This is a genomic window from Streptococcus peroris ATCC 700780, from assembly GCF_000187585.1.
GTDB lineage: Bacteria > Bacillota > Bacilli > Lactobacillales > Streptococcaceae > Streptococcus > Streptococcus peroris.
This window is the reverse complement of the sequence record NZ_GL732463.1, coordinates 1,240,944-1,573,942: the sequence shown is the minus strand read 5'-3', so window position 1 is coordinate 1,573,942 and position 332,999 is coordinate 1,240,944. Positions and strand designations below refer to the sequence as shown.

The 332,999-nt window shown below is 39.4% G+C and carries 309 protein-coding genes, 4 tRNA genes, 5 pseudogenes and 1 riboswitch; of the genes and pseudogenes, 96 read left to right on the top strand and 222 right to left on the bottom strand.

All coding sequences use genetic code 11. From position 1 onward, the window contains the following. Window positions 1-6: 6 nt before the first annotated feature. From glmS to HMPREF9180_RS09585, 6 genes are all read right to left on the bottom strand, one after another. Complete coding sequence (glmS, locus tag HMPREF9180_RS09610) at window positions 7-1,815, bottom strand: glutamine--fructose-6-phosphate transaminase (isomerizing) (protein WP_006146351.1); 1,809 nt, start codon at window positions 1,813-1,815, stop codon at window positions 7-9. 225 nt (window positions 1,816-2,040) lie between these two features. Beyond that, window positions 2,041-2,334 (bottom strand): DUF5960 family protein, encoded by a 294-nt coding sequence (locus tag HMPREF9180_RS09605; protein ID WP_006146350.1) that lies wholly within the window; start codon window positions 2,332-2,334, stop codon window positions 2,041-2,043. Then, window positions 2,327-2,689 carry a hypothetical protein gene (locus HMPREF9180_RS09600; RefSeq protein WP_006146349.1) on the bottom strand — a complete coding sequence of 121 codons (363 nt, stop codon included), beginning with the start codon at window positions 2,687-2,689 and terminating at the stop codon, window positions 2,327-2,329. The genes HMPREF9180_RS09605 and HMPREF9180_RS09600 overlap by 8 nt, the downstream gene beginning before the upstream one ends. Further along, a complete protein-coding gene (locus tag HMPREF9180_RS09595) occupies window positions 2,686-4,101 on the bottom strand; it encodes a Y-family DNA polymerase (RefSeq protein ID WP_006146348.1) in 1,416 nt (471 codons plus the stop codon). Before HMPREF9180_RS09595 ends, HMPREF9180_RS09600 begins: the two co-directional genes overlap by 4 nt. 3 nt (window positions 4,102-4,104) lie before the next feature. Beyond that, the gene (locus HMPREF9180_RS09590) at window positions 4,105-4,791 is read right to left on the bottom strand and encodes an XRE family transcriptional regulator (RefSeq protein WP_006146347.1); all 687 of its coding nucleotides are present in this window, start codon (window positions 4,789-4,791) and stop codon (window positions 4,105-4,107) included. A gap of 399 nt (window positions 4,792-5,190) precedes the next feature. Further along, on the bottom strand, window positions 5,191-5,520 hold the full coding sequence (locus HMPREF9180_RS09585; RefSeq protein WP_006146346.1) for a winged helix-turn-helix transcriptional regulator: 330 nt from the start codon (window positions 5,518-5,520) through the stop codon (window positions 5,191-5,193). Window positions 5,521-5,622: 102 nt separating this feature from the next. Between HMPREF9180_RS09585 and HMPREF9180_RS09580 the strand changes: the two genes are divergently transcribed. Next, window positions 5,623-5,748, top strand: a complete 126-nt coding sequence (locus HMPREF9180_RS09580) for a hypothetical protein (protein ID WP_006146345.1) — start codon at window positions 5,623-5,625, stop codon at window positions 5,746-5,748. A gap of 40 nt (window positions 5,749-5,788) precedes the next feature. Then, entirely contained in the window at window positions 5,789-7,159 is a 1,371-nt protein-coding gene (locus HMPREF9180_RS09575; RefSeq protein WP_006146344.1) for an MFS transporter, read from the top strand. Window positions 7,160-7,284: 125 nt separating this feature from the next. On the opposite strand, the gene HMPREF9180_RS09570 is transcribed toward HMPREF9180_RS09575, so the two are convergent. From HMPREF9180_RS09570 to HMPREF9180_RS09560, 3 genes are all read right to left on the bottom strand, one after another. Continuing rightward, window positions 7,285-7,860, bottom strand: coding sequence for a DUF6287 domain-containing protein (locus HMPREF9180_RS09570; RefSeq protein WP_006146343.1), 576 nt, complete (start codon window positions 7,858-7,860; stop codon window positions 7,285-7,287). Window positions 7,861-8,206: 346 nt separating this feature from the next. Continuing rightward, window positions 8,207-8,755: a hypothetical protein gene (locus HMPREF9180_RS09565; RefSeq protein ID WP_006146342.1), complete on the bottom strand. Its 549-nt coding sequence runs from the start codon at window positions 8,753-8,755 to the stop codon at window positions 8,207-8,209. A gap of 34 nt (window positions 8,756-8,789) precedes the next feature. Further along, entirely contained in the window at window positions 8,790-9,185 is a 396-nt protein-coding gene (locus tag HMPREF9180_RS09560) for a hypothetical protein (RefSeq protein ID WP_006146341.1), read from the bottom strand. A gap of 327 nt (window positions 9,186-9,512) precedes the next feature. Between HMPREF9180_RS09560 and HMPREF9180_RS09555 the strand changes: the two genes are divergently transcribed. Together HMPREF9180_RS09555 and HMPREF9180_RS10355 are read left to right on the top strand one after the other, a co-directional pair. Then, complete coding sequence (locus tag HMPREF9180_RS09555; RefSeq protein ID WP_006146340.1) at window positions 9,513-10,418, top strand: helix-turn-helix domain-containing protein; 906 nt, start codon at window positions 9,513-9,515, stop codon at window positions 10,416-10,418. A gap of 254 nt (window positions 10,419-10,672) precedes the next feature. Further along, window positions 10,673-10,789 (top strand): annotated as a pseudogene (locus HMPREF9180_RS10355) (integrase); the annotation flags it as partial. A 176-nt stretch (window positions 10,790-10,965) separates the two neighbouring features. On the opposite strand, the gene HMPREF9180_RS09550 reads toward HMPREF9180_RS10355, so the two are convergent. Continuing rightward, a complete protein-coding gene (locus tag HMPREF9180_RS09550) occupies window positions 10,966-11,760 on the bottom strand; it encodes an FxLYD domain-containing protein (protein WP_006146339.1) in 795 nt (264 codons plus the stop codon). Window positions 11,761-12,061: 301 nt separating this feature from the next. Here HMPREF9180_RS09550 and HMPREF9180_RS10050 point away from each other — a divergent pair, with 301 nt between their 5' ends. Further along, the gene (locus HMPREF9180_RS10050) at window positions 12,062-13,345 is read left to right on the top strand and encodes a hypothetical protein (RefSeq protein WP_006146338.1); all 1,284 of its coding nucleotides are present in this window, start codon (window positions 12,062-12,064) and stop codon (window positions 13,343-13,345) included. Window positions 13,346-13,382: 37 nt separating this feature from the next. Continuing rightward, a complete protein-coding gene (locus HMPREF9180_RS10210) occupies window positions 13,383-13,559 on the top strand; it encodes a CsbD family protein (RefSeq protein ID WP_006146337.1) in 177 nt (58 codons plus the stop codon). Between the two features lie 66 nt (window positions 13,560-13,625). Here HMPREF9180_RS10210 and HMPREF9180_RS10035 read toward each other — a convergent pair. From HMPREF9180_RS10035 to pbp2b, 9 genes and pseudogenes are all read right to left on the bottom strand, one after another. Then, window positions 13,626-13,886 (bottom strand): annotated as a pseudogene (locus HMPREF9180_RS10035) (PH domain-containing protein). A 207-nt stretch (window positions 13,887-14,093) separates the two neighbouring features. Then, the gene (locus tag HMPREF9180_RS09540) at window positions 14,094-14,435 is read right to left on the bottom strand and encodes a hypothetical protein (RefSeq protein ID WP_006146336.1); all 342 of its coding nucleotides are present in this window, start codon (window positions 14,433-14,435) and stop codon (window positions 14,094-14,096) included. A 135-nt stretch (window positions 14,436-14,570) separates the two neighbouring features. After that, window positions 14,571-14,963 carry a 30S ribosomal protein S9 gene (gene rpsI, locus HMPREF9180_RS09535; RefSeq protein ID WP_002893764.1) on the bottom strand — a complete coding sequence of 131 codons (393 nt, stop codon included), beginning with the start codon at window positions 14,961-14,963 and terminating at the stop codon, window positions 14,571-14,573. A gap of 18 nt (window positions 14,964-14,981) precedes the next feature. Then, the gene (rplM, locus tag HMPREF9180_RS09530) at window positions 14,982-15,428 is read right to left on the bottom strand and encodes a 50S ribosomal protein L13 (RefSeq protein ID WP_006146335.1); all 447 of its coding nucleotides are present in this window, start codon (window positions 15,426-15,428) and stop codon (window positions 14,982-14,984) included. Window positions 15,429-15,587: 159 nt separating this feature from the next. Next, window positions 15,588-16,295, bottom strand: coding sequence for a YwaF family protein (locus HMPREF9180_RS09525; RefSeq protein WP_006146334.1), 708 nt, complete (start codon window positions 16,293-16,295; stop codon window positions 15,588-15,590). A 144-nt stretch (window positions 16,296-16,439) separates the two neighbouring features. Beyond that, entirely contained in the window at window positions 16,440-17,807 is a 1,368-nt protein-coding gene (locus HMPREF9180_RS09520) for a UDP-N-acetylmuramoyl-tripeptide--D-alanyl-D-alanine ligase (protein ID WP_006146333.1), read from the bottom strand. A gap of 51 nt (window positions 17,808-17,858) precedes the next feature. After that, the gene (locus tag HMPREF9180_RS09515; protein WP_006146332.1) at window positions 17,859-18,902 is read right to left on the bottom strand and encodes a D-alanine--D-alanine ligase; all 1,044 of its coding nucleotides are present in this window, start codon (window positions 18,900-18,902) and stop codon (window positions 17,859-17,861) included. Window positions 18,903-19,068: 166 nt separating this feature from the next. Beyond that, window positions 19,069-19,665 (bottom strand): recombination mediator RecR, encoded by a 597-nt coding sequence (gene recR, locus HMPREF9180_RS09510; RefSeq protein ID WP_000966739.1) that lies wholly within the window; start codon window positions 19,663-19,665, stop codon window positions 19,069-19,071. Window positions 19,666-19,675: 10 nt separating this feature from the next. Beyond that, window positions 19,676-21,718 carry a penicillin-binding protein PBP2B gene (gene pbp2b, locus HMPREF9180_RS09505; protein WP_025168788.1) on the bottom strand — a complete coding sequence of 681 codons (2,043 nt, stop codon included), beginning with the start codon at window positions 21,716-21,718 and terminating at the stop codon, window positions 19,676-19,678. Window positions 21,719-21,910: 192 nt separating this feature from the next. Between pbp2b and HMPREF9180_RS09500 the strand changes: the two genes are divergently transcribed. Next, entirely contained in the window at window positions 21,911-22,762 is an 852-nt protein-coding gene (locus HMPREF9180_RS09500) for a MurR/RpiR family transcriptional regulator (protein ID WP_025168787.1), read from the top strand. Window positions 22,763-22,777: 15 nt separating this feature from the next. Here HMPREF9180_RS09500 and HMPREF9180_RS09495 read toward each other — a convergent pair whose 3' ends face one another. The 23 genes from HMPREF9180_RS09495 to nrdR all read right to left on the bottom strand — a co-directional run bounded on the left by HMPREF9180_RS09495 (window position 22,778) and on the right by nrdR (window position 50,524). Then, window positions 22,778-23,662, bottom strand: a complete 885-nt coding sequence (locus tag HMPREF9180_RS09495) for an ROK family protein (protein WP_006146329.1) — start codon at window positions 23,660-23,662, stop codon at window positions 22,778-22,780. 15 nt (window positions 23,663-23,677) lie between these two features. After that, on the bottom strand, window positions 23,678-24,595 hold the full coding sequence (locus tag HMPREF9180_RS09490) for a dihydrodipicolinate synthase family protein (protein WP_006146328.1): 918 nt from the start codon (window positions 24,593-24,595) through the stop codon (window positions 23,678-23,680). A 165-nt stretch (window positions 24,596-24,760) separates the two neighbouring features. Continuing rightward, window positions 24,761-25,411, bottom strand: coding sequence for a DUF624 domain-containing protein (locus HMPREF9180_RS09485; RefSeq protein ID WP_025168786.1), 651 nt, complete (start codon window positions 25,409-25,411; stop codon window positions 24,761-24,763). A gap of 19 nt (window positions 25,412-25,430) precedes the next feature. After that, a complete protein-coding gene (locus HMPREF9180_RS09480; protein WP_006146326.1) occupies window positions 25,431-25,883 on the bottom strand; it encodes a NanQ anomerase/TabA/YiaL family protein in 453 nt (150 codons plus the stop codon). A gap of 329 nt (window positions 25,884-26,212) precedes the next feature. Beyond that, entirely contained in the window at window positions 26,213-27,052 is an 840-nt protein-coding gene (locus HMPREF9180_RS09475; protein WP_006146325.1) for a carbohydrate ABC transporter permease, read from the bottom strand. A 15-nt stretch (window positions 27,053-27,067) separates the two neighbouring features. Beyond that, window positions 27,068-27,934: a carbohydrate ABC transporter permease gene (locus HMPREF9180_RS09470; protein ID WP_040287846.1), complete on the bottom strand. Its 867-nt coding sequence runs from the start codon at window positions 27,932-27,934 to the stop codon at window positions 27,068-27,070. 235 nt (window positions 27,935-28,169) lie between these two features. Continuing rightward, window positions 28,170-29,486, bottom strand: a complete 1,317-nt coding sequence (locus HMPREF9180_RS09465) for an ABC transporter substrate-binding protein (RefSeq protein WP_006146323.1) — start codon at window positions 29,484-29,486, stop codon at window positions 28,170-28,172. 116 nt (window positions 29,487-29,602) lie between these two features. Continuing rightward, window positions 29,603-30,301, bottom strand: a complete 699-nt coding sequence (locus HMPREF9180_RS09460) for an N-acetylmannosamine-6-phosphate 2-epimerase (RefSeq protein WP_006146322.1) — start codon at window positions 30,299-30,301, stop codon at window positions 29,603-29,605. A 269-nt stretch (window positions 30,302-30,570) separates the two neighbouring features. Then, window positions 30,571-34,272 (bottom strand): SIALI-17 repeat-containing surface protein, encoded by a 3,702-nt coding sequence (locus HMPREF9180_RS09455; RefSeq protein ID WP_025168784.1) that lies wholly within the window; start codon window positions 34,270-34,272, stop codon window positions 30,571-30,573. Window positions 34,273-34,620: 348 nt separating this feature from the next. After that, entirely contained in the window at window positions 34,621-35,604 is a 984-nt protein-coding gene (locus HMPREF9180_RS09450; protein WP_025168783.1) for an acetylxylan esterase, read from the bottom strand. 319 nt (window positions 35,605-35,923) lie between these two features. Continuing rightward, complete coding sequence (recG, locus tag HMPREF9180_RS09445; RefSeq protein WP_006146319.1) at window positions 35,924-37,939, bottom strand: ATP-dependent DNA helicase RecG; 2,016 nt, start codon at window positions 37,937-37,939, stop codon at window positions 35,924-35,926. Between the two features lie 21 nt (window positions 37,940-37,960). Continuing rightward, the gene (alr, locus tag HMPREF9180_RS09440) at window positions 37,961-39,064 is read right to left on the bottom strand and encodes an alanine racemase (protein WP_006146318.1); all 1,104 of its coding nucleotides are present in this window, start codon (window positions 39,062-39,064) and stop codon (window positions 37,961-37,963) included. Continuing rightward, window positions 39,054-39,416, bottom strand: a complete 363-nt coding sequence (acpS, locus tag HMPREF9180_RS09435; protein WP_025168782.1) for a holo-ACP synthase — start codon at window positions 39,414-39,416, stop codon at window positions 39,054-39,056. Before acpS ends, alr begins: the two co-directional genes overlap by 11 nt. 45 nt (window positions 39,417-39,461) lie before the next feature. Further along, entirely contained in the window at window positions 39,462-40,493 is a 1,032-nt protein-coding gene (locus HMPREF9180_RS09430) for a 3-deoxy-7-phosphoheptulonate synthase (protein WP_006146316.1), read from the bottom strand. 1 nt (window position 40,494) lies between these two features. After that, window positions 40,495-41,526 (bottom strand): 3-deoxy-7-phosphoheptulonate synthase, encoded by a 1,032-nt coding sequence (locus HMPREF9180_RS09425; RefSeq protein ID WP_025168781.1) that lies wholly within the window; start codon window positions 41,524-41,526, stop codon window positions 40,495-40,497. A gap of 80 nt (window positions 41,527-41,606) precedes the next feature. Then, window positions 41,607-44,120 carry a preprotein translocase subunit SecA gene (gene secA, locus HMPREF9180_RS09420; protein ID WP_006146314.1) on the bottom strand — a complete coding sequence of 838 codons (2,514 nt, stop codon included), beginning with the start codon at window positions 44,118-44,120 and terminating at the stop codon, window positions 41,607-41,609. Between the two features lie 177 nt (window positions 44,121-44,297). Beyond that, the gene (locus HMPREF9180_RS09415) at window positions 44,298-44,891 is read right to left on the bottom strand and encodes a LemA family protein (protein ID WP_006146313.1); all 594 of its coding nucleotides are present in this window, start codon (window positions 44,889-44,891) and stop codon (window positions 44,298-44,300) included. A 39-nt stretch (window positions 44,892-44,930) separates the two neighbouring features. Further along, a complete protein-coding gene (locus HMPREF9180_RS09410) occupies window positions 44,931-45,755 on the bottom strand; it encodes a TPM domain-containing protein (protein WP_006146312.1) in 825 nt (274 codons plus the stop codon). Window positions 45,756-45,949: 194 nt separating this feature from the next. Then, a complete protein-coding gene (gene der, locus HMPREF9180_RS09405; RefSeq protein WP_006146311.1) occupies window positions 45,950-47,260 on the bottom strand; it encodes a ribosome biogenesis GTPase Der in 1,311 nt (436 codons plus the stop codon). Window positions 47,261-47,273: 13 nt separating this feature from the next. Then, window positions 47,274-47,987 (bottom strand): NADPH-dependent oxidoreductase, encoded by a 714-nt coding sequence (locus HMPREF9180_RS09400; RefSeq protein ID WP_006146310.1) that lies wholly within the window; start codon window positions 47,985-47,987, stop codon window positions 47,274-47,276. Beyond that, a complete protein-coding gene (dnaI, locus tag HMPREF9180_RS09395; protein ID WP_006146309.1) occupies window positions 47,984-48,880 on the bottom strand; it encodes a primosomal protein DnaI in 897 nt (298 codons plus the stop codon). Before dnaI ends, HMPREF9180_RS09400 begins: the two co-directional genes overlap by 4 nt. Next, on the bottom strand, window positions 48,881-50,050 hold the full coding sequence (locus tag HMPREF9180_RS09390) for a replication initiation and membrane attachment family protein (protein WP_006146308.1): 1,170 nt from the start codon (window positions 50,048-50,050) through the stop codon (window positions 48,881-48,883). Next, window positions 50,051-50,524 carry a transcriptional regulator NrdR gene (nrdR, locus tag HMPREF9180_RS09385; RefSeq protein WP_025168780.1) on the bottom strand — a complete coding sequence of 158 codons (474 nt, stop codon included), beginning with the start codon at window positions 50,522-50,524 and terminating at the stop codon, window positions 50,051-50,053. Between the two features lie 142 nt (window positions 50,525-50,666). Between nrdR and HMPREF9180_RS09380 the strand changes: the two genes are divergently transcribed. The 4 genes from HMPREF9180_RS09380 (at window position 50,667) to gggC (ending at window position 54,197) form a co-directional block, all read left to right on the top strand. Then, on the top strand, window positions 50,667-51,032 hold the full coding sequence (locus tag HMPREF9180_RS09380) for a GntR family transcriptional regulator (protein WP_006146306.1): 366 nt from the start codon (window positions 50,667-50,669) through the stop codon (window positions 51,030-51,032). Window positions 51,033-51,035: 3 nt separating this feature from the next. After that, a complete protein-coding gene (locus tag HMPREF9180_RS09375; RefSeq protein WP_006146305.1) occupies window positions 51,036-51,731 on the top strand; it encodes an ABC transporter ATP-binding protein in 696 nt (231 codons plus the stop codon). A gap of 15 nt (window positions 51,732-51,746) precedes the next feature. Continuing rightward, window positions 51,747-52,499, top strand: coding sequence for a hypothetical protein (locus HMPREF9180_RS09370; protein WP_006146304.1), 753 nt, complete (start codon window positions 51,747-51,749; stop codon window positions 52,497-52,499). Between the two features lie 126 nt (window positions 52,500-52,625). Further along, on the top strand, window positions 52,626-54,197 hold the full coding sequence (gene gggC, locus HMPREF9180_RS09365; protein ID WP_025168779.1) for a streptosactin export ABC transporter GggC: 1,572 nt from the start codon (window positions 52,626-52,628) through the stop codon (window positions 54,195-54,197). A 71-nt stretch (window positions 54,198-54,268) separates the two neighbouring features. Here the strand turns inward: gggC and HMPREF9180_RS09360 are convergent, their stop codons facing one another. Continuing rightward, on the bottom strand, window positions 54,269-54,964 hold the full coding sequence (locus tag HMPREF9180_RS09360) for an LrgB family protein (RefSeq protein ID WP_006146302.1): 696 nt from the start codon (window positions 54,962-54,964) through the stop codon (window positions 54,269-54,271). After that, complete coding sequence (locus HMPREF9180_RS09355) at window positions 54,961-55,335, bottom strand: CidA/LrgA family protein (RefSeq protein ID WP_025168778.1); 375 nt, start codon at window positions 55,333-55,335, stop codon at window positions 54,961-54,963. The genes HMPREF9180_RS09360 and HMPREF9180_RS09355 overlap by 4 nt, the downstream gene beginning before the upstream one ends. Before the next feature lie 181 nt (window positions 55,336-55,516). On the opposite strand from HMPREF9180_RS09355, the gene HMPREF9180_RS09350 reads away from it, so the two are divergent. From HMPREF9180_RS09350 to queF, 7 genes are all read left to right on the top strand, one after another. Further along, window positions 55,517-55,897: a MarR family winged helix-turn-helix transcriptional regulator gene (locus HMPREF9180_RS09350; protein ID WP_025168777.1), complete on the top strand. Its 381-nt coding sequence runs from the start codon at window positions 55,517-55,519 to the stop codon at window positions 55,895-55,897. 96 nt (window positions 55,898-55,993) lie between these two features. Continuing rightward, window positions 55,994-56,215 (top strand): DUF4649 family protein, encoded by a 222-nt coding sequence (locus HMPREF9180_RS09345; protein ID WP_006146299.1) that lies wholly within the window; start codon window positions 55,994-55,996, stop codon window positions 56,213-56,215. 14 nt (window positions 56,216-56,229) lie between these two features. Further along, window positions 56,230-56,544, top strand: a complete 315-nt coding sequence (trxA, locus tag HMPREF9180_RS09340; protein WP_001029581.1) for a thioredoxin — start codon at window positions 56,230-56,232, stop codon at window positions 56,542-56,544. Window positions 56,545-56,746: 202 nt separating this feature from the next. After that, window positions 56,747-57,400, top strand: coding sequence for a 7-cyano-7-deazaguanine synthase QueC (queC, locus tag HMPREF9180_RS09335; protein WP_006146298.1), 654 nt, complete (start codon window positions 56,747-56,749; stop codon window positions 57,398-57,400). Then, entirely contained in the window at window positions 57,400-57,843 is a 444-nt protein-coding gene (queD, locus tag HMPREF9180_RS09330; protein WP_006146297.1) for a 6-carboxytetrahydropterin synthase QueD, read from the top strand. The genes queC and queD overlap by 1 nt, the downstream gene beginning before the upstream one ends. Next, window positions 57,836-58,552 (top strand): 7-carboxy-7-deazaguanine synthase QueE, encoded by a 717-nt coding sequence (gene queE / locus HMPREF9180_RS09325; RefSeq protein ID WP_006146296.1) that lies wholly within the window; start codon window positions 57,836-57,838, stop codon window positions 58,550-58,552. The genes queD and queE overlap by 8 nt, the downstream gene beginning before the upstream one ends. 20 nt (window positions 58,553-58,572) lie before the next feature. Then, window positions 58,573-59,064, top strand: a complete 492-nt coding sequence (gene queF, locus HMPREF9180_RS09320) for a preQ(1) synthase (RefSeq protein WP_006146295.1) — start codon at window positions 58,573-58,575, stop codon at window positions 59,062-59,064. A 55-nt stretch (window positions 59,065-59,119) separates the two neighbouring features. On the opposite strand, the gene HMPREF9180_RS09315 is transcribed toward queF, so the two are convergent. From HMPREF9180_RS09315 to HMPREF9180_RS09275, 8 genes are all read right to left on the bottom strand, one after another. Continuing rightward, window positions 59,120-59,812 (bottom strand): MIP/aquaporin family protein, encoded by a 693-nt coding sequence (locus tag HMPREF9180_RS09315; RefSeq protein ID WP_006146294.1) that lies wholly within the window; start codon window positions 59,810-59,812, stop codon window positions 59,120-59,122. A 175-nt stretch (window positions 59,813-59,987) separates the two neighbouring features. Continuing rightward, window positions 59,988-60,539: a DUF1307 domain-containing protein gene (locus HMPREF9180_RS09310; RefSeq protein ID WP_006146293.1), complete on the bottom strand. Its 552-nt coding sequence runs from the start codon at window positions 60,537-60,539 to the stop codon at window positions 59,988-59,990. 477 nt (window positions 60,540-61,016) lie between these two features. After that, complete coding sequence (gene pepF, locus HMPREF9180_RS09300; protein WP_006146290.1) at window positions 61,017-62,813, bottom strand: oligoendopeptidase F; 1,797 nt, start codon at window positions 62,811-62,813, stop codon at window positions 61,017-61,019. Window positions 62,814-62,823: 10 nt separating this feature from the next. Then, entirely contained in the window at window positions 62,824-63,567 is a 744-nt protein-coding gene (locus HMPREF9180_RS09295) for a 16S rRNA (uracil(1498)-N(3))-methyltransferase (RefSeq protein WP_006146289.1), read from the bottom strand. A 1-nt stretch (window position 63,568) separates the two neighbouring features. Next, window positions 63,569-64,519, bottom strand: a complete 951-nt coding sequence (gene prmA, locus HMPREF9180_RS09290) for a 50S ribosomal protein L11 methyltransferase (RefSeq protein ID WP_025168775.1) — start codon at window positions 64,517-64,519, stop codon at window positions 63,569-63,571. 137 nt (window positions 64,520-64,656) lie between these two features. Then, the gene (locus HMPREF9180_RS09285; protein WP_006146287.1) at window positions 64,657-65,130 is read right to left on the bottom strand and encodes a GNAT family N-acetyltransferase; all 474 of its coding nucleotides are present in this window, start codon (window positions 65,128-65,130) and stop codon (window positions 64,657-64,659) included. Beyond that, complete coding sequence (locus HMPREF9180_RS09280) at window positions 65,127-65,567, bottom strand: NUDIX hydrolase (RefSeq protein ID WP_006146286.1); 441 nt, start codon at window positions 65,565-65,567, stop codon at window positions 65,127-65,129. The genes HMPREF9180_RS09285 and HMPREF9180_RS09280 overlap by 4 nt, the downstream gene beginning before the upstream one ends. 12 nt (window positions 65,568-65,579) lie before the next feature. After that, the gene (locus tag HMPREF9180_RS09275) at window positions 65,580-66,050 is read right to left on the bottom strand and encodes a DUF3013 family protein (protein ID WP_006146285.1); all 471 of its coding nucleotides are present in this window, start codon (window positions 66,048-66,050) and stop codon (window positions 65,580-65,582) included. 115 nt (window positions 66,051-66,165) lie between these two features. Between HMPREF9180_RS09275 and HMPREF9180_RS09270 the strand changes: the two genes are divergently transcribed. Together HMPREF9180_RS09270 and HMPREF9180_RS09265 are read left to right on the top strand one after the other, a co-directional pair. Beyond that, complete coding sequence (locus HMPREF9180_RS09270; protein WP_025168774.1) at window positions 66,166-67,437, top strand: replication-associated recombination protein A; 1,272 nt, start codon at window positions 66,166-66,168, stop codon at window positions 67,435-67,437. 262 nt (window positions 67,438-67,699) lie between these two features. Beyond that, window positions 67,700-67,772 (top strand) — tRNA-Lys (locus HMPREF9180_RS09265). Between the two features lie 283 nt (window positions 67,773-68,055). Here HMPREF9180_RS09265 and HMPREF9180_RS09260 read toward each other — a convergent pair. Further along, a complete protein-coding gene (locus HMPREF9180_RS09260; RefSeq protein WP_006146283.1) occupies window positions 68,056-68,682 on the bottom strand; it encodes a hypothetical protein in 627 nt (208 codons plus the stop codon). 133 nt (window positions 68,683-68,815) lie between these two features. Beyond that, window positions 68,816-69,520: a hypothetical protein gene (locus HMPREF9180_RS09255; protein WP_006146282.1), complete on the bottom strand. Its 705-nt coding sequence runs from the start codon at window positions 69,518-69,520 to the stop codon at window positions 68,816-68,818. A 222-nt stretch (window positions 69,521-69,742) separates the two neighbouring features. On the opposite strand from HMPREF9180_RS09255, the gene HMPREF9180_RS09250 reads away from it, so the two are divergent. Continuing rightward, window positions 69,743-70,276, top strand: coding sequence for a hypothetical protein (locus tag HMPREF9180_RS09250; RefSeq protein WP_025168773.1), 534 nt, complete (start codon window positions 69,743-69,745; stop codon window positions 70,274-70,276). Between the two features lie 37 nt (window positions 70,277-70,313). Here HMPREF9180_RS09250 and HMPREF9180_RS09245 read toward each other — a convergent pair whose 3' ends face one another. The 8 genes from HMPREF9180_RS09245 to HMPREF9180_RS09210 form a co-directional block, all read right to left on the bottom strand. Further along, the gene (locus HMPREF9180_RS09245; RefSeq protein WP_025168772.1) at window positions 70,314-70,802 is read right to left on the bottom strand and encodes a hypothetical protein; all 489 of its coding nucleotides are present in this window, start codon (window positions 70,800-70,802) and stop codon (window positions 70,314-70,316) included. A gap of 76 nt (window positions 70,803-70,878) precedes the next feature. After that, window positions 70,879-71,907, bottom strand: coding sequence for a tRNA preQ1(34) S-adenosylmethionine ribosyltransferase-isomerase QueA (gene queA, locus HMPREF9180_RS09240; RefSeq protein WP_006146279.1), 1,029 nt, complete (start codon window positions 71,905-71,907; stop codon window positions 70,879-70,881). A gap of 31 nt (window positions 71,908-71,938) precedes the next feature. Beyond that, the gene (locus HMPREF9180_RS09235; protein ID WP_006146278.1) at window positions 71,939-72,847 is read right to left on the bottom strand and encodes a LysR family transcriptional regulator; all 909 of its coding nucleotides are present in this window, start codon (window positions 72,845-72,847) and stop codon (window positions 71,939-71,941) included. Between the two features lie 140 nt (window positions 72,848-72,987). Next, entirely contained in the window at window positions 72,988-73,218 is a 231-nt protein-coding gene (locus HMPREF9180_RS09230) for a GlsB/YeaQ/YmgE family stress response membrane protein (RefSeq protein WP_006146277.1), read from the bottom strand. Between the two features lie 9 nt (window positions 73,219-73,227). Next, window positions 73,228-74,469, bottom strand: a complete 1,242-nt coding sequence (locus HMPREF9180_RS09225) for an aminopeptidase (RefSeq protein ID WP_006146276.1) — start codon at window positions 74,467-74,469, stop codon at window positions 73,228-73,230. 23 nt (window positions 74,470-74,492) lie between these two features. After that, window positions 74,493-74,645 carry a hypothetical protein gene (locus HMPREF9180_RS10350; RefSeq protein ID WP_006146275.1) on the bottom strand — a complete coding sequence of 51 codons (153 nt, stop codon included), beginning with the start codon at window positions 74,643-74,645 and terminating at the stop codon, window positions 74,493-74,495. A 20-nt stretch (window positions 74,646-74,665) separates the two neighbouring features. Then, window positions 74,666-74,944, bottom strand: a complete 279-nt coding sequence (locus tag HMPREF9180_RS09215; RefSeq protein ID WP_006146274.1) for a type II toxin-antitoxin system RelE/ParE family toxin — start codon at window positions 74,942-74,944, stop codon at window positions 74,666-74,668. Further along, window positions 74,937-75,200 carry a type II toxin-antitoxin system RelB/DinJ family antitoxin gene (locus tag HMPREF9180_RS09210; RefSeq protein ID WP_006146273.1) on the bottom strand — a complete coding sequence of 88 codons (264 nt, stop codon included), beginning with the start codon at window positions 75,198-75,200 and terminating at the stop codon, window positions 74,937-74,939. Before HMPREF9180_RS09210 ends, HMPREF9180_RS09215 begins: the two co-directional genes overlap by 8 nt. A gap of 191 nt (window positions 75,201-75,391) precedes the next feature. Here HMPREF9180_RS09210 and HMPREF9180_RS09205 point away from each other — a divergent pair, with 191 nt between their 5' ends. Beyond that, window positions 75,392-76,975, top strand: coding sequence for an ATP-binding cassette domain-containing protein (locus tag HMPREF9180_RS09205; RefSeq protein WP_006146272.1), 1,584 nt, complete (start codon window positions 75,392-75,394; stop codon window positions 76,973-76,975). 9 nt (window positions 76,976-76,984) lie between these two features. Here HMPREF9180_RS09205 and HMPREF9180_RS09200 read toward each other — a convergent pair whose 3' ends face one another. From HMPREF9180_RS09200 to HMPREF9180_RS09170, 7 genes are all read right to left on the bottom strand, one after another. Continuing rightward, complete coding sequence (locus HMPREF9180_RS09200) at window positions 76,985-77,848, bottom strand: helix-turn-helix domain-containing protein (protein WP_025168771.1); 864 nt, start codon at window positions 77,846-77,848, stop codon at window positions 76,985-76,987. Window positions 77,849-78,126: 278 nt separating this feature from the next. Beyond that, window positions 78,127-82,518, bottom strand: a complete 4,392-nt coding sequence (locus tag HMPREF9180_RS09195) for a PolC-type DNA polymerase III (RefSeq protein WP_006146270.1) — start codon at window positions 82,516-82,518, stop codon at window positions 78,127-78,129. A 114-nt stretch (window positions 82,519-82,632) separates the two neighbouring features. After that, window positions 82,633-84,714: an elongation factor G gene (gene fusA / locus HMPREF9180_RS09190; protein WP_025168770.1), complete on the bottom strand. Its 2,082-nt coding sequence runs from the start codon at window positions 84,712-84,714 to the stop codon at window positions 82,633-82,635. Window positions 84,715-85,135: 421 nt separating this feature from the next. Continuing rightward, on the bottom strand, window positions 85,136-85,606 hold the full coding sequence (rpsG, locus tag HMPREF9180_RS09185) for a 30S ribosomal protein S7 (protein ID WP_000087873.1): 471 nt from the start codon (window positions 85,604-85,606) through the stop codon (window positions 85,136-85,138). Window positions 85,607-85,625: 19 nt separating this feature from the next. Continuing rightward, entirely contained in the window at window positions 85,626-86,039 is a 414-nt protein-coding gene (gene rpsL / locus HMPREF9180_RS09180; RefSeq protein ID WP_006146267.1) for a 30S ribosomal protein S12, read from the bottom strand. 695 nt (window positions 86,040-86,734) lie between these two features. Further along, window positions 86,735-88,801: an Ig-like domain-containing protein gene (locus HMPREF9180_RS10390; RefSeq protein ID WP_006146265.1), complete on the bottom strand. Its 2,067-nt coding sequence runs from the start codon at window positions 88,799-88,801 to the stop codon at window positions 86,735-86,737. 20 nt (window positions 88,802-88,821) lie between these two features. Beyond that, window positions 88,822-89,250, bottom strand: a complete 429-nt coding sequence (locus HMPREF9180_RS09170) for a GtrA family protein (protein WP_025168769.1) — start codon at window positions 89,248-89,250, stop codon at window positions 88,822-88,824. Window positions 89,251-89,535: 285 nt separating this feature from the next. Between HMPREF9180_RS09170 and HMPREF9180_RS09165 the strand changes: the two genes are divergently transcribed. After that, window positions 89,536-89,976: a LytTR family DNA-binding domain-containing protein gene (locus HMPREF9180_RS09165; RefSeq protein WP_025168768.1), complete on the top strand. Its 441-nt coding sequence runs from the start codon at window positions 89,536-89,538 to the stop codon at window positions 89,974-89,976. Further along, window positions 89,973-90,431, top strand: coding sequence for a DUF3021 domain-containing protein (locus HMPREF9180_RS09160; RefSeq protein ID WP_006146262.1), 459 nt, complete (start codon window positions 89,973-89,975; stop codon window positions 90,429-90,431). The genes HMPREF9180_RS09165 and HMPREF9180_RS09160 overlap by 4 nt, the downstream gene beginning before the upstream one ends. Before the next feature lie 40 nt (window positions 90,432-90,471). Here the strand turns inward: HMPREF9180_RS09160 and mutS are convergent, their stop codons facing one another. Both mutS and argR read right to left on the bottom strand, forming a co-directional pair. Next, on the bottom strand, window positions 90,472-93,006 hold the full coding sequence (gene mutS, locus HMPREF9180_RS09155; RefSeq protein WP_006146261.1) for a DNA mismatch repair protein MutS: 2,535 nt from the start codon (window positions 93,004-93,006) through the stop codon (window positions 90,472-90,474). A 46-nt stretch (window positions 93,007-93,052) separates the two neighbouring features. Next, window positions 93,053-93,499, bottom strand: coding sequence for an arginine repressor (gene argR, locus HMPREF9180_RS09150; RefSeq protein ID WP_006146260.1), 447 nt, complete (start codon window positions 93,497-93,499; stop codon window positions 93,053-93,055). Between the two features lie 153 nt (window positions 93,500-93,652). Between argR and argS the strand changes: the two genes are divergently transcribed. Then, window positions 93,653-95,344 carry an arginine--tRNA ligase gene (argS, locus tag HMPREF9180_RS09145; protein WP_006146259.1) on the top strand — a complete coding sequence of 564 codons (1,692 nt, stop codon included), beginning with the start codon at window positions 93,653-93,655 and terminating at the stop codon, window positions 95,342-95,344. A gap of 595 nt (window positions 95,345-95,939) precedes the next feature. Continuing rightward, the gene (locus tag HMPREF9180_RS09140; RefSeq protein ID WP_006146258.1) at window positions 95,940-96,188 is read left to right on the top strand and encodes a hypothetical protein; all 249 of its coding nucleotides are present in this window, start codon (window positions 95,940-95,942) and stop codon (window positions 96,186-96,188) included. 33 nt (window positions 96,189-96,221) lie between these two features. On the opposite strand, the gene HMPREF9180_RS09135 is transcribed toward HMPREF9180_RS09140, so the two are convergent. From HMPREF9180_RS09135 to HMPREF9180_RS09115, 6 genes and pseudogenes are all read right to left on the bottom strand, one after another. Continuing rightward, window positions 96,222-96,467 (bottom strand): hypothetical protein, encoded by a 246-nt coding sequence (locus tag HMPREF9180_RS09135; RefSeq protein ID WP_006146256.1) that lies wholly within the window; start codon window positions 96,465-96,467, stop codon window positions 96,222-96,224. 33 nt (window positions 96,468-96,500) lie between these two features. After that, a complete protein-coding gene (gene nrdI / locus HMPREF9180_RS09130) occupies window positions 96,501-96,968 on the bottom strand; it encodes a class Ib ribonucleoside-diphosphate reductase assembly flavoprotein NrdI (RefSeq protein WP_025168766.1) in 468 nt (155 codons plus the stop codon). Between the two features lie 76 nt (window positions 96,969-97,044). Then, on the bottom strand, window positions 97,045-97,554 hold the full coding sequence (locus HMPREF9180_RS09125) for an ABC transporter permease (protein ID WP_006146253.1): 510 nt from the start codon (window positions 97,552-97,554) through the stop codon (window positions 97,045-97,047). A 174-nt stretch (window positions 97,555-97,728) separates the two neighbouring features. Continuing rightward, window positions 97,729-97,806: pseudogene (locus HMPREF9180_RS10520) on the bottom strand (Fic/DOC family protein); the annotation flags it as partial. After that, window positions 97,799-97,987, bottom strand: a complete 189-nt coding sequence (locus HMPREF9180_RS09120; protein WP_006146252.1) for a hypothetical protein — start codon at window positions 97,985-97,987, stop codon at window positions 97,799-97,801. The pseudogene HMPREF9180_RS10520 and the gene HMPREF9180_RS09120, both read right to left, overlap by 8 nt. Window positions 97,988-98,164: 177 nt before the next feature. Then, a complete protein-coding gene (locus HMPREF9180_RS09115; RefSeq protein WP_006146250.1) occupies window positions 98,165-99,319 on the bottom strand; it encodes an MFS transporter in 1,155 nt (384 codons plus the stop codon). A gap of 226 nt (window positions 99,320-99,545) precedes the next feature. On the opposite strand from HMPREF9180_RS09115, the gene HMPREF9180_RS09110 reads away from it, so the two are divergent. Continuing rightward, on the top strand, window positions 99,546-99,848 hold the full coding sequence (locus HMPREF9180_RS09110; RefSeq protein WP_006146248.1) for an ArsR/SmtB family transcription factor: 303 nt from the start codon (window positions 99,546-99,548) through the stop codon (window positions 99,846-99,848). A gap of 52 nt (window positions 99,849-99,900) precedes the next feature. Beyond that, window positions 99,901-100,032: a hypothetical protein gene (locus HMPREF9180_RS10500; protein WP_006146247.1), complete on the top strand. Its 132-nt coding sequence runs from the start codon at window positions 99,901-99,903 to the stop codon at window positions 100,030-100,032. A 563-nt stretch (window positions 100,033-100,595) separates the two neighbouring features. Here HMPREF9180_RS10500 and rpmG read toward each other — a convergent pair. The 4 genes from rpmG to HMPREF9180_RS09090 all read right to left on the bottom strand — a co-directional run bounded on the left by rpmG (window position 100,596) and on the right by HMPREF9180_RS09090 (window position 102,302). Then, a complete protein-coding gene (gene rpmG / locus HMPREF9180_RS09105; protein ID WP_001265622.1) occupies window positions 100,596-100,745 on the bottom strand; it encodes a 50S ribosomal protein L33 in 150 nt (49 codons plus the stop codon). 15 nt (window positions 100,746-100,760) lie between these two features. Next, window positions 100,761-100,943: a 50S ribosomal protein L32 gene (gene rpmF, locus HMPREF9180_RS09100; RefSeq protein ID WP_000290417.1), complete on the bottom strand. Its 183-nt coding sequence runs from the start codon at window positions 100,941-100,943 to the stop codon at window positions 100,761-100,763. Window positions 100,944-101,091: 148 nt separating this feature from the next. Further along, a complete protein-coding gene (locus HMPREF9180_RS09095; protein ID WP_000796543.1) occupies window positions 101,092-101,292 on the bottom strand; it encodes a type II toxin-antitoxin system antitoxin in 201 nt (66 codons plus the stop codon). A gap of 2 nt (window positions 101,293-101,294) precedes the next feature. Further along, the gene (locus HMPREF9180_RS09090) at window positions 101,295-102,302 is read right to left on the bottom strand and encodes an SPFH domain-containing protein (protein ID WP_006146246.1); all 1,008 of its coding nucleotides are present in this window, start codon (window positions 102,300-102,302) and stop codon (window positions 101,295-101,297) included. 182 nt (window positions 102,303-102,484) lie between these two features. Here HMPREF9180_RS09090 and ilvD point away from each other — a divergent pair, with 182 nt between their 5' ends. Continuing rightward, window positions 102,485-104,188, top strand: a complete 1,704-nt coding sequence (gene ilvD, locus HMPREF9180_RS09085; protein ID WP_006146245.1) for a dihydroxy-acid dehydratase — start codon at window positions 102,485-102,487, stop codon at window positions 104,186-104,188. 144 nt (window positions 104,189-104,332) lie between these two features. Here the strand turns inward: ilvD and HMPREF9180_RS09080 are convergent, their stop codons facing one another. The 6 genes from HMPREF9180_RS09080 to tgt form a co-directional block, all read right to left on the bottom strand. Beyond that, entirely contained in the window at window positions 104,333-106,930 is a 2,598-nt protein-coding gene (locus HMPREF9180_RS09080) for a YfhO family protein (protein ID WP_279624965.1), read from the bottom strand. Between the two features lie 30 nt (window positions 106,931-106,960). Continuing rightward, on the bottom strand, window positions 106,961-109,594 hold the full coding sequence (locus tag HMPREF9180_RS09075) for a YfhO family protein (protein WP_006146243.1): 2,634 nt from the start codon (window positions 109,592-109,594) through the stop codon (window positions 106,961-106,963). Then, entirely contained in the window at window positions 109,584-110,534 is a 951-nt protein-coding gene (gene pgfS, locus HMPREF9180_RS09070) for a glycosyltransferase PgfS (RefSeq protein WP_006146242.1), read from the bottom strand. Before pgfS ends, HMPREF9180_RS09075 begins: the two co-directional genes overlap by 11 nt. Window positions 110,535-110,679: 145 nt before the next feature. After that, window positions 110,680-111,021: a metal-sulfur cluster assembly factor gene (locus HMPREF9180_RS09065; protein ID WP_025168765.1), complete on the bottom strand. Its 342-nt coding sequence runs from the start codon at window positions 111,019-111,021 to the stop codon at window positions 110,680-110,682. 116 nt (window positions 111,022-111,137) lie between these two features. Next, the gene (locus HMPREF9180_RS09060) at window positions 111,138-112,955 is read right to left on the bottom strand and encodes an acyltransferase family protein (protein WP_006146240.1); all 1,818 of its coding nucleotides are present in this window, start codon (window positions 112,953-112,955) and stop codon (window positions 111,138-111,140) included. 133 nt (window positions 112,956-113,088) lie between these two features. Then, window positions 113,089-114,231, bottom strand: a complete 1,143-nt coding sequence (gene tgt / locus HMPREF9180_RS09055) for a tRNA guanosine(34) transglycosylase Tgt (RefSeq protein WP_004250663.1) — start codon at window positions 114,229-114,231, stop codon at window positions 113,089-113,091. A 116-nt stretch (window positions 114,232-114,347) separates the two neighbouring features. Between tgt and HMPREF9180_RS09050 the strand changes: the two genes are divergently transcribed. Further along, on the top strand, window positions 114,348-115,205 hold the full coding sequence (locus HMPREF9180_RS09050) for a DUF975 family protein (RefSeq protein WP_025168764.1): 858 nt from the start codon (window positions 114,348-114,350) through the stop codon (window positions 115,203-115,205). A 98-nt stretch (window positions 115,206-115,303) separates the two neighbouring features. On the opposite strand, the gene HMPREF9180_RS10340 is transcribed toward HMPREF9180_RS09050, so the two are convergent. The 6 genes from HMPREF9180_RS10340 to HMPREF9180_RS09025 all read right to left on the bottom strand — a co-directional run bounded on the left by HMPREF9180_RS10340 (window position 115,304) and on the right by HMPREF9180_RS09025 (window position 121,554). Next, the gene (locus tag HMPREF9180_RS10340) at window positions 115,304-115,450 is read right to left on the bottom strand and encodes a hypothetical protein (RefSeq protein ID WP_006146238.1); all 147 of its coding nucleotides are present in this window, start codon (window positions 115,448-115,450) and stop codon (window positions 115,304-115,306) included. 6 nt (window positions 115,451-115,456) lie between these two features. After that, window positions 115,457-116,581: a LysM peptidoglycan-binding domain-containing protein gene (locus HMPREF9180_RS09045; RefSeq protein ID WP_006146237.1), complete on the bottom strand. Its 1,125-nt coding sequence runs from the start codon at window positions 116,579-116,581 to the stop codon at window positions 115,457-115,459. 176 nt (window positions 116,582-116,757) lie between these two features. Next, a complete protein-coding gene (locus tag HMPREF9180_RS09040; RefSeq protein ID WP_006146236.1) occupies window positions 116,758-117,372 on the bottom strand; it encodes an HAD-IA family hydrolase in 615 nt (204 codons plus the stop codon). A gap of 4 nt (window positions 117,373-117,376) precedes the next feature. Further along, window positions 117,377-118,657, bottom strand: coding sequence for an MATE family efflux transporter (locus HMPREF9180_RS09035; protein WP_006146235.1), 1,281 nt, complete (start codon window positions 118,655-118,657; stop codon window positions 117,377-117,379). Window positions 118,658-118,717: 60 nt separating this feature from the next. Then, window positions 118,718-120,202, bottom strand: a complete 1,485-nt coding sequence (gene thrC, locus HMPREF9180_RS09030; RefSeq protein ID WP_006146234.1) for a threonine synthase — start codon at window positions 120,200-120,202, stop codon at window positions 118,718-118,720. A gap of 74 nt (window positions 120,203-120,276) precedes the next feature. After that, on the bottom strand, window positions 120,277-121,554 hold the full coding sequence (locus tag HMPREF9180_RS09025; protein ID WP_006146233.1) for a glutamate-cysteine ligase family protein: 1,278 nt from the start codon (window positions 121,552-121,554) through the stop codon (window positions 120,277-120,279). A gap of 320 nt (window positions 121,555-121,874) precedes the next feature. On the opposite strand from HMPREF9180_RS09025, the gene HMPREF9180_RS09020 reads away from it, so the two are divergent. Genes HMPREF9180_RS09020 through HMPREF9180_RS09010 form a run of 3 tightly spaced genes read left to right on the top strand, consistent with a single transcriptional unit; the run spans window position 121,875 to window position 124,650 of the window. After that, entirely contained in the window at window positions 121,875-122,864 is a 990-nt protein-coding gene (locus HMPREF9180_RS09020) for a PTS sugar transporter subunit IIB (protein ID WP_006146232.1), read from the top strand. Between the two features lie 47 nt (window positions 122,865-122,911). Continuing rightward, a complete protein-coding gene (locus HMPREF9180_RS09015; protein WP_006146231.1) occupies window positions 122,912-123,724 on the top strand; it encodes a PTS mannose/fructose/sorbose transporter subunit IIC in 813 nt (270 codons plus the stop codon). A gap of 14 nt (window positions 123,725-123,738) precedes the next feature. After that, complete coding sequence (locus HMPREF9180_RS09010; protein WP_006146230.1) at window positions 123,739-124,650, top strand: PTS system mannose/fructose/sorbose family transporter subunit IID; 912 nt, start codon at window positions 123,739-123,741, stop codon at window positions 124,648-124,650. Window positions 124,651-124,714: 64 nt separating this feature from the next. Here the strand turns inward: HMPREF9180_RS09010 and pepC are convergent, their stop codons facing one another. From pepC to leuS, 15 genes are all read right to left on the bottom strand, one after another. Further along, window positions 124,715-126,049: an aminopeptidase C gene (pepC, locus tag HMPREF9180_RS09005; protein ID WP_006146229.1), complete on the bottom strand. Its 1,335-nt coding sequence runs from the start codon at window positions 126,047-126,049 to the stop codon at window positions 124,715-124,717. Between the two features lie 120 nt (window positions 126,050-126,169). Further along, window positions 126,170-126,892 carry a pseudouridine synthase gene (locus tag HMPREF9180_RS09000; RefSeq protein WP_006146228.1) on the bottom strand — a complete coding sequence of 241 codons (723 nt, stop codon included), beginning with the start codon at window positions 126,890-126,892 and terminating at the stop codon, window positions 126,170-126,172. Between the two features lie 66 nt (window positions 126,893-126,958). Continuing rightward, window positions 126,959-127,159, bottom strand: a complete 201-nt coding sequence (locus HMPREF9180_RS08995) for a hypothetical protein (protein ID WP_025168762.1) — start codon at window positions 127,157-127,159, stop codon at window positions 126,959-126,961. Window positions 127,160-127,181: 22 nt separating this feature from the next. Next, a complete protein-coding gene (locus tag HMPREF9180_RS08990; protein WP_006146225.1) occupies window positions 127,182-127,649 on the bottom strand; it encodes a hypothetical protein in 468 nt (155 codons plus the stop codon). A gap of 17 nt (window positions 127,650-127,666) precedes the next feature. Continuing rightward, complete coding sequence (locus HMPREF9180_RS08985; protein ID WP_025168761.1) at window positions 127,667-128,305, bottom strand: endonuclease V; 639 nt, start codon at window positions 128,303-128,305, stop codon at window positions 127,667-127,669. Between the two features lie 11 nt (window positions 128,306-128,316). Further along, the gene (locus HMPREF9180_RS08980) at window positions 128,317-128,796 is read right to left on the bottom strand and encodes a toxin-antitoxin system YwqK family antitoxin (RefSeq protein ID WP_006146221.1); all 480 of its coding nucleotides are present in this window, start codon (window positions 128,794-128,796) and stop codon (window positions 128,317-128,319) included. An 895-nt stretch (window positions 128,797-129,691) separates the two neighbouring features. Beyond that, a complete protein-coding gene (locus HMPREF9180_RS08970; protein ID WP_006146217.1) occupies window positions 129,692-130,264 on the bottom strand; it encodes a nucleotidyltransferase family protein in 573 nt (190 codons plus the stop codon). Next, window positions 130,245-131,243, bottom strand: a complete 999-nt coding sequence (ruvB, locus tag HMPREF9180_RS08965; protein WP_006146216.1) for a Holliday junction branch migration DNA helicase RuvB — start codon at window positions 131,241-131,243, stop codon at window positions 130,245-130,247. The genes HMPREF9180_RS08970 and ruvB overlap by 20 nt, the downstream gene beginning before the upstream one ends. Window positions 131,244-131,531: 288 nt before the next feature. Next, the gene (locus HMPREF9180_RS08960) at window positions 131,532-131,948 is read right to left on the bottom strand and encodes a GNAT family N-acetyltransferase (protein ID WP_025168760.1); all 417 of its coding nucleotides are present in this window, start codon (window positions 131,946-131,948) and stop codon (window positions 131,532-131,534) included. Between the two features lie 11 nt (window positions 131,949-131,959). Continuing rightward, window positions 131,960-132,652 carry a GNAT family N-acetyltransferase gene (locus HMPREF9180_RS08955; protein ID WP_025168759.1) on the bottom strand — a complete coding sequence of 231 codons (693 nt, stop codon included), beginning with the start codon at window positions 132,650-132,652 and terminating at the stop codon, window positions 131,960-131,962. 86 nt (window positions 132,653-132,738) lie between these two features. Continuing rightward, on the bottom strand, window positions 132,739-133,167 hold the full coding sequence (locus HMPREF9180_RS08950) for a DUF3021 family protein (protein WP_025168758.1): 429 nt from the start codon (window positions 133,165-133,167) through the stop codon (window positions 132,739-132,741). 9 nt (window positions 133,168-133,176) lie between these two features. Further along, entirely contained in the window at window positions 133,177-133,632 is a 456-nt protein-coding gene (locus HMPREF9180_RS08945) for a LytTR family DNA-binding domain-containing protein (RefSeq protein WP_006146212.1), read from the bottom strand. A gap of 18 nt (window positions 133,633-133,650) precedes the next feature. Then, on the bottom strand, window positions 133,651-134,493 hold the full coding sequence (locus HMPREF9180_RS08940) for an ABC transporter permease (RefSeq protein WP_006146211.1): 843 nt from the start codon (window positions 134,491-134,493) through the stop codon (window positions 133,651-133,653). Then, window positions 134,493-135,359, bottom strand: coding sequence for an ABC transporter ATP-binding protein (locus HMPREF9180_RS08935; protein ID WP_006146210.1), 867 nt, complete (start codon window positions 135,357-135,359; stop codon window positions 134,493-134,495). Before HMPREF9180_RS08935 ends, HMPREF9180_RS08940 begins: the two co-directional genes overlap by 1 nt. A gap of 250 nt (window positions 135,360-135,609) precedes the next feature. Continuing rightward, window positions 135,610-138,111: a leucine--tRNA ligase gene (gene leuS, locus HMPREF9180_RS08930; protein WP_006146209.1), complete on the bottom strand. Its 2,502-nt coding sequence runs from the start codon at window positions 138,109-138,111 to the stop codon at window positions 135,610-135,612. A gap of 150 nt (window positions 138,112-138,261) precedes the next feature. Between leuS and HMPREF9180_RS08925 the strand changes: the two genes are divergently transcribed. From HMPREF9180_RS08925 to HMPREF9180_RS08860, 14 genes are all read left to right on the top strand, one after another. Further along, window positions 138,262-139,911 carry a sensor histidine kinase gene (locus HMPREF9180_RS08925; protein ID WP_006146208.1) on the top strand — a complete coding sequence of 550 codons (1,650 nt, stop codon included), beginning with the start codon at window positions 138,262-138,264 and terminating at the stop codon, window positions 139,909-139,911. Continuing rightward, complete coding sequence (locus HMPREF9180_RS08920) at window positions 139,904-140,674, top strand: response regulator transcription factor (RefSeq protein ID WP_006146207.1); 771 nt, start codon at window positions 139,904-139,906, stop codon at window positions 140,672-140,674. The genes HMPREF9180_RS08925 and HMPREF9180_RS08920 overlap by 8 nt, the downstream gene beginning before the upstream one ends. A gap of 300 nt (window positions 140,675-140,974) precedes the next feature. Next, on the top strand, window positions 140,975-142,015 hold the full coding sequence (locus tag HMPREF9180_RS08915) for an ABC transporter substrate-binding protein (RefSeq protein ID WP_006146206.1): 1,041 nt from the start codon (window positions 140,975-140,977) through the stop codon (window positions 142,013-142,015). 161 nt (window positions 142,016-142,176) lie between these two features. Continuing rightward, the gene (locus HMPREF9180_RS08910) at window positions 142,177-143,223 is read left to right on the top strand and encodes an ABC transporter substrate-binding protein (RefSeq protein ID WP_025168757.1); all 1,047 of its coding nucleotides are present in this window, start codon (window positions 142,177-142,179) and stop codon (window positions 143,221-143,223) included. Between the two features lie 12 nt (window positions 143,224-143,235). Then, window positions 143,236-144,327 (top strand): ABC transporter ATP-binding protein, encoded by a 1,092-nt coding sequence (locus tag HMPREF9180_RS08905; RefSeq protein WP_004250611.1) that lies wholly within the window; start codon window positions 143,236-143,238, stop codon window positions 144,325-144,327. Next, window positions 144,317-145,975, top strand: coding sequence for an ABC transporter permease (locus HMPREF9180_RS08900; RefSeq protein WP_006146204.1), 1,659 nt, complete (start codon window positions 144,317-144,319; stop codon window positions 145,973-145,975). Before HMPREF9180_RS08905 ends, HMPREF9180_RS08900 begins: the two co-directional genes overlap by 11 nt. Window positions 145,976-146,123: 148 nt before the next feature. Further along, window positions 146,124-147,140 (top strand): NAD(P)H-dependent glycerol-3-phosphate dehydrogenase, encoded by a 1,017-nt coding sequence (locus HMPREF9180_RS08895; protein WP_025168756.1) that lies wholly within the window; start codon window positions 146,124-146,126, stop codon window positions 147,138-147,140. A gap of 21 nt (window positions 147,141-147,161) precedes the next feature. Next, window positions 147,162-148,061, top strand: a complete 900-nt coding sequence (gene galU / locus HMPREF9180_RS08890) for a UTP--glucose-1-phosphate uridylyltransferase GalU (RefSeq protein WP_025168755.1) — start codon at window positions 147,162-147,164, stop codon at window positions 148,059-148,061. 124 nt (window positions 148,062-148,185) lie between these two features. Beyond that, window positions 148,186-150,678 carry a penicillin-binding protein PBP1B gene (gene pbp1b, locus HMPREF9180_RS08885; protein ID WP_006146201.1) on the top strand — a complete coding sequence of 831 codons (2,493 nt, stop codon included), beginning with the start codon at window positions 148,186-148,188 and terminating at the stop codon, window positions 150,676-150,678. A gap of 9 nt (window positions 150,679-150,687) precedes the next feature. Next, window positions 150,688-151,620, top strand: a complete 933-nt coding sequence (locus HMPREF9180_RS08880) for a DMT family transporter (RefSeq protein WP_006146200.1) — start codon at window positions 150,688-150,690, stop codon at window positions 151,618-151,620. Between the two features lie 63 nt (window positions 151,621-151,683). Next, the gene (gene dapD / locus HMPREF9180_RS08875; protein ID WP_006146199.1) at window positions 151,684-152,382 is read left to right on the top strand and encodes a 2,3,4,5-tetrahydropyridine-2,6-dicarboxylate N-acetyltransferase; all 699 of its coding nucleotides are present in this window, start codon (window positions 151,684-151,686) and stop codon (window positions 152,380-152,382) included. Between the two features lie 59 nt (window positions 152,383-152,441). Then, window positions 152,442-153,572: an N-acetyldiaminopimelate deacetylase gene (locus HMPREF9180_RS08870; RefSeq protein WP_006146198.1), complete on the top strand. Its 1,131-nt coding sequence runs from the start codon at window positions 152,442-152,444 to the stop codon at window positions 153,570-153,572. A 3-nt stretch (window positions 153,573-153,575) separates the two neighbouring features. Continuing rightward, complete coding sequence (locus tag HMPREF9180_RS08865) at window positions 153,576-154,115, top strand: 5-formyltetrahydrofolate cyclo-ligase (protein ID WP_006146197.1); 540 nt, start codon at window positions 153,576-153,578, stop codon at window positions 154,113-154,115. Next, window positions 154,099-154,773, top strand: a complete 675-nt coding sequence (locus HMPREF9180_RS08860) for a rhomboid family intramembrane serine protease (RefSeq protein WP_006146196.1) — start codon at window positions 154,099-154,101, stop codon at window positions 154,771-154,773. The genes HMPREF9180_RS08865 and HMPREF9180_RS08860 overlap by 17 nt, the downstream gene beginning before the upstream one ends. Window positions 154,774-154,919: 146 nt before the next feature. On the opposite strand, the gene HMPREF9180_RS08855 is transcribed toward HMPREF9180_RS08860, so the two are convergent. From HMPREF9180_RS08855 to HMPREF9180_RS08840, 4 genes are read right to left on the bottom strand one after another with little or no spacing between them, the layout of a single operon-like run. Next, window positions 154,920-156,773, bottom strand: coding sequence for a proline--tRNA ligase (locus HMPREF9180_RS08855; protein WP_006146195.1), 1,854 nt, complete (start codon window positions 156,771-156,773; stop codon window positions 154,920-154,922). Between the two features lie 16 nt (window positions 156,774-156,789). Next, window positions 156,790-158,046, bottom strand: a complete 1,257-nt coding sequence (rseP, locus tag HMPREF9180_RS08850) for an RIP metalloprotease RseP (RefSeq protein ID WP_006146194.1) — start codon at window positions 158,044-158,046, stop codon at window positions 156,790-156,792. Window positions 158,047-158,067: 21 nt separating this feature from the next. Continuing rightward, entirely contained in the window at window positions 158,068-158,871 is an 804-nt protein-coding gene (locus tag HMPREF9180_RS08845; protein ID WP_006146193.1) for a phosphatidate cytidylyltransferase, read from the bottom strand. A 7-nt stretch (window positions 158,872-158,878) separates the two neighbouring features. Continuing rightward, window positions 158,879-159,631, bottom strand: coding sequence for an isoprenyl transferase (locus HMPREF9180_RS08840; protein ID WP_006146192.1), 753 nt, complete (start codon window positions 159,629-159,631; stop codon window positions 158,879-158,881). Between the two features lie 212 nt (window positions 159,632-159,843). Here HMPREF9180_RS08840 and HMPREF9180_RS08835 point away from each other — a divergent pair, with 212 nt between their 5' ends. The 12 genes from HMPREF9180_RS08835 (at window position 159,844) to HMPREF9180_RS08785 (ending at window position 173,317) form a co-directional block, all read left to right on the top strand. After that, window positions 159,844-160,236, top strand: coding sequence for a helix-hairpin-helix domain-containing protein (locus tag HMPREF9180_RS08835; RefSeq protein WP_006146191.1), 393 nt, complete (start codon window positions 159,844-159,846; stop codon window positions 160,234-160,236). A gap of 285 nt (window positions 160,237-160,521) precedes the next feature. Then, on the top strand, window positions 160,522-161,100 hold the full coding sequence (locus HMPREF9180_RS08830) for a flavin reductase family protein (protein WP_006146190.1): 579 nt from the start codon (window positions 160,522-160,524) through the stop codon (window positions 161,098-161,100). Continuing rightward, the gene (locus HMPREF9180_RS08825; protein ID WP_006146189.1) at window positions 161,087-161,644 is read left to right on the top strand and encodes a GNAT family N-acetyltransferase; all 558 of its coding nucleotides are present in this window, start codon (window positions 161,087-161,089) and stop codon (window positions 161,642-161,644) included. The genes HMPREF9180_RS08830 and HMPREF9180_RS08825 overlap by 14 nt, the downstream gene beginning before the upstream one ends. A 19-nt stretch (window positions 161,645-161,663) precedes the next feature. Further along, window positions 161,664-163,646: an HsdM family class I SAM-dependent methyltransferase gene (locus tag HMPREF9180_RS08820; RefSeq protein WP_006146188.1), complete on the top strand. Its 1,983-nt coding sequence runs from the start codon at window positions 161,664-161,666 to the stop codon at window positions 163,644-163,646. Next, window positions 163,639-164,649, top strand: coding sequence for a virulence RhuM family protein (locus HMPREF9180_RS08815; protein ID WP_006146187.1), 1,011 nt, complete (start codon window positions 163,639-163,641; stop codon window positions 164,647-164,649). Before HMPREF9180_RS08820 ends, HMPREF9180_RS08815 begins: the two co-directional genes overlap by 8 nt. Next, on the top strand, window positions 164,642-165,724 hold the full coding sequence (locus HMPREF9180_RS08810) for a restriction endonuclease subunit S (RefSeq protein WP_006146186.1): 1,083 nt from the start codon (window positions 164,642-164,644) through the stop codon (window positions 165,722-165,724). The genes HMPREF9180_RS08815 and HMPREF9180_RS08810 overlap by 8 nt, the downstream gene beginning before the upstream one ends. After that, entirely contained in the window at window positions 165,708-166,244 is a 537-nt protein-coding gene (locus tag HMPREF9180_RS08805; RefSeq protein ID WP_006146185.1) for a restriction endonuclease subunit S, read from the top strand. The genes HMPREF9180_RS08810 and HMPREF9180_RS08805 overlap by 17 nt, the downstream gene beginning before the upstream one ends. Then, window positions 166,244-168,895: a valine--tRNA ligase gene (locus HMPREF9180_RS08800; protein WP_006146184.1), complete on the top strand. Its 2,652-nt coding sequence runs from the start codon at window positions 166,244-166,246 to the stop codon at window positions 168,893-168,895. Before HMPREF9180_RS08805 ends, HMPREF9180_RS08800 begins: the two co-directional genes overlap by 1 nt. Continuing rightward, entirely contained in the window at window positions 168,895-170,208 is a 1,314-nt protein-coding gene (locus tag HMPREF9180_RS08795; RefSeq protein ID WP_006146183.1) for a hypothetical protein, read from the top strand. Before HMPREF9180_RS08800 ends, HMPREF9180_RS08795 begins: the two co-directional genes overlap by 1 nt. A gap of 14 nt (window positions 170,209-170,222) precedes the next feature. After that, window positions 170,223-170,393, top strand: coding sequence for a hypothetical protein (locus HMPREF9180_RS10335; protein WP_006146182.1), 171 nt, complete (start codon window positions 170,223-170,225; stop codon window positions 170,391-170,393). A 61-nt stretch (window positions 170,394-170,454) separates the two neighbouring features. After that, window positions 170,455-171,675 carry a DNA cytosine methyltransferase gene (locus HMPREF9180_RS08790; protein ID WP_006146181.1) on the top strand — a complete coding sequence of 407 codons (1,221 nt, stop codon included), beginning with the start codon at window positions 170,455-170,457 and terminating at the stop codon, window positions 171,673-171,675. Window positions 171,676-171,745: 70 nt separating this feature from the next. Then, window positions 171,746-173,317, top strand: a complete 1,572-nt coding sequence (locus HMPREF9180_RS08785) for a hypothetical protein (RefSeq protein WP_006146180.1) — start codon at window positions 171,746-171,748, stop codon at window positions 173,315-173,317. Between the two features lie 62 nt (window positions 173,318-173,379). Here the strand turns inward: HMPREF9180_RS08785 and HMPREF9180_RS08780 are convergent, their stop codons facing one another. From HMPREF9180_RS08780 to HMPREF9180_RS08715, 15 genes are all read right to left on the bottom strand, one after another. After that, entirely contained in the window at window positions 173,380-173,979 is a 600-nt protein-coding gene (locus tag HMPREF9180_RS08780; protein ID WP_006146179.1) for a response regulator transcription factor, read from the bottom strand. After that, a complete protein-coding gene (locus tag HMPREF9180_RS08775) occupies window positions 173,980-175,077 on the bottom strand; it encodes a sensor histidine kinase (RefSeq protein ID WP_006146178.1) in 1,098 nt (365 codons plus the stop codon). Further along, window positions 175,077-175,814, bottom strand: a complete 738-nt coding sequence (locus HMPREF9180_RS08770) for an ABC transporter permease (protein ID WP_025168753.1) — start codon at window positions 175,812-175,814, stop codon at window positions 175,077-175,079. The genes HMPREF9180_RS08775 and HMPREF9180_RS08770 overlap by 1 nt, the downstream gene beginning before the upstream one ends. 1 nt (window position 175,815) lies before the next feature. Continuing rightward, a complete protein-coding gene (locus tag HMPREF9180_RS08765) occupies window positions 175,816-176,700 on the bottom strand; it encodes an ABC transporter ATP-binding protein (protein ID WP_006146176.1) in 885 nt (294 codons plus the stop codon). After that, complete coding sequence (locus HMPREF9180_RS08760; RefSeq protein ID WP_006146175.1) at window positions 176,687-176,881, bottom strand: hypothetical protein; 195 nt, start codon at window positions 176,879-176,881, stop codon at window positions 176,687-176,689. Before HMPREF9180_RS08760 ends, HMPREF9180_RS08765 begins: the two co-directional genes overlap by 14 nt. Beyond that, complete coding sequence (locus HMPREF9180_RS08755; protein ID WP_006146174.1) at window positions 176,878-177,069, bottom strand: hypothetical protein; 192 nt, start codon at window positions 177,067-177,069, stop codon at window positions 176,878-176,880. Before HMPREF9180_RS08755 ends, HMPREF9180_RS08760 begins: the two co-directional genes overlap by 4 nt. A 142-nt stretch (window positions 177,070-177,211) precedes the next feature. Further along, a complete protein-coding gene (locus HMPREF9180_RS08750) occupies window positions 177,212-178,879 on the bottom strand; it encodes a DAK2 domain-containing protein (protein WP_006146173.1) in 1,668 nt (555 codons plus the stop codon). A 2-nt stretch (window positions 178,880-178,881) separates the two neighbouring features. After that, on the bottom strand, window positions 178,882-179,247 hold the full coding sequence (locus HMPREF9180_RS0101830) for an Asp23/Gls24 family envelope stress response protein (protein WP_025168752.1): 366 nt from the start codon (window positions 179,245-179,247) through the stop codon (window positions 178,882-178,884). Between the two features lie 152 nt (window positions 179,248-179,399). Further along, window positions 179,400-179,588 (bottom strand): 50S ribosomal protein L28, encoded by a 189-nt coding sequence (gene rpmB, locus HMPREF9180_RS08745; protein WP_006146171.1) that lies wholly within the window; start codon window positions 179,586-179,588, stop codon window positions 179,400-179,402. Between the two features lie 104 nt (window positions 179,589-179,692). Further along, entirely contained in the window at window positions 179,693-180,367 is a 675-nt protein-coding gene (locus HMPREF9180_RS08740) for a LiaF transmembrane domain-containing protein (protein ID WP_006146170.1), read from the bottom strand. 4 nt (window positions 180,368-180,371) lie between these two features. Beyond that, window positions 180,372-180,818 carry a LytTR family DNA-binding domain-containing protein gene (locus tag HMPREF9180_RS08735; RefSeq protein WP_016466337.1) on the bottom strand — a complete coding sequence of 149 codons (447 nt, stop codon included), beginning with the start codon at window positions 180,816-180,818 and terminating at the stop codon, window positions 180,372-180,374. A gap of 118 nt (window positions 180,819-180,936) precedes the next feature. Beyond that, a complete protein-coding gene (locus HMPREF9180_RS08730) occupies window positions 180,937-181,440 on the bottom strand; it encodes a phosphatase PAP2 family protein (protein WP_006146168.1) in 504 nt (167 codons plus the stop codon). Window positions 181,441-181,541: 101 nt separating this feature from the next. Further along, window positions 181,542-183,302 (bottom strand): ABC transporter ATP-binding protein, encoded by a 1,761-nt coding sequence (locus HMPREF9180_RS08725; RefSeq protein ID WP_006146167.1) that lies wholly within the window; start codon window positions 183,300-183,302, stop codon window positions 181,542-181,544. Next, window positions 183,292-185,061, bottom strand: coding sequence for an ABC transporter ATP-binding protein (locus HMPREF9180_RS08720; RefSeq protein ID WP_006146166.1), 1,770 nt, complete (start codon window positions 185,059-185,061; stop codon window positions 183,292-183,294). Before HMPREF9180_RS08720 ends, HMPREF9180_RS08725 begins: the two co-directional genes overlap by 11 nt. Beyond that, window positions 185,045-185,506 carry a MarR family winged helix-turn-helix transcriptional regulator gene (locus HMPREF9180_RS08715; protein WP_006146165.1) on the bottom strand — a complete coding sequence of 154 codons (462 nt, stop codon included), beginning with the start codon at window positions 185,504-185,506 and terminating at the stop codon, window positions 185,045-185,047. Before HMPREF9180_RS08715 ends, HMPREF9180_RS08720 begins: the two co-directional genes overlap by 17 nt. A 207-nt stretch (window positions 185,507-185,713) precedes the next feature. Between HMPREF9180_RS08715 and HMPREF9180_RS08710 the strand changes: the two genes are divergently transcribed. After that, window positions 185,714-186,397, top strand: coding sequence for a hypothetical protein (locus tag HMPREF9180_RS08710; protein WP_006146164.1), 684 nt, complete (start codon window positions 185,714-185,716; stop codon window positions 186,395-186,397). Window positions 186,398-186,440: 43 nt separating this feature from the next. Here HMPREF9180_RS08710 and HMPREF9180_RS08705 read toward each other — a convergent pair whose 3' ends face one another. Both HMPREF9180_RS08705 and HMPREF9180_RS08700 read right to left on the bottom strand, forming a co-directional pair. Continuing rightward, window positions 186,441-187,157, bottom strand: coding sequence for a YebC/PmpR family DNA-binding transcriptional regulator (locus HMPREF9180_RS08705; protein ID WP_006146163.1), 717 nt, complete (start codon window positions 187,155-187,157; stop codon window positions 186,441-186,443). A 110-nt stretch (window positions 187,158-187,267) separates the two neighbouring features. Continuing rightward, entirely contained in the window at window positions 187,268-188,638 is a 1,371-nt protein-coding gene (locus HMPREF9180_RS08700; protein WP_006146162.1) for an MATE family efflux transporter, read from the bottom strand. A 117-nt stretch (window positions 188,639-188,755) separates the two neighbouring features. On the opposite strand from HMPREF9180_RS08700, the gene HMPREF9180_RS08695 reads away from it, so the two are divergent. Beyond that, window positions 188,756-189,310 carry a GNAT family N-acetyltransferase gene (locus tag HMPREF9180_RS08695; protein WP_006146161.1) on the top strand — a complete coding sequence of 185 codons (555 nt, stop codon included), beginning with the start codon at window positions 188,756-188,758 and terminating at the stop codon, window positions 189,308-189,310. A 46-nt stretch (window positions 189,311-189,356) separates the two neighbouring features. On the opposite strand, the gene recA is transcribed toward HMPREF9180_RS08695, so the two are convergent. The 6 genes from recA to HMPREF9180_RS08665 all read right to left on the bottom strand — a co-directional run bounded on the left by recA (window position 189,357) and on the right by HMPREF9180_RS08665 (window position 195,413). Further along, window positions 189,357-190,508, bottom strand: coding sequence for a recombinase RecA (recA, locus tag HMPREF9180_RS08690; RefSeq protein WP_006146160.1), 1,152 nt, complete (start codon window positions 190,506-190,508; stop codon window positions 189,357-189,359). 54 nt (window positions 190,509-190,562) lie between these two features. After that, on the bottom strand, window positions 190,563-191,819 hold the full coding sequence (locus HMPREF9180_RS08685) for a competence/damage-inducible protein A (protein WP_006146159.1): 1,257 nt from the start codon (window positions 191,817-191,819) through the stop codon (window positions 190,563-190,565). Window positions 191,820-191,895: 76 nt separating this feature from the next. Next, entirely contained in the window at window positions 191,896-192,933 is a 1,038-nt protein-coding gene (gene lytR, locus HMPREF9180_RS08680) for a glycopolymer--peptidoglycan transferase LytR (RefSeq protein ID WP_425274383.1), read from the bottom strand. A 15-nt stretch (window positions 192,934-192,948) separates the two neighbouring features. Next, the gene (locus HMPREF9180_RS08675; RefSeq protein WP_006146157.1) at window positions 192,949-193,470 is read right to left on the bottom strand and encodes a GNAT family N-acetyltransferase; all 522 of its coding nucleotides are present in this window, start codon (window positions 193,468-193,470) and stop codon (window positions 192,949-192,951) included. Next, window positions 193,460-193,903 (bottom strand): tRNA (adenosine(37)-N6)-threonylcarbamoyltransferase complex ATPase subunit type 1 TsaE, encoded by a 444-nt coding sequence (gene tsaE / locus HMPREF9180_RS08670; protein ID WP_006146156.1) that lies wholly within the window; start codon window positions 193,901-193,903, stop codon window positions 193,460-193,462. Before tsaE ends, HMPREF9180_RS08675 begins: the two co-directional genes overlap by 11 nt. 88 nt (window positions 193,904-193,991) lie before the next feature. Continuing rightward, complete coding sequence (locus tag HMPREF9180_RS08665) at window positions 193,992-195,413, bottom strand: NCS2 family permease (RefSeq protein ID WP_006146155.1); 1,422 nt, start codon at window positions 195,411-195,413, stop codon at window positions 193,992-193,994. Window positions 195,414-195,610: 197 nt separating this feature from the next. Here HMPREF9180_RS08665 and HMPREF9180_RS08660 point away from each other — a divergent pair, with 197 nt between their 5' ends. Next, window positions 195,611-196,423: a Cof-type HAD-IIB family hydrolase gene (locus tag HMPREF9180_RS08660; RefSeq protein ID WP_006146154.1), complete on the top strand. Its 813-nt coding sequence runs from the start codon at window positions 195,611-195,613 to the stop codon at window positions 196,421-196,423. Between the two features lie 137 nt (window positions 196,424-196,560). Here the strand turns inward: HMPREF9180_RS08660 and HMPREF9180_RS08655 are convergent, their stop codons facing one another. The 10 genes from HMPREF9180_RS08655 to uvrA form a co-directional block, all read right to left on the bottom strand. Then, window positions 196,561-196,986: an SP_0198 family lipoprotein gene (locus HMPREF9180_RS08655; protein WP_006146153.1), complete on the bottom strand. Its 426-nt coding sequence runs from the start codon at window positions 196,984-196,986 to the stop codon at window positions 196,561-196,563. Between the two features lie 84 nt (window positions 196,987-197,070). Continuing rightward, window positions 197,071-198,321, bottom strand: a complete 1,251-nt coding sequence (locus HMPREF9180_RS08650; RefSeq protein ID WP_006146152.1) for a bifunctional folylpolyglutamate synthase/dihydrofolate synthase — start codon at window positions 198,319-198,321, stop codon at window positions 197,071-197,073. A 358-nt stretch (window positions 198,322-198,679) separates the two neighbouring features. Next, window positions 198,680-198,985: a DUF1292 domain-containing protein gene (locus HMPREF9180_RS08645; RefSeq protein ID WP_006146150.1), complete on the bottom strand. Its 306-nt coding sequence runs from the start codon at window positions 198,983-198,985 to the stop codon at window positions 198,680-198,682. 15 nt (window positions 198,986-199,000) lie between these two features. After that, window positions 199,001-199,420 (bottom strand): Holliday junction resolvase RuvX, encoded by a 420-nt coding sequence (gene ruvX / locus HMPREF9180_RS08640; RefSeq protein WP_040287836.1) that lies wholly within the window; start codon window positions 199,418-199,420, stop codon window positions 199,001-199,003. Between the two features lie 3 nt (window positions 199,421-199,423). Beyond that, window positions 199,424-199,690: an IreB family regulatory phosphoprotein gene (locus tag HMPREF9180_RS08635; RefSeq protein ID WP_025168751.1), complete on the bottom strand. Its 267-nt coding sequence runs from the start codon at window positions 199,688-199,690 to the stop codon at window positions 199,424-199,426. 97 nt (window positions 199,691-199,787) lie between these two features. Continuing rightward, window positions 199,788-200,360 carry an SP0191 family lipoprotein gene (locus HMPREF9180_RS08630; RefSeq protein WP_006146147.1) on the bottom strand — a complete coding sequence of 191 codons (573 nt, stop codon included), beginning with the start codon at window positions 200,358-200,360 and terminating at the stop codon, window positions 199,788-199,790. A 61-nt stretch (window positions 200,361-200,421) separates the two neighbouring features. After that, entirely contained in the window at window positions 200,422-200,820 is a 399-nt protein-coding gene (spx, locus tag HMPREF9180_RS08625; RefSeq protein WP_000591164.1) for a transcriptional regulator Spx, read from the bottom strand. A 135-nt stretch (window positions 200,821-200,955) separates the two neighbouring features. Further along, a complete protein-coding gene (gene mgtA, locus HMPREF9180_RS08620) occupies window positions 200,956-203,616 on the bottom strand; it encodes a magnesium-translocating P-type ATPase (protein ID WP_006146146.1) in 2,661 nt (886 codons plus the stop codon). Between the two features lie 191 nt (window positions 203,617-203,807). Continuing rightward, a riboswitch (M-box (ykoK) riboswitch) is annotated at window positions 203,808-203,961 on the bottom strand. A gap of 54 nt (window positions 203,962-204,015) precedes the next feature. After that, on the bottom strand, window positions 204,016-205,077 hold the full coding sequence (locus tag HMPREF9180_RS08615) for a M24 family metallopeptidase (protein ID WP_006146145.1): 1,062 nt from the start codon (window positions 205,075-205,077) through the stop codon (window positions 204,016-204,018). Continuing rightward, window positions 205,070-207,901, bottom strand: coding sequence for an excinuclease ABC subunit UvrA (gene uvrA / locus HMPREF9180_RS08610; protein ID WP_006146144.1), 2,832 nt, complete (start codon window positions 207,899-207,901; stop codon window positions 205,070-205,072). Before uvrA ends, HMPREF9180_RS08615 begins: the two co-directional genes overlap by 8 nt. A 146-nt stretch (window positions 207,902-208,047) precedes the next feature. On the opposite strand from uvrA, the gene HMPREF9180_RS08605 reads away from it, so the two are divergent. From HMPREF9180_RS08605 to HMPREF9180_RS08590, 4 genes are all read left to right on the top strand, one after another. Beyond that, on the top strand, window positions 208,048-208,992 hold the full coding sequence (locus HMPREF9180_RS08605; RefSeq protein WP_006146143.1) for a magnesium transporter CorA family protein: 945 nt from the start codon (window positions 208,048-208,050) through the stop codon (window positions 208,990-208,992). A gap of 12 nt (window positions 208,993-209,004) precedes the next feature. Then, entirely contained in the window at window positions 209,005-209,679 is a 675-nt protein-coding gene (locus HMPREF9180_RS08600) for a DUF1129 domain-containing protein (protein ID WP_006146142.1), read from the top strand. 198 nt (window positions 209,680-209,877) lie between these two features. Continuing rightward, the gene (locus tag HMPREF9180_RS08595; protein ID WP_004250486.1) at window positions 209,878-210,141 is read left to right on the top strand and encodes a SemiSWEET family transporter; all 264 of its coding nucleotides are present in this window, start codon (window positions 209,878-209,880) and stop codon (window positions 210,139-210,141) included. 150 nt (window positions 210,142-210,291) lie between these two features. Continuing rightward, window positions 210,292-211,329 (top strand): S66 family peptidase, encoded by a 1,038-nt coding sequence (locus HMPREF9180_RS08590; protein WP_006146141.1) that lies wholly within the window; start codon window positions 210,292-210,294, stop codon window positions 211,327-211,329. 45 nt (window positions 211,330-211,374) lie between these two features. Here HMPREF9180_RS08590 and HMPREF9180_RS08585 read toward each other — a convergent pair whose 3' ends face one another. Genes HMPREF9180_RS08585 through mutL form a run of 3 tightly spaced genes read right to left on the bottom strand, consistent with a single transcriptional unit; the run spans window position 211,375 to window position 214,515 of the window. Next, window positions 211,375-211,947: a DNA-3-methyladenine glycosylase I gene (locus HMPREF9180_RS08585; RefSeq protein WP_006146140.1), complete on the bottom strand. Its 573-nt coding sequence runs from the start codon at window positions 211,945-211,947 to the stop codon at window positions 211,375-211,377. A gap of 9 nt (window positions 211,948-211,956) precedes the next feature. Beyond that, window positions 211,957-212,550, bottom strand: coding sequence for a Holliday junction branch migration protein RuvA (gene ruvA, locus HMPREF9180_RS08580; protein ID WP_006146139.1), 594 nt, complete (start codon window positions 212,548-212,550; stop codon window positions 211,957-211,959). A gap of 15 nt (window positions 212,551-212,565) precedes the next feature. Then, entirely contained in the window at window positions 212,566-214,515 is a 1,950-nt protein-coding gene (gene mutL / locus HMPREF9180_RS08575) for a DNA mismatch repair endonuclease MutL (RefSeq protein WP_006146138.1), read from the bottom strand. Window positions 214,516-214,698: 183 nt separating this feature from the next. Here mutL and tyrS point away from each other — a divergent pair, with 183 nt between their 5' ends. Continuing rightward, complete coding sequence (gene tyrS, locus HMPREF9180_RS08570) at window positions 214,699-215,955, top strand: tyrosine--tRNA ligase (protein ID WP_006146137.1); 1,257 nt, start codon at window positions 214,699-214,701, stop codon at window positions 215,953-215,955. Between the two features lie 53 nt (window positions 215,956-216,008). Then, a complete protein-coding gene (locus tag HMPREF9180_RS08565) occupies window positions 216,009-216,857 on the top strand; it encodes a putative RNA methyltransferase (protein ID WP_006146136.1) in 849 nt (282 codons plus the stop codon). A 109-nt stretch (window positions 216,858-216,966) separates the two neighbouring features. On the opposite strand, the gene HMPREF9180_RS10465 is transcribed toward HMPREF9180_RS08565, so the two are convergent. From HMPREF9180_RS10465 to malQ, 3 genes are all read right to left on the bottom strand, one after another. Continuing rightward, window positions 216,967-217,173, bottom strand: a complete 207-nt coding sequence (locus tag HMPREF9180_RS10465; RefSeq protein WP_000265676.1) for a hypothetical protein — start codon at window positions 217,171-217,173, stop codon at window positions 216,967-216,969. 273 nt (window positions 217,174-217,446) lie between these two features. Further along, on the bottom strand, window positions 217,447-219,705 hold the full coding sequence (glgP, locus tag HMPREF9180_RS08555) for a glycogen/starch/alpha-glucan family phosphorylase (RefSeq protein WP_006146135.1): 2,259 nt from the start codon (window positions 219,703-219,705) through the stop codon (window positions 217,447-217,449). A 23-nt stretch (window positions 219,706-219,728) separates the two neighbouring features. Further along, a complete protein-coding gene (malQ, locus tag HMPREF9180_RS08550) occupies window positions 219,729-221,246 on the bottom strand; it encodes a 4-alpha-glucanotransferase (RefSeq protein WP_006146134.1) in 1,518 nt (505 codons plus the stop codon). Between the two features lie 421 nt (window positions 221,247-221,667). Here malQ and HMPREF9180_RS08545 point away from each other — a divergent pair, with 421 nt between their 5' ends. The 5 genes from HMPREF9180_RS08545 (at window position 221,668) to HMPREF9180_RS08525 (ending at window position 227,188) form a co-directional block, all read left to right on the top strand. Beyond that, window positions 221,668-222,939, top strand: coding sequence for an extracellular solute-binding protein (locus HMPREF9180_RS08545; RefSeq protein ID WP_006146133.1), 1,272 nt, complete (start codon window positions 221,668-221,670; stop codon window positions 222,937-222,939). A gap of 110 nt (window positions 222,940-223,049) precedes the next feature. Next, entirely contained in the window at window positions 223,050-224,342 is a 1,293-nt protein-coding gene (locus tag HMPREF9180_RS08540) for a carbohydrate ABC transporter permease (RefSeq protein ID WP_000414976.1), read from the top strand. 1 nt (window position 224,343) lies between these two features. Then, entirely contained in the window at window positions 224,344-225,186 is an 843-nt protein-coding gene (locus HMPREF9180_RS08535; protein WP_006146131.1) for a sugar ABC transporter permease, read from the top strand. Window positions 225,187-225,391: 205 nt separating this feature from the next. Beyond that, on the top strand, window positions 225,392-226,192 hold the full coding sequence (locus HMPREF9180_RS08530) for a DUF1189 domain-containing protein (protein ID WP_006146130.1): 801 nt from the start codon (window positions 225,392-225,394) through the stop codon (window positions 226,190-226,192). A gap of 9 nt (window positions 226,193-226,201) precedes the next feature. Then, entirely contained in the window at window positions 226,202-227,188 is a 987-nt protein-coding gene (locus HMPREF9180_RS08525; protein ID WP_006146129.1) for a LacI family DNA-binding transcriptional regulator, read from the top strand. A 58-nt stretch (window positions 227,189-227,246) separates the two neighbouring features. Here HMPREF9180_RS08525 and HMPREF9180_RS08520 read toward each other — a convergent pair whose 3' ends face one another. From HMPREF9180_RS08520 to HMPREF9180_RS08455, 15 genes are all read right to left on the bottom strand, one after another. Next, window positions 227,247-228,188, bottom strand: a complete 942-nt coding sequence (locus HMPREF9180_RS08520) for a YitT family protein (RefSeq protein WP_006146128.1) — start codon at window positions 228,186-228,188, stop codon at window positions 227,247-227,249. After that, window positions 228,166-229,929, bottom strand: coding sequence for an aspartate--tRNA ligase (aspS, locus tag HMPREF9180_RS08515; protein ID WP_006146127.1), 1,764 nt, complete (start codon window positions 229,927-229,929; stop codon window positions 228,166-228,168). The genes HMPREF9180_RS08520 and aspS overlap by 23 nt, the downstream gene beginning before the upstream one ends. Window positions 229,930-230,068: 139 nt before the next feature. Beyond that, window positions 230,069-230,284: a hypothetical protein gene (locus HMPREF9180_RS08510; protein ID WP_006146126.1), complete on the bottom strand. Its 216-nt coding sequence runs from the start codon at window positions 230,282-230,284 to the stop codon at window positions 230,069-230,071. 18 nt (window positions 230,285-230,302) lie between these two features. Next, a complete protein-coding gene (locus HMPREF9180_RS08505) occupies window positions 230,303-230,944 on the bottom strand; it encodes a CPBP family intramembrane glutamic endopeptidase (protein ID WP_006146125.1) in 642 nt (213 codons plus the stop codon). Between the two features lie 9 nt (window positions 230,945-230,953). Continuing rightward, entirely contained in the window at window positions 230,954-231,655 is a 702-nt protein-coding gene (locus HMPREF9180_RS08500; RefSeq protein WP_006146124.1) for a DUF3169 family protein, read from the bottom strand. 14 nt (window positions 231,656-231,669) lie between these two features. Next, entirely contained in the window at window positions 231,670-232,020 is a 351-nt protein-coding gene (locus HMPREF9180_RS08495) for a PspC domain-containing protein (protein WP_006146123.1), read from the bottom strand. Then, entirely contained in the window at window positions 232,017-232,220 is a 204-nt protein-coding gene (locus HMPREF9180_RS08490) for a hypothetical protein (RefSeq protein WP_006146122.1), read from the bottom strand. The genes HMPREF9180_RS08495 and HMPREF9180_RS08490 overlap by 4 nt, the downstream gene beginning before the upstream one ends. Beyond that, window positions 232,220-232,423 (bottom strand): helix-turn-helix transcriptional regulator, encoded by a 204-nt coding sequence (locus HMPREF9180_RS0101825; protein WP_000916944.1) that lies wholly within the window; start codon window positions 232,421-232,423, stop codon window positions 232,220-232,222. The genes HMPREF9180_RS08490 and HMPREF9180_RS0101825 overlap by 1 nt, the downstream gene beginning before the upstream one ends. 177 nt (window positions 232,424-232,600) lie before the next feature. Beyond that, entirely contained in the window at window positions 232,601-235,540 is a 2,940-nt protein-coding gene (gene pgfM1, locus HMPREF9180_RS08485; protein WP_006146120.1) for a glycosyltransferase PgfM1, read from the bottom strand. A 171-nt stretch (window positions 235,541-235,711) separates the two neighbouring features. Next, on the bottom strand, window positions 235,712-237,601 hold the full coding sequence (locus HMPREF9180_RS08480) for an Ig-like domain-containing protein (protein ID WP_006146119.1): 1,890 nt from the start codon (window positions 237,599-237,601) through the stop codon (window positions 235,712-235,714). Between the two features lie 200 nt (window positions 237,602-237,801). Further along, the gene (locus tag HMPREF9180_RS08475; protein ID WP_006146118.1) at window positions 237,802-239,490 is read right to left on the bottom strand and encodes an Ig-like domain-containing protein; all 1,689 of its coding nucleotides are present in this window, start codon (window positions 239,488-239,490) and stop codon (window positions 237,802-237,804) included. Between the two features lie 136 nt (window positions 239,491-239,626). Continuing rightward, on the bottom strand, window positions 239,627-245,227 hold the full coding sequence (locus HMPREF9180_RS08470; protein WP_006146117.1) for a G5 domain-containing protein: 5,601 nt from the start codon (window positions 245,225-245,227) through the stop codon (window positions 239,627-239,629). 266 nt (window positions 245,228-245,493) lie between these two features. Further along, entirely contained in the window at window positions 245,494-246,774 is a 1,281-nt protein-coding gene (gene hisS, locus HMPREF9180_RS08465; RefSeq protein ID WP_006146116.1) for a histidine--tRNA ligase, read from the bottom strand. A 78-nt stretch (window positions 246,775-246,852) separates the two neighbouring features. Then, window positions 246,853-248,100, bottom strand: coding sequence for an MFS transporter (locus HMPREF9180_RS08460; protein WP_006146115.1), 1,248 nt, complete (start codon window positions 248,098-248,100; stop codon window positions 246,853-246,855). 192 nt (window positions 248,101-248,292) lie between these two features. After that, window positions 248,293-249,135 carry an Rgg/GadR/MutR family transcriptional regulator gene (locus HMPREF9180_RS08455; protein ID WP_006146114.1) on the bottom strand — a complete coding sequence of 281 codons (843 nt, stop codon included), beginning with the start codon at window positions 249,133-249,135 and terminating at the stop codon, window positions 248,293-248,295. Between the two features lie 131 nt (window positions 249,136-249,266). Between HMPREF9180_RS08455 and HMPREF9180_RS08450 the strand changes: the two genes are divergently transcribed. Next, window positions 249,267-249,836 carry an MptD family putative ECF transporter S component gene (locus tag HMPREF9180_RS08450; protein ID WP_006146113.1) on the top strand — a complete coding sequence of 190 codons (570 nt, stop codon included), beginning with the start codon at window positions 249,267-249,269 and terminating at the stop codon, window positions 249,834-249,836. A 173-nt stretch (window positions 249,837-250,009) separates the two neighbouring features. Here the strand turns inward: HMPREF9180_RS08450 and dltD are convergent, their stop codons facing one another. The 13 genes from dltD to tsaB form a co-directional block, all read right to left on the bottom strand. Beyond that, entirely contained in the window at window positions 250,010-251,182 is a 1,173-nt protein-coding gene (dltD, locus tag HMPREF9180_RS08445; protein ID WP_006146112.1) for a D-alanyl-lipoteichoic acid biosynthesis protein DltD, read from the bottom strand. A 37-nt stretch (window positions 251,183-251,219) separates the two neighbouring features. Beyond that, window positions 251,220-252,374, bottom strand: coding sequence for a D-alanyl-lipoteichoic acid biosynthesis protein DltB (gene dltB / locus HMPREF9180_RS08440; RefSeq protein WP_006146111.1), 1,155 nt, complete (start codon window positions 252,372-252,374; stop codon window positions 251,220-251,222). A 161-nt stretch (window positions 252,375-252,535) separates the two neighbouring features. Further along, window positions 252,536-253,228 carry a methionine ABC transporter permease gene (locus HMPREF9180_RS08435; RefSeq protein ID WP_006146110.1) on the bottom strand — a complete coding sequence of 231 codons (693 nt, stop codon included), beginning with the start codon at window positions 253,226-253,228 and terminating at the stop codon, window positions 252,536-252,538. Window position 253,229: 1 nt separating this feature from the next. After that, window positions 253,230-254,291 (bottom strand): methionine ABC transporter ATP-binding protein, encoded by a 1,062-nt coding sequence (locus tag HMPREF9180_RS08430; RefSeq protein ID WP_006146109.1) that lies wholly within the window; start codon window positions 254,289-254,291, stop codon window positions 253,230-253,232. Continuing rightward, window positions 254,284-255,657 carry a M20 family metallopeptidase gene (locus tag HMPREF9180_RS08425; protein ID WP_006146108.1) on the bottom strand — a complete coding sequence of 458 codons (1,374 nt, stop codon included), beginning with the start codon at window positions 255,655-255,657 and terminating at the stop codon, window positions 254,284-254,286. The genes HMPREF9180_RS08430 and HMPREF9180_RS08425 overlap by 8 nt, the downstream gene beginning before the upstream one ends. 121 nt (window positions 255,658-255,778) lie before the next feature. Then, complete coding sequence (locus HMPREF9180_RS08420; protein ID WP_006146107.1) at window positions 255,779-256,633, bottom strand: MetQ/NlpA family ABC transporter substrate-binding protein; 855 nt, start codon at window positions 256,631-256,633, stop codon at window positions 255,779-255,781. A 152-nt stretch (window positions 256,634-256,785) separates the two neighbouring features. After that, window positions 256,786-257,628: an amino acid ABC transporter substrate-binding protein gene (locus HMPREF9180_RS08415; protein ID WP_006146106.1), complete on the bottom strand. Its 843-nt coding sequence runs from the start codon at window positions 257,626-257,628 to the stop codon at window positions 256,786-256,788. Window positions 257,629-257,730: 102 nt separating this feature from the next. Beyond that, window positions 257,731-258,054, bottom strand: coding sequence for an AzlD domain-containing protein (locus tag HMPREF9180_RS08410; protein ID WP_006146105.1), 324 nt, complete (start codon window positions 258,052-258,054; stop codon window positions 257,731-257,733). Beyond that, entirely contained in the window at window positions 258,044-258,739 is a 696-nt protein-coding gene (locus HMPREF9180_RS08405) for an AzlC family ABC transporter permease (RefSeq protein WP_006146104.1), read from the bottom strand. Before HMPREF9180_RS08405 ends, HMPREF9180_RS08410 begins: the two co-directional genes overlap by 11 nt. Before the next feature lie 139 nt (window positions 258,740-258,878). Then, window positions 258,879-259,487, bottom strand: a complete 609-nt coding sequence (locus HMPREF9180_RS08400) for a hypothetical protein (protein WP_006146103.1) — start codon at window positions 259,485-259,487, stop codon at window positions 258,879-258,881. Window positions 259,488-259,553: 66 nt separating this feature from the next. Continuing rightward, window positions 259,554-260,564 (bottom strand): tRNA (adenosine(37)-N6)-threonylcarbamoyltransferase complex transferase subunit TsaD, encoded by a 1,011-nt coding sequence (tsaD, locus tag HMPREF9180_RS08395; RefSeq protein ID WP_006146102.1) that lies wholly within the window; start codon window positions 260,562-260,564, stop codon window positions 259,554-259,556. Next, the gene (rimI, locus tag HMPREF9180_RS08390; protein ID WP_006146101.1) at window positions 260,554-260,991 is read right to left on the bottom strand and encodes a ribosomal protein S18-alanine N-acetyltransferase; all 438 of its coding nucleotides are present in this window, start codon (window positions 260,989-260,991) and stop codon (window positions 260,554-260,556) included. The genes tsaD and rimI overlap by 11 nt, the downstream gene beginning before the upstream one ends. Beyond that, on the bottom strand, window positions 260,988-261,671 hold the full coding sequence (gene tsaB / locus HMPREF9180_RS08385) for a tRNA (adenosine(37)-N6)-threonylcarbamoyltransferase complex dimerization subunit type 1 TsaB (RefSeq protein ID WP_006146100.1): 684 nt from the start codon (window positions 261,669-261,671) through the stop codon (window positions 260,988-260,990). The genes rimI and tsaB overlap by 4 nt, the downstream gene beginning before the upstream one ends. 322 nt (window positions 261,672-261,993) lie before the next feature. Between tsaB and HMPREF9180_RS08380 the strand changes: the two genes are divergently transcribed. Further along, window positions 261,994-262,227, top strand: coding sequence for a DNA-dependent RNA polymerase subunit epsilon (locus HMPREF9180_RS08380; protein WP_006146099.1), 234 nt, complete (start codon window positions 261,994-261,996; stop codon window positions 262,225-262,227). A 1-nt stretch (window position 262,228) separates the two neighbouring features. Then, entirely contained in the window at window positions 262,229-263,911 is a 1,683-nt protein-coding gene (gene rnjA, locus HMPREF9180_RS08375; protein ID WP_006146098.1) for a ribonuclease J1, read from the top strand. Window positions 263,912-263,943: 32 nt separating this feature from the next. On the opposite strand, the gene HMPREF9180_RS08370 is transcribed toward rnjA, so the two are convergent. From HMPREF9180_RS08370 to HMPREF9180_RS08340, 7 genes are all read right to left on the bottom strand, one after another. Further along, window positions 263,944-264,981 (bottom strand): aldose epimerase family protein, encoded by a 1,038-nt coding sequence (locus HMPREF9180_RS08370; protein WP_006146097.1) that lies wholly within the window; start codon window positions 264,979-264,981, stop codon window positions 263,944-263,946. A gap of 9 nt (window positions 264,982-264,990) precedes the next feature. Next, complete coding sequence (locus HMPREF9180_RS08365; RefSeq protein ID WP_025168749.1) at window positions 264,991-266,157, bottom strand: SIS domain-containing protein; 1,167 nt, start codon at window positions 266,155-266,157, stop codon at window positions 264,991-264,993. Between the two features lie 139 nt (window positions 266,158-266,296). Continuing rightward, a complete protein-coding gene (locus tag HMPREF9180_RS08360; RefSeq protein WP_006146095.1) occupies window positions 266,297-266,701 on the bottom strand; it encodes a PTS sugar transporter subunit IIA in 405 nt (134 codons plus the stop codon). A gap of 5 nt (window positions 266,702-266,706) precedes the next feature. Beyond that, window positions 266,707-267,531 (bottom strand): PTS system mannose/fructose/sorbose family transporter subunit IID, encoded by an 825-nt coding sequence (locus HMPREF9180_RS08355; protein ID WP_006146094.1) that lies wholly within the window; start codon window positions 267,529-267,531, stop codon window positions 266,707-266,709. Then, on the bottom strand, window positions 267,518-268,423 hold the full coding sequence (locus HMPREF9180_RS08350) for a PTS mannose/fructose/sorbose/N-acetylgalactosamine transporter subunit IIC (protein ID WP_006146093.1): 906 nt from the start codon (window positions 268,421-268,423) through the stop codon (window positions 267,518-267,520). Before HMPREF9180_RS08350 ends, HMPREF9180_RS08355 begins: the two co-directional genes overlap by 14 nt. Window positions 268,424-268,448: 25 nt before the next feature. Beyond that, window positions 268,449-268,925: a PTS sugar transporter subunit IIB gene (locus HMPREF9180_RS08345; protein ID WP_006146092.1), complete on the bottom strand. Its 477-nt coding sequence runs from the start codon at window positions 268,923-268,925 to the stop codon at window positions 268,449-268,451. Continuing rightward, window positions 268,922-270,709: a glycoside hydrolase family 35 protein gene (locus HMPREF9180_RS08340; protein WP_006146091.1), complete on the bottom strand. Its 1,788-nt coding sequence runs from the start codon at window positions 270,707-270,709 to the stop codon at window positions 268,922-268,924. Before HMPREF9180_RS08340 ends, HMPREF9180_RS08345 begins: the two co-directional genes overlap by 4 nt. Before the next feature lie 318 nt (window positions 270,710-271,027). Between HMPREF9180_RS08340 and HMPREF9180_RS08335 the strand changes: the two genes are divergently transcribed. Continuing rightward, window positions 271,028-271,744, top strand: a complete 717-nt coding sequence (locus tag HMPREF9180_RS08335; protein WP_006146090.1) for a GntR family transcriptional regulator — start codon at window positions 271,028-271,030, stop codon at window positions 271,742-271,744. A 107-nt stretch (window positions 271,745-271,851) separates the two neighbouring features. On the opposite strand, the gene purB is transcribed toward HMPREF9180_RS08335, so the two are convergent. The 26 genes from purB to yfmF all read right to left on the bottom strand — a co-directional run bounded on the left by purB (window position 271,852) and on the right by yfmF (window position 303,558). Next, window positions 271,852-273,150: an adenylosuccinate lyase gene (purB, locus tag HMPREF9180_RS08330; RefSeq protein WP_025168747.1), complete on the bottom strand. Its 1,299-nt coding sequence runs from the start codon at window positions 273,148-273,150 to the stop codon at window positions 271,852-271,854. Window positions 273,151-273,278: 128 nt separating this feature from the next. Continuing rightward, on the bottom strand, window positions 273,279-274,556 hold the full coding sequence (locus HMPREF9180_RS08325) for a PD-(D/E)XK nuclease family protein (RefSeq protein ID WP_006146088.1): 1,278 nt from the start codon (window positions 274,554-274,556) through the stop codon (window positions 273,279-273,281). A gap of 12 nt (window positions 274,557-274,568) precedes the next feature. Next, window positions 274,569-275,642, bottom strand: a complete 1,074-nt coding sequence (purK, locus tag HMPREF9180_RS08320; RefSeq protein WP_006146087.1) for a 5-(carboxyamino)imidazole ribonucleotide synthase — start codon at window positions 275,640-275,642, stop codon at window positions 274,569-274,571. After that, window positions 275,629-276,120, bottom strand: coding sequence for a 5-(carboxyamino)imidazole ribonucleotide mutase (gene purE / locus HMPREF9180_RS08315; RefSeq protein ID WP_006146086.1), 492 nt, complete (start codon window positions 276,118-276,120; stop codon window positions 275,629-275,631). The genes purK and purE overlap by 14 nt, the downstream gene beginning before the upstream one ends. Window positions 276,121-276,300: 180 nt before the next feature. Further along, the gene (gene purD, locus HMPREF9180_RS08310) at window positions 276,301-277,566 is read right to left on the bottom strand and encodes a phosphoribosylamine--glycine ligase (protein ID WP_006146084.1); all 1,266 of its coding nucleotides are present in this window, start codon (window positions 277,564-277,566) and stop codon (window positions 276,301-276,303) included. Between the two features lie 121 nt (window positions 277,567-277,687). Further along, window positions 277,688-279,235 (bottom strand): bifunctional phosphoribosylaminoimidazolecarboxamide formyltransferase/IMP cyclohydrolase, encoded by a 1,548-nt coding sequence (purH, locus tag HMPREF9180_RS08305; RefSeq protein WP_006146083.1) that lies wholly within the window; start codon window positions 279,233-279,235, stop codon window positions 277,688-277,690. Between the two features lie 75 nt (window positions 279,236-279,310). After that, window positions 279,311-279,865 (bottom strand): phosphoribosylglycinamide formyltransferase, encoded by a 555-nt coding sequence (gene purN, locus HMPREF9180_RS08300; protein WP_006146082.1) that lies wholly within the window; start codon window positions 279,863-279,865, stop codon window positions 279,311-279,313. Further along, a complete protein-coding gene (gene purM / locus HMPREF9180_RS08295; protein WP_006146081.1) occupies window positions 279,865-280,887 on the bottom strand; it encodes a phosphoribosylformylglycinamidine cyclo-ligase in 1,023 nt (340 codons plus the stop codon). The genes purN and purM overlap by 1 nt, the downstream gene beginning before the upstream one ends. Before the next feature lie 215 nt (window positions 280,888-281,102). Beyond that, entirely contained in the window at window positions 281,103-282,545 is a 1,443-nt protein-coding gene (gene purF / locus HMPREF9180_RS08290; protein ID WP_006146080.1) for an amidophosphoribosyltransferase, read from the bottom strand. Between the two features lie 306 nt (window positions 282,546-282,851). After that, window positions 282,852-286,577, bottom strand: coding sequence for a phosphoribosylformylglycinamidine synthase (locus HMPREF9180_RS08285; RefSeq protein ID WP_006146079.1), 3,726 nt, complete (start codon window positions 286,575-286,577; stop codon window positions 282,852-282,854). Between the two features lie 55 nt (window positions 286,578-286,632). Continuing rightward, on the bottom strand, window positions 286,633-287,340 hold the full coding sequence (gene purC / locus HMPREF9180_RS08280) for a phosphoribosylaminoimidazolesuccinocarboxamide synthase (protein ID WP_025168746.1): 708 nt from the start codon (window positions 287,338-287,340) through the stop codon (window positions 286,633-286,635). 164 nt (window positions 287,341-287,504) lie between these two features. Continuing rightward, window positions 287,505-288,398 carry an HlyD family efflux transporter periplasmic adaptor subunit gene (locus HMPREF9180_RS08275; RefSeq protein ID WP_006146077.1) on the bottom strand — a complete coding sequence of 298 codons (894 nt, stop codon included), beginning with the start codon at window positions 288,396-288,398 and terminating at the stop codon, window positions 287,505-287,507. 12 nt (window positions 288,399-288,410) lie between these two features. After that, entirely contained in the window at window positions 288,411-290,564 is a 2,154-nt protein-coding gene (gene comA / locus HMPREF9180_RS08270; protein WP_006146076.1) for a peptide cleavage/export ABC transporter ComA, read from the bottom strand. A 357-nt stretch (window positions 290,565-290,921) separates the two neighbouring features. Next, entirely contained in the window at window positions 290,922-291,962 is a 1,041-nt protein-coding gene (gene tsf / locus HMPREF9180_RS08265; RefSeq protein ID WP_006146075.1) for a translation elongation factor Ts, read from the bottom strand. 78 nt (window positions 291,963-292,040) lie between these two features. Beyond that, complete coding sequence (rpsB, locus tag HMPREF9180_RS08260) at window positions 292,041-292,820, bottom strand: 30S ribosomal protein S2 (protein ID WP_025168745.1); 780 nt, start codon at window positions 292,818-292,820, stop codon at window positions 292,041-292,043. A gap of 276 nt (window positions 292,821-293,096) precedes the next feature. Next, window positions 293,097-294,308, bottom strand: coding sequence for an aminoacyltransferase (locus tag HMPREF9180_RS08255; protein ID WP_025168744.1), 1,212 nt, complete (start codon window positions 294,306-294,308; stop codon window positions 293,097-293,099). A 206-nt stretch (window positions 294,309-294,514) separates the two neighbouring features. Then, window positions 294,515-295,726 (bottom strand): peptidoglycan hydrolase PcsB, encoded by a 1,212-nt coding sequence (gene pcsB, locus HMPREF9180_RS08250; protein WP_006146072.1) that lies wholly within the window; start codon window positions 295,724-295,726, stop codon window positions 294,515-294,517. Between the two features lie 93 nt (window positions 295,727-295,819). After that, on the bottom strand, window positions 295,820-296,314 hold the full coding sequence (gene mreD, locus HMPREF9180_RS08245) for a rod shape-determining protein MreD (RefSeq protein ID WP_006146071.1): 495 nt from the start codon (window positions 296,312-296,314) through the stop codon (window positions 295,820-295,822). After that, complete coding sequence (gene mreC, locus HMPREF9180_RS08240) at window positions 296,311-297,132, bottom strand: rod shape-determining protein MreC (RefSeq protein ID WP_006146070.1); 822 nt, start codon at window positions 297,130-297,132, stop codon at window positions 296,311-296,313. The genes mreD and mreC overlap by 4 nt, the downstream gene beginning before the upstream one ends. 31 nt (window positions 297,133-297,163) lie before the next feature. Then, window positions 297,164-297,958, bottom strand: coding sequence for an energy-coupling factor transporter transmembrane component T family protein (locus HMPREF9180_RS08235; RefSeq protein WP_006146069.1), 795 nt, complete (start codon window positions 297,956-297,958; stop codon window positions 297,164-297,166). Beyond that, the gene (locus tag HMPREF9180_RS08230) at window positions 297,951-298,790 is read right to left on the bottom strand and encodes an energy-coupling factor transporter ATPase (protein ID WP_006146068.1); all 840 of its coding nucleotides are present in this window, start codon (window positions 298,788-298,790) and stop codon (window positions 297,951-297,953) included. Before HMPREF9180_RS08230 ends, HMPREF9180_RS08235 begins: the two co-directional genes overlap by 8 nt. Next, window positions 298,775-299,602: an energy-coupling factor ABC transporter ATP-binding protein gene (locus HMPREF9180_RS08225; protein WP_006146067.1), complete on the bottom strand. Its 828-nt coding sequence runs from the start codon at window positions 299,600-299,602 to the stop codon at window positions 298,775-298,777. Before HMPREF9180_RS08225 ends, HMPREF9180_RS08230 begins: the two co-directional genes overlap by 16 nt. A gap of 2 nt (window positions 299,603-299,604) precedes the next feature. Beyond that, on the bottom strand, window positions 299,605-300,144 hold the full coding sequence (gene pgsA, locus HMPREF9180_RS08220; RefSeq protein WP_006146066.1) for a CDP-diacylglycerol--glycerol-3-phosphate 3-phosphatidyltransferase: 540 nt from the start codon (window positions 300,142-300,144) through the stop codon (window positions 299,605-299,607). A gap of 11 nt (window positions 300,145-300,155) precedes the next feature. Next, window positions 300,156-300,983, bottom strand: coding sequence for a cytoskeleton protein RodZ (gene rodZ / locus HMPREF9180_RS08215; protein WP_025168743.1), 828 nt, complete (start codon window positions 300,981-300,983; stop codon window positions 300,156-300,158). A 47-nt stretch (window positions 300,984-301,030) separates the two neighbouring features. Then, window positions 301,031-302,311, bottom strand: coding sequence for an EF-P 5-aminopentanol modification-associated protein YfmH (yfmH, locus tag HMPREF9180_RS08210; RefSeq protein WP_006146064.1), 1,281 nt, complete (start codon window positions 302,309-302,311; stop codon window positions 301,031-301,033). Beyond that, window positions 302,308-303,558 carry an EF-P 5-aminopentanol modification-associated protein YfmF gene (gene yfmF / locus HMPREF9180_RS08205; RefSeq protein ID WP_006146063.1) on the bottom strand — a complete coding sequence of 417 codons (1,251 nt, stop codon included), beginning with the start codon at window positions 303,556-303,558 and terminating at the stop codon, window positions 302,308-302,310. The genes yfmH and yfmF overlap by 4 nt, the downstream gene beginning before the upstream one ends. A gap of 159 nt (window positions 303,559-303,717) precedes the next feature. Here yfmF and yaaA point away from each other — a divergent pair, with 159 nt between their 5' ends. Next, window positions 303,718-304,086 (top strand): S4 domain-containing protein YaaA, encoded by a 369-nt coding sequence (gene yaaA / locus HMPREF9180_RS08200; protein WP_006146062.1) that lies wholly within the window; start codon window positions 303,718-303,720, stop codon window positions 304,084-304,086. A gap of 2 nt (window positions 304,087-304,088) precedes the next feature. Further along, on the top strand, window positions 304,089-305,180 hold the full coding sequence (gene recF, locus HMPREF9180_RS08195; protein WP_006146061.1) for a DNA replication/repair protein RecF: 1,092 nt from the start codon (window positions 304,089-304,091) through the stop codon (window positions 305,178-305,180). Window positions 305,181-305,234: 54 nt separating this feature from the next. Here the strand turns inward: recF and guaB are convergent, their stop codons facing one another. Both guaB and trpS read right to left on the bottom strand, forming a co-directional pair. Next, window positions 305,235-306,713, bottom strand: coding sequence for an IMP dehydrogenase (gene guaB, locus HMPREF9180_RS08190; RefSeq protein ID WP_006146060.1), 1,479 nt, complete (start codon window positions 306,711-306,713; stop codon window positions 305,235-305,237). Window positions 306,714-306,873: 160 nt separating this feature from the next. Beyond that, on the bottom strand, window positions 306,874-307,899 hold the full coding sequence (gene trpS, locus HMPREF9180_RS08185) for a tryptophan--tRNA ligase (protein WP_006146059.1): 1,026 nt from the start codon (window positions 307,897-307,899) through the stop codon (window positions 306,874-306,876). 206 nt (window positions 307,900-308,105) lie between these two features. Here trpS and HMPREF9180_RS08180 point away from each other — a divergent pair, with 206 nt between their 5' ends. After that, window positions 308,106-309,728, top strand: a complete 1,623-nt coding sequence (locus HMPREF9180_RS08180) for an ATP-binding cassette domain-containing protein (RefSeq protein WP_006146057.1) — start codon at window positions 308,106-308,108, stop codon at window positions 309,726-309,728. Window positions 309,729-309,866: 138 nt separating this feature from the next. On the opposite strand, the gene HMPREF9180_RS08175 is transcribed toward HMPREF9180_RS08180, so the two are convergent. Next, window positions 309,867-312,521 carry a YhgE/Pip domain-containing protein gene (locus HMPREF9180_RS08175; RefSeq protein ID WP_025168742.1) on the bottom strand — a complete coding sequence of 885 codons (2,655 nt, stop codon included), beginning with the start codon at window positions 312,519-312,521 and terminating at the stop codon, window positions 309,867-309,869. A 128-nt stretch (window positions 312,522-312,649) separates the two neighbouring features. Here HMPREF9180_RS08175 and HMPREF9180_RS08170 point away from each other — a divergent pair, with 128 nt between their 5' ends. After that, on the top strand, window positions 312,650-313,186 hold the full coding sequence (locus HMPREF9180_RS08170) for a TetR/AcrR family transcriptional regulator (protein WP_006146055.1): 537 nt from the start codon (window positions 312,650-312,652) through the stop codon (window positions 313,184-313,186). A gap of 45 nt (window positions 313,187-313,231) precedes the next feature. Here HMPREF9180_RS08170 and HMPREF9180_RS08165 read toward each other — a convergent pair. The 7 genes and pseudogenes from HMPREF9180_RS08165 to rlmH all read right to left on the bottom strand — a co-directional run bounded on the left by HMPREF9180_RS08165 (window position 313,232) and on the right by rlmH (window position 316,410). Continuing rightward, window positions 313,232-313,305, bottom strand: a tRNA-Asn gene (locus HMPREF9180_RS08165). 5 nt (window positions 313,306-313,310) lie between these two features. Continuing rightward, window positions 313,311-313,382 (bottom strand) — tRNA-Glu (locus HMPREF9180_RS08160). Between the two features lie 51 nt (window positions 313,383-313,433). Beyond that, entirely contained in the window at window positions 313,434-314,186 is a 753-nt protein-coding gene (gene comE, locus HMPREF9180_RS08155; protein WP_006146054.1) for a competence system response regulator transcription factor ComE, read from the bottom strand. Further along, window positions 314,183-315,502: pseudogene (comD, locus tag HMPREF9180_RS10030) on the bottom strand (competence system sensor histidine kinase ComD). Before comD ends, comE begins: the two are co-directional and overlap by 4 nt. 21 nt (window positions 315,503-315,523) lie before the next feature. Continuing rightward, entirely contained in the window at window positions 315,524-315,649 is a 126-nt protein-coding gene (gene comC / locus HMPREF9180_RS08145; RefSeq protein ID WP_006146051.1) for a competence-stimulating peptide ComC, read from the bottom strand. Window positions 315,650-315,815: 166 nt separating this feature from the next. Continuing rightward, window positions 315,816-315,889: transfer RNA gene (locus HMPREF9180_RS08140), tRNA-Arg, on the bottom strand. Window positions 315,890-315,930: 41 nt separating this feature from the next. Continuing rightward, window positions 315,931-316,410: a 23S rRNA (pseudouridine(1915)-N(3))-methyltransferase RlmH gene (gene rlmH / locus HMPREF9180_RS08135; RefSeq protein WP_006146050.1), complete on the bottom strand. Its 480-nt coding sequence runs from the start codon at window positions 316,408-316,410 to the stop codon at window positions 315,931-315,933. A gap of 184 nt (window positions 316,411-316,594) precedes the next feature. Between rlmH and htrA the strand changes: the two genes are divergently transcribed. The 15 genes and pseudogenes from htrA (at window position 316,595) to ftsH (ending at window position 332,934) form a co-directional block, all read left to right on the top strand. Further along, window positions 316,595-317,779, top strand: coding sequence for a serine protease HtrA (gene htrA / locus HMPREF9180_RS08130; protein ID WP_025168741.1), 1,185 nt, complete (start codon window positions 316,595-316,597; stop codon window positions 317,777-317,779). A gap of 56 nt (window positions 317,780-317,835) precedes the next feature. Continuing rightward, window positions 317,836-318,594: pseudogene (locus tag HMPREF9180_RS10025) on the top strand (ParB/RepB/Spo0J family partition protein). A gap of 210 nt (window positions 318,595-318,804) precedes the next feature. Continuing rightward, complete coding sequence (gene dnaA / locus HMPREF9180_RS08120) at window positions 318,805-320,163, top strand: chromosomal replication initiator protein DnaA (RefSeq protein ID WP_006146047.1); 1,359 nt, start codon at window positions 318,805-318,807, stop codon at window positions 320,161-320,163. Window positions 320,164-320,321: 158 nt separating this feature from the next. Further along, window positions 320,322-321,458 carry a DNA polymerase III subunit beta gene (gene dnaN / locus HMPREF9180_RS08115; RefSeq protein ID WP_006146046.1) on the top strand — a complete coding sequence of 379 codons (1,137 nt, stop codon included), beginning with the start codon at window positions 320,322-320,324 and terminating at the stop codon, window positions 321,456-321,458. Between the two features lie 66 nt (window positions 321,459-321,524). After that, entirely contained in the window at window positions 321,525-321,719 is a 195-nt protein-coding gene (locus HMPREF9180_RS08110; RefSeq protein ID WP_004250933.1) for a DUF951 domain-containing protein, read from the top strand. 84 nt (window positions 321,720-321,803) lie between these two features. After that, complete coding sequence (gene ychF, locus HMPREF9180_RS08105; RefSeq protein ID WP_006146045.1) at window positions 321,804-322,919, top strand: redox-regulated ATPase YchF; 1,116 nt, start codon at window positions 321,804-321,806, stop codon at window positions 322,917-322,919. 72 nt (window positions 322,920-322,991) lie between these two features. Next, the gene (gene pth / locus HMPREF9180_RS08100) at window positions 322,992-323,561 is read left to right on the top strand and encodes an aminoacyl-tRNA hydrolase (RefSeq protein WP_006146044.1); all 570 of its coding nucleotides are present in this window, start codon (window positions 322,992-322,994) and stop codon (window positions 323,559-323,561) included. Continuing rightward, window positions 323,554-327,057 (top strand): transcription-repair coupling factor, encoded by a 3,504-nt coding sequence (gene mfd / locus HMPREF9180_RS08095; RefSeq protein WP_006146043.1) that lies wholly within the window; start codon window positions 323,554-323,556, stop codon window positions 327,055-327,057. Before pth ends, mfd begins: the two co-directional genes overlap by 8 nt. Before the next feature lie 63 nt (window positions 327,058-327,120). After that, the gene (locus HMPREF9180_RS08090; RefSeq protein ID WP_006146042.1) at window positions 327,121-327,387 is read left to right on the top strand and encodes an RNA-binding S4 domain-containing protein; all 267 of its coding nucleotides are present in this window, start codon (window positions 327,121-327,123) and stop codon (window positions 327,385-327,387) included. Further along, a complete protein-coding gene (locus tag HMPREF9180_RS08085; RefSeq protein ID WP_006146041.1) occupies window positions 327,380-327,748 on the top strand; it encodes a septum formation initiator family protein in 369 nt (122 codons plus the stop codon). Before HMPREF9180_RS08090 ends, HMPREF9180_RS08085 begins: the two co-directional genes overlap by 8 nt. A 6-nt stretch (window positions 327,749-327,754) precedes the next feature. Continuing rightward, complete coding sequence (locus HMPREF9180_RS10495; RefSeq protein WP_006146040.1) at window positions 327,755-327,877, top strand: SP_0009 family protein; 123 nt, start codon at window positions 327,755-327,757, stop codon at window positions 327,875-327,877. Next, complete coding sequence (locus HMPREF9180_RS08080; protein ID WP_006146039.1) at window positions 327,870-329,138, top strand: serine hydrolase; 1,269 nt, start codon at window positions 327,870-327,872, stop codon at window positions 329,136-329,138. Before HMPREF9180_RS10495 ends, HMPREF9180_RS08080 begins: the two co-directional genes overlap by 8 nt. Further along, window positions 329,135-330,412, top strand: a complete 1,278-nt coding sequence (gene tilS / locus HMPREF9180_RS08075) for a tRNA lysidine(34) synthetase TilS (protein WP_006146038.1) — start codon at window positions 329,135-329,137, stop codon at window positions 330,410-330,412. The genes HMPREF9180_RS08080 and tilS overlap by 4 nt, the downstream gene beginning before the upstream one ends. Window positions 330,413-330,416: 4 nt before the next feature. Further along, entirely contained in the window at window positions 330,417-330,959 is a 543-nt protein-coding gene (gene hpt / locus HMPREF9180_RS08070) for a hypoxanthine phosphoribosyltransferase (protein WP_006146037.1), read from the top strand. Between the two features lie 16 nt (window positions 330,960-330,975). After that, on the top strand, window positions 330,976-332,934 hold the full coding sequence (ftsH, locus tag HMPREF9180_RS08065) for an ATP-dependent zinc metalloprotease FtsH (protein WP_006146036.1): 1,959 nt from the start codon (window positions 330,976-330,978) through the stop codon (window positions 332,932-332,934). Window positions 332,935-332,999 lie beyond the last annotated feature (65 nt).

Here is a 332,999-nt window from a genome sequence, read left to right as displayed (position 1 = left end):
TTTTTATTATTCTACCGTCACTGATTTAGCAAGGTTACGTGGTTTGTCCACATCAAGTCCACGGTGGAGGGTTGCAAAGTAAGCAACCAATTGTGTTGGCACGACCATCGAGATTGGTGAGAGGTAAGGGTGTACAGTTGTAAGGACGATGTCGTCTGTATCTTTTGCGACACTTTCCTCTGCGATGGTGAGGACCTTGGCACCACGAGCTGCCACTTCTTGGATATTTCCGCGAGTATGGTTGGCAAGAACTGGGTCAGACAAGAGAGCCAAGACAGGTGTTCCTTCTTCAATCAAGGCAATAGTTCCGTGTTTGAGTTCTCCAGCCGCAAATCCTTCACATTGGATATATGAGATTTCTTTGAGCTTAAGACTGGCTTCCATGGCTACATAGTAATCTTGACCACGTCCGATGTAAAAGGCGTTACGTGTTGTTTCCAGCAATTCTTTAACCTTGGCATCAATCGTTTCTTTCTCAGAAAGAGTTGATTCGATAGACTGAGCCACGATAGACAACTCGTGAACCAGGTCAAAGGCTTTGGCTTTTTCGTTACCATTTGCTTCGCCGACTGCTTTTGCAAGGAAGGCAAGGGCTGTGATTTGCGCCGTATAAGCCTTGGTTGATGCTACAGCAATTTCAGGACCTGCGTGAAGAAGCATGGTATGATCAGCTTCACGTGAAAGAGTTGATCCTGGCACGTTTGTCACTGTTAAACTTGGAATTCCCATTTCATTGGCCTTGACCAAAACTTGGCGGCTATCAGCTGTTTCACCAGATTGGCTGATAAAGATGAAAAGTGGTTTCTTGCTGAGAAGTGGCATACCATATCCCCACTCAGATGAAATACCAAGTTCAACTGGTGTATCTGTCAATTCTTCCAACATCTTCTTAGAAGCAAATCCTGCATGGTAAGAAGTTCCAGCAGCAAGAATGTAGATACGATCTGCATCTTGAACAGCCTTGATGATAGCTGGATCTACCACAACTTGACCTGCTTCATCTGTGTAAGCTTGAATCAACTTACGCATCACCGTTGGTTGCTCATCGATTTCCTTGAGCATGTAGTAAGGATATGTTCCCTTACCGATATCTGACAAGTCAAGTTCAGCAGTGTAGCTGGTACGCTCACGACTGTTGCCATCATAGTCCTGAACTTCGACACTATCAGCCTTGACGATTACCAACTCTTGGTCGTGGATTTCCATGTATTGGTTAGTTTCACGAATCATAGCCATGGCATCTGAGCAGACCATGTTGTAACCATCCCCAAGACCAACCAAAAGTGGTGATTTGTTCTTAGCTACATAGATGACATCTGGATTTTCAGAGTCAATCAAGGCAAAGGCATAAGAACCGCGAATGATGTGAAGAGCTTTTTTGAAGGCTTCAAGTACTGACAAGCCATCTTCTTCCGCAAATTTTCCAATCAAATGAACGGCAATTTCTGTATCTGTTTGCCCCTTGAAATGGTGACCTGCAAGGTACTCTTCCTTGATTTCAAGATAGTTTTCAATCACCCCGTTGTGTACCAAGACAAAACGTCCTGTCTCAGAACGGTGTGGGTGAGCATTGTCTTCCGTTGGTTTTCCGTGAGTCGCCCAGCGAGTGTGACCAATCCCTGCTGTTCCTTCAACGCCACTAGCCTTTGCAGAAAGCTCTGCAATACGACCAACAGCCTTCACTAGATGGCTCTCAGCACCACCTAAGACAAAAATTCCCGCTGAATCATAACCACGGTATTCGAGTTTTTCAAGTCCTTGAATCAAAATATCAGTTGCATTTGTGTTTCCAACAACACCAACAATTCCACACATAGTATATACGACACAGACAAGCTGTGCTTTCTCCTTAAAATTGGTATAGTCTAATTCTCGCTTTGCGGAATCAGCAAAAACAGTATATACTTGTTTCTTTCACTTGTCAAGGATAAAAATTGGTATAGTTCAATCACTTTTCAGATATAAAGAAAAACCATTCAAGAAATAGCTCTTGAATGGGTGGATACAACCTTATTATTGTAATATCTACGGTCAGAATCTTTACTGATGATTTCGCCCAAGTCCAAGATAGACATAAGTTCGAGTTCGTGGACAATCCTTTCCCATCTTCACCCTAAAATAAAACCGATGCTCTCTGCCGTCCTTGGCATTTTCCTTGTTCAAGACAAAGTAATCTTTTTGGTTCATAGCCATGGTTCGTAGAATGTCGTCAATCAGAAAAGTCAGGGGCACATTCATGGCAGAGTATTTTTGGAAATCTTCTTCAAAGCGGATGTAATCATCTGAAAAATAATCCATCTGCAATTTATTTTCATATAGCTCTTTTCTAGTCATACACTTCCTCCTGACATAGTTGGATTTCTAGGATGTCATCGATCCTTAACAACCTATAGCCCTCATCAATTTTAACAGAGATTTCTTCGGTAGATAGTTCTCTTACTTCACCGATTATCCTGCTCTTATGATTATTCTCCTTGACCACAAAAGAGCCTTTTAGTCGTCCGACATAGAGCTGGGAAAGCAGTAATAACTTCTCGACCGGATTCAAATCTGTTGATAAATCGACACGATTTTTTTCTGCACTGAGCGAGCTCGTATGTTCTGATAAAAAGAAGCCCATCCACTTCTGCATCCCTGGATCCTGGTAGTCCCTTGCGGATTGGAAGGGCAAATAAGAACGATCAATCATTTCAATCCATCTAATCCTCCAGCAGAGTGCCCTCCGATCAGCTTGCTTCTAGCAATACTTCTCGATGCATCCTCTAAAGCAGTCGCCTTCAAGAGAGAAGTAAAGCCGAATTGTTCTCGAATGGAATCAATGGCAGTCTGGAGCCTTTCTTCTTTTTCTACTTTATCAACATCATCAAAAAGGGAAATCAACGCAAAGGATTCGTCCACAAATCCTGAATAACTAACGGCAACACTTCTGACGGCTCCAGAAGTATATTTGCTATGGAATAATTTCAGTACATAACTAACCAACAGACTGGTATTATTGGTCGGCTCAACTTTCATCTGGGTATGGATGGAGCGTTTTTGTTCCTGCTTTGAAAATCCAAGATGGATAGACACCACTGTCGTCTTCTTCCTGGCCCGTCGAAGCCTGATAGCCACCTGCTCAGCCATCTCTCGAAGAATAATTTCGATATCTCGCTTCTTAACGTAGTCTCTCGGTAAAATTTGCGAATTGCCCAAGCCGTGAGATTTTGGCTTATAAGGCTTGTGAACATTACTCTCGTCAATTCCATTGGCATGAAACCATAATCGAAGGCCAGCTTGGCCAAGTTCCTTCTTCAGGTCATCAGGATTGCTATTGGCTAATTCCTTAATCGAATAGATTCCCAAACTATTCAAGCGCTTCTCCATCCGATGCCCAATCCCCCAAAAGTCGGTCATCTTTGAAATGGACCAGACCTTATTTTCCACATCCTGGTAAGACCAATTGGCTCGCATGGTTGGTGTTCGCTTAGCTTCATTATCCAAGGCCAACTTAGCAAGCAGAGGATTGGCATTAGACATGCCGACCGTCGAGTAAATCCCTGTCTGTCGCCAGATATCTCTCTGGATACGAGCCGAAAGCATATCTAGCTTATCTGTACGAGAAATCTGCTGGTCCGGGACAAAATAATTAAGCGAACTGGTTAAGTCAATAAAGCCTTCATCAATTGAATAAGGATAAATATCATCTGGACTGCCATAGTTTTGAAAGATGCGCTGAATTTCCATATTGACTGCGATATACTTATCCATCCGAGGAGGGACAATGACGGTCACCCGAGCCCAATCTTCGATAAATTTCACATAGTCCGGGTCTGTCCGTAAGCCTTGTTTTTTGGCATTATAGTAGGAAAATTTGCGTGTCTTGATATCAAAGGGCAGGTCATAGGCACGACCGACATTTGCTTTCCCAAAAACCTTTTTAAACATCGGTGAGGAGGCAAGAATAAGCCCAACAGAATTATCCGCTCGACTCATGACACAAAGGGAGGTTTTGAGGGGATGGAGTCCTCTTTCTACACACTCAACACTGGCATAAAAGGACTTCATATCGACAAAGGCAATATCACTTTTGGGCTCTCTGGAATAATCAAAGTAGCCCATAGACTATCCCTCCATGGGTACAAAATTGCCCACGATAATACCCACAATCCGCGGATCTTCTTCGTAAGAAATGTGAATATCTTTATATTTAGGATTGATGGAGACCAAACGCAAGCCATCCTCTTCTCGATAGACCCGTTTGATATAGGTCTGGTTGTTACAAACCACTGCATAGACAGCGCCATCATAATCAAATCCGGTCTCCCGAATCAGAGCCACGGAACCATTTTGATATTTTGGTTCCATGGAATCTCCAGAGACCCATGAAGCAAAATCATGAGCCAGTTCTTCATTAAAGTAAACCGTATCGAAGTTTCGATCATCATAAACCGAAGCCCCAATCCCCGCTGACATGCGTTCATAGACATGATACTCGAAAAGTTTTTCTGGCATAGTCGTCACCTTCTTGGCTTGTTCTTCTTGAGCCAAATTTCGAGCATAGACTACCACCTTTTCTTTCCCTTGGTTAGAAAGACTGTTATAAAGACAGACGATTTCGATTTGGGTAAAATAGCCTTTTGGTACTTTTAAGATTTTCTCTAGCTGTTTAACTTTTTCTTCGGAAGGCTCCTTGACTCCACGTTCCCAAGCTGAATAAGCCTGAAAACTAATCCCAAGCTGATCTGCAATCTCTTTCTGCGTTAGCTTTAACTCTTTTCTCCGAGCCTTAAGCTTTTCTGGTTGGTACATGACTTACCTCCTAGCGTGATATTTTCATTGAAGGTTGACTATATTTTTAAAATTCAACCATTTTGGTTTAGTTTTATTATATAAAAAAAGTAGACGAATGTCTAGTAGGAATGTTGAGGTATAACGAATATAATTATCTAGTAATACAAAAAAGAACGCCCCAAAAAGTTAGATTTTTTCTGTCTAACTTTTGGGGGGGCAGTTCAATCTAGATGATTTTTTATTTTTCCTATTTTTACCTATGGTTTTATCCACTACAAAAAATTATAGAGCCCACAAACTCTAGTCACACATTTGAACTAGTGTTTTACTTTGCCTTGATTAACAAGGCTACCAAATCTTTCAGAATTACATTTTCTATTTATAGAAAATATTAATCATAAATTATGTTAATTCAATTTAATCACCATATGTTTGCTCCCATTTTTTCATTTCTTCAACGATACTTCTTAGAGCAATACCTTTTTTTGTCATTTTATATTCAATCTGTGGAGGCGATGTCGGTAAAACTTTTCTTGATAAAATACCTTCTTTCTCGAAATCATGTAACCGTTGAGCTAATATTCTCGGATTAATACCTTCTACACTACGCAAAAGACTACCATAATGTAAATTACCATCAATAATTTCAGATAAAATCTCAAGAGTAAATTTACCTTTTAGTAAATTCAAGACCCTTCTTGCTGGACAATTTGTTTTTTTCAAAGGTTGCATCTTGCAAGTCTCCATTCGTTTCCTCCTTTTTTGATAGTTACTATACTTTTTTTCCCTTCTTGTTTTAGAAATAATTACATGATAAGCTAATTATATCACTTGAAAGTGGAAATTACTATGAATATTATAACTAAGTTTGACCGTATCAAAGATATTCTCGGTTGCGCTGGTGGAAGATACTTTGGCACTGGATATACTCAAGTAAAATATTTTCAGAAAGTTAAATATATTGCTTTTGATTGATAAATAAAAATTGGTTTGATGAAACAACGGAGGAAGCTTGATGAAAAAAACAAATACAAAAGCGCCAGCTTATCTACTTTTTATTCTTTCGCTAGGATACATTATGGCGGTCCTAGATACAACCGGAGTGGTTCTTGCTGTTCCTCATATTGAAACAGCTATGAGCGTCTCATTAGAGCAATCCATTTGGATTATTAACGCCTATACACTAGCTTTAGGTTCTTTGCTCTTACTTTCAGGAAATCTAACAACAAAATATGGTGCTAAACGAATTTTATTAATTGGAATGACAATTTTTACACTTGCCTCGTTAGGATGCTCTTTTTCACCAAATATTGAAACATTAATTATACTTAGATTCATTCAAGGTTTCGGTGCTTCTTTGTTTATGCCAAGTTCATTAGCACTTTTATTCATTTCATATCCCGATTCTACTAAAAGAGCACGTATGTTAGGAATTTGGACAGCAATTATTTCTGTTGCAACCGGTACTGGTTCTTTTATTGGTGGACTAATTATTAACTACTTCGGATGGAGGGGTATTTTCTTGGTCAATATTCCATTTGGAATTTTGACAGTAATTTCAATATTACTTCTCGTGAAAAATAATATTGCCAATCTAAAGACCAGGATTGACATCTTTAGTAATATATTTCTGGTTACAACTATCGGAAGTCTAGTTATTTACCTTGTTGAAGGGAATCAATATGGTTATAGTAACTCAAATCTTTTATTGTTTCTTCTCCTATTTATATTATTTGCTATTGGTTTAGTAGTCCACGATAAAAAAAGTAAAGCACCTATTGTTCCCCACCAACTATTAAAAAATGCTAAGTTTATTGTCTCTAATCTATTAGGTTTTGTAGTTAACATTTCACTATATGGCATTGTTTTGGTGCTAGGACTCTATTTTCAAACTTATTTAAACCTTTCCTCAATGGTTTCTGGACTCCTCATTCTACCAGGAATGATTGTCTTAATTATTGGTAATTTATTTTACGCACGTGCTGTAAAACGATTTTCCGTGGGAAGCCTCGCTACTGTCTCAATTATTTTTGCCATTGTAGGAGCAGCAGGAATTTTTGGAATTGGAGTTCTTTTTCATGAAATTCAACTATACATCCTAATTCCTTTATTTTCTTTAATGAGTCTAGGTATCGGAGTGTTAACTCCAGCAACTACAACCATTCTTATGGAAGCTGCTGGTCAAGAATTATCTGGAATTGCTGGTGCAACTCTAAACGCTAACAAACAGATTGGTGGACTTTTTGGTACAACAATTATGGGGATTGTAACTACTAATTTGTCCCATGATTGGAATATAGTCATCGTTGTCGCATTTTTGGTTAACGTGATAATGTATATTGCTACTTGGTTAATTGCCAGCTGTTACCTTTATGGAAAAGAATAAAAAGTAGATGAATGTCTAGTGGGAAAATCTAATTTTAAAACCACACCTGCTTCATCTCCATCAAATGATCATGACTTACAAATAAAGAAGAAAACCATCTCAAATTTAATGAGATGGTTAATCATTTAGTCTACTTTATAAAAAACTTGTTCTGAGTTAGTTGGAACAGATTGACCAGCAATAAGCCTATTTTTACTTGAATCAGAATCAACCCATTTCATAGTAGTTCCCGCAGGATAAACACTCATACCAAATCCTGTATTACCACTTCTAACACTAAAGTTAATACTTCCATCGTTACCTAGACTCACTTTGTCAATATTTCCACTGTTCACTAGCCCATTCTTATCGAATGTGAATTCTTGACCAAGTCCATTTCTCCAAGTTCCAACTAGACTAGAGAAATCTCCACTTTGAATGGCTTGCGCATCTATTTCCTGTGATTTAGGCTGTGCTTGTTCTTCTTGTGTTGAAGGTTTTTCCTCTGTAGTAGTAACACTAGCCTGAGAAGTTGTTAAACTAGTGGTTGTCGTTGTACTAGTCGTTGTCGTACTAGTAGTAGAAGCCTGTTCTGTTGTAGTATTTACTGCTTTTGCATCATGCTTCTTATGATTAAAGAAGAAGAGAGAACCTATCAGTACTATAGCAATGAAGCAACTTAACAGAATCAAAATCCAATTGATACCTTTTCCTATTTTCATTTATAACTCCTTTATATTATTCTTATTTAATTATATCATACTAAACTCATACTAGGAAGAAATTGTATAAGACAATGACTACTGATGTGAAAAGTGGTGTGAATTTTGCTAAAAACCATCCAAAAAACACCCCATGGCGTGAACCATGAAGTGTTTCGAAACGTTGATAGTATCGTATTGATTAACGTTTTGAGGCAATTGACTTATTAGTTTTCAATCACAAAAGACACCTCATAAACACTAAATAGTTAAAACGAATAATAATTTGTCAGAATGTTGATCTTCATTTAGTAGTTTCTATGTATATTTAATTATTCCTTTAGAAATATTTGTAAATATTTTATTACTACACTTCAGAATCTGATTTATGGTTATTAATTTCTTTTTTTACTTCTGCGACTGCTGTCTTAGCTACATTTGTAGCTACATTAGCTGTTGCTTTCCCAACAGCTACTCCTTTTTCAGCTACTTTCAATAAGTCTTTTTTTCTTATATTTAAACCACCCTCTTTGAAAAGTATAATACTTACAAAAATATTTGCCACAGCACAAAAATAATATATGGCTCCTCCATAGCCTAGCCCTCCGGACCTTCCTAATAGTTCACCAGTAATTGACACATGTACAGCAATAGCATAGATATTTAACAATATGATAATTACAAATCTGATTTTACTAAAGATTAATGATTTAATATTAACTAATGATAATATTAGAGTGATCGAAAACGCTCCATACCATGCAATAAACAAAGGCATTACAGATGGTGCTCGTAAATAGCTAACTACTTCCCTACTAATCGGAGCAAGTGAAATAGTTCCATTAGTAACAACCGGTAGTAAAAAAGTAACAAGCCCTAAAATTGTTGTACCAATTAAAATATTTTTATATTTCATAATAATTCCTTCTTCTTATTAATTTTTAAGTCTTCTATTTTTTAATTAATATCAATTCATCATCACTGCTACCATCAGATAGTCTTAAAATATTCCCTTCCTTCTTAAAAGTCATATCTGTGGTTAACTCGCTTTTGACGTCTTTTACTGTGAAAGTTTTTGTAGTTGAATTAATCTTTTCAATTTTTCCCTCATGTTTCTCATCACCCTTTTTCATTATCAAATCTCCTTTGTTACCATGTATTGACATTACAATAGTAAATCCACCTTTTTCACCAGAATAACTTCCATCAAGTTCGCTCTTGTTTAAAAAGTTACCAGAAACCATCGCGAAAATTATTACTATCCCTACTACAATTATCTGATTTAGTCTTGATAAGCATTTAAACCAATTAACAATCTTCATAAAAATTTCTTTTATCTCGTTCATTTTATCCTCTTTTCAATTTCATATTTTTCGTTAAACACTATCTAAAAACTCTATCTAAAGCATTTATAACTCAATCCTTCCTTTTCGCTCTTTTTAGATTAATAGTATAAAAGGTAGTCTATCAATCTTCTAATAAATAGTATCAAAAATATATATTAAAATTTATCTATTATATTCTATAGTTTCATTTTTATAAAAGAAGCCCCTAAATAGAGGCTTTTTTCTACAATTTGAACCTATAGTTTTATTTTCACTAACTTTTAACAAGAATTTAAAGTATAATATTAATTATTAATTTACTAAAAAGCTAGGAGATTAATTTTCTTTATGATTAATATTCATCCATTTGGACAAACATTTAAGCAATTAAGAGAACTACGTGGATTGAGTTTAAAAGAAACTGCCTCTGGTGTTGTTTCTCCTCAATTTCTTGCACGTTTTGAACGTGGAGAAAAAGGTATATCTCTCGAAAACTTTAGTCGTCTATTAATTGTTCTTGGATTAGAATGGAACGATTTTGCAACCATATATGCTAACAACGGAGGGGATTGTTTAGAATTCCCTGCAATTGAGCTCGCAAAACACATTAAAAATGAGGAAGATATTATTAAGTATCTTCCTGAATACGAAAAACTATTTGACAACTACTTAACCGATAATAAGTTACAAGCAGATATACTTTTAAAAACTATAAAACTAAATTATTATCCAACAAAAGACAAATCTGATGAAACTGTTGCTAAAATTCAAAATATCATTAATCATTTAATGTCTTCAGAAACTTTTAACAGTGCGGAACTAGAAATTTACTATCGAATAGTTAATCATTGTCCTATGGAATTAGTTAATCATATGGCAAAACAATTGCTATTTATGTATAAGCAGAGTGCTAACACTGATACTTACATTCGCATATTAAATGGATTAACCTTTACTGCAAAACATTTTTCAGAACAAGGTTATTATAATAAAGCTGACGAAATAATCAATAAAGTCAAAGAATTACAGACATTTGAACGTGGATATCTATCTACACCTCTTATGTTTTTAGAAGTTGAACATGTCTATAACCAATTCCGTTGGAACAAACCTGAAGCTATTCATCTAGCTAGAAATTTATTAAATTATTTGGAAAGCGCTAAATTCATTGATAACAATTATTATTCTAACTTTATTAAAGCATTTACTTACCATTGTCATAAACTAAATAAAACTGGTACTGAACTTTTTTAGAACCGTGATTCTCGACAATCTTTCTTTCAAAAGTCCCGGATTGGACCATCACTTATTTCATCTAATTTTAATCACTTTCATAACAATAAGGTTAACTTTCATAAAAAACAAACAAAAATCGAACCAAAGGATCAAAAGTTTTCCTTATATAGAATAACTTGTTTTATTTATTAGAAAAGAGAGCTAACTGCTCTCTTTATTTTTATCTATATTTTCGTTTACCCACTATAGCAAGTAATCCAATAATCGCTCTAACAATTATTGAAGCTATTTCTGAAACACTCACTCACAGTGATACGATTACAACTAAGACTTATGTCAACACTTCAAATGTAATTCCAATGGCTGTTGGAGAAATTGCCTTTCGTTAAAAAATAATGGTGTGAATTTTGCTAAAAATCATCAAAAAAACACCCCATGGTCTGAACCATGAAGTGTTTTGAAACGTTGATAGTATCGTATTGATTAACGTTTTGAGAATTGTGATGCTTTACGAACTTTCTTAAGATCTATTGGGGAGTATTTCTTTTTTTATAAAACAAGAAGGCTACTTATACCTAAAACTGTTTTCACCCAAAATAACCTTAAAATATTTGAATTTCGTATCTGAATCTGGAACCGAGAATTCGAAGCTTTGTTTAGTTCCATTTTCCCATCCATATCTTGTGTTAAACCGAAAACCAGAATAAATTTTATCATTTTCATCATAAAAATTAATATTTATATCTATGTAACTGATGTAATGACCTGTAGTATTTTCAAAATTCCCCACGTAGCGTTTCTCTTTTTCTGATCCATCTTCAACCTCTTCAACAACAAAGTTTTTTGCATCAAACGTATCTACTAAAATTCCGTAAACTCTATTAAATTCTTTCACAGCTCTACCAGATCTCAATATACTATCTAGAGTGTTTTTATCTTGAACAGGGATTTCACTTATTGAATTAATATCTAAAAGCAATTCGTATCGTTTATCATCGAGTTTATTCGACTCTTCTACAAAAAGACTATCCACAAATTTATGTTTGATTGTAGTTTCTTTTAAATCCTTAAGGACTTCAATATAGCTATCAGCTAAATTCTTTAACTTAGGATCTTTAAACTTTCGATTTTTATATTTCTTAACTTCAATTAATTCATAATTTACATAGGCTCTATAGTCTTTAATTGATTTTTCTACATTACGCTTTCGTGCAACAACTTCCCAACGTTTATCTAACCCTTTTGCTAACGAAGTTAGAAATTCATTATCATAGGTATTATTGTTGCTTTTACTTGCATTAAATATAAGCAAAAGCATTAGTAGAAGTATTGAAACTACACCTATTAGTTTTTTTCCCACAATCAATCTCTCATTTCTCTCTTTTTTTCTATTATAACACTCCTTTGATTACTGTCAAACTAATAGATGCTTTTGAAAAGTATTGTAAATATAGGCCCTTTTCTATATCAAATGAATTTCATATATTTGAGAAACTCAACAATTATATACGCCTGCATCTTATGTTATTCGTTCTTCTCCTGTTGAATAATGGTGAAGTTACGGAGTAAGGTTGACATTTTTGTGAAAGCCCTTGCAAAACTAAAGTGTTGGACGTATAATATATGTATAACACCACAATCTGTTTCAAGGAGGTCCAACAATGATTAGACAAACTAAAAAACTATTTCTTTGTCTGCTCTCTCTTGTCGTAGTTTTCGTAATTGCCGGATGCGGACAGAACCAAGCTTCAGACAAAAATGCCAATAATGCACAACAAGAACTCAATACTATCACTGGCGAATGGCAATTAACCGATATTCGCAATACCGTGCAAAAGTCGTTTCTCACGATCAATATGCTTCCCTCAACATTCGGGACATTACTCAATCAGTTTGACACACTTGATTTCCGCTTAAAGATAGAAGATGGGAAAGCAGATGCATCGTATCAGTTCGATTTGAATAAATACGCAGAAACTCGTATGAAAATAGACCCTGGTACTCATCCTGACGAAAAAGAATTTAAAAAGTCCCTCTTCAAGGTAATTGGATCGATTTCAAACAAATATAAAGCTTCAACAGTTTCCTTGGATGAATCAACAGGAATCTTCTCCTACGACACGAAAGGAACTGTCGATGAATCGAATAAGACTGTCACGTTTAGCGAAGGGCTGGTTTTAATTTCAACTTTTCCATTCTCAAATTCATTAGCAGAAACATCTTATACCTACTCACTCAAGAACGGACTACTCGTCTTAAGTGTAGATATCAAAGAAAAGGAGGACGTACCCGTTCACTTCGAGCTTCGTTTTAACCGCGTTGGCGCCACAAAGGAAAAGAAAGAACCTGTTTCGCTTGAAGGAAAATGGGAAGCTCTTAACTTCAGAGACACCGCTGAACGCGCTGCTGGGTATACGGATTACCTAGAAAGAAACAATAAACCAACACGTCTCTACTATGTCAAAGGCGCTGAAAATATCGTACCAACCTTAGACATTAAAGGAAATGGTGCTACGTACGAATACACTGTAGATTACAAAGTATTTATCGATCCTTATTTACAAAACTTCTTTAAAGATAATAAACCAGATGATGCGCTGAAAAAAACATACTACAGCTTCAACCTTCATACGTATCAAACGAAATTTGGTAAGTTGAAACATCATCAATTCGACTTTGATATGAACCAATTCATTGTTAAGAGCGTATTAAAGGATATTAAGATTGACGCGACGAACCAAACTATCACATTCCCGGAAACACCAAATATTCTTGGACTTCTCTTGTATGGTGGAGAAAATATTGAAGAGTCCGCAACTTATCAGTACTCAATTGACGGAGATATCTTGACATTGACATTGGAGAAGGTTCCCGCAGAAAAAGACATCAATGCCGATCATTATCCTATTCGCTATGAAATGAAATTTAAAAAAATAAAAGAATAAGCTGAAAAGAAGTTTATTTGATAAATTGCAAGAATAAGTGCGACAAGCATCAGATGCTGCAAAAGAATTATTCGGGAAAGTTACTGGCGATCAAGGCACTGAAACAGAAGGTACTGTAGAAAAAGATTTAGCAAAAGCTAAAGAAGTGTTCGAAAACGTTAAAGAAGGCGTTAAAGGCGCAGTTGAAGGAATTAAAAATACTTTCAACAAATAAGAGCCACTACAACTGTAGCGACTCTTATTTTCTTTATAAAACATATTCTGCTAGTTAACGTTCGAACTAGCGAATATCAATGCCACGTTTCAGTTCAATCTTAATATGACCTGAACGTGTCCATAATTCCACTTCTGCCGTGTAATCAAGGATGCCAGCATTTTCTGTAGACCACATATTCACAGCGCTATACGGCAAGGAATACATCTCGACTTTCGTTCATGTGAGCCCTTGAACGTCTTTGACAATCAAGCGTTTATTGGTGAATACCGCTACGTCTCGTACCGTTTTGAAGGCGCGGTCTGCTACCTCTCCTGTCACAAGAATTTCTTCTTAAATAACATGCGACACTCGTCCCCTGCTTCCTCGAGACAGTTATCAAGCTCCTCACAATATTCCACAAACATCTGGTAGAGCTGTTCCTGAGAGAGTCCTCGTCTGCGAACGACTGACTTGAAATCTGAGAATTCCTAGCGTGTAATATTGATAGAAAACGAAAATCCCTATTGATTCTGTCTATAAACTATTCTTTCTTCACGCTTGTTCTCTATTACTGTTCTCTTTTGCCCATTCTGGGTTACTATAATAGCGCACAAATAATTTAGAATCGCCACCAGCTTCATCAATTTTATCTTTAATTTTAACTTCTGGATGAGTGACTTCTCCTGTTTTTGTAAAATATTCTCCGATTTTACCCGCGCGATTTTGTAGTCCCCACGCCACATCGTTGCCTTGAATGAAAGCTAAGAAACCATGAGAATTCACGAAGTTAAAGAATTCTGCAACAGTGAGGCTCTCTGGCACCTCGAATGTCATCTCATGGTAGTATACATCATCTCCAGCACAAACTGAATCGCGATCGACACTAATTTTCATCTGCCCACTTCCTCTAACGAAATTATTTATAATTCATTATACCATATTCGCACTCAATTCGAGTATATTCTATAAAACAAAAAGCACTCTGCAAATACAGAGTGCTGAGATCTTGTAAGTAATTCCAATAACGTATTAACGTTTACTAAATTGTGAAGCTTTACGAGCTTTCTTAAGACCTGGTTTCTTACGCTCAACTTTACGTGAGTCACGTGTAAGAAGTCCTGCGCGTTTCAATGAATCGCGGAAGTCTGGGTCTACTTGAAGAAGGGCACGAGCGATACCGTGACGGATAGCTCCTGCTTGACCAGCGTAACCACCACCTACAACGTTAACGAAAACGTCGTATGAACCTGCAGTTGAAGTAACTGCGAATGGTTGGTTGATGACAAGACGAAGGTCAGCGTGTGGGATGTACTCTTCAACATCTTTTTTGTTAACAGTGATTTTACCAGTTCCTGGAACAAGGCGAACGCGTGCAACAGCGTTTTTACGACGTCCAGTACCTGCATATTGTGCTTGTGACATACTTTATTGTTCCTTTCCTTAGATAAGTCCTGAAATATCAAGAACTTCTGGTTGTTGTGCAGCGTGAGTGTGTTCAGCTCCAACGAATACTTTCAATTTCATACCTTGAGCGCGGCCAAGAGTATTGTGTGGAAGCATACCTTTAACTGACCTCTCGATCAAACGTACTGCATTTTTAGAACGAAGTTCACCAGCAGAGATTGATTTCAATCCACCTGGGTGGTTTGAGTGAGTGTAGTAGATCTTATCAGATGCTTTTTTACCAGTCAATTTAACTTTTTCAGCATTAATAACGATTACGAAGTCACCTGTATCAGTGTGTGGTGTGAATGTTGGTTTGTTTTTTCCGCGAAGTACGCTAGCAACAACTGCTGAAAGGCGTCCAAGAGGTACATCAGTTGCGTCAACAAGGTACCATTTGCGTTCTACTTGGCCTGGTTTAGCCATGAATGTAGTTTTGTTCATGATTTCTCCTATATGAATGTCGTTTTTGTTTACAGGGCGGATGTTCCGGTCCGCAGGGTATTTGAAAGGTTCCGGGGCCTTACAAATGGGGTAAACAATACCGCCTACTATTGTATCAAAATTCTCAGATAAAAGTCAAGCGGTTGGGAAAATATTTTTTTATTTCTGCCAGATTCCTAGTCTTCTTTCACCCTTCACCTCAAGCATTGTCTGAAAAGCTTTAGAGACTAAGTAAATAGCACATGCCAAGAATAGCGTAACGACTAAATAATTGGTCAAACGGCCGTGGTCTCCAACCAATGGTGGTTTTGTCAAAAATCCATAATCTCCACCCGTCATTAGATTAACCACAAATATCACAGCATCAAGGGAAGATGTGATGATTAGGATTCGTTTGAAATTCAATAAACTGGAATCGTAGTCCTTCAAGAGATAAATCAAGGAATTTCCAAAGAGGGCTAAGTGTCCGAAAATAAAGGACAGGATAGCGATATGGGGGAAGGGGTAGGGATCTGGCACTGGATAAACAAAGGCTGCCAATGTTCCAAAGGTTCCCAATACAGCAAAATACTGCTTGACTCTAGAGACACCCGGGGTCAAAAGCACTACAAACATTGCTAAACGGCAATGATAAAAGGGTAGACTTTCTGTTAATGGCATCTGATTAACCAAATACCAACCGTAGAGAAGGATTAACTGTGTCGCCTGTAAAATCTGGAAAAATCGTTGACAGACTTTTTTCTCACCATAACGGTAGGCAAGAAATACAGTCAATGCTAATAAGGTAAATAGACTTCCATACCAAAGAAGGTCAAATTGGGGTGGCTCCGTCGGCTGCGTGCTAAATAAAGCATCCCAAAAATTCATGTAACTTTCCTCATTTTCATATAAGCCAATCTCTTACTGATTTTTATAGAACCTAGCTTACATTTATTTCTTATAATTTTGTGTAAAAGAAGCTATCCTTCAAGAAAAATCGACTCTTGAAGCATTTTTTCTTATTGAAGACTTTTAGTCTTCTTGCAAACTTTCTACTAGCTTGGCTAGATTCATAGAGTTAGATCCTTTGAGTAAAATCTGGTCATGTGCACCAAGACTTTCCTTGACCTGCTTGGTCATTGCTTCAAACTGATCCTCATCAGCAGTTTTCTTGAAGTAGTAAACATGACCGATTGGGAACATTTGACTAGCTAACTGAGCCAATTCAGCAATGTCTTCACCATAGAAAATGACGGTGTCGAGTACATCTGGTGAAAGGCTTAAAATCATCTGATTATGAAGTTGAACAGACTGGTCTCCCAACTCCTTCATATCAGCCAGAACTGCGAGTTTCTTCCCACCTTCATTGGCCGGAATGGCAGAGAAAGTTTCTAAAATCAGCTTCATAGCAGTTGGATTGGCATTGTAGACATCTGATAAGATATCTGCTCCATTAGTAGCTTTTTTCCACTCCGTACGATTGCGGGTCAATTCTAGATTTTGGAAGGCTTGATGGATTTGCTCCTCAGGCACTCCTTCTTGAAGAGCAACATAAGAAGCAATCATGGCATTGGTCGCATTGTACTTACCGGTTACTGGCAAATCAAGAGCCTGCTCCAAGAAATTGGTCTTGAAGGTCAAACTATCTTTGCGCTCAACCAAGTCTGTAACTTCTAACTCTGCTCCTTGTCCAAAGCGCACAACTTGTTGCTTAGTTGGAAGATACGAATCAACAATGGAATCGCTAGGTGCCAGGAGTAAACCACCCTCAGGCATGCCATCGACAATTTGTAATTTTCCTTTGGCAATTTCAGAACGGTCCTTAAAGAAAGCCAGATGAGCTTCCCCAATCAAGGTCACGATAGCTGTTTTTGGATGAGCTAATTCAGACAAGAGATGAATATCTCCAAGATGATCCTGTCCCATTTCCAAAACTAGCTTTTCGGTATCATCTGGCATATGAAGAACGGTGTAAGGGAGCCCAATTTCATTATTGTAGTTCCCTTGCGTTTTGTATGTTTTGTAGTTTGTAGAAAGCAAATGGGCCAACATATCCTTAGTAGTGGTCTTTCCATTTGAACCTGTGACTGCAAAGACATCGACACCTGTTTTTTGGAGATAATAAGCTGCAAGAGCTTGAAAGGCTGTCAAGACATCATCTACTAAAATGTAAGGATGACTTGCCACTTCCTTCTCTGATAAGGTTAAAGCTGCGCCATTTTCAAAAGCTGTCTCGATAAAGTCGTGACCATCACGCGCCCCTTTTAGCGGAACGAATAGGTCTCCTTCTGCGATTAAACGACTGTCAAATTCCGCCTTGTTTAGGGAATCATCTAAAAAGACCGTCACATCATTTTTAGCACCAACTACACGTGCTACTTCATGAATGGTAAGTTTCATGTTTACTCCTTTAAAAAGGGGCAAGAAGTCTTCCCCGCCCTTAACCTGTCTTTACAATAAATGTGCTTCATGCTTAGCAAAACTTTCCTTAGCAAGTTCTACCAAGCGTTCGATCAATTCCGGATAAGGAATCCCCATATTATCCCAAAGCAGTGGATACATAGACCATTGGGTAAATCCTGGCATGGTGTTAAGCTCGTTTAGGAAGACTTCTCCCTTGTCTGTGTAGAAAAAGTCGCATCGAGATAGGCCTAAGCCACCGATAGCACGGAAGGCAGTTTCAGCATTTTTTCTCATCGTAGCTATCACATCATCACTCAATTTTGCAGGGATATCCATGGTGATTTTATTATCAATATACTTGGCTTCGTAGTCATAAAAGGCTACGTCTTTGACAACTTCCCCAGGTAGGCTACTCTTGACATCGTAGTTTCCTAATAGACCAACCTCGATTTCACGCGCATTGACTCCTTGCTCTACCAAGACACGGCTATCATACTTAAAGGCAAGATCCAAGGCTTGACGAAGCTCTGCTTGGTTTTCGGATTTAGAAATACCAACACTAGAACCCATATTAGATGGTTTGGTAAAGACTGGATAGTTTAATTTTTCTTCAACTTCTGCAATCTTAGAAACCAAGTCATCCCCTTCAACAATAGCTACGTAAGGAACTTGGGCAATACCAGCAGATTCCAAGACACGCTTAGTTGTGATTTTATCCATGGCAAGGCTTGAAGACAAGATGTTACAGCCAACATAAGGCATTTTCAAGACTTCCAAGAAACCTTGAACAGAACCATCTTCTCCCATAGGGCCATGAAGAACTGGAAAAACAACTGCTCCTTCTTCGTAGATAGCACTTGGAGCAATCTTTTGATCCCAGTCAATCGTTTCATTGGTCATGAGACGTTCGTCTTGGCTAGGAGTCTGGTCAAATTCTTGAGTCTTGATAAAATCACCAGACTGACTAATAAAGAAAGTCTTGACTGTGAAATGGTCATAATTGACCGCACGCATGACACTCTCAGCTGACAGCACAGACACTTTACGTTCTGCACTGCGTCCACCGTACAATAGAATAATGGTTTGTTTCATAATTCCTGTCCTATTTTCTAATAGACTATTCGTTCTTTAGTATATCACATTTGTCTCTTTTTTTAAACTTGAATAGCAAAAAACAAGAAAAGAGGCTGGGTTAAAATGAAGTCCAGTCTCTTTTTATTATCTGTTAGTTCATTTCATCTATCCTTAACCATACAGACTAGAGTTCGGTACGGTTTTCAATAGCTCTTAGCAAGGTAACCTCATCTGCATACTCGATATCTGCTCCCACAGCGAGGCCTCGTGCCAGGCGCGTAACCTTGATCCCAGCTGGCTTGAGTAAGCGGGAAAGATACATGGAAGTCGCTTCCCCATCTGCTGTGGCATTGGTGGCTACGATTACCTCTGAAACTTCACTATCCATAAGACGGGTCATGAGGCTCTTGAGATTGATATCATCTGGACTAATGCCATTCATGGGAGAAATGAGACCATGCAGGACATGGTAAAGTCCGTGGTATTCCTGAATATTTTCCATGGCAGCGACATCGCGGCTATCCTCCAGGACCAGAATCGTAGACTGATCACGGCTAGGATCGGTACAGATAGAGCACGGGTCTTCATCTGTTAATCGTCCACAAATAGAGCAATAGGTCAATTCTCGCTTGGCTGCAAGAAGATTTTTTGCAAATTCATTGACGTCGTCATCCGGCATTCCAATAGTATAAAAGGCCAGTCGAGTTGCTGTCTTAATCCCAATACCAGGAAGTTTGGAATAACTGTCAATCAACTTAGCAATAGGTGTTGGATAAAGCATGGCTTCCTTTCTAATTCATTGGATGGTGTTGGTTATATAAATTGATAATGTCGCGAGCAATTGCTGGCCCAACATTTTTGGTTAAATTGGTATTATGAGGAAAGACTACTGCAACTGCAATTTGAGGATTTTCTGTTGGAGCATAGGCCACGGCATTGGTATTATTAGCTTCTTGACCACCAGCTACATAGCTTTCACCTGTACCGGTCTTACCACTGATAGAAACAGTGGCGCCATCTGAAAACGCCCGTCCTGTCGTAAGGGGACTAGTTCCATGCGATACTTGGTAAAATCCTTGGTGCAAGATTGCCATATCTGATTCAGAAATATTGACCTTGTTCATCTCTGTCGGTTGCAGTTGCTGAATCAAGTCACCCAGTCCTCCCTTATCATTATTACCATAAATGCCTTCAACAATACGAGGAGCCACACGAACACCATCATTTGCAATAGTTGCTACATACTGAGCCAACTGCATGGGCGTATAGTTATCAAACTGCCCAAAGGCATTGGTGATGTAATTAGCAAAGCTATACTCTTTGGGAACAAATCCAGTAGATTCATCTGGTAGGTCAATTCCGGTCGCAGCCCCCAAGCCATATTCGCCAAAGGTCGCACGGAGTTTTCCCATGGCAGATTCAAGATTGTTGGTTCCTACTGTCATATTCGGCTGATAAGTTTGCCCCATGATGCCAAGAGCGGTTTGAACCATGTAAGCATTGGATGAATACTCCAAGGCTTCCACAGCTGTAATAGGAAAAGATCCATATGCCAATTTATACCAAGAATAAATTGGAGCTGAACCTTGGAAAACAATAGGCTGATCTGTTAAGGTTTGGTTTCCTGATAAAACACCATTTTCCCAACCTGAGCTGATGGTCGCAGCCTTGACAACCGAACCTGGGACAAAGACATTGGTTACCGTTCCCAAGGAATCAGGAGTCAACTCTCCCGTTTTCAGGTCATGTTTGAGTCCTGACATAGACAAAACAGCACCTGTTTTGGGGTTAAGGGCGACTGCATACACACCCTCAGAATACTTGGCTCCACCATTTCCTAGCTCGGAATTGAAATAACTTTTCAGCAAAGCATCCACGCTATCTTGGAAGGCCAAATCAATGGTCAGCTTGATATTGTTTCCTTTACTACCTTCCTCAATTGTATCCACACTTTCCATGTTGCCATATTTGTCCAGATGGATTTCTTTTACCGAGCGTTTTCCTTGTAAGGTCTCTTCATATTGCTTTTCCAAATAGGAGGTTCCAACACGGTCATTTAGAGAATAGCCCTTTTTAAGATAGGCTTCTGCTTCTTCCGCTGGGAGACCGGCTTTTTCACTGGATACACTCCCTACTATAGAAGAAAGGGAAGTTTCCAAAATCTTTCGATCCCAAGAAGTAGAAATACTAATGCCAGGCATCTCCTTTGAAATAGAGGCAATAACAGCCACCTGAGAATCATTTAGAGGATCTGTCGCAATGGTTCCTGTCGCAAAGTTTCCAACAGCATTTAACTGACTAAAAAGATAGATTTCTTTCTTTTCATCCTCTGTATAGTTTAGTTGACTTGTTGGGACACTATCGACCGCATTGTTATAAAGTTCAGATTCTGAAAATTTATTACCGTCTGAATCATACCGTTTATCTTTTGGAAGAGCCTCGACTGTTTTCTTATAAACTTCAGCATCTGCTAGGTAGTAATCCGCCATTTGTCTGTCTGTCACCTCGGGAGAAGTGACTGTGACATAGTTCAACAATTTAGTAGAAATGTCCTTTAAATCAGCGGCAGTCATCTTGTTACTGCGTGTGAAAGAAACGACTTGCTTAACAGTATTTTGGACTAAAGGTTTTCCTGCTGCATCATAAATTTCTCCACGAGCAGAACCCATGGTCACTCGAGTTTGACTAGCAGAGGCTAGTTTATTTTCGTAGAAATCCTTATGAAGAACTTGCATATAGAGCAAGCGGCCAATAATTGCTAAAAAGAGCAAAATGACGATTGCGAATAATAAATTAAGCCGTATCGGTATCGAATGGCTATTGAATTTTCTCATACACATCAATCTCGTTTCTAATCAAAATCTTACTTTTCATTGTACCATAATTTAGGGAGAAAATTATGGAAAAAGAAAAGACTTTTCCTTTTTGGCACAAAATTTAGTTTCTATGATATAATAGGAGTAAGCGCTATTTTATTTGTCAGTTTTACAAAGGAAATTCTGGCAAATGGCTATAAAAGGAGTCCCATGAATAAGCAAGATATCTCTACGATTATCGACCTTCACTTTGAAGAAATGACCGATTTAGAGCAAGAAATTGCCCGCTATTTTCTGCAGGCAGATACCATAAATGATGATTTATCTTCTCAACAAGTTACTCAAAAACTTCATATTTCTCAGGCGGCGCTCACTCGTTTTGCCAAGAAATGTGGTTTTAAAGGTTACCGAGAGTTCATTTTTAAATACCAACAACAAAAAGACACTCTTACCACTCCTCAACAGGATATGAATCCTTTGACCCAAAGAGTTCTCAGAAGTTATGCAAACCTTCGAGAGATTTCTCAAGAATTGATTGATGAGGAACAATTGGAACGCATAGCTCAGATGATTGACCAATCCGAACGTGTGTATTTTTTTGGAACTGGAAGCTCTGGTTTGGTTGCACGAGAGATGAAGTTACGCTTCATGAGATTAGGCGTAGTCTGTGAAGCTTTAACAGATCCAGACGGTTTTGCCTGGACAACTAGCATCATTGACGAAAAATGTTTAGTCTTTGGGTTTTCCCTCTCAGGTACAACACCATCTATCATTGATAGCCTATTAGATGCTCAGGATATGGGGGCTAAGACAGTTCTCTTTACAAGTTCTCCCAATAAAGATACCCAAGAATTTACAGAGACAGTATTAGTAGCGATGCAAAAACAAGCCTCTTATATCCAACGAATCTCTGCTCAACTACCGATGCTCATTTTAGTGGATTTGCTCTATGCTTATTTCCTAGAAATCGATCGCGAAAGCAAGGAAAAAATCTTTAACAGCTATTGGGAAAATAAAAAATTAAATGGTTATCGTAGAAATCGTAGAAATGGAAAATCCTAAATTGGCAAAGCCAATTTAGGATTGTTTTGTTTTAAAGTGATAATAAGCACCCAGCATACCAGCAGTATTCTGATGATGGGCAAACTCAAGTCGAGTTTTTTCCGCTAAACTTGGAACAAGTGCATCTTTCAAAGCCTTACGAATCTTAGGTTTCAAAATAGCTTCCTGTCCCATAATACCACCACCTAGGATGACAACTTCTGGATTGGCAACATAACAAATATTAGCGAGACCTTTCCCAAGGTAATCAACCATGCGGTCAATTCCCTCCATGCAAAGTTTATTGCCTTCAGTAGCTTCTTTGAAAATTCTGCGACCGTTCCACTGATCAACTTCATCACCGTGTGCTTCAGCAACATACTTGACAAGTGCTGTTGTAGACGCCAAATCTTGGAAAGCGCCATCTTGCATATGCATATAACCAACTTCACAGGCAGAATTGCTAAATCCATGGAAAACTTGGTTGTCAACGATTAAGCAACCACCAATACCTGTCCCAATCGTCAAGCAAAGGGTGATACTTGCTCCCTTCCCTGATCCAGATACTGCTTCTGCAAGTCCTGCGCAGTTAACATCATTTTCAATCTCACAAGGAATGTCAAAGGCACGTTCAATTTCTTTTTTAAATTGAGTTCCTGCATAGTTTGGTATTTGTGGGCCTGCATAGAAAATCTCACCCTTATCAGGATCAACCATTCCCGCTGAGGAAATAGCCACACCTGACACAGGTCCTTTTTCTAGGTAGCTAGCTACAATATCTTTTGTTTTCTGTAAGATATGTGGACCGCCCTTATGAGCCTCAGTCGCTACCTCGTGAGACTCTACAAGTTGTCCATCTTGGTCAATCAAACCATATTTGATATTAGTTCCGCCAATATCAATTGCAACGTAATTAGTCATAAAGCCTCCTGTTGATTAGAGGAAACGCTCCTTAGTTTCACGAATCAATGCCGCAGCTGCTTCAACAACTGGACGATCTTCTTCGGTCACTGGTGTAAGCGGAGAACGAACTGATCCGATATTAAGTCCTTCATTGATTTTCAAGACTTCTTTGATAACACCGTACATGTTTCCATGTGCCGCGGTCAATTTACCAATGATAGCGTTGATTGCGTATTGCAATTCACGCGCTGTTTCTAGGTCTTTGTCTGCAATCAATTGGTTGAGTTTCAAGAAGAGTTCTGGCATAGCACCATAAGTACCACCGATACCAGCTTTTGCACCCATGAGACGTCCGCCTAGGAATTGTTCGTCTGGACCGTTAAAGACGATATGATCATCACCACCAAGACTAACAAAAGTTTGGATATCTTGAACTGGCATTGAAGAATTTTTAACACCGATAACACGTGGGTTCTTCAACATTTCTGTGTAAAGACTTGGAGTCAAAGCAACACCTGCCAATTGAGGAATGTTATAGATAACGTAGTCTGTGTTTGGTGCTGCTGCACTGATATCGTTCCAGTATTTGGCTACTGAGTACTCAGGCAAACGGAAGTAAATTGGTGGAATTGTTGCAATAGCATCAACTCCCAAGCTTTCTGCATGACGAGCAAGTTCAATACTGTCTTTAGTATTGTTGCAAGCCACGTGAGCAATGATGGTCAATTTACCTTTAGCAACGGCCATGACTTCTTCCAAGATCAATTTGCGGTCTGCTACACTTTGGTAGATACATTCACCTGAAGAACCATTTACGTAAAGTCCTTGAACCCCTTTATCAACAAAGTATTGCACCAAGGCACGAATACGTTCTGGGCTTACTTCACCTTCATCATCATAACATGCGTAGAAGGCGGGAATGACACCTTCATATTTTTTTAAATCTGACATAGATTTCTCCTAAGTTATCTTTATTTCTGCACTGGGCAGATGATTTTTTACTATTATTAGTATACACCTTGTAAAAAGCGCTTTCAATACATCCGAGTCACTTAGATTTTAATTTCTATTCCTCTCGAGTAGTTTTTCTTGTTTGAAAGTAGTTTCATATCATTTTCAATCTGCTTGATACTTAGCAAACAATTTTTCCATTAATCCAGCTTGGAAAAAGGCAAGTAGACCAAAACCAAAGAGTAGAAATGCTGACCCACCAAGTACGAGCGTAAAGCCTGATAGATAGAGGAGCATAATGATTAATAAAATAATCGCAAGCATCAAGAAGAACCACACGAAATTAAAGCTGACCAAGAGCAAGCCCTTTTGGAGCACTTCTTTCCAAGTTAAGTCGTAGCGTGCCGCAATTGGATAACTAGCCAACATAACTAGAGTTAAAAATATCAGAATTCCTAAGCAAATAGCTTTAATAAGCTGGAAGCCTAGGCCCGTTTGTCCCCAAAATAGAGACAGGTCAACGACACTAATCAGAAAGATTCCTAGTTCTAATAAACCTAGCTGAAGACCCAATTTCAAATTTTGCTTAAAGGCTCTCATATAAGTTTTAAAAACCGGAACACGACGACTGCTCTTAACTTCGAAGATTGTCTGATAGAGACTGATTTTAGCTACTCCAATCGTCACAATAGGCAAACAAGACACCACAAAAAGTAGATTAGCAGTCACAATATCTAGGACTTTCTCACTAAAACGCATGAGAAAATTATCTGTATCGAATGCCGCTTTTATCAATCTAGATCCTTTATGTGCCATTGTTTGTTCTCCTATCTGACTAATCAATTAAAATTTTAAATAAATATTTGCGAACTTTTTCTTCCATGCCCGCATAACCGTTAGGTTGATGTGGTTCACCTGGGAAAAAGACTGCAAAATTGTGATATCCCAACAAGAGTGGGTATTGTTCATGGCAATGAACAAAGCCGATATCACTGGCTTCATCAAAGGCTACAGCCTCGTCTTTTACACGAGAACCGTAACTAGAATATTCATGTCCCTCAACCAACAAATGCAAATCTGCATAGTTTTTATGATGCTCAAAGCGATCATTTTCTTCTTGGTTGAGAACATTTTCTTGCACAACTAGAAAGACCTTATCCCCATCAATTTCGTATTTACCCAATTCAAAGGTATCTTTACGATGCTCATAGAGATAATCAATGGCCTTGTCTAGATTGGGATGAATGCCTTTGTAAAAAGCAATGTTTTTTAAATCATCAAAAATCATAGTCATTTCCTTCGCTTCTGATGCTTATTTTCAATTCGATTTAACTTTTGACAATTTCCCTTAAATAGTGCAGATTGAACAACTTTCTTCAAAAATTCCGTCCAAGATTAGTTCAACATATTTATCTTGGATACCCCTATACCGGGAAATAACTATTCTAAATAGTATCTAAAAAGTCAAAAATTAAGTTTATAAGTGTCTAACAAAACTTCACAGAGTAAGAAATACTCTCCATTTTGCAGACACTTATAATCCTATATTCTTAGTCTATCAAATATATTTCTGTATACTGATAAACAGATTGTACGAGATTCAATTTTCGCAGAGTATTATCCTTTAACAGCTCCCATAGTAATACCTTGAGTGAAGGATTTTTGGAAGACAAGGAAGACTGTTACGATTGGCACAGCTGCAAGAGCAGCCCCCGCCATAATCAAACCGTAGTTAGTTGCCATCTCGGCCTGCATAGTTGCAACCCCGAGTGAGATAGTCAAGTTGTTACGAGATGTCAACATTACCAATTGCATGAAGTAGTCATTCCATGTATTGATGAAGGTAAAGATTGCAAGTGCTGCAAATCCTGGCTTCACGATTGGGAAGGCTACGCTCCAGAAGGTACGAATCTCACCACATCCATCGATTTTAGCAGATTCAAGCAATTCTGTAGGAATGTTTTCACTGAACTGTTTCATAAGGAAGACCCCAAATGGCCATCCAATCAAAGGCAAGATAACTGCCCAAAGAGTATCATGGATTCCCATGAAGTTAACAATACGTACCAATGGCACAAGGACAACTTGTTTTGGAAGTGCCATGGCTGCGATAAAGATTGCAAAAAGAATACGTTGTCCATAGAAACGTTTTTTAGCCAATACATAACCTGCAAGTGAAGAGGTTATACAAACTAAAAACATAGTTACTAAAGAGATGAAGACTGAATTCCACATCCATTGCAAGGCTGGGTTTTGTACCATCAACTGTTGGAAGTTCTCCATAGTTGGCATTTTAGGGAACCACTGTGGAGGAATAACAATCGTATCAGGTTGTGATTTGAAAGCCCCTGTCACGATCCAGTAGAATGGAAAGATAAACAGTACGGTCAACAAGAGTAAGAGTATTGTAGAAATAACAGTGAAAGCTGTTAAAGGTTTCTTTTGTGTAGATTGCATAGCTGTCTCCTTTCTTTAGTATTCTACGTCGTTTCCAAGGATCTTGAATTGAGCAAAGCTGACAAGGGCAATCATGACTGCCAAGAAGACACCGATTGTATTGGCATAACCGTACTCAGTCAATTGGAAGGCCTTTTCGTAAAGATAGTACATTAGTGTACTTGTTGAGTAGTTTGGACCACCAGATGTCAACAATTGAATCAAGGCGAAACATTGGAATGAGTTGATGGTTGTGATGATTGCGATATAAAGAGTTGTTGGAAGAAGGCTTGGCCATTTAATCTTCCAGAATACTTGGAATTCAGTTGCTCCGTCAACACGGGCTGCTTCCACTAGTGAGTTATCAATATTACCCATTGCAGCGATGTAAAGAATGATTGGTTGACCAACTGATGTTGTCAAAAGGATAATCATAATCGCCATCAAAGCCCAGTTTTTATCTCCCAACCAAGAAATGTTTTGGCTGATGATATGGCTTGACTTAAGCACGAAGTTCAAAATACCTGATAGTGGATCGTAAATCCATTTCCAAACTACTGTTACGGCAACACTACCTGTTACTACAGGAAGGAAGAAGACAAAACGGTAGAAAGATCTAGCAATAGCATTTTGTTGATATGTTTGTGATGCTACAAAGAGTGAGAAGAGTACTACGACTGGTACAGACCCGATAACAAGGATTACCGTATTGATTAAAGATTTTGTAAAGACAGGATCTTTAAACATACGAACATAGTTGTCCAAGCCCACAAACTCAAAGGTAGTCATCGAATAGTTAAAGAAACTTGTGATGAAACCCATAATCATTGGAGCTAAAACGAAGACGGTAAAAAAGATTAATACTGGTGCTAGGAATGCGTAAGAAATAATTGTTTCCCTCATACGAATTTTATTGACTTTCACAGTTGGCACCTCACTTTCAAATAGTTTTTGTTTTTTGACTGTCATCTGACATTAATCTAAAATCAGAATGAAATTCTTTTAAAGATTAGCCAATGTAAGAACTTCATTTTAATTTTGACCTGTCAGTTCCTTACATTTTAAAATTAAAGCCCCCCTTTTCTTACACAGATGTGCACAGGGAAAAGGGGGGATTTCAGTTTTAATTTAGGGCTTATTATTTAGCTGCTTTTTTAATAGTTTCGTTAGCTTTTTCTGTGAATGTTTTCAAAGCTGCAGCAGGTTGTTCGTCACCATTAGACACTGATTGCAACATTGGGAACCAAAGTGTTCTCATTTCAGCAAATCCATCGATTGTGTTGTAGTATGGTGAGTAGTATTGAGTCCAGCTACCAATTGTTTCCATACGTTTGTCATCATATAGTTTACCAAATGAAGTACGAACTGGGAATGCTCCTGTACGAACTACGTCTTTAGGACCCCATTCTTTGTCATCTGCAATGAATTGGATGAATTTCTTAGCTGCTGCGACTTTCTTTTCGTCTTTATTGTTAAATACTGCAAATCCGTTTACAAGATATTCAAGAGCTGGTTTACCAGAATCAGATGGGAATGGTACTTCAACAACTTCAACTTTACTTGCTTCCAAGAGCTTAGCTTGGATACCGTTTTGAGCTGGTGCCCAAAGGATTGTGTAAGAAGTTTGACCATTTGCAAAGTTTTGGATGTCTGCCCCACCGTCAAATTGTGAACCATTGTTCAACAAACCGTCTTTAATCCAGCTTGATGCTTTTTCAAGACCTTTAACGAATTTAGGATCGTCAGTTGTATATTTATTTACTTCTTTATTAGTTACAGATCCGCCATAAAGGTTAGCGACGAAGGCACGTGTTCCTTGGTCTCCCCCTTGACCTGAACTGAACAATGAACCTGGTGTATAGCCTTTATCTTTAAGAGCTTTCAAAACTTTTTCAAAGTCATCTGTTGTCCAACCTTCTTTAACAAGGTTTGCGACACCAGCTTCTTCCAACATTTTCTTGTTCATAGCCATGTAGAATGGTGCTGAACTGATTGGATACATGTAAGCTTTGTCGCCGGCTTTACTTGCTTGGATGATATTTTCATTATTAACATCTTTTACAAAGTCAGCTGTAAAGAGGTCGTTCAAGTCAGCTAATTTACCATTTTTACCGTATTGAATGATACGTCCTGGTGCGTCAAAGAGTACATCTGGAGCTGTTCCTGCTTCGATTGCTGTTGTGATTTTTTCAGGACCAGATTTGAAGTCGATTGTTTCTAGTTTAACCTTGATATCTGGATTTGCTTTTTCAAAAGCTGCGATGATAGATTTTTCGTAGGTTCCTACACCATCGCCAGTTTTTTCTTGTGTAAATACTGGGAATGCCCACCAAGTAATTTCAGTTTTTCCTGAATCACTTGCAGCGTCTTTTTTAGCGTCTGACTTGCCACAAGCAGCAAGAGATAGAACTGCAGCACCCGCAAGTACTGTACAAGCTAGTTTTTTAAATTTCATTAGTATTCTCCTAAATGATGATAAGCGTATCCGAAGTGGATAATGAGTATTGGCGACTTTGTATACGTTTACATTTTGTTTTGTTAATGAACCACTCTCCTCGTGTTTTAATTGTCTTATTTGAGACCCGCAACAAATCGTTCCGTAATCTCTTTTGGTCTAGTAATAGCTCCACCAACTACGATGCCTCGCACCCCGTAACCTAGGATTTGCTTAGCCTGTTCTGGCGTGTGAATTTTCCCTTCAGCGATGACGTCTACTCCTGCATCGCAAAGTTTCTTAATCAATTCAAAGTCTGGGCCATCCACTTTCGGGCTGTATGATGTGTAGCCCGATAAGGTTGTTCCAACAAAGTCAATTCCTGCTTCTACTGCTGCTAGACCTTCTTCAAAGGTACTTGTGTCAGCCATCAAGAGTTGATTTGGATATTTTTCTTTGATTTGGCGGATAAATTCTTGAATAGTCAAACCATCATAGCGTTCTCTCTTGGTACAATCAAGAGCAATAACCTCAATGTCCAGAGCTGCTAATTCATCGACCTCTTTCATGGTAGCAGTGATGAATGGCTCTTGTGGTGGATAATCACGTTTGATAATTCCAATAATCGGAAGTTTTGTGACCTCTTGAATTTCCTTAATATCTCGAACACTATTTGCTCGGATACCCACTGCTCCACCTTGCTCAGCTGCTTTTGCTAGCAAGGGCATAACACCCCCCGCTTCTGTATACAGCGGTTCGTGAGGAAGGGCCTGACAAGAAACGATGATCCCATCTTTAATCTGCTCAATCAAAGCTTCTTTAGTAATTTGTGGCATCTACTTTCCTCCTTTTCTTTTTTCTTACGGGTTTATTATATATCTTTTTTAAAGCGCTTTCAATACCTTGTGTTATAATAGATTGAAGTTTCAAAACAATTTTATGAAACAGATTCTTCTGAAAGTAGTTTCAGAGATTGCTTGTTTCCTGAATCATCTTCGATTCCTATTATCATTACTTTATTGGCTTTCTAGAAAGAAAAGAGTCTGTGACAAACAATCGTCACAGACTCTTTCATTCTAAGCCTATTATTCTTTCTTAAATGGCTTTAATCTTCTCTCTTCTTGGCCATTCCAAATAATCCTAAAAGTGTACCAACTATTCCCAGAGATACTAAAGAGGTTGAAACTTCACTTCTTGTTTCAGGAAGGGTTAGTTGTTGGGCTGCAGGAGCTTGGTAAGTCTTATCTTGCTGTACTACTAGAATTTCCACTGGACGTTTCTCGCTCTTATATTCTAACGATTCGTTTTTAGTGGCTTTTATTGTACTTACTCCACTCACGAACTCTGGAACCTCATTCTTGAGAGACGCTACTGAATTAACGCTTCCTACAAATTCTGGAAGTTCATGAACTAACGCTTGTACCGCATTGACACCTCCAACGAATTCTGGAAGTTCATGAACTAACGCTTGTACCGCATTGACACCTCCTACGAATTCTGGAAGTTCATGAACTAGCGCTTGTACTGCATTCACGCCACCTGCGAATTCTGGAAGTTCATGAACTAGCGCTTGTACCGCATTCACGCCACCTTCGAATTCTGGGAGTTCATTAACTAGTGCTTGTACCGCATTCACGCCACCTGCGAATTCTGGAACTTCCACCGTCGGTGCTGCTTCTTCGCCTACTGTACCGACAGGCTCAGTATATTCTGAAATCTCCGTTACAGGAGCTGCTTCATCATTTACGCCACCTGTGAATTCTGGAAGTTCTACTGTTGGCACTGGTTCTTCGCCTACTGTACCAATAGGTTCAGTATATTCTGGAATCTCCGTTACAGGAGCTGCTTCATCATTTACGCCACCTGTGAATTCTGGAAGTTCTACCGTCGGTGCTGCTTCTTCGCCTACTGTACCAATAGGTTCAGTATATTCTGGAATTTCCGTTACAGCTGCTTCTTTATCATTAATTCCACCAGGAATTCCTGCACCTTCAAGACTTACTGGTAAATTGTGGATACTTTCAATTGCTCCACTCACTAATTCAGTAACTTCTTGACCAATATCTTCTTTGTTAATAGCGAATAGCAATGTTTTTGAATCGGACTGAGTTAAGAAGTTTGCTAAGTTTCCATTCGCCAACTTAAGAACAGGGGCTTGGTTGACTAAAACTTCAGAATCAAATTCTAGTGCAATAATATTATTTCCCATATCTACTGCACTTTTCACTTTTGCTTTAGTTGGGGTAACCATATCTTTACTTAAGAAATTCCAGTTAAATTTCTTATATGACAAGGTGTAATCATTTTGATTTCCATCGGCATGTTCATAAAGTAAACCAAACTCCCCATTTCCAAGATCTTGCAATGAGTTATAGGCAAATTTCCCGCTTTGAATTGGTTGGTGTTTGAGCCAAGTTAGTTCCCCATTAGCTTCCACACGTGCCAAGTGTACCAAGCCATTGTAACGTCCTGGTCCACCTGCATTACTGAGAACGATATATTCCTTGCCATCTTGTACCGTATGAATAGCAGACATTTGAACGTAGACATCTTTGACTGCAGCATAGCGTTTCACTTCTTTTTCCCAAGTTGCTCCACCATCTTTACTTGTTGCAACTTGTAAATCACCTGTCAAACCACGCATGAATAATTTGAGATCTCCATTATTCAACTGAACAACAGTTGACTCTGTATTTTGAGCTCCTGAATTATTCATAGTCGAAGAGTGAATCACTTGGTTTCCAACTGGACGATTATCATTGACCGCTTCACCTGCTTGCCAAGTTTGACCATGGTCATCTGAATAAAGGACGCGTGAAGACTGAGAACCACTTAAGTATGATACGTTATTGGTTGTGTATGCTGGAATAACAAGACGACCTTTATGTGGTCCTGTATGCAAAGCGATACCTGTACCAGGACCTGTTCCTAAGAAATGCATCCAATCCTTACGAATACCATAGGTAATATCTCTTGGGGCAGACCAAGTTTTACCATCATCATCACTATAAGACATCCATAGATAGTTGGTGTTTGAAACTCTAAAGACATTCTTATCACTGTATTCAAAGTAGACATTACCGATTAGTTCTTCACCCTTGTAAAGATCCCCTTTATCACTATAAGCTGGTTTTTTAGGATCAACTACAACACGGTACTCTGTCTTTCTATTTTCGGGGTCAAAAACTTCGCCATTTTCACGAATTGTATATCGTCCTGCATCCCCTTGTTTATACAAGACTTGATATACCTTGTCTCCAATTTGCTCGTAAGCTTGCGGAGCACTTCCAGGTAAAGAGAATACTGCCTTTCCTTCAAGGAACATATCATAAATTGAGAAAATTCTCTTTGTTACTGGATCTTGTACTAAAGCCATGTCGATATTGACAGGTGATGGCCAATCTGCATGTTTAGCGTGTTCATTATCACGAGGATTAGAAATGATAATTCTATCTCCCCATGTTTTGCCGTTATCATTACTGCGACGAACGACCATGCCAATATCTCCCCAGTCGGAGTGATGCAATCGTCTCTCATCCGCTCCAGCGATTAAAGTTCCTTTATCCGTCTTTAAAAGAGCTGGGATACGATAATTAGCAATACCGTCTTTATTAGGCTTACGGTCCACACCACCTTCAAATACATCTACTTTACTAGTTACTTCTGCTCCTTCAGGCAGTTTCTTCTCTAAGTCTGCTCTTTCAAAAAGTTGACTACGTTTTTGTACTTCTTCCGGAGAAAGCGTACGATCATAAATCGTCAAATTACGAACCTTGAGATTTGAACCCCAAAAATTTTTACCTGCCCGTTTTGTTGTTCCAATCTGCATATTGTTAACATCTGGCATATCTTGGATAAAGCGACCAGATTTCGGACTCGTACGAGATAAAACTCCATTTACATAGAGACGGACTTTCCCATTAGCCTGAGCTGCATTGGGTCTTTCAACTGTGAAGGTTACAGAATTCCATTGGCCTGGTTTAATTTTTAAAGGAGCATCTGTATATTTGTCATAGAATTGTGCACCTTTGGCATCACGACCTTCAATGAGGGCTGTATTATCAAGAACAGCCATGGTGAAATACTCATTTTCTTTGGTATCGCTGGATACTGAGAAGAGGTTGTAAAAACGTGGTGCAGATTCATCTGGTTTGAATTCCACGTGAATAGTGGCATTCTGGAGCTTTTTCACTTTATCCAGTTCATCGTTCAAATCTACCCGTTGACCATTTGATGAATTGGTTTCTACATCTTCCTTTTCAACAACCGTATTGACATTTTCTAGTTCTCTTGCGTAAAAATCACGTGGGACACTTTCAGTTTCTTCGGTGCTAGTGCTTCCTGTTGCAGGTGTTTCTGTAGGTGCTGCTGTTGCCGTAGGCGCTGCTGTTGCTGTAGGTGCTGCTGTTGCCGTAGGTGCTGCTGTTGCCGTAGGTGCTGCTGTTGCCGTAGTCGTTTCTGTTACTGTAGGTGTTGTCGTAGGTGTTTCAGTTACTGTTGGTTTTTCAGAGCCTGGGTTTGCTTGCAACTCTTCACGGTTGACTTCAGTCCCCTTATCTGTAGCTGTAGCTAACTTATTTGCAAGTTCCTTATCTAGATTAGCCACGTTTCCTGTTTCTGCTTCTTTAGGTAATTTTGGTGAAACTGGATCCTTTTGCTCTGTCGTAATACTACTTGTTGTAGTTGATTCTTGAGCCAAAACTGGTGAAAAGCCAAACACAAGTGTCCCAATCACAACTGAAGCTGTACCAACTGTAAATTTACGAATACCGTAACGTTGTTTCCGATTTAAATAATGTTGTTTCATTATAAATCCTTTCATTTCAATAAATAAAGCGCTTTCTTTTTTGCGTAAAATTTTTAGCCCCTAGGGCTTAAAACATGCAAAGAAACTGTCTTATTGAATGGAGTCTCCATTCTTTTTCATCTGAATTCTGTTGCTCTGATTTATTTTCTCTTTAAAGTAAGCAACCACTTTACTCCTTTCACTTTGATGTTACAATTATTATATAACAAATATCCCAAGTTATAGCCACACATATCCATAATAGAATTTACTTTCAAAGATATTTCTATCCTTCAAACAATCTGAAACTACTTTCTGAACTAAGCTACAAAAAGAGCCCTGTTTTGACAGGACTCTTCTTATAAATTTTTACTGGCTAACATAGGTAAAGGGAATCTCACTGCCACATAGCCAGTTATAGACCTGGTCATTAACATGGACATTCATGGCCTCATGGGCGTATTCTGGCATGAGACGATAGCTCTTTTCACAAGTCAAACGATTGTAAATAGCAAACTGGGTGATTGGATAGCAGACATCATCATCGAGTCCCGTAATCATTCTCACCTCTCCCTTGATGCGATGGGCAAGATTTTTCACATCGATATAAGAAAGTGTCTCCATAATCTGATCTTCTGTCTCATGGAAAGGATCATGGAACTTAAAGTAACGAAATAGTTCATCATAGGCTTCGCTAGTATTGCCGATCTCTAGTACGCGTCTAAAATCTGACAAGAATGGATAGATAGCAACTGTCCGCTTGATACGCGGGTTGAGACCCGCAACTACTAAAGCCAGCGCTCCGCCTTGTGAAGCGCCATAACTAGCCAGCTGCTCTTCATCTACTTGAGGCAGACTAGCGACAATTTCAACTAATTGATAAATATCAAGATAAACATCCTTATAGAAGAGTTGTTCTTTCCCTTCAACAGCACCGCGAATGATATGGCCTTTTACTGTATTTCCTAGTGGAGACCGCAAACCATCTTGTGAGTAACCAGACTGACCTCTGACATCCATCGATACGACACCATAACCAGCGACGGTAAAGGCCAGCATATCTGTCCAATCCCAGCAACGTCCCATATAGCCATGGAAGTGGAAAATGACCGGTACTTTCTGTTCTGATTTTGGTAAAATCACACGCGCATAAACGAGGCCATCACGCGTACCTTTAAAAGTAAGCTCATAGCATTTCACATTAGGAATATGAAAATCACGTTCCTCTAGTTGGTAGTCTGGCAAGACCGAAACCTTGTCAATCTCACCATCCCAAAAAGCATCAAAATCTTGAGGAATTTCATCCCTTCCTCTATATGTTTTCATTTCTTCGATTAATGCTGGATTTCTCATAAAACCCTCCTTTAATTTTGTAACCGTTACCATAACTGTAGCATATCTAGGAAAGCAATGCAAGAAAGAAAAAGAAATTGAAAGTGGATTTAAGGTCTACCCCTAGCAAGAATCCCTTTGAAAGTAGTTTTAAAAAAATAAAAAAAGAGCGATTTCGCTCTTTTTCTTAATATTTAGGAGAAGGTTGAGTTTCCTTTTGAAATGTTTTCTGATAGTTTACTTTGATGGTCATTGACATAAGAGAGTCCTCGTTTCTTTTTGATGACTCTAGTATAGATACTCACCCTAAAAGCAAACTTAACAATATCTTAGAAAAAGCTTAATCCAGATATTCTTTCTTCTCTAGATGTAAGGCAATCATGTGCCACTCTGGGTCCTCTCTCCAATTTGGGAGAGAACTGATATAGCTTGCTACCTTTCTAGCTTCCTCAAGGATTGGGAAGTCTTCGATGATATCAGCTACATGAAACTCTGGTAGACCCGACTGTTTGGTCCCAAAGATTTCTCCAGAGCCTCGCATTTTCAAATCTTCCTCCGCAAGGACAAAACCGTTGGTCGTTTCTGTCATGATACGCATGCGGTCTTTCCCAGAATCAGTTTTTGGATTGGCCACTAGAACTGCGTAGGACTGCTTATCCCCACGACCGACACGACCTCTAAGTTGATGAAGTTGACTAAGTCCAAAGCGATCAGCATCCATGATAATCATGACTGTTGCATTTGGAACATTGACCCCGACCTCGATAACCGTTGTAGAAACCAAGATATCTGTCTTTCTCTCTTTGAATTCCTGCATAATCTGGTCTTTCTCATCACTCTTCATCTTTCCGTGTAAGAGGGCAACTTTTGCTTTCCCTGCAAAATGAGCCGTCAACTCTTCTGACAGTGCAATAGCATTTTTCAAATCCAAGGCTTCAGATTCTTCAATCAAAGGAGAGATTACATAGGCTTGGGAACCTTTTTGAATCTCACCCTCCAACCAAGTCAAGACCTGAGGCAACTGTTCATGCTTGACCCAACGCGTTACGATTGGTTTTCGTCCAGTAGGCATCTGGTCAATAACAGAAACATCCATATCTCCAAAGGCTGTGATAGCTAAGGTTCGGGGTATCGGTGTCGCCGTCATCATGAGGACATCTGGATTTTCACCTTTTTCCCGTAAAATACGCCTTTGTCCTACCCCAAATCGGTGTTGCTCGTCGATGATAATCAAACCGAGTTTAGCATAGTCCACCCCATCCTGTATGAGGGCATGGGTACCGATGATTACATCAACATCACCCTTGGCAATAGTTTCCAAAACCGTACGTTTTTCAGCAGCTTTTAGCGAACCTGTTAGGAGAGCTAATTTCAAATCAGGAAAAAGACTCTCTAGACTTTCAAAATGTTGCTCAGCTAGGATCTCTGTTGGAACCATGAGGGCAGCCTGATACCCTGCCGTTACGGCTGCGTACATCGCTAGACCTGCAACCACTGTCTTCCCACTACCGACATCCCCTTGTAAGAGCCGATTCATGTGATGGTCTGACTTCATATCTGTCAGGATTTCATGCAGGCTATTTTCTTGGGCTTGGGTCAAATCAAAAGGTAACTTTTCTTTTACTGCCGTTAATTTTTCTTGCGACCAATTCAAGACCAGACCACTTCCTTGAACCTTGTTTTCAGACTTGAGGGTCTGTAATTGCATTTGAAAATAGAAGAGTTCCTCAAACTTGATTCGGCGAAGAGCCTGTTTGTATTCTGCCAAATCCTTGGGGAAATGCATGGCACGCACAGCCTGACTACGGGGCATAAGTTTGTATTTGTCTAGCAAGGACTGAGGGAGATTTTCCTCTATCAAGAGATCCAGTCCCTGATCAAAAGCAGTTTTAATAACCTTAACAAGTCCTGTTTGACTAACTCCTTGCGCCAGACGATAGACCGGTTGAAGATCGTCCTCGACTTGGGCTAAAACCTTCATTCCTGTGAGACTAGCCTTAGCACGATCCCACTTGCCAAAGACGGCTAGAGTGGCACCCAGTTCAATCTTGTCAGCTAGGTAGGGTTGGTTAAAGAAGTTCACCGCAAACACAACTTCTCCCTGTTTGAGACTAAAACGTAGGCGATTGCGCTTAAAACCATAATATTGAACACTGGCTGGTGTCACTACCTGACCAGATAAAACAGCCTTTTCACCGTCTTCTAGCTCTAGCACCTGCTTGGTCTTAAAATCTTCATAACGGAAAGGGAAGTAGAGCAAGAGATCCTGCAGATTTTCAATCCCTAACTTGGCATATTTCTCTGCTGACTTCGGTCCTACACCTGGCAAGACATGAAGGGGTTGATGTAGATTCATGCTACTCTCCTTTCCTTATTTTTAATGGTATTCTCTAGGAATCCGATCACTAAGGAGGCAAACCACTTCATAATTGATCGTTCCTCGGTAAACTGCTACATCTGTTGCAGTAATTTCTTGATCACCATTTGAACCAATCAAGGTTACCTTGGTTCCTATAGGATAAACTTTCGGCAAGCGAATGGTAATCTGATCCATGGAAACTCGACCGACAATCGGACAAGCTTGTCCATCTACTAAGACTGAGAAATTCTGCATATCTCGTGTCCAACCATCAGCATAGCCGATTGGCACTGTCGCAATGACCTGCTCGGAATCAGCCTGATAGGTTGCCCCATAACCCATACAAGCACCAGTAGGAACTTTCTTAACATGGACAAGAGCAGACTCCAAGGACAAGGCTGGTTTCAATTCATAGGGCAAAGTGAGAACTTGTCCACTTGGATTGAGACCATACATGGCATCTCCCATCCGAACAGCGTTGAAAATCGTATCGGTATGCCATAAAGTCGTTGCAGAGTTACTAGCATGGACAAGATCTGGTCGGTCTTTTAATTCTGAAAGAATTTCTTTAAAACGGTTTAATTGCTTGTAAAAATAGATATCAGATTCTTCATCTGCTGTTGCAAAATGGGTAAAAATCCCCTCAACAGAAGCACCATGCTCTTTCAGTAAAGCTTGGGCTTGCTCAGCATCGCGACTTTCTCTAAAGCCAATTCTCCCCATTCCTGAATCAATCTTCAAATGGACATTCAAACCTGAAAGATCAGGCTCTTCAGCCAACAATTGCTGAATCCATTCAAGCCCCGCAACTGCTAGGGTGATGTTATATTTTTTTGCCAAATCAATAGACGCAACTTCTGTCACTCCTAAAATCAGAATTCTCTGATCAATACCCGCCTGACGTAGTTCTAGCGCTTCATCGATATTGGAAACGCAAAAGCCATCTACATCATTCTGAATTGCTGTCGCAACTGCCACGGCTCCGTGTCCGTATGCATTAGCCTTCACAACCGCCCATTTAAGAGTTCCTTGTGGGATATGCGCTCCCATTTGTTGAATATTGTAGCGAATAGCACCTAAGTCAATGAAGGCTTTGGTTGGTCTATGTGGACTAGTTTTCATGATTTTCCTCCAAAATAACACTCGCTGTCACAAACTGATCTGTATGGCTGATAGACAGCCAAACTTTTCCTGAAAACGGAGATTTGCTGAAGTAGGGAGCTCCTCTCTCATTGTTCAAAACTTCCAAATCCTGAAATCCGAGCTTCCCAATTCCCGTCCCCATAGCCTTTGAAAAAGCTTCTTTAGCTGACCAACGACCAGCCAAATACTCTATCTGTCTACGACCTTTGAGACTGGCAAAACGCTCCATTTCCTTGTCTGTCAAGACACGCTGTGCAAAGCCTTCTCTTTTTTCAACTGCATTTTGTATAGAAGCTAATGCTTCAATATCAATTCCGTGTCCAACTATCATTTTTATCAAAAGGAGTTGAGATACCCCCAACTCCATCCTTTTCACTTATTTTGTTAAGGTAGAATAGATTTCTTCTACTAAAGCTACTGTATTTTCCCATCCTAGACATGGGTCTGTAATGGAACAACCAAAGAGTTCTGGTTGATTTTGGCGACCATCTGCCAAGTAGGATTCAATCATGAAGCCTCGAACTGTTTTCTTGATCTTTTCATTCCAATCACGGTTTAGAAGTGTTTGGCGAACAATTCGAATTTGCTCCATATATTGCTTTCCTGAATTATCATGATTGGTATCAATCATGATAAAAGGATTTTCAAGGCCCATAGACTCGTAACGGCTAATGGCATCCAAGATAGTTTCATAGTAGAAGTTAGGTTCATTCTTCCCATATTCATTCATTGCTCCACGCAAGATAACGTGAGCCAAGGGATTTCCTGAAGTTTCAACTTCTTGCCCATGAAAGAGAAAGGTTTGTTTGTTTTGTGCAGCATAGATAGCATTAAACATAACAGACAGATTTCCAGATGTTGGGTTCTTCATCCCCACTGGTGCATCAATTCCTGAAGCTACAAAACGGTGTTCTTGATCTTCTACTGAACGTGCACCCACCGCATGATAGCTCACCAAATCATCAACTAAGACTAAATTGGAGGGATAAAGCATTTCATCCGCTGTGGTCAATCCTGTTTTTGTAATCACTCGATAATGAAGCTGACGAACAGCCTGCAATCCATTGATCAAACTTGGAGCTTTTGAAGTATCTGGCTGATGAACCAAACCCTTGTAGCCATCTCCATTGGTGCGTGGCTTTGCTGTATACACACGCATGACCATGAAAATCTTATCCGCAACTTTTTTCTGCAAGTCTGCTAAACGACGTGCATACTCAAGCACTGCTTCCTCATTATCAGACGAACAAGGACCAATGACCAACAAGATGCGGTCATCCTTTCCTGAAAGGATATCTGCTAGTTCCTGATCACGACTTTCCTTATGTTGCAGGGCCGCTGCAGATAGTTGTGTTTCTGCCTTAATCGCTTCAATATCGATTTCTTGACCTTTCTCGATAAATGCCATACTATTCTCCTAGTCTTTGGTAGATTTCGCGAACAAGAGCTTCTGTATGTTCCCAACCTAAGCACGGATCGGTGATAGATTTTCCAAAGACCTCTGGCTCATTTTGACGACCGTCTTCTAGATAAGACTCAATCATGAAACCACGAACATATTTTTTAATCTTCTCATTCCAGTCACGGTTAATCAAAGTTTGGCGAACGATACGAATTTGTTCCATGTACTGTTTCCCTGAGTTATCGTGGTTGGTATCAATGATGATAAAAGGATTTTCAAGGCCCATCTTTTCATATTGGGCAATGGTATCCATCAAATTATCGTAGTAATAGTTAGGAATGTTTTTCCCGTATTCATTGAGGGCACCACGAAGAATGGCATGGGAAAGAGGATTTCCAGTCGTTTCGACTTCTTTTCCCAAGAAAAGGAAACTTTGCTTGTTTTGAGCAGCATAAATACCATTGAACATCACATTAAGATTTCCTGATGTTGGATTTTTAAATCCTGTTGGGAAATCTGCTCCACTCGCTACAAAACGGTGTTGTTGATCTTCAACTGAACGAGCTCCAACTGCCATATAAGAAATCAAATCATCTACCAAAGGAAGATTCTCTGGGTACAACATTTCATCTGCTGTTGTCATTCCTGTTTCAGAAATGACGCGATAATGCAAATGACGAACTGCCTTGATACCATTGATAAGACTAGGTGCTTCTTTGGCATTTGGTTGGTGAATCAAACCCTTATAACCATCACCATTTGTACGAGGCTTGGCTGTATAAACACGCATCACTATAAAGACGCGGTCTTTGACTTCTTCTTGCAGTTTAGCTAAACGCTTAGCATACTCTAGAACTGCCTCTTCATTATCAGATGAACAAGGACCAATTACCAACAAAATACGTTGATCTTCCCCACGAATAATCGCTTCAAGTTCTTGATCACGTTGTAGCTTGTTGGTAAGGGCCTGTCCTTCTAATTTAGACAAACTACGAACTTCATCAATATTAATTTTAGGGCTTTTTGCTGTAAATACCATCATTCAACTCCTTGTAAAGGCAAACGGACGCCAAGCGAAAATTCACTTTTCACTAGGCATCCGCCTGAAAATTATCATTCTTAACGTTGTTTACCGTGACAATTTTTAAATTTCTTACCAGAACCACATGGGCACAAGTCATTGCGTTTCACTTGACTTAGGTCCAAATCGGCTGGAAGATTTTTTTGTTGCGAAGCAATATTTCTAGTTGCTGTCGTACTGATATGGTGTTCCGTTTGTGGACGCTCTTGTTCATGGATTTGTGCTTTCATCATCAAGCGAGTCACATCGAATTCAATGGAACCAATCATATCATTAAACATACGGAAACCTTCTGATTGATACTCAACAACTGGGTTGTTTTGAGCATAACCACGAAGCCCAACCGCATTACGCAACTGATCAAGGGCATCAATATGGTCTGTCCACTTATTATCTACAACACGTAGAATCAAGACTTTTTGGAATTCTTTTACGGATTCTTCATCACGTAGTTTAGCAACTTGGCTATCGTAGACTTTCAATGCACGTTGGTACAGTTCATCTTTAATAGCTTGGTCTGACAAGCCTTCTAAGTCTGAAAGTGAAATTGAATCTTCTGGAAGCAAGTTGTACTTCGCAAAGTTCAAGATTGCTTCGAGTTTTTCATCCTGTTTAGAACGAACATGTCCATCCACAATTCGACCAATAGTACGACGAATCATCGCATGAATTTCTGGTGCCAAGTCACGATCTGCAGTGATAACATCATAACGTTGTGCGTAAATAATCTCACGTTGTTCACGCATGACATCGTCATATTGAAGGACTTGTTTACGAGTATCGTAGTTGTTTCCTTCAACACGTTTTTGAGCTGCTTCAACTTGGCGTGTCAACATACGAGATTCAATCGCTTCATCAGACATATTCAGACGTTCAAAGACACCCTTCAAGCGTTCTGAACCGAAACGTTTCATCAATTCATCTTCGAGTGACAAGTAGAATTGTGATTCTCCTGGGTCACCTTGACGACCTGAACGTCCACGAAGCTGGTTGTCAATACGACGACTCTCATGACGTTCTGTACCGATGACACAAAGTCCACCCAATTCACGAACACCTTCACCCAGCTTAATATCGGTACCACGACCGGCCATATTGGTTGCGATAGTAATCGCACCACGTTGACCCGCATTCATGATGATTTGCGCTTCTCTATAGTGGTTTTTGGCATTCAATACTTCATGTGGCACACCTGCCTCAACCAATTTCTTAGAAAGTAGAGCACTGGTTTCAACGGCAACAGTACCTACCAAGACTGGTTGACCTTTTTGGTAACGTGCTTTAACATCTTCAACGACAGCCTTGAATTTTGCATCGAGACTAGCATAGAGAAGGTCTGAGTGGTCGATACGTTTGATTGGACGGTTAGTAGGAATTGGAATAACACGGATGTTGTAGATTTCGCGGAATTCTTCTTCTTCTGTTTTACCAGTACCCGTCATACCTGCCAATTTTTTATACATACGGAAGAGGTTTTGGTAGGTAATAGAAGCTGAGGTTTTGGTTTCGTCTTGGATTGGCACACCTTCTTTAGCTTCAATTGCTTGGTGCAAACCATCAGAATAACGGCGACCTTCCATAGTACGACCTGTAAATTGGTCAACAATCAAGATTTCCTGTTCTTCGCTAACCACATAGTCGATATCAAGAATCATGATGTAGTTGGCACGAAGAGCGTTGTCGATATAGTGAGTAAGAGCCACGTTGTCGATATCGTAAAGGTTCTCTAACTTGAAGTATTCCTCAGCCTTATCAATACCTGAATCAGATAAACCAATTGTCTTAGACTGAATATCGATGATGTAGTCATCCTTATCTAAGGACTTCACAAAGTTATCCGCCATATTATAGAGTTGGCTCGTTTCAACTGCATTAGCTCCTGAAACGATCAATGGTGTACGGGCTTCATCAATCAGGATAGAGTCGACCTCATCGACCAAAGCATAATTGAGCGGGCGTTGAACCATGTTCTCCGCACGAACAACCATGTTATCACGCAGATAGTCAAAACCAATTTCTGAGTTAGTTGAGTACGTAATATCACACTCATAAGCTTCTTTTTTCTCCATCGGAGATTTGGCAGCTAAGTTGATCCCAACTGATAAGCCAAGCCATGAGTACAATTCTCCCATCTCAGTCGCGTCACGTTCTGTAAGGTATTCGTTGACAGTAACTACGTGGACACCCTTACCTGAAAGAGCATTTAGATAAACCGGCATCGTTGCTGTCAAGGTTTTTCCTTCACCCGTACGCATCTCTGGAACGTCACCGTGGTGGAGAACAATCCCACCCATAACCTGAACCTTGTATGGGAAGAGGCCTAGGACACGCTTAGCACCTTCACGAACAACAGCGAATGCCTCGTATAGCAAAGAGTCAAGAGATTCTCCATTTTGATAACGTTGTTTGAACTCCTCGGTCTTTGCTTGCAATTGTTCATCTGACAAGGCAGCCATTTCATCTTCGTATTTGAGGACTTTATCAGCCATCTTTTCTAAGCGACGAAGTTCCCCTTTATCATTTTCGATAATTGTTTTTAGTAAATTTGCCATTTTTTTCCTTACTTTAAATCCTGGTTTTTAGAATGTTCTTTTTATTGTAGCATATTTGCCAAGTTTTTTCAAGAAAGAATCCGTGTTTATACAAGCTAAAAGAGGCTCATTAAAAGCCTCTTTTTTATCACTAATCAAACTATTTTGGTTATCGATTTTCTTTTAGAAATGTCGAGCCTATTCTTTTGTTGTAGAATGACTAAAGTCTACCTTTGGAGCTATCTTGGCTTCTTCGCTTTCTTTGAAGGTTTCTGCCTCTTTAAAGTTCATCATATTGGCAAAGAGAACAGTTGGGAAGCTTCTTAGTTTTTGATTGTATGCAGTAGCCACTTTGTTATAATCTTTTCGAGCTACAAAAATACGATTTTCGCTTCCAGCTAACTCCGTCATGAGTTGTTCCACATTTTGATTGCTCTTAAGCTCAGGATAGTTCTCCGTCAACACAAGCAGGCGTGAAATAGCTGAACTCAACTCTCCTTGGGCCTCTTGATTTTCCTTTGAGGTCACTGAGCCATTTCCAATTTTTGCTCGCGCCGCTGCAATCTGGGTAAAGACTTCTGTCTCATGGTTCATCTGCCCTTTTACAGACTCTACCAGATTTCCAATCAAGTCTGAACGGCGTTGAAGGGCTGTCGCCACATCTGCTTGTGCTTGTTCAACCTTGGTTTGCTCTGATACAAGACCGTTATAAGTACCTACTACAGAGCAACCACCTAATAAAATAATAGCCAGTAAAATGCTTAATACATAAATAATTCCTTTATTTTTCATTTCTTAAACCTACTTATTTCTTTAAATTTCATACGAACATTACCAATCATCAGATGAACCACCACCATCAAAGCCACCGCCGTCCCAGTCACTAGAAGAATCTGAGCCTGAATCGGACCAAGACGAATCTGAATCGGATGAGTCACTGAACCACCAGCCACCCCCAGATGAGCCTCCACCTCTAATAATGGCAATTATAACTCCAATGAAATAGATCACCACCGCGAAGCTAAAGAAATCTTTTATGGGATCTTTTTTCTGATGGCGATTCGATGAGCTACTTCTATCTCGATTAGTATATATACCATTGATGTTTTCAGAATAACGTTTGATTTTAGAGGATTCATCAGACGGAAGAGTTCCAGTTCCTTTATAAAACTGGTTATCCAATCCTTTGGTAATCGCTAAAATTCCTTTACTATAATCCCCATTTTTAAAATCCGTACGACTAGCTGCCAATAACTGCTTGGTTTGATAGTCTGTTATCCTAACAGCTGTATTGTTACTGGTTTCAATCCGTGATTTGCGATCTTGAACGGCTACTACAATGAGGCTCCCAAAATTATCTCCTGAATAGCCTATCTTCCAAGCTCTGGCTGTTTCATTAGCCACTGTTTCGATGCTTTCACCTTCCAAACTGTCTACGATATAGACACCTATTTGAAGCTTTTCTGCTTTTTTACTATTGGCTTCATTCAAATCACGAATTTGAGTAATGGTTTCCTCTGTCAAATAATGATTTGGATCATAGATACCATAGTCTGGTTTTTCAGGTGCTGTGAATGCTGATAGGAAGAAAAATGCCATCAGCAGGCCAAGTAGATGCACCCAGAAACGATTCTTTAACAATCTATCTTTTTTCATCATAACCTCCTTGTACAAGGAAAATTGTTTAGAGCATTATAGCATTTTGAATTTTACAAAGAAAGTACATTTTCATTACAAAATTATGACAAGAGTTCAGAAAACCATGTTCATTTGATGACAATGTTAGCTCTATTCTCTTAATGCTATTTACAAAAAAGAAGGCTTGATATCCTTCTTATTCGTTTATCATTCTATTTTCGCTTTCTTGCAATGAGATGGATTGGGGTCCCTTCAAAGACAAAGGCCTTGCGGATTTGATTTTCCAAGAAACGCAAGTAAGAGAAGTGCATCAGTTCTTCTTCGTTGACAAAGATGACAAAGGTTGGTGGTTTGGTTGCCACTTGAGTCGCATAGAAAATCTTGAGGCGTTTCCCTTTGTCTGTCGGCGTAGGGTTGATAGCAATAGCATCCATAATCACGTCATTCAAGACAGCTGATGGAATACGGGTATTTTGACTCTCGCTGATTTGCTTAATCATCTCAGGCAACTTGTGAAGACGCTGCTTGGTCAAAGCTGATACAAAGATAATCGGTGCGTAAGGCAGATACTGAAACTGCTCACGGATGTCGTCTTCCCAGTTTTTCATAGTGTGGTTATCTTTCTCAAGAGTATCCCACTTGTTAACTACGATGATCATTCCTTTACCGGCTTCGTGAGCAAATCCGGCGATACGTTTGTCATACTCACGAATCCCTTCTTCGGCATTGAGGACCATCAAGACTACATCTGAACGGTCAATAGCACGCATGGCACGCATAACAGAGTATTTCTCAGTATTTTCATAGACTTTACCAGATTTACGCATACCAGCAGTATCAATCATAGTAAATTCTTGGCCGTCAGCATCTGTAAAATGCGTATCAATGGCATCACGAGTTGTACCAGCTACAGGACTGGCAATGACGCGGTCTTCTCCCAAAATGGCATTGATCAAGCTCGATTTTCCGACATTTGGGCGACCAATCAAACTAAATTTAATGACATCTGGATTTTCTTCTTCGAATTCCTGTGGGAGATTCTCGACGATGGCGTCTAACACATCACCTGTACCAATCCCGTGCACAGATGAAATTGGCAGGGGTTCACCCAAACCTAGTGCATAAAAATCATAAATTTCATTACGCATCTCTGGGTTGTCCACTTTGTTGACCGCAAGGATGACAGGTTTATGAGTTTTATAGAGTTTACGAGCCACGTATTCGTCTGCATCCGTGATTCCTTCTTTCCCAGAAACCACAAAGACAATAACATCAGCTTCTTCCATGGCAATCTCTGCCTGGTGCTTGATTTGTTCCATAAACGGAGCATCAACATCATCAATCCCTCCAGTATCAATCATACTGAAAGAACGGTTGAGCCATTCACCAGTAGCATAGATACGGTCTCGTGTTACTCCTTCGACATCTTCTACGATTGAGATGCGTTCCCCTGCAATACGGTTAAACAGGGTTGATTTCCCAACATTGGGACGTCCTACGATGGCAACAGTTGGTAAGGCCATGTTTTCTCACTTTCTACAATAAGTTCTTTTGTTCAAGATTTTCTCTAGTTGAGCTTGGTTCAGGCTGACCGAATTGCTCTGCAAGACGTTGACTCCAAGTCGTAGTCGCACGCGCTCCTGCGTATTCAGTCTGCACACGGTCATAGGCTTCAATAGCCTCAGTTGTTTGTTCTTGGTATTCTTCCTCAAACACAACATTTTCGAGTGGTAATCTTGGTTTGACATCATGTTGTTGGTTTGGAACACCGAGCGCAATCCCAAAAACTGGATAGGTGTAGTCAGGAAGCTTGAACAATTCTGCTAATTCAACAGATTTGTAACGCACCAAACCGATAATCACTCCACCATAGCCAAGGCTTTCTGCCGCAAGCAAGGTGTTTTGCCCAGCTAATGCTGCGTCCACAGAGGTGATAAGAAGTCCTTCCACTCCTTGAGGTTGGAAAGTATCCGTATGGAGACGAGCTCCTTTTTCTGCACGGTTTAAATCACCTACAAAGAGGAGAAAGGCAGCAGACTGACGAATCGCTTCCTGAGGAACTAGCTCATAAAGAGCATCTTTCTTTTCTTGACTTCTGACTACAATCACAGAATAGGATTGGAAATTTTTCCAAGAAGAAGCCATTTGTCCTGCAGACAAAATGGTATTTAAATCTTCTTGAGGAATCGCTTCTTCATTAAATCTGCGAACCGAGGTATGAGATTTCATTAATTGAATCGTTTCACTCATCGGCGATTTTCTCCTTCTAGTCGTGTCTCTTCTGCTAAATAGCGGATACGCTCCATCACACGTCTAGCTTCCCAGGTTTCATCGTTTCCGTTCCTACCTTTAGCAAAATGTTTTTCCAAATCTTCAAAATTGAAATTTGAGGTAAAGAAGGTCGGCAAATCTTCCTGCATACGATACTGGAGAATGACTTGCAAGACTTCATCACGCACCCAAGGTGTTGATTGTTCCGCGCCAATATCATCAAAAATCAAGACTTCAGCTTGCTTGATTTCATCGACTACATTCTTGACATTCCCATCACCGATAGCATTTTTGACATCAATGACAAAACTCGGATAATGAAGAAGAGTAGATGAAACGCCACGTTTTTCTGACAAATCATGGGCTAGGGCAGCTACCATAAAACTCTTCCCAACACCAAAGTCTCCATAGAGATAAAGACCTTTACGGACTTCTGGATATTGCTCAACAAAGGTAAAGAGCTTTTCAAAAACTGGCAAACGCCCTTCATCATCTAAGTCAACTTGGGCCAAACTAGCTTTTTTAAGACTAGCTGGAAGATTAATCAGTCTGAGGCGATTCTTGATAGCCGCTTCTTTCTCAGCTGCAATCAGTTCCGGAGTTTCCTCATAAGCTACATCTGCGTAACCATGATTCATAACTAGAATTGGCTTGTATCCACGGGCAACATAGTCGGTATCTCCGCGAAAGAACTTATCGCGCTCAGTGATGTACTGGTTAAACTTAGAGATACTACGATTCAATTCCTCTTGACTGAGAGATTCCTTCTGGATAAAGGCCGCAACATCCGGATCTTTTACAATCTGTTGGACCAAGTCCTGGTATTGAAAACGACTGGGATGACTTTTAAGCACATCTCCTACACTTTCCATCTAGTCTCCTCCTTTTCCTAAGCGGGCTAACATTTCTTTTTTCTTACGTTCTAATTCCAAGCGAGTTTCTTCGCTGGTTTCATTTTTATACTCTGGATTACTCCATTTTGGGACATTGCTTTTCTCTTTGGTTGTCTTTGCCGTTTTTTGTTCTTGTCCTTTTTGATTCTTCTCTCTGATACGGAGCACAGCTTCTTCAGCAGATCTAATCTTGTTATAAGAGTAATCATTGGCCACTTTCATGGCATATTTTTCATTGAGATTGGCCGAGTCAACCTTGTTAAAGGTCAAGAGTATAACGACATTGATAACTTCATCAAGCAAGCCTAGGTCTGCCATCTGTTTTAACAAATCGCGTTCAGCTTGGATGATGCCAGCCTTTCGTGTCTGTTTGATTTCTGCTAAAAATTGCAGGGCAGTTTTACGTTTAGCTTCTCTGATAACTGTCTCTTCTTGGGAATTAAAATCTGATGAAATAGACTTTTGTACTAATTTTTCACGCATGCGCTTGACAGAAATGACTTGTGAAACTGCTGTCGCTTTGGCTAGTTGATAGGTCTCAAACCAGGTCCATTTTTTCTCGTCAGCAATTTTAAAAAGTTCTAAAACATCTGACTGCTCATCTTGGAAACGTAGGCCATCTCTTGCCATAAGCTGACGAAAATGTTCTAAATCAAAATCATTTTTAAAATTAGCTTTTACTGGTGTTTCATCATGACTAGCCAAGTCTTCAATTTCTGGAAAGGCTTGACTTAGAGGAACAGTTAAAGCTTCTCCATCTGCTTTCACCCCGCACAAATCAGATACTGCTGAATCACCAATTTTTTTCTCCAATAAGGTACGATAAACCGTATGACGCAAGAAGTCAGATTGAGAAAGCGTTGGTTGAATGGCAAGTTCATAGACGTCACCCTTTTGATAGAGGGTAATCAAATTGAAAGCCGATAAGATTTTAAAAGCTTTTAAGAGTCTGTCCATCCCAAAATTGAGATGATTGAGAATAGCAGCAAAAAGGTGCTCCTTTTGTCCATTATCCCAAAAGGCTAAGGTATAAAGGTAAAGGTTTAGCGCATCCTGACCGATAATCGGGAGGTAGCACTGCACCAGAGTTATGGGATCTTGCGACACCCGATTATTCTTTAGAAAAGAAAAACGATCATTAGGCTTCATTTATTTTTCCTTTTTCTTCTTTGAAGATTGCGTAATTTGTTTGAGAAGATTTTCGAGTTCACTCACGTCTTTAAAGCTACGATAGACACTAGCAAAACGAACGTAGGTGATTTCATCTAGTTCTGCCAATTCTTCCATAACGAGAGAACCGATATCCTCACTTTGAATTTCATTATCATTACGACTGAGGAGTTTTTGTTCGATACGACTAACGACCATACCAATCTCATCACTGGATACCGGACGTTTTTGGGCCGAACGAATAATCCCATTAAAGATTTTATCTCTTGAAAACTGCTCCCGTGTGCCATCTTTCTTAACGACAACCAAGGTTCTTTCTTCTACACGTTCATAGGTCGTAAAACGATGTTGGCATTCTTCGCACTCACGTCTTCTTCTAATCGTATTTCCTTCTTCGGCTTGACGGCTATCAATTACACTAGATTTTGTAGCTCCACATTTTGGACAACGCATGCCTTCCCCTCCTTGTCGTTTTCTTTCCATTATACCATTTTTTGAGCAATTCCCAAAATAATTCTCCTTTTGGCTTGACAAGTTTTTTGTTTAGTTGTATTATTTAAGTGACACAAAAAGAAATTGTTGAAAGGAGACCGTGATGTCCTGGACATTTGATAACAACAAACCCCTTTATATGCAGATTATGGAAAAAATTAAATTACAAATTGTTTCACATAAACTCGAGCCTAATCAACAACTGCCAACTGTCAGAGAACTGGCTAGCGAGGCTGGCGTCAATCCAAACACTATTCAACGTGCCCTTTCAAATCTGGAAAGAGAAGGCTTCGTCTACACCAAGCGGACCGCAGGACGTTTTGTCACAGAAGATTTGGACTTAATCCGCCAATCCCGTAAACAACTATCCGTAGAACAACTGCAACAGTTTGTCACAGTCATGGTAGAATTTGGCTATGAAAAAGAAGAACTACCTATTGTTTTGAGAGATTATATTGAAGGAGTTTAAACTATGACCTTGTTAACGTTTGAAAATGTTTCAAAATTCTATGGAGCAAGCCCTGCTCTTCAAAATGTTTCCCTTGAAATCCCAGCTGGAAAGATCGTTGGTCTCCTCGGACCAAACGGTTCCGGAAAAACAACCCTGATTAAACTCATCAACGGTCTTCTTCAACCAGAACAAGGTCATATTCTCATCGACGATATGACTCCGAGTCCAGCCACAAAAGCCATTGTTTCTTACCTTCCAGATACAACTTATCTCAATGAACAAATGAAGGTCAAGGAAGCCCTAACCTATTTCAAGACCTTTTATAAAGATTTCAATCTAGAACGTGCCCTCCACCTTCTTCGTGATCTCGGTATTGATGAAAATAGCCGCTTTAAAAAGCTTTCCAAAGGGACTAAGGAAAAGGTGCAACTCATCCTTGTCATGAGTCGAGAAGCACGACTATATATACTTGATGAGCCTATCGGTGGAGTAGACCCTGCTGCTCGTGACTATATCTTGAATACCATTATTAACAACTACTCTCAGACTTCAACTGTCATTATTTCAACGCACTTGATTTCTGATATTGAACCCATCTTGGATGAAATTATCTTCCTCAAAGATGGAAAAGTCGTTCGTCAAGGAAATGTAGATGATATCCGTTCTGAGACAGGAGAGTCCATCGACCAACTCTTCCGACATGAGTTTAAAGCTTAAGCAAAGGAGATTATTATGTTTTGGAATTTAGTTCGTTATGAATTTAAAAATGTCAATAAATGGTACCTTTCTCTCTACGGCGTTATCCTTGGAATTTCCGTTTTAATTGGTTACCAGTCTGGAGCTCTAGCCCAGTTAAAAAATGTCGATGACACCTTAATCTTTTTCTTTTTATCGCTTGTATTTGGTGGTTTGATGATCACGCTCTTTATCTCTACTCTCATTCTCATCATTCGGAGATTCAAGGGAAGTGTTTATGAGCGTCAAGGGTATCTGACACTGACACTTCCAGTATCTGAACACCATATTATTCTATCCAAACTCTTTGGTGCCTTTGTCTGGACCTTGCTTAGTTACATTGTTTTTGTAGCAAGCATCTCTATTATCATTTTCCTATCTCCTCTAGAAAAAGATTACATCTACATCTATCGTTTCTTCAGCATTCATTTATTTGAAGACTGGATTTACATCCCCTACCTTGTGTTCAATTCTGTCTTTGGTATCCTCTTGATTTATCTATCCATTTCCATTGGGCAACTCTTTAACGAATATCGTACAGCCCTTGCAGTTCTTGCTTACATTGTCATCAACATCATTTTAAGCTTTTTTGGAATTTTCTTCCGAATTGATAGTTTATTTGATTTGAATTTATATGGCAACAACTTTAATTGGTTTTTATACCTTCAAACAGTCAAAAACTTGATTTTATCTATCATTGCCTATGTTGGCACCTACTACATCTTGAAAAACAAGGTCAACCTTCAATAACCATAAAAAGTCTAGCAAACACTGTTTTGCTAGACTTTTCTTAATTTTTTTCATGTGAATTCTTTTACAAAAAAGAGTATAATAACTTTAATTGATTACTCTGATGAAAAGGGAGGGTTCATATCCATGCTAAGAAAATTTGTCACCAAAAAACACCTCACCCTGTATTTATTGTCAATTGTCATCACTTGGCTGGAAGCTATTATCACTCCCGCCTTAGTTCAGAATATCGTCGCTAGTTTTACCAATCAAGAGCTCAATCTCCTCTGGAAAGTACTTATCTTAGGGATTCTAGGAAACCTCATCCTTTTACTCGGCCTAGCTGGGAAACGATATTACTATGCACGAGTCATTACAGATTTCAAATTCGGAATGAAAAGTGCTATCTTTCATCGCTTTTTACATAGCTACCATATCTCTGAACAAGATATTTTATCTGATTTGGAAAATGATGTAAAGCAATTAGAAAACAACTACATCGAACCAACGGTTATCATCATTTCATCTATTGGTTTCACTTCAGTATCAATCATCTATGCCTTATGGACCAACTTCTATCTGGGATTGATCTTTATCCTCTTTTATTCCTTTCCTGTTCTCTGTAGCTCCATTGGTTCCAAACGATTAGATGCCCTGTCTGAAAATCGTTCTAAATCCAACCAGACTTATCTAGCTAGTTTAACCAACTTTATCGCAGGAAATCAACAAATCCGTCATTATCATGGACAGACTTTCTTTTTTAATCGCTATCAAGAGAAACTTAAATCCAGTCTAACTACAGAGATTGCCTATGAAAAGCAACGGACACTCAATAGTCTTGTGACTAACAGCATCGATGCCTTTTGCTCTGTCGCTCCAATTGTGATTGGTGGTTTCATGACCTACTATGGTCATCTCAGTGCTGCGAGCTTTGTAGCTATCTATCTCGTTTCCCACAACATAGGGTATCAGTTTCAAGAGCTAGCTTACTTCACCAACACCCGCAAATCTACCAACTACCTTCGCGAAAAATACCAGAAACTGTTAAATGAAAAGGACCCTAGCCTTCCACATCCAATCACAGATATTTACCCAATCCAATTACAAGAAATTAGTCTAGAAGCTGATGGACAAGCAATCCTAGCTCCGCTTTCACTGCATATCAAGCAAGGAGAAAAAATTGCTATCATTGGTGAAAGTGGTTCTGGAAAGACCAGCCTACTCAATCTTATCCATGGAGACCAGCAACCTACGCACGGGCACATCTCCTTTGCAGATCAAAGTCTTTCTCGAGAAGAAATTACTAGTGTTAGCTCCTACATCCTCCAGTCTAGTCATTATTTCAACAGCCTCTCTCTTGAAGAAAATATCACTCTCGGTGCTGTCAAAAATGTCTCTAAACTTGAATCCATTCTCAAACAGACTGGCTTAGATAGCTTAAAGCATAGAAATCTGAACGAAGATAGCTTATCTGGTGGTGAAAAACAACGGCTTGAAATTGCGCGTGCACTCTACCACAACAGCCGGTTGATCCTAGCAGACGAAGCCAAGGCTAATCTGGATTCAGAAAACAGTCAAAAAATCAGTGACCTCCTCTTTTCTCTACCTCAAACGGTTATCGAGGTTATTCACCATTATAACGATGAGGATTTAAAGCGCTATGATCAGGTCATCCATCTCTACAAAGCCGATAAAATCCCTAAACAATCCAAAAACTAAAATTGCCATTAACGACTGCATCAACTGTCTCATAAAAAATAAAAAAAGGCCGGAACATTGTTCCAGCTTTTTTAACTTAATATCAAACTTGCCACAATTGGACTAATAAAAACATACAGGATTCCTGTCACGCCAATGGCTAAACCTCCCATAGCTCCTGCAACAGCCCCATAGCGAAATGCTGTCCCTGTTCCAACTGCATGACCTGTTCCTCCCAGAGCAAGACCAGCAGCTACCGGATCATTAATTTTCAACCATTTCAAGAGTGTTGGCCCAATAACGCTAGTCAAAATACCAGTCGCTACCACGACTACCAAAGTAATTGTTGCTATCCCTTGTAACTTATCCGTAATTCCAACCGCCATGGCTGTGGTTACGGACTTTGGAAAAAGCGAAATCGCCAAGAAGAAATCCATACCGAAAAATTTGGCAACTAAAGCTGTAAAAACGGTATTTACAACAACCGCTAGGAAACTACTGAGTAGAATACTTCTAACATGGTGTTTCATGAGGTGAAAACTCTTATATAGTGGAATTCCTAAAGCTACTGTTGAGGGAACAATCAAGTTATTGAGATAGACCCCACCTTGATAATAGGCAACATAAGAAATACCAGTTAGTTTTAGAAAAACAATGATAAACAAAGTTGCTAGCAGCAAGGGAGTTGTCAGAGGATGAGGGTACCGTCTAAAGATAATCATGCCTCCAAGATAAGCCAAAATGGACAAGGCTATCCCAAAAAGTGGATTGGATACAAATTCGCTCATTTGGCACCTCTTTCTTCGTAATCTCCTTCGTAACGCTTTTTAATAAACTGAACTACAAGCGCAATCAAGATAATATTGATAACTGCCGCAAAAAAGACAATCAAGACAATGGGCAATAAATAAGGAGCAATCACATCAAATTTTTCCATAATCCCAACTGCAGGAGGCAGAAAGAGAATCGTCATATTAGCTAAGAGAAAATTCCCAACCATGTTGACATGTCGTACTCGCAACCACTTGAACTGCAAAGCTAGAAATAAAATAATCAATCCAATAATACTACCAGGAATTGGCAAGTGCAACAAAGTCGAAATCCCCTCTCCTATCAGAGAAATCACAAACAGAATCATTAACTGAACATATAACTTCATCGTATACTCCAAAAATAGACTTTCTGCATACCAGTTTACTCTTTTTTCAGAAAATTTCAAGGAAATACACAAGAAACACACTTCTTGCTATCGAATAAAAAAAGTTGTATACTGATTGCGTGCGCAAGCATCTTAGATGCGCGAATCTATTTACAACTATTATAGAGGAAAGGAGATTGATATGACTTACTTAGAAAAATGGTTCGACCTTCACCGCCGACAAGTAGAGTTAGAAGCTCTTTTAGAACAAACTATCGCTGAGAAAAGTGAACAAGGTCTAACACTCAAAGAATTCTACCTCTTGCACTTTTTAAATCAGGCCCAAGAAAAATCTTTAAGACAGATTGACCTGCCGGATAAACTCCATCTAAGCCCAAGTGCAGTATCGCGGATGGTGGCACGACTAGAAGCCAAAAACTGCGCTTTACTTAGCCGAAAATGCTGTGAGCATGACAAGCGAGCTAGTTTTATTTGCCTCACTAGTGAGGGTCAGACGACTCTTGCCTATCTACAAAAGGCTGTCGAAGAAAGCCTCGCAACAAAAGCAAGTTGGCTTTCCTAAAATTTTTTCAAAAAAGCTTGCGTGCGCAATCAATTTTCTTGACATTCCTTTTTCCAAGGAGTAAAATGAAGACATGATTTAGCAAAGGAGAATCCTATGATTGAAATCACTTATCTGGATGCCAGCAAGCAAGAGAAAACCATGACCTTCGAGTCATACGAAGAATTTGAACGTTCTCAACATGCCTGCCTGATTGGTGTCGCAGACTACTACCCTGTCCAAAAAGTAACCTACAAGGGACATGATTTGGACTACCATGGGACTTATGGAGATGTTTTCTTCTATCTCATGAAACAAGATTTAAGCCAATATAATTAAAAAGGAGAAATACTATGGCAAAAGCAATTACAGATGCAACATTTGAACAAGAAACTAAAGACGGATTGGTCTTGGTAGACTTCTGGGCTACTTGGTGTGGTCCATGTCGTATGCAAGGTCCAATCTTGGACAAATTGTCTGAAGAACTTTCAGAAGATGTCTTGAAGATTGTTAAAATGGACGTTGACGAAAATCCGAATACAGCTCGTGCATTTGGTATCATGTCTATCCCTACTCTTCTCTTCAAGAAAGATGGACAAGTTGTTAAACAAGTGGCTGGTGTTCACACAGCAGAACAAATCAAAGCTATCGTTGCTGAATTGAGCTAATCAAAGGAGAGACCAAATGCATTCATTTGGTCTCTTTTTTCTTGCCCTTTGCCATTTTTCAAATAATATGCTAGACTGTAACTAGAATATTACGATGTTTGGGACATGCCATCGCTAAAAAAAACCTCTACTTGGTATTTTTTAGCTCCCTCTAGGGAGCTTTTTGCGTGCTCTGAACATTTCCCATTTTGGAAGGAGTACTATGAAACGTCAATCAGCCTTGGTCGTATTTAGTGGCGGCCAAGATTCAACAACCTGCCTTTTCTGGGCCAAGCAACACTATGAAAGGGTCGAAGCCGTTACCTTTGCCTACGGTCAACGCCACCATTTAGAAATTCAAGTGGCCAAAGAAATCGCTGAGGAACAAGGAATTCATCATCATATCCTAGATATGTCTCTGCTAGGACAAATTACTGAAAATGCCTTGACTTCAGATTTAGAAATTGAGCAAAAAGAAGGAGAGGTTCCTAATACCTTCGTTGACGGTCGCAATCATCTCTTTCTGTCCTTTGCGGCAGTCCTTGCCAAGCAGCGTGGAATTACGGATATCGTGACAGGAGTGTGCGAAACAGACTTCTCAGGTTATCCTGACTGTCGGGATGTCTTTGTCAAATCACTCAATGTCACGCTCAACCTTGCTATGGATTACGACTTTGTGATCCAAACGCCTCTCATGTGGTTGGATAAGGCAGAAACATGGGCCTTGGCTGATCAACTCGGTGCATTTGATTACGTTCGAGAAAAAACCTTGACTTGCTATAACGGTATCAGAGGAGCTGGTTGTGGAGATTGTCCTGCCTGCCATCTACGTCAACATGGTTTAGAGGTTTATCTCTCGCAGAAAGGAGAGGCCTGATGTTTTTTGTCCCTAAAGAAATCAAACACGAAACTGGAGAATCGCTGGTCTATAATCCATACAGAACCATGGTTTCCAAAGAATTTACATTTGACGCTGCCCACCACCTCTTTCACTACGAGGGAAAATGTAAGTCTCTTCATGGTCATACCTATCATTTACAAATCGCTGTTAGCGGCTTTTTAGATGACCGTGGCATGACTTATGACTTCGGCGATATCAAACAAATCTATAAAAATCACTTAGAACCACATCTAGATCATCGTTATCTCAATGAAACCCTGCCTTACATGAATACGACAGCAGAAAATATGGTTTACTGGATTTTTAACACTATTCAGCAAGAATTACCTGATCAAAGGGGCTTGCGTTTGGAATATGTTCGCTTATACGAAACACCTTCTTCCTTTGCTGAATTTAGACGGGAGTGGTTACATGACTAAAGAGCGTGTCCTTAAACTTCCTGTTTTAGAAATCTTTGGTCCCACCTTTCAAGGTGAGGGACGAGCTATCGGTCAAAAAACCATGTTTGTTCGTACCGCTGGGTGCGACTATCATTGCGACTGGTGTGACTCTGCCTTTACTTGGGATGGTTCTGAAAAACCAACCCGCATGACCGCTGACGAAGTCATCGCTGCTTTAGATAAACTAGGAACATATGACTATGTCACCCTCTCTGGCGGAAATCCTGCTCTATTGGCAGCCAACATGGCTGAATTAGTCACAAAACTCAAAGAACGTGGCGTTACTCTTGCTGTTGAAACCCAGGGTTCACGTTGGCAAACTTGGTTGAAAGATATCGATCAAGTCACACTAAGTCCCAAACCACCTTCTTCCAAGATGGAGGTCAATTTTGAGACTTTAGACTTTATCGTCTCTCATCTAGACCCTGACAAGGTAACTTTCAAAATTCCCGTTTTTAATGAAGAAGACTTAGAGTTTGCAAAGGATATCCAAAAACGTTATAAGCCAGATGTTCTCTATCTATCAGCTGGAAATCCTGAGCCAAAGGCAACGGGAAACATTGTCCAAGATCAGTTAGATCGTTTAAAAGAACTCTGGGAACGCATTGCAGCTGACGATAGTTGGGGCAATGTTCGTGTCCTCCCACAACTCCATACCCTCCTCTACGACAATCAACGAGGCGTTTAAACAACTAGAAAGAAGATAGTATGTCACAACAAGAAGAAATGAAAAACCTGACCTTATTAGGAAACAAAGAAACCAACTACCATTTTGATTACCAGCCAGAGGTTCTAGAATCATTCGCGAACCGCCATGTCGATAATGATTACTTTATCAAATTTAACTGTCCTGAGTTTACCTCTCTTTGCCCTATTACAGCTCAACCAGACTTTGCAACCATCTATATCTCCTACATTCCAGATAAACTCTGTGTCGAGTCAAAATCCCTCAAGCTTTATCTATTTAGCTATCGCAATCACGGTGATTTCCACGAAAATTGCATCAATACGATTGGGAAAGACTTAGTCAAATTACTCGATCCCCGCTATTTAGAGGTTTGGGGCAAATTTACTCCACGTGGTGGAATTTCAATTGACCCCTACTACAACTACGGAAAAGCTGGCACCAAGTATGAAGGACTAGCCGAGCAAAGACTCTTCCAACACGACTTGTATCCAGAAAAGATTGATAATCGCTAAAAATATAGAAAAAGCCTTGCTCCTCAAAAAGAGGAACAAGGCTTTTTTATGATGATTATAAAGAAGCTAGAGTTTCATCTTTTTCTTCGGTTCCAAGAAGATTCTTAGCAACAAGAGCTGCAAGAACTCCACCAACGATTGGTGCAAGGATGAAAATCCAAACTTGTTGAAGAGCAGCGCCACCTACAAATACAGCAGGAGCTAAGCTACGAGCTGGGTTTACTGAAAGTCCAGTGATGTTCAACCCAACAAGGATCAAGGCTGTCAATGACAAACCAATCACCAAACCAGCGATAGATGGATTCCCCTTAGTTTCAGAAGTTACTGTCATGATGACCAAAACAAACAAGAAAGTAGCGATTGTTTCAAATAAGAAACCACCAAAAACAGTTACACCGTTTGCCAAGGCATTTTCACCTAGACTAGCAGTTGACATACCTGAGTTTGCCAAGAGGAAGAATACCGCACCAGAGGCAAGGAATGCTCCAACAACTTGTGCTAGGAGATAGTTTACAAGGTCTGATGATGACAAGCGTTTGTTTACAAACATAGCGATAGAAACAGCAGGATTCAAGTGAGCTCCAGAAATCGTTCCGATTGAATAAGCTGCTACTACGATAGCCAAACCAAAAGCAAGAGCGATTCCAAGGTGGCCGACACCTTCAACACCATGTCCAAAAACAACGGATCCTGTTCCGATAAACACTAGCATAAATGTACCGATTAATTCAGCAACAAATTTTTTCATGATAAGTCTCCTTTTATTTAAACTATGTTATAGTCTATCAAAAGAAGGAAAAGGTTTCAAGAAAAGTGCTTGGAAAATTGCAGTTCTTTGCACTTTTAGATACCCGAGGCTAGTCAGGACAAACAGCACCAAGGACGGTCAAGGAGCGTCGTTGGTGCTGTTTATTTGGTTGAGTTTATTCTGTATATTCAACATAACCTTTTTCTTGTAATTTAGCTGCAGCTTCACTAATTTTCACTGGTTTTGGTTTGGTCGCAGGAAATTGATTTGGATCGCGTCGATGTAACTCTTTCCAGTCAATAGTTTGGTAATTATATATTACGGTTTGAATGTATTCTCCATCTTTCTTCTTAACGGTAGACTTTATTCCAGTTACATCCTTATAAAGCTCTTGACTTTTGTTCAGAAGTTGAACAACCTCTTCTTCAGATTTGCCTAATCCTTTAGGGTTATAAAAATAAATACCCATCTGTTTATAGACGATGTCATCCTTGAAGTAGTAGATAAGAAATGTTGATCCACCTTTATCTATACGCTTGAATCTTTGTACACCGTCTTTTGGCAGATCTTCTGTTGTATTTTGTTTATTGGACGTTGGAGCAGTCGTAGTTGCTTCAGCTGCTTGTGTAGTCTCTGTTGCACTACTAGCTGAGTTGTTTTGTCCGCAAGCTGCAAGGGCGAAAACCGTTGATAGTAATACGAGTGATGTTTTTAAAGTTTTATTCATAGTGATTTGCTCCTCCCTCGATCACTCTTATTTTACTGTCGAACACAACCATTGTCAAGCAATTTTGGAACAACGTCACTATATTTTAAGATTGACGGATTACCATCTGGATATGTTTCAGGAGATCGCTTATGTAATTCTTTCCAAATTTCTTCCCGACTATAGCTTGGTTGGTCTTCCATCACTTTTCTTTGTAACTCTTGATACATCTCTAGCACCTCTGCTTTTCTAGTCACTGATCAAAAAGCCATTCATAGATAACTTTTTATTTCTTAAACATCAAATTTTTAATGAAAGAGAATATGGTACAAAATGAAGTAAAGCACAAGCAATACCAGTTCTACTTTCAGTTCAGTTTTGCAATCACGGCCTTCAACGGCTTTTTTGAAAATAGCTACAAATAATCCAAATATAATAACTGTCAACCATCCAAATATCATCAGCATAGGAATCACCTATCTTTCTATTGCCAACATCTTACTCTCCCAACTCTGAACTGTAGGCGATAATCTGATCAACCGTGTCAGACAAGAATTGGATGGTATCACGAAGTGGTTTATCTGTTGAAATATCTGCTCCGATAATCATGGCAGACTCAAGCGGTGTCTTGCTGCCACCTGACTTGAGGAAATCGAGCCAGTCTTGAGCTCCAGTCTCAGAGTTTTTCAGATGGAGGTACCCAGCAGTCGAGATGACTAATCCAGCTGAGTAAGTGTAGCTATATAAGCCCATATAGTAGTGAGCTTGGCGCATCCAAGTCAGAGCTGCATCGTCATCAATGTCAATAGCATCCCCCCAGAAGTCAGTCAAGACTTCCTTCATAATGCTGTTGAGCTTACTTGCTCCAAAGGTTTCACCCTCTTCAATCAATGTATAGACCTTACGTTGGAAGGCTGCCTCCAAGAGGTGGGTGATAAAGTTATGGAAGTAGGTGTCTGTCAAACGATGAGCAAGGGCAAAGCGTTTTTGACGTGGGTCATCAGATTGCTGTTCCAAGTAGTCGCTTAAAAGCAATTCATTGAAGGTTGATGGCGCTTCGACATAATAGGTCGACATATGGGTGTTAAAGTAGCTTTGATGATTATCCGAAAAGATAAATTGACCAGAATGTCCGATTTCATGAATCAAGGTATATACATCGCTCAGACGACCCGTCCAACTCATGAGGACATAAGGATGCACACGATAGGGATCTGCTGCATAGCCACCAGAATCCTTGCCGCTATTGGCAGCAAAGTCTACCCAGCGCTCTTCTTGGTAACGGGCAATTTCTTGACTGTATTCTAAACCGAGTGGTGCGACTGACTTCATGACCAAATCATAGGCATCGTCAATGGTCACTTCGGGATTGAGAGCACTATCCAAGTCTAATTTCCAGTCAGCAAAGGTCATCTTTTCAAGACCATTTACCTTGGCAACATGCTTGAGATATCGCTGAGCGACTGGCGCAAAGTCCTTCATGATGAGGTCAATCTGACGATCAAACATGGCACGATCCACTTCTTGCTCAGCCAAAAGATAGTCAAAGACTGAGTCATATCCCTTCATATCTGCCAACAATTTCTCAGACTTGACCTGAGAAAGATAGGCTGCTGCAGCCGTATTTTGGTGCTTGCGTAGTCCTTCTGAGAAGGAACGGAAGGATTTCTCACGGACTTCAGCATCCTCGTGGTTTTGATAGAAGTTTTCATAGGTCACAAAACTGTTTTTGTAGGTTTTTCCATGGGCTTCAAAGTCAGCCATTTCAAAATCCCCAGCTCGCATTTTAGTATAGATATCCTGTGGACTATAGAAAACTTCACCCAGATTGGTCAAGGCCTTTTCCACATCCGCCCCAAGATAGTGGGCTTTTTTGATCTTAGCTTGACGAATGGCTGCCGTCAAATGTGGTAAGTCACCCAAACGGTCCAATACTTCTTCATCTGCTTCTACCAAGGCGTCATCAAAGAAGGTTAAGGCTACGCTTGCATCTGTTTCAAAGTCCATCCCAGCTTGGGCGATATTGGCAAACTCCTCGTTGCTGTAGTCTGTCGTCTGAGGCATAAAGGCATAATTTCCGATATGGCTCATCTGGATGTAGATTTGTTCCAATTCCGCAAAGGCCTTCTCGAAATCCTCAAAAGTGTGCAGATTATCCTTGTAATCTCGGCTAAATTGATTGATGTCTTCGCGAGTCTTTTCAATTGCACGTAAGAAGTCCTCACGATCTTGGTATAGGGCTGTCAAATCCCAAAGTTCCTTTTCGGGAAATTCTGAACGGTGTTTTTGTTCCATTTTCTTCTTCCTATTTCTCTAATTCTAATAAAACACTAAGGGCTGATAAGGCGTAAAGTGGTGCTGTTTCTGCTCGTAAAATCCGAGGTCCAAGTCCCGCCAAGACAGCTCCTTTAGCTTCAAAAGACTCTATTTCTACAGGCGATAGACCACCTTCTGGCCCGAAGATAAAGAGCAATTTAGCTCCCTTTTCTAGTCCAGCAACTGCTTGTATAAGTGCTGCTGATTCACCTTCTTTTGCCGACTCTTCATAGGCCACCACAATGCGGTCAAACTGATCCAGTTGGGCTAAAAAGTCTGCTTTTTTCTCAAAAAGAGTTACTTCTGGGACAAGATTCCGCTTGCTTTGCTCTGCTGCTCCAAGGGCAATTTTTTCTAGTTTCTCGACTTTTTTCCCTAGTTTTTTACCGTCCCATTTAGCAACTGACCAATCGGCAGGGAAGGCCCAAATCTGGCTAGCGCCAAGTTCCGTCACCTTTTGAGTGATGAACTCCAGTTTATCTCCCTTGGGAAAGCCTGATGCGATTGTCACTTGGACTGGTAGTTCTACATTGTCAGCTAATTCTTCAACCAACTCCAACTGACGGGTTTCTACATTGACCACGCGCGCCAAGCGCTTAATGCCGTCATCAAAGACTAAAGTCACCTTATCATCCTCTTTCAAGCGCATAACCTGAAACATATGCTTGCTGGTTTCCTTGTCCTCGATGGTGACAGGGGAGATAGCACAGCCTTTTACAAAATACTGCTGCATGCTAACCTCCAATCACACCAGAGATGTCCTTGGTCTTCTTGAAGACACAGGCATTCCATTCTCCTTGGATCATGTGGGTTTCAAGGAAAAATCCAGCTGCTTCTGCTGATTCACGGACCATGTTCCACTTGTCCTTGATAATGCCACTCATAATCAGATACCCTTCATCTTTGACTAAACGATAAGCATCATCAGTCAGATGAATCAGGATATCCGCCAAGATATTGGCCACGATGACATCTGCCTCAATCTCCACACCCTTAAGCAAGTCTCCTGGGGCTACATGGATGTTTTCCATACCAGGATTGAGCTCAATATTTTCCTGAGCGACACGAACCGCCACATCATCCAAGTCATAGGCGAAGATTTCCTTAGCACCTAGAAGAGAGCTAGCAATGGAAAGAACCCCTGAACCAGTCCCTACATCTAGGACTGTTTCACCACCACGAAGAACCTGCTCCAAGGCATAAAGGCTCATCTTGGTCGTCGGGTGTGTTCCAGTCCCAAAGGCCATACCAGGATCTAACTTGATAATCTTTTCTCCCGCCGTCGCTTCATAGTCTGTCCATGACGGCACGATGGTCAGGTCATGGGTAATGCGAGCTGGTTCATAGTATTTCTTCCAGTTGTCCGCCCAGTCTTCCTCAGCCAAGGCAGTCGTGCCCATCTTGACCTCTCCTAGATCCATAAAGTCTGTCAATTCTGCTAAACGAGCCTGTAAGTCCGCTTCAACCGTTGCCACATCAACCGTTTCAGGATAGTAGGCTGTGATCACGATTTCTTCTTGTTGCTCCACCTCAGGGAAAATTTCACCGAAGCGGTCCACATTTCCTACATAGTCCATGCTGTCTTCGATTGCAACACCCTGGGCACCTAACTCGATCAAGAGATTGGAAACCAACTCCTCTCCCTCACGCTTGACTGTAACTTTTAACTCTTGCCATGTTTCCATCATTAAGATACCAAGCCCGTAAAACACAAAGCCAAAATAGGAAACTCTCTGAAGACACTTGTGTCTAAGAGAAGTTTATCTTTTTGGCACAGTGTTTAGGGCAGGTTCAGTTTAGAAATTTAACTGAACCGTCCTTTCTATTTCTCTATCAATTTTTTCATGTAGACCATATCCATGCCTTCTTTTTCAGGTTCGATATGAGTTTGACGATAGCTGTTTTTCTCGTAAAAAGCAACCATGCCTGCATCCTGTAACACCGTACACAAATCCCATTGTGTGATGGTTGGAAATTCTTTTTCCAGCAACCTCAGTCCCTCAGAACCATACCCTTTTCCTTGATACTTGGGCAAAATCGCTGCCGTTCCCAACCAAGCTTTCGTTAACTCGGCATTGGTCTGAACTCGTAAAAATCCGATGTTTTCTTCATCTTCTTTTACAAAGTAGTAATAGCTATTGGGACGCTCGACTAGTTTCCACTTAATGCGTTCACGGTCCTCCAGATAAGGATCGTATTCATCTTGGTATTTGTCATAAACTGCTTTAAAACAAGCTCTTTGAATTTCAATAACGGTTTCTAAATCCTCTGCTCCTGCTTGTTCAAGTCTTATCATAAACTTTCCTCCAAATAATCCCTCAATCTCCTCTGCAACTGAGGTACTGCCTGTTTAGAATTGAGAAATTCCTCAATAGGCATCAGTTGGTATCCCTGCCCCTCGTCTCCAAAGGTGATATTATCAAACTGCTCTTGTCTTAGCTGACCAACCATAAAGACCGATTGCTTGCCTTCAAAGATTACGCTAGGATAAATCTTGCTCCAAAGCAGGCAATCTTCATTTAAATGAATTCCCAGTTCTTCATAAACTTCACGCGCTGCGCACTCGAAAGGACTTTCGTTTCCTTCACGACCACCACCTGGCAACTCCCACATGTTGGGACAAGGGATATCGTCCTTGTCATCACGTAAGATAGTCAAGACCTTATCCCCACAAATCAAGGCAATCTTGCAACCTTGGAAATCAAACTTTTTATCAATACAATCTAAATTCATGATTATTCCCTCTTAATACCTTGGATAAGGGTAAAATTCTCCTTCTTCCAAACCGACTTTCCCTTCTTCAAAGACTTCTTGGTTCCATTCCATGACAAATTCTTCTGCTTCTGGGTCTTCCAAAAAGTCCATGAGGGCGTCTAGTCCAACCTCTGCAGTATCTTTAAGAAATAGCGCAAAATAAGCTAAAAATTCACGAGAAAAACCTTTCTTAGGCAGGTAAGGGATAATCGTCAAATAGTCTTCTGCATTAACTGTTGACTTGGCAGGATTGTAAAAAAGCACAGCTTCTTCAAAAAGGATATCATCTGACGAAACCTCTCCGTCTTCATCTAACATCTCCACCCCTGCAGCATTTTGTGCCTCTAACAGAAAACTCACTTCAACCGCATGATTGCGCTTGTCCCAGCTAATCTCATAATCAAAAGGAAAGTTCTTGTCCAACTCTTCCTGTAAAACATCTAAAAATCCATATGTTGCCATTTTGTCCTCTTTCTATACGACTCTTCAATCGCCCCGAATACTCGGAAATATGCTAAAATAGATACTACAATCTTACCATATTCGTATCAGAAAATCCATGTTAGAAAGGACTGCTATGCCAGACAATCTCGCGCTTCGTATGCGCCCCAAAACCATCGACCAGGTCATCGGTCAGGAGCATCTAGTTGGACCTGGCAAGATTATCCGCCGTATGGTGGAAGCCAATCGCCTATCCTCTATGATACTCTACGGACCTCCAGGCATCGGAAAAACCAGTATCGCTTCAGCCATCGCTGGAACGACTAAGTATGCTTTTCGGACCTTCAATGCGACAGTTGATAGTAAAAAACGTCTACAAGAAATTGCTGAGGAAGCTAAATTCTCAGGTGGCCTTGTACTGCTACTAGACGAGATTCATCGTCTTGATAAGACTAAACAAGACTTCCTCTTGCCTCTCTTGGAAAGTGGACTGGTTATCATGATCGGGGCGACAACTGAAAATCCTTTCTTTTCTGTCACGCCAGCTATTCGTAGCCGTGTTCAGATTTTTGAACTGGAACCTCTATCTAATCAAGACGTCAAAGAGGCCATTCAAATAGCCCTGACTGACCCTGAACGAGGTTTTGACTTCCCAGTAGAACTAGATGAGGATGCCCTTGATTTCATCGCAACCTCTACTAATGGTGACCTGCGTTCTGCCTTCAATTCGCTTGATTTGGCCGTTCTTTCTACTCCAGCAAAGGATAACGGTGTTCGCCACATCACGCTCGACATCATGGAAAATAGTCTTCAGAGAAGCTACATCACTATGGACAAAGATGGAGACGGACACTATGATGTTCTATCTGCCCTGCAAAAGTCCATCCGTGGCTCGGATGTGGATGCTAGTCTCCACTATGCTGCTCGCTTGATAGAAGCTGGTGATCTTCCTAGCCTAGCACGGCGTTTGACTGTGATTGCCTATGAGGATATTGGTTTGGCCAATCCTGAAGCTCAGATTCATACCGTAACTGCTTTGGATGCTGCACAAAGAATCGGCTTCCCCGAAGCTCGCATCCTCATTGCCAATGTTATCATTGATCTGGCACTTTCGCCCAAGTCTAACTCAGCCTACTTGGCTATAGATAAGGCCTTGTCTGACCTTAAAGCATCGGGGCATCTGCCGATTCCACGTCACTTGCGAGATGGTCATTACAGTGGAAGCAAGGAACTAGGGAATGCCCAAGACTATCTCTATCCTCATAACTATCCAGGTCACTGGATCAAGCAAGAATACCTACCAGAAAAAATCCGTGACCATCATTATTTCAAACCCGAAGATACTGGGAAATACGAAAAAGCCTTAGCTCAGCGAAAGGAAATCATTGACCATTTGCGAGAAGAATGAAATCCTTTCCAAAAATTTGCAATTCACTCTTGATTTTTTTTGAAAAAGTGGTATCATATAATCATAGAAACGCTGTGGTGTACGAACTCACACATAAGTGTTGACCGACTATTTTTGTATTATTAGGGAAACAAAAGTCTTCTAACAGCATGTAGGCCGTCTCACACGGAAACAGCTTCAGTTAGAGCGAGTTGCCCACCTGCTTAATTGCGCGGGTTCAATACAAACCGTGAAGTTTCGGCACCAATACAGCTTTTTATTTGCCTCCTTAGCTCAGTTGGTAGAGCAGTAGACTCTTAATCTATGGGTCACAGGTTCGAGCCCTGTAGGGGGCATCTAAATCAACAGGAAAAAGCCTTGATAACCAAGGCTTTTTTGCTTGTCTATAACTGATTTGCCCCATCATTTGCCCCACATTTTTAATGAATACAAATAAGCGCGCTTTATGACAAAGCTCGCTTTTTCTGTTATAAAAGAAATAACTTATTTTCTAGTTTTTAGATAAATCCTCTCTCCAAATATCCTTGACGGTCACATCTCCCCAATTCTTCTGGCAAATTACGGTCTCTCAAGTTTACCGATCCCCCACTCGTGCTTCAAAGTGGGCTGGTTTATCGTCTACATTGGTGATTGCGAATCTCCACGTTTTCTGAAAGCACCGTAAATTCTCCACCCTAAAAGAAAGAGAATGACAGCTAACGAACGGAACACTATTTGCTGGAACAAATGCTCTAGAACAGTTTGTTTCATTTGTTCTACAACTGCATATAATCGCTTTTTAGCTTCCTCCGAACGTTGTTCCCAAACGTTCACTGAAGAACCTGTGCTACTTTCAATCACAGCTTGATTTTCACCTGCTAATTTCAAATATCTCCCAGCATGATACAACCGCTTTTCCCCATTTAACCAACTAATTTCAACACGCTTGTCTCCTTGTAATCTATTATTGTAACTGATGGATACCGCTTGATTCTCAGAAGAAATCTTACTTTCAATTTGATTATAGTCATCCACCACATAGATAAGACCGATGTTCTTTCCATTTTCTTTTGAGGGCACTAGATGAATATGCTTATCAAGAGCATGCCAATCCTGATCATTTTTATCTTGAATCCATTGAACCATACTACTATTCACATCCATCTTAGAAAATGAAATATATTGGTAGATTGGCTTCAAAATGAACAAGAAAAGATAAACAAGAAAAACGAGTGAACAAAAGATAAATTTGTGTTTATTTTTCATTTACTTCTCCTAATTTGAGCGTCCGTCACAATACATTTAGCCCTCATTATAACGCAAACTAAATAAGGGATTAGATAAAAAAATTGTTCTCAAAGTCTTCTAGCTATTAGGAACAAGCTTCAAAATGAGAATCCTACTCTTCATATTCTGGGTGTTTGCGTACATAGCGAGCCGCATAAACCGCATCTACCATGACAGCTGGCAGGGTCAAAGTAAATAAAATTCCCAATAAAACACCAAAAGCAATCTGAATATAACCTGTTAGGAGGGCGGGAATGATTGTTGCCCCAGCAAAAGCTATTGCAAAATTATTCCACCATATTTTCTTTCTACTTCCCCCTTTTACTTGATTAAAGGCCCAGACTTTCCCCTGATTCTTTGGGAGATAGTACCAAGCATAGAGGCCACAAGCAAAGATAAAAAGAAGTAATATAAAGATAACATAAAATGGAGTGAGAGGGGATTGATATATCTCCTTAGCTCCTATAGGACTGCCGTCTGAAATAACCATTAATAAACCAATAAAATCTAAACCTATCACTAAGCTTAACACTGTGAGGGCTATTAAATGATATATTAAAGCCTTCCACGTGTTTACCAAATAGGGAATAAAAGAAATGATAATACCAAATATATTCACAACACCGCAAAGCAAAGAAAGCCCTTTAAAGATACCTAGATTATCTTCATAACTTCCAACCAAATACATAAAACCGCTCAATGCCAAACCAATCCATGGATATAACTTAATATAACCTAAACTAACGCCATGTGTGATCAAAGGGCCGTGGTAGCGTTCTTCGATCACTGCTTTCTTTTTCTTTGAAGATTTTGACATCAATATACCTTCTTATCTGTTCTGAATAACATTTTAATACTAGTATACCATAAACCAACTTACTAGGTCATAGAATAGCTAATAGCTACATCCTGCTAAAAGGTTGACAGAACTTCGCTCTATAGGATATGATGGGAATACCTAGAAATTTAACTCTGCATGATCTTTACTCCTTCAACTGGAAAAGCGTTGGTGAGTTCAATTCTATATTTGGAGGTCCCTATGAAAATCTATTATTCAAAACTTATCGGTGGTGGCTATCTACTCTTTGCATCGGGTGTATTTTTTCAATTTTTCTTTTTTCTCGCGCATGGATTGATCGACTTTTCTCAACTGAGTCTTCTCACAGTGGTTCCAACCATTCTCTTTTTCGCTGCTATCTATTCAACGATTGCAGGTATCAAAAGACTGACTAGTCGCAGAGTCTCCTTTGAATTCACCTTTGCAGGTATTTCTGTCTATCCTGGACTCTTCTCCTCAAAAGAAATCTTCATTCCAAAAGAAGAATTACTGCGAGCATCTTATGTTGAAGTGGATGTTAGCGACCCTGATCATGTCAACAGCAAGGTTTGCTATTTAGATTTTGACCTCAGAGAGGTCACCCAGCTAGAAGATATTTCTAAGTCAAACATCATCATCAATACAAGCACCTTGAAACTACGTTTCTTCGTTAGCCTCTGTCGATTTAGAGAGGAAGAAAAAGCAGAATTAGCGAGCTATCTCAAAGAAAACTACGGCATTGATTTCTTATATTAGCAAGTAAAAAAGCCCTAATGTAGGGCTTTTTGTGTTGTTAGCGATTCACCACTTGCGTATAAAAGCTGGCTGGCTTGTCGTCTACATTTGTTACGGTGATGGTGTAGGGCTTGCTTTTGGTTGCATCAAAAACTTTTTTACCTAGATAGCTGTCCACTATCCCATCTTCTACCAATTGAATATCCTGTTGATTGTTGGAAAGCTCAGTACCATCATTACCAGAATTGCCTAACTGGATGATTTTATTTTCTTTTACTTCAAAATACAGGCCACTGAATTGTTCAGACCAAACATCTCTTCCAGATAATTTGATTTTTTGATCATCCTTCTTTTCTAAAATCAATTCTGAACTATACTCTAGTTGGTCTGTCTTAGGACGGACACGGATTGTTACACTTTGCCCAGGTTGCAGAGTGTGATTGTAGGCATTTTTGACTGAAAAATATAAAAGAGCAACACCTACGAGGACTGCCGTAAGTAATAGATTACAACCAAGCCTCCAATTTGCTTGTTTTTTTGAAGACATCTTCTCCTCCTTCATTGACAAGATGGATGCCAATTCAGTAGTAACTATCTTTCTCCTCTACTTACCTTTCTCATCCTTAATAGATAAACATGGCATCGCCAAAGCTAAAGAAACGATATCTTTCCTCAATCGCGTGTTGGTAGGCTTCGAGAACCAATTCACGGCCCGCAAAGGCTGAAACTAGCATCACCAAGGTAGACTTGGGCAAATGGAAGTTGGTAGAAAAAGCATCTACCACTTTCCAGTCATAACCCGGCTTGATAAAGATATTGGTCCAGCCAGAGTCGGCCTGGATTTGCCCATCAAACTTGCTTCCGATGGTTTCTAGCGTACGGATAGAGGTTGTTCCAACGGCAATCACACGGCCACCATTTTCTTTGATCTGACGCAAGGTCGCTGCAGCTTCCTCAGACAATTGATAAAACTCTGAGTGCATCTCATGCTCATCCAAATTATCTACTGTAACAGGTCTAAAGGTCCCAAGTCCAACGTGCAAGGTCAGGTAGACTAGGTGAACGCCTTTTTGCTGGATTTCTTCTAGTAATTCCTTGGTAAAATGCAAACCAGCTGTTGGGGCAGCAGCTGACCCACTCTCCTTGGCATAGACGGTTTGATAACGCTCTTGATCATCCAACTTTTCGTGGATATAAGGAGGCAAAGGCATTTCTCCAAGGCTTTCAAGCACTTCTAGGAAAATTCCTTCATACTCAAAGCGGACAATACGACCGCCATGAGTTAATTCCTCAGTCACGACTGCGCTAAGTCGACCATCCCCAAAGATAACACGGGCGCCGACCTTAAGACGTTTGGCAGGTTTTGCTAACACTTCCCACTCATCACCAACAGTATTTTTCAAAAGCAAGAGTTCAACGTGGCCTCCTGTTTCTTCCTTTTCTCCATGGAGACGAGCAGGTAGGACACGGGTATCATTCATAACAAGGGCATCGCCAGGTTCTAGCATCTCAATGATTGAGTGAAAATGGCGATCTTGAAATTCCCCTGTTTTACGGTTAACAATCAAAAGTCTGGATGCATCCCGCTGTTCCAACGGTGTCTGAGCAATCAGTTCCTCAGGTAAATCAAAATCAAAATCATTGGTATTCATTATAATTTTTCAGTCCATTTCTCTATTATTCTTAGCTATCAAAGCGGATTTCTTCCAGTAGATAGTCAATAAAGCGTTCCCCCATCTTAGATAGGCTCGTCTTTTCATGCTGGATATAAACCAGCTCAATGGAATCATCAATATCAAGTGGAATGGAAACGATGTTGTCCCCATTGAGGTTGCTATTCAGAATCCCTGTCGCGATAGTATAACCGTCCAAACCAATCAAGAGGTTAAACAAGGTCGCACGGTCACTAACAACGATGGATTTCTTGTGGTGTTCCTGAGACAAAATCTCTTCTGAGAAATAGAAGGAATTATGGGTACCTTGGTCATAGCTCAAATATGGGAAGTCTTCTAAGTCTGCCAACTGTACCTTGTCTTTTTTAGCAAGGGGATTGGTCTTACTTACAAATATATGGGGTTGTGCTGTAAAGAGATGGTGGGCAACTAGATGGTTGTCATCCAACATCTTAGAGAGGACATCTCGGTTATAGCTATTTAAAAAGAGGACTCCTACTTCACTTCGGAAGTTCTTGACGTCATCGATGATTTCCCAAGTTCTGGTTTCACGCAAAAAAAGCTCATACTTTTCCATATCGCTTTTCTTAAGCAAGGAAACAAAAGCATTAACCACAAAAGCATAGTGCTGCGAAGACACACTAAAAAGCTCGCGATGAGCGATGGGGTTCTTATAGCGTTCTTCTAAAAGTTGAGTTTGCTCGACAACCTGACGGGCATAGGATAAAAACTCCATCCCATCACGTGTGAGGGTAATTCCCTTGGGATTGCGGATAAAAATCTCAATCCCCATCTCATTTTCTAGGTCACGAACGGCATTTGATAGACTCGGTTGTGTAATGAAAAGTTGCTTGGCAGCCTCATTCATCGAACCTGTCTCTACGATTTTGATAATATAGTGTAATTGTTGAATTCTCATGCTTTTATTGTACCATACTTGACGCAATATAAAAAGAACCAGTAACTGTATGCCCTATTATGCTCTGTGAATATTAAAAGAGGTCGGAACAGTTCCAACCTCTTTTATCTTCATTGTTAACTAAGCTTTCAAATCGAAACTTAGCTTCCTCTTTCCCAGAAGATGGCTAACAAAATCATGGCACCAAGAACTGATGGGATAATGGCTGTACCGTTTAGGCTTGGCCCCCAAGCACCAAAGATTAATTGTCCTATAAAGGCTCCAATCCAACCGAGAAACATTTTCCCAAAGCATCCCATACGTTCTCCACGATTGGTAATAGCTCCAGCTAGTAGTCCGATTAAAAGGCCGACAAACATACTTCCAAGCATAGTTTCTCCTTAATTTGCCCAATCTCCATTGCGGAAGAGTGGTACGCGTGTTCCATCCTCACGGATACCGTCGATATCCATTTGGTTAGAACCAATCATAAAGTCAACGTGCACATCTGAACGGTTGAGCCCTGCAGTCGCAAGCTCTTCTTCACTCATCTCTGCTCCACCTACAACGCTAGTTGCATAGGCTGCACCGATAGCCAAGTGGTTCGAAGCATTTTCATCGAAAAGAGTGTTAAAGAAAGTAATACCTGACTGAGAAATTGGACTTGGATCTGGTACCAAGGCACATTCACCCAAGGCACGCGCACCAGCATTTTTAGAAACTAGATCTTTCATGACCTGATCACCTTTTTTAGCAGTGATATCAACGATTTGACCATCCTTGAAGGTTACCTTAATGCCTTCGATGATATTTCCATTGTAGCTAAGCGGTTTTGTAGACGTTACATAACCATCTGCGCGACGGAAGTCAGGAGCTGTAAAGACCTCTTCTGTTGGCATATTTGGCAAGAATCCTTCGCCTTGAGCATTGATAGCTCCGGCAGATTCCCACACGTGGTTCTTAGGCAAGCCAAGTGTCAAGTCTGTTCCAGGAGCTGTGTAGTGAAGAGCTGAGAATTGCTCTTTATTGAGCATTTGAGCCTTGCTCTTCAAGATAGCTGCATGTTCTTCCCAAGCTTTAACGGGATCTTCTTCGTAGACACGACAGGTCTTAAAGATTTGGTCCCAAAGGAGGTCCACTGCCTCTTCATCACTTGCTGCATTTGGAAATACCTTCTTAGCCCACTCGAGTCCAGCTGCGGCTGCTACAGTCCAGCTAACTTTGTTGGATTGAGTTGCAATACGCATTGGCTTCATCGCAATTCCCATCGCTTTAGCAGAAGCTGAGAGTTTTTCAGCGTCCACTCCGTTCAAGGCACCTGGATCAGACGAACGGACCCCAAGGCGACTTGCTTTATGCTCCAAGAGGTAGTTCATTTCAGCAATCTTATAGTCTGGTACATTGTCCAAACGCTCCATTGGCGCATGGAGAAATTTCTCACGGTTGACGAGATCATCTGTCCATTGGACAATAACTTCATGTGCACCAAGGGCATAAGCTTCTTTGACGATTAAATGAGCCAACTCGCGTTGTTCCACATCGATAGAGAGAGCTAAAGTGTGACCAGGTTGCACATTGATTCCATTTGCAACCAATAATTTGGCATATTTTTCTAGATTTTCTTTAAAATTTGGTAAAACCATCCATCTTTCCCTTTTCTATTAGTTTATTTTTCATTCAAAGCAGCAAACAAGCCTGCTAAAGCAATAGCGCCAGACAAGAGTGCTGTCGATAAAATGATTGTTTCATCTGCAAGCTCTAGCTGATAGTCAAATACCTTTTCAGCCGGCTTATCTTCTGCAAAAATTCTGAGTTTCATCTTGAACTCCTTAAAATATATTAAAATAAATCACTATGACTTCCTGTCCTCAGCAAGTTTAAAATTACTTCCGACTTGTCTACTTTATAGACCAAAAGCCAATCTGGTTGGATATGACACTCACGAACCCCTTGAAAATGTTTGGACGTCGTCAATTGATGGTCGCGATATCTAGCAGGAAGTTCTTTTTCTTGAACTAGAAAATTCAATACTTCTTCTAATAATTCTGCCTTCAACCCACGCTTCATAGCCAACTTAAAATCTTTTTTAAACTGTTTATGGTAACGAATCTTAAGCACGCAAGTCCTCCATCAAGTCTGAGACAGATTCAAAAGACTGACTCATATTACGATTTTGGTCTACATCCGTTAATACTTGGAGCAATTTCTGATTCTCATCAAGCCTAACATCAAAAGGCAAACCTTGATATTGAATAGCCTGACGAAGGAAAATGTTGATAGCTGTCGTCATATCCATTCCTAAATGATTAAAAACCTGTTGGGCCTGCTCCTTAACCTCACTATCCAGACGGATGCTCATACTCGTCTTTGGCATATTCTCACCTTCTTTCTATTTATTATTTTAACAAAAAAGACGGCTAATGTAAACTCATTGGATATACAATGGATAGCTATAAGCCAAAATATAGTAAAGAAATAAAATTAATGTCCCAAATATGGGAGATCTCAGCCTGAGTTTTAGTTTTAGAATATAATGTTGCTATCATAGATTAAGAGGTGAAAAATATGAACCAGATTACGAAACAATATAAATTACTATATTTCTTGCTTATTTTATTAAGTCTGACAAGTGCTCTTTTAATGACATTCTTCTCTCTCCAATTAGGAAGAATACTTGATAGTATATCTAATTCAAATAGTGGATTACTCTTTCATATCACTATTTGTGTAGGTTCTATTTTACTGTGGTTCTTGATTTCTTCTTCCTATTCCTATCTTAAAAACCAATATGTAAAAAAAGTTATTTTAGATCTAAAAAGGCGTCTCTTATTACATTATTTATCGCGTGAATTTAACCAAATTGACAACCGTAACCATTCAGATTTCTTAAATAATATCACCAAAAACAGTGACCTTGTTCAAGAAAATTTATTAATCCCTAGAATCTCTCTAATCGCAAATTTAGGGAGCCTTATCATGAGTGTGGTTGCTATTATTTATATAGAATGGCGATTAGCATTAGTCTTTCTTTTATTGTCGAGTATAACGGTTTTTCTATCACAAATTCCTGGAAAGTTGATGACTAAAGCAACTAATAATTATTCTCTACAAAATAATCACTATTTATCAAAAATGACAAACTTTATTGATGGTTTTGAACAAATTAAGTTATTAAATATTCAAAGCTGGATCCAAGAGAAAATTCAGGGAATCAGTTTAGAATTTGAAGAGTCCAGAAAAACATATCAATTCTTAAAAGACTTAGCTTCAACTACTGGAATTTTACTAAGTTTTTGCTCTCAACTATCCTGTATGGTCGCTGGTATCTTTTTTGTAAGAAATAACTTACTGACTATTGGATTACTAGTAGCAAGTATTCAATTATTAAACGGTGTTTTTGCTCCATTACAATCTATTCTTTACAATAAAAATTTAATCAGCAGTAGCAAGTCCATTATTGATAATATCCAAGAAAATCTATATGAGACAAATCATGAAATTTTCCATAAAACAAGTACAATTGATTGTGATAACGTTTCGACCATTTCTATTAGCCAATTACATTATGAAATTGAAAATAAAATATTATTTGATCATTTTTCCTATGAATTTAAAAAAGGCAAGCGCTATGCAATTATCGGTGCTTCAGGAGCTGGGAAAACAACTTTAGTAAAATTAATACTAAATTATTATTCCAAAAATCTTTATGATGGGGAAATACAAATCAACGGAAAACAGAATATTGATATTCCCTCAGAGGAGTTATATAAAGATATTGCATTTGTACAAAAAAATGATTTTCTGATTGAAGGCAATATCCTAGAGAATATCAAACTGTCCAGAAACCTTTATTTAACTGAAAAATTAAGAAAAGCCTTAGGATTTAACGAATACTTCCTTAATAAGAGTCTATCTCAATCAGGCAAAAGCATTTCAGAAGGAGAAAAGCAACGAATTGATTTAGCTAGATTTTTAGTCAAACCATATTCTGTATATATCTTTGACGAACCTACAAGCAACCTTGATCCAATAAAAGCCAAAGCAATGATGGACTACATTCTATCCATTAAAGATGCAATTGTTATTGTCATTACTCATGATCAAAATCCAAAAATATTGGAAGAGTTTGATCACGTTATTACCTTATAGATAAATGACCTAGTCTACTAAATGAATGATGTGTTTCTCAAAGTATTCTTTGTAATTTTTGTAGATTGTTTTATTGAAGAGTTCGAAAATTTTTAAAGCTTCTTCGATTTTTAAAAGTGATTTTTGATTATGATAGAATTTCAGTTCCAAATATCCATCTAAATACAGCAAAATAGTTTGTTCAAAAAAATCTGTGGAATCCGCTAATATATTCTTCGTAGCCTGTTTTAAAAATAAAGATTCCTCATATAAGTCGTTCTCAATCATTATAATCAAAGAATTGAGAAGTAGTTGAATGAGAGATTGTCTATTTCTAGGTATAGAACTATACAACTTCCCTTTTTTGAGCGCTTCTTTGGCATATCTAAATAATAAATCTGGAGATAGAACACGACAGCAATTTCCAAGGATGAGCGTTTCGTAATAACCCCAGTTTTCAACAGAAAATAAATAATTTGTAAGATAAGAGGCGTCTTGATGACTCAATTGATGATTCTTATCCATTCCCGAAACAATACTTTCAATGAAAACAGCATTTAATTTATGGTAATGAGAATTTGTCCCATGAAAAAGTTCTATTTCTTTCTCTACCATATCTAGTAATGCTTGAGCATCTTCATTATATGCAGCCTGTTTAACAGAAGCTATTAAGGTATTAAAACCCGAAGGTTGATAATGATTACTGATAAGCAGAAATTCTTCTAGTGTTACTCCTATTCTTTCAAGAAGATACAATAACTTAAAGACAGAAATCTCTGTTTCTCCTAATTCAAATCTAGATATTTGAGATTTTGAAATTTCAGCACCTGCTAATGAAGAAATAGAAATCCCCTTTTCTTCTCTTATTTTCCTATAAGTTTCACCTAAAATCATACTTATCTCCATTCCATATCGAAAAGTTATTAAGGTATAGCAAACACTACTTCCGTTAAGCTTACTCTTGTTTGAGAGTATCATTATTAGTAATTTATAGCAATTATTTTTGATAATTTCAATATATAACTTCTAAAGTTTTAGTCTTTGGATAAAAACTTATTTATATTCTATCATATCTAAAAACCAGTAGAAATGAAAATCATCTTTACTGGTTTTACTGTTAAGTCTTAATTAGATGAAACTTAGTCGGCTTATTTGAACAAGTTGACTTGAAATTAAAACAAATCATCAAATAGACTGAGCTGGTTATCCTCTGGCATATTACCGAGAATGCCCATTTCATCCATCTTTTCAACCAAGGTCGAGGAAAGTCCTCCACGCTTGCGCAACTCAGTTTTAGAGAGGAATTCTCCCTCTTGACGCGCACGCACCAATTGTTTTGCAACGTTCTCTCCTAGTCCATCCATAGCGACAAACGGTGGGATGAGGGTATCTCCATCAATGATAAATTCGGTCGCCTGACTACGATAAAGATCAAGTTTGCCAAACTTGAAGCCACGTTCCCACATCTCATTGACGATCTCAAGTGTTGTGTAAAGATCAATTTCTACATTGGAAGCTTCATTGTTCTTCCGCTTTTCAGCGATTTCTTGCATTCTGCGCTTAATCGCATCCAAGCCTGCACCCATAGTCTTGATATCAAAGGCCTTAGCACGGATGGAGAAGTAAGCACAGTAGTAATAAATCGGATGGTGAACCTTGAAGTAGGCTACGCGAAGGGCCATCATAACGTAGGCTGCCGCATGGGCTTTAGGGAACATGTACTTGATTTTCCCACAAGACTCGATATACCACTCAGGCACATTATTGGCCTTCATGGCTTCGATATAACCATTGCGCTCTTCTTCAGAGATTTTGAGCCACATTCCCTTACGTACACGCTCCATGATGGTAAAGGCCATCTTAGGTTCTAGACCCGCATGCATGAGGTAAACCATGATGTCATCACGACATCCGATAACGGTTGATAGGTCGGCAATTCCTTGTTTAATCAAATCTTGAGCATTTCCCAACCATACGTCAGTACCATGAGATAGACCTGAAAGTTGAAGCAACTCTGCAAAGGTCGTTGGATGGGTTTCATCGACCATCCCACGTACGAAATTGGTTCCAAACTCTGGAATTCCAAGCATACCCGTAGAAGTACCAATCTGCTCAGGAGTTACTCCTAGAACATCTGTTCCCGAGAAGAGGGCCATGACACCAGGATCATCCATAGGAATTTCATTGGGATCAATCCCAGACAAGTCCTGGAGCTTCCGAATCATAGTCGGATCATCATGCCCCAGTACATCGAGTTTGAGGACGTTCTCATCGATATCGTGGAAGTTAAAGTGAGTCGTCTGCCATTCAGCAGTCACATCATCGGCAGGATACTGTACTGGAGTAAAGTCATAGACATCCATATAGTTAGGGATAACTACAATTCCCCCTGGGTGCTGACCGGTCGTCCGCTTGACACCCGCAGCTCCCTGAGCTAGACGCTCAACTTCTGCCTCGCGATAAAATTTACCATAGTCTCGCTCATATCCTTTAACAAATCCATAAGCCGTCTTATCAGCTACTGTACCGACGGTTCCTGCACGAAAGGCATATTCTTCGCCAAATATATCGCGCACATCCAAGTGGGCACTTGGCTGGTCCTCTCCTGAGAAGTTCAAGTCAATATCGGGAACCTTATCTCCATCAAAACCAAGGAAGGTTTCGAAAGGAATATCCTGTCCATTCTTACTGAGCTTGTGACCACAGTTTGGACAGTCTTTATTGGGCATATCAAATCCGGAACCATAGGAACCATCTGTGATAAATTCGCTGTACTGGCACTGACTACAAACATAGTGAGGCGAGAGAGGATTGACCTCTGTAATCCCAATCATGGTCGCAACGAAACTAGATCCAACAGATCCTCGAGAACCAACTAAGTAACCCCGTTCATTAGAACGGTGCACTAGCATTTGCGACGCTAGATAAATCACAGCAAATCCATTCCCCAAGATAGAAGTCAATTCTTTTTCAATCCGTAAATCAACGATATCTGGAAGCGGATTGCCATAGATTTCAAAGGCTTTTTTATAGGTCAACTCAGCAACTGTTTCCTCAGCCTTATCGATAAATGGAGTATAAAGGTCTCCTTTAACCACTTCGATAGGCTCAAAGATTTCTGCCATAGCGTTAGTATTGTCGATGACCAATTTTCGAGCCAGATCTTCACCCAAAAAGGCAAATTCATCGAGCATTTCATTGGTTGTTCTAAAATGAGCCTTTGGTAGCGGAGCTGGTTGAGCGTGTTCTCCATGCCCAATCGTCCGGTTAATCACAGCACCCTGCCCCAGACTTCGGACGATAATCTCGCGATAAATCTCATCTTCTGGTTCGAGATAGTGGACATTTCCTGTAGCCAAAACGGGCTTGCCAAGGCGGTCTCCAACCTCAATCAAATTCTTGATAATAGTTTCTAACTCTGCTAAATCCTTGACTTGTTCCTTGGCAATTAAAGGCGCATAGATTGCAGGAGGCATCACCTCAATAAAGTCATAATACTTAGCTACTTCAACAGCGGCATCAACCCCTTGAGACAATATAGTATCAAAGACTTCACCTTCTGCGCAAGCAGTTCCTAAAATCAGCCCTTCACGATGGGCATCTAGGACCGTCCGAGGAATACGGGGAACCCCTTCAAAATACTGGGTATTTGAAAGAGAAACCAGTTTGAAGATATTTTTTAGGCCAATTTGATTTTTTACATAGATGGTAGCATGTTTGACACGAGCTTTTTTATAAGAATCCGGGCTAATCAGATCAATATTTAATCGAGCCAGATTCGTTACACCATGCTTTTCAGCAACTTCCTTGATAAAGATAAAGAGCAGACGTCCCGTAGCTTCCGCATCGTAGTTGGCCATGTGGTGATGGTCCAAAGCCACACCAAAACGCTTAGTCAAAGGCCCCAAACCATGACGTTTATACTCCGGATAGAGGTTTCTTGCAAATTCAAGCGTATCAATCACAGGCTGAGTGATTTTTGGCAAGCCATGACGTTCATAGTTTGCATTCATAAAACCAACGTCAAAGGTTGCATTGTGTGCAACTAGAACTGTATCTTGGCAAAATTCTTGGAATTCTTGGAGGACCTGTTTCAATGGTTTCGCATTTTTTACATGGTCATCTGTAATCCCAGTTAGTTCTGTCGTGAAAGCAGACAAAGGATGGCCTGGATTGATAAATTCATCAAATTCAGCTATGATATTTCCCTTATACATCTTAGAAGCTGCAACCTGAATCAAGTCATTATAGATTGCTGAAAGTCCTGTCGTTTCCACGTCAAAGACCACGTAAGTTGCTTCAGAAAGATCCATCTCCACTTCGTTATAGACGATAGGGACACGGTCTTCTACGATATTGGCTTCCATCCCATAGATCAACTGGATACCAGCCTTTTTAGCTGCCTTATAGCCATGAGGGAAGGACTGAACATTCCCGTGGTCCGTGATTGCTACCGCCTTATGTCCCCATTTTGCAGCTTTCGCCACGAGTTCTTCGACTTCAGGGAGAGCATCCATGGTGGACATATTGGTATGAGCGTGAAATTCGACCCGTCGTTCTCCCTCTGGCATCAAATCCTTACGTTCGTAATGAACAACTTCCTGCCCATCTTGGACATTCATCGTTAAATCATGCGTATAGTTGTTCACTTCAACATTTCCACGAACACGAAGCCAAGAATTTTTCTTGATTATATCAAATTTCTGGGCTTCTTCTTCATTTTTAAGCCATTTTTGCATCGAAAAACTAGAAGTATAGTCCGTCATCTTGAAGTTAATCAAGACACGACCCGTTCTGGTCACCTTCTGTTCGACATCAAAAACTACTCCTTCAAATACCAGACGATTCTCCTCTGTGTCAACCTCAATCATAGGAGTCACTTCAGCCTTGTCTAATTTTGGTCTCGCAGCAGCCTTCTTGGCTTGAAAATCAAAAACAGGCTTGTCCTCTACAGGAGGGGGAGCCATTTGTTCCAACTGCTCCATGGCACGAAGAGCTTCCTCGTTAGCGGCTTGCACAATCTTTTGATTTTCAGTCTGAAAATTCTCTTGCTCTTCCTGACTCAGATTTTCATTTTTCTCAAGCACACATTTAAAAAACGGGAAACCAAACTTTTCTAACTGCTTGGAAAGGTTGGGCAAATGATTTTTTCGAAAATGATCAGTATCTGCTGCATCCGTTCCTACGATGACTAGTTGCTTATTCTCGTTTCTGACTTCAAAATCTTGGTAAATTGCCCGAAAACTTTGGCTAGAGCATGGACCTTCCGCAAAAGCTTCTTTATAGTAAGCTTGCAAAAGCTCTTTTGAAAACTCCTGATGGCGAGTTTTTATTTCAAAAATTGCCTGATTCCCTGTTTTCGAAAACTCTTCATTCAATCCCTTCTTGAGCTCTAAAAAGATTTCAAAAGGCAAGATATTCTCAAAAACAAAATGAAACTCCCAAACCCTACTCTGTTTATGAACAATAACTTGTTCAATCTCAGCCTGAGAGAATGCTGGATTTTTTCTCATTTCAGCGGGAATTCCCAACTGATTCAATAAAATTTCAAAAGTATTTGACATCCATTTTCCTCACATTATACTGATTCTATTTTACCATATTTAAAGGGATTTTAGCCAATTCTACTGAACAGAAAAAGAAGCCACAAAGTGGCTTCTCTTTAGAGGAAGAATGAATTATTCTTCACCTTTGTTTTTCTTAATAATTTCTTCTTGTACTGACTTAGGTACATCTTCGTAGTGGTCAAATACCATCATGAATGTACCACGTCCTTGTGACGCAGAACGAAGAACTGTTGCGTAACCGAACATTTCAGCAAGTGGAACGTAAGCACGAACGATTTGGCTGTTACCATGTGCTTCCATACCATCTACACGTCCACGACGAGCAGTTACGTGACCCATAACATCACCAAGGTTTTCTTCTGGAACAGTGATGGTTACAAGCATCATTGGTTCAAGGATAGCTGGTTGTGCAGTCTTCGCAGCTTCTTTAAGTGCAAGAGATGCAGCGATCTTGAAGGCAGTTTCAGATGAGTCGACATCGTGGTATGAACCATCGTAAAGCTTAGCTTTAACGTCAACGATTGGATAACCTGCAAGAACACCGTTAGCCATTGCTTCTACAAGACCTTTTTCAACCGCTGGGATAAATTCACGAGGAACCACACCACCGACGATTGCGTTTTCGAATTCGAATCCTTTACCTTCTTCGTTTGGAGTAAATTCAATCCAAACATCACCAAATTGACCTTTACCACCAGATTGGCGTTTGAAGAATCCACGTGCTTGAGTTGCAGCACGGAATGTTTCACGGTAAGATACTTGAGGAGCACCTACGTTTGCTTCCACTTTGAACTCACGACGCATACGGTCAACAAGGACGTCAAGGTGAAGCTCACCCATACCAGAGATAACAGTTTCACCAGTTTCAACGTTTGTTTCAACACGGAATGTTGGATCTTCTTCAGCCAATTTTTGAAGGGCGATACCCATCTTGTCTTGGTCAGCTTTAGATTTTGGTTCAACCATCAATTGGATAACTGGTTCTGGAACGTTGATTGATTCAAGGATGATTTTCGCTTTTTCATCAGTCAATGAGTCACCAGTTGTTGTATCTTTCAAACCAACAGCTGCAGCGATATCACCAGCGTAAACTGTTTCGATTTCTTTACGAGTGTTGGCGTGCATTTGAAGGATACGTCCGATACGTTCACGTTTACCTTTAGAAGTGTTCAATACGTATGAACCTGATTGAAGAACACCTGAGTAAACACGGAAGAATGTCAAACGACCTACGAATGGGTCAGTCATGATCTTAAAGGCAAGCGCTGCAAATGGCTCGTCATCAGATGCTGGACGATCTTCCTCTTCTTCTGTATCAGGGTTGATACCTTTAATCGCAGGGATGTCAAGTGGGCTTGGAAGGTAGTCAAGGACTGCATCCAACATCAATTGAACCCCTTTGTTCTTGAAGGCAGATCCACACAATACTGGGAAGAATTCAACGTTGATTGTCGCTTTACGGATACCAGCTTTCAATTCTTCATTAGTGATTTCTTCACCTTCAAGGTATTTCATCATCAAATCTTCATCAGTTTCAGCTACTGCTTCAACCAATTTTTCACGGTATTCTTGAGCTTGGTCAAGGTATTCAGCTGGAATATCTTCTTCAAGAATATCTGTACCAAGGTCGTTGGTATAGATTTCAGCTTTCATCTTGATCAAGTCAATGATTCCACGGAAGTCATCTTCAGCACCGATTGGCAATTGAATTGGGTGAGCGTTTGCTTGAAGACGGTCATGAAGTGTGCTTACTGAGTAAAGGAAGTCAGCACCGATTTTATCCATCTTGTTGGCAAATACGATACGTGGAACTCCGTATTCAGTTGCTTGACGCCAAACTGTTTCTGTTTGAGGTTCTACACCTGATTGAGAGTCAAGAACGGTAACAGCACCGTCCAATACACGAAGAGAACGTTGTACTTCGATAGTGAAGTCCACGTGTCCTGGTGTGTCGATGATATTTACACGAGTGTCTTTCCATTGAGCTGTTGTTGCAGCAGATGTGATCGTGATACCACGTTCTTGTTCTTGCTCCATCCAGTCCATTTGTGACGCACCTTCGTGAGTTTCACCGATTTTGTGAATCTTACCAGTGTAGTAAAGGATACGCTCAGTTGTAGTTGTTTTACCAGCATCGACGTGAGCCATGATACCGATATTACGAGTTTTTTCAAGTGAAAATTCGCGTGCCATGAGGTTTGTTTCTCCTATATTTTTTATTTCTATTCTATTATAACACGATTTCAATAAAAACGGATAGGCAGGACCCACCCGTTCTCAGTGTTTATCTTGTTTTTGTTGGTTTTAACTTGTAGATGAGTTGAATTGAACTCGGGCTAAAAGCTCAAGTTAACTGATTTGAACCCGAGCTAAAGTTAATTAGCCAATTTGAGCCGGAACGGGATGCTGTGTGAAAAAGATAAACTTCCTTGTATTCGTCGAATACTGCGTCAGTTTCCTATTTTCACTTTGCATCCTTACCGTTCCTAGCATCATGATTAGTTGAGCTCAAGCTAAAAGTCTGGAGAAAAAGATGAATCTCATTGGTTGCAATCGCAACCTGCTTCGATTCCCTATTTTCTCTTGGACTTTCTTAACGCTTTCGCATCCTATCTTACCAACGGAAGTGTGCGAAGGCACGGTTAGCTTCAGCCATACGGTGAGTGTCTTCACGTTTCTTAACTGCTGCACCAGTGTTGTTAGCAGCATCCAAGATTTCTTTTGCAAGACGGTCTTGCATTGTGTGTTCACCACGAAGGCGAGCGATTGTTACCAACCAACGAAGTCCAAGAGTTGTACGACGTTCTGGACGAACTTCAACTGGGACTTGGTAGTTAGAACCACCGACACGGCGTGCACGTACTTCAAGTACAGGCATGATGTTTTCCATAGCTGTTTCGAATACTTCAAGTGCGTCGTTTCCAGTAGCTTCTTTGATTTGTTCAAAGGCACCGTAGACGATTGAAGCAGCTGTACCACGTTTACCATCAAGCATAACGCGGTTGATAAGACGAGTAACTAATTGTGAATTGTAAAGCGGATCTGGCAATACATCGCGTTTAGGCGCACGGTTTTTACGACTCATTTCTCTTTATCCCCTTTCCTTATGCTTTTGGTTTTTTAGTACCGTATTTAGAACGGCCTTGTTTACGATCGTTTACACCTGCAGTATCAAGTGCTCCACGGACGATATGGTAACGTACCCCTGGAAGGTCTTTTACACGTCCACCACGAAGAAGAACCACGCTGTGTTCTTGCAAGTTGTGTCCGATACCTGGGATATAAGCAGTCACTTCGATAAGGTTGCTCAAACGTACACGAGCGAATTTACGAAGGGCTGAGTTAGGTTTCTTAGGTGTCATTGTTCCAACACGAGTTGCAACACCACGTTTTTGTGGTGAAGAAACGTTTGTTTGAACTTTTTTATGACTGTTGTAACCAACGTTCAAAGCTGGTGATTTAGATTTTTCTACTTTTGATTTACGCGATTTGCGAACCAATTGGTTAATTGTAGGCATCTACATTCTCCTGTGTTTTTTTATTTTTGGTGATGATACACTTGGTGACAGCTATCATCTGCGTGTACTTTTGCAACATTTGTCAGCACGTCCCTGTACACTCTTGAGAGACCAAAAGTAAAAAGTACCGTCTAGTATTGTACCACGTTTTTCCTATCTTTGTCAATACATTTCTTCTTATTTTTCTACTTCCGTTACTTTAATAATCTCTCATATTCAACTCCTCATTATTGACTCCAGTATTGTATGGACTAATTTGGTAATTTAGTCTTCTACATGCTCTACAACATCCGATCTTGTCCACAAAGTTTTGACAAAAAGATATCACTATACAAAAACATATAAACTTTAGTTTGTACTAGATGTCTACTCATATTTTTCATGCTACTATTTCTTAATTAAATTCTATCAAGTAAGACATTCTACTTCGATAAGTCGACGACCGTTTAAAAAATTACCCTTTTTATCCATTCCTGCTTATATCTCAAAATCTTGTCTGTTTTATGTACTCATTTTCATTATGAAAAGTAGCAAGTGGAACATACGATCAATTTACATTTGAAATAGTCACAGAATATATGGGAATCTTCATCTTTCTAACTAGCACAATATCATAGCAACCAATACAAAAAAATGAGGGACGAAATTCGTTCCCTCATTAATGTCATTTCATTACTAATAATCAGTTACAACTCTTATTTATCAGTAAATTTGCGTTTGATGATAATTGCGCCTGACAAGATTACTACACCTGCAAATACAAGTGCTGCTCCAGTAGCTTCACCTGTAAACGGAAGACCTGGTTCGTCTTCAGTTGTAGATGTTGAACCAGGATTTTCTGGTTCACCAGGTGTTGTAGTTGTGGTTGCTTTTGGAGTTACATTTGTTGACTCTGTTGTTGTAGTTGTTGTCGTAGTTGTTGTTGGAGCTGCAGTTGTTGAGCCTGTTGTTGACTCTGTTGTTGTAGTCGCTGCAGTTGTTGAAGCTGTCGTTGACTCTGTTGTTGTAGTTGCTGCAGTTGTTGAGCCTGTTGTTGACTCTGTTGTTGACTCTGTTGTTGTAGTTGCTGCAGTTGTTGAGCCTGTCGTTGACTCTGTTGTTGTAGTTGCTGCAGTTGTTGAGCCTGTTGTTGACTCTGTTGTTGTAGTCGCTGCAGTTGTTGAAGCCGTTGTTGACTCTGTTGTTGTAGTTGCTGCAGTTGTTGAGCCTGTTGTTGTAGTTGCTGCAGTTGTTGAGCCTGTCGTTGACTCTGTTGTTGTAGTCGCTGCAGTTGTTGAAGCCGTTGTTGACTCTGTTGTTGTAGTTGCTGCAGTTGTTGAAGCCGTTGTTGACTCTGTTGTTGTAGTTGCTGCAGTTGTTGAGGCTGTCGTTGTACTTGTTGTAGTTGGAGCTGCAGTCGTTGTTGTAGTTGTTGTCGTAGTTGTTGTTGGTTTATTTGAAGTGTTTACAACTTTGATAACATTAGAACCATTGATTGGTTCAACTTTTGAAGTATAACCATCAGGTGTATTCGTTTCTACTACAGAATAAACGATTGGTTGTCCATCTTTAATACCTGGCAATTTAGAAAACTCAGCTGACCAACCTGAAGCCTTGGTTAATGTCTTAGTCATACCTTCCAATTTTTGACCATTGGCCATCAATTGAACAGTGATGTCTTTACGATCTGCTTCGCTATCGCCAACCCATTCTTTTTCAACAGTTACGGTTTTATCCCCTGTTACCCAGAACTTCAATTCTGTATTGTTCCAGAATGCTGGATCTGTTTGTGGTGTTGTAATTTCATCAGCTTTCAAAGTAGCGTTGTTATCAACACGGATAGTTGTTTTTGGAATCAATGTTTGGTATTCAACGATAATTTCATCGCTATTTGCTGTTTTGAATACATCACTAACATCAGATAAGTTTACAGTGAATCCATTGCCATCTGCATCGAATTTCACATGTTTCCAGAAATCCCAACCTGAAGCAACTACTTGTCCACCTTTTCTAAGTGTGAATGATGGTTTCAAGTAAGTTCCTACAAAGAATTCATTTGCCGCATGGTTAGCAGCTGGAGCAAAAGTGATTTTAGAGTAATCTACAGCTGGAGCTTGAATTTTGTCTGATACAACTGGATTAGTGAGGGCTTGTTTTTTACCATCTCCGTTGATACGGATGAACCATTTTGTAAGATAGTAGTCACTTCCGACTTTCATCCATGCATAGTTTTCAGATGCGTCTAATTTGAATTCCTTAGCTACATAGTCACCAGTAAGGTTATATTTATTTAAAACAGATTCAAATACACCAGGTCCATCAGGACGAGTAATGATGACTGATTCAGAACCTACTTTTGAAGTAGCTGTTTTGTTACCAGGATTTCCTGGTGTGCTATCCCACACTGCACGGAATTGGAATCCACCCTTAACGTTTTCGTTCATTGACTCGATTGCTTTTTTGAATGTAAAAGTAATCTTTTTGTTGGTCATCGTAATCGTAGCTACTTCAGCACCATTGGCTTGTAGTGATTGCGTTGCGAGTTCAGTGATATTGACACCTTCAGGAGCGTCAATGGTGAAAGTATCCCCATCTTTAACAGATTTACCTGTCAAGTCCCAATCAAAAGAAAATGTAACTTTTTGACCAGATGTATCTGCTTTGAGGTTTGTAATGGTTGGTGTAACAGTTGCTGCTGACACTGGGTTAATAATGGATAAACCGAGGACAGCTACTCCAACCATCGCTAGTAGTACAACTAGCTTTTTGTAGAAAGATTTCATTTTTCCCCTAGTCCTTTCTTTCATAAAATCTTTTTATCCGTTTTAAACGCCCAAAACCGTTGCCCTATATAATTTAAAAATACATACAGTCCCATTCCGATGAAAAGCGCAATATTCCCTTGCCATTTTTCTCCCGCTCCTTGGAAAATAAACATGGCAATAGGCTTTGCAACTCCGTAAGCTATCAAATAACATGCGGTTAAGTTGATAGTGAAACGAACAACGGACTTTCTACTAGTTTCTTTTACAGCAAATGTATATTTTTTGTTTAGGAAATAGCTAAGAATTCCTCCACAAATATAGTTCATTGCTGAAGAAAACCAATAGTCTAACTGTAGTATATTAAAACAGAAAAACATAATGGCCGTTCCAAACACGGTATTAATAATACCAACGACAATAAATTTTAAGAAAGTTTTATCGAACAGTTTTGCAAACAAATTTTTCAATCCAGCCCCCAAAAATTTACTATCACTTCATTATACAACATTTTTAAAAAAGTGCAACATATCTTAGTACTTTTTAGCTCTTTTTTACTAGATTTATTACTACATGATGTATCACTTAAAGATATAGATGGAAACTTACATTTTTATGAGTGTTCTACCCTAACTCCAACCACATAGACCCTCTTTTCTACCATATAGTCAAATCACCTTGTAATTGTTAAAAAAATGGTGTTTAATAGATTTGTAAGTAAGAGATCTCTATTACAACTCTATAAAGGAGAAATTATGAAAGTCAAACTCGACATTGATCAGCAATACACCGAAGAGCAAATCATCATAGAGGCACCGACCTTGTCCCCTAGAGTTCAAAAGGTTCAGGACTTTGTACAAAATCTTGAACAAAAAGAAACTCTTAAAGGAAAATTCCAAGACCAGGTCTACTTGATTCAGATTAGCAAGATTCAGCGTGTATACATTGAAAATCGTAAGGTTCTGGCCGAAACGGATAGCCAAACCTATACACTTGACATTCGTCTCTACCAAGCAAGTGAAATTCTACCTGCTTCCTTTATCCAAATTTCCCAATCTGAAATTGTCAATATTGATGCGATCAGTCATCTAAAACTAACCTCTAACGGCTTGATTGAAATCTATCTTAAAAATGACAGTTTCACCTACTCATCTCGCCGTTACCTCAAAGCTATTAAGGAGAAATTAGAACTATGAAAAAACAAGTATTTCACGATGCCACAACTGGTATCCTCATCGGCCTCATCCTATCTATTATCTTTTCGTTTATCCACTCACCAAGTAACTACGCACCTCTCAGCCCCAACTCTTTAATTGGACAATTCATGACCCAACATCAGGTGCATGGATCACTCGTCTTACTTTACTGTCTGCTTATCTGGGCAGCGATTGGTATCCTCTTTAGTTTCGGCGGTCGTCTCTTCGCCCAAGACTGGAGTCTCCTTAGAGCTACAGTCACTCATTTTTTCCTTATGTTGCTAGGCTTTGTCCCTCTAGCAATCCTAGCAGGCTGGTTCCCTCTTCACTGGACTTTCATCCTTCAGCTCATCCCAGAATTTGCCATCGTCTACCTCATCATCTGGGTTGTTCTCTATAAAAGAGAATCAAAGAAGGTTGCCCACATCAACCAATTATTGGCTCAGAAAAAATAAGACCTAAAAACCCACTCACAAAACGGAGTGGGTTTTTGACTTATAATTTTTGTTTCAGCTCTAACAAGAGATTCATGGCTTGCATAGGTGTCATATTGTACACATCTACTTCAGCCAATTCTGCTAGGATAGGATTTTCTTCCTTTTCATCAAAGAGAGACATTTGCTCATTGACAACATTCCTTTGATTGATAGAAATTGGATTTTCCTGACCTTGGCTCTCTAGTTGAGTTAGAATCGCATCCGCTCTTTTTAGCAAGTCTGCTGGCAATCCTGCAATCTTAGCAACGTGAATACCGTACGATTTGTCTGCTGGACCTGGTTCAATCTTGTGAAGGAAGGTAACCTGTCCATTTTGCTCAAGCGTAGCCACGTGAACATTTACTAGATGTTCAAGACTAGCCTCAAGACTTGTCAATTCATGGTAGTGAGTCGCAAAGAGCGTCTTAGCTCCAATATGCTCATGAATGTACTCGATGATAGACTGGGCTAAAGCCATCCCATCATAAGTTGCTGTCCCCCGACCAAGTTCATCAAAGAGAATGAGAGAATTCTTGGTCGCATGAGAAATGGCATTATTAGCTTCCATCATCTCTACCATAAAGGTAGACTGGCCTGAAACCAAGTCATCTGCTGCACCGATACGGGTAAAAATTGCATCAAAGATTGGCAAGTAAGCACTTTCTGCCGGAACATAGGAACCCATTTGTGCCATGACTGCTGTTATCGCCAACTGGCGCATATAGGTTGACTTCCCGCTCATATTAGGCCCTGTGATCAGCTGGATACTGGTTTCTTCATCCATTTGGATACTATTAGGGATATAGGTTTGAGCTCCCATGACCTTTTCGACGACAGCATGACGACCTTTTTGAATATCAATTTTAGAGTCTTGACCAAACTCTGGGCGAATCAAATGCTGATTTTCAGCTACAACTGCTAGTCCTTGCAAGACATCAACTGTCGCAATGCCTTGTGCTAAAGGTTGCAGGCGTTGGATATACTTGCCAACCTCCTCACGGATACGCATAAAGATTTCGTACTCTAGGTTTGCTGATTTCTCACGCGCCTCTAACATTTCTCCCTCTATGTGCGCCAACTCTTCTGTTCCAAAACGCTCAGAGTTTTTCAGCGTAGCCTTACGGAAAAAGTGGGCTGGAACATTACCTAGCTGCGAATTGGTCACATGGAAATAGTAGCCATCTTTCTTATTGTAATCAATCTTGAGAGTATGGATGCCAGAGTTTTCTCTTTCCTTTGCCTCAATCTCAGCAATCCAGCCTGTCCCTTCTCTGAGAACACGACGGTATTTATCCAAGGTCTCATCAAAACCAGTTCGAATAATTCCTCCCTCTGTAATCACATGAGGAGCCTCAGGGGCAATAGCAGCACTTATCAGGCTTTCCAACTCAGGAATAGCATCCAGTTGTTCAATCAGATAAGCGAGGGCTGGTTGCTCTATTCCCTCCAAGATTGCGCGAATTCGTGGAACACTTCCTAAGGTAGTCGCTAATTGCAAGAGGTCTTTGGGATTGCTTTTCCCAAAAGAAACACGACTGGCTAGACGCTCAATATCGTATACTCCCTTAAGACTTTCCGTTAGATCGCTTCGCTCAAAGAAATAGTCCAGAAAGACTTGCACAACTTCCTGACGTTCTAAGATACGGTCCTTATCAATCAAGGGGCGTTGAATCCAAGAACGCAAGAGTCTCATACCCATAGCAGTCTTAGTTTCGTCTAGCAACCAGAAAAGACTGCCTTGTTTCTTGCCGGAGCGAGCATTTTCAACCAAATCCAAACTGGTCTTGGTTGCATAATCCATCTGCAAGAAATCTTTGATTTCATAACGGATAACAGGTTTTAAGTGATTCAACTCTCTCATCTGCGTCCGATGAACATACTGGAGAAGTTTACCACTGGCAGCTTTTTCAATGGGCGCTAATCCTGAATCTAACAGATGCACATCTTCACCTATCTCTTGTTCATAGGAAAGCACTAGATTCATTTGACGGCTGAGAATCTGTTCCTCTGCTTCGGATAAGTCGTAGCCAACCACTACTTCTCTAGCCTTGAGATTGCGGATTTCACCACAGACTAGAGAAAAATCTGATATCCCCGTTACATAAAAATCTCCTGTAACCAGATCCATGTAGGCTAAACCATATTGGGAACCATCACAATCAATGGCTACCAAAAAGTTGTTTTGACTATCTGGCTTGCTGCTATCAACAACTGTCCCTGGTGTAATAACCTGGACAACCTCACGTTTGACAACACCAACAGCCTGTTTAGGGTCTTCCATCTGTTCAGCGATGGCAACCTTGTAACCACGTTCCACTAAAGCATCGATATACTGTTGGGCAGAGTGGTAGGGAACTCCAGCCATGGGAATAGGATTTTCGGCATTTTTATTGCGACTGGTCAGTGAGATTTCTAGTATCTGTGCAGCATTGACTGCATCTTCATAAAATAACTCATAAAAATCACCCATACGAAAGAGCAAAAAAGCATCTGGATATTGTTTTTTGATATCCACATACTGTTGCATACCCGGTGATAATTTCTCAGTAGTCATTTACCTTCTCCTTGTAAAAACAGTCCTGAGAGAAACTCTCAAGACTTTATCTATCTTCCATTAGCTCTAGTAAGCGTTCTTCCATCACTTTAGCAGCATGTTGATCTTTACAGATAAGCAACAAGGTATTAGCCCCTGCAACTGTTCCTAAGATCCATTCATCTTTATTTGAATCTACTACATTAGCTAAAACAGACGCCTCTCCAAGTTTCGTATGGAGCACCAAGGTGAATTCAGCCCTCGCAACGCCCTCTAAGTGACGTGAAAGGAATTCGACCAAATCAATCTTTTCTGTCTCATTTGCTAGCACATAATAGACTACATCATTTTTCTTAACTTTCGTTAAACCAATTTCTCGTAAATCACGGGATAAAGTTGTTTGCGTCACGAAGATACCACAAGCTTCCAATCGATCCTGGATATCCTTTTGAGTGCCTAATTTTTCTTCTGTAATCATTCGCTTAATGAGTTGATGACGTTCTCTTTTTCTCATAAGATCCTCTCAAGTGCATATTTATAACATTTTACATTTTTTTAGTAAGAATATTATATCAAAAAAACTGGATATTTCAAAAAAAATCTCTTCTTTCAAAAAAAATGTAGTAAATTGTGTTAAAATAGTAGAAAAGCCCTAAAGGAGCCCTAAATGAATACAAAAGAATTGATTGCTAGCGAGTTGTCTAGCGTCATTGATAGCCTGGACCAAGAGGCTATTTTAAATTTACTAGAAACACCTAAAAACTCAGATATGGGAGATATCGCCTTCCCTGCCTTCTCATTGGCAAAGGTGGAACGTAAAGCTCCTCAAATGATTGCTGCAGATATTGCAGAAAAAATTAATGGTCAAGCCTTTGAAAAGGTTGTAGCAACAGGTCCTTACGTAAACTTCTTCCTTGATAAGGCTGCCATTTCTGGTCAAGTTCTACAAAACGTTATCACTGAAAAAGAGCACTACGCTGACCAAAAGATTGGCAATCAAGAAAATGTTGTCATTGACATGTCTAGCCCTAATATCGCTAAACCATTTTCAATCGGTCACCTTCGTTCAACAGTTATCGGGGACAGCTTGTCACATATCTTCCAAAAAATTGGCTATCAAACTGTCAAGGTTAATCACTTGGGAGACTGGGGCAAACAGTTTGGGATGTTGATTGTTGCCTACAAGAAATGGGGTAATGAAGAAGCTGTCAAAGCTCATCCAATCGATGAACTCCTCAAGCTCTACGTCCGCATTAATGCTGAAGCTGAGAATGATCCAAGCTTGGATGAAGAAGCACGCGAATGGTTCCGCAAACTTGAAAACGGCGATGAGGAAGCTCTTGCTCTTTGGCAATGGTTCCGTGATGAAAGCTTGGTAGAATTTAACCGCCTCTACAATGAGTTACAAGTTGAATTCGATAGCTACAATGGAGAAGCTTTCTACAACGACAAAATGGATGCAGTTGTAGAGATTCTTGAAAATAAAGGACTTTTGGTTGAGTCAGAAGGGGCCCAAGTTGTGAATCTTGAAAAATATGGAATCGAACATCCAGCTCTTATCAAGAAATCTGACGGCGCGACTCTCTACATCACACGTGACTTGGCTGCAGCCCTCTATCGTAAAAACGAATACCAATTTGCCAAATCAATCTATGTCGTTGGTCAAGAACAATCTGCTCACTTCAAACAACTGAAAGCCGTCTTGCAAGAGATGGGCTACGATTGGAACCAAGACATTGTCCACGTTCCGTTTGGTTTAGTAACAAGGGACGGAAAGAAACTCTCCACTCGTAAAGGAAATGTCATCTTACTAGAGCCAACTGTTGCAGAGGCAATCAGTCGTGCCAAAGCGCAGATCGAAGCTAAAAATCCTGAACTTGAAAACAAAGACCAAGTCGCTCATGCTGTTGGGGTTGGAGCTATTAAATTTTATGACCTTAAAACTGACCGTACAAATGGATATGACTTCGACCTTGAAGCTATGGTATCCTTTGAAGGGGAGACCGGCCCTTATGTTCAATACGCCTACGCTCGTATCCAATCCATCTTGCGTAAAGCTGATTTCAAACCTGAAGCAGGTGCCAACTATAGCTTGAACGACGATGAAAGTTGGGAGATCATCAAGTTAATCCAAGACTTCCCACGTATTATTAAACGTGCAGCTGATAATTACGAGCCTTCAATCATCGCTAAATTTGCGATTAGCTTGGCTCAAGCCTTTAACAAATACTACGCCCACACTCGTATCTTGGATAAAAGCCCAGAACGTGACAGCCGCCTAGCTCTCAGCTATGCAACAGCAGTCGTCCTCAAAGAAGCCCTTCGTCTGCTGGGTGTAGAAGCGCCTGAGAAGATGTGATTCAGTACTAACAATTGGAACTAAAGTGCCTAATTGTTAGACGCTAGCCGCTTTTATGCGGACTAGCTAACTGCTTCACTAGTCATGCCCCCTAAATATAATCGATTTAGGGGCCACGACATCGTAAATAAGTCGACTTGCCTAAACGACTTACTAATGCATCCAAATAAATAATATCGATTTGTTTGGATGCATGTCGTGATCTATTAAATTAATTTATTACTAAGCAATCTAAGTAACTAACGCCAAATCCTATTCGGACTTTGGCTAGGCGCTTCACTAGTTTTAGGACATAAATATGATTGATTTATGTCCTAAAACGTCGTAATCTTAAAGTTATTGGAACTAAAGTTCCTAATCTCTTGACGGCAATCGCTATCGGGCGACTTGCCTAAACGCTTCACTAGTCTTTCGATAGAAATATTATCGATTTCCACCGAAAGACGTCGTGATCTTTTAAGTTACTTGATTGCAAAGCAGTCTAAATAACTAAGACCACATCCTATACAGTCTGCTTTATAATACCATCACTCGAAAAGTGAAAACTTCGCTTTTATCTTACCACTTACTTCTTTATCACTTAGGGAGAATTTTTATGAGCCAGTATGCTTATATTCTAGTTGTTATCAGTCTTCTTTTTCTCTTTCTTGTCAATAAATACGAAAAAGAGAAACTTCAAAGACTGCTTCAGGACCAACTATTGAAAGATCAAGATTTTCGTGCAACTATCAAAGAAAAAATCCAAACGATAGAAAATATCAATGATGTCATTGATTACGTGAATAAAGGCTACCGTTTAGGGATTCCCATTTCAAAAGAAATCGTTGACGAAATTCGCAACTAACAAAAAGACTCGAGATGCATTTCTCGAGTCTTTTTATTTATTTCTGACAGCTAAGATTTCTACCAGGATAACAATCCCTAAGGATACCATGGTTCCAAATGGTGCTGCATTTTCATCAAAAATTTTCTCAGAGAACAGTAGCAGAGCAATCGCTAATAGTAGCAAAGCACTGCATAGCATAATATCCTTGAAGCTTGGTTTGCGTTTTATATACTTTAAAAATGATTTCTGTAGTTTACTCATTTCGATTGTCCCCTTTGAAGTAAATCCTTTATCCATAGAATAAAACTCTTCCTCAGAAAATCTAGCCTCTTATAAATCTTCTAATTCATACAAGTCTGCAATAATCCCAGCAACCTTCTTGATATCTCCCAGCATTCCGCGCATTTCAAAGTCAGCTAGAACAGGGAAGCCAAAACGTTGGCTGTATTGTTTAGCAGTGAGGCAGTATTGATTGTTGAAGTTTCGGTTCCCAGATCCGACAACACCTAGACATTTACTAGCATTGTCACCATAGGCAATAAAGTCACCCACTGGAGTCGTTAAAATTTCCACATCTCCATTGTCAACACCATTACCACCCTCTAGATAAGTTGGCAAGAAAACCACATAGGGGTTCGTCATCTCAAAGAAATCTTCCCCTTCCTTGACCAAATCCTTTATATGAATCTTTTCTACTTCTATGTTCTTATATTGCTCCAAAAGATAGGTTTTAAGACGAGTCACGAAACTTTCAGTATTGCCACTCAAACTGATATAAACTAAAGATACTTTTTTCATATTGATATTCTCTTTTTCCACTAAAAATAACTACCAAGATTGTATCTTGATAGTTATCCTTTGTCAACCATTAGAGTTATTCTTCGCTCGCTTCCGCTAATTCTTTTTGCTGGCGCCACATATTATAAAAGACAAGAGCTAAGAAAACAATATTAATGATAATGAAGACGATGATAACTCCATTGGCACCGATTCCTGCTCCCATACGAATGGTTGGATCTGTAAAAAGAGCGAGCCCCTGCTGTACTCCAAGGAAGTTATAAATAGTTCCAATAATAGCTAGGAAAATATAACCAATATAAATATAGTTTGCTAGTTGAATATTATCACGTACGAGGTAGACTAAAGCTGCAGTCACTAAAACCGCTGATAAAACAATCAAAATAACATTAAAGAGAGAATGGTTATGCTCTGCTATTTTAATGGTGTAAGCAACCATCTGCTTATTATATTCTGCCGATACTCCTTTAATAGTTGGTAAATGATCTATTTTTGGTATTGGAACTAAAACTCCCAATAAGGAATATGCAGAACATAGGGCTGATAAGATTAACAATACCCACAAATAAATTGGTTTCTTTTTCATCCTCACAGCCTCCTAATCATTTATTCTTATCATTATAACATATTTTATATAGAAAATCAAGTTTATAGAATAATAAATAAAGATTGAACTGAAATGTATTGAAATTGAAAAAAACGCTTAAAATCAGCGTTTTTCTTATGTATTGATTCGTCTTGAATGCTTACTTCACTTCTGTAAGACTGTAGAATTTGGATAGGTATATTGGTGATTGGGGTCAATGTACTCATAGCCTTCGTATTGATTTTTAACCAATATTCAATTCCTTTCGTCTGTTGATAACATAAGTTTTTAAATCAATCACATCTTGAACAGTAGGTTCATAATTTTCAATCATTGATGACCCAATAGCATACCAGACAATATCAAAATCTGAAAAGTTATCAAAGGGAATTCCTAAAATTGTTAATTCTTCTTTATTCACATCAAGAGTCATGGCACACCTCCTTATATAGAGTTATCCTTATTATACCATAAAATCGGTATTTTCACCTAAAGGATAGAGACTGTTATTAAAGCCAGAAAACTAGTTTTGTTCGCTTTTTATATTTGAGGTCAGACTTTTGTTCCAACCTCTTTATTTTATATTGTTTTTAGAATTAAAATATTGAGCTTAAGATTTATCTTTCTTAAACGCCCCTGCTTGTGCATACAATAACCATGATAAGGCAATCATAATAGCTGCGAAAACAGAAATTCCTGAGAATCCTGTAAATTTCACAAAGAGAACTCCTCCCACTATACCTGCAATTGTTTCACCTAAATACATTACTGCATTTGATAATGAAGAAATCGTACTTCGTGCATTTTCAACAGTACCTTGCAAAGTCGCCATAAACAAAGGAAAAATAAATCCATTATTTATATAGATAATTATTAATAAAATTTCGGCTACCCAAAAATTATTAGCAAAAGGTAGAATAAGGTAGAGGATAATTAATGTAAGCAATTCAGTTTTAAAAGTTCTTTGTAAACCAAATTTTTTAACCAATTGACTTCCAAATAAAGAACCCAATAAGTTACCTGCACCAATAGCTATAATTGCAGTACTAATGTTAGTTAAACTCATATTAAAGTCATTGGTAAACCATGTAGATATGAAGGTAATGGCTGTAAAAGAACCTGTTTGAAAAACAAAATAAGCAATTAGATAACTAACTGATTTTTTATTAGTTAGGATATTTTTATAAGCCTCTGTAAAAGAAATTCTATTTGCTTTTCCAATTTCAAGTTTTGGTAGAAAAATATGGATTAAAATGAGAAGTATTAAGGAAGCAAACGCAATCGTATAAAAGGGAGTTTGCCAAGAAAAGTTTGCCAGATAGCCACCAATAGGTACCCCAGCCATTTGAGAAACGGATAAACCAGCGGTCGCATATCCCATAACCTGCACAATATACTTTTTATCAACAACAATAGGAATTGAAGCCCAAACTTGTGGAGTTACAAATGAAGCACTGATACCTGCAAATAAGCGAAAAAGGAGCATTAAAGGAAAACTTGTTGCAAAACCACATAGAAAAGTTGAAATGGTAAAAGCAATCAGCCCATAAGTCATTACTTTTTTTCTATCACGACCATCTGAAATTGGGCCTGAGATAAGGGCAAATACGGCATAACCTATTGCATATGCGCTGACCATCCAACCAGAAACTGAAGAATTTATATTATATAGGTTTGCTAAAGTTGGAAGCAGTGGAGAAATTAAAAATGTATCAGTTCCTATAATGAACATTGTTAAGAAGAACAAAAGAGAGTATTTTTTCATTGTATATTAACATCACTTTCTAAGAATATTTTTGTTATAAGTTATAAATAGATACTTTACGTAATAATTGCTATCCAGTTCTGTTTCATAAAACACCTCCTTTTTAAATTTAATAGTTAAACAATTATTGAACTATTTAACTTTATATTATCACTATAATGCAGAAAAGTCAACGACGGCCGTACAAAAAATTGACAAGTGTTTATTTCAATAGTAAAATTACTTTATGACTATGAAACAATATAACCTTAGCGAAGATGATTTAAGAGTTAAAATTTTTAAAGCATTAGCAGATAATGTTCGTCTAAAAATTATTAGATTACTGTACAGAGCGAATACTGAACTAAGTTGTGGAGAAATTGGCGATTTGCTCATTATTAGTAAATCAGCTGCTTCGTATCATTTTAAAACTTTGCGAGAAGCTGGTCTTACTACAACAAGAAAAGTAGGTCAGAATAAATTTGTAAAGTTAAATCATGAGACATTTGATACTTTCTTACCTGGCTTTCTTAATTCTTTAGACAAATAATCAAATGCATTTCAACTAGACCAGTAGTTTTCTTGTGTTAACGGGGAGGTATATGAAAAGATATTTAAAAAATGTAGTTTGTGATGTTTTATTTAGAAATACTGGTTCAACAACTACTTTATTAGAGGCATTGACTAATGACCATGTTGATGTAGAAATAGTTAAGGAAGAAATCTCTTTCTAGTAATGTTTCGCAACTCTACTATAACGGATTTATTCCTTTTTGTGTTTACACAACTTATTGTACACTACCCTAAAATTTGGTTTGATATTAGAAATAAAACAAATTTATAGATTATAGAGGTGTCAAATTATTTTGTATGTATTACACATGAAAAATTGTTCTATTAATCTTCATATTCATTCTTACACAGTTTAATTATATTTAACTACTAAAGATTTAATTTCCTAATTATGAGATTTTTGTTGCACTATATTTTACAATTTATCAAATGAAAAAGCAGTCCAAGTCTTCTGAAATCTGATCTAAAGCTATTTATAAATTACTTGAAATCAAACCGTGTCAAACCAGGTCTTACGATTTGTAAGTAAAAGAACAAATAAAAAAGAGGAGCTTCACAATAAAGCTCCTCTTCTTTTACATATCCGAATCATTATTCTTATTTCAAAAAAGGTAGTGAAAAAGGTAGTGATTCGGTTGATTTATATTGCAATGTAGTGAAATTTAGAATTTCAGGAATCGCTTAAAATCAAGGGTTTTCACATCTATTGACGTGTAGTGAATCCCTATTTCACCTCTGTAAACACAACGTGTTTGCGAAGTTTTGGTGAGTATTTCTTCAATTGAAGACGGTCTGGAGTGTTACGTTTGTTTTTAGAAGTAAGGTACAAGCGTTCACCAGATTCTTTGTGTTCAAGTGTAATATTTACGCGCATGGTATCTCCCTTCTATTATTCAGCTGATGCAGCTTTAGCGATCTTACGTCCTTTGTAGTATCCTTTAAGGGATACGCGGTGAGAACGTGAGTAATCTCCAGTAGTTTCGTCAAAGTTTACAGATGGAGCTGTTACTTTGTAGTGTGTACGACGTTTGTTTTTCTTCGCTTTTGAAGTGCGACGTGCAGGTACTGCCATTTTGATTTCTCCTTTTAAGATATAAATTCAGTTAGGTTTGATTTTCATCAACTGTAACAGTATAACAAAACTTTTTTGTAAAGTAAAGTTACTTGACAAAAAAAGATTAAAAAATTTTCCTATCCAATCTTCAGGATAGGAAAATTGATTAAATATCAATCTCAAATGGTTCATCAATGGTTTCAGAGACATATTTTCCGTCTTTTTTCCGTTGCTTGACACATTCGGTGAGAAGATATTCGATTTGCCCGTTGACTGATCGGAAGTCATCCTCTGCCCATGATGCGAGTGCAGCATATAACTTATTCGAGAGTCGAAGGGGAATCTGCTTTTTTTTAGCTTCTGCCATTTCTAATAAAGGCTTCCTGTGTTGACAATTGGTTGTGCATCATGATTGCCACAGAGAACGACTAGGAGATTTGAAACCATGGCAGCTTTTCGTTCTTCATCTAGCTCGACCAATCCACCTTCATTGAGACGTTCCAGTGCCATTTCAACCATTCCTACAGCGCCATCGACAATCATCTTACGTGCATCGATAATAGCTGATGCTTGTTGACGTTGAAGCATGACGGCAGCAATTTCTGGTGCATAAGCTAAGTAAGTAATACGTGCTTCAAGAATTTCCAAGCCAGCATCCTCAACACGACTCTGAATTTCTTCACGAATACGTTTAGCTACAATCTCACTAGAACCACGGAGGCTTCCTTCATCGGCTTGCCCATCACCTGTAGTGTCCACATTCGGAGACACATCGTAAGGATAGATGCGGACAATATTACGGAGGGCGCTATCACATTGCAATGAAAGGTATTCTTTGTAGTTATCCACATTGAAGACTGCTTTGGCTGTATCGACAACTCTCCACGTTACCGCGATTCCGATTTCAACAGGATTTCCCAGACAATCGTTAATCTTTTGACGAGAATTACTCAAGGTCATAACTTTGAGAGAAATGTTCTTCTTGCCAATTTCAATGCTTACATCATTGCCATTTGATGATTTCATCCCTGAAAAAGGAGATTTTGTACTAACATCACCACTTTGGCCAAGTCGAGTGTGGTTCGCAGGATTGATCGCTATACTGAAGGGATTGACAAAGTAAAAACCAGGTTCTTTAATGGTACCCGTATAGTTACCAAAGAGGGTCAAAACCAGAGCTTCCTGAGGTTTGACAACTTTTAAACCAACATGAGCAAGAACTGCAATTAAGCTTAATAAAAGTCCGAGAATAATTCCAAAAATGTTTTCTGAACTAGCGCCAATGATAAATATAAGGAAACCAAGTACGAGTGCCAACTCAATGAGTATCAATGCGAATACACCATTTGGTTTTGTATTAATTAGTTTTTCAGTCATCAGAATGACCTCCTGTTTTTTGATATCTAAATGATATCACTTTAATTTTAAATGTCAACAAAAATATGCAATTTTTTTAAAAAGATTTCAATGATTCGAATTGTCTGAAAATTCAAGAATTTTCTTCTGTTCATTGCTTTTAAATTGTGCTATAATAGTAAAAACTGAAATGGGAGGGTAAAATGACAGAATTAGATAAACGTCACCGCAGCAGTATCTATGACAGTATGGTCAAATCACCAAACCGTGCTATGATGCGCGCAACTGGGATGACAGATAAAGATTTTGAAACACCAATCGTGGGAGTCATTTCGACTTGGGCAGAAAATACACCTTGTAATATTCACTTGCATGATTTTGGGAAATTAGCTAAAAAAGGAGTTAAAGCAGCTGGAGCTTGGCCTGTCCAGTTTGGAACGATTACCGTTTCAGACGGGATTGCTATGGGTACTCCTGGTATGCGCTTCTCTCTAACATCTCGTGATATCATAGCAGACTCGATCGAAGCTGCTATGGGGGGGCACAACGTAGATGCCTTTGTAGCTATCGGTGGATGTGATAAAAATATGCCTGGCTCTTTGATTGCCATCGCCAATATGGACATCCCTGCTATCTTTGCCTACGGTGGAACTATCGCCCCTGGAAATCTTAATGGTAAAGATATTGACTTGGTTTCTGTATTTGAAGGAATCGGAAAATGGAACCACGGTGATATGACAGCCGAAGAGGTTAAACAACTCGAATGTAATGCCTGCCCTGGCCCTGGTGGATGTGGTGGTATGTATACTGCCAATACTATGGCTACTGCTATTGAAGTTCTAGGTATGAGCTTACCTGGGTCCTCTTCTCACCCGGCCGAATCTGCTGAGAAGAAAGCAGATATCGAAGAAGCTGGTCGTGCGGTTGTCAAAATGCTCGAACTTGGGCTCAAACCATCAGATATCTTGACTCGCGAAGCCTTTGAAGATGCCATTACAGTTACAATGGCTCTGGGTGGTTCTACAAATGCTACCCTTCACTTGCTAGCCATTGCACATGCTGCAAACGTTGACTTGTCACTTGAAGATTTCAATACGATTCAAGAACGTGTGCCTCACTTGGCCGACTTGAAACCATCTGGTCAGTATGTCTTCCAAGACCTCTACGAAGTTGGTGGTGTGCCTGCGGTCATGAGGTACTTGCTCGCAAACGGATTCCTTCATGGAGACCGTATCACATGTACTGGTAAGACTGTGGCTGAAAACTTAGCTGACTTTGCAGACCTGACACCAGGACAAAAAGTCATCATGCCACTTGAAAATCCTAAACGTGCTGACGGTCCATTGATTATCCTTCACGGTAACCTTGCTCCTGACGGTGCCGTTGCCAAGGTATCAGGTGTTAAGGTTCGTCGCCACGTTGGTCCAGCCAAGGTCTTTGACTCTGAAGAAGCTGCTATTCAGGCAGTCTTATCCGATGAAATCGTTGATGGCGATGTTGTCGTTGTTCGTTTCGTTGGACCTAAGGGTGGTCCTGGTATGCCTGAAATGCTATCACTTTCATCAATGATCGTTGGTAAAGGTCAAGGAGACAAGGTTGCCCTCTTGACAGATGGACGTTTCTCTGGTGGTACTTATGGTTTGGTTGTCGGACATATCGCTCCTGAAGCTCAGGATGGTGGACCAATCGCCTACCTCCGTACAGGTGATATCGTTACCGTTGACCAAGATACTAAAGAAATTTCAATGGCCGTATCCGAAGAAGAACTTGAAAAACGCAAGGCAGAAACAACCTTACCACCACTCTATAGCCGTGGTGTTCTTGGTAAGTATGCCCATATCGTATCTTCTGCATCACGTGGTGCCGTTACAGACTTCTGGAATATGGAACAATCGGGAAAGAAATAGTCTTAGGATTTATTCTTTATTTGCATCAGGTAAATTGGAAACAAGATATCTTCCCTCATGTTAGCTAACAAACTAGTTGACAATACACAAAAAGGATGAAGTTCCTATGAGCTTCATCCTTTTTAATGTAATCATCAATATACTTTATGAAACAAAATAATTACTGAATTTCTTATTTCTCCATATAAAGGTCAGTAAGAAAAGAGACGAAATCGAGATAAACATTCCCAGATGCAATCCTGGCGGAGTATAACTCCACACAATCTCGTGTTCCCCTTCTGTCAGTGATACGCCCATAAAGAAGTCGAGTGCCTTTTTCGCTTCTTGCTTCTTGCCATCCACCGTTACGCTCCAACCCGAATGGTATGGAATCGTAAAGGTTGCAAAGGACTGTTCTCTATTCGTAACAGTGACATGTGTCTTCACCATCGCATTGGAATACTCATCAACCGTAATATCATTAGCTTTTTTATACTGCGTCAATGCATTTGCAAGAGTCGTGATATCAATCGAATAGAACTTGAAGTCACGAAGATCCCACTCTTTGACTTTTGCATTTTCGATTGCAAAATTAATCGTTTGGTCTAAGTTTCCATTTCCAATTATCCATAGTTGGTTTTCATGGAATCGGTTTTCGTATGGGTAACTAATCCCATTTAGCATCACTTGGGATTTAATCACAGAACCTGCTTGGCGTTCTGGAATTTGAACAAAATACAATTTGTTTGGTTGTGGATTGAACTTCCATTCAATCTTAGCCGGTTCATTTTCATTGGTCAGCGTGTATTTATCCTGCCCCTTCGTTAAATTCGTCGTCACAGGTTCTCCCACCCCTGCTTCAGTCAGCGCATTTGCTCCAGAAAGTCCAATCACTTGCAATAGCTGGTTCACATTTGCGGCAGGTTGATTTTTTTCAAAAGAGATAGTTGTCGCTGTATTCTCATTGGTTAAATAACCAAGAGAAAACGCATATGGATTGTGATAAATTGTAAAATTCTTTAGCGTTCCTTCTTTGGCATACATGCCACGTACATCCGCAAAGACACGCTTTTCGTCACCATCCATCATAAAGTGTGATACACCGAAAAACGAATCCAAAATCACGTTGCGGTCGCTATAGTTCGCCACTGATTGAGAGGTTGGAAGTCCTAGATGACTCATCTCTTCAATCAGAGAATATTCTAGACTCGATGTAAAGTGCGAAGCGCCATTATATCCAAATGCAATCGGGAAGTTCGCGTGCGACAACCCTTTATGCATTTCCATTCGTGTAAATGTCTTCGAATTGCTATATCCTTCTTGGGCAAAAGTTTTCGCAAACTCCATTTGTTCCGTTAATCCAGAATTACCGATGAAAAAAGGAACTCGTCTAAATCCAACCAAGGCACTAATCATCAACTCGGCTATCACCATCCCCGTTGCTAATTGTAATCTACGAATTCTCTTCACTCTTCTGAAGAAGAATGCTATTAAGATGATTGTCCAAATAACAAAAGCGAGTATTTTCTGTGAGGTCTCTACAAATTGCAGATTTCTTAGAGTCGATAACACTAGAATAGAACCAAAGCCAAAGATGGACACTAGAAACTCATTCAAGCGGAACTCATCTTTCCACTGCATGAGACTTTCTGAAGCTAACACCAGCATAAAACTATTGGCTACCCATGAATTTCTGAAATAGAAGCCGACAGGACGTTGCCCCATATGCCAAATTTGATCAAACCCTTGAATCGAAAATGAGAGCAGCAAGACAAGCAACACGATGGTCGCTGCTAATTTCTTACGAAGTGTAATCTCCCTTTTAGCAAAGAATGTACAGCATCCAAAGAGTCCTAAACCACCGATAAAGAGTTGCGGTAACGCCTTAGAATCGCCCCACTCTTTTTCACCAAAGGATCCCAAGATAAATTTCTGAGGCATGGCCACTAAATCATTCACTGGATTCCACGACCAAGCAAAGGTACTCCCTGCACTTGCTTTGCTCTCTAACAAAGCGCTAAAAACAGGTAATAGCCAAAACGCTGCAAGACCTACGCCTATGAGCGCAAACAATGCGACTTTCCCTAATTTTAGCATTGTCTCTTTCAAAGAAATATTCTTCGAAAAGAGCACATAAAATGTATAGAGTGCCACAAAAAGACACATCATATACCCTGTATAAAAATCCGTGATCAAACTGATGGCAAGGAACAATGGTAATTTCACCGACCGTTTCCCACTCGCTATTTCTTCAATTCCCAAAAGAATAAACGGAATATACACTAGATTATCTAAGAAATTTGGATTGAACTGTTGCGATACAACAAACCCACTAAGCGCGTAGGATGAAGCTAATCCTAACGATAACCAGTAGTGTTTTGAAACCCCTTGGAATTTCTTCTCAAGGAAATATCCAAAGACGACTCCCATAACCCCCGCGCGTAGAAGCGGAATCACATAGCTGAGGACTTGAAAACTTGAAATTGGAAAAATCACGTATAAAAATGTGAATGGGCTTAAACTATTAAATCCCCAAACACTTGGCATGGCTCCTCCAAGCGACTTCTCAAAGGACCAAAATAGACCGCTAAAATCTCCACTCCAAAACAGTTTATGCAATCCGATATAAAGCGGAAAATATTGAGAAAGGAAGTCTCCGCTATGAATCGAATTTTGCGAAAAAGGGGTCAGTCCTATAAATAGGAAGACCCCCAACATCACCACGAATGGAATGCAGAATAGCGAACTATATTTTAATTTCATTTTTGAAATTATCATTATAGTCTACTCCTATTAAATTCTTTTTTTATAAATAGCAAATCCATAAATTAGAATTGATACTATAGAAATCATCATTCCAGATGTGAAGCCCTCTGGTAAATAACTCATTTCAATTGTATGTTGACCTGGAGTTATTTTAAAAGCCATCAAGCTATCCCAAACTTTTCGAGTTTTTACCACTTGACCATCCACCTTAACAGTCCAGCCTTTTTCATACGGAATACTTGTCATCATCCAGGTACTATCATCCGTTATATTAACAGTTCCTTGAATATGGCTCTCATCCCAATGCGTTAATTGGATTCCTTGTTTTGCGCGTTCGTTAATAATACGATTTGCTAATCCACTATTAGAACGAACGAGTCTTAGGCCTGATAAGTCGTATTCATCGTCTGATGAAATGGAAATTGTTAGGTCAACAGGTTTCCCAGCTGAGTTATGAGCTAGTTGAACTAATTGAGTTTGTTGGAATTTATCTTGGAACTCATAATTATTACCATTCAACAATACGCGTACGTTATTTTTATCTGTGTGAGATAATTGAGGTGGCAAGGATACCCAGTAATCCTCTGATGATTGAGGTACTAGGTGAAATGTGATTGTCCCTGGTTTAGAGTTATCAAGCCTCTTATAAAGCTCTGGTCTGTCAGATTTAGGAGTAACAAGATTATCTGTTTTTAGCTCGTTAGCCGCTAATGCTGTTAGGTATAGTTCCTCTGTATTCCCCATTGCTCCAACAATCTTATTGTGATTTTGTATAGGTTGACTATTTTCTAACTTTACACCTAGGGTTGCCTCATTAACTCCATAAGCAATTGGTAAAATAGCTCCACTTTCGTAGGTTAGCGTTCTTGTTGCTTCGTAAACAGGATCTTTTGAGGTAATATCCTTACGTGTAACCATATTACCAAATACATACATCTTTGAGGTATCCGGATACTCATTGGTATACACTGGTTTTGGGGCAACTAAGTATTTGACTGAGAATAACGCATCTTGGAACGGTGTCCCTTGATAATACGTCGTTGCATTAATCCCATTATTACCTAAACGATCAAATAAATCACGTGTACTATTCTCCAAATTGGAACTAAAGATAGATAATCCAGGATAATCCACCATAAATGGGTCATTCTTACTTAAGTTGAATGTCTTATTAATTCTGTAAAAATCACTATGGTTCGGTCTAATTGGATCAATGGCTTCCTTTAATTGTCTAACAGCATCGTGATACTTATAGGCATCTGTATACCCGACTCGTGATTGAACAAGTGCTGCATTAGCTGTTAACTCAACAACAGTCAAAGCTGCCAGGATTAACCAAGTATATTTCACTTTCACTTTCGGGTAGAACAATGTTGCAAGTAAAGCCGCAAAAATCAAAATTGTAGCAAGACGTTGCCAGATTGTCAAGAAAGAATGCTGTTGAAATTGGACAATGGAAAATATAGCTGCTCCACAGATAAGCAAGTAGATAGCTTCTCTTTTAGTGAATTTGTCTACCTCTCGTAAACTTAAGTAGGCCAAATAGACTAGGAAGAAAGCAATAATCCATGAAAAACGATAAAAAAATCCTGCGGGGTTTTGTCCCATATGCCATAACTTGCTTGTAAATTCATGGGAACATGAAATGAGAAAAACAACAAGGACAAAGCTAGCTGCTATTTTCCCCCATTTTGAAATCTTACTAGAAACAAAATAGTAGAGTGTTCCAAGCAATCCAAAACTTGCTACATATATATTTGGTAAGTTAGGTCCTGCTGGCCAAGAAGTATTATCAAAAGCTCCTAAGAAAAGTTTAGACAAGATTTCAAACGGATTAATCTGTAACTTCCAATCAAATGTAAGTGAATTCTGTAAACCACCTTTTGTTGAGACCAAACTAATTAAGATTGGAAGCAATACTCCTGATACAATTCCAACTGCTAATATAGAGGAAGCAGCCAATTTCAACAATCTTGTTAGAATAACCTTCTTGTTTCGTAAGTTCTCTGATCGAATAATATAAAACAGAGCATAAATGACCACAAAAATGCAGGTCATATAACCCATATAGAATTGGACAAAAAGCGACAAGGCAAGCATGCCAATATAGCCTTTTGGAGATTTGTTATCTAATACTTGCTCAACTCCTATTAAAACTAATGGAAGCATAACCATTCCATCATAGAAAATTGGGTTCATTTGATAACTAACATTAAAGCCATTAAGTGCATATATGGTGGCCACAATTGGGACCAAATAAGCTTTACTCTTTAATCCGTCATAACGCTTAATAAGGAAATGCGCCATGGTTAACCCCATAGCTCCATAACGTAGGACAATAACGATAGGAACCACCCATTGGAAGTTTTCCTCGGGAAATAGAAGAAATAAGAAGTTAAACGGGCTCAACAAGTTGAAGCCCCAAATCCCCAACATTCCACCACCAATGGATTTAGAGAAAGAATAGAAGAAACTACTCCAGTCTCCATTTAAGAATAAATGCTTGAAATAAGCATAAAGTCCAATATACTGTGCATTAAAGTCAACTGCCATTAGTGACTTTGTGCCGAAGGGAAAGAAGCCATCAATAGCCCAAGCCACAATCATTATGACTATAGGCGCAATAAAACTTGCCAGATAGACTTTTTTCTTAAGCGTCATGTTGCTCTCCTTTTACCGTCATATTTGTTTCATCTACCAAATAATGCGGACGTTTCTTCACTTCGTAGTAAATCTTACCAATATATTCTCCAAGCACACCGATTGAAATGAGTTGAATTCCCCCAAAAAGCACAACAGAAAAAATCGTTGTAAAGTAACCGCTAACCAGTGATTCTGGAGCTACGAAATATTGAATAAAGGTCCAAAAAATGTAAGCTAATGATATCAGCAAGCAGAACAATCCAAAGTCTATACACATACGAAGAGGTTTATCATTAAATGATAAAATCCCTTGAATTGCATAGTTCAATGAGAATTTTAGTGAGTATTTTGTTTCTCCAACTGTACGCACTTGGTTCTCATATTCGATTACTTTTTCTTTAAAACCAATCCAAGCAAAAATTCCCTTAGAAAATCGATTGTATTCTTGCAATGACAAAATAGCGCGAACGGCTTTTCGACTGAATAGACGGAATTCAGATACGCCATCCATCAATTCAATATCCATCATCTTATTAGCAAGTTTATAAAAATGTTTAGCTAAAAAAGTACGATGAGGTTTTTCACCAGTACGAGTACGACGAGCACTTACGACATCATAGCCTTGTTCATATGCTTCAATCATTTGTGGAAGAAGTGCAGGTGGATGTTGTAGGTCCCCATCCATTAAGATTACTGCTTCCCCTGTTGCATATTCAAGACCCGCAATAGTTCCAGCTTCTTTCCCAAAGTTTCTGCTGAAACTAATATATTTAACGCGTGAATCCCCATCTGCGATTGTAAGCATCTTCTCAAAAGTGCGGTCCTTACTACCGTCATTAATGAAAATAATTTCAAATTCTGCTTTAGTGATTTTGTTTATTTCTTCTGCTAACGCATCATACATTTTTTGAATCATATTTTCTTCGTTATAAAACGGAATGACTACTGATAATTTCATCTCTATCCTTCCCTATTCTTTTTATTATGTTCACATCTATTATCATAACATTTTTTTATTTATTTGTATTCTAAATAAATAAAAAAAATGAATAATCCAAAGCTTTTTCAAACCTTGCCCATCATTCATACTTTTTTATCTTTTTTTATCGTGGAGGCAGTCCTAGTGCTATCCGTCCATAACGACTAATACGTGTTATCTTCCAGGCAGGAGACCAGGTAACCTCAACCTTGACATCCTTAATTCCGTCGATTTGTTTTAAACCTGCCACAATCTCAATAGGCAAACTTTCTGCACAGCTACAAGCGGTATCGGTGAAGGTCATGACAATTGTACAAAGTCCAGCCTCATCTATATGAATCTCATAAATCAATCCAAGATTATAGACATCTAGTTCTACATCTGTATCATAAACTTTTTCGAGTTTCTCAATGATTTGGTCTTCCAATGCTAAAGCACGGTCATTAATCTTGATGTCTTCCCTCACTGCATTCCCTCCAATTTTCGACTGCACTTATTTTCTCATAATTCTGACAATTTGGCAAGCTTTTCCTAACTATGCTTAAAGAAAAAAGTAGAGATGTAATCTCTACTTTTCATGAATTATTTTGACTTAACAGGCTTATCTGTGAGAGATTTAATAGCAGTATCAATGGTTTCTGCGTAAAGTTTAGCTCCTTCATCCTGCTTGGCCGTATCACTACCGAAGTGAACCTGATCTGTTCCTTTCCAAATTTCTGGATGATCCTTGGACACTTGGTTCCAATCTGCAAGTGCAATATAAGGGTATTTTTGTGCTAATTCACGCGCATAGGTCGCATACTGTTCTACATAAGCTTGAGTCTCCTGGTTTTTGTCTCCTTCGTACGGAGTTACTAGGACAAGCTGATGACCCTTAGGTAGATTTGTTATCAATAAATCAAGATCGGCCTTAGAATTTTCAGGATTATTAACACCTGTTGCAATAACTACAATCTTAGGCAAGGCCTTATTCTGACTGTAATTTAGCATCAATGCATTTGCTTGTTTGGTATTTCGACTGACTTGACCATCAATCTGCGCACTTGGCAAAAGTTCTTTCAGTGCAGCTGAAGCACGCAAAGTCACAGAGTCTCCGATAATAGATACACCATCAGCAATATTATAGCGACTGGCTTCTGCTTGATCCGCCATGGTTTTCGTTCGAGTGATATTCGTTTGAGCTTGATGGAGGCCATTTACCGTCAAATCCGTTTCAAAGGCACCTACTTGCGGAGCTATCAGAATCACAACCAAGGTAATCAAACTAAGAACTCCAACACTACCAGCAAAGATTGGTTTGATGTGCGGAATTTCTTCTGCCATTCGCAAGAGTTTGCTGGACTTCCCTGCAATCAAAGGTTCGAACACATAGAAAGAAAGGGTAGCAAAGAGATACGAGAAGATGGTCGTTAAAATTACTGCCGGTATATTCCCCATCAATTGAGAGAAAATAATGTAAAACGGCCAGTGGAAAAGATAGACGGCATAGCTGGTATCCGCTAAAAAGCTAATCACCTTTGGTTCTTCGATTGTCGGAGTTTTTTCATGCAAAAGGCGTGCTGCAACAATCATCAGAAGCGCAGCCAAGCTTGCCAACAAGAAGCCAAGTAAATAGGCAAAGAGATAAGTGAATTTCACAAAGAAAGTCAACAAGAGCAAGACTCCTAGACCAGCCCCGAAGACTAGCAAGGTTTGCCTCAAATCCAAGCGTCTATTCAAGCGTTTAAGAAGAGGCGTTACATGGCGAACACCTACTAGGGTCGCAAGCACACTTCCTAAGAAGAAGGGATAAACATGAGTCAAAGTTGAGAAGTAGAGTGTTGAGTAGGAACTAACAATAAAGCTACCAATAAACATAGAAAGGAAGCTAATCATAAAGGTTGCTGAGGAAAGTAGGAAAATCATCCCTCGTAGTTGTCCACTTGTTTTTGCTCGTTTGGACAAGAACCAGACTGCTAAGCCCCACAAGATATAGTAATGAACTTCAACAGCTAAGCTCCAGTTGTGAACAAAGAGGTGAGGGATAAACTGAGACTCATAACTACCTCCTGTCAACATTTCATAGAAGTTAGTCATAAATCCAAGAACGCCGGCAATCTGACCACCGATTCCTGCCACATAATCCTGACGAACCAAGAATGTGAAGGGCATAACGATGAGGACCATCAAAACAACCGGCGGAAAAATCCGATAGAAGCGTCGTCTAAAAAATCCTAGGATATCAATTTTACCTTTTTGTCCAAATTCTTCCAATAAGAGAGATGTAATTAGAAAACCTGAAAATGTGAAGAAGACGTCAACCCCAAAGAAACCTCCTGGGAAAACCGTCTGAAAGAAATGGTACAAGAGTACCAAAAGCAAACCTGTAATCCTAATCAAGGAAAACCATTTAATACGCATACGAGTTTATTCTCCATTCATTAGATGGGCAAAAAACCATCTAATTTTCAATCCATAGTACCTTTATTTTATCAAAAAAAACAGAAAAATCCTAAGATAAAACTTAGGATTTTTAGCTGATATCAAGCAAAAATTAGAAATTACGCCCAGACTTGTTATAGCCATATTTTTCAACAAAATGCTCACGGAATTCCAAGAGATTGTCATCCATAATCGCCTGACGAACCTGCTTCATGAGATTGAGCAAGAAGTAGAGATTATGGTAACTTGTCAAGCGGATACCAAAGGTTTCATCAGCCTTGAGCAAGTGACGAAGATAGGCACGGGTGTAGTTCTTACAAGTGTAGCAATCACACTCAGGATCAAGTGGTGTAAAATCCTCCGCAAACTGAGCATTCTTGACAACCAAGCGTCCTTGACTGGTCATACAAGTCCCGTTACGAGCGATACGAGTCGGCAAGACACAGTCAAACATATCTACCCCACGAATCACCCCATCAATCAAGCTATCTGGCGCTCCCACTCCCATCAAGTAGCGAGGTTTATTCTCAGGAAGGAGCTGAGTGGTGAAATCCAAAACAGCGTTCATCTCCTCATGAGTTTCTCCAACTGCTAAGCCCCCGATAGAGTATCCTGGGAAGTCCATACTTACAAGATCATGAGCTGATTGACGGCGAAGGTCTTCAAATCCTGCCCCTTGTACAATCCCAAATAAACCTTGGTCATGTGGACGACGGTGAGCTTTCAAGCCACGTTCAGCCCAACGGCTGGTACGTTCGATTGATTTTTTCACATAATCATAAGGTTGATAAAACTGCGGACACTCATCGAAAGACATCATGATATCTGAGCCTAGATTGTTTTGGATAGAGATGGCTTTTTCTGGCGAAAGAAACATCTTAGAACCGTTGAGGTGGTTCTTGAAGGTTACCCCTTCTTCGGTGATATTACGACTATCTGCTAGAGAGTAAACTTGGAAGCCACCGCTATCTGTCAAGATTGGTTGGTCCCAGTTCATAAACTTATGAAGCCCTCCAGCGCGGGCAATGAGTTCATCACCTGGACGAAGCCACAAGTGATAGGTGTTGGATAGGATAATTCCTGAACCCATCTCTTTTAATTCTTCTGGTGATTGTGTTTTGACCGTTGCTTGAGTTCCTACTGGCATAAACATAGGAGTTGGAAAGGTTCCGTGTGGCGTTATAATCTCACCCAGACGAGCTCCTGTGTGTTTTTCTTTTTTAATCAAGCGGTATTTGATTGGCGAATCTGACATTTTTTACCTCCGAAGCTGGGAAAGACAGTCCCAGTTCTTACTTTGTGCCCAAGGGCATACTGTATGATTCTATCAAAAAAAACAGGAACTGTCACGAACTATGGTATAATGAAAGAATGAAGTACCCAAAAATTAATTTAAAAGAAGTTCGCCAGCAAGCTAGACAATTTCAAGCTGAACACCCACGTCTGTTGCTTGTCTTTTTATTGCCAAGTATTCTCTTGATTCTATCGAGCTTTATCAGACCTTTATCCCTACTTGATGAGGGAATTCTTGATCAGTCCTTCTTGAGTTTTCTAGGAACTACGATTCAGTCCGCTCTTTTTCCGATTGCAGTTGGATTTACAAACTCCATTATTCTAGCCGGCGCTCTCTATACTACGATTAATCTTTTTAGAATTTCCGAGATGGATCTTTCCTTTAAAGATAGCCTGTCCTTACTTGATAATCGCTTCTTTACCCAGACTTTTCTGACTCTCTTGCTTAAGCGTTTCTATCTCTTTTTATGGAGCATTCCTAATCTTTTTGGGGTTTACTTGCTCTTTTATAGCAGTGCAATGGCTCGTAAATTTGTGGAACTTCATCCCGAATTTCCATCTGTCGACGTGACAAATCCGGATATCGAACACTTCCTGCTCACTTTTGCACTCTACTTTTTTGGGAGTGTCCTTGTAATGATTTTGGGAACCATTATTTATCTGCCACAATATTATGCCTATTCCCAAGTTGAACTGCTCCTATGTGACACCCTTGCAATCGGAATTGCTAAACCGAGCCGCGTGCTGCATACCAGCCGCTTTCTCATGAAAGGCTATAAGTTCCAACGCTTTGTCCTTGATTTACAACTGCTTCCTTGGTATATCCTTATCTGGATTAGCTTTGGAATTGCAAGTATCTCTATCTTCCCTTATATCTATAGTAGTCAAATCTTCTTCTATCAAAGACTACTCGAAATCAAACGCCGAAAAGTTTAAGATCAGTTATTAAAAACCAGCACCTTCATAGAAAGTGCTGGTTGTTTTTATTTTAATAAAGATAAACTATTTCTGTTAGGCAGGTTCACATCATTAGCCTACCAAATTAGCTCGAGTAGATTTTTTTCTTTATTGACAACAGTTTCGATATCATACCCTGCAAAGATTTCCACTTTATCTTCATAATCCGAGCGTTCGATACACAAAAAAGAAGTTGGGAACTGAACCAGTTTCCAACTTCTCATGAATTTTTAGTTCATTGATACGTGAACGTGGTCATAGTGGTTTTCTGTGACGCTACCACGATCTGGCATCGGATTCCATGTGTAGGCTGGTCCGTATTTGCTATCAAATGGTGCGTAGAAACGTTGTTTCCAGATGATATAGCTGATACCACGGCTAGCCATGTTTTGGATAGCATAATCCGCAATTTGATCACCGAGAGCTGAACTTACTGGAACCATAAAGTCAATGGCAAGACCTTTTCCGTGGTCTCCACTATCTCCAGGACGGTATCCACTAAATGATGTGATACCAAACAAGTTAGCTACTTCTTCTTTAAAGGCGGCTGTTTGTGGTTGGAGACCTGCATTTTCTGATTTTGAAGCTGCAATACTTGCATAATCAGGTGCTGCTGGTGCTGTATAAGTTGTCGATGCACCTTGGCTTGGTTCAGCTTGATAAGTTGCTGGAGCTGATTGGGGCTCTGGTGCAACTTCTGCAACAGGCGCTTCTGTTGCATTTACCTCTGCTACTGTCGTAGTTGTTTCTTCCGCTACAGGTGCTTCTGTTACTGGTGCAGTAGTTTCTGTTACAGCTTCAGTTGTCGCCTCTGCTACTGGTGCTACAGCTGGTGTTGCAACCTCAGTAGTTGCTTCTACTGCTGGTTCCCCTGTAGATACTGTAGTTTCTGCTACGACTTCCTCGGCAACTTGTGAATCTGTTGTTTCAACTGGTTGTGATAAATCTTCAACTTGTACAGTTTGGTCATTAATAATGACTTGGTTGTTTGTCAAATCTGCTGTTGCAGTTGCTACGTCAGAACCTACTTCTTGAGGTGTATAAACCTCAACCTCTGTTACTTCTTCATTTTCGTTAACAGTTGTAGTCAGTACAGTTTCTGGGAAAATCAAGTCAATATTCGTAATCTTGTTCAAGTTAGCAAGGACATTTACGTCTACTCCCAAAGCCTCTGCAATCGTACTTAAAGTATCTCCATACTTGATGGTATAACTTGTTTTATTTTCACTTTTAGAAATATCATTTTGAATTTGTTCAACGGAACGTGGAGACCACGCTACTTCTTTTGCTTGAGTTGCCAAGGTAGGGGCAAGCGATAGCGCTACTGTTGATGCTAAAATAATTCTTTTCTTCATACTATTCAAACTCCTTTTCAAATGTAGTACCTGTCTATCATAACATAAAGAAAAAGAAAAAAAGCCCTTTGTGGGCTATTTAATAAAACTGTCTAATCTCTGTAATAAACCATATGAATTGAAATAGTTTGTATGAATTTTGTCACAAATCTGACATATTCCCTTTCATGAAACTTTCAAAAAACTAGAGAGGAAATATCCTCTAACTGAGAGATTTGACGATTGCAAACAGCTGAACTTTCAAGGAAATTGATACTCTGAATGCCACTATTCTGAGCAAATTCGATATCCAAAGTTCTATCTCCTATATAATAGGTCTCTTCAGGATCTAAATCATACTTCTCTAGTAAATAAACGGCAGCCTCTGGGTCTGGTTTTCTTGCAAAACCACTTTGATTGGTCAAAATTTCTGTAAAATACTGGAGCAAGTCCAAATCACCCAAAATTGCGAAAGCATTCTCCCCCTTATGCGTGTATACAAACTGCTGAATGCCTGCCTTATGCGCCCAAGCTAAGATTTCACGCGCACCGGGCATCAAAACAACCTGGGCATTCTTCTCTGCCAAACTTTGTGCCCGAGCTTGATTCAGTTCAGTCAAATCTAGATTTTTCTCCTCTGCCACTTCTTGCAGTAAGTCTTGAACTGAATACTTTAAAATATAAGAACGAACTTTCTCCTTATCATAGGGAATTTTAAACTGAGAAAACGTCTCTTCGAGACCAGCTAAAATAGCCTCATAAGAATCCAATAATGTCCCGTCCAAATCCCAAATAAATGCTCTTTTTTTCATTTTTTTATCCTTTCAATGTCATATAAGATTTGTAACGATAGCGTAGGAACATCCAACGAAAACCATTATCCAAAAGCGTCCCTGCCCAGATCCCAGGCAAACCCCAACCAAGAACAATTCCCATCAAGTAACCAGTTCCTATCCGAATACACCACATCCCGATACTTGTCGCATAAAAAGGGAGTCGAGCATTTCCCAAACCCTGCCAGACAGCTGTATAAATGACTGTTCCCGTCGTCATGGGAGTTCCTAGTAGTGAGAACAGCGTCACTAAAACACTGGCTTTGATAGCCACAGGATCGCTGGTGTAGAGGTAGCTTAGTGGTGTCCCAAGAGCATAGATCGTAAGCGTTAAGGGCAACATGAGAAAGAGGGATAGCCAAAAAGTTTGCTTACTGAGCTTGTCTACCTTTGCCCAATCATCCTCCCCAACAGCTCGAGCCACTTGCATAACTGTTGCCGTAGCGACACCAAAGGCAGGCATATAGTTAAACTGCGTCAAGACTTCACCGATAGCATTTCCAGCGACGGCCTCTGTTCCAAAGGAAACAACTAAGGCTATAATGACCACATCTCCGGCTCGCATCATAAGACGCTCTCCCGCTGCTGGCAAAGCCAGGGTTAGCAAGTCTTTGTCCAGTCCAAACCTTGGTCTTGTAAATGGAAGTTTTAATTGTGACCATAAAATCACAACCCCGACCAAACGAGATAGGATGGTTCCCCAAGCTACTCCAGCTATCCCCATATCAAGGATAAAAATGGCAACACTTGAAAAAAGAATATTTAAGGCATTGGATAAGAGGCTCACATAGAGAGGGAGGCGAGGATTATGAGTGGCGCGAATCAAGGCACCCAGACTAGTCATCAACCCCAGTAGAAGGATGGTACCGCCAACTAAAGCAAGGTATAGTCCACCACTCTCAGCTACAGCTTCTTCTGTGCCTAAAAGGCCAATCATCTCTTGGCCCGCAATGATGGACAAGGCTCCTAAAACTAAACTTAGCAGCAGAGTAATCTTGAGCGCTTCTGTCACATGGTAGGCTAGTTTAGACTGATCTTTCTGTCCCAAACTTTTTGAAATGACGCTTGAAATAGCAGCTCCCAAAGCAATAAAAATAGCTTGATAAATGGTGATAATATTACCCGCTACAGACACACCCGAAATAGCTATCAATCCCAAGTGAGCGACCAAGTAACTGTCCACCATCCCCATGAGCATCTGCAAGAAATTTTCACCCATGGCTGGCAGGGCTATGTTGAGAATATCTTTATTTTTCTTAAACAATCCTTCCTCCTGATGAAAAGAAACTCAGTTAGTTTCCCAACCGAGTTTACTTCCTCTGCTTTAAAGTCCTAGATAAGCCTCCACCGCTGCTTGCATGTCAGCAGCTGGCACTGTTGTCTTGTGACGAACAGGAGCTGTCTCAAGCCCGTCAATTGCTGGTGGCACTGCCACTCCTGAAATGTCATGTAATTGAGCCAAGGCTTCAAAATCGCTCAAACCTGATTGCCCAGTTACAGCTTCTACTGCAACCACTGGGAATTTATATGGACTAGCTGTTGAAGCAATCACGGTCTTAGTCACATCACCTGTCGCCGCTTGGTATTTTTTATAAACAGCTGAAGCAACCGCTGTATGAGGATCCTCAATATAAGCATCTGCCTCATAAACACGCTTGATTTCTGCTGCTGTTTCTGCTTCAGTCGCATACTCAGCTGCAAAAAGGTCCAAAATCTCTGTATCAAAGTCTGTCAACTCATACTGACCTTGAGTGTTCAAAGCATTCATAAGTTCAGCTGTCTTAACCGCATCATTTCCCAAAAGGTGGAAAATCAAGCGCTCCAAGTTTGAAGAGACCAAGATATCCATAGATGGGCTAGTGGTTACTTTAAACTCACGCTTCTTGTCATAGACACGGGTTTTAAAGAAATCTGTCAAGACATTGTTGTCATTTGAAGCACAGATCAACTTGCCGACTGGTAGGCCGATTTGCTTAGCGTAAAAGGCAGCCAAGATATTTCCGAAGTTTCCTGTTGGTACGGTGAAGTTAACCTTGTCACCAGCCACAATCTCGCCAGTTTTAACAAGCTGAGCGTAGGCATAAACATAATAGACAATCTGTGGGACCAAACGACCAATATTCATAGAGTTAGCTGATGAGAACTGGAGCTTGTTGGCTGCCAATTTCTCACGAAGAGCCACATCGTTGAACATATGCTTCACGTTGGTTTGGGCATCATCAAAGTTTCCATCGATGGCGATGACATGAGTATTATCACCAGTCTGAGTGGTCATTTGCAATTCTTGCACCTTGCTGACACCATCTTTTGGATAAAATACAATAATTTCAGTTCCTGGTACATCTGCAAAACCTGCCATAGCAGCTTTCCCAGTATCTCCAGATGTCGCTGTCAAGATGACAATTTTGTTTTTCAAGCCGTGTTTCTTAGCTGCCGTTGTCATAAAGTATGGCAAGATGGACAAGGCCATATCTTTAAAGGCAATGGTTGAACCGTGGAAAAGTTCCAAGTTGTATTGGCCATCGAGTTTGACAAGAGGGGCAATTGCTGGTGTATCAAACTTGCTGTCATAGGCGTTAGTGATACAGTAGTCCAACTCTTCTGCTGTAAAGTCATCCAAGAAAGCTGACAAGACAAGTTTAGCTACCTCTTGGTAAGAAGCGTCTTTTAATCTGTCAAAATCCAAGTCTACCTTTGGATAACTCACTGGAGTAAACAAACCTCCATCTGTTGCCAAACCTTGCAAAATTGCTTGACTGGCTGTTACGGTATTTTTCGCATCACGCGTCGATTGATAAACTAATGTCATAAATCTCTATCCTTTATCTATAGTCTCATCCATTATAACATGATTTTTCAGAAAATTCTCCCTTTATAAGAAAATTATAGAGTCAATTCTTCTTTTAAAGACTTTAAATAAGTCATTTCTCTCTGACCTCTCATCTCAAGCCCTTGCTCTGCTATAGCCAGCAAGTCTTTGGAGAACTGGACAACACCAGCTTTTTCCTCATCTGTGAGTTGTTTCTTAGAAAACTGGCGTCTCAAAGACTTGTAGTCACAGCCAAAGTTCTCAAAGAAAGGAGCTGTCTCTAGATAAGCTTCAAGCTTGTCTAGATTTACCAACAAACCTAGATGAAAGGCTGCCGAAGCAAAAGTGCGGTCTAGGGGTTGCGTACAAACACTACGGAATTCAATCGTCCCTCGAGTTGTTAAGTCTTGATATTGGTAACTACGGTGCGTCTGGAAATCCTTCTCTTGAGGAACCAGAAGAGTTTCTTTTCCATTTAGAGTATAGGCAGGAATTTTATCAGTAGCTAGGTAATCTCTAGCCCGAATTGGAGAAAAATAGTAGGTTTCCCCATCTCGTTCTGCTGTAAAAATCGCAGAGCGGTCTAGATAATCAAAGAAATCATCCTCATCTTTGAAGAGTTTTGCATTGACACCGACATTCTCTGGATAAATTCCATGCATGGATTCTTCCCAAAAGATATCTCGTGAAATCCGAGTATCCCAGTCTGCTCCCGAAAACTCAGAATTGGCAAATAAGTAAGCTTTGGCTGCTTCTACCTGAGTGAAAGCATTAATGACACGTAGGTAGTCAGCAGTCGATACATCCAACTGAACTTGACTCCCACAGATAAAAGCACCATATTCAGGAAATGCATGTAAAGATCCTATCCTTACCTGACTACTCATATTCAGATAAGCCATCAGCATCTGGTAGCGTGGGTAAGCTACAGGTCGATTGTCATTAATATCCCAATGTGGATGAATCCCCAAACCCTGGATAGTATGGTTCTTTTCTCCTAGTTTTTTCTGAATCACCTTCATATAGGCATCAAAACGTTCTTCAACATCCTGAATTCTTCCTGCTTTTCCAAAGGCAAACTCAAGAGTTGTATAAGAAACCTCAAACAAAATCCGATCTTGACTCTTCGGTTCTACAAGCTGAATCGGATTGCCATCCTGATCCTCTTTTTCAACTTCTAGACTAAGAGCATCCACTAAAAATCGCATCAAGTCCTTACTGACTTCAATATCTATAGATTCCCCTTTCGTATGTACGATAGGGAACTCCAACTCAATGCCAATATAGAGCTCCGGATTTTCTTTGATATTTTTCAAATAGCGGTTTTTTAATAACTGAATAGAAGGGGACATACATACCTCTCACTCTAAATTCTCTTCCTAAAACATCGATTGCTCTCTATATTATACCAAAAACTCTATGAGAACTAGACCTAAAAATGACTTTCTAAAAATGTTGATAGATTTGGTTTTTATACTAAATTTTGCACACGTACTTATAAAGAGATATTAAAAATGTTGATATATCATTATCTTTAACAATCGATTTCTCTCTTATATTTTTAGGATTTATCATAAGTAGTTGATTTTTTATTGAAAACGGTTTATACTTAAAGAGTCTTAAAGTTTTCTTAAACTACAAGTCAAACATTTTATAAGGAGGAAAGACAATAATGAGTATCGGAATCATTATTGCGAGCCATGGCGAATTTGCTGCGGGGATTCATCAGTCAGGATCTATGATCTTTGGTGAACAAGAAAAGGTTCAAGTTGTAACCTTTATGCCAAATGAAGGTCCAGATGATCTATACGCTAAGTTTAACAATGCTGTGGCGGCATTTGACGCAGAAGATGAGGTTCTAGTCTTGGCGGACCTTTGGAGTGGATCTCCATTTAACCAAGCTAGTCGCGTAATGGGAGAAAATCCTGAACGTAAATTTGCCATCATCACAGGACTTAACTTGCCGATGTTAATCCAAACCTATACAGAACGTCTCATGGACGCTAATGCTGGTGTGGATAAAGTCGCTGCGAATATCATTAAAGAAGCCAAAGATGGCATCAAAGCTCTTCCAGAAGAGTTAAACCCAGTTGAGGAAGTTGCAGGTGCTGCAGCTGCTCCAGTTGCCCAAGCTGCTATTCCAGAAGGAACTGTTATCGGAGACGGTAAATTGAAAATCAACCTTGCTCGTCTTGACACACGTCTTCTTCACGGACAAGTCGCAACTGCTTGGACTCCAGACTCAAAAGCGGACCGTATCATCGTTGCTTCAGACAATGTTGCAAACGACGACCTTCGTAAAGAATTGATCAAACAAGCAGCTCCTAACGGAGTAAAGGCCAACGTTGTTCCAATCAAAAAATTGATTGAGGTTGCAAAAGATCCTCGTTTTGGAAACACTCACGCCCTTATCTTGTTTGAAACACCTCAAGATGCTCTTCGTGCTATCGAAGGCGGTGTGCCAATCAAGACTCTGAACGTTGGTTCAATGGCTCACTCAACTGGTAAAACAATGATCAACAACGTATTGTCAATGGACAAGGACGACGTTGCTACATTTGAAAAAATGCGTGACCTCGGTGTTGAATTTGACGTACGTAAAGTACCAAATGACACGAAAAAAGATTTGTTTGACTTGATTGAAAAAGCAAACGTTCAATAATCTAACTCAACATCTATAAATTCATTAAATAGAAAAGGAATAAAACCATGTCAGATATTTCATTCATTTCTGCTATCTTGGTTGTAGTTGTTGCCTTCCTTGCAGGTCTTGAAGGTATCCTCGACCAATTCCAATTCCATCAACCAATCGTCGCATGTACCCTCATCGGTCTTGCAACCGGTAACCTCGAAGCAGGAGTTATGCTTGGTGGATCACTTCAAATGATTGCCCTTGGTTGGGCTAACATCGGAGCTGCCGTAGCACCTGACGCTGCTCTTGCCTCTGTTGCCGCTGCAATCATCATGATTAAAGGTGGTAACTTTACTACTGAAGGTATCGCAGTCGCAACTGCAACTGCAATCCCTCTTGCCGTAGCTGGACTTTTCTTGACTATGATTGTTCGTACAATCTCAGTTGGTTTGGTTCACACTGCTGACGCTGCTGCTAAAGAAGGAAACATTGCAGCTGTTGAACGTGCTCACTACTTTGCCCTTGTTCTTCAAGGTCTTCGTATCGCGATTCCTGCAGCCTTCCTTATTGCTATCCCAGCTTCTGCTGTTCAAGATGCTCTTAAATTGATGCCAGACTGGTTGAACGGTGGTATGGCTGTCGGTGGTGCCATGGTCGTTGCCGTTGGTTACGCTTTGGTTATCAACATGATGGCTACTCGTGAAGTATGGCCATTCTTCGCTATCGGTTTTGCTCTTGCAGCGATTTCTCAATTGACTTTGATTGCCCTTGGTGTCATCGGTGTTGCCCTTGCCTTCATCTACCTCAACCTTTCTAAACAAGGTGGAAACGGTGGCGGAGGAGCTGCAACTTCTAACGATCCAATCGGTGATATCCTAGAAGACTACTAGAAAGGGGAACAATCATGGCTGAAAAAATTCAATTATCAAAATCAGATCGCCAAAAAGTTTGGTGGCGTTCACAATTCCTTCAAGGTTCTTGGAACTACGAACGTATGCAAAACTTAGGTTGGGCTTACTCTTTGATCCCAGCTATCAAGAAACTTTACACTAAAAAAGAAGACCAAGCTGCTGCTCTTGAGCGTCACCTTGAGTTCTTCAACACTCACCCATATGTAGCTGCTCCAATCATGGGGGTTACTCTTGCACTTGAAGAAGAACGTGCAAACGGTACTGAAATCGATGACGCTGCCATCCAAGGTGTTAAAATCGGTATGATGGGACCTCTTGCTGGTATTGGTGATCCAGTCTTCTGGTTTACAGTACGTCCTATCCTTGGTGCCCTTGGTGCATCACTTGCAGCAACTGGTAATATCGTTGGACCACTTCTCTTCTTCTTTGGTTGGAATGCCATTCGTATGTCTTTCCTATGGTACACACAAGAGTTTGGTTACAAGGCTGGATCTGAAATCACTAAAGACATGTCTGGTGGTATCTTGAAAGACATCACTAAAGGTGCTTCTATCCTTGGTATGTTCATCCTTGCTGTCCTTGTACAACGTTGGGTTTCTATCAACTTCACTGTCAATCTTCCAGGTAAACAATTGGCAGAAGGTGCTTACATCAACTTCCCAGAAGGCCCTGTTACAGGTGGAGAATTGAAGGGAATTCTTGGTCAAGCACTTAGTGGCTTGAGCTTAGATAGCGTTCAACCTCAAACACTTCAAGGACAATTGAATTCCTTGATTCCGGGATTGATGGGACTTCTCCTTACTTTCCTTTGCATGTGGTTGCTTAAGAAAAAAGTATCTCCAATCTCAATCATCCTTGCCCTCTTTGTAGTTGGTATCGCAGCTCGTTTCTTCGGTATCATGTAATCTCGGCGAGAATTTACAAACAAAAAAAGAATCAGGTTTATCACCTGATTCTTTTTTATTTCTATTATTCTGCTAAAGCTCCCATTGGATCCCAAGGTGCTAATACAGTTGGTTCTGCTTCATAGGCAGCTTGTTCTTCTGCTGTCAGCAATTCTTTGCGGACAACGATTTGGTAAGTGTATTCGTCCATCCAAGCATCTGAAGCAACAAAGTAACCATCTGTACCTACTTTGTCTCCCCATGAGTTTTCAACTTTCCACTTAGTGGATTTACCATTTTCATCTAAGTCGACACCAGTCAAGACCATAGCATGGGTCATCAAGCTTTCGCTGTAGTCCAAACGGCCTGCCTTGTCTTGAGTCAAATGAATATCCATGCTTGATGCAAAGTCATAAACATCTGTTGCAAGGATACCAGCCTTACGGTTGCTGAGTTGGCCGACATCTGAACCAAACCAAACAGTTTCACCTGTTTGCATTTGTGCGATGGCCAATTCTTTCAAGCGTTCCATTGGTACGTTGATATAGCGTACAGCACGACTACCAACCACATTTCCTAGCATCTCAACTGTGTAAGATTTACCATAAGGTTTATCAGCAGTTGGAGCGTTGATAACAGAAACGTAGTCCCCAATTGGTAGATCAACATACTTCTTGAAGAATTCTTGTGGAGTAATGCCTTTTTCGCTTTGGTAGTTGTTATCCTTATCGCGATAAGCAAAATCAAACTTACGTGGTGGAAGTCCTAGTGACATTGCAAGGAAGTTAAAGATTTCTTGCAAGAGTTCTTCTTTCTTAGCTTGTACTGTTGCTTGGTCTGCACCAGAAGCAAGTAAGTCACGCAAGATTTGTGCATCTTGACGAAGCAATTTGTTAAGAATTGCATTGAGCTCACGACTACTGCTTGATGAGATAGATTCAGGATACACTGATTTAGGTACGACACCATATTTTTCAAACAGAGCCACTACCATATCCCATTGTCCACCATCTTGTTGAGGTGTTTGGAGAAGGAAGCTAACCTTACGACTAGTCAAATCTTGATCTGCAGTTGCAATGACTTGTTCTAAGAACCAGTTTGATTTTTCATACTTGTCCCAGAAAAAAGTATAGGCTTGAGATAACTCAAAATTTTCCAATTTATATTGAGAGATGAGTTTGTGGCGGAAAGTGTTGAGAGCCGCAAACATCCAGCAACGACCAGAAGCTTTCTGGTTGGTTACTTTGTCCTTAGTCAAATCAAGTGAGAAAACAGGAGTGTTATCCACATGGCTTTGACGACGTTCAAGTGCTGCAAAAAGACCGTTATGGCTAGCAGCATTTTCAACAGCTTGATACTTCACATTTGCTTCGTAATCAGCAAATAATTTATCCGTAAATGAATTTTGAATTGCGTTCATAATTCCCTCCTTATATTCTATAGTCTATTATAACTCTTTTCACAAAGGAAGCAACCAAAAACTGAAAAAGGCAAGGATATTTTCCTCGCATTTTCCTAATATTTCATGGTGCTGCTATCACTAGCCGACACTCTCAAGCAAGCCTTCTAGTTCTTCCTTGCTTAAACGACGCCATTCTCCACGTTTCAATTCCTCATCCAAGGTCAAAGTTCCCATGGTCACACGCTGCAAGTCCACCACTTCCTTGCCACAGTAGGCCACCATCCGTTTGACCTGGTGGAATTTCCCTTCTGCAATGGTCACGCGGACTAGACTTTTATTTTCTTCCGTATCAATCGACACAAGCTCCAGCTTGGCAGGCTGACAAGTAAAGTCCTTGAGTGGGATACCTTTGGCAAATGTCTCAATGTCTTCATCCGTCATGATACCCTTGACTTGAGCCATATAGGTCTTATCCACATGACGTTTTGGTGAAAGAAGAGCATGAGCCAGTTTGCCATCATTGGTCAAGAGCAAGAGTCCATGCGTATCGATATCCAAACGCCCTACTGGGAAAACTTCCTTAGCACATGCATAGTCATCCATTAAATCCAAAACAGTCTTGTGTTTAGGATTTTCAGTCGCTGAGATAACCCCCTGGGGCTTGTTCATCATGTAGTAGACAAACTCTTCGTACTCTAATTTTTTACCGTCAAAACAAATCTCGTCTGTCTCTTCATCAATTTGTAGCTTGGCAGACTTTTCTTTCTTGCCATTGACCGTCACGCGCCCAGCCTTGAGAAAGTTTTTAACCTCAGTCCGACTCCCAACAGCACAGGCAACTAAAAATTTATCTAATCTCATAGGGCTATTATATCATAAAAAGAGAGCGGTTTTCGCTCTCTTTTTCTTGTATTTGCTTTCCCAGATTTATTTTTTAATCATACTTTCTATTCCTTTGAAAAGAATTTCTGATATAGCTTCTGGATAGCCTTCATAGCCATTCTGTTCTGTTAGGGCATCAATGATATTTCTAATTTGACCATCCAAGATAATGGTTACTGCAGGAACGAGTTCATCTGAACCCTCTTTTTTAAACATTTCTTGCATAATTGATACTTTGTTACTCATATTTACTCCAATCTTAAAAAAATTAATTTTCACCGTATACATCGGTGCCACAAGCTAACCAGAATTTTTCTTCTTCTGGAATCTTATCCCAAAATGATTTATATTGACCTTTCCATGGTTCTGAAACATATTCTTCAAATGATACGTATTCTGCGTACTGCGAGTACAGTTCCATCTCATCCATATCGATAAACAGGGAAGGTTTAAAATCGTAAACTGCGTTTAATCTATCTTCCTGATACGATTTAGCAAATGCTTCTCCTAGCTCATTTCGATCACATTTATATACTTCCATATCTTCTAAGAAATATGGCAATGTATCATGAGTCAGTTTCGAAGAACGTTTTCGCTCATCATACAGAGTATCAAGCGAATAATGTGCTACCTCATAATCAATATACCAGAATTCTAAATCCGAAACATACCAAGTATATTTATTTTCATGTTTAAAAAGAACAACAATATTTTCACCGTACTTAGGATCTGTCATAATTTTTCCAATCTTTTTTATATTTTTCTCTTATTTCTCTCCCGATGTGTCATGATATCAGCGAATCGTGTTGTGATTGGCAAACGGCTATCTTTTGTAACAAATTCTAAAACAAATTCCCGAGTCGTTTCCAGATTAATCCAATTCCCACAAGAAATATAGATTGGTTTGACATCTTGATGAGTCCGTAAAACTTGCCCATAAATTTTACCGTCTTTTACAATATTTGTATAAGCTCCCTCACGATTTTCAGGGACAGTATATTGCGCCCCATCAATATGGTAATAGTTTTTAGCGACGCCAATCGTTGGCTTATTCAAGTAAAAAGAAGCGTGTGTCGCTATCCCCATATTGCGCGGATGCAAATATCCATTTCCATCAAACATATACAAATCTGGTTTACTAATTAAAAGCTTTACTGCTTCTAAAATCAAAGGCAACTCTCGAAAAGCTAAATAACTAGGAAGATAAGGAACATGGATTTCGTCAGAGTAACTCACTTCCTCCAACACTTCCATAGTTCTACGGTCGATGACAACGATACATGCAACACCGTATTCCTTATCTCCTTCTTTCCAATAAGCAAGGTCCACTCCTGCCACATATTGGATATCAGAAGGTATGAAACGATTCGTCAAATCAATCTGAGATCTCAAGCGATTTTGTTCTACTTCAAATTTATGTCTAAAGTCGATAAATCAACACCCCACTTTTTTGCTATCTTGAAATCATCTTCGGTAGGCTCTGTTTTTTCTTCAATAACTTTACCAGTCTCATCATATTTCTTATAGAGAATTTCTCCTCCTGCAATACAATAAGAAACCGACTTAATATCACCATTTTCAAAATATTCTTTTTGAATTCCTTCGGCTGAACCTCTGTCTTGATTATTAATTCTTTTAATTTTCCCATTAGAATAAAAGTAGACAGCTAGACCATGCCTATACCCATTATCTATATATCCATAAAACTCTAATTGACCATCTGAATATAAATCATAGGCTAAACCAGTATAAGGAACCTCTTCTCCTAATTCATTTTCACAGACAATTTGTTCATAGAATTCTCCGCCCCAGTCTAGTTCATCTTCAAAACAAACACCATCACGAAGAACTTCTTCTTTTGTTAAAATTTTATCTTCTGTCATTTTCCAACCTTAAAGTTCATTTTGTTGCGTTCCTTCCACAACCAATCATATGGAATATTTTCACTAGTTTAGTTTTTTAATAACTTTATTCCGTCTATGTACATTATTGACCACACAGATGTAGAGAATGAACAAGAGAACAGAATAAATCAGCAATCCTAAAAGCTTTGCATAGATCAGGTAAACTATCAAGGAGCCTATCAAACTGACACTACTAATAATATTAAATACGAAAGCAAGAGTTCCATTTTTCTTAGCTATTTCTAAGAACTCTAAGTACTCAATATCTGTAAACAATGCAGGATATAAATCCAAGTCTTTGTTAGAGTAGTCCACTACAAATTTCCCTATGAGCAAGGAAAGGCAGGTACATAGAATGACGCTAGAATATTTGATAGTAGGAATACTAAAAATGATTAATTCATTTAGCCATCTAATAATGGGGAGAGAGAGTAATGTGAGTCCAAGAGTGTAGTAGTGTTGATTCTTAGAGGATCTTCCTAGAATTGAAAAGTAAAGTTTCTTTTCTTTTAAGTCATAATAGACTATTTTGTTTTGATACAATCCTAGATTAACTAGTTTCCTATTGTTTTTCATTCTTTTAGTCATTGTTCAACATCTCTTTCTCAAACCAATGGACTTCCATTTACTCTATTCTCAGAAAATCTCTAGCCTTACTTCTTATACTAGAGAAATCTTTGACCTTTGTCAACATTTCTCTGGTGTTTGCTTTTGATTAGCAACCATTCTCACATCGAGTTCGCAACAAAAAAAGCCGCCTGATTGGGCGACTTAATTTTTTTATAGGGAGATTATTATGAAAAAGTTTTAGGAGTATAAGTTAAGTTCTTCTTAACTTATGAGATAAGTATACAGCTCCTATCTTAAAGTTTCCTTAAGTATTTTTAACTGTGAGATTTTTCCATTTTTCTCGCCAGTTTTTCTTAGATAAACGCTGTTGATAAAGCTTCATTCGGTCTTGATTTTCTAAAAAATGGGGAGTTGGAGAAACCTGAAAGTTCAAAATATCCTCTAAACCATAAGGAGCAAAGAGCTCTAAAGTTGCGTCAGCTTGCAAGCGAAGCCCTACTGCCGTACAACGTTCAGGATACTTACTCATAGCGTCACAGGAATTTCTATACGGAGGTGTATGGGGACTGTGTTGGTGCATATAGACTTGATTTTTCAGCTCCCACTGATACTGAGGGAAGTCCTTTTTTAACTGTCTCTCTATGGCTAACGTTTCTTCATAACTGACATCTGGGTCAAAGAAAATTACATCCACATCCGTATCACGGTCAAAGGCTGGCTTATCTGACATGAGATTCCAGATAAAATTTCGGATCGAACCTGCTGCCAACCAGGAGTCTTTCAACTCCAAGTCACGGATGATGGTCAGAATAGCCATCATATCAGGATTTTCTTTGAAAGAGTCTAAGATTTCAGACTTATTTTTCAATGTATTCATACCCCAAATGTTCATAAGCCTTAGCTGTCGCGACCCGTCCTGAACGAGTTCGCATGATAAAGCCTTTCTGGATCAGGTAAGGTTCGTACATATCTTCAACCGTCTCACGCTCTTCAGCGATATTAACCGAAAGGGTACCTAGACCGACAGGACCTCCACCGTACATCTCAATCATGGTGCGAAGAATTTTCTGGTCCACATAGTCCAAACCTTCATGGTCTACATCCAGCATGGTCAAAGCCTTATCCGTAATCACATCATCAATCAAGCCATCGCCCATAATCTGTGCAAAGTCGCGCACGCGCTTGAGGAGACGATTGGCGATACGAGGAGTCCCACGACTACGTAAAGCCAACTCCGAAGCAGCTTCATGGGTAATTTCCATCTCAAAGATATCTGCCGTCCGCTCGACAATCTCTGTCAAGTCATCATGGGTATAGTATTCCATATGACCAGTAATCCCAAAACGGGCACGAAGAGGATTTGAAAGCATCCCTGCTCGTGTTGTCGCACCAATCAAGGTAAAAGGTGGCAAGTCTAGATGGACACTACGGCTAGCTTCCCCTGCACCAATCATGATGTCGATGTAGAAATCTTCCATAGCACTGTAAAGTACCTCTTCTACTGACATGGGCAAGCGATGAATCTCGTCGATAAAGAGCACATCTCCTGGCTCCAAGTCATTCAAAATCGCTACCAGATCACCAGCTTTTTCGATAACAGGGCCAGACGTTTGCTTGAGATTGACTCCCAGTTCATTGGCAATAACAAAAGCCATGGTTGTTTTCCCAAGACCTGGAGGGCCAAACAAAAGAACATGGTCCAGCGCCTCATCACGCATTTTTGCTGCCTCGATAAAGATTTGAAGCTGATCCTTGACCTTGTCCTGTCCGATATATTCACGTAAATATTGGGGACGGAGGGTACGTTCTACCAACTCCTCATCACCCATGATGTCATTATCTAAAATTCTACTCATGTTCCTATTATAGCAAAAATCCAGCCTACAAACAAAAAAGCCACCGAATTTGGTGGCTTCTTTAGGGAGATTATTATGAAAAAGAAAAGTTTAGGATTTTTATTAAATAAAGGTTGCTCAATGAAAATCGAAATCAGACTAGGCAGAGCGACGCAAGCATAACTAAAGTTAGGTAAGTCGACTCTAACGAAGGTTGGTGAGATTTTCAAAGAGTATTAGGAGGTCTTTATTTAATGATTACATGATACAGAAGAATACTTAAAGTTAACTTAAGATAAAAGAATTTTTTTATTTTTTTCGATCCACCCAAATCATCCCTGTACAATCATAAGTAGATAAGGTTTCAAATCCCAGAGAACGGTAAAAACCCAAGGTTTTTTCTGTCTGATCAGTCGCTAATTGGACTTGGTAGGCATCTTTGAAATCCCCTAAAGCCTTTTTCATCAAGGCGCTACCAATCCCTTGGCGCTGATAGCTAGGCAAAACAATCAAATCCTGGACAAAAACCGATGAAAAGCCATCTCCAATCAAGCGAACGACACCAACGATTTCCTCACCATCACGGGCAAGATAAGTCGCTAGCGAATGAGACAAGGATTGCTCCAGCATCTGTGGCTGATTGGTATAGTTTGTCCAACCAACTGCCTGATAGAGATGTAAAACGTCATCAATTGAAACAGATGTTTCTTTTGTAATATTAATCATAGCAAACCTTTCTAACATTCTCTAAGAGATTTCAATTGATGGCCTTCTTCATCAAAATTCTCAGATTTTAACCACGCTTCAAAACGTGCTTTGACCTTTGGCCAGTCCTTATCGATCATAGACATCCAATCCGTATCTCTAGTGCGACCTTTATAGATGACAGCTTGACGGAAGGTTCCCTCGTAGATAAAGCCCAAACGCTCTGCTGCTTTTCTAGATGGAAGATTGAGAGCATCGCACTTCCACTCATAACGGCGATAGTTAAGCTCTTCAAAGACATAACGAGCTAGCAAATAGTGGGCTTCTGTCCCCATCCTGGTCTGTTTGAGAGCCGGAGAAAAGGTCACTGCTCCAACTTCAATGACGCGATTGGCTGGGTCAATACGCATGAGAGAAAAAGTCCCCAGTGCTTTACCAGTCGCTTTATCGATAATCGCGTAGTAAAAGCGATCCTTTCGCTCAATCATCTGCTTTAAAGCTACCATTAACTCTTCTAAATTAGCCACAGGTGGTTGAAAAAGGTAGGTCCACATCTCACGAGGACTATCTGGGCCATAGACAGCTAATAAATCCTCTGTATGCTTTTCCACCGATAGAGCTTCTATAATCGTATATTGCCCTTCTATCCGTACAAGTGAAGGCAAAACTCCAGGTGTATCATCTACAGGTTCCCCAACCATCTGACCGTATTCATTTACTGGCATAGCTTTCTCCTTACTGTTTTCATTTCTGGAGTTACTATACCACAATTTAGTGAAAATTAAAACCAAGAATCAATCTACTGGAATGCTTAAAATTCTAAACTTGCAACATGCTTTCGTTTATCTTTTAAAGCTTGGTTAATCTTCTGGGTTTGCTTGTGGGTTTGCCAAATCTGATAGAGCCAGATAAGGCCATAAATCAACAAGAAGATAAGCCAATGGACAGGGCTGAGCAAAGCGACTCCCCAGCCAAAAAATAGGCAGGTCAAAACTAAAATGACAGCTGTCACTAGTATATGCAAGACCACGCGTAAGCTATAAGCTAGAAATTCTAGTTCCTCAATCATGACTGACAAAATCCCCATGGTACCACTCATCAAAAAAATGGCTAAAATATTCCTAACATTAAAGGCTGGATAGATAATGCTAGGGAAAATATGAGCTAGCAAAACCAACCCCAAGTAAAAGAAGGAGCCTGTCCGCATACCTGTTACAAAATAAGCTATCAAGCGTTTCATCATTTTCTCCTATAAACCTAAATAATCCATTAAGGACTTGACATATTTCCGACTCACACTAGATTTTATGCCCCGTGTCAACTTAGCCATCATATTTCCTGAAAAACTATCCGATAAGGATTCTAAATGGTCAATATTGATAACGGCGTGACGGGATATCTGCAGGAAATTCCGGCGATTAACCCGATTTTGAAAGTTTATCAAGGTTTCCTTAGTCATATAAAGCCCATCAACGGTATAAATGGTTAATACATTTTTATCAATATCCGCCATGATAATCTCTTCAATCTTCACCATAACCAATTGGTCATCTGTTCGGATGGGAATCACTACCTGATTGACAGTTGAAAATTGTTCTAAATAATCCATCACTTCTCGAGCTTGGTCAGTTAACTGAGCTGCCTGAATGAGAATGTGAGGATCTTTTTCTGAAAATTCTGGGGTTATCTCAAAATGAATCTTCATCTTTACTCCCGTACATCTTTATTTTCTCTTGCTAGACACTTTAACCAATAAAAGCCAAAGAAGGATAGCTACAAGACTGATACTTACCACTATAAGATATGTTTTCTCCTTTGTCAACAGCTCCTGCCATTTTAACTCGATCCCCATTTTTTCTTGAAATTCTGTTAATAAATCGCTATTCCCGATAAAGGTATCTGCTAGTTGTTCTTTCATAAGGACTTGTCGATAGAGAGAGGCAATATAGGTTGCAGGTGTACACTTCATAAGAAGTTGGGCAAAGTTAGGCAACACTCCTAGAGGGACATAAGTCCCCACTAGAAATCCAGAAGCTGTTCCCACTATAGTGGCTAGCTTTCCAAGACTATCCACAGATTGAAAACGGTGTATCAAAATAGCATTGACCAAGCTAGAAAGCACACTACTGAGCAACATGATCAAAGCCACTTCTGCTAGATGACTCAAAACTGGGCTCTCCTGAAAATACAGGCTCATCACCACAAACATAAACAACTGCATCACAAAAGAAATGACAATACTGCTGATTAGATAGGAGGCCTGTAAGCCCCAGCTACCTAAATCTGTCAAGAATAAATCTTGATCCACTTGATGTTCACGATCCTGCACCATTTGTGTAAGAGCCGTAAAACTAGTTGTAATCCCAGTCACAGCCAAGGTTCCACCCATCAGCCAATTATTTAAAAGGCTCGTTTTATCAGGGAGTTGGGACCAAGCATCCGTCAAGTTCTTCTGCAGAAAAATGATATAAAGGAGGAAGGAAATCAATGCCCCCAATAATGAGAAAAACACTCCTGAACGATTACGAAAATATAAGGTAAAATTCCGTTTCAATAAAGCTAACATTAGCGAACCTCTCTTCCTGTTAGAGCGATAAAGGCATCATCCATAGTACCTGGACGAAACTCAAAAGAATCAATTTCCTCTCGAACTTGTGCCAAATATTCAATGGCTTCCTGTGATGTCCTTGGATAAAAAAGATATTCCAACTCATTTTCTGCTTCTACTGTCATTTCAGTCTGTAGCCATTTTTCTAAGTCCTTCATTACTTTAAAACGAATTTTTAGGATATTAGATGCGTACTGACTCTTGATAGCTGTCGCAGAACCTTTCGCAATTACTTTTCCATGATCAACGATATAGATCTGATCCGCTTCATCAGCTTCATCCAGATAATGCGTCGTTAAAACAATGGTCATCCCTTCATCCTTTTGTAGTCGATACAGGAGATCCCAGATAGATTTGCGAGTCTGAATATCGAGTCCCGTTGTTGGCTCATCCAAGAAAAGGATATCTGGTTGTGAAAGAAGAGCACGCGCGATATCAACCCGACGCTTTTGCCCACCTGACAAAGTTCCATAGAGTTGTTTCTGGAAAGCAGTCAAACCCAGTTGATGAATCAAATCCTCTACACGATTTGCTTCAACCCCCTTATACTGTTGAGCACGAATCGTGAGATTTTCCCTAACTGTCAACATCTCGTCCAGTACACTAGCTTGAAAAACAACTCCGATTTTCGTATTTGGTGCATATAGCACCTGACCTTGTGTTGCTTCTTTCAAACCGATTAACATGGAAATAGTTGTTGATTTTCCTGCACCGTTGGGACCTAAAATAGCATTGAAACTTCCTTTTTCAAACTGTAACTGAATATCGTCAACAGCCGTGTGATTACCGTATCGTTTTGTTAAATGATTAGCTTGTAAAATCATATTTCTCCCTCCTTCTAACACATTTAGTCTAACAAAAAAGCCGTCGGAAAAACGGCTTTCGAAGACAAGTGGTTAAAATGCCAGGTTAAGTGGTGCGATAGTGGGAATAGAATTATATTTTTTGATTAAAAATCCTCCAGATTCTACTCTGAAGGACTTTTAAATTTATTTCGTTACGATATTTACAAGCTTAGTTGGCTTCAATAGTCCAGTGGACTATTGAAGGTGGCAGATAGAGCTAATAAACTCGTTATTTAACGACAATATTAACGAGTTTATTAGGTACCGCAATTACTTTCACGATTTCTTTACCGTCAATCTCTGCTTTGACTTTTTCGTCAGCGAGAGCAATTTCTTGCAATTCTTCGCGTGAAAGGTCTTTAGCTACCATGAGTTTAGCACGAACTTTACCTTTGATTTGGACGACGATTTCGATTTCGTCTTCAATCAATTTGCTTTCGTCCCATGTTGGCCAAGCTACGTAAGAGATGGACTCACCCGTTGCTGCGACTGTTTGCCAGAGTTCTTCTGCCAAGTGAGGGGCAAATGGGGCAATCAATTGGACGAAGCCTTTGGCATAGTCCACATAGAGTTTATCTTCCTTGTTAGCCGCGTTGATAAAGACCATGAGTTGGGCAATAGCTGTATTGAACTTCATGGACTCGATTTGCTCTGTGACAGCTTTTACGGTTTCATTATAAACCTTGTCTAGAGCGCCATTGTTTTCCGCAACGATTTCCTTACTTGTGATCAAACGGTAAACACGGTCGAGGAACTTACGACTTCCTTCCAGACCTTCTTCTGACCAAGCGATCGAAGCATCAAGTGGTCCCATGAACATTTCATAGACACGAAGGGTATCGGCACCGTATTGTTCCACCACATCGTCTGGGTTCACCACGTTCTTGAGGGATTTAGACATCTTGGCTGGTGCTTGCTCCAATTCTTCCCCTGTTTCCATGTGGAAGAAGGAACCGTCACGTTTTTCAACCTTATCAGTCGCCACAAGGGCACCACGGTGGTCACGGTAGCTTGTTCCCAAAATCATGCCTTGGTTAAAGAGTTTTTGGAACGGCTCTTTAGTCGGAACAACACCGAGATCATAGAGGAACTTGTGCCAGAAACGAGCGTAAAGCAAGTGAAGTACAGCATGTTCTGCACCACCCACGTAAATATCGACTGGCAACCATTGTTTGAGGAGGTCCTCATCAGCCAATTTTTCTGTGTTGTGTGGGTCAATGTAGCGAAGGTAATACCAACTAGAACCAGCCCATTGTGGCATGGTATTGGTTTCACGACGACCTTTGACACCATCTTCACGAGTCACTTCCAGCCAGTCTGTCAAGTTAGCTAGCGGGCTTTCACCAGTACCTGAAGGGCGGATGTCCTTGGTGACTGGCAAGACAAGTGGGAGTTCACTTTCTGGAACGGCTGTTGAAGTTCCGTCTTCCCAATGAATGATTGGGATTGGTTCCCCCCAGTAACGTTGACGGCTAAAGAGCCAGTCACGGAGACGGTAGGTAACCTTTTCTTGACCACAGCCTTTTTCTTCCAACCAAGCCACAATTTTAGCAATCGCGTCTTCTTTGTTGAGACCATCCAAGAAGTCAGAATTGACGTGAAGGCCATCTTCTGTGTAGGCAGCTTCTGCTACGTTGCCACCTTCGAGCACTTCTACAATTGGAAGATCAAACTGTTTAGCAAATTCCCAGTCACGTTGATCGTGGGCAGGAACGGCCATAACAGCACCAGTACCGTAGCTAGCAAGAACGTAGTCGGCAATCCAGATTGGAATTTCTTTCCCATTGACAGGATTGACGGCATAAGCACCCGTCCAAACCCCTGTTTTTTCCTTGGCAAGGTCTGTACGAGCCAAGTCTGATTTAAGGCTGGCTTGGTGTTTGTAGTCCGCTACAGCCTTAGCTTGTTCAGGTGTTGTGATGGCATCTACTAGTTCATGCTCAGGAGCCAAGACGGTGAAAGTCGCACCAAAAAGAGTATCAGGACGTGTTGTAAAGACGGTGAATTCCTTATCAGTCCCTTTCACTTTGAAGGTGACATTAGCACCAGTTGATTTTCCAATCCAGTTGCGTTGCATGTCCTTGATAGACTCTGGCCAGTCCAACTCATCCAAGTCAGTCAGCAAGCGTTCCGCATAGGCAGTAATTTTAAGCATCCATTGGCGCATTGGTTTGCGGACAACTGGATAGCCACCACGCTCAGAGGTTCCATCTGAAAGAACTTCTTCGTTGGCAATAGCTGTTCCCAATTCTTCCACCCAGTTTACTGGCACTTCAGCTTCATAAGCCAAACCTTTTTCGTAAAGCTTAGTGAAGATCCATTGCGTCCACTTGTAGTAGTTCGGATCTGTCGTATTGACTTCACGGTCCCAGTCGTATGAGAATCCGAGTGCATTGATTTGTCGTTTGAAGTTAGCAATGTTTTCCGCTGTGAATTCCGCTGGGTCATTACCAGTATCCATAGCATATTGCTCCGCAGGCAAACCAAAGGCATCCCAGCCCATTGGGTGAAGGACATTGTAGCCTTGGGCGCGTTTGAAACGGCTAAGGATATCTGTCGCTGTATAACCTTCTGGGTGTCCTACGTGAAGACCCGCTCCAGATGGGTAAGGGAACATGTCAAGCGCATAAAACTTAGGTTTTGAAGCATCTGTTCCTGTCTTAAAAGTGTGATTGTCAGCCCAGTATTTTTGCCACTTGGGCTCGATTTCTTTATGATTGTAAAAACTCATGCTGTCTCTCCAATTTTCGTGATACTCCTATTATACCATTTTTAGAGGGAATTAGCCTCTTTATTCTTAACTCTTTTCTTTTTTGACCTTGCCTTCCATTTTTAATACTGCTATACTTACTTTAACAAACTCTTCCCAAAGAGGTGAATTATGCCCCATTCTTTCAAACATTCTCTCCAAAAAGAGATTCTTCACCGTAGTTCTTTAGCTGCCCTAGCGACTTCTCTCTTACTCCTTATCCTTCTATTTGGTTTTTCCTATTTCCTTCAAAAGCAGCAACTAGCTAAGGATACTCAACAAATTACTCAACATGTTCAAGACATGAAACAAGCAAATTATGAATTATTGGAAACCATGAATAAAAAAATGGTTCCAGAATTTATAGAAGGTAAACACACTGATAGAGAATTATTTAGTCTATTTTATGAAACAAAAGCTCAACTAAAACTCAGTTCTGATTTTGTCATTCTCGATGAGACTGGCGAACTTTTATTTAGCACCAATCGCAATCATAAAGAAACTCTTTTAGCTCCCTATTATTTAAAATTATTAATTCAAAACACTACCCAAGGATCCATTTCAGAGAAAGTTGCTCTATCGATGGACAAGCAACATTATGCTGTCTTTATTATGCCTATAATTCAAAATCAACGAGCAATAGCATATAGTATTTCCTTTGTGAATGAGAATGAATTTGTGTCTAGTATCCCCTTGATTAATTCAAAATATATTATTACAGATACTTTCGGTAATATATACTCTAGTAATACCAATCAATTCACACAATCTGCTCTGGAAAAATTTAATGAAAAATCACTTCGTTCAAAAACACATTGGTTCGTTGAAAATCCCCTTTTGATTGAAAAACGTAAAGTTGACTCTGTTTTTTCAATTTACACTTTTCAATCATTCTTTCCTATTCCTAGCTTACTTAGCCTTGCTTCCATACTAACACTTTGTATCTTTCTATTATATTTTTGGCAGGCTAGGAGAATCGCCCATAAAATCGCAACCCATAATGCTGGTCCTATTGAAAGTTTAGTCTTTCAATTACATGAAATTCCTAAGAAAAAAGAAAAGAAACTTACTCTCCATACTGAGGATGAATTTGAACTGATAGCTGAGAACATCAACGATATGCTACAGGAGTTGGACGAGCTTCATCAAAAGATGTTAACTATCGAGAAGGAAAAATGGGTTTTTGAAAGAAAGATGCTAGAAGCTCAGTTCAATCCTCACTTCCTATACAATACCTTGGAAACCATTAAAATCACGAGTATGATTGATGCGAGTATTACCCAAGAACTGATTCAAAATCTCACGCGCATTTTGCGATACAGTGTGACTGAATTAGAGAAAGAAACGACTCTTGGACAAGACTTAGAGATTATTGAAGCTTACCTAAAGATTCATCAAATTCGTTTTGAACAATTTTCTTATCAAATTAACTGTTCTCAAAGTCTATATTCCCAAACCGTTCCGAAACTTTTCCTATTACCGCTTGTAGAAAATGCTCTAAAATATGGAAGACAGTATCGTATTGACCTTGCTATCTCTATCCAAATCACTCAATATCAGGAAGCACTGACCTTTATCGTTAAGGATAATGCTGGCGGTCTAACCAAACAAGAACGCCTCCATATTTTAGAATCTCTAAACAGTCCACATACACAGCACGGTATTGTCAATAGTTACAAACGATTGAATAACTTTTTTGAAAATGTCGAATTGGATTTAGGGGTGAACCCGCAAGGTGAAACTTGGGTAAAATTTGTCACGAAAGGAAGAACACATGTTTAAGCTAATCATTGTCGAAGACGAGCACCTAATCCGAAAATGGCTTGAGATTGCTGTAGACTACTCTACTCTAGGTATTCAAGTCGTAGGAACCGCTAGTCATGGGCAAGAAGGAATGGAACTGATTCAAAAACTAAAACCACATATTGTGCTGACAGACATCACCATGCCAATCATGGATGCTTTCATGATGTTTGAAGCTACAAAGTCTCTCTCTTATGAAAAAGTAATCCTATCTGGTTATGACGATTTTCAAAATGCCAAAAAAGCTATGCAATTTGGAGCAGTAGACTTCTTATCCAAACCAATTGATACCAAGGAGTTGACAGAATGTCTTCAAAAAATTGTTTTGCGATTACGAGTTAGCACTCGTCAAGAAACTCCTTTTTTAGAAGAATATCAAACTTTACTCACCTCTATCCAACAAATTGATACACAAAACCAAATCATTCAGCAAATTCTTGAATTTGTGCACCAACACTACTGCATGCACTTTACCATTTCTACCATTGCAGAGAATCTAGGATATAGTGAAAGTTATCTATATAAGGTTATCAAAGAAGACTTCCCAATGACGCTAAATGAATATATCTTACGCTACCGCCTCAAGCAAGCTATAGATAAAATGGCTGAGTCCCCTAATTCTCCCTTAAGCGATATCTCTGAACAAGTTGGATTTTCAGACTATAAATATTTTGCCAAAGTTTTTAAAAAATATCTCCATATTTCTCCAAAAGAATTAAAACTCATGGATAAAAACCATTGATGTAAAAGGATTGCTCAAATCAGGCAATCTTTTTATTTTGTACTTATACTAGAACAAACTAGGAAACTCGCTACAAGCTGCTCAAATCATAGCTTTGAGATCACAGATAAAATGACGTGCTTTGAAGAGGATTACCATCGAAATCCCAGTTACAGTTTCCCCATCCTTGCGCGAGATACCCATTTCCTATTCCCCGTTTTAGATTTCTTTAAGGTTTTTATTATATCCTGTAGAACTCTGCAAATTATAAACATTAAGCAAGTCGTAGAGTAAAAACGTTCGTAAAAAAAGGAAATACTTATGAAAAAAATACTATTCTTTCTCTCTTGTGGATGGATATTTCTTACTTTATCAGGATGTTCTTCAACAACAGAAGCGGAAACTAGCGCTGAAAAAGATTCAGATAACACTTTGGTTGTCTACTCGCCTAACCCTGAAGACCTTATCGAAGAAATAATCCCAGCCTTCGAAGAAAAATATGGTATTAAGGTTGACTTAGTACAAGCCAGCACTGGTGAATTGTTTAAAAAAGCTGAGTCAGAAAAAGAAGCTCCTGTAGCGGATGTCATTTTCGGAGGCTCCTACGCCCTCTTCTCTTCTAACGAAAATCTTTTTGAACCTTATATTTCTCAAGAGAACGACCAGATAATCCCTGAATATCAAAATGAAACTGGATTCTACACTCCTTATACACTTGATGTCAGTGTCATCATTGCCAATTCATCTCTTACAAAAGGTATTAAAATTGAAGGCTACAATGATCTACTCAATCCTAAATTAAAAGGAAAAATCGCTACTGCTGATCCAAGTAATGCTTCTAGCGCCTTTGCACAACTAACAAACATGCTTGTAGACCAAGGTGGATACGAAAATGAACAAGCTTGGACCTATGTGAAAAATCTATTTACCCTAGTAGATGGAAAAATTGCATCTAGCTCTTCGAATGTTTACAAAGCTGTCGCCGATGGAGAAATGGCTGTAGGACTCACCTATGAAGATCCTGCCTTAAAACTCTTAAATGATGGGGCTGATGTAAAAGTCATTTATCCAAAAGAAGGAACCGTCTTTTTACCTGGTAACGCGGCTATCGTCAAAAACGCCAAACATATGGAAAACGCTAAGAAATTTATCGATTTCCTCCTTTCTCAAGAAATCCAAGATAAGCTAGGAACTGAAACAACCATCAGACCCATTCGTAAAAATGCTAAAACCAATAAAAATATGAAGGCTATGACAGAAATCAATATTGCCACTGAAGATTCCGATTATGTCATCAAAAACAAATCCGCTATTCTTAAAAAGTACAATGACATTTTTACAGATATCCAATCTAAAAAATAAAATTTGACTTACCAGTGATTAACTGTCAAACCCTGCTATAAAATCAAAAAGATTACTTCCGTTTTTGTAGAGAATTTTACCCTATTAGGATAGAATTCTGAGTTTTAAAAACGCTTACATTTTTTTACAATAGAATTATCAAAACTATGGAGGTATCCATCATGAAAAAGAAATGGATGTATTATGCTGCTTGTGGACTCGCACTTTTGGGACTTACTGCTTGTTCTTCTGACAACGCTTCAGGAGAAAATGCAAGTGACAACGGGGGAAGTGATTCATTAGTAATCTATTCACCAAACTCAGAGGGCTTGATTGGAGCAACTATTCCTGCCTTTGAAGAAAAATATGGCATTAAAGTTGAACTCATTCAAGCAGGAACTGGTGAACTCTTTAAAAAATTGGAATCTGAAAAAGAAGCACCTGTTGCAGATGTCATCTTTGGTGGTTCTTATACTCAATATGCTACTCATGGGGAGCTTTTTGAAAACTACGTTTCTCCTGAAAATGAAAATGTCATCAAAGAATATCAAAATACAACGGGTTACTCAACTCCTTATACATTGGATGGTAGTGTATTGATTGTAAATCCTGACTTAACTAAGGGTATGAATATCGAAGGATATAGCGATCTTATCAAACCAGAGATCAAAGGAAAAATTGCAACAGCTGACCCTGCTAACTCTTCTAGTGCCTTTGCTCAACTAACAAACATGCTACAAGCTGAGGGTGGCTATACAGATGAAAAGGCTTGGACTTATGTCAAAGATCTCTTTACCTTAATTGATGGTAAAATTGGTTCAAGTTCATCTGGTGTTTATAAGGCTGTAGCAGATGGAGAAATGGCTGTCGGTCTTTCATATGAAGATCCTGCAGTTAAACTTCTTAACGATGGTGCTAACGTCAAAGTTGTTTATCCAAAAGAAGGAACTGTTTTCTTACCAGCAAGTGCTGCTATTATTAAGAACGCAAAAAATAAAGAAAACGCTAAGAAATTTATCGATTTCATCATTTCTCAAGACGTACAAGATACTCTAGGTACTACAACTACTAACCGCCCTGTTCGTAAAAATGCTAAAACTAGCGAAAATATGAAACCAATCGAACAAATTAAAACACTAACTGAAGACTATGACTATGTCATCAAAAACAAATCAGACATTGTTAAGAAATACAACGAAATCTTTACAGATATCCAATCTAAACAATAATAGGGGTTGACCATGAGCGAGATTAAAATTATTAATGCTAAGAAAATTTACAATGATGTACCCGTTATCGAAAATTTAAATGTTACAATTCCTAAGGGGAGCCTTTTCACTCTCCTTGGGCCTTCAGGATGCGGGAAAACAACTTTGCTTCGTATGATTGCTGGATTCAACAGTATCGAAGGAGGAGAATTTTACTTCGATGATACCAAAATTAATAACATGGAACCTAGCAAACGAAATATTGGGATGGTTTTCCAAAACTATGCGATCTTCCCACATTTGACAGTGCGTGATAACGTAGCATTCGGACTCAAGCAAAAGAAAGTTCCGAAAGAGGAACTCATCAAACAAACAAATAAATACCTTGAGTTGATGCAGATTGCCCAGTACGCTGATCGTAAACCAGATAAACTTAGTGGTGGTCAGCAACAACGTGTTGCTCTAGCACGTGCCTTAGCTGTTAATCCAAGCGTTCTCCTCATGGATGAGCCCCTCAGTAACCTAGATGCCAAACTTCGTCTAGATATGCGTCAAGCCATTCGCGAAATCCAACACGAAGTTGGCATTACAACTGTCTATGTAACTCACGACCAAGAAGAAGCTATGGCCATTTCTGACCAAATCGCGGTTATGAAAGATGGTGTTATTCAACAAATTGGTCGTCCAAAAGAGCTATACCACAAGCCCGAGAACGAATTTGTCGCAACCTTTATCGGTAGAACAAACATAATCCCTGCTCGTTTAGAAAAGCAAGCTGATGGAGCTTACATCGTATTCGAAGACGGCTACTCTCTTCGTATGCCAGATCTTGACCAAGTTGAAGAACAAAATATTCGTGTCAGCATTCGTCCTGAAGAATTTATCCGTGATGAAAATGGCACAATCGATGGAACAATTACCGACAGCGTTTACCTTGGCTTGAATACTGAATACTTCATTGAAACAGGATTTGCTCCAAAACTTCAAGTGAGTGAAGAATCTACATTCGAAGAAGATTTAGAAAAAGGAAATCATGTTCGTTTACGTATCAATACTCAGAAACTCAATGTCTTCTCTGAAGATGGTTCTCGGAATCTCATAAAAGGAGTCAGCCATGGAGCGTAAAAAACTTAATATCTGGACTGCATCTTCCTTCTTCATTTTTCTTACATACTTAGTTTTCTTAGTCTACCCAATCGTGACTGTATTAAAACAAGCGTTGATACATGAAGGTAGTTTCTCTTTAGAAAATTTTGTAACATTCTTTAGTAAATCTTACTATTCTGAGACACTCATTAATAGTTTTAAGGTTTCTGTAACTGCCACAATCACTTCTGTCGTTGTTGGTACCTTGCTAGCTTATCTTTTTTCAATGTATGACTTCAAGGGAAAGAAATTTTTACAAATTTTGATTATCATCGCATCCATGTCAGCTCCCTTTGTAGGTGCCTATTCTTGGATTCTACTTCTTGGTAGAAACGGAGTTATCACAAAATTTCTAACCAACACACTACATTTGCCAGGCTTTGATATCTACGGCTTTAAAGGTATTGTACTTGTCTTTACACTCCAACTTTTCCCTCTCGTCTTCCTTTATGTAGCTGGAACTATGAAGAGTATTGACAATTCCCTCTTGGAAGCTGCGGAAAGCATGGGATCTTTTGGCTTTAAACGTATTGTAAAAGTCATTTTACCTCTTTTGGTCCCAACTTTATTAGCAGCAGCCCTACTGGTATTTATGAGAGCTTTCTCTGACTTTGGTACTCCAATGTTGATTGGAGAGGGATACCGTACCTTCCCAGTATTGATATATACTCAGTTTATTAGTGAAGTTGGAGGCAACTCAGCATTCGCATCTGCCTTAGCAATTATGGCTATTACAATCGCCCTTGCCATCTTCCTCATTCAAAAGTACATTTCAAATCGTTATAGCTTCAGTATGAACTCGCTTCATCCAATTGAACCTAAGAAAACGACAAAAGGAAAGATGGCTGCTATTTATGTGACTGTTTATGGCATTATCTTATTCTCTGTATTACCTCAAGTTTACTTGATTTATACATCATTCCTTAAGACATCAGGTATGGTATTTGTCAAAGGATACTCGTTAAACAGCTATAAGACCGCCTTTAGCCGCATGGGCTCTGCTATTTTCAATACCATTCGTATACCTCTATTTGCCTTGATTCTCGTTGTTGTCTTTGCGACCTTCATCTCATACCTTGCAGTTCGCAAGCGCAATCTATTTACGAATCTAATCGATAGTCTTAGTATGGTACCTTATATCGTGCCAGGAACCGTTCTTGGTATTGCCTTTATCTCTTCATTCAATACAGGTATCTTTGGAAGTGGCTTCCTTATGATTACAGGAACAGCCTTCATCTTGATTATGTCCTTATCTGTAAGGAGACTCCCTTATACCATTCGTTCTTCAGTAGCTAGCTTGCAACAGATTTCTCCAAGCATTGAAGAAGCTGCAGAAAGTTTAGGAAGTAGTCGTCTCAATACCTTTACTAAAATCACAACTCCAATGATGCTTTCAGGTATCATCTCAGGTGCAATCCTATCATGGGTAACAATGATCTCAGAACTGTCTACTTCGATTCTCTTATACAATGTTAAGACTAGAACAATGACCGTAGCTATCTACACTGAAGTACTTCGTGGAAATTATGGCGTGGCAGCTGCCTTGTCTACTATCCTCACTGTTTTGACAGTTACTTCACTGCTACTATTTATGAAAATTTCTAAAAACAATAGCATTACACTCTAGTTTTTCTCCTAAAAACAGCCAAGTTATTTATTGGCTGTTTTTTATTTTATAGTCTCTTACTAAGTTGATTCTTAATAAATAATATTAATGCACGTTAGTGCTTTTTATGGTAGAATATAGGAAAGTGCTTTCTCAGAAGGAGGAAAATATGGACAAACAAACCATCGCTGTTTTAGGGCCTGGTTCTTGGGGTACGGCACTGTCACAAGTTCTTAATGACAATGGACACCAAGTGCGTATCTGGGGAAATATTCCTGACCAAATTGATGAAATTAATACACAACATACTAACAAACGCTATTTTAAAGATACTGTATTAGACGAAAAGATTGTTGCCTACCATGATTTAGCAGAAGTCTTGAAGGGTGTTGATGCTGTCTTGTTTGTTGTGCCAACCAAGGTGACCAGATTGGTAGCTCAACAAGTGGCTGCTGTTTTGGATCATAAAGTGGTGATCATGCATGCTTCAAAAGGACTCGAACCAAATAGTCATAAACGTCTTTCAACTATTCTAGAAGAAGAAATCCCTGAAGCATTGCGTAGTGATATTGTGGTTGTCTCTGGTCCTAGCCATGCGGAAGAAACGATTGTACGCGACATTACCTTGATTACGGCCGCATCCAAAGATTTACAAGTCGCTCAGTATGTTCAGACACTCTTTAGTAACCACTACTTCCGTCTTTATACCAATACAGATGTGATTGGAGTGGAAACAGCTGGTGCTCTTAAAAATATCATCGCAGTAGGTGCAGGGGCCCTTCATGGACTTGGCTTTGGAGATAATGCAAAGGCAGCGATTATCACGCGAGGTCTTGCAGAAATCACTCGTCTGGGAGTTAAACTTGGAGCAAATCCATTAACTTACAGTGGTCTTTCTGGAGTTGGAGATTTAATCGTTACCGGAACTTCTGTCCACTCACGTAACTGGCGAGCTGGAGATGCTCTTGGTCGTGGCGAAGCCTTGGCAGATATAGAAGCAAATATGGGCATGGTCATCGAAGGAATTTCAACAACCAAAGCTGCTTACGAATTGGCACAAGAGCTTGACGTTTACATGCCAATCACCTCAGCCATTTACCAAGTTATTTATAAAAATGTTAATATTAAAGATGCCATTTCTGAACTCATGAACAATGAGTTCAAATCAGAAAACGAGTGGTCTTAATCACCGTTAGAAAGGATGCTCATGAAGCAAAAAGTAAGAAAAGCTGTTATCCCTGCTGCGGGACTTGGAACTCGTTTCCTACCAGCAACCAAAGCCTTGGCAAAAGAAATGTTGCCAATCGTGGATAAACCAACAATCCAGTTCATTGTTGAAGAAGCTCTTAAATCTGGGATTGAGGATATTCTTGTGGTAACAGGGAAGTCAAAACGCTCTATCGAAGACCACTTTGACTCAAACTTTGAACTAGAATACAACCTCAAAGAAAAAGGAAAAACAGATCTTTTGAAACTAGTTGATGAAACGACTGGTATGCGCCTTCACTTCATCCGTCAAACACACCCACGTGGACTCGGAGATGCAGTTTTACAAGCCAAAGCTTTCGTTGGGAACGAACCGTTTGTAGTGATGCTTGGAGATGATCTCATGGATATCACGGATGATAATGCCGTTCCACTGACCAAGCAACTCATGAATGATTATGAGGAAACTCATGCTTCTACTATCGCAGTGATGCCTGTCCCACATGATGAAGTTTCTGCCTATGGTGTCATCGCTCCTCAAGGCGAAGGGAAAGATGGTCTTTACAGCGTTGAAACCTTCGTTGAGAAGCCTGCACCTGAAGATGCACCTAGTGATTTAGCTATCATCGGTCGTTACCTTCTCACACCTGAGATTTTCGGTATCCTTGAAAATCAAAAACCAGGTGCCGGAAACGAGATTCAATTGACTGATGCTATTGACACTCTAAACAAGACACAACGTGTATTTGCTCGCGAGTTTAAAGGCTCACGTTATGATGTTGGAGATAAGTTTGGATTTATGAAAACTTCCATCGAATACGCCCTCAAACATCCTCAAGTCAAGGATCACTTGAAAGACTACTTGATTGATCTTGGAAAAGAGCTTTCAGAAGAAAAATAATCAATGAAACCAGGTTCAAAGTGTACCTGGTTTTTTTGTTGCTTAAGCGCCTCCAATCCTAGTTTCATACTAATCTCTTGCAATAGATTCTTTTATGGTATAATAAGAAGAAGTGAGGAAAGAAATGAAGAATAAATTGTTAGAATTTAAAGAAAAAGGACTGGCTTTCCTTCAGTCTCTAAAAGCAAAACTAAAAAACATAGATTTAGGCAAAATTGGTCGTAAAACTTCTAAGAATAAAAAACAAGCTAATACCAATTTCTGGACAATCTTTGCCAATATCTTACTGGGTATCAAGGCAACCTTTAATACCCTATTTATCATCGCCTTCATTGGAGGACTGTTAGGGGCTGGGATTGTGTTCGGTTATGCAGTTTCTCTATTTGACAAAGTAAGCGTCCCTCAAACAGAAGATTTGCTCAAACAAGTAAACGATATTTCATCCATTTCTGAGATTCGTTATGCTGACGGATCGATGATTGGGGCTGTCGAAAGTGATCTTCTTCGAACATCTATTGCATCAGATGCTATTTCAGAAAATCTCAAGCAAGCTATCGTTGCAACTGAGGATGAACACTTTGCAGATCACAATGGTGTAGTCCCTAAAGCAGTCATTCGTGCCAGTCTAGGAAATTTTATCGGGCTTGGTTCTTCGAGTGGTGGATCTACTCTGACACAACAGCTCATCAAACAACAAGTAGTTGGTGACGCTCCTACACTTGCTCGTAAGGCTAGTGAAATTGTGGATGCCTTGGCTTTAGAGAGAGCAATGAGCAAGGACGAAATCTTGGCAACCTATCTCAATGTCGCTCCTTTTGGTCGTAACAATAAAGGTCAAAATATCGCCGGAGCTCAACAAGCAGCCAAGGGTATTTTCGGTGTTGATGCCAGTCAACTAACGATTCCGCAAGCAGCCTTTATAGCGGGCTTACCTCAAAGCCCTATCTCCTACTCACCTTATGAATCCACAGGTGAGCTAAAGAGTGAAGAGGACTTAGAACTTGGAATCAAGCGTTCCAAAGATGTTCTTTACAATATGTATAGAACAGGAGTTCTCAGTCAGGAAGACTATGAAACCTATAAAGCGTATGACATTAAAAAAGACTTCTTACCAGCAGAAAGTGTAAATGTAGCCACTAAAGGTTATCTCTACTTTACTGCACTTGATGAAGCGACTGACCTCATGTATGACTACTTGGTCAAAAAAGATAACGTTTCTGCCCAAGAACTCAAGAACGAATCCATTCAGAAATCTTATCGTGAATTAGCTGAAAAAGAAATTCAAAATGGCGGTTATCGTATTACAACTACGATTGATAAAGCCATTCATACGGCCATGCAAAACGCTGCGACAAACTATGGTTACCTTCTAAATGATAGTACTGGTCAACCTGAAGTTGGGAATGTTTTGATGGATAATAAAACAGGAGCCATCTTAGGATTTGTTGGTGGTCGCGATTACCAAAGCAACCAAAACAACCACGCCTTTGATACTAAACGTTCTCCTGCTTCTACTACAAAGCCCATCCTAGTCTATGGTATCGCTATTGACCAAGGCTTGATGGGAAGCGCAAGCATCTTATCAAACTATCCAACCAAATATTCCAACGGAAATCCTATCATGCATGTTAATAGCCCTGGAACAGCCATGATGCCACTTAAGGAAGCACTAAGTTATTCTTGGAATATTCCAGCCTATTGGACCTATCGTATGCTCCGTGAAAAAGGAGTTGATGTTCGCTCCTATATGGAAAAAATGGGGTATTACATTCCAGAATATGGCATCGAAAGTCTTCCCATGGGGGGAGGAATTGAAGTCACTGTAGCTCAGCATACTAACGGATATCAGACCTTAGCTAATAATGGTGTCTACCATAAAAAATACATGATTTCGAAAATCGAAAAAACCAATGGTGAGGTTATCTATGAGCACAAAGATGAACCTGTACAAGTATACTCTAAAGCCACTGCAACTATTATGCAGAGCCTACTGAGAGATGTTATTTCATCTCGATTAACTACAAGCTTCCAAAATGACCTTGCTTCCATCAATCCTAGACTAGCAAGTGCCGACTGGATCGGGAAAACTGGTACAACAAACGAAGAAGCCGATATGTGGCTCATGGTCTCAACTCCACGATTAACCCTTGGGGGTTGGGTTGGGCATGATGACAACAGCCCATTAGCCCAAGGTGCATACTACCGTAATGCTAAATATATGGCTCACCTTGTAAACGCCATTCAACAAGCTTCTCCTTCCGCTTGGGGCTCTGAGCGCTTCAATCTTGACTCAAGTGTCACTTCATCTCAAGTCCTCAAATCAACTGGTGAAAAACCTGGTAAGGTCACCATCAACGGTAAAGAGGTTGAAGTAACTGGAGAAACTGTAACGAGCTACTGGGCTAATAAAGCTGGTGCTCCAACAACTACCTACAAATTTGCTATTGGTGGTAGCGACTCTGATTACCAAAATGCTTGGAGTAGTATTTTGGGAAGCCTACCAAAATCATCAAATTCTAATAACAATAATTCAAACAATAGTAGTAATAATAGTAGTAGTAACAATAGCAACAGAAATAATAGTAACAACTCATCTTCAAATAGGCAACGACGTTAATCTTTCTATATGAATCAGTATCAAAAGAATATTTTTAAGGGAACCATATACTCCCTCCTATCCGGATTAATATGGGGTATTTGCGGTATTTTAGGAGAATTCTTCTTTACGCATTATCCAGTTTCCTCTGGTTGGATTACTTCCATGCGACTAAGTCTTGCAGGTGGTTTTGTACTCATCCTGTCTGGCTTTAAGCTCCGCTCCCAGTTATTCGACCTTTGGAGAAACTGGAAAAACTATCTGCCTTTTTTGGCTTATGCCATTTTAGGAATCTTCTCCGTTCAGTATTTCTTTTATCTTTGTGTAGAATACTCTAATGCGACAACCGCAACTATCCTCCAATTTATCAGTCCTATCTTCATTCTCATTTACAACCGTATTATCTACAAGAAAAAAGCTTCTAAAAAAGCAATCTTCTACGTTTTAACTGCGATGCTTGGGGTCTTTTTGATGGCTACCAAAGGCGATTTTTCTAAACTATCTATTACCCCTCTCGCTTTAGTAACGGGGCTCCTCAGCGCCCTTGGAGTTATGTTTAATGTCATCTTGCCCCAACCATTTGCTCAAAAATACGGTTTTGTACCAACTGTTGGCTGGGGTATGATGTTGGCTGGACTCTTTAGTAATATTCTCTACCCTGTTTATAGAATCAGCTTTCAGCTAGATTGGGCAAGCATCTTGATTTGTTTAATCATTGCATTTTTAGGAACAGCCTTTGCCTTCTTCCTATCCATGAAAGCCGTCTCACTCGTTTCCCCATTAGTAGTGTCAGTCGTCAGTGCTAGCGAACCTTTATCCTCTGCTATTCTCAGCGTTCTATTTCTAGGTTTAGTCCTGGATGGGTATCTGCTGCTAGCGATGATCTTGATTATTATCCCAATGATTTTCTTATCTATTGAAGAATCAAAAAACAAAATGAAAGAATCTTCTTTTAACACTTAAGGCTTCAAATTTGAAGCCTTTTTTGGTAGAATAGTAAGCATTACAAAGAGTGAGGAGATACCTATGACTGCAACAAAAATGAATGCACAAGAAATTATCCAATTTATCGCAAACGCTGAGAAAAAGACCAGCGTTAAAGTGACTTTTGAGGGAGAACTTGCCGGAGCCGTCCCTGCTTCTGTTATCAAGCTTGGAAATGTTCTCTTTGGAGACTGGAAAGATATTGCTCCCCTTCTTGAGGGACTAACAGAAAACAAGGACTACGTTGTTGAGCAAGACGCTCGCAACTCAGCAGTCCCTCTCCTTGATAAACGTGACATCAATGCTCGTATCGAACCAGGTGCCATCATCCGTGACCAGGTTGAGATTGGTGACAACGCTGTGATTATGATGGGAGCTGTTATCAATATTGGTGCAGAAATTGGTGCTGGCACTATGATTGATATGGGAGCTATTCTCGGTGGTCGCGCAATTGTTGGTAAAAATAGTCACGTGGGTGCAGGGGCTGTTCTTGCAGGAGTGATTGAACCAGCTAGTGCAGATCCTGTTCGTGTCGGTGACAATGTACTGATTGGTGCTAATGCTGTTGTTATCGAAGGAGTTCAAATCGGTAGTGGTTCTGTTGTCGCAGCAGGTGCTATCGTCACTCAAGACGTTCCAGAAAATGTTGTCGTTGCTGGTGTTCCAGCCCGCGTTATCAAACAAATTGATGCTCAAACGCAACAAAAGACAGCCCTAGAGGACGCCCTTCGTACCTTGTAACCATAAAAAGAGGCGGAAATATCCTAGCCTCTTTCTTCTATGTAGGAGGATATACATATATGTTAGATTTGATTCAAACTAGACGAGATTTACACCAGATTCCTGAGATTGGTTTAGAAGAGTTCGAAACGCAGGCTTATCTGCTCGATGTCATCAAAAAATTGATTGCTAGTAAGGACTTCGTAGAACTTCGGACTTGGCGAACAGGTATTTTGGTTTATCTACACGGAAGTCAACCAACTAAAACGATTGGCTGGCGTACAGACATTGATGGACTACCTGTCAATGAACAAACAGGATTGCCTTTTGCTTCCAAACACCAAGGTCGAATGCACGCTTGTGGGCATGATTTCCATATGACTATTGCTCTAGGAAGCCTAGAACGTGCTCTCGAAAAACAGCCAAAAAATAACCTCCTCTTTCTCTTTCAACCAGCCGAAGAAAATGAAGCTGGTGGAATGCTGATGTACAAGGCCCAGGCATTTGGCGACTGGCTACCAGACCAATTTTATGGTTTGCATGTGCGACCAGATTTAAAAGTCGGGCAAATTGCAACTAACACTCATACATTATTTGCAGGAACCTGTGAAATCAAGATTAACTTTAAGGGTAAGGGAGGGCATGCTGCCTTTCCACATGAAGCGAAGGATGCTGTGGTTGCTGCTAGTTATTTTATTACCCAAGTTCAATCAGTTGTTAGCCGAAGTGTCAATCCAATCGAGGGTGCCGTTGTAACCTTTGGTGTCTTGCAAGCTGGAACAACCAATAATGTAATTGCAGAAACCGCCTTTTTACACGGGACTATCCGCTCCCTAACTCAGGAGATGAGCCTATTAGTACAAAAAAGAGTTACAACCATTGCTGAAGCTGTCGCTGCTGCTTTTGATATGGATGTAGAGATTGAACTCAAGCAAGGAGGCTACCTCCCAGTAGAAAATAATCCTAAACTAGCTCGGGAATTAATGGACTTTTTCCAAGAAAAAGAAGGGGTTGAGTTGATTGATATCGAGCCTGCCATGACAGGTGAAGACTTCGGTTACTTACTTTCAAAGGTGGATGGCGTCATGTTCTGGCTTGGAATTGATAGTCCTTATGCCCTACACCACCCTCAGATGAGTCCTAAAGAAGAGGCACTCGCAATTGGTGTTGAAGCTGTATCAAGCTTTTTAGCAAAGAAAGCTGCGGAGTAAACTATGAAAAAAAGCTTACGCAAGCAGGTCTTACAAGAACTCAAGTCTCTATCTAAGGAAGAAAAGCAGAGAATGAACGATTGGCTCACAGAGCAGTTCTTTCAACATCCTTTTTATAAGGAAGCAAAAACCATTGCTACTTACCTGTCTTTTCCTCATGAATTTCAGACAGCTGAACTCATCAAACAAGCTCAAAAAGATGGGAAAGAAATCGTCATTCCAAAAACTTATCCCAAAGGGCAAATGGATTTTGTTGTTTATGAACCAGAGAAACTCGAAAGAAATTCTTTTGGACTTCTTGAACCGCAGGGGGAAGCTATTGTCTTTGAGCCCTCTCAGATTGACTTGATCCATGTTCCCGGTTTAGCTTTCAATCCTTCTGGTTATCGGGTTGGCTATGGTGGTGGCTACTACGACCGCTACTTGGAGCATTTTACTGGTCACACCATCAGCACACTTTATCTATGCCAAATCCAAGATTTTCAACCTGAGCACTACGATATTCCCGTTGAGGAGGTACTCATCTATGAAAGAGATTTTTGATCGCCGTTATCCCGTCACGAGCTTCTTTCTTTTTGTGACAAGCCTGGTTTTTATACTCATGTTTCTAACCAGTGGTTTCAACTACACAAGTGCAGCTACCTTATATCAATTTGGAGCCGTTTATCCACCTGCTATTAAGGCCATGCCTGAACAAATCTGGCGCTTATTTTCAGCAACCTTTGTCCACATCGGCTTAGAGCACTTTTTTATCAATATGCTGTCCCTTTACTTTCTAGGACGTCAGATGGAACAAATCTTTGGCTCCAAGCAGTTTTTCTTTATCTATCTTCTATCAGGTATGATGGGAAATCTCTTTGTCCTAGTTTTTAGTCCTAATGCCATTACTGCAGGTGCTTCAACTGCGCTCTACGGAATGTTCGCATCCATTGTCATTCTTCGTTATGCTACACGCAATCCCTATCTTCAACAGCTTGGCCAATCTTATCTCTCTCTTTTAATCATCAACCTAGTAGGTAGTATTTTAATACCTGGCATCAGTCTTGCTGGACATGTCGGGGGAGCTGTCGGGGGAGCATTACTGGCTATTGTCTTCCCAGTTCAAGGAGAACGAAAGATTTACAGCCCAGTTCAACGCGGTTTAGCAACCCTAGGTTTTATCGCTTTATCAGTCTTGCTACTCTACATTGGGTTATTTTAAAATCTGCATAAAAGCCATTGACCTGTCTCTCCTAGGGACTATCAATGGTTTTTATGTTCGGTAATTTCAGTTTCTTATTAACTTAGTTGATACAAAAAAACAAGGCAAAAACGAATTTGTCTTGTTTTTTCTTCTGATTACAAATTTTATTTATTGGCTAGGATTTCAAGGGTTTCAAGCAAGTTATCAGCGTGAACTTCAATCGTATCTCCTGTCGCCTTTATTTTGACTTCTACAATGCCTTCAGCTGCTTTCTTCCCAACAGTGATACGGATTGGCAAGCCAATTAAATCGCTATCGCTGAATTTAACACCGACACGTTCGTTACGGTCATCTGTCAAGACTTCGTAGCCTTTATTAACCAAGGCTTCTTCGATATGATTTGTCAATGCAAGACTTGCTTCATCCTTGACATTAACTGGAATCAAGTGCACATCGAATGGTGCCAATTCTTTAGGGAAATTGATTCCCCAAGCGTAACGGTATTCACCTTTAGGGGTTTTGTTCACAAAGAGACGAGCGTGTTGTTCCATGACTGCTGAAAGGAGACGACTAACACCGATACCGTAGCAGCCCATGATGATTGGCACAGCACGACCATTTTCATCCAAGACATCTGTACCCATGCTTGCTGAGTAACGAGTACCCAGTTTAAAGATGTGGCCAATCTCGATACCACGCGCAAAGTTGAGAACACCTTGTCCATCTGGAGAAATTTCGCCCTCACGAACTTCACGGATATCGACATATTCTGCAGTAAAGTCACGACCTGGGTTGACACCAGTCAAGTGGTAGCCATCTTCATTGGCACCAACGACAGCATTGCGGCTATCTTGTACCTTGCGATCTGCGATAATTTTGACATTTTCAGGTAGACCAACTGGTCCAAGAGATCCAAAGTCTGCTCCCAACAATTCTTTCACTTCTGCCTCAGTTGCAGGTTCCAAGAAATCTGCTCCAAGGTAATTTTTCAACTTGACTTCATTGAGTTGGTCATTGCCGACAAGTAGGGCCACAACTGGTTCCTCATCTGCGATATAAACCAAGGTTTTAATTGTTTGGTCTTCAGAGATGTTCAAGAAGGCAGCGACTTCATCAATCGATTTGACACCTGGTGTTTCCACGCGAGTCACTTGATCTTCAGTCACAACACGGTTGCTTGGTTTGTACTCGTTCGTTGCCATTTCCAAGTTAGCTGCATAGCTGGATTCACTTGAGTAGGCAATGGTATCTTCCCCAGAAACCATCCATTTGAGCAATTCTGCCTTGATTTCTTCTTGCACTTCAGAAGGAATCTCGTCAAATGATGCAACAGACTTGTCCAAGACAACCCAACGGTCAAGGTCACTACGGGCAGGTGTGATAGCCATAAATTCTTGGCTATCCTCACCACCCATAGCTCCACCATCACCGATGATGGCTTTGAAGTCCAAGCCACTACGAGTAAAGATTCGTTCATATGCTGCCTTGTATTCATCATAAGTCACATCCAAGCTGTCGTAGTTAGCGTGGAAGCTATAACCGTCTTTCATGATGAATTCACGCGTACGAAGAAGTCCATTACGTGGACGTTTTTCATCACGGTATTTAGGCTGGATTTGATACAAGTTCAATGGTAATTGCTTGTAAGACTTAACAGAATCACGGACAATCGCCGTAAAAGTTTCTTCGTGAGTTGGTCCCAAGATAAAGTCGGATGACTCACGATTTTTCAATTTATAAAGATCTTCACCATAAGTTTCGTAACGACCAGATTCACGCCAAAGGTCTGCACTGAGAAGGGCTGGCACCAACATCTCAACTGCACCAATCTTGTCAAACTCCTGACGCATAATCTTTTTAGCTTTTTCGATAACACGGTTAGCAAGTGGCAAGTAAGAATAAACACCTGCTGATACTTGACGAACATAACCCGCACGCAACATAAGGGCGTGACTGATAACTTGAGCATCGCTTGGCATTTCGCGAAGCGTTGGGATTAGCATTTTACTTTGTTTCATATTTTTCCTCTAATTCTTAAAAGAAGGTCCGCATGATGTCGTTCCAGGTAACAGCGAGCATCAAGACAACCATAATGGCAACTCCAACCAGAGTGACATAGGTTTCAATTTCTTGTTTCAATGGTTTGCGGCGGATAGCTTCGATGATGTTGAGCACGATTTTTCCACCGTCTAGTGCCGGAATCGGAATTAAGTTGAAAATTCCTATATTAATAGAAATCATGGCTAAAAAGTACAAGACATTTTCAAGTCCATTCTTAGCAGCATCACTACTAGCTTTAAAGATAGCAACTGGCCCACCCAATTTATTCAAATCTGGATGGAAAATCAAGCTTTTCAAAGCACTCAAGATACGTAAAGCTGAATCCGCTGCAGTCGTAAAGCCACCAACAAACATAGACCAAATATCTGTTTTGAGTCCTGGCTGCACACCGAGTAAGTAGCGCCCCTGATTTTCAACAGGTGTCACACTGACTTGCTTTTCAGTTCCATTTTCAGAGACTGTCACATCCAAAACTGGTGCTGTTTTCTCCTTGGTCTCTGCTTCCACTGCCTCAATCAAATCTTGCCAGTTACTAATTTCGTGTGAACCGACTTTGGTGATTTTTGCCGTATTGTCAACACCGGCCTTAGCAATCGCGCTATCAGGGATAATACTAAAGTTATTGCTTTGTGTATCTCGGACACCACCTTGCATAAAAATCAAAATCCAGAAGACGATAACTCCTAGGATAAAGTTATTCATTGGTCCTGCAAAATTGGTCATCAGTTTGCCCCAGACCGTCGCATTTTGATATTGAACGTCTAGCGGAGCAATACGAACCTCCGTCCCATCCGCTTCTACAATCGTTGCATCATGATCTACGGAAAAAGTTTTTTCCTCTTCCAAGACCAGACCTGTGATAAAGAGTTTATCCTCGAAATCATACTGGGTTACCTGCATAGGAAGGGCCGTCTGGTCGACTTTCTTGCCAGACAGATTGATACACTTCACCTTGCCATCATCGGCCAAAGTCAAACTAACAGGAGTTCCTGTCTTAATCTCTGTAGTATCCTCGCTCCAACCCGCCATGCGGACATAACCACCCAATGGCAGAAGACGAATCGTGTAGGCGGTCCCATCTTTTCCGATATGGGCAAAGATTTTTGGACCCATTCCAATGGCAAATTCACGAACTAGAATTCCAGACTTCTTAGCAAAGTAAAAATGTCCGAACTCGTGAACCACCACGATAATTCCAAAAACAAGGATAAAAGTTAGTAATCCTATCATTTAATATCTATTCACCTTTCTTTAAAATAAGCCAAAGAGGTGCATAATTGGGAAAACTGCTAGCATAGAGTCAAATCGATCCAAGACACCACCATGACCTGGGATAAAGATTCCTGAATCCTTAACCCCAAAATGGCGTTTCATGGCACTCTCAATCAAATCACCCAATTGACCTGCAATACTAAAGAAAATAGCAAAGAGCATCATTTTGTAAATGCCATAAGGAAGAGCTACTGTTCTATCCACTAACATAAAGATAAGTGTGACAAGCATGGCAGCTACAATTCCTCCAAAAGCTCCTTCAATTGATTTATTAGGAGAAACTCTTGGTGCCAATCTTCTCTTTCCAAAATTCATTCCTACTAGGTAGGCACCACTATCTGTTGCCCACACAATAAAGAGAGCCAAGAGCGCTTTATCCATTCCTGCTATTCGAGCATCAAGTAAAGCATTAAAGCCAAAACCAACATAGAAACTCATGGCAATTGGATAAGCAGCATCCTCAATCGTGTAGTCTTTACTGAAGACAGTCGCTCCTAGCATGATAAATATCACGACACTGTATGCGACAACATTCCCATCTACGGGTAAAAAGGTCAGATAGTTTTCCAAGGGAATGGTTAATACGAAAGTTGCTAGCAGGGTCAACAATCCCTCAGGGGTCATGATATTTAACCCTTTCATCTGAAGCAACTCACGAACTCCAAGCATGGCTAGGATCCCCATCACTATCTGAAGCCAAAGCCCTCCAACCATCAAGAGTGGAATAAAGATAGCTAGGGCTAGAGCGGCAAATACTGTCCTTTTTATTAAGTCCTTTTTCATAATTTTCCTAAACTCCTCCAAATCGACGGTTACGACGATTGAACTCTGCAATAGCCTCCTTCAAAGCTTGCTCGTCGAAATCCGGCCACAAGACATCCGTGAAATAAAGTTCACTGTAGGCTGCCTGCCATGGTAAAAAATTGCTCAAGCGAAGCTCACCACTAGTTCGAATAATCAAATCTGGGTCACGAAACTCTCTAGGTAAATGGCCTGTAAAGAGATAGTCTCCGATCAGTTCTTCATCAATGTCTGCTGAACTTATCTTGCCGTCCGAAACTTCCTCCGCAATCAACTTAAGAGCTTGCGTAATCTCAGCTCGTCCACCATAATTGAGGGCAAAGTTAAGAATCAAACCTGTGTTCAACTTGGTCAACTCTTCTGCCTTTTTCAGAGCATTAAAAGTCTGTTTAGGCAAGCGGTCAGTTTCCCCAATCATTTGAATCTTCATGTTCTTTTGGTGCAACTCAGGAACGTACTTATCATAAAACTCAACCGGTAAATTCATGATAAACTTAACTTCTTGATCCGGACGAGTCCAGTTTTCAGTTGAAAAGGCATAAACAGTCATGACCTTGACTCCCATGTCACTAGCTGCAATGGCTACCTTTCTCAAAGCATCCATTCCAGCTTTATGACCAAAAACTCGTGGTTGCATCCGTTTTTTAGCCCAACGCCCATTCCCATCCATGATAACTCCAATATGAGCTGGTACTACCGCTGGTGTCTCTATAACTTTATCTTTTTTTAAAAATCCAAACATGATTGTATTCCTATTCAAAAATCTATCGTTTCATTATACCATATTTTTCGCTTTTCTTCTATCATCTTTTCTTATTCTAGGACGGTTTTTCTATAGGGATTCTGTGTTTTCAAACTAACAAGTCTTGCATTTCTCAAAGAAAGTTGATACAATAAAATGTAAAGATTTATCCTTGATCAGTTACAGGGGTTTTTTATTGAAAGGATTTTATCATGGTAAAAAAACTACAACGTAAAAAACAATTACGAAATAGTCTTCGTCGTTCAGGTGCATTTTCAAACGCTGTAAACAAGGTTGTCGAAGAAACAAAAAAAGTTGTGAAACATGCTGAAAAAGCAGCAAACAACGCAGGTAAAGTTGTCTCTAAACAAGTTGAAAAAACTGTAGAAGCAACTAAAGAACAAGCGCAAAAAGTGGCAGATTCAGCAGAAGACTTTGCAGCTAAACTAGGTCTCCCACTTGACCGTGTCAAGACTTTCTACGAAGAAGGAATCAAATCTACTGCTGATTTCAAAAACTGGACTGAAAAAGAACTTCTTTCACTTAAAGGTATCGGACCAGCTACTATCAAGAAATTAAAAGAAAACGGCATCAAGTTCAAGTAACCTTTATTGCCTCTTGTAATTTCCACAAAAACTTTTTAAAGTATGCCCATTAGAGGTGTTTTGAATCCCACATTTTACAGAAAGTGGCGGTGCTGAGAAGTCCATAAATGTGTCAAAACTGGTTGCTAATGGATGAAAAATTGAAATAAAAATGTCTTTTTGTTTTAAAGACGAGAGATGCGGGCATCTGCCCGAAATTGGGTGGTACCGCGGATAAACACATTCGTCCCTGTCAGATTGATGACAGGGGCGATTTTTTTGCAACTCTAGGCAAAGGAGGTTGTCATGAAACAATCTTTTAAAACAAGTAAGCTCTACTTTGGTTTTCCTATCTTTATCTTGGGGTATCAGGACCAGAACTTTGGACACAATATAACGACCTGCAGCTCCTCATATAGTCTAGGAGATTGGTTAGTCATTGGGGTTGGTGCTGAGGAAAATGCGGCTGACCAGATTAAGCATTATCGACAGTTTACTGTGAACATTCCTGATGAAAACTTCATGCTGGAGATGGAGCAGGCTGGTTTTATCAGCCATCGGGAAAAGTTAAAACACCTAGGGCTTGACTACGAAATTTCTGTACGGACTCAGGCCCCGATTTTAGAGGCATGTCCAGTCGTATTGGACTGTCAGGTAGATCGGATTATCGAGGAAGATGGCATCTGCCATATCTTTGCCAAGATTCTCGAGCGACTGGCTGATCCTGAGCTCTTGGACGATAAAGAGCATTTTAAAAATGACCGCTTTGCGCCGACTTACTTTATGGGGGACGGCCACCAGCGCGTTTATCGTTATCTGGACGACCGAGTCGATCCCATGGGAAGTTTTATTAAGAAAGCGAGAAAAAAAGATGACAAGAACTGAATTACCTGAACGAATAGAGACTGAGCGACTTGTCTTGCGAGTCCGTACAGTGGCGGATGCCGAGGATACCCATGCCTATGCTAGTCTCCCAGAAGTTTCTTACCCAGCGGGCTTTCCGCCCGTTAAGACCTTGGAAGATGAGATTTACTATCTGGAGCACATTCTTCCTGAGCGCAATCAAAAGGACAAGCTCCCAGCTGGTTACGGCATTGTGGTCAAAGGGACGGATAAGATCATCGGCTCTGTTGATTTCAACCATCGTCACGAAGACGATGTATTGGAAATTGGCTATACCTTGCACCCAGACTATTGGGGACGAGGCTATGTGCCCGAAGCAGCGCGTGCTTTGATTGATTTAGCTTTTAAAGAACTGGAGCTTCATAAGATTGAACTAACTTGTTTTGGCTACAATACCCAAAGTCAACGAGTTGCAGAGAAGCTTGGATTTACCCTTGAAGCTCGCATAAGGGATCGCAAAGATGCCCAAGGAAACCGCTGTGATGATTTGATATATGGCTTGCTGAAGAGTGAGTGGGAAATTTAGTAATGAAAAGAGATGAATAATGGCAAAAAAAGAAGTAAATACTGATTTATGGGTTCATGAACTCTTGAAAGAAGCCGGAATCCGTGAAAATTTTGATGCGCAGGGAAGTAATGTTAGAGAGATTAATGACGCTCTAAAAACTGCCTCGAAAAAAGGGACTGGAAATTCAGGCTTCCCAGAATACGTTGGAATTGTTAAAGACTTCTTAATCATTATTGAAGATAAACCTGGATTATCAAAACATATCAATTATACAGATGATGATTTAATTGCTGATGATACTAAATCAAACACAGACTACGCAGTAAACGGAGCGGTCTTTTATGCTAAGCATTTAGCAGATAAGGTTAGTTACAAAAAAATCATTGCTGTTGGAATTAGCGGTAATGAAAAAAAACACCGCATTACTCCTGTTTTTGTAAATGAACGTGGTGAATATTTTGAACTTGCGGATATCGAGACCCTGATTTCCTTTTCAATAGATAATATTGATGAGTATTACGTAAAAGAGATTCTTCAAGAAGAAACCAATTTTGAAAAAGAAACTGCTGAGATTTTAAAAGATGCAGCGACTTTACATAATGATTTGAGAAATTACGGAAATATTGAGGAAAAAAACAAACCTCTGATTGTTTCAGGAATTCTGTTAGCATTGAGAGAAACTGAGCATGGAAACTTCTCTCTGGAAAGTTTAACTGGAGATACTGTAAAAACAGACGGCTCAAAGATATATGCTGCCATTAAAGCTAATCTTCAGCGTGCTAATGTATCTCCCGAAGTTAAAAAAGATAAATTACTTAGTCAGTTTGCCATCATCAAAGACGATGTGAAAATTAATGAAAAAAATGCTAATCTAGGTAAAACGCCTATCAAACATTTCACAGAATTTCTTTATAAAAGTATCTATCAAAGTTTAAGATATAATAGTTCTGCCGAAGATTATCTTGGCCGTTTTTACGGAGAATTCATGTCTTATTCTGGAGGAGACGGCCAGAACCTAGGTATTGTTTTAACACCAAAACATATTACAGAACTATTTTGTGATTTAGTCGATTTAAAGCCGACGGATAAGGTTTTTGATCCGACTTGCGGTACAGCAGGATTCCTAATCGCCGCTATGCATGATATGTTAACAAAAGCAGAAAATGATTCTCAACGTGACCAAATTCGGAAACATCAGCTCTTCGGGATTGAAGAACAATCTTATATGTTTACAATTGCTACGACAAATATGATATTACGCGGTGATGGGAAAAGTAACCTTGAAAACCAAGACTTTCTACGCCAAAATCCTAGCAAACTTCAGTTAAAACAATGCAACGTTGGTATGATGAATCCGCCGTATTCAATGGGTTCGACAGCCAATACCGAACTATATGAAATCAACTTTACAGAGCACCTGTTAAATTCTTTAGTCGAAGGTGCTAAGGCAGTTGTCATTGTTCCTCAGTCCACTTTTACAGGAAAGACCAAGTTTGAAAAAGAAGCTAAACAAAATATTTTAAAACATCATACTTTAGAAGGTGTTATCACACTTAATAAGAATACCTTTTATGGCGTAGGAACAAATCCTTGTATTGCAGTATTTACAGCTGGTATACCACATCGTCTAGAAAAAGAATGCAAATTTATCAACTTTGAAAATGATGGTTTTGAAGTTTCTAAACATATTGGCCTGGTTGAAACAGCCACAGCTAAAGATAAAAAGCAACACTTGCTTGATGTTTGGTTTGATCGCACGGAAGCAGAAACTAAGTTCTGTGTTCAAACAACGATTGAGGCAGATGACGAATGGCTTCACTCTTTCTATTACTTTAATGATGAAATTCCTTCTGAGGAAGATTTTCAAAAGACCATTGCAGATTACCTCACTTTTGAAGTCAATATGATTACTCATGGCCGAGGTTATCTTTTTGGAATAGAAGAAAAAGAGAATTATCAAGAAAATACCGATATTGAGGAACTTCCGATGGTAGCGGAAAAAGGTGACAAGTATGAATGAAATTTCTAATTTTGTCCTTTATACGACACCTAATGGTGATGTTAATTTAGATATTCTATTACAAGATGAAAATCTTTGGTTGACACAAAAAGGGATTTCTGACTTGTTCGGAGTTTCTAAATCAACGGTTAGTCACCATTTATCAAATATTTATAGTGATGGCGAGTTAGATAAGCTGGCAACTGTTCGAAAATTTCAAACAGTTCAAAAAGAGGGTAGTAGAGTGGTTCAGCGCGAATTAGAGTATTACAATCTTGATGCCATTATATCCGTTGGTTATCGCGTAAATTCAACTAAGGCGACACAATTTCGAATTTGGGCAACGAATACCTTAAAAGAATTTATTATTAAGGGGTTCGTACTTGATGATGAGCGACTTAAACAAGGGCAAACGGTCTTTGGTCAAGATTACTTCCGTGAACTCTTAGAGCGAATCCGTTCCATCCGTGCCAGTGAACGCCGTATTTATCAGCAAATAACCGATATTTTTGCGGAATGCGCTATTGACTACGATAGAAATTCTGAAATCACTAAGAATTTCTATGCTATGGTGCAGAACAAGTTTCATTTTGCTATTACAGGTAATACCGCTGCTGAGATAATTTATCATAAGGCAGATGCTGATAAGAATCAAATGGGGCTAACGACCTGGAAGAATGCACCAGATGGAAGAGTACTGAAGTCGGATGTGACAGTTGCTAAGAATTATTTGCAAGAAACCGAAATCCGTCAACTAGAGCGTACCGTAACCTCTTACTTCGACTATATTGAAGGTTTGGTTGAGCGACGCAATACCTTTACCATGCAATCTTTGGCGGAAAGCATTGACCGCTTCCTTTCTTTTAATGAATATGAAATTCTAGAAGGAAAAGGATCCATTTCTAAAAAAGAGGCAGATGAGAAAGCCAGTCAAGAATATGAGAAATTCAACCGCACCCAGAAAATCGTATCGGATTTTGACAAGCAAATCAAAAAACTAATGGCAGGTAACAAAGATGAGTAAGTTAAAATTGACGGATGTTGAGTGGGGAGAGTTTAAAGTAAAAGATATTTTTGAAGTAACTAATTCAAAACCTTACCATAAAAATAATATTAAAATCACTAAAAAGGGTATACCATATATTACAAGAACATCTTTTAACAATGGCTTAGAGGAAATAGTTGAAAATATAAATGTTCATAAAAATCCTAAAAATACTATAAGCCTCGGAGCTGAAAATGCAGATTTCTTTTACCAGTCAGTGGAGTATATTACTGGAAATAAAATGTATATTATCCAAAATGATAATATTTCCAAAAACGTAGGGATATTTTTGGTTCAATCTTTTAGAAATAGTATAAAAGACTGTGGTTTTGGATATGGAAAAGGTCTGACAGGAACTAGATTCAAAGAAAGAATCGTAATTTTGCCGATGGATTCCCAAGGTCAGCCCAACTGGCAGTTCATGGAAGACTACATCAAGCAAGAACAGAAACAACAAGCTCAGAAAATCATTGATTATTATGAGCGTAAATTGGTTGAACTAGCTGGAGATGTGGTAGGACTAGACAAAGTAGAATGGAAAACATTTAAGCTAGGAGACATTTTTGATTTAGTTACAAAAAGCAGTAAAGGACTTAATCATTTAGAAAAAAATACATCTGATGGGATTAGCTACGTTGGAGCAACTAATCGCAATAATGGTGTTTTGGATTTTGTGAAGCGAAAAGAAAATCTTATATATTCTGGGAATGCTATTGCTTTCATTCGTAACGGCGAAGGTTCAATGGGGTATAGTGTCTATAAAAAAGAAGACTTTATTGCATCACAAGATATAACAGTGGGATATAATCAGTATCTGAATGAATATAATGCTAAGTTTATAACTACAATAGCTGATCAAGTTAGAGGGAAATATAATTTTGGATATAAACGAAACCAAGAAAGATTGAAGCGAGAAACTCTAGTACTTCCTTCCGATGAAGAGGGAAACCCTGATTTCCAATATATGTCTGACTTTGTGAAAAAATTAGAACTTGATAAAGCCCAAGAAGTGCTCGAATATATATATATATATCAGAATGATGAACATTCTTGAAGAAAAAGTTTGTGAAATTTCTTGGAAAGATTTCTGGATTGAGGATGTTTGTGAGATTAAATCCGGTGTCCGTTTGACAAAAGCCAATCAAGAAATTGGATTGAGACCATTTGTAGGTGCTAGCGATAGCGAAAATGGGGTTACATCCTTTGTATCTAATAAAAATAAAAGTCTTAATGCAAATGTGCTCGGTGTAAATTACAATGGTAGCGTCGTTGAAAATTTCTATCATCCCTACGAAGCCATTTTTTCTGATGATGTCAAACGATTGAAATGGAAAGATGAAATATACGGAAATAAATATACCTATCTTTTCTTGAAACAAATGATTCTGTCGCAAAAAATCAAGTATGCCTATGGTTATAAATTCAATGGCGAACGCATGAAACGTCAAAAGATTATGTTACCAGTTACTAAAACTGGATTGCCAGATTATGACTATATGACTTCTTATATGCAAAAACAAGAGTTAGAACAAATTTTTAAGATATTGAACTACTTAAACAAGGAGAAAAAATAATGTCTAAAGAACTTTCACCAAAATACAATCCAGCCGAGGTTGAGGCTGGTCGTTACCAAAAATGGCTTGACGAAGATGTTTTCAAGCCTTCAGGCGATCAAAAGGCGAAGCCTTATTCTATCGTCATTCCACCACCAAACGTAACTGGGAAACTTCACCTGGGTCACGCTTGGGATACGACTTTGCAAGATATCATCATTCGTCAAAAACGCATGCAAGGTTTCGATACGCTTTGGCTTCCAGGGATGGACCATGCTGGGATTGCTACTCAAGCCAAGGTTGAAGCTCGTTTGGCCGAAAGTGGTATTTCGCGTTATGACCTCGGTCGTGAAAAATTCCTTGAGAAAGTCTGGGAATGGAAAGATGAGTATGCGTCTACCATCAAGCAACAATGGGGCAAGATGGGAATTTCAGTGGATTACTCTCGTGAACGTTTCACTCTTGACGAAGGCTTGTCAAAAGCGGTTCGTAAGGTCTTTGTAGATTTGTATAAAAAAGGCTGGATTTACCGTGGTGAATTTATCATCAACTGGGATCCAAAAGCCCGTACAGCCCTTTCTGATATCGAGGTTATTCACAAGGATGTAGAAGGTGCCTTCTACCACATGAACTACATGTTGGAAGACGGTTCACGTGCCCTTGAGGTGGCGACTACTCGTCCTGAAACGATGTTTGGGGATACTGCTGTAGCGGTTAACCCAAATGACGAACGTTATAAAGATTTGATTGGTAAAAATGTTATCTTACCAATCTTGAACAAGCCAATCCCAATCGTTGGCGATGAACACGCAGACCCTGAATTTGGTACTGGTGTGGTTAAAATCACGCCTGCCCATGACCCTAATGACTTCTTGGTTGGTCAACGCCATAATCTTCCACAAGTCAACGTCATGAATGATGATGGTACCATGAATGAATTGGCTGGCGAATTCAAGGGTATGGACCGCTTTGAAGCACGTAAAGCTGTTGTCAAGAAATTGGAAGAAATCGGTGCCCTTGTTGAAATCGAAAAGATGACTCACTCAGTTGGTCACTCAGAGCGTACAGGTGTCCCCGTTGAACCACGTTTGTCTACACAATGGTTCGTTAAGATGGACCAATTGGCCAAAAATGCCATTGCTAACCAAGATACAGAAGACAAGGTAGAATTCTACCCCCCTCGTTTCAACGATACCTTCCTCCAATGGATGGAAAATGTCCACGACTGGGTGATCTCTCGTCAGCTCTGGTGGGGTCACCAAATCCCTGCTTGGTACAATGCTGAAGGTGAAATGTACGTCGGAGAAGAAGCTCCAGAAGGTGACGGATGGACTCAGGATGAAGATGTCTTGGATACTTGGTTCAGCTCTGCCCTTTGGCCATTCTCAACCATGGGCTGGCCTGATGTGGACTCAGAAGACTTCAAACGCTACTTCCCAACTTCAACCCTTGTAACAGGTTACGACATTATCTTCTTCTGGGTATCTCGCATGATCTTCCAATCCTTGGAATTCACTGGCCGTCAGCCATTCCAAAACGTCCTTATCCACGGTCTTATTCGTGACGAGCAAGGACGCAAGATGTCGAAATCTCTCGGTAACGGGATTGACCCGATGGATGTTATCGAGAAATATGGTGCTGATGCTCTTCGTTGGTTCCTTTCAAACGGTTCTGCACCAGGACAAGACGTGCGCTTCTCTTACGAGAAAATGGATGCTTCATGGAACTTCATTAACAAAATCTGGAACATCTCTCGCTACATCCTCATGAACAATGAAGGTTTGACTCTTGAGCAAGCAACAGCTAATGTCGAAAAAGTGATTAAGAAGGAAGCTGGCAATGTCACAGACCGCTGGATTCTCCACAACCTCAATGAAACCATCGGCAAAGTCACTGAAAACTTTGACAAGTTTGAGTTTGGTGTAGCTGGACACATCCTCTACAACTTCATCTGGGACGAATTTGCGGACTGGTACGTTGAGTTAACCAAGGAAGTCCTTTACAGCGATAACGAAGAAGAGAAAGTTATCACACGTTCTGTTCTCCTTTACACTTTGGACAAGATCCTTCGTCTCCTCCACCCAATCATGCCATTCGTGACAGAGGAAATCTTTGGACAAATCTCAGAAGGCTCTATCGTAACAGCAGCATACCCAACTGTTAATCCAGCCTTTGAAGACCTTGCGGCTCACACAGGTGTCGAAAGCCTCAAAGACTTGATTCGTGCCGTTCGTAATGCGCGTGCGGAAGTAAACGTAGCTCCAAGCAAGCCTATCACCATTCTTGTTAAGACTAGCGATAGCAACTTGGAAGCCTTCTTTAATAGCAATGTCAACTACATCAAACGCTTCACAAATCCAGAACACTTGGAAATCGCATCAAACATTCCTGCACCTGAACTCGCAATGTCAAGCGTCATCACAGGAGCAGAAATCTACTTGCCACTGGCAGACCTCCTCAATGTCGAAGAAGAATTAGCTCGTCTCGACAAAGAACTCGCTAAATGGCAAAAAGAACTGGATATGGTTGGTAAGAAACTCTCTAACGAACGCTTCGTAGCCAATGCCAAACCAGAAGTCGTCCAAAAAGAACGCGACAAACAAGCCGACTACCAAGCTAAGTACGACGCGACCGTCGCACGGATTGATGAGATGAAGAAGTTGGTGAAATAGTGGCTGAAGATTACGGAAAATATAAATCGTGGTTTAATCAACCATTGAATATATTAGAGTCAAAAGACTCAAACGATGATTATTTGAATAATAATTTCAAAATGATTGATTATTATCAGGAAATATATCATGATGGGATTGTAATAGATGAACTGATTAATAAATTAAAACAAGGTCAATTTGATAGTTTAAGTATTATTGATTTAAATAGATTTAGAATATTCCTAGATGCAGTATTGTTAACTTTCAATAATGAGAAGGTTTATAATGTTTATTTGAAAGACAAATTTGCCTTTCAACCATTTTTTGACAGATTGAATGATTCAACACTCTTCATACGAGAACGTCAATTTTTAGAAAATTATAAGAAGTATTTGAATAATCTTTTCAAAATACGCATTGATAAATTTAATTCATTTTTTTACTCACTAGATGGGGAAGACAGGCGAGTTTGGGATCAATTCAAGATAGTAAGAAATGCTTTCTCACATATGCAATATGGCTTTTATGCAAGTGACTCTACGGGGTTTCTAAGTAATTTTTCGATTTATAATCACGATAATGGACAAACTAAAGAAATTGGATTTGTTTTTGAACCAATTTTGCATCTTTTTATTCAGCAATTTTTTTCAAATTATAGTTTCTCAGGAGTTCCATACAAACATACTTGGTTTGAATTAAATCAAGAGAATGGGCTGATTAATTTTAATCAGGTAACTCTTTCAGATAAAGTTAATACTAAATTTTCAGGGTTTCAAAAAGATCATTTCATGAATCAATTTACTAGTATTATACAATCTGGAGATAAGACAACTATAGATAATTTTTTGAATAACAATTCTTTTAATCGTAAAATAATTTCTATTTCGCATGACGAGATTGAGCAAAAATGTTTGTTTTACTTGCAAGAAAAAAATCATAAACTTAATGATCCGATTCATTTTTTCGAGTCAATAAAGTTTTTATTTGACTTTGAAACGGAGTTTTCTAATTTTTTAGTTCATCTAATTCAATTAAACGATAGACTAATAGACTATTTAAGGGATAGAAAGTTAGGTATTAATAGAATCAATGAAATTTTTAAAAGTATTGACGAATTAACTGAGGATGAAAATAAGTTCTTGTGTTTTAGGTATTCTTTCGATTTATTAAGAATGTTTAATATCTCGTCTCGATTAGAGGATGATGATTTACCTAAAATTCAGATACCTGAAATCAGTATAAAAGGAATATACATACAAAATCCTTTGGCTTTATATGATTACTATAAAAAAATAAGATTCGTCTTCAATTACACTCACACTATGACTTGAGATCCAATTATATTATGGAAAGAATAAGAAATGCAATGATGCATGGCAATTATTGGATAGGATTAAAAGAATCAAAATTGTTTTATTTTTTTGAGGATAAATTTAATAAAAGAAATGAGATAATTGAAGTTTCACAAAATGTGCTAGAAAGTTTTGTTAAGCAAAAAATATTTCAAGATAGATGATACTTTTTATATATTACATTAGTAGGTGATGATAAAATTATTTTAGAAAGCAGGTTACTACATGACAAATTCTGTAAGTTCGAACCGACCTGAGAAGTACAACATTGCAGCTTTCTTCTCAGGTGTTGGGGGAATTGAGTTGGGATTTGAACAGACCAACGAGTTCAGAGTGGTGTATGCCAATGAATTTGATAAGTATGCGCGTCAGACTTATCAGTTAAACCATCCAGATACTTATTTGGATGGTCGTGATATTCACGATGTTCAGCCAGAGGATATTCCAGCCGAGCGCGTGGATGTGATTATGGGAGGTTTCCCTTGCCAAGCCTTTAGTATTGCGGGCTATCGCAAGGGTTTTGATGATGATCGTGGCGACCTTTTCTTCGAATTGCTTCGCATGATTGAAGGACGTAAACCTCGTGCTATCTTCATCGAAAACGTCAAAAACATGGTCGGTCATGACCACGGAAATACCTTCAAGGTTATTCGTGAAGCCTTGACCGAGAACAACTACTTTATTAAGTGGAAGGTTCTCAACGGAAAAGACTATGGAAATATCCCACAAAACCGTGAGCGGATTTACATTGTTGGTTTTGATACCAAGGAAGCTTATGACTTATTTGAATTCCCAGAGGAAATCAAGCTGACGACTTCTCTTCAAGATGTGATTAACTTTGGTGATCAGCTAGATGAGGTCTACTACTACCGTGAAGGCAAGCAGAATTTCTACGACCAGTTAAAATTTGAAGTCACCAGCCAAGACACAGTTTACCAGTGGCGCCGTCAGTACGTCCGAGAAAATAAAAATGGAGTTGTCCCTACACTAACAGCCAATATGGGAACTGGTGGACATAATGTTCCATTGATTTTGACGGACAGTGGCGAGATTCGTAAACTGACTCCCAAAGAAACCTTTAACGTTCAAGGCTATCCTAAATCCTTTAAAATCCCAGAAGAGGTTTCTAATGGTCAGCTATACAAACAGGCTGGAAACAGTGTAGTTGTGCCCGTGATTAAACGCATCGCAGAAAATGTTGCCAAGGCCTTAAACGAAAGTCAAGGGAAATCTCAACTTAATCGTTCAGGGAAATTCGCCATTATCTACACTAAGATGAACGGTCAATTTGAAGGGCAATCCTATGTCAAGGATTTTGTGGATAGCTATGAGCAAGCTCTTGAAAAAATCAAGGCTTATGATGATGGTTTAACCCTTCTGTCAGATGAAGAGTATTTGAGACTTGTAAAAAAACAAGGCAAACTCGAATTTTACAGTATTAATTAACGAATATATAAGAGGATTAGTGAAAAACTAATCTTCTTTTGATATACTGAAAATAGAAAAGAGGGCGCTTATGTGGGAACATCTAAAGTCTGAACAAAAGGACAAATACAAAACCTTAATTACCAACTTCGCTAGCTTGAGCCAAGCTTTCTCTCAAAAGGCAGAATCCGAAGACGAGGAACAAACAGAACATTCTGTCGCTCCTATCGTCAACTCCAAATTCCAGGAGACTGTTTTCCAGAAGGCTTTTAATGCCGTTGGGGAAGATATCGCCAATACTTCCTATGATGCTTCCGTCGTTGTAGATGAAAATCATAAATACCTAGTGGGTATCAAGTCTTTTGGAATTAATTCGGGAGATCAAAAAATCGCTCAGTTTAAAAAAGATTCTCAATCTTGGACGGACTTATTGGGTGATATAAAATTCCATGCTGATATTTCAGTAGATAAAGAAGCTGCAGACAAGGAAAACTATCAACGCTATGAAGAGTTGGCACGAAAGATTGCGACCTTGAGAAACCAGAGAATCGAATCTTCTAAGGCGCAAATCAAGGGATTCAACTCTGACTCAGTCAATGTTGAAGCTGTTTACCACGTCTTGATGCCTACATCAAAAGGAGAAAATCCAAGGATTTTTGTCGGTGAAACATCTTATTTACCAGTTGATATTGATAATCTGGTCATTGAAGGATCAACTACCAAAAATAATCCAACCAATTTCCGTTTTACAGATGGGCAACACCACTACAAGTACACGGCAGCTGACAGCCAGCTCCACATGACTTTTAACAATAAAGACATTGTTGTAGACACTTGGGACGTCCATTATATCGAAGATCCTTTTTCTCTCTTTGAAAATCTTCATTTACTAATAGCTGAAAAGGAACAATCCGACATCCTAGAAACAGTATCTTGGGTGATTACAGACAAACATGGAAATGTGGAAGAAAACTCTGGTTTCAATGCCTTTAATGGTGGTTCAAAACTAGCTAAAAAATATCGTCTGCCACGGATTCTAAAGATTCAGGAAAAATTCAAAGATAGTCTGGCTCCAGAAGAACTAGCTTTTGTGACTTTCTCCCTAGAAGAAATTCTCTTGAAAAAGTGGACTAGCACGGAAAAAAATAATATGAAGGCTATTCGTGAGGACTTGATTAACTTTGTCCACGAGACTGGCAATGAAAAGCTCTTTAAAGAAATCGAACAACTCGTCTATCGTCCAGTTAGTGAGGTTTACATTCCTCTGCCTGACTCCAAGAACTTCCATGACGAAAGACCGGATTTCTTCGGACCAGGATTTGGGACCTTTGAACCTGGTACTAAAAAACTAGCTCTATCCAAAGAGGAAAGAACCTTTAAACTAAGATTTTTACCTTCTGGTGATGTCATCAATGCCTATATCAACCAAGAAGCTGGTAAGGCGATTCAGTCAACTGATAAGCAAGAAATCCTTGGAAATTGGATCTTGCGTGGTGTTTTCCAGTTGAAGGAACGAGAAATCTTGACAGGCCAACGGCTCAATGAGCTGGAAATCAACGGCATTCGATTGACCAAGTTTAAAAACGGGGAAATCGGCATCGAATTCATCTGGATTGACACCGAAAATCCACCAAGCGATGCTATCGGCTGGGTAGCAAAATAGCTATAAATAGTGCAAAAAATCTCTTAGATTCATTTCTAAGAGATTTTTTCTTGATTCTCCCCTCACAACCAGCCTTCTTCTTCGGCAGTTTTGGCTGCTTCGGTTCGGTTGCTGGCGCCTAGTTTGGAGAGGATATTGGTCATGTAATTACGAACGGTGCCGTTTGAGAGGTAGAGCTGGTCCGCAATTTCTTGATTAGATAGGCCCTGGGCTACTCCATGTAAAACGGCAACTTCCTGCTCGGTCAAGGGATTGGGATGGGTCATCATGACTTCCATCAGCTCTGGAGAATATTCCTTGCGTCCCTCTAACACCGTATGCAGGGTTTGCATGAGTTCGGCGATGCTCCGCTCCTTCAAGACATAGGCGTCGACTCCTGCTTTGACAGCTCGTTCAAAATAGCCTGGGCGTTTAAAGGTCGTAACGATAACCACCTTGGTTTTAGGCACTTCTTGTTTGATCCACTCGAGTGCTTCTAGTCCTGTCTTGACTGGCATTTCGACGTCAAGGATGGCAATATCTACTGCTTCTTTCCCCAAAACCTCGATAGCCTCGGCTCCATTTTTTGCCTGTAAGACAGTCTCCACATCTGGTTGAAAACTCAAGAGCTGGCACATGGCGTCTCTTAGCATACTTTGATCTTCTGCAACTAATACTTTCATCTACTTTCTCTCCTTATAAGGCAGATGCACGCGCACCTCTGTTGGATTTTTCAAACTGACTAGCTCTACTTGACCTGAGAAGGCTACTGCACGGTCACGGACTGTATGGAGTTCATTTCCTTTTACAGTTGCAAAACCTTTCCCGTCATCTCTAACTGTCAATAGCAATTCCTGGTCTGTGCGTTCCAGTTTTAGATAGGCTTTTTTAGCGCTGGCATGCTTGATGATATTGGTTGCCAGTTCTAACAAAATCATAGCAGCCGTCGACTCCACATCCTGGGTCAGGCTAGCCTTGTCCAATTGATTGTCAACCTCAACCTCAATTCCAGCAATCTCCAGCATCTTTTTGACAGTTTCAAGCTCTGAAGCTAGGGTCCGTGATTTCAGATTTTCCACAATGGTTCGCACTTCATTCATGGAATCTTTGCTGATCTGGTGGATTTCTTTTAATTCCTTCTCCACCTGTGGATAGGCCTGCATCTGAAATAACTGCAAGGCTAAATCTGTCTTGACACTCAGCATAGCAAAGGTATGCCCCAGGCTATCATGCAAATCCTGACCGATACGACTGCGTTCATTTTCAGCAAGCAATAGATTTATCTGGGCATTTTGCTTGGCCTGTGCTTTTTTCAAATCCTCGACAATGCGAATCCGAACCAATCCAAATGTCATAAGATCGACAAAAGTAAGAATTCCAAGCAGATAAACTAGAAACTCAACTTCAACTTCCTGAAAAATCAAAAGTTGCCCTACAACAAGGAATTGAGCAAGGAGAAAAGTCCGGACATGTAAAGAATTAAAACTACGTACGCCAAAATGATAAATTAAGAGATTAGCAAGGAAAAAGAAGAACCAGATATAATTTACACCAACAAAGGCGGTATACCCAGCTACATAGGCTAGCATGATAATCCAACAGAGCCAGGATAAGCGCTGGCTCTTGGTGGTTAAAACGCCTAAGTAAGCCACTACAAATAGAATATCAATCAATAAATGCCAGCTAGGAATTTCCCCAGTCATTACAGGAACGATGGGAAAAACCATAAAAATCAAACTGGCCCAAAACATATAGTGTATGCTTTTCAGTCTTTCAAGCATTAAGCATTCTCCTTATGACCTTGAAGGTAAATGGTCAAACCAAATAAAACTGCTGAAAAAACAAGTAGATAAACTGTGGCTGATAAATTGATGCCACCCTCGTTTAAGAAGGTTTTGAGCAACTCCATCAACTGATAAGTTGGCAGGCACTTACCGATTGCTTGCATCCAGTCTGGAAATAAAGAGATGGGCATCCAGAGTCCGCCTAAAACAGCCAATCCTAGATAGAGGAGATTGCCCACGACAGACATCAGCTGACTAGACGGTAAGAGTGTCAGGATCAAGCCAAGCGCTACAAAGGCTATACTTCCCGCAATCAGCAAGAGCGCAGCCCCAATCCAGCTTCCTAAAGGCATATCCACACCTCTGACCAAGTGCCCAACTGAGAAAACAACCAGGATTGAAACCAAATAATCAACTATCATACTTGTTATCTTTGATAGATAATATTCTACCATATTTACTGGAGTATGGCGTAATGTTTTCTGCCAGTTGTTTATTTTATCGGTATGTAAAACAACTGGGAATGAAAAGATAGCTGTCGACATCATGGAAAAGGCCGTCATGGAGATAAGGTAGTCGCGCATAAAATTAGCCGGCCCACCTGGTGTATCCTGGTACATGCCTGAAAAGAATAAATAGAAGGCCGTCGGCATCCCTACGGATAATAGATAATAGACTAGTTGTCGTTTGGTCAATAGAAATTCAATCTTGTTTAGTGCGATCCATCGTTTCATCTTAGTCATCTCCCTTTTGTGTTTCTTCAAAGATTGTATCTAGCAAGCTACGGTTATTGACTTCAATTTCTTGTATCCTACAGCCTGCCTGGACTAACAGTTCCCAGAAAGCATCCGCTTCACGTGTGACTACTTGCAGGGCATCTTGTTTTTGTGACCAGTTTTCAACCAAGTTAGACTGTTCGACGACTTCCTTGTAAGCTAGAGGTAGGATAAAGTGCTTTTCAATCTCTTCACTGCGCATAGCTAGTGGTGTCGTATCACGAATCAATTCTCCCTTATTTAAGACCAAAATCCGGTCCGCTGTATGCTCTACCTCCTCGATATAATGAGACGAATAGAGAATGGTGACTCCCTGCGCTTTTAAGTCTTGGACAATTTCCCAAAAACGTTGACGAGTTGAAGTATCCATGGCCGCAGTTGGCTCATCTAAAAAGACAAGCTTTGGTCGGCCAATCAAGGTCAAGACAAATGAAAAGAGACGCTTTTGCCCACCTGACAATTTTTCTGCCAATTGTTCTTTTTGTTGCTTGTCAAACTGTAATAGTTGATCGATTTCCTGATTGTTCAAGGGATTTGGATAAATACTTTGAAAGAAAGCAATCAACTCTTTGACCTTTAATTTCTGAACGATGACATTTTCTTGAGGGAGGTAGCCTCTAATATAGTCTAACTGAGAACTCGTCACTGGCAAGCCTTGGATGGATACTTGACCGCTGGTGACTAGCTTATCTCCAAGCAAACAGTCCAAAAGAGTTGTCTTTCCGGCACCATTGGGCCCAATCAAGGCGACGCATTCGCCTTCCGCTACCTCAAAGGAAATATCCTTCAAAATAGCCTTGCCCTTGATGTTTTTATTGAGGCTTTCTACCTTAATCATGTTCATGATATTCTCCTTTCAGCCACTCCTTTCCCATCGGAAAGGCGATAAAAATCATAAATCCTAATCCCCAGGCACCACGGATAAATTGGTGAAGGAAGGCTTGATCAAACCAACCTGTAAACATTTCTACCAACCATACCACTAGTGATAGTCCAATAAAAAGATAGAGAATCGCTTTTTTCATTTTTCAAACTCCTTTTTCACATCTGAGACTAACTTCAAACCTTCTCGGATCAACCAAGACATGATTCCAAAACCTGCAAATAGCTCCCAAGGAAAATGATAGAAGCCTTCATCCAATCCTGAAAACATGAGATAAGTCATGACTCCTGCTGCTACTAAACTCATTGCGACAATTACTTTATGTTTCATTTTTTTCTTCCTCCATTTGATACATCTAGTATAATTCTTTGAAGGTAGAATCACTAGAAGCTTCTGTCATGAGGAAATATGACAAATGTCACAAAAAAAGAAAGTTGATTTCTCAACTTTCTTTTTTTCTATTATTTAATCTTTATTCCACACTGAAAAGGTATGGGTAAACCGGTTGTTGTCCTTGGTGAATTTCTACTTCAACATCTTCGAATTCTTCTGCGATTTCTTGAGCAATTTCATTTGCTAATTCTTCGCTTCCGTCTTCTCCGACATAGAAGGTTACGATTTCACTGTCTTCGTCCAACATGTGCTTCAAGGTTTCAGTCAAGGTTTGGTGCATATCAGGGTTTGATACGAGGATCTTACCATCCACCATACCAAGATTGTCATTTTCATGGATTTCCAAGCCATCGATCGTTGTATCACGAACAGCTGTTGTGACGCTACCGCTAACAACATCACCGAGAACTGAGGTCATACGTTCTTGGTTTTCTTCGATGGATTTGCTTGGGTCAAAGGCAAGAAGACTTGTCAATCCTTGAGGAATTGTACGAGCTTCTACTACAACAGCTGGTTGTTCCAACACTTCAGCTGCAGATTGGGCTGCCATAAAGATATTCTTGTTGTTTGGCAAGAAGATGATGTTACGGGCATTAACTTTCTCAACAGCCTTGACAAAGTCTTCTGTCGAAGGATTCATGGTTTGTCCACCCTCGATGACATAATCCACACCTTGCGCACGGAAAATATCTGCCAATCCCTGACCAGCTACAACAGCGATAAGGGCATATTCTTTTTCTTCAACAGTCTTACTTGCTTGAGCTGCTTCTTTTTCCACTTGCGCATCATGTTGATTGCGCATATTGTCCACTTTCACTTTAATCAAGCTACCATATTTGAGACCTTCTTGCATAACAAGACCTGGATCTTCTGTATGGACATGGACCTTGACGATTTCATCATCATTGACAACGAGAAGAGAATCTCCAAGTTGATTTAGATAGTTACGGAACTCATCATAATCAAAGTCTTTCGCATAAGTTGGGCCTTGTTTAAGGGCTACCATGATTTCTGTACAGTATCCGTAAGTGATGTCTTCAGTCGCTACATGACCAGCGACAGACTTATGGTGTTCTGCATTGATCATTTCACTCATGTTTGCTGGAGTTGCGACAAAGTCTTCAGAAGCGCTGTATTCACCAGTTAAAGCTGAAAGGAAACCTTCATAGATGAAGACCAAACCTTGACCACCTGAGTCCACAACTCCAACTTCCTTCAAAACTGGAAGCATTTCTGGAGTTTTAGCAAGGGCTGCTTTTGCTCCTTCCAAGGCTGCACGCATCACTTCAACTGCGTCATCTGTCTGTTCTGCTTTTTTCTTAGCACCGATGGCAGCTCCACGTGATACTGTCAAGATAGTTCCTTCAACGGGTTTCATAACAGCTTTGTAGGCTACTTCTACACCAGATTGGAAGGCAAGGGCCAAATCTTGACCAGTTAATTCATCTTTTTCCTTGATAGCTTGTGAGAATCCACGGAAAAGTTGAGAAGTGATAACTCCTGAGTTTCCACGCGCACCCATCAATAGACCTTTAGCCAAGATACTTGCTGCTTCGCCAACGGTTGAAGCTGGTTTGTCAGCTACTTCTTTGGCACCATTTTCGATGGTCATTCCCATGTTTGTCCCTGTATCTCCGTCTGGAACTGGGAAAACGTTTAAGGAATTGACATATTCGGCTTGCTTATTCAAACGAGTTGAAGCAGCCTGTACCATTTCTTGAAATAAGCTTGTAGTAATATTTGACACGATTATTCTCCTACAACTTTGATATTTTGAATATAAACATTCACTGTTTGAGCTGTAATTCCTAGTTGGTTTTCCAAGCTAAAACGTACGCGTTCTTGAATGTTTTTTGAAACTTCACTGATTTTTGTTCCGTAACTTAATACAGTATAAACATCAACTGCAATGCTTCCATCTTCGGCTGCTTTTACGACAACACCTTTTGAATAATTTTCTTTCCCAAGTAGGGCTTGGAAATTATCTTTGAGGGCGTTTTTACTAGCCATACCGACTACACCAAAAATCTCAGTTGCTGCACCGCCTACAACGGTTGCAATCACGTCATCTGTCAGTTCGATTTGACCATCTTTTGTATTAATTTTTACAGTCATTTTCTTTACCTCAACTAGTTGATACTTTATTTTATCATATTTCAAGCCAAGTGTAAAAGCAGAATGCTGTATCAGCGGATATTTACTTGATTTTTCAAATGATTTCAGCTTTCGAGCAAAAGAAAAAGACCTCAAAGGTCTTTGTTTCTTTATTAAACGCGTTCTACTTTTCCTGATTTCAAAGCACGAGCTGAAGCCCAAACTTTTTTAGGTTTACCATCGATAAGTACAGTAACTTTTTGAAGGTTTGGTTTTACGGCACGTTTAGTTTTGTTCATCGCGTGTGAACGGTTGTTTCCTGATACAGTCTTACGACCTGTAAAGTAACATACTTTAGCCATTATGTTTTCCTCCTATTAGATCTAATATAGCGGATGTGCTAGCACCACATACCGTACTATGTTACCACACTTTCGTATTTTTGGCAAGGGGATTGGAAGATTTTTTAATGAACATAAACAACTTCTAATTTTCCAAAAACTACGTCTCCACGGATAATCAAGGTTTTGCTGGTTGGGGCTGTCGCTACTTCTACCTGCGGACTGCTAAATACTGATTCTACCCGAAGGTCCACTTTCCAATGCTCAGGGATATAAATGGTTGCACTTCCAAAAACTACGTCCACGCTTAATATTGCTACATCACCTAGAATATTTGCATTATCATAATAAATCTTAGCATCTCCAAAAACAGCTTCCGCTTGGTCTTCTACCAAGTCTTGGTCTTGATTATAAAAGGTCCCACTTCCAAAAATGATTTCCTTATCAGTAGGAACTTTTTTCTCTCTATTGTTCCAAAATTTCTTTCCACTCCAAGTTTTATTTGAGTGAGTCAACATACTTACTCCGAGAACGATTAGAACTCCCGCCCAGAACAGCGATTGATTGGGAATCGGTAAAATATCATAAAAATGATTGGCAATCAAGAGGGCCACTAAGGCTGTAAAAGAGGCTGAAGTGAAGTGGCGACGTAACAAAGCTTCAACTGATTGATAGGCAAAAAATGCAATACCTACCAAGGGCCAAATGTGCCCTCCCAAAGCAGGAATCCCAAAATTCCCCTGTAATAATACTAAAGCTGCCAATACTAGCAATACAATACCAAATGCTTTTTTTTTCATCTTCTTACCTCATGTTTCTTAGATTTTCTTTTAGGAGGGATTGGTAGTGCCTTGACACATGAACCTCCTTGTGGGTCTGATAAAAGGAAATAGTTCCTGTCCCTGAGAAGGACTTGTCCACCGAGTAGACCTGCCGAAGATTGGCAATGGTCGACTTAGATACTCGACTGAAATAGCGAGGCAGGATGGACTCTAACTCATAAAGCTTAAGTCTTACCTCATAGGCTTCTTTCTGGGTATGAGCGTAAATCTTGCTACCTTCTGTCTCAAAAAAGAGAATTTCTGACAAGTCTAAGTAGTACTCCCCCGTCCCCTTATAGAAAATTAACCTAGGAGCCTTGGTTTCTTGCAAGAGTCGTTGCAAATCAGCTATTTCATCTGTCAGGGCTGCAGCCTTGATGACAATCTCTGTCTCAGTTAGTTCACTATCAATCTCGATTCGTAACTTCATCCTATCTCCTTTCTGCATCTACTATACCAAAGCCTAGAAAACTTTACAAGAGCAAAAAAGCAAGTGGTTACTTTTAGCCCGTAAGTGGTTACGAGGCCAAGCCCACTTGCTTTGCTTTTTACAACATAAAGAAGAGAATTCCCCAGATAAGCCCACAAGCATAGCCAACCAGAACATCCTTGGGATAATGAACACCTCCTAAGACTCGCACAAGACCGAGAAGGGCTGATGTAATCAGTAAAACCAAGCCCACAGGTAGATTTGCATGCAGGCAAGCCATGGAAATGATGGCGGCTGAAAAGACATGTCGACTAGGCATTGAATTACCCGAACTATCCTTGTCGAGTAAAGGGATAATCTCCCAAGCCTCGTAAGGACGTGGTTGATTGATCCACTTACGAACGAGCGTCAATAGGACAAAGCCAACAGCTGGCACCATGATATAGGTAGAAAATTCTTTCCCTAAGCCTTTACTTATAAAGTTTGTTCCCAACAAGGTCACGTAGGCTACTGGCATCAGAACTGTCATCATGCGATTAAAAACTCGCATCAGTTGCAATCCTTGTGGATGTCGAAGAAGACTTGCTTTTCTTTTATCGTACCATTCTTGATAGTGTTTCATATTTTTCTCGTTATTCCTATTCTTTTCACAAGAAGCTTGCTAGCTTCTCCTACTCTAGTATAGTGTAGAAAAAGAAGGCCGTCAAGCCTTCTTTTGGATTACTATTCTTCTCCTTGGTCTTCTGTAAATTGACTATTGTAGAGGTCTGCATAGAAACCACCCTGAACCATCAGCTCTTCATGATTGCCTTGCTCGATGATATTTCCATCTTTCATGACTAGAATCAAATCAGCATTACGGATGGTTGACAAGCGATGGGCAATGACAAATGATGTGCGTCCTTCCATCAAATGGTCCATGGCTTTTTGAATCAATTCCTCTGTACGTGTGTCAACTGAGGATGTTGCTTCGTCCAGAATCAAGAGTGGAGCATCCTTGAGCAGGGCACGAGCAATGGTCAAGAGTTGCTTTTGACCAACTGACAAGGTCACCGTATCATCCAAGACTGTATCGTATCCATCAGGCAAGGTTGTGATAAAGTGATGAATCCCTACTGCTTTTGCTGCTTCTATCACGCGTTCGTCACTGATACCAGTTTGATTATAAATCAGATTGTCTCGAATGCTTCCTTCAAAGAGCCAGGTATCCTGCAAGACCATTGAAAAGGCATCGTGTACTTCTGAGCGCTTCATAGCCTTGGTATCCACACCATCAATGCGAATACTTCCCTTATCAATCTCATAGAATTTCATCAAGAGGTTAACAATGGTGGTCTTCCCAGCTCCGGTTGGTCCGACAATGGCGATCTTTTGACCTGCATGAGCTGTCGCAGAAAAGTCATGAATGATCGTTCGCTCCGGTGTGTAGCCAAATGAAACTCTGTCAAAGACCACTTCACCCTTCATGCCAGTCAATTGTCTTTCCTTATGAGATTCGTCTTCCATTTCAGCTTCGCCTAGAAATTCAAAAACACGAGTCATAGCTGCACTAGCCTGTTGCAAGTTCGTAATCCCTTGGGCAATTTGTGATAAGGGTTGTGAAAAGGTACGAACATAAACCATGAAGGCTACGATAATCCCGATAGTGATATGGCCTTCAAGAGCCAATGCAGCACCGACGATAATGACTAGAACATAACTAAAGTTCCCGACAAAGAACATAGCGGGCATCATAATCCCAGAGATAAATTGAGATTTCCAGATGCTATCATGTAGATTCTGATTCAGTCCTGCAAATCTTTCCTTGGTCATATCCACAGCGTTATAGCTGGTTACTACGTTGTGCCCAGAGTACATTTCTTCCACATAGCCATTTACAGCTGCGAGGTTGTTTTGTTGGGCTTTAAAGTAGCCCTGCGACTTGGCCATAATGACTGAAACAGCTGCAAAACCAACAAAAGTTGAAACTACCGTTACCAGTGCCAAAATCCAGTTCATGCCAAACATGGTAATTAAAACAGCAATTAGCAAGAAGCTAGCTGAGATAACTGTCCCTAGACTTTGATTGAGAGATTGAGCTGCCGTATCAACATCATTGGTTACTCGAGAGAGTGTATCCCCTTGAGAATGACGGTCAAAATAAGCAAGAGGAAGACGATTAATCTTTTCAGCGATAGCTGTCCGTAGACGTTTTGAGAAATGTTGGATACTAGTTGAAAAGATATAGGCTTGCGTATAGTTCAGGATAATCCCAATCACATAGAGGATAACCAAAAAGCTAGCAATACTTGAGACAGCCTCTAGGTCAATCTCTGCCATTAAGCCATCTGAGATTATGTTGGTGATTTCTTTGATCTTAGTTGGTCCATAAACCGTAATAATACTTGAACATATAGCCGCCACAACTGCGATTAGTAGGGGAAGTTGGAGACCTGCTAGAAAAGGTCTACACTGTTTCCATAAGGACATTTTCTTATTTTCCATGTTCCAATTCCTCCTTCGATAGTTGTGAATAGGCAATTTCTTGGTAAACTTCATTGCTTGCAAGAAGTTCCTTGTGGGTGCCTTGTCCCACGACTTTACCCTGATCCAAGACTAAGATCAGGTCTGCATCCATAATGGTTGAAATGCGTTGAGCAACGATTAACTTGGTCATGGATTGTGTTTTTTCAGCTAATACTTGACGCAAGATACGATCGGTCTTATAGTCCAAGGCTGAGAATGAATCATCAAAAATGAGAATCTCTGGTTTACGAGCCAAGGCGCGTGCAATGGCCAAACGTTGTCTTTGACCTCCTGAAAAGTTGGTCCCGCCTTGAGCTACTTCTGAAGCTATACCCGCTTCCTTATCTTCTATAAAGTTTTTAGATTGAGCCAATTCCAGAGCTTGCCACATGGCCGTCTCACTTAGTGGCGTTTCTTGACTCTTACCAAAGTCGAGATTGCCCTTAACATCTCCAGAAAAGAGCACAGCTTTTTGAGGGATATAGCCAACTTTATTCCGCAAATCTTCTAAGTCATAATTCTGTACATTGACGCCGTCTACTAGGATTTCTCCATCTGATACATCATAAAAACGAGGCAAGAGGTTCACAAGCGTCGATTTACCAGAACCAGTTGATCCGATAAAGGCAATGGTTTGCCCTGCTTCTGCCTTGAAGCTGACATGTTCCACAACTGCTTCTGAGTTTTTAGAGTAGCGGAAGGTTACGTCGCGGTATTCCACTTGACCTTGAATAGAAGAATCTGCCGTCTGTGGGTGATCAGGATTTTCAATAGAGGAATGAAGGCCCAAGACTTGATTGATACGACCTGCAGAAACCAAGGTACGAGGCAAGACGATAAAGAGAGCACCCATGAGTAAGAAGCCCATTACCACTTGCATAGCATAGGACATGAAGACCACCATATCGCTAAAGAGGGGTAGACGCTCTGTCAAGCTAGCGTCGTTGATAAGATAAGCACCAATCCAGTATATGGCAAGGACCAAGCCGCTAGAAATCGCCATCATAATAGGGTTCATAATGGCCATTAAGCGACTGACAAAGAGATTGAGTCGTGTGACTTCATCATTGGCTTCTTCGAATTTCTTATCTTGATATTCCTCAGCATTGTAAGCACGAACAACCCGAATCCCTGTCAAGCTTTCACGAGTAATACTGTTCAGTTTATCTGTCAATTTTTGAATGACAGATTGTTTAGGAAAGGCCAAAGTCATCAAGACAGTTGTCATCAGAACATTGACAATGACTGCCACCACTACTGCCCAAATCCAGTATTCAGACTTGCCAAGGATTTTACCAATGGCCCAAATAGCCATGATAGGACCACGAGTGACTACCTGAAGTCCCATGGTAAAGAGCATCTGAATCTGAGTGATATCGTTGGTCGTCCGAGTCAATAGACTGGGGATTGAGAAACGTTTAATTTCTGTCTGTGAGTAATCCAAAACACGATTAAAAATATCGCTTCGTAGATGAGCCGTATAGGATGCTGCAACTCGAGCGGCAAAATATCCAACTATTACAGATGATAGGAAGGCTAAGAATGACAAACCCATCATCTTAGTTGCTGGCGACCAAAGGTCTCCCAACTCCGTACCTGGCGTTCCGAGTAATTCTGTTATTTTTGAAACGTAAGTCGGTACTTCTAACTCTAGATAGACCGAGCAACAGGTAAAGAGAACAGTCAAGAGAACCATTCCCCACTCTTTTCCTGTGATACGTTTAGCGAGTTTCTTCATTCTTACCTCCTATTTTTTCTACATTTGCTTGTAGTCGGCCCATGACTTCTTCAAAAACAGCTAGTTTTTCCTCAGAAATTCCATCAAGTAGACTACGGTCGATTCGATCAAAGAAAGACTTGATTTGCTTCATCTGAGAGCGTGATTTGTCCGTCAATCGAACGTACTTAGCTCTCTTGTCACTTGGACTCGCCTCCAACTCTACCAAACCATTTTGCACCATACGCTTGACCAAATTACTAGCAACTGACTTAGTGACATTGAGTTCTTGTTCAATATCTTTGATAAGTGTTAATTCCTGATTATGCTCACGACGATCTAAAAATCGTAGAACTTGTCCTTGTGGTCCGCCCATAAATTCAATACCACAACGCTTGGCTTCCTGTTGCACCATCAGGTGAACCTGATGACCAAAACGTTTAAAAACTAACATCGGCTTATCCATGATTGCTCCTTTTTACACATAAATAGTTCTCTAGAGAACCAATAAGTTTTCATGAGAACTATTTTATCATTTTCAGAAAAGATGTCAAGAAAAAAGTTCCTATGAGAACTATTTTACTTAAAATTGACATTAGCTCTTATTTTATCTATAATAAACAATATCTCACACGAAAGAATCCTAACCTGATTAGAAACGAGAAACTCACAAATGAAACATAAAGAAGAAAAAATCTTAGGAATCATCGCCATCATCTTGGGAACGCTCGCGCTTCTTGGTTCCTGGCTTCCAATCATTAGCGTACTAGCCTTTTTCTTTGCCATAGTTGCCATAGGTACCGGCGTGTTTGGTATTGGCCTCAATCTCAACAATCGAAAAACATTAGCTATTATCGGAACTAGCCTAGGTATTCTATCTATTTTTATTGTTTTAACAACGCAAGTACTCCCTTCTGGTATTTTTACCGATCTAGCTAGAAATTTTCGTCATCCATATAAGAATCTGACCTCTTTAACTGAAGATGAAGAATTTGGAAACTTACCAGATTATAGATCAAATGAGGATAATGATGAAGAGGATACGAAAGATAGCGATGCCTTCACTTGGACACGAGAGCAATTCGATGCTTTGATCGAAGGTGACACCTCGAATCGAGGAAAAGGCGGCTCCAACTACAAAGATATCATCAGCAAGCATGGACTGCCAGATTCTGAAATCGAGTCAACCTCAGGCGACTATGAGATTAAAAAAATCTCCTATGTCTCACTCGGTTCTAATACTAAGACAGTGGTACTGACTTTCGTAAAACAGGAAAATGGTCAGTTTCTTCTCATCCGTAAATTTGCCCTAGGATTAGACAGAACAGAGCAAACTGATGATGGAGTAAGAGTCTAAGATAACTAAAAAGCGAACAGACTTAATGCTGCTCGCTTTTTTATTAGAATCCATCTACGTTTGTGTAGATTTTTTGTACGTCTTCGTCGTCTTCAAGAACGCTGTATAGTTTTTCAAATGTTTCCAAATCTTCACCTGACAACTCAACTTCTGATTGAGGAATCATTTCCAATTCAGTTACTTGGAATTCTTCAATACCAGATTCACGCAAAGCAACGATAGCCTTGTGTAGGTCAGTTGGAGCTGTGTATACAGTGATTGTTCCTTCTTCTGCTTCTACATCGTCTACATCAACATCTGCTTCAAGCAAAAGCTCAAAGATAGCATCAGCATCATCACCAGCAAAGACGATAACACCTTTGTTGTCAAAGAGGTAAGATACAGAACCTGAAGCTCCCATGTTTCCACCGTTTTTACCAAAAGCAGCACGGACATTGGCAGCTGTACGGTTAACGTTTGAAGTCAAGGTATCAACAATCAACATAGAACCATTTGGTCCGAACCCTTCGTAACGTCCTTCTGTAAAGGTTTCGTCTGTGTTTCCTTTTGCTTTATCGATAGCCTTATCAATCACGTGTTTTGGCACTTGCGCTTGTTTAGCACGATCGATAACGAATTTCAAAGCAGTGTTTAATTCTGGATCTGGTTCACCTTTTTTAGCTGCTACATAGATTTCTACACCAAATTTTGCATATACTTTAGAGTTAGCTCCATCTTTAGCCGTTTTCTTGGCTACGATATTGGCCCATTTACGTCCCATTAGGAATCTCCTTTTTCACATTTTAATCTTTCTTATTATAACACAAGTCTGGTCAATTTTCACTAGAGGATGTGGATTTTCTTTATCAAAGAAAAGAGAATGACTGACATTTACTGGAGGGCTTGTTTGGCTAAGAGTCTCTTGCCTTCTTTCATCAATGGATGACGGGCAAATGACACGTACAATTGCAGAGTCATGGCCACCCAAATTAGAGGTTCACACAAGATAACACCTAGATAAGCTGACCAAGGAATAACGAATAACACAAAAGCAATCTTTCCGAATAGTTCAATGAAACTAGACACAAGTGGAAGAGCTTTTTGGCCAAGACCTTGTAGACAATTTCGATAAATTAAGAGCAAACTAAGAATTGGATAAAAAGCTGAACTAATCCGAAGATATAAGCTACCGTTCTCGATGAGATAAGCATCATTGGAACTAGCAATCAAAGAAACCAAGCTAGGACTTATGAAGAATAGCAAGACACATACAAATATGCCCCATGCAATCCCTAGCCAACTTCCAATACGAATTCCTTGAACAATCCGATCCAGACGTTTAGCACCGTAATTTTGTGAAACAAAAGTTGTCATTGAAGCGGAGATCGAGGTCATCGGAAGTAGGGCAAAGGCCATAATCCGTCGTGCAGCAGTTTGAGCACTGATAATGACTGCACCGAGTGTATTGATAGATGATTGAAGGATTACACTACCAATCGAAACAATAGAACCCATCAATCCCATGGCTAGACCTTGTTCTAGCAAATCTTTGTATAATGCTTTATCCCACTTGAAATGTTGCTTATTTGGAAGCAGTTCAGGAACTTTCTTTTTGATATAATACAAGCATAAGAGAGCCGATAAACCTTGTGAGATAATCGTGGCAAGACCTGCAGACTGAACTCCCATGTGTAATTGGGTAATAAAATATAAATCTAGCACTACATTGATCAGAGCTGAAAAGATTAAAAAGCCAAGCGCAGCTAGGCTATCACCAATAGAGCGAAGCAAGCCTGCAAAAAGATTGTAGGCAAAGCTCACTCCTACACAACTCACAATCATCGATATATACTGATAGGATTGAGGCAAAATCTCTATAGGAGTCTCCAAATATTGGAGAAGGGGGTACAGACCTATAAAGCCTAGAATCATGACCAAAGCACTAAAAATAGCCCCTAAAATCCAAGTAGCAGCAACGGCTTCTTTAATTCTTACAAAATTTCGAGCGCCATAGTAACGGGCAATCACAATTCCCATACCATTTCCAACGCCTAAAGTAAAGCCGATAATTAAATCAAAAATAGCCGTTGTCGCTCCAACAGCTGCTAAAGAATCTGGTCCCAAAAAATGCCCAACAATGACAATATCCGCCGTATTGTATAACTGTTGAAAAATATTAGAAAGTAGAATTGGTAAAGCAAAACTTAAGAGTGACGGCAAAATAGGACCATGAATGAGGTCCACTGTTCGTTTTGTATTCATACAGCTATTATATCAGCTTTCTAGTATAGGAACAAGGGAGGATTTGTGCTGGTCTATAAGAAAGCGTTTGCTTAGCCGCTGACAATCTGATATAATCAAGAAAAAAGGAGGCAATTTATGAGCTTGACAAGCCAGTTAATTACTGATGTATTCCCAGACCTTGAAAAAGTTGAACACTTAAACAAGGAAGCCTTCCCTGAAGAAGAGCGAGTCTCTTTGGAAGAGTTTTTAAGTTACCAGGATAGAGATGACGCCAACTTTTTCGCCTTTTATAATGAAGAAGAATTTGTTGGTTTTGCCTTTGCCATTTCCAATCAAAAAGCTTTTTACATCAGCTTTTTTGCCATTATGACTCACCTACGCAGTCATGGATATGGGAGAGAAATCATTGAAAAACTGACGGACTTCTATCAACGAACCATGATCCTTGAGGTGGAGCGATTGGACGAAGACTGCGATAACCTCGAACAGCGGAAGGCTCGCATGGATTTCTATCGACAAAATGGTTTTAAATCCGCAAATGCCTTCTTAGAGTATGACGGACTGAGTTTTGAAATTCTTTACCGTGGGGATCACTTTGATGAGGAAGCCTACCGAGACATTTTTCAAAAATTACAAGATGAGAATTATTTTGATTTCCACATTAAATACCGTCGTTTCAGTGATCACTAGTTGTCATGAAACAAAAAAGTAGCAGAAAAACTGCTACTTTTTCTTTTTATTCTTCAATTTCGATTTCAAGAGCATCGCCCAAATCAAGAGTCACTTCTTGATTAGAATCTGTATCAACCGATACTGAACTTTCTTTAGAGCCTTCTTCCTCTTCAATCAAACCATATTGAACACGAACTTGGTGGTCAATTTCATCAAAGGCTTCTGGATGATCTGCCAAGTATTTCTTGGCGTTCTCAGAACCTTGTCCGATTTTTTCACCCTTGTATGAGTACCAAGCGCCTGCCTTTTGGATGATATCCAAATCACTAGCAATCTTCAAGAGTTCACCAGTTCTAGAAATGCCTTCTCCGTACATGATTTCAACAAGAGCTTCTTTGAACGGTGGAGCAACCTTGTTTTTCACAACTTTAATCTTAGTTTCTTTACCGACGTTAGTGTCTTTTTGGTCACCAGTTCCCTTGATTTGTGTACTTCCACGCACATCCAAACGGACTGAAGCATAGAATTTAAGGGCGCGTCCACCAGGAGTTGTTTCTGGATTTCCAAACATAACCCCTACTTTTTCACGCAACTGGTTGATGAAGATGGCAATTGTCTTTGTCTTGTTGATAGAAGCTCCGAGTTTACGCATAGCCTGGCTCATCATACGAGCTTGAAGACCAACGTGGCTATCTCCGATATCTCCATCGATTTCCGCACGAGGAACAAGAGCTGCAACTGAGTCAATAACGACAAGATCAACTGCACCTGAGTCAATCAATTTTCCTGCAATTTCAAGACCTTGTTCACCTGAGTCTGGTTGTGACAAGAGCAATTCGTCAATGTTCACCCCAAGAGCTGCTGCATAGGCAGGATCAAGAGCGTGTTCCGCATCGATAAAGGCAGCAATTCCGCCTTCTTTTTGTGCTTGAGCTACAGCGTGAAGGGCTACTGTTGTCTTACCTGATGATTCCGGACCGTAGATCTCAATGATACGTCCCTTTGGATAACCACCTGCACCAAGGGCAATATCAAGCGCTAAAGATCCTGAGCTCATTACTTGCACTTTTTGCTCTGCGCGTTCACCCAAACGCATGATTGACCCCTTACCAAAGTCTTTTTCAATCAATTTAAGAGCATCATTCAAAGCTTTTTCACGATCAGCTCCAAATTTTTTCCCAATTTCATCTAATTTTTTTGTTGGTTTTTTCGCCATTTTGTTCTCCTATATTTTAATGATTCTAAGAATCTTCTTCTATTATATCAAAAGTCAGTCACTTAATAAAGCTTTGCGAACTAAGTTAAAAGCATGCATAACCGCAATTTTACGAACATCTGCTCGACTTCTTCCAGCTATATTGACTTGAACAACTTCTGTGCCGGATGCTTGAGACAAACCGATAAAAACCGTGCCTGCTGGATGGCCTTCTAGACTATCCGGACCTGCTACTCCTGTCAAACTAATTCCAAAGTCTGACTGGGTTTTCAGTCGCGCCTGATTTGCCATATTTTCCGCTGTAAAGGCTGAAACAACTCCATGTTCTTCCAACTCTTCTCGTGGAATATCTAATATCTTAGCTTTTTCTTCCAGACTATAAGTGACAAAACCACCTTTAAAGATAGCTGACACTCCCGAAAATTCTGCCAAAGTTGCTTGAAAAAGCCCGGCTGTCAAACTTTCTGCAGCTGTTATGGTTTTATGCTGCTTTTTCAACTCCTCAACAACTACACTGGCTAGACTTGTTTTCTCACCATAACCATAGCAAATATCCTTTAAATCAACCCCTTCAAAAGTCTGACGGTCAAGTATTTCTTTTTCCAGATTATCCAAGGCATTTCTGGCCTCGCTCTCACTGCGAGCTTTTGTAGACAAGCGAAGAGTCACCTCTCCCGTTTTTGCATAAGGGGCCAAGGTTGGATCTGTCTGTTCTTCAATTAAATCTGACAAAATGGTCACCAGCTGGCTCTCACCAATGCCAAAGAAACGCAGTACGCGTGAGTACAACTTAGCTCCTGTTGTCAATCTTGGCAACAATTCATTTAAAACCATGGGTTTTAGTTCACTTGGCGGACCTGGTAGGACAACATAAGTCACGCCATCTACCTCAATCATACCGCCAACTGCTAGCCCGGTTTCATTGGGTAGCGGGGTTGACCCCTGAACAATCTGAGCTTGACGTTCATTATTTGGAGTTCGAGCATAGTCTGGTCGATGAGCAAAGAAATCATCTAATTTGGCCTGCGCTTGAGCATCAAAAGTCAAATCACGCCCTAGAAATTTTGCCAAGGTTTGTTTGGTCAGATCATCCTCTGTTGGCCCCAATCCTCCCGTGAGGATAACTAGATTACTGCGGTTCTGAGCAATCTCCAACAGGGATAAAAGCCGAGCTTCATTATCTCCTACAGCTGTCTGGAAGTAGACATCTACTCCGATTTCAGCCAATTTTTCAGATAAAAACTGAGCATTGGTATTGACGATTTGACCTGTTAAAATTTCTGTCCCAACAGCTATTATTTCCGCTTTCATTTTTTCCTCCTACCTATCTATTCGGATTTCTTTGAAAAAATCGCAGGAAAATTCCTACGATTTGTGTATTCATTTTTTATGGCTCTAGTGGCACTTCTTGTTCCTGATCTTGAATGTAATCAGTGGTTTGTTGTATATTTCCATTAATATTTTCATATAGAACTGCATTTGTCTCTAATTTAGTTACCTCTGGTTGCCCCAGAGAACGACGTAAAATATTTTGCATTTCTAATATATGAGCAGTAGTTACAATTTGGTAAGACCCACCTTGAAGCATTGCATCCTCACCACGCAATTGCTGAGACTCAATATTCTTAAAGGAGTCTTGGTAACCCATCAACTGGGGAATCGTTGAGGTAGTAATCTCAATATTTGTCTGCATATTATCACTAAGAGCTTTCAAAATTTCTTGGTAATGACTGACACTATTCACACTAAGAATCTTCTCAACAATATTTTGAATGACCTCACGCTGACGCTTCTGGCGACCATAGTCTCCTTCTGGATCTTGATAGCGCATGCGTGAATAAACAAGAGCCTCTTCACCATTTAATTTTTGCTCACCAACGCCGATAGAAATCGTATTAAAAGGCTCCTGATCTTGAATAGAAATTGGGAATCCTAGAGTATTGTTTACAGTGATACCTCCCACAGCATCTACCATTTCTTGAAGTCCATGCATATTAACCATCACATAGCGGTCAATATGGATATTCATCATTTTTTGTATGGTTGATATGGCAAGCTCAGCTCCACCAGTAGCATAGGCAGCGTTTAGTTTAGCCTCCATGACACTACCATCAGGCTGTTGGATTTTTGTCAGAATATCACGTTCCAAACTCATCATAACAACTTTCTTGGTTTTAGGGTTGACTGTCACCAAAATCATAGAGTCACTGTTACCTACCCACTTGTCTGTACGCTCAACGTTCCCTGTGTCCACACCCATCAATAGGATTGTCAAAGGTTCAGTTGCCTCGATAACCTTCGTTTCTTCCCCGATTTTTTTATAGGTTTTGGCTAAAGTCTGTGTACTTTGTTGATAGATAGTGAAGGCATACGCTCCAACACCAATCACTGTTACAAGAACAAAGCCTAAAAACATTCCGATTATTTTTTTACCATACCTTTATTCGTCTATCAGTCGACCCATTAGGTAAACGTCAAGAAACTCTCCTCCCTCTATACAAGCACCACGCTCCTGTAATCCTTCTACAATAAAGCCCATCTTTTTATATAGATGAACAGCCGCAAGATTGCGTTTTTGAACTGTCAATTGTAACCGTCGAATACTAGCATTCGTTTTAGCCCATTCAATAGCTTCTTCCATCAAAATACTTCCAAGACCATTCCCCCAGTATGCTTTTTTAATGCCCAAGAAGACATCACCAATATGTCGAACTCTCGGACGTTGATCCGCTGTAATATTGATGACACCTGCCAATTCATCATTTAAAAAAGCTAGTAAAGTAATTTGATTATCCGACTGAGACTGTTTGTCGATAAAATGCTGCATTTCGGATTGAGTCATTTCAATTCCATTTTCATCTAAACTCGTAAAGTTAGATTCCTGACCAATCTGATCTAAAAGTGCAATAAGAGCTGAAGCATCTTGGACTTCTGCTTCACGGATTAAAAGATCACACTCCATCCATCAACCTCTGCAATAGTTCTGTTGCTCGTTGACCGTGGGCATGAAAGACAACTTCACGTCCCTCACCATCTTTAAGGATTTCTAATTCGAGATAGTCTGATGGAAGAGCATCAGCTAATAGATGCCCCCATTCAATCACTGTCACACCTGAACCAAAAAGAAATTCATCCAAATCGATAGAATCTGCGTCCCCTTCGATACGATAAACATCTAAGTGATATAAAGGTAGACGTCCTTCATATTCCCGAACAATGGTATAGGTAGGACTCTTAATCATTTGATGAATACCTAATCCTTTTGCCAAACCTTTTGTTAGAGTGGTTTTCCCAGCACCTAATTCACCAGTCAAAATCAATACATCATTTTTCTCTAGCAAAGAACCTAACTCTTGCCCAAGAGTAATGAGTTCATCTTCATTTTTTGTGTGCATGTTTTTATTATACCAAAAAGTTTTCTTTTGCGATATTTCTACTAATAAAAAAGGAGGAGAACTCTCCTCCTTTTTTTAGGTTTTATCATTATTTAAGAGCCATACTGATGTAGTTCAAGATGAACAAAGCATCCAAAATCCAAATCATGACATGTACATCTTTGATTTGACCTTTAACAATCTTCGTCAAAGTATAAGTCAAGAAACCAACGGCAATCCCTTGTGTAATTGAGTAACTGAATCCCATAAAGATAGACGTGAAGAAGGCTGGAACAGCTTCTGACATATCATCCCAAGGGATATTTTTCAAGTTAGAAAGCATCATAATTCCGACAATAATCAAAATTGGGGCAGTCGCAGCCGTTGGAACAATCGCTAAAAGTGGACTAAAGAAGCTAGATAAAGCAAAACAGATAGCAACAACTAGTGCTGTCAAACCAGTACGTCCACCAGCACCGATACCCGCTGCAGATTCAACATAGGTCGTAACGTTTGAAGTACCTGCAATGGCACCTACTGAAGTTGCAACCAAGTCAGAATAAAGAGCTTTATCTAATTTAACAGACTGATGATTTTCACCATTTGTTGCAACGATACCAACTTTTTCACCGGTACCGATAAGAGTACCAATAGTATCAAAAATATCTGTCAATGAGAAGGCTAGAATGGCCATCAAAGTTTCTGGTAAACGAGAAGTATTTGAAATCAGAGATCCTAATCCTTCTGAACCAAGAGCGGCACCAAATAAGGTTCCTAAATCATTTACTGCTGATGAAAGGTTATTGCTAGCGAAATCAATACTTGACACATTAACAAGACCAACCGCAATCGCAAGAACTGTCGTTGTTAAAATAGAAAGGATGATACCACCTTTGATACCTTTAACAACAAAGAAGATTGTGATGGCAAGACCTGCAAGAGCAACCAATACTGCTGAAGTATTGAAATCTACCAAACCTGGAACGGCCGCTGAATTTGCAGTAAGAGCTGCTTGAGCCTTATCTGCTCCTTCACCCGCAACCGTATAAGTACCTGGATCGATTGAAAATTTCAAAAGACCAGCATTCTTAATACCAACATAAGCAAGGAAAACACCGATACCTGCTGAAATTGCTGAACGAAGTGTTGTAGGAATGGATTCAATGATCATTTTACGAACTTTAGTCAGAGTAATCATCAGTGAAATAACTCCACAAATGAAGACCATTCCAAGAGCTTCTTTCCAAGTATAGCCCATACCAAATACGACTGTAAAGGTGAAGAAGGCATTTAATCCCATACCTGGTGCTTGTGCATATGGCAAGTTAGCGTAGAAAGCCATCATCAAAGTTCCCACTACAGAACCGATGATTGTTGCTAAGAACACACCTTGAACAGGCATGCCTGTTTGTGAAAGTATTTGAGGGTTTACAAAGAGAATATAACTCATTGCAAAGAAAGTAGTTAAACCAGCAAGAACCTCTGTACGGACATCTGTCCCATGTTCTTTTAGTTTAAAGAGTTTGTCCATTTTTAATCTCCTTTGTCATTTTACGAACAATATGAATATTATATCATCAATCATTCATCTTTTCAAGATTTTTGTACTGGATTATAAAAATCTTATGAGATATTATTCCTCTTCTTTTTAACTTATTGTCTGCTTTTCTCTCTTCTTTTTGATATAATAGAGAGCACCTTATCTGAAACTAGATTCGGGAGGATTTTATGACTAAAAAAATGATTGCCGTTGATTTAGACGGAACCCTACTCAACTCTGAAAGCAAACTTTCTGACTTTACTATTGAAACAATAAAAAAAATCTCTAAAAAAGGCCACCAAGTCGTTATTACAACTGGTCGACCTTACCGTATGGCCAAAGATTTTTATGACCAACTTGAGCTTGAAACACCTATGATTAACTTCAACGGTTCGCTCACTCACCTACCTGGTAGGGCTTGGAAACATGAAAAATGCCTTACTGTAGACAAAGAATACCTCTTGGATATCGTGAAACGAAAAGAGGAGATTGAGGCCGACTTTATCGCAGGTGAATACCGTAAAAAGTTTTACATTACAGCCCCGGACAAAGAAATTGCCGATCCTAAATTGTTTGGTATTGAAAATTTTCGCCCAGAAAATCAATTCAAGTCTGATTTAGTGACCAAGGGACCTAACTGTATTTTATTGAAAACTAGGGCCGACGATAAATATGCACTTGCAGAAGAGATGAACAGCTTCTACAAGCACCAACTTAATATTAACACTTGGGGTGGGCCTTTAAACATCCTTGAATGTACTCCTAAAGGAGTCCACAAAGCCTTTGCCCTTGAATATCTTCTCAATGTCATGAATAAAGACAAACAGGATTTGATTGCTTTTGGTGACGAACATAATGACCAAGAAATGCTTTCTTTTGCAGGCAAAGGTTATGCCATGAAAAATGCTAATCCTGCTCTATTGCCTTTCGCAGACGAGCAATTACCATTAACCAATGAAGAAGATGGCGTCGCTCAGTTTTTACAAGAGAGATTCCTCTAAAACCATGACTTATAATTCATCAGTTCCATACTTTTAGCGAAAATGAGCCCTTTAAGTATGGAACTTTTTTCATATAAAAATTTATTAAAAAAAGGATTTGTACTGATTTTATCCAGATTCAAATCCTTACAAAATATCTATTTTTTTAAAATGATACGGCCCAGAACTTCACGGTTCATGTCACCGATGATAATTTGATTTTCCTCAGCTACATAAATCTTGACATCGTCTCCGATGATGACTTTCTGACTTTCTGGTTCAAAGGTTACCTTCTTAACTTCCTGCACTCCATTTGCTTCCACTTCTGTCCATGTTCCGGTATTACCAGTAACAACGAGAGTAATGCTATCTCCCTCATCCTGCCCCTTATAGGTACCATCCATATTGACAGTTGTAGCATTCGTAGCGCTAGATGTTGTTGCTTCAGATATCTGATTTGTTATCACTTCTGAACTAGTGCTTGTTTGAGATGCCGAAGTTCTTTGTTCTTTGGTTGAGCAAGCAACTAAAAGACTAAGACTTGCCAAAACGGCAAGAGAAAGTGTGAATTTTTTTAAGGTCATAATATCTCCTTTCTTTTAGCAGGTAAATGCAGAAAAAACTATTGAAATATTTCACCTCAACTATATCAAATAAAAGAAAGCAGGTCAATCAATAGACTCATATCCCATAAGGTGTGCACGAACCTCTGATATAAAATAGAGAGAACCCGTCACAAACAGTAAATCTTGCTCCTCTGCAAAATGTTCAAATTTATCTATGAAATCTCGATAAGAAGCAATACTTGTATATCCTCCCAAATCTTGTTCTTCTAAAGAACCTTGGTAATCAAAGCTTGTCACAAAAAGAGGGAGATCTGGTAGGTGCTCTGTCAAATAACCAAGCATGCCATTGTAATCTTTACGTTTCAAAGCCCCAAAAAGAATCTGAGGGCGATAGCCTTCTTGTATTTTTTCTTGAATAAATTCAACCAGCCTTTCTAGAGCAGGAAGATTGTGAGCGCCATCCAGGTACACATGACTGGTTACTGGTTCTAGACGACCTGCCCAGTGAGTATGCTCTAACGCATGCCGTACAGCTGTTTCCTGAACCAGTTCCCCTCTTTTCACCATAAATAGCAAAAATACCTGTAAAGCTAGAGCTGCATTTTCCTCTTGATAAGCTCCTTCTAAGCTTAGCGAAAGGTCTCTCCACTCTGCCAACTCACTAGAAAAATGTCCTTTCTTAAAAGAAAAATCCTGCCCTGCTTGGTAGAGGTCTACTGATAAATTTTTGGCTGTTTTTTGACAAACCAGCTGTGCTTCAGGAGCCAATTTAGCAATCACGGCTTTCTTCCCAGATTTAAAAATACCCGACTTTTGCTCCGCAATCTCCTCTAAGCTATTTCCTAAAGTCTCCTGGTGATCTAAGCCGACTGATGTTATGACTGCAATCTCACCTGTTACTACATTAGTCGTATCCAGCAGGCCACCAATTCCTACCTCAAGTAAGACCAAATCGACTTCCTGCTCTTTAAAATAAAGCAAGGCAATTAAGGTTAATAACTCAAAAAAAGATAATTGATCATGTGTTTCTAACAAACGTTTTTCCATTTTTTTGATTTCATTTGCTAGACGAATAAAATCAGCATCTGAAATAGGATTTCCGTTAATACAGATTCGATCGTGGATACTAACAATATGGGGCGAAGTAAAAGTTCCAACCCTCTTCCCATGGGCTGCAAATAGCTCTCTCATAAAGGCAATGGTTGATCCCTTACCATTTGTACCCGTCACATGGATAATCGGATAGGTTTGCTCAGGATTTTCCAATAGGTCCACTGCTTTCTGCATTCTACCTAGACCTGATCTAAAATTTAAACCGATTCGACTATGAAGCCATTCTTCAACTTCAAACATATGTATCTCCTTAATAAAAAAGCGAAGATTCTCTTCGCTTTTTGCTTCATTAGCTAGTAACTAGCTAATATTTTATTCTAGTACGTACTAAAAACGTCCACCGGACTTACTGACGGTTTTTATTTTCTAGCGCAGGGCTAAAAACGTCCCCGAACCTTCCAACTCTTTCTAGTTCTAGGAGTTGGGGTAAAAACGTTCCTCGAACCTTCCAACTCTCTCCAGTTTCTGGGAGTTGGGCTGATACAGTCTCCCAGACTACCTGCGTTTCCAATTTCTAGCACAGGGCTAAAAACATCCTCGAACCTTCCAACTCTCTCCAGTTTCTGGGAGTTGGGCTGATACAGTCTCCCAGACTGTATCACTCCTCCATAAAGCTGTTGAAGACTTCTTCAATCATGTCCCATTCTTCTTCAGCATCTTCAGGGATTGGTTGCAATTCACCTTCTGTTCCATCTTCATTTTCAGTGAATGAATAGGCTTGGATTTCAACTTCGCCATTTTCATCTTCTTCTGCGTTAACTGGTACAAGAAGAACATAGTTTTTACCAAATTCTTCCTTCCCATCAATAGTCAAAAGGATTTCAAATAAGGTTTCGTTTCCTTGCTCATCTACAAGTGTAATAAGTTCACGTTCTTCGTGGTCGTGGTTATGATCGTGTGACATAGCCTCTCCTTTGTATTAAAATTTTCTATCTAAATAATTTTGCAAAATCAATTGAGCCGCTAACTTATCAATGACTTTCTTACGTTTATTGCGACTAACATCTGCTTGCTCAATCAACATGCGCTCTGCAGCAACTGTAGTCAGACGTTCATCTTGATACTCTACTGGCAATCCAAAGAGTTCTTCTAGCTTAGCTCCATATGCTTGGCTAGCTTCCACCCGTGGTCCACTAGTATTGTTCATATTCTTTGGCAATCCAACTACAAAATGCTCTACTTTATAGGACTCAACCAATTCTTTTAGACGATCAAAGCCAAACTGACCTTGGTCTTCATTGATTTGGATGATTTCGAGCCCTTGTGCTGTAAACCCTAGCGGATCGCTAATCGCTACACCGACTGTTTTGGAACCAACGTCCAACCCCATAATTCTCATAGATTATAGATCGACTCCTTGCCCCTTAAGGTAGTAACGAACCAACTCTTCGACAATCTCATCACGTTCGTATTTACGGATTTGATTTCTTGCATTATTGTAACGAGGAACATAGGCTGGGTCTCCACTGAGAACATAACCCACGATCTGATTAATAGGATTATAGCCCTTTTCGTTCAATGAAGCATAGACATCTGTCAATGTTTCGCTAATCTCTTTTTTATTGGAATCGTCCAATCTAAAACGTACGGTTTCTTCAGTAAATCCCATTCTAACACCCTCTTTCTTTAGAATAGTACTATTATAGCACATTCATAGCCTTTCTACAAATGGCACATTCTGAATTTGCTAATTTTATGCGACTTTTTTACTGAACAGTTGCCCCATTTGCAACTCGACTTGCAATATACTCTTCTGGTTCGTTTTTTAGTAGATTTTCCAAACCAACATTTTTTAAATATTCGTTTTCTCTTGCTTTTTTAAGATCCAATGTTTGGAAATCATAGCTAGTCTTGGTTTCCATTTCTTTCTCATTCAGAAGAGTCGTTTCAATAGTAAAGCCAGCAATTTTTCGAGCCGATTGAAGAGATTCGTCCTTGGATTCCTCTTCTTTTAAGGCGCTCCTTGCTTCCTCGAGTCCACGTTCTGCAATAAAGTTCTTGAGGTCTTCTGAAACTTGTCGCTTTTGCTGGATTGTTAAAGTCAAGAATTGTTTACCCTTATAGGTAATGGTCTGAGTTTGTTGAATCCCATTTTCATCAATAGGTAGAACAAGTGTCTTGGTTACAACTGTATTGTTATTGGCATTTTCTAGAACTGGTAAATTTGACTGGAAGGTCTCAGTTGTTGTATTTGTAGATGACTCTGCAGACTCTTTTTTCTGTCCACAACCAGCTAGTAAAAATAGAAGCCCAACTATCCCGATAATTATCTTCTTCATGTTCGTTTTTCCTTATTTACCTATCAAATAAGGCCAGGAGTCACTCCCGGCCTTTATGTTTTTATAGCGCTGCACGTAAACGTGCTTCTGCATTTTCTACATTGCGGACAGAACGTGGCAAGAAAGCACGAATGTCATCTTCCTTGTAGCCGACTTGCAAACGTTTCTCATCAACAAGAATCGGACTCTTTAGAATACGTGGTGTCTCCATGATTAAGTTAAGCACTTCATTGACACTCAAATCTTCGATATCAACTCCAAGAGCTTTAGCGTAACGATTTTTTGATGATACAATGCTCGCGATTCCATTGTCTGTTTTTGTTAGAATATCTAATAATTCTTCTCTAGAAATTCCCTCTTTACCGAGGTTTTGTTCTTTATAACTTAACTGGTGGGCATTGAGCCAGGTTTTCGCTTTTTTACAGCTAGTACAACTTGAGACTGTATAAATTTTAATCATGTACCTACCCCTTTCGCTACATGTTTCTATCAGTTTATTCTATTATACCATAAAAAGCATCCAACTTGCGACCTATTTTTAAAAAAATTTAACTTTTTTACCTGTTCTTCTCCCTTTTTATTGACAAAATACGAACTATAACCACTCTTTGTACTTCCTAATGTAAAATTTCTTAATAACTGTGACACTAAACATATACAAGAAAATAATACAGATTAAGAACAAGAAATAAGGAAGTCCTAAAGGTGCTAGACGAAGGATATTTACTAGTGGTCCATAAGGTAGGCTGGTTACAAAAATGGCTGCAAGCAAAGTTGTCAAAATCACAAGCCAAGCTGGTCTACTTTGTACAAAAGGAACTTTGGCTGTACGAAGCATATGGATAACCATAGTTTGAGACCACATAGATTCGATAAACCATCCTGTTTGGAAAAAGATAATGAACTGAAGGGCTGATTCAGAACCGTGAACATAATAATGACCTGTCACCAAAGGAACAATGATAAAGTAGAGGAAGATATAGGTCAAAATATCAAAGATAGATGAGATCGGACCCATCCAAACCATAAATCTGGTAATGGATTTTGCTTCCCATGTATGGGGTTGTTTTAGGAAATCTTGATCCACATTATCAAACGGCAAGGCCACACAGGACAAATCATAGACAAGATTTAAGACAATAAGATGAACAGGGGACATTGGTAGGAATGGCAAGAAGATACTCGCAACTAGAAGCGAGAAGATATTCCCAAAGTTTGAACTAACTGTCATCTTAATATACTTGGTCATGTTGGCGTATACTTTACGTCCTTCTACCAAACCTTTTTCAAGGACCATGAGATCCTTATCCAACAAGATAACATCCGCTGTTTCCTTGGCAATATCGACTGCAGTATCAACAGAAATTCCCACATCTGCCACTTTCATGGAAGGTGCATCGTTAATACCATCTCCCATATAACCAACAATATGCCCATTTCTTTTTAACTGTAGAATGATGCGAGCTTTTTGGTCAGGAGACAATTTAGCAAATACTGTCACACTTTCAACCACTTCTGCCAATTCTTGTTCTGACATTCGATCGATATCTGCTCCCAAAAGGATATGTTCAACATCTAACCCAACTTTTTCACAGATGGCTTGTGTTACTTTTTCATTATCCCCCGTTAAAATTTTGGTCTTAACGCCATGTTCAAGTAAAGCCTTGATTGCAGGCGCTGCTGAAGGTTTTGGTGGATCCAAAAAGGCAAGATAACCGGTTAAAATCATATCACTTTCATCAGTCACGGTATAAGCATAACCTTCACGTAGATGAGACTTGTAGCCAACGCCTAAAACACGCAAACCTTGACGATTTAATTGGCTAACCTCTGTTAATACTTCTTGGCGAATTTCTTCAGTTAAAGGGATAGTTTCCCCATGGTATTCTACATGTGTCGAAATATTCAACATTTCTTCCAAAGCACCTTTAGTAACCATACTAACGGTGCCTTCATCATCTTTTACAATGACGCTCATCCGTCTACGTTCAAAGTCAAAGGGAAGCTCATCAATTTTTTGGAACGTTTGGTCTAGATTTTGTAGAAGTCTGTGTTCCTTCGCTTCTTTTTCTGTTCGTTTGATAATAGCTCGGTCCATTAGATTCTTTAAACCTGTTTGGAAATAAGAATTTAGATAAGCTCTACGTAAGACAGTTAGGTCCAAATCTCCATGGATATCCAAAGGGTACTCCAACACAATCTCGTCCTGAGTTAATGTCCCTGTTTTATCTGTACATAGAATATCGATGGCACCTAAGTCCTGAATAGCATTGAGTTTTTTAATCACGACCTTTTCTTTGGCCATGATGATAGAACCCTTTGCCAAACTAGCTGTAATGATCATCGGTAACATTTCAGGTGTAAGACCCACACCAACACTAAGGGCAAAGACCCCTGCTTCCAGCCAGTCACCATCTGTCAAACCATTGGCAAAGAATACAATAGGAACCATGACCAACATCAATCGAATGAGCAACCATGAAACGGAGTTCATTTCGCGTTCAAAGGAAGTGGGTTCATCATAAGTCGTAAGGGTTTGCTCAATAGCTCCCATCATGGTGTCATCACCAACTGCTAGAATCATAGCTGTAGCACTTCCTGAGATAACGTTTGTCCCCATGAATGCTAAAGATTCTGCTTCTAAAAGGCTATCTACATTCTGACTAGTAGCTTTATTTAAAGCTAGTTTTTCAACTGCATCACTTTCTCCAGTCAAGCCTGACTGTTGAACGAAAAAATCGCGTGATTCAAATAAGACGACATCTGCAGGAATCATATCTCCCGCACTCAATTTCACGAGATCTCCCACAACCAGTTCATCGATTGGCAACTCTTGTTCAAGGCCATCGCGAATAACAGTTGCGGTGTTGACAATCATTTTTGAAAGGTTGGTTGTTGCCTTATCACTTCGCAACTCTTGGACAAAACGGATGCCTCCTGAAATTAAAATTAAGACAACGATAATGATAGAGGTCGTTGGATCCTCTTGACCAGGTTTGGCAAGCCAGACGTTTGTAACGAGAGAGATGAAGGCAATCACAAGCAAAATAATTGTGAAAGGATTGATGATAGATTCGTAAATCTTTTTAAAGATTGAATCTTCTTGCCCCTTGGTGATGGTATTTTCACCGTAAAGATCACGATTTTCTTCAACTTGCTCTTGGCCTAATCCATCTAGACTTGTATGATAATAAGCGAGACTATCTTCTAATGGTGTTTGAATAGCTACTGCTAATCTTTCTTTTGTAGTTTTCATTGGTTTCTCCTATCTGTATGAATGGTGATTTCATACACAGAGATCAATCACTTTAATATGAGCAAAACGACACAAATCAGCGATTGGCTGTGTATGTGCGGTTCTGGATGATCGTCAATTTGCATCGTTTATCTCCTTTCTTGGTTCTAAAACAGCAGAAAATCCTGCCATAAAATGGCAGGACTAAAACTTATCATCTGTTTTCGTTCAAGCTTTAACTCCTTAGGGCAATGTAATGAGCTTAGTCTTGACCTTCGCGACCAGGACTGTTGACCAACGAGTAGTGTCTCCACTGCTTTGCGGTAGTCATCCGTATCCCTATGGTAGCCTCACCTACCGTTTTCGCCTATCAGTATAAACCTTTAAACAGTAAAAGTCAACGATTTATCTCATTTTTTCTTAGATAACAATCAATTCTTTTGGAGCAAGGGTTAATAGCTCGCAACCTGTATCTGTAATGAGGATATCATCTTCGATACGAACTCCATATTTTCCTTCAATATAGATACCTGGTTCATCTGTCAAGGCCATACCCGTTTTGATGACTTCTTTCGAAGTTTGGCTAAAGTAAGGTTCTTCATGGATATCAAGACCGATACCATGGCCAATACCATGTGTAAAGTATTCTCCATAACCTGCGTCAGTGATAATATCACGAGGAATCTTGTCAAAGTCACGGAAGCCAAGGCCCGCTTTTGCTTGGTCAATTAAGGCCTGGTTAGCCTTCAAAACTGTATTGTAAATTTCTGCTTGTTCATCACTGACATGCCCTAGGTAGATGGTACGTGTCATATCACTTACATAGTGATCATAAAGGCAGCCAAAGTCCATGGTAATAGCTTCGCCTAGTTCAACCGGCTTGTGCATAGGATGAGCATGGGGTTTAGAAGAATTGATACCACTTGCTAGGATGGTATCAAAAGACAAACCAGCAGCTCCTAATTCACGCATACGGAAGTCCAGGAAGTTGGCAATTTCAATTTCTGTCTTCCCTGGCTTGATAAATTCAAGCGCATCGTGGAAAGCTTGATCTGAGATGGAACAAGCCTTGCGAATAGTCGCAATTTCTGTCTCGTCCTTAATTATACGAAGGGCTTCAACAAACTGAGTCTGTGGAACTAGTTCTAAACCTTCAAAGGCGGTTTGCATGCGATGATAATAAGAAACTGAAATCTCATCTTCAAATCCGATACGAGAAAGGCCCATATCTTTTGCAATCTTTGCGATAGTAGCTAACTCATCACGCTCTGCAAAAATCTCAAAACCAGTAACTTCTTGCTTGGCAGCGATAATATAGCGAGCATCTGTCACTAAGACCTGACGGTCACGGCTGATGAAGACCGTTCCATTTGAACCCCAAAATCCTGTCAAATAGTAGACATTTTTAAGGTTATTGATAATGATACCATCTAGTTCTTTTTCTTGCATTTTATCTAAAAATGCTTGCACACGTTTATTCATGATGTAACTTTCCTTTCAAATACTGTCCTGTATAGCTAGCTTCATTGGCAGCCACTTCCTCTGGTGTTCCTGTTGCGATAATAGTACCACCGCCAACACCACCTTCTGGTCCTAGGTCGATAATATGGTCTGCTGTTTTGATAACATCCAGATTGTGCTCAATGACGAGAACTGTATTGCCATCATCGACAAAGCGAGACAAAACGGTGAGTAGTCGAGCGATGTCCTCAGTATGCAACCCAGTAGTTGGCTCATCGAGAATATAGAAAGACTTACCTGTCGAGCGTTTGTGGAGTTCACTAGCCAACTTCATACGCTGGGCCTCCCCTCCAGAAAGGGTGGTAGCTGGTTGTCCCAAAGTCACATAACCTAGACCAACATCTTTGATAGTCTGAAGTTTGCGCTGAATTTTCGGAATATGTTTGAAAAATTCTACTGCATCGTTGACAGTCATATCCAAAACTTGCGAGATATTCTTTTCCTTGTAGTGAACTTCTAGCGTTTCACTGTTGTAGCGAGTCCCATGACAGACTTCGCAGGCTACGTAAACATCAGGCAAGAAGTGCATCTCAATCTTGATAATCCCATCACCCGAGCAGGCTTCACAGCGGCCACCCTTGACATTGAAACTGAAACGACCCTTCTTGTAGCCACGAATCTTGGCTTCATTTGTCTGAGCGAATAGGTCTCGAATGTCATCAAAGACACCTGTATAGGTCGCAGGATTAGACCTCGGTGTCCGTCCAATTGGACTCTGGTCAATGTCTATCAGACGGTCGATATGCTCAATTCCTGTAATATTCTTAAACTTACCTGGTTTGTCTGAATTGCGATTGAGTTTTTGAGCAATAGCTTTTTTTAAGATACTGTTAATGAGGGTAGACTTCCCTGAACCAGATACCCCTGTCACTGCAATAAATTTTCCGAGTGGGAAGCGAGCGGTGATGTTTTGCAAGTTGTTCTCACGCGCACCTGTCACCTCAATAAAGCGTCCATTCCCAACGCGACGTTCTGACGGTACAGGAATCGCGCGTTTTCCTGATAGATACTGTCCTGTAATGGATTTGCTGTTACGAGCTACCTGCTTAGGCGTTCCTGCAGCAACAATTTCTCCACCAAAGACACCTGCACCAGGGCCAACGTCAATCAGATAATCGGCTTCTCGCATGGTGTCCTCATCGTGTTCTACCACGATGAGAGTATTTCCTAAATCCCGCATCTTTTTCAGACTGGCAATCAAACGGTCATTGTCCCTCTGGTGAAGACCGATGGACGGCTCGTCTAAGATATAGAGGACTCCTGAGAGATTGGAACCAATCTGGGTTGCCAAGCGAATACGTTGGCTCTCCCCACCTGATAATGTTCCTGCTGAACGAGAAAGCGTCAGATAGTTAAGCCCCACATTATTGAGGAAGGTCAAGCGGTCCTTGATTTCCTTCAGGATTGGGCGAGCGATGATAGCTTCATTTTCAGACAGGCTTAGTTGATCAATGACCTCCAGATGGTCTGCGATGGAGAGGTCTGAAATTTCTCCGATATGGGGTCCTTTTTCTCCCCCTACTCGAACAGATAAGGCCTGGTCATTGAGACGATAACCGTGGCAGGTACCACAAGTTAGCTCATTCATATAGAGACGCATCTGAGTACGGGTGTAATCACTGTTAGTCTCGTGATAGCGACGCTTGATGTTATTGACAACCCCTTCAAAAGGAATGTCGATATCGCGCACACCGCCAAACTCATTTTCATAGTGGAAATGGAATTCTTTCCCATCAGACCCGTAGAGAATCAAGTTCTTATCTGATTCTGATAAATTCTCAAAAGGCGTATCCATATCCACTCCAAAGGCTGTCATGGCTTGTTCTAGCATATTTGGATAATAGTTCGAAGAGATAGGGTTCCAAGGTACTAGGGCTCCCTCACGAAGAGTCTTGCTAGCATCTGGTATCACTAAATCAATATCCACCTCTAGCTTGATACCCAAACCATCACACTCACTACATGACCCAAAAGGAGCATTGAAAGAGAAAAGACGAGGTTCTAGTTCTGGAACCGTAAAGCCACATACTGGACAAGCATAGTGTTCTGAGAAGAGCAACTCAGAGTCGTTCATAGTATCGATAATGACATATCCTTCAGCGATACGAAGGGCTGCCTCAATCGAGTCAAAAAGACGACTACGAATCCCATCCTTTATGATGATACGGTCCACCACCACATCGATGTTGTGTTGCTTATTCTTTTCAAGTTCAGGAACTTCGGTCACATCGTAAACAACTCCATCGACACGGACACGGACGTAACCATCTTTTTGAATCTTTTCAATCAGCGTCTTATGCTGCCCTTTTTTCTTACGAATAACAGGAGCCAAAATCTGCAGACGCTGGCGCTCTGGCAATTCCAAGACCTTGTCGACAATCTGCTCTACAGACGAAGCTTTGATAGCCCCATGTCCGTTGATACAGTAGGGTGTTCCTACACGTGCATAGAGGAGACGTAGGTAGTCGTTGATTTCCGTCGTTGTTCCAACTGTCGAACGAGGATTTTTACTAGTCGTTTTCTGGTCAATGGAAATAGCAGGACTAAGACCATCGATAGAATCCACATCTGGCTTTTCCATATTGCCCAAAAATTGTCGCGCATAGGCAGATAGACTCTCTACATAACGACGTTGCCCTTCAGCATAGAGGGTATCAAAGGCTAAACTAGACTTTCCAGATCCAGATAGTCCCGTCACCACAACTAGCTTGTCTCGTGGTATTTCCACGTCAATATTTTTTAAATTATGGGCGCGAGCCCCATGGATGACAATCTTATCTTGCATGTTACTTCTTTCTAGTCCGTTATTGCTTTCTATTATACCAGATATAGCAAAAAATGTCGGATTCTATTACCAAAAAAAGCGTTTTTGTAGTATAATAGTACGGTGCTAAAAATTCGCTAAAATACAAAAACGGAAGGGGAGGAGATATGAAACAAGTCTTTCTTTCAACAACAACTGAATTCAAAGAGATTGACACACTTGAATCGGGAACTTGGATCAATCTCGTCAACCCTACTCAAAGCGAATCAATGGAAATCGCCTCGGCCTTTGATATTGATATCACTGACCTTCGTGCACCACTAGATGCGGAAGAAATGTCACGTATTACTATCGAAGACGAATACACCTTGATTATCGTGGACGTCCCAATCACAGAGGAAAGAAATAACCAAACCTACTATGTGACTATTCCCTTGGGAATCATTATCACAGAAGAGGCTATCATCACGACTTGCTTGGAGCCTCTCCCACTTCTAGATGTCTTCATCAATCGGAGACTTCGAAATTTCTATACCTTTATGCGTTCGCGCTTTATCTTTCAAATCCTCTACCGCAATGCAGAGATTTACTTGACTGCCCTTCGTTCAATCGAACGTAAGAGTGAGCAGATTGAGAGTCAACTTCACAAATCTACTCGAAATGAAGAATTGATTGAACTCATGGAGTTGGAAAAGACCATCGTCTACTTCAAAGCCTCTCTTAAGACAAACGAGCGCGTGATTAAAAAGTTGACCAGCGCAACTAGCAACATCAAGAAATACCTTGAAGACGAAGACTTACTAGAAGATACCTTGATTGAAACGCAACAGGCCATCGAGATGGCGGATATCTATGGAAACGTCCTTCACTCTATGACGGAGACCTTTGCCTCTATCATTTCAAACAACCAGAACAATATCATGAAAACCTTGGCACTTGTGACTATCGTTATGTCCATCCCAACCATGATTTTCTCAGCCTACGGAATGAACTTTAAGGATAATGAAATTCCTTTAAACGGAGAACCGCATGCTTTCTGGCTCATCGTATTTATCGCCTTTGCTATGAGTGTTTCTCTCACTCTTTACCTCATCCATAAAAAATGGTTCTAAACAGGAGTTATTATGTCACAGATTGATTTAAAAGAATTAACCAAGAAAAACCAAGAATTTATCCATATTGCAACCCAGCAGTTTCTTAAAGATGGAAAAACCGACGCTGAAATCAAGGCTATCCTTGAAGAAGTCATTCCTCACATCCTTGAAGAACAACCAAAAGGTGTGACTGCTCGCTCTATTTACGGAGCACCAACTCACTGGGCTCACAGCTTTAGCGAAAAAGAGCAATACGAAAAAGAACATCCAAAAGAAAATGACGATCCAAAATTGATGATGTTGGATTCAGCCCTTTTCATTACAGGACTATTTGCAGTAGTTAGCGCCTTGATGAGCTTCTTCTCAAACCAACCTGTGGCCTACGGATTGGTAACACTTATCAGTGTAGGGGCCTTTGGTGGAGTTGCCTTCTATCTTCTCTACCACTTCATTTACCGCTACTACGGACCAGATACTGACCGTAGCCAACGCCCACCATTCTGGAAATCACTTTTGGTTATGTTAGCAACCATGTTTGCCTGGGTCTTCATCCTCTTCTTGAGTAATTTCCTTCCACAAGCCATCAACATCAGCTTACCACCTCTTGTTTTGTTGGTCATTGGAGGAGCTCTCCTTGCCCTACGTTTCTACCTCAAAAAACGTTTCAACATCAAGAGCGCAAGTGCAGGACCTGCTAGATATTAAGATAAACAATAAAAGTAGTGTGTTTTGTAGACAGACTACTTTTTTTGTAGTTCCAAATCATTTTTCGATTCTCAAAAGAAGTAAACACATTTTCTAATAACATTCTAATATAAAGTCTTCCCTTGGAATCCCGAGGTTTTATCCTTGAATCCAAGTTGTTTTTCTGTTATACTAATAAAGTAATAAGGAGAAATATATATGACTAAACAGAGAATTAATCAAATTGTCGGTTCAATTGGTGCCTTTATCGGGATTATTGTATTTATAGCCTACATCCCCCAAATTTTTGCCAATTTACAAGGAAATAAAGCTCAACCATTTCAACCTTTATCAGCAGCAGTCTCTTGCTTAATCTGGGTCATTTATGGATGGACAAAAGAGCCTAAGAAAGACTGGATTCTAATCATTCCAAACTCAGCCGGGGTTATCCTTGGCGGACTGACTTTCCTTACTGCTCTATAAGAATACAACTACTATAAAAAGCACCCATATCGAGTGGTTGCTTTTTTACTATTTTCTCGATCTAAAAGTCTTCTTCTGACTCTAATTCTTGTTGTTTCCCCTCATTTTTTGTGATAAAATAGGCTCAATCTATTTCCAGGAGGATAAGATATGACTTCTACTATTGGTATTATAAGTTTATCTAGTGGGACTATGGGTGAAGACTTTGTCAAGCACGAAGTGGACTTGGGTATTCAACGTCTCAAGGACCTCGGACTCAATCCTATCTTTCTACCTCATTCGCTAAAAGGCTTAGATTTTATCAAAGAACATCCTGAAGCTCGTGCAGAGGATTTGATTCAGGCCTTTTCTGATGATAGCATCGACATGATCCTATGCGCCATTGGTGGAAACGATACCTATCGCTTGCTACCTTATCTTTTTGAAAATGACCAACTACAAAAGGTTATCAAACCAAAGATTTTTCTCGGTTTCTCGGATACGACCATGAACCATCTCATGTTGCATAAACTAGGAATCAAGACTTTTTATGGGCAATCCTTTTTAGCAGACATTTGTGAATTAGACAAAGAAATGTTGCCGTATAGCCTCCACTACTTCAAAGAATTGATAGAGACTGGTAGAATTTCAGAAATCCGCCCTAGTAACGTTTGGTATGAGGAACGGACTAATTTTAGTCCCGAAGCCTTGGGAACACCTCGTGTCAGCCATGCAAATACAGGTTTTGACTTGTTACAAGGCAATGCTCAGTTTGAGGGAGAAATCCTCGGTGGTTGTCTTGAGTCTCTCTATGATATTTTTGACAACTCTCTACACGCAGATAGCACAGACCTCTGCCAAAAATACAAACTTTTCCCTGACTTATCCGACTGGGAAGGAAAGATTCTATTGCTAGAAACAAGTCAAGAAAAGCCTGAACCTGATGATTTCAAAAAAATGTTGCAGGCTTTAAAAGAAACTGGGATATTTGAAGTCATCAGTGGACTCTTGGTCGGAAAACCTATGGATGAAACCTTCTATGACGACTATAAGGAGGCTTTAATAGACACCATTGGTAGCAATATCCCGATTGTCTATAATCTGAATGTCGGACACGCAACTCCAAGAACAATTGTCCCCTTCGGAGTTCACGCCCATGTAGATGCAAAGAAGCAAGTCATTCGCTTTGACTATAACAAAGAAAGCTGAGATGAATTTCTCAGCTTTTTCTGTATTCTCCGATGTTCTAGACACCTATAGGCACTCATTTCTACTTTTCCATTCACAATCATTCTCATGATCATTGACCAGGCCTGCTGCTTGTAAAAATGACAAGATGGCGACTGGGCCTGTGAATTTGAAGCCTCGTTTTTTGAGATCTTTGGATAATTTCTCAGATAGAGCTGTTTTGGCAGGCGCCTGGCTGTAGTCAGGCACATCATTGACGATGGTTTTCCCACCGACAAAAGACCAAAGATAGGCATCAAAAGAACCATAGTCTGCCTGCACTTGTAGAAAGGTCTGAGCATTGGTACGCGTCGCAAATATCTTGGCTCGATTTCGGATGATGGCTGCATTATCCATTAAAGACTCCAATTCAGAGTCAGCCATCTCTGCAACACGATGAACTTGGTAACCATGAAAAGCTTCCCGAAAGGCTTGTCGTTTATTGAGCACCGTTTCCCAAGATAGTCCAGCCTGATAGGTTTCCATACAAAGCAACTCAAAAAGCGCTTGATCATCGTGGAGGGGCCGTCCCCACTCCTCATCATGGTAGGCCACATAGAGAGGGTTGTTCATTTTAACCCAGCCACAGCGTTTTGGCATAGACTTCTCCTATTTCACCAACATCTTAAGGGCAGATTTGATATAGTTCTCAGCTGTATCCGTCGTCCCTTCAAAGAATTTCTTAATTTTCTTGAGCTCTGTTGCCTTATAGCCTAAGGCTAACATGGCTTCCATGGCTTCTTCCAATTCTTGGTTGTCGCTGCTAGATGGAGCTGCAGTTTTAGCAGGGAGATCGTCTCCTGCCACAACAACTTTCCCTTCTAAGTCCAAGACCATCTGTTGGGCTGTTTTCTTACCGATTTTAGGGAACTTGGTCAAGTAGGTGATGTTCTTAGTCTCAATAGCTTGAACGAGGCCTGCATTGTCATCAGCTGCGATGATGGCAAGAGCGGAAACAGGACCAATGCCTGATACAGAAATCAAACTGAGAAAGAGCCTTTTCTCGTCTTCTGAACGAAAACCGTAAAGTAGATGAACATCTTCGCGAACGACTTGATGCACATAGATTTGTGCTTCTTGGTTGACTTGCCCTGAGTAGGCATAAGGGTTAGCTACATGCAGGATGTAGCCGATACCGTTAGCTTCTAGGACGATGTATTTAGCAGTAATTTTGGTAATGATACCCTTTAGATATTCGTACATAATTTTCCTTTAAATTTAGTATTTTCCTAGTTCTCGTAGACTCGTGTGATTTTCCTGAATGCGACGGAACATCTTTTCCATGTCCGACTTGGTAAAGTGAACCAAAACAGGACGTCCGTGTGGACAGTTATAGGGGTTGTCACATTGAGAGAGCTGATAGAGGAGTTGTCTAGCCGAGTGGTCATCGATGCGATGATTGGCCTTGATAGACCGCTTGCAGGACATCATAATGGCCAACTCTGCCCGGTATTTCTTGATTGAAACTTCCTTGGTCAAGAGGAGCATGTCGCACATCTCATAGATTCCAGACTCGATTTCCTCCTCTGCCATCCAAATGGGATGTTCGCGCAAGATAAATTGATTCTCCCCGTACTCTGCTAGAAAGACGCCTACTTCCTCTAAAAGAGACATTCTTTCTTTGAGACGAAGGGCATCATCCGCAGGAAATTCAAAGATATAGGGCACTAGGAGTTGCTGCTGGCTCTGGTCAACATTGCCAATGCTCTCACGGTACTCCTCATACTTAACCCGTTCCTGAGCCGCGTGCTGATCTATGATGTAGAGCCCATCTCGACCTTGTGCAAAGAGATAGGTTCCATGCATCTGACCGAAAAATTCCAACTCTGGAAAGCTTGAAGATTCTTCCCGCTCCAACTTGTCATAAGCCTTATCCAAACTAGCTAGATCTAACTCTGGATGGTCCAGTTGGTCATAGCTAGCAGGCTTTCTCTCTGCAAAATGCAGTTTAGCTGGCTTGGTCATCTGGTCCAAGGCTTCCTTAGCAAACAGATTCAAATCCTGTTTCTCTTCAGTCAGGTTCACCTGATGGTCTGCCACCTCAGCTTGTGTCGGTCTAGTCGGTTCATTTTTTTCATAATAGAATGTATTTTCTCTCAGTGGCAAAGTCGTTTGCTCCACCTTTTCACGATTGCGAACCGTAGATTTGGCCAGATTTTCCAAGGCATCTGGAATCAAGGTCTGTTCCTTGAGACTCTTTGCAATAGCTTCTGAAACCAGTGCCATCAGTTCTCTTTCCTTGGAAATTCGCACCTCTTGCTTGGTCGGGTGCACATTGACATCTGCTAGATAAGGATCAATATGGATGTGAATAACAGCCAGCGGAAAACGCCCCACCATGAGCTTGCTACCGTAACCATCTAAAATAGCACGATTGAGCAGGAAGTTTTTGATATAACGGCCATTGATAAAAAGGCTGATATAGTTACGATTAGCCCGTGTCAATTCCGGCAATGAGACAAAGCCTGAAATTTCAAAATCTAGGTCAGCATTCTCAATCTCAACCATCTTTTTGGCACTGGCTAAACCATAAATCCCAGCAATGGCTTGACGCAGTTGACCCGTACCAGCTGTTCGTGTCATTTCCTTGCCATCACAAATCAGGCTAAAAGAAATCTCCGGATGGGCTAGCCCCAGACGATTGACAATGTCAATGATATGAGACAACTCTGCCTGCTGGCTCTTCATATACTTGAGACGAGCCGGTGTATTGAAAAAGAGATCTTCCACACAAACCTTAGTCCCCACAGGACTGGTCGCTGGAATGATTTCCTCAACTTGACCCCCACGAGCCACTAGCTTGGTCCCGTGACTGGCACCGTCCACCGCTGTCAACAAAGTCAAAACACTGACAGAAGCAATAGAAGGCAGAGCTTCACCACGAAAACCAAGGGTCCGAATCCGAAAAAGATCCGCTTGATTCTTAATCTTACTGGTCGCATGACGGCGGAGGGCCAACTCTACTTCGTCGTGGGCAATCCCGTGACCATTATCTGTGATTTGGATCTTCTTAAGCCCAGCTTCTTCAATCTCTACGATAATCTGGTTAGAGCCAGCATCAATGGCGTTTTCAACTAGTTCCTTGACTACACTAGCAGGGCGTTCGATTACTTCTCCTGCCGCGATTTGATTGGCCAAGACTTCTGGCAATTCAATAATATGAGACATCTTTCAGCCCCTTTCTTAACGATTTTTATCTATTTCTCTGAAAATAAGCTAGTGCTATTATACCATATTTCGCTCGTTTCCAAAAAAGTCCGAGTAGCAACTTTCTTCCCGATTTTACTAGGTTATTTGCCAAGTTTGTGGTAAAATAGGTAGAAATAATATTTTAAAAAGGAGAAAAGACATATGCACATTTTTGATGAGCTAAAAGAGCGTGGTTTGATTTTTCAAACGACTGATGAAGAAGCTTTGCGTAAATCCCTAGAAGAAGGTCAAGTTTCTTATTATACTGGCTACGATCCAACTGCTGACAGCCTTCACCTAGGTCACCTTGTCGCAATCTTGACAAGTCGTCGCTTGCAGTTAGCAGGTCACAAACCATATGCGCTCGTTGGCGGTGCTACAGGTCTCATCGGAGATCCGTCCTTCAAAGATGCTGAGCGTAGTCTCCAAACAAAAGACACAGTAGATGGCTGGGTCAAGTCTATCCAAGGACAACTTTCTCGCTTTCTTGACTTTGAAAATGGGGAAAATAAAGCTGTCATGGTCAACAACTACGACTGGTTTGGCAGCATCAGCTTCATTGACTTCCTCCGTGATATCGGAAAATACTTCACTGTCAACTACATGATGAGCAAGGAGTCTGTGAAGAAACGGATTGAAACAGGGATTTCTTACACTGAGTTTGCCTACCAAATCATGCAAGGGTATGACTTCTTTGTCCTCAACCAAGAACACAATGTAACCCTTCAAATCGGTGGTTCTGACCAATGGGGAAATATGACTGCTGGTACAGAATTGCTTCGTCGTAAGGCTGACAAGACTGGTCACGTCATCACTGTCCCACTCATCACAGACGCAACCGGTAAGAAATTTGGTAAATCAGAAGGGAATGCTGTTTGGCTCAACCCTGAAAAGACTTCTCCATACGAAATGTACCAATTCTGGATGAACGTCATGGATGCTGACGCTGTTCGCTTCTTGAAGATTTTTACTTTCTTGTCATTAGACGAGATTGAAGACATCCGTAAACAATTCGAAGCAGCACCACACGAACGCTTGGCTCAAAAAGTCTTGGCTCGTGAAGTCGTGACACTTGTTCACGGTGAAGAAGCCTACAAAGAAGCCCTTAACATCACTGAACAACTCTTTGCAGGGAATATCAAAAACCTTTCTGTCAAAGAACTCAAACAAGGACTTCGTGGTGTGCCAAACTACCAAGTACAAGCAGACGAAAACCACAACATCGTTGAACTCCTTGTATCTTCTGGTGTGGTTAACTCAAAACGTCAAGCCCGTGAAGATATTCAAAATGGAGCTATCTATATCAACGGCGACCGCATCCAAGACCTTGACTATATCTTGAGTGACGCAGACAAGTTAGAGAATGAACTGACTGTAATCCGCCGCGGTAAGAAAAAATACTTCGTTCTAACATACTAAAAAACAGACTGGATGCATTTGCCATCCAGTTCTTTTTTTGCTAGACTAAAACTATGAATACAAACCTCAAACCAAAACTCCAGCGCTTTGCATCTGCTAGTGCCTTTGTCTGCCCTATCTGCCAAGAAAACCTGACCTTGGTCGAGAGCAGTCTCAAGTGTAGCAATCGCCATTCTTTTGATCTGGCAAAATTCGGCTATGTCAATCTAGCGCCTCAAATCAAGCAATCCACCAACTACGATAAAGAAAACTTTCAAAACCGTCAACAAATCCTAGAAGCCGGCTTTTATCAAGCTATCTTAGAGGCTGTATCTGACTTGCTAGCCAGTTCAGAAACTAGCACCACAGTCTTAGATATCGGTTGTGGCGAAGGATTCTATTCTCGCAAACTCCAAGAAAGTCATCCTGACAAAACCTTCTATGCCTTTGATATCTCCAAAGATTCCGTCCAAATCGCTGCCAAGAGTGAACCAAACTGGGTAGTCAACTGGTTTGTCGGTGACTTGGCTCGTCTTCCTATAAAAAATGCTAGCATGGATATCCTGCTTGATATCTTTTCCCCTGCCAACTACGGAGAATTTCGCCGCGTTTTATCTAGAGATGGCATCTTAATCAAGGTCATCCCTACTGAAAACCACCTCAAGGAAATCCGTCAGATGGTAGAGAACCAGCTGACAAAGAAAGACTATTCCAACCAAGATATCAGGGAACATTTCCAGGAACACTTTAGCATCCAATCTAGTCAGATCGCTTCCTTGACCAAACCTATTACAACCGAGCAACGTCAAGCTTTACTTAGCATGACGCCCCTGCTCTTCCACGTCGACCAAAGCAAGATTGACTGGAGTCAACTGACAGAGATTACTATCGAAGCAGAGATACTTGTTGGGAAAGCACTGTAAACAAATTTTTGAGATAAAACAAATCCCGCACCTCTTCTCGAGATGCGGGTTTAAATCGCGATTTTTCAACTATCTATCCCAAAAGTTTAAACCTTTTTAACCTCTCCGTTTATTTTCGATTCGAAATAAAAAACTTATCAATAAATAGCAAGTGAAATAAGGCAAGTGTAATTCCCGATAAGCACCCATGATAAGAGATTTCTTGATGGGTAAGGGGGTAAAGATTACTATTACCCGCCAAGAGGCATGTTAAAATAACAAATAGAATCCAAAATAAATCAGTCCATTTATATTTTGAAAAATATTTTTTCCACATAAGAACACCCTCTTTCTTTACTACAATACTATTATAATACTATTTGTAAACGAATACAAGAAATTTGAGGTAACAACTAAGAAAAATCTGAGGCTTCAAGGTGGTAAATCCTGCATTGTTAAATGTCCTCTAAGCCTGTTGTTAAGGCTAGAAATTATTGACAAGTCATTTTTTCTTTTGAGACCAGTCAACCTCAAATCCACAACACTTAAAAAAAGCGAATTTCAATTGAAACTCGCTTTTTTACAAAATGTATTAGTATAATTTTATAGCTTAGTTCAAGTGCCAGATATCTTCGTTGTACTGAGCGATTGTACGGTCAGATGAGAAGAATCCTGCTTTAGCAATGTTGACAATCACTTTATCCAACCATGCATCACGGTTTTCGTAATCAGCAAGCATTTGCTCTTTCACTTTGATGTAGTCTTCCAAGTCAAGAAGAGTCATGAACCAGTCTTTGTTAATCAATTCATTGTAAAGACGTTCCAAGCGTTCTTTCTTACCAACTGCGAGAACAGCGTCGCTCACGATAAAGTCAACCAATGGTTTGATCGCTTTACGAGCGTAGAATTCGCTTGATTTGTAAGCTGATTTTGCGTAAAGGTCGATAACAGTTTCTGAATCTTCACCAAAGATGTAGATGTTTTCGTCTCCAACCAACTCAGCGATTTCCACGTTAGCCCCGTCCATAGTACCAAGAGTCAAAGCTCCGTTCAACATGAATTTCATGTTACCAGTACCTGAAGCTTCTTTAGAAGCAAGTGAGATTTGTTCTGAGATGTCACATGCTGGAATCAAGAAGCTTGCTGCAGTAACGTTGTAGTTTTCAACCATTACGACTTGCAAGTGTGGAGCTACTGCTGGGTCGTTAGCAATCACTTCTGACAAGCAAAGGATCAAGTGGATGATGTCTTGAGCGATTGTGTAGGCAGGAGCTGCTTTACCACCAAAGAATACTGTGATTGGACGAGCAGGGATATTACCAGCCTTGATGTCCAAGTATTTGTGAATCACATACAAAGCGTTCATTTGTTGACGTTTGTACTCGTGAAGACGTTTGATTTGGATATCAAAGATTGAGTTAGTATTGATTTCCACACCTTGGTGTTCTTTCAAGTGACGAGCCAATTTACGTTTGTTGTGAGCTTTGATGCTTTCCAATTTTTCTTTGACAGCAGCCTTGTCTTCGTATGAAAGAAGGTCTTCCAATTTAGAAGCTTCATGGTGCCATTCGCGTCCAAGAATCTCATCCAAGTAGTGAGACAAGCTTGGGTTAGCATGCATGAGCCAACGACGGAAAGTAATACCGTTTGTTTTGTTGTTGAATTTTTCTGGGTAAAGATCGTAGAATGCTTTCAACTCAGAGTTCTTCAAGATTTCAGTGTGAAGAGCGGCAACCCCGTTTACGCTGTATCCATAGTGGATATCCATGTGGGCCATGTGTACACGATCGTTTTCATCAATGATTTGAACAGCTGGATCTTTGTATTCAGCACGAACACGACGGTCCAATTCTTTGATGATTGGTACCAAGTGAGGAACCACTTCTTCCAAGAATTCAAGAGGCCATTTTTCAAGGGCTTCAGCAAGGATTGTGTGGTTTGTGTAAGCAGTCATGCTACGAACGATAGAAATTGCTTCATCAAGTTCGATACCACGTTCAGTCAAAAGACGGATCAACTCAGGAATCACCATTGATGGGTGAGTATCGTTGATTTGTACAACTGCGTAGTCAGCAAGGTCATGCAAGTTGCTTCCTTTTTCGATTGCTTCATCGATGATCAATTGCGCACCGTTTGAAACCATGAAGTATTGTTGGAAGATACGGAGCAATTCACCTTGTTTGTCGCTATCGTCTGGGTAAAGGAAAAGAGTCAAGTTGCGAGCGATGTCTGTCTTGTCAAAGTTGATACCATCTTTGATGATTGAAGAATCAACTGAATCCAAGTCAAACAAACGCAAACGGTTTTTAGTAGCTGTTTTGTATCCAGGTACATCGATATCGTAAAGAGTAGATGTCAATGTAAAGTGTGCAAATGGTACTTGGTAGCTACGGCTTGAACGAACCAACCAGTTTTGGTCAGTCAACCAAGCGTTAGGAATAGTTTCTTGTTGGTTGTTTTTAAGAACTTGTTGGAAAAGACCGAAGTGGTAGTTCAAACCAACACCGTCACCATTCAAACCAAGTGTAGCGATTGAGTCGATAAAGCAGGCTGCCAAACGTCCCAAACCACCATTACCAAGTGATGGTTCCAATTCTACTTCTTCGACTTCGATCAACTCTTTACCTGCATCAGCAAGTTCTTTCTTAACTTCGTCATAAAGACCAAGGTTAATCAAGTTGTTTGACAAGAGTTTACCAATCAAGAACTCAGCTGAGATGTAGTAAACTTTTTTCTTACCAGTGTTAACTGGTTTTTGGCTGCTAGCAAGTTTGCTGTAGTTAAGAAGAGCAAGGTAAAGCTCTTCGTTGCTACATTCTGCGATAGATTTATTGTAACGATTTTGTACAAATTCTTTTAATGGTAACATTTTTTGTGTCTCCTGATAATGTCTTATTTCTTTAATTCTACCAAATTTTCATTGATTCGGCGATAAATTGTAGTCAAGTCAAGCAAAGTTTCTTCAACAGCAGGAGTCAATTGATCCTCTGTCATACGCCATGACCAGTTTCCACCAAGAGTAGATGGGAAGTTCATACGAGCTGAACCATCCAACTCTAGCAAATCTTGCATAGTAGCGATAGTCATAAAGCTTACTGATGAGAAGGCTGTACGAAGCATAGCATGTACTACTGTTTCATATTCCTTGCGATTTGTATAACGTGCCATGTACTCACGAGTTGGATCGTCGATTTCATTACGATACCAACCAAGAACAGTGTTGTTATCGTGTGTTCCTGTGTACATAACTGAGTTGGCTGGTGCCAAGTGTGGGCTGTCGATACTTTCGTGCTCTGGGTTGAAGGCAAATTGAAGGACTTTCATTCCTGGGAAGCCAGTGCGTTCACGTAGTTCAATAACTTCGTCAGTCATGAATCCAAGGTCCTCTGCGATGATGTTCAAGTCACCAAGTTCCTCTTTAACCGCTGCAAAGAGTTTGTAGTCAGGACCTTTCACCCATTTACCAGGTGCTGCTGTTTCAGAACCAGCAGGAATTTCCCAGTAAGACTCAAATCCACGGAAGTGGTCGATACGAACGATATCGTAGATTTTGAAGCTTTCACGCAAGCGTTCAATCCACCATTTGTAGCCATCTTTGTCCATAGCTTCCCAGTCATAGATTGGGTTACCCCAGAGCTGACCAGTAGCAGAGAATTCATCTGGTGGGCAACCTGCGATGCAAGTTGCTTTCCCATTTTCATCTGTTTTAAAGAGGTGTGGATTTGCCCACATGTCGCTTGAATCTTCCGCTACATAGATTGGCATATCACCGACAATCTCGATGTGACTTTCGTTAGCGTATGCTTTCAATTTCAACCATTGTTGGAAGAAAAGGTATTGGGTTACGCGGTGGTAAACAAGCTTGTCAGCTAATTTCTCACGGTAGCTTTCAAGAGTTGAAGCTTTACGAGCACGAGCATCTGCATCTGGCCATTCTGTCCAAGCAAGATTATCAAAATGCTCCTTGATAGCCATGTACTCTGCAAATAGTTCAAGCCATGATTGATTTTCTTGAGCAAATTTTTCGAAATCTTTGACATCTCCGACTTCAAGGAAACGTTTGACGGCTTTCTCTAGAAGAGGACGACGTGCATAGTAGATTTTGGCATAGTCGACTTCCTCTGGATTGCTACCAAAGTCAACACCTTCAAGATCAGTCGCTTCCAACAAGCCTTGCTCTACCAAAATATCAAGATCGATAAAATGAGTGTTTCCAGCAAAGGCTGAGAATGATTGGTAAGGAGAGTCTCCGTAGCTAGTTGTCCCTAAAGGAAGAATTTGCCAGTAACGCTGTTTGGTACGAACCAAGAAGTCAACGAAATCATAGGCGCTTTGACCAAATGATCCGATTCCGTATGCTCCTGGAAGTGATGAGATGTGCATCAACACACCGCTTTGACGTTTTTTCATATTAGCACCTCAAGTGTTTATATTTTTAATTACTTCATTGTTTTATTGCGCAAACGTTTGCGCTATCTAAAGTATAACCCATTTCCAAAAGAAATGCAAGCGTTTTTAAAAAACTTTTTTGATTTATTTGTAGAATCACAAATAAAATTTACTATATTCACTTCTCTTACTTTCATACACTTTTTTAAAGAAGCACGCAAGCGTTTCCACTTACTTATCTTCCAAACAATTTCTTCTTAATTATTTACCTTTTATACCTATAATTATTGATAGTTTTCTGTTTTTTCTGATATTCAGCATTTTAAAATTTTTTCAAAAAATGCTTGCAACCGTTTTCTGTTTGTGCTATACTAGGGTCATAAGGGAAAACGTTTGCGTTCCCTAGACTATAAAATTTGTTATTCTTTAGGAGGAATACACTATGTCAACTAAATTCATGAAGAGCGCAGCTGTACTTGGTACTGCTACTCTTGCTAGCTTGCTTTTGGTAGCTTGCGGAAGCAAAACTGCTGATAAAGCAGCTGATTCTGGTTCATCTGAAGGTAAAGAACTTACTTTATACGTTGAAGACCAATATAAAGCATTTGCTGAATCAGCTGCACAAGCTTACGAAAAAGAAGCTGGAGTAAAAGTTACTATCAAAACAGGAGACCAAATGGGTGGTCTCGATAACCTTTCTCTAGATAACCAATCTGGTAAAGCTGCTGACGTTATGATGGCACCATACGACCGAGTAGGTAGCCTTGGTAAAGACGGACAACTTTCAGAAGTGAAATTGAGCGACGGTGCTAAAACAGATGATAAAACTAAATCTCTTGTAACAGCTGCTGACGGTAAAGTTTACGGTGCTCCTGCTGTTATCGAATCACTTGTTTTGTACTATAATAAAGACTTGATTAAAGAAGCTCCAAAAACTTTTGCTGAATTAGAAGAACTTGCTAAAGATAGCAAATATGCCTTCGCTGGTGAAGATGGTAAAACAACTGCCTTCCTTGCTGACTGGACAAACTTCTACTATGCATACGGACTTCTTGCTGGTAACGGCGGTTACGTATTCGGCCAAAACGGTAAAGATTCTAAAGATATCGGACTTGCAAACGAAGGAGCTATCACTGCTATCAACTACGCTAAAACTTGGTACGAAAAATGGCCTAAAGGTATGCAAGATACAGAAGGAGCTCCAAACCTAATCCAAACTCAATTCCAAGAAGGTAAAACAGCTGCTATCATTGATGGTCCTTGGAAAGCTCAGGCCTTCAAAGATGCTAAAGTAAACTACAGTGTTGCGACTATCCCAACTCTTCCAAACGGTAAAAACTATGAAACATTCGGTGGTGGTAAAGCTTGGATCATCCCATCAAGTACTAAGAACCTTGAAGCTGCTCAAAAATTTGTAGACTTCCTTGTTTCAACTGAAGAACAAAAAGCCTTCTACGATAAAACTAACGAAATCCCAGCTAACACTGAGGCTCGTTCATATGCTGAAGGTAAAAACGATGAGTTGACAACAGCTGTTATCAAACAGTTCCAAAATGCTCAACCAATGCCAAACATCCCTCAAATGTCAGCTGTTTGGGACCCAGCTAAAACAATGCTATTTGAAGCTGTAAGTGGTAAGAAAGATGCTAAGACAGCTGCAAACGATGCTGTAACATTGATCAAAGAAACAATCAAACAAAAATTTGGTGAATAAAAAATTTGTTCAAGGGGGGTGGAATTCAAATCCCCCTTTGAATTTATCAACAGAAAACATATATAGTTTAGGTTTTAATTAGAAACCAGTATCCTATGAAAGGAGTTATTATGGAAAAGCAACAACCTAGTAAAGCAGCACTGCTGTCTCTCATTCCTGGGTTAGGACAGATTTACAACAAACAAAAGGCAAAAGGTTTTATCTTCCTTGGTGTAACCATCGTATTTGTCCTTTATTTCCTAGCACTTGCAGCCCCTGAATTGAGCAACCTCATTACTCTTGGTGACAAGCCAGGTCGTGATAATTCCCTCTTCATGCTGATTCGTGGTGCCTTCCATTTAATCTTTGTAGTCGTTTATGTACTCTTTTATTTCTCAAATATTAAAGATGCACATACTATCGCAAAACGTATTAACAATGGAATTCCAGTACCACTTACGCTAAAAGATATGATCAAAGGAATCTATGAAAATGGCTTCCCTTATCTCTTGATTATTCCGTCTTATATTGCCATGACCTTTGCAATCATCTTCCCCGTTGTCGTAACCTTGATGATTGCCTTCACAAACTATGACTTCCAACACTTGCCACCAAACAAATTATTAGACTGGGTTGGTTTGACCAACTTTACAAACATTTGGAGCTTGAGCACCTTCCGTTCTGCCTTTGGTTCTGTTCTTTCTTGGACTATCATTTGGGCTTTATCTGCCTCAACTTTACAGATCGTGATTGGTATCTTCACAGCTATCATTGCTAACCAACCATTTATCAAGGGTAAACGTATCTTTGGTGTTATTTTCCTTCTTCCTTGGGCTGTCCCAGCCTTCATCACTATCTTGACATTCTCAAACATGTTTAACGATAGTGTTGGAGCAATCAATACCCAAGTTATCCCTCTCTTTGCTAAGGTTCTTCCTTTCCTTGATGGGGCGCTTATTCCTTGGAAAACAGACCCAACTTGGACTAAGGTTGCCTTGATTATGATGCAAGGCTGGCTTGGATTCCCATATATCTACGTTTTGACTTTGGGTATCTTGCAATCTATTCCTAACGACCTTTACGAAGCAGCTTATATTGACGGTGCCAATGCTTGGCAAAAATTCCGCAACATCACTTTCCCAATGATCTTGGCTGTTGCAGCACCTACTTTGATTAGCCAATACACCTTCAACTTTAACAACTTCTCTATCATGTACCTCTTCAATGGTGGAGGACCTGGTACTGTCGGAGGGGGAGCTGGTTCAACTGATATCTTGATCTCATGGATCTACCGCTTGACAACAGGTACATCTCCTCAATACTCTATGGCGGCAGCTGTTACCTTGATTATTTCTATCATTGTCATCTCAATCTCTATGATCGCATTCAAGAAACTACACGCATTTGATATGGAGGACGTCTAAGATGAATAACTCAATTAAACTCAAACGTAGACTGACTCAAACCCTTACTTACCTTTACTTGATTGGCCTTTCAATCGTGATTATCTATCCACTGTTGATTACTATCATGTCAGCCTTCAAGGCAGGTAACGTGGCAGCCTTTAAACTAGACAGCAACATCGATTTTAATTTTGATAACTTTAAAGGACTCTTCACTGAAACCTTATACGGTACTTGGTACCTCAATACTTTGATTATCGCCTTGATTACCATGGTTGTGCAAACAAGTATTATCGTACTTGCTGGTTATGCTTATAGCCGTTACAACTTCTTGGCTCGTAAACAAAGTTTGGTCTTCTTCTTGATTATCCAAATGGTGCCAACAATGGCCGCTTTGACTGCCTTCTTCGTTATGGCACTTATGTTGAACGCCCTTAACCACAGCTGGTTCCTCATCTTCCTCTACGTTGGTGGAGGTATCCCAATGAATGCTTGGCTCATGAAAGGCTACTTCGATACAGTGCCAATGTCTCTAGACGAATCTGCAAAACTAGACGGTGCAGGACACTTCCGCCGCTTCTGGCAAATTGTTCTTCCACTGGTTCGCCCAATGGTTGCTGTACAAGCACTCTGGGCCTTCATGGGACCTTTCGGAGACTATATCCTCTCTAGTTTCTTGCTTCGTGAGAAAGAATACTTTACAGTTGCCGTTGGTCTCCAGACCTTCGTTAGCAATGTGAAGAACATGAAGATCGCCTACTTCTCAGCAGGTGCTATCCTCATCGCTCTTCCAATCTGTACACTTTTCTTCTTCTTGCAAAAGAACTTCGTTTCAGGACTTACAAGCGGTGGCGACAAGGGGTAATATACCCCCGCCACCCTTTTTCATTTTTGAACTTGTACATCGATTGTCTGGTGAGAAACAAGAGCTTGCTGAGATTACCTTGTTAGTTAGTGGACGAATCATAACAACCATTCACCTTTACCAAGGATTCTACTATCCCCGCTTGAAATAAAAAACATTTCTCTATATAATACTCGTATAGAAAAATGCCTATAGAAAGAGATTTATGTTACCATATCCATTTTCTTATTTTAATAGTATTTGGGGATTTCGTAAGCCCCTCTCTCAACGTTTTGGTCTAAACTGGTTTCAACTGATTTTTACCAGTATTTTCTTGATTAGCTTATCCATGGTGCCTATTGCTATCCAGAACAGTTCTCAGGAAACCTATCCTTTAGAGACGTTCATCGATGATGTCTATGCTCCATTGACGGACGAAGTCGTTCAGGATCTAGCTAAGAATGCTCAGATTGTAGATGGTAAACTAAGCTATACGGGTTCAACTCCTCATCAAGCTACTGTTCAAATTGGAGATGCTTCTAGTTCAAGTTTCCCTGAGGAATTACTTCTTCATTTTGAACCTGAGCAACTCGTCATCAGCAAGCAAGGAAAAGAACTAACCAGCATTCGCTATCATGCGATCACGACTGAAAGTTTCCAAAACAAGGAAAGCTTAACGCAAGCCATTTCTAAAGACTGGTACCAACAGAATCGTGTCTATATTAGCCTCTTTCTTGTGCTAGGTTCTAGTTTCCTCTTCGGACTTAATTTTTTCATTGTCGCTCTAGGTTCTAGCCTCTTGCTCTACTTTACGAAAAAATCACGTCTCTTTTCATTTAAAACCTACAAAGAGTGCTATCATTTCATTTTGAACTGTTTAGGATTACCAACTTTACTTGCCATGATTCTCGGTCTCTTGGGCCAAAATATGGCGACTTTGATTACTGTTCAAAATATTTTATTTGTTCTATATCTGGTCACCATCTTTTACAAAACGCATTTTCGTGATCCAGACTACCATAAGTAGGAGATTATTATGCCTGTTACGATTAAAGACGTGGCCAAGGCTGCAGGAGTTTCACCCTCAACCGTAACCCGTGTTATTCAAAACAAATCAACCATTAGCGATGAAACTAAAAAACGAGTTCGCAAGGCAATGAAAGAACTCAATTATCATCCAAACCTCAATGCCCGAAGCCTGGTTAGTAGTTATACGCAGGTCATTGGTTTGGTTCTTCCAGACGACTCTGACGTTTTCTATCAAAACCCTTTCTTTCCTTCTGTCCTTAGAGGAATTGCACAAGTTGCTTCAGAAAACCACTATGCCATCCAGATTGCAACCGGAAAAGACGAAAAAGAGCGTTTAAACGCCATTTCACAAATGGTCTACGGAAAGCGTGTGGATGGACTTATCTTCTTGTATGCCCAAGAGAATGATCCCTTGGTGCAATTAGTTGCCGAAGAACAATTCCCTTTCCTCATCCTTGGAAAATCACTTTCCCCTTTTATTCCGCTTGTTGATAACGATAACATCCAAGCCGGTTTTGATGCAACCGAATACTTCATTAAGAAGGGATGCAGCCGAATTGCCTTTATCGGTGGTACAAAGAAACTTTATGTTACCCAGGACCGTTTGACTGGATACGAACAAGCCCTTCAAGAACACAAACTATCTCTTGATAGTCATCGTACTTTTTTTGCGGATGAATTTCTTGAAGAAAAGGGATATAAATTTAGCAAACAACTTTTTGAATACGATCCAAAAACCGATGCTGTTATCACAACAGATAGCCTCTTAGCAGAAGGGGTATGCAACTACCTCAATGAACACCATCTCGATGTTCCTGTTCTCAGCTTTGACTCGGTCAATCCAAGATTAAACTTAGCAGCCTATGTCAATATTAATAGTCTTGCTCTTGGTCGAACTTCATTGGAAACCATTCTTCAAATCATCAATGATGTTAAAGAAAATCGTCAAATCTGTTATCGTCAAGTGATTGCACATGAAATCATTGAAAAATAAGAAAAACCAACTCTAAAGTTAGAGTTGGTTTTTTGTGTAGTCTTTTTTGTTTGACTGATTAGTTTTCAACCTCGACAAATCGTCCTAAAATATGAACATTTTCAGACACAGAAACAAAGGCTGTCGGATCAACTTGCTTCATGATGTGTTTAAAATCATTGAACTCTGCACGAGTGATAACCGTAATTAATACTGCCTTACGCTCATGGTTATAAGTTCCTTCAGCATCATGGATCATCGTTGCCCCACGGTGCAATTTGTTATGGATTTTCTCAATCACTGCATCTGGATTGCTAGTAACGATCATGGCCTGCATACGCTTTTGTTTGGTGAAAACTGCATCCGTTACACGACTTGAAACAAAGATAGTAATCATAGAATAGAGAGCATATTTCCAACCAAAGGTCAAGCCTGCAATCAGCATAATGGTCCCATTCACTAAGAAGGAGATACTTCCGACATTACGGCCTGTCTTCTTACGAATGGTAAGGCTGACAATATCTGTTCCTCCACTGGAGATATTATGGCGTAACGCAAAGCCGATTCCCAGCCCCATAACAACACCCCCAAAGAGGGCATTGATGATTGGGTCCTCTGTTAAGACCACCACAGGTACAAACTGGATAAAGAGCGAGCTCATAGATACCGTGATGAAGGTAAAAACCGTAAACTTATGCCCAATTTGGTACCAGGCCAGAATCATGAGCGGAATATTGATGGCGTAAAATGCTACTGAAATCGGGAAATAAAAGCCAAACCAGTGATTACTAAGTGCAGAAATGATTTGGGCCAAACCTGTTGCTCCACTCGAATAAACGTGTCCAGGTTGAAAGAAGAAATTGACGGCTACTGCTGATAGAAAACCATATACCAGAGAAGCTGAAATCTTTTCATCGTATTTTTCTCGGGAAATACTTTGTAAAACACGCAAAATCTTCACCCGATAGGCAAAGCGGCGCAGATAATGGCTAAACTTTTTAGTTAGTTTCATTTGTTTCATCTTGTTCTACTTGTAGATTAAGTTCTTCTAGTTGTTTAAGAGATACTGTTGATGGGGCTTGCGTCATTGGATCGATTGCTTTATTATTTTTAGGGAAGGCAATCACTTCACGAATATTATCTTCACCTGCTAATAACATGACAAAGCGGTCAAGCCCAATAGCCAAACCTCCATGTGGTGGGAAACCATAGTCCATAGCTTCCAAAAGGAAACCAAACTGAGCATTTGCTTCCTCTGCTGAGAAGCCAAGAGCCTTAAACATCCGTTCTTGGAGCTCTTTTTGGTTGATACGAAGGCTACCACCACCAAGTTCATAACCGTTCAAGACGATATCATAGGCAACAGCACGAACCTTAGCCAAATCTCCTTCAAGTTCATGAGCTGTCTCTGCCTGTGGCAATGTAAATGGATGGTGGGCACTCATGTAACGACCTTCTTCCTCAGACCATTCAAACATTGGCCAATCAACAACCCAAAGGAAGTTGAATTTGTCATTATCAATCAAGCCTAGTTCTTTAGCAATACGTCCACGAAGGGCGCCAAGTATAGCATTGGCTACGTCAAGCGTGTCAGCAACAAAGAGTACCAAGTCCTTATCTTCAAGGCCAAGCGCAGCTGTCAAATCTTCCTGAATACCAGTCAAGAACTTAGCAACTGGACCATTTAATTCGCCGTCAGCAACCTTAATCCAAGCAAGGCCTTTAGCGCCGTATTGTTTGGCTACTTCTGTCATCTTGTCGATGTCTTTACGTGAGTAGTTGTCTGCTGCACCTTTGACTACGATTGCTTTTACCGCAGGGGCTTCTGAGAAGACTTTGAAATCTACACCCTTGACAACTTCTGTCAAGTCCTGAAGCAACATGTCAAAGCGAGTGTCAGGTTTGTCAGAGCCATAAAGCGCCATGGCATCATCATACTTCATACGAGGAAATGGCAGTGTTACTTCGATGCCTTTTGTTTCCTTCATTACGCGCGCTATCAAGCCTTCTGTGATGTCTTGAATTTCTTGCTCAGTCAGGAATGAAGTTTCCAAGTCAACCTGGGTAAATTCAGGTTGACGGTCTCCACGCAAGTCTTCGTCACGGAAGCATTTGACAATTTGGTAATAACGGTCAAAACCAGCATTCATCAACAATTGTTTCGTTAACTGTGGGCTTTGAGGAAGAGCGTAGAAATGCCCTTTATTGACACGAGATGGTACCAAATAGTCACGCGCCCCTTCTGGTGTTGACTTTGAAAGGAATGGCGTTTCTACATCGATAAATTCCAACTCATCCAAGTAGTTACGGATTGAATGGGTTACCTTGGCACGAAGTTTGAGGTTTTTTAGCATTTCTGGACGACGAAGGTCTAGATAACGGTAACGTAGACGCGTATCGTCGTTTGCTTCGATACCATCCTTGATTTCAAATGGAGTTGTTTTGGCAGTGTTAAGCACTGTAAGAGCTGTTACATTGAGCTCAACTGCTCCAGTAGCCAACTTGTCATTGGCTTGCTCACGTGCAGCCACTTGACCAGTCACCTCGATGACATATTCACTACGAAGGCTTTCAGCTGTTGCCATCACCTCTGCTGAAACTTTTTCAGGATTGATAACCAATTGCATGATTCCTTCACGGTCACGAAGATCGATAAAAATCAAACCACCAAGGTCACGACGACGAGCAACCCAACCTTTCAATGTGATTTCTTGTCCGATGTGTTCAGCACGAACACGACCTGCGTACATACTACGTTTCATTTCTTTCTCTCTCCTTTTATTCTGTTACTATTTTACCATAAAAGCGCAGTCTCTTCATGAAAATGGTCAGAAAAGTTGAGAAGAATCCTCTTGTAAATGAAAAAATCCAGCAAAGTCATTCGCTGGATTTAGTATTTCTTTATTTTTTACGTTTTTCAGCAATCTCTGCTGCCTTTTTAGGGAGAACAATCTCCGTTGCATAAGCTGTCGCAAATCGCAAAATTCCTGCGATAGGTGCAAAGATAACTGCTAGATAGTTATAAAAGAAATCTCCCTTAAACCCATAGGCAAGTGCCCCAATGACAAAGAAGAGAACGACTGCCTGAATCACTGCTAATAATATCACTCGTTTCATGACTTCCTCCTGAGTCTATTATAGCATGACTATCATTAAAAATCCGATTAAATTATTCAAGGCATGAAGAGACATACTATAAGCCAAACCACCCTTACTGATATAAGCCAAGCCCAAGCTAAAACCAAGTGAAGCATAAACCAGGAATTGTTGTGGAGTGCCAGGGAAATGAACAAGTGCAAAAATGATGCTTGTTACTAGTAGAAAGAGGGCTGTCTGCTTAACATTATCTTGTTTTGGGAAGAGGAAGCAAGCCAGCATTCCTCGAAAAATCAGCTCTTCTGTCAGGGGAGCAAAGACAACAATTAAAAAGAAAGAGAAAATTGGTTGTTCTAAAGCTAATTCAGTTATAATCTGTTGATTGGCAGATGGTTCTTCTGGTAAAAAGAATTGAGCAACAATGACTAGAAACCATACCAAGGCAGGTAACCAGATGTATCGATTAAATCCAGTTGTTCCAATCGTTACAGGTGACATTTTATACCACTTATATACGAAGAAACAGTATACGCCTGCTAATAGAATATAAAGTGGAAGAATACCATAAATAGGTACTCCTGCGCCGAGACCAAGCAGAGCTACACCCTGAATAAAACTATAGACCATAAGAAATGATAAGAAAGCAAGGACAAACCAGCCAATATTTTGAAGTGTTTTCATAATATTCTCCTATTTGAAATAACGTTTTGTTTTGCGCAATTGTGCAACATTGATATACAAATGGATGACAACTGCTACAAGCAGAGCAACCAACTGTACTTGACCTAATACTAAAGATAGAACTACTAGGACAACATAGATACCAGGAATGAGGATCTGATTGACCTTGAACAAGATCAAGTAAGCTTCTTCCATTTCAGCCTGTTTTTCTCCCTCATCATAAGTATCGAGGTATTCCAAAACTTCCTTAGGCGTCGCCGTAACAGAAAGTTTGTAGTTACGAATCTTGCTGGTGATTTTTAGACAGTAAGCACCCGCCCAGACACCTAAAACTATCAAAAGTAAGGATGCTGCTGATGGGCCTAAACCTCCTAAATCTATCAGTAGGCAGGATAGCATACTAATTTGGCAAACATTCCAAGCTACTGTAGCATAATCTAAGAAGCGATACGTAGCAAGGTAGTCTTGCTCATTTCCTTCATCCTCTTCTTCTCTTTGATAGCTCTGATATGCCTGATGACTTTTTCTAGTGAAATAAAATGTCAGAATCACCGTAAGCATCCCTAGACCAAGAAAAATTGAGTACGAGGTAATGATTACTTGCTCTTGACTGATCCCTAAAGGATTAAGACCAAGGAAACCAGCAAATATTCCTAATAAAACACTTGCAAGAAAAATCTTCAGTGCAAAAATGATTTGTTTCTTTTCCATCTTTAAACCTCTTTCTAAAACAAGCCAGACAACCACTGACCAAAAGCTTTTCCTGATTCGAAGATAGCGGTCAAGCCTTCTGTTCCAAGTGACACCAAAATCAAACAAACAGCAAGTAAGAGAATAGCTTGGTTTCTAGCTTTTTTTGCTCCATCCCCCAAGGGTTCATTACCAATCCAACCTGCTAGATAGGCATAGAGAGTTACTGTTATAATCCCAATCTCCGTAGAAGAGAGAAACAAGAAGACTGTCACCAAACGAACGATATTGGCTTGGATGTTAAAATAATTTCCTAAACCTGCACACACACCTGCAAGTTCTTTGTGCTCAGTATCTACTTGAAAACCTGCTAAAAACTCTTTCATAGCTTTTCTCCTTTTACGATCTCTTTAAACTTTATCTTTTTCTCTACCCATCTAAAGACTAATAATAGAACTATATTAATCCAGAAGAGGTACTTACTTTCCACAATTGTAAACCAACCAAATAGACTTCCAATCATAACAAAGGTATTTGCAATAAACACAAGAATACTAAGATAATAAATCACTTTATACTTGTTCATCACTCATCCTCCTCTAAGCGAAAGACCGACTCGACTGGCTCATGGAATATCTGAGCAATCTTCAGGGCAATGACAATGGATGGCGTGTACTCATCCCGTTCTAGCAAACTGATGGTTTGCCTGGACACGCCAGCTAGTTTGGCCAGTTCTGTTTGATTCAGGCCATCGCGAGCCCGAAGCTCTTTTAGACGATTTTTTAGCATGTCTTTTTTCTCCTTTGTTCTTATCTTGATTTCATTGTAACATATCTTTTTATTTTTGACAAGTATATTTGTCAAAAAGTTTAAGATTTTTGTCATTTTGCAAAAGAAAAAGGTCAGGAATGGTATCCTGACCAAGATTAATACTTAGCTTGAAGAAAATCGCCGTCCCTCAGTTTCTTAATCTTGAGAGATGAGCTTAGCCTTCTTTTTATAATATCTTCTATCGATGCATAAGATTGTGATACTTATCAAGGAGAGTATTCCCCCCATAAAAATACCTTTTTGCGAGAAGACGAACTCGACTCTATGCTGTCCAGAAGTAATTGGAAAGGACAAGAGACTATTCCACGTTTTTGAAGTTGGAACATCCTTGCCATCCACTTTTACTTTCCAACCTGCACTATATGGAATCGAAGTCATCATAAATTGGCTATCATCTGTGATATCAACAGAACCTATAATATGAGTATTTGAGAACTTCTCAACCCGTAAACCTTGAGCTTTTCTCTTTTCTAATACCTTTTGAATTTGATCTACATCTGCACGATAAAGCCCTGCATATGAAAGGTCTACCTTATCTGTCTTAAGGCGGAACTCTAAGACAGTCTCTTTCCCTGCTGCATTATCAGCAATCTGCCAAAGTTGACGCTGTGTGTTTCTCTTAGAATGAGTGAACCATTTACCGTTTAACAATACTGAATATTCTTTTTCCGAATTAAGAGAAGCTGGTACAAAAAAGTAATAAGTCAAATCCGTTTGAGGAGTGATGTGGTAACGAACGATTGCTTCTTTACTGGAATCCTTACGTTTGTAAATTGCTGTACCCTTTTCTTTATTCACGTCTTCTTCTACTAGATTTTCAGTTTCAACCGCACTGAAGGCTAGAGGCTTAAAATACTCAACAGAATTCTCCTGATTTTTTTGAATTCCCTCCATAGAGTTGAGAATGTTGTTTTGGTTTTTCACAGCATTATTTAAGTCAAACTGGATACCTTTAACCAATTCATTTGTGCCAAAGGCCAGTGGGAAAGAATTTGGATTTTCGTATACAATATAGCGTTCATCCTCATATACTTTATCAGTAAAATAACGGTGCATATCAAAACGGCTTGCAAAGCGATAAAAGTACATTCTTTCAGGATGATTTTCCTTCTCCTGTTGATCAATATCCTTAATATCCATGTAATAACGAATGCCATACAAGGCATCAGTCAGTGGAGTCCCATTTTCATATTCTGTTGCCGCATTACTCCCTTGATCTCCCAAATAGGCAAATAAATCCATAGTAGATTTCTCCAAACTTGAGCTAAAAGTACTCAATCCTGGATACCCAACAAGTGATGGAGTTGTCCGCGAATAGGCAAATGTACTAGCAATACGATAAAAAGGTTGATCTGCATGTTCTTGAACACTATCTGTCACGCGTTTAACGGAAACCGTCGCATCTACAAACTTATCTACTTCTGCATAGCTAAAAGTCACTTGTGATAGATAGGCATTGTAGCCCAATTCAAATATTGTCAACATGGACAACAAGTAGACTGTTATGCGGTTCATCCTAGGACGCAATAAGACAAGAATGGCTAAATAAATAACTGCCGTTAAAATAGCTTGAGAAAAAAGATAACCTGTTCGCAACAATACAGTCAATACTGAAAGAACTAAAGTTGAGACTAGCAAAATCATTTTCTTTTCTCTATTTGTTTTGAAAGAGCGATTCCAGTATAGATAAAAAACCGCAATTATGCCAGCAACTAGAAGCACTATCAATAGAACAAAATGATTTGCGATAAACTGAGTCAAGATTTTCGGTTGAGTTTTAGGTAGATAGGTAAAGTCTTTTGTATAGAGATAAATTGCTGATAAGGCTAATACTGTAGCTGCCAGTAATTTCCCCCGACGAGAAACTTCAATTTTCTCCTTCAAGACTTGATAAGCTAGAATGAGCATAAAGAAAGAGAAAAGCCATGAAAATCGGAAAAAGAACCCAGCAGGATTTTGGCCCATATGCCAAATTTTGTTAACAAATTCATTCTCAAAAGAAGCGAAAAAGATGAGAGTGATTACCCCAGCAGCCATTCTTCTTTCTTTGAGAATTTTTTTTGATGTCAGAAATAAGATAAAGCCAATAAATCCGAGAGCCCCGATATAAATGTTTGGTAAGTTTGGCCCAGACGACCAACCTGATATCGTATCATAACCTCCAATCGTTAATTTGGATAAAATATCCAAGGGATTAATCTGGAGAGCCATGGAGAAGGTCATGGCTCCTCCAACTTGTCCCTTGCTTACAAGCAGGTTGAAAAATATGGGGACAAGCAAAACAGAAACAGTGGCTGCTCCTAAAACAGAATATAAGAAGACATCCCATAAAGGTTGCATGTAATGTTTTAGTTTTACTTTCCAAGTCCCTTCAATTGCAAGACGTGGGGAAATATAGTAACAGGCATATAAAACCACAAAAATCGAGATCATATAACCCATGTAAAATTGGAGTAACACTGTCAAACCTAAAACAAAGGCATAGGGATAGCCCGCTTTCCCATCCAACAATTGCTCCAAGTATACGATAACGATAGGAAGCATGAACATGGCATCATAAAAGATGACATTCATTTGGTAAGATACCAACATGCCCGAGAGAGCGTAAGCTGTCGAAAACAAGGGAACTAACCAGTATTTCGACACTGCACCTTTATAACGCTTAATCAATAGGTGAGCAAAAGAGAAACCAATCACGCCATATCTAAACCAAATCGTTAGAAAAACTGCTAACCCAAAGTGTTTGATTGGGAGAAGTATATAAATAATATTGAAGGGACTCATCAGATAATATCCCAATAACCCAATCATATCACCACCGATTGATTTGGTAAAAGAGTAGGTAAGACTACTTAAATCTCCCGAAAGTACCGCATTCTTAAGCAAACCAAAAAAGCTAATATACTGTTGACCAAAATCAACTGCCATCAGACTTTTATTTCCAAAGGGATAACTACCCATGAAAAACCAGACAACTAGCATGATAGCCATTGGTAGCAAGGCACTATACATATAAAGAATACTCTTAAGATGATTTCTCTTTATATTCTGCCAATGTATTAACCAATTTCTCATGATTGATTTCTCCTATGTGTTTTAGTCAATTTTCTATTTCTCTCCTGATTTCAACTTACTTCCCTATATTCAAAAATAATCATTATAGACTACATCTAAATACTTCGTCATTTTTATATTTCAAAAAGGGGAGAGCAAGGCTCTCTCCTTTCTAAAAGATCTTATCTAATATTATTTAGAAATTTTACGTTTGACTACAATAGTACCAGCCAAGATAACCAAACCTGCAAATACTAGCGCTACTCCAGTAGCTTCACCAGTGAATGGAAGACCTGGTTTGTCTTCTGTTGTGGTGGTGGATTCTTCTGGTGTTTCTGTAGTACTTGTAGTGGTTGAACCTGGACCTTCAGTTGTGGTCGTTGTTGTGGTGGTTGTAGTTGGGGCTTCTGTTGTCGTTGTAGTCGTTGTCGGAGCCTCTGTTGTCGTTGTAGTCGTTGTTGGAGCCTCAGTTACTGTGGTTGTTGGAGCTTCCGTTGTTGTTGTAGTTGTCGTTGGAGCTTCCGTTGTTGTTGTAGTTGTCGTTGGAGCTTCCGTTGTTGTTGTAGTTGTCGTTGGAGCTTCCGTCGTTGTGGTCGTTGTTGTCGGAGCTTCCGTTGTTGTTGTAGTTGTCGTTGGAGCCTCAGTTGTCGTTGTTGTAGTGGTCGTTGGAGCTTCCGTTGTTGTTGTGGTTGTCGTTGGAGCTTCCGTCGTTGTTGTTGTGGTTGTCGGAGCTTCTGTCGTTGTAGTTGTTGTTGTGGTTGTCGTTGTGGTGGTTGTGGTTGTCGTCGTTGGTTGTTCTTTTGGATTGACGATTGTTTTTGTAGCCGAGTGATCAGTTCCGCTAAAATCTTCAGCATTTACCTCAGTATCTGCTACAGTAATCGTATAACCTGCTGGTGCTTGTAACTCAGTTAAGATATATTTATCTTTTAACAAGGCATTCACAGTAATATCACCATTAGCATCCGTTACATATTCACCAATCACTTGATTATTGGCTTGACGAACCACCTTGAATTTTGCTCCAGCAAGAGGTTGATTTTCATCATTCACTTTATGGATATGAAGCGTAAATACATAACCTACTCCTGAGCCACCAGCAATTTGAATGGCTGCTGCGTTAACAGCTTGTTTAATAACAACACCTTTACCTTTTAGTGTCGCCTCATTCTTTAAAACTTCTCCATCGGCAGGTGTATATTTTAAGCGAACGTCATATAAAATTTGGTATTGATCTGCTTCAGTAACATCTCCAAGGTTAACAGTGAAAGACTGACCGTCATCACTAACCGTTACCGTATGTTGATCTGTCACATCTACTGTATCATTTAATTGCCATGAACCGTCAGTATCAGAGAAGGTTCCCTTATATACGCGAATAGTACCTTTTACGTATTCTGCATTCGTAAATTGTAAATGATCTTCTACCGTAACTTCTTTAATATTTTGTTTGTTTTGATTGACAGAAATTGCATATTTAATTAATGTTGGGTCTTTCTGAACATCACTTATTTTAACGAACAATTTAGGTTCTGAATTTCCAATCCCTTTAAATGTCACTTTCCCTACAACAGTTGTTTTGTTGTTAACCGTTACTTGAACCGGAACTTCTCCAGCTTCTGGATGTTTTTTATAATCTACTTGAGCGTAGAAGTAAAAAGAACCATTTGTGTCAGAATGATTTTCAACATAATCAGTATATGTTAATGAAATCTTTTTATTATCCTTATCAACTGTTGCATGTGCAATAATTTGATTAGTTTGAGTGTCACGAATCTCAAAACTTTGTGAAGAAATGATTAGAGGGTCGGAAATAGAAATATCTGTCGTATCTCCTGCCTTTACATTTTTCCCAGCTAAATCATAGTTTGCATTAATTCTAAAATTCTGCCATTTTCCAACGCCGTCTTCAATATTACCTCCGTTCTCACTGGTAACATTAATATTATTAATGGTATCAACGAATTTACCACTAACTGTGACCGATGGTGTTTCTGCAGCAGTTCTAGTTAAGCTTAGTGCGAGAATCGTGGTCAACACGAAAAGCATGATTGAAAAAATGCCTAATTTTTTCTTTTTCATCTTTCTACCCCTTTTTAACCTTTTTCTATTTAACCTTATTATATCACTAATTTTTTAAAATAGTATAGCAATAATATAAGAATTATCAAATATTTTTAATTTTGACAGTATTAAACTGCTGGCTGTGTTTGGAGCTTACCGATTGTTTAAAATAATAAAAAGAGAGGGGAATCCCTCTCTTTAAGTATCATCTCTATCGATTATTTATTAGAAACTTTGCGTTTGATTACAATAGTACCTGACAAGATAACCACACCTGCAAATACTAAGGCTGCTCCAGTAGCTTCACCAGTGAATGGAAGACCTGGTTTGTCTTCTGTAGTTGTTGAAGTTGTACTTGTTGTACCTGGCGCTACAGTCGTTGTAGTTGAAGCCTTAGTTACTGTTGTAGTTGGAGTCTCAGTTACTGTTGTTGTTGGAGCCTCAGTTACTGTTGTAGTTGGAGCTTCTGTTACTGTTGTAGTTGGAGCTTCAGTTACTGTGGTTGTTGGAGCCTCAGTTACTGTTGTAGTTGGAGCCTCAGTTACTGTTGTAGTTGGAGCTTCTGTTACTGTTGTAGTTGGAGCTTCTGTTACTGTTGTAGTTGGAGCCTCAGTTACTGTTGTAGTTGGAGCTTCTGTTACTGTTGTAGTTGGAGCTTCTGTTACTGTTGTAGTTGGAGCTTCTGTTACTGTTGTAGTTGGAGCTTCTGTTACTGTTGTAGTTGGAGCTTCTGTTACTGTTGTAGTTGGAGCTTCTGTTACTGTTGTAGTTGGAGCCTCAGTTGTGGTTGTAGTTGTCGTTGGAGCTACCGTTGTCGTTGTTGTTGTGGTTGGGGCTGCCGTTGTCGTTGTTGTAGTGGTGGTTGTTGTGGTTGTTGTAGTCGTCGTTGTAGTTGTAGATGTTTTATCACCTTCACCTGAACCTGAACCAGTTTCTAAACGAGTCAGCTTAGTAATTGAACGTTCCTCAGGGAAATTAGTGGCTTTCCACTTCAAGGTGTTGGCTACTTTAGTCTTTGCTGGAAGGTCAGTTGTCAGTTCAGTTGTGTACTCAATCCACATTGGCCACTTGTAGTTGTCACCAAAGTTGAATGTGAATCCTGTGATTTGACCTGCCGCATTTCTTGCAAACACTGCTTTCTTAGTGAAGTTGTCAGTTGGAGTCAACTTGAACAATTCATTTTCATTTTGGATTTTGTTTGGTTGAGTTGCATAACGAACCGCACGCAATGAACCTTCTACAAGAACTTGACCGTGATCGCTGAAGTCATCTGTGATAACTAAACCGTTCAACTGATCTTGAACAGCGTTCAAAAGAATACGCCACTTGATACGTTTAGGGTTTTCTTTGTCTTGGTAACCATATTTATACTCATAGTCGCCTGGAGTACCTACGTATTGCTCATAGGTTACATGGTAAGTTTCTTCACCAAACTTAAATGTGTACTTACCAGATTCTTTCAAATTTGTTGCGTTCGGACGAACTGAGTATTTCAAAGACATGACTTTGTTTTGGGGATTTTTAGAAAAGTAGTCAGTGAAAGTAATTTTAACTTTTCCTGTAGCTGGATCAGTTACAGCATTTCCAACCACTTGACCACTACTGTGAAGGATTGGAAATTCAAGTTTAGTAACTAATTCCAATTCTTTTGGAAGATCCAAAGTCAGTGTATCCCCAGCATTGATGTTTTGTGAGTCTGGGAAAGTCAGTGAATTTGTTGCTTCTAAGACACGACCCGTCGTGATCTTAGTATCTGCAGTTAATGGTTTACCATCAACCTTGACTTCTGTTTTCAAAGTATAGTTGGTAACATCAGTAGCAAATACTGTCGTAAGCGTTGCCAATGAAAGAACCAAAATACTTACAAACGCTAAAATACGCGTTACGCTAAGCTGTGATTTCTTCATCACATAATCTCCTTTTTTAAAATTAATCAGACGTATCATATCATTTTTTTTAGCCATTGACAAGCCTTTTGTACATTTTCTTGCATTTTTCTTAAAATATTTCGTTATTTTTCTATTTTTTCGATAAAAACCGGCTTCAATAGTCATCTTTTTTATCTATAAGGCCTACAAATGTTAAGAACAAGATCAAGCTTCCAAGCAGACTTACCCACCAAGGTGACTGTTCTCCCGTTTCTGGCAACATCTTATCTTGATTTCCTTGAATAGCAGTTTTCTGAGGCTTTTGTGTTGTAACCACTAACGGATTTTCTTCTAGCTGCTTAGGTGATGGAATCATTGGGGTCGTCTTGTCCGCTTGTGTTGATGGTCTTTGTTCTGATTTTCTAACCGGCACTTGGCCCGTAGGGATTTGAAGCTGGGGTTTTTGAACGAGTGTTCCAATTTCTACAATCTCAGTTTGGGGTTTCTCAAGCACTTCTGAGCGAATCAACTCTTTCTTGATGACAACGCCGTCCTCTAGAGTCAGGCGATAGACATCTTGACGTTTGCCTGGCTTCCCTTTTTGGAGTAGCCTTGTAGTTCCTTTAGCTAATGATGCATTTTCAACTGTTTGTTTCTCAAAGTCTACCTCTTCTACTTGGAAGATTTCTTCTGTTGTGATAGTTGGAATTCGTTTTGTTCCTACTAATATAATGGTTGGGACTGCCTCTCTGACAACTTTACTTTCAACTAGTTTTGATGAACGTTCTTCGTCATTGAAGAATTCCTTCTCGATTGTCTTATGGATTAGACCATCTTGGCCTTCTTGGACAAGCTTCGTTTCACCTTTTGGCAAAGTACCATCGTTACGATACTCAATCGGACTTGTGATTCGCTCCTCTTGAATCTCAAAGACTGTATGCTCAATACCAGATCCCTCAACAACTACCTTATCGACAGGTTGCGTTGTGTTCACAGTTCTGAGATGTTCACGCTTGGTTTCCTTACCATTGACGTAAGTTATTTGATAGTAGTCTGTTTGAGTTCCTTCTTTCCCCTCTACTTCAACAAGACTGTATCCAACTGGCTTGGTCTTGTCCTTACGAATAATAACATTGTATGGAATTGGACTTGTTGTGTTGATTTCCTTAGTTTCAGTGACTTGCGTACCGATATGGATAATCTCGTCTTGGACTTGTTGAACTTCCTTACTGCTGATCAAGTCTGTCTTCGTCAAGACTCCGTCTGTGTAGGTCAGTTGGTAAACTTTTTCTACGATCCCATTTTGGCCTACTTGCACTACCTTGGTCTCTCCTTTTGGTAGGTCAGGATCTTCGATCTTTTGGGTCTTATAGGCAATATTCTCAATTTGAGTATGTTGCTCTACCTTGATCGTTGGCACGTGTTTTGTACCGACTAAGATAATCGTTGGGGTAGCTTCTGTGACAAGCTTACTTTCTACCAATCTTGTAGACCGTAATTCATCATTGAAGTATCGTTTTTCGATTGTCTTACGAAGGAGACCTTCTTCACCAACTTGGATAATCCGCGTTTCGCCTTCTGGAAGAGTGTCATCATTGCGATGTTCGGTTATGCTGGCGATCTTATCTTCTTGAATCTCTAAGAGAGTTCTTTCTACGCCAGTTCCTTCAACAATCACCTTGTCAATAGCTTCTCTTACGACTGTTGTCTTGAGATGTTCACGTTTTGTCTCGGTACCATTGATGTAGGTTACTTGATAAAGATCTGACTTTTCTCCATCTTGACCTTCTACTTCAGTCACTCGATAACCGATTGGCTTTGTGGTGTCTTTACGAACCTTAACGGTAAATGGAATTGGACTTGTTTCGCTAGCTTCTCTAATCTCTTTGACACGAGTTCCGACTTGGATAATCTCATCCACTGGCTCTGTTGTCATGTTAGACTCTACAAACGTACGAGATGTTTCTTCTCCATTTACTTTCGTTACAGAATAGCGATTTGTTCTCTGCCCCTTCTTGCCAGGCTGAATAATCTTAGTTGTTCCTGCAGGAAGTTGGTCTGTAAATTTCTCAACAGTGTTGTAGTCAATTACTTCTGTTTCTTCTACAAGTTCCGTTGTCTCAACAATAGGTGTTGAATTACCGACACGGACGACACGATTGACAGCATCTGTAACCTTGTGTTCCGAAACGATAGTACGACCGATTTCTTTACCATTTCGATAGCTTACCAAGAAGGTACGGATCATTTGACCTGGAGTTCCTTCTTCATCGACAACACTTTCTCCTGCTGGAAGTGTATTGTCTGAGACATAAATCGTCTTGAATGGAACGTCAACCTGTTCATCCAATGTACGTTCTGTCATCTTAGAAGTACCGATTACTGTGATTTCGTCAACAGCTTTTGGATTCTCAACTTTTGAGATTTCCTTACGAGAAACTTCGACATCGTCCTCATAGGTCACTTCATAAGTTGTTGTGATGGTACCAGGAGATCCGACTTGAGTAATCTTGCTGTAGCCTTCTGGTTGGGTCTCATCCTTTTCGATAACTTTGTTGAAGTCTTTTTCTTCAACAACAACTACGGATCTGATCGATACAACCACACCTAGGCCTTTAACAATGATCTTGTTCTTCTTCTCTTTGAGGGTGTTTTCATTGACCAAGGTACGATCAACGAGTTTGTCATTGAGGTAGGTAAGTTTATATTGACTTTCAATGCGACCTTTTTCACCTTCTTGACGGACCTCTTCGTAGCCTTTTGGTTTCGTGTAGTCGTATTCGATGACAGTTTCAAAGTCAACATCCTTAACCTCAGTAGTGTATTCAACTTTTTCTACTGCACTACCAACTGTGATAATGCGTTTGACTGGTTGGTCAATCACCGTTTCAGACGTCAAAGTCTTACCGGCTTCCTTACCATTCAGTTTTCTGATTTGATAAGTCTTTTCAACAGAACCATTCTTACCAGCTTGATTTTCAAATTGATAAGTCTTTGGTTTTGTTGGGTCCCTTCTGATCTCTGTTTCGTATGCAACAGTTTCTTTCTCAGTAACAGTTTCAAAGGTTTCTGTAGCTGTACCAATCAAGACGATTTCTCTCGTAGGCTCTTGAATTACTTCCTCAGATTCAATCTGACGACCTACAATTGTATCACCAACTTTGGTAATCTTGTAAACATTAACTTTCTTACCAGGTACACCTTTTTGTACAGTTTCTTTGAATCCGATAGGAAGTTCATCTGTCTCACGAATTTCGATGATATACTCTGTCGTTGTTGTTGTACGAAGTGTTTCAACCGTTTTATCACCAACGATATCTACTGGAGCTAACGGCTTACCATCCAGAGTGTTACGTCCAAGGAAGACACTATTACTCTTGGCATTTAAGTTCACCCAATCACCATTGTATAGTCTAAAGAAACCGTTCTTGTTTGGTGTGTCGGCGATGAATTTATTGTCTGTAGCTGTTACTTTAACAGTGTCGTTTAGACGGTTAATCCCAAAGAAGGCTTGCATCAAATCTTTGATAACTGCTCCGTCTGTTTTTCGAGTGACATCGTAACGTTGCCATGGTTCATTGTCTTTATATTTAAAAGTATTACTATTGACACCTATAGATTCTGCATTTGTACTTTCAATCGCAACCGCGTTTTTCCATCTAGACTTGATTTTCGATACGGTCAACTCATTGTTATCAATGTTTATACTTCCTCTGGTCTTTGTAAATGGTACTTTTGTAACCTTGTTTACACGTTTTCCAGTAGCAGGGTCAAGGACACTCGCTATATAGGTTGTATCATCGTTGATGTAAATCGGTAACTGTTTGATATCATCTACTTCAACCTGATTTCTTGCAATAGTAATGTCACCTGATCCTCCACCTTCAACACCTCTAGATGCTTGAGCAGTATTGTTGTTGACAGAGATGATATAGTCTGTTGAATCACCAGTGATGCTATTTCCTTCGATGTTTAGACTGTAATTATTTGAAGCCTCATTATTTCTAAAGAGAATACCAAAAGTCCCCGGTTGTCCATTTTCAAATGGTTTTGTTAAACCGTCAATCGTATTATTTGATATTTCATAACGACCTTTTTCAAGGGGTTTTGTCCATTTATGGTTTTTCTCATTTGTCAGGATAGAGATGGCTGTGTAACCACGGTAACGAGCTGGATCATCATCGTCGTTTTCCAACTTAGAGTTTGGATCTTGTGTTACCTTGTTGTTACGAATAATGACATCTGTCATCGGATTGGCACGGTTATAAACCTCAATACCATTCAAACGGTCCCCGAGTGAAACGTTATTTTCGATGAGAATCTTATTCCCGTCGTGAATATCCAAGCCTTTACGGTAGTTGTAGTTTGTATAGTTTCCAGTATAGGTAATGCCATCGTTATAAGACCCTGCCATTGAGGCAGCACCATATCCAGTACCACCGTCCAACACATGACCGTTGTATGACAAGATGTTATTTTCTACAAGAAAATTACGTTGGTAACCGAACATAACACCAGCAACACGGTTGTTATGAAGGAAAGAGTTGGTTACCTTGTTACCGTCCATGATAGGAACATCTGGATCTCCGATAGACTTGACTTCATTTGAAACCTTCTCAGAGATACTGCTGTAACGGATTGGTCTACCGCTAGCATCATACTCTTGAGCTGTCGCCTTACTTGAACCAAAGAAGACACCGGCTCTGTTGAATTTCATAGCACGAACGTCATTGATCGTAACATGTGAAGAATCATTTACGTAGATCCCGTTTGAACGACCAAAATAAGACTTGCCTTTGCGGTAAAATTCATTGTCTTTTGTGTAGTCTGATGAATCATAGGCGTGCTCGACAGTCAAACGTCCAACAGTAAAGTTGTTCTTATTTTGAATGAGAATCGCTGATTCATAACGATTATCCGTCAGATTTGTTTCCGGATCATGTTCACCATCTTGTTTTTTATCAAACAAGATTTTTGTATTGTTACGGCTTGGACCGCTACCAATCAAACCTTTTACATTACTATAGTTCTCATCGATCACCAAGGTTTTCTTCAAGAGGACATTCCCTGAAACCATTACGGCAGCTCCACCCTCAACCTCATTGGCTGCTTTCAGAGCTTTTTGAAGAGCATCACTTGCTTCAACCTTACCAGTTGTATCTAGTCCGAAGTCCGTAGCTTTTACATACTTGCCGTAGGTTGCATCTTCATAGACTTTTATATTGCTAGCTACAGCTCTTCTACGACGAGCTCTAGGAGCTGCTGATTCATCTTTAGGAGTCGTTACCCCCTCTTGAGGTGTCTCTGACAACTTTTTCAGCTCTTCTTCAGGTGTTGTCTCAGCCGCTGGTTGTTCTACCTTAGGCTGTTCAGTTGTTGGTTGTTCAGTTGTTGGTTGCTCAGTTGTTGGTTGCTCTTGGACAGGTTGTTCCGCTTTTGGTTGTTCTGCTACTGATTTTTCTTCAGCAACTTCCTTCTCAGCAGGAGACTTGTCTGCTTCCTTTTCTGCCACTTCCGTTGTAGAGGTAGAATCTGCTGGTGTTAAAGATGCTGACTTCCCCTCATCAGCAACCGGCCCCTTCTTATCATTAGCAGTGGCTTCACTCTTTTGATTTGTGATCTTATTTAATGAAGTTGCTTTTTCATCCTGATTTTGAACAACTGTGTTATTTGAGAAATCAGTTGTATCAGCTTTAACATGCACTTGACCTAATTGGAAAGTGGTTAAAATCCCAATTGTCAACAGTGAATATTTTGTTGATTTCCTAATATTCATTCCCTCCAAACTCTCCTTTAAATTATCATATCATCTACAATTATAAAAATGCATAAATATTCTTGCTTTGCTATTTTAGGGCGCAAAATATTTATTTTATACTATACAATAATACAGGGACAGAGGCTTAAAGTCAATAAATTTTAACCAAAATTTTTATTTCTCTAACTAATTCTTTTCTGACAAAGTATTTTTCTATACTTCTCGTCTTTTTGATGCTTTCATTCAAAAAGGCCAGGAATGATTCCCTGGCCTAAATTCTATAATCAAAATCCTAATTTTTCAAAGACTTCTGAGAAATCTTGGATAATTGCTTCGAGTGACACTTGAACTTCTTCTCGAGTTTGATTGTTCTTGACTGTCACTTGTCCACTCTCAACTTCACTTTCTCCGAGGGTGATGAGAGTCTTAGCCGCAAAGACGTCAGCTGACTTGAACTGGGCTTTGAGTTTGCGGTTGAGGTAATCACGTTCTGCTTTGAAGCCTTGTTGGCGAAGAGCTTGCACCAACTCTAAAGCCTTGATATTTGCTCCTTCACCAAGGACAGCAATGTAAACGTCGAGGGCGTTTTCGATAGGTAGTACCACGCCTTGCTTTTCAAGGACCAAAAGGAGACGTTCCACACCAAGTCCAAAACCAAAGCCAGCAGTCTCAGGACCACCAAAGTAGGCAACCAAGCCATCGTAACGACCTCCTGCACAGACTGTCAATTCATTGCCTTCGATTTCTGTGATAAACTCAAAAATCGTATGGTTGTAGTAGTCCAGTCCACGTACCATGTTGCTATCGATGATGTAGTCTACTCCGAGATTTTCCAGCATCTGACGAACAGCATCAAAGTGAGCTTGGCTTTCTTCATCGAGGTAATCCAAGATAGATGGTGCATTCTCCACTGCTGCCTTGTCTTCTTTTTCCTTAGAGTCCAAGACACGAAGAGGGTTTTCCTCCAAACGACGTTGGCTATCCTTAGACAAGGTCTCCTTGAGCGGTGTCAAATAGTCAATCAAGGCCTGACGGTAGGCAGCACGGCTCTCAGGATTTCCAAGAGTGTTGAGATGTAGTTTGACGCCTTGAATACCGATTGCTTTCAAGAAGTGGGCTGCCATAGCGATGGTTTCTACATCGGTAGCTGGATTGCTAGAGCCAAAGCACTCCACACCAATCTGGTGGAATTGGCGTAAACGGCCTGCTTGTGGGCGCTCATAGCGGAACATTGGGCCCATGTAGTAGAACTTACTTGGTTTTTGAACTTCTGGTGCAAAGAGTTTATTTTCCACATAAGAACGAACGACTGGAGCAGTTCCTTCTGGACGAAGGGTAATATGGCGGTCACCCTTGTCATAGAAATCATACATTTCCTTGGTTACGATATCGGTTGTGTCTCCAACCGAACGACTGATGACCTCGTAATGTTCGAAAATAGGGGTGCGCACTTCTGCATAGTTGTAGCGTTTGAAAATTTCACGCGCAAATCCTTCAACGTACTGCCATTTGGCAGACTCAGCAGGTAAAATATCCTGCGTTCCTTTTGGTTTTTGTAATTTCATAGAGAATCCTCTTTATAACTTAATAGTCCTATTTTACCATAAATGAAGGGATTGGGACAGTGTGAAGAAAACATGGATTTAAAGATTATTTTTGAGATTGAGACTTGTCAGAAGAATAGCTAACAAAGAAAGACCTACAAAAAGTATCCAAGTCAACTGCATATTCCATACTGCCACCAGTGAAAAACAGGCCGTCCCCACTGGTATGGATAGAGTAAACAACAAACCTAAAAAATTACTAGTACGAGAGAGAACCTCTGGAGCAAGGTTTTTCATGAGCAGAGCACTAATTTTTGGAGAAATTTTCCCAGAAACATACATGGTAAAAAAGACGAAAAGCATACCGAGCAAAACTTGGTTTAACAAATTAGATAGACCAACTAGACTGGCTCCTAATGTAACCCACATCATCAATCTAGGCAGAGATTGCTTCCCAAAATAATCATTGCCAGTAAGGCTACTGATGATAACTGCTAATAAGGTAATCAATTGTAAGATAAACAAGGCATCCTTGTAGGAAAAATCCAGTAAGGAATGATTTAAAAGGAAGATGTTATAGATACCACCTAAGGCACCACCCAAAGCATTGATAAGCAAGATAGCAAAGAGCATAAAACCAAAGTTTTTCTGTCCACTGTTAAGAAAAACGAGACGTAGGTTTCGGTAAATCGTTAAAAACTGATCTTTGATCGAAAGCTTCTCATTTTTCAGTGATTTACTATCCGCAAGTGGAGTTGATAAGCTTAATTCATCCCTTCCTAAAAAGAGAATGAGAGCTGACACTAGGAAAAATATAGCATTGATTCCAGCTACGAGCGAAAAATTCTGTGTTGACACCCCTAATAGCCAAACTCCAAAAGCTTGGCCGCCAATCGCAGAGATGTAGGTAATAAACTGCGAAAAGGAATAGGCCTCCATCAGATCTGGCTCTGCTACTTTTTCTTTAACGAGAGGCATTCGCAAGCCACCAGCAAAATCACTGGCTACATCACTAATGACATTGATGAGGCAAAGGGTCGAAAAGGCAAAGAAACTAGCTTGCCGAACAACTAGGGCTGCTAGAAAAAATAAAATCGCCTGAAATAAACCGACATAGGTCATCCATTTGACCTTGTCCCTCGTGTAATCAGCCCGAATTCCCACAAAAACTGTAAAAAGAGTTGGAAGCATCATCACAACATTCGCTACGGCAACCGCAGACGAGGCCTGTGGTAAGGTCGAAGCGTAGACCACAAACACTAAATTAAAAATGGAAGCTCCAAAAGCATTGAAAAATCGTGATAAAGTCAAGATTCGATAAGCTTGATTTCTTAGTAATAATTTCATATAGATTTCTCTCCCACATACTACCTTTATGGTAGCTCTAGTATAGCATCAAGAATCCCTCGTGAATACTTTTTTGAATATATGCAACAAACTAAATTGATAACGAAAACGCTAGAATTTTCTACTACTAATAAGTATCTTCACAGTCCTATCGTTTCAATTTAATTTATCTAGTTGCAGATATTCAACATTCTATGAGTTTCTATAATAATCTGCAGATTTGCTACAACCGATCATCTCAAAGATACGGACAGCGTCCTCCATTTTTCTCTGCCCTTCTTCTGCTCTTCCTTGCTTACTATCAAGCAAACCTTCTGCCCATAGGTAGACTATTCGAAAATAGGTTTCATTTTCTTCAAAGAAGTTCTTTTCAATTTGTTTTTTGAAATAAAGGGCATTGGTAAAATCATCAACTTCAATACAGGCCATAAAAGCGTTGAGGAGAAAGGTGTGCATCATATTTCGATTTTTCCCAACTCCTTGCAAGAAATCTGACTTCCGCAACATTTCTCGAGTATACTTTGTGAAAAGCTGGACCGATAAAAGAGGAGAACAGGAAGAAAAGAACAACAGTTCATAGTGTCCCCAAATTTCGACAGAAAATAGATAATCATGTAGGACTCTTTCTTCATCAGAGGTCAACGTAACTGTCTCATCAATGGTTTTCATATAGGATTTTATTAAAATCGCATTGAGAATGTGTTGCTGTCTATCCTTTGAAAAAGGAAGTTGTTGATATTCTCTCTGGTAGAGAGTGCGCAAGGATGTCAAATCTTGAGGGTCGATAGCCTCAAAGATTCTGTTTCTAAATTCAGAATAGGCATCCTGATGAAAACCTCTCGCCAAAAATAAGAGTTCTTCTACGTTAGCATGGATATTCTCTAAAGCAACAAACAACTTTTGAGCAGATATTTCACTTTTACCATTTTCAAAACGTGATAATAAGGATGCTGAAAAATCATCCCCCGTTGCTTTTCTCAAGGAGATTTTTCTAGATTCCCGTAGCTCTTTAAAAACTTTTCCTAAATTCTTCATCCTCTCACCACTCGTCTTTTATTTTTTCCTATTTTACCACATTTCCTAATAAATACTAGTTCCAAACCAGCATTTACAATCTCCCACAAGCATGATAAAATGAAAACCATCAGATATACAAAGGAGAACTTATGAAAAAGAATATCTTGACAACCCTTGTAGCCTCTCTTGTCTACTTTATCTGTATCGGAGTGGGGGTTCTACTAGGAAATCTTGTCGACCACACTGGAAATATGTTTTACGCACCAGCCTTTGCAGCCCTAGTAGGTGGTAGCGTCTATATGATCCTTTTAGCAAAGGTTCCTCGTTTTGGAGCGGTTACTACGATTGGACTTGTTATCTCTCTCTTTTTCCTCGGGAGCAAGCATGGTGCTGGAGCCTTTCTGCCAGGAATCATCTGTGGACTTGTGGCAGATGGCATCGCAAACTTAGGACATTACAAGGATAGGGTCAAGAATCTACTTTCCTTCCTAGTTTTTGCCTTTGGCACTACTGGTCCCATCCTACTTATGTGGTTGGCTCCTCAAGCCTATATGGCTACTCTAGTAGCTCGCGGAAAATCTCAGGACTATATCAACCGCATCATGGTTGCACCTAACCCTAGCACCATCCTTCTCTTTGTAACAAGTGTCCTCATCGGTGCTCTACTTGGTGCCCTTATTGGACAAGCGCTGAGTAAGAAATTGGAACATAGACAGTAACACAAAAGCCCCTTGTCTCAGATAAATATCAGAGACGGGGCTTTTAATGAAATATTTAAAATTCACTATAAATAAACTCTTGAATATTTGAAAAATCTGTGATAAGAGAATAAATCACGATGCTTAAAATGGCTGTGTAGAAAAACAAGGTCCACAATAGTAAACGTTGTGTGTCAGTTAGTCTCGTTTGCAAATTTGTAAAGTTCTTTTTCAACTTCCATCCATCCTTTCACCCCAACGTGCATCACGTCAAATAAAAAGTAATCTTCATACTCTTTATTTCCATAGTTTAACACCGTAGCACCGTGGTTTTTGGCAATATTTTCTATTTTTTTGTAAGTTTCTTCACGCATTTCTCGTGAAACACCTGTGTAATCATTCCATTTACCATTTACAGGAAAGATAATGACTTCAACTTCAATTCCCAATTCCTTAGCAACTGTCAAGAAGAGTTCCATATCTGAATACTCTGGTGACTCTATGTAGCTCAAGTCTTTGTTAGAATCTTTCAGCGAAGCATAGCGGTCTCTCAAGTAGGTATTGTAGTAGTTATTATCCACAGCATAATCATTGTTATCTGTTTTCTTTTTAACTTCTTCTACAAACTTCTTCGTCATCTCCTCCCAATCATAATCCGGCGTTTTATCTCCTAGTGCAGGATAGTCTGATTTGGCATGATTTTCATAGAATTTTCGTTTAAGCTTAAAGGAATAAACGGCATTGTCAAGCTCCAACAGTTTTTTATCAATGATTGTTCCTTTTCCTTCTATGAAATAGCTTTTATACTTTTTATAGATATCATTTTGTTGTTTGTTTCCTTTGGTAATCTCAATAATGCGATTAATCAGTTTTTCTTTGGTTTCCTTACTGATTTTCTCGTTATCTAGCATATGAAAAATATGTTCCTGAGAGGCCTTGTTTAAGAAGGCGTCTTGATGAGTCCCATCCTTTTCGAACCATTGAACAGACTCTACGATAGCTACTTTTCGCTTACTCATAGCCCCCTCAATCGAGCTCAAGGTTGTAGCTTGAATGATATTTTGAGAGTAACTGGTTCCTATCTGCATAATGTTAAAATCATTGTAGTTAAAAATTTTATTGGGATGGTAATCTTCATTTATCGTCGCAACTAACTCTGAGGAACCCATTAGAACTAGTGTATTGGGAGTGATATTATTTATTAGAATATCTCTACTTTTATACTTTTCATAAGAAGTGCTGTAGCGAATACTATTGTCCTTGACTTTATAATAGTCGTCAATCTTCTTGACATATGTCACATTCAAAAGGGCAAGCGTCGCAATTACGAGCACAAGCGATAGTAAAAATGCTTTTAACTTAATCATCCTGTTTTGTCCAATCTCCTTGTTTAAGCAGATCTCTTTATCTACTTAAAATTGCTATAATTATCTTATAAGGTTCACCTGAAAATATGAAGAAACCAATCATAACCAAATTTATGGTCACAAACCAACTCATTAATTTGTACCAAGTTTTATTTTTATATTTCTTATAAAAAGTGCTTTTCTTTTGATAAATTTCAAATCCAGACATCAGAATCCCATGGTAAAAACCGTAAGCGATATAGCTAACACTAACACCATGCCAGAATCCCATAACCAACATATTGACCATATAGGCATAGGCTGCATTGTGCAATCTATTCTTAAACCATTTTTTTCTGATAACCTGCATCAAAACTCTTGAAAACACAAAATCTCTCAACCAGGTTGACAAGGTGATGTGCCATCTAGTCCAGAAATCCTTGATATCAATACTCAAGAAAGGTTTATTGAAATTCATCGGTGTCTGAATACCCAAAATATTACTGCTCCCAACAGCCATTAAACTGTAACCCGCAAAGTCAAAGAACAGATAAAGGGTATACAGGTACATATATTTAATTGAATAAATGACTGTGCCAGTATTGCTTAGAGCAAATAGTATCTGGTAAACATAAGTTGATAAAACCACCTTGTAGAGAAGGCCTAAAACAATACGATAAATACCACTTCCTGCTAGCTCTAGGTAATCTTTTCTAGGCATGACTTCGTTGATCTCTTTTAGAAATCTTCTGCTACGATCGATTGGGCCCGAGCTAACTGTAGGGAAGAAGAGTAAAAACTGCAGATAATCTTTTACACTGATTTTTTCTTTGATTAAACCATCCAATATTTCTAGCATGATCTGAATGGTCTTAAATGACATGTAGGAAATCCCAATAAAAGCCAACAAATGTAGCTGTGTTATAGCAAAGACTTTATTGACCACTAAAGGTAAAATGGATAACATAACTAGAGGTTTCAACCGTTTTGAATCCATTCTTTGTGCCATGAAAACTAGGATATATTGGTAGATGATGAAAGCCAGTAGATAAACCACCATGGATTTGCTTTTACCATAGATGACTCCTGCGAACAAAATAGACAGGGTTAAAATATAATAATCCTTACGCTTGCCAAAAAAGTTTAAGATAAAACCAAGCAGTAAGACCACAGATAATAGAAGGAAAAACTCATTCCCCTCAAAATAATTCATACTGGCTGAACTCCTTTGTCATTTCATAATTCTCTCAAGATAGCTTACTATTTCAGGCGTATAGAGATATTCTATTTCATTATATCATATTCCTGAATTTTAAGTTTATTATAGATAAAAACCAAGGAGAATTTATAAAAAAAGAGCCATGTCGCTCTTTTTTATTTATGACTTAATTTTTTTGTCAAGAAGTCTCCTAAGAACTGGATGGTGAAGATAATCAAGATAATCACAAGTGTGGCAAGGACTGTCACATCATGATTGAAACGGTTAAATCCATAAGCAATCGCTACGTTACCGATACCACCGGCTCCGACCGCACCGGCCATTGCTGTTTCACCAACAAGTGAAATCAAGGTCACAGTTGTCACACGGATCAAGTCTGGAAGTCCTTCTGATAGGTAAACACCTACGATATCCCAGAAAGTAGCTCCGCTGGCTTGAGCTGCCTCGATGACACCTCCATCAAGCTCTGATAAAACCACTTGCACCTGACGGGCAAAGAAGGCAAAGACTGCAAAAGATAGGGGTACGATAGCTGCATTTGGACCGATACTTGTCCCTACGATTAGATGAGAGAAAGGTGACAATACCGCTAAGAGAATGATAAAGGGCACTGCACGAAAGATTGAGGTAATCTTATCCAAAACCCAAAAGACTAATTTATCTTCTAAGACGCCACCCGGTCCAGTTAAGACGAGGAAAAGTCCTGCAACTAGTCCTAGGAATCCTCCAATGATAAAGGAAAGAACTGTCATATAAAGCGTTAAGTAAATAGCTGTCCCCCAGCCCGCTTGGCCTAACCAGCCCATCTTGTAGACGTTTGGTAAGTACGTTTGAATCAACTCTGCCATCTTACTGTCCTCCCTTCAATACTTTCAACTGTACCCCAGCCTGTCTAATTGCTTCTTGTGCTGCTCCCAGAGAGGCTTTCTCGCCTGATAAAACAACAACTAACTCACCCACAGGAGTTTCATCCAAAATTTCAATGTTCCCATAGAGAATATTGGCTGTTACTTGATAGTCCTTGTACAATTCATTCAAAAGTGGCTCATCTGTAGAGGCCCCTGCATACTTGAGTTGTACCAAAATGCTGTTTTCAGATAAGTGTTCTACAATTTCTTGCTTCTCAATTTTAACCAAAGCTTCATCGATACCTGTCGCTGTTGAGATAAAGTCCTGAGTTAATGGTTGCTTAGGATCTGAGAAGATTTCAAGAACGCTACCTTCTTCAATCAAGCGGCCATCCTGCATGACTGCTACACGATTAGCAATATCTTTGACAATCTGCATCTCATGCGTAATCAAGACAATGGTCAAGCCTAGTTTACGGTTCAATTCTTGCAAGAGTGACAAGATTTGTTTCGTCGTCTTAGGGTCAAGAGCTGAAGTCGACTCATCTGAAATCAAAATTTTTGGATCATTTGCCAAGGCACGCGCAATGGCTACACGCTGTTTTTGTCCACCAGAAAGTTGTGAAGGATAGTTTTCAGCACGGTCAGCCAATCCGACCAAGTCTAATAACTCAGCTACTTTAGCCTTCTTATCTTTCTCACTAAGTCCAGAGTGTTTAAGGGCAAAGGCTACATTTTCCTCGGCCGTTTTTTGACTCATAAGGTTAAAGTGTTGGAAAATCATCCCAATATCTTGACGCTTACGACGTAATTGCCCGGCAGTTAAGGTTTCTTTACCATCGAAAATCACATCATCATCAATGGTAATTCTACCTGCAGATGGTTTTTGTAAAAGATTAATAACACGCACCAGGGTTGATTTCCCTGCTCCAGAATATCCTACGATTCCGTAGATGTCCCCTTCTTTGATATGAATGGTCACATCCTTGACCGCTGTGATGGTCTTTTTCTTTTGGTGAAAGATTACATCAATCTGATCTAACTTGATAATATCTCTACTCATAGCTTCTAATCAGCTCCTCTACTAATTCAATATGGGTATAATAATCGGCGATTCGCACATTTTCATCTCCACCATGGTCTCGGCTATTGGCATTTCCTAGACCGAAGGCAACCATAGGCACTTCCAAGGCATCAAATACCGTATGCATTGGTCCTGTACCAGCTGTAGTTGGCAAAACTGACACGCCTTGCGGATAGAATTTCTTAGCCAGTTCAATGACGTTGAGAATAGATGGTGCACTCATGTCGCTCCGATAACTGATTTCACCCAAGGTATAATTTAATTCTACCTTATCAAAACCATTTTTGTCTAGTTGTTTCTGAATCTTTTCCAAAACATCGCGTGGATCTAAGCCAGGAACCAAACGAACTTCTAGCTTAGCGCTAGCTTCTGCCGGTAAAATCGTTTTAACCCCTTGACCTTGATAACCTGACTGGATACCCTCGATATTGAGGGCTGGTTCAAAGAAGAAACGTTTTAGAAAGGCTGTACGTTCCTCTTGTAAAAGTGGCAATTCCAAGCCATAAATCTGGCTGATTTCCTCTGGGTTGCGTTGAGCGTAGGTCTCAACCAAGGCCAGCTCGCGTTCATTAGGTTCCTGTACATCATCGTACAGACCTTCGACTAAAATACGTCCATCTTCAGCTCGCAAACTAGTCAAAGCTCGAATGAGATACCATGCGGCCGACTCCACAACACCACCATAACTAGAATGAATGTCCACATCCGCACTCTTAATCTTGGCATCAAAGGTTACAATTCCTTTGTTCCCGCCAGAAATTTCTAGTTGTTCCAAAGCATTTTTGGTTCCTTGCTCCCAAACCAATAAATCTGCGCCGCGGAGCTTATCCGCATGTTTTTCCAAATACTTATCCAAATCTGTCGAAGCAGACTCCTCTGCCCCTTCCATAATAAAGCTGATATTGACAGGCAGGTCATCGTGATGCTGCATATATTTTCTAAGGGCACTCAAGCGAGCAGTAATATGTCCCTTGTCATCATCAACCCCGCGTCCATACATGATGCCATCACGCACAGAAAGCGTAAATGGATCCTCTGTCCAGACTTGGTCGCCGTCCGCAGGTACTGTGTCATAGTGGTTGTAGAAAATGATAGTCTTGGCATCTGGTCGTGAACTTTTGAAATGTGCCATGACAAAGGGTGCTGTATAGCTCTCGTCAATCTCGACTTCCGCCCCTACACGTTTAAAAATTTCGCCTAGATAACGAGCCACCTCTTTCAGGCCGACTTGTTGGGCAAAGACTGATTTTTTAGAAATCAAGGTACGCAAAACTTCAAAGTAATGTTGCGCTACATGATCTTTTTCAAACTTTTCAATTTGTTCTTCTTGACTAGGGAAAATCATTTTCTCTCTACCTTTCTACTAGGACTTGTACCTTTAGAATCAATACAAGTGGAGTTCATTTGCTTTAGGCTCTATACAAAAGCAAGAGGTGGAAAATATCTCTCCCACCTCCCTGTGTTTATTACCAAACTGGTTGATCCAAGCCGTCTGAAGTTTCTTCGATGACTTTTTTCACTTCGTCAGTATGGTAAGCTGCGATAATTTTCTTGATGGCATCAGCTTTAGGTGATGATTCCCAATCTTTTTTCGCAACGATAATGTTGTACCATTGTTTTGAGTTTTCGTCAGCTTGCTCTTTAAAGAGTGCTTTCTTGTAGTCCAATTTTGCTTCTGTAACAAAAGTGTTGTTAACAACAGCGGCATCAACTGATGTCAAGGCACGAGCTGTTTGGCTAGCATCCAATTCAGTGATTTTCAAGTTCTTAGGATTTTCTTTGACATTTGCGACAGTAGCAAGTTCAGTACCTGAAACATCCAATTTAATCAAACCAGCTGATTGAAGAAGGTAAAGGGCACGACTTTCGTTAGTTGCATCGTTTGGAATAGCGATTTCACCGTTATTTGGGATTTCTTCCACTTTAGTGTACTTGTTTTCTTCTCCGTTTTTACCTGAGTAAAGGCGGATTGGTGAGATATAAGTATCTGCAATCGCTACAAGATCTTTACCGTTTTCTTTGTTCCAGTTGTTCAAGAAGTTATAGTGTTGGAAAGCGTTCAAGTCTACTTCACCATCAGCAGTTGCCTTGTTTGGTTGTGAGTAGTCTGTAAACTCAGTAAATTCCAATTTGATTCCGTCTTTTTTAACCAATTCTTGGACTTTGTCCCAACGTGCTTCTTCAGAACCACTACGGTTTACTGTTGCGATTTTGACAGTTGTTGCATTGTCTGCTTTCTTGTCTGAATTCCCGCAAGCTGCAAGAGTCAAGCCTGCGACTGTAGCGATAGCTGCTACGCCTAACCATTTTTTAATTTTCATGATTTGTTCTCCTTAAAAATAATATGGTGATAGTATCTCACACTTTATTTGATTTCGCAAATTGTTATTAAATAAGCAGACCTATAGTTTGAAACTATATGCCTAAAAACTGTAAAATCATCCACCTACCAGAGAATGGATGACTTACAAGCTTATTTAATATCAGCTTCTGCTGGTAGGTAAGAACCACCAAAGAACTGTTGAGATAATTTTTCAAGTGTGCCGTCTTTGTAGAGTTCTTGGATGCGTTTGTCTACAAATGATTTCAACTCATCTTGACCTTTGGCAAGAAGTGGGTAAACGTAAGGCTGTTGGTCACTTGGAAGATCGATGACTTTCAAGTTATCCAAGCCTTGATTTTTGATAACTGTCTCTACACCGATCTTGTCAAAAATCTTGTAGTCAAATTGGCCGTCACTCAAGCGAGACATGATTTGTTGGAAATCAGCCTTGGTGTAGTTCAGAACCGTTGGCTTGTCTGCGTGTTGTTTGTTATAGTCTTCTAACTGTTTAGCTGATGTTGTTCCTTGTACGACTTCAGTAGATTTTCCACCGATATCATCAAGTGACTTAATGCTGTTGTCATCTTTTTTAACTACGAGAACGTTTGGGTTTTTAGCGGTTGGTGCTGCATAAAGATATTTTTCTGCGCGTTCTTTGGTATAGCTGATGTTATTCACTGCCATTTGGTAACGATCCGCGTCAAGACCCGCAAAGACACCTGACCATTCTGTTTTTTCAAACTTGACATCATATTTGTCAGAATCTTTAAAGATAGCACGAACAACTTCGATTTCGTAACCAGTCAACTCACCGTTTTCTTCATAGTTAAATGGTTTTGGTGATGCGTTGGTTGCTACGATAATTTCTTTTTTACCTGATGATGCTTCTCCAGATGCTGCATCTTTCTTCTCACCACCTGAACAAGCTGCTAACACACCTGCGGCAACAAGCCCTAGGGCAGCAAGTGATGAATACTTAACGATTTTTTTCATGATATTTCCTCCAAAATAAAATACAGTCTTATCTTAACAGAAAAAATGTGATTGCGCCATTATATGATTTCTATATTTGTGATAGGTTTTCTTTATGGCTGATTAAAAGACCAAGCGTAGGACTGCTATCAAGACCACTCCAAAGAGAACCGTCCCCACCAGATTGCGGTAGCGAAAGGCTACAAAGGCTGTCGGAAAGACTGCTAGAAAGTCTAACCACTTTATCTGTGGGAAACTTCCAACTTTTCCTGTCACTACACTTGAAAGAATCAAGGCGAAGATAATAGAGACAGGTAAAAATTTCAAAAAACGCTCTACGATTGCTGGCAATCCTTTGTACTTAGCAAGGATGAAAGGAATCATTCTTGGAATCCAGGTCACCAAGCCAGAGAAGATAATTGCCATTAAAATATACTTACTGACCATCCAAAATCACCCCCATAGTACAACCTAGCAAGGTCGCAAACAGAACAGCTAGTGACTGAGACTCCACTGTCAACAGTATAAAGAAGGAAAGGGCAATAATTCCTAAAATGATGAAGAGGTTGCGCAAGGGAATCCGTTTTTGCATAATTTGAAACTGGGAAGTAAAAATCCCGATAAACATGCCCACTAGGGCAAAATCTAGACCAATAACTTCCGGATTTGGCAGAAGTCCACCTAAAGTGGTCCCCACAACAGTTCCGACAAACCAAGCTAGATAGCTGTTAAGGTTGTTCCCGTGCATCCACATAGGATTGACCTTGTCCGTATGAACCAACTCGCCCATCAAGACCCCGTATGTCTCATCCGTCAAGAGGCTAGACATTCCGATATTATGCCAGAGACTAGTATGACGAAAATAGGTCGATGCGTGTAAACTCAGCAAGAAGAGACGCAGATTAATCAAAAAGACCGTCATAGCGATAGCTGCCACAGGTGCTTGAACTGCTATCAAGGCTATCATGGCAAACTGGGCACTCCCAGAATAGACAAAGAGGCTCATCAAGCCAATCTCTACAGGGGTTACATAAGGGGAACCGATAATGCCACAAGCAAGGCCGATACTGACATAGCCTAAAGCCGTTGGCACCGCAGCCTGTACACCTTTCCAAAATCCTTTTTCTTTCATAAACCTCCTTACTAGTGTTTCAGTAATCGACTGCTGATTTACAGTCACAACGAGGACTATTATAACACATTCAAAGAGGAGAAATAAGTTTAGAATTTGAAACTAGTAGCAAGTTTCAGTCCCCGAACAATATGCTTCATTATGAATACATGAGGAATTGATCAATTCGAATTCTATACTTATCGGCTTCGTTTTTTTCAGTATATTCATTTTCTATCGGGTAGACATCAATCCAGAGTTCTCTCCTTTCTCCTCTCAATTTGACTTTATAGCGATAGCCGTTATCGTATAGCCCTACTGTCTCGGTAGTTACAGACTGGAAAATAGGAAGAGCTTCAATTTCTTTTTTTATAGTCTGGGATAAATTGTGGAGCGCGATTTGTTGCTCCATTTTTGATGCTACAGGAATTTGAATTGTCGCTTCTTCCAAGAGATGTGATTTTGAAAATGTGAAATCCGCTTGACCTGTATAACCATTTAATGCAATATTTTCGTAATGATAGAAAAGGCGTCCCGTTTTATAGAAATATGGGTCTTTTGCATGCCATGTATCGTGATAACCCATTGCAGTTTCTTCCTCCACTTTATCAGCTTCTTCAAATACTTCCTCAAAAGATTTTGTGGACATATTGAAAAAAAGTGAATCAAACAGGACCAGTTGAGTCTTTTTAAAATTCTGGCAAGCTATCAGAGACAGCAACAATACCCCTAAGGAAAGTACAATTCTAATTGTTTTTTTAAATCTCATATTTCTACTATACTAAAAAACTCGCGCATTTGTCCAAGATAAAAGAGTTAACGCTGAGCTAACTCTTCATTCCATGATATCAAAAGCCAGGCTGGGTTTGGCATTTAGCTCCAAGCCTGCAAAGTTTTCTTTGTTCCACTCGCTGACGCTAGCATAGGCAATCATTCCGGCATTGTCTCCGCAAAGACGTAGAGGTGGAATAATGACCTTGACATCAGTGATTTCAGCTGCTAAGCGTTCTCTGAGACCTTTATTGGCAGCCACACCACCAGCCACAACTAAGGTTTTAACAGGATATTTTTCTAAGGCCTTCTTGGTTTTTGCCATGAGAATATCCATGACAGCTGCTTGGAAGGAAGCACACAAATCCTCTGTAGACAAGCTTTCTCCCTTTTGCTCGGCATTGTGGTGCAAATTGATAAAGGCAGACTTCAAACCTGAGAATGAAAACTCCAGATTGTCTTCCTTAATCATGGCACGCGGGAAATCATACACATCCTGTCCTTTATGCGCTAACTCATCAATCTCACGACCTGCTGGATAGGTCAAGCCCATGACACGACCGACCTTATCATAGGCCTCACCAACTGCATCATCACGGGTTTCACCAACAATCTTATAATCACCAGCCTCAGACACATAGACCAACTCTGTGTGTCCACCACTGACTAATAGAGCTAGCAAAGGAAACTCCAAGGGTTCCACACTTTGAGCCGCCATGAGGTGACCAGCCATGTGATTCACAGGAATCAGCGGAAGTCCATGAGCCCAAGCAAAGGCCTTAGTAGCTGACAAGCCAACTAGCAAGGCTCCGACCAAGCCTGGTCCGTAGGTAACCGCCACAGCTGTCACATCGTTTTCAGTAATTCCTGCTTCTGCTAACGCCTCCTCGATACAGGCTGTAATGACCTCGACGTGGTGACGACTGGCTACTTCTGGAACTACGCCCCCAAAACGTTTGTGACTCTCAATTTGACTCGCAATGACATTGGACAAGAGCTCATCGTCGTTTTTCAAAACGGCAACACTAGTCTCATCACAGGATGTCTCAAATGCTAAAATATATCTATCCTTCATCTATTTCTCTCTTCATGATAATGGCGTCCTCAACTGGACTATGGTAATAGGACTTTCTCTCAGCGATGACTGCCATTTTTTCTTTCTTGTAAAATGCTTGCGCTCGGTGGTTGGACTTTCTGACTTCGAGGAAAACTTCCTTGTCTGTCGGCAATGTCGCAAACAAGGCTGATGCTACCCCCTGACCTTGATAGGCTTTTTTGACAGCAATTTGTAGGACTTCTGCTTCAAAAAGATTCTCCTGAATTGCTAGAAAACCTATCACTTCTTCCCCATCATAAGCTAGAACATACCAGGTCTGGTCTTGAGACAGGTCTGCTTGGATTTGTTCCAGAGTCCAAGGGCTGACTGGGTAAACAGCTGCCATAACCGCATAGATGGCTTGAGCCAAGTTAGGCTGTTTTTGAATTCGTTTAATTTCTATCATAGGCGCTTAATGTAAGACTCGCCAGACTCAGTATGGCTCTTGAGCCAATTTTCCTCAGCTTCGACACGCTTGAGGTAATTCGGTACAAAATCGTGCAAAGAGTCTGCTTCCTTGTCCCAAGCCCAGAGGGCTAGATTGGCTGCATTTGGCAAAGTTTCTTGGTAGTTAGCCTGTGGTAATTGCTCTTGAATCTGCTCGACAAAGGCACCCACTTCACCAACAAAGGTTACCTGCTCGGCATCCTTGATTTGCTCTAGGACCTCCTCAAAAGACAAGTGAGCCTCGGGAAATACAGGCTGGGCATTTTCATAAAATCCTGCATAAACATTGTTGCGACGCGCATCCATCAGAGGAACCACCAAACCTTGGTGCTGGCTTGGTACCAGAGCTAAAAGGCTAGACATCCCCACTAACTCAATGTTTAGGGTATGAGCCAAGGTCTTGGCAGTTGCTACTGCGATTCGCAAGCCAGTATAACTACCAGGCCCTTCAGCCACCACGATTCGATCCAAATCCTTAGGTGTCCAATCCAAACTTGCCATTAAGAAATCAATAGCAGGCATGAGGGTAATACTGTGATTTTTCTTGATATTAATCGTGGTCTCAGCAAGAAGCTGCTTGTCCTCTAAAATAGCTAGAGAAAGAGCCTTGCTGGACGTATCAAAAGCTAATACTTTCATAACACATTCCTATCTTTTTGTCTGTTTACTATTATACTACAAAAGACTTCGCATGGGAATTTTCTTTGTGTCAAAGAAAGAATAGGCCTTCCGCAAGGCCCTATTCACAAGCCATACTCATTCTGATTCACTCTATTTTTCAAGTCTTTTCACAAGTTTCACTTTCCCATTTCCCTCTTTTACTAATTCACCTTTTTATGTTATAATTGAAGTAATTGTAACGAATCAAGGTCAATCTAGACACAAAAAATCAGATGGAAGCAATCAGCCGCCTAACGGATAATGTTGAATAAAAAATGACCTGAAAACAGAAAGGAAACACATGATTTACAAAGTTTTTTATCAAGAAACAAAAGACCGTAGCCCACGACGTGAAACTACACGCTCACTTTACCTGGACATTGATGCAAGCTCTGAACTTGAGGGACGTATCATTGCTCGTCAACTCGTCGAAGAAAATCGCCCAGAATATAATATCGAATACATCGAACTTTTAACTGACAAATTGTTAGACTATGAAAAAGAAACGGGTGTATTTGAAGTTACGGAGTTCTAATATGACTTATACTCTTAAACCAGAAGAAGTCGGCGTTTTTGCCATCGGTGGTCTAGGAGAAATCGGGAAAAACACATACGGAATTGAATACCAAGATGAGATTATCATTGTCGATGCAGGGATTAAATTCCCAGAAGATGACCTACTTGGTATCGACTATGTAATTCCCGACTATTCTTATATTGTGGACAATATCGACCGTGTTAAGGCTGTCTTGATTACACACGGGCACGAAGATCATATCGGAGGAATTCCTTTCCTTCTCAAGCAAGCAAATGTCCCTATTTATGCAGGACCACTTGCTCTTGCTCTCATTCGTGGAAAACTCGAAGAACACGGACTTTTACGCAACGCTAAACTTTACGAAATCAATCATAATACCGAGTTGACCTTTAAACATCTCAAGGCAACTTTCTTTAAAACAACTCACTCGATTCCAGAGCCTTTGGGGATCGTCATCCATACGCCTCAAGGGAAAATCGTCTGTACAGGTGACTTCAAGTTCGACTTTACTCCCGTTGGAGATCCTGCGGACTTGCACCGTATGGCAGCCCTAGGAGAAGACGGAGTTCTTTGCTTACTCTCAGACTCAACAAATGCTGAAGTTCCAACCTTTACCAACTCTGAAAAAGTCGTTGGTCAGTCGATTATGAAGATTATCCAAGGCATCGAAGGACGCATTATCTTTGCATCTTTTGCCTCAAATATCTTCCGTCTTCAACAGGCGACAGAAGCCGCTGTTAAGACTGGACGCAAGATTGCTGTCTTTGGTCGTTCTATGGAAAAAGCTATCGTCAACGGAATTGAGCTTGGCTACATAAAGGCACCTAAAGGAACCTTTATCGAACCAAATGAAATTAAAGACTATCCTGCAGGCGAAATCCTTATCCTTTGTACGGGTAGTCAAGGTGAGCCTATGGCAGCTCTCTCTCGTATTGCTAATGGAACCCACCGTCAGGTGCAACTCCAACCAGGAGATACGGTCATCTTCTCTTCTAGCCCAATCCCTGGAAATACTACGAGTGTTAACAAACTGATCAATACTATTACTGAGGCTGGTGTGGAAGTCATCCACGGTAAAGTCAACAATATTCACACGTCTGGGCACGGTGGTCAGCAAGAACAAAAACTCATGCTTCGCCTGATCAAACCTAAGTATTTCATGCCTGTTCACGGTGAATATCGTATGCAAAAAGTTCATGCTGGACTGGCTGTCGATACAGGTGTAGAGAAGGACAATATCTTTATCATGAGTAACGGGGATGTCCTTGCTCTTACAGCCAACTCTGCTCGTATCGCAGGTCATTTCAATGCTCAAGACATTTATGTCGATGGTAATCGTATTGGTGAAATTGGTGCCGCTGTCCTTAAAGACAGACGAGACTTGTCAGAAGATGGTGTTGTTGTCGCAGTTGCAACTGTTGACTTCAAATCTCAAATGATTATTTCTGGACCAGACATTTTGAGTCGTGGTTTCGTCTATATGCGTGAATCAGGAGATCTGATTCGTCAAAGCCAACGCATTCTTTTCAACGCTATTCGTATCGCTTTGAAAAACAAGGATGCTACTGTGCAATCCATTAACGGTGCTATTGTCAATGCCATTCGCCCCTTCTTGTATGAGAATACGGAACGTGAGCCTATCATCATACCAATGGTACTCACACCCGATGAAGAAGAATAACAAAAAGTTGGAGTCGTTAGACTCCAACTTTTTTATTTTACAACAACCTCATAGCGTGTTTTACTTGTAAAAGTTTGCCCTGCTTTGAGAATCACTTGATCTTTGAAATCGCTGTGGATAGCGTCTGGCAAGGCTTGTGCTTCAAGAGCAACTCCATTGTGCTGTAGCATTGGTTGACCAGCGATGATGACACTCTCATCCACAAAGTTTGCGGTATAAACGACCAGACAAGGAGCTTGCGTTTTGAGGAGTAAAAGGCGACCAGATTCTGGGTCATAAAGAGAACCCGCACGATCAAACCCTCGTGAAAGAGCAAACGGATGATCTAGTCCTGATACAAGTTGAATTTGCTCATCTTCGTCTGCAAAAATATCCTTCAACAAAGCTCCATTAGAAATCTGTTGAATGACATGACGACTCGCATCTGGAATTTTCTCAGGAACTCCATCGGCTGCGATTGGATAAATGCCTTCTGTATTTAATTGAAAGACATGATGATCAACTGTCTTTGTGAAATCCCCAGAGAGATTGAAATAGCTGTGGTTGGTTGGATTGACCAAGGTATCTTGATCCGTTGTTACCTTGTAGTGAATCTCATAGGCACCACTTTCTTCCAATTGATAGCTAATCCAAATCTTCAGATTGCCAGGAAAACCGCCTGTCCCATCTGCTCGTTCTGTATAAAGGGTCAAGCCATGGTCGCTCACTTCGACCAACTCAAACAGGCTAGAATCCCAGCCGGTCGAACCACTGTGGTTGCAGTTGCTTTCATTATTAACTTCTAAGTTATAGATTTGTCCGTTTAAGTCAAAGCTAGCTTCAGCAATGCGGCCTGCCACAGGACCAACACTTGCACCGTGTTTAGGAGTATTTCCTACATAACTGGCAAATTCATCAAAACCTAGAATAACATTAGCGAAATGTCCCTTCTTATCAGGAGTGACATAACGTAAAATAGTGGCACCGTAATTCATAACTTCTAGTTGATAACCAGCATCTGTTTCAAAGTGATAAGCTATCACATCCTGACCCTTAACATGCCCAAATATCCGCTCTGTGTAGGTCTTCATCTTATCTCCTTATTTTTTAAATTCGTGAATAATGACGCCTTGTACCACTCGGTTAACAGTTCCTGTAGGAGAAGGTGTGTCTGGTTTATTTTTCACCTTAAGTGAAGTCAAAAGTGCAAAAAGCTGACCGTAAACAATATATGGGAAAACGCGGTAAATGTCCGTCAAGACACCACCACAGCCAAGCACGACTTCCTTGACATTTTCTAGATCAAAGGCTTGATCACTCAAGAGAACAACGCGACGAGCAATTTTATCTCCTGCAACTTCACGCACAAGGTCAAGATCATATTGGCGCGTGTAATCTCTAGTTGATCCAAATATCAAAACAATTGTCTGATCATTGATCAAAGATTTTGGACCATGACGGAAACCAACTGGACTTTCATACATAGTTGCGACTTGTCCCGCTGTCAATTCCAAAATTTTAAGTTGAGCTTCATGTGAAAGGCCAAAGAAAGGACCCGCGCCAAGATAGATGACACGATTAAAGTCTAAATCTACCAATTCTTTCACATCGGCTACATTGTCAAGTACTTTACGAGCCAAACGAACCAAGACTTCAAAACGTTCTGCTTTGATAGCAAATTCTGTTGGGTCAAAGACCAAGAGAGCTGTCAACATCATGGAAGTAAAACTAGAAGTCATGGCAAAGCCTGCGTCGTTAGAAGGCGCCGGTTGCAAAAGCAAGAGGTTGCGGTCATCACCATGTGCTTGGAGGGCTAGTTTCCCTTCAGCCGCACATGTGATGGTCACCTGATAAAGATCATCAACCAAAGATTTAGCTAAATCAACAGTTGCCACACTTTCAGGTGAATTCCCACTACGAGCAAAAGAAACTAAAACCGTCGCCACATCTTTTTTCAGATAAATCTGTGGATTAGCCACAATGTCAGTTGTCGCAATCGCATTAAAGTTCCATTTACGTTCATCATAGACTTCCTTAAAGTAAGGCACCAAGGTGTCTCCCACATAGGCTGATGTCCCAGCACCCGTCAAGATAACTTTGATATAGTCATGCTTTTCTGCAATTCCTTGCAAGAAGGCTGCGATTTCTTCACGCTTTTCTGTATAAGTTTGGAAAGCATCTTCCCACACATCTGGTTGTTGATAAATTTCACGTGTCGTGATTTCAGCACCCAGCTTAAGCAAATCTTCCTTTGTATAATTTAGCATAAGGTTCCTATCTTTCATTCTATTATTATTATTTAAAATATGGGAATAGGAGTATTTCCCATTCCCATCTCTATTTTACCAAATTTGTTTCAGCATTTTGTTTGGTGACAATGGCTTAGCGATTTCACGCTGTCACATCTTATTCATCTTCATCGTCATCAAAGCTCGCTAATAGGTCATTGACTTTCACGATGCTTTCTGCAGCACGACTCTGATAATGAGCCTCTGCACCTGTTAGATTAGCATTGATAAATTCAATCACCATTGGTAGATTCATACCTGCGTACAACTCGATATCTCTGCCTTCCATGATGAGTCGACTCACAACGTTACAAGGCGTGCCTCCTAGGAGATCTGCAAACACAACGAAATCAGATAACTTTTCTATAGTCGCTTCAAACTTGGAAGCAAAATCTTCTGGCCCATCTTCTGGAAGCAGAGCGACTGTATAGATATTGTCTTGTGGGCCCATAATCATTTCTGTACTACCTTTAAGTTCCTCACAAAAATGACCATGACTCACTAATACTAATGATTTAACCATAAAACTTATTTAGGTCCCATTCCAAGTGCGAAATGACCAAAGGCAGATAAAGCCAAAGCAAGCACGATGATGATACCGATAGCTTTTGTAGAGTTCATGCCTTTCTTACCAAGCAACCAGAAGATAAAGGCAGTGAAGATTGCTGGAAGCAAGCGTGGGAAGATTGAGTTCAAGATATCTTGGAAGTCAATCATCTTTTCACCGATTGGCATTTTATAAGAAATATCGAAGTTAATCATTGTTGCTACAAGAGCACCCATCATGAAGACACCAAGTACAGATGCAGCTTCAATCAAAGCTGTCAAAGTGCTTTGCATGTTGTTAATAAGGTTAACCCCTTCTTTGTAGGCAAATTCCAACTGTTTCCAACGGAAAATGTCATAAGCGACTGCAACTGCAATCCAAAGGAAGATACCCCAAGGTTGACCAGCAATAGCCATGGTTGCAGCGATAGAACCCATGATAGCAGGAACCAATGAACCAAAGATTGTATCTCCAAGAGGAGCGAATGGTCCCATCAAACCTGTCTTGATACCGTTAACCGCGTCTTTTGAACCAACGCCATCTTTTTCTTCCATGGCAAGGTCAAAACCAGCGATGATTGTGTGGAAGAATGGTGAAGTGTTGAAGAATTGAGTATGAACTTTCATCATTTCTTTCAACTCAGGAGTTCCATCTCCATACATTTTACGCAATTGAGGCAAGATCATGTAGAGATAACCTGATGCTTGCATCCGTTCATAGTTCCATCCTAATTGGAAAGTGAATAAGCTACGTTTGTTAATTTGATTAAAATCTTCTTTTGTTAATTTGTAATTAGAATTCGTCATCTTCAATTTCCCCACTTTCTGATGGTGTAGAAGGTGCTGCTACAGCTACTTTCTGGCTATTTTTGAAATGAAGAACTGCAAGGAAGATACCAATGATAGAAATACCAATCATAGACAATCCTTTGAAGTTATTTACAAAGCCAAGTTTTTCAGCGACATCAGCAGGAAGAGTACCTACGATACCTGCAACTGCTCCACCAATACCTGTTACATATGAGTAAAGAACAGTCAACATAGCTGTCAAACCAAATCCCAAAGCAAGGTAGTGAAGGTTCCGTCTAACTGGAAGATAACGAAGCAAGATTGCAAATCCAAGACCTGGAAGCATACGACCTGCAAGTGTCAAACCATCTGCCACCCATTGGTATTGTTTCACTAAATCTACAACTGATTGTACAAATTCGCCACCAAAAGCAAGGGCGAAGAAGACTGGAAGGGCACGAGAGAGAGCCCATGGAATAGCACCAAGAAGATAGTTGCGTTCGATTCCTTTGTAGTCAAAGCGTTCGATTGCAGCATCCACACGGTGAGCGAAGAATGTTGTGGTCATACGACCCAATACATCAAAGTAAGTTAAAAGTGCAGCTACCGGTACAGCAATCGTAGTAATCGCAAGCGCTGTATCAATTCCTTGAGAAACAGAGAAGGCTGTTGCAAGGACGGCACCAGAAGTTGCGTCGATACGAGAAGCACCACCGAAGGTACCAACCCCAAGAACGAACAATTGCAAGCTACCACCGATAAACAAACCAGTTGCCAAATCTCCCATGACCAAACCAGTGATAAAACCAGCAAATACAGGAGAACCTGCAGATGAAACGATTGTCAACTCATCACAGATTTGATAAGCTGAGTACAAAGTGAGAAGTAAAATTTGCCACCATTGTATCATAACAATGACCTCCTAAAAATTTTTCCTATTTTAATAAGCTCAAAAAGTCTGAAACTGGATCATTGGGAACCATTTGAGCGGTTAATTTAACACCTTTTTCTGCAAGTTTGTGGAAATCTTCCACATCCTTGTCTACTACGTTGATTGAACGTGTAATCGAACGTGTTTCAGGTGTCTGAGACATATTTCCAACATTGAGTGTTTCAATTGGAACACCTGCTTCAACCAAACCAAGGAAGCGGTCTGGCTTACGAGCTACGATAAATAGACGTTGACTATCGTATTTCCCAGCAAGAATATTTGCTGCTGCTTTTTCGATTGGCAGAATACTCAATTTCACACCTGGTGGTGTTGCAAGTTTTAAGCCACTTTTTTCAACATCATTATTGACAACGTCATTATCTACAACCATAATCCGTGAAACATTTAGTTTAGCAGTCCAAAGATTGGCTACTTGTCCGTGGATCAAACGTCCATCAATACGGCATCCTACGATTGTCATAAGTTTTCCCCCTTTATGTCTTTTTGTGTAGGTTTATCAGTTAAATGTATGTGTTCTTTATAATTTCCTTCTGTTTCAAATACGATAATGCGATTCGCACCTGTATGAAGATAGCTATGAGGAATATAAAGTGATAAGATTGGTCCGACATTCCAGAAACGTCCCAGTGGATGGTCGTTAACGAAGGCCACGCCTTTCCCAAACTCAGTTAGATCCAAGTAGGTATCCTTCGGCCCTTTTATGTCAAAGTCATAGGCATAAAAGGCAGGTTGTCCTTCTGTCCACCCCTTTGAAAAATCAATCTTCTCAGGATGATCGAGTGGAAGTGGATATTGTTTCCAATCAGTCAAGAAATGTAAGTCTTTGCAGACACCTGTACGTATTCCCTTTCGCTGTGTGTCTGCTAGGAATTTATGCCCATAATTGACTCGCCCCATATTTTCAATCAGGACATCAATATTAGAGAGCGCTTTCTTTTTTCCTTGACAAAAGATATCTTCACCGATTTCTGTCTGATACTGAGTAGCAATCCACTTACCATCTACAAAGAGCTGAGCTCTATCACGACCGTCAATGATTCGAATCCGTTCTTCTTCTGCATCCCAACTAGCTTTTGTACGATAGAGTAGGTAGCCATAACTTTGGCCTAACTCTTCCATTTTCTTAGGATAGAGACTTTCTATTGGACTCGATAGACTATCTAAGGTTGCAAATAAGGAAACTTTTTCAGCCAGAGGTATCGCTTCTACTTTGGTACTTTCCTTGTAGAGTGGTTCTAGCTGTGGATACTCAGGATAGTATGTCGCTAGCATCTCTTTTACTGCCAAGTATTTGGCTGTTGGATTTCCCGCTTCATCCAGTAGAGCATCATAATCATAAGATGTGACCTGTGGTAAATCCAGAGTACCTCTAGCGGAGCAACCGTTCATAAAGCCAAAGTTTGTGCCACCGTGGAACATGTAAAGGTTAATAGAGCCTAGTTCCAAAACCTCGTGAACGGCATCTGCGAGTTCTTTGGGATCACGTTTGATAATCGGTTCTTTCCAACGGTTAAACCAGCCGTCCCAAAACTCCATACACATGAGCGGCCATTTCTTGCCGTGCTCATCTAAGAACTCTTGCATCTGTGAGAAATTATAAGCAGCTTTGGAGCCAAAATTCCCAGTCACAAAGAGATCATCCTCAATCAAGGTTCCAGCTTTGAGAGTAGCTCGCCATGGACCATCTGATGTAAAGAGCGGACAAGTAGCACCACGCTCTTCCATCAAACGACGAATCGCTCTCAGATAAGCCTTATCTTCGCCATAGGATCCATACTCATTTTCGACTTGCACCATGAGAATGTTTCCACCGTTTTCCAATAATCTCGGAACTAAACGTGGAAACAACTGATCATAGTAGCGGCCAACCATTTCAATAAAAGCTGGGTCAGACGATCGAATTCTCATATTCTTGGTCAAAAGCCATGCAGGTAAACCACCGAATTCCCACTCTGCACAGATAAATGGAGAAGGACGTACAATAGCATATAAGCCCAGATCTTGTGCAATTTGTAGAAATCTCTCTAAATCAAGATTACCTTCAAAGTTAAATTTTCCTTCAGTAGGTTCATGCATGTTCCAAGCAACATAAGTCTCAACTGTGTTAAAACCTAAAGCCTTGAGATTATACAATGAATGATGCCAATCTTCCTCAGGAATTCTAAAATAGTGAATGGCACCAGACAAAATCTTGAATGGTTTTCCATCCAGATAGAATTCATCTTTAATTTCAAACCTAGCCATTCTTCCTCCCTTAAAAACGAAAGAGTTTGCGCTTTCATGTATTGTTATATCAACTATAAACTAATATTGACTTAATGTCAATACTTTTTGAATTTTTCTTTTAAATTTTTCTATTTTTTCTGAATATTTTCTTAAAATTGTCTCAAAATCTATAAAAATCGCATTTTAAATACCTGGAAAATATAAAATAAAACATAAATTGTTTGCACATACTCTAATTTCTTATATCCAATATTATAATTTTTTATCGCTTTTCTACTCTTTTTTTCGATTTTATGTTAGAATCATAAGTGGAGAAGGAAAAAATGAGGTGAAAATATGGCAATTCCAAAATATCAATACATTAAAGATGAATTAAAAAATAAGATTATTTCTGGCCAATTTGCTAGCGGAGACAAGTTCTACACTGAAGCAGAATTAATTTCCATGTATGATGTTAGTTCCATCACAGTGGTTCGTGCTCTTAATGACCTTGCTAAAGATGGTTACATTGTTCGCCAACAAGGTAAAGGAACTTTCGTAGCACGTGCCCGTAAGCATAAACTCGTTGAATTTTCCGATGTAGAAATCTTCGAAACTAAAGATGATAAGGTAACCGTTCTTTCCATCGAACGTGGGAACGATTTTAAATATCTAGAAAAGCTTGGTCTACGCAACGATCAATTCTATTACAAGATTGAACGTGTTCGCGAAACCAATGGTGTCACTTATATTTATCACAGTTCGTATATCCCTGAGCAATATATCAATGCCAACTATCCAAATCCTGAATACTATAGCTCTATCTATAATCGTTTCAAATTGGATTACCACATTCACATGAATGACGAGCATTTTGAAGAAATTAATGAAATTGTATTCCCAACTCCAGAACATGCCGCTTCTGTCCTAGGAATCGACACTCAATTCCCAACTGTACTACAAACTAAGACAACGAAACTTGAAGCAACTGGCCAAGTTTTGGAATACATCGAAACTTACAAACGTTCTGATTTCTACAAAATCAAATTCATTTCTTGTGATCGTGATCACTAATAAACAAAAATCTGAGGCAATGTTGCCCCAGATTTTTTAATTTTATTGAGATCGTCAATATAGAAAATAGTAAAAAAGCGAGACTTCCATCTCGCTTTTTTACTGTTTTAATCGCCAAGTCCAATTCGTTCGAAGATTTCATCCACCCGTTTGGTGTAGTAAGTTGGGTTGAAGATTTCGTCGATTTCTTCTTGAGTGAGACGTGAAGTTACTTCTGGGTCTGCTTCCAAAAGTGGTTTGAAGTCTACTTGGTTATCCCATGATTGGGCAGTCTTCGGTTGAACAAGGTCGTAAGCTTGCTCACGCGTCATGCCTTTTTCAATCAAAGTCAACATGGCACGTTGACTGAATATCAAACCAAATGTAGAGTTCATGTTGCGTTTCATGTTTTCTGGGAAGACTGTCAAGTTCTTAACTATGTTTCCAAAACGGTTAAGCATGTAGTCAATCAAGATGGTTGTATCTGGTGTGATGATACGCTCAGCTGATGAGTGAGAGATATCACGTTCATGCCAGAGTGACACATTTTCATAAGCTGTCACCATGTGACCACGGATGACACGCGCCAAACCTGTCATGTTTTCAGAACCAATAGGATTGCGCTTGTGAGGCATTGCTGAAGACCCTTTTTGCCCCTTAGCAAAGAACTCTTCCACTTCACGTTGTTCTGATTTTTGAAGACCACGGATTTCCGTTGCCATACGCTCGATAGAAGTTGCGATGCTAGCAAGAACTGCAAAGTACTCAGCGTGAAGGTCACGAGGAAGCACCTGTGTAGAGATTTCTTGGGCACGGATACCGAGTTTATCGCAGACGTATTTTTCAACAAATGGTGGGATGTTGGCAAAGTTACCAACCGCACCAGAAATCTTACCAGCTTCCACACCAGCAGCCGCATGCTCGAAACGCTCGATGTTGCGCTTCATTTCGCTGTACCAAGTGGCCAATTTAAGACCAAAAGTTGTAGGCTCAGCGTGCACACCGTGGGTACGACCCATCATAATCGTAAACTTGTGTTCTTTGGCCTTATCTGCCACGATTTTAGTAAAGTTTGCAAGGTCCTTGCGGATGATGTCATTGGCTTGCTTGTAGAGGTAACCATAGGCCGTATCGACCACGTCAGTAGATGTCAAACCATAGTGAACCCACTTACGCTCTTCGCCAAGAGTCTCAGAAACCGCACGTGTGAAGGCCACCACATCGTGACGAGTTTGCTGCTCAATTTCCAAGATACGGTCGATATCAAAGTCCGCTTTTTCGCGAATCAAAGCCACATCTTCCTTGGGGATTTCTCCCAACTCAGCCCATGCTTCGTCAGCTAAGATTTCCACCTCAAGCCAAGCACGGTATTTATTTTCTTCACTCCAAATGTTCGCCATTTCAGGGCGGCTATATCTATCAATCATGTTTATTTTTCCTTTCTTTTGATGTTTCACATCAGTTAGCAACCAGCAACCGTTTTATTCAAATGCGTTGACAACGAGTTGTGTCATAGATTTCTCCTAAAATTATATATGTATTAGATTACTCCGCTTTAATTGTTAACACGGGTCATATATTTATTTAATACGGTATTAATTTGAACTACTAAATTCTGAAAGTTATCATCACATAATAAACTAGACGCATCTTTGGAAGAAAGTTTAAGCTCTTTTTTTATGCTAGACCATTTGCCCGTATTTCGGTTGAATATACAAAATACTGCAGGAAAAACTCCATTACTATCACCAGCTATATAAATTTGAGTTGCGCTATCCAAATCTTTTTCTGAGATAAATGTTAAATTCTGTTCTTTTTTCGATTTTTTTACAAAGCCCCTCAATGACAAGTCATCTACAATAATCTTCTGATAATCCGTCATTAGCCCAGAACATCCAGAATAATATTCAAAAAGTTTATTTACTAATCCCTTTACTTCCTCCGATGATTTATTATGATTTTGTGTGTAAATATTATCTTGTAAAACTTCTACCGTCTTAGTAATCTTTTTTTCATCTAAATTCGACTCTAAAATAGCTTGCTTATATTTATATTCTAATTCTAGGTCAGATCGTAGCTCATCAAGATTATAGCTTAAAATTTGTTGTCTATTTTCACGAGCAAGCAATCGTAACACATCTTGATTTCTTGTAAACGAAACATTCGTAACCGTTCGTAATAAGTCAGCTCTGAAATCTTTTACAAGCTTTATAAAATCTAAATCATGATTATTAGCAATCATAACATCAAGAATATGGGATATTATTTTATAATCAATTGAAATCCAATCTTGGTTCTCTATACTTGGCTCGTCACCGTTAGGAGTTAAGAAGAATTTATATTGTTTCCCAGAAAGTTCATCTAAAACTTTTGAGTACTGAGTCAACTGAGACTCCTCAGAACTACCACTATTATGTTCTGAAGAATATTGTTTCACTTCAATAGCAATTTGAATTTGCTTATCTTTGTTATAGTAATAAACATCAATATTTTCATGTTCTGTTTGACACACTATATTATCTGCACTATCATCAGAGAAAAATGAAAGGATTTCCTTGTTAGATATGTCTATATCTTCTACCGATTTTAATAATTCTCTAATAAATAAGTGACCTAAGTTATGGTTCTCATCAGGGTCTAACAACCATCTAATAAATCTCGAATATCGAATTTCATGAGCGCTCCGCATGTTTCTATCTTTTGTATTTCCATACTCAATAATTTCCCAGAAATTGGGAACTGATTCAATCACTAGTTTATCAACATATTTTTTTAAATTAGGATTCTCTACACGAATTGATTCAATCAAATCCACATAATCTTTAATATTCATTATATTCCCTTATCAAAATTCCTCAACCTTATCCGGATCATCACTAAACAAAGTCACATGCCCCATTTTGCGGTTGTGCTTTGCTTCTAGTTTACCATATAAGTGGAGGTGAGCGCTTGGATTTTCTGTCACAAATTTTTCAGCAGCGTTGACGTGTTGGCCGAGAACATTGAGCATGACAGCAGGTGCATGGAGGTGGATTGCTGGAAGTGGTGCTCCGAGAACGCCCAAGATATGCGTGTCAAACTGTGAAAAGTCACAGGCTTCAATTGAGTAGTGTCCTGAATTGTGTGGGCGTGGAGCAATTTCATTGACAATGATGTCATCAGCGGTCGCAAACATTTCCACACAGAGGGTACCAGATAGGTTAAGTTGCTCAGCAATCTTCACAGCCATAGCTTTAGCTTTCTCAGCTAAACTTTCCGAAATGCGAGCAGGCACAATGGTTTTTGAGAGGATGTTGTTGCGGTGGATATTTTCCTGAACGGGGAAGACTGTCACGTCCTTGCCGTTACCAGACACGATGACGGAAATCTCTAGGTCAAAGTTGACAAATTCTTCCAAGACACAGTCTGCTGAGTCGGCTAACGCATAGGCTTCTTCCAAGTCTGCTTCTGAACGAATAACCTTTTGACCGTGGCCATCGTAACCGCCTGTCGCAGTCTTGAGGACATAGTTTTTCGACAGATCGATATCTGCCAAGTCTTGACTAGAAGTTACAACCTTGTAAGGGGCAACAGTCACTTTAGCCTTATTTGAGAGAAAGTCCTTCTCAAATATCCGGTTTTGGGAGATGCGGAGTAGGTCTGTTCCTTGTGGAAGCTGTCCTTCTTTGATAACAGCGTCAAGGCCGTCAGCATCGACATTCTCAAATTCATAGGTCAGAACATCACAGCGGTCTGCCAACTGACGAAGAGCATCCACATCGTCGTAAGGGGCTGCGATAATTTCCGCCACGCGAGAGGCCGGGCAATCCGCTGCTGGATCTAGAGCGATAACCTTGTGCCCCATGTAAATAGCAGAAATGGCCATCATCTGCCCCAGTTGGCCACCACCGATAATTCCGATTGTTTTAGATGAGCTCATTTGTAGACTCCTCTGCGATTTTTCCTTGTTCTTCTGCGAAATCCGCCAAAGCTGTCGCGATAGCCTGATCCTCTACTGACAGAAGACGGAGGGCAAAGAGAGCAGCGTTTGTCGCACCTGCTTCACCGATAGCCATAGTTGCAACTGGTACTCCGCCTGGCATCTGTACGATCGAGTAGAGCGAGTCCACGCCACTAAGAGCACGTGATTTGACTGGTACACCAATGACAGGAAGGGTTGTTTTGGCAGCGACCATACCTGGCAAGTGAGCAGCGCCACCCGCACCTGCGATAATGACCTTGATGCCACGGCTACGTGCTTCTTCGGCATGTTTGAACATGAGGTCCGGTGTACGGTGTGCGGAAACAACTTTCTTTTCGTAAGCGACGCCGAAGTTGTCTAGGACCTCAGCGGCTTTTTGCATGGTTGCCCAGTCGGATTTTGAGCCCATGATGATGGAAATAATTGGTTTAGTCATAATTTTTCCTTTTCTTTTTTGATAATGGTCTTAGGTGGTGGGGACGGAAGCAAACCTTTGGTTTCATTCCTAAACTTTGAGCCTAAAGTCTCAAAGTTTCCCTCGACCAGAACATTCACTGTTCTGGTCTTCTCACCACAACGACCATTATCTTCGTTTAGCTCGCTTTCGCTCGCTCTGTTAATCTTTTATCGCCTTGCTACCGATATCCGTACGATAGAAAAGGCCTTCTGTGTTTTGTTTGTTGAGTTCGTTGTAGATGATGTTTTGACCGTCTTTGACGGTGTCTGCTGTTGTGACCAGCATGTAGACACGTCCGCCGTTTGAAAGGAGGTCTTGACCATTTTCAGCGAATTTAGCACCTGCATAATAAGTGATGATGTCACCCTCTGTCTTGGCTGGAAGCTTGACACCCTTCTCATAAGCGAGTGGGTAACCGTTTGAGGCTACAACCACACCAAGTGTCACACCCTTATCGGTCCAAGTGATGGCTGGCTCTTTACCATCTAAAATGTCAGTGATGTTTTGTGCAAAGTCAGATGTCAAACGAGGCAAGATAATTTGCGTCTCAGGATCGCCAAAGCGAGAGTTGAACTCGATGACTTTAGGGCCGTCAGCTGTCAAGATAAGACCAGCATAAAGGACACCAGTGTAGGGACGACCTTCTTTGATCATGCCTTCAAGAACTGGCTTGACAATGGTGTCAACCGCTGTGTCAACCACGCTCTGTGGCAAGTGAGGAACTGGCGCATAAGCCCCCATCCCACCAGTATTCGGACCCTTATCACCATCATAGGCACGTTTGTGGTCCTGAGCCGTTGGCATGATGTAGAACTTGTCCCCATTGACAAAGGCAAAGAGAGAAAACTCTTCCCCATCAAGGAATTCCTCTATGACCACACGCGCACCTGAGTCACCGAATTTATTGTCCAAAAGCATTTCGTGAGCAGCTTCGACGGCTTGCTCAACTGTCTCCGCAACGACGACACCTTTTCCAAGAGCCAAGCCGTCTGCCTTGACGACGATTGGAGCGCCTTTTTCCTCGATGTAGGCCTTGGCTTCCTCGAAATCTGAAAATGTGCCATAGGCTGCTGTCGGAACGTCGTATTTGACCATGATTTCCTTAGCAAAATCCTTAGACCACTCCAGCTCAGCCGCAGCCTTGGTCGGACCAAAGGCTTTGAGTCCTGCCACATTGAAATCATCCACGATACCAGCCGCAAGGGCATCATCTGGACCGATAAAGGTCCAAGCAATATCGTTGACTTTTACGAAGTCAATTAGCTTAGAATGTTCGGAAATAGAGATATTTACCAAATCAAGTCCATCTAATCGCATCCCGTCATTCCCAGGCGCCACGAAAACTTGCTCAACGTCCTTAGACTCCATCAACTTTTTGGCAATCGCATGTTCACGACCACCTGAGCCAACAACTAACAGTTTCATCTCTCAACCTCTTATGCGAATTATTTATTAATATTATACCACAAACGTTCGTTTTAATCTTGTTTCGCTTGGTTTTTTAAACAAAAAAAGGAAAGAAACTGCTTTCTTCCCTTTCGTTTTCTTAATGTCTAAAATGTCTCACACCTGTGAAGACCATAGTTAAACCATGTTTATCGGCCGCTTCGATGGATTCTTGGTCACGAACGGATCCACCCGGTTGGATGATCGCTTTAATACCTGCTTTAGCGATTTCTTCTACGTTATCTGCAAATGGGAAGAAGGCATCTGAAGCAAGAACAGCGCCGTCAAGGCGGTCTTTAGCTTGGTCAATAGCAATACGGACGGAAGCCACACGGTTGGTTTGACCAGGACCAACACCAAGTGTCATGTGGTCGTTAGTCACAATGATACCGTTTGATTTGACATACTTGATAGCCTTCCAAGCAAATTCAAGAGCTGTTGCTTCTGTCTCAGTTGGTTGGCGTTTGGTTACCACTTGCCAGTCAGCTGGACTTTCTTTCACCACGTCTTGGTTTTGAACGAGGAGACCTCCAACAACACCGGTGTATTCTGCTTCTGCTTCACTAGCATCTTGAGCATCAAATGGCAATTCAAGGATACGCAAGTTTTTCTTCTTAGTTGTCAAGATTTCAAGCGCTTCGTCCGTATAGCTTGGTGCAATGATGATTTCAAGGAAAACACCGTGCATTTTCGTAGCTGTCGCAGCATCCACCTCACGGTTGAGAACGACAATCCCACCAAAGATAGACACTGGATCAGACTCATAAGCGTAGTCCCAAGCTGTTTCGATATCGTCAGCCTGACCGATTCCACATGGGTTCATGTGTTTGAGAGCTACAACAGTTGGACGTTCTTTGAAATCACGGATGATACGGATCGCTGCGTCAGCATCACGGATATTGTTGAAGGACAATTCTTTACCATTCAGCTGTTTAGCGGATGCAATGGAGTATTCCGTTGGAAGAGCTTTTTGGTAGAAGTCTGCGTCTTGTTGAGGGTTTTCGCCGTAACGCATGGGTTGCTTGAGGTCATAAGTCAAAGTGAGTTTTTCAGGTTTTTCTTCACCCACTTGAGCAGTGAAATATGCCGCAATCAAAGCATCATACGCCGCTGTGTGACGGAATACTTTCGCTGCTAACCGTTGACGAGTTTCGTAAGTGGTTTTGCCGTTTGTTGCCAATTCGTCAAGCACAACAGCATAGTCAGCAGGATCTACTACAACTGTTACGCTAGCGTGGTTTTTGGCTGCTGAACGAAGCATAGATGGACCACCGATATCGATGTTTTCAACCGCGTCAGCGTAAGTCACGTCTGGTTTAAGGATGGTTTCCTTGAATGGGTAAAGATTGACCACAACAAGGTCAATCAATTCGATATTATTGTCCTTGGCCGCTTGAAGGTGGCTATCGAGGTCACGACGAGCGAGGAGACCACCGTGGATATTTGGGTGGAGAGTCTTCACACGACCGTCCATCATTTCTGGGAACCCAGTCACATCATCAATTGCAATGGTATCAACACCAGCATTGTCAAGGGCAACTTTGGTCCCACCTGTTGAGATGATGTCCCAACCAAATTTTTTGAGTTCTTGGGCAAATTCGACAATGCCCGCTTTGTCTGAGACACTGATTAGTGCGCGTTTAGTCATTTTCTTTCTTTTCCTTTTTTAAAAAAGTTCTTTCTCTGCTACAGTCAAAAATTATCTTTCAGCTCTTGTGCTTCCTTATTTTCGTGCAACGCCCAAACTCTCCAACACTTCTGGATAGAGCTTGTACTCTGTTTCATGGATGCGGGTTTCGAACGTGTCAAGGGTATCCCCTTCAAGACGTGGCACACGGACTTGTTTGATAACCTTTCCGGTATCAACTCCAGAATCCACCCAGTGAATGGTCACACCGCTCTCAGCAACACCTGCATTCCAAGCATCCTCAATACCATGGGCACCTGGAAATTCTGGAAGATAAGCCGGATGAATGTTGATAATACGGCCTTCGTAAGCTGCTAGCAAGGTTGGACCGACGATTTTCATATAACCGGCCAAACAAACCAAATCAATCTGGTTTTCATCCAAGAGTTTGACGATAGCCTCTTCATAAGCCTCTTTATTGTCAAATTCCTTGAGTTCAAAGGCATGGCTCGCCACACTAAGATTTTTGGCACGTTCTAAGACATAGGCATCACGGTGATCTGAAAAGACAAATTCTACTGGAAATTGTTCTGCAATCACCTGGAAGTTTGAGCCGTTGCCAGAGGCAAATACAGCAATCGTTTTAGCCATTATTTAATCACCACACTTGAACCATCTTTCTTCACAATTCGACCGATTTCATAAACCGGTTCGTCAAGAAGTTCTTTGACACGTTCCACATTTTCTGGTTTCACCGCAAGCATGAGACCAATACCCATGTTGAAGATTTCAAACATTTCTTCGTGTTTGATTTGGCCATATTTTTCAAGGGCTTTGAAAATTGGAAGAACAGGCACTTTGCTTTCGTCAATTTCAGCAGCCAAGTCATCCGCGAACATACGTGGTACATTTTCGATGAAACCACCACCTGTGATGTGGGCAATTCCATTCACCAATTCTTCTTTGATGAGTGGTAAAGCCGCTTTGACGTAGATACGAGTTGGTTCAAGAAGAACGTCTTTGAGTTTCTTGCCTTCAAGTTCTGGGAGAACTTCTTCACCTGTGTAATCAGCAAAGACACGACGAACAAGTGAGTAACCATTTGAGTGGATACCGCTTGAAGCAAGCCCCAAAATCACATCGCCTGCTGCTACTTTTGAACCGTCGATGATTTGAGATTTTTCTGCAACACCAACAGCAAATCCAGCCAAGTCATAGTCGTCTTCACCATACATACCAGGCATTTCAGCCGTTTCACCACCGATAAGGGCTGCACCAGCTTGCACACATCCTTCAGCCACACCAGCAACGACCTGTTCTAGTTTAGCTGGTTCATTTTTACCAGTTGCGATATAGTCAAGGAAGTAAAGGGGCTCCGCACCTGCAGCGATAATATCGTTAACACACATAGCCACACAGTCTTGACCAATTGTATCGTGCTTATCGTACTTAATAGCCAGCATGAGTTTAGTACCGACACCGTCCGTCCCTGAGATCAAAACAGGCTCTTTGACACCCGTTTTTGAAAGGTCAAACATACCACCGAAGCCACCTAGAGCTCCCATAACACCCGCACGCTCTGTACGTGCTACGTGTTTTTTGATCCGTTCAACAACTTCATAACCCGCTTCAACGTCCACACCCGATTGAGCGTATGCATTCTTATTTGTCATTTTTTAATCCTTTTCTTTTTTGAGAAAGACTGCGACGTATTTTTAGGTAAACAATTATTTTATCTAAAAATACTAGTCAGGTCTCTAGCTTTGGTCCCATAGGAGAAAGCGTCTACTGACAAATGCTTTAGCTTTTAGTCAGTAGTGAGACGTGGAGCATAAGCATTTTTATTCGTCATTTGTTTATTCCTTTTCCGTTCCTTCAATGGGAAATTTTATTTGTAAAAACTTGTTTTCTCTTCCAAACTTCTACGGTATTCTTCTTCATAGTCATAGAGAGGAGTTGGATATTTCCCATCAAAGTACGCGACACAAAGACCACCATTTGGCGCATCTGTTTCAATCCCAATAGAATTAATCAAGCCCTCGATAGAGAGATAGGTTAAGCTATCTGCCCCAATGATTTGGCAAGTTTCCTCAACCGTATGATTAGCCGCAATCAGCTCCTGACGCGTCTGAATATCAATCCCGTAAAAACAAGGATAAGCTAACGCTGGGCTTCCAATAGCAACGTGAACTTCCGTTGCCCCTGCTTCTTTCAACAATTGAACAATTCTCCGAGATGTTGTTCCTCGCACAATCGAGTCATCAATCATGACAACGCGTTTGCCTTTCACGACTCCAGAAACAGCAGAGAGTTTCATCCGAACCCCTTGCTCGCGCAACTCTTGAGTTGGCTGGATAAAGGTCCGTTGAGTGTATTGGTTTTTAATCAAGCCCATTTCATTTGGCAGGCCAGATTCTTCCGCAAAGCCCATAGCTGCGCTGAGTGAGGAATTTGGTACCCCAACTACGATATCCGCCTCATGCTTGAATTCACGCGCCAATTGAGCCCCCATTCTCTTACGAGCTGTATGGACATTGACCCCGTGGATGTTTGAGTCAGGACGGGCAAAGTAGATATACTCCATGGAACAGATAGCCAACTGAGTATCGTTTGTGTAGCTATCATACTGGATACCACTATCATCAATAATGACAATCTCGCCTGGTTTCACATCACGTACCCACTCTGCACCAATCACTTCAAAAGCACAGGTTTCAGAAGAAACAACAACAGCTCCATTAGCCATTTTCCCAATAGAAAGAGGGCGGAAGCCGTTTGGGTCAAGGGCTGCAATCAACTTATCTTCAAACATCAAAAGATAAGCGAAACCACCTTTAACCAGACTGAGTGCTTCCTTAATTTTACCCATCAAGTTTGGATTGTGGCTACGGCGAATGAGGTGAGCTAAGATTTCTGAGTCAGAAGTTGAGCTGAAAATTGCTCCTCTTTGTTCCAATTCTTGCTTGAGCGATTCGGCATTGGTCAGATTTCCATTATGTGCTAGCCCAAACTGCATATCGTGAAAGCGGAAAAGGAAAGGTTGGATATTGTCTACAGAAGCTTCTCCCGCCGTCGCATAACGCACGTGCCCGATAGCACCTGTTCCTGTCAATTTATCCAAATTAGCAGGATTTTTAAAGACTTCTGATAAGAGACCCATATCTCGATAGCGTTTCAAATTCCCGTTGTCGTTGGAGAGGATTCCTGCCCCTTCCTGACCACGGTGCTGTAGACTATGAAGCCCAAAATAGGTTAATTTAGCGGCATCTGGATGACCCCAGATTCCAAAAACTCCACATTCTTCATTAAGAGATTTTACTTCGTATGTCATTTTATATACCTAATTTTCATTTGTGTATCATTCCTTAAGTAGTAGGGACGCTCTCAACTTTCTTTGATGATTTTCTAATTTTTTCATAGTCGTCATAAATGCCGACGAAAAAACAGAAAGTCTATCAGGAAATTTTCGAGCTAGTATTTGAGCCAAAGTCTCAAATACTCCCTTAACGATACTAGAGCGGAATGATACGGCAGAAGCTCGTTTCACTCGCAACAATAAATCATTTACAATTGTCGTAAGTTAGATCTACTTGATTTTACATTTACTGATGGTTATCTATTAGAAAATCTGCAAAGCCTATTTTCCAGTAAAGTATTTAACCGCTGATGCAAAGAGATATTGGTCTTTATTTCCTGGAATATTTTGGAAAAGACCGTCTTCGAAACGTTCTGAGTGTCCCATCTTACCAATAATTTGACCGTTCTTACTTGTGATACCTTCAATCGCATTAACAGAACCATTTGGATTGTACTTAGAGTCCATGCTTGGTTTGCCTTCGAAGTCAACATATTGGGTAAAGATTTGACCATTGTCACGAAGTTCTGCAAATTCCTCAGCTGTCACGACAAACTTACCTTCACCGTGTGATACTGGGATGGCATGGATGTCACCAACTTCCACGCCTGTAAGCCATGGTGAGTTGGTGTTGGCAATCCGTGTTTCTACCATCTTGGCCACGTGTTGGTTGGCATCATTGTAGAAGAGAGTTGGACTCGTACTGCTTGCATCTTCAAAGTTACCGTATGGAAGAAGACCTGATTTAACAAGAGCTTGGAATCCATTACAGATACCGATGATCAAACCACCACCTTCGATGAAGTGATCAATGGCTGCACGCACTTTTTCGTTAAGCAAGATGTTAACGATAAATTTAGCTGATCCATCTGGTTCATCCGCTGCTGAGAATCCACCGGCAAAGAAGATAATGTTAGCTTTTCCGATATTGTCAACCATGGTGTCAACAGACTTGACAATCGCTTCTTCATTCAGTGTGACAAATGGTACTAAGTTGACTTTCGCACCTTCTTTTTCAAAGGCCTTAGCTGAATCGTATTCAGAGTTAGTACCTGGGAACACTGGGATGTAAACCACTGGTGTCTCAACTGTTTCTTTAGCTTTGATGACAGCATCTGATGCCACAGCAGGAACTTCTTCCAACTCAATTGCTTGTGCAAATTCCGTTGGGTAAACTTCTTCCAATTTACCTTGGAAGGCACTGTCAAGTTTGTGTCCATCAAGCCTTACATCGTTGACAGTAAGTGTAAAGTCAGCTGCTGTTTGTCCAATCTTGGCAACACCTGAAATCTCTTCCGGAGATGTGAAGATGAATCCACCTAATTGAGCTGTCAAAGCAGTCTCAATATTTTCAAGGCTTACAGTGGCACCGATATGGTTCCCAAACGTTGCAAGTGCAAGAGCTTCAAGGATACCACCATATTTGACCGCTGATGCTGCTGTGACTTTGTGGTCTGCCTGGATGGCTTCAAACTGAGCAAAGTTAGACTTGATAAGATCAAAGTCAATTTCCTGTGTCAAAGCTTGACCTGGGATGTAATAGATATTTTCACCAACAGCTTTAAATTCCGGAGAAAGGACCTTACGGCTATCTGCTGTTGTCACACCAAAGGCAACCAAGGTTGGTGGTACTGTCAATTCTTCAAAAGTACCAGACATAGAGTCTTTACCACCGATAGACGGCAAACCAAGTTGAATCTGAGCTTCGATTGATCCAAGAAGAGCTGATACTGGTTGGCCAAAACGCTCTGCTTGTTTATCCATACGCTCGAAGTATTCTTGATAAGAGAAACGAGCCTTAGACCAGTTTGCACCAGCAGCAACCAAACGAGCAGTTGCTTCGATAACCGCATAAGCAGCACCATGATATGGAGACCATTCTGCTACATAAGGGTTGAATCCTTGCGCCATGACAGAGGCAGTTGTTGTCACGCCATGTTGAACTGGCAATTTCTGTACAGAAGCTTCAGTTGGTGTGATTTGGTAGCGACCACCAAGTGGATGATTGACTGTTGAACGACCAACTGAACTATCAAAGATGGTTTGCAAACCTTTTTGACTGGCATGGTTAAGGTCAGCCAAGACTGCAAGAGTATCTGCTTCAAGTGTTTCAGCAGATGTTTGACGTTCTTCTGGAAGCTTGACATCCTTGTCAACCACCTTAGCATCTACGACCACACGTACACCGTTTGTATCAAGGAAACGACGTTCCAAATCAACGATTGTTTCACCATTCCAGTGCATGACAAGGTTTGGTTTTTCAGTTACTGTTGCAACGACAACTGCATCAATATTTTCTTTGTTACATGCTGCAATGAAGGCATCTACGTCTTCTGGACGAACCACTACAGCCATACGCTCTTGAGATTCAGAGATGGCAATTTCTGTACCGTTCAAGCCTTGATATTTCAATGGCACTTTGTCTAGATCAATTTCAAGACCATCTGCCAATTCACCGATAGCCACACAGACACCACCAGCACCAAAGTCATTTGATTTCTTGATCAGACGTGTCACTTCCCCATTACGGAAAAGACGTTGAATTTTACGTTCTTCGATGGCATTCCCTTTTTGAACCTCAGCACCAGCTGTTTCAACAGATTCAACCGTTTGAACTTTAGAAGAACCTGTCGCACCACCGACACCATCACGTCCAGTCTTCCCACCGAGCAAGATAATCACATCACCTGCTTCAGGTTTTTCACGGACAACATTTTCCTTAGGAGCCGCACCGACAACAGCACCTAGTTCCATACGCTTAGCAACGAAACCTGGGTGGAAGTATTCACGAACATAAGTTGTTGCAAGACCAATTTGGTTCCCATATGAAGAATAACCGTGAGCCGCTGTTTTAGAAATGACTTGTTGCGGCAATTTACCAGCGCGAGTCGCTGAAATTGGAGCTGTAATATCACCAGCACCTGAGATACGCATCGCTTGGTAAACGTAGGAACGTCCTGACAATGGGTCACGAATGGCACCACCGATACAAGTAGCCGCTCCACCAAATGGTTCGATTTCCGTTGGGTGGTTGTGAGTTTCGTTCTTGAACATGAGAAGCCATGGTTCTTTGACACCATTGACATCCACTTCAATTTCAACAGAGCAGGCATTGATTTCATCAGACACTTCCATGTCATCCAAACGACCATTGGCACGCTCATAACGACCAAAAATAGTCGCCATATCCATCAAGGTTTGAGGTTTTTCTGTACGTCCCAACTCATTACGCATGGCGATATACTTGTCATAAGTCGCTTGCAATTGTTTTTGGAATTTAGAAGCTGAGAAGTCGATGTTTTTCAACTCTGTCTCAAAAGTTGTGTGACGGCAGTGGTCGGACCAATAAGTATCCAAAACCTTTAACTCAGTCTCAGTTGGCACACGTCCAATAGACTTAAAGTAATCTTGAATGAAGAGAAGGTCATCCACTTCCATGGCCAATCCTTGCTCTGCCTTATACTTAGCAAAATCTTCAGCCACATAAGTTTCAAAGAAATCCAAGTTTGGAATAGTCTTGTCGGACTCAGAGAAATCCTGTTTCGCAATACCAACAGTGATATCTTTGAAACGAGAATCCACTGGGTTCAAGAGGTAGTTTTTGACAGCTTCCAATTCATTAGTAGCAATATCCTTGTTAACCAAGTAAAGTTGCGCGGTATTAACCGTCACATCATTTGAACTACCAAGCAACAGCAAAGCTTCTTGTGAAGAGGCCGCACGTTGGTCAAATTGACCAGGTAAGCTTTCGATAGCAAAGAAAGCAACCTTCTCAAGATCAGCCTTAACCGCAGCTTCATCTAAAACAGTATCGGTCACTTGTTCAGAGAAGATATGTTTTTCTGCACGCCCAAACAAGTCCTCTGCCAAATTAAAGACATCGTATACCTGAACAATACGAAGATCCTTCAAGGTTTTCAACTGAAGATTATGCTGTAATTCTTTTACTAAAGAGTCCGATTTCACACGAAAATCAGCTTTTTTCTCAACGAAAATACGTTTATCCATTTTATTTCCTTTATTTATTTCTACTAAAAACTGTATTGGAGAGGAATTCAAAAAATTACTTCAAGCCTTGCAATTTTTCCAATACAACTTCATAAACATCTGTCAGACTGCCCAAATCTCTACGGAAAACATCCTTGTCCATGTGGTGTCCTTCCGCATCCCAAAGGCGACAGTTATCTGGTGAAAACTCATCTGCCAAGATGATCTTGCCATCCTTATCAAAACCAAATTCCAATTTGAAGTCAATCAAACGAAGGCCGATTTGGGCAAACCAATCCTTCAACAACTCATTGATACGGCGTGTTTCTGCCTTGATATAAGCAATTTGTTCATCATTGGCAACACCCAAGAATTTCACGTGTTCGTCGTTGATAAACGGATCATCCAGCTCATCGTTTTTATAGTAAAATTCAACGATTGGAGTTTCCAATTCCAACCCTTCTTCAACGCCAAAACGCTTTGAAAATGAACCTGCAGTCACGTTTCGAAGAACAACTTCCAAAGGAATAATTTTAACCTTCTTATTCAATTGTTCGGTATCAGAAATACGTTCGATAAAGTGTGTTGCCACACCGGCAGCGTTCAATTTTTCAAAAATAAGAGACGAAATCTGATTATTCAGCACGCCTTTCCCCTTAATAGTCTCCTTACGAGCACCATTAAGCATGGTTGCTTGATCCTTATAGACCGATTTAATCACATTTTCGTCTTCTGTAGTATAGATATCTTTAGCTTTTCCCGTATAAATTAATTTGTCTGACATTTTATTGTTCGCCTTTCGTATTACTTGAGCACATTTTACCACAAAAGTCATAGAAATTCAAGAATTTTACGAATAAAATAGAATGCGCCGTACCATTGGTAAATAAAAACTGCAATCCATTTTGGAATACAGTTTTTAAAAATTATTTAATAAGAGAACGAACATTAGTCTCTATTCAAAAATTCATCTAGATAATAGCGAAAATAACTCTTTTTACCTATCATTATTCGTAGACGCCCCTCTAATCCGTATCTAAGATTTTTAGCTTCTTCCTCGGTAACGCTTGTTTCTGCTTCTATTTTAAAGAAATTTCCTTGATCAGTTCTGGTTGCAATTGTATCTATGCCAGTAATCTTAGAAACGAGCAACACCTGATTATTATTGTCGTTACTTGTGGTAAAGCGCACAGGATCTCCAATCTGGATTCCCATGATATCTTTTGAACTAAGATAAGCTGTCAATTTTGTTTTCCCTTCCCTATCCAATGGGGGATATAGTTTGGCAAGCGGGGTTCCTTCTGCGACTACCGAAGATTGACCTATCTCAGGATTAAGGTGAAGGATCCCATCTTCCTCAGCTCTGATTACCCCTTCTTCAAGAAAACGAGATTGACTGTTTTTACCTAATTTTCCTTCTAAAATTTCTTGCTTTTGAGGTTTCTGAGAAGTGATGCTTATTTTCTGCTGCACCTCACTATTTTTGAGACCACTTGCTTTACTTTTATAGTCTTGTGGCATCTCAAACCGACTATTATAAACTTCAGATTGAATTTCATCTCCTATTTTCTGATACTGAACGAGTAATTCTCCTCGTTGTACCCGTTTGTTCTCTTCCATATGATTGGCTACCATTCTCTGATTACTAGCTGATTGGATATTGGAGATGATGCGACTGGGTTCAACAGTAGCTTTCGAAGATAAGCTAATCTCCTTTTCTGCAAACACTGAAAACCCAAACAAAAACACTATCAAAAATGACATCGGCAAAATCACACGACTTGAAAAATTATGGTAACGTCGATTATAAAACTCCGCACTTTCTAAAAATTCTTTATGCATTCTTTTCTCTTTCTAACAATTAACTAAATTGGCGTAAAAACCATCCTGGGTGATTAATTCCGTATGCTTTCCCTCTTCGACAATCTTCCCCTGATTCAAAACGACCACTTTATCCACCCGCTCAGCAATAGTCAAGCGATGTGCAATGAAAATCAGTGTTTTATCTAGACTCATGAGATTTTCCATAATCCGCTTCTCTGTTAAGATATCCAGACTACTTGTTGCCTCATCCAAAATCAAAATTGGTGCATCTGTCAAGAGAGCACGTGCCAAAGCAATCCTCTGACGTTGACCACCAGAAATTCCAACGCCATCAGAAGTTAATTCCGTTTGGTAATTCAAGGGCATACGCTCAATATCTTCACGGATTTCTGCTATCTCGACTGCACGTAGTATATCCTCTTGAGTCGTATCCTCCTTAGCTCCAAGGAGGAGATTTTCTAAAATTGTTCCATTGAATACATAGGGTTGTTGGGGTAAATAGTTGATATGTTGGCGTAAGGATTTTTTATCAATCTGATTCAAATTCATACCTCCCAACCTGATTTCTCCCTGACTCGGATTATAAAAATTAACCATCATCTTAGCCAAGGTTGACTTCCCTGAACCCGAAACTCCTACAAAAGCTATTTTAGAACCTTGTTCGATAGTCAAATTAATGCCAGATAAAATATCTCGACCATAATCATACCTGTAGTGAATTTCCTTGAAGGTCAGATCCCCATGAATCATGCTCAAATCCTCTACTATTTTCTGCTCTTCAAACTCAGATTTAACTTGATACACTTCATTGAGTCGGTTATTTGCAACTTGAGCCGTTTGAAGTTTACTCTGAAGATTGATAATATTCTCTAATGGATTTGTGAAATAAAAAAGAAGTGCATTATAGGTAATTAACTGTCCCAAGCTCATTTTCCCATCCATTACAAGATTAGCCCCCGTCCATAAAATACAGACATTTAATAAAAGTTGAGCAAGTTTTTTAAGAGCTTTTTGCTGGCTTTCTGCTTGACCATAAGTAAAGGATTTTTTTAGATAGTCCACAAATTCACTATCAATCTTTTTGTAGCGTATTTTTTCGCTAGTCAAGGACTTAATCGTTTCAATGCCATTGATGTCCTCTATGATAGAAGACGATAAAGTTGCATTGGCTGCCATGGTATCTCGATTCATCTTTTCAAAAGGCTTCATAAAAGCGACAATTATTATAGTATAGATGGGAATAGCCAATAAAGTCATAAAAAAGAGATTGCTGTTTTGTACAAATAAGATTACCGAGATAATCAACACAGTAGATATATTCAAAAAAACTGAAATAACGGCTGAAGCTACGGCGTCTATGATACTATTAGCATCTGTAAATCGTGATATGATTTCTCCTGTTCGACGTGTTGCAAAAAAAGACATGGGTAAATCGAAAACATGTTTAATATAAGATAAAATAATATCAATTGATAAACGTTGCCCTAGAACATGTAATAAATAATCCTGAGCATAGGATAAAATCTGTTGAAGAATATAAACAATAATCAATCCGACTGAAATAATGCCCAAAGTCGATGATGTCTGATTTGGTACATAGGTATCAATAATAGACTGTAGATAGTAAGAACCGACAATATTAATCAAGGTCACTAGAAAAGCCGCTAAAATGATATTCACAATCAACCCTTTCTGATTTACCAAAATAGGTAGAAAAGAAGTCAAATCCTGTTTCTTGTCCTGATGAGGCTGATAATTTGGAGCAGGAGCCATAAAGATAGTTGTCCCCGTCCATTCTTCTTCAAATCTCTCACGCGATAGTTTGGTCAATCTAATATCTGGATCTGGATCAGCTATATGAATACTCTCCTTATCATGTCCAATTACTACATAATAATGAAGTAATTCTCCTTCCTTCAGTACATGAACTAGAAAAGGCAGGGGCAAATCAGGTAAATCAAACAAGGTCATATCTGCTTGAATAGCTTGAGTCTCAAACCCTAGTTTCTCTGCAACCTTCACAATCCCTAAAGCTGTTGTTCCATTTTTAGTTGTCTTAGCTAATTCACGCAAACGAGCTATTGAATAGTAGCTCCCAAAATAGCTAAATACCATAGCTAGCGAAGCAACTCCACAGTCCATCTGGTCCATCTGTGGGCGGTAGTGTTTTTTCTTGAATTTCATAACCTTATCCTTTTTTCTAATAATCTATTGAAAAAATTTTGTAAGATTATTTTATCCAAACGCAGTACAAAAGTTAAAATTCTTTCTATAAAAACAGTATCTACACTTAAACTACACTGTTAAACCATTAGAAAGAACATATGAATTTATAAAATCGTTAGATTAAATGCTCTGCTAATCACAGAAACTGTTTAGATGAACTTCAAGAGTATGAATATACTTAAACCTAGTAAAATGAGATAGGTAACTAACCGTAGAATCAAAACCTTTACTCAGACCACTTATCCAACTATTCGAGATTAGCAAAATTCTATAAAAAAAAAAGGAAGCAAGTCTGCTTCCTTTTTTATTAGATTATTAGTTATTCAAAGCTGCTGCCATTGTAGCTGCAACTTCAGCTTCAAAATCATTTGAAGCTTTCTCGATACCTTCCCCAACTTCAAAACGAGCGAACTCAACTACTGAAGCGTTAACTGATTCAAGGTATGCTTCAACTGTCTTGCTGTCATCCATGATGTAGACTTGTGCAAGAAGAGTGTAGGCTTGGTCAACTTTAGTGTTGTCAAGCATGAAGCGGTCCATTTTACCTGGAATGATTTTATCCCAGATTTTTTCTGGTTTACCTTCTGTAGCCAATTCAGCCTTAATATCAGCTTCAGCTTGAGCGATTACTTCGTCAGTCAATTGTGCTTTTGAACCGAATTTCAAGTGTGGAAGTGCTGGTTTACCAACCATTGCGCGACTTTCGTTATCTTGGTCAATCACGTGGTTCAATTGAGCCAATTCATCTTTTACAAATTGTGCATCCAATTCTTTGTATGAAAGAACTGTTGGTTTCATCGCAGCGATATGCATTGAGATTTGTTTAGCAAGCGCTTCGTCTCCACCTTCGATTACAGAGATAACACCGATACGTCCACCATTGTGTTGGTATGCTCCGAAGTGTTGTGCATCTGTTTTTTCAAGCAAAGCAAAACGACGGAATGAGATTTTTTCACCGATTGTAGCTGTTGCAGATACATATGCAGCTTCAAGTGTTTCACCTGAAGGCATTGTCAAAGCAAGTGCTTCTTCGTTGTTAGCTGGTTTTCCTTCAGCAATTACTTTAGCTGTAGCATTTACCAACTCAACGAATTGAGCGTTTTTCGCAACGAAGTCAGTTTCAGCATTTACTTCAACTACTGCTGCAACGTTTCCGTTAACATATACACCAGTCAAACCTTCCGCAGCAACACGGTCAGCTTTCTTAGCTGCCTTAGCCATACCTTTTTCGCGAAGCAATTCAATCGCTTTTTCGATATCCCCTTCAACTTCAACCAATGCTTTCTTAGCGTCCATAACACCAGCACCAGATTTTTCACGCAACTCTTTAACAAGTTTAGCTGTAATTTCTGCCATTTTGATTCTCCTATATTTTTTAAAAATAGGAGAGCCGGGCTAAGCCCCGCCCTCCTAGGTAATGATTACTTATTTGAATTAAGCGTTGTCGCCTTCTACAACTTCAACGATTTCTTCGATTGAGTCAGCTTGTGCTTCTGAAGCTGCAAATTCAGCTTCAACTGCTGTTGCATCTTCACCTTGACGACCTTCGATGATAGCATCAGCCAATTTAGCTGTAATCAATTTTACAGCGCGAATAGCGTCATCGTTAGCTGGGATAATTACATCGATATCATCTGGGTCAGTGTTTGTGTCGACCATCGCTACAACTGGGATACCCAATTTCTTAGCTTCCTTAACAGCGATTTGTTCTTTATGTGGATCTACAACGTACATTACATCTGGGATACGAGGCATATCTTCGATACCACCCAAGAATTTTTCAAGACGTGCACGTTGTTTGTTAAGAAGTGCAACTTCTTTCTTAGGAAGAACTTCAAAAGTTCCATCTTCTTCCATACGTTTGATTTCTTTCAAACGAGCGATACGTTTTTGGATTGTTCCCCAGTTTGTAAGAGTTCCACCCAACCAACGGTGGTTGATGAAGTATTGACCTGAACGTACTGCTTCTTCAGCAACTGCATCAGCTGCTTGTTTCTTAGTACCAACGAACAATACAACTGCATCGTTAGCTGCTGCATCACGCATAAAGTCATATGCTTGGTCAGCGTATTTTACAGTTTGTTGCAAGTCGATAACGTGAATCCCGTTACGTTCAGTGAAGATGTACTTAGCCATCTTAGGGTTCCAGCGACGAGTTTGGTGACCAAAGTGTACACCAGCCTCGAGAAGTTGTTTCATTGAAATTACTGCCATGAGTATTTCTCCTTTTTGTTTTTTCCTCTTCTTGATTTCAACTTGCAAAACGACCTAAAGGCAACGGCTTCACAATTCATCAAGAATGAGTATTATCGTTCACACGACAAATTTTATTTTACCATAATTATAGGGTTATTTCAAGCAACATTCTTATTTTTTTCATTGAATCATCAATTACAAGTTCTAAAATAAAAGCACCTCAACATATACTGCTGAGATGCTCTAATAGCTAATTTTTTTAATTCAATATAGTGACAAAATAATTAGTTTGTCCTATCTACTCCGAAGCTTCTTGCGAATTTTATAGGCTATATTAAACAAGAAATACAATGAACTAGTTGGGTAATTAAATTCACCAGCAAATTCCTCTATAGTGGGATTAAATTTAGATTTAAAATTAAATAACCCACCTTCTAAACTATTTTCAATTCCACCCATATTATGAGTCTCTGCCCCACGTTCAAATGAATGTTGGGCAGTCTCAAACCATGTTGGAATAGCAGGTTGATAGTGTCTAAACTCTTCATTCATCCCCGCGTATAAGTTCTCAGAAGCTTTACCAAATTCGATCGTCAAAGTCGCGGATAGTGGAACAACACTATCTCCTCTATCAATACAACTCTTAAGAAAAGAAACTTCTTCCTCTAATCGTTTTCTCTCTTGCTGATTCTCTTTTATTTTGCCTTCTTTCGTTTTATCAGTAAATTTCTGTGCTATTTTTAGATTCTTTTCAAGTTGCTGCTCAACTTCTTCCAGTCTATTAGGCAAATCTATATAGCTCATTGTGATAAAGGAGTGATTAGGATAAGTGTTCAGTAATTTCTGATAATAATCTTTTCCTCGTAAACTAATATTTTTGCGATTCTCTGTTTTCTTCATTAAAAATGAAAACTCATCTAATAAATCGAGTCCGCCAAATTTCACTTCCAATCCTTTATTTTTTGCAGTTCGGATTGCCTGTCTAGTAGACTTAGAAAGTTGATCTAGTGAGAAATTTTCTTTATGAATATTAGCTTGAAAACGCGGTTGTATGTTTTCCGCCATATCCTTTGTTAAGCCTGTCCAATGAACTTTATTCCTCTGTAATTCCTCTACGATTTCTAAAGTTCTAGAATCCTGAACAGATTCTTGACCAATAAAAGTTCGACTGATAAATAGACTTGGATCAAATTTAACCATTATTGCACGGCTTTTTTTAGCAAGCTTTTTCAACGATAAAAGTACAAATTTCAGAAGTTCTTTATCAGTATAATCAATAACTGGACCACGTGGAATATAGAACATAGAAAGCCCTAATGGAAGAGGTTGAATTAAAATATTCGCTACCCCAACCAATTGGTCATCTTTATAAAACCCAACTCGCTCATTCCCCCAGGTATTCTTTATCTTGGACCAATCACTACTTTGCAATAGATTTCCTTGAGGATGATTTTGTAAAAATAAATCCCACTCTTGAACATCAACATTCATTTTATAAGTAAACATAATTCCAGTACCAACTCTCTTAAAATCTATTTTATCTCCACCAACTTGTTTATGTGCTAATTCTCTATATTTCATCTAGTTTTACCTAAACGAATGAAAATAATATGTCAATGACTAATCATGATATGATGAAATTTATTTTTTAAACACTATACAAAGGGTGAGATTCATAAAACCTCACCCTAAATTGAATAATAATCAGTATATTAGTTTGGATAAATGTATCTTACTGTACCACGTGATGCTGTAGGATTAAACCATCCACGGTAATTTCCGATTGGTTGAGTACCACTACCATCATAGTTACATTCTGAAACTTGGATACGTGTTGTTGACTCAACGGCAGTAACAACCGCTACGTGTCCATAGCCACCATCATCCCAACAAGCAATCGCACCAACTTGTGGTATAGAACCTGTACGGAAACCTGCTGCTGCTGCACTAGTAGCCCACTGACCACCATTACCCCAGTAATCACCAGCCCATGGAGCCAAGGTCTTAGCACCCCACGTACATTGACCTGCAGGGTAACTAGAAGCGTTTGAACTATAAGTTGGTAGTTGACTTACAGTCGTTGCTGCGGGTGTGTAGCTTGAATCATCATCTGATGATGAAGAAGAGCTTGAAGTTGCTTGTACTTGTGCAGCAAAAGTTGTGTTAGCTGAAGCTGCAAGCGACTGTTGTTGACTTGCTTGTTTAGCTTTATAAGCTGCCTCTGCTTCTGCTGCGGCTTTGGCTTCTGCCTCCGCTGCGGCTTTCTTCTCTAACAAGCTAGCTTTATCGTTCTCTGCTGTAGCTTTTTCAGCTGCAAGATTTAACTCAGCTACTTTCAATTCTGCTTGTTTTGTTGTCAAAGCTTGAGCATCGTCAGCAAGCGTTTGTTGATTTGCAATAACTGTATTGATTGCTTCGTTGTTTGCAACTTGTTTTTCAGAAATAGCTTTCTTATCTTCTTTTTGTTGCTCCAACATCTTGTTATTGGCTGATACGATTTCACTCATAGCTGCTACACGAGAAATAGCTTCTGTGATTGAGTTAGAATTGATAATCGTGTTAATGTAGCTTGTAGCAGTTCCGCTAGTTTGGGCACTGCGAGCTTGGTTTTCAAGTGATTCATTACGAGCTACGATATTTTTTGAAAGTTCTGTGATTTCACCTTCAAGCTTTTTAGATTCTTCTTGAAGTTTTTCATTCTCAGTTTGTAACTTTTCTTGTTCAGTTTGAATAGCTGTAACCTTAGTTTGAACCTCATCTACTTGTTTTTGAGCTTCCTTCTGTTGCGTTGTCAACTCACTAATTTTGCTATCCTGAGCAGCAATTTTTTCATCTGTTGTTTCAGCTTTAACACTGGAAAGCACAGCTACTTGTGAAACTAATACTGTACTTAACATAAGTGATGTTAGGATTTTTTTCTTCATAAATGTAAATACTCCTTCTTTAAAAAGACAATACTAGTATATCAAAAAAAGGCTTAATAAATATTACGCCTTTATTACATTTTTGTTTCTTTCTTATAGATATATTTTTTCAAAAATATATTGGAAAATTAACATCCATATACAGTTCAATATCATTGTAGGAACTAGACCATAAACTATGAATACTGATAGATTCTCAGCAGATAGCCCTACAAGATGAGCTAGCAGGAAACTACCAAACTCAAATATGAAAGTCATCATTAAAACAGCTAGTAGTCGAGTCCATCTATTTAACAAAATGACAGAATTCCTTTTATACACAACTGCTCCAATAATCACGAATAAAAGACTGGCAATCCCTATCAAATGAAAGAAGTAGATATCATATAAAAGTCCTATTGCCAGGCAATAAGCTAAAAATAGATACTCTGATACTTCTATCGTCTCAAACAATAGGAAGATAAAGATAAAGTGGCTAACAAGTTGAAAATGTGGGAAAAAGCTATTTACAAACTGCCCCAAATGGCTATCTATCAAGAGAATCATGGGCAATAGCAAAAACATTCCTATCTGCTTAAAAAGTCTCATGACGGATTCCCCACTAACTCTACGACCTTAAGATTTATTGGATTAGTATGCAGTTTAACCATAACTTCTCTTGCCAGATAGTCATTACTATGCGTTACGGATACGACTTCTCCGACAGGGATGTCCGTAGCGTTAAAGTTTCCCAAGCCTCCGGTTACCACTTTATCGCCTTGGCTTACATCTCCATTGCTATTTAACTGACTGACCTTCAGCAGCTCTTTTTCCTTATCGTAACCGACAATAATCCCATAAATGCTAGTAGAACCATGCTGGATTTTAACAGAAATCTTTTCTGTATTTTCAGCATTTGTTAATAGATTGACCACAGTTGAGTTGTTTTCTACTCTTTCCACACTTCCAACCAACCCTCCACCAGCAACAACCAGCATGTTCGTTGTTGCTTCTTGTTGTGAGCCAACATTAACGGTTAATTCTTGTCTCCATGTTGCCGGAGATCTCATGATGACATCCGCAGCAATTAGCTTGGTCACAGTTAATTTTGACTTCATGTCTAACAGTTGGCGCAGTTGTTCATTTTCATCTTTTAACCGGTCCGCTTCATTCTTTTCCTTTTCCATTTGATAGAATTCTTTTTTGAGAGTTTCATTCTCGTTATAAGCTCTTGTCAAACTTCCTAAATCAGACTTTATAGATTCCAACCATTGAAATGGTTTCTGCACAATTCTGTCAATCAGAGAAATCCCATCTCCAGCCTTTGTCACAACTGCACTGGACCGTGTCGTCACTAAAAAAGCTGAAACTATCAATGCAACGACAAATAGAACAATGATATATTTTGATTTTTTAAAACGGTTCATACCTCTACCCTATCTCATTCTATACTACACTTTAGGATTTCAATAAAAATAGAATAACACCCAAAACACAAATAAGTAATAGAGTTGCACTATCTTTATTCATCCATTTCAACTGTCGATACTGACTACGTCCATTCCCTCCTTGATATCCTCTAGCTTCCATAGCTGTAGCAAGAGAATCCGCTCGTTTCAAACTTGTAGCAAATAAAGGAATCAAAATGGGAATCATAGCCTTAACCTTTTGGATTACATTACCTTCCCCAAAATCTACACCACGCGCCTTTTGAGCATTCATAATGCGAATCGTATCATCCATTAAGGTTGGTACAAAACGTAAACTCATGGACAACATGAGCCCAACTTCATGCACAGGAACCTTCAGCTTTTTTAAAGGCCCAAGCAAGGATTCAACTGCTGTTGCTAAGCTGAGTGGCATGGTTGTTAACGTAAGTAAGGTTGAGAAAAAGATGATCAACACAAAGCGGCAAAAAATAATTCCTGCCTGTTCAATCCCAAGACTTGTAATTTTTATAAACCCAATCTCAAGCAAGACATCGCCACCAGATATAAAGAACAGTTGAAAAAGAGTTGTAAAAGCAATCAGAAAAAACATAGACCGCAAACCTTTTATGAAAAAAGATAAGGGAACTTCTGATAAAGCTACAAAGATGCCAGTTGCCACGAAAAGAATTATATTTGTTATTGGATTATTAGCCCAAAAAACAATCATAATTAATAAAATCATCGCCACTAACTTACTACGAGGATCCAGACGATGAACAATCGAATTTCCTGGTATGTAACGACCTAAAATCATATTATCCATTGATGAACTCCTTAAACTCCTCTATCGTTATCGGCCATTGTTTAAAAGAAAACCCTCTGTTAGCTAGTCTTTGAGCAAATCTTGTAATTTTTGGAACACCTAATTGGATTTTTTCCATAAATTCAACCTGTTGAAAGACAAGACTTGGTTTCCCACCTTTCACTAGCTTTCCTTTTTCCATCACATATACTTGGTCAGCAAATTCGGCAACGTCATCCATCAGATGGGTTACTAAAACAATCGTTATGCCGTCTTGATGAAGCTTTTTAAACAAGTTCATCAACTCTTTTCGACCAATTGGATCCAAGCCTGCGGTTGGCTCATCTAAAACTAAGATCTTAGGTTCCATTGCTAAAATTCCAGCAATAGCAACCCTTCTCATCTGACCACCTGAAAGTTCAAACGGACTTCGTTCAAAGAGGGATTCATCAATTCCTACTAAAGCCAGTTTTTCACGCGCAATAGCCTCTGCCTCTTCTACAGAAACCCCAAAATTTTGAGGTCCAAAAGCAACATCTTTCAAAACTGTTTCCTCAAAAATTTGATTCTCTGCAAACTGAAAGACCAACCCAACTTGTTTGCGAATTTGACGAATTTGTTTATTAACTGATGTGGGTGTAATCAATGTATCAAAAACGCGAACACTTCCCTCTGTAGGAACGAGTAACCCATTCAAAAGCTGCAAAATTGTGGATTTACCACTTCCTGTATGCCCAATAATCGCAGTATAGGAACCATCTTCTATTGTCAAACTGACATCGGACAAGGCAGCTGAGGCAAAGGGTGTTCCTTCCTGATACGTATAACTAACATTGTCTAGAATAATTCCCATAAAGCCTCCTCAAGTTCCTCCTCGGTCAGGTAGTCCTCTGGCAATTTTAAACCACTAGCACGCAGTGATTGCTTTAATTGGTTGACAAAGGGTTGATCTAAGCCAATTTGATCTAAATCTGATCTAGAAAATAATTCTCTAGGAGTGCTTGTTGACTCAACTTCTCCTTTTTTCATTACCAAAACACGGTCACTCATAGCAATCTCATCTAAATCATGTGTAATGGAGATAACTGTCATATGTTGGTCTTGACGAATTTTCTGGACTATCTTAATCAACTCTAAGCGTCCCTCTGGATCCAACATACTTGTAGCCTCATCCAAGATTAAAATATCTGGTCGCAAAGCAACAACTCCTGCAATAGCTACCCTCTGTTTCTGACCGCCTGATAAACGAGATGGTTCCTTTTTAGCAAATTCAGCCATCCCAACCAATGATAGAGCCTCAGAAACTCGTTTCTTCATCTCTTCAAGTGGGATTCCTTGGTTTTCTAGGCCAAAGGCAACATCATCTTCGACTGTCGCTCCTACGAATTGGTTATCAGGGTTTTGAAAGACCATACCAATCTTACGTCTTTTTTCCCAGACATTTTCCGGAGTTAGGCAATCACCATCTATCCAAATTTCTCCAGACTCAGCCTCGAGCAAGCCGTCAATCAAACGAACTGTCGTTGATTTTCCACTGCCATTATGACCAACGATAGACAACCATTCTCCACGTTTCACGTGAAACGTAATATTATAAACATCATAGTGTTCTTGATCTGCCTGGTATCGAAATGACAGATTCTTAATTTCAATAATCGATTCCATATCTAGCGAAAGGTTCCTTTAAACAAATACGCACTTCCCTTGAAATAATCATAGCCAGAATAAACTGTAAAGAACAAGGCAATATAAAGAGTTATCTGACCAAGTACATTCCAATGGAATAATAAGAAGATAATCGCAAACATCTGGCTAAATGTCTTGATTTTTCCTGGCATTGCTGCAGCTAAAACAGTACCTCCGGTTTCAACTAAAAGCAAGCGCAAACCAGTAACTGCAAGTTCACGACAAATGATAATAGCCACCACCCAAGCAGGAGCCATATCGAGACCAACTAACATAATAAACGCTGACATAACCAACAACTTATCAGCCATTGGATCAGCGAATTTCCCAAAATTGCTAACGACTTTCCATTTTCTAGCTAAATAGCCGTCTAGATAGTCAGTGATACTTGCAACGGCAAAAATAATTGCTGCTATTTTATGTAACACAGGAGACGGTTCAAATGATAGAAGGAGAATAAAAATTGGAATAAATAAAATTCTACCGAGCGTAAGTATATTAGGAATATTTTCTTTTTTCATATTATCCTTCCTTATTTTGAACTCACTGTTAGTCTAATCCATCCAGTTTGACCGGTTAATTTCGACGTATCAATTTCTTGATTATCGATTTTGATTTTCACGCCTTTAACAACTCCTAAAGTAATCGTTACCGGAGAGCCTTTAGAAACCGTTGTTTTAGCTGTTTTATTATTTGGCTCCAGAGTCGTTCCTCCAGCTAAATTAGTATCTGAAACACTAATCCAACTTGTCGCATCCGATACAGAGAATTGAAGTTCGGCAGTATCTTTTGCAGTTTTATATTCTGCTGAAATAACATCTCCTTGACCTGAAACAGTCACAGTAGATGCCTCGCTCGAACTTGATGTGCTAGTGGTTTGGTTAGTAGTTGTTGATTCACTACTTGTTGCATTTGTAGTTGTCGTAACAACATTATAGTTGGCTGCAGTTGTCTCTATTGGTTGTGTTTGAATATAATTCCAAACATAGTAGGTTACGAAAAGTAAAATTGATAAAGAAAATAGAATGAAGTAAAAAAGTGGAAGAAAAGAACGTTTCTTACGATTAGAGCGTCTACGACCTGATAGCTCTATCTCATCAACATCAACCTCTTCATAGGTAATCATACTGCCCGAATCATAAGCGTCTAAAACTATATTTTCATCTAATTCAACTGCCCAAGCATACTTTCTCAAAAAAGAACGAGCATAAAAAGGACTAGGTAATTTATCAAAATCATCTGATTCTAGGGCCTCTAGCAAATCAAGTTGAATATCTGTCTTACGCTGCAACTCCTCCAAACTTAAACCTTGGTTAATTCTTGCTAAACGCAAAACTTCACCGATTGTTTTTTTTCTCATACTTCCCATTCCTTCTTTCTAGTTTATATTATTCCTCTAATTGATAATCATAGTGGAAAAATTGTATACTCAACTATTTCACTATTATCGATAAAATGATGCCCTACCTCTAGAACATCTTCCAAGGTTATTTCCTGTATAATTTTGGGCAAATCAAACAAGGTTGATTCGTCAGTATGTGACTGATACTGAGTCGCAATAAATTCTAGAGAATTCATATTATGGATAAATTCTCCATAAATTTCACTCTTTATTAAATCAAGATGCTCTTCTGACACATCCGGATCTGTTACAAAATTTTGAATCGCCTTTCGAAATTGGTGCGAAATGCCCACAGGTTCTTTTGTATCCATTGTCAACATTAAGAAATTAAAACGACGATTGATTTCAACTTCCAAGGATAACGAAGAATCTAGTTTCCCAGTTTCATACAAATTCTGAAATCGTTTTGACGTCCATCCAAACATCATCGTAAATAGCGCCTTCAATAAGACTCCATATCGATAACAATCCATATCCCCCATCTCAGTATTTGTTCGAACTCCAATAGCTAACTTAGGAGAAGCTACATCCATACGAATATTCTCCACTTTCTTCACAGGATGTAAAGCTACTTTTTCTCGCGGAGTTTCATCTATCGGATTCCCAGTATTTCTATTAGAAAAATAATCCTGTATCAATTCTAACTCAAAATTCCCGACAAGAAAAATATGGCTATTTATAGGAGTGTAAAACTCATCAAAATTATCTCGTAAATCTTCTAAACGAATAGCTTCTATAGATTTTTCAGTACCAACAATATCCGAAGCTAAAGGGGTTTTCGGATAAAGATTTGCAAGAGTTTTAAAGAATAAACAAGAATCTGGATCATCCCAGTACATTTCGCGCTCTTGCTGGATAATATCCTTTTCACGTTCAACTGATTCTTCAGTGATATGAAAACTTGTAACGAGTTCTTCAAGCAAATTCAAACACTCTATAACGCGATCAGATGTTGAAAATAGATAGCTAGTATTTGTAAAGCTTGTAAAGGCATTGCTTTCTGCTCCTAGTTCAGTAAAAGCAGCCATAATATCTTCAGAGTTTTCCCTTTCAAAAAGTTTATGTTCTAAAAAATGAGCAATTCCATTAGGATATGATTTCTTTTTTCCATCTTTAGCTGTAAACCCTGTGTCAACTGAACCAACTTGAACAGTTGCCACACCATATACCTCGTTAAAGTCATTTTTTGGAAGTAAAGAAACTGTCAAGCCGTTTTTTAATATTGCTTGATAAAGAGTTTCCTTTACAGCAGGATAATATTTCTCTTGAAAAGTTACTCTAGTCATTCTGCTCCTTCCATAAAATAAATTGCCTGCAATTTCAAACTAGATGCCACCCTACAGATTTCATCCCTGTCAACTTGCTCTAGCTGCTCTATCAAAGTTTCTTGGTCTAAAACTGATTTACCAAAAAAGATGCTTAAGTATTCTCTATCTATAATCGAATCTTGATTATCCTGACTCAACAACATCGTCCTACGAATCATTTCCTTAGTCTGATTGATTTCTACATCAGTAAATCTACCATTTTTTATAGCTAACAATTGATCGTTCATCAGTTTTCTTACTTTATTTCGATCCTGACGATTGATGCCAGCAAATAATCGCAAAAATCCACTAAAAAGATCTAAGTGACTGGATGCAGTATAGGCCAACCCTTCCTTTTCCCGAACTTGAGTAAATAATTTAGAATGTGGAAAAGCCCCTAGTAAACCATTTACAAGAAGTAAAGCCATTATTTGATCATCCCCATAACCAATTGCGCTATGGTAACCCATTTCTAGAATAGACTGACCAAGTTTTTTTCTGATGATTCCCTCTCTAAGAACATTTGAATACTCTTGTCGATATTGGATATTTACAGTTGTTTTACGACCTGTCAAGGGAAATTTTTTCAAATTTTCTAGAATTTCGACTTCATTAAAGTCTCCTAAGAAGAATAAATCTATTCTATCTTCGTTTAGCATTTTTTCAAAACTTGAATAACTCGTCTTAGAAGTCTCTTCTGAAATCCTAGAAATCAAATCTCTAGGAACTAACTGCATTGATTCTTCTTGGAAAAACAACTGATCCAATTCCTTATGTGCAGAGAAAAACGGGTCTTCTAATTCTGATTCCAGTCTAGCTAACAATTGTTTCTTTTCAATTTCAAAAGTATTTTTCTCAAATCCATCCTCATCCAACAAAGGATTAAATAAAACTTGATGCAATAATTCTAAAATTTGGGCAGTTAACACGTTTTTCTTACTTAAAAATTCATCTCGAACATAAGTAAAACTCACATCTACCAGATGACTTTGTCCTCTCCGATAGGCATGAGATGATAAATCTGCCCCATACAAAGCTGCCAAATGTTTCCTAAGAATTTGAGCTGTTGGATAAGTCTTATTTGCGGTTTCAAGCATACTGGCACTTAACATGCGACCAGAAATCAAATCCAGAGATAATGGAGCTGTGAAACGCATGGTTATTTTATTTGTCTTAAACTTTTTAGATTGGATAAAATGCACTGCAATTCCAGAGTATAACTCCATCTTTTACCTCCTTTTAAATAGAGTTCTATTATACCATGAAAACAAAAATTTTTCTTGTTCTCTTTGACTCTTTTAAAATTAAAATCGTTTTCATATCTCGGGTTTTCCCTCCACTATTTTAACTAAAATATGGTATAATACCAAAGATTGAGGTGAACTATGGAATACAAATTATTTGAAGAATTTATTACGCTCCAAGCTCTTCTGAAAGATCTTGGAATCATACACAGCGGTGGTGCTATTAAATCCTTTTTAGCCGACCATCTTGTATATTTTAATGGAGAATTAGAAAATCGACGGGGTAAAAAAATTAGGACTGGTGATACTATTGACATTCCTGATTTAAAAACACACATTGTTTTAGTTCAACCAAATCTAGAGGAACTAGAGGAGTTTCAACAAGACAAAATTGAGAAAGAGCATGTCGCTAAGCTTGTAAAGGAAATGAACAAGAAGGTACAAAAAAAAACAGCGGAAAAGAACCCTTCAACAAAAGCAAAAAGTGCACCACGTTTCCCAGGTAGGTAAATATGTGGCTGAAGAACCTATCTATTAAACAATTTCGTAACTACCGTGATACAGAAATTGAATTCAATCCAAAACTAAATGTTTTTGTCGGCCGAAATGCCCAAGGAAAAACAAATCTTCTTGAAAGTATATACTTTTTAGCCTTAACGAGAAGTCATCGAACAAAGACTGATAAAAATTTAATTCAATTTGAAGAAGAGAAACTGCAAGTTTCTGGAATCTTACAGAAGAAAACAGCAACTATCCCACTTGAAATCGACCTGACACAAAAAGGTAGAATTACAAAAGTAAATCACTTAAAGCAAGCACGCCTATCGGACTATATTGGTCATATGAATGTTGTCTTATTTGCCCCGGAGGATTTACAACTTGTCAAAGGAGCACCAGCCATTCGACGTAAATTCATTGACATGGAGCTAGGACAGATTAAACCGATTTACTTGTCAGACCTGTCAAGCTATAACCACATTCTTAAACAGAGAAATACTTATCTAAAATCCTCACAAAACATTGATGACACTTTTTTATCTGTCCTTGATGACCAACTTGTAGAGTACGGATGTCGTGTAATGATTCACAGGGCTGACTTTATACAGAAAATGGAACTTTTTGGCAAGAAGAAACACTTTGATATCTCAGACCAGTTAGAAGAGCTGTCAATTTGTTATCAACCTTCTGTAAACTTTATTGACAAAGAACATTTAGCTGATTCTTTCCATACAGCTCTTCAAAAAAGTAGATCAAGAGATTTATTTAAGAAGAATACGGGAGTTGGTCCTCATCGGGATGATATGATTTTCTTAATCAATGGAATAGATGCAAGTTTTGGTAGCCAAGGACAGCATCGTAGCCTAGTTCTTTCTATAAAACTTGCTGAAATTGAATTGATGGAAAGTATCACCAAGGAATCTCCAATTCTTTTACTTGACGATGTTATGAGTGAACTTGACAACACCCGTCAACTTAAATTGTTAGAAACTATTTCTCATAATATCCAAACCTTTATTACAACTACTAGTTTAGACCATCTTCAAAACTTACCTGATACTCTCAGTGTATTTACAGTAAACAACGGTCAAATAGTTGTAAATTAAAGTTTACAGTTTTGCCAAAATAAAAAACTCCTGTTTGACAGGAGATTTTTTTATTTACATTGAGTAGTTTGGTGCTTCATTTGTGATTTGCACATCGTGTGGATGGCTTTCTTTTAGACCAGCACCAGACATTTCGATAAATTGAGCATTGTCATGCAATTCTTTAAGATTAGCTGCACCACAATAGCCCATACCAGAACGGATACCACCAATCATTTGGAAGACGATATCAGCAGCAGCTCCTTTATAAGCAACACGTCCTTCAATTCCTTCTGGAACGAGTTTGTTTGCTTCATTAACAGAACCTTGGAAGTAACGATCGCTTGAACCCTTCTTCATCGCAGCAATTGAACCCATACCACGGTAAGTCTTGAACTTACGTCCTTGGAAGATTTCAGTTTCACCTGGAGCTTCATCTGTTCCTGCAAACATTGATCCAAGCATAACTGCATTTCCACCAGCAGCAAGGGCTTTAACAATATCTCCAGAATACTTGATTCCACCATCAGCGATGATTGTTTTACCATATTCACGCGCCACTGCTGCAGCGTCGTAAATAGCTGTAACTTGAGGGACTCCAACACCTGCAATTACACGAGTTGTACAGATTGAACCTGGTCCAATACCAACTTTAACAACATCAACCCCCGCATCATAAAGGGCGCGAGCACCTTCAGCCGTCGCAATATTTCCAGCAATTAGTGTACGATCTGGGAAGTGAGCACGAATCTCAGCGATCTTGCGAAGAACTCCTGCAGAGTGTCCGTGTGCTGTATCAATGACAATTGCATCTGCTCCCGCTTCAAAGAGAGCTTCCGCACGTTCAAATGTGTCAGAAGTAACACCTACCGCACCGGCAACTAGAAGACGACCAAATTCATCTTTAGCTGCATTTGGAAACTCAATCACTTTTTCTATATCTTTAATAGTAATCAAACCAGAAAGACGACCTTCTTCGTCAACCAAAGGAAGTTTTTCAATTCGATGTTCTTGAAGAATTCTTTCAGCAGTTTCAAGGTCTGTCCCAACTGGAGCAGTAACAAGATTCTCGCTGGTCATATGATTTGAGATAGGTTGATTGTAATCTGAAATGAAGCGAAGATCACGGTTTGTTAAAATACCAACTAATTTACGATTTTCTAATGTTTCAACTACCGGAACACCACTAATACGATAACGCCCCATTAGTTCATTTGCCTCAGCAATAGTGTGCTCAGGTGTCAAGAAAAACGGATCAATGATAACACCATTTTCCGAACGTTTTACCTTACGAACTTCATCGGCCTGATGTGCAATGGACATGTTTTTATGGATTACTCCAAGACCTCCTGCACGGGCAATAGCAATAGCCATTTGGCTTTCTGTTACAGTATCCATCGCAGCGGTAACAATTGGGATATTTAAAGTCAAATTATCTGCCAATTTTGTAGTCAAATCCGCATCATTAGGCAACACATGACTCTCTGCTGGAATCAGCAATACATCATCAAAGGTAAAACCTTTTTTCAAAAACTTAGTATCCCAATTAGACATTTGAAGTTTCCTCTTTTCTTTTTTTGAGCTCAGCTCTTTTTATATTGTATCTATCATACCATTCTATATGGATTTGTCAAATATATTTATAACAGAAAATATTAAAAAACTATCCCTCAGTTTTTAAGTAAGAGATAGCTTTTCAGTTCAAATTGTATTTTTAGTGAAAATAATCGAGACCCATTGCTGATTTTACTTCTGATAAGGTCTGACCAGCAACTTGACGAGCCTTCTCACTACCTTTTTGAAGCATATTGTAAACTTCACCCATATCTTTAGCATACTCAAGACGACGTTCACGAATAGGCGCAAGCTCTCTTTCTAAAATCTCAAGTAAGTAGCGCTTGGTCTTGACATCCCCAAGTCCTCCACGCTGATAGTTTTCTTTCATTTCAGTAATTTCTTGAACATCCTCAGGACGTCCAAATACATCTAGATAATGGAAAACCATATTTCCTTCAATCTTACCTGGATCCTCAACACGAATATGATCTGGATCTGTATACATACTCATCACTTTCTTTCGCAAAGTATCCGCATCGTCAGCCAAGTAAATACCATTATTGAGTGATTTCGACATTTTCGCATTCCCATCAAGACCTGGTAAGCGTCCGGCACCTTCATGCTCAGGATAAATTCCCTCTGGTTCTACTAAAACTTCACAGTTGTAGGCATGATTGAAAGAACGCACAATTTCACGTGTTTGTTCAATCATCGGTTTTTGATCGTTCCCTACTGGAACCAAATTCGCCTTAAATGCTGTAATATCTGCTGCTTGCGAAATTGGATAAACTAAAAATCCAGTTGGAATACTTTCTCCAAAGCCTTTTTGAGCAATTTCTGTCTTTACAGTTGGATTTCGTTCCAAACGAGCTAATGAAACTAGGTTCATGTAGTACATAGATAGCTCTGCCAATTCTGGAATCTGACTTTGAATAAAAATTGTTGATTTATTAGGATCTAAGCCCACTGCAAGATAGTCCAAGGCAACATTTCCAATAGATTCTACAATAGTTTGTGGATCTTTTGCATGATCTGTTAGAGCTTGCTGGTCAGCTAAAAAAATAAACATGTCATATTTATTTTCTTCTTGTAGTAAGACACGATTTTTCAAACTGCCAACGTAGTGCCCAATATGTAATTTCCCCGTTGGACGATCTCCTGTTAAAATAATGGGTTTACTCATCTTATTCTCCTTTGATATGATCCTCTCAATTATAGCATTTTTTTAATAAAAAGACAGATAATTTTTTTATTCAAACAATAGAGGCGTTCCCTCTTTCAACTGTAAAGGCATTGTCAATCTTCTTTACAGAAAATTGACAGACAAAAATTTGAATATTTCCGTATTTTCTAGTAGAATAAATATAATACACATATAGGAGAAAAACATTGCTTACAGTATCAGATGTTTCACTACGTTTCAGTGATCGTAAACTATTTGATGATGTCAATATCAAATTTACAGAAGGAAATACTTATGGCTTGATTGGGGCTAATGGTGCCGGAAAATCAACATTTTTAAAAATTTTGGCTGGAGACATTGAACCTACCACAGGTCATATTTCTCTTGGTCCAAATGAACGTCTATCCGTTCTTCGACAAAACCATTTTGACTATGAGGATGAACGTGCGATTGACGTTGTTATTATGGGTAACGAAAAACTATACAGCATCATGAAAGAAAAAGATGCTATTTATATGAAGGCAGATTTTTCAGACGAAGATGGTGTTCGCGCAGCTGAACTTGAAGGAGAATTTGCTGAACTAGGTGGCTGGGAAGCTGAAAGTGAAGCATCACAACTTCTGCAAAATTTAAATATTCCTGAAGATTTACATTACCAAAATATGAGTGAACTTGCAAATGGTGATAAAGTGAAAGTTCTCCTTGCTAAAGCCCTTTTTGGTAAACCAGATGTTCTTCTTTTGGACGAACCAACCAACGGTCTTGACATTCAGTCTATCACTTGGCTAGAAAACTTCTTGATTGACTTTGATAACACTGTTATTGTTGTTTCCCATGACCGTCACTTTTTAAATAAAGTATGTACTCATATGGCGGACCTTGACTTTGGAAAGATTAAACTATACGTTGGTAACTATGACTTCTGGAAAGAATCCTCTGAACTTGCTGCCAAATTGCTAGCAGACCGAAATGCAAAAGCTGAAGAAAAAATTAAGCAACTTCAAGAATTCGTTGCTCGATTCTCTGCAAATGCTTCTAAATCTAGACAGGCAACTTCACGTAAAAAAATGCTTGACAAGATTGAGTTGGAAGAAATCGTTCCTTCTAGCCGTAAATACCCATTTATCAACTTTAAAGCTGAACGAGAAATTGGTAATGATCTCTTGACAGTAGAAAACTTGTCTGTCAAGATTGACGGTGAAATTATCTTAGATAATATCAGTTTTATCCTACGCCCAGGTGATAAGACAGCTCTTATCGGACAAAACGACATTCAAACGACTGCATTGATTCGTGCAATCATGGGGGATATCGAGTATGAAGGGACTGTCAAGTGGGGAGTTACAACTAGTCGCTCTTACTTACCAAAAGACAATTCTGCCTATTTTGCAGGGGGTGAATCAATTCTGGATTGGCTTCGCCAATTTGCAAGTAAAGAAGAAGATGACAACACCTTCTTGCGTGGTTTCCTTGGTCGTATGCTCTTCTCTGGAGACGAGGTTAACAAACCTGTAAACGTCTTGTCAGGGGGAGAAAAAGTACGCGTCATGCTTTCAAAACTCATGCTTTTGAAATCAAATGTACTTGTACTTGACGATCCTACAAATCACTTAGATTTGGAATCTATCTCAAGTCTAAACGATGGATTGAAAAACTTCAAAGAATCTATCATCTTTGCCAGTCACGACCATGAATTTATTCAAACTTTAGCTAACCATATCATCGTTTTGTCTAAAAACGGTGTAATTGACCGTATTGATGAAACCTATGATGAATTTCTTGAAAATGAGGAAGTTCAAGCAAAAGTCAAAGAACTTTGGAAAGACTAAATTAGATTATAAAACTCAGTTGGTTTAATCCAACTGAGTTTTTATTTTTTCAGATCGTTAGTTACTTGTAACTTATTTGTTGATAGATCTGTAAATCAATTTACATTGAAAATATCCATTGTTTCACGTGAAACCTATCTAATCTTCGACCATTTTCTTAGGTTGATAAGCTAGCATACCTAATCCGATGAATAAAACTAAAGTTACAAGAAGGAAAACTACTTGATGATGCATATTTCCTGTCATAGAAATTGTTTGTCTCAATCCTGAAACTGAATAACTCATTGGTAGCCATGGATTGACAGTCTTAAAGAAATCATTTGTCAAAGCAAGTGGATAAGTTCCTGCACTTGATGCTAATTGCAATAATAACAATATAAGAGAGAAGAAAGCACCTAAACGACTATTCCATGTCGTTAAAGCAGTTACCATCGACATAAAGGTCAAACTTGCGATGATGATTAGGAATAAGGTTTTCATTTCATAATTTGCTGTTAGACCAATAAGATGAACTCCACCATAAACTAACACACCTGCTAAAACAGCTATAACTCCATTTATCTCGAAGCGAGATTTAAACCAAGCCCAGCGACTTTCAGGATGACGACCTGAAGGCAATTTAGCAAATATCATATTTGTTGATAATGCAGCAACAAAGAGGGCGACTGATATCATATAAGGAGCCATGGCAATTCCATTTACAGGTACTCGATCATTGTCTGTTTTTGAAAGACTCAAAGGTTCAGATAGTGTTTCTGCATTTTTAGAATCTGTTGATGCTGATTTTAGTTGGTTGTTAGCACTACTTAATCCCTTTCCTAAGTCAGAAACACCAACCTGTAAACTTCCAATACCAGCAGTTAAAGTTGCTCCACCATCTGCTAATTTACCAGCACCATCTGCAATTTTTGTTGCTCCATTCCCTAACTGATAACTAGCAGAAATCAATTGACTGGATTTATCTGTTAATTGACTTGATCCTAACTGTATTTTATCAAGACCTGCAATTAAGTCTGAACTCTTACTGTTTAATTGACTAGAACCAGATGATAGTTTTTCTATACCTGTTACTAATTCTGGAGTTTTTCCAGCTAGTGTATCCAAACCAGTTGTCAAGGTTGAAGAGTTTTCTGTCAACTTGTTTGATCCAGAAACCAGTCGATCTAAACTTGTTGTTAAAGCTGTATTCTTTTCACTTAGTTGGTTTACACCTAAAGAAATAGTATCCAGCCCTTTAGTATACTCATTAACACCATTTTCAATTGATTGACTTCCAGGAACTAACTGATTATCTACAGCATTTTGTAACTGTGTAAATCCACTTGACATAGATGTCAAAGAACTAGAAGCTACAGGTAATAATTGGTTTGCTTTCGTCTGTAAAGTAGAAAGGTTGGAGACTGGTTGGTTTACACTTTCCAAACTTACTTTTAAGTCTCCTACTGTTGTTAAAATTTCTTTTGCTGATTCAATTGTAGAATTAGAATTGTTTGAAATAGCTCCAACCAATTCTCTTTTCTGAGTATCAGTAAGAGATTGATAAGTTGCTGTTGCTTGAAGATTCGTAAGACTTCTCTCTTGCTCTGCTTGACTATTAGTCACAATCGCTTGAGCAAGAGTAGATATATTTGCTAAGTTATTAGATACCGTGCTTTTAAGTTCAGTATTCTCTGAAATAGTTACAGCTTGAAGTGCTTTATTTAATTCATCTAAACTAGTTGCTAACTGAGAAATTTCCTCTTTTTGTTGAGATGAAGTATTCAATTGAGTAGAAATTTCTTTAATCCCTTTATTTAATTGGGTAATACCACCTCTTAATGTTTCTGATTGACTAGATAATTGGTTTGCTCCAACTGATAGTTTGTCAACCCCACTTGTATACGCATTGACACCAACTGAAAATTGATTGAGACCTGTATTCAGTTGCGAAACTCCTCCTGCATATGTCTTCATTCCAGTATTTAATTGATTAACACCTGCTACTAATTCAGGAGTCTTGGAAGATAATTGATTAAGTCCATTGTCAACCTGAGAAACTCCACTTGTATAGTTCTGTAACCCATCATTAAATGTTCCTAAGCCACTATTTAGTTGCTTTACTCCTGACACATAGGTTGTCAAGCCTTTTGTAAATTGTTCACTTCCATCCGAGAAAGTTAAACTTGAACTAGCTAAAGTATCAAGATTTGAAGACAATGTTTGACTTCCTTCAGCTAACTGACTAGCCCCGTTGGCCAATTGTTCACTTCCATCTACAGCTTTCGTTAGACCAGATTTTAAATCTCCCATCTTTTGAAATAAAGCTTTTGTATAAGTCTCAGTTACACTGGCAGAAACATTCTGTTTTAATTGCGTCATAGCAGAATCACTCATTTTACTTGCAATGAAGCTATGTCCACTAGAAGTTTGATAATCAATATTCATCTGTTCTGGGTGATTTGTTAAAATAGAAGCGGCTTTTTCAGACAAGTCACTTGGCAAAGTGACTACCATATAGTAATCACCATCTTCAAGTCCTTTTTTACCTTCTTCCTCATTTACAAAATGAAAATCCAAGGATTTATTTTCTTTTAAATTAGACACCATGTCTTTTCCAATAGCCATTGTATTTCCATTGTAAGTCGCTTCCTTATCATTATTTACCACCGCTACAGGCAACTCAGATAATTGTCCATATGGATCCCACATAGATGATAAAAATATGATGTTGTATAAAGCTGGAATGAGAGAAATTCCTATCATTACAATGATAAAGGTTGGTTTTTTAAATATTGCTTTCCATTCTTTAAACATATTGTCTCCTTTTTTATACATATTGTCTAAAATTTTGATATAATAGATTATACATTAAAAAATCTAAATTACAAGTTAAAAAATTATATTTTAGACACTACGTCTATTTTTGTTCAAGAGGAGGAACTATGATAGAGAGTAACAAACGCTTAAAAACAAAACATACTATTGAGAATGCTATGGTTCAATTATTGATGGATCAACCATTTGATCAAATTTCTACTGTTAAACTAGCTGAGAAAGCTGGAATTAGTCGCTCTAGTTTTTATACTCATTACAAAGATAAGTATGATATGATTGAGCATTATCAAAGCAAGCTTTTTCATACCTTTGAGTATATTTTCCAAAAACATGCTCATCATAAAAGAGATGCTATTTTAGAAGTATTTGAGTACCTAGAGTCTGAACCATTGCTAGCTGCTCTCTTATCTGAAAATGGTACAAAAGAAATACAGAATTTCCTAAGGAATAAACTTCACATCATGCTTAGTACAGATCTCCAAAAACGCTTTATGCAGTTAAATTTAAACGAAATTGAATTGGAGTACAGTAGTATTTATCTAACAAATGCGCTATTTGGTGTATGTCAAACTTGGATTGCTCATGGAAAAAAAGAAAGTCCGCAAGAAATGACAGACTTTCTTATGAAAATGCTAGGAGATTAAAAATTAGAAAAAAAAAGAACACCAATAGTGTTCTTTTTAATCTGACTCCGCCAGTAGGACTCGAACCTACGACATCATGATTAACAGTCATGCGCTACTACCAACTGAGCTATGGCGGATAATATAGTCCGTACGGGATTCGAACCCGTGTTACCGCCGTGAAAAGGCGGTGTCTTAACCCCTTGACCAACGGACCATCTATCTATAGCAGATATAACCATTATATCAATTTCTTACTGATTGTCAATCACTTTTTGGATTTTTTCTCCAGAACATCTTTTAATTTACGAACCTTCAGGCGGGTAATTGGGCAACGATGATCCTCATAGAAAACAACTTCTAAATTTTTTCGATCAATTTCCCTAACATTTCCTATATTGACAAGAAACGATTTATGAACAGAATAAAATCTTTGAGTATCTTTATCTTTTTCTTGGATATCTGTCATAGTTCCATAAAATTCTTTGGCAAAATTCTTACCAATAATCCGTAACTTGTGAGATACTCCTGTCGTTTCTATATACAAAATGTCATGGTAAGGAATTTTTAAATCATTTCCTTTATAGTTATAGTCAAAATAATCTACAACGTCTTTATTTTCAAGCAACATGTTCTTGGTGTATAAGATACTTTTTTTAATACGTTTCTTAAATAAATCATCATTGATATCTTTATCAATAAAATCCAAGGCTGATACTTGATACTTGTAAGTTAAGGTAGCAAATTCTGAACGACTAGTTATAAATACGATAATTGCATAAGGATTGTGATGGCGAATAAATTGTGCAACTTCAAATCCTTTTTTCTCAATTCCATGAATATCGATATCTAGAAAATAAAGTTGATTTACTTCATCATTTTCGATGTATTCTTTAAATTCTCGTTCTTTACCTGTTGTTTTGTAAGAAATAGGAATATTTAATTCTTTGGAAATTTCATCCAATGTTTTTTCTAGCCTAACTTGATGTTGAATAACATCTTCTAAAATTAATACTTTCATTCAAATTCTCTCTTAAATCTAATAATCTGTCTAAATGTACTTTCTTCTATCTCGGTTTCTAAAATAATATTTTCATACTTATCCAAAATTTCTTTAACATTATTAAGACCTATTCCTCTATTTCTACCTTTAGTAGAAAAACCTAGTTCAAACAAATCTTCTGAAGGCGACATAGTGATTTTACATGAATTTTGAATCACGATAACTGTCTCCAAGTCCATCCTAATCACTGCAACTTCCATTTGTTTCAAATAACTTTCAGCAGCCCCCTCAACAGCGTTGTTCAGCAAAACACTCATTATACGAACAAGATCAAGTAAATCAATTGACAATCTTGTAATGGTATCCTTTACCTCTAGTGTAAACTCTACGTCATTATTTCGTGCATATACAATAGACTGAGCTATCAAACTTCGTAAAGCTGAATCTTCTATGTTATTTAAATCAAAATAAGTATACTTTTCTGAACGCAGTTTTTGGTTTACTTTCACTAAAACTTCGTTGTAAATTCTGTCAATTTCTTGTAAATTTCCACTGTCAATTGCCATTTGCATGCTAACAAGCATTCCTGCATAGTCATGGCGAAAACCACGAATTTCATTTTACAAGCCAACGATTTCATCAGTGTAAGTCTGTAAATGTTCCTGTTCAAATTTCTTTTGTTTTAGAGCAATCTCTCTTTCAATCTGAACCTTATAAGAATTCATCGCAAAGAAAGTTAGCAATAAACAAATAAATACTATTGATGCTAAAATACTACCAAAACTATTAAAATGCGAATGAATACTAACCATATCTGAAATGAACAATAAAATCTGCAAAGCAAAGAAGGCAAGTATAACTTTTTTAAAAAATGGATAGAGGTAATCTTTATCGAAATATTTAACTTCAAGGTGAAAATAAGTAATAATTTTTTTAATAATAAAATAAGTTAGTAATAAAACTACTACAAAAAAGATATCTTCATATTTTGTTACGAAAGAATCTCCTATTATGGAAGATAAAGTTACTGATAAAAAAGTATGAGTGCTATGATATAATAAAGATAATATAAGACTGATAAAAATAGCCTTGCACTTATCATATTTTTTTAATCCAATTAGATAAGCAAAGATAATACAGGTAAATGAAATTTTTTCCATTCCAAATCCATCTAAAGAAATAAAATGTAATAAAGTTTCAACTATAATCTGTAATATAAAAACCCAAAAAATAAACAAATATCTTTCTTTTTTTGTTACCTTACAAATTAGTTCATAGCTATTTGTTAGAATAAGAATATGAAGAATAACTATGAGTATTTTCAATAAATCCATCACGTTTCCCTAGAATGTTATCTATTTTTTCCTTTTTTGAAAAAGATTTGCAAAAAAAGAAGTAATTCTTCTATCCCCACCTTGAATTTCTTGCAATTCTTTTTCTGTAAGTTCTTTGAACTGTTCCAATTTAACTGTTTTTTTCATACGAAAGTCTCCTTTGATTTTGTTTTTTCTGTAAATTAACTTACAAACCTATTATACAAAATGGAGACTACTTTAGAATCATTCATTCTCAACTGTACTTTTTTGTACCTGAAATGCAATTTTTTTACAAAAAACGCTGGGAAAACCCAGCGATAAATCTAGTATATGATCCCAGCAGGATTCGAACCTGCGACCGTTCGCTTAGAAGGCGAATGCTCTATCCAGCTGAGCTATGAGACCCAACTAATTTATCTTATCAAAATAATCGAAAATAGTCAATCCTATTTATGATAAGGGGAACCTTGTTGAATGGTAAAAGCTCGGTATATCTGTTCTGTCAGTACGAGACGCATTAATTGATGTGGGAGAGTTAAACGACCAAAACTTACAGATAAATTGGCTCGTTTTTTCACTTCATTGGATAATCCTAAACTTCCACCTATCACAAAAGTTAAGGTTGAAAAACCATTAATAGATGCTTGTTCCAACTGTTTACTGAATTCTTCAGAAGACAAAGTTTTTCCTTCAATGGCTAGGACAACAACAAATTCCCTATCTCCAATTTTTGAAAGGATTCGATTTCCTTCTACATCCAAGATTTTTGCATTTTCAGAATCACTAGCACGATCAGGTGTCTTTTCATCAGCTAATTCAATTATTTCTATAGTAGCAAAACGAGAAATTCTTTTAGAATATTCAGCGATTCCATCTTTTAGGTACTTTTCTTTTAATTTTCCAACTGTTACAATTTTAATTTTCATGCTTCTATTTTATCATAATCGTATTCTATTCACATCCTATTCACAAATAAAAACAGATAAAATAGCAATAGATTCACAAGATTTTAATAGTTTTCCACAGATTGTTTAAAACTTAAACTTTTTTAAGTTAGGATTAAGTTAATAATCTTATACTTTTGCTAATAAATCAAACATGGAGGAATCTATGAAAAAAATACAAAATATTTCAAAAAAAATCGGACAACTTTTATTAATCATTCTCATTAGCTTTTTTAGTGGTGTTTTAGGTAGTTTTACGACATTGCAACTCAGTCAAAAACAAAACACTAGTCCAACAAATACCACCACTGTCAGCAAAACAGCTGTAAAAAACGAAAACTCAACCACACAGGCAGTCGATAAAGTTAAAAATGCTGTAGTATCTGTCATTACTTACTCTGCAAACTCCCAAAACAGTTTATTTGGATCTGCAGAAACTGATACAGATACAAATACTGAGCAAGTATCGAGCGAAGGTTCTGGAGTTATTTATAAAAAAGAAGGTAACTTTGCTTACCTCGTAACCAATACTCACGTTATTAATGGCGCTAAAAAAGTGGATATTCGTTTAGCAGATGGCACAAAAGTCCCTGGTGAAATTGTGGGTTCTGATACTTATTCTGACATTGCAGTTGTAAAAATTGCTGCAGATAATGTGACTACCGTAGCTGAATTTGGTGATTCTGACCAACTAACAGTTGGAGAAACAGCAATCGCAATCGGAAGTCCTCTTGGTTCTGAATACGCTAATACTGTGACTCAAGGAATCGTGTCAAGTTTGAATAGAAATGTTTCTTTAAAATCTGAAGATGGACAAGCTATCTCTACAAAGGCTATCCAAACAGATACAGCCATCAACCCTGGTAACTCAGGTGGTCCTTTAATCAATATTCAAGGACAAGTAATCGGTATTACATCAAGTAAAATTGCCTCTAATGGTGGAACATCCGTAGAAGGTCTCGGCTTTGCTATTCCTGCAAATGATGTTAAGAATATTATCAAACAGTTGGAAAAAGACGGAAAAGTAACTCGTCCAGCGCTTGGTATACACATGGTTAATTTAACAAACCTCAGCACAGCTGATATTAAAAAATTGAAACTTCCTGATAAAGTCACTTCTGGTGTAGCTGTTCGATCTGTTCAAAAAAACATGCCTGCAAATGGACATTTACAACAATATGATGTTATCACAAAAGTAGATGATACTAAGATTTCATCTACTACTGAATTGCAAAATGTTCTATATAGTCACTCAATCGGAGATGAAATAACTGTAACTTATTACCGAAATGGTAAAGAAGAAACAACTAAAATCAAGTTGGACAAGAGCACTAGCGATTTAAATCAATAGTTTACATATTTGTAAACTTACTTTACAGAATATCAAAGTTGTGATACTGTAGAAATATGGAAGAATTTAAACTAGTTCGTATAAGTGACATTCAAAAAAATCCTTATCAACCTCGAAAAGAATTTTCAGAAGAGAAAATAAAAGAACTTGCTCAATCTATCAAAGAGAATGGTCTTATTCAACCGATTATCGTTCGTCAATCTCCAGTTATTGGATACGAAATCCTAGCTGGAGAAAGACGATATCGTGCATCTATAGTAGCTGGATTATCAGAAGTTCCTGTAATCATCAAAAAACTTTCTGATCAGGATATGATGATTCACTCAATCATTGAAAATTTGCAGCGTGAAGACTTAAATCCGATTGAGGAAGCAAAAGCTTATCAATCTTTAATTGATAAAGGGTATACTCACGCAGAAATTGCTGATAAAATGGGAAAATCACGTCCCTATATTACAAATATTGTTCGCTTACTAACACTACCTAATTTTATTCTAACGGAAGTAGAAATTGGAAAATTATCTCAAGCACATGCTAGACTTCTAATTCAACTACCTGTTGAAGAACAAAAAAATTACTCCATCATATTCTGACAGATAATTTATCAGTTCGACAGGTAGAACGTCTAGTTCAAGAAGAAAAAAGAAGAAAAAAGCAAAGAAAAAGATTACTTTATCAAGGAAGAAGAAGAAAATTTAAAAAAATTGTTGGGATTAGATGTCCAAATCTTTCTTCAAAAAAAAGAGGCAGGAAAAATAACTATCTCTTTTCATAATCAAGAAGAGTATCAACGTTTTATTAACAGCCTGAAATAAGGCTGTTATTTTATTTTCCTCAACTCACAGACTTATCCACTAATAAATATAAATAAAACAAAGAAAATCACAAATAATAGCCGTTATCCACAAGTTGTGGATAAATCTTTTAAACATTGTGGATTGTTTTTCACAAGTTGTGGAAAAAATGCTTACTATATGGTAAAATAGGTATAAGATTATACCTTTTAGAAAAGGAGGAGTTTGTTATTGAAAGAAAAACAATTTTGGAATCAGATTTTAGAATTAGCTAAAGAAAGATTGACACGATCAATGTTTGATTTCTATGTAACACCTGCTGAATTAATAAAGGTCGAGGAAAATGTAGCTACCATATTTTTGCCAAGATCTGAAATGGAAATGGTTTGGAGTACAAAACTCAATGATATTATTGTAGCTGTTGGTTTCCAAATCTATGATACTGAGATAAAAGCGCAATATGTATTGACTAAGGAAGATTCTGACTCCTCCGATATAACAACAACTGTTGAAAATAGTAGTCAACAACAAGAACAAACTATAAAATCTATTCCTTATTCAGAAACAGGACTTAATAAAAACTATACCTTTGATAATTTTGTCCAAGGAGATGGAAACATTTGGGCAAAATCGGCTGCATTAGCTGTATCAGAAGATTTAGCACTTACATATAACCCTCTTTTTATATACGGAGGACCTGGTCTTGGTAAAACTCACTTGCTCAATGCTATTGGTAATGAAATTTTAAAAAATATTCCTAGTGCGCGTGTTAAGTATATTCCTGCAGAAAGTTTTATAAATGACTTTCTTGATCATTTAAGACTTGGAGAAATGGAAAAATTTAAAAAGACTTACCGAAACCTCGATCTTTTGTTGATTGATGATATTCAGTCTCTAAGTGGAAAAAAAGTTGCAACGCAAGAAGAGTTTTTCAATACATTTAATGACCTTCATAATAAACAAAAACAGATTGTCCTAACTAGTGATCGAAGTCCTAAGCAATTAGAAGGAATGGAAGAAAGACTTGTCACGCGCTTTAGCTGGGGATTGACTCAAGCAATTACTCCTCCTGACTTTGAAACACGTGTTGCTATTCTTCAAAGTAAGACTGAAAATTTAGACTATAATTTTCAAAGTGATACATTGGAATACTTAGCAGGTCAATTTGATTCTAATGTTCGTGAACTTGAAGGAGCAATTAATGATATTACTTTAATTGCTAGAGTAAAGAAAATTACTGATATCACAATTGATATTGCTGCAGAAGCCATACGAGCTCGCAAACAAGATATTAGCCAAATGCTCGTTATTCCAATTGAAAAGATTCAAACTGAAGTAGGAAACTTTTATGGTGTTAGTGTAAAAGAACTAAAAGGAACAAGGCGTGTTCAAAACATTGTTTTAGCAAGACAAGTAGCTATGTACCTAGCAAGAGAACTAACCGATAATAGTCTTCCAAAAATTGGAAAAGAATTTGGGGGAAAAGACCACACTACAGTCATTCATGCCCACGCTAAAATTAAATCTTTGATTGAGGAAGATAACAATCTCCGCTTAGAAATCGAAGCTATCAAAAAGAAAATAAAATAACTTGTGGATAACTTTTACTTTTTAATCTTTTTTATACACATTTTTTAAACAAGCAAAAAAGTTTATATTCTGCCTATCAAGCTATTTTTTCCACAGATTTCACACACTCTATTATTACTATTTTCTTTCTAATTATAAAAATAAATAAAGGAGAATCCATGATTCATTTTTCAATTAATAAAAATTTATTTCTACAAGCGTTAAATACTACTAAAAGAGCTATTAGTTCAAAAAATGCTATTCCTGTTTTATCAACTATCAAAATCGATGTGAATAATGAAGGAATTACATTGATTGGTTCAAATGGTCAAATTTCAATTGAAAACTTCATTTCTCAAAAAGACGAAAACGCAGGTCTTTTGATTAACTCATTAGGTTCTATCCTTCTAGAAGCTTCTTTCTTTATCAATGTTGTTTCTAGTCTTCCAGATGTGACTCTTGATTTTAAAGAAATCGAACAAGATCAAATTGTACTAACAAGTGGAAAATCAGAAATTACTCTTAAAGGAAAAGATAGCGAGCAGTATCCACGTATCCAAGAAATTGCAGCAAGTAATCCTTTAGTTCTTGAAACAAAACTTCTTAAAAAGATTATCAATGAAACTGCCTTTGCTGCTAGTGTGCAAGAAAGTCGTCCTATCTTAACTGGTGTTCACTTTGTCTTGAGTAATCACAAAGAGTTAAAAACAGTTGCAACAGACTCACATCGTCTCAGTCAGAAGAAATTGACGCTTGAAAAAAATAGTGATAATTTTGATGTTGTCATCCCAAGTCGCTCTCTACGCGAATTTTCGGCTGTTTTTACGGACGATATTGAAACAGTAGAGATTTTCTTCGCAAACAACCAAATTCTCTTTAGAAGCGAAAATATTAGCTTCTATACACGTCTCTTAGAAGGTAATTATCCTGATACAGATCGTCTGATTCCAACAGATTTTAATACGACAGTGACTTTTGATGTTGTGAATCTACGTCAATCTATGGAACGTTCACGTCTTCTATCAAGTGCTACTCAAAATGGAACTGTAAAATTAGAAATCAAACAAGGAGTAGTTACAGCTCATGTAAATTCTCCAGAAGTTGGTAAAGTAAATGAAGAAATCGATACAATTGCTGTATCTGGTGAAGATTTAACTATTAGCTTTAACCCAACTTACTTGATTGAAGCACTAAAAGCTTTGAATAGTGAAAAGGTAACAATTAGCTTTATTTCAGCAGTTCGTCCATTTACCTTGGTACCAGCTGATACAGATGAAGATTTCATGCAGCTGATTACACCAGTTCGTACAAATTAAGTTAAAGAGGTTGAGCCTAGCTCACCTCTTTTATGATATAATCAGAAATATGAAAAGGAGAGTAGTATGTATCAAGTTGGAAATTTTGTTGAAATGAAAAAACCACATGCTTGTACAATCAAATCTACAGGCAAAAAAGCTAATCGTTGGGAAATTACACGTCTAGGTGCAGATATCAAAATAAAATGCAGTAATTGTGATCATGTTGTCATGATGAGTCGCTATGATTTTGAAAGAAAAATGAGTAAAATTATCGACTAAATGCAAGGAGTTAGAGGGTTAGCAAGTTTTCCCTTTTTGTGTTATAATATTGAAGATTGAAATGTGAACGGAGAATGAGAAATTATGGCTTTAACAGCAGGTATCGTGGGTTTGCCAAACGTTGGTAAATCAACCCTATTTAATGCAATTACAAAAGCAGGAGCAGAAGCTGCAAACTATCCATTTGCGACGATTGATCCAAACGTCGGGATGGTAGAAGTTCCAGATGAACGTCTCCAAAAATTGACGGAAATGATTACTCCTAAGAAGACAGTTCCAACAACTTTTGAATTTACAGATATTGCAGGGATTGTAAAAGGTGCATCAAAAGGAGAAGGTCTCGGTAATAAATTCTTGGCCAACATCCGTGAAGTTGATGCCATTGTTCATGTAGTTCGTGCTTTTGATGATGAAAATGTCATGCGTGAGCAAGGACGTGAAGATGCCTTTGTAGATCCGCTTGCAGATATTGATACGATTAATTTGGAGTTGATTTTAGCAGATTTAGAATCTATCAACAAACGCTATGCGCGTGTGGAAAAAATCGCCCGTACACAAAAGGATAAGGATTCAGTTGCAGAATTTAACGTTCTTCAAAAAATCAAACCAGTTCTGGAAGACGGAAAATCAGCTCGTACCATTGAATTTACAGAAGAAGAACAAAAAGTGGTTAAAGGACTTTTCCTTTTGACCACTAAACCAGTTCTTTATGTAGCGAATGTGGATGAGGATGTGGTTGCTGATCCAGACTCTATCGAGTATGTAAAACAAATTCGTGAATTTGCAGCAACAGAAAATGCAGAGGTAGTGGTGATTTCTGCGCGTGCTGAAGAAGAAATTTCTGAGTTAGACGATGAAGATAAAAAAGAGTTTCTTGAAGCCATTGGTTTGACAGAATCAGGTGTGGATAAGTTGACGCGTGCAGCTTACCATTTACTTGGACTTGGAACTTACTTCACTGCTGGTGAAAAAGAAGTTCGTGCTTGGACTTTTAAATGTGGCATGAAAGCTCCTCAAGCAGCTGGAATTATCCACTCAGACTTTGAAAAAGGATTTATTCGTGCAGTGACCATGTCTTATGACGATTTGATTAAATACGGATCTGAAAAGGCTGTAAAAGAAGCTGGACGTTTACGTGAAGAAGGAAAAGAATATGTCGTTCAAGATGGCGATATCATGGAGTTCCGCTTTAACGTATAATCAACATTTTTAATAGTGTCAATCAGGTTGGAAAAAAATTCCAACCCTTTTGGCTTTTGAAAGGAAATTTAAATGACAAAATTACTTGTAGGATTGGGAAATCCAGGGGATAAATATTTTGAGACAAAGCATAATGTTGGTTTTATGTTGATTGACCAATTAGCTAAAAAACAGAATGTCTCCTTTACACATGATAAGATATTTCAAGCTGAACTAGCTTCATTTTTCCTTAATGGAGAAAAAATTTATCTGGTGAAGCCAACAACATTTATGAACGAGAGTGGAAAAGCTGTACATGCCTTATTAACTTACTATGGTTTGGATATTGAGGATTTACTGATCATTTACGATGATCTTGACATGGAGGTTGGAAAAATTCGTCTTCGTGTTAAGGGATCAGCGGGTGGTCATAATGGAATTAAGTCAATTATTCAACATATTGGTACACAGGTTTTCAATCGTGTAAAGATTGGTATTGGAAGGCCTAAAAAAGGGATGTCAGTAGTTCATCATGTTTTGAGTAAGTTTGACCAAGAAGATTATATTGATATTTTACAGTCAATTGACAAAGTTGACGATGCTGTAAATTATTATTTACAAGAAAAAAACTTTGAAAAAACGATGCAGAAATATAATGGGTAAGGAAATGTCATTAATCGATTTCTTTCTAGAAAATAAGCAGATACAATCATGGAATGAGCATTTATCTCTTAAACAAAGACAATTATTACTCGGTCTTTCTGGTTCAGCAAAGTCTTTAGCTATTGCAAGCAGTGTAAAAAGTCAAAATAAGATTTTAGTGATGACCTCTACATATGGAGAAGCTGAACGTCTAGTGAATGATTTAATTTCTATCCTGGGTTCTGATATGGTCTATCCATTATTGGTAGATGATTCACCTATGGTAGAATTTTTAGTATCATCTCAAGAAAAGATTTTTTCCAGAGTAGAAGCTTTACGTTTTCTAAGAGATAAATCTCAAAGAGGGATTTTAGTTTGTAACGTCGCAGCAAGTCGTTTATTTTTACCAGATCCTCAAGTTTTTGACAATAGTATGTTAAAACTTGAAATTGGCCAAGAATGTGAACAAAACGAACTAAAAAATCAGTTGATTTCCCTAGGTTATAAGAAAGTTACACAAGTTCAGAGTCAAAGTGAATTTAGTCTTCGAGGAGATATTTTAGATATCTTTGAAACCTCACAAATATCTCCTTACCGAATTGAATTTTTCGGTGATGAAATAGATGGGATTAGAGAATTTGATACTGAAACTCAATTATCGAAAGATAGTAAAACTCAAGTACTAATCTATCCAGCTAGTGATATTTTGTTAACGAATGAAGATTATCATCGTGGTCAGAAATTTTTAGAACATGAGATTGATAAGGCACTTTCTCCAACTTTAAAGTCTTACCTAGAAGAAGTTTTTAGTTGTACGAAAGAGCAAGTTCTTCATACAGATATTCGCAAGTTTTTGTCTGTATTTTATAAAAAACAGTGGACCTTGATAGACTATTTGAATCAAGTTCCTGTTATATTTGATGATTTTCAAAAAATCATGAACCAGTACGATGCTTTTGATAAGGAAACAGCTAGCTACTTTACAGAGGATTTACACAATAGTAAAGCTGTATCAAGTTTACAATATTTTGCTGATGTAGAAAGTCAGTTTAAAAAATATTTACCAGTTAGCTTCTTTTCTAATTTTCAAAAGGGACTTGGAAATCTAAAATTTGAACATCTTTATCAATTTAATCAATATCCAATGCAAGAGTTTTTCAATCAATTTTCTTTTTTAAAAGAAGAAATTGAGCGTTATAAAAAATTGAAGTATACGATTGTTCTTCAGTCAAGTAGCAAAACTGAACTTAAAAAATTATCGACTATTCTTGATGAATACGGTATTAAAGTTGACAGTAGTAACAAAAGTGATATCTGTAAAGGAACTGTCAACCTTGTTGAAGGAAATCTTCGTCATGGCTTTCACTTTGTAGATGAAAATCTTGTATTTATAACTGAATATGAAATTTTCAAAAAGAAGGTTAAACGTAAATATAGAAGACAAAATATCAGCAATGCTGAGAGATTAAAGGACTATAATGAGCTTCAAAAAGGCGATTATGTTGTTCATCAAATTCATGGGATTGGTCAATATTTAGGAATAGAAACGATTGAAATCAAAGGTATTCACCGAGATTATGTGACTATTCAATATCAAAACGGCGATCGTATTTCTATTCCTGTAGAACAAATTCAAACCTTATCTAAATATGTTTCAAGTGATGGAAAGGCTCCAAAATTAAATAAACTAAATGATGGGCATTTTAAAAAGGCTAAGCAAAAAGTTAAAAATCAAGTTGAAGATATCGCAGATGATTTAATTAAATTGTACGCTGAGAGAAGTCAACTTAGAGGGTATGCATTTTCAAAAGATGATGAAGATCAAGTTGCTTTTGATGAGGCTTTTCCGTATGTTGAAACTGAAGATCAACTACGAAGTATAGAAGAAATCAAAAAAGATATGCAGACTCCTCAACCTATGGATCGACTCTTAGTTGGAGACGTTGGTTTTGGTAAGACAGAAGTTGCTATGCGAGCTGCATTTAAGGCTGTCAATAATCATAAACAAGTAGTAGTTTTAGTTCCAACAACAGTTCTTGCGCAACAACATTACAGTAATTTTAAGGAAAGATTTGAGCAATTTGCTGTAAACGTAGATGTTTTGAGTCGCTTTAGAAGTAAAAAAGAACAGATTGAGACACTTGAGAAATTAAAAAAAGGTCAAGTGGACATCTTGATAGGAACTCATAGAGTTTTGTCTAAAGATGTTGAGTTTGCTGATTTAGGGTTAATCATTATTGATGAGGAGCAACGTTTTGGTGTTAAACATAAAGAAGCACTCAAGGAATTAAAAAAGAAGGTTGATGTCTTAACCTTGACAGCTACACCAATTCCTCGAACCCTCCATATGTCTATGTTAGGTATTAGAGATTTATCTGTCATCGAAACTCCTCCAACCAATCGATATCCCGTTCAAACCTATGTTCTTGAACAAAATGATCATGTCATTCGAGATGCTGTATTGAGAGAAATTGATCGTGGTGGTCAGGTTTACTATCTTTACAATAAAGTTGACACGATTGAAAAGAAGGTTTCAGAATTACAAGAACTAATTCCTGAAGCTTCTATTGGTTTTGTTCATGGTCAAATGAGTGAAATTCGTTTGGAGAATACACTACTTGATTTCATTGAAGGCGAATATGACATTTTAGTAACTACGACAATCATTGAAACAGGTGTAGATATTCCAAATGCTAATACCTTATTTATTGAAAACGCAGATCATATGGGCTTGTCAACCTTGTATCAATTAAGAGGCCGGGTTGGTCGTAGTAATCGAATTGCTTATGCTTATCTCATGTATAGACCAGACAAATCTTTGACAGAAGTTTCAGAAAAGAGATTAGAAGCTATCAAAGGTTTTACCGAATTAGGTTCTGGTTTCAAAATTGCTATGCGTGATTTATCCATTCGTGGAGCTGGAAATCTTTTAGGAAGCTCTCAGTCTGGTTTTATCGATTCTGTTGGTTTTGAATTGTATTCTCAGTTACTGGACGAAGCAATTGCTAAGAAAAATGGAACTGACAAGAATCGTGAAAAAGGGAATGCTGAGTTAATTCTACAAATTGATGCTTATCTTCCGGATGAGTACATTTCAGATGAACGACATAAAATTGAAATTTATAAGAGAATTCGTCAAATTGATAATCGTATCAACTACGAAGAATTGCAAGATGAGTTGATAGATCGATTCGGAGAGTATCCAGATGTAGTTGCTTATCTTTTGGAAATTGGATTAGCTAAAGCTTATCTTGATAAAGTATTTGTCAATCGTGTTGAAAGAAGAAATAATAAGCTTGTTATTCAATTTGAAAAAATATCGCAACAATTATTTTTAACCCAAGATTATTTCCAGGCTCTTTCTCAGACAAGTTTGAAGGCTAATATTTCTGAAAATCAAGGTTTAATCGAAGTTGTTTTTGACATTCGAAATAAAAAAGACTATGAGATTTTAGAAGGACTCTTAACCTTTGGAGAATCGTTAGCGAAGATAAAAGACTTAAAAGAGTCACATTAAGGATTACCTTTTTTCTTCTATAAAAGGGATAAAAATGGTACAATAATAATTTGAGGTATTAAGATGAGATTAGATAAATATTTAAAAGTATCACGAATTATTAAACGCCGTACAGTGGCTAAGGAAGTTGCAGATAAGGGGCGAATCAAGGTAAATGGTATCCTTGCTAAAAGTTCAACAGATTTAAAAATCAATGATCAGGTTGAAATTCGCTTCGGAAATAAATTGTTACTTGTAAAGGTGCTGGAAATGAAAGATAGCACTAAAAAAGAAGATGCAGCTGGAATGTATGAAATCATTAGTGAAACAAGGGTAGAAGGCGATGTATAAAAAAATAGTCCAAATGAATAACTCTTTTATTCAAAACGAACATCAACGACGTAAATATATGATGGAAGAACGTCAAAAACGCAATCGTTTTATGGGTTGGGTTTTGATTTTGATTATGTTGTTATTTATCTTGCCAACTTACAATTTAGCACAAAGTTATCAACAATTACTAACACGTCGCCAGCAATTAACGGATTTGAAAAAACAATACCAGAATTTGAGCGATGAAAAGGATAAAGAAGCTAGTTTAGCAACTAAGCTAAAAGATGAATCTTATGCGGCTAAATATTCCCGTGCAAAATATTATTATTCAAAATCATGGGAGGAAGTTTATACAATTCCGGACTTACTTCCTAGGTAATGTGAAATGGAAAATTTATTAAAGATTGTTGAACAATTTTTAAGTCAATCAGATGAAAAATTGGAGGAATTATCTCAAAAAAATCATCTGTTACGATTGCAAGAAGAAGAGGGGAAAAAGAATGCGTAAATTTTTAGTGATATTACTACTTCCAATTTTCCTAAAAAGTGTTCAAGTAGTAAGCACTGAGAATCCAGTTATCCTTCCAAACCAAGAAGTTTATTCCTTAACCCACGCTTCGTATCATTTTTATTATCAAGATATTATAGAATCTCCAAAATTTTATGGTGAGACGCCAGTTTATTCTACAGAAGACCTGATTAAAGAATCAGGAAAAGTCAATGCGGAAACAAAATTATCTGTTTTAGAATGGCGATTAAATAAACAAGGACAGCCTGTCTTTAAATTGTCAAATAATCAATTTGTAATGGCTGATAAACGACTTTTATACGATAGTTCTATCGTAAACGATTTTTCTAAGCGAGTATGGCTAGAACCAGGATTTGTCGTTTATAATAGTCCTTATGATCAACAAGAATTAAAGTCTACTTTAGCGCCTTATCAAGAAGTTGAAGCAGATATGTCTATTTTTGCTGAAGGTCGTGAATTCTTACATATCAAACAAGCTGGTTGGATTTCGACGGATTATATTTCTAATGATGATAATAGAATCCAGAAAGTACAAGAGTTACTATCTGCAAAATATCAAAATGAACAGTTTTCTATTTATGTGAAACAATTGAGTACAGGTAAGGAAGCTGGGATTAACGAAGAGCAAAAAATGTACGCTGCTAGTGTTATGAAATTGCCTTATCTTTATTATGTTCAGGAGAAAATTAATCAGGGTGATTATCAACTTGACACGAAATTGAAGTATGTTCCTGAAGTTAATGATTTCCCTGGTTCTTATAAACCAGAAGGAAGTGGCAGTCTCCCTAAAACAGCGGATAATAAAGAGTACACAATCAAAGATTTAATCACAAAAACTGCAAAAGAGTCTGACAATGTGGCTCATAATATTCTTGCTTATTATGTTACGAATAAATCAGATGACGCCTTTAAAAAAGAAATGACTACGATTGCTGGTAATGAATGGGATGTAAATGATAAGCTTGCTTCAGCTAAAATGGCTGGACAAGTTATGGAATCTATTTACAATCAAAATGGTTTTGTTTTAGAATCTTTATCACAAACTTCTTTTGATAATCAGCGTATTGCTAAAAATATTTCTGCTAAGGTAGCCCATAAAATTGGGGATGCAGATGAATTTAAACACGATGTGGCGGTAGTCTACACAGATTCTCCGTTCATTATTTCGATTTTTACTAAAAATTCTGATTATGATACCATTTCTAAAATTGCTAAGGATGTCTACGAGGTCCTAAAATGAGAGACCGAGAATTTTTAAATCATTTTCTAGAGAAAGGTTATTTTAAACATCATTCAAGAGTTGTGCTAGCCTTGTCTGGTGGATTGGATTCGATGTTTCTCTTTCATCTCCTTTCAACCTATCAAAAAGAACTTGGAATTGAATTATTTTTAGCTCATGTGAATCATAAACAACGACCAGAATCGGATAATGAAGAATATGAATTGAGAAAACTAGCTGAACAAGTTGGAGTTCCAATTTATGTAGCTCATTTTACTGGAGATTTTTCGGAAGCAAATGCTCGTCAATTTCGTTATGAATTTTTAAAAAAAGTAATGAGACAAACAGTTGCTACAGCTCTTGTAACAGCTCATCATGCAGATGATCAGGCTGAGACGATTTTTATGCGATTGATTCGAGGTGTTAGGTTACAGCATTTATCAGCTATTAAAGAAAGACAAGAGTTTGATAAGGGAGAGTTGATTCGTCCTTTGCTATCTTTTTACAAAAAGGATTTTCCTGAAATTGAGCATTTTGAAGATGCGACGAATAAAGAAAATTCCTATTTTCGTAATCGTGTTCGTAATATTTACTTACCACAATTAGAAAAAGAAAATATTCAGGTAAAGAGAGCGTTTTTAGAACTTGGAAAAGAAGTATCTGACTATCAAATTGTTCTTTCTGAATTCTCTAAAACGGTTGATGTGGAAGATTTAACACAGTTTTTATCTTTTAGTGAAGCAACACAGAGAGTTTTATTGCAGCAATATCTTAGTCATTTTCCAGATTTAAATATTACAAGAGAACAATTCCAACAGGTTCATCATATTTTAAAAACCAAGAGTCAATATCGTCATTTATTAAAAAATGGTTATGAACTCGTAAAGGAATATCAGCGTTTTCAAATTTGTAAAATCAGACCAAAGTCTGATGAAAAAAGTAATGAATGTGTGTTAGAATATCAAAATCAAGTTCATTATGAAGGTTACTTATTTTCATTTGGGATTCCTCTAAAAGGTGAAAATATTCAAAAAATCAATATTTCTTGTGAAGCATCATTGATTCTACGGCATCGACAACCAGGTGACTATTTGATAAAAAATGGTCACCGAAAAAAACTAAGACGACTTTTTATTGATTTAAAAATTCCTATAGAAAAACGGGAGAATGCCATTATCATAGAGCAATTTGGAGAAATTTATTCAATTTTAGGAATTGAAACTAGCGATTTGAGTAAAAAAACGAAAAATGATATAATGAACACTATACTTTATATAGAAAAAATAGATAGGTAAAATCATGTTAGAACAAGATATCAAGAAGATTTTGGTTTCACAAGATGAAATTACAGAAGCAGCTAAAAAACTAGGTGCTCAATTGACAAGAGATTACGAAGGGAAAAATCCAATTTTAGTTGGAATCTTAAAAGGGTCTATTCCTTTCATGGCAGAATTAGTCAAATATATTGATACTCATCTTGAAATGGATTTTATGATGGTTTCCAGTTACCATGGAGGTACTGTAAGTAGCGGGGTTATTAACATTAAACAAGATGTAACTCAAGATATTAAAGGTCGACACGTTATTTTTGTGGAAGATATTATCGATACCGGTCAAACCTTAAAAAGTTTGAGAGATATGTTTACTGCTAGAGAAGCGGCATCAGTTAAGATTGTTACAATGCTTGATAAACCAGAAGGTCGTACTGTAGATATCGAAGCAGATTATACATGTTTTACAATTCCGAATGAATTTGTTGTAGGCTATGGCTTAGACTACAATGAAAATTATCGTAATCTTCCTTATGTAGGTGTATTGAAAGAGGAAGTTTACTCAAAATAGAAGGGTAAGTTATTGAATGCAAAAACAAAATAATGGTTTTATAAAAAATCCATTTCTTTATTTGTTGATGATTTTTTTGATAGTCACTGGATTCCAGTATTTCTTTGCTGGAAGAGCAGCAGGACATAGTCAACAAATTAAATACTCAGAATTGGTGCAGGAAATTACTAGCGACAATGTAAAAGAAATGACCTATCAACCAAGTGGTAGTGTCATCGAAGTTTCTGGTGTCTATAAAACTGCTAAAACAGAACAACCGGAAACAGGTATTCGGTTGTTCACACCTTCTGCAACAAAAGTAGAGAAATTTACAAGTATTATTCTTCCATCAGATACTACTGTAGCAGATTTGCAAAAACTAGCTGGTGAACATCAAACACAAATTGAAGTGAAGCATGAAAGCTCAACTAGGATGTGGATTAACATCCTAGTTTCAGTAGTACCATTTGCCATTTTATTTTTCTTCCTATTTTCTATGATGGGGAATATGGGAGGAAATGGCGGACGCAATCCAATGAGTTTTGGACGTAATAAAGCTAAAGCTGCTAATAAAGAGGATATCAAAGTCCGCTTTTCAGATGTAGCAGGAGCTGAGGAAGAAAAACAAGAACTTGTTGAAGTTGTTGAATTTTTGAAAGATCCAAAACGATTTACAAAATTGGGCGCCCGTATTCCAGCTGGTGTTCTCTTAGAAGGACCTCCGGGGACTGGTAAAACATTACTCGCCAAAGCAGTTGCAGGAGAAGCTGGCGTACCATTTTTTAGTATTTCAGGTTCTGACTTCGTGGAGATGTTCGTCGGTGTTGGTGCAAGCCGTGTACGTTCTCTCTTTGAAGATGCTAAAAAAGCAGCACCAGCTATTATCTTCATCGATGAAATCGATGCTGTTGGTCGTCAACGTGGTGTCGGTCTTGGCGGTGGAAATGATGAACGTGAACAAACTTTGAACCAACTCTTGATTGAGATGGATGGTTTCGAAGGGAATGAAGGAATTATCGTCATTGCGGCAACGAACCGCTCAGATGTTCTAGATCCAGCACTTCTTCGTCCAGGCCGTTTTGATAGAAAAGTATTAGTTGGTCGTCCAGATGTTAAGGGACGCGAAGCGATTTTGAAAGTCCATGCTAAAAATAAACCGTTAGCAGAAGATGTAGACTTGAAATTGGTAGCACAACAGACTCCAGGTTTTGTTGGTGCTGATTTAGAAAATGTATTGAACGAAGCAGCTTTAGTTGCAGCTCGTCGTAATAAATCGGTAATTGACGCTTCTGATATTGATGAGGCAGAAGATCGTGTTATCGCTGGTCCTTCTAAGAAAGATAAGACAGTTTCTCAAAAAGAACGTGAAATGGTTGCTTACCATGAAGCAGGACACACGATTGTTGGTCTTGTCTTATCTAATGCGCGTGTTGTCCATAAAGTAACAATTGTTCCTCGTGGTCGTGCAGGTGGGTACATGATTGCTCTTCCTAAAGAAGATCAAATGTTACTATCCAAAGAAGATATGAAAGAACAATTAGCTGGTTTGATGGGTGGACGTGTCGCAGAAGAAATCATCTTTAACGTTCAAACAACCGGAGCATCCAATGACTTTGAACAAGCGACTCAGATGGCGCGTGCTATGGTTACTGAGTATGGAATGAGTGAAAAACTCGGTCCAGTTCAATACGAAGGAAATCATGCAATGTTTGGTGCTCAAACACCACAAAAATCTATTTCAGAACGAACAGCTTATGAAATTGACGAAGAAGTTCGCACATTGTTGAATGAAGCACGCAACAAGGCTGCTGAAATTATTCAATCAAATCGTGAAACGCATAAGCTAATTGCGGAAGCATTGTTGAAATATGAAACATTGGATAGTACACAAATTAAATCTCTTTATGAAACAGGTAAAATGCCTGAAGATGCAGAAGAGGAGTCACGAGCACTGTCTTATGAAGAAGTCAAATCAAAAATGGCTGAAGAAAACTAATAGATAAAAAGAGATGGCAGTAGTGTCGTCTCTTTTTATTTAAAAATAAGAGAAATTATTTCATG

Excerpts from the sequence above, each read along its gene's own strand:
- purB (WP_025168747.1), bottom strand. The coding sequence starts at position 273,150 with ATGATTGATAGATATAGCCGCCCTGAAATGGCGAACATTTGGAGTGAA.
- HMPREF9180_RS08710 (WP_006146164.1), top strand. The coding sequence starts at position 185,714 with ATGAAACATAAAGAAGAAAAAATCTTAGGAATCATCGCCATCATCTTG.
- HMPREF9180_RS09490 (WP_006146328.1), bottom strand. The coding sequence starts at position 24,595 with ATGTCAGATTTAAAAAAATATGAAGGTGTCATTCCCGCCTTCTACGCA.
- HMPREF9180_RS08825 (WP_006146189.1), top strand. The coding sequence starts at position 161,087 with ATGACAAGAACTGAATTACCTGAACGAATAGAGACTGAGCGACTTGTC.
- HMPREF9180_RS08475 (WP_006146118.1), bottom strand. The coding sequence starts at position 239,490 with ATGAAGAAATCACAGCTTAGCGTAACGCGTATTTTAGCGTTTGTAAGT.
- HMPREF9180_RS10340 (WP_006146238.1), bottom strand. The coding sequence starts at position 115,450 with ATGAGAAGTTGGAAACTGGTTCAGTTCCCAACTTCTTTTTTGTGTATC.
- purH (WP_006146083.1), bottom strand. The coding sequence starts at position 279,235 with ATGACTAAACGCGCACTAATCAGTGTCTCAGACAAAGCGGGCATTGTC.
- HMPREF9180_RS09360 (WP_006146302.1), bottom strand. The coding sequence starts at position 54,964 with ATGAGCGAATTTGTATCCAATCCACTTTTTGGGATAGCCTTGTCCATT.
- HMPREF9180_RS09355 (WP_025168778.1), bottom strand. The coding sequence starts at position 55,335 with ATGAAGTTATATGTTCAGTTAATGATTCTGTTTGTGATTTCTCTGATA.
- HMPREF9180_RS08740 (WP_006146170.1), bottom strand. The coding sequence starts at position 180,367 with ATGAAAAAAAAAGCATTTGGTATTGTATTGCTAGTATTGGCAGCTTTA.
- recA (WP_006146160.1), bottom strand. The coding sequence starts at position 190,508 with ATGGCGAAAAAACCAACAAAAAAATTAGATGAAATTGGGAAAAAATTT.
- HMPREF9180_RS08230 (WP_006146068.1), bottom strand. The coding sequence starts at position 298,790 with ATGGGAATTATTCTAGACAATGTTAGTTATACGTATCAGGAAGGAACA.
- HMPREF9180_RS08545 (WP_006146133.1), top strand. The coding sequence starts at position 221,668 with ATGTCAACTAAATTCATGAAGAGCGCAGCTGTACTTGGTACTGCTACT.
- HMPREF9180_RS08365 (WP_025168749.1), bottom strand. The coding sequence starts at position 266,157 with ATGCTAAATTATACAAAGGAAGATTTGCTTAAGCTGGGTGCTGAAATC.
- HMPREF9180_RS08960 (WP_025168760.1), bottom strand. The coding sequence starts at position 131,948 with ATGATTAATATTACAAAAGAAACATCTGTTTCAATTGATGACGTTTTA.
- HMPREF9180_RS09565 (WP_006146342.1), bottom strand. The coding sequence starts at position 8,755 with ATGAAATATAAAAATATTTTAATTGGTACAACAATTTTAGGGCTTGTT.
- HMPREF9180_RS09200 (WP_025168771.1), bottom strand. The coding sequence starts at position 77,848 with ATGATTTTAGGTGAAACTTATAGGAAAATAAGAGAAGAAAAGGGGATT.
- HMPREF9180_RS08815 (WP_006146187.1), top strand. The coding sequence starts at position 163,639 with ATGAATGAAATTTCTAATTTTGTCCTTTATACGACACCTAATGGTGAT.
- HMPREF9180_RS10495 (WP_006146040.1), top strand. The coding sequence starts at position 327,755 with ATGGAAAATTTATTAAAGATTGTTGAACAATTTTTAAGTCAATCAGAT.
- leuS (WP_006146209.1), bottom strand. The coding sequence starts at position 138,111 with ATGAGTTTTTACAATCATAAAGAAATCGAGCCCAAGTGGCAAAAATAC.
- guaB (WP_006146060.1), bottom strand. The coding sequence starts at position 306,713 with ATGTCTAATTGGGATACTAAGTTTTTGAAAAAAGGTTTTACCTTTGAT.
- HMPREF9180_RS08350 (WP_006146093.1), bottom strand. The coding sequence starts at position 268,423 with ATGATACAATGGTGGCAAATTTTACTTCTCACTTTGTACTCAGCTTAT.
- HMPREF9180_RS08340 (WP_006146091.1), bottom strand. The coding sequence starts at position 270,709 with ATGGCTAGGTTTGAAATTAAAGATGAATTCTATCTGGATGGAAAACCA.
- HMPREF9180_RS08660 (WP_006146154.1), top strand. The coding sequence starts at position 195,611 with ATGACTAAAAAAATGATTGCCGTTGATTTAGACGGAACCCTACTCAAC.
- acpS (WP_025168782.1), bottom strand. The coding sequence starts at position 39,416 with ATGATAGTTGGACACGGAATTGATATTGAAGCATTAGCTTCTATACAA.
- HMPREF9180_RS08705 (WP_006146163.1), bottom strand. The coding sequence starts at position 187,157 with ATGGGACGTAAATGGGCCAATATCGTAGCCAAGAAAACGGCTAAAGAT.
- HMPREF9180_RS08175 (WP_025168742.1), bottom strand. The coding sequence starts at position 312,521 with ATGTTTAAAGAATGGAAAGCAATATTTAAAAAACCAACCTTTATCATT.
- HMPREF9180_RS09480 (WP_006146326.1), bottom strand. The coding sequence starts at position 25,883 with ATGATTTTTGATGATTTAAAAAACATTGCTTTTTACAAAGGCATTCAT.
- HMPREF9180_RS09270 (WP_025168774.1), top strand. The coding sequence starts at position 66,166 with ATGCCAGACAATCTCGCGCTTCGTATGCGCCCCAAAACCATCGACCAG.
- prmA (WP_025168775.1), bottom strand. The coding sequence starts at position 64,519 with ATGGAAACATGGCAAGAGTTAAAAGTTACAGTCAAGCGTGAGGGAGAG.
- HMPREF9180_RS09045 (WP_006146237.1), bottom strand. The coding sequence starts at position 116,581 with ATGAAGAAAAGAATTATTTTAGCATCAACAGTAGCGCTATCGCTTGCC.
- purM (WP_006146081.1), bottom strand. The coding sequence starts at position 280,887 with ATGACAAATAAGAATGCATACGCTCAATCGGGTGTGGACGTTGAAGCG.
- queA (WP_006146279.1), bottom strand. The coding sequence starts at position 71,907 with ATGAATACCAATGATTTTGATTTTGATTTACCTGAGGAACTGATTGCT.
- HMPREF9180_RS0101830 (WP_025168752.1), bottom strand. The coding sequence starts at position 179,247 with ATGACTGTAAAAATTAATACAAAAGATGGTCAAATCGAACTGACAGAT.
- purK (WP_006146087.1), bottom strand. The coding sequence starts at position 275,642 with ATGAGCTCATCTAAAACAATCGGAATTATCGGTGGTGGCCAACTGGGG.
- HMPREF9180_RS08830 (WP_006146190.1), top strand. The coding sequence starts at position 160,522 with ATGAAACAATCTTTTAAAACAAGTAAGCTCTACTTTGGTTTTCCTATC.
- tsaD (WP_006146102.1), bottom strand. The coding sequence starts at position 260,564 with ATGAAGGATAGATATATTTTAGCATTTGAGACATCCTGTGATGAGACT.
- HMPREF9180_RS08860 (WP_006146196.1), top strand. The coding sequence starts at position 154,099 with ATGAAAGAGATTTTTGATCGCCGTTATCCCGTCACGAGCTTCTTTCTT.
- HMPREF9180_RS09590 (WP_006146347.1), bottom strand. The coding sequence starts at position 4,791 with ATGTACCAACCAGAAAAGCTTAAGGCTCGGAGAAAAGAGTTAAAGCTA.
- trpS (WP_006146059.1), bottom strand. The coding sequence starts at position 307,899 with ATGAGTAAACCCATTATTTTAACAGGAGATCGTCCAACGGGGAAATTA.
- dnaI (WP_006146309.1), bottom strand. The coding sequence starts at position 48,880 with ATGGAAAGTGTAGGAGATGTGCTTAAAAGTCATCCCAGTCGTTTTCAA.
- HMPREF9180_RS08505 (WP_006146125.1), bottom strand. The coding sequence starts at position 230,944 with ATGAAAACACTTCAAAATATTGGCTGGTTTGTCCTTGCTTTCTTATCA.
- HMPREF9180_RS09350 (WP_025168777.1), top strand. The coding sequence starts at position 55,517 with ATGACTTACTTAGAAAAATGGTTCGACCTTCACCGCCGACAAGTAGAG.
- HMPREF9180_RS08325 (WP_006146088.1), bottom strand. The coding sequence starts at position 274,556 with ATGAATATTAAAGATTATGTGGATTTGATTGAATCAATTCGTGTAGAG.
- HMPREF9180_RS09415 (WP_006146313.1), bottom strand. The coding sequence starts at position 44,891 with ATGAAAAATAAAGGAATTATTTATGTATTAAGCATTTTACTGGCTATT.
- HMPREF9180_RS08400 (WP_006146103.1), bottom strand. The coding sequence starts at position 259,487 with ATGAGATTTAAAAAAACAATTAGAATTGTACTTTCCTTAGGGGTATTG.
- mreD (WP_006146071.1), bottom strand. The coding sequence starts at position 296,314 with ATGAGACTTTTTAAGCAGATAGGAATGTTTTTGCTATTGCCCATGATT.
- HMPREF9180_RS08715 (WP_006146165.1), bottom strand. The coding sequence starts at position 185,506 with ATGGATAAGCCGATGTTAGTTTTTAAACGTTTTGGTCATCAGGTTCAC.
- HMPREF9180_RS08765 (WP_006146176.1), bottom strand. The coding sequence starts at position 176,700 with ATGAACATGATTAAGGTAGAAAGCCTCAATAAAAACATCAAGGGCAAG.
- HMPREF9180_RS08275 (WP_006146077.1), bottom strand. The coding sequence starts at position 288,398 with ATGCATAAAGAATTTTTAGAAAGTGCGGAGTTTTATAATCGACGTTAC.
- HMPREF9180_RS08370 (WP_006146097.1), bottom strand. The coding sequence starts at position 264,981 with ATGAAGACCTACACAGAGCGGATATTTGGGCATGTTAAGGGTCAGGAT.
- HMPREF9180_RS09060 (WP_006146240.1), bottom strand. The coding sequence starts at position 112,955 with ATGCGTATTAAATGGTTTTCCTTGATTAGGATTACAGGTTTGCTTTTG.
- fusA (WP_025168770.1), bottom strand. The coding sequence starts at position 84,714 with ATGGCACGCGAATTTTCACTTGAAAAAACTCGTAATATCGGTATCATG.
- purF (WP_006146080.1), bottom strand. The coding sequence starts at position 282,545 with ATGACATACGAAGTAAAATCTCTTAATGAAGAATGTGGAGTTTTTGGA.
- HMPREF9180_RS08235 (WP_006146069.1), bottom strand. The coding sequence starts at position 297,958 with ATGGATAATATGATTTTAGGTCGTTACATACCAGGAAATTCGATTGTT.
- pepC (WP_006146229.1), bottom strand. The coding sequence starts at position 126,049 with ATGAACGCAATTCAAAATTCATTTACGGATAAATTATTTGCTGATTAC.
- galU (WP_025168755.1), top strand. The coding sequence starts at position 147,162 with ATGAAGCAAAAAGTAAGAAAAGCTGTTATCCCTGCTGCGGGACTTGGA.
- HMPREF9180_RS09585 (WP_006146346.1), bottom strand. The coding sequence starts at position 5,520 with ATGGAGACTTGCAAGATGCAACCTTTGAAAAAAACAAATTGTCCAGCA.
- pcsB (WP_006146072.1), bottom strand. The coding sequence starts at position 295,726 with ATGAAGAAAAAAATCCTAACATCACTTATGTTAAGTACAGTATTAGTT.
- ruvX (WP_040287836.1), bottom strand. The coding sequence starts at position 199,420 with ATGAGAATTATGGGGTTGGACGTTGGTTCCAAAACAGTCGGTGTAGCG.
- nrdR (WP_025168780.1), bottom strand. The coding sequence starts at position 50,524 with ATGCGTTGTCCAAAATGTGGAGCTACAAAATCTAGTGTAATTGATAGC.
- HMPREF9180_RS09110 (WP_006146248.1), top strand. The coding sequence starts at position 99,546 with ATGACTATGAAACAATATAACCTTAGCGAAGATGATTTAAGAGTTAAA.
- HMPREF9180_RS10050 (WP_006146338.1), top strand. The coding sequence starts at position 12,062 with ATGATTAGACAAACTAAAAAACTATTTCTTTGTCTGCTCTCTCTTGTC.
- rpsI (WP_002893764.1), bottom strand. The coding sequence starts at position 14,963 with ATGTCACAAGCACAATATGCAGGTACTGGACGTCGTAAAAACGCTGTT.
- recG (WP_006146319.1), bottom strand. The coding sequence starts at position 37,939 with ATGAATCTACATCAACCCCTTCATGTCTTGCCAGGTGTAGGACCGAAG.
- HMPREF9180_RS09090 (WP_006146246.1), bottom strand. The coding sequence starts at position 102,302 with ATGACTGAAAAACTAATTAATACAAAACCAAATGGTGTATTCGCATTG.
- HMPREF9180_RS09580 (WP_006146345.1), top strand. The coding sequence starts at position 5,623 with ATGAATATTATAACTAAGTTTGACCGTATCAAAGATATTCTCGGTTGC.
- comE (WP_006146054.1), bottom strand. The coding sequence starts at position 314,186 with ATGAAAGTATTAATTTTAGAAGATGTTATTCAACATCAAGTTAGGCTA.
- pbp2b (WP_025168788.1), bottom strand. The coding sequence starts at position 21,718 with ATGAGAAAATTCAATAGCCATTCGATACCGATACGGCTTAATTTATTA.
- HMPREF9180_RS08790 (WP_006146181.1), top strand. The coding sequence starts at position 170,455 with ATGACAAATTCTGTAAGTTCGAACCGACCTGAGAAGTACAACATTGCA.
- rlmH (WP_006146050.1), bottom strand. The coding sequence starts at position 316,410 with ATGAAAATTAAAATTGTAACAGTTGGAAAATTAAAAGAAAAGTACCTA.
- HMPREF9180_RS08430 (WP_006146109.1), bottom strand. The coding sequence starts at position 254,291 with ATGAGTAGAGATATTATCAAGTTAGATCAGATTGATGTAATCTTTCAC.
- HMPREF9180_RS09430 (WP_006146316.1), bottom strand. The coding sequence starts at position 40,493 with ATGGCATTTATCGAGAAAGGTCAAGAAATCGATATTGAAGCGATTAAG.
- HMPREF9180_RS08355 (WP_006146094.1), bottom strand. The coding sequence starts at position 267,531 with ATGACGAATTCTAATTACAAATTAACAAAAGAAGATTTTAATCAAATT.
- HMPREF9180_RS09600 (WP_006146349.1), bottom strand. The coding sequence starts at position 2,689 with ATGATTGATCGTTCTTATTTGCCCTTCCAATCCGCAAGGGACTACCAG.
- HMPREF9180_RS09475 (WP_006146325.1), bottom strand. The coding sequence starts at position 27,052 with ATGCAATCTACACAAAAGAAACCTTTAACAGCTTTCACTGTTATTTCT.
- rnjA (WP_006146098.1), top strand. The coding sequence starts at position 262,229 with ATGACTTATACTCTTAAACCAGAAGAAGTCGGCGTTTTTGCCATCGGT.
- HMPREF9180_RS08520 (WP_006146128.1), bottom strand. The coding sequence starts at position 228,188 with ATGAAACAAATGAAACTAACTAAAAAGTTTAGCCATTATCTGCGCCGC.
- HMPREF9180_RS08085 (WP_006146041.1), top strand. The coding sequence starts at position 327,380 with ATGTATAAAAAAATAGTCCAAATGAATAACTCTTTTATTCAAAACGAA.
- dltB (WP_006146111.1), bottom strand. The coding sequence starts at position 252,374 with ATGAATTATTTTGAGGGGAATGAGTTTTTCCTTCTATTATCTGTGGTC.
- HMPREF9180_RS08635 (WP_025168751.1), bottom strand. The coding sequence starts at position 199,690 with ATGGGATTTACTGAAGAAACCGTACGTTTTAGATTGGACGATTCCAAT.
- HMPREF9180_RS09295 (WP_006146289.1), bottom strand. The coding sequence starts at position 63,567 with ATGCAGCAGTATTTTGTAAAAGGCTGTGCTATCTCCCCTGTCACCATC.
- HMPREF9180_RS09470 (WP_040287846.1), bottom strand. The coding sequence starts at position 27,934 with ATGAGGGAAACAATTATTTCTTACGCATTCCTAGCACCAGTATTAATC.
- nrdI (WP_025168766.1), bottom strand. The coding sequence starts at position 96,968 with ATGAAAAAAGTATCTTTAGTTTATATCAGTTTGAGTGGCAATACTGAA.
- HMPREF9180_RS09075 (WP_006146243.1), bottom strand. The coding sequence starts at position 109,594 with ATGACGCTTAAGAAAAAAGTCTATCTGGCAAGTTTTATTGCGCCTATA.
- glgP (WP_006146135.1), bottom strand. The coding sequence starts at position 219,705 with ATGTTACCATTAAAAGAATTTGTACAAAATCGTTACAATAAATCTATC.
- recF (WP_006146061.1), top strand. The coding sequence starts at position 304,089 with ATGTGGCTGAAGAACCTATCTATTAAACAATTTCGTAACTACCGTGAT.
- rpmB (WP_006146171.1), bottom strand. The coding sequence starts at position 179,588 with ATGGCTAAAGTATGTTACTTTACAGGTCGTAAGACTGTATCAGGAAAC.
- HMPREF9180_RS09210 (WP_006146273.1), bottom strand. The coding sequence starts at position 75,200 with ATGCCAAAGACGAGTATGAGCATCCGTCTGGATAGTGAGGTTAAGGAG.
- ilvD (WP_006146245.1), top strand. The coding sequence starts at position 102,485 with ATGACAGAATTAGATAAACGTCACCGCAGCAGTATCTATGACAGTATG.
- HMPREF9180_RS09285 (WP_006146287.1), bottom strand. The coding sequence starts at position 65,130 with ATGATAAGACTTGAACAAGCAGGAGCAGAGGATTTAGAAACCGTTATT.
- HMPREF9180_RS08420 (WP_006146107.1), bottom strand. The coding sequence starts at position 256,633 with ATGAAAATTAAAAAATGGTTAGGCGTAGCAGCTATCGCTACAGTCGCA.
- pgsA (WP_006146066.1), bottom strand. The coding sequence starts at position 300,144 with ATGAAAAAAGAAAATATTCCTAATATACTTACGCTCGGTAGAATTTTA.
- HMPREF9180_RS08360 (WP_006146095.1), bottom strand. The coding sequence starts at position 266,701 with ATGGTTAAATCATTAGTATTAGTGAGTCATGGTCATTTTTGTGAGGAA.
- HMPREF9180_RS08470 (WP_006146117.1), bottom strand. The coding sequence starts at position 245,227 with ATGAATATTAGGAAATCAACAAAATATTCACTGTTGACAATTGGGATT.
- HMPREF9180_RS10465 (WP_000265676.1), bottom strand. The coding sequence starts at position 217,173 with ATGTGGAAAAAATATTTTTCAAAATATAAATGGACTGATTTATTTTGG.
- HMPREF9180_RS0101825 (WP_000916944.1), bottom strand. The coding sequence starts at position 232,423 with ATGCTAAAAAATCGTCTAAAAGAGCTTCGGGCTCGCGATGGCCTGAAT.
- pgfM1 (WP_006146120.1), bottom strand. The coding sequence starts at position 235,540 with ATGAGAAATTGGTTAATACATTGGCAGAATATAAAGAGAAATCATCTT.
- HMPREF9180_RS08535 (WP_006146131.1), top strand. The coding sequence starts at position 224,344 with ATGAATAACTCAATTAAACTCAAACGTAGACTGACTCAAACCCTTACT.
- HMPREF9180_RS10335 (WP_006146182.1), top strand. The coding sequence starts at position 170,223 with ATGGAAAGAATAAGAAATGCAATGATGCATGGCAATTATTGGATAGGA.
- HMPREF9180_RS09390 (WP_006146308.1), bottom strand. The coding sequence starts at position 50,050 with ATGAAGCCTAATGATCGTTTTTCTTTTCTAAAGAATAATCGGGTGTCG.
- HMPREF9180_RS08255 (WP_025168744.1), bottom strand. The coding sequence starts at position 294,308 with ATGTTTACTTATAAAATGAATGTTGATGTTCAAGAGTGGGATTTATTT.
- HMPREF9180_RS08920 (WP_006146207.1), top strand. The coding sequence starts at position 139,904 with ATGTTTAAGCTAATCATTGTCGAAGACGAGCACCTAATCCGAAAATGG.
- HMPREF9180_RS09135 (WP_006146256.1), bottom strand. The coding sequence starts at position 96,467 with ATGGATAAAGGATTTACTTCAAAGGGGACAATCGAAATGAGTAAACTA.
- queD (WP_006146297.1), top strand. The coding sequence starts at position 57,400 with ATGTTTTTTGTCCCTAAAGAAATCAAACACGAAACTGGAGAATCGCTG.
- HMPREF9180_RS09525 (WP_006146334.1), bottom strand. The coding sequence starts at position 16,295 with ATGAATTTTTGGGATGCTTTATTTAGCACGCAGCCGACGGAGCCACCC.
- HMPREF9180_RS09235 (WP_006146278.1), bottom strand. The coding sequence starts at position 72,847 with ATGAGAATTCAACAATTACACTATATTATCAAAATCGTAGAGACAGGT.
- HMPREF9180_RS08995 (WP_025168762.1), bottom strand. The coding sequence starts at position 127,159 with ATGAGTAACAAAGTATCAATTATGCAAGAAATGTTTAAAAAAGAGGGT.
- pbp1b (WP_006146201.1), top strand. The coding sequence starts at position 148,186 with ATGAAGAATAAATTGTTAGAATTTAAAGAAAAAGGACTGGCTTTCCTT.
- tyrS (WP_006146137.1), top strand. The coding sequence starts at position 214,699 with ATGCACATTTTTGATGAGCTAAAAGAGCGTGGTTTGATTTTTCAAACG.
- mreC (WP_006146070.1), bottom strand. The coding sequence starts at position 297,132 with ATGAACCGTTTTAAAAAATCAAAATATATCATTGTTCTATTTGTCGTT.
- HMPREF9180_RS08900 (WP_006146204.1), top strand. The coding sequence starts at position 144,317 with ATGGAGCGTAAAAAACTTAATATCTGGACTGCATCTTCCTTCTTCATT.
- rplM (WP_006146335.1), bottom strand. The coding sequence starts at position 15,428 with ATGAACAAAACTACATTCATGGCTAAACCAGGCCAAGTAGAACGCAAA.
- HMPREF9180_RS09540 (WP_006146336.1), bottom strand. The coding sequence starts at position 14,435 with ATGAAAATTAGTGTCGATCGCGATTCAGTTTGTGCTGGAGATGATGTA.
- HMPREF9180_RS08450 (WP_006146113.1), top strand. The coding sequence starts at position 249,267 with ATGAAAAAGAATATCTTGACAACCCTTGTAGCCTCTCTTGTCTACTTT.
- HMPREF9180_RS09595 (WP_006146348.1), bottom strand. The coding sequence starts at position 4,101 with ATGGGCTACTTTGATTATTCCAGAGAGCCCAAAAGTGATATTGCCTTT.
- HMPREF9180_RS08480 (WP_006146119.1), bottom strand. The coding sequence starts at position 237,601 with ATGAAAAAGAAAAAATTAGGCATTTTTTCAATCATGCTTTTCGTGTTG.
- rpsL (WP_006146267.1), bottom strand. The coding sequence starts at position 86,039 with ATGCCTACAATTAACCAATTGGTTCGCAAATCGCGTAAATCAAAAGTA.
- HMPREF9180_RS08785 (WP_006146180.1), top strand. The coding sequence starts at position 171,746 with ATGTGGGAACATCTAAAGTCTGAACAAAAGGACAAATACAAAACCTTA.
- purD (WP_006146084.1), bottom strand. The coding sequence starts at position 277,566 with ATGAAACTGTTAGTTGTTGGCTCAGGTGGTCGTGAACATGCGATTGCC.
- HMPREF9180_RS09025 (WP_006146233.1), bottom strand. The coding sequence starts at position 121,554 with ATGTCCCCTTCTATTCAGTTATTAAAAAACCGCTATTTGAAAAATATC.
- mutL (WP_006146138.1), bottom strand. The coding sequence starts at position 214,515 with ATGTCTCATATTATTGAATTGCCAGAAGTCTTGGCCAATCAAATCGCG.
- HMPREF9180_RS08460 (WP_006146115.1), bottom strand. The coding sequence starts at position 248,100 with ATGAAATTATTACTAAGAAATCAAGCTTATCGAATCTTGACTTTATCA.
- queC (WP_006146298.1), top strand. The coding sequence starts at position 56,747 with ATGAAACGTCAATCAGCCTTGGTCGTATTTAGTGGCGGCCAAGATTCA.
- dltD (WP_006146112.1), bottom strand. The coding sequence starts at position 251,182 with ATGATTAAGTTAAAAGCATTTTTACTATCGCTTGTGCTCGTAATTGCG.
- HMPREF9180_RS08780 (WP_006146179.1), bottom strand. The coding sequence starts at position 173,979 with ATGAAAGTATTAGTTGCAGAAGATCAAAGTATGCTAAGAGACGCCATG.
- HMPREF9180_RS08905 (WP_004250611.1), top strand. The coding sequence starts at position 143,236 with ATGAGCGAGATTAAAATTATTAATGCTAAGAAAATTTACAATGATGTA.
- HMPREF9180_RS09195 (WP_006146270.1), bottom strand. The coding sequence starts at position 82,518 with ATGTCAAATACTTTTGAAATTTTATTGAATCAGTTGGGAATTCCCGCT.
- HMPREF9180_RS09115 (WP_006146250.1), bottom strand. The coding sequence starts at position 99,319 with ATGAAAAAATACTCTCTTTTGTTCTTCTTAACAATGTTCATTATAGGA.
- yaaA (WP_006146062.1), top strand. The coding sequence starts at position 303,718 with ATGGAATACAAATTATTTGAAGAATTTATTACGCTCCAAGCTCTTCTG.
- HMPREF9180_RS08775 (WP_006146178.1), bottom strand. The coding sequence starts at position 175,077 with ATGCTTGAAAGACTGAAAAGCATACACTATATGTTTTGGGCCAGTTTG.
- HMPREF9180_RS09380 (WP_006146306.1), top strand. The coding sequence starts at position 50,667 with ATGTCCTGGACATTTGATAACAACAAACCCCTTTATATGCAGATTATG.
- HMPREF9180_RS08915 (WP_006146206.1), top strand. The coding sequence starts at position 140,975 with ATGAAAAAAATACTATTCTTTCTCTCTTGTGGATGGATATTTCTTACT.
- HMPREF9180_RS08510 (WP_006146126.1), bottom strand. The coding sequence starts at position 230,284 with ATGAAACGAGTGATATTATTAGCAGTGATTCAGGCAGTCGTTCTCTTC.
- HMPREF9180_RS09570 (WP_006146343.1), bottom strand. The coding sequence starts at position 7,860 with ATGAAAATAGGAAAAGGTATCAATTGGATTTTGATTCTGTTAAGTTGC.
- malQ (WP_006146134.1), bottom strand. The coding sequence starts at position 221,246 with ATGAAAAAACGTCAAAGCGGTGTGTTGATGCACATCTCATCACTTCCA.
- rpmG (WP_001265622.1), bottom strand. The coding sequence starts at position 100,745 with ATGCGCGTAAATATTACACTTGAACACAAAGAATCTGGTGAACGCTTG.
- tilS (WP_006146038.1), top strand. The coding sequence starts at position 329,135 with ATGAGAGACCGAGAATTTTTAAATCATTTTCTAGAGAAAGGTTATTTT.
- HMPREF9180_RS08730 (WP_006146168.1), bottom strand. The coding sequence starts at position 181,440 with ATGAAACACTATCAAGAATGGTACGATAAAAGAAAAGCAAGTCTTCTT.
- ruvA (WP_006146139.1), bottom strand. The coding sequence starts at position 212,550 with ATGTACGAATATCTAAAGGGTATCATTACCAAAATTACTGCTAAATAC.
- HMPREF9180_RS08630 (WP_006146147.1), bottom strand. The coding sequence starts at position 200,360 with ATGAAGAAGATAATTATCGGGATAGTTGGGCTTCTATTTTTACTAGCT.
- tsaE (WP_006146156.1), bottom strand. The coding sequence starts at position 193,903 with ATGCACACAAAAAATGAAGATGAACTCATTACTCTTGGGCAAGAGTTA.
- hpt (WP_006146037.1), top strand. The coding sequence starts at position 330,417 with ATGTTAGAACAAGATATCAAGAAGATTTTGGTTTCACAAGATGAAATT.
- HMPREF9180_RS09250 (WP_025168773.1), top strand. The coding sequence starts at position 69,743 with ATGAAAATCTATTATTCAAAACTTATCGGTGGTGGCTATCTACTCTTT.
- HMPREF9180_RS09140 (WP_006146258.1), top strand. The coding sequence starts at position 95,940 with ATGAGCCAGTATGCTTATATTCTAGTTGTTATCAGTCTTCTTTTTCTC.
- HMPREF9180_RS09000 (WP_006146228.1), bottom strand. The coding sequence starts at position 126,892 with ATGAGATTAGATAAATTTTTAGTTGCCTGTGCTGTTGGGAGTCGGACT.
- argR (WP_006146260.1), bottom strand. The coding sequence starts at position 93,499 with ATGAGAAAAAGAGAACGTCATCAACTCATTAAGCGAATGATTACAGAA.
- hisS (WP_006146116.1), bottom strand. The coding sequence starts at position 246,774 with ATGAAATTACAAAAACCAAAAGGAACGCAGGATATTTTACCTGCTGAG.
- HMPREF9180_RS10350 (WP_006146275.1), bottom strand. The coding sequence starts at position 74,645 with ATGAAACTCAGAATTTTTGCAGAAGATAAGCCGGCTGAAAAGGTATTT.
- HMPREF9180_RS08090 (WP_006146042.1), top strand. The coding sequence starts at position 327,121 with ATGAGATTAGATAAATATTTAAAAGTATCACGAATTATTAAACGCCGT.
- HMPREF9180_RS08950 (WP_025168758.1), bottom strand. The coding sequence starts at position 133,167 with ATGAAACGCTTGATAGCTTATTTTGTAACAGGTATGCGGACAGGCTCC.
- HMPREF9180_RS08980 (WP_006146221.1), bottom strand. The coding sequence starts at position 128,796 with ATGACAGAAGATAAAATTTTAACAAAAGAAGAAGTTCTTCGTGATGGT.
- HMPREF9180_RS09605 (WP_006146350.1), bottom strand. The coding sequence starts at position 2,334 with ATGACTAGAAAAGAGCTATATGAAAATAAATTGCAGATGGATTATTTT.
- HMPREF9180_RS08810 (WP_006146186.1), top strand. The coding sequence starts at position 164,642 with ATGAGTAAGTTAAAATTGACGGATGTTGAGTGGGGAGAGTTTAAAGTA.
- HMPREF9180_RS08110 (WP_004250933.1), top strand. The coding sequence starts at position 321,525 with ATGTATCAAGTTGGAAATTTTGTTGAAATGAAAAAACCACATGCTTGT.
- mutS (WP_006146261.1), bottom strand. The coding sequence starts at position 93,006 with ATGACTACTGAGAAATTATCACCGGGTATGCAACAGTATGTGGATATC.
- HMPREF9180_RS08490 (WP_006146122.1), bottom strand. The coding sequence starts at position 232,220 with ATGAACAAGTATAAAGTGATTTATTATCTTAGTATTCTTGTGTTTATT.
- HMPREF9180_RS09230 (WP_006146277.1), bottom strand. The coding sequence starts at position 73,218 with ATGCTTGGAAGTATGTTTGTCGGCCTTTTAATCGGACTACTAGCTGGA.
- HMPREF9180_RS08695 (WP_006146161.1), top strand. The coding sequence starts at position 188,756 with ATGAGCTTGACAAGCCAGTTAATTACTGATGTATTCCCAGACCTTGAA.
- HMPREF9180_RS09370 (WP_006146304.1), top strand. The coding sequence starts at position 51,747 with ATGTTTTGGAATTTAGTTCGTTATGAATTTAAAAATGTCAATAAATGG.
- purN (WP_006146082.1), bottom strand. The coding sequence starts at position 279,865 with ATGGCTAAAACGATTGCTGTATTTGCCTCTGGCAACGGCTCAAACTTC.
- HMPREF9180_RS08700 (WP_006146162.1), bottom strand. The coding sequence starts at position 188,638 with ATGAATACAAAACGAACAGTGGACCTCATTCATGGTCCTATTTTGCCG.
- HMPREF9180_RS08925 (WP_006146208.1), top strand. The coding sequence starts at position 138,262 with ATGCCCCATTCTTTCAAACATTCTCTCCAAAAAGAGATTCTTCACCGT.
- HMPREF9180_RS08880 (WP_006146200.1), top strand. The coding sequence starts at position 150,688 with ATGAATCAGTATCAAAAGAATATTTTTAAGGGAACCATATACTCCCTC.
- mgtA (WP_006146146.1), bottom strand. The coding sequence starts at position 203,616 with ATGAAAACTACAAAAGAAAGATTAGCAGTAGCTATTCAAACACCATTA.
- HMPREF9180_RS08805 (WP_006146185.1), top strand. The coding sequence starts at position 165,708 with ATGATGAACATTCTTGAAGAAAAAGTTTGTGAAATTTCTTGGAAAGAT.
- rimI (WP_006146101.1), bottom strand. The coding sequence starts at position 260,991 with ATGATAGAAATTAAACGAATTCAAAAACAGCCTAACTTGGCTCAAGCC.
- HMPREF9180_RS08425 (WP_006146108.1), bottom strand. The coding sequence starts at position 255,657 with ATGATTTTCCCTAGTCAAGAAGAACAAATTGAAAAGTTTGAAAAAGAT.
- HMPREF9180_RS08595 (WP_004250486.1), top strand. The coding sequence starts at position 209,878 with ATGACTAAACAGAGAATTAATCAAATTGTCGGTTCAATTGGTGCCTTT.
- gggC (WP_025168779.1), top strand. The coding sequence starts at position 52,626 with ATGCTAAGAAAATTTGTCACCAAAAAACACCTCACCCTGTATTTATTG.
- HMPREF9180_RS09015 (WP_006146231.1), top strand. The coding sequence starts at position 122,912 with ATGTCAGATATTTCATTCATTTCTGCTATCTTGGTTGTAGTTGTTGCC.
- thrC (WP_006146234.1), bottom strand. The coding sequence starts at position 120,202 with ATGACATTAGTTTATCAATCGACGCGTGATGCGAAAAATACCGTAACA.
- HMPREF9180_RS09400 (WP_006146310.1), bottom strand. The coding sequence starts at position 47,987 with ATGAGTGAAACGATTCAATTAATGAAATCTCATACCTCGGTTCGCAGA.
- HMPREF9180_RS08720 (WP_006146166.1), bottom strand. The coding sequence starts at position 185,061 with ATGAAGAAACTCGCTAAACGTATCACAGGAAAAGAGTGGGGAATGGTT.
- HMPREF9180_RS09205 (WP_006146272.1), top strand. The coding sequence starts at position 75,392 with ATGAACCAGATTACGAAACAATATAAATTACTATATTTCTTGCTTATT.
- HMPREF9180_RS08725 (WP_006146167.1), bottom strand. The coding sequence starts at position 183,302 with ATGGAAAATAAGAAAATGTCCTTATGGAAACAGTGTAGACCTTTTCTA.
- tsf (WP_006146075.1), bottom strand. The coding sequence starts at position 291,962 with ATGGCAGAAATTACAGCTAAACTTGTTAAAGAGTTGCGTGAAAAATCT.
- HMPREF9180_RS08895 (WP_025168756.1), top strand. The coding sequence starts at position 146,124 with ATGGACAAACAAACCATCGCTGTTTTAGGGCCTGGTTCTTGGGGTACG.
- HMPREF9180_RS09125 (WP_006146253.1), bottom strand. The coding sequence starts at position 97,554 with ATGAAAAAGAAACCAATTTATTTGTGGGTATTGTTAATCTTATCAGCC.
- HMPREF9180_RS09485 (WP_025168786.1), bottom strand. The coding sequence starts at position 25,411 with ATGGCACATAAAGGATCTAGATTGATAAAAGCGGCATTCGATACAGAT.
- argS (WP_006146259.1), top strand. The coding sequence starts at position 93,653 with ATGAATACAAAAGAATTGATTGCTAGCGAGTTGTCTAGCGTCATTGAT.
- der (WP_006146311.1), bottom strand. The coding sequence starts at position 47,260 with ATGGCCTTACCAACTGTTGCCATCGTAGGACGTCCCAATGTTGGGAAA.
- HMPREF9180_RS09080 (WP_279624965.1), bottom strand. The coding sequence starts at position 106,930 with ATGAAATTAAAATATAGTTCGCTATTCTGCATTCCATTCGTGGTGATG.
- HMPREF9180_RS08655 (WP_006146153.1), bottom strand. The coding sequence starts at position 196,986 with ATGACCTTAAAAAAATTCACACTTTCTCTTGCCGTTTTGGCAAGTCTT.
- alr (WP_006146318.1), bottom strand. The coding sequence starts at position 39,064 with ATGAAAACTAGTCCACATAGACCAACCAAAGCCTTCATTGACTTAGGT.
- HMPREF9180_RS09095 (WP_000796543.1), bottom strand. The coding sequence starts at position 101,292 with ATGGCAGAAGCTAAAAAAAAGCAGATTCCCCTTCGACTCTCGAATAAG.
- HMPREF9180_RS09275 (WP_006146285.1), bottom strand. The coding sequence starts at position 66,050 with ATGGCAACATATGGATTTTTAGATGTTTTACAGGAAGAGTTGGACAAG.
- HMPREF9180_RS08675 (WP_006146157.1), bottom strand. The coding sequence starts at position 193,470 with ATGGAGTGTGATCTTTTAATCCGTGAAGCAGAAGTCCAAGATGCTTCA.
- HMPREF9180_RS08455 (WP_006146114.1), bottom strand. The coding sequence starts at position 249,135 with ATGAAGAATTTAGGAAAAGTTTTTAAAGAGCTACGGGAATCTAGAAAA.
- HMPREF9180_RS09465 (WP_006146323.1), bottom strand. The coding sequence starts at position 29,486 with ATGAAATTTAAAAAACTAGCTTGTACAGTACTTGCGGGTGCTGCAGTT.
- pgfS (WP_006146242.1), bottom strand. The coding sequence starts at position 110,534 with ATGAAATTATCAGTAGTCATTCCGTTTTATAACGAAGAAAATATGATT.
- HMPREF9180_RS08935 (WP_006146210.1), bottom strand. The coding sequence starts at position 135,359 with ATGATTTTACAAGCTAATCATTTAACAAAACGATACGGTAATCACACG.
- HMPREF9180_RS09450 (WP_025168783.1), bottom strand. The coding sequence starts at position 35,604 with ATGAGAAATCCAGCATTAATCGAAGAAATGAAAACATATAGAGGAAGG.
- HMPREF9180_RS08845 (WP_006146193.1), bottom strand. The coding sequence starts at position 158,871 with ATGAAAAAGGACTTAATAAAAAGGACAGTATTTGCCGCTCTAGCCCTA.
- HMPREF9180_RS08820 (WP_006146188.1), top strand. The coding sequence starts at position 161,664 with ATGGCAAAAAAAGAAGTAAATACTGATTTATGGGTTCATGAACTCTTG.
- queE (WP_006146296.1), top strand. The coding sequence starts at position 57,836 with ATGACTAAAGAGCGTGTCCTTAAACTTCCTGTTTTAGAAATCTTTGGT.
- comA (WP_006146076.1), bottom strand. The coding sequence starts at position 290,564 with ATGAAATTCAAGAAAAAACACTACCGCCCACAGATGGACCAGATGGAC.
- HMPREF9180_RS08735 (WP_016466337.1), bottom strand. The coding sequence starts at position 180,818 with ATGAAGTTACGAATCGAGATTGATAGTGAACTAACTGAGACAGAGATT.
- HMPREF9180_RS08600 (WP_006146142.1), top strand. The coding sequence starts at position 209,005 with ATGTCACAGATTGATTTAAAAGAATTAACCAAGAAAAACCAAGAATTT.
- dnaN (WP_006146046.1), top strand. The coding sequence starts at position 320,322 with ATGATTCATTTTTCAATTAATAAAAATTTATTTCTACAAGCGTTAAAT.
- HMPREF9180_RS09245 (WP_025168772.1), bottom strand. The coding sequence starts at position 70,802 with ATGTCTTCAAAAAAACAAGCAAATTGGAGGCTTGGTTGTAATCTATTA.
- tsaB (WP_006146100.1), bottom strand. The coding sequence starts at position 261,671 with ATGAAAGTATTAGCTTTTGATACGTCCAGCAAGGCTCTTTCTCTAGCT.
- HMPREF9180_RS08840 (WP_006146192.1), bottom strand. The coding sequence starts at position 159,631 with ATGTTTGGATTTTTAAAAAAAGATAAAGTTATAGAGACACCAGCGGTA.
- pepF (WP_006146290.1), bottom strand. The coding sequence starts at position 62,813 with ATGGAACAAAAACACCGTTCAGAATTTCCCGAAAAGGAACTTTGGGAT.
- recR (WP_000966739.1), bottom strand. The coding sequence starts at position 19,665 with ATGCTTTATCCAACACCTATTGCTAAGTTGATTGACAGTTATTCCAAA.
- HMPREF9180_RS09410 (WP_006146312.1), bottom strand. The coding sequence starts at position 45,755 with ATGAAAAAAGATAGATTGTTAAAGAATCGTTTCTGGGTGCATCTACTT.
- HMPREF9180_RS09120 (WP_006146252.1), bottom strand. The coding sequence starts at position 97,987 with ATGACTCTTGATGTGAATAAAGAAGAATTAACAATTTTAGGAATTCCC.
- HMPREF9180_RS09225 (WP_006146276.1), bottom strand. The coding sequence starts at position 74,469 with ATGGTTTTACCAAATTTTAAAGAAAATCTAGAAAAATATGCCAAATTA.
- HMPREF9180_RS09520 (WP_006146333.1), bottom strand. The coding sequence starts at position 17,807 with ATGAAACTTACCATTCATGAAGTAGCACGTGTAGTTGGTGCTAAAAAT.
- HMPREF9180_RS08335 (WP_006146090.1), top strand. The coding sequence starts at position 271,028 with ATGGCAATTCCAAAATATCAATACATTAAAGATGAATTAAAAAATAAG.
- HMPREF9180_RS08405 (WP_006146104.1), bottom strand. The coding sequence starts at position 258,739 with ATGAAAGAAAAAGGATTTTGGAAAGGTGTACAGGCTGCGGTGCCAACG.
- tgt (WP_004250663.1), bottom strand. The coding sequence starts at position 114,231 with ATGTCAGATTCGCCAATCAAATACCGCTTGATTAAAAAAGAAAAACAC.
- HMPREF9180_RS08615 (WP_006146145.1), bottom strand. The coding sequence starts at position 205,077 with ATGAATAAACGTGTGCAAGCATTTTTAGATAAAATGCAAGAAAAAGAA.
- rpsG (WP_000087873.1), bottom strand. The coding sequence starts at position 85,606 with ATGAGTCGTAAAAACCGTGCGCCTAAACGCGATGTATTGCCAGATCCG.
- HMPREF9180_RS08410 (WP_006146105.1), bottom strand. The coding sequence starts at position 258,054 with ATGGTCAGTAAGTATATTTTAATGGCAATTATCTTCTCTGGCTTGGTG.
- pth (WP_006146044.1), top strand. The coding sequence starts at position 322,992 with ATGACAAAATTACTTGTAGGATTGGGAAATCCAGGGGATAAATATTTT.
- HMPREF9180_RS08565 (WP_006146136.1), top strand. The coding sequence starts at position 216,009 with ATGAATACAAACCTCAAACCAAAACTCCAGCGCTTTGCATCTGCTAGT.
- HMPREF9180_RS08990 (WP_006146225.1), bottom strand. The coding sequence starts at position 127,649 with ATGACAGATCCTAAGTACGGTGAAAATATTGTTGTTCTTTTTAAACAT.
- HMPREF9180_RS08650 (WP_006146152.1), bottom strand. The coding sequence starts at position 198,321 with ATGTTTGAAGTTGAAGAATGGCTTCATAGTCGAATCGGTTTAAATTTT.
- HMPREF9180_RS08665 (WP_006146155.1), bottom strand. The coding sequence starts at position 195,413 with ATGGACAAACTCTTTAAACTAAAAGAACATGGGACAGATGTCCGTACA.
- HMPREF9180_RS08940 (WP_006146211.1), bottom strand. The coding sequence starts at position 134,493 with ATGTTAGCTTTATTGAAACGGAATTTTACCTTATATTTTCGTAATCGT.
- HMPREF9180_RS09575 (WP_006146344.1), top strand. The coding sequence starts at position 5,789 with ATGAAAAAAACAAATACAAAAGCGCCAGCTTATCTACTTTTTATTCTT.
- HMPREF9180_RS08910 (WP_025168757.1), top strand. The coding sequence starts at position 142,177 with ATGAAAAAGAAATGGATGTATTATGCTGCTTGTGGACTCGCACTTTTG.
- rpsB (WP_025168745.1), bottom strand. The coding sequence starts at position 292,820 with ATGGCAGTAATTTCAATGAAACAACTTCTCGAGGCTGGTGTACACTTT.
- HMPREF9180_RS08870 (WP_006146198.1), top strand. The coding sequence starts at position 152,442 with ATGTTAGATTTGATTCAAACTAGACGAGATTTACACCAGATTCCTGAG.
- HMPREF9180_RS09050 (WP_025168764.1), top strand. The coding sequence starts at position 114,348 with ATGAAGTACCCAAAAATTAATTTAAAAGAAGTTCGCCAGCAAGCTAGA.
- HMPREF9180_RS09020 (WP_006146232.1), top strand. The coding sequence starts at position 121,875 with ATGAGTATCGGAATCATTATTGCGAGCCATGGCGAATTTGCTGCGGGG.
- HMPREF9180_RS08225 (WP_006146067.1), bottom strand. The coding sequence starts at position 299,602 with ATGGAATCGATTATTGAAATTAAGAATCTGTCATTTCGATACCAGGCA.
- HMPREF9180_RS09040 (WP_006146236.1), bottom strand. The coding sequence starts at position 117,372 with ATGAAAAAAAGAGCATTTATTTGGGATTTGGACGGGACATTATTGGAT.
- HMPREF9180_RS09310 (WP_006146293.1), bottom strand. The coding sequence starts at position 60,539 with ATGAATAAAACTTTAAAAACATCACTCGTATTACTATCAACGGTTTTC.
- queF (WP_006146295.1), top strand. The coding sequence starts at position 58,573 with ATGTCACAACAAGAAGAAATGAAAAACCTGACCTTATTAGGAAACAAA.
- comC (WP_006146051.1), bottom strand. The coding sequence starts at position 315,649 with ATGAAAAAAACAGTTAAATTGGAACAGTTCAAAGAACTTACAGAAAAA.
- aspS (WP_006146127.1), bottom strand. The coding sequence starts at position 229,929 with ATGAAACGTAGTATGTACGCAGGTCGTGTTCGTGCTGAACACATCGGA.
- HMPREF9180_RS08865 (WP_006146197.1), top strand. The coding sequence starts at position 153,576 with ATGAAAAAAAGCTTACGCAAGCAGGTCTTACAAGAACTCAAGTCTCTA.
- HMPREF9180_RS08540 (WP_000414976.1), top strand. The coding sequence starts at position 223,050 with ATGGAAAAGCAACAACCTAGTAAAGCAGCACTGCTGTCTCTCATTCCT.
- HMPREF9180_RS08770 (WP_025168753.1), bottom strand. The coding sequence starts at position 175,814 with ATGAAACGATGGATCGCACTAAACAAGATTGAATTTCTATTGACCAAA.
- yfmH (WP_006146064.1), bottom strand. The coding sequence starts at position 302,311 with ATGACTAGAGTAACTTTTCAAGAGAAATATTATCCTGCTGTAAAGGAA.
- HMPREF9180_RS08380 (WP_006146099.1), top strand. The coding sequence starts at position 261,994 with ATGATTTACAAAGTTTTTTATCAAGAAACAAAAGACCGTAGCCCACGA.
- HMPREF9180_RS08500 (WP_006146124.1), bottom strand. The coding sequence starts at position 231,655 with ATGGAAAAGAAACAAATCATTTTTGCACTGAAGATTTTTCTTGCAAGT.
- HMPREF9180_RS09160 (WP_006146262.1), top strand. The coding sequence starts at position 89,973 with ATGAAAAAACAAGTATTTCACGATGCCACAACTGGTATCCTCATCGGC.
- HMPREF9180_RS08590 (WP_006146141.1), top strand. The coding sequence starts at position 210,292 with ATGACTTCTACTATTGGTATTATAAGTTTATCTAGTGGGACTATGGGT.
- HMPREF9180_RS08955 (WP_025168759.1), bottom strand. The coding sequence starts at position 132,652 with ATGCCAGTAAATGAATACGGTCAGATGGTTGGGGAACCTGTAGATGAT.
- HMPREF9180_RS08945 (WP_006146212.1), bottom strand. The coding sequence starts at position 133,632 with ATGAAGATTCATTTTGAGATAACCCCAGAATTTTCAGAAAAAGATCCT.
- HMPREF9180_RS09260 (WP_006146283.1), bottom strand. The coding sequence starts at position 68,682 with ATGAAAAATAAACACAAATTTATCTTTTGTTCACTCGTTTTTCTTGTT.
- HMPREF9180_RS08285 (WP_006146079.1), bottom strand. The coding sequence starts at position 286,577 with ATGGATAAACGTATTTTCGTTGAGAAAAAAGCTGATTTTCGTGTGAAA.
- HMPREF9180_RS08585 (WP_006146140.1), bottom strand. The coding sequence starts at position 211,947 with ATGCCAAAACGCTGTGGCTGGGTTAAAATGAACAACCCTCTCTATGTG.
- HMPREF9180_RS09460 (WP_006146322.1), bottom strand. The coding sequence starts at position 30,301 with ATGCCACAAATTACTAAAGAAGCTTTGATTGAGCAGATTAAAGATGGG.
- rpmF (WP_000290417.1), bottom strand. The coding sequence starts at position 100,943 with ATGGCAGTACCTGCACGTCGCACTTCAAAAGCGAAGAAAAACAAACGT.
- HMPREF9180_RS08495 (WP_006146123.1), bottom strand. The coding sequence starts at position 232,020 with ATGAAAGAGTTTTTAGCAGGTTTTCAAGTAGATACTGAGCACAAAGAA.
- htrA (WP_025168741.1), top strand. The coding sequence starts at position 316,595 with ATGAAAAAAATACAAAATATTTCAAAAAAAATCGGACAACTTTTATTA.
- secA (WP_006146314.1), bottom strand. The coding sequence starts at position 44,120 with ATGGCAAATTTACTAAAAACAATTATCGAAAATGATAAAGGGGAACTT.
- HMPREF9180_RS09425 (WP_025168781.1), bottom strand. The coding sequence starts at position 41,526 with ATGGTATTTACAGCAAAAAGCCCTAAAATTAATATTGATGAAGTTCGT.
- glmS (WP_006146351.1), bottom strand. The coding sequence starts at position 1,815 with ATGTGTGGAATTGTTGGTGTTGTTGGAAACACAAATGCAACTGATATT.
- HMPREF9180_RS09515 (WP_006146332.1), bottom strand. The coding sequence starts at position 18,902 with ATGAAACAAACCATTATTCTATTGTACGGTGGACGCAGTGCAGAACGT.
- HMPREF9180_RS08800 (WP_006146184.1), top strand. The coding sequence starts at position 166,244 with ATGTCTAAAGAACTTTCACCAAAATACAATCCAGCCGAGGTTGAGGCT.
- HMPREF9180_RS09555 (WP_006146340.1), top strand. The coding sequence starts at position 9,513 with ATGATTAATATTCATCCATTTGGACAAACATTTAAGCAATTAAGAGAA.
- HMPREF9180_RS08685 (WP_006146159.1), bottom strand. The coding sequence starts at position 191,819 with ATGAAAGCGGAAATAATAGCTGTTGGGACAGAAATTTTAACAGGTCAA.
- HMPREF9180_RS08345 (WP_006146092.1), bottom strand. The coding sequence starts at position 268,925 with ATGACAATCGTAGGATGCCGTATTGATGGACGTTTGATCCACGGACAA.
- HMPREF9180_RS09315 (WP_006146294.1), bottom strand. The coding sequence starts at position 59,812 with ATGAAAAAATTTGTTGCTGAATTAATCGGTACATTTATGCTAGTGTTT.
- HMPREF9180_RS08530 (WP_006146130.1), top strand. The coding sequence starts at position 225,392 with ATGTTACCATATCCATTTTCTTATTTTAATAGTATTTGGGGATTTCGT.
- HMPREF9180_RS08755 (WP_006146174.1), bottom strand. The coding sequence starts at position 177,069 with ATGAAACATAAAGTAATTGTCGCAATGAGTTTAGTAGCAGCAGGAGTC.
- uvrA (WP_006146144.1), bottom strand. The coding sequence starts at position 207,901 with ATGCAAGATAAGATTGTCATCCATGGGGCTCGCGCCCATAATTTAAAA.
- HMPREF9180_RS08645 (WP_006146150.1), bottom strand. The coding sequence starts at position 198,985 with ATGTCACACGATCATAACCACGACCACGAAGAACGTGAACTTATTACA.
- purE (WP_006146086.1), bottom strand. The coding sequence starts at position 276,120 with ATGACTAAACCAATTATTTCCATCATCATGGGCTCAAAATCCGACTGG.
- trxA (WP_001029581.1), top strand. The coding sequence starts at position 56,230 with ATGGCAAAAGCAATTACAGATGCAACATTTGAACAAGAAACTAAAGAC.
- ychF (WP_006146045.1), top strand. The coding sequence starts at position 321,804 with ATGGCTTTAACAGCAGGTATCGTGGGTTTGCCAAACGTTGGTAAATCA.
- HMPREF9180_RS10500 (WP_006146247.1), top strand. The coding sequence starts at position 99,901 with ATGAAAAGATATTTAAAAAATGTAGTTTGTGATGTTTTATTTAGAAAT.
- HMPREF9180_RS09455 (WP_025168784.1), bottom strand. The coding sequence starts at position 34,272 with ATGAAACAACATTATTTAAATCGGAAACAACGTTACGGTATTCGTAAA.
- HMPREF9180_RS09010 (WP_006146230.1), top strand. The coding sequence starts at position 123,739 with ATGGCTGAAAAAATTCAATTATCAAAATCAGATCGCCAAAAAGTTTGG.
- HMPREF9180_RS09165 (WP_025168768.1), top strand. The coding sequence starts at position 89,536 with ATGAAAGTCAAACTCGACATTGATCAGCAATACACCGAAGAGCAAATC.
- dapD (WP_006146199.1), top strand. The coding sequence starts at position 151,684 with ATGACTGCAACAAAAATGAATGCACAAGAAATTATCCAATTTATCGCA.
- HMPREF9180_RS08835 (WP_006146191.1), top strand. The coding sequence starts at position 159,844 with ATGGTAAAAAAACTACAACGTAAAAAACAATTACGAAATAGTCTTCGT.
- HMPREF9180_RS09280 (WP_006146286.1), bottom strand. The coding sequence starts at position 65,567 with ATGAATTTAGATTGTATTGATAAAAAGTTTGATTTCCAAGGTTGCAAG.
- HMPREF9180_RS08170 (WP_006146055.1), top strand. The coding sequence starts at position 312,650 with ATGATAGAGAGTAACAAACGCTTAAAAACAAAACATACTATTGAGAAT.
- mfd (WP_006146043.1), top strand. The coding sequence starts at position 323,554 with ATGGGTAAGGAAATGTCATTAATCGATTTCTTTCTAGAAAATAAGCAG.
- HMPREF9180_RS08525 (WP_006146129.1), top strand. The coding sequence starts at position 226,202 with ATGCCTGTTACGATTAAAGACGTGGCCAAGGCTGCAGGAGTTTCACCC.
- spx (WP_000591164.1), bottom strand. The coding sequence starts at position 200,820 with ATGATTAAAATTTATACAGTCTCAAGTTGTACTAGCTGTAAAAAAGCG.
- ftsH (WP_006146036.1), top strand. The coding sequence starts at position 330,976 with ATGCAAAAACAAAATAATGGTTTTATAAAAAATCCATTTCTTTATTTG.
- HMPREF9180_RS08855 (WP_006146195.1), bottom strand. The coding sequence starts at position 156,773 with ATGAAACAAAGTAAAATGCTAATCCCAACGCTTCGCGAAATGCCAAGC.
- HMPREF9180_RS08605 (WP_006146143.1), top strand. The coding sequence starts at position 208,048 with ATGAAACAAGTCTTTCTTTCAACAACAACTGAATTCAAAGAGATTGAC.
- HMPREF9180_RS08970 (WP_006146217.1), bottom strand. The coding sequence starts at position 130,264 with ATGAATACATTGAAAAATAAGTCTGAAATCTTAGACTCTTTCAAAGAA.
- purC (WP_025168746.1), bottom strand. The coding sequence starts at position 287,340 with ATGTCAGACAAATTAATTTATACGGGAAAAGCTAAAGATATCTATACT.
- HMPREF9180_RS08080 (WP_006146039.1), top strand. The coding sequence starts at position 327,870 with ATGCGTAAATTTTTAGTGATATTACTACTTCCAATTTTCCTAAAAAGT.
- HMPREF9180_RS08435 (WP_006146110.1), bottom strand. The coding sequence starts at position 253,228 with ATGGCAGAGTTGATTCAAACGTACTTACCAAACGTCTACAAGATGGGC.
- yfmF (WP_006146063.1), bottom strand. The coding sequence starts at position 303,558 with ATGGAGTTATACTCTGGAATTGCAGTGCATTTTATCCAATCTAAAAAG.
- HMPREF9180_RS10390 (WP_006146265.1), bottom strand. The coding sequence starts at position 88,801 with ATGAAATCTTTCTACAAAAAGCTAGTTGTACTACTAGCGATGGTTGGA.
- HMPREF9180_RS08415 (WP_006146106.1), bottom strand. The coding sequence starts at position 257,628 with ATGAAAAAAATCGTTAAGTATTCATCACTTGCTGCCCTAGGGCTTGTT.
- HMPREF9180_RS08760 (WP_006146175.1), bottom strand. The coding sequence starts at position 176,881 with ATGAAAAAAGCGATTCTCTATCTTTTTATTGGACTATCACTAGTGGTA.
- HMPREF9180_RS09495 (WP_006146329.1), bottom strand. The coding sequence starts at position 23,662 with ATGACTAATTACGTTGCAATTGATATTGGCGGAACTAATATCAAATAT.
- ruvB (WP_006146216.1), bottom strand. The coding sequence starts at position 131,243 with ATGAGTAGAATTTTAGATAATGACATCATGGGTGATGAGGAGTTGGTA.
- rseP (WP_006146194.1), bottom strand. The coding sequence starts at position 158,046 with ATGATAGGATTACTAACTTTTATCCTTGTTTTTGGAATTATCGTGGTG.
- HMPREF9180_RS09500 (WP_025168787.1), top strand. The coding sequence starts at position 21,911 with ATGAATAAGCAAGATATCTCTACGATTATCGACCTTCACTTTGAAGAA.
- HMPREF9180_RS09255 (WP_006146282.1), bottom strand. The coding sequence starts at position 69,520 with ATGTCAAAATCTTCAAAGAAAAAGAAAGCAGTGATCGAAGAACGCTAC.
- HMPREF9180_RS09560 (WP_006146341.1), bottom strand. The coding sequence starts at position 9,185 with ATGAACGAGATAAAAGAAATTTTTATGAAGATTGTTAATTGGTTTAAA.
- HMPREF9180_RS09375 (WP_006146305.1), top strand. The coding sequence starts at position 51,036 with ATGACCTTGTTAACGTTTGAAAATGTTTCAAAATTCTATGGAGCAAGC.
- rodZ (WP_025168743.1), bottom strand. The coding sequence starts at position 300,983 with ATGAGAAAAAAAACAATCGGTGAAGTTTTGCGTTTAGCAAGAATTAAC.
- HMPREF9180_RS09345 (WP_006146299.1), top strand. The coding sequence starts at position 55,994 with ATGATTGAAATCACTTATCTGGATGCCAGCAAGCAAGAGAAAACCATG.